Below are 455822 nucleotides of genomic sequence, written 5' to 3'. Positions count from 1 at the left end.
TGATCCTCTCTGGAAGGATGCCGCCAAGGCCTATGAAGAAGCCAAGACGCTGGACTACGACGCCAACAAGATCGTCTGGTTGTCGCCTTCTCCGGCCAATAATACCTGGGGTATCGCGGTTCGCAAGGATGTGGCGGAGAAGAACAATCTCAAGACACTGAGCGATCTCGGCAAATATGTTGCCGGCGGCGGCCAGATCGTCCTTGCTGCATCTTCTGAATTTGTCAACTCGGCGGCAGCTCTACCCGCCTTCCAGAAGACCTATGGCTTCACGCTGAAGCCGGAGCAGTTGATCACGCTTTCGGGCGGCGATACGGCAGCGACGATTGCCGCGGCCGCCAACCAGACCAACAATGCCAACGCTGCCATGGTCTATGGCACCGATGGCGGCATTGCGCCGTCCGGCCTCGTCGTTCTCACGGATGACAAGAATGTGCAGCCGGTCTATCAGCCTGCGCCCATCATCCGTGAAGAGGTGCTAAAGAAGCATCCTGACATCGAGAAGGTCCTGAAGCCGGTCTTCGAAAAGCTCGATCTTACGACCCTGCAGGAGCTGAATGGCCGTGTGCAGGTGGGCGGGGAGCAGGCCAAGGCCGTTGCGCTCGATTTTCTCACCAAGAACGGCTTCGTGAAGTAAGAGGTGTCGTTGCAGAGCGAGAGCGCCATTTCAAAGCCGCAGACTGTCACACGACATGTCGATAAGGTCGGCGTGCTGATCTGCGGCCTGCTCCTCTATGCTGCACTCGTTCCGCCCTTCGTCAGCTTCCGCGCAAACCGTATTGTGCAAGGGGAAGGGCGCTTTCTGCTGGACAGCATGCCGACCTCTGTCGGTTACGGCCTGATCGGCATCATCATCTTGGCCGCGGCGGTGGCGCTGTTCGTCGCCAACACAAAGGTCCGTTTGGCGACGGCCTTTGCGGCACTGGTCGCGCTGGCCGTTGCGATCGGCCTTTCGGCGTCGTCTCTCATTCCGCCTGAAAACACCTATGCCCGCGTGTCGGCGGCCAGTGGTTTCTGGCTTTTGCTCGCCGGGCTGGTGGTCCTGGCGACGGATGCGATCGCGAGGCTTAATCCAAAGCCTCTGACACGTCTCATCCTTCTGGCTGTGTCACTGCTTCTCCTCAGCGCCTTCCTGCTCTCCGGCCTGTGGAAGGATCTCTCTATCATGAAGGAGTATCAGAGCCGCTCCGATATCTTCTGGACGGAAGCGCAGCGCCACCTTCAACTGGCCTTGGGCTCCGTCTTCGCCGCCATGCTGGCAGGCATTCCTCTGGGAGTGCTCTGTTTCAAGGTGGAGCGCATCCGCGCCGCCATGCTGAACAGTCTCAACATCATCCAGACGATCCCATCCATCGCGCTCTTCGGCCTCCTGATTGCGCCGCTGGGCTGGATCGGCACCCATGTCCCGGGCGCCTCGCAGATCGGTATCCGCGGCATCGGCGCCGCCCCGGCCTTCGTTGCGCTGTTTCTTTATTCCCTGCTCCCGATCGTTTCCAATACGGTCGTCGGGCTCGCCGGCGTTTCGCCTGCCGTGCGTGATGCGGCGCGCGGTATCGGCATGACGGGCCGGCAAAGCCTGTTCAAGGTCGAGTTCCCGCTGGCGCTTCCCATCATCTTGACCGGCATCCGCATCGTGATGGTGCAGAACATCGGGCTTGCAACGATCGCGGCGCTCATCGGTGGCGGGGGCTTCGGTGTCTTTGTCTTCCAGGGGATTGGCCAAACGGCCATGGACCTCGTTCTTCTCGGAACCATCCCGACCGTCATCCTGGGATTTGCCGCGGCAATTCTGCTGGATGCGCTGATCGACAGCAAGCTCCTGGCACGAGGAAAAGCCACATGATCGAAATCGAAGGCCTCACCAAACTATATGGCGAAGCGACGGTGGTCGATAATGTGAGCCTCGCTGTCCAACCCCAAAGCGTTACCGTCATCGTCGGCACATCCGGCTCGGGCAAGACGACGCTTCTGCGCATGATCAATCGTCTCGTCGAGCCGACCTCGGGCGTCATTCGCATCGATGGGCGCAACGTTCTCGATCTGCCGGGCTTCGAACTGCGTCGCAGCATCGGTTATGCCATCCAGGGGCATGGGCTTTTTCCGCATCGGACGGTGGGACAGAACATTGCGACCGTGCCGGAACTGCTGGGCTGGGATCGGCAGCGGGTCTCGGCGAAAGTCCACGAACTACTCACCCTCTTTCAACTTGACCCAAAGCTTTATGCCGACCGCTTCCCAAGCGAACTCTCGGGCGGTCAGCAGCAGCGCGTCGGCGTGGCGCGCGCGCTGGCAGCCGAGCCGAACATTCTTTTGATGGACGAGCCCTTCGGTGCGCTCGACCCGATCATCCGCGCCAAGGCGCAGGAAGATCTCCTGGCGATCCAGAAGAAACTCGGTGTCACCATCGTGCTCGTCACCCACGATATGGATGAGGCCTTCTTCCTGGCGGATCGGATTGCCGTCATGGATAAGGGAAAGGTCGTCCAATATGGACCACCGGCGGAGCTCGTCCTCAACCCGGCAACGCCATTCGTCAGAACGCTGATCGGCGAGCGGGAAAGGCCTTTACGGCTGCTTTCCGTGGCAACCGTCTCCGAGATCGTTGAACCCGGAGAGGCGGAAGGCGAGCCGCTCACCGGCAGCCTTAGCCAACGTGATGCACTGTCCGCCATGCTCTGGGCGGGACGGGACAGTCTCCCGGTTGTCGGCACCGACGGGCAGAAGATCGGTCGCATCCGGCGCGAAACCCTGCTGCAGCAAGCTGCGGGCCGTTCATGACGCGCGCGCACCCAAAAGCGCTGCTCGGACCTCTGCTCCTATTGGGGCTCGCGCTGCTGCTTGTCGTCTTTTTGGCGACACCAGGCACTTTCGCTCCGATCTTCTCACCGCTTGTCCAGACCAACGCACCGGCTATCTACCAGCAGGCCAATCTTCTCTCCCTCACGCTGTCCCATCTGGCAATCGTGGGGATGGCGACGGCAGCTGCCACACTGGTGGCCGCGACACTTGCCATTCTGGTCAGCCGGCCGTTCGGTCGAGAATTCCTGCCGCTGTCGCGCAGCATCGTCAATATCGGCCAGACATTTCCGCCGGTTGCCGTGCTTGCACTTGCGGTGCCGATCATGGGATTTGGGCAGAAGCCAACGCTGGTGGCGCTGTTTCTCTATGCCCTACTTCCCGTCTTCGAAAACACCCTCACGGGCCTGACGACGGTCCCGGCATCAATCACCGAGGCAGCCCGCGGTGCTGGCATGACCGGTTGGCGAAGGCTGTGGAAGATCGATATCCCGCTTGCCATGCCTGCGATCCTCGCCGGCATTCGCCTATCGGCCGTCATCAGCCTTTCAACCGCGACGATCGGCTCGACCGTGGCAGCGCGCACGCTGGGCGAGGTCATCATTGCCGGTCTGCAATCCAACAATCTTGCCTTCATCCTGCAGGGCGGTTTGATCGTGGCGGCACTTGCCGTTTTGATCCACAGTGTGTTTTCGATGCTGGAATCCAAGGCCGCACATCGTGCCGGTCGGTAACGCATTTTGTCTAGACAAATTATTTCCCTTATGAATTAATGCCCCCTAAAGAAGCGGAGAAAATCGCCGCTCAAAAATAAAGCAACAGGGGATCGATCATGAGAAAGACACTGGGTTTCACCCTTTTCGCCGCCGCACTTTTTGCCACCGCGGCCCATGCTGAAACGTCCGTCACCATCGGCATGTCCGGCTGGACCGGCTTTGCGCCGCTGACACTCGCCAAGGAAACGGGTATTTTCGAAAAGAACGGCCTCAAGGTCGATATCAAGAAAATTCCGCAGGCAAGCCGCCATCTGGCGCTGGCGTCTGGTGACATCCAATGCGCGGCGACCACAGTCGAAACCTGGGTGGCATGGAACGCCAATGGCGTGAAATCCACGCAGATCTTCCAGATGGACAAGTCGCATGGCGCGGATGGCATTGCGGTTCGCAATGACATCGCCAAGATTTCCGACCTGAAGGGCAAAACCATCGCCGCATCGGCCCCTGGCACCTCGCCATACTTCTTCCTCGCATGGATCCTCAAGGAGAACGGCCTGACGCTGAAGGACGTGAAGGTGGTGAACCTTGAGCCGGGCCCGGCCGCCCAGGCCTTTGTCGCCGGCCAGAACGATGCCGCCATGACCTATGAGCCCTATCTGTCGACGGTTCGTGCCGCGCCCGACAAGGGCAAGATCATCGCCACCACGCTGGATTATCCAGCCGTCATGGACACCTTCGGCTGCACGCCGGAGTTCCTCAAAGCCCATCCGGACGCGGCAAAGGCATTGGCGACAAGCTATTTCGAAGCGCTCGATGCCATCAAGGCCGATCCTGAAAAAGCTTACGCCACGATGGGCGCGGATGTGAAGCAGTCGGGCGAGGCCTTCGGCAACTCCGCCAAGTTCCTCGAATGGCAGGACAAGGCAGCCAACCAGACGTTCTTCGAAGGCGAGTTCAAGACCTTCTCGGAAAAGGCTGCAGATCTGCTTCTCGAAATCGGCGTCATCAAGTCGAAGCCCGATCTTTCGACGCTCGCCGATACCTCCTTCATCAAGTAATCGGCCATCACGTAATCACATTGGGCGCGGCTTGCCGCCGCGCCCCGCCTCATGACTGTCGGGATCGACATGCAGCCATTACAGCCTATCAGACACAGCACGCGGATTGCGCTCGGCATCCTGTTCTTCGTGCTGTTCTTCCTCGCCTGGGGCATCGCGACGCTGGGTGGGTTCGTTTCGCCAACCTTCCTCGCAGACCCCATCACCATGCTGAATGACGGGATTTATCTGATCACCGCGCAAGGCTTCGCCTATGATATCGGCATGACCATCTGGCGCGTGGTGGGCGGCTTCGTCTTGGCTTCGATCATCGCCGTACCGCTGGGCATCGCCATGGGCGCTTACAAACCGATCGAAGCCTTGCTTGAGCCCTTTGTCTCCTTTGCCCGTTATCTTCCCGCTTCGGCTTTTGTACCGCTGCTGATCCTGTGGGCCGGCATCGGCGAAATGCAGAAGCTGCTGGTGATTTTCATCGGCGCAGTGTTCCAGATCATCCTCATGGTCGCCGTCGCCGTTGCCGCAACGAGGCGTGATCTCGTCGAGGCTGCCTATACGCTCGGCGCCAAGGACCGCGGCGTCGTGCGCCGGGTTCTCATCCCCGCCAATGCACCGGATATTGCCGAGATTCTGCGGCTCGTTCTCGGCTGGGCCTGGACCTATGTCATCGTGGCGGAACTGATCGGCGCGTCGTCCGGCATCGGCTATATGATCATCAACAGCCAGGCGCTGATGGCGACGGGCCAGATCATCTTCGGCATCATCGTCATCGGCGTTATCGGCCTTATCTCTGACTTTGCCTTCAAGTCTCTCAATCGCAAACTGTTCGCCTGGAGGCTTGCCTGATGAATGAACTCGTCATCCAGGGCGTCAGCCGCACCTTTCCGGGCGTGCGTGGCGGCACGCCGACACTTGCTCTGCAACCGACGGATCTCGAAATTCCCAGGAATGATTTCGTCACCATCCTCGGGCCATCCGGCTGCGGAAAGTCGACGCTGCTTCGTATTATCGCCGGCCTCGATCGCCCGACTACCGGCAAGGTTTTGCTGGCTGGCCAGGAGGTGAAGGGACCGGGCGCCGATCGCGGCATGGTCTTCCAGTCCTACACGCTGTTTCCCTGGCTCACGATCCGCGAAAACGTGGCCTTTGGCCTGCGCGAGCGCGGGGTGGCGGAGAAGGAAAAGTGGGAGATCGTCGATAGCTACATCGACAAGGTGGGCTTGAGAGGCTTCGAGAACCACTGGCCGAAACAACTGTCCGGCGGCATGCAGCAGAGAACGGCGATTGCCAGAGCGCTGGCCAACGGTCCGCGCATTCTGCTGCTCGATGAACCCTTCGGCGCACTGGACAACCAGACGCGCGGCCTCATGCAGGAACTGCTGCTGGGCATCTGGGAGCGGGAGCAGAAAACGGTGATCTTCGTGACGCATGATATCGAGGAAGCGGTCTTCATGGCCAACCGTGTGGTCACGATGTCGGCGCGTCCCGGTCGCATCAAGTCGATCACCCCGGTCGATCTTCCGCATCCGCGTCATTACACCGTCAAGGCAAGCCCTGAATTCTCGGAGTTGCGTGCGCGGCTGACAGAGGAAATCCGCGGTGAGGCTATTGTGGCAGCCACCCATGGCTAAGCTTCGGCGACGGTGATATCAGGCGGCTATTAAAGCGCCGTGCGTCCTATTGGACGCACAAGGGACGCTTTATCTTTTTGAATATACGCATCGTGCTTTTCCGAAAATCGATGCAGATTTTCGAGCCGATGCCGTAAACGGAACAAAAACCATGGCTGAAGCGGCGGCACCGCAGGAAAGGTCCTTACACGAACGCATCATGAGCGACGTGGAAGGCCGGATTCTGTCGGGCGAATGGCCCCCCGGCTATCGTATTCCCTTCGAGCACGAGCTGACGAAGGAATATGACTGTTCCCGCATGACGGTGAACAAGGCGCTGACCGAACTGGTCAAAAAGGGCCTGATCGAGCGCCGCCGTCGCTCCGGCAGCTTCGTTACACGGCCGCACGCCCAATCCGCCGTTCTGGAAATCCACGATATCCAGCGAGAAGTTCAGCAGATGGGCCTGACCTACCGTTATCATCTGGATCATCGCGAGCTGCGCAAGGCGACAGCACAGGATCGCGCCGCGCTGGAGGTAAAGGCGGGGGCCAGCATTCTCTCGCTGACCTGCCGGCACTTCACCGGCGACATTCCTTTTTGCCTGGAAGATCGCATCGTCAACGTATCCGCCGTGCCTGAGGCAAAAGATGCGGATTTCTCCTCGGTGGGTCCGGGGTCATGGCTTTTGCAGATGGTCCCCTGGAGCGCTGCCGAGCACCGCATCCGCGCCATCTCCGCCGACCGCCGGATCGCAGATGCGCTGGCCATTCCTGTCGGTACCGCTTGCCTCGTCGTTGAGAGACGGACTTGGCATGGTCAAGTCTATGTGACCCATGTCACGGTGACCTATCCCGGCGAGCGTCATGAACTTGTGGCGCAATTCCTGCCGATGCAACAGCAGTGATGGTGCACGAACGGAGGTGCAGAAACATCGCTTCATCACGCATGTTTTTGTAAAAGATGAGTTTACAGCTCCGGTTTCTCCAATGTATTAGTGGCTAATCTTACTCCACTTATAGCGGAGCGGGCTTGCGTGTCCGCTACTCTGGTGCGGGTGAGGGCTATGCCGATGCGTCTGGTCGTCGTGCAGTACAGAAAACCCGGGACCATCTGATGACCTCCATACTCTCGATTTCTTCGTCCAATCCTGTCATGGCATCCTGGGCGCGCTGCCGACCCATGGCGCTGGCGGTGACCGTCTTGATCAGCGCCTCCTCCTTGCAGGCGTTTGCCCAGACCGCGGCGCCCTCAGAGAACATGCCTGCGACCACTCAGACAGAGCAGGTTCCTTCGCCGGCTACGAATTCCGCCCCATCCGCCCCCACTCAGCCCTCGCAGACACCACAGGCGCAGCAAGCCGCACCACAGAATCAGCAACCGCCTGCAGCGACTGCTCCGGCCACGCAAGCTCCGGCTCAACCGTCGGACGCACAGGCACCTGCATCAGCAGAGCCACCGGCAGCACAGCCAACGCTATCTGGCGAGGCTCTTTCTGCGGTGGAGGTCAGTGCCGATGAACGGTCCGATATTCCGCACAACCTCTCTCCCTGGGGCATGTTCATGGCGGCCGATTGGGTCGTCAAAAGCGTCATGATCGGCCTTGCTCTCGCCTCGCTCATCACCTGGACGGTCTGGCTGGCGAAATCGATCGAGCTTGCCGCCGCGCGCTTGCGGGCGGGCTCGACGCTGAAAATCGTTCACAAGGCGAAAACGCTGGCCGAAGCGACGGAGGCGGTCGAGAGCAAGGGCGGTCCCGCCGCCTTGATGTTGCGCATGGCCTCCTACGAGATGCAGCTCTCCGACGCGGTTGTGGCTCATACCGATGGCGGAGGCATCAAGGAACGCGTGTCCTCCATCCTGTCGCGTATCGAAACCCATGCAGGACGCCGCATGTCGCGCGGCACAGGTGTGCTGGCCTCGATCGGCTCGGTATCACCCTTCGTCGGCCTCTTCGGCACGGTCTGGGGCATCATGAACGCCTTTATCGGCATTTCCGAATCGCAGACGACGAACCTAGCGATCGTGGCACCCGGCATCGCCGAAGCCTTGCTGGCAACGGCAATCGGCCTGGTAGCCGCCATTCCTGCGGTGGTGATCTACAACGTCTTTGCCCGTTCCATTACCGGCTATCGTCATCTGCTGGCCGATGTTGCCGCCGGCGTCGAGCGCCTGGTCAGCCGTGATCTCGATTTCCGCCGCATCCCCCCGGGCAGTGCCAGCAAGCCCCAGGTCTCCCTGGTAGGACGATAAGATCATGGCAGGCGGTATTCGAGAAAGCCACGGGGACGACCTTCCCGAAAACCACGAGATCAACGTCACGCCGTTCATCGACGTGATGCTGGTGTTGCTCATCATCTTCATGGTGGCGGCACCGCTTGCGACCGTGGATGTCAATGTCGACCTTCCGGCTTCGACAGCAAAACCGGCCGAGCGCCCCGATGAGCCTCTGTATCTGACGGTAAAGGACGACCTCTCGCTCAATATCGGCAATGATGCGGTGGCGCGTGAAGCGCTTGCGACGAGCCTCGACGCCAAGACCGGCGGCAAGAAGGACACACGTATCTTCCTGCGCGCTGACAAGGCGGTGGATTACGGCCACTTCATGGAGATCATGAACCTGCTGCGTGACAGCGGCTATCTGAAGATCGCGCTTGTTGGGTTGGAGGGGACTGCAGGCTCTGCGCCAGCAGGGGCACCGGTCTCCAATTCCAGCCAGCCGCAACCGGGCCAGCCTGCGCCTGGCCCGAATGGAGGGTCGCAGTGACGGACCCCGTCTACCCTCGTTCCAGACAATCCCGCTTGGGAGAGGTCGCGCTCTGGTCCGTCGCGGCACTGGTGATGATCTCGGTGCATGCCGCAGGCGCCTATTATCTGATGCAGGAAAAGCCTAAAGAGCAGGGCGATAACGCGCCTCAGGCGGCGATCATGATTGAGCTTGCCGCCCTGCCTGAGGCCGTCAATACCGAAGAAACGGTCGAAGCCAATGACGAGGTCGAGACGGAAGAGGTCAAAAGCAACGTCACCCAGCCTGTCGAAGAACCTCCGCCCGTAGAACCTCCGCCGGAGCCGGTTCCAGAGCCTGTCGTTGAAGAGCCGCCAGTGGAGCCCGAGCCTACCCCCGAAGTGCCGCCGGAGGTGGTGCAGCAGCCTGTAGAGGAGCCCGCGCCGCCAGAACCGGTGCAGGAGGTCGATCCCATCGAGCAGCAGCAGGTGGCGGAACTCGAAAATGTCGAGGTTCCCCTTCCTGTGCTTCGTCCTCCGCCTCCGCCACCAGTACAGAAGAAGGTGGAGAAGGAAAAAGAGCCGGAAAAGAAACGAGTGCAAAAGCCGACGCCGGCGCCACAGCAATCGCAGCGCCGCGATATCGCCAAGGCTGAGGCAACACAGTCGGACAGAACGGCGGCATCTCGCAACAGCGCGGGTTCTGCATCGTCTTCCATGTCTCCCGCTGACTGGAAATCGAGGGTGCATAGCGCTGTTGCACGTAGTGTGAAACGAATGAACCCCCGAGGCAAAAAAATGATTGTTGATTTCTCCGTCTCTTTCACCGCTGCGTCGGACGGCTCTCTACAGCAGGCGAGACTTTCTCCGTCTACGGGCAATCCTGAATGGGATAAGAAAATAATCGCGGCTGTCGGGCGTGTGTCGGTCCCGCCGCCGCCGTCTGGCGCGGACCCATTTGTCAAACTACCACTAAGAATTGAGGTGAACTGACCTGCGCTTCCTCAATTCTCTACAGTGAATTGCACCACATCCGCCGGAAAGCGGCTTGTGCCGAACTGGATCGGCTGGCCGTCCATGTCGACATTCAAGGAATCGGAGACGAGAAGAATGGCGCCCGGCGACAATTCGAGATCGGCCAGATCGTCGGCCTCCGCATGCCGGGCAGAGACTGTTGTTGACGCCCGGACGTAGTCGGCCACGCCGGATCGCTTCAGCGCCTCCGTTATTGAGCCCGTGTCTTCATAGTCAGTGGCGATGCCGCTGAAACGGTCGGCTGGAAACCAGGAGGTCGAGCGCGACACTGGCTTATGATCGACCTTTCGCAGCAACTCCAGCCGGATCAGTGGCGTACCCGGCGCAACATTCAGCTTCTCGGCAAGAGCTGTCGTCGCTCCCTCGAGGGAATGCGCCAAGAGCAGCCCTTCCATCTCCCGTGCCTGATCGCCAAGACCAGTGGTAAAACGCGTTCGCTTCGAGATCGGGAAATTCAGGCGATCTTTTCGGGTGATGAGTGTCCCGCGGCCTTGCAGTGCCTGAACGATGCCTTCATCCGCAAGTGCTGCAATGGCGCCTCTGACGGTATGGCGATTGACGCCGAAGCGCTCCGCCAGCACCATTTCAGATGGTAACATGCCGGTGCCGTCATAGTCGCCCGCAGCAATCGCCGTTCTGATCCGGTCGGCGATCTGGCGCCAAAGCGCCACGCCATTCTTCTTTCGCATATTGTTCGTCAGGGTCATGTCACACGCTTGTCATGCTGGAGGCTTACATCTAAGCTATCTTGTATGGTTGTCTATATCAATAGACGTTTGAGGATAAAATGAACGAACCGACCGAAATTCAAGAGGCGAGAAAGCGGGCCGCAGGGCTGCTGGCCCGTGCGACGGTTGAAGAGCTTCTCAAGTGCTGGAGCGCTCTGGATACCAAGCCGCAAGTCGAAAAGGTGCGTGGACCGGAAACCGGGCTCGTCATGGTGCGCGGAAAGATCGGCGGCGGCGGTTCGCCCTTCAATCTCGGAGAAGCGACCGTGACGCGCGCCACCGTCAAGCTTGCCTCCGGCACGATCGGCCATGCCCATGCGCTCGGCACCAGCCGCAAGCAGGCGTGGTATGCAGCAATCGCCGATGCGCTTTGGCAGGAAGAGACGACCCGTCCTCTGGTTGAGCGTGAGGTCCTCGCTGTGGTCGCGTCTCGTCTTGAAAAACGCAAGACCAACGCCATTCAGCAAACCGCCGCAACCCGCGTCGATTTCTTCACCATGGTACGGGGAGACGACTGATGTCCGCCAAAGCAAACATCGTAACCGGCGGCTTTTCCGATCCGGTCTTCGATTCCCAGCACATCTTCAAGGCTGCGATGGACGGCATGGCGCGGCCGGGAAAGCTGCAGTCGTTCGATCTGCCGATCCAGCCGCCAAGCCCTCTAGGCAAGGCCGCAGGCGGCATTCTTCTCACCCTTTGTGACTACGAGACGCCCGTGTGGATGAACGGCGCCTTTTCGAAGTCGGTTGTGCCAAGCTGGCTGAGCTTCCATACCGGAGCGCAGATGGCGCCCACCAAGGCTGACGCCCGTTTCGCGGTTCTGGATGCCGGAAGCACGCTCTCCTCCTTCGCTCTCTTCGCTCAGGGTAGCCAGGAATATCCCGACCGCTCCGCAACCGTGATCATCGAAGTACCAGATCTGACAAGCGGCCCAGCCTTGCGCCTTTCCGGCCCCGGCATCCGCGAGAGCGAGATCATCCGCCCTTCGGGCCTGCCCGACATCTTTGTGCGGCTTTGGAGCGAAAACCGCGCGGTCTTCCCCCGCGGTGTCGATGTCATCCTCACCTGCGGCAGCCACTTCATCTGCCTGCCGCGCTCCACCCGCATCGAGACGGAGGCCTGAGCCATGTATGTTGCCGTAAAGGGCGGAGAAACCGCCATTGCCAATGCACACCGCCTGCTGGCCGATCGTCGTCGTGGAGACCGCAACCTGCCGGCCATGACGATCGGCCAGATCGTCGAACAGCTTGGCCTGGCCGTCGACCGGGTGATGGCCGAAGCCTCGCTTCATGATCGCTCGCTCGCAGCTCTCGCCGTCAAGCAATCGCGTGGGGACATGATCGAGGCGATCTTCCTGCTGCGCGCCTATCGCACGACACTCCCACGTTTCGGCTATTCCAACCCGGTGGAAACGGGCGAGATGCTGGTCGAGCGCCGCGTGTCGGCGACCTACAAGGATCTGCCCGGCGGACAGTTGCTGGGCCCGACCTTCGACTACACCCACCGCCTGCTCGATCCTTCGCTTCTCGAAGATGGAGAAGTGGAGGAGCCTGTCCTGCGCGATTCAGAAGCCGAACACATCATGCGCGTTTCGGAAATCCTGGCGGAAGAAGGCCTGATCGAAAGCGATGGTGACATGCCGGAAGACCATATTCCCGGCGATCTGACCCGCGAACCGATGGAATTTCCCATGGCACGCGATTTGCGGCTGCAGTCGCTCGCCCGCGGCGATGAAGGTTTCCTCCTCGCATTGGCCTATTCGACCCAGCGCGGCTACGGCCGCAACCATCCCTTCGTCGGTGAAGTCAGAATTGGCGAGGTGGAGGTCGAGCTGGATATCCCCGAACTCGGCTTTGCCGTCTCCATCGGCGATATTCAGGTGACCGAGTGCCAGATGGTGAACCAGTTCAAGGGTTCGGCCAAGGCGCCGCCGCAATTCACCCGCGGCTACGGCCTCGTCTTCGGGCAAAGTGAACGCAAAGCCATGGCGATGTCGCTGGTGGACCGGGCGTTACGCGCAGACGAGTTCGGTGAGGACAGAACCGCACCGGCTCAGGACGAAGAATTTGTGATTTCGCATGCGGACAATGTTCAGTCGACAGGTTTCGTGGAGCATCTGAAACTCCCGCACTATGTCGATTTCCAGGCTGAACTTGGTCTTGTCAGAAAGATGCGCGCCGATTTCGAGGCTGCGCAAAGATCAGATGAAAGTTGGTTGAACGATGCTGCCGAATAAAGACTTGGTTTCAGCGCTGCTCGTTGAACCAGTATGCGCAAAATACGCTGGATGCTGCAAATACAGTGAAGAACAGCGCAATGAGAATTCCGATCTCCATGATCATTTACTCCTGACATCCGTTGTGACTTACGGAAGGACAACGCACGATGCTTGAAGAAGTTTCATTTGAAGAGACCTTCGCCGATGAAGGTCTCGCTACGTACAATTTCGCCTATCTGGACGAACAGACCAAGCGGATGATCCGCCGCGCTATTCTGAAGGCGATCGCCATACCCGGCTACCAGGTGCCGTTTGCCTCGCGTGAGATGCCCATGCCCTACGGCTGGGGAACGGGTGGCGTGCAGGTGACAGCCTCGATCCTCGGACCGCATGATGTGCTGAAGGTCATAGATCAGGGGGCGGATGATACGACCAATGCCGTCTCCATCCGCGCCTTTTTCCAGAAGGTTGCGAATGTCGCCGTCACCACGCATACCAAGGAAGCCACCGTCATCCAGACCCGTCACCGCGTTCCTGAAGAAACGCTGACGGAAGGTCAGGTGCTGGTCTACCAGGTGCCGATTCCTGAGCCTCTGCGCTTCCTCGAGCCACGCGAGACCGAGACCCGCGTCATGCACGCGCTGGAAGAATATGGCCTGATGCATGTGCGCCTCTATGAGGACATTGCCCATAATGGTCGCATTTCGAAAACCTACGCCTATCCGGTGAAGGTCGCAGGCCGATACGTTATGGACCCGTCGCCGACGCCGAAATTCGACAATCCGAAAATGCATATGTCGGAAGCCTTGCAGCTCTTCGGCGCCGGGCGTGAAAAGCGTATCTATGCCGTGCCGCCTTACACCGAAGTCGTCAGCCTCGATTTCGACGACCATCCCTTCGAGATTCAGACCTTCGACAAGCCCTGTGCGCTGTGTGGTGCGGACCATGTCTATCTCGATGAAGTCATCCTGGATGATCGGGGCGGGCGCATGTTCGTCTGCTCCGATACCGACCATTGCGAAGATCGGCGCGAACATGGCCATCGCGGCCATCTCCTGGCCGATGTGAAGGAGGCCGCAGAATGAGCGACCAGCCGCTTTTGAAAGTCCGCGACGTTTCCAAATATTACGGTGACCGCGCCGGTTGCCGCAACGTCTCCTTCGATCTTTGGCCGGGAGAAGTCCTGGCGATCGTCGGCGAATCCGGTTCCGGCAAGACCACGCTGCTGAACTGCATTTCCACCCGGCTGATGCCGACCACCGGCAGCGTCGAATATCGCATGCGCGACGGGTCTCTTCGCGATCTCTATCATATGGGCGAGGCGGAGCGACGTTTCCTCATGCGCACCGATTGGGGCTTCGTTCACCAGAATCCGGCTGACGGTCTGCGCATGACGGTATCTGCCGGCGCCAATGTCGGCGAACGGCTCATGGCAGTCGGCAACCGGCATTATGGCAATATCCGCAACACCGCCAGCGAATGGCTGGAGCGGGTGGAGATCGGCACCGATCGCATCGATGATCAGCCGCGTGCCTTTTCCGGCGGAATGCGCCAGCGCCTGCAGATCGCCCGCAACCTCGTCACCTCGCCGCGCCTCGTCTTCATGGACGAGCCGACCGGCGGTCTGGATGTCTCGGTCCAGGCAAGGCTTCTCGATCTCGTTCGCGGTCTCGTCAACGATCTCGGCCTGTCCGTCATCGTCGTCACCCATGACCTTGCGGTTGCACGGCTCCTGTCGCACCGCATGATGGTGATGAAGGATGGCAACGTCATCGAGCATGGCTTGACAGACCGCGTGCTGGACGACCCGCGCGAGCCCTATACTCAGCTTCTCGTTTCCTCGATCCTGCAGGTGTGACATGCCGACCCCCCTCATTGTTTCGGAAGTCTTCAAAAGCTTCACCATGCATCTGCGTGACGGGATCGAACTGCCTGTCGTGCGCAATGTGAACTTCTCTGTCCAGGCGGGCGAATGCGTCGTGCTTGGCGGGCCTTCGGGGATCGGGAAAAGCTCCATCCTCAAGATGCTCTATGGCAATTATGCCATCGATAGCGGCCAGATCCTCATCAAGCATGAGGGACAGATGGTCGATATCGGCAGTGCCGCACCCCGCACCGTGCTGGAGGTCCGTCACCGCAGCCTTGGCTATGTCAGCCAGTTCCTGCGCACCGTTCCGCGCGTCGCCGCCGTCGATGTGGTGGCCGAGCCGCTGCTTGCTCGAAAAATTCCGGTCGAAGAGGCGCGCGAGCGGGCAGGGGAGTTGCTATCGAAGCTCAACTTGCCACGGGAATTGTGGTCCCTGCCACCCGCGACCTTCTCCGGCGGCGAACAGCAGCGCGTCAACATTGCCCGCGGCTTCATTACCGACCACACCATCCTGCTTCTGGATGAGCCGACGGCGTCGCTCGATGCGGCCAATCGCAAGGTCGTGGTGGAGATGATCCGGCAAAAGAAGGCCGAAGGAACAGCCCTTCTCGGCATTTTTCACGATGAGGAAGTACGTGAAGCCGTGGCCGATCGCATCCTCGATGTCTCGCAGTTCTCACCCAGAAAGATCGCAGCATGAGTGTCAAAGTTGGCCTGGAACCGGCCATTCACGAAAGCGCCCGCGTCGTCAACTCCAAGCTCGGCCGTTACATCGAAGTCTCGGAGCGCTGCCGCATCGAAGAAGTGGAGATGGACGACTACTCCTACATCATGCAGGACGGTGCCGTCTGGTGCGCGACGATTGGCAAGTTCGTCAACATCGCCGCCTCGGTGCGCATCAATGCAACCAACCATCCCATGTCGCGCGCGACGCTGCACCACTTCACCTACCGCGCCCATAACTATTGGGACGATGCGGAGGATGAGACGGAGTTCTTCGCCGCAAGACGCGCCAGACGCGTCGTCATCGGCCATGATGTCTGGATCGGACACGGCGCGACCATCCTGCCCGGCGTCACCATCGGCAATGGCGCCGTCGTCGGTGCCGGTGCCGTGGTCTCGAAAGATGTTGCGCCTTACACCATCGTCGGCGGTGTCCCGGCCAAAATCATCCGGCGCCGTTTTCCAGAAGAGATCGGCGAGCGCATGGACCGACTGGCCTGGTGGGATTGGGATCATGCGAGGCTTCGCGCTGCCCTCGATGATTTCCGTTCGCTCGAAGCGGAGGCCTTTCTTGCCAAGTATGACGGGTAAACGAACACCATCTCCCGTAACGTCAGCCTTGTAATAATTTCTTCATCAAACTGACATTCGCGCTTCACGCACCCCTGATAGGCCGAATCCGAAATAACGAGACTGGATTTGGCCTATGACTTTTCACCTCAAGCAGGTAACGCGCCGCTTCGGCAAATCGACCGCCGTCGACAGCGTGACGCTCGATATCCCCCAGGGCCAGATGGTCGGCGTCATCGGACGTTCGGGTGCAGGCAAATCCACCCTCCTGCGCATGATCAACCGCCTGGTCGATCCCACATCCGGCTCCATTCATTTCGGTGATCTCGAGGTTTCCTCACTCCGCGGCGCCGCGCTTCGCCACTGGCAGCGCGATTGCGCCATGATCTTCCAGCAATTCAATCTCGTGCCGCGTCTCGACGTTCTGACCAACGTCATGCTCGGTCGCCTCGATCACCGCTCCACGGTCTTGAGCCTGCTCAGCATCTTCACCACCGAAGAGCGTCTGATGGCGATTTCAGCACTGGAGCGCCTGGGGATCGAACATGTGGCGATGCAGCCGGCCGGCACGCTGTCGGGTGGGCAGCAGCAGCGTGTGGCGATCGCACGTGCACTGATGCAGTCGCCGCGCATGCTGCTTGCCGATGAGCCCATTGCCTCGCTTGACCCGCTCAACGCAAAAATCGTCATGGATGCGCTGCGCGACATCAATGAGCGCGAAGGCATCACCGTCATCACCAACCTGCACACGCTGGATACTGCCCGCAATTATTGTGAGCGCATCATCGGCATGGCGGCCGGTCGCGTCGTCTTCGACGGCACGCCCGCCGAACTCGATGCCCGCGCGGTCAAGGAAATCTACGGTACTGATTCTCATGGTGCCGGCATCGACGAAACCATGACGTCGACCAGCATCACCATTGAAGGTGCGGAGCTTGCCGCGCGCGCCCAACACCCATCTGCCGGTCCTGAAGCTTCTGCTCCCAAGCCGCTTTCCATGGCTGGACTGTAAGGACCGCACAGCATCGATCCGCCCGCGTCAGGGGCCAATATCACATTCCATATCGTGTCAAACTCCGGCTCGCCGGAAAAACGGAGATAAATCCATGTTGAAGAAAGCTCTTCTTTCGGCGGTTGCACTTGGCCTTCTGGCCGGTTCGGCTCTCGCTCAGGACGTCAAGGTTCTGCGCATCGGCCTCGATGGCGGCGAAAACTCCAACGACCAGCTGCGCAACGCGCAGTGCATTGCCGATGGCCTGAAGGCTGCAACCGGTGTTGAGCAGGTTCAGCTCTTCCCATCGCCGGACTATAACGGCGTTATTCAGGGTCTGCTGGGCGGCACCATCGACATTGCTTCCATGGGCGCATCCTCCTACGCCAAGATCGCTATTCAGGACCCGAAGGCTGTCGATCCGATCCTGACATACACCGGCGCTGACGGCTCCAGCGGCTATTACACCATCATGGTTGCCCGCAAGGACTCCGGCATCAAGACGCTGGCAGACGCCAAGGGCAAGAAGCTCGGCTTTGCCGATCCGGACTCCACCTCCGGTTACTTGATCCCGAACGTCGCTCTGCCGAAGGAAACCGGCAAGCCGGTCAAGGAATACTTCTCTGAAACCGGCTTCGGCGGCGGCCATGAGAACCTCGTTCTCGCCGTTCTCGACAAAAAGTTCGATGTCGGCACCACCTTCGGTTCCGGCGTGGGCAAGTGGGAAGAAGGCTACAGCTCCGGCAACCTCCACCAGATGGTCGCCAAGGGCAATCTCGACATGGACGATCTCGTCGAAGTCTGGAAGTCGCCGCTGATCCCGAACGGTCCGCTTATGGTTGCCAACAAGGTCGGCGAGCCGATGAAGGAAAAGATCGAAGCTTTCTTCCTCGACCTGCCGAAGAAGGACCTCGCTTGCTTCCAGGGCTTCACCCAGGGCAAGAACAAGGAATACATCAAGGTCGATCCGTCCTTCTACCAGACGATCGTTGATGCCCGTAAGGCCGTTATCGGCGGCTGATTGCCAACAACAGCATGAGACGGCGGCGTCAGAAAGACGCCGCCGTTTTTTTAAAGCGCAGCCCGGGAACGCCGTCACGCTTCCAAAGGGATGCCGCTGAAACGGTGAATGAGAGCATCGGTGAATCCATCGTCACCCGCATGGCTCCGGCAAGGACGCAAAAGACATGGCCAGCACGCCAATCACCCCAGATACGTTGGGCGAGGCCTCGAAGAAGGTCATGCAGCACTACCAGCAACAGCTGGTCACGCGACGCATCTACACCGGCATCGCCATCGTCGTCTTTCTTGCGTTGCTCTTTGCCTCGCTCGATTTTGCCAATAGCGCCAATTCCGGCAAGTTTTTCGAGCGGCTGCCCTATTTCTTCGATTTTATGAAGACCTTCCTGCCGAACAGCCCGATGGAAGTCGTTCGCGCCATGTTCGATCTGCCGTCACCCTATGCCGACGGCTCTCTGAAATACGACTATGTCTCGGAGCGGGTCTATATCGGCGACGGCTTTTATATTCCGCATTTCTTCTATCAGCTGATCATCACTCTGAACATTGCGCTGGTTTCGACACTGATCGGCACGGCCTTCGCTTTCGCACTGTGCTTCTTTGCTTCCACCAATCTCGTCGGCGCCGGTGCCGTGCGTTTTGCCGTCAGACGCATGCTGGAAGTGATGCGCGCCTTTCCGGAAATCGTCATCGCCGGATTGCTGACCGCCATCCTTTCGCTCGGGCCCATTGCCGCCATCGTCGCCATCACTATTCATACCGTCGGCGCGCTCGGAAAACTCTTCTTCGAAGTCGTCGAAAATGCCGACATGAAGCCGGATGAGGGCTTGCGGGCATCGGGTGCCAACTGGCTGGAGCGTGTGCGCTTTGCCATCGTGCCGCAGGTTCTGCCAAATTTCGTCTCCTATGCGCTGCTGCGCGCCGAAATCAATGTGCGCGCCTCCACCATCATCGGCGCTGTTGGCGGCGGCGGTATCGGCGAGGTCTTTCGCCTGGCGATCGGCAATGATCATGCCGCCAAGACCTATGCCATCATCATCATGCTGCTGGTCACCATCATCGCCGTCGACCAGTTTTCCGGCTGGCTGCGCCGCAGGCTGATCGGCCATCAATCCTTTGAATTCGGACGGGGAGCGGCCTGATGTCCACTAGCTTTGTCATAAATGGTGCGGATCGCGAACGCCTTCTTTCGCAATATCCGCAGGTCTTCCAGCAGAGCTTCCTGCGCCGGTACGGATTGTTCCTCGGCCTCGTCGCGGTTTTCGCCTATCTCGTCATCTGCTTCTTCGCCTTCAATGTCGGCCCCGCTCTGATGAATGGCCGCTGGGAGCGCGCGTCGAGCTATATTCAGGACTGGTATTCCTGGCGCGCTCAGCCGCGACTTCGCTTTGAAGATGGCAAGGTGGTTCCGCAGTGGACGAGCCGCGGTCAATATCCGGCCAATGCCCATATCAGCTGGCTTCAGCCTCTTCCGGATGGCGGCTATAGCGTGATCTATGGCGGTGGGCAGAACCGTATCGATGTCATGCCGACGCAGGCGAACGTCTATATTGACGGCACGCTCTATCCGGTGGCGATCGGCGCAGACCGCGTTACGGCGCCCGCCGGCGCGCCGTCTCAGATCCGCCAGGACGAGAACAAGGTCGTGGTCGACTACGGTTTTGCCGGACAGGCGGAAATCCGCACCTCGCAACTTTACGTCCAGCGCCGTTTCCTTGGTTGGGCCAATTTCTTCTTCGATACCCGTTCGCAGTTCTGGGGCAAAAGCTGGGGGGAGCTCGCGTCGCTCGCCCTTTGGCAGCCCCGCATCGATCCAGCGCAGTCCAACATTTCGAAAATGGTCGATGACTTCCTGGGGAACGACGTCTGGCAGCATGAGGATATCTTGTCCAAACTGCTGCAGACGCTCGTCATGGCGTTTCTCGGCACGCTGCTCGGCACGCTCGTTGCGTTCCCGCTCGCCTTCATCGCCGCGCGCAACATTACCGCCAACAGGGTGGCAAACTGGGGCATGAAGCGCGTGTTCGATTTCCTGCGCTCCATCGATATGCTGATCTGGGCGCTGTTCTTTACCCGCAGCTTTGGCCCCGGACCGATCCCCGGTATCGCTGCGATCTTCTTCACCGATACCGGCGCGCTTGGAAAGGTCTATGCCGAGGCGCTGGAAAATGTCGATGACAAGCAGCGCGAAGGCGTGAAGTCTGTCGGTGCGTCGCCAATGATCGTCAATCGCTATGGCGTCATTCCGCAGGTGCTTCCGGTTTTCATTTCGCAGTCGCTCTATTTCTGGGAAAGCAACACCCGCTCCGCCACCATTATCGGCGCGGTCGGTGCGGGCGGTATCGGCCTCAAGCTTCTGGAAGCCATGCGCACCAATCAGGATTGGGACAAGGTCGCCTATATGGTGCTGTTGATCCTCATCGTCGTCTTCCTTTTCGACAATATGTCGAATGCGATCCGCTCCCGTCTGATCGGCAAACCGCATCATTAAGACGATGTAGATATCCGGCAAATTTGTCGGGCGATATCATCATTCTGTCATGGAAAAGGTCTACCTCGCACTTCTGACCTTGCGGGGTAGAGACGAGTCGTCTCAAATGACGCTTCCGCTGTTTTCATGACGTTTGAAAGTGCGACATCGTGCGCTACGCTCTCTATTTTTCGCCCTCCGCCACCGATCCGCTGACTGAGACAGCGTCGCGGTGGCTGGGGCGCCACGCCTTTTCCGAAGAGGTGTTTGACGATTACGTGAGCTTCGCCGATGTGACGGAAGATCCGAGACGCTACGGCTTCCACGCCACGCTGAAAGCGCCCTTCGAGCTCGCGGCCGACAAAAGCGAAGAGCAACTGGTCGAGGCATTTTCGGCCTTTGCCTCCTCACGCACCGCCTTCGATATTCCGGAAGTCGTTGTTGGATCGCTCGGACCCTTCTTCGCTCTGGTGCCTGCGGCACGCCACCAGCCGCTTCAGGATTTTGCCGCCGATGTGGTCGAGCATTTCGAGCCCTTCCGTGCGCCCCTCTCCGAGCGCGACATTGCCCGTCGGAAACCCGAGACGCTGAGCGAAAGCCAGCGCGCCAACCTGCATCGCTTCGGCTATCCCTACGTCATGGACGATTTCCGCTTCCACATGACCCTGACCGGGCCGGTGAGTGACGGGCGCAGCGACGAGATGGCGGATATCCTTACCAAGACATTTGCCGGCTTCATCCATCGCCCGCTGACGATCTCCGGCCTTGGCCTTTTCGTCGAAAAGGAGCGGGGCGAAGCCTTTACCGTTCATAGCTGGCAGCCACTGGCTGCTCCCAATACGAAAGATGTCCGAAATGGCTGAACATGTCCTATCCAATGCGCGCATCGTGCTGTCCGACGATGTCGTCCAAGGCTCCGTCCTGATCCGCGATGGCGTGATTGCCGATATCAGCGAGGGTTCATCAAGAACCGGAGAAGATTTCGAGGGCGACTATCTGATCCCCGGCCTCGTCGAATTGCACACCGACCACCTGGAGCAGCATTATTCGCCGCGCCCCGGTGTAACCTGGGACAAGATCGCCGCCATTCAGGCGCATGATGCGCAGGTCGCATCTTCCGGCATCACCACCGTCTTCGATTGCCTGCGTCTAGGCTCGGATGAGGATGGCGGCTTTGCGCGAGGCGAAATGCGTGACATGGCCGATGCCATCGAAAAGGCGAAGGGTGAAGATCGCCTTCGCTCCGACCACCTGCTGCATCTACGCTGCGAAGTCGCCTCCGCCGACGTGCTGGAGCATTTCGAAGATTTCGAAAACGATCCGCATGTGCGGCTGATCTCGCTGATGGACCATTCCCCAGGCCAGCGTCAGTTCCAGACGATGGATCAGTACGTCATGTTCTACCAGAAGAAGCGCGGCTTGAGTGACGAAGCCTTCAAGGCTTTTGTTGATCGACGCGTCTCTGCGTCGGAAAAATTCTCCGGCAAGCACCGCGACTATCTGTCGGCCCGTTGCGCTGAACGCGGCATCACGGTGGCAAGCCATGACGACGCGACGGAAGCCCATGTCGAGGAAGCTATTGGCCATGGTGTGCGTCTTGCCGAATTTCCAACGAGTGTCGAGGCTGCCCAGGCCTCTCACACCGCTGGCATGAGCGTGCTGATGGGCGCGCCGAACATCGTTCGCGGCAAATCCCATTCCGGCAATATTGCTGCCCGCGATCTCGCCGAACTCGGCGTTCTCGATGTACTGTCGTCGGACTACGTGCCTTTCAGCCTGCTTTACGCACCCTTCCTGCTGGCCGATCAGGTGGAAGGCATGACCCTTCCCAAGGCGCTTGCGATGGTGACGGCAACGCCGGCGAAGACCGTTGGCCTGACGGATCGCGGTTCCATTGCCGAAGGCCTGCGTGCAGACCTCGTGCGGGTTCGTCGCGAAAGCGGCGTGCCTGTGGTGCGGAGCGTCTGGCGACAGGGAAAACGTGTCGCATGAGCCTCGCATCGTCTGACTCACCGTCACCAAGCCTCAACCTGCTCGGAACGATGATTGTCGTCGTCGGCCCGAGTGGCGCCGGCAAGGATACGCTCATCGATTATGCCGCAGACCACCTGCGGGATAATCCCGATGTGCATTTCGTTCGCCGTGTCATCACCCGAGACAGCGATGCTGGTGGTGAAAACCACCAGGGCTGCACCGAAGAAGCGTTTCAGCGCAAAAAGGTAGCCGGCGAATTTTGTGTGTCATGGAGTGCCCACGGCCTGCATTACGGCATTCCCGCATCGGTTAAAGAGCATCTGAAGACGGGTGGTGTGGCGGTGGCCAATGGCTCGCGCTCGGCGCTGCCGCATTTCAGAAGTGCTTTCCCGTCATTGAAGGTGGTCGTGGTTACGGCCCGGCCGGAAATCCTGTCGGAGAGGCTGGCAAATCGCGGACGCGAGAGCATGGCGGAAATCATGGGGCGGCTCGATCGTAGGGTCGATGCCATCTGCGATAGTTTCGATGTAACGACCATCGACAATAGTGGCGAGATTGAAGAGGCCGGATCGGCCTTGCTGGCTCTGCTCCAGGATTGTCTGTCGGCTCGCTAACCGGTTCGCTTACAAGAAGCTGCGACGTTCTTTCGCGACGATATCCTGCAAAAACTGCACGACTGTCCTCACGCGGGCAAGTTGGCGGGCATTCTCGTGATAGGCCGTCCAGTAGGATCGCCGGATAGAAATCTCGGGAAGCAGCCGCACAAGGCTTGGATCGTTGCGGGCAATGTAATCATGCAGGATGCAAATCCCCGCGCCGGAACGCACCGCCTCGGTCTGACCGATCGCGCTGGAAACCGCAAATGTCGCGTCCCAGTCGCGCATGATTTCAGCGGTAAAATTGAGCGATGGCGAAAAGATCAGATCTTCGACATATCCAATCCGCCGATGCTGCCTCAAATCCTCGACAGATTGAGGTGCCGGATTTTGTTCGAGATAGGTTTTCGACGCGTAGAGGCCGAGTGAGTAATCGGTCAGCTTTGAAAAGACCAGCCGCCCCTGCTCGGGCCGCTCGATTGTAATGGCAATGTCGGCCTCGCGGTGGGAAAGCGAAAAAGACCGCGGTACAGGCACCAACTCGATCCGTAATTCCGGATGCGCCGCCGTCAATGCACCAAGACGCGGCGCGAGAAACGAGACGCCAAAGCCATCCGGAGCTCCGATCCTGACCGTACCGCTGATCGCTGAGAGGCCTTGGCCCAGAACAGCCTGAGCGGAAAGCATTTCAGCTTCCATGCGCTCTGCGGAGATGAGAAACCGTGCCCCTTCTTCCGTCAATTCGCAGCCATTGGTGCGGCGGACGAAGAGCCTTGTCTCCAGGGCGGTTTCCAGCAAGGTCAGGCGCCTCGACAAGGTTGCGTGATTGAGACCAAGCCGTCGTGAGGCGGCAAGGATCTGGCCTGTCCGGGCGACCGCCAGAAACAGGCGCACATCGTCCCAGTTCATTTGCTCACCATTGCTACAGGCTCGACATCGATCAGGCTCAGCGACCGGATCATCATCTGGGTTTCGCGCTTGTATTTGAGAAAATGCGGCGTCTGTAAGTGCGCCTCATAGGCCTGGACGTCGCGGTAGACTTCTAGAATGCGGATTGTCTCCGGGGCATCCTTCAAGGCGACGGCGTTGAGAGCGAGGACGCCCTCTTCAAGTCGCACCGAAGCCTCGATCTCCTCAATCAAGAGATGGCGGTAATCTTCAAGATGGACAGGATCGATTTCGAGCTCCGCCATCCTCACAATGCGCTTGTTATCCATCGCACTTCGCCTCCGCTTTGCAAAAAACCCCAAACATCGATCGCCTATCATGGGGTAGGACTTTAATTTACGCACAACGGATGATTACTCCCGGTCATTGATTTGTGCAAATTAAAGCGCGAAGGTGCCGCAACGAAAAATCCAAGGAGGACACCATGAACGAGATCGGCCATTTCATTGACGGCAAGCGCGTGGCAGGCACGAGCGGCCGCACGTCGAATGTCTTCAACCCGGCAACCGGCGAAGTGCAGGCAACGGTGGCGCTGGCAAGCGATGCCGAAATCCTCGCCGCGGTGCAGAGCGCCAAGGCCGCGCAGCCGAAATGGGCCGCGACCAACCCGCAGCGTCGCGCCCGCGTCTTCTTCAAGTTCGTCGAACTCCTCAACAAGAACATGGATGAGCTGGCGGTGCTTCTCTCCAGCGAGCACGGCAAGACGGTCGAAGATTCCAAGGGCGATATCATTCGCGGCCTGGAAGTCTGCGAGTTCGTCTGTGGCATTCCGCATCTCGCCAAGGGCGAGTTCACCGAAGGCGCTGGCCCGGCGATCGACATGTATTCCATCCGCCAGCCGGTCGGCATTGGTGCAGGTATCACGCCGTTCAACTTCCCTGCCATGATCCCCATGTGGATGTTCGCCCCGGCAATCGCCTGCGGCAACGCCTTCATCCTCAAGCCATCCGAGCGTGATCCTTCCTTGCCGATCCGTCTCGCAGAATTGATGATCGAAGCAGGTCTGCCCGCCGGCATTCTCAACGTCATCAATGGCGACAAGAGCGCGGTTGATGGTCTTTTGACCAACCCGGACGTCGGCGCTGTCTCCTTCGTCGGCTCCACGCCGATTGCCCGTTACGTCTATGGAACCGCTGCCATGAACGGCAAGCGCGCCCAGTGCTTCGGCGGCGCGAAGAACCACATGATCATCATGCCGGATGCCGATCTCGATCAGGCCGTCAACGCGCTGATGGGTGCCGGTTACGGTTCGGCTGGCGAACGCTGCATGGCCGTCTCAGTCGCCGTACCTGTGGGCGAAGACACCGCCAATCGTCTCGTCGAAAAGCTTATCCCGCAAATTGAAGCTCTGAAGATCGGTCCTTACACTGACGACAAGGCCGATATGGGTCCGCTCATCACCAAGGAAGCCCAGGCGCGCGTCAAGGGTCTGATCGACAGCGGTGTCGAGCAGGGCGCCAAGCTTCTCGTCGATGGTCGCGATTTCAAGCTGCAGGGCTATGAGGACGGTTACTTCGTCGGCGGCTGCCTGTTCGACCACGTCACGCCTGACATGGATATCTACAAGCAGGAAATCTTCGGACCGGTTCTCTCCGTCGTCCGCGCCCAGAACTACGAAGAAGCGCTCGACCTGCCGATGAAGCATGAATATGGCAATGGCGTCGCCATCTTCACCCGCGACGGCGATGCCGCCCGCGACTTTGCTTCCCGCATCAATATCGGCATGATCGGCGTCAACGTTCCGATCCCGGTTCCGCTCGCCTATCACTCCTTCGGCGGCTGGAAGGCCTCGAGCTTCGGCGACCTCAACCAGCATGGCACGGATTCAATCAAGTTCTGGACCAAGACCAAGACGATCACCGCCCGCTGGCCATCCGGCATCAAGTCGGGTGCTGAATTCGTCATGCCGACGATGAAGTGATGCGGATTGAAGTTTGAAGGATGGAGGCCCCGTTTGCGCGGGGCCTTTCTTTTGGTAGCCCAAACTCTTCCTCGGGTCATCCTAGGGCTTGACCCGAGGATCCATTTTTCCCAACGGCGTTAATGGCTTATAGATCCTAGGCTCAAGGCGGAGGATGACGGCTAAGAGGGAAGTTGGCCGTCGTCTTCAAGCAGAGCATCGCTTGAGCTCGTCTCTTAGTCCAGCGCTAAGCAGCCCCTTGAAGTCGTATTTCATAGCAGACGATATTCTCAGCCGTCACGCTGGCATCCTCTCCAACGAGCACGCAATCCATCGCCTCCAGCTTCACCGTCTCGCCCGCAGTGGTGAACGTAACGGGCCCCGTCGCCAGAAGATACACCGTCTCCCCACGTTCACAGCCATGCACCGAGAACGAACTAGCGCGTCGCTCAACGCAATGCGCAAACCGCCCTCGACGCGTCATGACGTTGAGATCGGTGATCGCGCCATCCACAAGCGTTGCGTCGACAGGAACATCGGCGGCAAAACGAAGCGGATCGCTTTCCATCGTCAAAAGAACCTGTGCCGCAGCATCGATGGTGAGCGACATGCCGTGCCCGGACAGAATGGATAGCGTTCGATCAATCTCCGGAAACAGAGAAAAAGCGCCGTCATTGGCTACGCTTGCCATGCTGATCCGCCACTCGAACGCGTCCATGGACGCGCCCGGCGGAAAGACGGCGATTTCCACCGTCTCTCCCTTGCCGTTCTTCCACGGCATGCGCTTGTACTCTGACGCGCGAAGCCGCCTCATCGCTCAGTTACCCAGAATGCCGGGCAGGCGAAGGCCCTTCTCCTTGGCGCAATCGAGCGCGATGTCGTAACCGGCATCCGCGTGGCGCATCACGCCCGTCGCCGGGTCGTTCCACAGCACGCGCTCCAGACGGCGTGCGGCATCATCCGTGCCGTCGGCGCAGATGACGACACCCGAGTGCTGCGAGAAGCCCATGCCGACGCCGCCGCCATGGTGCAGCGACACCCAGGTGGCGCCCGATGCGGTGTTGAGCAGCGCGTTCAACAGCGGCCAGTCGGAAACGGCATCCGAGCCGTCCTTCATCGCTTCGGTCTCGCGATTGGGTGAGGCGACCGAGCCGGAATCGAGGTGATCGCGACCGATCACGACCGGGGCCTTCAACTCGCCGCTCTTGACCATGTCGTTGAAGGCAAGCGCCAGGCGATGCCGATCGCCAAGACCAACCCAGCAAATACGCGCTGGCAGACCCTGGAAGGCGATGCGCTCACGCGCCATGTCCAGCCAGTTGTGCAGGTGTTTGTTGTCCGGCAGCAGTTCCTTCACCTTGGCGTCGGTCTTGTAGATGTCTTCCGGATCACCCGAAAGGGCAGCCCAACGGAACGGCCCGATGCCGCGGCAAAAGAGCGGACGGATATAGGCAGGCACGAAACCGGGGAAGGCGAAGGCGTTTTCGAAGCCCTCTTCCTTGGCGACCTGGCGGATATTGTTGCCGTAATCGAGCGTTGGAACACCGGCGTTCCAGAAATCCACCATGGCCTGAACCTGCGTCTTCATCGAAGCGCGGGCAGCAGCCTCCACCGCCTTCGGATCGCTTTCCTGCTTGGCGCGCCATTCGGCGACGCTCCAGCCGGAAGGCAGATAGCCATGGATTGGGTCATGCGCGGACGTCTGGTCGGTGACGATATCAGGGCGTGCACCGCCAGCCTTCATCCGCTTGACGAGTTCCGGGAAGATATCGGCGGCATTGCCGATCAGGCCAACGGACTTCGCTTCGCCCGCCTTGGTCCACTGGTCGATCAGCGCAAGCGCCTCATCCAGCGTATGCGCCTTGGCATCGAGGTAGCGGGTGCGCAGGCGGAAATCGACGCGGGTCTCGTCACATTCGACAGCCAGGCAGCAGGCGCCTGCCATCACGGCTGCGAGCGGCTGTGCGCCACCCATGCCACCAAGGCCACCGGTCAGGATCCACTTGCCTGTGAGGTTGCCGCCGAAATGCTGGCGCCCGGCTTCCACGAAGGTTTCGTAGGTGCCCTGAACGATGCCCTGCGTGCCGATATAGATCCACGACCCGGCCGTCATCTGGCCGTACATGGCAAGGCCCTTGCGGTCCAGTTCATTGAAATGCTCCCACGTCGCCCAATGCGGAACGAGGTTGGAGTTGGCGATCAGCACGCGCGGCGCGTCCTTGTGGGTGCGAAACACGCCGACAGGCTTGCCGGATTGCACCAGCAGCGTCTCGTCTTCGTTGAGGTCCTTCAGCGTGGCGACGATCCGGTCGAAATCCTCCCAGGTGCGCGCTGCACGACCAATGCCGCCATAGACCACCAGTTCATGCGGGCGCTCCGCGACATCCGGGTCCAGGTTGTTCATCAACATGCGCAACGGCGCCTCGGTCATCCAACTCTTGGCATTTAGTTCCGGACCCTGCGGTGCGCGGACTTCTCGTTCGTTATGACGCGGGTTTGTCATGATCTTTCCCCTTTATGGTCTGAGAGCGAGCGCAAAATCTTGCATGCGCGTCAGAATGGTTTTGAGATGGGTGCGGAGTTTCGCGGCCTTGTCGTCATCATAGGCAAAGGGCGGCGTCTCAGTTTTGAGATGCGTGCATTGCGCAAGCTCCATCTGGATCGCATGCACGCCCTTATCCGGCTGGCCGTAGTGACGCGTCGTCCAGCCGCCCTTGAAGCGGCCATTGAGAATGGACGTATAGCCTTCAGCCGCCGAGGTCACATCGACGGCAATGGCCTCCACCGCCGGATCGCAGGTCTTGCCCATATCCGTGCCGATGTTGAAATCCGGCAGCTTTCCTTCGAAGAGGAAGGGAATATTCGAGCGGATGGAATGGCAATCATAGAGGATCGCCACGCCATGGATCGCCTTCACACGGTCGATCTCGGCTGCAAGCGCTGCATGATAAGGCGCATGGAAATGCTGCAGCCGGTAGGCGATATCCTCTTCCGTCGGCGCCTCACCCTCTTTCCAGATCGCCTCGCCATCGAAATCCGTTTCCGGCACGAGGCCGGTCGTGTTCTGGCCTGGATAAAGGCTGGTGCCGGAAGGATCGCGATTGGCATCGATCACATAGCGATGGAAGGTGGCGCGCACCGTCGTCGCGTCGGAGAGCAGACCGGCATAAAGCTCGTGAATGTGCCAGTCCGTGTCTGCCAGCAGCTGGCCATTGTCGTTCAGCCGCTCCCAGATCTCTGGTGGAACGTCCGTGCCAGTGTGCGGCAGACCGAGAATGACGGGCGATCGACCCTGGTGGATATCGACGACTGACATCTCAAGCCTCCAGCTTCGGCAGAATGCCATCTGAAATCGCACCCACCAGCGCACCGGTAGCGATCAGGTCGGATGCGGCCTTGAGATCGGGCGCCATGTAGCGATCCTCTTCAAGCGAGGGAATTTCTGCGCGCAGAACAGACATGGCCTTCTGCAGCTCAGGACTCGTCTTCAATGGACCGCGAAGCTCGACGCCCTGCACGGCAGACAGCGCCTCGATGCCAAGGATGGCGAAGAGATTGTCCGTCATGGGCAGCAGGCGGCGCGCGCCGTGGCAGGCCATGGACACATGGTCTTCCTGGTTGGCGGAAGTCGGCGTGGAATCGACGGATGCCGGATGCGACATCTGCTTGTTTTCGCTCATCAGCGCAGCCGACGTTACTTCGGCGATCATCAGCCCGGAGTTCAGGCCGGGCTTCTTCGAAAGAAAGGCCGGCAGGCCATAGGAGAGGGCCGGATCGACCAGAAGCGCGATACGACGCTGGGCAATCGCACCGATTTCGCAGATCGCAAGGGCGGTCTGGTCCGCGGCAAAGGCCACGGGCTCTGCATGGAAATTGCCGCCGGAGACGACCGAGTTATCGGACAGAACCAGCGGGTTATCGGTCACCGCATTGGCTTCGATTTCGAGCGTCTTCGCCACCTGTCGCAGAAGATCGAGGCATGCGCCATCCACCTGCGGCTGGCAGCGGATGCAATAGGGGTCCTGAACCCGCTCGTCGCCTTCAATATGGCTGACGCGGATTTCCGATCCTTCCAGCAACTGCCGAAGGGCCGCACCGGCGTCGATCTGGCCCTTGTGGCCGCGAAGCGTCTGAATATCAGGGTGGAAGGGTGCCGAAGACCCCATCGCCGCATCGGTGGAAAGCGCGCCGGTGATGAGGGCTGCCTGTGCCGCGCGATGGGCGCGGAAGAGACCGGCGAGCGCCAGCGCGGTCGATGTCTGCGTGCCGTTGATCAGCGCCAGACCTTCCTTGGCCGCTAGAACCACAGGTGTCAGCCCGGCCTTTGCCAGCGCGTCGCGGGCGGCCATCTGCTCGCCGCCAAAGAAGGCTTCGCCTTCGCCCATCATTACTGCGGCCATATGCGCGAGCGGCGCAAGATCGCCCGAAGCACCGACCGAGCCCTTCTCCGGGATTAGCGGAATGACGCCCTTTTCCAGCATCGCCTCGATCAGCCGCACCAGCTCCAGCCGCACACCGGACGCGCCGCGCCCAAGGGAGATGAGCTTGAGCGCCATGATCAGCCGCACGACATTTTCCGGCAGGGGCGCGCCAACGCCGCAGCAATGGGAAAGGATCAGATTGCGCTGAAGGGTCGCGACATCGGCGGCATCGATCTTGATCGAGGCCAGTTTGCCGAAGCCGGTATTGATGCCATAGACCGGCGCGTTGCCGGCGGCGATATCAGCGATGCGCTTCGCCGCCTTCTCGATACCGGTATCGAAGGAGGGATGGAGCTTGGCGGCACCATTCTCCCAGTAGATTGTCGCGAGATCGGCAAGTGGCACTGCGCCCGGATGAAGAATGATGGTCATGGTTCAGATCGTCCGTCCCTTGAAGATGCGTGCATGAAGCGGATTGAAGCCGATGCGATAGACGAGTTCCGCCGGACGCTCGATGTTCCAGATGGCGAGATCGGCAGATTTTCCAACTTCCAGCGTGCCGGCCTCGGCGAGAATACCGAGAGCCTTGGCGGCGTTGCGGGTCGTGGCGGTGAGGCACTCATCCACCGTCATGCGAAAGAGTGTCGCTCCCATATTCATGGTGAGCAACAGCGATGTCAGCGGCGAGGTGCCGGGATTGCAATCTGTCGCAAGCGCGATCTCTGCGCCCGCATCGCGCAGAGCCTGCATCGGCGGAAGCTTTGTTTCGCGCAGCGCATAGAAAGCGCCCGGCAGAAGAACGGCCACAGTGCCGGATGTGGCGAGCGCCTTCGCACCAGCCTCGTCCAGATGTTCCAGATGGTCGGCTGAAAGTGCGCCATAGGAGGCGGCCAGTTCTGCGCCGTGAAGATTGGATAGCTGTTCTGCGTGAAGCTTGATCGGCAGGCCGAGTGCTTTGGCCTTGTCAAAGACGACGCGCATTTCCTCGACGGAAAAAGCGATGCCTTCGCAAAACCCATCGACCGCATCAACCAGCTTTTCGTGATGCGCACGTTCCATACCGGGCAATACAACGTCGGCTATGTAATCCGCATTCCGCCCTTTGTATTCGGCGGGCGTCGCATGGGCGGCGAGATAGCTAGTCAGAACACGAACCGGACGCAAAGTTTCGAGCCTGCGCGCGACGCGCAGCATCTTCAGTTCGGTGTCGATATTGAGCCCATAGCCGGATTTGATCTCAATGGTGGAAACACCTTCGGCAAGCAGCGTGTCGAGGCGGGGAAGGGCTTCCGCGACCAGTTCGTCTTCGCTCCTCGTGCGGGTATCACGCACGGAAGAGACGATACCGCCGCCAGCCTTGGCGATCTCTTCATAGCTTGCGCCATTCAGACGCATCTCGAATTCCATGGCGCGGTTGCCGCCAAAGACCAGATGCGTGTGGCAATCGATCAATCCGGGCGTGATCCAGCGGCCATCACAATCGATGGTCTCTGCCTCGGCGATCAGGTTTGAAGGGAGCTCGGATTCGGGACCGACAAACACGATCCGTCCATCTTTGGCGGCAATTGCGCCGCCCTCGATAATGCCAAGGCCGTCACGGGAAGGATCAAGCGTCGCAAGGCGGGCGTTTCGCCAGAGCGAAATGCCGTTGTCGGCCGAGGTGGAATTCCGGTTTGTCATCAGTTTTTCCTTCCCTTCTGATCAATATGTATATACATAATAGAGGTTGAGGCAAGAGCCTGTTCGAGGAAATTGAGGAGCCGACATGTTCATCCATGCTGAAACCGCTTTGTTGCCGACAGGTTGGGCGACCAATGTTCGCCTCGAGATCGCAGATGGTAAGATCTTGTCGGTCACGCAGGGCGTGGAAGCCGTCGCCGGTGACGAGCGTCACGCGGTGCTCGTGCCTGCCATGCCGAACCTTCACAGCCACGCCTTTCAACGCGCCATGGCCGGCATGGTGGAACGGCGCGGTGCCACCGAGGACAGTTTCTGGAGCTGGCGCACGCTGATGTACCGCTTCGCCCTGTCGATGACGCCGGAGCAGGTGGAGGCGGTGGCAGCTCAGCTTTACATGGAAATGCTGGAGGCCGGTTTTGGTCGCGTGGGTGAGTTTCATTATCTCCATCACGACAAGGATGGCGCTCATTATGCCAACATTGCGGAGCTGGCCGAACGCATCGCTGCCGCAGCATCGCAAACCGGTATTTCTCTGACATTGCTGCCAGTCCTCTACGCCCATTCCGGTTTCGGCGGCGAGCCTCCTGTGGAAGGCCAGCGCCGCTTTATCAACTCGACTGACAGTTTCGCCCGTCTGCTGGAGGGTTGCCGCAGAGCTGTCTCAGCTTTGCCCGCAAGCGTCGTCGGCGTTGCTCCCCATAGCCTGCGCGCTGTAACGCCGGAAGAGCTGAGCTTTGCCGCGCAATTGGCGCCCGATGCGCCGCTTCACATTCACATTGCCGAGCAGGTGAAAGAGGTTGAAGACTGCATCGCCTGGTCCGGCAGGCGTCCGGTGGAATGGCTGCTGGAGAATGCGGAGGTCACGGATCGCTGGTGCCTCATCCACGCAACGCATATGACGGAAGCCGAAACGCAAGGCGTGGCCAGAAAGGGTGCGATTGCTGGTCTCTGCCCGATCACGGAAGCCAATCTCGGGGATGGCACCTTTTCTGCCGTTGAATTCCTCAAACATGGCGGCACCTTCGGCATCGGCTCGGACAGCAATGTGCTGATCGGTGTCGGTGAAGAGCTGCGTCAGCTCGAATATTCTCAACGCCTTTCGCACCGCGCGCGCAACGTTATTGCCCCGGCCAATGGCTCGACGGGCCGCACCCTATTCGACGGCGCTTTGACGGGCGGCGCGAAGGCTTTGGGTGTCAAGGCCGGGATCGCCGCAGGCAATGCCGCGGATTTCTCATCCTTGAATGTGGAGGCCGCTCCCTATCTGCAAGGCGACGATATTCTCGACGGCTGGATTTTCGGCAATCTCGTCAAGCCGCATGACGTGTGGATCGGCGGCAAGCCAGTGGTGCGCGACGGCGCACACATCCGACGCGATGAAATTGCAGGTCGCTTCCAGCACACGATGCGGCAGCTTTTGTCCGTCTGACGCGAATAGATGAAGCTAATATAGGCGCCGGACGACCTTGACTCGGAGAACAAGCTCGCCGAGTCATTGCGGTCAGGGAGTTCAGACACATGCCACATTTTCTTCGCCAGCTTTCGCCGACGGGCCTCGGCGTCGCGGTCATGCTTTTCGGCATGCTGCTCTTCGCGCTCAACGATGCGATGGGCAAGTTCCTCGTCTCCACCTACAGCCTCGGTCAGGTGATCGCCGTGCGTAGCATCGCGGCCGTCATTATCCTGCTGCCGATCGTTTGGAGGGCAGGGTTGCAGAAACTGGTGAATGTCGAGCGCCCCGGCCTTCAGGTCGCACGTGTCTTTTTCTCCACCGCAGAACTCTTCTGCTTCTATTTCGCCGTAGCGGCGCTTCCGCTTGCCGACGTCATGACATACTGGCTGGCGGCACCCATCTATGTAGCTGCGCTCTCGCCCTTCCTTCTTGGCGAGAAAGTCGGCTGGCGGCGATGGACGGCCATCGGTATCGGCTTTGTAGGCGTGCTGATAGCGCTGAAACCAAGCTCGGCCTCGTTGACCAGCGCGGCCTTCTTTTCCATCCTTGGCAGTGCGGCCTTTGCCTTCATGATGCTGTCCGGCCGGCAGCTTCGCAACACGCCGGACACGGTTCTGGCTTTCTGGCAGATTATCGGGGCAGGGCTTGCCGGCATTGTCGCCATTCTCATCACGCCGTCCGGCTGGATTCCGATACAATCCGGTTTCGACCTGTCGCTGCTCGCACTTCTCGGTATCGTGGCGATGACCGCGCATGTGCTGGTCAATCGCGCGCTCAAACTCGCCGATGCGGCGACGGTTGCGCCCTTGCAATACACATTGCTGCTGTGGGCCGTCATCTTCGGCTGGCTGATCTTCGGCGATGTGCCGCAGCTCAGCATTGTCATTGGCGCCGGGTTGATCGTTCTCTCGGGGCTCTACATCTTCTTCCGCGAGAATGCCGTGAAGCGCAAACAGGCAAAGACGGCAGTTCAGCCCATCGAAGATCTGGTCTGATCCTTAAGCGCACCGCAACGATGGCTTGGTGCCCGGATACAACCTGAGAGACGTAAAGCAGGGGTCATCGAGCCGCGGAGAGTCTGACGACCAGCCAAAAAACAACTTTGACCTTGACGAAATCACGAAGTTGAGAGACTAGAGTGACATGCTGCCCCTGACATCGGGCAGGATGAAACCTTGGTGCCGGGCCCCTCTGGCGAGAGTTTTACGGCGCTCTCGCGATGTCGGTACCGCCTGCTTATGACGCCGGCGGATGAACACCCATGAACAACTCAACCATGCATTCTGTGCTGGCGCGCGACGCCATGCACATCTCCCGCTCTCCAAATGTCGCGGGAGCTTTGTGATGACCCCCACCACGCAATCCACGCTCTCCTATTTCAAATGGGCCTTTATCGTCACGGTCGTCGGCCTCCTTCTTGGCGGCTATCTCGGCTGGGAAATGACCGGCACTGTGAGTGGCACCGCCACGATCTTCTTCATCTGCGCGGTGCTGGCCGTGCTGGAAATCTCGCTCTCCTTCGACAACGCCATCGTCAATGCCAACAAGCTGAAGGACATGACGCCGGAGTGGCAGCATCGCTTCCTCACCTGGGGCATTCTGATCGCCGTCTTCGGCATGCGTATCGTCTTCCCGCTTCTGATCGTCGTCATCGCCGCTAATGTCGGCCCTTGGACGGCTATGGTGATGGCCGCGACCGAGCCGGATCGCTACGCCCAGATCATGCATGACGCCCATCTGCCGATTGCGGCTTTTGGCGGCACCTTCCTGATGATGGTTGGCCTCAGCTTCTTCTTCGACCATGAGAAGGACGTTCACTGGGTCCGTTGGTTCGAGGAAAAGATTGCGACCTATTCCTCGATCAAGGGCATCGAGATCGCCTTCGTCCTGATCATCATGCTGATCTTCACGCGCATCATCAGCAACAGCACCAACCCTGATCTCGGCCCGGAAGCAGCCAATGTCTTCTTCACCTCCGCGATCTGGGGCCTCTTGACCTTCCTTCTGGTGGAAGTGCTTGGCGGCGTCCTCGATCGCAGCCAGCAGATGCTGGAAGGCGCGGCGAAGGGTGGCTTCGGCGCGTTCCTGTACCTCGAAGTTCTGGATGCCAGCTTCTCCTTCGATGGTGTCATCGGCGCCTTCGCTCTGACGTCGAACCTCTTCATCATCGCCATCGGCCTTGGTATCGGCGCCATGTATGTGCGCTCCATGACCATCATGCTGGTGGAGAAGGGGACGCTCGCGGAATATCGCTATCTGGAGCACGGCGCCTTCTACGCGATCCTGATCCTCGCGGTGATCATGTACACGCAAAGCCTCGTCCACATTCCGGAAGTCATCACCGGTCTTGGCGGCGCGACCCTCATCGGCATCGCGCTCTGGTCTTCGATCCGCTACAACAGGCAGGAAAAAGCCCGCGAAGCCGGTGCCGTGCATGGCGCCAAAGTCTGACGAAGCGCAAGACCCTCGCCTTGAATGGTAGAGGGTCGCTGCATCTTAATTTTGCGCGGCGCTTAAAAAATCGCCCGTGACCCCTCGCAATCGATGCGAATCGAGGGTGCGGAGACGCCAAATTGTCGAAATGGCAGGTTGGCACGCTTCCTGCATCTTGAGTTCCCAAGTCCAGAGGGGACGCGAAAGCTCAAAAGAGCAGAGACAGACCGCCGCCATTTCGAAGAGAAAACTTCGATGGCGGCGGTTTTGTTTTTATTCACCGCTTGGCGCGATGATGTGCGCGATTGTTACAAGAACAGAGAGGTCCCGACGTGCCAGTGGAATTGTCGCCAAGCCAGGCGCTTGGCTTGTGGCACCGCGTCGCGCTGGCGCAGGTGGAAGACAATGCGCCTGATCTGACACTGAGACAAACGGCGATCCTTCTCCAGATTTATCTGGTGCCACCGCCGCACACGGTTCGCGGCTTGGCGAGTGTACTTGGCGTCACCAAGCCTGTGATCACGCGAGCACTCGACAGCATGGGCGCGATGGGTCTTGTCGATCGTGAGCGCGATGCGAAGGACCGCCGCAATGTGGTGATCAAACGCACGGTCGCTGGCGCGCTTTATCTGGAAAAATTCGGCGATCTGATTATTGATGGAGCAAGAAAAGCTTAATGCTCGAAAGTTGCCGCATTGCCGTTCGATGAACGTCAGATAAACCTTTCGAAAACCAGGACCGAACGACCATGACATCCGCCGAAACGCTTGACCGCCGACTGAACGTCTTCCGCGCCGATATCGCAGATGCGAAACTTGAAGGCAGGGTCGAGGCACAGCGTTTCATTACTGGCGAATCCGCGCAAATCGCCCTTCCCGTCATCGGGCTTCGCCCGAAGCCCGATATGGCCTCTGGCATCGATACCGAACTGCTGCTTGGCGAGGCCATCCGTGTTTTCGATAGCGCCGATGGCTGGGCCTTTGTGCAGGCTGAGGTTGATGGTTATGTCGGTTACGTTCCAGATGCTGCGGTGGGCCCTGTGGAAGCGGCGACCCATATCGTCATCGCTCCCCGCACCTTTCTCTATCCCGCCGCTGAACTGAGAAAGCCGCCCGTTGCGGCCCTTTCCATGGGCAGCCGCCTGACATTCGTCGGCGAAGAGGAGACGCGCGGAACGCGCTACCTGATGACGGCAAAAGGCGAGGGCGTGATTGCCGCCCATTGTCTGCCCGTCGACCAGCAGATTTCGAGCGACTACGTCGCGGTCGCGCTGCGCTTTCTGGAAACACCCTATCTCTGGGGCGGCCGCTCCGGCTTCGGCATTGATTGCTCCGGCCTCGTACAGCTGTCGATGGCTATGACTGGCAAGTTTGCGCTGCGCGATACGGATATGCAGGTGAAGTCTCTCGGAACCGAAATCGAGCGCGATGCCTTGCGCCGCGGCGACCTCGTCTTCTGGAAAGGCCATGTGGGCATCATGGAGGACGAAAAGACGTTGCTGCACGCCAACGGCCATACGATGAATGTCGCACGCGAAAATCTGGACGAGGCCATTGAGCGGATTGGCTGGCTCTATGACAGACCGACAGCCTATCGCCGTCCGTGATTGCTCACGAAAACGTTTTGAAAGGCATCCTGCGGATCACGTTGGCTCTGCTTATATGAACGTCATCTTGCATTGGGATGCGATATGATGAGAAGCCTGAAACGTGCTCTTGCCGGTCTGACTGTGTGCCTTGTCGCCTGGGCCGTGCCCCAAGCTGGCACGGCCCAGATCGTCTATAAGGACGGTTATCTGCCCGCCCCCGACGCCTATGCCAATCTGCCTGGCGTGAAGGACCCGAAGACGCTGCAGCCGCAGGAGCGCTATCGCTGCCATTCGACTGTTGTTGAATCCAGCAACCCGAACGGCCCTTATCGCGATCTTTTCGGCAGCGATGGCCTGCCCGTTCAAGGCTATCGCTGCTCCGGCTCGTCAGGCACGTCCTTCTTCGGCACCAGAGTGCCGACATCGAAGGACTGGTATCCAGGCATCAACCCGCCCGCCACCGACTTCTAAATCGCTTTGGATTTCGCGAGTACCGTACCTGCATCAACCGGTCTGGACTTGCCATGCGCTTTTCAGATAAGTCTTTGACCCACAAGGTTCATGACCTTTAAAAATGCGCGGCGATGCCGGACCTGCCTCATGCAAGGGTCTGGCGCGGGGGATAGCAGCAGCAATGACGAAGACAGACATAGCGACCCGTGTTCACAACCACACCTGGAAGCTTGATCCCATCATCCGCAGCCTGATCGACACGGATTTCTACAAGCTGTTGATGTTGCAGATGATCTGGAAGCTCTATCCGGATGTCAATGCCACTTTCTCCCTAATCAACCGGACGAAGACGGTTCGGCTTGCAGAGGAAATCGACGAGGTCGAACTGCGCGAGCAGCTCGACCATGCGCGCAGCCTTCGACTGACGAAGAAGGAAAGCATCTGGCTTGCCGGTAACACCTTCTACGGACGCTCGCAGATTTTCGAGCCGGAGTTTCTTTCCTGGCTCTCCAGCTATCAATTGCCCGAATATGAGCTCTTCAAGCGCGACGGCCAGTACGAGCTGAATTTCCATGGCCGCTGGATGGATACCACGCTATGGGAAATCCCGGCGCTCGCCATCGTCAATGAGTTGCGTTCGAGAAGCGCGATGCGTTCGCTCGGCTATTTTACCCTCGACGTGCTCTATGCCCGTGCGAAGGCCAAGATGTGGGCAAAGGTGGAGCGGTTGCGCGAACTTCCTGGCCTGCGCATCTCCGATTTCGGCACGCGCCGCCGCCACAGCTTCCTGTGGCAGCGCTGGTGCGTCGAAGCGCTGAAGGAAGGCATCGGCCCGGCCTTTACCGGAACGAGCAATGTATTGCTGGCGATGGATTCCGATCTCGAAGCCGTCGGCACCAATGCGCATGAACTGCCGATGGTCGTGGCCGCTCTGGCACAGAACGACGAGGACCTGGCCGCAGCACCCTATCAGGTGATGAAGGACTGGAATCGGCTCTATGGCGGCAATCTTCTGATCGTCCTGCCGGACGCCTTCGGCACGGCGGCCTTCCTGCGCAATGCGCCGGAATGGGTGGCCGATTGGACAGGCTTCAGACCGGATAGCGCACCGCCGATCGAAGGCGGTGAAAAGATCATCGAGTGGTGGAAGAAGATGGGCCGCGACCCGAAGAAGAAGCTTCTCATCTTCTCCGACGGGCTGGATGTCGATGCCATTATCGACACCTATAAGCATTTCGAAGGCCGTGCGCGCATGAGCTTCGGCTGGGGCACCAACCTCACCAATGATTTTGCCGGCTGCGCGCCGAAAACCATCGAAGGCTTGAAGCCGATCTCGGTCGTCTGCAAGGTGAGCGATGCCAATGGCCGCCCCGCGGTCAAGCTTTCCGACAATCCGCAAAAGGCGACCGGCGAGGCAGACGAGGTGCAACGCTATCTGAAGTTCTTCGGCCAGGAAGACCGTAAGGACCAGAAGGTTCTGGTGTAAGCGCCTTCAAGAACTGCGATCTCACCCGGCCCGGTCATCCTCGCCTTGAGCGGCGAGGATGAAAATGCGTACGCTTATTTCTTCGCAAAGCTGCGGGAGATGTAGTGGAACAGAGCGCGGATCGCCTGTGCCTCGCCACCCACCGAAGTGTGCGGACGCTCGCTGAGCGACCATCCGTAGATATCGAAATGTACCCATTTCTTCGTGGCCGTGACGAAGCGCTTGAGGAAGAGCGCTGCGGTGATCGACCCGGCCATGCCGCCGGACGGCGCATTTGTAAGGTCGGCGGCGCGGGAGCGAATGTCCTTATCGTAACCCATATGAAGCGGTAGCCGCCACAGCGGATCGTCAGTATCGATGCTGGCCTCTGCGATGCTGTGCGCAAGGTCTTCATCATCCGTGTAGAAGGGCGGGACGTCAGGTCCGAGGGCGACGCGCGCAGCCCCCGTCAGTGTCGCCATGTCGATCATCAGGTCGGGCGCGTCCTCGTCGGCATAGGCCAGCGCATCGGCGAGAATCAGTCGACCCTCGGCATCGGTATTGTCGATCTGGACGGTTAGACCCTTGCGGCTCTTGTAGATGTCGCCAGGCCGGAAGGCATTGGCGGAGATGGAGTTTTCAACCGCCGGAACGAGGACGCGAAGATCGATGGGCAGGCGTGCGTCCATGATCATCAGCGCGAGACCAAGCACGTTAGCCGCACCGCCCATATCCTTCTTCATCAGGGCCATGGAGGAGGAGGGTTTGATATCGAGCCCGCCTGTGTCGAAGCAAACACCCTTGCCGACGAGCGTCAGGCGCGGATGACCTTTCTTGCCCCATGACATTTCCAGCAGGCGCGGCGCGCTGGCACTGGCGCGGCCAACCGCATGCACAAGCGGAAAGTTCTCCTTCAAGAGATCGTCGCCGGTGATGACGGAAACCTGCGCCTTGTAGTGGGCGGCCAGACTGCGAAAAGCGATCTCGAGTTCGTCCGGCCCCATGTCATTGGTAGGAACGTTGATCAGATCGCGCGCCAGGAAGACACCGGCCAGCACGCGCTTGATCTCCGCATCTTCGGCATCGCGGGGAATGAGAAGTTTCGGGCCTATGCTTTTGGCGGCACGATACTTGTCGAAGCGATAGGCGCCGAGACCGAAGCCGAGCGCCAGTCGATTGACGGTGAGCGGTGCCGTCTCGATATGCCAGTCGCCTTCGGGAAGCTCGCGCGCCAGTTTTCCGGCGATGAAAGGAAGCTCCGAAGGGTTGGTCCCGAGCCCAAGCAACGCGCCGCCCAGAGCGCCTTCCGCAGAAGGGATCAACAGGATGGCACCCGCTTCTGCTTTAAAGCCTGCCTTCTTCGCCCAGTCGAGGGCGATGGGATCGATGGCACCCTGATCGATGTGGGCGGGCGTAACCGCAAAAACGGGAAGTGTCTCCCCAGGTTTCGAACTGAAGGGAGTGGCGCGCTCGATGAATTGATAAGGGACCATTGTCTGCTTTCGTAAACGGCTGAGGCGGGCAAATTAACACTCTGTTAGGGTTAACAGATTATTGCTGGAGCGAAAGTTGCGTGGTGCACGCTGCTTCGATGAAATATCCGATCACAGGGCCGGGGCGATATCATGATTGCGATTTCCTCACATCATGCCAACAAGCGCATCCTCCTTCGGGGTGCCTGTGCCGCTGTTCTGGCGCTGAGCCTTTCGGCCTGCTCCACGAACCGTCCGGACCGCATGTCGACGGGATCGATTTCTCCTGCCGTCTCGCACTCCTATGATCAGATGAACATGGATCAATTGCGCCAGGCGGAAGCCTCGGTTGGCGCATCCTATGCCCGCAATCCCAAGGATCGCAACACCGGGCTCAACTACGCCAACATCTTGATGATGACGGGCAAGAACGCACAGGCGCTTGCCGTCATGCAGCAAGTGGCGATCGCCTATCCAGCAGACCGTGAGGTTCTGGCGGCCTATGGCAAGTCACAGGCTGCCGCCGGCCAGCTGGAACAGGCGCTCAACACCATCCAGCGCGCGCAAACCCCCGATAGACCGGATTGGCGCCTCTATTCCGCAGAAGGTGCGGTTCTGGATCAGTTGGGCCGTTCGAACGAAGCCCGGACGAAGTATCGTCAGGCTCTTGACTTGAAACCCAACGATCCGAGCATCCTCTCAAATCTTGGAATGTCCTACGTTCTGCAAAACGATCCGCGCACCGCAGAGACCTATCTGCGCAGTGCCGCCGGGCAGCCCGGTGCCGATAGCCGTATTCGCCAGAATCTGGCGCTGGTCGTAGGCCTTCAGGGACGTTTTGAGGAAGCGCAGAAGATCGCCACGCAGGAGCTCTCTCCTCAGCAGGCGCAGGCCAACCTCACCTATCTCCGCGGCATGCTGTCTCAGCAAAATGCCTGGTCGCAGCTTTCCGACAAGAACAAGAAGACGGAAGTCCGGTAAGCACTTCTTCTTGTAGATCCCCTCAGCGACGGCGGAGCCGTGTGCCGCAGCATTGCGACCCCTCATCATCGGTCTGGAACGGCACGGCTGGCGCTGTCGGCACCGTCATCAAAACGAGTCGGCAACGCGAATACCGGCGGGACCGAGAATCACTGCAACCAGCACCGGCAGGAAAAACAGGATCATCGGCACGGTGAGCTTGGGCGGCAAGGCGGCTGCCTTCTTCTCGGCCTCGTTCATGCGCTCGTCACGACCCTCCTGCGCCAGAACGCGCAAAGCCTGGGAGAGCGGCGTACCGTAGCGTTCCGCCTGGATGAGCGCCTGAACGACGTTCTTCACGCCGTCCAACTGTGTGCGCAATCCAAGATTTTCCAGCGCGACGCGGCGATCCTGTAAAAAGGACAGCTCTGCCACCGTCAGCACCATTTCTTCCGCAAGTTCCGGAGACTGCTCCGTCATTTCATCTGCCACGCGGCGCATGGCGATTTCCATGGTGGTTCCGGATTCGACGCAGATGAGCATCAGGTCCAGCGCATCCGGCCAGCTCCGCTTGATCGACTTTTGGCGCTTGGTGATGCGGTTCGAGATATAGATATTCGGCGCGTAAAATCCGAGATAGCCGAACAACAGGACAGCCATGAGACGGACAAAAAAGCTGTAATTGGCAAGGTTGTTCAGGCCGTAGACCCAGAACGCTGCGAGGATCAGAAAGATGAAGGGCAGAATGAAGCGTGCCGCCAGAAACGTATTCAGCGCGTTCTGAGAGCGAAAACCTGCCGCCTTCAGCTTGTTCATCGTATTGGCATCCACCAGCGCCTCACGCAGGTTGAAGCGCTCCACGATCTTCGTGGCGGATTTACTCTGCGTGGCTCGGAGGCTTGCTTTGCCGGCCTTGTTCGCGCCATCCGTCCGCTCACGTTCGCGCACGCGAATGCGCTCGCGTTCCGTCGATACCGCTTTCGTCCGCCGGTTGAGGTCCGCGCGGTTCAGATAGGGCATAGCCAATGTATAGACGGTGGAGAAAGCTGCAAAGGCAACAAGAGCACCGATGATCAAGTGCAGGTTGAGAAGGCTGGACATGATATGATCAAACATGGAACGGCCTCAAATCTCGAAGTTGATCATGTTGCGCATGATGATGATGCCGATCGACATCCACACCGCAGAGCAGCCGAGAATGAGGTGCCCTCGCTGGTCGGTGAACAGCACCATCAGATAGTCTGGGGAGGTAAGATAGACCAGGAACGCTACGATGAAGGGCAGGGCTCCGATGATCACGGCAGAGGCCTTCGCCTCCATCGACAACGCGCTGACCTTGGCCTTCATCTTGCGCCGATCGCGCAGCACCTTTGAAAGGTTGCCGAGCGTTTCGGACAGATTGCCGCCGGCCTGTGCCTGCATTGCAATGACGATTCCGAAGAAACTCACCTCAGGCAGAGGCATTGTCAGCGTCATGCGCTCGATGGCTTCGGGTAGCGACATGCCGACCTGCTGGGAATCGACGACGCGTCTGAACTCCGTCTTCACCGGCTCCTGACCGTCGGAGGCGATGAGCCTTACCGCTTCGTTGAGTGGAAGGCCGGATCGGATCGAGCGGCACATCACGTCGAGCGCATTCGGAAACTCCTCGAGAAACTTGGTCTGACGACGTTTCACAAGAAACCGTAAAACCCAGCGGGGAGCACCGAGAACGCCAATAAAGCCGATGCCGAGCGCCACGAGAAGCGGCATGTCGTAAAGAAGAGCAACCAGTGCCGCGAACACAGAAAGACCGGCGCTGATGAGATAGAGCCTGGAAGGTGAGATCGACAGATTGGCCTGAAGAATGAGGCTCTTCACGCTTGCATTGTTGCGCTTTTTGGCCTTCTCGTTTTGTTTTTTCTCCAACTCTTTCAGCATGTCCTGCGTCGACTTGCGACGCTTGGTGGTTTCCTGAAGGCGGTCGCGCGCGGCTTTCATGTTGATGCGGTCTGTTTCGGCCGCCTTCACTCGGTTGACGCGGGTCGCAGTTTTCTTCTCCGTTTCGATTTGCGGAAACAGGAAAACATAGGCGAGCGAGCCGGCCGAAATGGCGACGAGAACGATGAGAAGCAGCATTGTCATGGTCATTGGCTATTGCGCTCCATCGCCTCCAAGGCCGCAGCAAGACGCTGTTCCTCGTTGAAATAGCGAACCCGATCGTGGAAGTGCGGCTTGGTAATTCCGCTGGACACGTGCCGTCCGATCAAGCGTCCGTTGGAGTCCTCCCCCTCGATCTCATATTTGAAGAGGTCCTGCGTGATGATCACATCACCTTCCATGCCGACGACTTCCGTCACCTGGGTAATCCGTCTGGAGCCGTCGCGAAGACGCGCGGCCTGGATGATGACATCAACGGATGAAGCGATGATTTCACGAACGGTTTTTGCCGGTAGCGTATAGCCGCCCATGGCAATCATCGATTCCATACGGCTCAGACACTCGCGGGGCGTATTGGCGTGGATTGTACCCATCGAGCCGTCGTGACCGGTATTCATGGCCTGCAGAAGGTCGAAGACTTCCGGTCCACGGACTTCGCCGACGATGATACGTTCAGGCCGCATACGCAGGCAGTTCTTGATCAGGTCACGCATGGTGATCTCGCCTTCGCCTTCGATATTCGGCGGGCGGGTTTCAAGGCGCACGACGTGCGGCTGCTGAAGCTGAAGCTCGGCGGTGTCTTCGCAGGTTATCACGCGTTCATCGCGGTCGATATAGCTCGTCAGGCAGTTGAGAAGGGTCGTCTTACCTGAGCCGGTACCGCCGGAGATCACGACATTGCAGCGGACGCGGCCGATGATCTGCAGAAGGACAGCTCCCTCCGGCGTGATCGCGCCGAAGCGGACCAACTGGTCAAGCGTCAACTTGTCTTTCTTGAACTTACGGATCGTCAGAGCCGGTCCATCGATCGACAACGGCGGAGCAATCACGTTGACGCGCGAGCCGTCTGGAAGGCGCGCATCGCAGATCGGGCTTGATTCGTCGACGCGACGGCCCACCTGGCTGACGATGCGCTGGCAGATCGAAAGCAGCTGGGCATTGTCGCGGAAGCGGATATCGGATTCGATCGTCTTGCCGTTGACTTCGATGAAGGTCTGTCCGGCGCCATTGACCATGATGTCGGCAATGTCGTCACGCGCCAGAAGCGGCTCCAGCGGACCATAACCCAGAACATCGTTGCAGATATCTTCCAGCAGTTCTTCCTGCTCGGAGATCGACATCGCGAAGTTTTTGATTGTGATGATATCGTTGACGATATCGCGGATTTCTTCGCGCGCGCTCTCCCCGTCGAGCTTTGAAAGCTGGGAGAGATCGATGGTGTCGATCAAGGCGGAGAAGACCTGAGCCTTCGTCTGGTAATAGTCCTCGGTGCGCACACGCTTGCGGGCCTGGCTGCCTGTGTCCTTTTGAACCGCAGAAGGCTTAGGCGCCGGTGGCTGCATCACGATAGTCTGTGATGGACGGGGTTCGTCCATCACAGGCGGCGCGTTCATGACAGCCGGATGGGCAGCCGGCAAAGCAGGCCGTCCATTGTTTGCGCTTCGCCCGAAGCCTTCGCCGCCACGTTTTCCAAACATCTCTTGTCTTCCGGTCTGTCGTCTCGTGGACCAATCCACGTTTTACTTGCGTTTCAGGATTTCCATGAACTTGCCGAGCCCCGGTCGTTTCGCTTTGCGGGCCGACGATCGGCCCGTGAGCACGTGCGAAAGCTGGGAGAAGGTTTCCGCAACCGGCGATTTGGCGTCGATCTCACTGATCATTCGCCCGCTGTTGGAGGCAGCACCGAAGAGCTGAATATCGAAGGGGATGATGGCAAGCGGCTCGATTTCCAGCGGCTCGAAGAAGTCGGTAGGATCGATCTCAGGACGCTTCGCCATCCCCACCTGGTTCAGAACCAGATGCGGCGCCTTGTCGTTCGGTCGCAGCTTCTTCAATGCATCGAGAAGGTTCTTGGTGTTTCTTAGATTTGCCAGGTCCGGCACGGCGGTGATGACCACCTCATCGACCTCTGCCAGAACGGCCTGCGTCCAGTCCGACCAGACATGGGGTACGTCCAGCACCGCAACCGGTGCGCTGCGTTGCAGGAGCTCCAAAAGTGGCTGGAAGGCCGCTCTATCGAAATCATAGGCACGGTCGAGAAGCGATGGCGCGGCCAGAATGGACAGGTTTTCGGAACATTTGGTCAGCAGGCGATCAAGAAAAACCTCGTCGAGCCGATCCGGCGCGAAGACTGCCTCGGCAATTCCTTGTGCGGGGTCCTGATCGAAGTCGATATTGACCGTCCCGAAGGGCAGATCCAGGTCCGCAAGAATGGTCTCGGTGGAAAACAGGCTCGATATTCCGAAGGCACAATTATGCGCGATGGTGGAAGAGCCGACACCGCCCTTGGCACCGATGAAGGCGATGCTCCGCCCAAGCGGCTCAGCCTCCGGATCGACGAAGATCGCGGAGATTGACGCCATCAGGTCCGACGCTTTGATCGGTGAAACGAGGTACTCGGAAATACCGTTGCGCATCAGGTCGCGGTAGAGCGCGATATCGTTGTGACAACCGATGATGATGACGCGCGTCGATGGATCGCATACCTCTGCCAGTGGTGCGAGATCGCTCAGAAGCGTCGATGGATCGCGATGGGTTTCGAGGATGACGAGATTGGGCGTGGCTGTGGATGAAAACGTTCTCGCAGCCGCTTCGATCTCGCCATTGGTCACCCGCATGCTGACCTTGTTCATCCGCCGGTCGGCTGCCAGCCGCTCCATCGTCCGCTGCATAGCCTCGCTTTCACAGAAGGCGTGGATCGAGATGCGTGGCAAAGGACGCACACTCTCCAACTCGCCCGGGCGGAGCGCGTCTTCGGCGACTGGCACATCTGCGTTGTTGTGCCGAATATCGTAGTTCACCGGGTTCATATCAGATCCTGTCGCTCAAGCTGGGAGGCGCGTCTTAGTCGTTCGTGGTGGCTGTGTTCTTACCGGCGCGATACTTGCCGAGTACGACCGATCGCCGTTCAGCGTCGATCGGGCTCATGCCGCGGGGGCCGACGAGATCCATGGGGTTGGCGATCTGTGCCGCCAGATTGTTCTGGGAAGCGCAGCCGAAATTGTACCAGTTCTTGTTGGACGAGGTGTTGCTGTTCAAGTCTTCGGGCCACTGGCCGCACTGACCCGTCATGGCGGTGACGGCGACATAGGAAAGCCGTATGGGCGCCGCATCGCCGTAGGGCGAAGCACCATAAGGAACCTCGGCGATCTTGCCTGCTGGAATGCCGGAAGACGTCAGGATCGATCGGATTTGACGCTTGATGATGGACGCGGAAGCTGCATTGGCCGAGCCCGTTGGCACCTGCATTTGAACGATGCTCGTGGAACTCGCCACATAGTTCTGGACGAAGCCCTTCACATTTTCGGCCATAGCCCCGGGCAGCCTGTTGTCTGCCGGAGAGACTGGAATATCCAGCGAGTGTTGCGCTTCGGACAGGGTGATCGGGTGGCGCGTGCGATAGTCGTCTGGAATGGCGCCCGTCGTCTGTGGGTCGCGGGCACAACCCTGCAGGGCGGCGACGGCAGCGAGCACGCAGACGAGTTGACCGAGGCGCAGATAAGAAACAGAATTCGTCAGAGGGTGCGTTTTCGTCATTTGTAGATAAATCCTACCGAGCCCTGATATGGCTGTGCCTGAACCTGCTGCCTGTTGTTGCCGTAGACCTTGTTCACCCGGTTCATGAAAAACGTCGCGGAGTCATTTTCCGGGCTGAAGTTATCATCCGGCCGCGCGATCTGATTACGTGCCACGGGCCGAACGAGATAGGGCGTGGCGATTATGACAAGTTCGGTCTCGTTGCGAATGAAATCCTTGCTGCGGAACAGCGTGCCGAGAATTGGAACCTTGGACGCACCTGGGAGGCCTGACATAGCCTGGCGGACATTGTCCTGCACCAGACCTGCAATCACGATCGAGCCGCCCGATGGCAACTCGACGCTTGTCGATGCTTCGCGCTTGCGGATCGATAGATAGGTGCTGCCAGGAACGCGGCTCGTGTTGCCATTGCCTGAGACGACGTTGCCTTCATAGGTCGGCTCGGACACGTTGGTCTCGATTTTCAGGCTGATGCGGCCTGGAGACAGCACGACCGGCCGGAAATTCAACTCGATACCATATTCAACCGTATCGGTCTGACGCGTCACAGTCGGCACATTATTGTCGTCGAAAGTGACGTTCTGAACGCCGGCAAGACGGAAGTCCCCGCCGACATAGAACTTTGCCTGCTCGCCGGAAATCGCAGTCAGGCTTGGTTCGGCGAGCGTGCGCATGACGCCCGCCTGCTCCATGGCATTGAAATAGCTAGAAAGAGCGACCTTGCCGATGGCGCCCCCGATATTGCCGGAGCCTCCAATCGCCAGCGCGTTGCCGAGGTTGGCTGGATTGGAGAACGAGACCGCTCCACCGAAATCCGAGCCCGAGCCGCTGATAGAGCCGTTGAAGCCGAGCTGCTTGAGAACCTGCCGGCTGACTTCGGCGACCGTCACTTTCAGCGTAACCTGATCTTCGCCCTCGATCGTCAGCATATTGACGATTGACGACTTCTGGCGGTTTTCCGCGAAGATCGCCACGGCACCATCGCCGTTGCTTTCGCTGGTCGCCGTGATGTTGCGGGTTGTGGCTTCACCGCCCTGAAGGAAGGCTGTGGCAAGTTGCACTGCACGTGCGGAATCCTGAGGGGTACGGACACTGCCCGAGAGAACAATGTTGTCCGATACGATTTCAACCCGGATATCCGAATCCGGGATGAAGCGGCGTAGATTGGCCTCAAGGCCGGTGATATCGCGCTCGACCTCAAGATCAAGGCTGACGATCTCTTCGCCATGGGCGCCGAAGATGAAGATGTTGGTCTGCCCGACCGACTTGCCGAAGAGATAGATACGGCGCGACGTGCGTGTCACCGCATCTGCCATGCTCGGATCGGCAACGAGAATATCGTGGGCATCCTGCGGAAGATCCACAACGAGGGCCTTGTTCAGACCAAGCTTCACGCGCTTGCGCACGCCCGTGCCACTTTCAGAAATCCGAAGAATGCTGGCACTTTGGGCCAGCGCATCAATGGTGCCGATCCCAAAGTGGGATGCACCGGGAACGCCTGCAAAGCCAATGCTGAAGGCGATGCCACCAATGAGCGCCGCCTTCAGGCCATGTCGGATCGAGTTCGTCTTGCTCATTGTGCGGCTCCCTCATTTTCTCGCACGATCGAGCCAGACTTGATGATCTGGATCGCCGGTCTGCCGGATTCGCCGCTGAGTAGATAATCTGCAGATGCTGTGTCGCTATCCTGCACATCCGCAACGGAGCGGAGCGACAAGGTCAGGCGGTCCGCCATCTGGTGTGCGACGGTGATGATCTTGGCCTGCTCAGGCGTCAGTTCCAGTGTCGCGGTGGCGCCAATGACAGACGGCGTACCGTCAGGCCCTTCTTTGATCTGCTGGTCGATCGCCAGAACGCGGACATTGTTGAGGACGTTTTCGGTCAAGAAGCCGCCGCCCTCATTTTTGCGCACCATGATGACATCGACGCGGTCATTGGGAAGAACGAAGCCGCCAGCACCGGTGGCAACAGATATTTCGGTGGACACAGCCCGCTTTCCGGCGGGCAGAAGCGAGGACATGATGCGCGTGCTGGAATCGACCACCTTTTCGGAGCGAAGCGGCTCGCCTTCGAAAAGCGGGAGGCGAACGATCGCGCCCGTCAATTCGGCGATCGCATCAGGCCGTTTTTCCTCGGTGACATAACTGTCATTGACGCTGCCTTGCGGCCATCGCGCCCAGCGCACGGAACTTGTGTCGAGCCTGCTACCCACGGGCAAATTGACAGCCGAGACCAGAACGCTAACGGTCGGCTCTTTCTGGATAATGGCTTCTGCCTTCTCCACCACCGCTTGCGGCGCAGCAATCTGCATGGCCAGCAGGCCCGCAAGACCAGCAGCCACAACGGCAACGGAGAGGATAACGACACGTGAGGACTTCATGCTGGGCCTTTGGAGTAGAATCTCTGCCCAGAGGATGGCCTGCCATTCGTGTAATTATGGTTAATAAGAAGTGATTGTTTTGGGTTAATCAGAAATTAATATGCTGTATTAGCAAGTTTAAATAGTGCTTTTGAGCGTCTGTCACAGAACGGCGCGCATTGCGGCCTGTACGATGGGTGCTTCCGGGTAACACAACAGACCCGCGACCGCTATGGCGATACCATATGGAACCTTTTTTGCGACCAGCAACGAGTCAGGAATAGGGAGGCCGCTCGCCATTATCTCTTGAGAGCGCGAACGCAAGAGAAGTATGCCAAGGGTCAAAACGCCTCCGATAATGGCCACTGCGATCAAGAACGTCGCGAGAGAGCCGTTGAACCCGAACCAGACAGCGCAAGCTGTGAGGAGCTTTGCATCTCCCCCTCCCATGACGTTGAGGGCAAACATCGAGAAGCAAACAAGGAAAACGACTAGTCCAGCGGCAAAGCTCAGACCAAATGTCTGCCAGTCCATCCCAGATGCAAGTGCTACCACGATGAAGGTCCCCATAAGAATGACGGAGATTCTGTTCGGAATCGTCATCGAAAAGAGGTCCGTCAATGCTGCCAGCGCAAGGCAAAGCGGGAATACGAGAAAGATAGAAGCGGTGATCATGCTTTACCTCAAATGCGGCAGGTAGCTCTTCTTCTAAAGAAAATGCCGCCCGGAGGGCGGCACTTTGTTCGAATGTCGCTGCAATCAGCCGCCACCATTACCACCCGTGGCGGCGCCGGCAGCGCCGGAATTTGTCAGCTTGGTACCGATGTTCTCGAATGTTGATGTGAGTTTGCTGCCTATGGTCTGCGCACCCCCAATAATAGCCACCGAAATCAGAGCCGCGATCAGGCCATACTCAATGGCAGTGGCGCCGGACTCGTCCTTCAGGAACCGAGCGAAAATCTTTGTCATGCGGATTCTCCTAATTCGTTGTGGTCAGCACGCCGACAACTGTTTCTCGTTGTTCGGTTGAGGCAAACCTACAAAATCTCGATTGCCAAGCGTTTAAAAAACGGGCTTAACGTAACGTTAAATGAGTAATGTCGAACGTTTGGTAAACAAAGCCAAAGATTAAAAGATAAAATACGATTGATGGAGAGAACGTCTGAAGAGTATAGGATAGTGCGAGCCTATCTTGCCTGAAATTCATCGCAACATCGCTGGTATTGTGCGGTTATGCGACAGGCTGTAGCGACGTCGGATTGTATTTGATCGCGCGGCACTTTCTCATTTTGGAGCGCCGTTTAAGTCTTCATTCACCATTCCCGTTCATGGTGGTGACGATGAAATGCGCCAAGCATAACCAAAGGTCTGTTCCGCTCATGCTGTCTTCCACCATCAAAAGATTTGCAATTGCTGCAGCGGTCTTAGGTTTTGCGCCTGCTTTTGCACTCTCTGCGGATGATGACATGCTCCGCGTCTCGATGAATCAGGCGCGTGTGCTGAAACTTGATCGCGCCGTGAGCAAAGTCATTGTCGGTAATTCGAAGGTCGCAGATGCGACGGTTGCCGATGCTACGACGATCGTGCTGACCGGACGCAGTTTCGGCACCACCAATCTTGTGCTGCTGGATGCCGAGGGAAACGCAATCGTCGATGAACGCGTTCTGGTGTCGATTGATGAAGGCAACACGGTCAGGGTCTATCGCCAGACCTCACGAAGCGTTCTGTCCTGTTCGCCCTCCTGTGAAGAGCACGCGCAGAACTAAAATCGCGTATGCCAGCATGACTCGCTTCAGAGTGTTCTTCGTTCAGCCCGCGTTCGCTGAACACATCTGCTGACTTCGGCGTTTGGACGCCACACGCACTGCACTCAAAAACGGCTTTCCCTTTTGCTCAAACAGAAGTTTCGCAGGAAAAACACGGCCATCAATACGTGCGTAGAAGCGTGCCTGCATGCGAAGAGCCTCTGCCTCGCACAGCGCTCATCGACACCCAATTCGTGAGTGAGGATCGGCAATCCTAAAGCTAAAAGTACCGCCCCCTGAGGGGAGATTACAATTTCGATTTTTTTAGCTAAGTGATTGATCTGGCTAGGATCAAATAAGGAATGGTGCCCAGAAGAGGACTCGAACCTCCACACCCTTGCGAGTACCAGCACCTGAAGCTGGCGCGTCTACCAATTCCGCCATCTGGGCGACGAGGAGCCATGTACGGGGGCAGGCGGCTGGTGTCAACAGGGATTTTGAAGTTTTGTGACGATCCTTGTTTTTTCATCAAAAAACATCGTTGCTGGGCCTGGTTGGATACTGGAATGTCAGTCGATCAATCAACTATTGGGCCGTCGACCATGCACCGTCCATGCGCTGATTCCTGATAGCGGCCAGCCGGCTTGCTTGTAGTATTACGTATCCAGCCCCTCATTCTTCTGCCGGTCGAGATGGCCGAGATCCCGGTCCGGGTCGATCATGTCGCGCAGGCGCTGTTTCAACTCCTTGGGGCCCGGAAAACCGCCATCGCGTTTCCGCTCCCACAACAGTGCCCCATCCACGGTAATTTCAAAGCGGCCGCCCGTGGCCGGAACCAGCGCCACCTCTGCGAGACTGTCCGAGAAGGTGCTGAGCAGCTCTTGCGCCATCCAAGCAGAACGCAGGAGCCAATTGCACTGTGTGCAGTAGGTGATCGAAACGCGGGGTTTTACAGTGCCTTCCATCTCAGCCGTCCTCATATAAGCTCACGGAAATATTACTTAGTTTGTCATGTTTTGAACGAGCGCAACTTGCGCGAACGGCAGCTTGTTGCAGATGGTCAGGAATTGCAATCAGCGGAGTATTCTTGTGCCACATAATGAGCTTTCTCGTGAACGATTGATCGTCCCGGCTGTCGCGCCGGTCTATAACGGCACCTATGAACTTGTGGAAACGGTTCTGCGTGTCGTTGCCGGCGTGCTTCTCGTCACGCATGGCTTCGGCAAAATCACAAATCCCTTCGGCGCTGTCGGCATGGTGGAAAGCCTGGGTTTCTATCCCGGCGTCTTCTGGTCGCCGCTTCTGGCAGCGACGGAATTTTTCGGCGGCATCCTTGTCGCAATCGGTCTCCTTACGCGTCCTGCAGCTTTCGCCGCCTTCATCGTCTTGATGGTGACGGTTTATTTCCATTGGATCGTCAAGTCGGAAGGGCTCGGCGGGGCAGAGAAGTCCATCCTGTGGTCGGCAATTTTTCTGTTCTTCGCGGTCAGAGGCGGCAACAGGCACTCCATCGATGCCAAGCTGCGGAAAGTCTTTTGAAGCAGAGACAATGTGGAGGCGACACTGCGTATTAGCAGCGCGCCTCCACGCAAAATTCCGTCGTCCAACGAGCACATGACGAGGCGGTGAAAATAATCTTCAGCCGGGAACTTTCCTGCCGCAAGCGGATTACGCATGGGGTGAAGTGCGGAAAAATTCATGGTCGATTATTTGCTGCCTCTGGAAGCGCGTAGAGCCGGTGAGCGTTTGCTTGCCGATCATGCATCGGAAGACCCTTTTGCGGCAGCATTCAAGGCAACCCGCATGCCGATGATCATCACCAATCCGAAGCAGGACGACAATCCGATCATCTTCTGCAACAAGGCATTCAATGACCTCACAGGCTATAGCAGCGATGAGTTGATCGGCCGAAACTGTCGTCTTCTCCAGGGCGAGAGGACCGATCCACAGGCGGTCGCCAAAATCCGCGACGCTATCAGTGCGCAAACCTCGGTCTCCGTCGACATATTGAACTATCGAAAAGACGGAACGCAGTTCTGGAATGCTCTCTTCGTCAGCCCCGTCTGGGATGATAAGGGAGAGGTGATCTACTATTTCGCCTCGCAGCTCGATTTCACCCGCATCAAGGATAAGGAAGCTGAGCTCGCCGAAGCCCGTAACCTTGCCGAAGAAGAAGTCAGTCGCCGCACCAAGGATCTTCGCGATGCACTGGACGCAAAGACCATGCTGGTCCACGAGGTCGATCACCGCGTCAAGAACAACCTGATGACGATGGCGTCGATCGTGAAGCTTCAGGAGCGGATGACGGAGAACGAAACGGCCAGCGCGACGCTGAAATCGGTGCTGAACCGCATTGAGGCCCTCAGCACCGTTCACCGCAAGCTGTTCACGTTCGACAATATCGCCCGCTTTGATGTTGCCGATTTCGCCGAAGATCTCGTCGTCAATCTGACAAGCCAGCTGAAGCGCACCGATATCAATGTCACGCTGGATCTATCCCCGGTCTATGTGCCCGCAGACAAAGCATCGCCTTTGTCGCTCATCGTCAACGAGTTGGTGGGCGATGCCGTCAGGCGTGGGCTTGGTGATGGTGGCGGTGACATCAAGGTGACGGTGAAGAGGCTGAACGGGCATTTCCTCATTCAGGTGACCGATACGACCGATCCGGTCGAGGTCGATGAGGAAGAACAGCGTTTCAGTCAGATGTTGCTGGAAACATGCGCACGCCAAGTCAGTGCGGAAATCAAACGAGAACAAAATGGCCGGCAGACGATCGTCAGCGTGACGCTGCTGGTGGGACATGAAAAGGAATCATGAATTTGCGCATTATCATCGTGGAGGATGAGGCACTCCTGGCGCTTGAACTGGAAAGCGAAGTCGAGGCCGCCGGACATACTGTCATCGGTGTCGCGGCCGATAGCGCTTCGGCCATGACCTTGATCGAGAAGGAAAGTGCGGACTTCGCCTTTGTCGATATTCATCTCCTTGACGGTCCGACCGGCGTGGATGTCGGGCGGTTTCTTGCCAGCAAAGGCATCCCTTACGTGTTCGTCAGCGGCAATGTGAAACGCATCCCGCCGGATTTTGCCGGTGCTGTCGGCGCCATTGAAAAACCCTATACGGTCAATGGCTTACAGAACGCGCTCGAATATCTGGATGCCATGATCAGCGGCAAAGACGCTCTGATTGTGCCGCCGAACCTGATCATGCCCGCAACAACGACTCCGTAATGGCTATGACTGTGACGAGTAATACCGGCAATATCGGTCCGATTCTGACCCAGCTTTTCGAACAGGCGCCGACCTTCATTGCGCTTTTGCGCGGACCAGACCACCGCTTCGAGCTTGCCAATCCAAGCTATCTGAACCTTGTTGGACGGCACGATATTTTAGGGCGGACGGTGGCCGAAGCGCTTCCTGACGCCGCCGCGCAAGGCTTTGTCAACATTCTCGACGACGTTTACCGGACCGGCACACCCTATAAGGCTCTCGGCGCGCTCTTCGTCATTCAGACGGAAGAGGGTGGACCCGGCAGAGAATGCTATCTCGACTTCCTCTATCAGCCGATCCGCGATGAGAAGGGAGACGTCTGTGCCATCTTCGTCGAGGGCTCGGACGTCACGGAACGCACGCTCTCCGAACGTGCGAGACGCGAAAGCGAAGACCTCTACAAAGGCCTCTTCGATGCCATTGATGAGGGCTTCTGTATCATCGAGTTTATGGATGGGCCGCATGGGCCGGATAGCGACTATGTGCATATCCAGGCAAACGATGCCTATGCCCGTCACGCAGGGATCCCGAATGTGGTTGGCCAAAAGCTGCGCGAGATGGTGCCGGACGAGGCCGATGCCTGGATCGCGCGCTATGGTGCGGTTCTCAAAACAGGGGAGCCCATTCGTTTTCAGCAGGAGCTGGTGGCCACAGGCCGCTATCTCGAGCTTGCGGCCGTTCGCATCGAGCCGCAGGAGCGGCGCCAGGTCGCCGTTCTTTTTCAGGATATTACCGCGCGCAGACGTGCGGAGCTCGCGCTGGAAAAGCTGAACGTCACTTTGGAGCAGCAGGTCGAGGAGCGCACCGCCGAGCTGATGGTGGCGGAAGAAGCTCTGCGCCAAGCCCAGAAGATGGAAGCCGTTGGCCAGCTGACCGGCGGATTGGCCCATGATTTCAATAACATCCTGGCTGGCATCAGTGGCAGCCTGGAGATGATGAACACCCGGCTTGCACAGGGTCGGGTTGGAGACCTATCACGCTATATCAATGGTGCCATGGGGGCTACCAAGCGGGCCTCCGCACTGACCCAACGATTGCTTGCCTTCTCGCGCCGCCAGACGCTCGATCCGAAGCCGCTCAACATCAACACGCTGGTCGATAGCATGCTGGACTTGGTGATCCGCAGCGTCGGGCCGGAAATCAAGGTGGAGACGGTGGGGGCGGCCGGTCTCTGGCCGACATTCGTCGATACCAGCCAGCTCGAAAATGCGCTTCTCAATCTCTGCATCAATGCGCGAGACGCCATGCCGAATGGCGGCAAGCTGACGATCGAAACCGGAAATCGCTGGATGGACGAGCGCGCGGCCCGGATGCGCGGGCTGGAGCCGGGACAGTACGTGTCACTTTGCGTCTCGGACACCGGAACGGGCATGTCGCAGGACATTATCGAGCGTGCCTTCGATCCGTTCTTCACCACCAAACCGATCGGTCAGGGCACAGGGCTCGGCCTTTCCATGGTCTATGGTTTTGCCGGTCAATCGGGCGGTGCTGCGCGCATCTATTCCGAACTCGGCAAAGGCACGATGATCTGCATCTATCTGCCGCGCTATTCCGGCTCCATCGATACGGCCGATCCGGAAGCGGAGGCCAGCATCGATGCACCGCGGGCGGATGGCGACGAGACGATCCTGGTGGTGGATGATGAGCCTCTCGTCAGAATGCTTGCCGTCGAGGAGCTTCAGGATTTAGGATACTCCGTCATCGAAGCGGAAGACGCGCCGTCTGCTCTACGTCTCCTCAATTCCAATAGGCAAATCAGCCTGTTGATCACTGATGTCGGCTTGCCCGGAGGCGTGAATGGCCGACAACTGGCGGATGCCGCGCGCACCAACCGTCCGGATCTGGAAGTGCTGTTCATCACCGGTTATGCGGAGAATGCGGTGTTGAACCACGGCCATCTGGAGCATGGCATGCATGTCATGACCAAGCCCTTCCAGCTCGATGTTTTCGCCCAAAGAGTCAAGAGCCTGATCAAGCCGCAGGGTTAAGGGCTGTCCGACTGCTATAGCACGATCCCTTGTGTGGATCGTGCGCCTGTCACACCAGCTTTAGAAGCTTGATGAAGAAGTTCAGCAAATCTTTCTTTTTGCTGCCTTCGCTGACGCCATTCGCCTTGCAGCAAGAAAATTCGCTCCTTATATACGCCGCATACCAGCAGAAATGCTGACAAAAAGGCAAGACCATCCAAGTCAAGGAGTCGTCAGTGGAATGCCTCCCGGGGTTCCGATGACTCGCTTCAAGGAGAGAAGAAAATGGCAAAAGTAATCGGCATTGACCTCGGCACGACCAATTCCTGCGTCGCAGTGATGGACGGCAAGGACATCAAAGTAATCGAAAACGCGGAAGGCGCGCGCACCACCCCTTCCATGGTCGCGTTCAGCGATGATGGCGAACGTCTGGTGGGTCAGCCTGCAAAGCGCCAGGCCGTCACCAACCCGACCAATACCCTGTTTGCGGTAAAGCGCCTCATCGGCCGTCGTTACGACGATCCGACCGTTGAGAAGGACAAGGGCCTGGTCCCCTTCGACATAGTCAAGGGTGACAATGGCGACGCTTGGGTACAAGCGCAGGGCAAGGGTTATTCCCCGTCGCAGATCTCCGCGATGATCCTTCAGAAGATGAAGGAAACCGCTGAATCCTATCTCGGTGAAAAGGTCGAAAAGGCCGTCATTACCGTTCCGGCATACTTCAACGACGCCCAGCGTCAGGCCACCAAGGATGCAGGTCGCATCGCTGGCCTCGATGTGCTGCGCATCATCAACGAGCCGACAGCTGCCGCGCTTGCCTATGGTCTCGACAAGAAGGAAGGCAAGACGATTGCCGTGTACGACCTTGGTGGTGGTACCTTCGATATCTCCATCCTGGAAATCGGCGACGGCGTCTTCGAAGTGAAGTCCACCAATGGCGATACCTTCCTCGGCGGTGAAGACTTCGACATGCGTCTGGTCGAGTACCTCGCAGCCGAATTCAAGAAGGACAACGGCATCGACCTGAAGTCCGACAAGCTGGCTCTGCAGCGCCTCAAGGAAGCTGCCGAAAAGGCAAAGATCGAGCTGTCGTCTTCGCAGCAGACCGAAATCAACCTGCCCTTCATCACGGCAGATGCTTCCGGTCCGAAGCACCTGACGCTGAAGCTGACCCGCGCCAAGTTCGAAAGCCTGGTCGATGACCTGGTTCAGCGCACTGTAGCGCCGTGCAAGGCAGCGCTGAAGGATGCAGGCGTGTCCGCTTCCGAGATCGACGAAGTCGTTCTGGTCGGTGGTATGAGCCGCATGCCGAAGGTGCAGGAAGTCGTCAAGCAGCTGTTCGGCAAGGAGCCTCACAAGGGCGTCAACCCGGACGAAGTGGTTGCCATGGGCGCTGCCATTCAGGCAGGCGTTCTGCAGGGCGACGTCAAGGACGTTCTGCTTCTCGACGTAACCCCGCTTTCTCTCGGCATCGAAACACTGGGCGGCGTCTTCACCCGTCTGATCGACCGTAACACGACGATCCCGACGAAGAAGAGCCAGACCTTCTCGACCGCCGAAGACAACCAGTCTGCCGTGACCATCCGCGTCTCGCAGGGTGAGCGCGAAATGGCAGCCGACAACAAGCTGCTCGGCCAATTCGACCTCGTTGGCCTGCCGCCATCTCCCCGTGGCGTTCCGCAGATCGAAGTGACCTTCGATATCGACGCGAACGGCATTGTCCAGGTTTCGGCCAAGGACAAGGGCACCGGCAAGGAACAGCAGATCCGTATCCAGGCCTCTGGTGGTCTCTCCGACGCCGACATCGAGAAGATGGTCAAGGATGCGGAAGCCAATGCTGAAGCCGACAAGAAGCGCCGTGCGGGCGTAGAAGCCAAGAACCAGGCGGAAAGCCTGATCCACTCCACCGAGAAGTCGGTTCAGGAGTATGGTGACAAGGTTTCCGAAACCGACCGCAAGGCAATTGAAGATGCCATCGCTTCCCTCAAGACGGCTGTTGAAGCATCCGAGCCGGATGCAGACGACATCCAGGCGAAGACCCAGACCCTCATGGAAGTGTCCATGAAGCTCGGTCAGGCCATCTACGAAGCCCAGCAGGCGGAAGCCGGTGAAGGCGGCGCAGGCGGCAAGGACGATGGTGTGGTCGACGCCGACTATGAGGAAATCAAGGACGACAAGAAGTCCGCTTAAGTGTGGTTCTTGCTCTTGAACTTGGGTAAATGAGACTGACTCCGGCTGCCTCGTGCAGCCGGAAATCCATTTCGGGGTGTGTTATCTTCATGGCGAAAGCAGACTTTTACGAGACATTGGGCGTGAGCAGATCCGCCGATGAAAAGGAGCTGAAGAGCGCCTTCCGCAAACTTGCGATGAAGTATCATCCGGACAAGAATCCCGATGACGCTGAATCCGAGAAGAAATTCAAGGAAATCAACGAAGCCTACGAAACACTGAAGGATCCACAGAAGCGCGCGGCTTACGATCGCTTCGGCCACGCGGCTTTCGAGCATGGTGGCATGGGTGGCGGTGGCGGCGGCGGTGGTTTTGCCAGCGGCGGTTTCTCCGACATCTTCGAAGACATCTTCGGCGAGATGATGGGTGGCGGTCGTGCGCGCCGGTCTTCGGGCGGTCGCGAGCGCGGTGCCGATCTCCGCTACAATATGGAAATCTCGCTGGAAGAAGCCTTCACCGGCAAGACCGCGCAGATCCGGGTGCCGACATCCATAACCTGCGATGTCTGTTCCGGTTCCGGTGCGAAGCCGGGTACGAGCCCCAAGACTTGTGGCACCTGCCAGGGTTCAGGCCGCGTGCGTGCCGCGCAAGGGTTCTTCTCGGTCGAGCGTACCTGCCCGACCTGCCATGGCCGCGGCCAGACGATTACCGATCCCTGCACCAAGTGCCACGGCCAGGGCCGTGTAACGGAAGAGCGGTCGCTGTCTGTCAATATCCCGGCCGGTATCGAAGACGGAACGCGTATTCGTCTGCAGGGCGAGGGTGAAGCGGGCATGCGGGGCGGTCCTTCGGGAGATCTCTACATCTTCCTTTCGGTGCGTCCGCACGAATTCTTCCAGCGCGATGGCGCCGACCTCTATTGCGCAGTGCCGATCTCGATGACGACGGCAGCGCTCGGTGGCACCTTCGATGTCACGACACTGGACGGAACGAAGTCGCGCGTCACCGTGCCGGAAGGGACGCAGCCGGGCAAGCAGTTCCGATTGAAGGGTAAGGGAATGCCGGTTCTGCGCTCGGCGCAGACGGGTGATCTCTACATCCAGATCCAGATCGAGACGCCGCAGAAGCTGACCAAGCGTCAGCGCGAACTCTTGCAGGAGTTCGAGGAAATCTCATCGAAGGACAACAATCCGGAATCGACGGGCTTCTTTGCTCGGATGAAGGAATTTTTTGACGGCTGACGCCGCCTTCAGCTCACAAGTCTTCTAACGCCGCCATCCATCTGGATTGGCGGCGTTTTGTTGATCAGCCTGCAAACCCGCCTTCGGCAAGGAAGGCGCGCTCTTCAGCCGTCGTCTCGCGAAGCAGAATGTCGTTGCGGTGCGGGAAGCGGCCAAAGCGCGCGACGATATCGCGGTGCTCGATCGCGAAAGGCAGGTAGCGTTCGCCAAGAGGCTCGCAAAGCTCGCAGCAAAGCTCCTGGTCAGCCAGCTCTTCGGAATGCATGAAGGGCAGGTAGAAGAAAATCCGCAGTTCGGGATCGATCGTCTCATCATGACCGCGCGAAATGGCGTCGCGGGCGTAGTGAAGCGCCAGTGGATCGGTCGCATACATATGCGCCGTGCCGCGGAAACAGTTGCGGGGAAACTGGTCGAGCAGAAGCAGGAGGGCGAGGCTGCTCTCCGGCGCATTCAGCCAGTCGGTCAATTCCTGACGGGCCGCCGCGAAGTGCAGATCGTGAAAGCGGGCGTGGAAGGAACTGTCGAAATGGGCGTTCTTCTCGAACCATTTTTCCGGGCCTGCCTCGTTCCAGAAGGAAAGGACCTCGGCGGCTGGCGTCGGTATCGCGGTATCTATCATCTCAGCTCCTCAATATCTTGGTCTGCGCTGGCGCGTACCGACGCTATCAGTAATGCGGCGGCTTGGTTATGGCTGGCGCGTCGAGCGACTGCTCCTCGAGGCTCAAGAACCGCTCGGTGAGACGATCGAGCTTCGCACGGGTCTGCTCGACGACCTTCCACTGCTCAGCCAACTGATCGGACAGCTCCTCGATCGTCTTGGCCTGGTATGCCACCGTCTCTTCCAAAGCGACGATCCGCGCTTCATTGTGATCTGCCATGAAGACCTCCGTTATCACTCACGCGGCTTTCGCAGTTTTATAAAGCATAAACAAGACAAAGGCCGGACACATGGTGCCCGGCCTTTGATGGTCTGCTGAAAAGCGTGAGACTACATCAGCCTTCGTCCTGGAAAACCTCTTCGCGTTTCTTCTTGACGCTTGGCAGGAAGACGACAACGAGAACCAGCACGGCGATCAGAAGCAGCGTGGCGCTGATCGGCCGGGTGACGAAGGTGCTCGGATCGCCACGCGACAGGATCATGGCGCGGCGCAGGTTCTCTTCGAGGAGCGGTCCAAGCACGAAGCCGAGCAGCAGCGGTGCCGGTTCGCAGCGCAGTTTCACCAGGGCGTAGCCGATGAAGCCGAAGAAAGCGACGGCATAGAGATCGAAGACGTTGGAGTTGACGCTGTAAACCCCGATGGCGCAGAAGGCCATGATGATCGGGAAGAGCACGTAGTAAGGGATCGTCAGAAGCTTCACCCAGAGCCCGATGAGCGGCAGGTTCAACACCACCAGCATCAGGTTGCCGATCCACATGGAGGCGATGATGCCCCAGAAGAGCGCTGGCTGCTCGGTCGCAACATTAGGGCCGGGAACGATACCCTGGATGATCATTGCACCGACCATCAGCGCCATGACTGGGTTGGCAGGAATGCCAAGCGTCAGAAGCGGGATGAAGGAGGTCTGAGCACCGGCATTGTTGGCCGATTCGGGGCCGGCAACGCCGGCGATCGCGCCATGGCCGAATTCCTCCGGGTTCTTCGAGACGCGCTTTTCCACCGTATAGGAGGCAAAGGCTGCGAGGATGGCGCCGCCGCCCGGCAGGATGCCGAGTGCCGAGCCGATGGCCGTACCGCGCAGGACCGGCCCCACCATCTTCTTGAAGTCGTCCTTGGTCGGCAGAAGGCCGGAAACCTTGGCCATCAGCACGGTACGGGTGCGCTCGTCTTCCAGATTGCGCAGGATTTCGGCGATACCGAAAACACCGACGGCAACGGCAACGAAGTTCAGGCCATCGGCATATTCGCGAATGCCAAGGGTGAAGCGCGGCGTGCCGCTATAGATGTCGGTACCGACGAGGCCGAGCAGCAGGCCGAGCACGACCATGGCGAGAGCCTTGACGATGGAGCCATGTGCCAGTGCGATGGACGAGACGAGACCGACGACCATCAGCGAGAAATATTCCGCCGCGCCGAACTCAAGAGCAATTGACGTCAGTGGCGGAGCGAAGACCGCTACGAGGAAGGTCGCAACAGTGCCGGCAAAGAAGGAGCCGATGGCAGCGATTGCAAGAGCTGCCCCCGCCTTGCCCTTGCGCGCCATCTGGTAACCGTCGATGGCCGTTACGGCGGATGAGGACTCGCCCGGCATGTTGATCAGGATCGCCGTCGTCGAGCCGCCATATTGCGCGCCGTAATAAATACCGGCCAGCATGATCAGCGAGGAGACGGGCTCCAACTGGAAGGTGATCGGCAACAGCATGGCAATAGTGGCTGTAGCACCGATACCCGGCAAAACGCCGATCAGCGTTCCGAGAAGCACGCCGATCAGGCAGAAGAACAGATTGTGAAGCGTGGAGGCCGTATAAAAGCCGAGCGCCAGATTATCGAAGAGTTCCATGACGCGACCTCAGAAGTTGAGCCAGGGGCCAAAGCGCTGGAAAGGCAGGCCGAGACCGTAATTGAAGACGAGAACCGAAAACACCGTGATGGCAGCCGATAAAAGCACGGCCATCATTGGTTTCATCTTGTGCGATGCAAAGGACGCAATCAGCGCACTGAGAAACAGCGATGGCACGAAGCCCAGCCCACGCACCGTCAGCCCGAAGAAGATCGGTGCCGGAAGGATGAAGAAGATGCCCCGCCACGCGATGGAGGTCATCGGCTCGTTTGCAACTTTGCCGGCGCGAAGAAAAATGACGCCGCCGAGCAATATGAGGATCAAGGACAGGACGAGCGGAAAATAGCCCGGCCCCATGCGGAATGTCGTTCCCAGATCCAGATCATAGGCTTGCCAGGCAAAGAAGATGCCGAGGCAGATGAAAATTGCGCCGCAGATGGCTTCTGTGGCATCGAAACTAACTGATTTCATGGTCGTCCCCGCCTGTGCATCGGTGCCGCCTTTGGCCCGATGTCTGTAGAGTTCGATGTAAGGTCTTCAAGGATAACTGTCGTCTGCAAGGCGAAGCCGGGGACGACATACGTCATCCCCGGCCTGAAGCAGGATTAGTCAGCGTATTGGCCGGCAGATTCGATCACAGGCTTCCAGCGAGCAATTTCGCTTTCAAGCTTGGCCTTGAGCGCGGCTGGCGTCGCATCTGCTTCTGGCGAAGGCGTGGTGCCGAGTTCGGCAAAGCGTGCAGCGACGTTCTGGTCCTTCAGGGCCACCTGAAGCGCCTTGGACAAACGCTCATTCACAGCCGCAGGCGTGCCCTTCGGTGTGTAGATGCCGTGCCAGATACCGACTTCGAAGTTGGGCAGGCCGGCTTCCGTTGCGGTCGGCACGTTCGGCAGGACGCTCAGACGCTGAGGCGTGGTGACCGCGTAGGCCTTCACGGTGCCACCCTGGATCTGCTTGGTGGTGTTGGTGGTCTGGTCGCACATGATGTCGACCTGGCCGCCGAGAAGGTCGGTCATGGCCGGACCCGTTCCCTTGTACGGAACGGTGACGAGCGGCGTTTCGATGGCGCTCATGAACAGCATGCCGCACAGGTGAGAGGCAGCGCCGATGCCGGCATTGGCAACCGTCACCTTGTCCTTGTTCGCCTTGGCGTAGTCGATGAGGCCCTTGAGGTCAGTGGTTTCAAGGTTCTTGCGCGACAGGATCGTCATCGGAACTTCGGTGACGAGGCCAACATAGTCAAAGGCGTCGAGCGTCTTGTAGGCCAGCTTGCGGTAGAGAGTATCGCTGGTGGCCATGCCAATGTGATGCAGAAGGATGGTGTAACCATCCGGATCGGCAGATGCCACGCGACCTGCACCAAGCGTGCCGCCAGCGCCGCCGACATTTTCGACGATGATCTGCTGGCCGAGATCCTTGGACATGGATTCTGCAACAAGGCGTGCCACGGTGTCCGTCGGACCGCCTGCGGAGAACGGCACGACCATGGTGATGTTGCGGCCAGGATAATCCTGTGCGGCTGCAGAAAGCGCAAAGAGCGATACGGCGGCGGCAGCGACTGCACCCGTGACGGATTTCAGAAGTTTCATCTTTTCCTCCCGATGAATATGGCCTCAGCGACGAGACGCACTCCTCTGCGCTCGCCGGGGTGAGATCATTTGCAGTCGAGATCGCGCGTCACGCAATCGAGGGAAGAAAACAATTCGTTAAAAGAGTGTCGGCTAACGGCCCGAATGGGTGGAATCCGAAACATCGCCTTAATGGCGTGGGTGGATTCTTACCCATGACAAGAAAAGAAAACAGAACTCAGGAGCTTGTCATGTCCTCATCGATGGGGGCATGCTTTGTTAGTGCGTATTTTTGCATCTTTTCATAGAGCGTCTTGCGCGATATTCCGAGCGTCTCATAGACGGCTTTCAGATTGCCTTTATGGCTCGCGATTGTTCTTGCGATGATGCCCTTTTCAAACTCTGCCACCTTGGCGGAGAGGCCATGACCAGCAAGCGGATCGCTTTGCGGCCCTTCGCCGGAGCGTCCATCCAGTCCAAGAACGAACCGGTCCGCCTCGTTTCTCAGCTCGCGCACATTGCCGGGCCACTCGCGCATAGCCAGCGATGAAATGATGCTGGATGGCACCTCCATGTCGTCGCGGCCATATCGCGCTGCGGCTTCTCTTACGAGATGCAGGAAAAGCAGGGGAATATCGCTTTGCCGTTGTGCAAGCGACGGGACGTGGATCGTTGCGACGTTCAGACGATAGAGAAGATCCTGGCGGAAGCGCCCGGCAAGGGCCTCATGCGCCAGGTCCGTCTTGCTGGTGGCAATGAAGCGAACATCGAGTTCCACGGTCTCGTTGGAGCCAAGCCGCGTGATGGTGCGCTCCTGAAGCACGCGCAGCAGCTTGCCCTGCATATCGGGCGGCATGGAGCCGATCTCGTCGAGCAGGATGGTTCCACCGCGCGCATGCTCGAACTTGCCGTAGCGTGCCCTCAGTGCCCCTGGAAAGGCCCCTGCCTCGTGGCCGAAGAGTTCGCTCTCGATCAGATGCTGGGGAAGGGCGGCGCAGTTAATGGCGACGAATGGACGGTCGGCGCGCGCGCTGACATCATGCAGCGCCCGCGCCACCACTTCCTTGCCGGCCCCCGTATCGCCGATGATCAGCGTATCGGCATCCGCGGCCCCTATGGCACGGATACGGTAGCGCAGATCGACCATCACCTGCGTGCGGCCTGGCAGGCGCGTTTCCAGATCGTCACGTTTTCCGGCAACCGCGCGCAGGCGCCGATTTTCCAGCACCAGAGAACGCCGATCCATGGCGCGTTTGATGATGCCGGCTAGGTACTGGATGCTGAAGGGTTTTTCGATAAAGTCGTAAGCACCGTTGCGCATGGCACTGACCGCAAGCTGCACATCGCCATGGCCGGTCACGAGGATCACCGGAATTTCGGCATCCAGCTCCCGCACCTTCTGCAGCAGGCTCATGCCGTCGATGCCGGGCATGCGGATATCGCTGACGATCACGCCATCGAAACTGTAGCCGATCAGCTCAAAGACATGGTCGGCATTGTCGATGGTCACGACATCGAGGCCTGCAAGCTCCAGCGCCTGGGCTGTGGAAAGGCGCAAATCCTCTTCGTCATCGATCAGCAATACGCGGGACACGCTCATTCCGCGGCAATCTCCATCGGTGTTTCTGCGTCGAGTTCAATATCGAATCGCGCGCCGCCGTCCTCCAGATTGGTAACGACAAGCCGCCCGCCAAAATCCTTGACGATATTATAGGAGATCGACAAGCCAAGACCCAGGCCCTTACCGACGCCTTTCGTCGAAAAGAACGGGTCGAAGATGCGCTCCATGATCGCGGGCGGCACGCCGGGGCCACGATCGCGCACCGAAACGATCACCTTGTTGTCGCTCTTTTGCGCGGTGAGATCGATACGCCGGTCGTCCAGCCCCTCTACCGCATCTGCGGCATTGGAGATGATGTTGACGAGCACCTGCTGCAGACGCACCGGCCCGGCCTTGACGAAAAGCGTTTCCGGTCCAAGCGCCACATGCAATTGCGCATCTGCCGCTTTCAACCGGGCGCTGACGATTTCGAGCGTATCGGCCACCACCGTGTCGAGCGGAACCGGGCCGACATGTTCGTTGGGCTTGCGGGCGAAGTTGCGGAGATGCCTGCTGATCGAGGCCATTCTGTCAATCAGGGCGGAGATGCGGGAGAGATTGGAGCTCGCCTCCTCGACGCGCCCTCGTTCGATCAGCAGAGAGGCACTTTCGGCATAGGTCTTGGCAGCGGCAAGCGGCTGGTTGAACTCGTGGGAAAGGGCGGCCGACATCTGGCCAAGGGCTGCAAGCTTGCCCGCCTGGATCAAATCCTTCTGCGTTTTTCGCAGCTGCTTTTCCGTCTGGCGGCGTTCGGCAACCTCGCGTTTGATGTCGCGGTTGACCCGCGCCAGGTCTGCGGTGCGTTCCTCCACCCGCCGCTCCAGCTCTGCCTGGGCTTCCGCCTGATGCACCAGCCGGTCCTGCAGGCGCCTGCGTCTTTGAAGCATGGCCGCAAGCAGCGCGCCTGCTAGGCCAAAGCAGAGCAGGGCCGCCAGCATCGTCGTCTGCACCTGCGTGCGCACCGAGCCGGTATCCATCAGCACATTCACCGTCCAGCCCGCTTCCGGCATGGGTTGCGAAAGGACGAGATATTCCCTGTCCTGCTGCCCTTCACGGATCGTCATCAACCGATGACTGCCGAAGATGCCTTCGGTCACCGGCAACTGGCTGAGCCTGGCATCCGCATAGCGGCGCGAGGCTTCGGTTCTGGCAATTCTATCGGGCGTCAGCGGCAGGATCGCCGAATAGAGCCATTGCGGCACACCGGTCATGAAGATGATGCCTTCCGGATCGGTGACGACGATGCGGTTTTCGCCGGTACCGAAGGAGGCCTCGATGCCTTCAATATCCACCTTGAAGACGATGACGCCTTTGATGACGTCGTTGAACAGGATGGGAGAGGCGAAATAATAGCCGCGCTTATGTGAGGTGGTCCCAAGTGCGAAGAAGCGCGACTGAAGGCCCTTGGCGGCATCCTGGAAGTACGGGCGGTAACTGAAATTCTGCCCGATGAAGCTTGCCGGCCCATCATAATTGCTGGCGGCAATCGTCTCGCCGTCCAGCGTCATGATGTAGATGTCAGAGGACTTCAAAAGGTCGTTGATCGACTTCAGATAGATGTTGGCGCGCTGCCTGAGGCGCTGGTCCTCCGGATGGGCAACCAGCTCCTCGATATCGTCGTGGTCGGCCATCAGTGCGGGAAGCGGCTCGTAGCGGCTCAGATGCCCGCCAAGGGCAGAGACCGCGAGCCGTAACGTCGTTCCACCCTGTTCGGCAGCCTCGTTGAGATAACTCTCCGCCAGCAGTTCCCGACCCTTGGTGAAGGCAAAGCCGCACAGACCAAGGCAAAGCAAAAGGATGCCGACCCACCGATATCTCACTCAAACCCCTCCACCTGACGGTTTTTTCTGTCACATGTCGTTGGCGCAAAAGCGGTGACCACTTTTGCGCGACATGCTGCAAAAAACCGTCCTCCTGCTGAGGATAGTATGTGCGGGTTCGTTTTTTTCCAAGCGGCATTGCGACGGAAGCAGAAGGCAACAAAAAAGCCGACCCAAAGGCCGGCTCGTTCGTCATGCAATCGCATCAAGAAGCGCTGATTATGCGCTTTCCTTCGGCGTCAGAACCTGACGGCCGCGATACATGCCTGTCTTCAGGTCGATGTGGTGCGGGCGACGCAGTTCGCCGGAGTTCTTGTCTTCGACGTAGGTTGCTGCCTTGAGGGCGTCTGCCGAACGGCGCATACCGCGCTTGGACGGGCTCGTTTTTCTTTTAGGAACTGCCATTTGTGTTACTCCACTGAAGCGGCGAAACACGGGAACCGGCCAGAACCATAGGCCGAATGTCGCATGTCTCGATATCGGAAATTTGGCGCGCTTATACATGTCCTGCGGGGCTTTGACCAGCCCCGACGCACATTTTTTCGCGAGATACCGACGCAATCGAAAATCGGCATCCGTCCGACCCATCCATATCAGATGGGATCGAAGACAAGCAACTCCTCAAAGTGGTTCATGTCGGCAAATGCACAGAAGGCTGGCGGGCGCATTTCGATGACCGGCGCTGACGCACGCAATTCTTCAAGGCAGTCATCCAGCATCGCCTGCCAGCGTGGCAGGCACTCCGGCTCGAACCAGCGGCGGGCATAGGCAAATGTAATGTGGAATTCGTAGGTCTCGTGATCGGGATGACGATAGCCGAAGGCCTCGGCAAAGGCGTCGCGCCATGCGGCGATGATCCTGTCGTCCACCTCTGTTACCCCTTTCAGGATCAGGCCGAGCGGCGTGACGGATGTTGCCTGCATGTTGAAGGCTGGCAGCTTCGGAAATTCTGCGAGGCGCTCAAGGTAGAAGTCCGTCATCGCGTCGATCGCGCTGTCTTCCGGCATCTCCTTCGGCCAGTACGGCCAGGCGCGGCGATGCTCGATGATGCCCTGAAACACCGTCATGTGCAGGCTGGAGACGGGTGTGAAGGCGAGGTGGGTCGAAGCCTCGGGCATGTCGAGAAGCCGCTGACGGGCGGCAATGACCGCCTGTTGAGACGGCGAACCCTCGACCAGATGGCAGACGACCGTGTTGCCCGGCTCAGGCAGAAAGTCTCCCTCGGGAGAATAGCGCGTTCCCAGATGCCGGGGCGGTGCGGTGTGATGGGTGGTCGAGAAGGCGGAAAGTTGTGGCGAAACGAACGGGGCGTGCATGGGAGGGCTCCTTGATAGAAGCCTTCCCCTACGCCTCATGGGCGACAGGCACATGACATTCGAAATGTTACAGTATCGGCCCGAAAATCGGACCCGATTTTCGGTTCAAAAAGTTAGAGCGGCCTTCCTGTGTCCAATAGGACGCACGGCGCTTTAGTGCGCCTCGTCCCAGTTGCTGGCGGCCCGGGCATCCACTTGGAGCGGCACCCTCATGTCGATGGCCGGCATGGCGGCGTTTTCCATGATGGAGACGACCACAGGCAGCGTCTTTTCGATTTCGCTGTCTTCGACCTCGAAGATCAGTTCGTCATGCACCTGAAGCAGCATGCGGGCGGAGAGTTTCGCCTGCTCTAGTGCCGGTTCCATGCGGATCATCGCCCGGCGGATAATATCGGCCGCAGACCCCTGGATCGGCGCATTGATCGCTGCGCGCTCGTTGAATGCCCTTACCGACGGGTTGGACGACTTGATTTCCGGGTAGTGAATGCGGCGGCCGAAGATGGTCTCGACATAGCCATGCTCGCGGGCATAGGCCTTCGTGTTTTCCATATAGTCGCGAATGCCGGGGAAGCGCTCGAAGTATTTCTTGATATACTCACCCGCTTCAGAGCGGCCGATGCTGAGCTGATTGGCAAGACCGAAAGACGAAATGCCGTAGATGATGCCGAAATTGATCGCCTTGGCGCGGCGACGCACTTCCGATGGCATGCCTTCCACCGGCACACCGAACATCTCCGATGCTGTCATCGCATGAATATCGATGCCGTTCTCGAAGGCATTTCTCAACTGCGGGATATCGGCGACATGCGCCAGCACACGCAATTCGATCTGACTGTAGTCGGCCGAAAGAAGCTTGTTGCCGGGCGTGGAAATGAAGGCGGTCCTGATCTTGCGCCCTTCCATCGTGCGCACCGGAATGTTCTGAAGGTTCGGTTCCGACGAGGAAAGGCGACCAGTCGTGGTCGATGCCAGCGAATAGGAGGTGTGGACGCGCTTGGTATCCGCATGGATATAGCCGGGCAGCGCATCCGTATAGGTGGATTTCAGCTTGGTCAGCTGGCGCCAGTCAACGATCTTGCGCGGCAGTTCCATGCCTTCGGCAGCAAGGTCTTCCAAGACGGAGGCGGAGGTCGACCACTGTCCGGTCTTCGTCTTGGAACCGCCGGGCAGCCCCATTTTGCCAAACAGGATATCGCCCAGCTGCTTTGGCGAGCCGATATTGAATTTCTCGCCCGCCAGTTCGTAGATCTCGTCCTCGAAGGCGGCAGCCTTCTGCGCCAGCTCGCCGGAAAGCCGCGACAGGATTTGCCGGTCGACGGATATGCCGCGCTCCTCCATATGGGCCAGCACCGGCACCAGTGGTCGTTCCAGTCGCTCATAGACGGTGGTCAGACGGTCGGCGACGAGGCGGGGTTTCATCACCATCCACAGGCGCAGCGTCACATCGGCATCTTCGGCAGCGTAAGCGGTGGCCTTATCGATATCGACAAAGTCGAAGGTGACGCCCGACTTTCCGGAGCCTGCAACATCCTTGTAGGCGATCGGCTTGTGGCCAAGCCAGCGCTCGGAAAGCGCATCCATGCCATGCGCGCCTTTGCCGGCTTCCAGCACGTAGGAAAGCAGCATCGTGTCGTCATAGCTCTGCATGACGATGCCGAGGCGCTTGGCCAGCAGATAATCATATTTGAGGTTCTGTGCGACCTTGAGGACAGCAGGGTCTTCGAGAAGGTCTTTCAGCCGCGAAAGCGCAAGATCGAAGGGAATTTGGTCCGGCGCCAGCTTGATGCCGTCGCTGAAGAGATCGCCACCCGACCCCGTCTTATGGGTGAGCGGTACGTAGGCGGCGATGATGTCCGAGCCGCTGGCATTCTTGCTGTTATCGGCAATCGCAAGCGAAAAGCCGACAAGCTCCGCCGTCATCGGGTCGAGCGAGGTTGTCTCGGTATCGAAGGCGACGACGCCGGTCTCGCGCGCCATGGCGACCCAGCGATCCAGCTCCTCGATCGAGCGGATTGTCTGGTAGGTGGTCGTATCGATCTTGGCGGCGGCAAAGATCGTCTCGCGCGCGGAGGCAAGCTCCTGCGGCGTGTCGCCTTCCGTCTTGGACAGCACGGCTCCAACATCCGCCACCGAGGCTTCACCAAGCGCAACGGATGGAGCATCGCTGCCCGTATCGGTGCCGGCATCGAGATCTGGTCCGTGGGCTTCTGCCCCGCGCTCGACCGGAACATGAGCGGCTTCGATGGCAGACGCATCCGCACCGGTCGCCTCTGCGACGCGGCGTGTGAGCGTCGTAAATTCCATCGCTTTCAGGAAGGCAATCAGCTTCGGTCCGTCTTGGACTTCAAGTGTCAGCGCATCCAGCGCAAGCTCCAGCGGCACATCGGTGCGGAGCGACACGAGCTGGCGGGAGAGGCGCGCCAATTCCGCATTGGCAATGATGTTTTCCCGGCGCTTCTGCTGCTTGATTTCGCCTGCGCGCTCCAAGAGCGTATCGAGGTTGCCATATTCTTCCAGCAGCTGCGCCGCCGTCTTCGGACCGATACCGGGAATGCCCGGGATATTGTCGGTGGAATCGCCGGTCATCGCCTGCAGGTCGATCATCTTTTCCGGCGGTACCCCCCATTTTTCGATGACGTCCGGCACGCCGATCTGCTTGTCCTTCATCGCGTCGTACATATGCACATTGGGCGTGACGAGCTGCATCAGGTCCTTGTCGGAGGAGATGATGGTGACATCCGCACCGATTGCTTCCGCCTGGCGGGCATAGGTGGCGATGATGTCGTCGGCCTCGAAGCCTTCGGTCTCGATGCAGGGCAGGTTGAAGGCGCGGGTGGCGTGGCGGATCAGACCGAATTGCGGAACGAGATCTTCCGGCGGCGCCGAGCGATTGGCCTTGTAGAGGTCGTACAACTCGTTGCGGAAGGTCTTGGACGAATAGTCGAAGATCACCGCGAAATGCGTTGGCGTCACCCCCACATCGGTGTTGCGCGCATCCTTCAACAGCTTCCACAGCATGTTGCAGAAGCCGGACACGGCATTGACCGGCAATCCATCGGATTTGCGGTTGAGCGGAGGGATGGCATGGAAGGCGCGGAAAATGAAACCGGAGCCGTCCACGAGGAAGAGATGATCGCCTTTTTTCATGGGAAGCATGGATAGCGCGACACGGCAGAAAGGTCTATCGTTGCCCTCAAGTACCCAGCAAGTTTCTTCCATAGTCTCGCGAGGTTCTTCATGCGCACGATGCCGACCTCAACAGCGTGGCTCGTTTCGATCACCCCGATGGCAGGTGTGCCCGCAACGTCCTGGTACCTCGGCGATCAGGCTGCGGTGACCGTGGCAAAGTAGCCATCGTTCCCCTCTACCTTCTTGCGACAAAAGGGCTTCGGGCGCACTTCCAGGATAGCTCCCTGGAGGACGCGGATTTCAAGGCGGTTGCGAGATTTCAGTTCTCGGATGCAGCACTGCTCGCCGCCTTTGTCGTCATCGTCGCGGCGCATGCCGACAGCGCTGCGGGCCGCATGGTGATGGATTTTGTTTGGATCGCGGCGCTGACAGGCGGAACGCTGACAGTGGCAATCTGGCTTCGACAGAAGCGTCAAAATGACGCCCAGTAATCTCACCGGAACGTTACCGATTTGTAATTCGATGTTCCCTTGAAAAGCCGCATTTGCGGCCTCATTTCTTAGAGGACGGCGACTGATCACGCCGTAGTCTGATAGCTGGCTCGTCCCCCGCCGCGTCAGACCGGACAAAGGCCTTTCCCCCTCTCCGGGCCTTTGTCCCTCAATATGCCGCCATGACCGTCCCCTCCCGGTCATGGCGGTTTTCTTTTGCGCAAATGGTTCTACCCGCATGCCTCGCGAAAGCATGACCGTCTACATCGCACGATATGTAAATGATCCGGACGATGTGCCCGATGGGATTTTCTCGACAGGACTCTGCAGCCTATCTCGCGGCGCAACTGGCCAAGGGTTTTTCCCAGGCTCTGCTGAAGCGTGCCGGTGGCCTCGGCTTCTCGCCCGGCCAATTTCCTGTCCTGCTGGAACTCTGGCAGGAGGACGGGCTGACGCAGCGCCAATTGCTGGACAGGGTCGACATCGAACAGGCGACACTTGCCAACACGCTGGCGCGCATGGCGCGTGACGGGCTGATTAAGCGCCAACCTCACCCGACAGATCGCCGTTCGCAGATCATCACATTGACGGAAAAAGGTGCCGCGCTTGAAGAGGCCGCCATTGCTGCATCGAAAGAAACGGAAGAGGCGCTTCTCAAGGATCTGTTGAAGTTCGAGCGGCAATTGCTGCTGGAATATATGAGCCGCGCCATCAGCGTGGCTAAATCGGAAAAGTAAGTTTTCCGGCTCGAAACCGTCTCGTATTTGCTCTATCGTCCTGCCATCTGGCGCATTGGCGCGATGACCATTGCTGTCGTCGTCACGCCTTTGCGGAGATTTAAAGAGGTGGAACCCGCCTTGCTCAGTGAAATGATGACTGGCGCTCCACACGTGACAGGCCAGACATGACAGGATCATGCAATGACAGATATTTCCCCGGTTCTCTCGGCGGTTGACGACAATCTTCCCTCCAGCCTTGAGAGACTTTTTGAACTCGTCCGCATCAAGTCCATCTCCACCGATCCAGCCTATAAGGCGGAATGCCGCAAGGCCGCCGAGTGGCTGGTGCGCGATCTGACGAGCATCGGTTTCGACGCGTCGATCCGTGATACCGCCGGTCACCCCATGGTCGTCGCGCATCATGATGGCGCAACCGCCGACGCGCCGCATGTGCTGTTTTACGGCCATTACGACGTTCAGCCTGTCGATCCGATCGATCTGTGGCAGGACGATCCCTTCGATGCCAAGCTGAAAGATATCGGCGAGGGTCGACAGGTGATTTCGGGCCGTGGAACGTCGGATGACAAGGGCCAGTTGATGACCTTCGTCGAGGCGTGCCGGGCCTATAAGCAGGTCAGCGGATCGCTGCCGATCCGCGTCACCATCCTCTTCGAAGGCGAAGAGGAATCCGGTTCGCCGTCGCTCAAGCCATTCCTGGACGCAAACTCGAGTGAGTTGAAAGCCGATTACGCTCTGGTCTGCGACACCAGCATGTGGGATCACGAGACGCCCGCGATTGCCGCGGCACTGCGCGGCCTCGTCGGTGAGGAAATCGTCATCACCGCTGCCGATCGCGATCTGCATTCCGGCCTCTTCGGTGGTGCTGCCGCAAACCCGATCCATATTCTGACCGATATTCTCGCCGGTCTGCATGATGAGACGGGACGCGTGACCTTGCCCGGCTTCTACGATGGCGTTGAGGAAACACCCGCCAACATCAAGGCATCCTGGGACAACCTCGGCCGAACAGCCGAATCCTTCCTCGGTGAAGTCGGGCTGTCCATTCCAGCAGGTGAGAAGGGACGCTCCGTCCTCGAACTGACCTGGGCGCGCCCGACGGCGGAAGTCAACGGCATCACCGGCGGTTATACAGGCGAGGGCTTCAAGACCGTCATCGCTGCCAAAGCCTCTGCAAAGGTCTCCTTCCGCCTCGTCGGCCGCCAGGACCCGGCTGCGATCCGCGAAAGCTTCCGCGCCTATGTGCGCTCGAAGATCCCGGCGGATTGCTCGGTCGAGTTCCACGAGCACGGCGGCTCACCGGCCATCCATCTGTCGTATGATTCGCCGGCCTTGACCAAGGCAAAGTCGGCGCTCTCGGATGAATGGGCAAAGCCTGCTGTCGTCATCGGCATGGGCGGGTCGATCCCGATTGTCGGCGACTTCCAGAAGATGCTTGGCATGGATTCGCTGATGATTGGCTTCGGCCTCACCGACGACCGCATTCACTCGCCCAATGAGAAGTACGAGTTGAAGTCCTTCCACAAGGGCACGCGCTCTTGGGTGCGGGTTCTGTCGGCCTTGAGTGCGAAGTAATCGAGGTTGGGAAAAGGCGGTGCCGCGCGTTAGCGGCACTGCTCCACGGGAAACTAAGCCCAAAAAACAAAAAGGCCGGGCAAGCCCGACCTTTCATTTCCGTTTGTGCGATCAGTGCCAGTACATCCGTGGTCAAAGTGCAAAACGGTATGTGTCTCAGCACGGCGCCAGCTTTTTGGCTGTCGCTCATGTCTTCCCTTTCATCATTGCGCGCCTAGGTTAATTTTTCATTAACGAGGGTACAACGCGGCGGCTCATCAAAGCCTCATCGGGAACTGCTGTAACACTGATGAACCCTATATCGGTGCGCATCATGTCTTTTACAAGGCCAGCCCGAGATTAATTGTAACGGGCATTACAGCATCGGCCTGAAAATCGGACTCGATTTTCGGAAAGCACGATGCGTAAGTCAAAGAAGATAGAGCGCCGTGCGTCCAGTAGGACGAGGGGCGCTCTAAAAATAAAAAGCCGGAACGCGAGGTCCCGGCTTTTCAACTGACAGGCTGGACGAACCAGCCAAATCGTAATTAGGCAGCAACGATGCTGTCGGCAGACATCTTGCCAGAACGACGGTCCTGAACGAGTTCGTAGGAGATCTTCTGACCGTCCTTGAGACCGCTCATGCCAGCGCGCTCGACTGCAGAGATGTGTACGAACACGTCCTGTGCGCCGTCATCAGGCTGAATGAAGCCGTAGCCCTTGGTTGCGTTGAACCACTTAACTGTACCAGTAGCCATAACGAGTTCCTTCCGTTGGCATATTACTTTTGCGCTGAGAATCAGCGCGGTGTTGGTCGAATTTGAAGGAAAGAAAGATCGTCTGTGCGTCTTTGGAACGCCGAAGCTCTGGTCGTCAAACAAATATCGATGCGAGAGAAGTAGGGCGAGGAAGCAAATAAGTCAAGTTTCCCTCAAGCATGGTTTTGCGACAAATCTCACGGACGATTTTCAGTAGAGCCGTTCGCAGCACTCTGAATGCGCAAGGACAAAATCGCGCTCTTCAAGACGAAATTCCGGCGCGTCGAATGATGGTCTGCGTGCGGGAGGTCGCCGTTCAGGCAATAAAAAACCCGGCGCGGGAGGAGGTGCGCCGGGTTTTTAAAACTGACTGACAACTGGGAGGAGGAGTGCTGTCAGTCCAATCGGGCGACGCTGGGAGGAGGAGTGCGTCGCTTCGATGCTTGTAAGATACAGGAGTTCCCGTTCGAAAACAGACATATCATTGCAGCGCAGCATTGCGTAAAATGCATAGCTAGGGCCAGTCCCATTGCCTTCAGCATCAAGTGCGCCTAAAGATTGCGCATGAGCCTTCGTTCCGTCCAAGATTTTTTCGCCACCCATGCCCCAGAGATCAAGGTGCTGGAGACCGAGACCAGTTCCGCAACAGTGGCGCTGGCAGCCGAAGCGCATGGCGTCGATCCCGATCGGATTGCCAAGACCATTTGCCTCAAGGCGGGCGATAACATTCTGCTGGTAGTGACGGCCGGTATGAAGCGGCTCGACAATCGCAAATTCAGGGATCGATTTGCTGCAAAGCCGCGCATGCTGGGCGCCGAAGAGGTGGTTAAGGTGACGAGCCATCCCGTTGGTGGTGTCTGCCCTTTCGGCCTGCCATCCGATCTACCGGTCTATTGCGATGTGTCGCTCAAAAATTACGCCGAGGTCGTTCCTGCAGCGGGTGCCATCAATGCCGCGGTGCGCATCTCGCCCGAGCGCCTGGTGCAATTGACAAAGGCCGAATGGGTCGACGTCTGCCAATAAGCGGGGGCGCGGTGACGCCAATGTGAGGGGCTCTGCGCCTTAACGCCACCTTAAATCGCCGCATTTAAGCTTCAACGGGACATGTGTTGAATGACAGCATGTCCGTCGCGGCATCATGATCACGGAGCAGTTTCTGACAGATGGCAGGTAGTGGAAAATCACGCCAGAGAGTTGAACCTTCTTTTGGGGATTTTCACGATTCCGGCGACGACCTGCGTCTTGATGCCAGTGATCGCGTTGCCGGCACCAATGGTGGTGGCCGGAAGTCTGGTCCCTCCGATGCACCGCCGTCGAAAAAGCGCGGAAGCAAGCCTTCGAAATCGAAATCAAGACGTGAGACGCGCGAGCGCGGCGGCATTACCGGCTTTTTCCGCAGGATTTTCTACTGGTGCATCGTGCTTGGTATCTGGGGCGGCATCGCGGTGGCTGGCGTCGTCATCTATTATGGCGCACGCATGCCGAGCGCCAGCACGTGGGCCATTCCTGAACGCCCGCCGAACCTGAAGATCGTCGCCGTCGACGGCACGGTTCTGGCCAATAGAGGCACCACGGGCGGCGAGGCTTTGTCGCTTGAGGACATGTCGCCCTATATCCCGCAGGCCGTGATTGCCATCGAGGATCGGCGTTTCTACTCCCATTTCGGCGTCGATCCGTTGGGCCTCGGGCGCGCTGTGGTCACCAATCTTCTGCATGGCCGCACGGTTCAGGGCGGCTCGACCCTGACGCAGCAATTGGCCAAGAACCTGTTCCTCTCTCCGGAGCAGACGCTGGAGCGCAAGATTCAGGAAGCGCTGCTCGCCATCTGGCTGGAGCAGAAATACACCAAGGACCAGATCCTCGCGATGTATCTGAACCGCGTCTATTTCGGTTCGAACGCCTATGGCGTCGAGGCCGCCTCGCGCCGATACTTCAACAAGTCGGCACGTGACGTGAACCTTGGTGAAGCCGCGATGCTGGCAGGGCTCCTGAAGGCGCCGTCGCGCCTGTCTCCTGCGCGTGACCCGCAAGCAGCTGAAGAGCGTGCGCAGGTGGTGCTGCAGTCTATGCGCGATGTCGGCTTCATCTCGGAAGACGAAATCAAGACCGCCATGTCTCAGCCGCCCACCAAGGCGAAGCGCTTCTGGTCGGGTGCGGAGCACTACGCGGCCGACATGGTCATGGATGAGGTCAAAAGTCTGATCGGCGACGTGAAGCAGGATCTGACGATCGACACCACGATCGACCTCAATCTTGAGAAGGATGCCGAGAAGGCGCTCAACGACGTGCTGAAGAGCGAAGGCAAGAAGCTCGGAGCGTCGCAGGCCGCGCTCGTATCGATGGACGGCTCGGGTGCGGTCCGCGCCGTCGTCGGCGGTGCCGACTATGCCGAAAGCCAGTTCAACCGCGCCACCAAGGCCAAGCGCCAGCCAGGCTCCGCCTTCAAGCCCTTCGTTTATATTGCCGCTCTCGAATCCGGCCTGACACCCAACTCGGTGCGCAACGATGCGCCGGTCCGGATCGGCAACTGGACGCCGGAAAATTACGATCAGAAATATCGCGGCGAAGTGACGCTTGCCACCGCGATCGCCAATTCGCTGAACACGATTGCCGCCCAACTCGTCATGGAGGTCGGTCCCAACAAGGTCACGCAGGTGGCGCACCGGATGGGCATCGAATCCGACCTTCAGGCCAATGCCTCGATTGCGCTCGGCACGTCCGAAGTGTCGTTGCTGGAGCTGACCTCTGCCTACGCGCCGATGATGAATGGCGGTTTCAAGGCAACGCCGCATATCGTCAAGCGCATCACCGATGCCGACGGCAAGGTTCTATACGAGAATAAATACGACAACCCACCCCGCGTTCTGGATGAGGGCATCGCCGCGACGATGAACGGCATGCTGACCGGCGTCATCAATGAGGGCACCGGCAAGGCTGCGCGTCTCAAAGGTTGGCAGGCGGCGGGCAAATCCGGCACGACGCAGTCTTTCCGGGATGCGCTTTTCGTCGGCTACACCAGCCAGCTGACCACCGGTGTCTGGTTCGGCAATGATGACGGCACGTCGATGAAAAAGGTGACGGGCGGCGGCTTGCCGGCCAAGGCCTGGAAGGAATTCATGACAGCGGCGCACAGTGGCCTGTCGCCATCACCGCTCTTTGGGCTTGGGGCCTATGGCGGGCAGGAAATCGGCCAACCCATGGCGCAAAGCCCCCAGGCTCCAGCGACGATCGGCGATATCATCTCCAATGCGCTGGGCGGCGGCTCTGCCCCAACGCCGACGGATTATCCGCCCGCACCCGTGGGTGCGGAGCAAACCGCAGGCACGGTGCCGGCACCACCGTCGGAGTATCCGCAGCAAGCCTATCCGCCTCAGCAATCAGGTGGACCGGTACCGCCTGCGGATATCGGCGGAGGCGCACCACCGCGACAGAACGGGCCAAAGCAGACGACGCTTCTTGATATCCTGATGGGCAACTGACCCAGCGGAACCGGCTGTTCATCCGTTAAAGCATGGTCCACGCAAAAGCGTGCATCGGTTTTGTGACAACGACATGCTGTGGAACAAGTGCCCAAAGCGTATGAGCGCATCTGAAAGATCGCGAAACACTTTAGATGACGGACTTTTCACGCAGAGTTGAGGCATGCCGCTTTTTACCTGCATAAGGTCCGTCCTGTCGTAAAGATTGGATTCAGTCTTTTTTGATAATTTCCCGTTAGTCATACCTTTTGGTTATCAGGACCGGCGGCAGTTGCGCACGTCCCGATTTTGTTTTGCGTACGGGTTCTCATGCGTCGATCGACAGTGCCAGCTTTTGTTCTCGCCTGCCTATCTCTTACGGGCTGTACCTCCAATTCCGGGCCGGACGCCCTGGTGGCGGGTCTGCCTTCGAAGGAGGTGACGAATTCCGTTACGCCTTCCGCCCCGGTTCCGCAGGCCAGCGTGGGACAGACCGATCAGAGAGTGGCTCTCAACACCAAGCAGCATCAGGAAGTCCTGGCATGGGGCGGACCGATGCCGGCGGGCTCGCCCGCTTTCGCGGCCGTTGACAAGCAGATGTCGACGCAGCAGCGGCCAGAGCCGATCATAGCACCTCCCGTCGTTCCCCAGGCCCGCGTCAATCTTCCTCAGGACAGACCGGTCCAACTGGCTATGGCTGGCAGTGTTGCCATGAGTGCGGGATCGTCCGCGCGCTCGCGCGTGTTTCGCCCGGCGTTTTCCGACGCCAAGCCGATCAATTTCGGCAGGGTTCAGCCGAAACATTTTGAAGTTCACGGCGTCGATGTCTCGCGCTGGCAGGCCAATATCGACTGGGAGCGTTTGAGAACGCGCGGCGCCAACTTCGCCTTCATCAAGGCAACCGATGGCGGTGACCATCTGGACCCGATGTTCCGGACGAACTGGGAGCGCGCAAAGGCGGCGGGTGTTCGCCGCGGCGCTTATCACTTCTTCTATTGGTGCCGTCCGGCAAGCCATCAGGCGGACTGGTTCATTCGCAACGTGCCGAGAGATCCCGACGCGCTGCCGCCGGTGATCGACGTCGAATATAACGGCGAATCCTCCTGCAAGATGCGGCTTTCCCGCGCCCAGGTGCTGGAAAAGATGCAGGTCTTCATGGACAGGCTCGAGCGCCATTACGGCAAGCGCCCGATCATCTATACCGCACCGGATTTCTACAAGGATCACCTGTCCGGTGAGCTGCGCGACTACCCCTTCTGGCTGCGTGCAGTGGCCCAGCATCCATCGCGCGTCTACCCGGACCGCAAGTGGCTGTTCTGGCAATATTCCGGTTCCGGACTTTCGCATGGCGTCGAAGGCAAGATCGATCTCAATGTCTTTAACGGCAGAGAAGAAGACTGGCACCGCTGGATCGGTCGCGGCGGCAACGGTTGATCCTCCTGTCTATTTCGCAAACTTCCGCGCGCCCGCCACGCAGGCGACCACGCCGAGCGTGACTGCCAGCATGGCGAGACTGACGGGCTCGCCGAGCAATGTGGCAGCCAGCAACAGACCGAAAAACGGTTGCAGCAGTTGGAGTTGACCGACGGCGGCAATGCCGCCGAGCGCCAACCCGCGATACCAGAAGATGAAACCGATCAGCATGCTGAAAAGCGAGACGTAAGCCAATCCGCCCCAGGCCGGTGCGGTAATGCCGCTCCATGTGGAGGGCATGGAAAAAAGCGCCAGCGGCAACATGACCGGCAATGAAATGACCAGCGCCCAGGAAATCACCTGCCAGCCGCCAAGGCGGCGCGAAAGCGCGGCACCTTCCGCATAACCCAAGCCACAAACAAGAACCGCTGCAACCATCAGCAGGTCGCCGGTCAGATTTCCCGCGCCATTGAGGCTTACAGCAAAGCCCGCCACGAGCAGGCTGCCAAGGCAGGAGAACAGCCAGAAGGCCAGGCGGGGCCGCTCGCCGCCACGCAGCACCGCAAAGATCGCGGTGGCGAGGGGAAGAAGGCCGATAAATACAATCGAGTGAGCGGACGTGACGTGCTTCAGCGCAAGCGCGGTTAAAAGCGGAAAGCCGACGACAACGCCAAGCGAAACGATTGCGAGCGATACCAGGTCGTTTCGCGCCGGCCTTGCCTGGCGAAAAGCAAGAAGAAGTGCCGCCCCCAGCAGCCCGGCGATACTGGCGCGAGCGAGTGTCAGGAAGAGGGGATCGAAACCCGTCACCGCAAGGCGTGTGGCCGGCAGCGACCCGCTAAAAATCAATACTCCGATGAAGCCGCTCAACCAGCCGCTCGACACCTTGTTCATGTCGTCACTCCTTTTTGAGCTCTATGTCGCGAAATCCCTGGCGCCGCCAGAAACAGTCACATACAGTTCGGCAAAACTGTTATGGTTGGATGAGCAGGACAGATGGATCTGGCGCCAAGGCGAGTGGAGAGTGCATCGCCCCGCATCGATGCGGTGATGGGGGAAATCCGTCGTCGCATCGCCGCGCGTCTATTGACGCCGGGTGCGAAACTTCCCTCCGTCAGAGCGCTGGCAAAAGCGCTGACGGTCTCCACTTCCACCGTGGTGGAAGCCTATGAGAGGCTGGTGGCCGAGGGGGCAATCCGCTCACGTCCGGGGTCTGGGTTTTATGTGGCCAGTCAGCTGGCGCCGCTTTCGCTTGCGGAGATCGGGCCGAAGCTCGACAGACAGGTCGATCCCTTCTGGGTATCAAGGCTGGCACTGGAAGGCGGACAGGGTTTTGCCATGCCCGGCTGCGGATGGCTGCCGCCCTCATGGATGCCGGAAGAGGCGTTGCGCAAGGCGCTCCGCACGCTCTCGCGCGCCAATGCCGACGTTCTGACGGATTACGGGACGCCGCTCGGGCTGCTGCCGCTTCGCCAGCTTCTGGCGCGGCGGATGGCCGAATCCGGTCTGGTGGTCGGGGCCGATCAAATCCTGCTGGTGGATTCCGGAACGCAGGCGATCGACATGATCTGCCGCTTCCTGTTGGAGCCCGGCCAGACCGTGTTGGTCGACGACCCCTGCTACTTCAATTTCCATGCCTTGCTGCGCGCCCACCGGGTCAAGGTGATCGGGGTGCCCTACACGGCAGACGGGCCGGATGTCGCGCTTTTCGAGCGCGCATTGGAAGAGCATCGTCCAAGGCTCTACATCACCAATTCGGCGATCCACAACCCGACCGGCGCCGTTCTCTCACCCGTCAACGCCCACCGCCTGCTGATGCTGTCGGAGCGTGCGGGCCTCACGATTATCGAAGACGATATTTTTGCCGATTTCGAGATCACCAAAGCGCCGAGGCTTGCCGCCTTCGATGCGCTGAACCGCGTCATCCAGATCGGAAGCTTCTCAAAGGCTCTCTCGGCCTCGGCCCGATGCGGCTACATCGTCACCCGTAAGGAATGGCTGGACCCGCTGGTCGACATGAAGATCGCCTCCAATTTCGCCGGAAGCCAGATGTCCGAGGCTCTGGTGCTGGAAGTCCTGAAAGACGGAAGCTACCGGCGGCATATGGAAGCGTTGAAGGCAAGGCTTTCAAAAGCAAGAGCGAGCCTGATCCCGACATTGCGACAGCTGGGCATCGAGCCTTGGATAGAGCCGCAGGCGGGCCTATTCCTCTGGTGTCGGCTTCCTTTAGGGGTCGATGCTGCCGACGTGGCGCGCCACGCGCTTGCCGAGAATATGGTTCTTGCACCCGGCAATGTATTCAGTCAGTCGGACACCGCTTCAAGCTTCATCCGCTTTAACGTGTCGCAGTGCGATCACCCGCAATTCGGTGATATTCTCGAGAGAGCTATCAAGCTGGCGAGGCGCTGACAGTTACGTTTTTTGGCATTTTAGGAACCATTCACGCAGACGTGCATTTTCTTCGCATTGGAAGAGGAGAAAACACCATGACTTTTGATCCAAATCTGCCCCGCGACCCGAACCTTCGTCCGGACCGCCCTGAACTGCGCACAACGCCCGAAACCCATCGCAAGTCCGCTGGCTGGGCACCGTGGGCAGCCATTATCGTCGTTCTGCTCGTCGGCGGTTTCATCTGGATGCAGATGAGCAGCCCGTCCACCACAGACCCGACCACGACGTCGTCCACGACGCCGCCAGCTGTCAGCGATCAGGCTCCGGCCCCGGCACCGATGACGCCAACGGCTCCGGCTACACCGCCAGTGAATGGCGCTGCTCCGGCTTCGCCGAACACCAACGGCACGTCGACACAGCCGTAATCGTCACTGATTTGACTTAAGAGAGCCGCTTGCCGAAAGGCAGGCGGCTTTTCTTTGTTAAAAGCCCTCCATCGCCGATGGCTTGTGACCCGACTGAGCCCATCGGTTGAAGGATTCGCGGGCGAGATCGGCAAGCGTGATATTGCCAAAACGTGTAAGCAGGAGCGCTTGCGCTTCTGTCATGGCATCCGCCAGTGCGACGTTGACCGACTGTTCTATGATGCAGGCCGGATTGTCCCCCGAGAGGCCGATCGAAAACATATCGGGGTTACCGAGCGCCTTGTGGATATCGAGAAGCGTGATCTCCGCGAGCGGTCGCGCCAGAACCCAGCCGCCGCCATGGCCTTTTTCCGACGTGACATAGCCAGCATCGCGTAAGCCCGCCATGGTGCGCCGGACGACCACCGGGTTGGTCTGCAACATGGCAGCGATTGCGTCGGATGTCGCTGGTTTCTCATGCTTTTCCATATGGATCAGCACATGCAGCACTCTGGACAGGCGGGTATCTTGTCTCATCGGATCTCCATCTCAAACCGTACCACGACGATAGAAACGTAACAATCAGAGTTACATGATATTGACTTACAATTTCACGTAACAATATAAGTTACGAAATTGGTTTTGAGAGGGAGTCCATGCCATGATCTATGATGTCATCATTATCGGAGGAAGTTATGCGGGCCTTTCCGCAGCTCTCCAGCTTGGGCGCGCCCGCCGCCGCGTTCTCGTCGTCGATGCGGGCAACCGCCGCAACCGCTTTGCCAGCCACTCGCATGGCTTTCTCGGACAGGATGGAAAAGCGCCCGGGGAGATCATTGCCGAGGCTCGTCACCAGATTGAGGCCTATGAGACGATCGACTGGATCGATGGTCTCGCAACACATGTCAGCGGAGCCTTCGATGCCTTCGATGCCTTCGAGGTCAAGATTGATGGAGGAGAGCGCAAGACGGGCCGAAGGCTCGTCATCGCCGCAGGTGTCACGGACGATTTGCCACCGATCCCGGGTCTCAGCGAACGTTGGGGGAAAAGCGTGTTTCATTGCCCCTATTGCCATGGTTACGAGCTGAACCAGGGTCGGATCGGCGTGATCGCTGCATCCGCGCTCGCCATTCATCATGGATTGATGCTGCCCGATTGGGGGACGACGACCCTCTTCACCAATGGCGCCTTCGTGCCGGATCAGGAGCAGCGTGCCCAACTGGCCGCGCGCGGCACAGAGGTGGAAGAGGGTTCGATCCAGGAGATCGGCGGTACGGCGGATGTTGTTCTCACTGATGGACGAAGGCTTGCAATGGACGGGCTTTTCACTCAACCGACGCTCCGGATCTCGGCACCCTGGATCGCGCCACTGGGTTGCTCGCTGGAGGAAACGCCGATGGGCACGACCATCCGAACCGATGCGATGAAGCAGACAACGAAGCGCGGCGTCTTTGCCTGTGGCGATATCGCTCGTCCAGCCGGTTCGGTCGCACTTGCCGTGGGAGACGGGGCAATGGCTGGCACTGCGGCACATCGTTCGCTGATGTTTCCCGATCTATAGCGATCAATGAAACAAAAAATCCCGACCATAAGCCGGGATTTTAAACAGAATCGATGAGAGCTTATTCGTCATTCATCTTCAGCGCGGCAATGAAGGCTTCCTGAGGAATCTCAACCTTGCCGAACTGGCGCATGCGCTTCTTGCCTTCCTTCTGCTTGTCCAGCAGCTTGCGCTTGCGGGTGGCGTCGCCGCCGTAGCACTTGGCCGTCACGTCCTTGCGCAGAGCGCGCACGGTTTCACGCGCGATGACCTTGCCGCCGATGGCGGCCTGGATCGGGATCTGGAACATGTGCGGCGGGATGAGCTCCTTCAGCTTTTCGCACATGCCGCGCCCGCGACGGTCCGCTGCCGAGCGGTGAACCAGCATGGAAAGCGCATCGACCGGATCACCATTGACGAGGATCGACATCTTCACGAGATCGCCCTCGCGGTAATCGATGATGTTGTAGTCGAAGGAGGCATAGCCCTTGGAGATCGACTTCAGGCGGTCGTAAAAGTCGAACACCACTTCGTTGAGCGGCAGCTCATAGGTGATCATGGCGCGGTTGCCGACATAGGTCAGCTCCGTCTGGATGCCGCGACGGTCCTGGCAAAGCTTCAGAATGCCACCGAGATATTCATCCGGCGTCATGATCGTCGCCTTGATCCAGGGCTCGCGAATATCTTTGATCTTCACCACATCCGGCATGTCCGCCGGGTTGTGAAGTTCCTTCTCCGTGCCGTCCGTCAGGGTCATCTCGTAGACGACCGAAGGGGCAGTGGCGACGAGGTCGAGATTGAACTCGCGCTCAAGACGCTCCTGAATGATTTCCAGATGCAGAAGGCCAAGGAAGCCGCAACGGAAGCCGAAGCCGAGGGCTGCGGAGCTTTCCATTTCGAAAGAGAAGGATGCGTCGTTCAGGCGAAGCTTGCCGACGGCGGCGCGCAGATCTTCGAAGTCTGCCGCATCGACCGGGAAGAGACCGCAGAACACCACCGGCTGAGCCGGCTTGAAACCGGGCAGGGCCTTTTCCGTCGGACGCTTGTCATCGGTAATCGTGTCACCGACGCGCGTGTCGGCCACTTCCTTGATCGAGGCGGTGATGAAGCCGATTTCTCCAGGTCCGAGGCTATCCACGGTAAGCATCTTCGGCGTCAGAACGCCGACGCGCTCGATCGTATACTTGGCACCCGAGCCCATCATGCGGATCTGCTGGCCCTTGGTCAGCACGCCATCGATGATGCGCACCAGAACCATGACGCCGAGATAGGTGTCGTACCAGCTATCGACGAGCAGCGCCTTAAGCGCACCCTTCTCACCGGCTTCGCTCTTAGGCGCGGGCAGCTTATGGACAATGGCTTCCAGAACGTCGGGAATGCCAAGGCCGGTCTTGGCCGAAATCATCACGGCTTCGGAGGCATCGATGCCGATGACTTCCTCGATCTGTTCCTTGATGCGATCCGGCTCTGCAGCAGGCAGATCGATCTTGTTGAGCACCGTGACGATCTCGTGATTGTTGTCGATCGCCTGATAGACGTTGGCAAGCGTCTGCGCTTCCACACCCTGCGAGGCATCCACCACCAGAAGCGAGCCTTCGCAGGCCGATAGCGACCGCGATACTTCATAGGCGAAGTCGACATGGCCGGGCGTGTCGATGAGGTTCAGTACATAGATTTCGCCGTTATTCGCCTTGTAATGCAGGCGCACGGTCTGGGCCTTGATGGTGATGCCGCGCTCACGCTCGATATCCATATTGTCCAGCACCTGCTCGGACATATCGCGCTCGGCAAGACCGCCGGTCGACTGGATCAACCGGTCGGCAAGGGTGGATTTGCCATGGTCGATATGGGCGACGATGGAGAAGTTGCGGATATGGTCGAGGGGCGTACGGGTCGAATTGGTGCTCATGCCCCGCGCTATAGAGGGTTTCGCGGGCAAATGGAAGCTGTTCTATGGCGGCAAGCGGCGGCGAAATCGGCTTTTCAGCCGGGGAACTGCTCGCTCCAGTCCCGCCGCGTCGCGACCTGCCCTTGTGTGCGCAAACGCGCCACATCGGCAAGATCGATATCGACGATCAGAAGCGTGCTCTCGCTCACCGCATCGCTGTCGCTCTCCGCCACGATGCCGTTGGCGGGCATGCCATAGTCGGAAGGCACGTAAAGTGCCGCGCGTCCGCGATTTTCATCAACCGCTGGCGACCACGGCGCTTCCCCGGCGGTGGGGGAGGATAAGACCGCAAACTGGTTTTCCAGCGCTCGCGCCTGCGCGCCGATCCTTACACGATAGGAGCCTGCCAGCGTGTCCGTGCAGCTTGGCGCCAGAACCAGCTCCACGCCCATTTCGGCCAGCCTGCGGCCCAGCATTGGGAACTCATTATCGTAGCAGATCAGGATACCGAGCTTGCCGATGCTGGTCTCAAAGGCTTTGAGACCTTCCACGCCTGCATCGATGAACCATTGCTCGCGCTCGAAGCGCGTCATGATTTGCTTGTCCTGATAACCGATCAGTCCGTCAGGCCCGAAAAGCCAGGCGCGGTTGCGGAACTTGCCATCGGCATCCTTCACCGGCGCGCTGCCCGGCTGAAAAAGAACCTGATGCTGCCGCGCCAGCTCTTCGCAGAGTTCCACCCAGGGCGGGATCAGGCTTTGCATCGCCTCGATCGAGCCGTGCAGATCGGAGCGGATATCCGGGGCCAATTGCCCGGTCAGCACCATGGCGGAATATTCCGGCAGCAGAAGGAGTTCCGCGCCCTTTTGCTTGGCCTCCGCAACGATGGAGCTTAGATGCCGGGCATAGTCCTCCCAGGTTTCGATCAGCTCCATGGCGTACTGGCAGGCGGCAAGCCGGGTCATTCAGCGATCCTCTTCGTCCAGAAGGATAGAGGCTTTGCGCTCTGCTCATCTTCATCCAGATCCTGCCATGTGAAACTGGTGCGAAGCTCCGGGTGGTGTGTGTAGCCACGCTTTTCCCAAAAGTCGTTCAGCGGCACGTAGTCGGCGGGACGGCGGGGATGATCGGACGGGCGCTCGACAGCGCAGAAGGTACACCATTCGAAACCGCCAAGGCGCTTCGCATGCGCTTCCCGTTCCTCGAAGAAGCGCACACCCAGGCCATGGCCGCGGTATTCAGGCAAAAGCACGCTCTCGCCGAAATAGAAGATTTGCTCAAGCTCGTACCCGGCGTTGATGAAGGGCGTCTTCACCTCATCCGTTTCCGCCATCATCGGCATGCCCGTCGACATGCCCACGATTTTGTCGCCATCGATCGCGAGCACGAATACGGCACCCTCGGCTTTCGCATAGGTCGAGAGATAGGTGTGCTCATAATCGAACGATCCGTCATACAGGTACGGAAAGGCGCGAAAGACGGTGATACGCAGCAGCGACAGATCGTCGAAGAACGGTGCAGCATCAATGCCGGAAAGGGAACGGATTTCGACGGTCATGGGCATGTTCACATGGATTTTCCTTGGTTATACCGTCAGGGAAAAGCTGTGCAAGCCTTGAACACGGAGATTGGATCATGTCCGCACTCGAAACCATACGCGCCTATTACGATGCCTTCAACCGTCAGGATATGGATGCCTTTCTGGCGCTTCTGACCGACGATGTGGTGCATGACATCAATCAGGGCGAGCGGCAGGTCGGAAAGGACATCTTCGCCAAATTCATGCAGCACATGAACCGCTGCTATAAGGAAAACCTCACCGACATGGTGATCATGGCGAGCGAAGACGGCAAGCGCGCTTCCGCGGAGTTCATCGTCAACGGCGAGTATCTCAAGACCGATGAAGGCTTGCCGGAAGCCAATGGCCAGACCTATGTCCTGCCAGCCGGTGCCTTCTTCGAGTTGAAGGATGGCAAGGTCGCACGGGTGACCAATTACTACAATCTTAATGATTGGATCGCGCAGGTTGGCGGTTAAGAGCTGAGAGCCTCAGTTGTTGCCGTGGATCCTCGCCTCTAGGGCGAGGATAACGTCTGAGAAGGGGCGTGGTCGCGCGCGTCCTTTGCCCTCACGTCTCCAGCACGATGCCAAGTTCTGTGCGCAGCTTCTTCGTCAGCCCCGCCGCCACGAGTTCGTAGGAGCGGCGGACGTAGTGCTCCAACTCTTCGTCTTCCAGCGGAGCATGATCGCTGATCGATACCCATTTGCGCTTGGCGAAATAGGGTGCCTGGGCGATGCCCTCCATCGATGTGAGGATTTCGAAACTCTCTTCCGAGCATTTGACGACAAGCCGCCAGTCATCCCGCTCGCCGAGCACCGCAAACACCTTGTCGCCGACCTTGGCAACATGCGAATCCCATTGATCGACAAAGTTCACGCCCGGCCAGACGCCAAGCATTGCATCGAACGTCTTTCGCTCGAAGAGGCTCATTGTAGCCGTTCCGCGATCAGCGTCGCCAGCCTTTCGGCAACCTCCGCCTTTGAGAGATCGGGCCAGGCATCGACGCCGCTGTCGGAGATGATCTTCACCTGATTGCGCACTCCGCCCATGATGCCGGTTTCAGGCGAAACATCATTGGCAACGATCAAGTCGGCACCTTTTCTCTGAAGCTTGGCGCGGCCATTCTCCTCGACATTCTGCGTTTCCGCCGCAAAGCCGATCACCAGCTTGGGCCGCTTTTCGTGGTGGCCGACGGTTTTCAGAATATCGGGGTTTTCGGTCAGTTGCAGCGCTGGCGGCGCGTCACCCGGCTGCTTCTTGATTTTTTGGTCCGACAAACTCGCCACCCGCCAGTCCGCAACCGCCGCGACAAAAACGGCGATATCCGAGGGCAGCTTGCCAAGCACGGCGTCACGCATCTCCTCGGCGCGTTCCACATGCATGGTGTTCACACCCGCCGGATCGGGGATAGTCACCGGACCGGAGACGAGCGTCACCTCCGCGCCAAGCTTGGCAAGAGCGGAGGCAATGGCGTGGCCCTGCCGGCCGGATGAACGGTTGGCGATATATCGTACGGGATCGATTGGCTCGTGCGTCGGACCGGAGGTGACGATGGCCGTTTTGCCCCTGAGCGGCTTCGGAGCATCGTCCAGCAATCGTTCGACGGCTTCAGTGATCTGCAACGGCTCGGCCATGCGGCCAACACCGGCTTCACCCTTTTCCGCCATCTGGCCCGCCATCGGACCGATAAAAGCAATGCCATCGCCTTTCAGCGTTGCGATGTTCCGCTTGGTGGCCTTGGCCTCCCACATTTTCGGGTTCATTGCAGGCGCCACTAGCATGGGACGATCGGTCGCCAGCAAAACGGTGGACGCCAGATCGTCCGCCAGCCCGTTTGCCATCTTCGCCAGAAGATCGGCAGTCGCGGGTGCCACCACAACGAGGTCGCAGCCGCGCGCCAGCCGAATATGGCCGACATCCTGCTCATCCTGGCGGGAAAAAAGTTCGGTAAACACATGGGTGGCGGACAGCGCCCCGACGGCAAGCGGCGTGACGAATTCCTGCGCGCCCCTTGTCATCACCGGCGTCACCGTCGCGCCGCGCTCTTTCAGGCGGCGGATCAGATCGAGGCTCTTATAGGCGGCAATACCGCCGGAGATGATGAGCAGAATATGCTTGTTCGACAGAGCCATGCGCAAAGACCAGTTTCCCGTTTAATCGGGAAACTAAGCGGTCAGTAGGCAAAGTGCAATCACGCCGCCTTGGCGACGTGATATTCCTTGATGGCGACCATCTTGATCGCCGGGAAACGCTCGGCTTCATATCGCAGCGAAAAGGCATCCTGCGCCAGAAACACCGGATCGCCGTCGAGGTCGCGGGCGATATCGCCGCGCTTGACGTTCAAGAACTTCTCGAACTCGGCGGGCTGATCGGACGAAATCCAGCGGCAGACAGAGAAGCGCGACATCTCGAAGGACACCGGCAGGCCATATTCGCCCATCAGCCGTTCTTTCAACACATCGAGCTGCAGTGCGCCGACGACGCCGACGATGGCCGGAGACCCGTCTTCTGGCGAAAACAGCTGCACGACGCCTTCTTCGGCCATCTGCTGCAGCGCCTCCTTCAGCTTCTTCGCCTTCATCGCATCCTCAAGCCGGACACGGCGCAGGATTTCCGGCGAGAAGTTCGGCACGCCCTGGAAGACGAGGTTTTCGCCTTCCGTCAGCGTGTCACCGATACGAAGCGTGCCGTGGTTGGGAATGCCGACCACATCACCGGCATAGGCCGTGTCCGCCAGCTGGCGCTGCGAGGCGAAGAAGAATTGCGGCGCGGTGAGGCCCATCTGCTTGCCGGTGCGCGCAAGGCGCGCCTTCATGCCGCGCTCCAGCTTGCCGGAACAGATGCGGGCAAAGGCGATGCGGTCGCGGTGGTTGGGGTCCATATTGGCCTGGATCTTGAAGACGAAGGCCGTCATCTTTTCTTCAGCTGCATGGACGAGGCGGGTATCGGCCACCTGATCGCGCGGCGGCGGAGCAAAATCGCCAAGCGCGTTGATCAGATCACGCACACCGAAGTTGCGAAGAGCCGAGCCGAAGAAGACCGGTGTCATGTGGCCTTCGAGAAACGCCTGACGGTCGAAGGGACGGCAGGCTTCCATGGCCAGTTCCGTTTCTTCGATAAAGGCATCCCGCTCGTTTTCAGGCAGCCTGTCGGCAACCGCCTGCGGACCGTTGACCGGCAGACCATCGATTTGCGTGTCGTTGCCGCGGAAGGTGTTTTCGGCGAGATTGTAAGCGCCGCAGAAGGTCTTCGAACGCCCGACCGGCCAGGTGATCGGTGAAGTGTCGAGCGCCAGCTTTTCTTCCACCTCATCGAGAATCTCGAAGGCGTCGCGGCTTTCACGGTCCATCTTGTTGATGAAGGTGATGATCGGAATGTCGCGCATGCGGCAGACTTCGAAAAGCTTCAGCGTGCGCGGCTCGATACCCTTGGCAGCATCGATGACCATGATGGCAGCGTCCACGGCCGTCAGCGTGCGGTAGGTGTCGTCGGCAAAGTCCTCGTGACCGGGCGTATCGAGAATGTTGAAGACGCGGTCGTTATATTCAAAGGTCATGACCGAGGTCACGACGGAGATGCCGCGCTCGCGCTCGATCTTCATCCAGTCCGAACGGGTCTGGATGCGATCCTTCTTGGCCTTCACCTCACCGGCAAGCTGGATCGCTCCGCCGAACAGCAAGAGCTTCTCGGTCAGCGTCGTCTTACCCGCATCCGGGTGCGCGATAATAGCAAAGGTGCGGCGGCGGGAGACCGCCTCGGCAAGTGTTTCGGCCATCTAACAAATCCTGTGGAATTGCGGGCTATCTAGCGTTTCGAGCCCGCTTTTGCAATTGACCTTGACCCCGCGAGCGCAAACTAATGCCGCATGAACACGCAAAACACCCCGTCTCCCGCCCTGAAACTCATCCGTCTTCCCAATGGTGAAGGCATCGAGCTGCCGTCCTACGAGACGACAGGCGCCGCCGGCATGGACCTTCGCGCTGCCGTCGAGGCTGGCGAGACGATGACGCTCCGCCCCGGTGAGCGAGCACTGGTGCCGACCGGTTTCATCTTCGAAGTCCCCTTCGGCTATGAGGCGCAGATCCGGCCGCGCTCCGGCCTTGCCATCAAGAACGGCATCACCTGCCTCAATTCGCCGGGCACCGTGGATAGCGACTATCGCGGCGAGGTGAAGGTCATTCTCGCCAATCTCGGGCAGGCGGATTTCACCATCGAGCGTGGCATGCGCATCGCCCAGATGGTGATTGCGCCGGTAACGCAGGTGACGGTCACTGAGGTCAGCGAGTTCACGGAGACGACGCGCGGTGCCGGCGGCTTCGGCTCGACCGGTGTCTAGTCATCACGACGTTGTGAGGCGGCAAATTCTGGAGTATGTCTCAACGGATTGACGCGAGGGGACATGTCCATGACCATCACCACTATCCTTGCCTACGCCATGGCCCTGTTCATCGCTGCAGCCATTCCAGGCCCAGGAATGACGGCGATCGTCGCGCGCGCTCTGGGCTCGGGTTTCCGCGAAACCTTCTTCATGGGGCTTGGTCTGGTGCTGGGAGATATGGTCTATCTGACGGCGGTCATCCTCGGTCTTGCCTTCGTCGCGCAGACCTTTCAGGAAGCCTTCATGGTGCTGAAATTCGCCGGTGCCGCCTACCTGCTTTACATCGCCTGGAAACTCTGGACCGCCGGGCTTCTGCCGCAGGACTTGCAGGCGAAGAAAAGTACCAGCATCGGCATGTCCTTCCTGTCCGGTCTGTTCATCACGCTCGGCAATCCCAAGACCATGTTGTTCTATGTCGCGCTCGTCCCGACCCTGATCGACATCCGCGGGATCGGCCTTCCCGAATATGCGCTTCTGATCGGCTTGACCTTTACCGTTCTGATGGCGGTATTGCTGCCCTATATCCTGCTGGCTTCCAAAGCCCGCGCATTGCTGAAGCGCCCAAGCGCCTTGACGATCCTCAACCGCATCGCAGCAGGCATCCTGGCGGGAACCGCGGCGATGATTGCGACACGCGCCAGTTGAGAACGGTCTTCTACGTCAGGCCCTGAGATTGGTGATCTATCCCAGGCACCTCGCCCTATAAGCACGTTTGTTCTCTGGCTTCCCTGCCAGTATCGCCCTATCCTGCGCGCGATTGCATGAGGACATAAGGCAGGAGAGCAGGCATGTCGGAAGCGAAGAAACCCGGACGCGGACGCATCTATTCCTCGATCACCGAAACGATCGGCGACACGCCGCTGGTGCGTCTGGACAAGCTGGCGAAGGAAAAGGGTGTGCACGCGACGCTTCTGGCAAAGCTCGAATTCTTCAACCCCATCGCCTCCGTCAAGGATCGCATCGGCGTGGCGATGATCGAGTCGCTGGAAGCGCAAGGAAAGATCGCCCCCGGCAAGACGACGCTTGTCGAACCGACCTCTGGCAATACCGGCATTGCGCTCGCCTTTGCCGCTGCCGCCAAGGGCTACAAGCTGATCCTCACCATGCCGGAGACCATGTCGGTCGAGCGCCGCAAGATGCTGGCGCTGCTCGGTGCCGAGCTGGTTCTAACGGAAGGCCCAAAGGGCATGAAGGGCGCGATTGCCAAGGCGCATGAATTGGCAGAAACGCTGCCCGACGCCATCATCCCCCAGCAGTTCGAAAACCCCGCCAATCCGGAAATTCACCGCAAGACGACGGCAGAGGAGATTTGGAACGACACCAATGGCTCGGTCGATATCTTTGTGTCCGGCATCGGCACGGGTGGGACGATCACGGGCGTCGGTCAGGTGCTGAAGGGCCGCAAGCCAGATATCAAGGTCGTGGCCGTCGAGCCCACAGACAGTCCGGTTCTGTCCGGCGGTACACCCGGCCCGCACAAGATCCAGGGCATCGGTGCAGGCTTTGCGCCGAGCATTCTCGATACCAAGATCTACGACGAGATCGTCACCGTCAGCAATGACGATGCTTTCGAGACCGCACGCCTGGCGGCACGGCTGGAAGGCGTTCCGGTCGGCATTTCCTCAGGCGCGGCGCTTGCCGCTGCCATCAAGGTGGGCGCGCGGGAGGAGAACGCTGGCAAGACCATCGTGGTGATCATTCCGTCCTTCGCGGAACGGTATCTTTCCACCGCGCTGTTCGAAGGACTCGGCCTGTAAGAAACGATAATTGAGCGGCGGCAATGAATGCCGCCCGCTCTCAGGCCAGACGCTTGACGATGACCGGTGCGGACGCAATGGGTGCGTCCGAAATTGCGTAATAGCTCCGCACGGATGCAGCGATATGGTCTGCGTCTTCACGGCTTGCCGCATGCACCATGGCAATCGGCTGGCCTTCCTCCACCTTCGTGCCGAGCGGCAGGATGTCCGACAGACCGACGCGGTGGTCGATCCGGTTGCTGGGGTGACGACGTCCCCCGCCAAGCTCAACGACCGCCATTCCGACATCCCGCGCCCGGCAGGATGCAAGCCATCCACCTGTCTGGGCTTTGACAGATACGACGTGCGGTGCGGCTTTCAGATAATGTTGAGGCCGGTCGATGAAGTCGGCTGGTCCACCGAGTGCGCTGACCATCTGGCCAAAGCGCTCCATGGCGCGACCGGAAGAGAGCGACTCGCGCGCCATTGCCTCGGCATCGGTCAGCGTCGACGCCACGCCGCCCTGCACCAACATCTCTGAGGCAAAAGCAAGCACCAGCATCTCGATGCGCGTGCCGCCTTTTCGACCCTGCAGGAAATCCAGGCAGTGAACGATTTCGAGCGTATTACCAGCTGCATCCGCGAGAGGCTCGTTCATGTCGGTGATCAACGCCGACGTTTTTACGCCCGCACCATTGGCGACCTGCACCAGGGCCGCAGCCAGTAGCTCAGCTTCCTCGGCAGTCAGCATGAAGGCGCCGCTGCCGAATTTGACGTCAAGCACCAGCGTCTCGAGACCCGCTGCGAGCTTCTTCGACAAGATGGAGGCGGTAATCAGCGGTATGGAATCCACCGTCGCCGTCACGTCGCGGATGGCATAAAGCCGCTTGTCCGCAGGTGCGAGATCGCCCGTCTGGCCGATGATGGCGCAGCCGACATCCTTGACGGTGCGCCGGAACAGCGCCTCATTCGGCATCACATCATAACCGGGGATGGCTTCGAGCTTGTCCAGTGTCCCGCCGGTATGGCCAAGACCACGGCCGGATATCATCGGGACCGCCAGCCCACAGGCCGCAACGATCGGTGCAAGCATCAGCGAGACATTGTCGCCGACACCCCCGGTCGAATGCTTGTCGGAGATCGGCTTGCCAATATCGGCCCAGGAGAGCACATCGCCGCTGTCACGCATGGCGAGGGTGAGCGCCACCGTCTCCTCGCGCGTCATGCCGCGAAAGTACACCGCCATGGCGAAAGCCGCCGCCTGACCTTCGGAAATCGAACCGTCGGAGAGTGCAGCGATGAAGGCCGAAATATCGGTTGCGGCAAGCGTCTCGCCATCACGCTTGCGGCGGATGATTTCCTGCGGAAGCATGGGAGATCAATATCCGCTGGCGGCTTTGGCCGGCTCGCCACCCGCCAGAACGGTCAAGACGTCATCCAGCAGGCTGGAGGCTCCGAAGCGGAAGGTGGAGGGCATGGCCCAATTGGGCTGCATGATGGTTTCTGCCAGACGCAGGTAAAGCGTCGCATCGGCAACCGTGCCAATCCCGCCCGCGGGCTTGAAGCCGACCTTCTTCCTGCTGTCGCGGATGGCCTGCAGTATGATGTCGGCCGCTTCCAGCGTCGCATTGACCGCGACCTTGCCGGTGGAGGTCTTGATAAAGTCAGCCCCTTCGGCAATGGCAATTTCGCTGCCACGGCGGATGAGCGTCTTGTCCTTCAACTCGCCCGTTTCGAGGATGACTTTCAGCAGGATCGGTTCTGGGCAGGCCTTGCGAACGGCTGCGACCATCTCGGCGACCGATACTTCATCGCCTGCGATGAATTTACGGTAGGGGATGACGAGATCGATTTCGTCGGCGCCATCGCGGATGGCGTGCTCGGTTTCGCCAACAACGGTCGCGACATCCAGGTCGCCCGATGGAAAATTGACGACGGTGGCAATGCGGATCGAATGATTGTTGCCGAAGGCCGCGCGCGCCTGCGCGACGAAACGCGGCCAGATGCAGATGGCAGCCGTATTGCCGAACTGCGTGTGCGCTCTCTGGCAGAGGCTGACGATTTGCTCGGGCGTGCAATCGTCTTTCAGATTTGTCAGGTCCAGCAAGGACAAAGCGAGGCTGGCTGCTTCGCGCGGGCGCTGAAGTTCCATGCTTAGTTTCCTCCCGAAATCATTTCCGTTAAAACAGCGGCAAGGCGTTTACCGCCGATCGGAGCCATGTCTTTTGTCTCGTCATGGCTCAGTTCAGCACCGGTCATGCCGGCACCGTAATTGGTAATAACGGAAGCTGCGGCAACGCGCATCCCGAAAAAGCGCGCAAGGATCACTTCCGGTACGGTGGACATGCCCACAGCATCGGCACCGAGCGTGCGCGCCATGCGAATTTCCGCCGGCGTTTCAAAGCTTGGTCCGGAAAACCACATATAGACGCCGGAAAACAGCGGCACGGTTGCACGGATGGCCGCATTGCGCATGGCAAGCGTCATATCCGCATCGTAAGCGCTGGTCATGCCGACGAAGCGCTTATCGCTCTCCTCGCCGATCAGCGGGTTCATGCCGGAATAGTTGATGTGGTCGGTAATCTGCATCACCGATCCGGGCGGCATGTCCTGGCGAACCGAGCCTGCGGAATTGGTGAGGATCAGCGACTGTACGCCGATACCCGCCAGCGCCTCGATCGCGGGACGCATGGCCGAGGCATCGCCCCTTTCGTAGTAATGCACACGGCCGGACAGCATGATGACCGGCTGACCGCCCAGATACCCGGCTACCACTTCGCCAGCATGGCCGGAGACGGCGCTTTCCGGAAAGCCCGGAATGTCCGCATAAGGGATGCGGATCGGGTCCACCACCTCATCCACCAGCACGCCGAGGCCGGAGCCGAGCACGATGGCTGTGCGGGGAACAAGCCCATTCAGCCGTTCCACCAAAACGTCGATGATCGCGTGATCCATCTTACAACTCGGTCTTGAAGCTGAAGGGCAAAAGTTCGTCCATGGTCATCACCTTCTGCACGCCGCTCTCGTCACAGAGATAGACCTTGGTCTCGGGCGTGGCGAACTCGGCAATCTTCTGGCGGCAGCCGCCGCAAGGCGGGCAGAGCGCCAGCTTTTCTGCGATGACGGCGATCTCCTTGATCTGCTTGGCGCCGCCCATCACCATGGCGCTGATGGCGGAAGGCTCCGCGCACCAGCCCTGCGGGAAGGACAGGTTTTCGATATTGGCGCCCTTGTAGACTTTGCCGTCTTCGGCACGGATCGCAGCGCCAACAGGGAACTTCGAGTAGGGCGCATGGGCAAAGCCCATGGCCTCACGGGCGGCTTCGAAGAGCGCGTGGGTCGTCGGTTCGTTCAGCATCGATCAACGCTCCTTGGAGTAGGCAACACCACCGGCCTTTGGCGGCTTGGCAACGCCGATGAAACCGGCGAGCAGAATGCAGGTGAGGATATAGGGCAGCGCCTGGAAGATCTGCACCGGCACTTCGCCGATGCCGGGGATCGCCTTGCCCTGCATGAAGTTCGCCATCGCATCGAGGAAGCCGAAGAGAAGGCAGGCAAACATGACCGGGACCGGCTTCCACTTGGCGAAGATCAGAGCGGCAAGTGCAATATAGCCCTTGCCGGCAGACATGTTGGCAATGAAGGCTGCCGACTGCGCAACGGCAAGATAGGTACCGGCAAAGCCGCACAGGAAACCGGCAACGATGACGGCGCGGAAGCGCATCCATGCCACCGAAATGCCAGCCGTATCTACGGCACCTGGGTTCTCACCGACAGCGCGCAGACGAAGGCCAAAGCGCGTGCGGTAAAGCACCCACCAGGAAATCGGCACGGCCAGGAAGGCAAGATACGTCAAGATGTTGTTGCCGGAAATGACATTGGCGTAGAGAGGGCCGATGAAGGGCACCTCACGCATCATGTCTACACCCGGCAGAATGATCGGCGTGAAGCGGCCTTCGCCGGTGATCTGCGGCGTGCGTCCGCCCTGGCCGAACCAGGCTTGACCCAGAACGACGGTGAGGCCAGCGGCGACGAAGTTCAGAGCCACGCCGGAGACGATCTGGTTGCCGCGGTTGGTGATGACGGCGAAGCCATGCACCAGCGAGAAGAAGATCGAGATACCGATGCCGGCGGCAAGGCCAGCCCACGGGTCTTTGGTCAGATAGGCAACGCAGGCGGATGCGAAGGCGGCAGCCAGCATCTTGCCTTCCAGACCGATATCGAACACGCCGGCGCGTTCGGAGAATAACCCCGCAAGGGCGGTAAACAGAAGCGGAATGGTCAGGCGGACGGTCGAACCGAGAATGCTGACCAGCATGTCGAAGCTTTCCATGGCCTTACCTCTTCACGAAATTCTGGTAGATGCGCACAAGCGCGGGGCGATACATAAATTCAAGGGCACCGGCGAACAGGATCACCAGACCCTGGATGACGACGATCATCTCACGGGTGATGTTGGGCATTTCAAACGAAAGATCCGCGCCGCCCTGATAGAGAATGCCGAAGAGCAGCGCCGCAAAGACGATGCCAAGTGGATGGCTTCTGCCCATCAGCGAGACGGCAATCCCGACGAAGCCGGCACCTGCGACGAACTCCACCTGAAGACGGGCTGACGCCCCCATGACCGGGTTCAACGCCATCATGCCGGCAAGACCGCCGGAGATCAGCATGGTGATGATGACCGTGCGTGAGTAGGGCATGCCGGCATAGATAGCCGCTTGCGGGCTGAAACCGAGGGCGCGCATCTCATAGCCAAGCTTGGTACGCCAGATCAGCACCCACACCAGAAACGCCATGACGAGCGCGATGATGAAGGACACATTGAAGGGTGCGGGGCCAAGCTTGAGGCCGAACAATGCCATCAGCCAGTCGAGCTTCGGCAACTGTCCGCCGGGCAGGAATGTGCGGGTTTCCGGCGCCATCTTGCCCGGAACGATCAGCACGTTGACGAGCAGATAGACCATCAATGCCGCGGCAATGAAGTTGAACATGATCGTGGTGATGACGATGTGGCTGCCGCGCTTGGCCTGCAGCCAGCCGGGAATGAACGCCCAGGCAGCGCCGAAGACAGCGGCACCGATGACGGCGAAAGGCATCGTCACATACCAGGGAACGTAACGGTCGAGCGTGAGCGCCACGAGTGCCGCACCCAGACCACCGATATAGGCCTGTCCTTCAGAGCCGATATTGAAAAGCCCGGCATGGAAGGCGACGGCGACGGAAAGCCCGGTGAAGATGAAGCTCGTCGTGTAGAACAGGGTAAAGCCAATGGCGTCGCCACGACCGAGCGCGCCCTCGATCAAGAGCCGAAGGGCTGCGAAGGGATCTTCGCCGATCGACCAGACGACGAGGCCTGAGATGAAGAAGGCCGTCAGGATGTTCAGAAACGGCAGAACGCCGTATGTGATCCAACCGGGCAGGGGAACGGAAGCTGTACTCATGTGTGTGGCCTTATGCGGCAATGCCGGCCATCATCAGGCCCAGCGTCTGTTCTTCGGCTTCCGCCGTCTTTTCTCCAACGACCCGGCCGGCAAACATTACCAGAATGCGGTCCGAGAGCGAGCGGATTTCATCCAGTTCAACGGAGACCAGAAGTATGGCCTTGCCCGCATCGCGCATGTCGATGATGCGGCGGTGAATGAACTCGATCGCACCGATATCGACGCCACGCGTTGGCTGGCCAATGATCAGCATGCTCGGGTCGCGCTCGATTTCGCGCGCAACGACGATCTTCTGCTGGTTGCCCCCGGAAAAATTGGCGGTCTTCAGCCGGGCATTTGGCGGGCGGATATCGTATTTCTCGATCTTTTCGACCGCATCCTTGCGAATGGCTTCGGGATCGAGAAACGGACCTTTTCCATAGCGTTCGTCACGATGATAGCCGAGGATCGAATTCTCATATTCCTCGAACTTCAAGATCAGACCCATATGGTGGCGGTCTTCCGGGATATGGGCCAGACCGAGTTGGCGCAAGATGGCCGGATCGACCTTGTCCACCTGCTTGCCACCGATCAGGATTTCACCCGAATGCGGCTTGCGAATTCCGGCAATGGCTTCCAGGAGTTCGGACTGACCGTTTCCGGCAACGCCCGCAATGCCGACGATTTCGCCAGCGCGCACATCGAAGGAAACATTGTCCACCATGGTCACGCCACGGCTGTCCTTCACCGTCAGATTACGGACCGAAAAAAGAACCTCGCCAGGCTTGGCTTCACCCTTTTCGACGCGCAGCAGAACGCGGCGACCGACCATCAACTCGGCCAGTTCTTCCACCGTCGTCTCCGACGTCTTGCGCGTCGCCACCATCTCGCCGCGGCGCATGACGGAGACCTCGTCGGTAATCGCCATGATTTCGCGCAGCTTGTGGGTGATGAGGATGACCGTCTTGCCCTGGTCGCGCAACACGCTCAGTATCTTGAACAGGTGATCGGCTTCAGCAGGCGTCAAAACGCCGGTCGGCTCGTCGAGGATCAGGATTTCCGCGCCGCGATACATGGCTTTCAAGATTTCCACGCGCTGCTGCAGTCCGACCGGCAGATCCTCGATGATCGCATCCGGATTGACCTCGAGGCCATATTCATTCTCAAGGCGCTTCAGTTCCTTGCGGGTGGCCGCCGTGCCTTTGGACAGAAGAGCGCCGCCCTCCGCACCGAGCATGACATTTTCCAGCACGGAAAAATTTTCGACCAGCATGAAGTGCTGGTGCACCATGCCGATACCGGCGTCGATGGCAGCCTGGCTGTCCTTGATGGTAACGGGGTTGCCGTTGACCCGGATTTCACCGGAATCGGCCTGATAGAAGCCGTAAAGGATCGACATCAGGGTCGACTTGCCGGCACCGTTTTCCCCGATGATGCCGTGGATCGTCCCCTTGGCAACGGTCAGATTGATATTTTTATTGGCGTGAACGGCACCGAACGACTTGTCGATGCCCACGAGCTCGATTGCAGGGTTCATACTCAAACCAAAACCTCTCCGAAGGCTGGATATGAAAAGGGCGCAAGATGAAAAACATCATGCGCCCCTGTCAAATTTCATATCATTTCGGGCAGGAATTGTCCGACATGTAGTCGTGAACCTTGACGGCGCCGGAGATGATGTCTGCTTTCGCCTTGTCGGCAGCTGCCGCCATTTCAGGCGTGATCAGAGCCTTGTTGTTGTCATCGACAGCATAAGCCACGCCATCTTCCTTGACGCCGAGCGCGTTGACGCCAGCGGTGAACTTGTCGTCTTTGACGTCCTTGAACGCGTTGTAGACGGCGAGATCGACGCGCTTGACCATCGATGTCAGAACCGAGCCCGGATGCAGGTGGTTCTGGTTGGAATCGACGCCGATCGAGTACTTCTTGTTGTCGGCTGCAGTCTGGAGAACGCCGAGACCCGTCGCACCGGCTGCCGCGTAGATCACGTCCGCGCCCTGGTCGATCTGGTTCTTGGTCAGTTCACCGCCACGCACCGGGTCGTTCCAGGCTGCACCCGTCGTGCCGGTCATGTTCTGGAAGACTTCGATCTTGTCGTTGGCAGCCTTGGCGCCCTGGGCGTAGCCGCAGGCGAATTTGCGGATCAGCGGAATGTCCATGCCGCCGATGAAGCCGACCTTGCCGGTCTTGGACGCCATGCCGGCGAGCAGACCCACGAGGTAGGAGCCTTCTTCTTCCTTGTAGACGACCGAGCGCACATTCGGCAGGTCGACGACGGAGTCGACGATCACGAACTTGGTGTCGGGAAATTCTTTAGCCACTTTCTCCATGGCGGAGGTCCAGGCAAAGGACACTGCAACCACCGGATTGAAGCCGCGGCTTGCGAAGTTGCGGATCGCCTGTTCACCCTGCGTGTCGCTGGTCGGCTCGAAATCGCGGAACTCGATGCCGGTTTCAGACTTGAACTTCTCAGCGCCCGTTGCAGCAGCTTCGTTGAACGACTTGTCGAACTTGCCGCCCGTTCCGTAGACCAGTGCAGGCTTGATATCCGCGGCCAAGGCGGAAGCCGACATCGCAGCAAGCGCGAAAAGCGTCAGAAGGGATTTTTTCATTTTGCAGCCCTGTTGTTGCAGTTTAATTTTATTAAAAAGGGTCCTCCCGCAAGCCCTTATGCTGGGCATGTTCTGCGGAAAAGCCAGCCTTGTGGGCTGAGCGTGAGGAGCATCCTTGCACGGCTGCGAGAAAAATTCACCCGTTTTTTTTGCCCGGTGGAAAACCTCTTTTCTGGTGGTTTTTTAATCTCTTCCACCGGGCAGTTGCCATACAACTAGGCGATGTTGCAGGTCACGCCGGTTCCCCTCAATCCGCAATAGCCGCCCGGGTTCTTGGCGAGATATTGCTGATGGTAGTCCTCGGCATAATAGAAGATATCGAGCGGCTCGATCTCGGTGGTGATCTTCGGACGATGACCGGCCGTTTCCAGCGCTTGTTGGAAGGAATCGCGGGCGGCCTTGGCTTCGGCGAGTTGCGCATCATTGGTCGTATAGATTACCGAGCGATAGGTCGTGCCGACATCGTTCCCCTGACGCATGCCCTGGGTCGGATCATGTTCTTCAAAGAAGATCTTCAGGAGTTGAGCCAGCGTCACCTGTGACGGGTCATAGACCACCTTGACCACCTCGGCATGGCCGGTCAGCCCTGTCGTGGTTTCCTGGTAGTGCGGGTTACGGGTCATTCCACCGGAGTAGCCCACTGCGGTGACATAGACGCCGGGCGTCTTCCAGAACAGCCGTTCTGCACCCCAGAAGCAGCCCATTCCGAGATAGATCGTTTCAAACCCGTCGGGGTAGGGACCTTTCAGGCTTCTTCCATTGACGAAATGGTGTTCCGGCACGACCACCGCCTCATCCCGGCCGGGGATCGCGGTCTCTGCGGTCGGCATCACTGTCTTTTTTGAAAGGGTATCGAATCCAAACATTGCAGTCTCCCTGCGGCGATCGGCGCCGCGTTCCGCTCTCATGCAGTGTGGGATGCTGGTATCGTCAGGCCGCAAAACGACCGAGCGGTCTTGGCTTTCGGTAGCCTGCCATCCAGAAAAGCAGCGAAAGACCAAGAAGAACCGCGAAGGCAGGAACGGCATTCAGGCCGTTTTCGATCCAGCGCCACGCTTCCGGGTGAATATAGTGTGCCGTCACGCTTTCTGCCATGGCAAGCGAGGAAGGAAAAACTTCCGCCCAGCCTTCGCGAAAGCTCAAGAGATCGACGGAGGATGTGGAAACCGAGCGGATGGAATCGAAGACGCCAACGCCAATTGCGCACAGAAGAAGCAGAAAGCTAAGAAACCGGAACAAGGCTTTCATGGCAGGACTCCCCGGCGGCTTACTTAACAGGACAGTCGCCCAAGGCGACCTTCTCCTGGTTCTGGATAAAGTCCGAAGCAGCGCTTTGCAATCTCCTCATGAACAGCCTTTTCACAGACATTTAAAAAAACTGTCAGAATCGGGTTGATCGCCGCGAATTCATCGGTATATATCGCGCCGTTCCAGTGATTTGCATTTCCCAAACATGCAGATTGTAAAGAAGGACAGGTGGCCGAGTGGTTTAAGGCGCACGCCTGGAACGCGTGTGTGCGTGAAAGCGTACCGTGGGTTCGAATCCCACCCTGTCCGCCATTTTGCGCTTACAAATTCTCACGATATTTTTGAATTCACAAAGATCGAGCGCATTGCAAGTGACTCTTCTTGTAATTGCTTTGCGCACTCTTAATCCCTCCCAAAATTGAAACTTGTCCATGTTACCAAAACTTAAGGTGATTTTGGCGTGATAAGGATGTTTCCTGAGACTGGAAGGTCTCAACGATACGGTGGGCGTATCGCGGCTTTCTCCATCAAGTCGGACCCCCCGCATGAAAAAAATCTGGATACTCTTCAGCATACTGGTTGTCGTCGCTGTTGCGGCTTGGCCGTTTCGTGACGAGATCCCCTATATCAAATCGTTGCCTTTCGTCGCTTCGCAAGGGGCCGTGACGCACACGGCTTCTGCTGATGGAAAGGCCGGGGGAGATAAGGCCGCCGCCCAGGATGGCGGCGGTCACGACCGGGCGAAGGGCCAGGGCGGCGGGCGGCGCAATGGCGGTCCGCCTGCGGTTTCCACAGTCACGGTCGAAGAAGCGGCCTTGCCGATGGATGTGGAAGCGACCGGGTGGGCTGTTGCTGCGGATTCCACCAACATCGCCCCGCGTGAAGCGGGTACGGTCGCGTCTGTGGCCGCCACGAGTGGCCAGGAGGTCAAGGCGGGCGATCTCATCATCAAGATGGATGATCGCTTTGCGAGCGCTGCCGTTGCCAAGGACAAGGCCAACATCGCGTCCGATCAGGCCAGTCTGGCGCAGGCGCAGGCGGCATTCGATCGCGCGACCGCGCTTGCCAAACAGAGTGCTGAGTCCCAACAGGTGCTGGATCAGGCCCGCGCAGCCCGCGACATGGCCGCTGCCAAGATCGATGCCGACAAGGCAACATTGCAGTCCGACGAGGCAACCCTTCAGGACACCGAAATCCGCGCGCCCTATAATGGTCGCCTCGGCATCATCACCATTAGCCCTGGCGCCTATCTCAGCGCCGGTGTGACGATTGTCAGCATCACCCGTTACGATCCGATTTACATGCAGTTCAGGCTGCCCCAGCGCTATCTGGAGCAACTGCGTGAAGGGATGAAAAACGGCGCGACGGTCGATATCGACCCGGTGGCAACCGGCGGAACGGCGATCCAGGGAAAGCTTGCCTATTTCGACAACACCGTCGATCAGGCATCGGGTACGGTGCTGGTCAAGGCCGCGTTCAAGAACGACAAGGGCCTCGTCTGGCCCGGTCAGTCCGCCGATGTCGTCGTTCACTTCCAGTCGGATCAGAAGCAGATCGTTGTGCCGACAGTGGCGCTGAGGGCAGGACCGAACGGGCAATTCGTCTATACCGTGGATGACAGCCACCATGTTCACATGACGCCTGTCGATGTCATCCGCTCGAACGGCAATATGACGGCGATCGCCAGCGGCCTCTCTGCCGGACAACGCATCATCGTCGAAGGGCAGTCTGAACTGACGGATGGTCAGACGGTCGTCGATACGCCGGAAGCTGCGGCCGGTCAGCCAAACAAAGTTGCACAGAACGCGCCCGCCACGGAGATTGCCCAGTGATCGCACGTTTTTGCATCAATCGCCCCGTCGCGACAATCCTTCTTGCGATCGGGCTGACGCTCGCTGGCTTCGCCGGCTACAGGCTGCTGCCTGTGGCGGCGTTGCCAAAAGTGGACTTTCCCACCATCAACGTCTCTGCGTCACTCTCCGGTGCCTCGCCGGAGACCATGGCGACCTCGGTCACGACACCGCTCGTCAAGCAGTTCGAGACCATTCCCGGCATCAGTGAAATCAGCGCCACCAACACGCTCGGCAACACCTCCATCGTCATCCAGTTCGACCTGAACCGCGATATCGACGCAGCTGCAGCGGATGTGCAGGCGGCCATTTCGCGCGCGCAGCGACAGTTGCCGAGCAACATGACCACCGCGCCGAGCTACCGCAAAACCAACCCGGCGGACGCGCCGGTCCTGTTGCTGGCCGTCAACAGCAAGGAAATGCCGGCAAGCAAGGTGGACGATATTGCGGAGAACATCATCTCGCCGCTGCTTTCGACAATTTCAGGCGTGGCGCAGGTGAGTGTTTACGGCGCAAAAACCTATGCTGTCCGCGTGGGTCTCGAACCCTCCAAACTTCAGGCCCGCAATCTTGGCGTCGATACGGTCACGACAGCCATTGCACAGGCGAACAATCAGGTCCCGGTCGGCGCGCTGGAAAACAAGAGCCAGCGCCTGACGATCGATGCCGATACGCAAAGAACCAATGCAGAGGAGTTCAAGTCGCTGGTCGTCGCCACCGCAAACGGTGCGCCGATCCATCTGGGCGATGTCGCCAATGTCCAGGATGGCGTGGACAATCCGGATGCCGGCAGCTGGTTCGACGGCGAACCCGCCATCATTCTCGCCGTCCAGCGCCAGTCGGATGCCAATACGGTCGATGTGGTGAAAGCCATCCAGGACAAGTTGCCGGCGCTTCGCGAACAATTGCCGCCCTCGATCAACATCCATGTCATGAACGACACGTCCGTTGCCATCAAGGACGCCGTTTCGGATGTTCAGTTCACACTGTTCCTGACAATCGCGCTCGTTGTTCTGGTCATCTATCTGTTCACCGGACACCTGACCGCGACCATCATTCCGGGCCTTGCCGTTCCCCTGTCGCTGATTGCGGCCTTCGGCGCCATGTATGTCCTGGGATACAGCATCGACAACATCTCGCTTTTGGGGCTGACGCTCTCGGTCGGTCTCGTCGTGGATGATGCCATCGTCATGCTGGAGAATATTCTGCGCCTGCATGAAGAGGGGCTGCCCATGCGTGAGGCCGCACTCAAAGGTGCAGCGGAAGTCAGTTCCACCATTCTGTCCATGTCGATATCGCTCGTTGCCGTGTTCATCCCTATTCTTCTGATGGGTGGCGTGGTTGGCCGTCTGTTCAACGAATTCGGCATGGTGGTGACGCTCGCCATCCTGGCATCGGCGCTCGTGTCCCTGACGGTGACGCCGATGCTCGCTTCGCGCCTGTCGTCTCATTCCTCCAGACCGCCGGCGATCATTCGCTGGTTCGATGCCGGTTTCGACCGCACCCTTGGCGTTTACGACCGCGCCGTCGGATGGTGCCTGCGCCATCGCGGCTTTGTTCTTTTGTGCTTCCTGGGCTCGGTCGCAGCATCCGGCCTGTTGTTCTGGACCCTGCCATCCAGCTTCTTTCCGCAGGAAGACATTGGCCAGCTGTCGGTCTCGACCCGTGCGCGTGAGGACATTTCCTATACCGACATGAGTGACCTGCAGAACCAGGTGGCGGCAGCGATCCGCACCAATCCCGCCGTCCTGCATGTCACCTCCATCGTTGGCGGCGGTTCGCGCAGCCCGCTGAACAACGGCTCCATGTTCGTGCAGTTAAAGCCGAAAGCGGATCGAGAACCGCTCCAGCAGACACTGGCTGAGTTGACCAAGGCAACCGCGAAGATTCCCGGTATCAGAACCTACATCACGCCGCAGCAGAGCCTCCGCTTTGGCGGCCGCAGTTCGGCCTCGCAATATCAGCTCGTCGTACAGGGCCTGAGCGCCGATGCCACAAGCCTTTGGTCGGGCAAGCTGATGGACGAGATGCGCAAGGACCCGACATTCACGTCCGTCACATCTGACGCGCAGAATGGCGCAATTGCCGCAACCATCGTGATTAATTCCGAGAAGGCGGCAGCCTACGGCATTACCAACGATCAGCTGCGCAAGACGTTGGAAATGTCTTTTGGTGGCTATGACGCCGCCCAGATCCAATCGACGGGCAACAGCTATAATGTGATCGTCGAGTTCGATCGCTCCAAGCCCTGGACCGCAGACTCCCTGCGCGACATCAATATTCTTTCCACCAAGACCAACACGCTGGTACCGCTGTCCAACTTTGCCACGGTGGAGAGCAAGCCGGCGCCGGTCGCCATCAACCAGACGGGACAGCTGGTCTCGACCACCATCTCCTTCAATCTGCCGGATGGTGTCTCGCTGAGCCAGGCCATGCAGCGCATCGACCAGGTCAAGGCGCAGATCGGCCTTCCTAACGACGTCTTCACCACCTATGGCGGCACGGCAGCGATCTTCCAGCAGTCACAGGGCAATACCGGTCTGCTGATATTGGCCGCGGTGCTGACCATCTACGTGGTGCTGGGCGTTCTCTATGAAAGCTTCATCCATCCGCTCACCATTCTGTCGGGCCTGCCGGCGGCCGCCTTCGGCGCACTTCTGGCGCTTAAAATCATGGGTATGGACTTTTCCATCATCGCCCTGATCGGCCTTCTGATGCTGATCGGCATCGTCAAGAAGAATGCGATCATGATGATCGACGTGGCGGTGGACAATATGCGCAGCAAGGGAGAGGCGGCGGCGGTCGCCATCCACGAGGCCTGCGTCCGCCGTTTCCGCCCGATCATGATGACGACCTTCTGCGCGCTTCTTGGTGCATTGCCGATCGCGCTTGGCTCCGGTGCCAGTTCCGAACTTCGCCAGCCCTTGGGTGTCGCGGTGGTCGGCGGCCTGCTGGTGTCACAGGTCCTTACTCTCTTCATCACGCCGGTGATTTTCGTCGAGATGGAGCGTGCGGGCCAAGCTCTTGGCAGGCTGTTCTCCCGCCGTCACACGGTGGAACATGAGGCCAATAGCGAGACGGCCAGCAAGCCCAACAAGGCGGCCGCATGATTGCGCCGCTCCCGAAGGCACAAAAAAGCCCGGTCGCCCGGGCTTTTGAAATTCATGCTGGTTAGTTCGTCGGCATCGGTGCCGCAGGTGCATTTGGAGCCGGCAGCGGGGCCGGATTGTCGGACAGCGTGCGCAAATAGGCGATGAGATCGGCGCGCTCTGTTTCCTTCTTGATGCCTGCAAAGCCCATGGCCGTGCCAGGGACATGCTTCTTCGGTGCTTCGATGAAGTAGCTCAAGTGATCGTAGTCCCACTTCTCGGAGCTACCCTTGGAGAAATCCTTCATGCCAGCGGAATAGCTGAAGCCTGCGTGGCTGGCGATCGGGCGGTTGACCACGTCGAAGAGGTTAGGGCCGACTTTATTGGGGCCGCCCTTGTCCCCGGTGTGACAGCTCGTGCATTTCTTGAACACGGTTTCGCCCTTGGCGGCATCGGCAGTTGCAAGAAGCTTGGCAATCGGTGTTGCAGGCGCCTCGGCTGCGCCTCCGGCGGCCTCGCCTGCACCGGATGTCTCTGCAACGATCGTATAGCCTTCCTTTTCCGGGGCAGCGGAATGGAAAATTGCGTCCGAGGCTATTGATACCGTCATAAGGACGAAGATCGTGCCAAGAAACGCACCGACCGCCATATTAACCCGTGAATTCATTGATTTGCGCTCCCTCACAACCGTTTGCATGAAACGGGCATCTTGAAATTGCGTGAAAGCTATGGCTTTTGCACAGCCTGCGCAACTTGAATATGCTCTCCGCCCCCGTGACGTATTGCCACTTTTCCGGCGGAATTTGAAGGGTGTCGGATGAATAATCGAAATTTCGAAAAAGCTATCGTGCTTATTCCCGCACGAATGGCCTCGACCCGCCTTCCGGGCAAGCCTTTGGCCGACATTAACGGCAAGCCGATGATCGTTCAGGTTGCCTTGCGCGCCCGCGAAGCAGGCGCCGAACGCATCGTTGTCGCGGTGGATGACGAGCGCGTTTTCGACGCGGTCAGGTCGGCCGGTTTCGATGTCATCATGACCCGGAACGATCACCAATCCGGCTCCGACCGCATCTACGAAGCCTTGCAAAAGGCCGATCCGGAGGGCCGCGCCGAATTCGTCATCAATGTTCAAGGCGATCTTCCGACCATTGAGCCGGAAACGATTCGCGCCTCGCTGCTGCCGATGGACAATCCTGAGGTCGATATCGCCACCCTGACCGTGCCGATCACCGACGAGGATGAAAAGACCAATCCGAGCATCGTCAAGATCGTCGGCAGCCCGCTTTCGCAAACCCGTCTTCGTGCGCTCTATTTTACGCGCGCGACGGCGCCCTATGGCAACGGACCGCTCTACCATCATATTGGGCTCTACACCTATCGGCGTGCCGCGCTGGAGAAATTCGTGTCACTGAAGCCGTCCGTGCTTGAGCTGCGCGAGAGCCTCGAACAGTTGCGCGCACTGGAAGCCGGCATGCGGATCGATGCGGAGATCGTGCGCTCCATTCCACTCGGCGTCGACACCCAGCCGCAGCTTGAGACCGCCCGCAAGATCCTTGCCAACAGACAGAATTGAAGATCGTACCATGACCAGCAGCAATCGCATTGCCTTCCAGGGCGAATATGGCGCAAATTCCGACATGGCCTCTCGCGATGTCTTTCCGGATATGGACCCGCTGCCGTGCCCGACCTTCGAAGATGCGTTCAATGCGCTGGAAAATGGCGACGCCGATCTGGCGATGATCCCGATCGAAAACACACTGGCCGGACGCGTGGCAGATATTCATCACCTGCTTCCGGAATCGCGCCTGCACATCATCGGCGAATATTTCATGCCGATCCGCTTCCAGCTGATGGTGCTGCCCGGTGTGCAGAAGGATGAGATCAAGACGGTCCACAGCCATATCCACGCCCTCGGCCAGTGCCGCAAGATCATTCGCTCCAACGGCTGGAAGGCGGTTGTTGCAGGCGATACCGCCGGCGCTGCAAAGCTGGTGTCGGAAAAGGGCGATCGTAGCATGGCAGCTCTCGCGCCCCGCTTGGCCTCGTCGCTTTACGGACTGGATATTCTTGCTGAGAATGTCGAGGACTCCGAAAACAACGTCACCCGATTCGTCGTGTTGTCGCGCGATGAGCAATGGGTGAAGCGCACCACGCCACAGGACGTGATCGTCACCACCTTCGTCTTCAATGTCCGCAATATTCCGGCAGCGCTCTATAAGGCCATGGGTGGCTTTGCCACCAACGGCATCAATATGACGAAGCTCGAAAGCTACCAGATCGGCGGCAAGTTCGTCGCGACGCAGTTTTACGCCGATATCGAAGGCCATCCTGAGGACGAGCCGGTCCGGCATGCACTGGAAGAGCTGAAGTTCTTCTCCGAGAAGGTCCGCATTCTCGGTGTCTATAAGGGCCACGCCATGCGCGGCAATTTCAACACCGTCTAACAGTCGATCCAGGAATGCCGTTGGCCGCCTGCGAATGTCAAACCAGCGGCAATTCCTGAACAGACTACGATCCTCTTATGGTCGGGCGGAGAGCGCTTAAGCCGCGCCGTCCCACTCGATCCAGTCGCGCATCAGCCGATGGGCTATGGCACCTTTCGGTGGCGGTAACTGACCATTGGCCCCCGTCATCTGCAGAAGTTCCGCGACCTCCTCACGGGTAAACCAGCGGCAATCCTCCAGCTCCGCATCGTCACGTCTGATGTCGAAGGACAGCGCTTCAGCAAAGCAGCCGATCATCAGCGTGTGGGGCATCGGCCATGGCTGTGAGGCATGGTAGCGAACGCGCCCGACCTCAATGGCGGATTCTTCCCGCGTCTCGCGACGCACGGCGTTTTCGATCGTCTCGCCGGGCTCCACGAAGCCCGCGAGGCAGGAATACATGCCCGGCGGAAAATGCGCGCCGCGACCGAGCAGGCAAAGGTCCCGCTCCAGATCGATCGTCAGCATGATGACGACGGGATCGGTGCGCGGAAAGATCGTGTGGCCGCAGCCGGAACAGATGCGCTTATAGCCACCAATCCGAAGCTCCATCTGGTCGCCGCAGCGACCGCAGAATTTGTTGTCGGCGTTCCAGTTCACAAGGCTGACAGCTTGCGCCACTTCGCCCAACAGTTCCTCTCCGATCAACTGGTCGCGATAGAGCGTGCGCGCATCCGCTGCCTTATAGTGGCTGGCAAGCGCCTCTTCGGCAATCTTGACCGGAACGGCGACACGCGGTTCGCCATTTTCTCTGTAGCCCAGTAGAATCGCCTGATCGAAATCGGGATCGAGCTCCGCCAGTTCATAGGCGGCAAACAGAGGATCGAGGACCTGATCGTCATGCTTGAGGATCAGCTTGTTGCCGGCAAAGGCCAGAAGATGGGTGCCTTCCACCTTCAAGGCGTCGGCTACACAGGTCTCGTTGCGATTTTCGGCTAGGCGGTCAAGATCGTTTTGCGCAAAGGCCGTCAGAGCGGAGGGTTCGGGATGTGGCGAGGTCGTATCGAAAATGCGATTTGAAGTCATCAGAGTGCGCCAGCCAGTTTCTTTATGAAATCCTGTTTGTCGTGTTCGGCGTAAGGCACTGGGGTTCCCTGTCCCCAGATCGGCCCAGGCCAGCACGGATCGCCTTCGTTACGGGCAATGATATGCACATGGAGTTGGCGGACGATGTTGCCAAGCGCACCGACATTGATTTTCACGGCTCCCGTCAGATCCTTCAGCGCCGAAGCGACAAGGTTGGTCTCAAACGTCAGCACGGCCTGATCGAGTGGGGTGAGGTCGAACAATTCGCTGACATCGTTGCGTTGAGGGACCAGCACCACCCAGGGCCAGCGGCAATCGTTCTGCAGCCGCAACTGGCAAAGGCCAAGCGTGGTAATCAGGACGCTGTCGCGCGCCAGTCTTTCGTCCAGGTGGAATGGGCCCAAGGCATCCTCCCTAAAATGGTCCGCGGTCTTGCGCCGCAGTTCGCGCTTAATAACGAACTGTTTTCACAGAGATAGCAGTTTTTTTAAGGCCTGACTTGCATTTGCTTCTATTATTGCCGATATGTGGCGCCGGGAGGTTGGTGGTGGACGAGCCACTCGCCAACCGGGTCAGGTCCGGAAGGAAGCAGCCCTAACGAGCCAGGCACGGGTCGCCGTGCCAGCCTCCCACCCTTCTTTTTAAGACACGCTCTGCTTCGCCGGGCCAGTTGAGCCTGAAGCGGGCCCCACTTCGAAAACTGGCGAGGCGATGAGCGACACCGGAACCAATATGCCCCAGACAAAAGAGCAGGGTACAGGTTACCGGGTTTTGGCGCGCAAATACCGCCCCAAGGATTTCTCCGATCTGATGGTCGGGCAGGAGCCGATGGTTCGCACGCTGACCAATGCGTTCGAAACCGGCCGTATCGCCCAGGCCTATATGCTGACCGGTGTGCGCGGTGTCGGCAAGACCACCACCGCCCGTATTCTGGCGCGGGCTTTGAACTACAAGACGCCCGAAATCGACAAGCCCACCATCGATCTGCGCATCCCCGGCGAGCATTGCCAGGCGATCATGGAAGGTCGCCATGTCGACGTGATCGAGATGGACGCCGCCTCGCATACGGGTATCGACGATATTCGCGAGATCATCGAGCAGGTGCGTTATCGCCCGGTCTCGGCGCGCTACAAAGTCTACATCATCGACGAAGTGCACATGCTCTCGACGCAGGCGTTCAACGGCCTGTTGAAGACGCTCGAAGAGCCGCCGGAGCACGTGAAGTTCATCTTCGCCACCACCGAAATCCGCAAGGTTCCGATCACTGTTCTGTCGCGCTGCCAGCGTTTCGATCTTCGCCGCATCAGCGCCGCCGACCTTGTGGGACTGTTCACGGCGATCGCATCCAAGGAAGGTTTCGAGGCCGAGCCGCAGGCGCTGTCGATGATTGCGCGCGCAGCCGAAGGCTCGGCGCGTGACGGTCTCTCGCTGCTCGATCAGGCGATCGCCCATGGCAGCGGCCGCGTCGAGGCCGATGCGGTGCGTGGCATGCTGGGTCTTGCCGATCGCGCCCGCATCGTTGATCTCTTCCAGCACATCATCAAGGGCGATGTGGCATCCGCGCTCTCCGAATTCAACGCGCAGTATGAAGCGGGCGCAAGCCCCGTGGTCGTCCTGAACGATCTCGCCGATTTCACCCATCTCGTGACGCGCATGAAATATGTGCCGGATGCGGTAGAAGATCCGTCGCTTTCGGAGGTCGAGCGGGTTCGCGGTGCCGAATTTGCCGAAAGTGTCGCCGTCTCTACCCTTTCTCGTATCTGGCAGATGTTGCTGAAGGGTATTCCGGAAGCGGAGAATGCCTCGCGCCCTGCCGGTGCTGCCGAAATGGTATTGATCCGCCTATCGCATGCCGCCAATTTGCCGGCGCCGGAAGATGCGGCCCGCCGTCTGGAAGAGCTTTCAAACGGTGCTGGCGCCATGCCGAATGGCGGTCCCGCCGGTGGTGGCGGCAATGGTAATGGTGGCGGCGCGCGCGCCTATGGCACGACGCAAGCTGTCGCTTCGGCGCAGACATCGCCTCAGATGCAATCCGCACCCCAGCCGACCGCCATGCTGCGCGCCGTGCCTGACAGCCGCCCGCAGGACATGCAGGTTGCAGCGCCTCGTACCGAAGAGCGCCCTGAGCCCAGGGTGCCGGTCACATCGGTGCAGGACATCGCCGATCTGGCGCAGAAAAATCGCGATCCCGTCATGCGCGCCAAGGTTCGCAACTTCGTGCGTCTGGTTAAGATCGAGCCCGGCCGTCTCGACATGCGCCTTGGTGAAGGTGCTCCGGGCTCGCTTCCGGGCGAACTCGGCGTCAAGCTGAAGGAATGGACGGGCATCCACTGGATCGTCAGCCTCAGCAAGGACGAGGGCGAGCCGACGCTCGTGGAAGCGGAAGGCAATGCGCGTAATGCTCGCTTGGTCGACGCGCGGCAGGATCCGGATGTTGCGGCAATCCTCGCTCAGTTTCCCGGCGCGAAGATCACCGACGTTCGCATTCGCGCCCCCGTGCAGGAAGAGATCGAAGATACCGCGCCGCCTTCCGTGGCTGAATCCAGCGAAGGCGACATTCTTCCCGGCGACGATATCGAGTTTTGAACAAAGCGGCGAAGGCGACGATGCCGACCGCGTTCGCATCATCCGCCCCAACAACGAAAAACAGGAGTTTCAGCCATGCGTGACATTATGGGCATGATGGGCAAGGTCAAGGAAATGCAGGCCAAGATGGAGAAGGTGCAGGAAGAAATTGCCGCACTCGAAGTCCATGGCGCGTCCGGTGGTGGTCTCGTCACCGTGACCCTCAATGGCAAGGGCGAAATGCGCGCCTTGAAGATCGATCCGTCGCTCTTCAAGGAAGACGAAGTCGAAATCCTCGAAGACCTGATCGTCGCAGCCCACAAGGATGCCAAGGAAAAGGGCGAAGCCCAGGCACAGGAAAAGATGGCTGGCCTGACCGCTGGCCTGCCCATCCCGCCCGGCATGAAGTTCCCGTTCTAAAAAACCTGCGTCGGCCTTGGGCGACGCAAGCCAATAAGACTTAGGCGATCATCGCGCGAAAGCGGCTGGCAAGGGGCGTGTCGAGAAAAGCGGCACGCTCTTCCTGCGTCAGGCGGTTGGGCCGAAAACGCTGCAGGATGACCGGGATCGGAAGTTTCGTTCCGTTATAGGGTGTGAAGGTCACGCTCTCTCCGGCTTCTATCATGCCTGATTGGAGCACCCGGCAGTAAAATCCGGGATGACCGGCATTGCGAAAGCGCCGGGCAAATTGCGGGTCGCCAACGCGCGCTGTGAGCGTGGCGCAGGGTATGCGCGCGGCGGTGACTTCCAGCGTGACCTGTTGGAGCCCTAGCCGATCGCCGACGCAGAGCGTGGCGCTGTCGATGCCTTCGATCACCAGGTTCTCGCCGAAGAATCCGGGCTCGACGGCGTGGCCAAGATCATTTACCCAGAAGTCGAGATCGCCCGAACCCATGGCATAGATCGCCTGGTCCGGCCCGCCGTGATGCTTGCGGTTACAGACGGCATCACCGACGATCCCTTGCGCATCGACCATCACAGGCCCACTTAGCGCGTGCTTGAAGATGCCGGTCTTGGATGTCTTGCCGGGGAGCGTTTGCGCATCCGCGCGACAAATCGCCTGAATTTTCATGAGATGCCTTTCGCGCTTCGCGATTCCCGTTCAACGATTAATGCAGTAGAAACGCTCCATGGCAAAACGAGTCACCGGTCCTGAAATCGAAAAACTGATCCAGCTTCTGGCAAAGGTGCCGGGACTTGGCCCCCGCTCTGCGCGCCGCGCGGCGCTGCACCTCATCAAGAAGAAGGAGCAGTTGCTGGGTCCCCTTGGACATGCCATGGACGAAGCCTATCACAAGGTCAAGATCTGCTCCTGCTGCGGTAATGTCGATACGATCGATCCCTGCACGGTCTGCTCCGATGTGCAGCGCGACCAGGCGGTGATCATCGTGGTGGAAGACGTGTCCGATCTCTGGGCGCTGGAGCGGGCAGGGGCGATGAACACGGCATACCACGTGCTGGGCGGTACGCTCTCGCCGCTGGATGGTGTCGGCCCGGAAGATCTCAACATCAAGGGCCTGATCGACAGGGTCAGTGTCGGCGGCATTCGCGAGCTGATCATCGCCGTCAACGCCACTGTCGAGGGCCAGGCGACCGCACATTACATCACCGACCGTCTGACCGACCTTGGCGTCAAGATCACCCGCCTTGCCCACGGCGTGCCGGTTGGCGGCGAGCTGGACTATCTCGACGAAGGTACGTTGACCGCGGCGCTTCGCGCCCGCACGGCAATTTGAACTCACTTAAAGACTAAGGAGACCGAATGCGCGCTCACACCATCGGCCTTGCACTTGCCGCCGCTATTTCTCTTCTCTCATCTGGCACCGCCTCGGCGCAGGCTGTTCCGACGGGGGCTGCTGCCGCGAAATATGACGCGGAGTTCAATGCCTGGCTGAAGCGGGAAATCTGGCCGGAGGCGCGCAAAGCCGGCGTGTCGCAAAAAACGCTCGAGGCAGCGCTCACCGGCTTGTCGATCAATTGGAAGCTGCCGGATGTCCTGGTGCCTGGGCAGAAGCCGCCGAAGGAGCAGGCCCAGAGCCAGGCCGAGTTCTCTTCTCCCGGCGCATATTTTTCTGAAAAACGTCTGCAGGGTCTGGCAGCAACGGGTCGCTCGCTTGCTGCCACCCACGCGGCGACGCTTAAGCGCATCGAAGCCACCTATGGCGTCCCGGGCAACATCGTCGTTGCGATCTGGGGCCGCGAGTCCGGTTTCGGTCGCGCGAAGCTGCCAAATTCCGTCATCGATGTACTGGCCACCAAGGCCTATGCCTCGACTCGCAAAGAGATGTTTCGCGCCGAGCTGATCGACGCGCTGAAGATCGCCGAAAGCGGTGACGTGCCGCCCTCGCGGATGATGGGCTCATGGGCCGGAGCCCTCGGCCAACCGCAATTCATGCCGTCGAGCTATTTGAAATACGCCGTCGATTTCGATGGTGACGGCCATCGCGATATCTGGAATTCGGTACCGGACGCGTTGGCATCCATCGCCAACTATCTATCCAAACGCGGCTGGCAAAGAGATCGCGATTGGGGCTTTGAGGTTTCCATACCAGACAATGTTTCCTGCGCGCAGGAAGGCCCGGATCTGGCAAAGCCTGTGTCGCAATGGGCGAAGATGGGAATCACTCGCGTCTCTGGAAAAGGTTTTCCATCCAACGACTTGAGCGCTGACGGCATGATGCTGGTTCCCGCTGGTCGCCACGGCCCGGAATTCGTCGTGACGCCGAATTTCTACGTCATCAAGGAATATAACAACTCCGACCTCTACGCGCTTTTCATCGGCAATCTCGCCGACCGTATCGCTTATGCCGCAGGCCCGTTCCAGGCGGAGTGGGGCAATGTCGGCTCCATGCTGCGCTCCGACGTGCTCGCCATGCAGAAGGCGCTGGTCGCCAAAGGCTATGATGTCGGCAAGGCGGATGGGCTTGCAGGCTTCAAGACCCGCCGTTCATTGGGCGATTGGCAGGCCAAGAATGGTCTGAAGCCAACCTGCTTCCCTGATGCGTCGTTGAAATCAAAGCTAAGGTAAGCCCGGCATAGTGCTTGAGTAGTGCGGCCGATCCACTCAATGCGGATCGATATGGGCCTTGTGGAAAATATCGTCCTGCGGCGGGATGGCCTGCCGTTCGATCATCCGGTGGACGCGCGGGCGGGTCTTGCCCTTGTGCAGCGTCAGGATGCGATCCCAGCTTTCCGCATCGGCCTGGGTTCGCCGGTGGTTGTGGCGGACATATTCCACCCATGTCGGCACGTGATAGATTTCCGTCCAGACGTCCGGGTTTTCGAGGTCTCGCATCAGGCTCCAGTTACGTGCGCCATCCCGAATGCGGATGCGGCGGCGCTCGGCCATGATCGCCATGAACTCTGGTAGATCGGCATCGTCGATCTCGTAATCCACCATGATCGCGATCGGGCCGCTGCGCGGCTTCACATCCAGTCGCAGCGGCGGCTCGACGAAGCGGTTCAGCGGATCGAGGTTCAGCGAGGCGAAGGCCGGCATGGTGAGCTTGAAGCCGACGACGACGCCGAGCAGCATCAGCACGCAGGAACAGAGAAGCGAGAAGGTGAGCCCATGATCTTCCGCAAGCGAACCCCACAGCCAACTGCCGACGGCGATGCCGCCGAAGGTCAGTGTCTGGTAGAGCGAGAGTGCGCGACCCACCACCCAACGTGGGGTCGAAAGCTGCACGATCGTGTTGAAGAGGGACAGCGCCAGAACCCAGCTTGCCCCCGAGATCGTCAGGAAGATGCTGGTGATGATGGCGTTGGTGCTGATCGCCGTCACACCGGCACTCAGCGCAAAGCCGAGAAAGGCGACGCGGACGATCCATTCGCTGCTCAGCATTTCGCGCAGCCTCGCGCTGATCAGCGCGCCACCAATCGCGCCGACGCCGAAGGCACCGAGCATGATACCATAGGTCAACGGACCGCCTTCGACGAGATCGCGCGCCACCAGCGGCATCAGTGCGAGGATGGCACTCGCCGAAAGGCCGAAGAGAAAGCCGCGCACCAGCACCTTGCCGATATTAGGCGACATCGCCACATAACGCATGCCGGCGGAAATGGCGGCCAGGAGCTGCTCGCGCGGCAGCGTGGAATTGTTCTTAGGTGGCTGCCATTTGAACAGCGCATAGATCAGCGTGAAGTAGCTGAGCGCATTGACGAGGAAGGCTGCGGCAGCACCCGCCGCCGCAACGATCACGCCGCCAATGGCGGGGCCGACGCTGCGCGTGATGTTGAAGCCGACACTGTTGAGCGTCACCGCCGCGGGCAGGTCTTCCCGGGGGACCATCTCGCCAACCGACGCCTGCCAGGACGGGTTGTTCAGCGCCGTTCCGCAGCCGATCATGAAGGTGAAGAACAGGAGCAGCCAGGGCGTCAGCAGGTCGGCCCAGGCAAAGACCGTCAACATTATCGAGGCGATCAACATCAGGAACTGCGCCGAAAGCATGATCCGGCGCCGGTCGAAGCTGTCGGCAAGCGCACCGGAGATGAGCGAGAACAGCATGATCGGCAGCGAGGTGGAGGCCTGCACCAGCGCGATCATGTTTTCCGAGGTCGAAAGCGCGGTCATCATCCATGCGGCACCCACCGCCTGGATCAGTCCGCCGAAGTTGGACGCGATGCTGGCGAACCAGATGCGCTTGTAGGTCGGGTGCCGGAGTGGCGCGAGTGGCGATTGACGGTCGGGCACGAGCGATCCAATTGATTTCAACTGCTGTTCAGGCAGAAAGTACTATAAAGGTCGGTGGTGGTGACACCACCCATTCAAACGCCGCAAAGGTAAAATTGTGGCGGAAAAAATCGAATATTCGGATTTGCGCCGCAAACCTTGCAATTCCGGCCCGAAGGGTTTATATCCGGTTTCAAATTCTTGATCGTCTGATGAAGAGTGGGGTCCCCAAGGCCCCGCTCTTTTTCGTTAGGCGGATTGTCAAACCGGAGCAGATGTTCCGCTTGAGGAAGACCGGAAGAGCATAATGGCAGCAGCCGAACCCAGACTGATAACCGAAACAGGCATCGACCAGCGGATCGCCGAAATCATCGAGCCGATTCTGACCGGAATGGGTTTCGTGCTTGTCAGGGTCCGGCTTTCCAGCCAGAATGGCTCGACATTGCAGATCATGGCCGAACGTGAAGACGGCACCATGACCGTGCAGGACTGCGAAGCCGTCTCGATGGCCATTTCGCCGGTTCTCGATGTGGAAGATCCCGTCGAAAAGGCGTATCATCTGGAAGTGTCCTCGCCCGGCATCGATCGTCCGATGGTTCGCAAGTCCGATTTCGTCCGCTGGCAGGGACATCTCGTCAAGGTCGAGACCTCGATCCTGGTGGACAACCGCAAGCGCTTTCGCGGCAAGATCGCGGAAGTCGATGCGGACAGCTTCAAGCTTGAACGCGACCAGATCGGTTATGGCGAAGAGCCGGTGGTGACGATCCCGTTCAACACGCTGTCGGATGCCAAGCTGGTTTTGACCGACGACCTTATTCGTGACGCGCTAAAGGCGGACAAGCAGGCCAAGGCCGCTGCTGCCAATCAGAACGAAGAAGCAGACGAAGATTGATTTTTTGAGGGGCCTTTCGGGGCCTTACCCCACGCAAACATGCGACTTACGGAGACAAAAAAATGGCAGTGAGTGCTAACCGGCTTGAGCTTCTGCAGATCGCCGATGCTGTGGCGCGCGAAAAGGTCATCGACCGCGAGATCGTGCTTGCCGCAATGGCCGATGCCATCCAGAAGGCCGCCCGTTCGCGTTACGGTTCCGAAACCAACATCCGCGCCGACATCAACTCCAAGACCGGCGAAATCCGCCTGCAGCGTCTTCTGGAAGTGGTCGAGAAGGCCGAAGATTATTCAACCCAGATCCCGCTGGAACTGGCGCGCGACCGCAACCCGGATGCCAAGCTCGGCGACTTCATTGCCGATCCGCTGCCGCCCATGGATTTCGGCCGTATCGCTGCCCAGTCCGCCAAGCAGGTCATCGTCCAGAAGGTGCGTGAAGCCGAGCGTGATCGTCAGTTCGACGAGTTCAAGGATCGCATCGGCGAAATCATCAACGGCACGGTCAAGCGCGTCGAATATGGCAACGTCATCGTCGATCTCGGCCGCGGCGAAGGCATCATCCGTCGTGACGAAATGATCCCGCGCGAAAACCTGCGCTACGGCGATCGCGTCCGCGCTTATGTCTATGACGTTCGTCGCGAACAGCGTGGCCCGCAGATTTTCCTGTCGCGTACCCATCCGCAGTTCATGGTCAAGCTCTTCACCATGGAAGTGCCGGAAATCTACGACGGCATCATCCAGATCAAGTCGGTTGCCCGTGACCCGGGTTCGCGCGCCAAGATCGCCGTGATTTCCAACGACAGCTCGATCGATCCGGTCGGTGCCTGCGTCGGTATGCGCGGTTCGCGCGTTCAGGCTGTCGTCGGCGAGCTTCAGGGCGAAAAGATCGACATCATTCCGTGGAGCCAGGAGCCTGCAAGCTTCATCGTCAACGCTTTGCAGCCTGCGGAAGTGGCCAAGGTCGTTCTGGATGAAGAGTCCGAGCGTATCGAAGTGGTCGTTCCCGACGAGCAGTTGTCGCTTGCGATTGGCCGCCGCGGTCAGAACGTTCGCCTCGCCTCGCAGCTGACCGGCTGGGACATCGACATCATGACGGAGCAGGAAGAGTCCGAGCGTCGTCAGAAGGAATTCAACGAGCGCACCAACCTCTTCATGGAAGCGCTCGACGTCGACGAAATGGTTGGCCAGGTTCTGGCATCGGAAGGCTTCGCCCAGGTCGAAGAACTGGCCTATGTCGAACTGGATGAAATCTCCTCGATCGACGGCTTCGACGAAGACACCGCCGTCGAAATCCAGACGCGCGCCAAGGAGTATCTCGACCGCGTCGAAGCGGAGATGGATGCCAAGCGCAAGGAACTCGGCGTTGCCGACGAACTACGCCAGATCGACGGCCTGACATCGCAGATGATGGTGGCTCTTGGCGAAGATGGCATCAAGACGATCGAGGATTTTGCCGGCTGTGCGGCCGACGACCTCGTCGGCTGGACCGAGCGCAAGGATGGCGAAACCAAGAAATTCGACGGCATCTTCTCCAAGCTCGACGTATCGCGCGTGGAAGCGGAGAACATGGTTCTGCAGGCCCGCCTTCTGGCTGGCTGGATCACCGAGGAAGAACTGGCTGCTGAACAGCAGGCTGCCGAGGAGGCGGATACCGCCGTTGAGGAATGATATCGCAGGCGCATGAACCCGATGCCGGCTCCGATGAGGATCTGGCAGAAGGCAACGTCAATGGACGGATGTGCATTGTAACACGACAGAGCGGATCGCCAGATGAGCTGATCCGCTTCGTCGCAGGCCCGGACGGCAGTGTCGTGCCGGACCTGAAACGCCAATTGCCGGGGCGCGGTTGCTGGGTAACAGCCGAACGCGCTCTGGTGGAAAAGGCGATCGCAAAGAAGCTCTTTGCGCGCGCCTTGAAAACGGACGTCAAGGCTGGGCCGGATCTCCTGGAGATGCTGGACCGGCTGATGACGCAGCAGGTAACGGGCATGATGACCATGGCGCGCAAGGCGGGCCAGTTCATCAGCGGCGCGATGAAGGTCGATGCGGCCGTCCGTTCGGGGCAGGCGCTGGCTGTCTTCCACGCCACCGACGCTGCCGCCGATGGCGTCCGCAAACTGGATCAGGCTCGCAAGGCCTGGGCACTCGGTACGGGTGCCGACGAAATACCGTCCTTCAAGCTCTTCACCGGGGCCGAAATGGACGAACTAATGGGCCAGAATGCTTTTATCCATGCCTGCGCGCTTGCAGGACAGGCGGGTGAAGGTGTAGTGAAGCGCGCAAAGATGCTCGAGCGATATCGCCATGGCGAAAAAGCTCCAGCGGACATTGGCGCTGCCCGGACGGAACGACAATGACGCGGTTATCGGACAACACCGGCCGCCGCGTTCGGATGCAGCTATTGAAAGACAGGGCCTGATGGTGTCATCCGGCTCTCGTCTGTAGGAACGGGAACGGAATGACCGATAACAACGACGACAAGACACTCAACGCACAGCCTAAAAAGACTCTTACCCTCAAGCCGGGCGGGTTGAACCAGGGTACCGTGCGTCAGGACATGGGTCGTGGTCGCACCAACGCAGTTGTCGTGGAGACACGCAAGCGTCGCCCCATGCGTCCTGAAGACGAGAAGCAAGCTGGTGCAGCAGCCGCCGCGGCACCGGTTGCCCAGCAGCCACGCGCAGCAGCACCGGCTGCCGCGCCAGCCCAGCCGCGCCCACAGCAGGCGCAGCCCGCACCTCGTGTACAGCAGAACCATAACCAGCAGCGTCCGCAGCCATCCGCTCAGCCACGCCAGCAGGATCGTCCGCGCGGCAACGTGCTGCACGATCTCTCGGCCGGTGAAATGGAAGCGCGCCGCCGCGCTTTGATGGAAGCCCAGGCGCGTGACGTTGTCGAAGCCAAGCAGCGCGCCGAAGACGAAGCCCGCCGCAAGGTGGAGGAAGAACGCCGCCTCGTCGCCGAGAAGGAAGAAGCCGTCCGTCGCGCCGCCGAAGAAGCGGCTGCTGCAAAGGCTGCTGAAAACGAAGCCCCTGCAAGAGCCGAACAGCCGGCAGCGCCGACAACGACGACCGCACAGCCAGTGCGCCGTGACGTTCGTCCGCAGTCCACGCGTCCGTCGCCCGTAGCAGCAGCACCCGCGCCAGCACCGGAAATGCCCGGTCGTGGTGTTCCGGGCGTTCGCCGCACCGAGAAGGATGATGAGGACGATCGTGGTGCACGCCGTACCGGCATGCCGATGCGCGGCAAGGCACCAGCGCCAGCGCCGGCAAAGCCTGCTGCCCGTTTGAAGACGGAAGAAGAGCGTCGCCGCGGCAAGCTCACGGTTACGTCGAACCTCGACGAAGAGGGTGCACAGCGCGGCCGTTCGCTGGCCTCCATGCGCCGTCGTCAGGAGAAGTTCCGTCGCAGCCAGATGCAGGAAACGCGCGAGAAGATTACCCGCGAAGTCATCCTGCCGGAAACCATCACCATCCAGGAACTGTCGCAGCGCATGTCCGAACGTGCGGTGGACGTCATCAAGTACCTGATGAAGGAAGGCCAGATGATGAAGCCGGGCGACGTCATCGACGCCGATCTGGCCGAACTGATTGCCGGCGAATTCGGCCACACCGTCAAGCGCGTGTCGGAATCGGATATTGAAGAAGGCATCTTCAACGTCGCTGACGTTGCTGGCGACATGGTTTCGCGTCCTCCGGTCGTGACCATCATGGGTCACGTCGACCACGGCAAGACCTCGCTGCTCGACGCCATCCGTCAGGCAAACGTGGTCGCTGGCGAAGCCGGTGGCATCACCCAGCATATCGGTGCCTATCAGGTTGAACAGAACGGCCAGAAGATCACCTTCATCGACACCCCCGGCCACGCCGCCTTCACGGCCATGCGTGCCCGCGGTGCGCAGGCAACCGACATCGCCATCCTGGTGGTTGCGGCTGATGACAGCGTGATGCCGCAGACGATTGAATCGATCAACCACGCCAAGGCGGCCGGCGTGCCGATCATCGTGGCGATCAACAAGATCGACAAGCATGAGGCCAATCCTGAAAAGGTTCGCCAGCAGCTGCTCCAGCACGAAGTCTTCGTGGAATCCATGGGCGGTGAAGTGCTCGACGTGGAAGTGTCGGCCAAGAAGAAGCTCGGTCTCGACAAGCTGCTCGAAGCCATCCTTCTTCAGTCCGAAATTCTCGACCTGAAGGCAGACCCGACCCGTACGGCCGAAGGCACGGTTATCGAAGCCGAGCTCGACCGTGGTCGCGGTGCAGTTGCAACCGTTCTCGTCCAGAAGGGTACGCTGAGGCCTGGCCAGATCATCGTTGCCGGTGATCAGTGGGGCCGTGTCCGTGCGCTCGTCAACGATAAGGGCGAACACGTCAAGGAAGCGGGTCCTGCCATGCCGGTCGAAATTCTCGGCCTGTCCGGCACGCCGTCTGCCGGTGACCGTTTTGCCGTCGTCGAAAGCGAAAGCCGCGCTCGCGAGATTTCCGAATATCGTCAGCGTCTTGCCCGTGACAAGGCCGTTGCTCGCCAGACAGGCCAGCGCGGTTCTCTCGAGCAGATGATGAGCCAGCTACAGACCTCCGGCATGAAGGAGTTCCCGCTGGTCATCAAGGCCGACGTGCAGGGCTCCGTCGAAGCGATCATCGCATCGCTCGACAAACTGGGTACCGACGAAGTCCGCGCACGCATCGTTCATTCGGGCGCTGGCGCGATCACGGAATCGGATGTCTCTCTGGCAGAAGCGTCCAACGCCGCGATCATCGGCTTCAACGTCCGTGCCAATGCCCAGGCCCGTACGGCGTCTGAGCGTGCAGGCATCGAGATCCGCTACTACAACATCATCTACGATCTGGTGGATGACGTGAAGGCAGCCATGTCCGGTCTTCTGTCGCCGGAGCGTCGCGAGACCTTCCTCGGCAATGCCGAAATCCTCGAAGTCTTCAACATCACCAAGGTCGGCAAGGTTGCCGGTTGCCGTGTCGTCGAAGGCAAGGTGGAACGTGGTGCAGGCGTTCGTCTGGTTCGTGACAACGTCGTCATCCACGAAGGCAAGCTCAAGACGCTCAAGCGCTTCAAGGACGAAGTCAGCGAAGTGCCGGTCGGTCAGGAGTGCGGTATGGCCTTCGAGAACTACGAAGACATTCGCGCTGGCGACACGATCGAGTGCTTCCGCGTGGAGCATATTACCAGAACGCTCTAAGCGCTCTGCCTGATTGTATGATTTTAAGAGCGAGCGCTGGCTAACCGGCGCTCGCTGAATTTTAGGATACTCCGACAAGAGGGTCCAATATGGCCTTCCGCCGAGAGTGCTGGAGTGAGAAATTGGGAAGCTGCAAAGCGGCCCGACGGTCTTCTTCCAATTTGCTGAGGCAAGAATAACAATGGCAAAAGCAACTTCATCAGCCCCTTCACAACGCATGCTGCGCGTCGGCGAGCAGGTTCGTGCGGCATTGATGCAAATCCTGCAGCGCGGCGAAGTGCGTGACGATCTTCTCGAAAAGACGGTCATTTCCATTTCGGAAGTGCGCATGTCTCCCGATCTCAAGATCGCGACCGCCTATGTAACACCACTTGGTGTTGCCGATCATACCGAGAGCATCGATGCCTTGAACCGGCATGCGAAGTTCATCCGCGGCAGGCTCGGACCGCATCTGCGCCAGATGAAATACGTTCCGGAAGTCCGCTTCCGCGATGACACCAGCTTCGACAATTATCAGAAGATCGACGCCCTGCTGCGCTCTCCCGAAGTGCAGCGCGATCTTGGATCTTCCAACGAAAAAGACGACGAACAGAACTGAAGAATGTCCAAACCACGCAAACCCAAGGGCCGCCCGGTTTCCGGCTGGCTCATCCTCGACAAGCCGTTTGATTTCGGCTCCACCGAGGCCGTCTCCAAGATCAAATGGCTTTTTAACGCGCAGAAGGCTGGCCACGCCGGTACGCTCGACCCGCTCGCCTCGGGCATGCTGCCGATTGCGCTCGGCGACGCCACCAAGACCGTCCCTTACGTCATGGATGGCCGCAAGATCTATGAATTCACCGTCAGCTGGGGTGAAGAACGCACCACCGACGATATGGAAGGCGAGGTCCTCAACGCCTCCGAAAACCGTCCGAGCGAGCAGGATATTCGCGATCTGCTGCCGAAATATACCGGCACGATCCTGCAGACGCCACCACAGTTCTCCGCCATCAAGATCGCTGGCGAGCGCGCCTATGATCTGGCGCGCGAGGGCGAAGTCGTCGAAATTCCGGCACGTGAGGTCGAGGTTCATCGCCTGACGCTGCTGGCCTGCCCGGATGAAAACACCGCACATTTCGAAGTGGAATGCGGCAAGGGCACCTATGTCCGCGCGCTGGCGCGCGACATGGGTCGTGATCTTGGCTGTTACGGCTTCATTTCCGAACTCCGACGCGCCATGGTCGCACCCTTCGCGGAAGATGCGATGGTGCCACTGGAAAAGCTCACCGAACTGGAGACGATCGAAGACCGCGACGAGCGCCTTGCCGCGCTTGACGCCTATCTCATCGATACGTCCGAAGCGCTTTCGTCACTGCCGCATCTCATCATCAATGATGATCAGGCACACCGCCTGAAGATGGGCAATCCCATCCTCCTGCGCGGACGCGATGCCCCGACGCAGGAATCGGAGGCCTACGCCACCGCGCGCGGCAGGCTGGTGGCGATCGGCGAGATCGGCCAGGGCGAATTCCGCCCCAAGCGCGTCTTCGGCTGACAGCACATCGGCGTCACCTTCTCTCTTGAGGAACGCTCAATCATCATGCCGACGGCCGCGCTGGTCGTCGGCATTTTCATGCGGCTGAAACAGGGTGAGCCGCAGGAAATCCCGTAGAATGTCAATCACCTTTCGAAGCACGACACATCCTCCACGGACCTGTCATTGTGTGACCAAGCCCGTGCCTCTCGTTTCAATCCGCTTTACTTTTTGACTCGACGCATCGTGCTTTCCGAAAATCGATCCCGATTTTCGGGCCGGTGCGGTAAAGCGCGCCGGTCGCAATCGAGCCCGGCACATCTGAGCTGCATAAAACGCGGGTTGCGTCCTAGCTTCAAACGAGATTATCGTCGGCGTCCTATGACTTGAGGTTATGCATGAAGCGCAGTCGCCTTCCTTTAACAGCGCTCAGAAGTTTTGAAGCAGCGGGGCGGCTCATGAGCTTCACGCGTGCTGCAGAAGAGTTGTGCATCTCGCAGGCCGCCATCAGCCGTCAGGTGCGGGAGTTGGAAGTGCTGCTTGATCGACCGCTCTTCGATCGGGGTCATCGATCCGTCAGGCTCACGCAGGAAGGCGCAAAGTTGCTCCACGTCGTAACGGCTTCCTTCGACGCGATGTCCGATGGCCTTGCAGATGTCGAGCGCGGCAAAGGCCCCGATACGGTGAACATCAATGCCGAGCCGTCTTTTGCTGCCTGCTTCCTCACCCCGCATCTGTCGGACTTCCAACGCAGTCATCCCGATATCGACGTACGGGTGGAGTCGGAGTCCGGCCTTGCAGAGTTTCGCCACAACGAAGACGTCGTTGCCATCCGCCACAGCCTGACGAGAACGAGCTGGCCCCGATCGGAGAGCCGGCATTTGATGGATGTGCAGATGACTCCATGCCTCTCGCCGCGACTGCTGGAAGGAAGGGGGTTGCCGCAACGGCCTGTCGATCTTCTGGACTTTCCGCTTCTGTATGAGGACAGCCGGGACATGTGGCGAAGCTGGTTCGAGCGGGCAGGCGTTTCCTCGGACGTGTATCCGCGTGGACCAATCTATACCGACGAAGGCATGACGCTTCAGGCCGCCTTGCGCGGGCAGGGCGTCGCACTTCTGGAAGAGCGGTTTGCTAGGGAGTATCTGGCCTCCGGGCTTCTCATTCGCCCCTTCCAGCAGACGCTTCCCTTTGGCGCCTTCTTTATCGTGGTGCGCGGTTTCGAAACCCTGGCGCCAGCCGTCCATGATTTTCTTGAATGGCTTTCGGAAAGCGTGCGTTCGCGAGAGGGGCATTAAAATGGACCGACTGTCCTTTCCGACGCGTGGACATGATTTACAGCCTCGGCCCGAAAACCGGAATCGATTTTCGGAAAGCACGATGCGCAGATTCTAGAAGGTAAAGCGTCCTTTGCGCGTCCAATAGGACGCACGGCGCTTTAGCGCGGATCCCCATCGCCCCTTTCCTTTAGCTGCCAATTGGTTTATAGGCAGCGCCAGCTAGGCATTGCCTTTGCTACTGAATGGCCAGCGCTGGACGACATCCCGGCCCTTGGCGACCGATTTTTCCTTAAAATAGAAAGGATTTTACGATGTCGATTACTGCAGAGCGCAAAGCCGCCCTCATCAAGGAATATGCAACGAAGGAAGGCGACACCGGTTCGCCTGAAGTTCAGGTTGCAATCCTGACCGAGCGCATCAACAACCTGACCGAACACTTCAAGGGCCACAAGAAGGACAACCACTCTCGTCGTGGTCTTCTGACGCTGGTTTCCAGCCGCCGTTCGCTTCTCGACTATCTGAAGAAGAAGGACGAAGGCCGTTACTCGAAGCTGATCGGCACCTTGGGCATTCGCCGCTAACATCTTGACCGGCGGGTTTCCTTTGAAGGTGCCCGCCGGTTTTTCATCCGGCAACCCCGGATAACAAGACGGACCGGATGGGCCGGAACCGTCTGAACCAACCGAAGACCTGTCATGGGGCAGGATTGCAGGATGCTTGTGTCACCGTCCGTGGCACCAGGAAAAAGCCTCCCGCTGTCTTGCCCGTGATGTGTCGCAGCCGCTGCTTCAATGGTGGAGCCGCGGCGACAAGAAGGACAAGATATGTTCAATCAACATTCCGTGGAAATCGAATGGGCAGGCCGCCCGCTGAAGCTGGAAACGGGCAAAGTTGCTCGCCAGGCTGACGGCGCCGTCATCGCAACCTACGGCGAAACCATGGTTCTCGCGACCGTCGTTTCTGCAAAGTCCCCGAAGCCGGGTCAGGACTTCTTCCCGCTGACGGTCAACTACCAGGAAAAGACCTACGCAGCCGGCAAGATCCCCGGTGGCTACTTCAAGCGCGAAGGCCGTCCGAGCGAAAACGAAACCCTCGTTTCCCGCCTGATCGACCGTCCGATACGCCCGCTCTTTCCTGAAGGCTACAAGAACGACACCCAGGTCGTCGTTACCGTGATCCAGCACGATCTGGAAAACAACCCGGACATTCTGTCCATGATCGCAACCTCTGCCGCTTTGACGCTCTCCGGCGTTCCCTTCATGGGCCCGGTCGGCGGCGCACGCGTCGGTTACATCAATGGCGAATATGTTCTGAACCCGCATCTCGACGAGATGGACGAGTCGGTTCTCGACCTCGTCGTCGCCGGTACCCAGGACGCCGTCCTGATGGTCGAGTCTGAAGCCAAGGAACTGAACGAAGACGTCATGCTCGGCGCCGTCATGTTCGGCCACCGTGGCTTCCAGCCGGTCATCGATGCGATCATCAAGCTCGCTGAAGTGGCTGCCAAGGAACCACGCGAATTCGAGCCGGAAGATTTCTCCGCTCTCGAAACCGAGATGCTTGGGCTTGCCGAAGCTGAACTGCGCGATGCCTACAAGATCACCGAAAAGGCTGCTCGTTATGCCGCCGTCGACGCCGTCAAGGCGAAGGTGAAGGCACACTTCCTGCCGGAAGATGGTGAAGCCAAGTACACGGCGGAAGAAATCGGCGCGATCTTCAAGCACCTGCAGGCCAAGATCGTTCGTTGGAACATTCTCGACACCAAGAGCCGTATCGACGGTCGCGATCTCTCCACGGTTCGCCCGATCGTTTCGGAAGTTGGCCTTCTGCCGCGTACCCACGGTTCGGCACTCTTCACCCGCGGTGAAACGCAGGCGATCGTCGTTGCCACGCTCGGCACCGGCGAAGACGAGCAGTATGTCGACAGCCTGACCGGCATGTACAAGGAACGCTTCCTGCTGCACTACAACTTCCCGCCCTACTCGGTCGGTGAAACGGGCCGCATGGGTTCCCCGGGCCGTCGCGAAATCGGTCACGGCAAGCTCGCTTGGCGCGCAATCCGTCCGATGCTGCCTTCTGCTGAGCAGTTCCCCTACACGCTGCGCGTCGTATCGGAAATCACTGAGTCCAACGGTTCGTCTTCCATGGCAACCGTCTGCGGCACGTCGCTTGCTCTGATGGATGCCGGCGTTCCGCTGGCAAAGCCGGTTGCCGGTATCGCCATGGGCCTGATCCTGGAAGGCGAGCGCTTTGCCGTTCTGTCGGATATTCTAGGTGATGAAGATCACCTCGGCGACATGGACTTCAAGGTTGCCGGTACGGCAGATGGCATCACCTCGCTGCAGATGGACATCAAGATCGCCGGTATCACCGAAGAGATCATGAAGGTCGCTCTTGACCAGGCGCAGGGTGGCCGCAAGCACATCCTCAACGAGATGGCCAATGCCATCACCGAAAGCCGTGGTCAGCTCGGCGAATTCGCTCCGCGCATCGAAGTCATGAACATTCCGGTCGACAAGATCCGTGAAGTCATCGGTTCCGGCGGCAAGGTCATTCGCGAAATCGTCGAAAAGACCGGCGCGAAGATCAACATCGAAGATGACGGCACCGTCAAGATCGCTTCCTCTTCCGGCAAGGAAATCGAAGCGGCCCGCAAGTGGATCCACTCCATCGTGGCAGAGCCTGAAGTTGGCCAGATCTACGAAGGCACGGTCGTCAAGACCGCTGACTTTGGCGCATTCGTCAACTTCTTCGGCGCACGTGACGGCCTCGTTCACATCTCGCAGCTCGCTTCCGAGCGTGTTGCCAAGACCTCCGACGTCGTCAAGGAAGGCGACAAGGTCTGGGTCAAGCTGATGGGCTTCGACGAGCGCGGCAAGGTTCGCCTGTCGATGAAGATCGTCGATCAGGCAACCGGCAAGGAAATCGCTGCCGAGAAGAAGGCTGAAGGCGACGCTGCTGCCGAGTAAGGCGCTGTCGCTTATTCCTATCGGGGCGCGGGATCTCTCCCGCGCCTTTTTTCTATTTTCAGAGCGGCTCCGTTCCGGTTAGAACGTGAAGCTGCTCCATTGTTGTTGAACACATTGTCCCGACGCAAAGACGCCTGGCGCTTTTCCGGCACATGTTCTTGAGGATGCTCCCGATGAGCCGTGACGCAGTCAAAACCCTTTTCCATCCCTTCGCTGCCGATATGCTGCCAGCGCCGAAAGCCGGTGAACGCGTGCTGTTTCTGGGCGCGGAGGCAGGAGCACCTCGCCTGGAGGGTTTCGAGGCTGAGATCGTCGCGGTTCAAAACCTGCGGCCGCTCTATCGCGCGCTGCAGGCGCATGGCTCCGAGGTCACACCGGAGATCTCCGGCGAGGATTACGACGCCGCCATGATCCTGTGCGGCAAGCACCGCGGCGAAAACGAGAACCGCATGGCGGAAGCCTTGAAGCGCGTGAAGGCGGGCGGCCTGATTTTGGCTGCTGGCGCCAAGGAAGACGGCATCGTCACCCTGCGCAAGACGCTTGCAAAGCTCGGTATCGAGGCGGAATCCACGCCGAAATACCACGGCGTCGCAATCTGGTTTGCACGACCTGATGATGTCTCTGCCGCCGTCGCGAAGCTGGAGCAGAAGCCGGTCACCATCGACAACCGCTTCACCGCCATGCCTGGCATGTTTTCTCATGACCGCGTGGATGACGGCTCCGAACTGCTCGTCTCGCGCATGCCAACGGATTTCGATGGCAATGCGGCAGACTTCGGTGCCGGATGGGGCTATCTCTCCGTCATGCTGGCGGAGAAGTCGCCGCGCACGGCGCGCGTCGATCTTTTCGAGGCCGACTACAACGCGCTCGAATTTGCCAAGACCAATCTACTGGAAAACTGCCCGCGATTGACCGCACGCTTCTTCTGGCAGGATCTGGCCGCCGAGCCGCCAAAGGAAAAATACGATCTGATCATCATGAACCCGCCATTCCATGCGGGTGGCCAGGCCGCCGAACCGGCTCTCGGTCAGGCACTGATCAAGGCAGCAGCGACAGCATTGCGCAGCGGCGGCAAGCTGCTGATGGTTGCCAATCGCGGCTTGCCTTACGAGCCGGTGCTCGCCAGCGAGTTCCGCAAGAGCGAGGAAGTCTGCCGCAACGCGCGCTTCAAGATCCTCAGCGCCCAGAAGTAATCAAGCGTAAGAAAGAGGCTGCGGTTCATCTGCAGCCTCAGCTCAGCAGCCAGGCCCAGAGCGATACCGTCAGGACGCCGAACAGCGTCGATATGCTGATGGTCGAGGCAGCGATGCTGTGTCCGATCCCGAAGCGGTTGGCGAGCAGCCAGGAATTGATGCCGGTCGGGACGCAGGATGTCAGCACCAATGCCGATGTCCAGGCGGGGTTAAGGCCCAGCAGGTGCGCCGTCGCCCAGACGCAGGCCGGTAGAAGCAAGAGTTTGAATGCCGTCACGGTCGCAGCGATGTGCAGGTTCCCGCGCACCGGATATTTGGTCAGCGCCATCCCCAATGAAATCAAAGCCGCGGGTCCCGCCATGGCGGCGACCTGATCGATCACCGTTGTGAAGACGACAGGCATCGGCTCGCCGATCACGTTGAAGCAGAGCCCGAGAATGAGCGCGATCACCAACGGATTGGTCGCGAGGTTGCGGCCCACCTGTCTCAATACGGTCAGGGTGCTTCTTCTTTCTCCGCCCACCACCTTGTGCGTTGCATTTTCCATCAGGATGGTTCCGGCAATCATCATGATGGGAAGATGGATGGCCAGCAGAATGGAAATCGCCACGATCCCGTCATTGCCGACAGAGCGGCTGACGAGGGGCAGGCCGATGAAGATATTATTGGCGAAGGCCGACGAGATGCCGGCAATGACGCTGACGCGAAGATCCTGCTTGAAGAAATAGGTCGTCACCACCTGACCCGCTGCCCAGGTGATCGCGACGCCGGTAAAGTATGTGATCCAGAGCTTGAAGGGCGAAGCGCCATGAAAATCTGCTTCCGCCAGCGTACGAAAGATCAGCGTCGGTACGGCAATCTTGAAGACGAAGTCGCTCAACACGTCGCTCGCGTCGGCCTTGAACAACCTCGCCTTCACCGTCAGCCAACCGATCAGAATGAGCAGAAAGATCGGGGCGACATTGACGGCGACAGCATACATGGAGACGGGCTTTCACGGCGTTCTGCAGAAGAACTACCCTGTATAGGAAAGGCCAATGGTCTCAAACCATTTTCTATAGGGAGCCGGAACAGGAGCCGTCTCCCAGAAACAGAAAAAGCGGGGATCGTCCCCGCTTCAGCCTGTGGTCCCCGTCAGTACATCCGTGCCGGGAACGACTGATGATCTAGCAGCGCTTCATGACAGGCAAATGACGCCAAAGATCAGTCTGCCGAAGGTGCAGGCAGGCGAAGTCGCCTTTTCTCTTTTCTTGTCGGCAGAAATCTTTAAGACCGAGTTCCGGATAACGCACCGGGTCGGTGCGGCTCGGACAAGAGGCTCATGACAAAATTCGACGTACTGACCGTTGGCAACGCCATCGTGGATATTATTTCGCGCTGCGATGACAGTTTCCTCATCGATAACGCCATTACCAAGGGCGCGATGAACCTGATCGATGCGGAGCGCGCGGAACTGCTCTACTCGCTCATGGGGCCGGCACTGGAAGCGTCGGGCGGAAGTGCAGGCAATACGGCAGCGGGCATTGCCAATTTTGGCGCACCGGCAGCCTATTTCGGCAAGGTCGCCGAAGATCAGCTCGGCGAGATCTTCCAGCACGATATCCGCGCTCAGGGCGTCCATTTCGAGACCAAGCCGCGCGGAACCTTTCCGCCCACCGCCCGCTCGATGATCTTCGTCACCGAAGATGGTGAGCGTTCCATGAATACCTATCTCGGTGCCTGCGTCGAGCTTGGGCCGGAAGACGTCGAGCCGGAAGTCGTTGCCCAGTCGAAGGTCACCTATTTCGAGGGCTATCTCTGGGATCCGCCACGCGCCAAGGATGCGATCCGCGATTGCGCCCGCATCGCCCACGAGAATGGTCGCGAAGTCTCCATGACGCTCTCCGACAGTTTCTGTGTCGGCCGTTACCGCGATGAATTTCTCGATCTGATGCGCTCGGGCGCTGTCGACATCGTCTTCGCCAACAAGCAGGAAGCGCTGTCGCTCTACGAAACCGACGACTTCGATCTGGCGCTGACCAGGATCGCTCAGGACTGCAAGATTGCCGCCGTGACGATGAGCGAAGAGGGTGCGATGATCGTACGCGGCACGGAGCGGGTAAAGGTTGATGCCTATCCGGTTTTCGATGTCGTCGACACGACGGGTGCCGGCGATCTCTTCGCCTCCGGCTTCCTCTTCGGTTATACACAGGGCCGTTCGCTGGAAGATAGCGGCAAGCTCGGCTGCCTTGCGGCCGCTGCCGTGATTCAGCAGATCGGACCGCGCCCAATGTCGTCGCTAAAGGCGCTGGCTGAGAAGCACGGTCTTCTCTAGGATTGCTTCCAATCATCCCCGTGCGTCCATCAAGGGCGCACGGTCTCTCATTGGCCTTGATTACTTGAAGGCTTCGCCGGGATAGGCACCCCAGATTTCGCCCTGCGACACCCAGCCGCCCACCTGACCGGCTTCCGCCTTGCACCAGTCGCCATTGCACTCGCCGATCCGGATCTGCACGCCAGGCTCAAGTTTGGCCACGACCGAAGCACTCGACTGTGGCTCGCGGCGCATATTGACGAACACTTCCTTGCCCTTGCCGCGCATCCACGGCGCTGCCACCGCAGTTCTTTCACCCGAGAGCAGCGCCTGGTTTACCCAGCCCTCGGTGCCGTCGGCATCGCGAATCCGGCGCCAGTTTTCATATTCCTGGATGATCTCCACCGGCATGCCGGATTTCATATACATCCAGGAGACGGCGTAATCGGTGCTCGGTCCAATGCGCATATTGACGCGCTTGGATTTCAGGCTGACGAAGCGCGGCAGCGGCAGTCCGCTGGCACCCTTTGCGGCGCCCTGTGCGAAAGCCGGTGTAGCAGCGGCATGGAGAAAACCGAATGACAATGCAATGCAGAGGATGGAGACAAAGCTACGCATGTCGTTTGACCGTTTCCGTGAAACAAGAGAATGACGTAAGGGGCGCCCCAGTCCTGCCGCCGAAGACGCAACATGCGAGATTTGTTTGTCTTCGCCGGTGGGTCTGGTAGAAACGCCCTTGATGAACAAATTATCGCTCTTTCTGGTTAACGACCTCTGAACAAGGTGCCTGCAGACAATGACGAACAAGAAGAGACCGACCGTCTATTTGACCCGAAAACTGCCGGATCTGGTCGAGACCCGCATGCGCGAACTGTTCGAGGCTGAATTGAATATCGAAGACGCACCCCGCACGGAGGCAGAGCTTCTGGCCGCCATGCAGCGCGTCGACGTTCTGGTGCCGACGGTGACCGATCGCATCACCGCGTCGATGATCGAGCAGGCCGGTCCTCAACTGAAATTGATCGCAGGTTTTTCCAACGGCATCGACCATATCGATGTGGATGCGGCGGCGCGCAAGGGGATAACCGTGACCAACACGCCGAATGTTTTGACTGAAGACAGCGCCGACATGACGATGGCGCTCGTGCTCGCCGTTCCCCGCCGCCTTGTCGAGGGCACGCGCGTTCTTGCCAATGGCTCCGAAGACTGGCGTGGCTGGTCTCCCACCTGGATGCTTGGCCGGCGTCTCTCGGGCAAGCGCATCGGCATCGTCGGCATGGGCCGCATCGGGACTGCCGTTGCCCGCCGCGCCAAGGCCTTTGGGCTGTCGATCCATTACCATAATCGCAAGCGCGTCAGTCCGGCCACGGAGGCGGAACTCGAGGCGACCTATTGGGACAGCCTCGACCAGATGCTGGCACGCGTCGATATCGTCTCTGTCAACTGCCCATCGACGCCGGCCACCTATCACCTGATCTCGGCCCGGCGTCTTGCGCTGATGCAGCCGACGAGCTACATCGTCAATACGGCGCGCGGCGACATTATCGATGAGGCAGCGATGATCGAGTGTCTGCGCCAGGGCAAGATCGCCGGTGCGGGTCTCGATGTGTTCGAGAACGAGCCAGCCGTAAATCCAAAGCTCATCAAACTCGCCAAAGAGGGCAGGGTGGTGCTTCTGCCGCATATGAGTTCAGCCACGATCGAAGGCCGCATCGACATGGGTGACAAGGTGATCATCAACATTCGCGCCTTTTACGACGGCCACAGACCGCCGAACCGGGTGTTGCCGGGCAGGGCTTAACCGGGCAGACGCTTCGACATTTCGATAGAGGTGACCCGCTTATATCCGGCGTGCGAATTCTCAGCCGTCTTGACGAAGCCCCAGGACGAAAACTGCCGGTGATTGTTGACGAGTTCAATCCTGGTCTCCAGTCGCAGGCTTGGGAGCGACAGCCTGTGCGCCGTCTCTTCGGCTATCTTCAGCAACGCTTTTCCGATACCGCGGCCTTGCGCCACAGGTGATACGGCAAGCTTGCCGACATAAAGCGAAGCGGCTTCGGGCTTACAGAAAATACACCCGAGCATATCGCCGCCATCGAACGCGACAAAGGCAATCTCGTCCCGGATCTTTTGACGCAGATTGTCTGGCGTCAGACGGTGGGCCGAAGAAGGCGGGTCGATGACGCCATCCATATAGGCGAAGGACGACATGATCAGCGCCAACAGCTCCTCGATGCGGTCGAAGGTTTCGTCGATCTGAACAATCGTGATCATGCTGTCTGGCGCCTCTTATAGCGAATGGTCTCGAAGCGGGCGGCAAGCGCGTCGTAAAGCATCAGCCGCCCGACCAACGGTTCTCCGGTGCCGGTGATGACCTTGATCGCCTCCATCGCCATCGTCGTGCCGATAACACCTGTCAGCGCGCCGATAATGCCGGTCTCGGCGCAGGACGGGATCAGGCCTTCCGGGGGCGGGGCTGGAAACAGATCACGGTAGCGTGGCAGCAACATGCCGTCCGGACCTTCCTCATAGGGCTTCAGAACCGTCACCGAGCCATCGAAACGGGCCACAGCACCTGTGACCAGCGGCACCCTTGCCGCCTCCGCAGCATCTGCCGCCGCATAGCGCGTATCGAAATTGTCCGATCCATCGATCACCAGATCGAAGGCACTCAAATGATCATGCGCCCAGACAGTGGAGAAGCGCTCCTCGAAGTGCAGCGTGCGCACATGCGGGTTGAGCCGGGAGATGCTGCGACGCGCGCTTTGCGTCTTCTGCTCGCCGATCGTGCCGGTGTCGTGAATGACCTGCCTTTGCAGGTTCGATAGCGAGACGATGTCGTCATCGATAATGCCGAGCGTCCCGACCCCGGCAGCAGCGAGATAATAGAGGACGGGAGCACCAAGACCCCCGGCACCGATCACCAGCACCTTGGCCGCCTTCAGCCGCTGTTGGCCCATGCCGCCGATTTCGGGCAAGAGAATGTGCCGTTTGTAGCGTTCTATTTCCTCGGGGCTAAGAGCATCCATGATCCTGTCTCCGCTACCTCAATGGGCAGAAGCCCTATCATGACACGCTGCCATGCGACACGGTGAAAAACTGCGCGCGATCCTGCAATGCTGCAAACATCGATGCATCCGTCCCGGTCATGAAACTCTGGCCGCCAAGCGCATGGATGAGGTCGAAAAGTGCGGCACGTCTGCCTTCATCCAGATGGGCGGCGATCTCGTCCAGAAGCAGGATCGGCGCGTAACCCGTCATATTGGCGGTCAGTTGCGCATGGGCAAGGACGAGGCCGACGAGGAGCGCCTTCTGCTCACCGGTGGAGCAGCGTGCCGCGTCCATATCCTTTTCCGCATGCCGGACGAAAAGATCGGCGCGATGGGGTCCTTCGAGTGTGCGTCCGGCACCCGCATCGCGATAACGGCTTTCCCGGAGCGTGGCGAAATACTCATCCTCAAGATCGACTGCCGGTCGATGATACTGATCGTCAAGGAAGCCGGACAGCGTAAGCGTGGCCTTTGGGAAGCTGGTATCGCCGGAACGGCTTTCGATCAGTGCGCGCAGCAAACCCAGCATCTCATGGCGCGCAACAGCCATGGCAATACCAAGCTCTGCCATCTGCTTCTCGATACCGTCGAGCCAGACGGGATCGAGGCGACCATCGGAAAGCAGGCGGTTGCGCTGGCGCATCGCTTTTTCGAAATCGTTGGCACGCCGTCCATGCGATGGGTCGAGGGAAAGAACAAGGCGATCGAGGAAACGGCGGCGATCAGACGACGACCCCGTGAAAAGCCCGTCCATGGACGGTGTCAGCCAAAGAACCCGCAAGTGATCGGTCAATTCGTCGACGGACTTGACGGACGTACCGTTAAGCCGCAGGCGCCGTGATGGCGTATCGCCGTCACCATCTATGCCTGTTCCGATCGCAACCTCACCATCCATGCCCGAGAGGTCGGCGAAGATCGAGAACCCTGTTTCCTCTGCACCTACGCGGGTAACATCCGAAAGAACGGCACGGCGCAGACCCCGCCCAGGCGACAGGAAGGAGATGGCTTCCAGCAGGTTCGTCTTGCCGGAACCATTATCGCCGGTCAGCACGACATGGCGCTCATCCAGCCGCAACGACACTTCCGCATAATTGCGGAAATCGGTAAGCTTCAGCCGTGAGAGGAAAACTTTGGCCGTCATGCCATATCCAGAATCGTCATGGCTTACGACCTACAACATCCCGCCCCAAATCGAAACGAACTTTCTCTGAAACCGAGGCTGACAGCCGCGTCATGGACAGCGTCTTCCTTGCCTGATAATCTTACGTTTACGTCTGCGTTCATTCGATTGCCAGCCGCAGATTTTGCCGCTATCGGTGCTTGTCTAATTTAGCGGGTATTGCATGCTCAGAGTCACTTCCCTTTTGCTCACCCTCGTCCTCCTCGGTTCCTGCGCCGGACGGCCGGGAGCCGACGTGCTGCAGGCCGTCAATACGCGGGCGACGGCGGGCAAGAGCATAGCCGCCTACGTCGTCAGTACGCGCGAGAAGGAAGCGGGCAAGACACTGGCATTCGGTGCAGGGCGTGCCGATCAGCCCAACTATGCACGCTTCGATATCTCCATCCCGCCGGATCACAAGAAAGGCAAGATCGAGTGGCCGTCGGGTAAGCCGGACGCCAAGAAAGACTTCGTCGTGACCGATCGAGACATGCTCTCAAAAGACGCATTCAAGCACGATCTCGCCGGCATTCTTTCATCCGGAAAGGATGTTGGCCTGTTTGTCCACGGCTACAATTACAGCTATCAGGAGGCTTTGTTCCGTGCCGCGCAAATGGCGGCGGACGCCGATATCAATGGAGTGCCGGTGGTCTTTTCCTGGCCGTCCATGGCCGATGTCACGGGATATCTGGCCGACAAGGAAGCGGCAACCTTTTCTCGCGATGCGCTGGCGGACCTCCTGATCGATCTCGCACAAAAATCACCCCGCAAGAACGTCATCGTTTTCGGTCACAGCATGGGGGCTTGGCTGGTCATGGAGGCCTTGAGAGAGCTCAGGCTGAAGGGCCGCAACGACGTCATCGCCAAGCTCCAGGTCATTCTCGCGGCACCGGACATCGACACCGACGTATTTCGAAAGCAGATCGAGGTGGTCGGTCGTCTCAATCCGCCGCTTACCGTGCTGGTGTCAAAGGATGATCGCGCCCTGATGGCTGCTTCCCTACTTGCGGGCGAACGAAGCAGAGTCGGCGCACTGGACGTTACAGATCCCGAAATCAGCAAGGCTGCGAAACGCGAAGGCGTTCAGTTTGTCGATATTTCGGAGCTCGATTCATCCGATGGCTTCAACCACGATCGCTACGCCGCACTTGCTGTATTGTTGCCGAAGCTCGATGAAAAGCGTCGCGGCGGTGGCAACGATCTGACGCGCGCGGGCGCATTCGTTCTTGACGCTGTCGGCGCCACGGTGTCCAGCCCGTTCAGACTGGCAAGCAAAGTCGTCAATCCGAATTGAGGTTGATTGATCCGCGCTGACAAAGGTTGATCGCTTGTCCGGGCACACAGGTGACGAGGCGTCAGGTCCAGGTGTCGAGACGAATATCGGCCGGTCGTGAATTTTCGACGACGCGCTTGCCGTTGGGCAGATCGTTCTCGTAAAGCTTGGCGTGGATGGCTTGCTCGTCCAGCCCATAGCCGATCCAGCGATCGCGAAGCCGCTGCTCGAGAACCGGATAGGATGGGCCGACGAAAATGGTGAGGTCGAAGCTGTCTTTCAGCCGGTCCCAGGGTGCTTCATCCAGCAGCAGATAATTGCCCTCTGCAAGAATGAAGCGTGTATCTGCTGAAACGGCTCTTGCGGATGCGATCGCGATTTCCCGGGAGCGGTCGAAGACAGGAACGAGTACCTCTTCGTTACCCTGGCGTACGGCTTTGACGATATCGATAAAGCCACGGACATCGAATGTTTCCGGTGCCCCTTTGCGGGCGATCAGGCCGCGGCTTTCCAAAATCCCGTTGTCCATATGAAAGCCGTCCATCGGCAGGACTTCGGCGGCCTCGCCACGGGCAATCAGGCTGTCTCTCAGGGCATCGGCGAGTGTGGATTTGCCGGCCCCTGGAGGACCGGCTATCGCAATTATGCAGCGACGAGAGTTGGAGTTCTCTGCACGGGCAAGGACATCGTCCGTCAACGCCGCAAGCGTCAGTGTCATGCGGCGATATCCTGGCGTGGCGGTTCTTTCGCGCCCGTCATGAAGGCCACCGCGTCCGACATCGTATAGTCTTTCGGATTGATGACGCAGAGACGTTTGCCGAGACGATGGATGTGAATGCGATCCGCCACTTCGAAAACATGCGGCATGTTGTGCGAAATGAGCACGATTGGCATGCCGCGCGAGCGTACGTCCTGGATGAGTTCCAGAACGCGACGGCTCTCCTTGACGCCAAGTGCCGCTGTCGGTTCGTCGAGAATGACGACCTTTGAACCGAAGGCTGCCGCTCTGGCAACCGCAACGCCCTGCCGCTGGCCACCGGACAGCGTCTCGACCGCCTGGTTGATGTTCTGAATGGTCATCAAACCAAGTTCGGAAAGCTTCTCGCGGGCGAACTTGTCCATCGCCGCATGATCGAGCTTGCGAAACACCGAGCCGAGAATACCAGGCTTGCGGAGTTCCCGTCCCAGAAACATGTTGTCGGTGATCGACAGTGCAGGGGACAGCGCAAGGTTCTGGTACACGGTCTCGATGCCGGCATCGCGGGCTTCCAGCGGTGTTTTGAACTGGACCGGTTTGCCTTCCAGCCGGATCTCGCCTTCATCCGGGCGGATCGCGCCCGACAGTGCCTTGATGAGCGAGGATTTGCCCGCACCATTATCGCCGATCACCGCCAGGATTTCGCCCGGGTAGAGATCGAAGTCGGCATTGTCGAGTGCTGTCACACGGCCATAACGCTTGACGAGACTATGACCTGAAAGAATGGGTTGTCTGTTCATATCCTGGGCCATCAGACGGCTGCCTTTCTGATCCATTGATCCACTGCCACGGCGGCGATGATCAGCCAGCCGGTCAACATAACCTTCCACTGCGGGTCTGCACCGAGCATGTTGAGGCCCATGGAGACCACGCCGACCAGCATGGCGCCGAAGAGCGTTCCGAGAATAGAGCCACGTCCGCCGAAGAGCGAGATGCCGCCGATAACGGTCGCTGTAATGGCCTGCAGGTTGTAGTCGGTTACAGCGGCAGAGGGTGAGATCGAACCGTTACGGCCGATTGCGACCCAGGCCGCGAAGGCTGCTATGACGCCAGCAATGGTGTAGACGCTCAGCAGAACCTTGCGGGTCTGGATACCGGAGAGCTTTGCCGCTTCCGGATCGTCGCCCACGGCATAGACGTGGCGTCCCCAGGCGGTCTGGTTCAGGACGTACCAGAGCACGGCGACGAGCGCGACCATCGCGATGACGCCAAGTGTAAAAATGGCAGAACCGATACGGAAGTTGGTGGCGAAGAGCTGCAGAAGCGGTGCGGTCTGCTGCACGTCGGCATCGCGGATCGTTTCATTGGCCGAGTAGATGAAATTCGTCGCCATGACGATGTTCCACGAACCAAGCGTCACGATGAAGGGGGGGAGTTTGACCACCGCCACCAGGAAACCGTTGAAGAAGCCGCAAAGTCCGCCGACAACGAAGCCCGCGAGAATGGCGATAGGGGTTGGCAGTCCATAGGTGACCGCCACATTGCCCATGACGACGGATGAAATGACCATCACCACGCCGATCGAAAGATCGATACCGGCCGTTAGGATGATCAATGTCTGTGCCGAGCCCAGAATACCGACAACGGCGATCTGCTGCAGGATCAGGGTCAGTGTGTAGGATGAAAAGAACCGTCCGCCGATCGTCATGCCGAAGATCGCAACCGACAGGATCAGGACGATGAGTGGCACGGCTGCCGGTGTCGAGTGTAGAAAATGCTGCGCGCGTTTGAGCGCGGAAACGCTCTGCTGATCGAAGGAGGCGACTTTCTTGTCGCTCCCGTCCAGCACGCGTTCGAATTCTTGAATTCCGCTCATGTTTCCTCCTCCCGCTCGCCAAACATCTATGCGCGGCGCCGAAATGTCAGCCGGGTATTACGAAAGCGAATGGTTTTGAGTGAAGTTGGCCGGGACTGATCCCGGCCATGATCTTCAGATGGTGATTGAGGGCATCAGCCCCAGCACTTCGCCAGGCCTTCCTTGACGCTGATCGAAGGGACACCCTTGACCGGCTTGTCGGTGACCAGCGAAACGCCAGTATCGAAGAAGGACTTGCCTTCCGTCGGCTTCGGCTTTTCACCCGTGTCGGCAAACTTCTTGATGGCCTCGACGCCGAGTGCTGCCATCATCAGCGGGTACTGCTGCGAGGTCGCGCCAATGACGCCTTCCTCGACCGACTTCACGCCTGGGCAACCGCCGTCCACGGAAACGATCAGTACGTTCTTTTCCATGCCAACGGCCTTGAGGGCCTGATACGCGCCGACAGCAGCCGGTTCGTTGATGGTGTGAATGACGTTGATGCCTGGGTCCTTCTGCAGAAGGTTTTCCATGGCCTTGCGTCCGCCTTCTTCATTGCCGTTCGTCACGTCGTGGCCGACGATGCGCGGATCGGTTTCGTCGCCGATCTTGTTCGGGTCTTTCGGATCGATACCGAAGCCGATCATGAAGCCCTGGTCGCGCAGAACGTCGACGCTCGGCTGGTCAGGCGTCAGGTCGAGGAAGCCAACCTTGGCATCCTTGGCGCCGTCGCCCATCGTGCCCTTGGCCCACTCACCGATCAGCTTGCCGGCCAGGAGGTTGTCGGTTGCAAATGTTGCATCGGCAGAGTTGATTGGGTCAAGCGGGGTGTCGAGAGCGATGACGAGAAGGCCTGCATCCCGCGCCTTCTTGATCGTCGGAACGATGCCCTTGGTGTCGGAAGCGGTGATCAGAATGCCCTTGGCGCCATCGGCAATGCAGGACTCGATGGCTGCAACCTGGCTTTCGGAGTCACCATCGACCTTACCGGCGTAAGACTTGAGCGTCACGCCCAGTTCCTTTGCCTTGGCGGTCGCGCCTTCTTTCATCTTGACGAAGAAGGGGTTGGTGTCGGTCTTGGTGATAAGGCATGCCGAAGTATCGGCGGCCGATGCAACCGAAGCGAAAGAAACGCCAAGCGCGAGCGCGCCCAAAAAGGCGGAAACAGTTGTCTTCATATGATCCTCCCAGTGGAAACAAGCAGCCATTTGGATGACTGGTCTGCGGCCCTTCTCCTCCTAGATCAGGCGCCACTGGAAGCGATGGAACCATCAAATTAACAGCCTGTCAATAAATAAATCCAATTGAATTATTAATTCGATCTGTCATTCTCTCAGCCTTGATTGCGAAAGTGGACGGGAGGAGACCGGGACACTTGTCGCAGCCGACATGATGAATGAAGCCGTGGGGCGCTTGCCATTAACGGCCGGGAGGAAAACAAGATGTCGCGTTCCGTGGAGATGTCGCAGACGCCACCTGCGACGGTGACCGATTTGAGCGGCGGTGCCAACCAGGTTCGCGTTCGCGCCTATAATGAGCGGTTGGTTCTTTCGCTTGTGCGTCGTCACAATGCCCTGTCGAAGGCTGAGATCGCCAGGCGTAGCGGGTTATCAGCCCAGACCGTCTCCGTCATCATGCGTTCGTTGGAAAAGGATGGCTTGCTGATCAGGGGCGAGGTGCTTCGAGGGCGCGTCGGGCAACCCTCCACGCCGATGCGGCTCAATCCAGATTCGGTCTACTCCTTCGGCGTGAAGATCGGCCGCCGCAGCGTCGATCTGGTGCTGATGGATTTCGTCGGTCGAATCAGGATGCAATTGCGCAATACGTATCCATACCCAATGCCGGAATGGATTTTGCCCTTCGTCACCGAAGGCATTGCCGAGTTGGAGGGCAGGCTCAATCCGTCAGAACGCGAGAAGATCGCAGGTATTGGGATCGCCGCGCCGTTTGAACTCTGGAGTTGGGCGAAAGAGGTTGGTGCGCCCGAGGGCAAAATGGACAGTTGGAAACAGGTCGATCTTCGCCAGGAGATTGCCGATGCTGTCGACCATCCCGTCTTTCTTCAGAACGATGCGACGAGCGCGTGCGGCGCCGAGCTGGTGTTTGGCAACGGCCAGGCCTATCCGGATTTTCTCTACGTCTTCATTGGCTCGTTCATCGGTGGCGTCGTCGTCCTGAATTCGGCCCTGTTCTCAGGAAGGACTGGCGCGGCAGGCGCGATCGGTCCGCTGCCGGTTCAGGGTCGGGATGGCAAGACGGTGCAGTTGCTGAAGATCGCCTCGATCTTCGTGCTTGAAGACATGCTGCGTGAAAGAGGCATCGACCCCAAGCCGCTGTGGTTTTCTCCCGATGAATGGATCGATTTCGGCGAATCTCTGGAAGTATGGATCCGCAATACCGGTGCCGCACTTGCCCAGGCTGTCATTGCCGCTGCGTCGATCATTGATTTCTCCACCGTCATCATCGATGGCGGCTTCCCAGGCTGGGTGCGCTCGCGCATCGTTGAAGCAACGCGCGACGCTTTGATGCTGCACGATCTTCAAGGTGTGGGCGTACCCGATATCAGGGAGGGTGCGGTCGGAAGTCAGGCACGCGCTATTGGTGGCGCCAGCCTGCCGCTGTTCTCCCGTTATCTTCTAGACCAGAATGTGTTGTTCAAGGAAACTTCGACCTGACAGGCCGCGCACCTTTTGCCAGTTCTTAAAGCGCTTCGATCTGACGCAAGATGTCGTCTTCGATCGTAATTCCATTGTCCAGAGATTGCTTGCGAATGCCCTGGCTGCGGCGGCCTGGAAGCCTTGCATTGCCCTGAGACTCGATTTCGGCGGCCATCTGCGAAACCCTGTCCGCCAGAGCATCATTGCCGGCAATGGTCGGATCGATCGCAATAATCGTGTGCCCGAGAGAGGGCGCCGTTCCCGTATCGTCCAGAAGAGAAGAGGCCTGGAAGCCGAAATTGCCTCCGGTGAGGCCCGCCGCCATGATCTCGACCATGAGCGCCAATGCCGCGCCCTTAGCCTCACCGGCCGGCACCATGGTGCCGTTGATCGCTTCATGTGGATCGGTGGTCGGGCGGCCCTGAGCGTCGAGAGCCCAATCACCTGGAATAGTGACGCCTTTTTGGCGGGCGGCCATGATCTTCCCCCGCGCGACCTTGGAAAGCGCCAGATCGATCACCAGAGGGTCGGCGTCTTTCATCGGCGCGGCAAAGGCGATCGGGTTCGTGCCATAAAGCGGCTTGATGCCGCCCCAAGGCGCCATGGATGCGGGGGCATTGGCAACCATCAAGGCAACGAGGCCCTGTTCTGCCAAACGCTCGACCGTTAAAGCCATGACACCAGCATGATGTGACCGACCGATCGCGGCAAGCGCGATGCCCTGTTCACGTGCAAGCGGCTCTAGCTCCTGGATCGCAAGATCGATAGCCGGATAGGCATAGCCGTGTCCTGCGTCGATCGAGACCACCGCCGGGCGCTCCTTTGTGGCTGTGGGCACGGCTTTGCCATTCACTTTGCCGGAATGAAGCTGAGCCACATAGACCGGTATCCGCCGAAATCCGTGGCCGCCCTGGCCACAAGCCTCCGCGGCAACCAGTGCACGAGCAACGGAGCGCGCGCTTGACGCCAGAACGCCGTTCTTCTCGAAGATGGAAGAAACGAAGTCTTCCGCATGTTCTATGCTGAGTTTCATGACGCAATCTGGAAGGGAACAGAGTGAAAGGATGCCCGGCCGACATTCGGGGATTGGCAGTGACACGCGAGAAAAGCTCGCGAAAACCGTATTGCAACCTGACGGCTTGCCATGCTTCAGCAGCGTGTAGCGGACGGCCCTCGATCAAAAGGTGGGAAGGCCGCCCTTACACGTGTCAATGCGCAGCAGACATGTCGCCCAGCACGTCCTTGGACGCGACGGTGGAGTCGGCATTCAGCTTGTAGACCATGGGCACGCCGGTCGCGAGATTGAGCTTCAGGATTTCTTCCTTGCTCAGCTTGTCGAGCACCATCACCAGCGAACGCAGCGAATTGCCATGGGCGGCAACCAGAACCTTCTCTCCACGCAGAACCCGCGGCAGGATTTCCGTCAGATAGTAAGGCCAGACGCGTGCACCGGTGTCCCGCAGGCTTTCGCCGCCGGGCGGCGGGATGTCGTAGGAGCGGCGCCAGATATGCACCTGCTCTTCGCCCCATTTCTCGCGGGCGTCATCCTTGTTGAGGCCGGAGAGATCGCCATAGTCACGCTCGTTAAGCGCCTCATCGCGGATGGTTTCCAGGCCAGACTGGCCGACATTGTCGAGCACGATCTGGCAGGTTTTTTGCGCCCGGATCAGCGAAGACGTGTAAGCCACATCAAATTTGATACCGTAATCGGCAAGCGCCTTGCCGCCGGCGTTGGCTTCCTGCACGCCGAGTTCCGTCAGATCGGGGTCGCGCCATCCGGTGAAGAGGTTCTTGAGGTTCCAGTCGCTTTGACCGTGACGAACGAGGACGAGGGTTCCGCTCATAAATACTCTCCAGGTTGATTATGAATTGTCTGCCAGACCGAGAACGTCCAGCATGGAATAGAAGCCGGGCTTCTTGTCGAAAGCCCAAAGTGCGGCGGCGATGGCGCCACGCCCGAAAATGCTCCGATCCGCCGCATGGTGCGAGAAGGTCAGTTGTTCTCCCTCACCAGCAAAGATCACGGAGTGATCGCCCACCACCGAACCGCCGCGCAGCGTTGCGAAGCCAATGGTGCCCGCCTGGCGTGCACCGGTATGCCCGTCGCGCACCCTGACGGAGTTTTCGGCAAGATCGATGTTGCGTCCCTGTGCTGCCGCTTTGCCAAGCAGAAGCGCCGTACCGGATGGTGCGTCCACCTTGTGCTTGTGATGCATTTCCAGCACCTCAATGTCCCACTGCTGCGGCCCGAGCGCTTTTGCCGCTTGGCGCGTTAGAACGGAAAGCAGATTGACGCCAAGGCTCATATTGCCGGACTTTACGACGCGCGCATGACGCGCAGCCGCCTTGAACTTTTCCTCGTCCTCGACCGAGCAGCCGGTGGTGCCGATAATGTGGACGATACGCGCCTGTGCGGCAAGACCGGAGAAGATCACACTCGCCGCCGGTGAGGTGAAATCGACCACACCTTCGGCATTGACGAAGGCGGTGAGCGCATCGCTGGTGACCGGAACACCAATTGGGCCGAGACCCGCAATCTCTCCCGCATCTCGTCCAACGAAGGGCGAGCCCTCGCGCTCGATCGCGGCATGGAGTTGAACGCCGGGCGTTTCATGAATGAGACGGATGAGGGTCTGTCCCATTCGGCCTGCAGCGCCAACCACCACCAGTTTCATGCCGTTGCCGCTCATGCCGTCACCCTATGCTCTCAAAGTCCGCGAACGCCTGTCGCCTGAAGATTGTTGAGGCGAGCGTAAAGACCGTCCTCCTGCCGCGCAAGCGTATCATGCGTTCCTTCTTCGACAACCTGGCCCTCATTCATCACCACAATCTTGTCTGCCTTGACGACGGTCGAGAGACGGTGGGCAATGACGATAACCGTGCGTCCGGACATGGCGGTATTGAGCGCCTTTTGCACAACGGACTCTGACTCGGTATCGAGTGCAGACGTCGCTTCATCAAGGAGCAGGATGGGTGCATTGCGGACCAGAGCGCGTGCGATGGACAGGCGCTGACGTTGGCCGCCAGACAGGGTCATGCCGTTCTCACCAACCTGTGTGTCGTAACCCAGCGGCTGCGCCAGAATGAAGTCATGGGCGAAAGCAAGCTTCGCCGCTTCCTCGATTTCGGCGTCTGTCGCTTCTGGACGGCCGTAGCGGATGTTGTCGCGGATCGTGCCCTCGAAGAGATAGGGCTGCTGCGAGACATAGGCGAGATTGAGACGCACCGAATGCGTCGTCACGTCTGCAATGTTTTGCCCATCGATCAAAATCTCGCCGCCCGTCGGATCGTAAAACCGCGGCACGAGGTTGATGATCGTGGATTTCCCGGCGCCAGAGGGGCCGACAAGGGCGGTCGTTTTTCCGCCCTCGGCGACAAAGCTCACGCCTTTGAGGATAGGACCGGAATCCTTGTAGGAGAAAACGACATTGCGAAGTTCCACGGTCGCGTTTTCGATCTTGAGCGGCACCGCATTCGGCTTTTCGCGCTGAACCGGCTCCATATCGAGGATCTCATAGATCATGCGCGCATTCACCACGGCACGTTCCAGCGAGACCTGAAGACGGGCAAGACGGCGCGCTGGATCGTAAGCGAGCAGGAGGGCCGTCACGAAAGCAAAGAAGGCGCCCGGGGGAACGTTGTCATAGATCGCGCGGTAAGCGGCATAAGCGAGCACGCTTGAGACGGCAATTCCGGCGATGGTTTCAGTCAGAGGTGCAGTTCGCTCGGACAACCGCGCGATACGATTGGAACGCCGTTCGGAAGCATCGATCGTCGCGAAGACCCGCTCCTCAAGTGGCTTTTCCATGGTGAAAGCCTTGACGATCGCGATGCCTTGAAGCGTTTCCTGCATGGACCCGAGAACACGACTTCCAAGGATGATGGCTTCTCTGGTCGTTTCCCGAAGTCTTTTGGAGATGTATCGAAGGCCGAGAACCAGCGGCGGCACGATGAAGACGATGATGATCGAGAGGAACGGGTCCTTGACAATCATCACGCCGATCAAGGCAATGAAGGTCAAGAGATCTCGGGCCACGGAGGTGACGGTCAAGTTCATGACGTCGCGGATGCCGCCGATATTCTGGCTGACCTGGGCTGCGAGATGCGCGGAACGGGATTCGCTCAGATACCCGACCGAGAGTGTCATGAGATGCGAGTAAAGACGCTTCTGATAACGGGCAACGATGTTATTGCCAATTTTCGAAAGCGCAACAGATTGGAAGTAGCTCGCAAGTCCCCGAAGGAAGAAAGCCATAAATATTGCACCGCAGATCATAAATGCGAGATCAGCGCGTCGGTTGACGAAGGCTTCGTTGATAATGGAGTCCATAATCCAGGCGGTGAACGCCGTTGATCCTGCGACGATGAGCAGGCAGAAAACGACCAATACATAGCCTTTGATATGGTCGCGCGCATTCTCGGCAAAGACACGCTTCAGAACTGCAGCAATTGTATCGGTGTCCACAGGACCCCGTGACTTGGCGGTTTTCAATCGCTCATCCACCTTTTGATGTTCCGGCGGCAGCGCCGCCTTTTCAAGCGGCGTCTATATCCATTAGGGCAGGCTTTGACCAGCCTCAACTTGGAAGCTCACCTCTGCCAGCGGCGCCCTTCGAGCGTCACGCCGAAATTCTCCGGTGTTCTGGCAAAGCTGGACAGACCGGCAAGTGCTGCCTGCGGGTGGGTCACGACATAGGTTGGAATGGAGCGCATCAGCGCGCTGTGCGGCGCCTTGTCCTCAAAGCCGGCACGAAATTCTGGACGCTTCAGCGCCGGAATGATCTTTTGCGAAATGCCGCCGGCAAGATAGACCCCGCCACGCGCCATGAAGACGAGCGCCATGTCTCCGGCGACGCGCCCGAGATAGGTGCTGAACAGCGAGAGGGTTTCCTCAGCCTGCGCATTCGATCCGCCAAGACCACGTGCGGTGACATCCGCCGGATCGGAGAAGCTCGGCGCGATGTCATCCGCCGCACAGATGGCGCGGTAGAGATTGACGAGGCCTCTGCCGCAGAGAATCTGCTCGCCAGAAATGCGGCCCTCAATCGCTTCGAGGTGAGGGAAAATCTGATGATCCCGTTCCGTCCGTGGCCCAAGATCGACGTGCCCACCTTCACCAGGCACTGGAAACCACATGTTTCGCGCATGAACCAGACCACCCACGCCGAGTCCTGTGCCAGGGCCCAGCACCACGCGCGACGCGATCATATCCGGGCGGTTTGGTCCAATGCGCTCGCGATTGTCGTCGTCAAGTGCGGCAATCGCCAGAGCCTGCGCTTCGAAGTCATTGACGACCACGACATCGCCCAAGTCGAGATTGCTCAGCATCTCCTTCGGTTTGACGATCCAGTGGCAATTGGTCAGCGGGATCTCGTCGGACTCGATCGGTCCGGCCACGGCAAGGAGCGCCGAGACCGGTTTGATCGCCGTGTTGCTCAAAACCGCAATCTTGATGGCATCATCAATCGAGGGATAGTCGGCGGTTTTGACGGTGGTCAGATGAACGGCTTCAGATGTGGCGTCCGGCAGGATGCAGAAACGGGCATTGGTGCCGCCGATATCTCCAATGAGGATCGGAAAGGAAAGATGATCGTTCTGATTGGGCATCACTGCTCCTGAAGCCGCCTGATTTTGAAAATAGGATACGCCGCGCTCGCTGAGCGCCTATCTGTTGATGTGAAAGTCGATCAGTCGCTCGGCCGTCGCGCGGTTGAGCGCCATCGGTATGTCGTAGACCGTGGCAAGCCGTGTCAAGGCTTTCACGTCCACATCATGCGGCATGGAGGTCAGCGGATCGACAAAGAAGATCAGCATGTCGACATCGCCGGTCGCAATCATCGCGCCGATCTGCTGATCGCCGCCGAGAGGCCCGCTTTTCAGACGAATCACGTCGAGCTTGGGACAGGCATCCTGCACACGACCACCCGTCGTTCCCGTGGCGACAATACGGAAAGTCGACAGCGCATCCTGATGCTCGCGGGCAAACTCCGCCATGTCGTCCTTCTTCTGATCATGCGCAATCAGCGCAACGCAGCGTTTGCTGTCCATCATCCGTCCCACGCGTTTTTTAAATCGATTTGAAGCCTTCTATATCAACTCTGCCAAGTTTGAAAAGCGGGCCTCTTGGGATCAATTCATCGAAGGGCGCGCAGAGGGACGCGGAACATCTGCCGGCGGAACCGGCCCGCCAGGCGAGGGGGCAATGGGCGTGGTGGTCGCTGGAGCCGCAGGGGTGGTGTAAGCACTTTGTACCGCAGTCTGCGACCTTCCTGCGGAAGGTGCGACCGCAATGGCGGCGCAGGCCTTTGGCAAGTCCGACACCATCATCGGTCTTGGCGGTTTCGGCGGTTTGGCGTTTGGATCCTTCTTCGGTGCCGCCCATGGTTCCTTGGTAAACCACCAGGCAAGCGACTTGTCGCAGCCATCACCCGGACCCACCGCCGCCTGCGGCTTGCAGTCTGTTGCACCGGCGGGGCAGGAGAGGCGGACGTGGAAATGCTCGTCATGGCCGTAGATCGGACGGATTTTGCCCATGAAAGTGCGGTCGCCGGTCCAGCTTTGGCAAAGCTTCTGCTTGATGGCCGGGTTGACGAAGATGCGCTCCACCTGCGGATAGCTCGCTGCCATCATCACCAGCCGTGCATTGAGTGGAGACCATTTGCGGTCGTCAACGGTCAGAAACTTGCTCTTGTCGAGCATCGAGATGAAGGGCGTATCCTCACGCTCCTGCGCGCTCATGATGTGGTCGGGCATCTTGCGCCACCAGATATCGACATCCAGCCCGATCTGATGCGAGGCGTGACCGGTCAGCATGGGACCGCCGCGGGGTTGGGAGATGTCGCCAATCAGGAGGCCTGGCCAGCCGATTTTCTGCGAATCCTGCGCGAAACGTTCGATGAAGGAAACGAGCTGCGGTTGACCCCAGCGCCGGTTGCGTGAGAGGCGCATAGCCTGAAAACCTTCGCCCTCGGTTGGCAAGGCGACCGCGCCGGACTGGCATCCTTTTGCATAGGAGCCATAAGACTTTGAGGGCCCGGCGGAGGGAAGCTCGATATGGCCGAAAACCTGCTTTGCGGGCTGGTCTTGCGCAAAGGCTGGCGCGAAATCTGCGCCAATCATCGAGACGACCGAAAAAGCGATAAGCGAAAGCCTGCGCGCTGCCATTGTCTTTAATCTCATTCGTCGCCGCCTGCGATCCGGTTGATTCTATGGTCCGATATTACGCTGGATCGCGAATTTGGTGAAAGCATGTTTGCGGATAAACCGCTTGTGAGCCGGCACCTCTATTTTTTGACATTGTTTGGCTTATGCTTCGCCGCACCAAGCATCAAAAAGGAACATCCGCCCATGGCTTTGGCAAGCGCAAAATCCCTCCTGCTCGTAGGCATGGCAGTGTCGCTTTTGGCATCCTCGACAGGGGCAAAAGCGCAGGAGGAGGGGCAATGGCGTGTGGGCATTGCGACCGTCGGGGAGTTGAAGCACCCGAAGGGCTTCGAGCGCTTTGATTATGTCAATCCGAACGCACCGAAGGGCGGCACTTTGCGACTGTCGACAGCAGGTACGTATGACACCCTCAATCCTCTTCTTGCCAAGGGAGAAGCTGCAACAGGTCTCGGCGCGGTCTTCGATACGCTGATGAGGTCATCCGAAGAGGAGCTCTCGGCGTCCTACGGCCTCCTTGCGGAAGGCTTGACCTATCCAGCTGATATGTCCAGCGCGACGTTTAGATTGCGCGCCGAAGCCAAATTCGCGGACGGAAAACCTGTGACTCCGGAAGATGTGGTTTTCAGCTTTGACAAAGCTAAAGAGCTCAATCCGCAGCTCGCAACCTACTACACGCACGTCACCAAAGCCGAAAAGACCGGCGATCGGGAGGTGACCTTTACCTTCGACGAGAAAAACAACCGCGAACTCCCGCAGATCGTCGGACAGTTGCTTGTTGTTCCCAAACACTGGTGGGAGGCCAACGGTCCGGATGGAAAGCCACGCGACATTTCGCGCGGAACGTTGGAGCCAGTTATGGGGTCCGGCCCCTATAAGATTGCCTCGGTGGCTCCGGGCTCCACGATTACTTATGAGTTGCGCGACGATTATTGGGGCAAAAACCTCAACGTCAATGTCGGAATGAACAACTTCAAGACGATCAGCTACACCTTCTACACCGATCGCGATGTGGAGTTTCAGGCCTTTAAAGCAGGCAACACCGATTTCTGGCAGGAAAACTCCGCCGGTCGCTGGGCAACCGGCTATGACTTTCCAGCCGTCAAGGACGGACGGATCAAGCGCGAGGAACTTCCCAACATCTACCGCTCCGTCGGTATTATGCAGGCTTTCGTGCCGAACGCACGCCGCGACAAGTTCAAGGATCCGAGAGTCCGCAAAGCGCTGAACCTGGCCTATGACTTTGAGGATATGAACAAGACACTGTTTTTCGGCCAGTATCAGCGGATCAACAGCTTCTTCATGGGCAGCGACCTTGCCTCATCCGGTTTGCCTCAGGGCAAAGAGTTGGAAATTCTGACCGAAGTGAAAGATGAGGTGCCGCCGGAGGTCTTTACCACCGAGTATCGCAATCCCGTTGGCGGGGATCCGGCCAAGCAGCGCGACAATCTGCGTGAAGCTGTCAAGCTTATGAAGGAGGCAGGCTACGAGTTGCGGGGCAACCGAATGGTCAACGCGAAAACGGGCCAACCATTCGATTTCGAAATTCTTGTCGATTCGCCCGCCATGGAGCGCGTCGTTCTGGCCTACACACAAAACCTCAAGAAAATCGGCATCAACGCGACGGTTCGAAACGTCGATTCATCGCAATATACCAATCGCACACGCGCCTTCGATTATGACATGATCGTCAATCTCTGGGCTCAGACCTCCAATCCTGGCAATGAACAGGCCGATTACTGGGGTTCTGCAGCCGCAAACCGCCAAGGCTCGAAGAACTTTGCCGGGATCAGCAATCCTGCGATCGACAAGATCGTCCGCAAGATCATCTTCGCTCCCACCCGTGAGGACCAGGTTGCTGCCGTTAAGGCGCTGGATCGGGTTCTGCTGGCCGGAAATTACGTCATCCCGCAATTCTACCGTGGCGAGATGACGGTTGCCTACTGGAACACCATCGTTCGCCCAACGGAACTGCCCTATTACGGCATCGGCTTCCCCGAGGCCTGGTGGTCGGCCAGTGCGGCAAAATGAGCTTGGTCTTGCTTTATAGGCCAAGCCTTGATTCACATGTCTAAAGACGAATCATTAGGCGGGCAAAAGCTGCCGCTCGCCGGGAAAGGAAACGGTTTGACAGTAAGGATGACAGCCGAGCGCGCTTGCCTGGAGCGTGACCTCTAATGGGAGCCTATATTCTCCGGCGTCTGGCGCTCATGATCCCGACGATTATCGGCATCATGGGCATTTCCTTTCTCGTCATTCAGTTTGCACCCGGCGGCCCGGTCGAACAGGTCATCGCCCAGCTGTCCGGTTCAGGTGACAGCGCTGCCGACCGCCTGTCCGGCGGCGGCGACCTCATGGGCGGCGGTGGTGTGGATGAAAGCGGATCGAAATATCGCGGCGCTCAGGGCCTCGATCCGGAGTTGATCGCCAAGCTCGAAAAGCAGTTCGGTTTCGACAAGCCGCCGCTGACGCGCTTTCTGGAGATGATGTGGAACTACATCCGCTTCGACTTCGGCGACAGCTTCTTCAGAAATTCTTCTGTCATCGATCTCATCATCGACAAAATGCCTGTGTCGATTTCGCTCGGCTTCTGGATTCTGATCATTTCCTACGCCATATCCATTCCGCTCGGCATCAAGAAGGCGGTAGAGGACGGCTCGAAATTCGACGTCTGGACGTCCGGCATTGTCATTATCGGTTATGCCGTGCCGAGCTTCCTCTTTGGCATTCTGCTGATCGTGCTGTTCGCTGGCGGTTCCTTCTTCGACTGGTTCCCGTTGCGTGGTCTCACCTCGGACAATTTTGCCGACCTGACATGGTGGCAGAAGATCATCGACTATTTCTGGCATCTGACATTGCCGCTGACAGCGCTCGTCCTGTCGGCCTTTGCCACCACGACGCTGCTCACCAAGAACTCCTTCATCGATGAGATCAAGAAGCAATATGTGGTCACCGCGCGCGCCAAGGGTCTTTCCGAGCGGAAAGTTCTCTACGGCCACGTCTTCCGCAACGCCATGCTGATCGTCATTGCCGGTTTTCCCGGTGCCTTCATCTCCGCCTTTTTCACCGGTTCGCTGTTGATTGAGAACATCTTCTCGCTGGATGGCCTCGGCCGGCTTGGCTATCTGTCCGTCGTTAATCGTGATTATCCGATCGTGTTCGGTACTCTCTTCATCTTCTCGCTCATGGGTCTCGTCGTCGGTCTGGTTTCCGACCTGATCTACACCTGGATCGATCCGCGCATCGACTTTGAGCGGAGGGACGTGTGATGACTGTCTCCACGCCTGTTACGGACACGATGCCACCGCAGAAACGTCCTTTTTTCTCGCCGACGAGCATTCGCCGTTGGCAGAACTTCAAGGCGAACCGCCGCGGCTACTGGTCCTTCTGGATATTCCTCGCGCTTTTCGGCCTCAGCCTTTGCGCCGAGTTCATCGCCAATGATAAGCCGATCCTGGCGTCCTACAAGGGCGAGTTGCTGGTTCCTGTTCTGGTGGATTACCCGGAAGAAAAGTTCGGCGGCTTCCTGGCTCAGACCGATTATAAGTCCTCCTATATTCAGGATGAGATCAACGCCAATGGTTGGATGATCTGGCCGCCGATTCGCTATTCCTATCAGACGGTAAATTCCAATATTCCCCATTCCGCACCCACGCCGCCCTTCTGGTTGATGACCAAGGAGGAGCGTTGCTCCGGCTATCCGCAAGGGGCGGCTGATCCCGGCTGCACGCTTGGCAATCTCAATTGGCTCGGTACCGATAACCAGGCGCGCGACGTCACGGCGCGTATCATCTACGGCTTCCGCATCTCGGTCCTTTTCGGCCTGGCGCTCACCATCTGCTCGGCCATCGTCGGTGTGACGGCCGGTGCGGTCCAGGGTTATTTCGGCGGCTGGACCGATCTCCTGATGCAGCGCTTCATCGAGATCTGGTCGTCCATGCCGGTGCTCTATATCCTGCTGATCATCGCAGCCATCCTGCCGCCCGGCTTCTTCGTGCTGCTCGGCATCATGTTGTTGTTCTCTTGGGTCGGCTTCGTCGGGGTTGTCCGTGCCGAATTCCTGAGGGCGCGCAATTTCGAATATGTGAATGCCGCACGCGCACTTGGTGTCGGCAACGCCACCATCATGCTCCGGCACCTGCTGCCGAACGCCATGGTCGCAACGCTCACCTTCCTGCCTTTCATCCTCTCCGGCTCGATCACGACGCTGACATCGCTCGACTTCCTCGGCTTCGGCATGCCACCCGGCTCGCCATCACTGGGTGAACTGATTGCCCAAGGCAAAAACAATCTCCAGGCGCCGTGGCTGGGGCTGACAGCCTTCTTCACCATGTCGATCATGCTCTCGCTGCTGATCTTTACCGGAGAAGCGGTGCGCGATGCTTTCGATCCGCGCAAGACGTTCCGGTGATGGCCATGTCTCCAACAAATGCAGGCACAATGACCGCACCCCTCCTCTCCGTCCGAGACCTCTCCGTTGCCTTCCATCAGGGCGGCAAGGAAAGTCTCGCTGTCGACCGGGTTTCCTTCGACATCATGCCCGGCGAAGTGCTGGCGCTGGTTGGCGAATCCGGTTCTGGCAAGTCGGTGACGGCCAACTCCATCCTGAAGCTTTTGCCCTATCCCGCCGCAAGCCATCCATCGGGCCAAATCCTGTTCGAGGGCAAGGATTTGCTGACGCTGCCGATGCGCGATCTGCGATCGGTGCGCGGCAATGATATCACCATGATCTTCCAGGAGCCGATGACCTCGCTCAATCCGCTTCACAGCATCGAGCGGCAGATCGGCGAAATTCTGGAGCTGCACCAGGCTCTCACCGGTGCGCCTGCACGTACCCGCATCCTGGGACTGCTCAATCAGGTGGGCATTCGCGATCCGGAAAAGCGGCTGAAGGCGTTTCCGCACGAGCTTTCCGGCGGGCAGCGTCAGCGTGTGATGATCGCTATGGCGCTCGCAAACCGGCCCAAACTCCTGATCGCCGACGAGCCGACGACGGCGCTTGACGTGACGGTGCAGGCGCAAATTCTCGAGCTGCTGGCCGGGCTGAAGAATCAGCATCACATGTCGATGCTGTTCATCACCCACGATCTCGGTATCGTGCGCAAATTTGCCGATCGTGTCTGCGTCATGACCAAAGGTAAGATCGTCGAGACGGGCACTGTCGAGCAGGTCTTCACCAACCCCCAGCACGCCTATACCCGCCATCTTCTGGCCGCTGAACCGAAAGGTGAGCCACCACCTGCCGACGATAAGAAGCGGGTGGTCATGCAGGGTGCCGACATCAAGGTCTGGTTCCCGATCAAGGCCGGCCTGATGCGCAAGGTCGTGGACCACGTCAAGGCGGTGGATGGCATCGATATCACCCTTCGTGAGGGCCAGACGGTCGGCGTGGTGGGCGAATCCGGCTCCGGCAAGACGACGCTCGGGCTTGCGCTCTCGCGGCTGATTTCCTCGAAGGGCCGGATCAGCTTTATCGGTCAATCCATCGACGCCTATTCCTACGCCATGATGAAGCCGCTGAGAAACCGCCTTCAGGTGGTGTTCCAGGATCCCTACGGTTCTCTCAGCCCCCGCATGTCTGTCGGAGATATCATTGCCGAAGGTCTGAAGGTGCATGAAACTTCGCTATCCTATGAGGAGCGCGACCGGCGCGTCGCGACCGCGCTGGAAGAAGTGGGGCTCGATCCTGCAACGCGCTGGCGCTACCCGCATGAATTTTCCGGCGGCCAGCGGCAGCGTATCGCCATTGCCCGCGCCATGGTGCTGAAACCGCGCTTTGTCATGCTGGATGAGCCGACATCGGCGCTGGACATGAGCGTGCAGGCGCAGGTGGTCGATCTCTTGCGCGATCTCCAGTCCAAACATGATCTCGCCTATCTCTTCATCAGCCACGACCTCAAGGTGGTGAAGGCGCTCGCCAACGAGGTGATCGTCATGCGCCACGGAAAGATCGTCGAAAGCGGCCCCGCCAAGTCTATCTTCGAGGCGCCGAAAGAAGATTACACCCGTGCGCTGATGGCCGCTGCCTTCAACATCGAAGCGGTCAAGACCGCAGCCGTGAGCGAGTAAAGACCTCCAAGCAAATGGTGGCGAGGCGGTTTTGCTGTTGCGTTCGATGATGGGGAGCGCCATCTTTCTCAAACGTCTGATGACGGCAGAGGAAGAAGAGAATGGCAGCGGATGTGATCGTATTGGGTGCCGGGATCATTGGGGTCTCGGTGGCGGTTCAACTGGCAAGACGCGGAAAATCCGTCGTGCTTCTCGATCGCCGCGGACCTGGCGAGGAAACATCCTTCGGCAATGCCGGTCTCATTCAGCGTGAGGGCGTCGTGCCCTATGGCTTCCCGCAGGATCTGGGACTGCTCGCGCGCTACTCGCTCAACAACCGCATCGACGCCCATTATCACATGGCCGCAATGCCAAAGATCGCGCCGTTTCTGGCGCGCTACTGGTATCACTCGCAACCGGCACGGCATGCCGCGATTTCCCGTTCCTACGCGCCGCTGATCGAACATTCGATTACCGAGCATTCGATCCTGATCGACGAGGCCAAGGCCAGCGATCTTATCGTCAAGAATGGCTGGATGGAGGCTTACCGAACGGAGGCCAAGCGGGACGACGATTTTGCCTTTGCCGAGCGCCTCGCGCGCGATCACGGCATTTCTCATACCAAGCTGACCCGGCAGGAGTTGGCGCAAGCAGAGCCGCATCTGTCGCACGATTTCGTCGGTGGGCTTAAGTGGGACGACCCCTGGTCGGTTCTCGACCCGCATGGTCTCACCATGGCCTATCTGCGCCTGTTCGAAAGTCTGGGCGGTACCTTCGTCAAGGGCGACGCGGCGGCTCTCTCTCAGACGCCGGCCGGCTGGAAAATCCAGACGGAGAATGGCCTGATTGAAGCTGAGAGCGTCGTGGTTGCCTTGGGTCCGTGGTCCGATACCGTGACGACACGGCTCGGCTATCGCTTCCTGATGGGAGTGAAGCGCGGTTACCACATGCACTACGCCCCCCAGGATGGAACGAAGCTCAACAACTGGCTGATCGATGCCGAGCGCGGTTATTTCCTGGCACCGATGAAGAAGGGCATCCGCCTGACAACGGGTGCGGAATTTGCCGATCGCGATGCACCGAAATCGCCTGTCCAGCTTTATCGGGCGGAGCGCGTGGCCCGGACCATCTTTCCGCTGGGTGGCAGGCTGGACGCCGAACCCTGGATGGGTGCGCGTCCCTGCACGCCGGATATGATGCCGGTCATCGGCAAAGCGCCGCGCCATAAGAGCCTATGGTTTGCCTTCGGTCACGCCCATCATGGCCTGACGCTGGGGCCGATTACAGGGCGGATTTTGGCTGAAACAATGCTTGGCGAAACACCCGTCATTCCGATCGGACCCTACGCCGCGGAGCGCTTCAACCCCTGACACACCGATTAGGGGTGGTCTTCCTGCAAAAGCCCGCTTAACATGCAAGCTAGGGAGGAAAAGGGTATGCAGCGGGGCACAAAGTCACGATGACGGCGCGATATATGATCTACCAGCAGCAGGATGACTTTCGTTAGCGTCGGCTTTCCTTAGCCGATCGAAAGAGCAATGACATCCTGGTGAATGATGGCTGATATCGAATACGCAAAGACCTTTTTCCAACAGAACCCCGACATCGAAATTCTCGAGGCCTTCGTCATTGACGCCAATGGCATTCCACGGGGCAAGTGGATCCCGCGAGAGCGGGCGCTCGACGTGCTGGAAAAGGGCATGGCCGTTCCCCGCTCGGTCTATGCCCTGGATATCTGGGGCCGCGACGTGAACGCCGCCGGACTGGCGGAAGGAACCGGCGATCCTGACGGCTTGTGTGTTGCGGTGCCAGGCACCCTGTCGCGCGTCACCTGGCTTGGGCGGCCCACGGCGCAAGTGCTACTGGCCATGACCGAGCCGGATGGCGCTGGTTTCTTTGCGGATTCGCGGCATGTTTTGGCGCAGGTTCTGTCGGGCTTTACCAAGCGTGGCTTGACCCCAGTCGTTGCCACCGAACTTGAATTCTATCTGATCGACCCGGTCCGCTCCGCGCTTGATCCGGTGCGCCCGCCCAATAGCCGGGAAGGGCGCTGGCATACGGGTCAGACGCAGGTTCTCTCCATTTCCGAGCTTCAGGATTTCGAAGACGTCTTCCACGACATCGCCACCGCCTGCCGCGCGCAGAATGTGCTGGCCGATACGACGCTTCGGGAAAATGGGCCCGGGCAATATGAAATCAACCTCAACCACGTACCGGATGCGCTGCAGGCGGCGGATTTCGCCGTTTTCCTCAAGCGCATCGTCAAAGGGGTGGCGCGCAAGCACGGGCTGGACGCCACCTTCATGGCCAAGCCCTATGGTACCCAGGCTGGCAATGGCATGCATGTGCATTTCTCCGTCCTCGATAAGGATGGACGAAACATCTACATGGGCGAGGACGGACCCTCGGAAGCGCTCATGCACAGCGTCGGCGGTCTTCTGGAGAATATGGGGGAAAGCATGGCGGTGTTTGCGCCGCATGCCAATTCCTACCGGCGGCTGCGCCCCAGCGAACATGCGCCGACCTATGCCTCCTGGGGTTTTGACAACCGCTCTGCCGCAGTGCGGGTGATCACCGCCAGCAAGCCCGCAACCCGCATCGAGCATCGTGTGGCCGGTGCCGATACCAACCCTTACCTCGTGCTTGCCATGATCCTGAACGCGGCGCTCTCCGGCATGCGGGAGAAGCGCCAGCCGGGCGGGGCGATTGCAGGCGATAGCCACGCCATCAACCACGAGCCCTTGCCGACGAACTGGGATTATGCGGTCCAGCGCTTTGCCCGTTCGAGCTTTGCCTATGCCACGCTCGGCCAGCGCTACAGAACGCTCTATGCCGCCTGCAAGCAGCAGGAAATTTCCGAATTCTCGCTTCGCGTCACCGATGTGGAATATGACGCCTATATCAGGACGGTGTGAACATGGCTCACGTAACCGCGCTTCCCAATCCCGGTCATACGACCTCCTGGTATGCGGCCTCCGCCAATGACAAGAGCGTGCGCCCCAAGCTCGAGGGCGAGATGCACGCGGATATCTGCGTGATCGGCGCAGGGTTCACCGGCATGTCCGCCGCCCTGGAACTTGCGGAAAAAGGTTTCTCCGTCATCGTTCTGGAAGGCACGCGCATCGGCTTTGGCGCCTCTGGGCGCAATGGCGGGCAGATCGTCAACGGCTATAGCCGCGATCTCGAAACCATTGCCGGACGCTATGGGCAGGAGAAGGCGGTCAAGCTCGGTGAGATGTCGCTTGAAGGCGGACAGATCATTCGCGAGCGTGTGGCGAAATACGGGATCGACTGCGATCTGGTGGATGGCGGTTTCTTTGCCGCCTTCACGCAAAAGCAGATCCAGGAAATGGAAGCGAACAAGACCCATTGGGAGAAGCACGGCCATTCCGGGTTGGAAATGGTTTCCAAGGCAGAGGTCGGCCACTATGTGAAGTCAGATCGTTATGCCGGCGGCATGATCGACCGTTTCGGCGGGCATATCCATCCGTTGAATTATGTGTTGGGGGAGGCGGCGGCTGTCGAGAAGCTGGGCGGTCGAATCTTCGAAAATTCCAGGGTCATCGGCGTTGAGAAGGGCACGAGCCCGACGGTCAGAACCGCGCATGGCAAGGTCACGGCAAAATACGTGCTGGTCTGCGGCAATGCCTATCTTGGCAAGCTCTTGCCGGAAATCGGCGATCGCATGATGCCGGTGTCGAGCCAGGTCATGGCGACGGAACCGCTTGATGCGGGCCTGATCGAAAGCTTGCTTCCGGCAAACTACTGTGTCGAAGATGCCAATTACATTCTCGACTATTATCGGCGCACCTCCGATAACCGCCTGCTTTATGGCGGCGGTATCGGTTATGGCGGCAGCGATCCGGCCGATCTGACCAGCGTTATCCGTCCCAACATGCTGAAAACCTTTCCGCAATTGAAGGACGTCAAGATCGACTTTGCCTGGAGCGGCAATTTCGCGCTGACGCTGACGCGCATTCCGCATATGGGGCGGCTGTCGGAGAACATCTATTTCTCCCACGGAGACAGCGGCCATGGTGTCACCACGACGCAATTGCTTGGGCGCATTCTGGCGGAAGTTGTGTCCGGACACGCAGGTCGCTTCGATGTCTGGTCGTCGCTGCCGAACTTCCAGTTTCCTGGCGGCAAGACGTTCCGCGTGCCGCTGACCGTCCTGGGGGCGTGGTGGTACGGCCTGCGCGATAAGCTCGGTCTATAGGGCCTTCAAACCTTTCAGCGCGTTGTCGACGATTTCGTCCGGCGTGGCATCTATGTCGACAGTTACGACGCCTGGCTCGCCGGTCGGCACTTCCAGCGTGTCGAGCTGCGTCTTCAACAGCGACAGCGGCATGAAATGGCCTTTGCGTGCACCCATGCGCTGCGTCAAAAGCTCAACGCTGCCCTCCAGAAAGACAAAGGCTAAAGGTCCGCCACAGGCGGTCCGCAGCCGATCGCGATAGGACTTCTTCAGGGCCGAGCAGGAAATCACAACGCCACCGGCCTCATAGCCCTGGCGAAGCTCAGCACCCACGAGATCGAGCCAGGGCCAGCGATCCTCGTCGGTGAGCGGCGTGCCAGCGCTCATCTTCTCGACATTGGCCTTGGGGTGCAGCCTGTCGCCTTCCTGAAATGGCATGCCAAGCTTTTCCGCCAGCTCAGCCCCGACCGTGGATTTGCCGCAGCCGCTGACTCCCATCACGATGATTGCCTGTTTCATGCAAAAAACCTTTCATGCCTGCAGCACCGGCCCATAAATCAGCGTTGATTTTCGGGAAATCACGATGCGTTGCTCTATCTCGTCGTGGCCTAGCAAGAAGGCGAGGATAAGAAAATGGTTTTTATCAGAGGCGACTTAACAAGCGGCTGGATGGATGCCGGAGCAAACGTCACCATAGATTTTCCCGCAGCCGCCACGCCCCAACCCGTCCTGTTGGAGGTCGAGATCTTGCTCGCCGGTCAAAACTCGCATGGAGCCTCTCAGCATAACCGCTCCCATTTCACGTAAACTTAGACGCCAGGAGTTTATCGGCTATAGGTTCATGCACGGGTATTTATAAAATTTGGCAGTTGTTTCGGGATTTTTAGGATTGGCCTTGCTGCGTCACATCGAACCGGGATCTGTTGGACCACATGTGACTAGTAGCCGTAATCGTAATGACAAGCCAAAGCCTTCGTCAGCTCGGGCACAGACGTAGCTGGTCGATATGAGAGGATTGAAAATGGCCGAAGATGCTGGCGTGATCGCTGTCGACCATATGGGATTCTCGGTCGCCTCGTTGGAGGAGGCGATCCAGTTTTGGACTGAGGCGATGGGTTTCGAGCTTGCTCGCCGAGGAGAGATGGGTGGGGAGTTCCTACGGGAGGCCACGGGGGTTGACGATCCGCATTGCCGAATAGCGCTGGTGACGGCTCCAAACGGCTACCCTATCGAGCTGCTTGAATATTCGACAGGCCGCAGGCTGGGACAGACACCTCGCAGCGCAGGTGCGATCGGCGCCGCGCACATCGCCATCACGGTTGCGGATATCCGCGCGGCGATCGCGCGGGTTGAGATGGCGGGGTGGGCAGTGAAGGGTTCGCCGCAGCCGATACCAGCCGGCCCCCGAAGCGGAACGGTGGTCGCATACATCTCCGGTCCGGATGGTATCACCATCGAGCTGATGCAGCCGCCAGTTCAACATTCCCGCGTCGTGTGATGCCCCCTCGATCCGGGAAAGCTCCTTTTTTGTAGGTTTTCTGTGCCGTTGTTAGCCAACCCCCAACTCTTTGAAGCTATGCTTCGTGTTTATCCGAAAATCGAGTTCGATTTTCGGGCCGATGCTGTAAGTCTCTGCACGCCGAGGCACCATGACCAGACAAAGACGCCGTAACATCATCAAGGCAAGGCGCACCGGAATGGGGCTTGCGCTCGTGGCGGCCATCTCCTTCATCGCAGGGATGACCGATGCGATCGGGCTGATGATGTCGGGGGACTTCGTGTCGTTTATGACGGGCAACACCACCCGTGCGGCGATCTCGCTGGAGGCCGGTCAGTATGATCACGCGCTGAAGCTCTTTCTCGCCATCATCACCTTCGTCGCCGGCAACGCCGCGGGCATCATCGTCGCGCACAGCTCGCAACGGCGCATCTTCACCGTGCTGTGCTCGGTCGCCATCCTGCTGGCGCTGGCCGCCCTGATGCAGACATCCGCGCTTCGACCTTTTGACTTCTACCTGATCGTCTTTGCCATGGGCATGATCAATGCGGCGGTCGAGCATATCGAGGGTCTGCCGATCGGGCTGACCTATGTGACGGGGGCTCTCTCGCGCTTCGGTCGCGGCGTTGGCCGCTTCATTTTAGGCGAGCGAAAGGTCGACTGGTCCATCCAGCTTGTTCCGTGGATTGGCATGGTGTCGGGTGCAATCTCCGGCGCAATCCTTGCCAGCTTTTTTCCGGGCGGTGCGCTGCTGGTCGTCAGTCTCACGGTGTTTGCGGTGGCGCTTGCGAGCATGCTCATGCCGCGCTCGCTCAGAACCCGTTACAACCAGCGCGTCGCAATCAAACGCGCCCCAAAGGGGGCGTGACGTCCTACTTGCGGGACAGCGTGACGAAGGCCGTGCCACGCACGCGCACCGTCATTTCGCAAGGCGCGCTATCGGTACGTTCGCAATAGCGCGGATGCATTTTCAGCACGAAGACCATGTTGCCGAAGCGCTGGATGAAATCGTAGCCATAGATGGTTGCGGTGGCGATCAGTAGATAGCCGCCCTCTTTCACCTGCACATAGAAATTATAAGGGCAGCCATCATCGTTGCAGGTGGTGCTCTTGTGACCGTCGCAGGTCAGTGCCCCACGATTGGTAACCGCATCCATCAGCCCGTCATTGTTGATATCGATGCGGGAGATGTAGTCCGGTCCGAACTCGGCAACCTTGCACTGCTTCTGGAAGAAAGCCTTCTCATAAACTTCCGGATCGCTCACCAACTCCTGTTGAGCGCGCGCTGGCGTCATCAGGCTCACAAGCGCCAGAAGGCAGAGCATGGATGAGAAGAGACGTTTCAAGGCTGTGTCCTTCGTGGTCTGATCGCTGCCGTCAGGGGTGTCCATAAGCAAAACGACTTCACCTTTACCGGATTTGCGTTATGGATGGCGCAGCATGATGATGGCGAGGTCTATAACCCGCCGCGCTTGCGTCACACTGACCGTCACTGCGAAAATGAGGAGCGCCTCGTCATGTCACTTCTGGCTTTCCTCGATTATGCGGGTGTTGCGGTGTTTGCAGCGACCGGCGCGCTCGCCGCCTCGCGCAAGCAGTTGGATTTCATCGGCTTCATGTTCTTTGCCGCAGTGACCGGTATCGGCGGCGGCACGCTGCGGGATCTGGTGCTTGGTCGCGCGCCCGTCTTCTGGGTGGTCAACCCCACCTATATTCTTGTTTGCGTCGGGGTGGCGGCACTCGTCTATTTTACCGCGCACCTTTTCGAATCCCGCTACCGCCTGTTGATCTGGCTCGATGCTGTCGGCCTTTCGGCCTATTGCGTTATGGGGGCAGCGAAGGGGCTTGCGGCAACGGGTTCGCCCACGGTCGCCATTGTCACCGGAACGATGACCGCCACCTTTGGCGGCGTGCTTCGCGACATTCTGGCCGGCGAACCATCCGTACTTCTGCGCCCGGAAATCTATATCAGTTGCGCGCTGGCTGGAGCCTGCGTGTTCACCGGCGTGCATTTCCTCGGCGCGCCACTGATCGTCTCGTCGACGGCGGGGGTTCTCACCGCTTTCGGCATTCGCAGCGGCGCACTGATTTTCGGCTGGACTTTCCCGCCCTACAGGTCTCGCCCTGGCCGTCCGCCGGAAGATGTGATGTGAGGCCCGAAAACGATAAAGGCACCTTCCGGTGCCTTATTTGATCAACCAATGCGGTGTCAGCGCTCTTTGCGCCGCAGGCGGATGACGACATCCACATGGGCGATTTCCATGCCTGCCGGCGGTTCGGGAAGATTGCCGATCTGCAGATTGTTGACTGGAATATCGAGAACCTCGTTCTCACCTTCAACGAAAAAGTGATGGTGATCGGAGACATTGGTGTCGAAATAGGTCTTCGCACCCTCAACGGCCAGCACGCGGATCAGGCCAGCCTCGGTGAATTGATGCAGAGTATTGTAGACGGTTGCGAGCGAAACGGGCACACCGGCCGTCACCGCCTCGTCATGCAGCTCTTCTACCGTCAGGTGGCGGTCGCCCTTCGCGAACAGAAGATCGCCAAGCGCAATGCGCTGGCGTGTCGGGCGTAGGCCGAAGCGGCGTAGCCGTGTTCCAATGTCCAGGGTGGCGTCAAATGCCATCGGTCAGGGTTCCTGAGAACGGTTATAAAGTGCGTCTTGACGATGCATATATCTTTTAAGGGCAGGGCTTTCAATAGTTTCCGGCGGAGACGCCTCGCCTATTGCCGGCGAAAGGGCCGTTTTTGCAATTTTCCTCTGGTTCCGTCCTTACGCTTCCTGTATGCGGGCGCCATATTGAGAACAGGCCTCTGGCAAGTTGGTCTGCTCCAATGTGTATGCGGCCCTTGTGGCGCTTCATTTTGAGCCTAACTTGCTTTACAGAAGTCTATAAACACGATGAGATGGGAAACGGAAGCAATGGCAACGAGGCAATCCAGCTATAATTATGAGGAAATCCTGGCATGTGGCCGCGGCGAACTGTTCGGCCCTGGCAATGCACAGCTTCCTCTGCCTCCAATGCTGATGGTTCATCGTATCACTGAAATTTCCGAGACCGGCGGTGAGTTCGACAAGGGCTTCATCCGTGCCGAATATGATGTGAAGCCGGATGACTGGTATTTCCCGTGCCATTTCCAGGGCAATCCGATCATGCCGGGCTGCCTTGGCCTTGACGGCATGTGGCAGTTGACGGGCTTTTTCCTCGGCTGGCTGGGTGAACCGGGCCGTGGCATGGCGCTTTCCACCGGCGAAGTAAAATTCAAGGGCATGGTTCGTCCTGAAACCAAGCTTTTGCAGTATGGCATCGATTTCAAGCGCGTGATGCGCGGCCGGCTCGTGCTCGGCACCGCCGATGGCTGGCTGAAGGCCGATGGCGAAACCATCTATCAAGCGACGGACCTTCGCGTTGGTCTGTCTAAGGAAAAGACCGCCTGACGTCTTTAAACAAGACGGGCGCCACGCGCGCCATCTGCGGCAAGCTCTAAGAAAAGGTCAACTTCATGAGAAGAGTAGTAGTCACCGGCCTCGGTATCGTTTCATCGATCGGCAGCGACGCGGGCGAAGTCACGGCTTCCTTGAGAGACGCCAAGTCCGGCATTTCGTTCTCGCCAGACTTTGCCGAACACGGCTTCAAATGCCAGGTCTGGGGCAAGCCCTCGCTTGATCCGACCGATCTGGTGGACCGTCGCGCCATGCGCTTCCTCTCGCAGGGTGGAGCGTGGAACCATGTTGCGATGAAGCAGGCAATCGCCGATTCCGGCCTGGAAGAGAGCGATATCAGCGGCAATGAGCGCACCGGCATCATCATGGGCTCGGGTGGTCCGTCCACCCGCACCATCGTCGAAGCATCCGACATCACGCTGAAGAACAACAGCCCGAAGCGCATCGGCCCGTTCGCGGTGCCGAAGGCCATGTCCTCCACGGCATCCGCGACCCTTGCCACATGGTTCAAGATCCACGGCGTCAACTACTCCATCTCGTCTGCCTGCTCGACGTCTGCGCACTGCATCGGCAATGCCGCTGAAATGATCCAGTGGGGCAAGCAGGATGTGATGTTTGCCGGCGGCCATGAAGATCTTGACTGGTCCATGTCGAACCTTTTCGACGCCATGGGCGCGATGTCCTCCAAGTATAACGACACGCCTTCGGTCGCCTCGCGCGCCTATGACGTCAACCGCGATGGTTTCGTGATTGCCGGCGGTGCAGGCGTTCTTGTTCTGGAAGAGCTGGAGCATGCCAAGGCCCGCGGCGCGAAGATCTATGCCGAAATCGTTGGCTACGGCGCGACCTCGGATGGTTACGACATGGTCGCACCGTCGGGCGAAGGCGCCATCCGCTGCATGCGTCAGGCACTTGCGACCGTGAAGGGCGATGTCGATTACGTCAACACCCACGGCACCTCCACGCCTGTTGGAGACAGCAAGGAAATCGGCGCGATCCGCGAAGTCTTCGGCGACAAGATCCCGCACATCCAGTCGACCAAGTCGCTGACGGGTCACTCGCTTGGTGCTGCCGGCGTGCAGGAATCGATCTACGGTCTGTTGATGATGCAGGAACGCTTCATCGGCGAGAGCGCCCACATCGAAACGCTCGATCCGGAGTTCGACGGCGTTCCGATCGTTCGCAAACGCATCGATGATGCCAAGATCGACACCGTGCTCTCAAACTCATTCGGCTTCGGCGGTACCAACGCCACGCTCGTCTTCCAGCGCTATAACGGATAATTGCCCATGAACGGCATCATGCAGGGTAAACGCGGCCTCATCATGGGCGTCGCCAACAATCACTCGATCGCTTGGGGCATCTCCAAGGCGCTGGCCGCGCAGGGCGCGGAACTGGCTTTTACCTATCAGGGTGAAGCCCTTGGAAGACGCGTCAAGCCGCTCGCGGCTGAAGTCGGCTCCGATTTCATCGTGCCCTGCGATGTCGAAGATATCGCATCCGTCGACGCGCTTTTTGAGACCCTGCGCCAGCGCTGGGGTTCGATCGACTTCGTCGTTCACGCCATCGGCTTCTCCGACAAGAACGAGCTGAAGGGTCTTTATGCCGACACCACGCGCGAAAACTTCAGTCGCACCATGGTCATCTCCTGCTTCTCCTTCACCGAGATTGCCAAGCGGGCTGCAAGCCTGATGACGGACGGCGGCTCGATGCTGACGCTGACCTATAATGGCTCCCAGCGCGTGATCCCGAACTACAATGTCATGGGTGTGGCGAAGGCGGCTCTCGAGGCGTCTGTCCGCTATCTGGCAGCCGATTACGGTCCGAAGGGCATTCGCGTCAACGCCATCTCGGCAGGCCCGGTCCGCACGCTTGCAGGCGCCGGTATTTCGGACGCCCGGGCGATTTTTGCCTGGAACGCGAAGAACGCACCGCTGCGCCGCACGGCCGATATTGATGATATTGGTGGCTCTGCACTCTATCTTCTGTCGAACCTCTCCCGCGGTGTGACTGGCGAATGCCATTATGTGGATTGCGGCTACAACATCACCTCGGTCCCGACACTGGATGAGCTTCGCAGAGCCGACGCCGATTAAGTCCGTCTGTGTGATATGGTTACGTTAAAAAGCCCGGCAGTGTCGGGCTTTTTTGTGCTTGGTTCTGGGTCTGTTGTCTTTCTTCCGAGCCACGCAAAAGCGTGTCCACTGTGCTCTGCATGTCGAAAAACAGGACATGCGGCAAATGCGAGGCTTTCCGAAAAGGAAATATAAAGAAAGCCCTCATAATGATCCTAGTGCGAGACCATTCCCGCAAGATCAGTTTCCGCCAGAGATAGAAAAGCCCCATGCGAAGGCCAATGTTTCAGAGAGCATTACCTGGCAAGTTACTCCGCTCGCGCGACGGCTCCGCCGCGATCGAATTCGCCATCCTTGCCATACCCTATTTCATGGTCATTTTCGCGATCCTGGAAACGTTTATCGCGATGACAGGGGAGCAGCTTTTCGTCAACGCCACCGATACCATGGCGCGCAAATTGCGTACCGGACAGATCGCCAACACGGTGACAGCGGAAGACTTCCGCAAACAGTTCTGTAGCGAAGTGTCGATCATGGTGACGTGTGATGATAAAGAAAGCAAAGCGACTCCCAAGCTCTACATTGACCTGCGCCAGTTCAATACCTTCGCAGATATCCCCAAAACCCTGCCGCTGATAAAGACCGGCGATTACTACGATCTGAACACCTCGGCCTTTGGCTTTAAACCGGGAGGGCCGGGCTCAATCAATATGCTGCGCGTCTATTATCGGTGGCCGGTAATTGTCGATCTCATTCGTCCCTATCTGACGAAGGTCCGCCCTGCCGATGGTTCGATGCCTTCCCACTTCCTCATCGTTGCGACCGATGCGTATCGCAACGAGAACTACTAGCGAGCGGAAAAAGATGAAGGTCAGATCCACGCCATCGCAGGCAAAGACCGGGGGCATCTTTCTACGCTTCGCCAAACACCGGGAAGGTGCAGGCGCAATCGAGTTTGCCATCATCTTCCCGCTGCTCGTTTCGCTCTATCTCACATCGTTCGAACTGACGATGGGCTTCAGCGTCTATAAGCGCGCCACGCGTGCTGCGGGAATGATCTCCGATATCGTCTCCACTCAGACGAAGATCAACAAAGACTATCTTGCGACGATGAAGGATGTCGCCGCGGCGATCTTCGTTCCCTACGGTACCGATGGATTGAAGCTCAGAATTACCGGCATACAGGTCGACGCAAACCAAAAGGCGACAGTGGCGTGGTCATGGGATCAGGCCGGTGGCCGTCCCTATTCGGTCGGTACCCCAGTCGACGTGCCAGCAAACCTGCTCGCCATCAGCAACTTCGTGATCCATTCAGAACTGTCGGTGCCGCACAATCTGCTGATGTTCATGCCGACGCTGGTTTCGGAAAACTCGACCATTACGATTGCCAAGGATTACTACTTCGCCAAGCGCGAGGGCGAACCGATTGTGTGCGGAGACTGCTGAGGCCTGTTGCGCAAAGGCGAACGGACTTGTGAAGAAGAAGGCGCGACGCCGCTTACCATGTTGACGCGCAGATACCTCTGGACCAGCTTAAGACACGAAAAAGCTGCGAAACATGGACGTTTCGCAGCTTTTGTTTTGGCCACATGACGTGGTCAGGCGGGCATATCCAGCTTGCGGCTGAAGAATAGCGCCACAATGGTGCAGACTGCACCCGACAGCAGATAGATACCGACGGCGAAGAGGCCAAACTCCGAAGAGAATCCGAGCGCCACGAGTGGTGCGAAGCCTGCTCCGATCAGCCAAGAGATATCAGAGGTCAAAGATGCGCCGGTATAGCGATACTCTCGGCTGAAGCGTGACGCCAGCGCGCCACCAGCCTGACCGAAGGACAGGCCAAGCAGCGAGAAGCCGATCAATACGAACAGATAGCGGCCGATATCGCCGGACGCCATCAGGATCGGCGCGATGAAGCTGAAGACACCGATCAGAGATGCGGCAATCACCAGGAGTTTGCGACGTCCGATGCGGTCGGCAAGGGCCCCGGAAACGACGATCATCCCACCGCCGATGATGGCGCTGATGAACTGAACGAAGAGAAAGTCTGAAAGGCGCTGCTGCGTATGCAGAACAACCCAGCTGATCGGGAAGACGGTGACGAGGTGGAACAGCGCAAAGCTTGCCAGCGGAACGAAGGCACCGGTGATGACGACGCGCGACTGGCTCCGCAGCATCTCGAAGACCGGCTTCGGCTCGAGTTCATGCTGCGCCAGCATCGCCTGGAATTCCGGCGTTACGATCATGCGCAGACGGGCAAAGAGGGCCAGAACGTTCAGCGCAAGAGCCACAAAGAACGGGAAGCGCCAGCCCCAGGCCAGAAACTCGGGGTTCGACAGCTGGGTGACGAAGATGATGAAGAAGGCGCTGGCAAGACCAAAGCCCATGGCGGCGCCGATCTGCGGCATCATCGCATACCAGCCGCGCTGCTTTTCGGGCGCGTTCATGGCGAGAAGCGAAACCAGACCATCCCACGCGCCCCCAAGACCCAGACCCTGGCCGATACGGAAGACGGCAAGCAGCACCGGCGCCAGGACACCGACATCGCTGTAGGAAGGCAGGAAGCTGATCGCCATCGTCGACCCACACAGGGTGAAGAGGGCGGCGGTCAATTTGACCGCACGACCGAACTTGCGGTCGATCTGCAGGAAGATGAGCGAACCGATCGGTCGCGCAATGAAAGCAAGCGAAAACACGGCGAAGGAATAGAGGGTCGCAGTCAACGGGTCCGCAAACGAAAAGAACACGTAGGGGAACACCAGGACGGACGCGATCGCATAAACAAAAAAGTCGAAAAATTCGGTCATTCTCGCCAGAATGACGGCCATCGTAATGCGGTCGGGATCGACGGCAACGGGAGCCTGGCGTGACGGGGCATCAGAGCCCGGAAAAGTTGAGGCCGTATCGGTATAGCTCATAATAATCCCTCCAGCGTATTGCGAACCATGGCGTAACGCAGGCGGCTCCTCATCCGTTGCGTTACATGCGACGGATTGTCACACACCGCACTGCACCCGTCAAACGGAATTGCCTGAAATTGCTTGCCGATGGGGCTCTGTTTGGAGTAACTGCTGGGTAGAGAACGATTGCTTCGCCCAGCTGTCATTGCTGCGGCGCAAAAGGCCGCTGCACCGCGACAAAATTACACATTTATTAAATGACATTTGGCAACTAATCCCGGTCCATACCGAATAATCGAGTTGAAGAACGTGCGCACGATCAAGAAACTTACCACGGCCCTTGCGGGCCTGTCGTCGTTGCTGCTGCTCAGCGGCTGCAACCTCGTCGTCATGAACCCCTCGGGTGACGTTGCCCGCCAGCAGGCCGATCTGATCATCACCTCGACGGTTCTCATGCTGTTGATCATCGTTCCGGTCCTCGCGCTGACAATCTTCTTCGCCTGGAAGTATCGCGCGGCCGCCAAGGCGACCGATTACGATCCCGAGTGGCATCACTCCACCCGTCTGGAAATGGTCATCTGGTCAGCCCCGGTCGCCATCATCCTGATGCTCGGCACCGTCACCTGGATCGCTACCCATCGTCTCGATCCCTATCGCCCGCTCGACCGGATCGACGAAGCGCGCGAAGTGACGCCGGAAACCAAACCATTGACGGTCGAAGTGGTCGCCATGGATTGGAAGTGGCTGTTCTTCTATCCGGAACTCGGCATCGGCAGCGTCAATGAATTTGCCGCTCCCGTCGACGTTCCGATCAACTTCAAGATCACCGGCACGACGGCCATGAACTCCTTCTTCGTGCCAGCTCTTGCCGGTCAGATCTATGCCATGGGTGGCATGCAGACGAAGCTTCACGCCGTCATCAACCGCGAAGGTGTCTATGACGGCTTTTCATCGAACTTCTCTGGCCCCGGCTTCTCCTGGATGCGCTTCAAGTTCCATGGCGTGAGCCAGCAAGGCTTCGACCAGTGGGTCGCGAAGGTCAAGGAAGGCGGCAAGCCGTTCGGTCGCATGGAATACCTGGAACTGGCCAAGCCGAGCGAGCGCAATCCGGTGGAATACTTCGCCAATGTCGATCCTCAGCTCTATGATGCCATCCTCAATCGCTGCGTCGAGCCGAACAAGCTCTGCATGCGCGACATGATGCATGTCGACGCCAATGGCGGCGGGGGCAAGGAGGGCATCGATATCGCCAAGGCGCTGAATTCCGTCGTCTGCACGCCGCTCGCACCCTATGGTGTCGCCACCGGCCCGCAGTCCATGCCTGCTGCCATCGAAGGCCAGACCTTCGAGCCTGCCGCTCTGCCGCAGGTCAAGGCGGAAGCTGCGAAGGCGCCCGGCAACGCCGGCTGAAATTGAAACTGATGATCTGCGGCGCGTATCCGCGCCGCCCTTAAGACTTGAAGCAAGAGGCTAAAATGGTCGCCGCCACCACCGATCAAACGTCCTTCCTGTTCGGGAAGCTGACGCTGGACTCCATTCCGTACCACGAGCCGATTCTCATCGTCACCTTTATCGGGGTGGCCATCGGGGGCATCGCCGTGCTCGGTCTCGTCACCTATTTCCGGCTCTGGGGTTATCTCTGGAAAGAATGGTTTACGTCGATCGACCACAAGAAGATCGGTATCATGTATATCGTTCTGGCACTCGTCATGCTTCTGCGCGGCTTTGCCGACGCCGTCCTGATGCGTACCCAGCAAGCGATCGCCTCTGGCGGTTCGGAAGGCTACCTGCCACCGCATCACTACGACCAGATCTTCACCGCGCACGGCGTCATCATGATCTTCTTCATGGCCATGCCGATGATCACCGGTCTGATGAACTATGTCGTGCCGCTGCAGATCGGCGCGCGCGACGTGTCCTTCCCCTTCCTCAACAACTTCTCCTTCTGGATGACGACCGCCGGCGCCGTGATCACCATGATCTCGCTCTTCATCGGCGAATACGCCCAGACCGGCTGGCTGGCCTATCCGCCGCTGTCGGGTATCGAGGGAAGTCCGAATGTGGGCGTCGATTACTACATCTGGGGTCTGCAGGTCGCAGGTGTCGGAACGACCTTGTCGGGTATCAACCTGATCGTCACCATCATCAAGATGCGTGCACCTGGCATGACCATGATGCGCCTGCCGATCTTCGTCTGGACGTCGCTGTGTTCGAACATCCTGATCGTGGCATCCTTCCCGATCCTGACCGGCACGCTCGCCCTTCTGACGCTTGACCGCTACCTCGGCATGAACTTCTTCACCAATGACCTTGGTGGCAATCCGATGATGTATGTGAACCTCATCTGGATCTGGGGTCACCCGGAAGTGTACATCCTGGTTCTGCCTGCTTTCGGCATCTTCTCGGAAATCGTTTCGACCTTCTCCCAGAAGCGCCTCTTCGGCTACACCTCGATGGTTTATGCAACGGCCGTCATCACCATCCTGGCCTATGTCGTGTGGCTGCACCACTTCTTCACCATGGGCTCTGGTGCGAGCGTCAACGCCTTCTTCGGCATCACGACGATGATCATCTCGATCCCGACGGGCGCGAAGATCTTCAACTGGCTCTTCACCATGTATAAGGGCCGCATCAAGTTCGATGTCCCGATGCTGTGGGCGATCGGCTTCATGATCACCTTCGTCATTGGTGGCATGACCGGCGTTCTGCTCGCCGTACCTCCGGCAGACTTCGTGCTGCACAACTCGCTGTTCCTGATCGCCCACTTCCACAACACGATCATCGGCGGCGTGGTCTTCGGTGTTCTGGCCGGTATCGTCTACTGGTTCCCGAAAGCCTTCGGTTTCCGTCTCGATCCGTTCTGGGGCAAGATGTCCTTCTGGTGCTGGTTCGTCGGCTTCTATGTCGCCTTCATGCCGCTCTACGTTCTCGGCCTGATGGGTGTGACGCGTCGTCTCAGTCAGTTCGAAGATACGTCCCTGCAGATCTGGTTCGTGATTGCGGCCATCGGCGCTGCCATCATTGCCGTCGGCATCGCCTCCTTCCTGCTGTCCATCGTCTTCGGCTTCCTGAAGCGCGAGCAACTGCGCGACGTCACCGGCGACCCCTTCGATGGTCGCACGCTGGAGTGGTCCACCTCTTCTCCGCCGCCTGCCTACAACTTCGCCTTCACGCCGGTCGTGCATGATGTCGATGCCTGGGCGGACATGAAGAAGCGTGGCGCCGAGCGTCCCGTGGATGGCTTCATCCCGATCCACATGCCGAAGAACACCGGCACGGGCGTTATCCTCAGCGCCATCAGCGTCGCCCTCGGTTTCGGCCTGGTGTGGCACATCTGGTGGCTTGCGGCAGCAAGCATGCTCGCGATCATCGTGGTCTCGATTGCTCACACCTTCAACTACAATCGCGACTACTACATCCCGGCAAAGGATGTAGCTGAAGTCGAAGCAGCGCGCACCAAGCTGCTGGCAACGCAGGCGTAACTCATGTCTCAAGCACCCGCACAGACCGCCGACAGCGCGGAAAAGCCGGTCTTCTATCTGAAGGAAGACCATCATACGGAAAACGGCACAGCGCTCGGTTTCTGGCTCTATCTGATGAGCGACTGCCTGATCTTCGCAACGCTCTTCGCAACCTACGCCGTGGTCGGCCGCAACTATGCGGCCGGACCGTCGGGCGCGGATCTCTTCGATCTGAAGCTCGTCGCGATCAACACCGGTTTCCTTCTCCTGTCGTCCATCACCTATGGCTTTGCCATGCTGGAGGCACAGAAGAAGAAGGTCAATTCGACCCTGCTCTGGCTCGCTATCACCGGCGTCTTCGGCCTCTGCTTCCTCGGTCTCGAACTCTACGAGTTCCATCACCTCATCGAAGAAGGTGCCGGCCCGCACCGTTCCGCTTTCCTCTCCGCCTTCTTCGCACTCGTCGGTACCCACGGTCTTCACGTCACATTCGGCGTGATCTGGCTCGTGACGCTGATGGTCCAGGTGAAGAAGTTCGGTCTGCACGCCGATAACATGCGCCGTCTGACGTGCCTCTCGATGTTCTGGCACTTCCTCGACGTCATCTGGATCGGCGTCTTTTCCTTCGTCTATCTGGTTGGAGTTCTGTGATGAGTTCGAACACGCATACACACGACCACGCGCATGGCCATGCCCATCATGGGGACGACCATCACCATGAGAGCGGCGAGGATCATGGCTCCTTCAAGAGCTACATGATCGGCTTCATCCTGTCGGTCATCCTCACCGCCATTCCTTTCTGGCTGGTGATGGGCGATGTTCTGGAGAACCGCACGGCCACCGTGATCCTGATCATGGTCTTCGGGGTCATCCAGGTCTTCGTCCATATGATCTACTTCCTGCACATGAACACCAAGTCGCAGGGCGGCTGGACCTTCATGTCGCTGCTCTTCACGCTGGTCGTCGTCATGATCGCGCTCGTCGGTTCGCTCTGGGTCATGTACAACATGAACAAGAACATGATGCCGACCATGACCATGGAGCAGATGAAGAATCTGCCCTGACATACCGGTTCATCGATCAGGTTCGCGCCGAAAGCGGCGCGGACCTTCCCTCCGAGAAGACACATAACCCCATGAATCGGAGAGCGGATTCATGGGGTTATGTGTTTGAGCATGATGCTCTCAAGGAACACCCCAATGCAGACCACCGCCAGAAAAGGCATACGCCCCGCAGCCGTCGTCGTCATCATGATGACCGTCATTCTCACCGGCCTGTTGCTGGCGCTTGGCACATGGCAGGTAAAGCGGCTGTCCTGGAAGCTTGACCTCATTCAGCAGGTCGAGCAGCGGGCTCATGCCGCGCCGGTGGACGCGCCGTCACCTTCGCAATGGGCATCGCTGACCAATCCTGCAGATTACGAGTATCGTCGGGTACGCCTGGCGGGGATCTTCCGTCATCAGGATGAGGTGCAGGTTTATACCGTTTCCGATCTCGGCCCGGGCTACTGGGTGTTGACGCCGCTGCAGCGCGATGATGGCTCGCTGGTGATCGTCAATCGCGGCTTCGTGCCGAGCGACAAGCGCGACCCATCGACGCGTCTGGAAGGCGAGTTGCCGGCCAGAGTGGAAATCGTGGGTCTCATGAGGGCGCCCGAAACCGGCGGTCTCTTCCTGCGCACGAACGATCCGCAGCACAATCGGTGGTACTCCCGCAACATTGCGCAGATTGCTGACGCCAAATCGCTCGGCACCGTGGCGCCCTTTTATGTGGACGCCGACGCGACACCCAATCCAGGCGGCCTGCCAATCGGTGGCAAGACCATGCTTGTCTTTCCGAACAACCATCTCTCCTATGCCATCACCTGGTACGTGTTGGCCGCGATGACGGTCGCCGCCGGCTGGTATGTCACACGCAACCTCAATGCGCCGAAGCGAGACGAGGACGATGAGGCGGGCGGTAAGCCCCAATAAAGCGTTTCACCTTTTGCTCTGCGGTGCTCTATATATCGCCGTTACATAGCGACAATCATGTCGCGTCTTTCATGGTGAAGCATGGCACGCGCATTTCTGCTCGTTCTCGATTCCTTTGGTGTGGGCGGTGCGCCTGATGCCGAACATTACGGAGACCTAGGCTCCAACACGCTCGGCCACATCGCCGAGTTCTGTGCCGCAGGTGCGGCGGACAGAGCAGGCCTGAGATCCGGACCATTGAAACTTCCCAACATGTCGGCGCTTGGCCTTTTGGAGATCGCCACACTCGCCAGCGGAACCCGCCCGGCTGGCATGCCGCCCCCCGAACACATTTTCGGTCTGCATGGCTGCGCCAACGAAGTCTCGAAGGGCAAGGATACGCCGTCCGGTCATTGGGAAATTGCCGGAACGCCGGTGCGCTTCGAGTGGGGTTATTTCCCGACCGAGGGCGATGCCTTCTCGCCTGAGCTTATCGATACGATCTGCGAGAAGGGCAACCTCCCGGGCATCCTTGGAAATTGTCATGCGTCCGGTACGGACATCATCGCCCGTCTTGGCGAAGAGCATATCCGCACGGGCAAGCCGATCTGCTACACGTCGTCGGACTCGGTCTTTCAGATTGCCGCGCACGAAATGCATTTCGGGCTGGAGCGGCTGATTGCGCTGTGCGAGATCGTCCGCAAAATCCTCGATCCGCTGAATATCGGCCGCGTCATCGCACGCCCCTTCATCGGGGAGAGTGCGGCGACATTTGCTCGAACGGGCAATCGGCGCGACTTTTCGGTTTTGCCGCCGGAGCCGACGCTTCTTGACCGCCTTGTCGAGCGGGACCGCAAGGTTCTGGCAATCGGCAAGATCGGCGATATCTATGCGCATCAGGGCGTGTCGCGGGTGATCAAGGCCAATGGTAACGATGCCTTGATGGAGGCGACGCTGGAAGCCATGGATGAGGCCCTGAACGGCGATCTCGTCTTCACCAACTTCGTCGATTTCGACATGAATTACGGCCACCGCCGCGATGTTGCAGGCTATGCCGCAGCGCTGGAGGCGTTCGATCAGCGTCTGCCGGAAATTCACCGCAAGATGCAGCCGGGCGATGTCACAATCCTGACGGCCGATCATGGCTGCGATCCGACCTGGCTCGGGACGGATCACACGCGCGAACGCGTGCCGATCATGGCCTTCGGTCCCGGTTTTCGCGAAAGAAATATTGGTATCCGCTCAAGCTATGCGGATATCGGCGAGAGCATCGCCGCTCACCTCAGCATACCGTCCGGACGGCACGGCAGGAGTTTTATGTGACCCATCAATTATTGAAAGCTGAAATCCATTGCCATCTGGAAGGTGCGGCCCCTCCCGCACTCGTGCTGGAACAGGCGCGCAAATACAATGTCGACACCAGCGCCTTCTTGCGTGACGGCGCCTATGTCTGGAATGATTTTGCCGAGTTCATCCGCTGCTATGACGATGTGGCGCAGGTTTTCAAGACGGAAGAAGATTATGCCGCTCTCGCGGAGGCCTATCTCCTCGAGCTTGCGGGCGAAAACACCATCTACAGCGAGTTGATCATCTCTCCCGATCACGGCGATCGCATCGGCCTTGGTGCGGATGCCTATCTCTCCGGCATCGCCGAAGGCATGCGTCGGGCCAAGGAGAAGACCGGAATAGAGGCGCGTATCATCGTTACCGGTGAGCGTCATTTCGGCCCGGAAAGTGTCATCGCCGCAGCCGAATACGCCGCGCGTGTGCGTCATCCTCTGATCACCGGCTTCAATATGGCGGGTGAGGAACGCATGGGGCGAGTGGCCGATTATGCCCGTGCCTTTGACATCGCCCGAGATGCGGGACTCGGCCTCACCATCCATGCCGGCGAAGTCTGCGGTGCCTTCAGCGTTGCCGACGCACTTGATCTCGTCAAGCCGCAGCGGATCGGCCATGGGGTTCGAGCCATCGAGGATGCGGCAGTCGTCGAGCGTCTGGTGGAACTCGGTACCGTGCTTGAGGTTTGCCCGGGCTCCAACATCGCGCTCAGCGTCTATCCGGATTTTGCAAGCCATCCCTTGAAGCAACTTCGCGACGCTGGCGTTCGCGTCTGCATCAGTTCGGACGATCCACCGTTCTTCGCCACCTCGCTGGCGCAGGAATATGAGATTGCCCGCCACGCTTTCGGCTTTTCGGATGCAGAGATCAATGCATTGACGCGAACGGCGCTCGAGGCTGCCTTCGTCGATGAGGAGACGCGGAGCAGCCTTCTCGCACGCTTCGATGCCTCGACCGGTGCGGCGGCCTGACCAAAGGCTGCCGCCGCGGGAAACCTCTCACTTCCGGTCTTGCGAAATGCCCGCATTTGGTCGAAGAGAACAAAGATAAAAGCAAAAGGAAAGGCCAGTTTCCATGGACGGCGTAACAGTCATCGATCACCCGCTTGTGCAGCACAAGCTCACCTTCATGCGCAAGAAAGAAACCTCCACGGCCGGCTTCAGGCGGCTGCTGCGCGAGATTTCCACACTGCTCTGCTATGAAGTGACGCGCGATCTCGACCTCACGATGGAGACCATCGAGACGCCCATGGAAACGATCGAGGCACCGGTGCTGGAAGGCAAGAAGCTGGTATTCGCCTCGATCCTTCGCGCAGGCAATGGCCTTCTCGAGGGCATGCTGGAGCTCGTTCCTTCAGCGCGTGTCTCGCATATCGGTGTCTACCGCGATCACGATACGCTGGAAGCCGTCGAATATTACTTCAAGGCACCGGAAAGCCTGGATGCGCGCCTCATCATCGTCGTTGATCCCATGCTCGCAACCGGTAACTCCTCGATTGCTGCCGTTGAAAAGCTCAAAGAGCGCGGCGCGAAAAACATGCGCTTCCTCTGCCTGCTCGCAGCACCGGAAGGCATCAAGAACTTCCGCGAAGCCCACCCCGATGTGCCGATCTATACTGCGGCGATCGATCGCAAGCTGAACGAGAAGGGCTATATCGTTCCCGGTCTAGGCGACGCGGGCGACCGCATGTACGGCACGAAGTAAGCAGCGTCACAGCGTAAGGCGTGGCGCGATCTTTCAGGTTCGCTTCCCACGCTTTCGCTGTTTGTTTACCGCATGCCGTCATCGCAAAACCGCTGCCCACTTTTGCGTGGACCAAGCTTGAGTTCAGAAACTGTAAAAGCCCGCCGTCGGAAACGACAGGCGGGCTTTTTCAACGGCGATACTGTGATGATCGGGAGGCGTGCCTCTACCGCGCCAAACGTCCCCGGCTCGGGTCATGCAATGAAACGGCGCGGTCAGGATATCCTGCCGCGCCATTCTTATCAGGCATTGTTTTCGTTGATCAGTCGCTTCAGAAGCTCGACCTCATGGCCAAGCTTGCTGTCGCCCGAGATCAATTCCTCGATCTTGCGAACCGCATGAAGCACCGTCGTGTGGTCGCGCCCGCCGAAACGGCGACCGATCTCCGGGAAGGAGCGGGGGGTCAGCATCTTGGCGAGATACATCGCCACTTGGCGCGGCTTGACGATGACGCGGGTGCGGCGATTGGAGACCAGCTCCTGGCGCGAGACATTATAGTGGCGGGCAACAATCCGCTGAATATCTTCGATGCGCACGCGCTTGGCTTCACCAGCGCCAACCAGATGGGCGAGCAGCTCGTCCACACGCTCGACCGACAGGTTGGGCTCAAACGAACGGCGGAAGATCAACTGGTTGAAGGCACCTTCCAGTTCACGGCCGCTGGCGGTGACGCTGCGGGCCACGTGGGAGACGATGTCTTCGCCAATGTCGAAGCTTGGATCTTCCTGGCGTGCAGTTGCGATACGCTGCTTCAGCATCTCGTAGCGCATGTCGTAATCGGGACCTTCGATCTCGATCGCCATACCGCCCTGAAGGCGCGAACGAACGCGCGGATCAAGCGACTCCAGCTCCCACGGCGCGCGGTCTGCGGCAACCACGACCTGCTTGGCGCTATCGAGCAGCATGTTCAGCAAATGGCAGAACTCGTGCTGGATCATCTTGCCCTGCAGGAACTGCATGTCGTCAATGATGAGAAGATCGATGTTGCGCAGCGTGTCTTTCAGCGTCAGCGCATCATTGTCGCGAATGGCGGTGGCAAAGCGCCACATGAAGTATTCTGCTGTCAGATAGACGACGCGCGGATTGCGCGGGCTATCGACTGCGGCATTGGCAATCGCCTGGAGAAGATGGGTCTTTCCAAGGCCAACGCCGGCATGAATGAAGAGCGGATTGAAACGTACTGCGCCCGCACCAGCTTCGGCAATCGTCTTAGCGGCAGCAAGCGCAACGCGGTTGGACGATCCTTCCACGAAGGTGTCGAAGGTAAAGCGCGTGTCGAGCGGGGAGCCGAAGAGCGGACCGGAGCCAGAAGAGCGCGGTGCCATGCTGGGTGCAGACGAACCCGGATGGCTTGCAGCGCTGGTTATCTGCGGTGGGATGAAGGGCTTGGCACGCTGGGCGGAAGGCGTGGCATCCTGGACCGGCTGCGTTCTGTCATCGGTCGCAACAGCGCGAGCCGGACGGCTGGCCGAACGCACCAGGATCTCGACCTTCAGGACATTGGCGTCTTCCGCCTGCACCAGAGTGGTTATCAGATCGATATAGCGGTTGTTGATCCAGGACTTCAAAAATGTCGTCGGAACGGTGAAGCGAACAACGCTCTTGGACACCGAGTGCAGCTTCAGCCGCGCGAACCAGCTTGCATAGACTTCAGGACCGACCTGCGCCTTCAGTCGCGCGCTAAAGCGCTCGAACAGCGCATCGTTCTTCATATTCGATATATTCCCCGCCGCATCATTGCAAACTGCATCACAAGCGTTCTGTGCGCGGTCCCCGTTTGCCACCGCACCCATTGCCAAATTCAATTGCATTCCTGCCGCCTTTCAAATTGCCAATCATAGCCTGGCAGAGCGTCAAGCTTCGCCAGAGATACCCCACCTACTGTCCCCGTAAGGATGGCCCCTCTAAAACCATCCTGAAGCGCAAGGCTTCAACCGCGAGCCGGCTATCCCGCTAACCTCTCCATCATGAAGAGGCATGCTACTCTCAATGCATACTCTCACATCACAACTCGGACACCCGTCACCAAGACACACGTCTATCTTTCTACAACCCATGAGGTTGTAGCCAAACACATCCAGTGACTTGAAAAAACGGGTCCGAACAGAACCCGTCCGCAAGGAGCTTACGCCTTCGAACTTTGTTTCGAGATAGCTTGTGGATAGATATCCGCGCCCCTTGTCGAGATGCATTTAGGCAGGATCGCATACGGAGATCAATGGCGTTTTTTCTGTGGCTGAGCCGATCTGCCATTGACTCGCGGAAGGCCTTTTGCATGGCCGGCGGGCTTGTTTGGAGAATCGCTTATGAATCAATGAGATTCATTTTCGAGCTATTTTTGAGGCCGGTTTTGACAGAAAAATAAAAAAATCCTTGACTCAAGATTGTGGCTGCCTTCCGCAGCGGAAAGACGGCGTCCCTTGAGAGACCTTCTGTAAGTTGCTGAAATTAAAGAGCTTTTTGCGTCACGCATTTGAAGCATAAATGTCATGCTCATTGCGAAACCGTTAATAGGTCGTTAGAATCGGAAAAAGCCCGGCCGAAGGGCCAGGCTTTTCAATCACAATATTGTCTTAGCCGGATTAGGCCGAAAGGGCCTTTACGCGCTGCGCCAGACGAGAAACCTTGCGCGATGCAGTGTTGAAATGCATGACGCCCTTCGTAGCGGCGCGCTGGATTTCTGGCTGTGCAGCCTTGAGCGCTTCAGTCGCAACAGCGAGATCGCCAGTTGCCAGGGCCTCTTCGACCTTGCGAATGAAACCGCGGACGCGCGAACGGCGAGCCTTGTTGACTGCGGTACGGCGAGCGATCTTGCGAGTCGCCTTTTTCGCCGAAGTTGTATTGGCCATGTATGCCTCTCTTCGAATTCAAACCAAAATCCGCAACCACAGGATAGGGTCGTTCGAAGACCTCATGTTCCAAAATTGCGGGAGTAACTGGGACAAGCCGGATGACTTTCCCTAACCGTGGGCGGGCATATAACCCTAAAGCCGCTGCCCGTCAACGCGTTTTGCGTAAAAACACCGAGATTCCGACTCCCGGCAGACACCGGCTTGGCGGGTGCCGGCGCCTATTTGTTCTGGAACAGCGGCTTTCTCTTTTCGATGAATGCCTCCATACCTTCTTTCTGATCGTCCGTGGCAAAAAGCGACTGGAACAGGCGCCGCTCGAAGCGCAAACCCTCCGACAGCGAAACCTCGAAGGAGCGGTTGACGCTCTCCTTCGCCATCAGCACGGAGGCGCGAGACAGGGATGCAATCACGCTTGCGGCCTCGACAGCCTCGTCCAGCAGCTTTTCAGGAGTGACAACGCGCGAGACGAGACCGGCGCGCTCGGCTTCCGCGGCATCCATCTTGCGACCTGTCAGAACGAGGTCCATGGCCTTCGCCTTGCCGACCGCGCGGGTCAGCCTTTGCGAACCGCCCATGCCGGGAATGATACCCAGCGTGATTTCCGGCTGGCCGAACTTCGCCGTATCGGAGGCGATGATGAAATCGCACATCATGGCAAGTTCGCATCCTCCGCCGAGCGCGAAGCCAGAGACGGCGGCAATCACCGGCTTGCGGCTCGCCGCCACATCATCCCATCCTCCCAGAAAGTCGCCAAGATAAGCATCGACGAAATTGAGCGTACTCATCTCCTTGATATCGGCACCGGCGGCAAACGCCTTCTCCGATCCGGTAATGACGATGGCGCCAATGGAGTCATCTGATGAGAAGGCCGAGAGAATATGGCGTAGCTCTTTCAGCAGCGTGGAGTTCAGCGCGTTGAGCGCTTTCGGGCGGTTCAGCGTAACGACGCCGACGGCATCGCGCTTCTCGACAATGATCGTCTCGTAATCCATGGCTTTCTTCCTCTCCCTTATTTCTGGCAGGCGGCGCAATAGAATGTGGAGCGTCCGCTCTGCGTAATCCTCTCGACCGTACCCCGGCAATCGGGGAAGCGGCAAGCATGGCCTTCCCGATCATAGACCGAAAAGGAATGTTGGAAATATCCAAGCGAGCCGTCGGTCTGGATATGATCGCGCAGCGACGAGCCACCGGCTGCAATCGCATCGGCGATGACGTCGCGTATGTGCCGCGTCAACTCTTCCAGAGCAGGCTTCGGCTTTCCCTTTTTGGTGACAAGGGTCGATGCCGCGCGAAGCGGGGAGAGGTGGGAGCGCCACAGCGCTTCGCACACATAGATATTGCCAAGCCCCGCAATGAGTTTCTGGTCGAGCAGGGCACCTTTGAGCGGCTGCGTCTTTCCCTCAAACCGGCTGGCAAGGTAGTCGGCGCTCAGAGCATTTCCGGTCGGCTCGGGACCAAGACCGGCGAAGGCCGGATAGAGGTCGATATCGGCACGGCGCACCAGATGCATGAAGCCGAAACGGCGCGGGTCATTATAGATGACGCGTGTCTTGTCCGCGCCGCGCGTCAGATGAAAGATCACATGGTCGTGCTTGCCATCCTTGGAGCGCGGGTGGTGAAACTCGCCGGGCGTCTCACCGGATGTCTCGGCTTCATTCCCGCTTTCGATGCGGAAAGAACCGGACATGCCGAGATGCGAGACGATGGTCAGGCCATTGTCGAGTTCGATCAGCAAATACTTTGCCCGGCGCCCGAGCGACAGGATTTCGCGACCTTCCACGAGTTCGGCAAAGCCTTCCGGAAAGGGAAAACGTAAGTCCGGGCGCGTGAGGAGCAGTCGTTCGATCCGCGCGCCTTCCATAACGGGCGCTAAGCCGCGTCGAACGGTTTCCACTTCAGGCAATTCGGGCATGGCACTCTCTTCACGTCTGTTTATCGCGGCGACCTTGTGGTCTATAGACGGCACACATACATGTCGCGGGCCATATCTATGGTGCAACAGATAGCGTTGCAGAGCCGTTTCCGCTATGTGTTGGTTTAAAGAGTTAGAGTCCTTTGTGCGTCTTAAAGCACGCACGGTACTCTAGTTGTCATTGAGGAATGGAGACTGATCATGACCGAAGCCCGCACGACAGCCGAAGGCGGTATGGAAACCTCCTATGGCTTCCGTCAGGTCAATGAAGGCCAGAAGCAGGGCATGGTCAATGACGTCTTCCATAAGGTTGCCAAGCGCTATGACATCATGAATGACGTGATGTCGGCCGGTCTGCACCGGGTTTGGAAAGACGCCATGGTCGCCTCACTCTCGCCCCGCAAGGACCCATCTTACAAAGTTCTCGATGTGGCGGGCGGTACCGGCGATATTGCCTTCCGCATTGTCGAAGCCTCCAACCGTCTGGCGCATGCCACCGTTCTCGATATCAACGGCTCGATGCTCGGCGTCGGCGAGGAGCGGGCGGCCAAAAAAGGCCTAACAGAAAATCTGACCTTCGTCGAGGCCAATGCCGAAGAACTGCCCTTCGAGGCCAATAGCTTCGATGCCTACACGGTCGCCTTCGGCATCCGCAACGTGCCGCGCATCGATGTGGCGCTGTCGGAAGCCTATCGCGTGCTGAAGCGTGGCGGACGTCTTCTGGTGCTGGAATTTTCCGAAGTGGAAATGCCGCTGCTCGACAAGGTCTATGACGCATGGTCCTTCAACGCCATTCCGCAATTCGGTAAGATGATCACCGGCGACGCCGAGCCCTACCAGTATCTGGTCGAGTCGATCCGTAAATTTCCACGGCAGGATGATTTTGCCGCCATGATCCGGACCGCGGGTTTCTCGCGCGTCAGCTACACCAACTATACCGGCGGAATTGCCGCGCTGCATTCTGGCTGGAAACTCTGATCGATGGCATTTCCAGGACATAGCAGGGCATTCGCATGAGCACGCTTGGCGCATATTTTCGACTCGCCAAGGTTGGCTGGGTTCTCGTCCGCGAGGGTGTGGTCCTGGCGCTGCCCGACGAGGGGCTGCCCGCTTCTGCGAAATTCGTCAAGGGCATGCTGAAGCCGCTGGCGCGCAACAAGGCGTTGAGAAGTGAGCGCAGCGATCGACTCTCGAAGGCGGTCAGCCGTCTTGGCCCGTCCTATGTCAAGATGGGTCAGTTCCTGGCGACCCGGCCAGATGTGGTTGGCGCGGACTTTGCCGAAGATCTGGCCGGTCTGCAGGACCGCATGGATTTCTTTCCCGTTGCTGCCGCCAAGGCCAACATCGAAGGCTCGCTCGGACGTCCGATCTCTGAGCTTTACGTAGAATTCGGCGATCCGATAGCCGCAGCCTCCATCGCGCAGGTGCACCCCGCCGTCATCGACACGCCATCAGGGCGCAAGAAGGTGGCGGTCAAGGTTATTCGCCCCGGTGTGCGCCAGCGATTCCAGGACGATCTGGAAGCCATGTATCTGGTGGCCGATCTGCAACAGCGTTTCGTTCGCTCCGCCCGGCGTCTGCGGCCCGTCGAAGTCACCAAGACGCTGGAGCAGACCACCAAGATCGAGATGGACCTTCGCCTCGAGGCGGCGGCTCTTTCCGAGCTTGCCGAAAACACCAAGAGTGACCCAGGCTTTCGTGTGCCGGAAGTGGACTGGGAACGCACCGGTCGCGACGTCGTCACCATGGAATGGATCGACGGCATCAAGATGTCGGATACGGATGCGCTGAAGGCGGCCGGTCACGACCTCAATGCGCTCGCCGATACGCTGATCCAGTCCTTCCTGCGCCACACGCTGCGCGACGGCTTCTTCCATGCAGACATGCATCCCGGAAACCTTTTCGTTGATCCGACGGGTATCATCGTCGCAGTCGACATGGGAATTGCAGGACGGCTTGGCAAAAAGGAACGTCGCTTCCTGGCGGAAATCCTCTATGGCTTCATCACGCGCGATTATATGCGCGTGGCTGAAGTGCATTTCGAAGCGGGCTACGTACCGGCCCACCATGACATGGCAAGCTTCGCCCAGGCGATCCGCGCCATCGGCGAGCCGATCCATGGCCAACCGGCCGAAACCATTTCCATGGGCAAGCTCCTGACGCTGCTTTTCGAAGTCACCGAACTCTTCGACATGGAAACGCGCCCCGAACTGGTCATGCTGCAAAAGACCATGGTCGTCGTCGAAGGCGTCTCACGTATCCTCAACCCGCGCTTCAATATGTGGAAGGCCGCAGACCCCGTCGTCAGCGGCTGGATCCGCGACAATCTCGGGCCAAAGCGTATCGTCACCGATCTGAAGGACGGCGTGAAGGCAGCGATCAAGCTGGCGGAAGCGGCACCCGAGATCGCGGCCAAAACCGAAAAGCTGCATTCCGAACTGATGTATATGAGCGAAAACGGCCTGCGCTTCGACGAACGCACGGCCGAAGCCATCGGCAGGTCAGAAGCCCGTCACACGCGCTGGGGGCGCCTGGCACTCTGGGTGATTGCGGTGACGCTGATCTATATCGCTTTCAGGATCAGTTGAGGCGGCTAAGAAACACGATGGAAGCATCTCAGCGGCCAATTCTACAGCGCGATCGTTCTCCCAATTGACGATGCATTAAAGTCGTTCGGCGACTGCGGTCCCCCCGGTTGTGTTTAGCGACAGGCGGAGCAGTTTAACTTGAAGCTAGTTCGCCACTCGATCCAATGACTTGAGGATTAGCCAAACTCTCAGGTTGGGGGCGGAGACTTAGGTCCGGGCCTGGTCTTTTCTGGTGTAATCGAACCATAAACAAATTGCTGTGTAATCCGCGATGTGGGCTTCCTGCAGCACCAGTCGAAGACTTGCTGGTTGTGTGAGCCCTGTGACAGCTAGTTCAATGTTTTAGGTGATGAGTTGATCAAACCAGAGAAGCTTTTCGATGCCTACGAGCCGGGCGGTGAGGATATCGCCTTATCTGGTCTTCCGTTCTTCTACGTCTCGGTGTTTGATCATTGGCTAACCGAGGACGAGGCCGAAGTCTGCAGAATATTCACGTATGAACAGGCGAGGGACAATGAGGCTCTGCACATATATGAAGCCGGTGAGCGCAGTTTCCTGAGTTTTTACGAGACGTTAAGAGTGTTGTCTGGAGTTTTGGCAAATCCTGAGCGCGTCAGCGTGCGCAGCGCGGGGGAAGATATGGAGGCAATATTTATCCGTAGCTTAAGAGAGCAAAGTCTGATGGACATCTGTTTTACTGATCTCAATCTCAGAGCCGTTGGGGGATTTGATCGCACTGACTTAATGATTTTCGGCGATACCACTCATGTGGCCAAGGTAGAGGCTTTAGCGCGCGATGCTGGGCTTTAGGTTCTGCGATAACGCAGTCTGCCAAAGGCTCAGGTTGCCCTCCAAGACAGTCCGTTTCGCGTACTTAAAGGCCTCTATGCGCGGGACATTTTGAAAATCGCGGCGCGCGATTCTCTGGCTGGAGCGTGCCGTGTAGCGCTTGTCTCAAGCGAGATCGGCAACCACCGAATCCAGGATCAGCATGCCGGATGGCGTGCAGCGGACGCGCGAATTTCCGAGCCGCTCGATGAAGCCGTGTTCCAGTAAAACCGCCTCGCGATCCGGGTCCAGATCGCGGCCCGAGAACTCGCTCCAGCGGGCGAGATCGACGCCTTCGCGAAGCCGCAGTCCCATCAAAAGCAACTCGTCGGCCTGTTCGTCACGCCCCAGCGTTTCCTGATCCACCATGCCGTGCCCATCGCGCTCCACGGCTTGCAGCCATGTTTCGGGGTGACGCTCGGTCGCGGTTGCCAGTTTGGCGCCGCCCTTGGTCAGACGCCCATGGGCGCCGGGGCCGATACCGGCATAGTCGCCGTAGCGCCAATAGGTGAGGTTGTGACGGCTCTCAGCACCCGGGCGGGCATGGTTGGAAACCTCATAGGCCGGAAGCCCATGGCGCGCGGTGATCTCCTGCGTCGCCTCGTAGAGCACAGCCGACTGTTCGCCATCGGGAACGATCAGCTTGCCTGCCTTGTGGAGACCGTAGAATGCCGTGCCTTCCTCGATCGTCAACTGGTAGAGCGACAGGTGATCGACCGCATAGGAGATGGCCTCTTCAAGTTCCTTCTCCCACTCTTCCACCGTCTGATTGGGGCGGGCATAGATGAGATCGAAGGACATGCGGGGGAAGATTTCGCGCGCCAGCCGGATAGCCTTTAGCGCATCGGCCACATCATGCAGGCGTCCGAGGAACTTCAGATCCCGGTCATTCAGCGCTTGTACGCCCATGGAGACGCGATTGACGCCGGCGGCCCTGTAGCCACGAAAGCGTTCCGCTTCCACGCTGGATGGATTGGCCTCCATGGTGATCTCGATGCCGTCCGGCACGCGCCAATAACGGGCGATACCATCGAGGATGGCGCCGACCGTCTGCGGGTCCATCAGCGACGGCGTGCCGCCGCCCATGAAAATGCTGGTGACGACCTTCGGGCCGCTCAACTGCCGCATCGTTTCCATTTCGCGCAGGAAGGCGGCAACGAACCGCTCCTGATCCACCGGCTGATGGCGGACATGGCTGTTGAAATCGCAATAGGGACACTTGGCCGCGCAGAAGGGCCAGTGAACATAGATGCCGAAGCCGGGTTCACCCGTATCCGGCAAAAGGTCCGCATATCCGGACAGATGGGCGCCGGGCGCAGAAGAAAGGCCGCTCCCGGTCATCGTGTTGCTCATGCCTCCAGGCAGGTTTCGACGAAGGTTTTGAAAGCGCGTGCGCGGTGCGACAGCGCTGTCGCATCGCCCTGGCGCCAGCCATGCTTTTCGTCGGAAGTCATTTCGCCAAAGCTGGTTGTGTAGCCTTCTGGCTGGAAGATCGGATCGTAGCCGAAACCGCTCGTGCCGCGTGGCGGCCAGACGATCGTGCCTTCCACTTCACCGCGGAAAAACTCGGTATGGCCGTCCGGCCAGGCCAGGCAAAGAACGCTGACGAATCGGCCGGTGCGCTGCTCCGGTGTCGTCGCGCCACGCTCCTGAAGCGCGTTTTCCACCTTTTGCATCGCCATGGCGAAATCGCGTGTGCCGTTGCCGGTTTCCGCCCAGTCCGCAGTGTAGACGCCCGGCGCGCCGTCCAGCGCGTCGATCACCAGACCCGAATCGTCGGAGAGCGCCGGCATGCCGGATGCCTTGGCCGAAGCGAGCGCCTTGATCGCCGCATTCTCTTCGAAGGTCGTGCCGGTTTCAGCCGGCTCTTCGAAATTCAGCTCGGCGGCCGATTTTGCCGAAAAGCCGAGAGGGCCGATCAGGTCGGCGATCTCTGCGATCTTGCCCTTGTTGTGGCTGGCAACGACGATGGTTCTGGTATCAAGCTTGCGCATGGTCTTGTCCCGTTCAGGCGATTGCCTGCTTCTGCATCTCGACGAGTTCCGCACAGCCAGCCTTGGCAAGGCCAAGCAGGGTCAGGAATTCTTCTTCCGAGAATGGCTTACCCTCGGCGGTGCCCTGAATCTCGACGATGCCGCCAGAGCCGGTGATGACGAAGTTGGCGTCGGTCTCCGCAGAGGAATCTTCCAGGTAATCGAGATCGATCACTGGCTGATTGGCGAAGATGCCGCAGGAGATGGCGGCGATATGGTCCTTCAGAACCTTTTCGACCTTCAGCATGTTGCGGCTTTCCATCCACTTCAGACAGTCGTGAAGGGCAATCCAGGCACCGGTGATGGAAGCGGTGCGCGTACCACCATCGGCCTGGATGACGTCGCAGTCGATGCTGATCTGGCGTTCGCCAAGCGCTTGCAGATCAACGACTGCGCGCAGCGAACGGCCGATCAGGCGCTGGATTTCCTGCGTTCTGCCGCCTTGCTTGCCGGACGCTGCTTCGCGCTTCATGCGCTCGTTGGTGGAGCGGGGAAGCATGCCATATTCAGCTGTAACCCAGCCCTTGCCACTGTTGCGCAGCCATGGCGGCGTCTTTTCCTCGAGGCTGGCGGTGACCAGAACATGCGTATCGCCGAACTTGACGAGACAGGAGCCTTCGGCGTGCTTGGAGAAGTTGCGCTCGAAGGATACCTTACGCATCTGGTCGGTTTTTCTGCCTGAGGGCCGCATATCGTTTCTCTCCGTCTCTTAACTTCCCGCCTTCTAAGGTCAGGGCGACGCTTTTGCAAAGGAAAAGCGGAAGAGCAGGGCTTAGAGCCGAATTTCCGTTTTCACTTGGAAGACCGAGTGACTATATTCAAGACAGTCGAAAACAGCTTGGGGAAGAACGAGCGGCATGGGCATAACTCCTCCCATTGGCAAAGAGCCAGGTGCGCTTCTGGACGATCGCTCACGCGAAATCTTCAGGCGCATTGTGGAAGGCTATCTGGAGACGGGCGAACCGCTCGGTTCGCGTAGTCTCTCTCGCCTGCTTCCCATGTCGCTTTCGCCCGCATCTGTGCGTAACGTCATGAGCGATCTGGAGGAGCTCGGCCTCATCTATTCGCCGCATGTCAGCGCTGGCCGCCTGCCGACCCAGACCGGGCTTCGCTTCTTCGTCGATGCCTTCATGCAGGTGGGCGAACTGCCAGAGGCAGAGCGCGCCAATATCGACCGGCATATCGGCCCGATCTCCGGGCGCGAACAGTCTCTCGAAGGCCTGCTGTATGAAGCAAGCAGCATGCTCTCCGGCATGTCGCGCGGGGCAGGGCTGGTGCTGACCGCCAAGAACGATGCCGTCCTCAAACATGTGGAGTTCATCCGGCTGGAGCCGACCAAGGCGCTCGCCGTTCTGGTCGGCGACCATAACCAGGTCGAAAACCGCATCATCGAGCTGCCGGCCGGCATTACGTCATCGCAATTGACCGAGGCTGCCAACTTCATCAATGCGCATCTCGGCGGCCAGACCTTGCCGGAACTGCGAAGCCAGATAGCCCGACAGAAGAACGAGCTTCAAAGCGCGCTGAGCACGCTGGCTCAGGATCTGGTCGAGCGGGGGCTTGCCGTCTGGTCCGGCGACAATGAGGAAGGCAAGCTTGGGCGTCTGATCGTGCGCGGCCGCTCCAACCTTCTCGAGGGTCTGGCAGGCGAAGAAGATATCGACCGCGTTCGTCTTCTCTTCGACGATCTGGAGCGCAAGGAAAACCTGATCGAGATCCTCAATCTGGCAGAGACAGGATCCGGGGTCAGGATTTTCATCGGCTCGGAAAATAAGTTGTTTTCCCTGTCGGGCTCATCGCTGATCGTTGCACCCTACAAGGACGACGAGAACCGGGTCGTCGGCGCTGTCGGGGTGATCGGCCCGACGCGGCTGAATTATTCCCGCATCGTGCCGATGGTGGATTACACCGCCCAGATCATGGCGCGGCTTTCAACCAAGCGACGTTAGAGCGTTTCCATTTGAAAAGGAAACGGTCTAACCGCGCAGGTCGCTTGAAAAACCGTTCCTTTTTCCCGTAAGCCTTGATTTTTGCATGGCAAAGCTCGATATCGGGCTCAATCATTGCAAGCCACAATACACATGTAATTTGGAGAACGTCATGACTGACACCAACAAGACCGGACCTGACGCAGGCGCTGCCGACGAAGCAGTGGAAGCGACCACGGCGGAGAATGCGGTGCCGGAGCAGGCAGAACCCGATCCGATCGATGTGCTGAAGGCGGAAAACGCCGATCTTCGCGACAAATTCTTGCGTCTGGCCGCTGAGATGGACAATCTTCGCCGTCGCACCGAACGCGAGGTCAAGGATGCAAAGGCCTATTCCGTGGCCGGCTTCGCGCGTGACATGCTGGCCGTCTCCGACAATCTTCGCCGCGCGCTCGACACCATTCCCGAAGAGCTGAAGGCAAGTGCGGAAGCCAATATCAAGGGCCTGATCGAAGGCGTCGATATGACAGAGCGCTCCATGCTCTCCGCACTTGAGCGTCACGGCGTGAAGAAGATCGATGCCGAGGGTGAGAAGTTCGATCCGAACTTCCACCAGGCCATGTTCGAAATTCCCAACACCACCGTGCCGAACAACACTGTCGTCCAAGTGGTGCAGGCTGGCTTCACCATCGGCGAGCGCGTTCTGCGTCCAGCCATGGTCGGCGTGGCCAAGGGTGGCCCAAAGGTTGAAGCGCCGGCAGGTGCTGAGCCCGGCACGAGCGGTTTCAACGAGAAAGACGCCTGAGCGCCTTCTTCGTCTTCATCTGATCAATAGCAAAAGCTTCGGCCCGAAAATCGGTCTCGATTTTCGGAAAGCACGATGCGTCGATTCAAAAAGGTAAAGCGCCGTGCGTCCAATAGGACGCACGGCGCTTTAAACGTCGGGGCTATGATCGCGTGAAACCAAACTTGGCGTTCAGGCCGCGTTCACCTGCTCCTGGTTAAGAAAGGTGTAGATCGCCGTATCGGAATCAGTCGCGCGCAATTTCGCCACCAGTTCCGGGTCGCGCAGAACGCGGGCAATCCGCGACAGGGCTTTCAGGTGGTCGGCGCCAGCACCTTCCGGCGCGAGCAGAAGAAACACAAGATCGACCGGCTGGTCGTCGAGTGCTTCGAAGTCGACGGGTGTTTCCAGACGCGCGAAGACGCCGGTAATGGAGGAAATGCTGCTGAGCTTTCCGTGAGGAATGGCAATGCCGTGACCGACGCCGGTGGAGCCGAGCCGCTCACGCTGCAAGATGACGTCGAATACGTCCCGCTCGGAAACCCCGGTGATACGGGATGCCTTTGCTGCCAGTTCCTGAAGGAGTTGCTTCTTGGAATTGACCTTTAGCGCGGGAATAATCGCATCTTGGTGCAGCAAATCTGCCAATGCCATTTCTTTTTCCTTCATGCCATCGAGACGAACCGGAAGACGCTTGAGGGCGCCTTCCGGGTCCTTAGACTTCAGCTCTTGATCATCGCCGCGTCGACCCAGCCGATGTTTCCATCGTTGCGACGGTAGACGATGTTGAGTTCTTTCGACGGGCTGCGGAACAGCAGAACTGGCTCATCGGTCATATCGAGAGCCATGACTGCGCTTGCAACCGTCATGGTTTTGATCTGTTTGGAAGTCTCGGCCACGATTGTTGGCGCGAAATCTTCTGCGATTTCCTCATCCTCATCCGGGACTGCATCCATCACCCGGTAGGCGACTTCCTCATCGATCCCCTTGGAAGCTGAACCGTTATGGTGATCCTTGAGCCTGCGCTTGTAACGACGCAGGCGCTTTTCAATGCGCTCTGCCGCCGCGTCGAAGCTGGCTTGCGGATCGTTGGCCTGTCCTGCCGCGTGCAGAACAACCCCAGTATCGAGGTGGATCTTGCAATCCGCAGCAAAAAGCTGGCCGGATTTCGCGACCGTCACCTGGCCGGAATACCCCCCATCGAAGTATTTGGTAACGGCTTGGCTTATATTGTCCTCGATCTTTTGACGGAAAGACTCGCCCACATCCATATGTTTACCAGATACACGCACACTCATGGAATTTTTCCTTTTTCAGTGATTTGCGTATACCAGCTTACGTCAAGCTGAGCGCTCATCCAAGCGTTTCGCGACCTCTTTCGTGCCTTTGCAGACGAATGCCGCTGCCCCTTGAATGCAATTCCCTCTTCAGACCCCCGCCTTGTCTGCGGCGAGCTTCTAGCCTTGTCGGCTAGGCAAGTCAATTGTCAATCTTAAGTATTTGTAAACTATAATAAAAGGGCTCAAGCCGAGGCCATGCGGGCCATCGCCTTTTTCTCCCGACGGCGCTGTACGGAGGAGGGGATGTTCATTGCTTCACGATATTTTGCGACAGTCCGTCGCGCCAGATCGATGCCACTTTTTTTCAGCTGATCGACGATATCGTCGTCGGACAGAACCGAGCTGGGCGCTTCCTGCGCGATCATCGTGCGGATGCGATGACGAACCGCTTCTGCCGAGTGATTGTCGCCACCCTCCGACGAGCCGATGGAGACGCTGAAGAAATATTTGAGTTCGAAGACGCCACGCGGCGTCAGCATGTATTTGCGCGATGTGACGCGGCTGACCGTCGATTCATGCATCTTGATGGCATCGGCGACCTGTTTCAGATTGAGGGGGCGCAAGTGATCCACGCCATGCAGCAGAAACGCATCCTGCTGCCGGACGATTTCGCTCGCCACCTTCATGATCGTCCTCGCCCGCTGATCGAGGCTGCGCGTCAGCCAGTTGGCCGTCTGCATGCAGGTGGAGAGGAATTCGCCGTCTTCCCCCGCGCGCGGTTTCAGCTTGGACACTTCCGTGAAATAGCTGTGATTGACCAGCACGCGCGGCAGAGTCTCCGGGTTGAGGTCGATCAGCCAGCTTCCATCGGTGGAGGGATGGACGATGATGTCCGGTATGATGGTCTCGCATGAACCCGTCTCGAAGCCAGCACCGGGACGTGGATTGAGACCACGGATCTCGCTCAGCATGTCGAGAAGGTCATCCTCATCGACGCCGCAAAGCTTTTTCAGCGTGGCAAAATCGCGCTTGGCCAGAAGATCGAGGTTGCCGACGAAAGCATGCATCGCCGGATCCAGCCGATCTCTCTGTTGCAGCTGGATCGACAGGCATTCGCTGAGTGAGCGAGCGAAGACACCAGGCGGATCAAAGCTCTGCAGGATGCGCAAGATCGCCTCGACGTCCTTTTCCGGACGTCCCAGCCGCTCTGACACATCGCTAACGGCGTCAGCGGAGATATAGCCGGTCTCGTCGAGATGATCGAGCAGAGCGTCGGCTGTCATGATGTCGGTGAGACCGGTGACCGAGAACGGCACCTGCTGTGCAATGTGGTCGCGCAAGCTCGGTTTGCGCGCAACGAAATCATCGAGATCGTAGTCGTCGCCAGCCTCGGCGCCGGGCATGGATTTCCATTGGCCGAGAAGCTCCGGCGCGTCGGCCTTGCGTCCGCTCTCATCATCCGGAAACACATTGCTGAAATTGGTGTCCAGCGCCTCGTTGAGAACAGGGGCGTCGTCGCCGTACCATTCCGCCGTCTCGCTCGTATGGGATGGTTCAATACCATCTGAAGCTTGCGAACTCGTGGTGTCGTCGCTGCCGAATGTTTCGCCAGGATCGCTGTCATTTGCCGCAATTTCGAGCAGAGGATTCTTTTCGACTTCCTGGGCGATGAAGCTGACCAACTCGATATGCGTCATCTGAAGCAGCTGGATCGACTGCATCAGCTGCGGAGTCATCACAAGTGACTGATTTTGACGCAGCAACAGGCTGGCTGACAAGGCCATGGCGGACACTCGACTCCCAAACACGCCCCCATTTTGCAGAAAATTTTTGTTGTTCGGCAAAACAAGGAGAACTTGGCCCAAAAATTGCTTTTTATTTGGGTTTGGTCAAGGTCAAGAGTGAGGTGCAGAGCAAGATTCTTTGACGGGAATGCTGTGATATCATCACCTTCCCGTTAAGACTGCCGCGCTTTCAGGCCGGAAAATGCGGCCCTCAGAGGCTGAAGTTGTTTCCGAGATAGAGGCGACGAACATCGGCATTGTTGACGATCTCGTCGGCCCGACCGTGCGTCAGCACTTCGCCCGCATGAATAATGTAGGCGCGGTCGATGAGACCCAGCGTTTCGCGCACATTATGGTCGGTGATCAAAACGCCGATCCCGCGTGCCGTCAAGTGGCGCACTAGATTCTGAATGTCGCTGACGGAAATCGGATCGACGCCCGCAAAAGGTTCATCGAGCAGCATGAAGGTCGGATCGGTCGCGAGAGCACGGGCGATCTCAAGACGACGGCGTTCGCCGCCCGAAAGAGCGACCGCTGGAGACTTGCGCAGCTGCGAGATGTGAAACTCTTCCAGCAACTCGTCGAGCTTCCGGTTTCTCTTCTTCTCGTCCTTCTCATGCACTTCCAGGACAGCGCGAATATTGTCTTCGACCGTCAGGCCGCGAAAGATCGACGCTTCCTGCGGAAGATAGCCGACGCCAAGGCGCGCGCGGCGATACATCGGCATGCCCGTCACGTCATTGCCGTTGATGGCGATCTTGCCATCATCCACGGGAACGAGGCCGGTGATCATGTAGAAGCAGGTGGTCTTGCCCGCACCGTTCGGCCCCAGAAGTCCGACAGCCTCTCCGCGGCGCACGACAAGCGACACGCCGTTGACGACGCGACGCGTGTTATAGGTCTTGGTCAGACCGTGGGCGATCAAGGTGCCTTCATAGCGAGATTTATCGCCCGCATTCGCGTCGGCTGGCGACGGACGTGCGGAATCTCTGCCAAGAAGCTTTGAAATCAAGGGCATTTTCACGATGAGCGGCTTACTGCTTTTTCTGCGACTTGGGATCGAGCATGATGCGGACGGGACCGCCGCAGCTCTCTAGCTTGGCTTCACCGGTATTCATCAGCACCGTCAGCTTGCAGCCGGTGAAGACGTTGGTGTCCTGCGACAGGACAACCTGCTTGCCGGAAAGCGTAAAGGTCTGCGAGGCCATGTCGAACTCGCCATGATCGGCCGTCGCCTTCTGCGTACCGGATGTCAGGTAAACGGAATTGTCGACGAAAATCTTGTCGATATCGGCATCACCGCCGGTCACCGATGTCGTTTGCCCGTCGCCCTTGTTCTTGTAGAGAACCGTCATCTTGCCAGCCTGCAGCGTGGTCGTTCCCTGAACAACCTTCACGTTGCCGGTGAAGTAGGCCTTGTGCTCCTGATCGCGCACCTCAAGCTGATCGCTTTCAATTGCAATCGGCTGGTCGCTGGACAGCTTCATGCCGTCCATCTTGCTGGTTGTGTTCTGAGCAAAGGCCGGTGTGGAAAGACATGCCAGAACAATGGCAGCCAAAATTCCGGTGGTTCTCTTGAAGGGGGCGTTGCGGGAAATCTGCATCATCTGTTCGGGCTCTCACTTGCCTGCGTTCTGAATGGTGGATGCAGCAATACGAGCTCGTACCTGCCCCGAAAATACAATCGTTCTGCCATTATCGGCTATGCGTAGGCTTTCCGCAACAATCGAGCCTTCCTTCGTGGTGATGTCGACCGGCTGGTCGCTCTCCATCGTTCCCGCTTTCAGGTCGACATTGGCAGACTGAAATTTGGCTTTTAGGCCATTGCTCAGATTGATGTCAAAGGGCGCCGTCATTTTCAACTTATTTGTCGTGCGGTCGAAGATGCCTTCCTGTGCCACCACCTGTGCCACGATGTCATTCATCGGCACGGCTGCCAGCACTTTCTCAAGCGTCATCAGGTTCGGCGTCGTCACGTCCTGAAGCGCGCGCTCGGCATTCATCGAGTAGTCGAAACCCTTGTTGTTGCGCCCCGCCAGAGCTGGCTTTTCCATGACGATCTTGCCGTCTTCGATCGAGGCGCTTTGCAGCGACACTTCGGCAGGAAGCCATGTGCGGGCAAGCGAAACGCCGATGAAAGCAAGCGAAACGATCGCTGCTGCGATCGGAAGCCCGATCTTCAGCTTTTTTACGCGCGCGGAGTGACGCTTCGCCAGAGCATACGCATCGGGCAGATTGTCAGCCACCGAAAATCCCGGTGCCGGTTGATTAAGTCTTTCGAGCATTCGTCAAATCCGGAGGTCTACAAGTACAGCTTAAAGTCGCACACAGACCTTTACATATTCATCTAACGTGTTTGGCACGATGGCCTTGCGCTGCCAATATGGTTTTTATCAGAAAGAGCGCAAGAGCCGGGTGTTTTTTATAAAAACCGCACATTGCAAGTTCACGCGCTTGCAAGAGGTCGTTACAAGGTTCATATGCCCGAGGCGAAGTTGAAGCTTAACTGCCGTGAAGCGAAGGTGATTTGATGGACCAGATGGCAATCGCAGACCGCAGGCAACTGCGCCGCAAGCTGACATTCTGGCGGGTTGCTGCAGTTCTCTTGCTGATAGCGGCCCTCTTTGTTGTCTATCGCTTCGCTGTCGCGGAGCCTGAATCGAGCGCAAGGCCGCATATCGCCAAGATCGAGATCAGCGGCCTGATCCAGGACGACACCGAACTCCTGGAGCGGCTTCAAAAAATTGCAGACAGCACCAGCGCCAAGGGCCTGATCGTTTCCATCTCTTCGCCCGGTGGCACAACTTACGGCGGCGAGCGCATCTTCAAGGCGATCCGTGCCGTAGCGGACAAGAAGAAGCCGGTCGTGTCTGACGTCCGCACGCTTGCAGCCTCCGCCGGCTATATGATTGCGACCGCCGGCGACACGATCGTTGCGGGCGATACCTCGATCACCGGCTCCATCGGTGTGATCTTCCAGTATCCGCAGGTCGGACCGCTCCTCGACAAGCTCGGCGTGTCGCTGCAGGAAATCAAATCCTCGCCGATGAAGGCGGAGCCTTCGCCCTTCCACGAGCCGCCGGAAGAATCGAAGGTCATGATCCGCAACATGGTCATGGACAGCTACAACTGGTTTGTCGATCTGGTAGCCGACCGGCGCAAGCTGCCGCGCGACGAAGTGTTGAAGCTTGCCGATGGGTCGATCTTCACCGGACGTCAGGCGGTTGCCGTCAAGCTTATCGATACGCTCGGCGGCGAAACCGAGATCAAGTCCTATTTCGAAAGCCGCGGTCTAGACAAGGATTTGCCCATCATCGAGTGGACGGCACCATCGAAGCGTTCGCCCTTTTCCATCTTCAGCGTCGCAGGTCTTGCAAAAATGCTGGGCTTGGATGAATTTTTCCCGATTGCAGCGTCACGCCAACTCGGCACCGACAAGTTGTTTCTTGACGGTCTTGTTTCGGTTTGGCAGGTTGATGGCCGATAAAAACCTAATCCTTTCAGGGGGCAACTGTGATTAAGTCTGAACTGGTGCAGATCGTTGCTGCGCGTAACCCGCACCTGTATCACCGCGATGTCGAAAATATCGTCAATGCGGTTCTTGATGAAATCACCGATGCGCTTGCTGCCGGCAACCGTGTCGAACTTCGTGGATTTGGCGCATTCTCGGTAAAGAACCGGCCCTCTCGTTCTGGACGGAACCCGCGCACGGGTGAGTCCGTTTTTGTCGAGGAAAAATGGGTTCCCTTCTTCAAGACCGGCAAGGAGCTTCGCGAAAGGCTCAACCCGGGCATGGGCGACGTCGAAGACGAGGATTGAGCGCAATCAACGCTCGACAATCCTTAAGCCCGGCGTGACGTTCGTCCAGATTGCATGAAGGCCCCCAAAGACGGAGTACCTTGAATGTCGAAGAAGATCGTCAACCTGTTGATCCTGCTGCCACTGGCCATCATTCTGATCATCCTGTGCGTTGCAAACCGTGAGAGTGTGACTCTGGCGCTCAATCCGTTCCAACCTAGTGACAGCGTTCTCTCCTTCACGGCACCCTTCTTCGTTTTCATTTTTCTGTCGGTTCTGTTCGGCATTCTGCTCGGCTCTGCCGCGACCTGGATTTCGCAGGGCAAGCACCGCAAGCGCGCTCGCCTCGAAGCACGAGAAGCCATTCGCTGGCACGATGAGGCCACCAAGGCAGCGGCCAACACGCAAACGGTATCGCCCGCGTCGAGACAGCTTGCAGCAAAATAGGCGGCTGCTCTCGGTTCTTTGATCCGTCGCCATGGCGCATCATTTTGCCACGCCCTTTGATAATCCCCCATTCTAGTGATATGCGCTTTCCAACCGCATCCGGGCCGCCATTCGCCCGGGGATGTAGACTGGAAAGCGCAAGTGGTACGGCCATTCTCCGTGCCTCTCGCGTCGAGACGTGGAAAGACCGTCGTTGAAGAAGAAAGACAACCGCCAGGGCGCTAAACCGCGCGCAGGACAGGACAATCGCTCAGGCAAGCCCGGCAGCAAGCCGCCTCGCCAGAAGGACGCTGCGCGCACACGCGCTCCAGATTACGTTCGCCCCGCTGCCACCGCCCCCAAGGAAAAGGTGCAGGCCTCTGCTCCCGCCGTCGAAGCCGCACCTCCGCGCCCGTTGAAGGAGCGCTCCGGCGCCCTTCCGACCGAGCAGGTGCCGGTCATTCTTGAGTCGCTCGGTGCTGGTGACTTTCACCTGATCGACAGCGGCAATGGCCTGAAGCTCGAGCAATATGGCGCGTATCGCGTCGTTCGTCCCGAGGCGCAGGCGCTGTGGCGCCCGAGCCTCGCCGAACGGGTCTGGGACAATGCCGATGCAATTTTTACCGGGGATACGGACGAAGAAGGCAGTGGACGCTGGCGTTTTCCCAAGCAGTCTCTTGGCGAGACATGGCCGCTGTCTCTGCTCGGCGTCAACTTCCTCGGCCGCTTCACCGCATTTCGCCATGTGGGTGTTTTCCCCGAGCAGATCGTTCATTGGGAATGGTTGAAGCAAACCATCGAAAAGGCTGATCGACCGCTTAAAGTGTTGAACCTCTTCGGTTACACCGGTGTCGCGTCGCTCGTGGCGGCGTCCGCTGGAGCGGAAGTCACCCATGTAGACGCCTCGAAAAAGGCGATCGGCTGGGCGCGAGAAAACCAGGCGCTTGCCGGTCTTGAAAATGCGCCGATCCGCTGGATCTGCGAAGACGCCATGAAGTTCATCCTGCGCGAGGAACGTCGCGGCAACAGCTACGACATCATCCTCACCGATCCGCCGAAATTCGGCCGAGGAACCCATGGCGAGGTCTGGGATCTCTACGATCATCTGCCGCTGATGCTGGATGTCTGCCGCGGAATCCTGTCGCCCAAGGCGCTCGGATTTGTGCTGACCGCCTATTCCATCCGCGCCAGCTTCTACTCCATGCACGAATTGATGCGCGAAACCATGCGCGGTGCAGGTGGTGAGGTTGCCTCCGGCGAACTCGTGATCCGGGAAGCCGGGCTTGACGGCAAGACGCAGGGCCGCGTGCTTTCAACTTCTCTCTTCAGCCGCTGGGTGCCGAAATGAATGATCGTCATGAAAACGGCCCGCGCAGGGTAGGGCAGGTCAAGGAAGTTACCAGCCTCGCTAATCCGATCATCAAGGACATCAAGAACCTCACCCAGAAGAAGGGCCGGGAAGAGAGCGGCACCTTCATGGCAGAGGGGTTGAAGCTTGTCATCGATGCGCTGGAACTCGGCTGGACGATCCGCATACTGGTCTATGCCAAGGCCGCCAAGGGCAAGCCGCTGGTCGAGCAGGCTGCAGTCAAGACGGTGGCGTCCGGTGGTCTCGTGCTGGAAGTGAGCGAGAAGGTGATCTCATCCATCACCCGCCGCGACAATCCACAGATGGTCGTCGGCATCTTCGATCAGAAATGGAAGCCGCTCAGAGATATCCGGCCTGCTGCGGGTGAGACTTATGTCGCGCTCGACCGGGTCCGCGATCCAGGCAATCTCGGCACGATCATCCGCACAGCGGATGCAGCCGGTGCTTCCGGAGTCATTCTCGTCGGCGATTGCACCGATCCGTTCTCGCTTGAAACCGTGCGGGCCACCATGGGCTCGGTGTTTGCGATGCCGGTTGCACGCGCATCGGTGGATGAGTTCCTGAGCTGGAGAAAGAGTGCAGGCGTCAGCGTCGTCGCAACCCATCTTGCCGGCTCGGTGGATTACCGCACCATCGACTACAAGAAGAGGCCAGTCGTGCTTTTGATGGGCAACGAGCAGTCGGGTCTTCCGCCGGAGCTTGCCTCGCAGGCGGACCAGCTTGCCCGCATCCCGCAACAGGGCCGGGCGGACTCTCTCAATCTGGCGATCGCAAGCGCAGTCATGCTGTTTGAAGCGCGTCGACATCTTCTCGAACTCGCGATGGTAAAGTAATGACCAAGCCCGCTCTCTTCTCCAGACCCGTTCCCGCCATCGCCCTCATTCTTCTGGCGTTGCTTGCCGATCAGATCATCAAGGTGCTGGTGGAAAAATATCTGCCTCTGCAGGAGATGGTGCCGGTCATTCCCTTCCTGGCGCTCTACCGCACCTATAATCTTGGCGTGGCCTTCTCCATGCTGTCGGGCATGGAAGGCTGGGCGATCGTCACGATGCGGCTTCTCATCGTCGCCTTCGTCATCTGGCTGTGGCGAAAGACGGATGCCGATCGCACCTTTGCCCATCTCGGCTTTGCGCTGATCATCGCCGGTGCTGCGGGAAACATCTTCGATCGGTTTCTGTACGGGCACGTCGTGGACTACATTCTCTTCCACACGGAAACGTGGTCCTTTGCGGTCTTCAACCTAGCCGATTCCTTCATCACCATCGGCGCAGGTTGCGTCATTCTGGATGAGTTGCTGCAGGCCAAGGCAGCACGAAAGAAAACCTGAACGACTGTTACGCAAGACCGGATCGCGAAATTTAGTTTACGCAACGTCACTTACGCGGCTAACTGTCACTGTTTTGTCGTCAAGAAGTGATTTATGACGCCAAGATCAAACGGTGGCGGGGCGATTCTCCATGGTCTCGGAAGTTCTGGAACGCAGCATTGTTGGCACGGGCTTGGGCGGCGCTGTTTTGCCAGCTGCCGAAAAGCGGGAAGCCGACGTCTTTGGTCGTATCGGCTCCCTCGAAACACGTCTTGCCAGAAATGAGCGCGAAATCGATGCGGCCCAGCAGGTCCGCTTCCGCGTCTTTGTTGAGGAGATGGGTGCGCGGCTTCCAGCAGACGCGATGCGTCGCGGTCGCGACATCGATGCCTTCGACGCCGTCTGCGACCATCTCCTGGTTCTCGACAACGCCATAGAAGGTGATCCCGAAGATCAGATCGTCGGCACCTATCGCCTGCTCAGGCAGGAAACGGCGCTGGCGAATAAGGGTTTTTACTCGGCAAGCGAATTCGAAATCGAGAGCCTGATCGCGCGCCACCCGGATAAGCGCTTCATGGAGCTGGGACGCTCCTGCGTGCTGCCTGAGTATCGCACCAAGCGCACCCTCGAACTTCTCTGGCAAGGCAACTGGGCCTACGCCGTCCGTCACCGCATGGATGCGATGATCGGCTGTGCCTCCTTCCCAGGCATTCAGCCGGAAGCTCACGCGCTGGCGCTGTCCTTCCTGCATCACAGCTGCGGCTCCAAGGCTGAATGGCGGACCGAGGCACTCCCGGAACTCTATCGCGAAATGGATATGATGCCGCTTGAAGCGATCAATCCGCGTCGGGCGCTCAACGCCATGCCGCCGCTGATCAAGGGCTATATGCGTCTTGGCGCCATGTTCGGTGCCGGTGCCGTGGTCGACCATGCCTTCAACACCACCGACGTGCTGGTGATCCTGCCGGTCTCATCGATCGCCGGCCGCTACATCAATTACTATGGCGGTGACGCCGAGCGCTTCAACGGCTGATACCGTTCCGGCATCAAGCTTCCTGTGGGTTCGTCGTTCTGCGTGTTGTTCTTGGAGAGCCGCGCCGGTAGTCTCCGGCTTTGTTTTCTCAAAGCCCCAAGCAGATACGATCACGCCATTGACGGATGTTCATTCCACCGCCTCGCTCATTTCCGAAGAGAGCCGCGCATCGGCAACGCCGATGATGGAGCAGTATATCGAGATCAAGGCGAACAATCCCGGTTCGCTGCTTTTCTATCGCATGGGCGATTTCTACGAACTGTTCTTCGATGATGCGGCGGAAGCCTCGCGCGCGCTCGGCATCACCCTCACCAAGCGCGGCCAGCATCTGGGTCAGGACATTCCGATGTGCGGCGTTCCGGTCCATGCGGCGGATGACTATCTGCAAAAGCTGATCATGCGCGGCTATCGCGTTGCCGTATGCGAACAGGTGGAAGACCCGGCGGAAGCCAAGAAGCGTGGCTCGAAATCGGTGGTCAAACGTGACGTCGTGCGCCTTGTCACGCCCGGCACGTTGACCGAAGAGAAGCTGCTCTCTCCGACCGAATCCAACTACCTCATGGCACTTGCGCGCATCCGCGGCAGTTCGGAGGCGCAGTTTGCGCTGGCCTGGATCGACATCTCCACCGGCGTCTTCAGACTGGCGGAGACGACATTGACGCGGCTGCTGGCCGACATTTGGCGCATCGATCCGCGCGAGTTGATCGTGTCCGACAGCCTGTTTCACGACGAAGAATTGCGGCCGACCTTCGATGTGCTGGGTCGCGTGGCCGTGCCTCAACCTGCAGTCCTGTTTGATAGCGCGACGGCAGAAGGTCGTATCGCGCGTTACTTCAACGTCTCGACGCTGGATGGCTTCGGAACGTTCTCCCGTGTGGAACTGGCCGCCGCCGCCGCCGCCGTTGCCTATGTCGAGAAGACGCAGATTGCCGAGCGCCCGCCTCTCGGCGCGCCGGAGCGCGAAAGCTCTGCCTCGACGCTGTTCATCGATCCTGCGACCCGCGCCAATCTGGAATTGACCAAGACGCTTGCCGGAGAACGCGACGGATCGCTCTTGCAGGCGATCAACCGCACGGTCACCGGCGGCGGTGCGCGGCTTCTGGCGGAACGGCTGATGTCGCCGCTGACCGATCCCGAGCGGATCAACGCCCGTCTCGACGCGGTGGCCTATCTGATCGACGATGTATCCTTGAGCGATGGTCTGCGCGAGGCTCTGAAACAGGTGGCAGACATGCCGCGCGCGCTGTCGCGCCTGGCGCTCGATCGCGGCGGTCCGCGCGATCTCGGTGCCATTCGCCAGGGACTTTCCGCTGCCGCGATCGTCGGTCAGTTGCTTGATCAGGGCCTGTTGCCCGACGAACTGGTGGCTGCGCTCGCCGATCTTAAAGCCTTGCCAGCCTCGCTCGAAGCCATGCTGTCGGAGATGCTGTCGGACGACCTTCCGCTCCTGAAGCGCGATGGCGGCTTCATTCGTGAAGGCTCGAACCCGGAACTCGATGAGGTGCGGGCGCTGCGCGACCAGTCGCGTCGGGTGATTGCCGGCTTGCAATTGCAATATGCGGAAGAGACCGGCATCAAGTCGCTGAAGATCAAGCACAACAATGTGCTCGGCTACTTCATCGAGGCGACGGCTGGCAATGCTGATGTGATGACGGGAAGCGACGAAGCCAAGGCGCGCTTCATCCACCGCCAGACGATGGCCGGCGCTATGCGCTTTACCACCACCGAGCTTGCCGATCTGGAAAGCCGCATCGCTAACGCCGCCGCCCAGGCGCTGACCATGGAGTTGCGGGCCTTCGACCGGATGGTGCAGGCGGTGGTGGCCGAAGCCGAAGCCATCAAGGCGGGCTCTCTGGCACTTGCTGCTATCGACGTGGCGACGAGCCTCGCCCATCTGGCATCCGAACAGGCCTATTGCCGACCGGTGGTCGATGGCTCCATGACCTTTGCAATTCGCGGCGGGCGTCACCCGGTCGTGGAGCAGGCCTTGCGTCGTCAGTCGAGCGGACCCTTCATTGCCAATAACTGCGATCTCTCAGCCGTCAATGGCAATCGCAACGGCGCGATCTGGATGCTGACCGGTCCGAACATGGGTGGTAAGTCGACCTTCCTGCGTCAGAATGCGTTGATCGCCATCCTCGCCCAGATCGGGTCCTTCGTTCCGGCAGAGGCTGCCCATATTGGCATTGTGGACCGGCTGTTCTCGCGCGTCGGCGCCTCCGACGATCTCGCCCGTGGCCGCTCGACCTTTATGGTCGAAATGGTCGAGACGGCGGCTATCCTCAATCAGGCAACGGAACGTTCGCTCGTCATCCTCGACGAGATCGGGCGCGGCACGGCAACCTTCGACGGCCTCTCCATTGCCTGGGCGACGGTGGAACACTTACATGAGGTGAACCGCTGCCGCGGTCTTTTCGCCACCCATTTCCATGAGCTGACGGTGCTGTCTGAAAAGCTTGGCCGCCTCTCCAACGTCACCATGAAGGTGCGGGAATGGGAAGGCGACGTGATCTTCCTGCACGAGGTTGGTCCCGGTGCTGCGGATCGCTCGTATGGCATTCAGGTGGCCCGCCTTGCCGGCCTTCCCGCCGCGGTGGTGGAGCGCGCAAGAGAGGTTCTCAACCAACTCGAGGATGCCGATCGCAAAAACCCGGCGAGCCAGTTGATCGATGATCTGCCGCTGTTTCAGGTCGCGGTCCGGCGCGAAGCGGCTAACGCCAAGGGCAACTCGAAGGTGGATGACGCGTTGAAGGTGCTGAACCCGGACGAAATGACGCCGCGCGAGGCACTGGATGCGCTCTATGCGCTCAAGAAACAACTTGGCAACGCTTGATGCTTAGAGTGCCTGTCCATTCGGCCTCAAAATCGCTATAGCGCTGTGCCATCAGCGCAAGACGCATGGAATGGATATCGGCTCAATGGCCTCTAAGGACCTGGATTTCTCCGCGATACTGGATGTCGCAGCACTGAAGCATCAATGCGATCTCGTCTTTCAAGGCGATGGAAAGCGCGTGTCGGATGTGCGCTCCGACCTTTTGCCCATCTTCAAGAAGGCAAGCAGCGACGGACGGCAAATGGCGCGCGATCTTCTCGATTCCGAAGGCGGCGGCATTGACTGCGCAAGGTGTATTTCGTGGCTGCAGGATCGTCTGATCGAGGTGCTCTACGATCTTGCCTGCCAATATGTCTATCCGAAGGATGCGCCAGGCATTGCCATCACCGCTGTCGGCGGCTATGGGCGCGGCACGCTGGCACCCGGATCGGACATCGACCTTCTGTTCCTGCTGCCGCTCAAGAACACGCCGGATATGCACAAGGCGATCGAGTTCATTCTCTACATTCTTTGGGATGTCGGCTTCAAGGTCGGCCACGCCACCCGCACCGTGGATGAGTGCATCAAGCTGTCCAAGGCGGATATGACAATCCGCACCGCCATTCTCGAAATGCGCCCGATCTGCGGAAAGAAGTCGCTCGCCGACGAGTTGGAGCGCCGCTTCGAGACCGAAGTCGTCACCAATAGCGGTCCGGAATTCATCGCCGCCAAGTTGGCCGAGCGCGATCAGCGCCATCGCAAGGCGGGCGATACGCGCTATCTGGTCGAGCCGAATGTGAAGGAAGGCAAGGGCGGCCTGCGCGATCTCCACACGCTCTTCTGGATCGCCAAATATTATTACCACGTGCGCGACACGGCAGAGCTGGTGAAGCTCGGCGTTCTTTCCAGAAGCGAACTGAAGCTCTTCGAAAAGGCCGATGATTTTCTCTGGGCGGTGCGCTGCCAGATGCACTTCATCACCGGCAAGGCCGAGGAGCGGCTTTCCTTCGATATCCAGCGCGAGATTGCCGCCGCCCTTCATTACCAGCCACGACCCGGCCTTTCGGCTGTCGAGCGCTTCATGAAGCATTACTTCCTCGTGGCCAAGGATGTGGGCGATCTGACGCGCATTCTTTGCGCTGCTCTTGAGGACCGCCAGGCGAAGGATGTGCCGGGGCTTTCCGGCGTTCTCAGCCGCTTTGCCCATCGACTTCGCAAGATCCCGGGCTCCAGTGAGTTCGTCGAAGACCGCGGTCGCATTGCGCTCGCCAATGCCGATGTCTTCCGCAACGATCCGGTCAGCCTGATCCGGCTTTTCCACGTGGCCGATATCAACAATCTCGAACTGCACCCGGATGCCCTTCGCGTCGTGACCCGCTCGCTCGGTCTCATCAATCATGAGCTTCGCGAGAATGAGGAAGCCAACCGGCTGTTCCTCGCCATCCTGACCTCGAGGCGCGATCCGGCACTGACGCTACGGCGCATGAACGAGGCGGGTGTTCTCGGCAAATTCATCCCCGAATTCGGCAAGATCGTCGCGATGATGCAGTTCAACATGTATCATCACTATACGGTTGATGAGCACTTGATCCGCTCGGTCGCAATCCTCGCCGAGATCGACAAGGGGCAGGCGGTCGATACCCATCCGCTGGTCAACCAGTTGATGCCGGCCATCGAAGACCGCGACGCTCTCTATGTCGCCGTTCTCCTTCACGATGTGGCAAAGGGCAGGCAGGAGGATCACTCCATTGCCGGTGCACGCGTGGCCCGCAAGCTCTGCCAGCGCTTCCGTCTCTCCACCAAGCAGACCGAGACAGTGATGTGGCTGATCGAGCAGCACCTCCTGATGTCGATGGTGGCCCAGACCCGCGATCTGCATGACCGCAAGACGATCACCGACTTTGCCGACAAGGTTCAGTCGATGGAGCGGCTGAAGATGCTGTTGATCCTCACCGTTTGCGACATCCGCGCCGTTGGCCCGGACGTCTGGAACGGCTGGAAGGGGCAGTTGCTGCGCACGCTCTATTATGAAACCGAGCTTCTTCTCTCCGGCGGCTTTTCGGAAAGCTCGCGCAAGGAGCGCGCCAAGATCGCCCGTCAGCGCCTTTACGATGCGCTGGATGACTGGGGCCAGAAGGCGCGGCGCAAATACAGCAAGCTGCATTATGATGCCTATCTTCTGTCTGTCGCCTTGGAAGACCAGGTCCGCCACACCCGCTTTCTGCGTGAGGCGGACAAGCAGGAAAAGGCGCTGGCAACCATGGCCCGCACCCATTCCTTCCACGCCATCACCGAGATCACGGTTCTGGCACCCGACCATCCGCGCCTGCTGTCGATTATCACCGGCGCCTGCTCCGCTGCCGGCGCCAACATCGCCGACGCTCAGATCTTCACGACATCGGACGGCCGCGCCCTCGATACGATCCTGATCAACCGCGAATTCCCGATCGATGAGGATGAAACCCGCCGCGCCACCAATATCGGCAAACTGATCGAAGAGGTTCTCGCCGGCAAGAAGCGGCTTCCCGAGATCATTGCGACGCGGACCAAGAGCCGCAAGAAGAGCAAGACCTTCAATATCCCGCCGTCGGTGACGATTTCCAACGGGCTTTCCAACAAATTCACCGTCATCGAGGTCGAATGCCTTGACCGTCCCGGCCTCCTGGCGGACATGACGGCGGTGCTGGCCGATCTATCGCTGGATATCACCTCCGCGCGGATCACCACCTTCGGCGAAAAGGTCATCGATACCTTCTACGTCACCGATCTCTTCGGCCAGAAGGTGATGACGGAAAACCGTCAATCCAATATCGCAATGCGGTTGAAGGCCGTCATGGCGGAGCAGGAAGATGAACTGCGTGATCGCATGCCCTCCGGCATCATCGCGCATCCGGATGTAGCAGCCCTTCCTGCTGCGCGCACCGCAAAGGCTTGAACAAAAAATGAGTTTGATCGGCAAATTCGCCACCGTCGGCGGTGCGACGCTTGGAAGCCGCCTGTTCGGCTTCATCCGTGAAATGCTGATGGCGGCAGCGGTGGGTACCGGACCGGTGGCGGACGCTTTCAATGCGGCCTTCCGTTTTCCCAACACCTTCCGCCGCCTGTTTGCCGAGGGCGCGTTCAACTCCGCCTTCGTGCCGCTTTTCGCCAAGGAGATCGAGGCCAATGGCATGGAGGGCGCGCGCCGCTTCTCCGAGGAGGTTTTCGGCGTCCTCTTCACGGTGCTGATGGCGCTGACCATCGTCATGGAACTGTCCATGCCGTTTCTCGTCAGAACGGTGATTGCACCGGGCTTTGTCGATGACCCGACGAAATTTGAAAACACGGTGCGCCTCGCCACCATCATGTTCCCCTATCTCGCCTGCATGTCGCTGGCGGCCATGATGGGCGGAATGCTGAATTCGCTGCATCGTTACTTCGCTGCGGCCATCGCGCCGGTCTTTCTCAATGTCATCCTCATCGGCGTCTTGGCGCTTGCCTGGTGGAAGCACTATGATGCGCTGCAGGTCGGCTACGCACTCTCCTGGGGTGTGATGGCCGCAGGTTTCGTCCAGCTTGCTATCGTCTGGGTTGCCGTGCGTCATGCCGGTATCAAGATCGGCTTTCGCCGCCCGAAACTGACGGGCAATGTCAAGCGCCTGCTGGTTCTGGCGCTGCCGGCCGCAATCACCGGCGGCATCACCCAGATCAACTTGCTGATCAACACCAATATCGCGTCTGGCGGAGACGGCGTGATCTCCTCGCTCGCCTACGCCGACCGCATCTATCAGTTGCCGCTCGGCGTCGTCGGCATTGCGGTGGCGACGGTTCTTCTGCCGGAACTGGCGCGTGCGCTTCGCGGCGGCCATGCGGTGGAGGCGGCCAATCTGCAGAACCGCTCCGTCGAGTTCGTACTCTTCCTGACGCTGCCGGCCGCTGCAGCGCTGCTGGTCATGGCCGAGCCCATCGTTCGCTTTCTCTATGAGCGCGGCAACTTCTCGCCGTCTGCAACGGTCACTGTTGCGGAAATCCTCGGCATCTATGGCCTCGGCCTGCCGGCCTTCGTTCTGATCAAGGCCTTTATTCCCGGCTTCTTCGCCCGCGAGGATACCCGCACACCGATGATCTTCGCGGCGATTTCCGTGGTGGTGAACGTCTCGCTCGCGCTCACCCTTTTCCCCTCTTACGGCGGTCCGGGGATTGCGACGGCGGAAATCACCGCCGGTTGGGTGAATGCCGCACTGCTCTTCGGCATGCTGATGTGGCGCGGGCACTGGAAGCTCGATCTCCCGTTACTGCTGCGCATCCCGCGGCTGCTGATCGCGGCAGGTCTCATGGCGTTCGCCATTCATTATGCGCTGTCCTATTTTTCCTACGAACTGTCATCGGCATCAAACCTTGCGGTCCGGGCAGGCACATTGCTTGCGCTGGTCGTCGGCGCCATGGTCATCTATTTCGGCGTTGCCTTCGCCTCCGGTGGGGCAAACCTTGGGATGGTCAGGCGCGGCATGAAGCGCAAGCGCAAGACGGATGTCCAAAGCGAGATCGAACCATGAGTTCCGGCTTCACCTCCATGCGCCACATCGCGCTCGTCTCTCTGGTGGTGGACGATTACGATCGCGCGAAGGCCTTTTATTGTGACAGCCTTGGCTTCGAATGCATTTCGGATCAGCCGATGCCGGACGGCAAGCGCTGGCTTGTCATCAAACCGAAAGGTGAGGGGGCAAGCGGGCTTCTGCTGGCGCAGGCGGATGGAGAAGCGCAGGCTGCCGCCATCGGCCATCAGACCGGCGGTCGGGTTGGTTTCTTCCTGTATACGGATGATTTCGACTCGGATTTTCACCGCATGAAAGACAACGGGATCCGCTTTCTGGAAGAGCCGCGTCGCGAGGTTTACGGCACGGTTGCCGTTTTCGAAGACCTCTACGGCAACAAGTGGGACCTGCTCCAGCCAGCCGTTGAAACCCCTTGATTGCAACGGGTTCCGGGTGCATAAGCGCGGGCCACATCACAGCGCGGGGCAAGGCCCTCCACAAGCCTTTTCGAGGACGATCATGAACGCATTCAAGCCGCTGGTTTTCTCCGGGGTTCAGCCCACCGGCAATCTCCACCTTGGCAACTATCTCGGCGCCATCCGCAAGTTCGTTGCATTGCAGGAAGACAATGACTGCATCTATTGCGTCGTCGACATGCACGCCATCACCGCACAGTTGGTCCATTCGGACCTGAAGGCGCAGACGCGTTCGATTGCTGCCGCCTTCATTGCGTCGGGCATCGATCCGGTGAAGCATATCGTCTTCAACCAGTCGGCCGTGCCGCAGCATGCCGAGCTTGCCTGGGTGTTCAACTGCGTCGCGCGCATCGGCTGGATGGAGCGCATGACCCAGTTCAAGGACAAGTCCGGCAAGAATGCCGAGCAGGTTTCGCTTGGACTGCTGGCCTATCCGAGCCTGATGGCGGCAGACATTCTGGTGTATCGGGCAACCCATGTTCCGGTCGGTGACGACCAGAAGCAGCACCTGGAACTGGCACGCGACATCGCCCAGAAGTTCAACATCGATTTCGGCGATCATATCCGCAAGGCTGGTCTCGGCCTCGATATCACCGTCGGCGACGAACCGGTTCACGCCTACTTCCCGATGGTCGAACCGCTGATCGGCGGTCCGGCACCCCGTGTCATGTCCTTGAAGGACGGCACCAAGAAGATGTCGAAATCCGATCCGTCGGATTTGTCGCGCATCAACCTGATGGATGATGTCGACGCGATCTCCAAGAAGATCAAGAAGGCCAAGACCGACCCGGACGCATTGCCGAGCGAAGTCGAAGGCCTGAAAGGTCGCGCCGAGGCGGAAAACCTCGTCGGAATCTATGCGGCCCTCTCCGACAAGACCAAGGCGGATGTGCTTGCCGAATTCGGTGGACAGCAGTTTTCGGCCTTCAAGCCGGCGCTTGTCGATCTGGCGGTCAACGTGCTTGCACCGATCAACAACGAGATGCGCCGCCTTCTGGATGATGTCAGCCATATCGACGCGATCCTAAAGGATGGCGGCGAGCGTGCTGGTGCCATCGCACAAAAGACGATGGACGAAGTCCGCGACATCATCGGTTTCCTGCGGTGATTTTGTCTGCGCCTCTCGCCGTGCTGTGAGAGGCGTTTTTCTAAGTGCGGAGGCGTCGCATCTGCACATTCGCCTTTTTGGAAAATCGATTCCGCTTTCCATTGTGATACGATAAGCTCCGCCCAAACCGGCGGGCGGCGCTTCATGCCACGGCGGAAACAGGGAGTGCTGAATGGTTTCAAAACGGCTGTCGCGCCTGGAAGGGCACCGGCGAAAATTTCTGGTGGTCATCGATGGCACACCGGAATGCGAAAGAGCCGTGCATTATGCCGGCCGCCGCGCCAAGAACTCCAATGGCGCCCTCGTTCTGCTCTTTGTCATCCCAGAAGGGGATTTCCAGCAGTGGCTGGGTGTCGAGCAGATCATGCGGGCCGAAGCCCGCGAAGAGGCTGAAGCCTCGCTGGCGAAGGTCGCACAACGCGTGCGCGAGACCGTCGGTATCGAACCCGAGGCGGTGATCCGCGAAGGCAATGCCGCCGAGCAGATCCACGGGCTGATCGAAGAAGATCGCGACATTGCCATCCTTGTATTGGCTGCAGGCTCTACCAAGGACGGCCCAGGTCCGCTCGTCTCCTCCATTGCCGGACGCGGCGCTGCCTTCCCCATTCCCGTCACGGTCCTGCCGGATACGCTGACGGACGAGGAAATTGACGCCCTTTGCTGATCGCTGTCCATCAAGCGCTTTCGCCACGAAGAATCCTGTTCGGCTTTGGCGAAAACGGGTGTAGAACAGGGCGGAAGATTTCTTGAACGGGATTGTCATGTCAGGGCTTGAAGTCGCTCTTCGTCCGGCATATTTTGGAGCATTCTAAATTACGGGGCAAGGATGCCCTGACCGGGGCGCTGCCTCGAAGGAGATCGAAATGTTCATTCAAACGGAATCCACGCCAAACCCGACGACCCTGAAGTTCCTGCCGGGCAGAGTGGTTCTGGAAAGCGGCACGGCGGAATTCCTGAGCGCTGAGCAGGCGCAATCTTCGCCGCTCGCAGCGACGCTGTTTGAAATTCCGGGCGTCACTGGCGTCTATTACGGCTTCGATTTCATCACCGTTACCAAGGACGGTGCCGAATGGCAGCATCTGAAGCCCGCCATCCTCGGTTCGATCATGGAGCACTTTATGTCCGGCCGCCCGCTGATGGGCACGGCGATCCATGCAGAGATTTCCGACGAGGAAGAAGAGTTCTTCGAAGAGGGTGACGAGACGATCGTTGCGACCATCAAGGAACTTCTCGAAACCCGCGTCCGTCCAGCAGTGGCGCAAGATGGCGGCGACATCACCTTCCGTGGTTTTCGCGATGGCACGGTGTTCCTCAACATGAAGGGCGCATGCTCCGGCTGCCCGTCTTCCACGGCAACCCTGAAGCATGGCGTGCAGAACCTGCTCCGCCACTTCGTGCCGGAAGTGCAAGAGGTCGAGGCTGTTTGATAAACGGCTGAGCCAATCGATCGATACTGAGGCGAGGCGCGTGACTGCGCCTCTACTCATAAGCGGCGTTGCCACGAGCCTCATTCGTGCCGCTCATGGCTTGCGCTTTGGACAGGCATAGGGTTCAGCTTTTCAGATGATCATTCTCTCCATCGATACATCCGGCGTGGATTGCTCTGCCTGTGTTTATGACAGTGAAAACGATACTGTTCTCGGCGAAGTGACGGAAAACATCGGCAAGGGCCATGCCGAATTGTTGATAGGCATTATCGATGGTGCGCTTTCCAAGGCTGGTCTGACGCTCAATGCCGTCGAGCGTCTCGCCGTCACGATCGGCCCCGGTTCTTTCACCGGCATTCGCGTGGGTGTGGCCGCCGCACGCGGCTTTGCGCTCTCGCTCGATGTCGAAGCAGTCGGCATCACGACGCTTGAGACGCTTGCCGCTCATCACCAGCGGCAGCAGCCCGGCCATCCCGTTGCGGTCGGTCTCGATGCCAAGCGCGGCGAATGCTATCTCCAGATCTTCGCAGCCGAAGGCGCGCCTTTGACCGAGGCCGCGCTGGTGTCTCTCGATGAAGCCAGACAATCGCTTGTCGGGTTTGACGGCGCGATCATAGGCTCCGCCGCACCGCTCTTTGCTGGCGAGGAGACGGGTTCGCGGCCGGATCATTTTCCGATCGATACCGTCGCGCGCGTCGCGGCGACGAAACCCGCGCATCAGCCGAAGCCCGCACCGCTTTACCTGCGTGGCCCGGATGCCCGCCCGCAATCTGGCTTCGCATTGGAACGCCTGTCGCCCGCCTGAAAGCGCGCCGTTTCGCCCGGTCGAAATCGATTTCGATTTGCCGGACAATGCTGTAGCCCTCTTGCATTCAAGGTGGATGATTCCCTGCAATGTTCGACGACTATCTGAGCTGGAAACCCTTTTTTGAAATCGTGCCGATGGCGCATGGTGACTGCGCCGGTGTCGCCGAGCTCCACACGTCCCGCTTTACTCAGGCGTGGAGTGAGGGCGAGTTTTCGAGCCTCCTGTCACAGAACACTGTCTTTGGCGCCGTCGCGCGTCAAACCAACGCCTTCTTCAGCCAGCCGCTCGGCGGCTTCGTGTTGTCGCGTGAGGCGGGCGGAGAAGCTGAAATTCTGACACTTGCCGTCAGCGACAAATTTGCCGGTGCCGGGCTTGGCTGGCGCCTGATGCAGGCTGCCATGCGCGAAGCGCTGATGCGCGGTGCCGAAACCATGTTTCTGGAGGTGGATGGGTCGAACGGTCCGGCCGTGCATCTCTACCGCAAGCTCGGCTTCAAGACGGTCGCAGAGCGCAAGGCCTATTACACGGCCAAGGATGGGACGAAATCCACAGCGCTTGTCATGCGCCGCGATCTTCGATAGTTCCGTGACAGTGAGACACTCTGCCACCAATATGGTGGACCAACGCAGAATCTGAAGGCCTGATTATCGTGGTAGACCTTTCGAAAACCCTTGAAGAAATATGTGCGGAGCGCGGCATGCGCATGACCGACCAGCGGCGTGTCATCGCGCGCGTTCTTCAGGAATCGGAAGACCATCCGGACGTGGAGGAGCTCTATCGTCGCTCATCCGCTGTCGATCCAAAGATTTCGATCTCCACCGTCTATCGCACCGTTAAGCTGTTTGAAGACGCGGGCATTATCGAGCGCCATGATTTTCGCGATGGCCGCTCGCGCTATGAGACCGTACCGGAAGAGCACCACGATCATCTGATCGACCTGAAGACTGGTGTCGTCATCGAATTTCGTTCCGCTGAGATCGAAGCGCTGCAGGAAAAGATTGCCCGCGAGCACGGCTTCAGGCTCGTCGATCATCGGCTTGAACTCTACGGCGTTCCGCTGAAACCAGAAGAGCGTTGAGGCAACTTTCCATGGCCACGGAGCAAGTGCGGCGATGACGTGGCTTCGGATTGCCTATGCGGTTTTCATTCTCTCCATCGTGACCCTTGTGCTGTTGCCCGTGCAACTCATCGGCCTCTGGCTGGATTTGCCGATCCGCCGCAGAGTGCCGCGCCTGTGGCACCGGGTGGCCTGCCGATCGATCGGTATCAGGGTTCATGTCCATGGCGGGCTGGAGACCGAACGACCTCTGCTGCTGATTGCCAATCACGTCTCCTGGAAGGACATATTGGTGCTGGGCAGCGTGGCGGATGTCGCCTTCATTGCCAAGACCGAAGTGCGCGACTGGCCGATCTTCGGCAAGCTGGCGCGTTTGCAGAAAACCGTCTTCGTCACCCGTGAACAGAAACGCACGACAGGCGTGCAGGTCAACGAGATTGCCGATAGGCTGGCAGGCGGCGAGATCATCGTGCTCTTCCCCGAGGGTACGACCTCGGATGGCAATCGGCTTTTACCAATCAAGTCCTCGCTGTTCGGAGCAGCATCGAGTGCCGCCGATCAGGTTCCGAGCCAGCTCGTCCATGTCCAGCCCGTTGCGATCGCCTATACCGGCATTCAGGGCATGGCGATGGGACGTTACCATAGACCGGTTGCCGCCTGGCCTGGAAGCATCGGCTTGTTGCCGTCATTGGTGGGGCTGGTGAAGGCCGGCGCAATCGAGGTTGACGTCACTTTTGGGGAAGCGATCCCCTTCCGCAAGGGTGATAATCGCAAGGCGCTCAGCATCGAAGCGACCACTGCACTTCGCACCATGTTGAATTTCAGCCTTCGCGGCGGCTGGCGAAAGCCGCGATAGCCTCTATTTCCGTATTTTTCTATTTAACTGGTGGCCGAAAATCATTAGATACGCGCCATGACCCAGGACACGCTTGGCCTCGACGCCACCCAGACCGCTATGGCTCATGGAGCCAACAGCCGCAAGGTCTTCATCAAGACCTACGGCTGTCAGATGAATGTCTACGATTCCTTGCGCATGAGCGATGCTCTGGCAAAGGATGGTTATGTTCAGACGGAGGATATGGGCGAGGCGGATCTCGTTCTGCTCAACACCTGTCACATCCGTGAAAAGGCGGCGGAAAAGGTCTATTCCGCTCTCGGTCGTTTGCGCGACATGAAGAAGTTGCGCGAGGAAGAGGGCCGTGAATTCGTCATTGGCGTCGCCGGTTGTGTGGCCCAGGCCGAAGGCGAAGAGATACTGCGCCGTGCGCCCGCCGTCGATGTCGTCATCGGCCCGCAGACCTATCATCGCCTGCCGCAGGCGCTTGCCCGCGTTCGCGATGGCGAGCGGGTGATCGAGACCGATTATGCGGTTGAAGACAAGTTCGAGCATCTGCCGGTCGCCGAAAAGGCAAAGCTGCGCTCGCGTGGCGTGACAGCCTTCCTTACCGTTCAGGAAGGTTGCGACAAGTTCTGCACCTTCTGCGTCGTGCCCTACACCCGCGGTTCGGAAGTTTCCCGGCCCGTCAGCCAGATCCTCGACGAGGCGATGAAGCTTGTCGATGCCGGCGTGCGCGAGATCACGCTCCTTGGCCAGAACGTCAATGCCTGGCGCTCGACGGGGCCGAAGGGCGAAGAATGGGGGCTCGCGGAGCTTCTCTATCGCTTGTCCGAAATTCCGGGCCTCGCACGTCTACGCTATACGACAAGCCACCCGCGCGACATGGATGATCGCCTGATCGAGGCGCATCGCGAGTTGCGCGCGCTGATGCCCTATCTCCATCTGCCGGTTCAGGCTGGCTCCGACCGCATTTTGAAAGCCATGAACCGCCGCCATACGGGCGAGGAATATTTGAGGCTGATCGAACGAATCCGCACCGCCCGCCCTGATATCGCCATGTCCGGGGATTTTATTGTGGGCTTCCCCGGCGAGACGGATCAGGACTTCGAAGACACGCTCGCAATCGTGGAAGCGGTGAAATACGCGCAGGCCTTTTCGTTCAAATATTCGACGCGTCCAGGGACGCCCGGCGCCGATTTGAACGATCAGGTGCCGGAAGATGTCAAGGCCGAACGGCTGGAGAGATTGCAGGCGCTGCTGTTGAAACAGCAGAACGACTTTGCCCAGTCGCTCGTTGGAAAGACCATGGATGTGTTGCTGGAAAAGCCCGGTCGCATGCCCGGACAGCTGATCGGTCGTTCTCCCTGGCTGCAGTCTGTGAATCTTGATGCAAAGAACATGAAAATCGGTGACATTATTCATGTACGAATCACCGCGACCGGTCCAAACAGCTTGTTTGCCGAGGTGGCATAGAGTTAGAGTTGGGAACCGGAACTGACCTCGGACAGGAGCCTGACCGCTTGAACGCACACGAATTGGTCTCACCATCATCGCGCCAGCCACGTTCACCCGCGACCGACGCCAATCACTTCGTCCTCACGTTCGAGAATAACAGAATAGCCGGAGAGCTATTCGGTCAGTTCGATCAAAACCTGAAATTACTGGAGCAGAAGCTCAACATCGATGCCCGCCCACGCGGCAATTCGGTGGCGATCACCGGCGACATGGTTGCGACCAACCAGGCCCGCCGCGCTCTGGATTTCCTCTATCAGCGCCTGCTGAAGGGTGGCACAGCCGAACTTTCCGACGTCGAAGGCGCAATCCGCATGGCGGTCGCGGCAGATGACCAACTGACCCTGCCGACAATGGAGCGCAAAGCCAAGGTGTCGATGGCCCAGATTTCTACCCGCAAGAAGACCATTGCTGCCCGCACACCGACACAGGATGTCTATATGCGGGCGCTGGAACAGTCGGAACTCGTCTTCGGTGTTGGGCCAGCCGGTACCGGCAAGACCTATCTGGCCGTCGCCCATGCCGCCCAGCTTCTAGAGCGCGGTGCGGTGGATCGCATCGTTCTTTCTCGGCCTGCCGTCGAAGCGGGCGAGCGTCTGGGCTTCTTGCCCGGCGACATGAAGGAAAAGGTCGACCCCTATCTTCGTCCACTCTATGATGCGCTTTACGACATGATGCCCGGCGACAAGGTGGAGCGTGCCATTCAGGCAGGCGTTATCGAGATTGCGCCGCTCGCCTTCATGCGTGGCCGCACGCTCGCAAACGCTGCCGTCATTCTCGACGAGGCGCAGAACACCACGACCATGCAGATGAAGATGTTCCTGACCCGTCTGGGTGAGAACGGTCGCATGATCGTCACCGGCGACCCAAGCCAGGTCGACCTTCCGCGTGGGGTGAAATCCGGTCTGGTCGAGGCCTTGCAGATCCTGGGCGACGTTGAAGGCGTTTCAGTGGTTCGCTTCAAGGACGTCGACGTCGTGCGTCACCCGATGGTGGCGCGTATCGTCAAGGCCTACGAATCCCACACGGCCGTGCCGGATGAGAGCCTTCCAAGACAAGGTTACTGAAGCCGAGACAATGACGGTTCTGGATATTCAAATCGCTGTCGAGGCCGATGACTGGTCCTCGGAGGAAGAGCTTTTGGCCTTCAGCACGAAAGTGCTGGAGGCCACTGTTTCCTATCTGAAAGACGAAGAGCAGCAGCCGTTCCCCGCCATGCCGGTGGAACTGTCGCTGGTTTTCACCGATGACGCTGCCATCAAGGAAATAAATGCGGAATGGCGCAATAAAGACAAGGCGACGAATGTCCTGTCTTTTCCGGCCTTTCCGCTGGAGCCGGGCGGCATGCCGGGGCCCATGCTCGGCGATATTGTCATTGCGCATGAAACTGTCATGCGCGAAGCTCTTGATCTCGAGAAGAGTTTCGAGGATCATTTGACCCATCTGCTGGTGCATGGATGTCTGCATCTTTTCGGTTATGACCATATGGAAACCGAAGAGGCGGAAGAAATGGAGGGGCTTGAGACTCGCATTTTGGCGACTCTTGGCCTATCTGATCCCTATGCGGGTCAGGACCCGCTTTGATCGAACTGTTTGGGACAATGAACGAACATTCTGCAAGACCGCCCCAAGAGGGCAAGGACGCCGGGGAACAATCCTCATCGGAGGAGGGCAGTAGTCCGTTACGACAGGACTATCAAGCAAAGCCCCGCTCGACCATCTGGTCGAGAATTTCCCGGATCTTGAAGCCATCGCAGGGCGAGCGCCTTCGTGAAGATCTGACCGACGCGCTGATGACCGATACGGATATCGGCGCTGCCTTCACGCCCGACGAGCGGGCGATGCTCAACAATATTCTCCGCTTCAGAGAAGTCACGGTCGAGGACATCATGATCCCGCGCGTCGATATTGACGGGCTCGATCAGGAGACGACGATCGGTGAAGCGATGATCCGCTTCGAGGCGACCGGACGCTCGCGCATGCCGGTTTATGACGAGACGCTCGACGATCCCAAGGGCATGATCCATATTCGCGACCTCCTGTCCTATGTGGGCAAGCAGGCGCGCAACAAGCGCAGAAGCGGTACACGCGCGCCAGCCAATGGCGAGGCGAAGGCGCCGCGCACACCGCGCTCGAATTTCGACCTCGCCCGCGTCGATCTCGAAACGACGCTGGCCGAAGCCGGAATCATCCGCAAGATCCTGTTTGCGCCGCCCTCCATGCTCGCATCCGATCTCTTGAAGACCATGCAGGCGCAGCGCACCCAGCTTGCGGTGATCATCGACGAATATGGTGGCACAGACGGGCTTGTGTCCCACGAGGATATCGTGGAGATGGTCATTGGCGACATCGACGATGAGCATGACAAGGACGAGGCGATGTTCGTCCGCGTGTCGTCAGACGTCCTGATCGCGGATGCGCGCATAGAACTGGCGGAACTTGCCCAGGCGATCGGTCCGGATTTCGATGTTCGAGAGCATGCCGAGGAGATCGATACTTTGGGTGGTCTCGTCTTCTTTGCGCTTGGCCGCATTCCGTCAAAGGGTGAGGTGGTCCGCGCGGTACCAGGATTTGAATTCCAGATTCTGGATGCCGACAATCGCCGCATCAAGCGTGTCCGCATCCTTCGCGACGAGTCCTCCACGGGCGAGGATGACCAGGCGCCAGCACCCGTCTTGACCAGTGAGATGATCGCGCTTCCCGCCCCATCCGACAGCACGGACAAGGCTGCCGTTTGATGGGTTTAAGTCCCGGGCAAAAGGGTCCGGGATTTCTTCTTTTCCAACAACCGATAGATGAGGCCGCTGCAATTGGCGGATTGCACAGACACGCCATCGCTGTCCTGTGGACGTTCTATTTTTTTTACAGTAAGTCGGAAGGGCATGCCGCATAACTATTCGGCGTTCGGCAGCCGAAACACAATCGGTGGTCTCTCCGACTGCGCGCGTTTCGATGGCAAGTCAGGTTCTGGTATCCGCTTTCCGGTTTTGCGTTGCTGAACGGTGCCCCTCAAGGAGATTGATACTGTATGGAGCGGCTCGCGGGCACGATCATGTTGAGCGGTGGCTTCAGCCGCGTTCTCATCGCATTTCTGGCCGGCGCTATCGGTGCGCTCGCGCTGCCGCCGATCGGGTTCTTCGCCAGCCTCTTCGTTTCCTTCACCCTTCTGGTCTGGTTGATCGATGGCACCACGGGAAGCCCCGATGGTGGCGTCGTGTCTCGCGCCTTCAGAGCGTTTCTGCTCGGCTGGATTTTCGGCTTTGGCTATTTCGTTGCGGGCCTCTGGTGGCTCGGAAATGCGCTGCTGCTGGAGGCTGATGAGTTTGCCTGGGCTCTGCCGCTGGCAATTCTGGGCCTGCCCGCTTTTCTCGCGCTTTTTTACGGTCTTGCCGTGATGCTGGCCAACAGCCTCTGGTCGGATGGATGGGGCAGGCTTGCGGCCCTCTCCGCAGCCTTTGGACTGGTGGAATGGTTGCGCAGCTTCGTCGCCACTGGCTTTCCCTGGAACGCGATCGGTTACGGGATGATGCCGGTTCCGTTGATGATGCAGAGTTCCAACCTGATCGGCATCTTCGGCATGTCGATGCTGGCGGTCTTTGTTTTCTCCAGCCCCGCGCTTTTTGGAACCCGCCGTGGCATGGTGCCGGGCCTGACGCTTGCTGTTCTGCTGCTGGCAGGCCATGTGGGATACGGGTTTTATCGTCAGCATCGGCCATTGCCGGAGCCAGCGGCGGATGCAATCACGGTGCGCATCGTGCAGCCCGGCATCGATCAGTCGCGCAAGATGCTGAATGCCGATCGTGCCGAAATATTCCAGGAGCATCTTCGCCTATCGGCGCTTCCGCCGACGCCAGGCAAGAAGCGGCCCGATATCATCGTCTGGCCGGAAACATCCGTTCCCTTCATTTTGACCCAGAACCCGGATGCGCTGGAAGAAATCGCCAAGACGCTGGAGGATGGTCAGATCTTGCTGACGGGGGCGGTGCGCATGGAGGATGCGGGGGCAGGGCATCCGCCGCGCTACTACAATTCCGTCTATGCCGTGGATGGCCAAGGCCAGATCATTGGTGCGACCGACAAGGTGCATCTTGTGCCCTTCGGCGAGTATGTGCCTTTCGAAGACGTGCTGCGGCGTTTCGACATCGAGAATATCGTCAACCTGCCGGGCGGTTTCTCACCGGCGGCTAGCCGGACACCCATCATTCTTCCATCCGGCAAGAAGCTCTACTCCTTCATCTGCTACGAGATCATCTTTCCCGATGAAGTGCCGGCCGATATTGCCTCGTCTGAAGCGATCCTGAATGTCACCAATGATGGCTGGTTCGGCGATACACCCGGGCCCTATCAGCACTTCCAGCAGGCACGTGTGCGCGCTGTGGAAACTGGCTTGCCAGTGATTCGAGCAGCCAACACTGGCATTTCCGCCATCATTGATCCGTTAGGTGGCATTGAGGCTGGTCTTGACTATGGTCAAAAGGGTATAATCGACGCTACTCTAAGTAGTAAGGCAGACGACGTCCTGAGCAGCGGTGCCCGTAAAACGAACTTTTGGTTGTTGTTTATAACAATGTTGATCGTGGCGCTGTTTTCTAGGTATGGTTTAGTCAGCCGCAAGAATTGACCGAAAACCCCTGAAATTGCATAGTGAGATTGTAGGGTTGTACAACGCAAGTGATATGAAGGACTGTTGCACTGATCCGACCTCTACGGTTTTGCGTTAATGTGTAACAATCACCGACAACAGGATGTCAGGACTAACATATGACCGAAAATAAGAAGAAGCCGAACCCAATCGACATTCATGTCGGAAGCCGCATCCGGTTGCGCCGCACCATGCTGGGCATGAGCCAGGAAAAGCTGGGTGAAAGCCTTGGAATTACCTTCCAGCAGATCCAGAAATATGAAAAGGGCACCAACCGCGTTGGCGCCAGCCGTCTTCAGAACATCTCCGCCATTCTGAACGTTCCGGTTTCCTTCTTCTTCGAAGATGCGCCGGGCGCCGAGCCAGCCTCCGCTTCCGGCTCCGCCGAAGCGTCGAGCTCCAATTACGTCGTGGATTTTCTCTCCTCGTCCGAGGGACTGCAGCTCAATCGCGCCTTCGTCAAGATCAACGATCCGAAGGTCCGCCGCCGTATCGTTGACCTAGTAAAGGCGCTGGCTGCGGAAGGCGACGCCGAGTAAGCGACCGAAGATCGATCGAATACCCACTTGAACGGCCTTTCGGGGCCGTTTTTTGTTGTGTGCTTGCAGAAATGAAATTCCGATATAAAGATATATTTATGTCGTTCTGTCCTTGTTTTTTCCGATGAAATGAATAACAAACGCACAGACCTGTTCTTTGAGGGGAATCCCGCATGCGCGCCAACTACCTGTTCACCAGCGAATCCGTTGCTGAAGGTCATCCTGACAAGGTTTGCGACCGAATTTCCGATGAAATCGTCGATCTGATTTATCGTGAAGCGTCCAAGACCGGCGTCGACCCATGGACCGTTCGCATCGCTTGCGAAACGCTTGCCACCACCAACCGCGTGATCATCGCTGGTGAAGTGCGCGTTCCTGATACGCTGCTGAAAAAGGACAAGGACGGCAATGTCCTGAAGGATGCCGCTGGCCATCCGGTGATCAACCCATCCAAGTTCAAGTCCGCGGCGCGCAAGGCCATCCGCGACATCGGCTATGAGCAGGACGGCTTCCATTGGAAGACCGCAAAGATCGACGTGCTCTTGCACCCGCAGTCTGCCGATATCGCACAGGGCGTCGATAACGCCTCCGACAAGCAGGGCGACGAAGGGGCTGGCGACCAGGGCATCATGTTCGGTTACGCCTGCAAGGAAACGCCGGACCTGATGCCGGCGCCGATCTATTATTCTCACCGCATTCTTCAGCTGCTTGCCAACGCTCGCAAGAGCGGCGAAGGCGAAGCCGCCAAGCTCGGCCCCGATGCCAAGAGCCAGGTGACCGTTCGCTACGTCGACGGCAAGGCGTCTGAAGCCGTTTCCATCGTTCTGTCCACCCAGCATCTGGACGCAAGCTGGGATTCCAAGAAGGTTCGCGCGGTCGTCGAACCTTACATCCGCGAAGCGCTTGGCGACCTGAAGATTGCCGATGATTGCAAGTGGTACATCAACCCGACGGGCAAGTTCGTGATCGGCGGTCCCGATGGCGATGCCGGCCTGACCGGCCGCAAGATCATCGTCGACACATATGGTGGTGCAGCTCCGCACGGCGGTGGCGCATTCTCCGGTAAGGACACCACGAAGGTGGACCGTTCCGCAGCTTACGCCGCCCGCTACCTGGCAAAGAACGTGGTTGCCGCAGGTCTTGCCGACCGTTGCACCATCCAGCTGTCCTACGCCATCGGCGTTGCACAGCCGCTCTCGGTCTATGTCGATCTGCATCAGACGGGCAAGGTCAGCGAAGACGAAGTGGAAGCCGCGATCCGCAAGGTCATGGACCTCTCGCCGTCGGGCATCCGTCGTCACCTCGACCTCAACAAGCCGATCTATGCCAAGACCGCATCCTACGGCCATTTTGGTCGCAAGGCTGGCCGCGACGGATCCTTCTCCTGGGAGAAGATCGATCTGGTCAAGCCGCTCAAGGATGCGCTGAAGGCCGCTTGAGGTCATCGGCTCGAAACATAGCCCTCCCCTCGACTCCGGTCTTGCCATGGGCGACCGTTTGAGGGATAGGGTCTGAAAACTTGAAACCCGCGCAATACCGATGAAACGGTAAGGTGCGGGTTCATCTATTTTGCTTGAGAGAGTTCACGATGACGGAAGAGCGGCGTTCACGATCGACGGAAGCGTTCTATGGCAGGCGCAAGGGCAAGCCTTTGCGCAACCAGCAGGTGGAAAGCATCGAGAGCCTTTTGCCGCTGTTGAAAGTCGATCTTGAAACACCGGCGCCGAAGCCGCTCGCCGCACTCTTCCCGGCCGACGTGAAATCCATCCGCCTGGAAATCGGTTTTGGCGGTGGCGAACATCTGGTTCATCGTGCCGCTGAAAATCCATCGACAGGCTTCATCGGCGTGGAGCCGTTCGTCAATTCCATGGCGAAGCTTCTTGGCGCCGTCAAAGAGCGCGAGTTGATGAACATCCGCCTCTATGACGACGACGCGACGCAATTGCTGGACTGGCTTCCTGATGAATGCATCGATCACATTGACCTGCTTTATCCGGACCCGTGGCCGAAGAAGAAGCACTGGAAGCGCCGCTTTGTGTCGGACGTCAATCTTGCTCGTTTCTACCGCGTGCTGAAGCCGGGCGGCAAGTTCTGCTTCGCTTCCGACATTGATACATACATCAACTGGACGCTGCAGCATTGCGCCCGGCGTGGCGGCTTCGAGTGGACGGCCAAGACGTCGGCCGACTGGCTGACGCCTTACGACAACTGGCCTGGTACCCGCTACGAGAACAAGGCCAAGCGCGAGGGGCGGAGCTCCGCCTATCTTACCTTCCTCAAAGTCTGACGTCAGACCTTCACGATCGCCGGTCCTGCTGCCCTGTAGGGCTTCAGCAGCGTGTCCGGCAGGTCGGCATCCACGACCAGAGTGGCAAGCTTATCCAGAGGCAGGATGAGATAGGGCGAAGCAGCGCCGATCTTGTCCTTCGTCGCAACCAGGATCGTCTCGGCGCATTGGCGAGCGATCAACCTTTTGATTGCTGCCTCTTCGCGGTTTCCAGTGGTCGCGCCGGCCTCTGGATGGACGCCCGTCGCGCCAAGGAAGAACAGCTCGGCATGGATGCCCGAAATGGCCTCGGCGCTCACAGCACCCATGGAAACAATCGAGTGCTTGAAAAGCCGCCCGCCGATCGACTCCACCTCGACGGACGGATGATGCGCCAGTTCCACCGCGATGCTTGGACTGTGGGTGATGATGGTGGCCTGTAGGGCGTGCGGCAGATGGCGGGCAAGCTGGAGATTGGTGGTGCCGCCGTCGAGGAAGACGATTTGTCCCGGCTTGATCAACGTGGCTGCTGCCCGGGCAAGCTTTTCCTTTGCCGAGGACGCCATCTGTTCGCGCACACGGTAATCGGCAACTGCTGGTGAGGATGGCAGCGCGCCACCATGAACCCTCTGTAACAGACCGTCCTTGGCAAGTTCACGCAGATCGCGGCGTATCGTGTCCTCGGAGACGCCGAGTTCTTCGGCGAAGCTCTTCGCAACAATTCGTCCGTCCCTTTGCAGGACCTGCTGAATGAGCGTCTTTCGTTCCGATGTTAGCATCGACCCAATCCCCTGCACGAATTTTCTTGACTCTGCATGAAATTGCACGAAATTGCGCGTATGTCCACGACCGGTCAACTCCAGCCACAGGGAAGTTTCATGAGTATCGCGCATCGCATCAGCATCGAGGACGTCAAGGTTCTCTCAAACGACTGGTACCTTCTGAAGAAGACCACCTTTTCCTTTCTCCGGGAGGATGGCACCTGGCAAAAGCAATCGCGCGAGACCTATGATCGCGGCAATGGCGCGACGATCCTGCTTTACGACAAGGAACGCCGCACCGTGATCCTGACGAGACAGTTCCGCTATCCCGCCTTCGTCAACGGCCATGACGACCTTCTGATCGAAACGCCAGCGGGTCTTCTGGACAATGCCGAACCGGAAGCGCGCATCCGGGCGGAGACGGAGGAGGAAACCGGCTTCAAGCTACGCGCTGTGCGCCAGGTCTTCGATGCCTTCATGAGCCCTGGTTCCGTCACCGAGAGGCTGCACTTCTTCGTCGGCGAGTATCAGCCCGACGACAGAACCTCGGCCGGAGGAGGAAATGAAGACGAGGGCGAGGATATTGCCGTCATGGAAATCGGGATCGATGAGGCGATGAGCATGATCGCCTCAGGGGTCATTCGCGACGGCAAGACGATCATGCTTTTGCAATATGCCGCCCTCAATCTGTTCAAGGGTGCTTGATCGGGTTGAGGACGGGACGAGACTTTATAGTCTCAGAGCTTTGCATCCACATCAGCAGCGGTGGGGATAGACGGCTGGGCACCCTCTCGGGTGCAGGCCAGCGAACCAGCGACAGCGGCACGGCGCAGCGCCTTCTCGAAGTCCATTCCGGCATCGAGGCTTGCGGCGAGATAGCCGCAGAAGGTGTCGCCAGCGCCCACCGTATCGACCGGCTCTATCTTCAGGCCCATGGCCTTGAAGAGCTTGCCATTGCGAATAGCGATCACGCCGTCCGCACCGAGCGTGACAATCAGTGTCTGCCCAGTCTCCGCGTGAAGCGCGCTCAACTCCTTCTCCCGATCGGAAGATGACAGCCCGTTCTTGCCGATCAACAACTCGAACTCGGTCTCATTGGCGATAACGATATTGGCAAGCTTGGAAAGGCGGGCCGCATCCGCGGTGAGGGGAGCCGTGTTGATGATCGTTGTGACACGCTTGGCTTTGGCGGCCTTCAAAGAGGCCTCGATCGCATCGGCCGGAATTTCAAATTGCAGCATCAGCGTGTCGCCCTCGGCCATCTCCGAGACGGCGCGCTCTGCATCCTGCGGCGAGACCGTGCCATTGGCCGCGGGAATAACCGAGATCATGTTCTCGCCACCCTCGCCAATCAGGATCACGGCCGTTCCAGTCGGTTCGGCCACCGTCTTCAGCAGCGACAGATCGGTCCGGGCGTCACGCAGCAGCGTGAGTGCGGGGGCTGCAAAGGTGTCGTCACCAATCGCACCTGCCATCTTGACGTCCGCTCCGGCGCGACGTGCGGCCAGCGCCTGATTGGCACCTTTGCCACCAGCCGCCGTGGAAAAGCTTTTGCCGGTCACCGTCTCGCCTGGCTTCGGAAGACGGTCAGAGGTGGCGACGAGATCCATGTTGATGGAGCCGAAAACAGTAATCATGCGAGGCTGATCCAAAAGGCAAAGACGTTAACAATGCCGATAGTGCTACAGCATCGGCCCGAAAATCGGAATCGATTTTTGGAAAGCACGATGCGTAGATTGAAAGAAGATAGAGCGTCCTTTGTGCGTCTAAAAAGACACACGGCGCTCTAGCGCATCGGGATCGAAATCGGAAATCAATTTTTGCAATGGCGGCGACGTTCGTTTGCTTTCAGCGCGACCGCCTACTCGTCATCCACCACGCGCAGCTTGGCTGCACCCGCGCGTGCATCTGCAATGCGGCGCATATGCTCCACCTCCGAATGCGGGATCTCCTTGGTGCTTGTGGAAAAATCGAGGCTTTCGATCTTGTCGCCACGCGCGAGAACCTTTTCCGACGACGTCAGCATCATCTCGACATCGCGCTGCGCCTGGCCGAAATGCGTCTGCAGCTTGCGGGTACGCTCATCCAGACGCCGCACATCGTCCATCAACAGCGCCACTTCACCCTGGATCAGATGGGCCTGCTCCCGCATTCGTTGATCCTTCAGGACCGACTGGATAACCTGGATCGAAAGCATCAATAGCGATGGTGAAACAATCACCACCCGGGAGCGGTGAGCACGCTGCACCAGAAATTCGAAATGCTGGTGAATATCGGCGAAGATCGATTCCGACGGCACGAAGATGAAGGCGGTATCCTGCGTCTCGCCAGGAATGAGATACTTCTCCGACACATCGCGAATATGCACTTCCATGTCCCGGCGGAACTGCTGGGTCGCAGTGCGCTTGGCTTCCGGAGATTCATCCGCCTTCAGGGCATTCCAGGCTTCCAGCGGAAACTTGGCGTCGATCACCAGCACCGGCGCATTGTTCGGCATCTTGATCGTGCAGTCCGGCCGAAAGCCGTTCGAAAGTGTGGGTTGAAGCTGGTAGGTGCCAGAGGGCAGCGCATCGGCAATCAGCGCTTCCATGCGGGCCTGGCCGAAGGCGCCACGGGTCTGCTTGTTCGAAAGGATCGCCTGCAGCCCGATCACATCCTTGGCAAGATCCTGGATGTTGCCTTGAGCAGCATCGATGACGGCAAGGCGCTCCTGCAGCTTGCTGAGGTTCTCATGGGTCGACCGGGTCTGTTCCGTCAGCGTCGTGCCGAGCCGCTGCGACATGCCGTCCAATCGCTCGTTCAGCGTCTGGCTCATCTCGTTCTGGCGCGCGGAAAAGGCATCCGCCATGGCGGCGATACGGCCTTGCAACTCGGTCTGGGTCTTCAGAAGTTCGGTAAGCTCTTCCCGTGGCTGATCCGGCGCTGCCGGTTTACGCAGAAGAAAGAGGACGGCCAGCAGCCCGGCAAAGGCCAGAAAGAAAAGGAGCGCGCCGACAGAAATGTTAAGCGTTCCAACGCTGAAAGCCGTTTGACCGAGGCCATTGAGATCGATGTTCATGACGCAATCTAACAGAGTTATTCTGATTCGTACAAAACAAGAACATGTCCGCGGCAAAAATGAGTCGGCTATCCAGTAGCAGCGTTGAATCGACCGTATTTTTTCATTTCCTCGGCTGATGAGATGGGTTATGGGAAGCCATGACGATCAAGCCTCTTATCATTTTGCCCGATCCACTGCTGCGCCAGCAATCCAAGCCTGTCGAGACGGTGGATTCGGAAATCCAGCGCCTGGCAGACGACATGCTGGAGACCATGTATGACGCGCCGGGCATCGGTCTGGCCGCGATCCAGATTGGCGTTGCGCGCCGTATGCTGGTGATCGACCTTTCGCGCGACGATGAGGAAAACAAGCCGCAGGTTTTCATCAATCCGGAAATCCTCAAAGTATCGGACGATGTCTCGACCTATGAAGAGGGCTGCCTCTCCATCCCCGATTACTACGCCGAAGTCGAACGTCCGGCCTCTTTGACGGTTGGATATGTGGACCGCGACGGCAAGCAGCAGACGATCGAGGCCGATGGTCTTCTTGCCACCTGCCTGCAGCATGAAATCGACCATCTGAACGGCGTGCTCTTCATCGACCACATCTCGCGGCTGAAGCGTGACATGGTCATCAAGAAATTCACCAAGCTGGCCCGCGCCAAGGTCTGATCCGGCTGGCCGATAGGCCGCCCGGTACCAGCAGCAGGGCAGGGGGCAACAATGGCTCTTCGCATCATATTCATGGGAACGCCGGAGTTTTCGGTCCCAACGCTGCGCGCGCTGAAAGAGGCGGGCCATCATGTCGTGGCGGTCTATACGCAGCCGCCGCGCCCAGGCGGTCGTCGTGGACTGGACCTGCAAAAATCCCCCGTGCATCAGGCTGCAGAGCTTTTGGGAATTCCGGTTCTGACCCCGTTGAATTTCAAGGCGAACGAAGATCGACAGCAATTTGCCGCGTTCGATGCCGATGTCGCGGTGGTCGTTGCCTATGGTCTTCTACTGCCTGAGGCCATTTTGAATGGCACACGCCTTGGCTGCTACAACGGCCACGCATCCCTTCTGCCCCGCTGGCGCGGTGCGGCGCCCATCCAGCGCGCCATCATGGCGGGCGATGCCGAAACAGGCATGATGGTGATGAAGATGGAAAAGGGGCTGGACACCGGCCCCGTGGCGCTGACAGCTCGCGTTCCCATCGATGAGAACATGACGGCCGGCGAGTTGCATGATGCGCTGATGCTGAAAGGCGCCCGGTTGATGCGTGACGCCATGGCAAAGCTCGAGAACGACGATCTGCCGCTGACGGTGCAGGCCGAGGAGGGCGTTCTCTACGCCGCCAAGATCGACAAAGCGGAGACGCGGATCGATTTCTCCCGCCCATCGCAGGACGTACACAACCACATTCGTGGGCTGGCACCCTTGCCCGGTGCCTGGTTCGAACTGGAGATCGGCGGCAAGCCGGAACGCGTCAAGGTCTTGGCAAGCGAGCGGGCCGAGGGAATGGGCGAGGCAGGCTCCGTTCTTGACGACCAATTGACGATTGCTTGCGCCAGCGGTGCAGTGCGTCTCCTAAAGTTGCAGAAGGCAGGCGGCAAGCCGATGCTGGCTGCGGACTTCCTGCGCGGAACGCCCGTTGCCATCGGAACGAGGCTGTAGCCGATGCCGCGTTTTCGCATGAGCGTCGAATATGACGGTACGTCCTATGTTGGCTGGCAGAGGCAGGACAATGGCAGGTCGGTTCAGGGCGCACTCGAAGCGGCCGTCCTGTCGCTGACGGGCGAGAAGGTCGGTATTCGTGGGGCTGGCAGAACCGACTCCGGCGTGCATGCGGTGGGTCAGGTCACCCATGTGGATCTAGCGCGCGACTGGCAGCCCTACAAGCTTCGCAATGCGCTGAATGCCCATCTGGCAATGGCAGGCGACGCAGTCTCGGTGCTCGACGTAGCAGCCGTGACGGAGGATTTCGACGCCCGCTTTTCTGCGATCCGTCGCCATTATCTCTACCGCATCATCTCGCGCAAATCACGCCTGGCGCTGGAGCACAAGCGCGCCTGGTGGGTGTCGAAAGACCTCGACCATGAGAGAATGCATGCGGCCGCGCAGATGCTGGTTGGGCGGCATGACTTCACCACTTTCCGCTCAGTGAATTGCCAGGCCAACAGTCCCGTGCGCACGCTGGACAGGCTTGATGTGACACGCACTGGCGACCTGATTGAGATCCGCGCAACGGCGCAGAGCTTCCTGCACAACCAGATCCGCTCCTTCGCCGGAACGCTGAAGCTGGCAGGCGAGGGCGCGATGACGCCCGATGATGTCCGCGCTGCACTTGAGGCGCGGGACCGCAAGGCCTGCGGCCCGGTCGCGCCGCCGGAAGGCCTCTACTTCATGCAGGTGGATTATCCCGACGTCATACCGCCGCGGCAGCCGCGGACAGGTGCGGCAGAGGGCAGCGAAGTCTGACTTTCAGCCTCCGATGATCAGGTCGGGTAAACGCCAAGAAAGCGCTGCAGCAGTTCCGACAGGATCATCCCGGGTACAAGCAGGGTCATGACCAATGCCGTTACCAGAAGCGGCTGGTCGCGCACGAAAAACCGCACGATCCTCGAGAAGGTGAAGACGAGCGTCAGCAGCAGCGCAAACCAGAGGATTGCGACAAGCCCGTGCAACGCGGGCAGGAGCAGCGCAATCAGGATCAGCAACGAATAGGCGTAGGAGAATGGCACCGACAACCAGTTTGCTACCACGATAATCGCTTGAAACTTGCCTCTCGCTCCAAAGGCATAAAGCAGCACGCCGATCAGGATCAGCGGCACCATCCAGCAGATCGCTTCGACGATGGCGAGACGGATGAAGAAGATCGCGCCCGTATGAACGCCTTCCGGCAGTCCGGATAGATAGGCTTCATGCCACCAGTACCAAGAAAGCGCCATGGAAGGCAGGCACCAGAGCGCGGCGTAGAAGGAGCGAAGCAAGCCGCGATCAGTGATGTCCAGAAGTCGCAGGCCTTCCTTGTTGCCGAGAAACAGCAACGACAACCCGCGCAGATAAATGGCGACTTCACTCAGTGGCGGCATGGCCGAACCAGCGTTCGATGAAGGTTTCATAGATGCGTGTCAGCGTTTCGAGGTCCGCTACGGCGACACTCTCATCGACCATATGCATCGTTTTCCCGACGAGACCGAACTCCACCACGGGGCAGTAATCCTTGATGAAGCGCGCATCGGAGGTGCCGCCGGTGGTCGAAAGCTTCGGCTCCAGACCCGTGACCTCGGCCACCGCGCCCGAAAGTGAGGAGATCAGCGCATTGTTGCGCGTCAGGAACACGTGGCTCGGCCGATCAGCCCAGACGATCTCGTAATTGACGGGTGTCCGATCCGGACGAAGCGCGCCGTCAGCGGCAGCCGCATCCAGACGACGGATGATCTCGGCCCGCAAAGTCTCTGCCGTCCAGGTGTCGTTGAAACGGATATTGAAGGACGCCGTCGCTCTGGCCGGAATGACGTTGGTTGCGGCGTTACCCGTATCGATGGTCGTTACTTCCAGATTGGAGGGCTGGAAATTGTCGGTGCCGTTGTCGAAAGGCGGGTCCATCAGCGCTTGCGTCAATTGCAGCACGCCGCGAATGGGGTTGTCGGCAAGATGCGGATAGGCAGCATGGCCTTGCACGCCATGCACGGTGATGCGGCCGGAGAGCGAACCCCGGCGGCCGATCTTGATCATGTCGCCGAGCTGGTCCGGGTTGGTCGGCTCGCCGACGACGCAGGCATCCCAGCGCTCTCCCTTGGCGGCGGCCCATTCCAGAAGCTTCGAGGTGCCGTTGATCGACGGACCTTCCTCATCGCCGGTAATCAGGAAGGATACCGAGCCCTGCGGCTTGCCATGCTTTTCGATGTGACGGGCAATCGCTGCGACGAAGCAGGCAATACCGCCCTTCATGTCGACAGCGCCGCGACCATACATCTCGCCGCCGGCAATCTCAGCGGCAAAGGGCGGATGGCTCCAGGAAGCTTCATCGCCCACCGGTACGACATCGGTATGACCGGCAAACATCAGAAGCGGTCCATCGGTACCAAGGCGGGCGTAGAGATTTTCCACGTCCGGCGTGCCATCTTCGGTCGCGACCATTCGGTCCACCGCAAAGCCGAGCGGCGAGAGCAGGTTATCGAGCAGGCTGAGCGCCCCGCCTTCTGCAGGCGTGACCGAAGGGCAGCGGATGAGTGCGGCAAGATTGGAGACGGGATCGGTGGCGTTCATGGGCTGTCTACTCTCTGCCGCTTCTACTCTTAAAGCGTGTCGCGATCTTTCAGATTCGCTCCCTACGCTTTAAGTCCTTGTTTTGTCGCATGTCGTTACCGCAAAACCGCTGCACACTTTTGCGCGACATGCTTTAGCGGGTCTTCTTGAGTTCAATCGCGCAGCAGTTCGTTGATACCGGTCTTGGAGCGCGTCTTTTCGTCGACGGTCTTGACGATGACGGCGCAGTAGAGGCCAGGGCCCGGCTCGCCATTCGGGAAGGGCTTGCCAGGCATGGTGCCGGCCACCACGACGGAGTAGGGCGGGACTTCGCCGTAGAAGATTTCGCCGGTCGCGCGGTTCACGATCTTGGTGGACTTTCCGATATAGACGCCCATGCCAAGCACCGAGCCCTCACGGATGATGCAGCCTTCGACGACTTCGGAGCGCGCGCCGATGAAGCAATTGTCTTCGATGATGGTGGGGCCAGCCTGGAGCGGCTCGAGCACGCCGCCAATGCCGACGCCGCCGGAAAGATGGACGTGCTTGCCGATCTGGGCGCAGGAGCCGACGGTTGCCCACGTATCGACCATGGTGCCTTCATCGACATAGGCACCGAGATTGACGAAGGACGGCATCAGCACGACGTTCTTCGCCACATAGGCGGAGCGACGAACCACGGCATTCGGCACAGCGCGGAAGCCGGCAGCGCGAAACTGGTTTTCACCCCAGTTTTCGAACTTGGAGGGCACCTTGTCCCACCAGGTGGATTCGCCTGGGCCACCGGTCACGATTTCCATGTCGTTGAGGCGGAAGGAGAGCAGGACGGCTTTCTTCAGCCACTGGTTCACCTTCCAGTTTCCATTGGCCTCACGCTCGGCCACGCGGGCCTCGCCGGCGTCGAGAAGATTGAGCGAGGTCTCGACCGCATCGCGAACTTCACCCTTCGTGGAGGTGTTCACGCCGTCGCGGTTTTCGAATGCGGTTTCGATGATGCTTTCGAGGGTGCCGAGATCCGAGCTGCTCATGAGAATTCCTTAAACTTCGCTGACTATCGTCATTTCAGGGAAACATCCGCACCGCTGGCCGGACACGGTCAATTGCTCTAAGCGAGTGTTTCAAGTGCGTCAATGCGATTTGGGCGATTTGACGCAAGCATCGGAAAGGCATGGAAATGGCGAAACTGAAAAACGGCAAGCTGCGGCGCAAAGATGGTGTTTGGGACCCGCTGAAAAACAGTTCGGACGACAAGCACCAGGCCGAAGTTATCCCTAAGACACCGCAAAGCGCCTCGCCCTCCTATCGCCTTGCCTATACCGATACCGACTTCCTATGCCGGGAAGAATTGCGCCCGATCCGCCTTCAACTCGAACTGTTGAAACCGGAGATGATCCTGTCTGAACGCGGCATCAAATCGACGGTGGTGATGTTCGGCGGTGCGCGTATTCCTGAGCCGGGAGCCGCCGCTTGGGCGGCGCGCAACGAGACCCAGAAGAAGAACCTCGAAGCAGCCTCGGTCTATTACGATGAGGCACGCAAATTCGCGCAGCTCTGTGCTGTCGAAGCGGAGAAATTCGATCACCGCGAATATGTTGTCATGACCGGAGGCGGCCCGGGTGTGATGGAAGCGGGCAACAGGGGAGCATCAGAAGCAGGCGCTCCCTCGATCGGCCTCAACATCCTGCTGCCACATGAACAGGCGCCGAACCCCTATGTGACGCCGGAGCTCAGCTTCAACTTCCACTATTTCGCCATCCGCAAGATGCACTTCCTCATGCGGGCCAAGGCCGTGGTCGTCTTCCCCGGCGGCTTCGGTACCATGGACGAACTGTTCGAAACCGTGACGCTGATCCAGACCAAGCGCATGGCACCAATCCCGCTCATCCTTTTCGGCAGGGATTTCTGGCACTCTATCATCAATTTCAAGGCATTGGCGGATTTCGGCACCATCGCGCCGGACGATATCGACCTGTTTCACTTCGCCGAGACAGCCGAAGAAGCCTGGAAGATCGTCGCCGATTTCTATGAGCTATAAAGGCTGCCGTTTCTCGACGGGATAACATCGCACAAAAATGCCCGGGCTCGATCGTCTCTGAGCCCGGGCATTTTTGTGAGAAGCGGTGATCAGAGCCTTGCGAAGCGCTCGGTGAGCAGCGCGAAAAAGCCATCGGCATCCACATCTCGGAAAACCTTGGCATTGACGGGACGCTCCGTCACCTTCCACCAATCGACCACGGTCATGCCCATGGTCAGGTCAGACGACGTCTCGATTTCCACATTGCAATCGCGTCCAGCGAAAAGCTCAGGCTTGATCAGGTAGGCAATCACGGTCGGATCATGCAGCGGCCCGCCATCGGAGCCGTACTTCTCCACGTCGAATCGCTCAAAGAACTCCAGCATTTCCGCCATGGCGATGGCCGGGTGCGTGCCGATATCACGGATGCGGGCAACGCGCGCCTTGGTCGTCAACAGCTTGTGCGTCACATCCAGCGGCATCATCACGAGCGGAATGCCGGAGCGGAAGACGATCTCGGCGGCATGCGGATCGACATAGATGTTGAACTCGGCCGCTGGCGTGATGTTGCCACCCTCGAAGAAGCCGCCGCCCATCAGCACCAGTTCTTTCACCCGCGGCGCGATATCCGGTGCTTTTTGCAGAGCGGTCGCGACATTGGTGAGCGCGCCGAGCGTGCAGAGCGTCACCGTGCCTTCCGGCTCGCGACGAAGGGTGTCGATGATGAAATCCACCGCGTGCTGGGACTGTGCAGCCAGTGTGGGTTCCGGTAGCGTCGGGCCGTCGAGGCCAGTGCTGCCATGCACATGCTCGGCCGTGATCGGTGCGCGCACTAGCGGACGTTCGCAACCCTCATAGACCGGCACTTCAGGACGGTTGCACAGTTCCAGAATGATGCGGATGTTGCGGCTTGTCAGCTTGAGCGGCACATTGCCTGCCACGGCGCACAGCCCGAGAATTTCGATCTCGTCGGGGCTTGCAAGTGCGAGCATGATCGCGGCTGCGTCATCCTGCCCGGGATCGGTGTCGATAATGATTTTTCTGCGCTCGGCCATGGTCATCCTGTCTGTCCAGAGCGCCCTGCGTTCTTTTGGACGCACAAAGGAAGCTCTTACTCTTTCAATCCACGCATCGTCCTTTTCCAAAAATCGAGTCCGATTTTCGGCCGATGCTGTAAGTCATGTCTTTTCAAGCTGGTTTGACCGGCTTGTCAATGGGCTGCCGAAGACCGGTGGTTTTGCCGATGCGGCGTTCTTGCGTTTCGGGCACCATGTTACCATATGGCAATGAGCTGCCGAAACGGGGCTGGGCGCCGCATCACCACGTGCGCCACAAGATCGTCGCTTGGATGCAAGGACACGGGACTATGAGCCGCATGACACCCTTCACAAACCCCTTGATGCTGGGATTCGATGCCATGGAAAAAACGCTGGAGCGTATGGCAAAATCGAATGACGGCTATCCGCCATACAATATCGAGCGGCTGGCGGCGGAAGACTCAAGCCCTGAGCGACTGCGCATCACCATTGCGGTTGCCGGATTTTCCGAAGACGATCTCGAGGTCACGACGGCGGATAATCAGCTGGTGATCCGTGGGCGCCAGCAGGATCAGGAAAAGCGCGACTACCTCTATCGCGGTATCGCCGCGCGGCAGTTCCAGCGCGTTTTCGTGCTGGCTGACGGTATGCAGGTGCACACTGCGCGCCTGAAGAACGGTCTGCTCTCCATCGAACTCACCCGTCCGGAAATCTACAACGTGGTGAAGAAAATTAACATTTCCGTCTCACAGTAAGACTCTGGCCCCGTAGACTGATTCCGTTCAGTCTCCTGGTCAAAGACCAACGCATCGGCGCAAGGATCCGGAGGATCTTCGCAACGGACTGCGCGTCGACTTGAAATTCTGAGCGACCGGATACGTCTTCAAAGGACGCAACAACGGCGCTCGATGGAGGCTGAAACATGCTTTTAAAAGAAGCGCATGCGCGCCTGACCAAATCCCAGCTGGCCCATCTTGGTGCCGGCGAAGTGGGCTACATCCGCAAGATGCGAGCCGAACAGGTGATGAAGTGCTTTCCCGAGGCGCCCGAGATCGATGCCGGTCTTGATCTTTGGGCTCTTTTCGGCGCCGACGGCACACCCATCCTTCTGACCGACAACCGATCCAGCACCTTCTTCAAGGCTGCCGAAGACGAGTTGCGGACCATCAGCCTGCACTAAAGCGCGTTGCGATCTTTAAGATTTGCGTCCGGCGCTTAGGTCTCGGTTTTGTCGCATGTCGTTATCGCAAAACCGGTGACCACCTTTGCGCGGCGTGATTTAGCACTAGTTCGTGAGTGACCGGTCCGGTTCTGGAGCAATTGGCCGATAAAAAAGGCCCACCCTGAAACAGGGCGGGCCTTCAGTCATCGAGATGGCCTTAGAGCCAGGGGCGATCCGGCATGTCGTCCACGCTGATAACGCCGTCATTGTTGCGGTCTAGACGCGTGAAGATCTTTTCGCCAGCGGCCATGAACTCAGGCTTGCTGAGCTGACCGTTGCCGTCCGTATCGGCTGAGGCGAACATGCCGCTCATCTTGCCTTTACGGTCCTTGCCCTTGCGCTCTTCGCGAGCTTCACGGCGCTTTTCGCGCTCACCATCCTTCTTGTCGCCCTCGGCCTTTTTCTGGTCAGCCTCGGCTGCGGCTTTTTCCGGACGCGGATTGGCTTCCCGCCAGGCTTCCATTTTCGTCCGGCGATAGTCTCGCATTTCCTTCGGCGTGATGGAGCCGTCCTTGTCGGCGTCGATCTCGGTGAAGAGTGCCTCCTGGCGGGCGTTGAACTCTTCCTTGGTGATCTTGCCGTCCTTGTTGGTATCGGCCACCTTCAAGAGGTGAACGAACATCGGCTCAGGGCGCATGCGCGGACCTTCACGGTCGGCGCCGCCACGTGGAGCCGCCATCGTCATGGACGCAGTGGTGCTGAGCATCAGGGCAGCGCCAAGCGCGGTGATGGCGATCTTCCGTTTTAGCATATCAAAACCTTTCCGTTGGTGTCCCTCGTAAGACGCTATAGGCGACGCTTCGTTCCCACCAGTTAAACATCCGTAATGCATATGAAATATCCGTAATATATGGATTGCTCTAAGCTCGGCTGTCTTGGAGTCCTACCAAAAATTCCGATAGGTTATCGGTAATGTAATCGATGTGATCATCCGTCTCGGCCGGGATTTCCCAGCGCTCCATCACGACGCCTTCGAGATTGCGCGGAACGAGAAGCACCGTCTTCATACCCATCGCTCGGGGTGCCACGAGATTACGCGGCAGGTCCTCGAACATCGCAGCCCTTTTGGTATCGAGCTGTTTCAGCGCGGCAAATTTTTCGTAGGTCTGGCCCGCGGGCTTCGGCAGGTAACCCGCAGCGACGATGTCGAAGATATCTTCGAAGTGATCGAGGATTCCCAGCGCACCGGCAGCGGCCTGAGCATGCTTGACGCTGCCATTGGTCAGAATGAATTTGCGGCCAGGCAGAGCCTTGATGGCCTCTCCCAACTCCGGATCTGGAAGCAAGGCGGAATAGTCGATCGCATGTGCCTTCTCCAGGAAGTCGTTAGGATCGATACCGTAGTGGATCATCAGTCCTTGAAGCGTCGTTCCATGCTCGTGGTAGTAGCGCTTCTGAAGAACGCGCGCATCTTCCGGATCGAGCTGCAACAGTTCCGCCACATAGGCGGTCATGTTGCGGTCGATCTGCGAGAAGAGATTGATGTGATGCGGGTAGAGCGTGTTGTCGAGATCGAAGACCCACTCCGTCACATGGGCGAAATCGGCTGGCTCTGCGGTGTTCTTGGGCTTTGTGTTCATGCAACGCTTATGCCCGTTTCGCTGGTCAAATAAAATCGAAAACGCGCCGCCAGTGACGAAAACCGTCCTTGGCGGCAAACCTGCGCCAATGCTAATCCAAGGCATGGAATTGTGGATCGGCATCACTCTGGTCAGCGCCTTCTTGCAGAATCTGCGCTCGACCTTTCAAAAACATCTGAAGAAGAGCATGGGGACCACGGGCGCCACCTTCGTGCGCTTCGGCTTCGGCATGCCCTTTGCGTTGACCTATCTCGCCATCCTGCATTTTGGACTGGCAAGGCCATTGCCATCGATCAACGGAACCTTCGCGCTATGGGCGGCGGTTGGATCGATGGCGCAGATCGGCGCCACCTTCCTGCTGGTGCATCTGTTCTCGTTCCGTAATTTCGCTGTCGGTACGGCTTACTCGCGCACGGAGCCTGCTCAGGCGGCACTCTTCGCGCTCATCTTCGTGGGCGAAAGCGTCAGCGCCGGAACGCTGCTGGCCATTGCCATCTCGGTCTCCGGTGTCATGCTGATTTCGGTGGCGAGAACGGCGCTCTCTCCCGTTTCCATCATCACCTCCATCTTCAGCAAAACCGCGGGGATTGGCCTCGCATCTGGCGCACTCTTCGGTCTCTCCTCCGTCGCTTATCGTTCCGCATCGCTCTCGATTGCCGCAAGCCTGCCGGCGCCCGACGCCATCATGCAGGCGAGCTTCACGCTCGTGGTGGTCATCGTGACGCAAACGGTAACAATGCTCATCTGGATTATTCTGCGGGAGCGGGAAGAACTGGCGCGTATCGCCAGGGCATGGAAACCGGCCATCGCTGTCGGGTTCGTCGGTGCCACCGCCTCATTTGGCTGGTTCACGGCGATGACTCTGCAGCAAGCCGCAGTCGTCAAGGCGCTGGCGCAGGTAGAAATGCTCTTTGCCTTCGCCTCGACTGTCTTTTTCTTCAAGGAAAAGATCAACAAGCTCGAACTGATCGGTTGCCTGTTGATCGTCCTGGGCGTGCTGTCACTTTTGGCCTGGGGCTGACCCAAGCCAAAATCCGACGGCTCAGGGCACGATCAGCGTGCCGGCACCTTCCGTGAAGATTTCCAGAAGGACCGAGTGGGCGGTCTTGCCGTTGAGGATCACCACGCCCTGCACACCGGCCTTGATCGCCTCGATGCAGGTTTCCACCTTCGGGATCATCCCGCCGGAGATGGTGCCGTCCTTGATCAGCGCCTTGGCCTGGGAGACGGTCAGTTCCTTGATCAGTTCCTTGTTCTTGTCGAGAACGCCCTCGACATCGGTGAGGAACAGCAGGCGGGTGGCGTGGAGCGCGCCGGCAATTGCGCCAGCGAAGGTATCGGCATTGATGTTGTATGTCGCGCCATCACGACCGGGTGCCACAGGGGCGATGACGGGGATCATCTCGGACTTTGCCAATAGATCGAGCAGCGTGCGATCGACTTCAACGACCTCGCCGACGAAGCCGAGATCGAGGACCCGCTCGATATGGCTGTCCGGATCGGTCACGGTCTTGCGCGCCTTTTCGGCAAAGACCATGTTGCCATCCTTGCCGCAAAGGCCGATGGCCCACTCACCCGTCTGGTTGATGAGGGCAACGATCTCCTTGTTGATCGAGCCTGCCAGAACCATTTCGACGATCTCGACCGTCTTGGCGTCTGTGACGCGCAGACCGCCTTCGAACTTCGATTCGATTCCCATCTTCGTCAGCATCGCGCCGATCTGCGGGCCCCCGCCATGAACGACGATGGGGTTGATGCCGGATTGCTTGAGAAGCGCGATGTCTTCGGCGAAAGCTTTTCCAAGAGCCATGTCGCCCATGGCGTGACCGCCATATTTTACGACGATTGTCTTGTTTTCATACTTCTGCATGAAGGGAAGGGCCTGAGCCAGAAGCCGGGCCTGCATTTCGCTTTCGATACTCGCCATGAGAAAAACCTCTTGCTGGAACGCGCCGCTTGTAACGCAAGTTTTTGACGGATGAAACACGGGATGGGGTCGGCGAGAAACATAATTCGCAGAGGATGGCCCATGCGCTGCCTAATCGGATTGACACGCGGGCGCATTCGGACCAGCCTTGTTCGGGGAGTCTGCGTCCGGCCGTTCGAGGTTCGAATCGGCAGGCTGTCATGATGACAGTGGCGCGAAGCAGCGGAGTTTGAAGAAGAATGGCCTTGCCGGATAAGGATATGCGCGGCGGTTTGAAGGATCAGGTGCTTGCGGGCAAATATGTGCTCGGCGCGCTGCCGGAAGACGTGAAAGCCGAGCTTGCCGAAAGGGTTCGCAAAGATCAGCAATTCGCCACCATCGTGCGGCGCTGGGAAGACAATCTTGCCGAAACGGAAGTGCGCGAATAGCGCACCTTTGCATCCTATGTGGATGCCTCTATGGATCACGCGCTTCGCCGTTCGGACGACAAGCTTCATCGCAGCATCTATGGCCGCTTCGCCATCCTTACAGCTCTGTGGAACTCCACCCGCTTCTGGCGGATGACGACACTTGCGGCCGTTCTGTGGGCTGCAGTGCTGCTCTTCACCGCCGTTTGAGCATTTCGACCGTCAACCGTCAGGGCTGCGGATAACCAACCGTTTTCAGGATTTCTGCGCGCAGTTCATCTAGACCGGCCGATTTTTCAGATGACGTTGCCAGAACTTCCGGATAGGCCGCAGGGCGCTTTTTGATCTTCTCCAGCGTCTCGCTGACGAGGCGCGGAACGGCAGGTTCCTTGATCTTGTCCGTCTTCGTCAGAACGATCTGATAGGAGACGGCCGCCTTGTCGAGAAGGCTCAAGACGTCTTCGTCATTCTTTTTGATGCCGTGACGGGAATCGATCAGCACATAGACGCGCTTCAACGTTGCGCGGCCACGCAGATAGTCGAAGACGAGCTTCGTCCAGTTATCGACCTGATCCTTGGGCGCCTGTGCGTAGCCATAGCCCGGCATATCGACCAGTGCCATCGGTGGCAGATCGTCTCCGGCACCGGAATAGCCTTCCGGCACGAAATAGTTGAGTTCCTGCGTGCGGCCCGGGGTATTCGAGGTGCGCGCCAATCCTTTATGGCCGACGAGCGCATTGATCAACGAAGACTTGCCGACATTCGAACGCCCGGCAAAAGCGATTTCTGCCGGGCCCTCGGGAGGAAGGAACTTCATGGCCGGAACGCCGCGGATGAAAATCCACGGCCTTCCGAAGAGGGGCTTGTCAGCCGTCATTTGGATTGCACCGGCTTTCGCTTGAACACCCCTTTGAGGTTGTCGAAGAGCTCGATCTTGGCGCCGTGGCGCTTCATGATCACAGCCTGCTGCGAGATCGACAGGGTGTTGTTCCATGCCCAGTAGATCACCAGACCGGCCGGGAAAGACGCCAGCATGAAGGTGAAGATCAGCGGCATCCAGGTGAAGATCATCGCCTGGGTCGGATCGGGCGGCGTCGGGTTCATGCGCATCTGCAGGAACATGGTGATGCCCATGATGATAGGCCAGACGCCAATCATCAGGAAGTGCGGCACGTCATAGGGCAGAAGACCGAACAGATTGAAGAGCGAGGTCGGATCTGGCGCAGACAGATCGTGAATCCAGCCGAAGAAAGGCGCGTGACGCATTTCGATGGTGACGTAGATGACCTTGTAGAGCGCGAAGAAGACCGGGATCTGCAAAAGCATCGGCCAGCAGCCGGCAATCGGATTGATCTTTTCTTCCTTGTAGAGCTGCATCATCGCCTGCTGCATGCCCATCCGGTCGTCGCCGAACTTGGCCTTCAGCTCCTCGATCTTGGGCTGCATGCGCTTCATATTCGCCATGGAGGCATATTGCTTGCTGGCGAGCGGGAAGAACAGGAGCTTGACGACGATGGTGGTGAGCAGGATCGCCACGCCGAAATTGCCAAAGTAACGGAAGAAGAAATCCATCAGTTTGAACATCGGCTTGGTGATGAAGTAGAACCAGCCCCAGTCGATCAAGAGATCGAACTTCGGAATGGAATACTGCTTCTCGTACCGATCGACCAGCGGCACTTCTTTCGCACCGGCGAAGATCATGTTCTTCAGCTCGGTGGATGCGCCGGGCGCAATGGTCACGGCATCGCTGCGATAATCGGCCTGATAACGCGGCTGACCATCGGTAAAGTGCGAGTAGCGGGTCTCGACGGCCTTGTCCTGTGGCGGAACGATCGCTGCCGCCCAGTACTTGTCGGTGATGCCGAGCCAGCCGCCGGTTGCCTTCGGCAGGACATAGGGCTGTTCCTCGACCTTCTTGTAGGTCTCTTCCGTCAGGCTGCCATCAGCACCGGCAACGCCCAGGAAGCCTTCGTGGATCACGAAGACGGGCGGGGTGACAGGCTTGTTGTTACGCGTGATGCGGCCATAGGCCGAAAGCGTGATCGCGTCCTGACCGGGGTTCTCGATTTTGTCGGTGACGGTGACCATGTAGTGGTCGTCGATCGAGATGGTGCGGTTGAAGACCACGCCCTTGTCGTTGGTGTAGGAAAGCGTGACCGGCGTCGTCTCGGTCAGCTTTGCGCCGGCCGGTGCGGTCCAGACCGTGGTCGGGCCAGGCACGGAGCCAACGCCCTCGTTGCCGATATAGCCGAGTTCGGTGAAGTAACCGTCATGCGTCTCGGCAGGCGAGAGGAGCGTGATGATCGGGCTCGAGTCATCCACCGTCTCATGATAGTCCTTCAGACGAACGTCATCGAGACGCGCGCCCGTCAGGTTGATGGAGCCGGCAATGGCATTCGTGTCGATTTCGACACGCTGGGTCTTCGCCAGCGCCTCGGCGCGAGACAAGGTCCCTGCCTGCTGGCTGCCGGTGGCGGGCGTCGTCGCGTTCGGCGTCGTGGCCGGTGCGGACGAGCCGTCGGCGGGTGCCGTCGTGGTCTGCGTCTGTTGCGTCGCCTGCTGCGCCTGGCGTGCCTCTTCGGCGCGGCGCTGCTGCTCGATACGCGGGTTCATGTAGAGAAACTGCCAGGCAAGTACGATGACAACCGAAAGGGCGATCGCGATAAAGTAATTGCGGTTTTTTTCCATCATTCTTTCCTGGAGCGGGTCTCCCGGGAGCGTCCGTTTTTCGCGCGTCCCTCGATCCGCTCTATGAGCAAGTTTTCCAGTACGGCGAAGTCGGTATTCAATGCGTCCCTTCGGGCGACAATCACATAGTCATGCCCGGGTTTCATTGCAAACCCGGCAGAAAGCCTCACGGCTTCCCTGAGGCGGCGACGCATACGGTTGCGCTCCACCGCGTTTCCCTGGCGTTTCGTGACGGTAAAACCGACCCTGGGTTCGGTTTCAGGAGCCTGTCGATCCAGGACCTCCAGAAGAAAAGTGCTTCCGCGCCTTTTCTCGCCCGCCTGAACGGCAAGGAAATCCGGCCGGTTTTTCAACCGACCGGGCATTTTCTTCTTATCTGTCATCTGCCGCGACTTTCATCGGGCAACCACTTGATTAAGCGGACAGACGTGCGCGACCGCGAGCGCGGCGAGCTGCAAGAACCTTGCGGCCGCCAGCTGTGGCCATGCGGGCACGGAAACCATGACGGCGCTTGCGAACAAGCTTGGACGGTTGGAAAGTACGCTTCGACATTTATTTAATACCGCGGGGTGCGGCCCTTCTTGACTTTGCCTTTAAGGGCAAGAGCGTTTCGACTAATGCCCGGAAAGCCATCATAGACTGCACAAAATGCCCGGACGTGCGGGCTTATAAGGGCTTATGGCCCGCAAAGTCAATTGCAGAACCGCATCACGCACTCAACGCGCGCGAACCCTTCAAAGCCCGGCTTTTCCTGGAGGGATCTCTCTCATCTTTCCAAGACGGCTTTTTCAAAAGATTTTGCAATATAAGTAAAATCTGAAATTGTTTCTTAATTGACCTTCAATAACGTTGTCGTGACCAGACGGCTGGGAGCCTCGCTCTCCGGTCGTGGGGGATCTGGAATACGGGGAGTTCGCAGTGAAAATTCGAAGCAAGATCAATCTACTCGTTGGCTTTTTGAGCCTTGTGGCCTGTAGTATTGGTGGCCTTTCAATCTACGCCATCAACAAATATCAGGCACACACCGTCGCTCTCGATGCCGTTGCAGATCGTGCTCGTTACGGCGAAACTCTCAACAGGCTGGTGACCGCTGTCGTTATGGAAGCCCGTGGCGTGTACGCGGCAAAGGACATGGCGGCGGCGGGAAAGTTCGCCGAGGGCATCATCACCAACCTCGATGCCATGTCCGCACTTCTTAAGGAATGGAAGCCGCGGGTTCCGGCCCATCAGGCCGCTGCCTTCGATAACATCGAAAAGCGCTTTGCTGAGTTTCGCGCCTTCCGCACCGAGACCGCCCGCCTTGGCCGCGAAGTTGGCCCTCAGGAAGCGAGCGTCCAGGGCAACAACGAAGCCAACCGAGAAAACCGCAAGGCCTATCAGGGCGAAATCGACGCAGTTGTGAAGGGCGATCTTAAAGATCTCGATGCGATCAAGTCGGAGATCGACGCCTTCGGCCAGTTTATCTTCCTGGTCGTCGCCCTTGTCACCGTCACCGGTGTCGGAGCCGGAACCATCATCGGCCTTTATGTCGGCTCCAGGCAATTGAGTGCGCCGATCCTAAACGTCTCAGAAGTAATGAAGTCTGTCGCCGACGGCAACCTGGAGGCCACAATCCCCTATCTCGACCGTAAGGATGAGATCGGCGAGATGGCGGCCGCAGTCGAAATCTTCAAGCGTAATGGCCTGGAGGTGCGGCGTATGAATGCGCAGGAAGCCGCCATGCGTACCAAGAGCGACGATCTACAGGCGGGTATGGCGGATGTGGTGGGTGCAGCGGCACAAGGTGACTTCAGCCGCCGCATCACCAAGGATTATGGTGACGACAACCTCAACCGTTTTGCAAAGACCATCAACGATCTTCTCGGCAGCGTCGATAGCGGCGTCTCCGAGGCGGGTCGCGTTATGGCCGACCTCGCGCAGGGTGATCTGACGCGCGCCATGAACGGCAACTTCCAAGGCGTCTTCGCCGAGCTTCAGGCCAACATCAACGACACGATGGCCAAGTTGAAAGCGACAATGGCGGAAGTTCAAGAAAGCACAGAAGGCATCAATGGCAATGCCAATGAGTTGCGCTCAGCGGCTGACGATCTGTCGAAACGCACCGAGCAGCAGGCGGCAGCCCTGGAAGAGACTTCTGCGGCCCTTGATGAGATCACCGCCGTTGTGAAGAACTCCACCGCGCGCGCCCAGGAAGCAAGCGCAATGGTGTCGGAGACCAAGGAAAAGACGGCCCATTCCGCCAAAGTGGTTCGCGACGCGGTCACCGCTATGGGCCGGATCGAGCAGGCATCGCGCGAAATCAGCCAGATCATCAACGTCATCGATGAGATTGCATTCCAGACAAACCTCCTGGCTCTGAACGCAGGTGTCGAAGCCGCGCGTGCAGGTGAAGCAGGCAAGGGCTTCGCAGTCGTTGCACAGGAAGTGCGCGAACTCGCGCAGCGCTCCGCCAACGCCGCAAAGGATATCAAGGCGCTCATCACCAAGTCCGGAGAAGAGGTCGGCAGTGGCGTGACGCTCGTTCGCCAGACGGGTGCAGCACTCGAAGACATCGAGACGCGCATCCTAAGCATCAACGACCACATCCATTCCATCGCCACAGCGGCGCAGGAGCAGGCGACAGGTCTGCAGGAGGTCAACACGGCCATCAACCAGATGGATCAGGTGACCCAGCGGAATGCCGCCATGGTGGAGGAAACCTCTGCTGCAACTCATAAGCTCAGCGGCGAAGCGGCAACGCTGGTCTCGCTGGTCGGCCGCTTCCGCCTTGGGAACGAGGCTTCGCAGGCTCAAAGATTTGCGGCTCCAGCCCGACCGTCCTCTACGCCAGTGGGCTCTCCGGCGCGCAGAATGATGGGCACGGTGGCACGCGCTTTCAGCAGCTCCGCCGCAGTTGCACCGAGCAAGGACGAGTGGCAGGAGTTCTGATCACCGCTTCGTTTATGCCTAAGCCGAGCGCCGCCTTCAGGGCGGCGTTTTCCGTTTTGCCCATCGAATTGTGTATCCGCCTTGCATCCGTTTGAAATTTCGCTTCGAATCCTTATGATATCTCGAAATGACGCTGTTTGCCGAATTGGACGCCGCCAAGGCTTCTGACCGCTGGCCGGCAGACCAACAGGAAAAGCCCTGGTGTTTTCAGCACTCAGAAACCGGATGAATGGCGAGCGGGAGGATGAGGCCACGAGCCGCCCCTTGCGCGAGATGCCTGGCCTGACCCAAGGGCTGTCCGGACGCCTGCTTCTGTTGACGATCATTTTCGTCATGATCGCCGAAATTCTGATCTTCGTGCCCTCCGTCGCCAATATGCGCCTTGCCTGGCTGCGCGACAGGTTGAACACCGCCGCTGCTGCGGGCGTGGTGATCGACGGTCTTCAGACAGAACTTCCCCGCAGCGTGCAGAACGATACGCTGCTTGCGACCGGCGCAAAGCTCATTGCACTGAAGAAGGATGGCACGTCCACGCTTCTCGCCGCCACCGAGGTGCCGCCGAGTGTCGACGATCAATACGACCTGTCGGACGTCTCGCAACTGCAAGCGGTGCGCGATGCCTTCTCGGTCCTGCTCTTCGGCCAGAACCGCGTCATCCGTGTCTTCGATGTGATCGGCGACAGCAACATGATCATCGAAATCGTGATGAGCGAGAACAAGCTGCGCGCCGCGATGATCGCCTATGCCCGCAACGTGTTGATGATTTCGGTGGCGCTGTCGCTGATCACCGCAAGCCTGATCTTCGTCTCCATCAACCGCATCCTGATCCGCCCGATCCGGCGCCTGACTGTTGGCATGCAGACCTTCTCGGAGCGACCGGACGATCCTGCGAGCCTATTCAAGCCGGAAGAGGGGACCGATGAGTTGGCGGTTGCCGGACGCCATCTTGCCGATATGCAGGTGCAATTGCAAAAGACGCTGCGACAGCAGAAGAACCTCGCCGATCTGGGGCTGGCCGTCTCCAAGATCAACCATGACATGCGCAACATTCTGGCGTCCGCCCAACTCATGTCGGACAGGCTGGTCGATGTGGAAGATCCGATGGTGCGCAGCTTCGCGCCAAAGCTTCTGAGAACCATCGATCGCGCCGTCGGTTACACAAGCGAAGTGCTTGCCTATGGCCAGGCAACCGAAGGCGCGCCAAGACGCCGCATGATCGAGCTTGGCGAAGTGGTCCAGGATGTAAAGGACATCCTCGCCATCGAACCGGAGAGCGGGATTGAGTTCGTCGATAGCATCCCGGATAGCCTGACGATCGATGCCGATAGCGAGCAACTGTTCCGGGTTCTCTACAATCTCTGTAAAAACAGCGTGCAGGCGCTGCAGCAGGCAAGCGGGTCCGATTACCCCACGAAGCGCCTGACAATCGCCGCCCAGCGCAACGACGATATCGTCAGCATCGTCATCGACGATAACGGCCCCGGCATGCCGCAGAAGGCGCGCGAAAACCTGTTCTCCGCCTTCCGTGGCTCCGCACGCTCCGGCGGAACCGGCCTCGGCCTCGCCATCGCCCGCGAGCTTGTGCTGTCCCACCGAGGAACGATTGCCCTTGTCGAAAAGGCCGATCGTGGCACCCAATTCCGCATCGAGATTCCTGACCGCCCACAGCCCGGATCGACGGCCGCCACGACCTAGTTTTTTGCCGTTCGTGGTTCCTCTCGAAGGCGCCAAGACGCCATCCCTTTTTTATCGCGAATTTGAAGCCGAAATCGGTATTGTCGAAAAACCCTTTATTTTCAAAGAACTGTAAAATTCATTGCAGGAAAATGACGATTTAAAAACAAAATCGCTTGCATTCGAAGGTAGGACGTTTTAGAGGATCGCCACGCCAGCAGAACAGCTTCTGCGGCACGCACCCGTAGCTCAGCTGGATAGAGCACCAGACTACGAATCTGGGGGTCAGGAGTTCGAATCTCTTCGGGTGCGCCATTTTTTACCCCTGTTACAGTGCGTTAGTATCTTGTGGATTTTTCTGTTCGTGATGGTGAGCAGGAAATGTGATAGCCTTGTAATGACAGTCCCTTTGAGCGTGGCAGATCCTTTAGTCCGCTTGAATGGCCGAGCGAAGTTCTTAAGAATCTCCTGTCGCTATGAACGATAGGTTCTCTGGCTCGTGGGGACCCCGAGGGTAGCCGGTAGCAGTGTGAACCGGATGACTGGTCCGGTAGTCTATTACACTCAAGATTTTCTCAGAAAAGTTCCTGATTTTCGGGAGATGGTAGAGATGCCGTCTTACGCTTGAATTTAAGTGAGCTAATATATCCTCTGCGATTCTATGTCGGCGGATGGCTATGGCGGTATTTGATCTTTATTCGAAGCGTCAAAAGCGAATTAGGGGCGAAGTGCCGGACGTCTACGCCTATGATGAGCTCCCTAAAACCTTAAGAGTTCAGATTGAGTACCTAATAAAGCAGGGTCTCAATCCACGTGGCGATCTAGTGGCGATCTATATGCAGGCCGTACACATAATACATTTTCGTTAATTGTGAATACTTTACGCAAGGAGTATGGAGTTCACCGGCTGGCTGGAAATGAATATAGGGAAATTGATCCCGATAAAGAGCTGTTTCAATTTTTTGAAATTGAAGAAAATATCGAGCGCTGCCTCGATGTTGTTGAAATTTCAATCCGAGCTGTTGATAAACTTACTCGTTCTTTCGATTATTGTAGCTATCGACGCTATGATGAAAATGCCGACGACGTAATTGAGGAGTTGAATGCTCGGTTCAAAGAAAACGGGGTCGGCTACCAGTTCGTGGACGGAGAAATCATCCGCATAGATTCGGAACTCGTCCACAAAGAAGCAGTTAAGCCAGCAATCCGGCTCCTGAATACAAAGGACTATGCAGGACCCCACGAGGAGTTCCTGTCAGCCTACGAGCACTACAGGCACGGTAACAACAAGGAAGCCCTGAACGATTGCCTAAAGGCGTTTGAATCGACCCTAAAGGCCATCTGCGTCAAAAGGGGCTGGACATATAAGGCGACCGACACAGCCAAGGCATTGATTGACGTATGCCTGTCCAACGGTCTTATTCCCCCATTCTGGCAACAGCAGATGACGTCACTGAGAAGCCTTCTCGAAAGCAGCATTCCGACTGGGCGGAACAAGCTGAGCGGTCATGGGCAAGGTGCCGTTCCCCAAGAAGTTCCCGACTACCTCACGGCTTACATGCTCCATATGACGGCCTCCACACTTGTCTTCCTGACGACGGCAGAGAAGGAACTGAAGTGACTGAGAATGATAAACAACGTCAGTTGGCCGTGACGATTGCAAAGCAGGTTAGTCAATCCGAAGGGGATGAGATAAGGGAATGGGCAGCAAAGCTCTTAGAAATAAGAGGGGAACCAATCCCTGCTCCGGTGAAGGCCAAGAAGGCCCTGATCTTGACGGCGAAAAGCAAGGTAGTGTTGCCTGCCCTAAAGATAATAGCCAAGCAATCAAAGAAATATGGTTGGGATAATCGCTCTGTTGCACAGCGACTAGGGATGGGTGCAGCAGCAGTGGGGATCACCTTATTTGGTGGCGCCAACGCAGGAATAGCAGCCCTCGGAGGAGCCATAAGGGTTCCACTATGGATGGTTCTTGGGGGAGGGGCGATGTTTGCGAAGTACCTCATCGATGAAATCACCCAGAAAGATACCTCTGGCGCGACATACAAAGTCATTGATGCCGAGGAAGAAGACTGATCGATCGGACTTGTTAGCCTTTTCAAAAACTGTTCCCCCGCTTTTCCCACCGCCCATGTGGTTAGTCTGAGGCAAGCTTTTGGCACTACGACCATTAGATAGTCTAATGATGGGACATCGAATGCTTAACGTATCAGAGAAAACAGCTCCCATTTCCATTGATGCTGATCAATTGCTGTCGCGAACGTTCACGTTCAAAGTCGAGCCTCAAAATGGCATCATCAGTGAAGATTTTGTATTTCATAAAAACGGATTTCTGATTGGTTACAGTCATGCCAATGAGGCGCATTGGGAAATAGACGGAAGTTTCCTCAACCTGTTCGATCAGGACGGGAGGATCACCTGCCAGATGTCTCTTTTGTCGGGGCCGGGTGAGGCGATACGTCTGGGTGGGTACTTCCATAACCCAGCGCTGGGATATGTAGAGACGGCCAATTTCCACGTACTGGAAGAGAACTCTTCCGATAGTCATACCAAAATCCAGAGCTTCGATCTTTTCGACACGCTGGTCGCCAGGCGCTGTTCCGATCCGCTTGAGATTTTCCGCATCGTCGAGCGCAAGTCTGCCGTTGCCGGCTTTGCCGACATGCGCCACAGGACGGAGATGAGCATCTTCGGGCGTCGGACCTATGGCATCGACGATATCTACCTGATCATGATCTCTGAAGGGTTCATCAGCGAAAAGCAGGCGGCCGTTCTGAAGTGGATGGAGTTGGAGGAGGAGTGGGAGCATCTCTTCCCCATCGGCGACGTCGTCGCCCGCGTCGCTGAGAACGACATCGTCATCTCCGACATGTACCTGCCACGACCCTTTATCGAGCGCGTGCTGCGTGAAAAATGCGGCTTGGAGAACAAGCTCTATCTGAGCAACTACGGCAAGCATCATCGCTTGATCTGGCCGGAAATCCTCGGCCAGCACAATCTGCGCACCCATTTCGGGGACAATATCCAGGCCGATATCATCAGCCCGTCGTCCTTCGGCATAGACGTGATGCTCGTCAACATTTCCAAATGGGACCCGAGCGAGCAAATTCTGCATGCGATTGGACTCAGTGACTATGCGCACGCTGTCCGTGAGACGCGTCTTCGCTCGTTCCACAGAAACATCAATATCCGCCATGCACAGCGGGCTCAGGCCTCGATCAACATCCCGTTGATGATCCTCGCCTCCTTCTGGATCAAGGCCTGCGCCGAAGAACGGGGTGTCGACAAGATATTGATGGCGGCGCGCGACTGTAATCTGTGGCAGGAGATGCTCGCATCTCGCCATTTTGCCCGCGCGAATATGCCGCCCTCGGAATATATCCGCATCTCGCGAGCGGTGTGCTACACGGAATCTCCCGAATACGAGGCCTATCTGCAAAACAAGCTGGGTCTTCGCAACCTTCTCGTCGATTTTGTCGGCACGGGAAGATCGCTGGGAACGATCATCGATCGGATGGACCGTCGCGCCACCATAACGCCTTGCATCCTTCTGGGGGAACCGCGCAGCGCCGAAATCGTGGAGACCCTGCCTGAGACGTTCATCCTTCGGGACTTCGGCAGCCATCGTGTGTTCTTCGAGGCGTTGAATGCGTCGCTGGACGGATCCACCGTTTTCACGATCTCAGACAATTATCGTCTGACGATCCTGTTGCAGGAAAACGAGTTCAGCGACGTCGTCAAAACGATGATCGTCGAGATGAGGAATACCTTCCAGCATTTCATGCACAATCTTGATCGGATCAATCCGCCTCAGAATGTGCCGTCGCTCGAGGTCTTGCGGCAAGCCGGCGCGGCGATCGTTGACCTTCTACCCGGCTGGAGCCCGAAACTTGCTGCTCTGGCAGCGGAGCAGAAGACCAATCTGATGCAGGGCAACGCCTTTAAAGCAGCTTACGCCGCGCGTTAACGCCCGTTTTCCGTTCACTGTTCGAACATGTAGGATCATACATGCCATTCAAGACGATCTACAATCTTTTGCCGGAAGCGATGCGCGAGAAGGTGTCGTGGGAGAGCAACAAGGTACCGCCATTTCCCAGCATCGATAACACTGTCTCAGGTCAGGTTTGGGCAACCATTCCCGGTGGGCACAAATGGCTGGGTTACTTTCAGGTTTATGACCGCGAGTTCGGACGCTATCACGGCAAGAGCCCGCGCGTTCTGGAAATCGGCGTCTATCGCGGAGCCTCGCTTCAACTCTGGCGCCGCTTCTTTGGCGACGGAGCAACCATCGTCGGTATCGACATCGATGAAAGCTGCACTGCTTTTAATGCTCCTGAACACGATATCCACGTGGAAATCGGCGATCAGAGCGACCCGGCCTTCCTGCAATCCGTTGTTGATAAATATGGCCCATTCGACATCATCATCGATGATGGCAGCCATGTTGCATCTCACCAGATCGCCTCGTTTAATGGTCTGTTTGACAAGGGTCTGAAGGAGACAGGCATTTATTTCGTTGAAGATCTGGAGTGCATGTATTGGGGGCACACAGATGCCTTCAGGGATGCGTCCGTCACGACTGTGGAATTCTTCAAGATGTTGATCGATATCCAGAACAGCATTTTCGAAGACTACACCTACAACGACTTTTCGGTCCAAATTCCAGGGTCCAGAACTCAATATGAGGTCATCGCGCTGGCAAAGTCGATTGCGTCGATCAAATTCGGGCGTGGATTGCTGCTGGTCGAGAAAGCGCCACAAATTCCGCCATTGACGCTGCATCTTTGAGTTCCGCCGCGCAAGCGCTCCAGATGAAATGCAGGCGCTTGCGACAAGACCCGTGGAGGCGTTGATGTCTCGACGGCTTTTGACGTGCTCTATCGTTAGAGGCGTGAGGGCCACACCAACTCCTAAAAGCAAGCTCTGATAACATCAGTATGACTGGTCTATCGGCGGTCCTTCTGTAATAACCGCTGGGGTTGATCGCCGGGGCGCATCTCGCATCTGTTGGGAAAATAGCCTCGCCCTATCCTGGAGTATCGGAATGGCCGCAAGGCTTGTTGCTTTGGTCATCTTGTTGGCCTTTCTCGCCAGCTGCGGCGGGCGTCCGGTCGGGGTGATGACGCCAACGGGGCAGGTGGTGCAGGGCACGACGCCGGTCAGCCTGCTGGTGGCGACGACACGCGCACCAGCAGAGGACAAGGCGGTGCTGTTCGGGGGCGAGCGCGGCACGGGCCTCAAGGTGGATGCCGTGACGGTCTCCATTCCTCCGGGTGCCAACCGCAAGGTTGGCCAGGTGCAGTGGCCGAAGAAGCTTCCGCCGGATCCGTTGAAGGACTTCACCACGATTTCGGTGGAGCCCGTCACCTCGGCGGCGGATACCCGCAGTTGGATCAAGCGCCATAGCCCGAAGGACCGGCGTGTTTTGGTCTTCGTCCATGGCTTCAACAATCGCTACGAAGAATCGGTCTACCGTTTCGCCCAGATCGTCCATGACTCCGGAACGGACGTCGTTCCGGTCGTCTTCACCTGGCCCTCGCGCGCCAGCATCTTCGATTACAATTACGACAAGGAAAGCACCAACTACTCGCGCGATGCGCTGGAGGAGATGCTGACGCGGCTTGCCAAGGATAGCTCGGTCAGTGACATCACCGTCATGGCCCACTCCATGGGCACATGGCTTGCAGTGGAAGCACTGCGCCAGATGGCAATCCGCAACGGCCATGTTCTGCCGAAGATCAACAACGTCATCCTGGCGGCACCCGATCTCGACGTGGATGTCTTCGGCCGTCAATATGCGAGCCTTGGCAAGGACAAGCCGAAATTCACCCTCTTCGTCTCGCAGGACGACCGGGCACTCAGCCTATCGCGGCGCATTTCCGGCAATGTCGACCGCCTCGGTCAGATCGATCCTGCGGCGGAACCCTATCGCAGCGAGTTGGAAAAGGCCGGCATCACGGTTCTTGATCTGACCAAGCTGCAATCGGGCGACCGCCTCAACCACGGCAAGTTTGCAGAAAGCCCAGAAGTCGTGAAGCTGATCGGCGATCGGTTGATCGCAGGCCAGACGGTGACCGACTCCGATGTCGGTCTTGGCGAAGCCATTGGCGCAGTCGGCATCGGTGCGGCACAGACGGTCGGCACGGCGGCGAGCGTCGCAATCAGTGCGCCAATTGCCGTCTTCGATCCGCGCACCCGCGAGAATTACGGGCGGCAGGTGGAGCGTCTTGGTCGTTCGGTCGAAAACACCGTTGGCTCGGTGGGCGATACGGCAACCAGCGTTGTCGATCCGCAACTCCTCGATAGCGGAAATCGAAGCCAGACGGATTGCTCGCTGCGCGCCAATCGCAACAGCGCGGCCTGCCGCAGTCGCTGATCTGCCAATATACAAACAGTATTTAATCGGCTATGACGGGGAAAAATTCCCCATCGGAGTAACGCGCCATGCGCTGGAAACGCACCCTTCAGCTTCTCGATGTCCATTGCGAAGGCGAGATTGGTCGTGTCGCCACCGGTGGCGTGCCGAAAATTCCGGGCGCCACGGTTGCCGAGCAACTGAACTGGCTGAACACCGATCCGAAGGGTGAGGAGCTTCGCCGCTTCCTGACGCTTGAGCCGCGCGGGACGCCGATCGGCTCCGTCAATCTGCTGCTGCCACCCAAGCACCCGGACGCGGATGCTGCCTTCGTCATTCTCCAGCCGGACCAGGCGCATGCAAGCTCCGGCTCCAATTCCATCTGCGCCACGACTGCTCTCCTGGAAAGCGGCATGGTGGAGATGAAGGAGCCCGAGACGATCGTGATGCTGGAAACCGCAGCCGGCCTCGTCAAGGCCACCGCCACCTGCAAGGACGGTCGCTGCGAAAAGGTCAAGCTCACCATGGTGCCGTCCTTCGTGCATGAGCTCGATGTCGAGATCGACACGCCCGACTGGGGCCGCATCCGCATGGATATCTCCTATGGAGGCATTTTTTATGCGCTGGTGGATGTGAGTCAGATCGGCCTCACCATCGACAAGGCCAACGCCGCCAAGCTCGTGGCCGCCGGGATGGTGCTGAAGGATATCGTCAACCGCGATATTCCTGTCGTGCATCCGGAAATCCCTGCCATCTCCGGTGTGGCCTATGTCATGTTCCGCGATACGGAAGAGGATGGCACCATCCGCACCTGCACCACCATGTGGCCGGGTCGAGCAGATCGCTCGCCCTGTGGCACCGGCAACTCCGCCAATCTGGCGACGCTGCACGCGCGCGGCAAGGTGAAGGTGGGTGACACCTACAAGTCTCGCTCCATCATCGGCACGGAGTTCGAGGTTGGTCTCTCCGCGCTCTCCCAGGTAGCGGGAAAGCAAGCTGTCATTCCCACCATTACCGGTCGCGGCTTCACCTTTGGTCTGCACCAGATCGCGCTCGATCCGTTCGATCCGCTGGCGGATGGCTTTGCTATGACCGATGTCTGGGGCCCGCAGGCGGGCTCGATCGGCGAGGCGAAAAAGTAGCCCGAAGTCACGCCAAGGCGCTGTTTTCTTCAATGGAAAGATGCTAAGCGGGCCGCACCCCATACATTGTTCTTCGCAAGGTCTTCACGCGCAAACTGCGAGACACCTTGCACGGACCTGCTTGAGAGGCTGACAATGCAGACGATCACCCTTCGCCGCCCGGATGACTGGCACCTGCACCTGCGCGATGGCGCAATGTTGGAAGGCGTGATCGGCGATACCAGCCGCCATTTCGCCCGCGCCATCATCATGCCCAATCTTGTGCCGCCTGTCGTCACCACGGCGGATGCGCGCGCCTATCTCGAGCGCATCGTCAAGGCCATTCCCGCCGGCGACCGCTTCGAGCCGCTGATGACGCTCTATCTCACCGAGCATACCAGCCCGGACGATGTGGAAGAGGGTAAGAAGAGCGGCCTCATTACGGCCGTGAAGCTCTATCCAGCCGGTGCCACCACCAATTCGCACGGCGGCGTGCGCGATATGGACAAGGCCATGCCGGTGCTGGAGCGCATGGCAAAGATCGGCCTGCCGCTTTGCGTCCATGGTGAAGTGACGACGCCGGACGTCGATATCTTCGACCGCGAGAAGGTCTTCATCGATACGGTCCTTGCACCATTGCGCAAGCGCCTGCCGGAACTGAAGGTGACGATGGAGCATGTGACGACGCGGGACGGCGTGGACTATATCCGCGAGTCGGAGAAGAACCTTGCTGGCTCCATCACCACGCATCACCTCATCATCAACCGCAATGCCATTCTGGTCGGCGGCATCAAGCCCCATTATTACTGCCTGCCGGTGGCAAAGCGTGAGGAGCATCGTCTGGCGCTGCGCGCGGCCGCGACCTCCGGCGATGCCCGTTTCTTTCTCGGCACGGATTCCGCTCCACATGTCGATCCGCTGAAGGAATGCGCCTGTGGCTGCGCCGGTGTCTATACCTCGATCAATACGATGAGCTGCCTTGCCCATGTGTTCGAACAGGACAACGCGCTCGCCAAGCTCGAAGCCTTCGCCTCGCTGAATGGCCCGGCCTGGTATGGTCTTGCTCCCAATGAAGAGACGATCACCTTGGTAAAGCGCGACGAGGCAGTGGCATTTCCGGCAAAGATCGAGACGGGTGCTGGACCCGTCACCGTCTTTGATCCGATGTTCCCGCTCCATTGGGATGTCGCCTGATTGCTTGATTTGTCCTCGCTTGAGAAGTGAGGGAGGGCGGCACAAAGCCACGACGTCATCCTCGGGCTTGACCCGAGGATCCACCGCCCGCCGAGGATCGATGGATCCTCGCCTCAAGGGCGAGGATGACGGCGGTTGCGCTCAGCCGCGACCAGTAGATTTCAAGCCGGCTCGCCCGGTCGTTTATGTCGAGACGCACAAAGAGGAAGATGCCGATGGCCCAATTCAATTTCACCGATCCCACCGTGGTCGCCGAACTCGTCGCGAAGATGCTGTGGGAAATCAAGGCCGTCCATTTCAACTCTGAAGCGCCTTACACTTTCGCATCGGGCATGAAGAGCCCGGTTTATATCGATATGCGCAAGCTGATCTCCTATCCGCGCATCCGCTCCGCCGTCATGGATTTCGCCGCCGCTAAGATCGTCGCCGATGCCGGTTTCGAGAAGTTCGACTGCGTGGCCGGTGGCGAAACCGCAGGCATTCCTTTTGCCGCTTTCCTGGCCGAACGCCTTGGCCTGCCGATGATCTACTGCCGCAAGAAGCCGAAGGGTCACGGTCGCAATGCGCAGATCGAGGGCAATATGCCGGAGGGCGCGCGCGTTCTCGTCATCGAGGACCTGACCACCGCGGGCGGCTCCATGTTCACCTTCATCGATGCCATCCGGGCAGCAGGCGGCATTGTCGATCACGGTATTGCGCTTTTCTATTACGGCATCTTTTCCGAGGCCGAGGCGCGTTTTGCCAACGGCAATGTAAAGCTGCATTATCTCAGCACATGGCGCAACGTGCTGGAAGCGGCCCGTTCCGAAAAGCTGTTCGATGACAAGACCCTGTCGGAAGTGGAAGCCTTCCTCGACAACCCGCTGCCGTGGTCGGCGCGCCATGGCGGTGTCAGCGAATTGCCGCAATCGTAATTTTGGCTGAACCTTGCCCGGCATATTGACCGGGACAAGGTGCTGCCGTTAAGCATCTAATCGATTTAGATTTGGAGGAAATCGGATGATCCTGTGTTGTGGCGAAGCCCTGATCGACATGCTGCCGCGTGAATCGACCAAAGGCGAGGCGGCTTTCGCCCCTTATGCAGGCGGCGCGGTCTTCAACACCGCCATCGCGCTCGGGCGTCTTGGCGTTCCATCCGCCTTCTTCTCCGGTATCGCCGACGACATGATGGGCGAAATCCTGAAAGAGACGCTGCGCGCCAGCGACGTGGATTACAGCCTCTGCGCCTTCTCCAATCGACCGTCCACCATTGCCTTCGTCAAGCTCGTCGATGGCCACGCGACCTACGCCTTCTATGATGAGGGTACGGCAGGCCGCATGCTGTCGGAAAAGGATTTGCCGCATATTGGTGGCGAGTGCGAAGCCATGCATTTTGGCGCGATCAGCCTGATCCCTGAACCATGCGGCAGCACCTATGAAGCGCTCCTGGTGCGCGAGCATGAAAAGCGTGTCATCTCGCTCGATCCCAATATCCGTCCGGGCTTCATCCAGGACAAGCAAAAGCACATGGACCGCATCAACCGCATGGCGGCGATGTCGGATATCGTCAAATTCTCGGATGAGGACCTGGCCTGGTTCGGCCTGAAGGGCGATGAAGATACGCTCGCCCGCCACTGGCTGCACCACGGCGCAAAGCTCGTCGTCGTCACCCGCGGCGCGGAAGGCGCTGTCGGCTACACCAAGCAACTCCGCGTCGAAGTGCCGAGCGAACGGGTCGAGGTGGTCGATACGGTCGGCGCCGGCGATACCTTCGATGCCGGCATTCTGGCGTCGCTGAAGCTGCAGGGTCTCCTCACCAAACCCCAGGTCGCCTCGCTCACCGAAGACCAGATCGCCAAGGCGCTGGCCCTTGGCGCAAAGGCGGCTGCCGTGACGGTCTCGCGCGCAGGCGCAAATCCGCCTTGGGCGAATGAGATCGGGCTGTAAGGCCTCCGATAGAATGGGCGAGACATTGGTCCGAGCTGCGCAAAAGAGCGATCTTCCTGCGTTGCTCGACCTTTACCAGCATCTTTCACCGGGCGACCAATCTCCAGACTTGCCCGATGCCGAGGCGATATTCGATCAGTTTCTTGCCTATCCCGGCAGCGTTATCGTGCTGTGTGAGATCGGCAACGTCCTCGTTGGCTCATGCGTCTTGGTGGTGATACCAAACCTTACACGGGGTGGCCGGCCCTATGCGCTGATCGAAAATGTCGTGACGCATGGCGATTTTAGAAGGCAAGGGATCGGGAGACGAGTTCTGGACTTTGCAACGGCTCGTGCTTGGCAGGCTGGCTGCTACAAGGCCATGCTGATGACAGGTTCCACAAGGCCGGAAATCCATGCATTTTATCGAAGCGCAGGGTTCGAACCGTCTAAAACCGGTTTTCAAAAGCGGCAACTTGCGGCGAGGGAAGAGAGCTGAATAAGGTGCGACCAATTTCCATGGTCAAACCCGGATCGCCGTTTCCTCTTTCGCTGTCTTGATCACCACCATCGTCACGAAGCGCGCGACATTCGTCTGGTCGCGGAACAGCCGGTCGCACAACGTATCGAACTCCTCCATGTCGGTGAGACGCAGCATCAGCATCACGTCCATATCGCCGGTAATGGCATAGGCATGCGTTATTGCCTCCTCCGCTTTGACGAGGTCGAGAAAGCGGCGCATGTGCTGTTCGCCATGCAGCTTCAGTTCTACAGACACCAGCGCCTTGATGCCGCGCCCGGCCTTTGCCGGATTGAGAATGGCGACGATGCGGTCGATGATCCCGGATTTGGTGAGGCGCTGAACCCGTCGCAGGCAACTGGATGGAGACAGGCCGACCTTGTCCGCCATCTCCACATTGGTAAGCGACGCATCGCGTTGCATGAGGTTGAGAATAGTGCGGTCGATTTTGTCCATGAAACGATCATAAGCATGCGGGAACGGTATGCAATAAAATTGCAGAAATATGCAATCTTTGACCAAAAACGCCGCGGGCCGCGGGCTATAGGATGGTGGTGCCCAAGGAGACACCAATGCCGCTCTTTCAATCCCTACTGCTAAAATCCCGCGAGACGCTTGAGATCTATTGGCTGCTGGTCAAGATCACGGTCCCGATCTCGGTGCTGACCGAGGTCCTGTCTCGATTGGGCCTTGTCGAAGCCATCGCCCCTGCTTTCTCTCCAGCCATGCACGCGGTTGGCCTCCCTCCAGAACTGGGTCTTGCGTGGCTGACGGCTATGCTCGTCGGCATATGGGGTGCGGTGCCCTTGATCTTCACGCTTGTTCCTGTCTCGGAACTCACCACGGCGGATGTCACGGTGTTCTCCGCTCTCGTTCTCTTCGCCCATGGCCTGCCTCTGGAACAGAAGATCATCCAGAAGGCCGGTCCAGGCATGGTGGCAACCACGACGCTTCGTATCCTCGGCGGTTTCGTTTACGCGCTTATTCTCCATCACCTCTTCCAGGCCACCGGTTGGCTTTCAGCGCCCGTCGCTCCGGCATGGGTGCCGGGCGCCGTCACACCAGACTGGTCCGTCTATGTCTGGGGACTGGCCGAAACCATGCTGATGATGCTGGTCGTCCTGCTTCTCCTGTCATGGAGCCTTGAGGTGTTGAAGATCACGGGGATCCTTGGCCTCATGATGAAGGGCATAGAACCTGTGCTGCGACTGGCGGGTATCAAAGGCGAGGCAGGTCATTTGACAGCCATCGGCCTTTTCTTGGGCATTTCCTATGGTGCGGGGCTTTTGATCCGAGAAGCACGATCCGGCGTCATCGCTCCACGTCAGATATTCCTCTCCTGCGTTTTCATGGGCTTCGCTCACAGCATCATCGAGGACACGCTTTTGATGGTATCACTCGGAGCGGATATCTACAGCACCTTGATTGGGCGTGTCGTTTTCGCGATTGGCGCGACAGCAGCGCTGGCACTTGTGCTGGCATCCATATCGGATCGAGCTTTCTTCTCCCGGCTCTTCAGAAGCCAGCCTCAAGGAACGTGAGACGAAACAAAATTCCCCATATAAGCGGCCACAGAAAATCCAATTCGTTGAAATTCTGTGCATCGTGCTGAATATAGGAGCAATCCTTTCCTTCGCGCGTTAGATGCTCTAGCATTCTCGCTTTCACGGAATTCAAAACATGTCTGCTTCATCTTCCTCACCACGGGCGCAGAAGCCGTTCTATGCGTCCTTCGGTTTCCAGGTTTTCGCCGCCATGGTGGTGGGTCTCGTCCTCGGCTACGTCGCCCGGGAAATGGGTCCGACGGAGGCTGGCCCTAACTGGCTGGTCCAGGCGCTTTCCACGGTTGGTTCCATCTTCGTGCAGCTTCTGCGCGCCCTTGTTCCCCTCCTGATCTTCACCGCCATCGTGGCCAGCATCGCCAATCTGCGAGAGTTGAACAATGCAGCGCGGCTGGTCTGGCAGACGTTGCTCTGGTTCGCCATCACGGCACTGATCGCGGTGCTGATCGGCATCACGCTTGGCCTTCTCATCCAGCCCGGTCTCAACACCGGCGTGGAGGCCGCTGCGGCTGCGGCACCGTCCACCACCGGCTCGTGGCTTGATTTCCTTAAAGGTCTCATCCCTTCCAACGTTCTCGGCCTACAGGCTTCAACCAAGGTCACCCAGACGGGTGCCACCACGGCGCTGAACTTCAACGTTCTGCAGATCCTGGTCGTCTCGATTGCGGTTGGCATTGCAGCACTTCAGGTGGGTGAGAAGGCAGAAGCCTTCCTTTCCTTCAATCGGTCGCTGCTCGCCATTACTCGCAAGATGCTCTGGTGGGTCATTCGCCTGACTCCGATCGGGACGATCGGTCTGCTCGGCAATGCGGTCGCAGTTTACGGCTGGGAAGCCCTGGCTTCGCTCGGTTGGTTCTCCGCCGCAATCTATATCGGCCTCGCGATTGTTCTCTTCGTCGTCTACCCGGTGATCCTGGCAGCAAACGGCCTGAACCCGGTGCGCTTCTTTGCAGGCGCATGGCCGGCGATCCAGCTTGCCTTCGTCTCCCGCTCGTCCATCGGCACGTTGCCGGTGACGGAACAGGTGACGGAGCGCAATCTCGGTGTGCCGCGGGAGTATTCCGCCTTTGCCGTTCCGCTTGGCGCGACAACCAAGATGGATGGCTGTGCTGCGATCTATCCGGCGATCTCCGCCATCTTCGTCGCCCAGTTCTATGGCCTGCCGCTCGGCATTCAGGAATATGTACTGATCGTCTTCGTTTCCGTGCTCGGCTCGGCCGCAACGGCGGGTCTGACCGGGGCGACTGTCATGCTGACGCTGACCCTCTCCACGCTTGGCCTGCCGTTGCAGGGTGTTGGCCTGCTGCTGGCGGTCGATCCGATCCTCGATATGGGCCGTACCGCCGTCAATGTTGCCGGTCAGGCGTTGATCCCGACGATTGTTGCCAAGCGTCAAGGCATCCTCGATCAGGCGGCCTACGATCGCCACGAAGGCATCGACGCGCTCGATCCGGCAGCGACGCCCGCGGAATAGGTCCGCTCGTAAGCTTGATAAAAAGCCCGCCCTGCAGCGCAGTCGGCGGGCTTCCTTTTGGACGTTTACGCGTGGTGACTGATCGACGATGAAAGAGCGCTCGGCGGATGGCCGACGATGCGCTTGAAGGCGCGGCTGAAGGCGGCCTGGGAACCATAGCCGAGCTTCACCGCCGCCGTTTCGATCGGCATCCTCTCCTTGCCGATCCATTGCATGGCAAGGCGCATACGCAACTCGGTGAGGTAGCGCACCGGCGTCATGCCGGTCACCTCCAGAAAACGCTCGGCAAAGACGGAGCGCGATGCGCCCATCACGCCGGCCAGTTCGGCCAGCGTCCAGTCGTGACCTGGGTTGTTGTGAATGGCGAGGATCACGCGCCCCAAACGAGGGTCGCGAAGCGCGGCGACCCAGCCGGAGGAATCGCCACAGCCGCATTCCACCCAGGCGCGCACAATGAAGGCGGCGACCACATCGGCAAGCCGTGCTAGGATGCCGGCGAAGCCAGCCCGCGCCTGACGCGTTTCCCGCTCCATCGCTTCCAGCATGGGAAGGAGTTCGGGATAGCGCGCGGTGAGCGTGTTGACGAACATCACTTCGGGCATCAGTCCGGTAATCGGGTGCATGGCCCCAAGATCGAACTCCATGCAGCCGCTGAATACCAGCACGCGCTCTTCGCTGGGCACATCGGGTTCACAGGTCTTGATGGCGCTGACGGAGTTGCAGAGCGGCGCGGCATCCAGTGAACGGATGTTCTTGCAGGCAATGTCAGGATCGGAAAGCAGCGCATGGGGGCCACCCCGCGGCAACAAAACCGCATCGCCCGCATTCATCTTGTGAAGCGTACCGGAGGAGGTGCGAAGATAGACCGGGCCGCAAGCCACGAAATGAAACTGCGCGCGACCTTCCACCTCTCCAAAGGAAAACCCGAAGGGAGCGGAGGCTTCGATGCGGCGATAATCGAGGCCCACAAGCCGCATGCCCATCAACAACTCGCTGATGAGATCAGGTAAGGGCTGATTTCCGGACGTATGATCAAGCATGGCGGATTTTATGGCATGGATCGTCCGGAAAGTCGAGTCTATGCTTTGCCATCCTCTCCTCCCAAAGGACATACAGATGAACCCGACACCTAACTCCCTGCCCGCCGCGGACGGCCCCGAGGCGCCCGCATGGGGCGCCGTCATATCCATGGCGCTTGGCGTCTTCGGGCTGGTCACCGCAGAGTTTCTGCCAGCAAGCCTCCTCACGCCCATTGCCGCAGACCTCGGCATCACCGAAGGTGCAGCCGGTCAGGCGGTCACTGTCACCGCCGTTGTCGGCATGGTGGCGAGCCTGTTGATCACTTCCCTCGCGCGCAATATCGATCGCCGTCACCTGATGATGATCTTCTCAGGCCTCCTCGTTATCTCCAACCTGATGGTCGCCGCGGCTCCCGGCCTGAGCGTACTCCTGATCGGACGCTTGCTGCTTGGCGTGGCGCTCGGTGGCTTCTGGGCAATGTCCACCGCGATCGTCATCCGGTTGGTCCCTGCGGCCAGCGTGCCACGCGCGCTTTCGATGATCTTCAGCGGTGTTTCCGGTGCAACCATCGTCGCGGCACCCGTTGGCAGCTATGTGGGTGAACTTGCTGGCTGGCGCTTCGTCTTCGTTCTGACGGCGCTGCTCGGCGTGGCCGCTTTGTTCGCGCAGTTTGTCACCCTGCCGAAGCTTGCGCCGACAGGTACCAGCAGCATCAAGACGCTTGGCACTGTGCTGAAGAGACCTGGTATTGCGCTCGGTCTTGTTGCGGCAACACTGGTTTTCGGCGGCCATTTTGCCTTCTTCACCTATCTGCGTCCCTATCTGGAAGCGGATATCGGTGCGGGCATCGGCATGGTTTCCGCCCTGCTGCTGGGCTTCGGATTGGCCAACTTCGTCGGCACCCTCGTTGCCGGATCGCTGATCAGCCGCAGCCTGAAAATGTCGCTGGCAGCACTTCCCCTTTTCATGGCGTTGATTGCAGTGCTCCTGGTAACGACAGCGCCGCCTCTGCCGCTTGCCGCAGTGCTCGTCGCCTTCTGGGGCTTCCTCTTCGGCGCCGTACCGGTCGCCTGGTCCACTTGGCTGGCGCGCACCATCCCGGATGAAGCGGAAAGCGCTGGCGGCCTCCTCGTCGCCTCCATCCAATTCGCCATTGCCATGGGTGCGGCAGTTGGCGGCATCATCTTCGATCTCAGCGGCGCAATCAGCGTCTTCGGCACCAGCGGACTCATTCTCGCACTCGCCGCAATTGGCATCATGGTCGGTGTGAGGTCACAGCCTGAGGCCAGCATGGCGTGAGGAAAGCCAAAACTGACATCGCAAGCCGGGGGAATCTTCCCCGGCCTGTGCCATGGGCCAGCATGTTCACTAAAGTCATGCCGGACTACCGCCCGAACTCGATGACGCTTGAAGCTCACTGGAGAACCGAGATCATCGCGTTATGTTGGATGCTCCCAAAAATCTCGCAGTCGATTTTCGCGGGATAAGGGTCGGGGCGGATACCAAAATACGGTTTTCGCGCGGGGCGGTGGTTTGAGTGAGCAATTCCAAAGCGTGCGACGCAATCTGGTCGAAGGGAACGCGCAATGTCGTCAGAGGCGTCGAAAGATGGCTAACGATGGGAATGTCGTTATAGCCGATGAGCGAAATGTCGTCGGGAACGGATAGACCCATCTTGTTCAGCGCAGAGAGCGCGCCGATCGCCGTATTGTCATTGACGGCAAAAATCGCTGTGGGTCGACAGTCGAGCGCCATGAGTGTCTGCACCGCTTCGGCGCCTGACTGGATGCCGAATGTCGATGGGACAATGAGTGCGGGATCGACCGAAATGGATGCCTCGGCAAGCGCCTGTTTATATCCTTCGACACGTCCGGTGGCGCTGGAGGCGTAACCCGGTCCGGCAATCACGCCGATCCGTTGATGTCCGAGATCAAGCAAATGGCGTGTCGCCAGATATCCACCCAGGCGATCATCGCCAACGGCTGAGAGGCTATGATGATCCGTTCGCAACGCCAGCACATAGGGTACGCCACGCTCGTTAAGTTCATCCGGGAAGGTGTCGTCGTCCCGTGCCGTTGAAAGAATAAGCCCGTCGACACCGCGGTTGAGCAGCGATTCCGCGGCCACGCGATCCGCCTCCGGATTATCTTCCGTCGTCGCCACGATGGCGAAACGACCGGTGCGGGCACAGGCTTTGACGATTGCCTCATAAAGCATCGCCATCACCGTATCGGTGAGCCGAGGTACGATGACGCCGATCGTCATCGTATTGCCGCGCCGCAGACTGGCTGCGGAGACATCCCTCACGTAGCCCAGTTCCGCGGCAATTTTCCGTACGCGCCGTGCCGTCTCGCTGTCGGACCGCGGAAGCCGTTCGTCCAGAATGCGCGATACGGTCGATTTCGATACGCCTGCAGCAGCCGCCACACTGTGAACCGTTACTCGCGGCTGACGCGAACGCTCTCTTGATTCCATGTGTGTTTTTCCATTCCAGCTCTGGTGCTGAGCACTCAAACATCACATTGCACGAAAAACGCCGTTGACTCCAGAACAATAAAGATCGATAACGGGAACGTTCCCATTAACGATCCCAACTGCTGATCGATAGAGGACAGCAGCTGATAAGGAGGAGAAATCAGATGCAACCCATGGATCTTCGTGGCCTGAGCCCGGCACCCGTCACCGCTTTCACCCGTGATGGCGAAGTGGACTACGCAGCCAATGCAAAAATCGCCAAGTGGTTGGCCTCGATGGACGGCGTAAAGAGCCTCGTCATTCTCGGTCATGCCGGCGAGGGCACTTTCCTGACGGAAGACGAACGTCTCGAACTCATCCGTGTTTATGTCGACGCTGTTGATGGGGAAATCCCGATCATCGCGGGTATTACCGGTGAGGGCACACGTGTTGCCGCAGCAGAAGCCAAGAAGTGCAGGGCTGCCGGTGCTACCGGCGCACTCGTCTATCCCAACCACGGTTGGCTGCGTTTTGGCTTCCAGAAGGGCGCTCCGCAGGATCGCTACAAGGCGATCTGGGAGGAATCCGGTCTTCAGGAAATCCTCTTCCAATATCCAGATGTGACGAAAGCCTCTTACGATCTCGATACGCAGCTGGCCATTGCCACCCAGCCGGGCGTTGTCGCCACGAAGAACGGCGTGCGCAATATGAAGCGCTGGTATGTCGAAATTCCTGAACTCAAGAAGGCCAATCCGAACTTGCAGGTTTTGAGCTGCCATGACGAATGGCTGCTTCCGACCATGTTCGATGTCGACGGTCTTCTCGTCGGTTATGGCAACATAGCGCCGGAACTCCTGGTCGATCTGATCAAGGCTGGTAAAGCACAGGATTATCCGAAGGCCCGCCAGATTTTCGAGCGGCTGCTACCGGTAACGCGCGCCGTCTACCATCGCGGTTCTCACATGGAAGGTACGGTCGCCTTGAAGCTCGGTCTCGTGCATCGCGGCATTCTGGATCACGCGACAATCCGCGAGCCGCTGAAGAACCTTGGTGAGAAGGCCGAGCAGGAGATTTTCGCCGCTTTTGAAGCCGCTGGTATTGGTCGCGTCGAGCAGCTTCTTGCTGCCGAATGATTGTCACGCCGTCTCGGCATTGGTGGGGACGGAAAACACTTGGAGACGGATCGGCAGTCCAGCCGATTCGGCTCCCCTGATTGAGGTCTGACAGCAACGTCGTAGAAAGAAGCAGAAGAGCAGGAACAAGGTCGCCGTCGGGAGAGAGCGGCAAGGGTGAGGAGGAACTCAATGAATATCATGCAGCCCGTAAAGGGCAACACGAAGGCCCTTGCGGATCCGCAGGCCGATATCAGCGCCAGGTTGGAACGTCTTCCGATTACCAGAGAAGTCTTCTGGGCGCGCAACATCGTCGGAGCGGCAACGTTTTTCGACGGCTACACGGTGATTGCAATCGCCTATGCCATGCCCGTTCTCGTGCGCGAATGGGGGCTTACCCCTGCCCAGACGGGCATGATCCTGTCGATGGGATATCTCGGTCAGCTGATCGGCGCGATCTTGTTTGGCTGGCTTGCTGAAAAGGTCGGGCGCCTGAAAGTGCTGCTCTTCACCATTCTTCTTTTCGTCAGCATGGATGTGGCCTGCCTCTTTGCCGCTGGTGCCGGAATGATGATGGCCTTCCGCTTCGTTCAGGGGATTGGAACCGGCGGCGAAGTGCCGGTTGCCAGCGCCTACATCAACGAGTTGATTGGCTCGAAAGGACGTGGCCGTTTCTTCCTGCTCTACGAAGTGATGTTCCTGCTCGGCCTCGTGGGCGCCGGTCTGATCGGTTACTTCATGGTGCCGGTCTATGGTTGGAAAGCCATGTTCGTCGTCGGTCTGGTTCCTGCCATCCTGATGATCCCGCTGCGTTGGTTCTTGAAGGAATCGCCCCGCTGGCTTGCCGCGAATGGCCGCTATGACGAAGCCGACGCCATCGTCTCTCGCATGGAGGAAAGTGTACGCGCATCCGGCAAAGAGCTTCCTGAGCCGCGCATCGTGGCAACGCCTGTGAGACGCAAGTCCGACTGGAAAGAACTGTTCCAGGGCATCTATCTGAAGCGGACGCTCTCGATCTGGGCGATGTGGTTCTGCGCCTACATGGTGGCAAATGGAACAATCACCTGGTTGCCGACGCTCTATCGCCAGACCTTCAACCTGCCTCTCGAAACCAGCATCCTCTATGGCTTTATGACCTCTGCTGCTGGCGTCGTCGCAGCTGTCATATGCGCCCTGCTGATCGATAAGGTCGGGCGGAAACGCTGGTATGCTGGCGCCTTGCTTCTTGCTCCGGTACCGCTCGTCATTCTCGCATGGCTTGGCGCGACCTCGCCAGTGCAGGTGCTGATCCTGGCGGGTCTCGCCTACGCCATCGTGCAGACGGTCACTTTCTCGCTCTACCTCTATTCGGCGGAAATCTACCCGACCCGTATGCGTGCAATCGGTACCGGCACGGGTAGCGCCTGGCTGCGTCTCGGCTCTTCCGCTGGCCCGATGCTTGTCGGCTTCGTCATGTCGTCCTTTGGTATTCAATATGTCTTCGCCACCTTCGCCATCATCTTGATTATCGGTGCCATCGTGACGATGCTGTTTGCGGTGGAAACCAAGGGCAAGGTTCTTGAGGAACTGTCGCCGTAAAACGGTTCCTCAGCCTGACGACGCAAAAAAGCCGGGATCGACGTCCCGGCTTTTTTCGTAATGGATCAGGCTCTTTAAGCGGAAGCCAGCCCTGCCAGCGCCTTGACCAACCCTTGGGTCGAGCTGTCGTGATCGGCCGCACTTTCCTTGCCTTCCACCACGGGCAGCAGGCCGGTTGCCAGTTCCTTGCCGAGCTCCACGCCCCACTGGTCGAAGGAGTTGATGCGGAAGAGCACGCCTTCGACGAAGACGCGGTGTTCGTAGAGCGCAATCAGGCGTCCGAGTGCGAAAGGCGTCAGCTTGTCATAGACGAAGGTGATCGACGGGCGGTTGCCGGTGAAGACGCGGTGCGGCGCGATGAAATCCGCCTTCTTGTCGTCCATGCCCTTGGATGTCAGCTGTGCTTTGGCTTCCGCCAGCGTACGACCCTTCATCAACGCTTCGGACTGGGCAAGGCAATTGGCGATCAGCAGCTGATGCTGATGGCGCAGTTCCTTCTCGAAGCCGTTGGCGGCGATCATGAACTCGGCGGGAATGATGCTCGTGCCCTGGTGGATCAGCTGGTAGAAGGCGTGCTGGCCATTGGTGCCGGGTTCGCCCCAGACGACCGGGCCGGACTGGCCGTCTACCGGCGTGCCGTCGATGGTCACACCCTTGCCGTTCGATTCCATGTCGAGCTGCTGCAGATAGGCAGGGAAGCGCGACAGCCGCTGGTCATAGGGCAGGATAGCGCGTGTCGGGTAGTTCAACACGTTGCGATGATAAAAGCCGATCAGGCCAAGCAGCATCGGCAGGTTCTGGCGGAACGGCGCCTCGCGGAAATGCTTGTCCATCGCATGCGCGCCGTCGAGGAACTCGCCGAATTTTTCCGGGCCGATGGCGATCATCAGCGGCAGGCCAATGGCCGACCAGATGGAGTAACGTCCGCCAACCCAGTCCCAGAAACCGAAAATCCGGTCGCTGTCGATACCGAAGGCAGCGACCTTGTCGAGCGCTGTGGAAACCGCGCAGAAGTGATGCTTGACGGCCTCTTCACCCAGCGCATCGGCGATGAACTTGCGGGCAGTCGCCGCGTTCGTCATCGTTTCGATGGTGGTGAAGGTCTTGGAAGCGATGATGAAGAGCGACGTTTCCGGGTTGATCAGCTTCAGCGTGTCGGCAATGTGAGCGCCATCGATGTTGGAGACGAAATGCGAGCGGGGACCGTCATGGAAAGGCGCAAGAGCAAGCGTTGCCATGACTGGGCCAAGATCCGAGCCACCAATGCCAATATTGATGACGTCGGTGATCTTCCTGCCGGTTGCGCCCTTGAGCGAGCCGGAGCGGATCGCATCGGCAAACTTGCCCATGGCGGAAAGAACGTCGTTCACATCCGGCATCACGTCCTTGCCGTCGACGAGCACGGGCGTGTTCGAACGGTTGCGAAGAGCAGTATGGAGAACGGCGCGCCCTTCGGTGAAATTGATCTCCTTGCCGGAGAACATCTCTTCGCGCTTTTGCGCCACACCGCCTTCGGCTGCGAGCGTTTCGAGCAGCGCCAGAATGTCGTCATTCACGGCACATTTGGAGTAATCCATCAAAAGGTCGTCGAAGCGGGCGCTGAAGCGTTCGAAGCGCTCACCATCTGCGGCAAAGGCGGCTCGAATGTCCGTCGCGTTGGTGCTGGCGGCTGTGGATTTCAGGGTCTCGACGATGGCCTGCATGGAAAGCTCCTCATGCTCCGTGGAAGGATGAGGAAACTATTCTCTTTCATCGGGCCAAATCAAGGCGTGTTCGGCTGAATTATTCCAAACGACGCCAATCAGTTAGCCAGCTTTCTCAGTTCACGGCGCAGGATCTTGCCGACATTGGTCTTCGGCATTTCGGCGATGAACTCGATATGTTTGGGCCGCTTGTAGTTGGTCAGGCCCTCGGCGCAGAAAGCTTTCAGTTCCGCCGCGGTCAAAGACTGGTCTTTCTTGACCACATAGAGCTTCACCGCTTCGCCGGAATGCTCGTCGGGCACGCCGACAGCGGCGCATTCCTGCACACCCGGATGGGCCGCCGCCACTTCTTCGATCTCATTCGGATAGACGTTGAAGCCGGAGACTAGGATCATGTCCTTCTTGCGGTCGACGATCTTGGTGAAGCCGCGTTCATCCATCACACCCATGTCGCCGGAGCGGAAGAAACCGTCCGGTGTCATCACCTTGGCGGTTTCGTCCGGACGCTGCCAGTAACCGGCCATCACCTGCGGACCGCGAATGCAGATTTCGCCGACTTCGCCAATCGGCAGGCTGTTGCCGTCATCGTCGCGAATATCGATATCGGTGGACGGAACAGGAAGACCAATCGTGCCGCTGAAGTCGTTCAGGTCAAGGCAGTTCACCGTGGCGACCGGCGAGGTCTCCGAAAGGCCGTAACCTTCGCTGATCGCCGTGCCGGTAATCGAGAACCAGCGTTCGGCCACCGGGCGCTGCACGGCCATGCCGCCACCCAGAACCAGCACCAGTGAGGAAAAGTCCAGCTTGCGGAAATCCTCATTGTTCATCAGCGCGTTGAACAGCGTATTGATGCCCGGAAAGACATGCGCCTTGTAGCCTGACAATTCCTTGACGAAGCCGGGAATATCGCGCGGATTGGCAATCAGCAGGTTGTGTCCCCCAAGCGCAATGCCCATCAGCGAATTCACCGTCAGCGCGAAGATATGATAGAGCGGCAGGGCGCAGACGAAATTCAGTACCTCAGGCCGGTTCTTTCGGGCAAAGACCGGCTCCATCCACAGCGCGATCTGCGCCTTGTTGGCCAGAAGATTGGCATGGGTGAGAACCGCGCCCTTGGAAATGCCGGTCGTACCGCCGGTATATTGCAGAAAGGCGACATCGTTGCGGGTCAGATTGACGGGTTTCAGCGTCGTATTGCGCGCCTGTTTCAGCACGCTCTTGTAGCTGATCGCCTGCGGAAGCGCATAAGGAGGAACGAGCTTCTTGACCTTGCGCACCACAAGATTGACGATGTGACCCTTGAAGCCCAGAAGATCGCCCATGGTCGCGACGATCACATGCTTCACATCGGTTTTCGGCAGCGCCTGTTGCACCACATGGGCAAAGTTTTCCAGAACGAACAGCGCTTTCGCACCGGAATCCTTCAACTGATGTTCGAGTTCACGCGGGGTGTAGAGCGGATTGACGTTCACGACCGTCAGGCCAGCGCGCAGGATCGCGTAGGTCGCAACCGGGTTCTGCAGAATATTCGGCATCATCACCGCGACGCGGTCACCCTTCTGCAGACCGATGCTTTGCAGCCAGCCGCCAATGGCGCGCGTCTGTTCTTCAAGTTCGCGATAGGTGATGGACTTTCCCATGCTGGAAAAAGCCTTGCGATCGGCAAACTGCTTGCAGCTTCGTTCCAGGAGCTCGGCAAGCGAGGTGTAGCCGAGATCGGGCAATTCCACCGGTATGCCCTGCGGATAAGATGCAAGCCATGGCCGCTGCACGGCACGAGGCTCCTGACGAATCGCACTTGTATCGCTCATTGCTTTCCTCCCACGCTGCTCCTCGCAACCGTCCTCGGCATCCTTATCCACCTGAAGGGTCCTCATCCATCAGATTGTCTGCCGTCCTCGGCCACGAGGGTAGATGATGCTCCCGAAGTCATCTACTCACTTCAGCGTAATTAACTCTAACGTAAACGTCAACTCTTCCGGATCACCAGCCGCGTGCTCTTGGAAATTTGCGTTTTGACTTTAATCCTGAATTGCGCAATCAACAAACTGACGTCGATGATGGATGTTTTTGATGACAGAGGTTGCAGCGCTACAACTGAATGGAATCGGCAAGGTCTTTGCCGGCTTGCCCGTTTTGAAAGATATCGATCTTTCAGTATCGAAGGGTGAGATCATTTGCCTGGTCGGCCGCTCAGGCTGCGGCAAGTCCACGCTGCTGCGCATCATCGCCGGTGTCGAGACGCCGGACGCGGGCAGCGTGCGTATGAATGGCATCGAGATTGCTGGCCCTTCCCGGTTCGTCGAACCGGAAAAGCGCCGCATCGGCTTCGTCTTTCAGGATTATGCGCTGTTTCCCCATCTGACCGTCGAGCAGAATGTTGCCTTCGGGCTGAAAGGAATGCCACGAAAAGAGGCGCGCGCGCGCACCGCAGAGATGCTGGAGCATGTTCGCCTGTCGGATCTTGCCAAACGATATCCGCACACGCTTTCCGGCGGCGAACAGCAGCGTGTGGCGCTTGCTCGCGCCTTGGCCCCGAAACCTGAAATTCTGCTCATGGATGAGCCATTCTCCAACCTTGACCGCGGCCTGCGCGACAGCGTGCGCGAAGAAACGATAGGCCTGTTGCGCGCCCTTCAGACCACTGCGATCATGGTGACGCATGATCCGGAAGAAGCGCTTTCGGCCGGCGACCGCGTCGTTCTCATGCAGTCCGGCCATGTCGTCCAATCGGGGACAGGCTATGACCTGCACGACCGCCCCGTCAGCCGCTATGCCGCCGATTTCTTCTGTGCCTTCAACAAAGTGGAAGGGACGGTCAAAAACGGACATGTGGAAACGCCCATTGGCCGGTTCTTCCATGGCGGCGATTTGAAGGAAGGGGCGCCTGCTCTCGTCTATATTCGTCCCGCTGAGATCGAAGTGCAGGGTGCCGACAGCATGTCTCACGCCAATCTTCTCTTAGGTCAGGTGTCGGGCCGCATGTTCATGGGCGAGATCGAGCAGCTGTCGATCAGCGTTCCGGGTTTGCAGCGGGATCTGCGCGTGCGTAGCATGAAGCGCACACCGATCGATGTTACGGACGTTCGTTTTGCAGTTGACCCTCAGCAGGTGCTGATATTTACCCAGGATTGAAATCCGAAAAATCGCTTCGGAAAATCCCATCATTTTCAACTCAAAGTGAACATTTCGGCTAATTGCCCATCAGATTAAACTTGATTTACATTATCATGTATGGTCAGTGCCTTCGACATCATTCAAGTCCGAAGGGGAGATAGATGGGTTTTTTCAATACCAAAAATATTGCACTTCTGGCCGGCGTCGCCGGAGCGGTATTCGCCGGCGCAGCCAATGCCGCGGAAATCAACATCTACACCACGCGTGAACCAGCTCTCGTTCAGCCACTGCTGGATGCCTTCAGCAAGGAAAGCGGCGTAAAGGTCAACACCGTCTTCATGAAGGATGGTCTTGCAGAGCGCGTGCTGAGTGAAGGCGCAAGCTCCCCAGCCGATATTCTGATGACGGTAGATGCCGGCAATCTCGTCGACCTCGTCGAAAAGGGTGTCACCCAGCCGGTCGAGTCCAAGGTTCTGACCGAGTCCGTTCCCGCAGAACTGCGGGACGCAAAGGGCAACTGGTTCGCGCTCTCCATGCGTGCCCGCGTCCTTTACGCCGCCAAGGATCTCGACCTGACGACCTTCAACTACGAAGATCTGGCCGATCCGAAGTGGAAGGGCAAGGTTTGCATTCGCTCCGGCCAGCACCCGTACAACACCGCACTCTTTGCCGATTACATCGCCCATTACGGCGCTGAAAAGACCGAAGCCTGGCTGAAAGGCGTCAAAGACAACCTTGCCCGCAAGGCTGGCGGTGGCGACCGTGACGTTGCCAAGGACATCCTCGGCGGCATTTGCGACATCGGTCTGGCAAACTCCTACTATGTCGGCCTGATGCGCTCCGGCAAGGGCGGCGAAGAGCAGGTCAAGTGGGGCGAAGCGATCAAGGTCATTCTTCCGACCTTCAAGGACGGTGGCACCCAGGTGAACATCTCCGGTGCGGCAGTTGCCAAGAACGCGCCGAACAAGGCCGATGCCGTGAAGCTTCTCGAGTACCTCGTCTCCGACGAAGCGCAGAAGATCTATGCTGAAGCCAACTTCGAATATCCTGTGAAGCCAGGCGCATCACTGAATGAGGTCGTTGCATCCTTCGGCACACTGAAGATCGACCCGACGCCGTTGACGGAAATCGTCTCCCACCGCAAGCAGGCGAGCGAACTGGCTGACAAGGTCGGCTTCGACAACTAAGGCTTAGGCCTCGGATCAGGGGTCTGGCATAGGCATGACAAGGCGCCCGTTCACGCGGGCGCCTTCACCTTTTTTCAGTATATCGATATTTCATGCACGATAAGGCTTGAGTACCCGCATGGTTTCAGACAGCGCCAGTCCCACGACGATGAAGGCCAGACCGAGATTCCATGCGAATGTCTGGTGGCTGGTGGCATCGGCGGTGATTGCGGGGCTTGCCCTTCTGCCAGTGGCAGCATTGGTGACGGAAGCCATGCAGGGCTCGACGGGGCTGTGGGCACATCTTCGCGATACGGTGCTGGCAACTGCCTTGCCGGACACGCTGATTTTGCTTCTCGGCGTCGGGATTCTCGCAGGTGTGCTGGGTACAGCGTCCGCCTGGCTCGTCGCAGCGCATGATTTTCCAGGGCGCGGCTTCCTAGAATGGGCGCTGCTCCTGCCGCTCGCCATGCCCACTTACATCATGGCTTACGCCTATCTCGATATTCTCCACCCGCTGGGTCCCGTCCAGGGGGCCGTGCGCTGGCTGCTTGGCTATTCCAGCCCGCGGGAGTTTCGCCTTCCCGATATACGCTCCATGACGGGATGCATCCTGCTGCTCGGCTTCGTGCTCTATCCTTATGTCTATATTCCCGTGCGAGCCATGTTCCTGACCCAGGCCGGCAATCTGCTCGAGGCTGCGCGGCTTCTGGGCACGTCTCGCAGATCGCTCTTCCTGCGGGTGGCCGTCCCCTTGGCGCGTCCAGCAATCGCTGTTGGCATCAGCCTGACCTTGATGGAAGCGTTGAACGATATCGGCGCGTCGGAATTTCTTGGCGTTCGCACCCTGACGGTGTCGATCTACACCACCTGGGTGACGAAGTCGGATCTGCCGGGAGCAGCGCAGATCGCCCTTTGCATGCTGGTGTTGGTCGTGGGCCTTGTGGCGCTGGAGCGCTGGGCGCGGCGCAGGCAGCGCTACTCGCTCTCCGCCCAGAAAAGCAGAACGCTCGAACCGCTCAGGATCGAAGGCGTCTGGGGTTGGCTTGCTTTTGCGCTTGGCAGCCTGCCGATCCTGATCGGCTTTGCCGGACCCGCACTCTATCTTATTACGCAGGCATGGACGCGCTATCAGTTCAGCGGTGTTTCCGCGCGCTTCCAATCCGAGGCCGTGAACACGATCGTTTTTGCCGGACTTGCCACCCTCGTCACATTGTTTCTCGGACTTGTGGTCGCTTATGCCATGCGCATCGTGCCGGGCAGGGCGTCCCTATGGTCTTTCCGGCTGGCGACGGTCGGCTATGCAGCGCCCGGAACCGTGATCGCCATCGGCGTGCTGATCGCTCTTGGCGGCTTCGACAGGTTTGTCGATCAAGCCATGCAGAGTTGGTTCGGCATCTCCACCGGGCTTCTGCTGATCGGCAGCGGGGCCGCCTTGATCTTTGCCTATACAGCGCGGTTCCTGACGATCGCCGCGGGCGGGATCGACGCTGGCTTGAGCCGCATTCCTCTCTCCTTCGATCACGCATCGCGCACTTTGGGGCGTGCGCCCGGCGCAACCTTCCGCCATGTGCATCTGCCGCTATCCAAGGCTGCCATGGCGGCCGCAGGCCTGCTGGTCTTCGTCGATTGCGTCAAGGAGCTACCGGCAACGCTGCTTCTACGACCTTTGAACTTCGAGACTTTCTCGACGCAGCTTTATGGCGAGGCGGCGAGGGGGACCTATGAGGAAGCTTCGATTGCCGCCCTCGCCATCGTGCTGATCGGTATTCTCCCGGTGATCCTGCTGGCCCGCGTCGGCAAGCCGAAGGCGGCGTCACACGCGATCTGACGTCACCATCTCACGCAAATGCGAGCACGCATCCCCGTGCGGCCTGGGAACGATTTTTCCGTGATTGGGTTAATTCTGCATCAACGCACTCGAGAGGAGATTTATCATGCTTCACCATGAACCCCGTGCCGGTCAGGACCCATATGTCAAGGATACCCCGAGCTTTATCGCGAGCGATAAGGTCGAAGGTACGAACGTCTATGGCGCGGACGGCAAGAAGATCGGCTCGATCGAACGCATCATTCTCGAAAAGCGCGGCGGCCGCGTTGCTTACGCCGTCTTGAGCTTCGGTGGCTTCCTCGGCATCGGCGACGAGTACTATCCGCTGCCTTGGGAAAAGCTCCATTACGATGAAGAGCTTGATGGCTACCGCGTCGATCTGACGAAGGAACAGATCGAAAATGCGCCACGCTTCGCCGAACGCGAAGACGACAGCTGGTATGGCCGCGAGGACCGCAAGGTCTACGATTACTACGGCATTCCGCCATATTGGATGTAAAAACATCACACGATAAACGGCTCCGAAAGGGGCCGTTTTTCTGTGCGGACTGAACGTAAAGAGGTAGTGCTGTCGAAGGGCTTTGGTGGGATCACTAAAGCCCCTGGTTCCAGCTCTAGAGCCCCGAGTCTTACCCGTATGCACATTGTCCTCGGGCGGCGCCCGGGGACGGCAGAAGGAGGATGACGAGAACTCCGACAGCATAAAGGCCGCTCAGTGCGGCCTCCGTGTGGTTGCTTCCGACACTGCGTCTTCAAAGCAGCGGCGTGCTTCTTCAGGCGTCTTGCGTCCGTCGAGTGCTGCGCGGCATGCGCTGCGTGCTCGGACGAAATTTAGCCCACGGGTGTGCGGCCAGTTTTCGGTAAGTAGCGTCAGCGCATCGAAAGGTCCGGAGATCACGTTCCGGCTATTCTTGTCAAAGATGACTTCGACAGGTTCTGTCCATATGGTCTGCTTCATTGAACACCTCCCTAACAACCCAAGCTAACGCGTCATGCATTGGCTCGGTTCCCGTTAGTGAGACTATTCCGATGCGCCCGATTTTACAACCGGGAGCTTAGCATCAACGAAAGCCGAAGAAAGACAGGATCGCAAGAACGATAACGACCAGGCCGACGATATAGATGATCTGATTCATGGGTTGCCTCCGCTGGGAGCCGGCTGTGCCGGCGCTTCAAATCTGTCACCATAACGTGAAGAGAGGCCGCAAGTTCCCGAGGAAGGCGTATTTTCGGTTGTGGGCGAGCAAATCGCGTGCGTTGTTTTACGTCTCCAGCGTGAACTGAACGACGTCGATCCGGCCGCCTCTGAAGCCCGCCGCGCAATAATGAAGATAATATTGCCACATGCGACGGAAGCGCTCGTCAAAGCCCATTGGCTGGATTCGTTCCCAATTGGCGATGAAGGCACGATCCCAAAGCATCAGCGTCCGGTCGTAGTCCTGGCCGAAGCGCAGCTCATCGGTGACTGAAACGCCTTCGCGTGCTGCGGCCTGGCGGAATGCGGTGATGGAGGGGAGCATACCACCGGGGAAGATGTAGGTCTGGATGAAATCGGCGTTGCGGCGGTACTGGTCGAAGAACGGCTCGTCGATGGTGATGACCTGCACGACGGCCTTGCCACCAGGCGCCAGCAGTTCCCGCACCCGCTTGAAGTACACCGGCCAGTTCTCCTCGCCGACGGCTTCGAACATCTCGATGGAGACGATCTTGGAGTAGGTGCCTTGGCAATCGCGGTAATCCTCCAGCCGGATGTCGCTGCGCTCTGACAAGCCTGCCTTGGCAAGCCGGTTGCGCGCATAGGCGGCCTGCTCCTGAGAGAGCGTCAGTCCGGTGACACGGCAGCCTGTCTTTGCCATGGCATATTCGGCAAAGCCGCCCCAACCGCAACCGATCTCCAGCACGTGGTCGTCGGGCCCGATCTGCAACTCTTCAACGATCCGGTCGTATTTGGCGTTCTGCGCGTCAGCCAGCGTCTGGCCGGGTTGTGTAAAGAGCGCGGAAGAATAGGTCATGGTCTCATCGAGCCATGCGCCGTAGAAGCGATTGCCGAGATCATAGTGGAACGCGATGTTGCGGCGGCTTCCAGACTTGGAGTTGCGGCGCAGACGATGGCGCAGATAGTCGATGGTTGCCGTCAGCCGTGACGGCTGCGAAAGCGACAGCCAGCTTTTTTCGTTGGCAACAGCGAGTTCCAGCAGTGAGGAGATATCCGGGCTGTCCCAGTCACCATCCATGTAGGCGCGTGCAAAACCCATATCGCCACCAGTTACCAGGCGACGAACCAACCGACCTCGGTTCAGGCAAATGACCCCATGCGGTCCGGACTCCTTGCCTTGCAACACATATTCCTGCCCGCCGGGAAAAACGAGCGTCAGACGTCCATGCGTCAATCCGCTCAGTCTCCGGCAGATCATCCTTTGCCAGAAAGGGGCTGCGTGAAGGAGAAGCGGGCGCGTTTCCTGTTCAGCGTGGCTCATTTTTCATGCCTCCCATGATTGCGGCGTTTTGGCGGGGACGGAGCTCGCAATGCGGCTCTCAGCGGCCTTGTGACGATAAAGTGGATTGCCCTTGGCCCAGAGGAGAAGGGCTTCCCAGTGGATGGCGCCCATGATCTTGAGCGTCATCAGCGGATGGGACAGAAAACATCTGGCAAGCGCGCCATCCGTCAAAGGACGGCGTTTGCCGGCGAAGGAGGCAAACAGCAATTCGCCCTCGGCATCGCGCTCGTTGATGGCAACCCGCACCATCTCCTGTGGCGGATCGATGCGGAAATCATAGGTGCACTCCATCGGCACGAAGGGCGACACATACATTTCCTTGTCGCAGGCATGCCGGACGGTGCCGTCAGCGCCTTGCGGAGTGGGAATGATATAGGTGTGGCGCTCGTGGAAGGTGTTGCAGACCTCATAGAGAATGGCGACCAGCCGGTCGTTCTCACGCCGGTCACGGCAGAAATAGACCGTCAGCGGATTGAAGACATAGCCGAAGATGCGCGGATAGCAGAGCATTTCGACACGCAGCTCTTCAAGCGGCACATCGATATCAGCCTCGCCAAGCCTCGTCCGGCACCAGTCCTTCAGCGCGCCCTTTTCACCGATGCCGTGGTCCTTGTCGTGAAAGCTGAAGATCGAAAAGCGATTATGGGCAAAGAGCCGCATCGTCTGATCGACAAGCGGCAATTCATCCAGGTCGAGAAGCAGCGAAAAAACGCGGTAACGCAGCTTGTGCGGGCGCGGACGATGGCGCGCATGCACAACATCGCCGGCGTAGATCGCGGAGCGCAACGTCATCAGACGCGCTCCTCGACGGGCGACATGAAGATTCGACCGGATTCGTTTTCCACCGTCCAAGGTCGTTTGACGCCGCCCAACGCTTCTGCGACCGCAAGGCCGGACTGAATGCCATCCTCATGGAAGCCGCTGCCGAAATGCGCGCCGCAGAACCAGGTGTTGCGACGGCCCTGTAGCGACCACAGGCTCTTCTGTGCCGCCATCGCCTTGGTATCAAAAAGTGGGTGGGTATAATCGAAGCTCTGGATCACCTTGGCCGGATCGACGGCGCGGGAGGGGTTGAGCGTGACGAAGAGCGGTGTTGCAGGATCGATAGGCTGGAGCTTGTTCATCCAGTAGGTGACGCAAAGCGCCTCCGTACCGCGCGATCCCGGCTCGCTGAGATAGTTCCAGCTCGACCAGACGGCCTTGCGCTTCGGCATCAGGCGCTCATCGCTGTGAAGGACGGCCGTGTTGTTCGTATATTCGAATGCCCCGAGGAGGGCCTGCTCATGATCGTCAGCGTCGGCCAGAAGCGACAAGGCATCATCCGCATGCGTGGCGATCACCACATCATCGAAAACCGAGACATCGCCTGCGCGGTCGACGACGGTCACGCCCTCGGGCGTGCGACGGATGGCGGCCACCGGGCTTGAAAGGCGCACCGTTCCGCGAAACTCGGCAAGCACGCGCGACACATATTCCCGGCTTCCGCCTTTGACAGTCCGCCATTGCGGGCGGCCGGAAAGCTGGACGAGGCCATGATTGACGAAAAAGCGAATGAAGGCGTGCAGCGGATAATCGCGCATGTCGTTGGCGGTCATCGACCAGATCGCAGCCCCCATCGGCAGCAGATGATCGTCGATGAAGCCTGCCGAATAGTTGTTTCGATCGAGATAGGCGCCGAGACTGACGCCGCGCAGGCTCTCGTCTTTCAGAAGATCCGGCGCGACCTTGTAGAAGCGCATGATGTCCCGCACCATTTTCCAGAAGCGCGGGCGAAAGAGATTGGACTTCTGGCCAATCAGACCGGCAAGGTCGGAGCCCGAATACTCAAGCGCTCCACCGCCAAGCGATGCTGCAAAGGACATGTCGGAGGCAGCCGTCTGCACGCCGAGATGCGCAAACAGAGCCACAAGATTGGGGTAGTTCTTCTCGTTGTAGACGATAAATCCCGTATCGACGGCAATGGGAGCCTTGCCCGCAGGTTCGGCATCGACCGTATTGGCATGGCCGCCTGGTCGGTGGTTACTCTCATAGAGCGTGACGTCGCAGGACTTGTCCAGGAGCCACGCAGCCGAGAGGCCAGAGATACCGGAACCAATAACGGCAACCTTACGCTGTGCCCGTCCGTCTCTTGACCGCGACGATATATTCATGACTTCCAGGTCCATCTTCTTCATGTCGAACGTTACGCATGGCGATGCCCAATGGATTTCCGAAACGTTAAATTTTGTCTTCTGCCCTACCTTGAGTGATCCACTGAAATAGACGTGCCGTAGTCGCCATCATGACGATAAATGTTTCCATAGCGTCGGCGCCATGCCACTATATGAGCAACAATAGGAAGAGGCCTGTTGCTCAGAAAACGCGTGGGAGCGAGGTAAAGCCTATTCGCATGGGTGAAACGGTCCAGAACAATATCGAGGACGAGCTTCCCGGACTGCTGAGAGCGATTGCATCGGAACGCAGTGTGGAGGCCTTCGAAGCCGTATTCCGTTATTTCGGGCCCCGCGTGCGGATCTATATGTTACGGCAGGTGCGTGACGCGCAGGCCGCCGAGGAACTGATGCAGGAAACAATGATGACGGTCTGGAACAAGGCCGCCCTCTTCGATCCGGCAAGAGGCAACGTCTCCGCCTGGATATTCAGAATTGCCCGAAATCTCAGAATCGATGCGCACCGCCGCGATCGCCGTCCCGAATTCGATTTGAACGATCCGGCCTTCGTCGCCGATGATGCGCCGGCCGCCGATACCCAGATGGAAGAGTTGCAGGATGCAGAGCGTCTGCATCGGGCGCTGGCCGACCTGCCGCAGGAGCAGCGTGATCTTCTGAAGCGTTCCTTCTTCGAGGAAATGTCGCATAGCGTCATCGCCCAACAGCTTGGCTTGCCGATCGGAACCGTCAAGTCGCGCATCCGGCTTGCCTTTGCCAAACTGAGAACAGCACTGGAGTCGCGCACATGAGTGTTCGGCACCACATCAGCGATGAATTGCTTCTGGATTATGCGTCGGGCAGTCTGGCGGAAAGCTGGAGCCTTGCGGTCGCCACTCATCTTGCGCTGTGTCCCGAATGCCGCAAGCGGTTGCACGCCATGGAAATGACGGCGGGTGCCCTTTTGCGTGACGTTGAACCTGCCCAGGGAATTTCCGAGGGTCAATGGAGCGCCATCAAGGCCCGCCTGCGCGCCGAGGCGCCTGCAACGCGACCTTCTGCAACAGCCTCAGCCGCGACCAAGGCGTCGGTCTTGCCAGAACCTCTGCGCTCCTATGCCGGCGGAGATATCGACAGGCTGAAGTGGAAGCCGCTTGGCCCTGGCGCCTATCATTTTCCTATTCCCACGCGTGATGGTGAAGCCCAGGTTCGCTTGCTGAGGATTCCGGCTGGAAAGCCTGTTCCCGAACACACCCATGGCGGGCGTGAGTTGACCGTGGTTCTCGCCGGATGCTTTCGCGATGGCGACGACGTTTTCCATCGCGGCGATTTTGAAGAGGCGGACGAAGACCTCACCCACCAGCCGATAGCCGGCGAGGGGGAGGATTGTATTTGCCTCGCCGTCACCGATGCACCGCTGAAGTTCAAAAGCTGGATCGTCAGGCTGGTTCAGCCGGTTTTGGGAATTTGACGCCCGCTCATAAAAGGAAGCTCGCCGTATGCAACTGATCATCGCCTATGTCGCAACGGCCATCGTCTTCTTCGGGCTGGATTTCGTCTGGCTCTCAAAGCTCGCCGTCGGCTTTTATAAGCGGGAAATCGGGCAGCTGATGCTGCCCAAACCCAATTTCGTAGCAGCAGGCGTCTTTTATCTCTTTTACATCGCAGGCATCGTCTACTTCGCCGTCGCGCCGTCCTTTACAGGCGGCTCGATCGGTGAAGCGCTACTCTCCGGTGCGATCTTCGGCTTCCTGGCCTATGGCACCTATGACATGACGAACCTGTCCACCCTCAAGGGTTGGACGTGGCGTTTATGTGTGGTGGATATCATCTGGGGAACGCTGCTCACGGGCCTCGCCGCCGCAGCGGGAGCTTGGGCAACGCAGGCTTTTGCGTGAGCTCGTCTATACGAAGAGCGCCTGCGCCGCTTGCGGCAAGCGGATAGTGATCACTTACGCAGGATGACCCAGATCGCATGGATGATGCCGGGCAGGTAGCCGCACAGCGTGAGCAGGATGTTCAGCCAGAACTGAAGGCCGAGACCCACCTGCAGGAAAACGCCGACGGGCGGCAGGATGATGGCGAGCAAAATGCGAATGACGTCCACGATCTAAAATCCCATGTCCATTGTTATCGGGCCAGTAACGTGATTTGACACCAATTGGTTCAACGCCAGTTTCCACCGAGCGCATGCAGTCCGTCCATTCGTTACGGACGCGCTTGCCGCCACAGGGCACTTCCTCAGTGTCGCGCCCTAAAATAGTTTTGCAATAAAACGGCTATGGTGTTGTCTCTTTACGGTTTGATAACCAAATATGTCGGACGGTAAGAAAGGGTGTTCATCGCCTCACCATATCCAAATTAGCGCCTATGGTAGGATCCATGAAAAAGCCGATAGACAAAGCCGGACTGATTTTCGTCGCTCTCCTCTGCGTCCTGATCGGTCTTGTCCTCAGCATCGCCCTTTTTCGCGGCAACGTCCACATTGCCCCGCAGGGTATCGCTCCACAGGGCCAGGATGGGTCTCTAATTCCCCGCACAGCACCACATCAACAGACCAATTAAGCTCGGTCAGAAGCCAATCTGACCGCTTGGCTCGCGTGAGAGCGTGACTGGACGCAAAGCCTCCTTGTGGCCATGGGTGTGCATCGACGAAGATCAAATTCCGCTGAGCGCAACGTCGCGAGAGGCGTGATCAATGCGCTCCTGCAGCGCCACGGTGACGGCCTGTAGAAATTCCTGGCGCCGCGGCTCGTCGTCTGCTGCTAGTGCGGATTTCAATCGCCCGAGAATTTTGTTCATGAACCCTACATGGTTGAAGCTGTCGGCTGCGATATTGACTTCAACCTCTTCCATGTAATGGGCGAGGTGCGGCTCCAACTCCAGGTTCTCATCCATCTGGTACCGATTGGCCATCTGCTCCCCAAGCGTCGCCATTTGCGCGTAAGGGCCAAATTCGTCGATCATTCAATCTCCTCTTGTGTTGAGAGACTAAGATAGGCGAGGCGATGAAGAAGCACGAGAGGCAGAAAATCCACATCGCGAAAACGTGAGATTGTGTTGAAAGGGATGCGGTGGAGAGCTTCGAGCGCTCCTTCGTGCCTCGGTTATTGCAACAGCCTCGATTGACAGCAATATGCCGGCGTTAGTTTAACAACCGACCCCTGAAACGTTCCAATATGCGTTTGCACTCACCATTGAAGCCCTTGTGAGCGTCGGATGGGCTGTAGATTGGGTTCGCTACTCAAATGGCCGGTACAACGGTTATCAGGCTCTCGCCCAATCTGCTGGCCGTGGTATCTGGTCCGGTGCGTTCGAAATGCGGTGTGCATTCAGAGCGATTAAGACCGGCAAGGCAGCATCTTGTTGACTATACGTAAAACGAGTTGTGATGCGGCTGCATGCCAAACTATCATTCAACTAGTATGTACCGGCCTTGGCGAGCTTCCTCATTCAAGTCACCAAAAAGATTTCCGCGAAAGTTTTCGACCTTTATAGTGTTTTCGGAAAAGAGCTTGTAAAGTTCATAAGCCATATCCCTGTTCAGTCGTTTGGCGTCATCCACATTAGATAAAATTTCTCGTTGGAAGATACCTGCATGAGTGGGGACGGGGGTTCCTGCCGATCTGTTTAGAGGCACGACTTGATCGTAAATGCAAAATTTGCGCTTCCCGTCTCTAGTCTCCATCTGCCGGATATCAACCGTTCTTGCAGAAGAGAGTTCTTGCACTTCCCGAGTTGGATCATCTGGCTTTGACCATAAACCGTCTTTTGCGATCTCTAAAAAATCGTCGCCCGTACCGACGCTTCTCATTACGCTCAAACCTGAAGAAAACAGTTTCTCGAAGGGCTTTTGCGCCATCCGGTTGCTTACTTTGTCATAATCTCGCGGGGATATCATTACCCGATATAGCTCTTCGCTATCATCGACGCGACCGGGCGACCCTTCGCCAATTTTTATATTTTCACACTGGCAATCCGGACAAATGGCCTCCAGCTTTCTTGCTAGATCTTTGTCTTCGTAGTTTTCTTTGAGAAGTTTAGCAAATTCCTCGGCGGCCACGAATTATCTCACGCCAAACTTCTCAAATAGATCACTTATCTTAGCATCTTGCCAATGGCCCCGGCACATCACTGATTCAGCGTTGGCAATTCTTACGTAGCACTCAACTTGATCGCCGTCGAAAAAAGTGATGTCAGCGAAGGTGTTGCGATCAGCGCTCTCAATCTCGATAACGGCAAATCCTTCGTCATCTAACGTCGCGAGTATTGGATGTGCGAACGAGTGCGCGTCGATAAAAGCGATGGCTGAATCGATGCTGTCACGGTTCGCGGCTTTTGCGCCGTCGTTATCGTGGTTGTCAGGGAGACGCCGTAACATCCTAAACCGCGCCCTTGTGTGCTCTTTACCTTGATGTAGGCGTAGTACGTTCCGACTGGGAAGACGAGGGGTTACAGCAGCGGAAGCCGTTCCCACCTTTTCACTTGAAGAAAAGGTCAGAAATTCGTTGAAATTGCTTTCCATGCCAGTCTCGTACAACGAGCCAGTTCCACGAAAACCCATGCGTTAATCCTTCAGATAAATCCGTTTTGCCATATCTTTTGTAAGCAGTTCCGACATTGTCGAAATAAGCTCATCATGAGCAGAATTCATGTCATTAAATACTGCTTCGGCATTAATTTCAACATTTGGTTGATACCGGTTTTCCCGTGCTGTCATCACATCCGTGCGTCTTTTTGTCGATTTTTGATCGTCTTGCTCATCAACAGCATTAATAGCGATCTGTAGAAGCTTCTTTGAAACGTCATTTTCTTCCACAAAGTTCCCTGTGTGGCTATGCCATTCGTATTGATGATTGAACGCATTTGGAACAATGAAACGGCTCTGCTTCTGAAACAGAAGTCCATTATCAATGTCAGCCGTCGAACCATCAAAATAAAACACATCCCGATACTCAAGCCGCGCATTCGCCAGTCCAACAACGGGAATGATATTAGAGAGGACCGGTCCAACTAACGTTTGCACACGTTTGCGGTGGTAGTTCCAAGACACGTATCTCCATGTCCGGTAGACGATGGCGTTTTGATCAATTTGAATTTGCTCGGCAACAGTGTCGGGGACCGCGCTGTCGCTCTGTGGCTCAAAATAAGCATTAAACAAAGCGCCTGACTTAGCGATGGGAGTGACGTCGTTTCGATTAAGAGTAAATTCGTACGAGGTATGAGGTTGAGCGGTGCCCAATCCTCCAGCTTTTGCTTGCTGCTCAGCGTCTCGTAATACTTGCCGCAACATTTGAGTAGGTAACGGTTCGCGGAAAACCAGCGCGAGAGCCATTACATCAATGGCATGGTTCTCATGTAGCGGTCTCCATGAAGTTATCATGTTTTCTCCCAAGGGCAGTTTGCCAAACAGCATTGATGCAAGGATTAAGCTGTGAAGATCAGTCGTGCAAGGCGTTAGCGCAAATGGTGGCTGTGAGTTGCGTGGTAGGAGAAGCGGCGCTTAATCCCATCCGAGATGACGGTAGCTATTTCGTCGCACAAGGAGAAAAAGGCGCAGCATAAATGAGCCGATAAAAAACAGAAGAATAGTATGTGTCTGATTTACCTTGGGAAAAAATGGTGCCGCTTACGTGACTCGAACACGTGACCCCGTCATTACGAATGACGTGCTCTACCGACTGAGCTAAAGCGGCCTGCGCAAGCGCCGAAAATCTCTCGGCGCGGCGTATGGCGGGCTGATACAGCCATTGGGGCAGGATTTCAAGCGCTGAATGTCAGCTTGTTGAAATTTTCCCGCCGGCGATGAGCTTCTTCGCCTATGACGCGCAGACGCGCTGCTTCGCCGCAGCATACTCCTGGGCGAGCCGGTTGACGAGTGCGGAGACGGGTTCGATGGCTTTCACAGCACCCACACCTTGCCCTGCGCCCCAGATGTCCTTCCAGGCTTTGGCGCCTGTGGAGGCGGCGGCGAAATCCATTTTTGAGGGATCGGCGACGGGCAGATTTTCGGGATCGAGACCAGAGGCGACGATCGAGGCTTTCAGATAGTTGCCATGCACGCCGGTGAAGTAGTTGGAATAGACGATGTCATTGGCATGCGCCTCGACGATCGCCTGCTTGTAGGCTTCCGTTGCGCGCGCTTCGCGGGTGGCGATGAAGGGCGAGCCGATATAGGCCATATCCGCCCCCATGGCCTGGGCCGCCAGAATGGAGCCGCCATTGGCGATGGCGCCAGCCAGAAGCAGAGGGCCATCGAACCATTCGCGGATTTCCTGAACAAGCGCGAAGGGGGACAGGGTACCCGCATGGCCACCGGCACCAGTGGCAACTGCAATCAGGCCATCCGCACCCTTTCGGATCGCCGAGTTGGCGTGGCGGTTGTTGATCACGTCGTGCAGCACGATCCCGCCATAGGAGTGGATCGCGGCGTTGACCTCCGGGACAGCGCCCAAGGACGAGATCACGATCGGCACCTTGTATTTCACGCAAAGCCCAAGATCATGTTCCAGCCGTTTGTTGGACATATGCACGATCTGGTTCACCGCAAAAGGTGCGGCAGGCCGGTCCGGGTTGGCGGCATTGTGTGCGGCAAGCTCTTCCGTCATCATCGCCAGCCACTCATCCAACTGGCTTTCGGGACGTGCGTTCAAAGCGGGAAATGCCCCCACCACACCTGCCTTACATTGTGCCAGCGTCAATTCCGGATGAGAGATGATGAAAAGCGGCGAGGCAATCACCGGCAGTCGGAGATTGTCCTTGAGAATGGACGGTAGCATGGTTCCTCCCACGGAATGATACTTGGCGATTTACGTTTACGCGCACGTAAGATTTAGCCGAGGTGAGCGCCGTTGAAAAGCGAAAAGCGCAGGCAGGAAGTAAGGCGGTCGGGACGTGCGGTGAGGATTGTGATCGGCGCTTGCCGGTAACCTTATGGCCCAACTGCCATAGTGGCGACGTTTTCCCCAAGCCAATCTCCGCTTTGCGCGTGAGGTGGCTTGCGGTTGGGGACGCGAGTCGTTACCGAATCGTAAACGTGATGCCGAAGCGTTGATCTTTCACGTATGGCGAGGAAGAAGGACCGAGAGTGAGCGGACTGGAAACGGCAATCAGAAATGCCCTGGAAAAATCGGATCGGTCGAATGCCGAAGTGCGCGCGCGCATCTACCAATCGTCGCGCCAGGCCTTGGAAGCCGGTCTGCGTAAGCAGGGCATAGATGACCAGACTGTCGTGGCGCAGCAGCGTCAGCGTCTGGAAAATCTCATTCACGCCATCGAGACGGAAGAGCGCAACCGCCTGCTGGATGTGGTCGAGGATCATGTGCGTCGGGAAACGCAACGTGCGGCGCCGCCTGTTGTCGAGCCTCCTGCCGTCGCGCAGTCTGCTCCCGCTGTCGCGGCACCGTCCGTTGCGCCCGCGCGGCGGCATGAAGACGAGGACGAGGGTGCCGCGATGCCTGTCGAGGCGCCGGTGCGTGCTGAGCCGCGCAGCGAGCCCGCATCTGAGCCGCCGGAGATGAGCGATTTTCGCGCCGAGCGCTCCGACGAGGACTTGGGCCGCATGACCTCTGCGGCCGGTCCGTCCTTCGAGGCCTCTTCGCTTGCCTTCAAGCCGGAGCGTGCGGCCAAGGGCCGTCGCAAGAAGGGCATCATCACACGCCTTTTCATCTGGTTTACGTTTTTAACCTTTATCGGCCTTGGTGGCTGGTGGGTCTACAGTTCCGGCTTGCTGCTGAGCCCGGCCCAGCGGGACACCAGCGTTCCAAACCCGCCGCCTTCGGTGGAATCGGAAGATTTCGACGGTCAGCAGAGCCCCCAGGAGCCGACGCTTGCCGCCGGCCGAGGTTTCTCCGACGCCTGGCAGGAAGTTTTCAACGCGGATCGCGGAAATGCGGGGCTCCAGCCTGGTTCGCTTTCCAAGGTGGAAAACGTGGCAACCGGCGGCGGAAAGGCCGTTCGCGTCACGTCTCAGTCGGCGGATGCCGCAGGCAACATTGCCATCACCGTTCCGGCCGAGGTGCTGCGGGAGATGGCAGGCAAGTCCTCGACGATTTCCATCACGCTGCAATCTGGCAGCAATGGTCAGAGTCAGGTGTCGGTATCCTGCGACTTTGGCACACTTGGCGATTGCTCGCGCCACCGCTTTACAGCCACGCAGGAGCGGGCGGATATGCTGATCAATGTGAGTTTCGATCGAACCATGGCGCCGAATGCGCCTGGCCGTATCTTCATCAACAGCGATATCGACGGCACCGCCCGCCCCATCAACCTCTATTCGGTTCGCATCCTGCCAGGTCAGTGAAACCATAAATGAAAAGAGGCAGGCAGCTGTGGGTCTGCCTCTTCTCCTTGGGTGTGCCAATCACCTCGGCCTGAAACCGGAGCGACGACGATCGTCGCTCAAGCTATTTTGAGAACTTCGGTCCGCTTCCCAAGATCTTCTCATCGATCTTGCCGATCGCCTTCTCATCCTTGCCGTCATAATTGAGCGACGTGAGAATATGACGGATGAGGTTGAGCCTCAGCCTGCGCTTGTCATTGGCGCGGATCACCGTCCACGGCGCGTCGTCTATGTGGGTCTTGTCCAGCATCTCGTTGCGCGCTGCGGTGTAGTCGTCCCACTTGGTCAGGGCGGCGATATCCATGTCGGAAAGCTTCCAGGATTTCAGCGGGCTGTGGCGCCGATCATGGAAGCGCTCGAGCTGGGTCTCGCGTCCGATATCCAGATAGAACTTGAAAAGGTTCACGCCCTCATGCACCAGCATTTTTTCCAAACGCGGTACTTCTTTCAGGAAGCGTTTGTGCTCTTCCGGCGTGCAGAAGCCCATGACCGGTTCGACACCGGCGCGGTTGTACCATGAACGGTCGAACAGCACGAACTCTCCGGCTGTCGGGAAATGGGCGATGTAGCGCTGGAAATACCATTGGCCGCGTTCGGTTTCTGTCGGCTTCGTCAGCGCCACCACGCGTGCATAGCGCGGGTTGAGATATTCACGAACGGCAGCAATCGAACCACCCTTTCCGGCAGCGTCACGGCCCTCGAACAGCGCCATGATGCGTTGGCCCGTGGCCTGCTGCCAGAACTGCACCTTCACCAGTTCGATCTGGAGCGCTTCGATCTCCGCCTCGTATTCTTCCCGGCCGAGCTTCTTGTCATAGGGAAAATCCCCGGATGTCAGCTTCTTGTCCTCGACCCAGTCGGGCAGCACGGGAGCGTCAATATTGAAGACACGCTCCTTGCCGTCGATCGTCAATGTCACGGATCTGTCCTTGACGGTTTCGCTCATGCTCACTCCCTTTTCAGCCTATGGCATTTTGTCTTCTTAAGGTCAGCCTGACACTCAACGAATTCAAGAGCAAAGAGATTCCGGCATCGAAGCCCATCCACATAAATTTTGCCGGCTAAGGCTTGCAAAAGGACAGGGCGAAGAATCTCTGTCATGAAAGGCGATTATGACGGTCGGATCGGGAGCGAGACGAATGGACAAGATTCGCGATGGCAATGGCAGCGATGGACGGGGAGGGTGCGTTGTTTAAACAGATGCGCCGCATGCGGAGAAACTGGCTTGCGCTTTTCGTCGTCACGATGCTGGCAGGCTTGGCGCTTGTCGAATGGCGTTCACCTTACGTCGTCGTCGCATTGTGGCTTGCCGCCGTCCTTGCCATCCTCTTCGTCGCGCCATCCAATGTCATCAAGAAGGACGAGAAGAAACCCAAGGTGGAAGCGCAGCCTCAGGGCGCGGTTGATCAAGGGTTGATCGCAGGCGTGCGGGCCGGCATTGCCGCTCTCGATACGCCCGTTTTCATCCTTGACCAAGACGCCGGCGTGCTCTTCGAAAACGCCGCCGCCGAACGCGCCTTCGGTACTCTCCCGGTTGGTTCGCATATTTCCGGAAGGCTGCGCTCGCCGGGCCTGCTCGACGTTATTCGCGAAACCATCGCCACCGGTCAGCCGAACCAGGTGGAGCATTCCGAGCGATTGCCATCCGAACGCGTCTTCATCGTCCGCATCGCGCCTGCCGACATGCCGCAGACGTCGGGTGCACCCTTTTACATATTGTCCTTCCGCGACATCTCGGATTTGCGTCGGATCGACCGCATGCGCAGCGATTTCGTCGCCAATGCCAGCCATGAGCTGAGAACGCCGCTCGCTTCCCTGCGCGGCTTCATCGAAACCATGCAGGGACCGGCACGCAACGACCCGAAGGCGCAAGAGCGCTTTCTCGGCATCATGCTCGATCAGGCCACCCGCATGAGCCGCCTGGTCGATGACCTGATGTCGCTGTCGAGGCTTGAGCTTCGTGCCAATATCGCGCCGGATCAGACAGTCGATCTCGTGCCGCTTCTTGGCCATGTGCGTGATTCCCTGCTGCCGCTGGCTGGCGATCTGGATGTCGAGATCAAGCTGCACATGCCGGAAAGACCCGTAGAGGTGAATGGTGACCGGGACGAGTTGGTGCAGGTGTTCCAGAACCTTGTCGAAAACGCCTGCAAATATGGCCAGGATGGCAGGGCCGTCGATGTGTTTTTGCGTGCGGATGCGGGCAAGCCCGTCGAAGTCAGTGTCGTAGACAAGGGTCCGGGTATTCCCGCCGAGCATGTTCCACGCCTCACCGAGCGGTTCTACCGCGTCAGTGTCGCAGACAGTCGCTCAAAAAAAGGCACCGGTCTCGGCCTTGCCATCGTCAAGCATATTCTGACCCGCCACCGCGCCCGGCTCATTATCCGCTCCGAGATTGGCGTCGGAACGGACTTTACTGTGAGGTTTTGACACAGAAGCGAGGTCGTTTTCGCCTGCCTTTTAAAATGTCATATTAAATCAATAATTTAACGTGTCACAAATCTTTCACCGAAGTGACATAAAAGGGTGTGGCAAGACTGGTTATGAAGAGGCCGCCGGGACAGCCCAGACGGGCTTAAGGATCAAGCCTCTTGCCGGCACAGTTCACGAAAGCCCGAAAAAGGGCCCCACGACGGGAGAGTCATAATGAACTTCTTTAAATTGTCTGCAGCAGCTCTGGTGGCGTCCGTTGCCTTCGCGGGTGCCGCTTCTGCTCGCGACCAGATCCAGGTTGCTGGTTCCTCCACGGTTCTGCCTTACGCAAAGATCGTTGCTGAAAGCTTCGCCGAAGCTTTCCCGAACTTCAAGGCACCGGTTGTTGAGTCCGGCGGCACGGGCGGTGGTCTGAAGGCATTCTGCTCCGGCGTGGGCGAAGGCACGATCGACATTGCCAATGCATCGCGCAAGATCAAGGCTGACGAGCTGGCAGCCTGCAAGTCCGCTGGCGTTGCTGACGTTCAGGAAGTGAAGATCGGTTACGACGGTATCGTCTTCGCCATGGACAAGTCCAACAAGGACGTCAAGTTCGAGCCGAAGGATCTGTACCTCGCTCTCGCCGCTGAAGTCGTCAAGGATGGCAAGCTGGTTGCCAACCCCTACACCAAGTGGTCCGAAATCAACAAGGAACTGCCTGACGTAGAGATCGCTGCCTACATCCCTGGCTCCAAGCACGGCACGCGCGAAGTCTTCGAAGAGAAGATCATGGCTGACGGCTGCAAGGAAGCTGGCGCGACGGACGTGATCAAGGGTCTGGTTTCCGACGCCAAGCAGGCTGCTGCCAAGTGTGTTGCCATCCGTAAGGACGGCAAGGCTGTCGATATCGACGGCGACTACACCGAGACGCTCGCTCGTATCGATGCCAACAAGTCCGGCGTCGGCGTCTTCGGCCTCGCTTTCTACGACAACAACAAGGACAAGCTGAAGGTCGCGACCGTCGGTGGCGTTGTTCCGTCCACGGAAACCGTTGCTTCCGGCAAGTACCCTGTCTCGCGTCCGCTGTTCTTCTACGTCAAGAAGGCTCACCTCGGCGTGATCCCTGGCCTGAAGGAATATGTCGAGTTCTTCACCTCTGACGAGATGATCGGCCCTGACTCTCCGCTCGCCAACTACGGTCTGGTTGCTGCCCCAGAAGCAGAGCGCAAGGAAATCCGCGCTCAGTTCGAATCCGGCAAGACCATGTAATAAAGCTCGAGAAAGCGCAGCGCTGAAACGCTGCGCTTTCTCAACCCTTCCTGTTGGCAAAGTCGGTTTGTCGGGCCTTGCGACATCTCGAAGGGTTGACAGTTCCTATTTATCGTAAGACGACCCCGCCGATAAATATGATGTATCAACCCGGAATGCGTGAACTGAATACAGATCCGGTATCGTGCGGTGATCAGCCGTCGGTGCTGCGCTCTTGGTGAAATGATGCCGCATCGTGCCGCGTGGCGCGCCGAGGAAACTCTCCATGAACATATCCATCCTTCTGCTGATATTGGCGCTGATCGGCGTCTCCAGCTACGTGCTTGGCAAACGTCGGGCCATGGCGCTTGCGGGCGGACGCCCCTCCAGCATGCATTCCCGTTCGGGCTATCACGGTTCCTACGTCCTCATCTGGGCACTTATTCCTTCCGCGCTGATCCTGGCGGCGTGGCTGATCATCAGCCCGATCATCGTCAACTCCGCGGTGCATGAAAGCTTCCCGGATGACATCAAGGCACAGCCGGAAGCCCAGCAGAGCCTCACCTATGGCATGGTCGTTTCCATTGCCCGCGGCCTTACCCAGGTTTCGCCGCAGGAATATGACGCGCTGAAAGCCGATCCCGCGACGGCACGCGCGGTCCTCGCCTCTAAAGGTGTGGCCATCGCCGGCGATCCGCAGCCCTTCATGATCGAGTCCGCAGAAAAGCTCAATAACATGTCGGCAGTCAGCCGTATCGCCATGGTATTCGTAGTGCTTGCCACGGCCATCGCTGGGGCCTTCCGGGCGCTCCGCGGCCTGGCACCGCGCTTTCGTGCCCGTAATAAGGTGGAAAAGGTCATCCTCGGCGCGCTCGTTCTTGCATCGTCGATCGCGATCTTGACCACGATCGGCATCGTTATGTCGATGCTGACGGAAGCCACGCAATTTTTCCGGATGGTTCCGGCGCATCAGTTCTTCTTCGGCACGGTGTGGGATCCGCGTTTTGCTGCGGCTGGTTCGACAGACAGCTCCGGTCAGTTCGGCCTCATTCCGCTCTTGGCGGGTACGCTCTATATTGGCTTCGTCGCCATGCTGGTCGCGGTACCGGTCGGTCTGTTCTCGGCGATCTACATGGCCGAATACGCAAGCCCCCGTTTGCGCTCGATTGCCAAGCCGCTGCTGGAAGTACTGGCCGGTATCCCGACCATCGTCTACGGCTTCTTTGCGCTGACGACGGTGGGGCCATTCCTGCGTGACATCTCTGCCCAGATCAATGGTCTGACAACGGGCGACTATGCCAGCTTCATCCAGGCGCAGAGCGTCATCACCGCCGGCTTCGTCATGGGCATCATGCTGATCCCATACGTCTCCTCGCTGTCGGATGATATTATCACCGCCGTGCCGCGCTCGCTTCGCGACGGATCGCTCGGTCTTGGCGCGACGCGCTCCGAGACGGTCAAGAAGGTCATCCTTCCGGCCGCTCTTCCGGGCATCGTTGGCGCGATCCTGATGACTGCTTCACGCGCCATTGGTGAAACCATGATCGTGGTTCTGGCCGCCGGTGTCGCCGCACGCCTGCAGCTCAACCCTTTCGAGCCGATGACGACAGTGACCGTCAAGATCGTCAGCCAGCTGACCGGCGACCTTGAGTTTACCTCGCCGCAGACGCTCGTTGCCTTCGCGCTTGGCATCACGCTCTTTGCCATCACGCTTTGCCTCAATATCTACGCGCTCTACATCGTGCGCAAATACCGGGAGCAGTATGAATGACCGACGTCGTTACTCCGGGCATCTCCGCCCCTGCCGCAACGAAGAAGGTCCGTCGCGATATCGGCATCAAGCGCCGTTACGCTGCAGAGCGCCGCTTCCGCGCCTATGGTGTCGCCGCGATCTCCTTCGGCCTGCTGTTTCTCTTCCTGCTTCTCTGGTCCGTCATCGGCAAGGGCTATACGGCCTTTCAGCAGACGATGATCACGATCCCGGTCGAGTTTTCGCAGCAGATCATCGATCCGGACAATGTGCGCACACAGAACCCGTCAAAGCTGATGACGGCGAATTACCCGGTCGTCGCCCGCAACTCGCTTGCCAAGGTGCTCGGCGTTTCGCTGGAGGATCGCACGGCGTTGCGCGCCGTCAACGCACTGATTTCTGACAGTGTCCGCACCCAGCTTCGCGACATCGTCACCTCCGATCCGAACGTCATCGGCACGACGCGGACCGTGTCGCTCCTGGCATCCGGCGATGTCGACAGCGCCTTCAAGGGCCAGGTGGATATGTCGGGCGAGGAGCAGAACCGCCGCATCTCCGACCAGCAGGTCGGTTGGATGAACGAACTGGTTGGCAAGGGTGCGCTGGAAAAGAAATTCAACACCGGCATCTTCTTCAATGGTGCATCCAGCCGTCCTGAAGCCTCCGGTGTCGGCGTTGCGCTCATCGGCTCCTTCTACATGATGCTGATCGTGCTCGTGCTGTCGCTGCCGATCGGGGTTGCCGCTTCCATCTACCTGGAAGAGTTTGCGCCGAAGAACCGCCTGACGGACCTCATCGAGGTCAACATCAACAACCTGGCAGCGGTGCCGTCCATCGTTTACGGTCTGCTTGGTCTCTCGGTCTTCATCAACTTCATGGGCCTTCCGCGCTCGGCCTCGCTGGTCGGTGGTCTGGTGCTGACGCTGATGACGCTACCGACCATCATCATCGCCACACGCGCTGCCTTGAAAGCCGTGCCACCTTCGATCCGCGCCGCAGCGCTCGGTCTCGGTGCCTCGAAGATGCAGACCATATTCCACCACGTGCTGCCGCTTGCCATGCCAGGCATCCTGACCGGCACCATCATCGGCCTTGCACACGCGCTTGGCGAAACCGCGCCGCTCCTTCTCATCGGCATGGTGGCCTTCGTGGCGAATTACCCGACGACCCCGCTTGATCCTGCAACGGCCCTGCCGGTTCAGATCTACATGTGGGCGAACGAAGCCGAACGCGCCTTTGTCGAAAGAACATCTGGCGCTATCATCATCCTGCTTATGTTCCTCCTGGTGATGAATGTGGGCGCAATCCTGCTGCGTCGCCGCTTCGAACGGCGCTGGTAAAGCATTTCGAGAAAAAGTGGATACCGGTTTTCCGCCCGGAAATGCGACAAGAAGCAAGGGAGAACGGAACAATGAACATGTTGTCGGAAGCAGCAGTTGAAAAGGCGCTGGACAAGAAAATGAATGAAGTTTCCTATAAGATGATCGGCAAGGACGTCTCCGTATATTACGGCGAGAAGCGCGCCCTTTACGATGTGAAGCTCAACGTTCGCGAAAACACGGTGACGGCTCTCATCGGCCCCTCGGGCTGTGGCAAATCCACCTTCCTGCGCACGCTGAACCGCATGAACGACACGATCGATGGCTGCCGCGTCACCGGTGAGATTACGCTCGATGGTGAGGATATCTACGATTCAGCAATCGATGTCGTCGAGCTTCGCGCTCGCGTCGGCATGGTGTTCCAGAAGCCGAACCCATTCCCGAAGTCGATCTACGAAAACATTGCCTACGGCCCGCGCATCCACGGTCTTGCCCGCAACAAGGCGGATATGGACCAGATCGTTGAGTCCGCCCTGCAGAAGGCAGGCCTCTGGAACGAAGCGAAGGACCGCCTGCAAGAATCTGGCACGGGTCTGTCCGGCGGCCAGCAGCAGCGCCTGTGCATCGCACGTGCCATCGCCGTTTCACCGGAAGTCATTCTCATGGACGAGCCATGCTCGGCGCTTGACCCGATTGCGACCGCCAAGGTGGAAGAGTTGATCCACGAGCTTCGTGCCAACTACACCATCGTCATCGTGACGCACTCGATGCAGCAGGCCGCTCGCGTTTCGCAGCGTACCGCCATGTTCCACCTCGGCCACCTGGTTGAGGAGAACGATACGGACAAGATGTTCACCAACCCGGATGACCAGCGCACCCAGGACTATATCATGGGTCGTTTCGGCTGATCCTGCTGCTGTTTGCGCATCCCACCGCGCCTGTCGCTTGAGCCACCAAAAAGGCTTGCGACAGGGCGTTTCGAAACTGGAGACTACGAAGATGTCGACACATTCCCACATCATGTCCGCCTATGATGAGGAGCTGAAGTTCCTCAGCCGCCGGATCGCCGAAATGGGCGGCCTGGCCGAGCAGATGTGCGCCGATGCCGTGCGCGCGCTCGTCAATTCCGATGCGGCTCTGGCACAAAAGGTCATCTCGGACGATACGATCCTCGATCACGCCGAGCGCGAAATCGGCGACAAGGCGATCGTCACCATTGCCAAGCGCCAGCCGATGGCAGCAGACCTTCGCGAAATCATCGGTTCGCTGCGCATTGCCGCAGACCTGGAGCGCGTCGGCGATCTGGGCAAGAACACCGCCAAGCGCGTCATCGCTGTTGCCGGCACCGGCGTTCCGCGCAAACTGGCGCGCGGCCTTGAGCATCTTTCGGAACTGGCCCTGGTGCAGTTGAAGGAAGTGCTGGACGTCTACTCCACGCGATCGGCGGAAAAGGCCCAGGCCATCCGCGAGCGCGACGAGGAAATCGACGCCATGTACACCTCGCTCTTCCGCGAGCTTCTGACCTACATGATGGAAGATCCGCGCAACATCACCACCTGCACGCATCTTCTGTTCTGCGCCAAGAATATCGAGCGCGTTGGCGACCACGCCACCAACATCGCCGAGACCATCTACTACATGACCACTGGCAGCCAGCCGGAAGGTGAGCGTCCGAAGGACGATAGTTCCAACACGCTCGGCGCTGTGACCGAGTAAGCGACAGATAGGATCTGGAGCCATGGTGCCAAAAATCGCCGTTGTCGAAGATGAGGAGGCGCTGAGCGTACTCCTCCGTTACAATCTCGAATCCGAAGGCTATGACGTGGACACCATTCCGCGTGGCGACGAGGCGGAAATCCGCCTTCAGGAGCGCACGCCGGATCTTTTGATCCTGGACTGGATGCTGCCGGGCGTCTCCGGCATCGAGCTTTGCCGTCGCCTGCGCATGCGTCCGGAAACCGAACGTCTGCCGATCATCATGCTGACGGCGCGCGGCGAGGAAAGCGAACGGGTTCGCGGCCTGGCGACGGGCGCGGACGACTATGTCGTGAAGCCCTTCTCGACGCCGGAGCTGATGGCACGCGTCAAGGCGATGCTGCGCCGCGCCAAGCCGGAGGTTCTGTCCTCCGTGCTGAAATGCGGCGATATCGAGCTCGATCGTGAGACGCACCGCGTCCATCGCAAGAGCCGCGAAGTCCGTCTCGGGCCGACCGAATTCCGCCTGCTGGAGTTCCTCATGACCTCGCCTGGTCGTGTGTTTTCCCGTTCCCAGCTTCTCGACGGTGTCTGGGGTCACGATATCTATGTGGATGAGCGCACGGTGGACGTCCATGTCGGTCGTCTGCGTAAGGCGCTGAATTTCTCCAGCATGCAGGATGTCATTCGTACCGTTCGAGGCGCTGGCTATTCCATGGAAGCCTGATCGGCCTCGGGAGCGCTTTGCTTAGCGCTCCTATTTCCATCTCGTCAGAGAAGGTAGCCCGTGGCTTCCCGGCGTCAGGTCAATGTTGACGGAATGGGATATCGCGCGGCGTTTATCTCGTCCTTCGACAACGGGCTGCGGGTCAACACCTCGGCATAATTGGCTCGGGTTCGAGCGCCATAGCTCTCCTTGATCGCGCTCATCAGTTCGATCTCCTGGTACATCCAGTTCCAGCGCGAATAGTCGTCCGAGCCGGTCGACTGGCGGCTCGCTTTTTCCCGAACCACAAGCTCGCGATCGCGCACCACTTCTCCCGTCACGATCGACATCAACTGGAAGGCGGCATCATCCATGTCCTTGGCTTCCCGACGCCAATATTCCTCTCCGCGCTCCTCGCAGATCAGCCAGTAGCTGCCGCGTCGCCATTCGACGTAAACGGTTCCGTCGCCACGGGCGCGGCGCGGGATTGGCGGGAAGGGCGTGTCGACGGCCCTGGCCCATAGCGCCGAGATATAGTCGTGCAGTGTGTCGATCGCGTCCATGATGATAGTCTGGGCGCGATTATTGCTGCAGGCAAGCTTGGATTATTTGGCAAAGCTGGAGACTGCCCAATAAAAAAGCGGACCGAAGCCCGCTTTCTGAATTGGTTCTGAGACAGACCTTACGCCTTGCGGCGTTCGCTGACCGGCTGGTAGGCCATCTTCGCGTGGAACTTGCAGTAGGGCGAGGCTTCAGACGCCTCGCAGCCGCAGAAATGGAAGTCGTCCTTGAGCGGGTCGCCGACCGGCCATTTGCAGGTACGCTCGGTCAGTTCCGTCAGCGTCAGGCGACGCGAGATCGGGATAACGACATTGTTGGAAGAACGAACATATTCCATGGGCTCGACGGTGTCGATGTCCATGTCTTCCTTGAAAGCGAGGGCACCAGAGCTACGGGCCGGTGCTGGACGGCTGGTCGCAGCGCGGGCCGGAGCCGCATAGCTTGCCGGACGCGGCGCTGCTGCGGGACGCTTGGGTGCAGGACGCGACGTGGCGACCGTGCCGCCGGCCTTGGCGCGACCTGGCAGGTTGAGGCGGTGAACCTTGCCGATGACGGCATTGCGGCTCACACCGCCTAGTTGTGCTGCGATCTGGCTTGCGCTAAGCCCTTCGGACCATAATCTCTTGAGCTTTTCTACTCGTTCGTCCGTCCAGTTCATGCCGCTTCTCCGCTCGTCGCGTTGTTTTCGGGCAGAATCCACCTACTATGCCATGGAGTGAACCACGCGCAGGCCATTCGCCAGATTGTAGGTGACTAGTTCCGCCGCATTGCAGTCTAGTAATTGACGGTTAACCTAATCGTCGGTTGACTCCGTGACAAGAGTCGCAGGAATCATCTGGAATCGATTTTCCGGTTTTCCCCAACTTGCTTCCCCTGTGAGTCAGAAAGGCAACACCTCGGGCCTGCGCGGCAAGCACCTACCAAGGCTTGTAACTGCCCGGAAGTGCCGAGATTTGTTGACATTCGGCGGGGAAGTGACAATAGTGCTCTCGCAATGAAGACAGCATGCAGGCCGCCGCGAGGCGGCATTTTTGATTTTCAGGGCAGGGATAACCCGCGAGCCCTATTGACAGTCGTCTGTCCCGACTTGACGTAAGGAGTGATGTCGCCATGGCCGAAACTGCCCCCAAATCCGGGCCGTTGTTCGATACGTTTTCCAGAGCCCCCCTGCGCTTCGAACGAGGCGAGGGCGTTTGGCTGATCACGGAAAGCGGCGAGCGATATCTCGATTTCGGTGCGGGCGTTGCGGTGACCTCGGTCGGCCACAGCCATCCCCATATGGTTGAATCCCTCAAGGCACAGGTCGAGAAGGTCTGGCACCTGTCCAATCTCTACGAGGTTGCAGGCCAGGAAGTGCTGGCAAAGCGGCTGACGGATGCAACATTCGCCGACAAGGTGTTCTTCACCAACTCCGGTGCGGAGGCGCTGGAATGCGCCATCAAGACGGCGCGCCGTTATCAGTACACGCACGGCCATCCGGAAAAATTCCGCATCATCACCTTCGAAGGTGCATTCCATGGCCGCACACTCGCCACCATCGCGGCTGGCGGCCAGGCCAAATATCTCGAGGGCTTCGGCCCCAAGGTGGAAGGCTTCGACCAGGTGCCATTCGGCGATCTCGAAGCGCTGAAGGCGGCGATCGTTCCGGAAACGGCTGCCCTTCTGATCGAGCCGATTCAGGGTGAGGGCGGTATCCGTGTCGTTCAGCCCGAATTCCTGCGCACGCTGCGTGCACTCTGCGAAGAGCACGGCCTGCTATTGATCTTCGACGAGGTGCAGACCGGTGTTGGCCGTACCGGCAAGTTCTTCGCCCATGAGCGCTCGGGCGTCACGCCTGATATCATGGCCGTTGCAAAGGGCATTGGCGGTGGCTTCCCCTTCGGGGCATGCCTTGCAACGGCAGAAGCCGCGTCCGGCATGACGGCAGGCTCGCATGGCACGACCTATGGCGGCAATCCGCTGGCCATGGCGGCCGGCAACGCCGTGCTGGATATCGTTCTGGCCGATGGCTTTATCGAGCATGTGCGCGATGTCGCGCTGATCTTCCGCCAGGGACTGGCTTCGCTGAAGGACCGTTATCCGGATGTGATCGAGGAAATCCGTGGCGAAGGTTTGCTGCTCGGCATCAAGGCGCGGGTTCCATCCGGCGATCTGCTCCAGGCCATGCGCGCGGAGCATCTTCTTGGCGTTCCGGCAGGCGATAACGTCATCCGCCTGCTGCCGCCGCTCGTGGTTACGGCAGAAGAAGCGCGTGATGGGCTTGCGCGCATCGAGAAGGCTGCCGAAGCACTCACCACCAAACTGGCAAAGAGCGCCTGACGAGGCGCATCAGGGCCGGCGTAAAGGGTGGCCCGCATTGATGGGACTGAATTAAAATGGCAAAGCATTTCCTCGATCTTTCGGCCGTCGGCTCGGAAGACCTGCGGCTCATTCTTGAAGACGCCAAGAGCCGCAAGATCGCAACGAAGAACGGAACGGCGGAAAAGCCGCTGGCTGGCAAGATGCTGGCGATGATCTTCGAAAAGCCGTCGACGCGCACACGCGTGTCCTTCGATGTCGGCATGCGCCAGCTTGGCGGTGAAACGCTGTTTCTCTCCGGCACCGAAATGCAGCTTGGCCGCGCCGAAACCATTGGCGATACCGCCAAGGTCCTGTCGCGCTACGTCGACGCTATCATGATCCGCACGACCGGTCATTCCCGCCTGCTGGAACTTGCCGAACACGCCACCGTTCCTGTCATCAACGGCCTGACGGACGAGACGCACCCGTGCCAGATCATGGCCGATATCATGACCTTCGAAGAGCATCGCGGCCCGGTAAAGGGCAAGACCATCGCCTGGACGGGCGACGGCAACAATGTGCTGCATTCGCTGGTCGAAGGCTCCGCCCGCTTCGGCTACAAGATGAACATGGCTGTACCCATGGGTTCGGAGCCGCTCGACAAGTACCTCAACTGGGCCCGCAACAATGGCGGCGAGATCATGCTCTGCCACGACGCAGAACGTGCTGTCGTCGGCTCGGACTGCATCGTCACTGACACCTGGGTTTCCATGAACCAGGAGCACAAGGCACGCGGCCACAACATCTTTCAGCCTTATCAGGTGAATGAAGCGCTGATGAAGAAGGCCAACAACGAGGCGCTCTTCATGCACTGCCTGCCCGCGCACCGCGGCGAGGAAGTCACCGATGCGGTGATCGACGGTCCGCAGTCGGTTGTGTTCGATGAGGCGGAGAACCGCCTGCACGCGCAAAAGGCCGTGATCGCCTGGTGCATGGGCGTTATCTGATAGCAGGGCCGAGCTGAGGATTGGGGCCATGCCGGGAACTTGAATTTCAAGCGCGGCGCCCCATCTTTACGCCAACCAGTGCTGCCGGTTCACGGCGGCGTTTCATCAATCGTTTATCGCGACATTTGGGCCGGGGATGGTTTCGTTTTGCCATTCTCCGCTCTATCTTTGCGAAAACCGGACAAGAGACCTGCTGGTCGCGGCCAAAAGCGTGGCGATCATTTCCAAATTTCGGAAGGCGGGTTCGAAGGAGCAGAACCATGGCGGACGTAACCGTAGAACTGGACGATATGAACTTTGCCGGCGACGACAAGGTCGTTCCCTTTCAGGTGGAAGGGCTCGACGTTCGCGGCCGCGCCGTGCAGGTCGGTCCGTTGCTGAATGCCATTTTGCAGCGCCATGATTATCCGCCTGTCGTCGCCCGGCTTCTGGCTGAAGCTTTGGTGCTGACCGCACTGATCGGCACGTCACTCAAATTCTCCGGCAAGCTCACGGTGCAGACGAAGGGCGATGGTCCGGTGGATCTCCTGGTAGCGGATTTTACGGCACCTGAGAACATGCGCGCATATGCCCGCTTCGACGATGAGCGTCTGGCACAGGCGATTGCTGCTGGGCAGACCTCGCCCGAAGAGCTTCTCGGCACCGGCATCCTCGCCTTCACCATCGATCAGGGTGTGGGCATGCAGCCCTATCAGGGCATCGTGCCGTTGGATGGCTCTTCGCTGGAGGAAATCGCCAGCGTGTATTTCCGCCAGTCTGAGCAGTTGCCCACGCGGGTGCGCCTTGGCGTGGCGGAGTTCTTCGACCGCGACAGCGAAGGCAAGCCTCGTCGCGGCTGGCGTGCGGGCGGCATTATTGCGCAGTTTCTGCCGCAGGCACCGGAGCGTCTACGCACCCGTGACCTTCATGGCGGCGATGGCGATGAAAGCTCGTTCGGTGAAGCCGAAGACGATGCCTGGACCGAAGCGGTGGCGCTGATCGACACGGTGGACACGGATGAACTGACCGATCCGCAGGTCCCGGTGGAACGCTTGCTGTTCCGGCTCTTCCATGAGCAGGGCGTGCGCGTCTACGAGCCTCAGTCGATCATCGACAAATGCAGCTGCTCGCGGGAGAAGATCAAGGGCGTGCTGTCCGGATTTTCGGCAGAGGAGATCGAGGACAGCCAAGAAGACGGCGTGGTGTCGGTGAGCTGCGAGTTCTGCTCGACGACCTACCGCTACCCGGTCGAAGAACTGTCGGCATAAGGATAAGGAGCGGGGTGAGAGCCCCGCTCAGTTCAGCACGCGGGCAAGCCCAGGGCTGTCCAGCGAGAAGGCGGGAATGTCTACCGTGAAGACCTCGCCCGTGTCCGTTTCCATTTCGTAATGGCCAAACATCATGCCTGACGGGGTGTCCAGCGGGCATCCGGAGGAATATTCGTAGCTGTCGCCTGGTCGCAGATGCGGTTGCTCTCCGACGACACCCGGGCCTGAGACCTCGTCCACCACGCCATTCTGATCGGTGATGTGCCAGTAGCGATTGACCAGCGTTACGGCCTGCTTGGAGTTGTTCGTGATCACGACCGTATACCCCCAGACGTAACGGCTATCGTCCGGGTCCGATTGCTCATCGAGATAATATGGGTCGACGGTGACCTCTATCTCTTTTGTCGATGCACGATACATGTTCGCGACCTTGGCTGTCTCTGCCTCTAGCATTTTATTCTACTACACCGAATGAAGGACGGGAATGTCCGTTGATTGGAGTTGAGTTGTTTGAATGCGTTACGAGGCTAAAGCGTTGCGTATCAGGTTTGTTTCTCCATTCAATACGCACAAAATCGTGAAGAGACAGTAGATAAATCGCGGTTTGTCTAAAATAATGTAGAACGGGCGCTCTACGCGTGTCGCGAGCAGAAGATCTGGAAATCGAGAAAGAAATTGCCCGGTGATCGCTCACCGGGCCTTTAATATCAGGCAGAAACCTTCGAAAGCGCCGCGGCGAAATCTTCCAGCAAGTCGTCGGTGTCTTCGATTCCGCAGGACAGACGAAGCGTGCCGCCGGAGATGCCGAGTTCGGCGCGTGCCTCATCCGTCAGGTTCTTGTGGGTCGTGGTAGCGGGATGAGTGATTAGGCTCTTGGCATCACCGAGATTGTTGGAAATCTTGACGACGTCCAGCGCATTCTGCAGCTTGAACGCCGCTTCCTTGCCGCCCTTCAACTCGAAGCAGACGAGCGTCGAACCGCCCGACATCTGCCGCGCGATGATGTCGGCCTGCGGATGGTCGGCGCGACCCGGATAGATGACCTTCGCGACCTTGCTTTGATCCGCCAGGAAATCGGCGATCTTGCCGGCATTCGCCGTCTGCTGCTTGACGCGTAGCGGCATGGTCTCGATGCCCTTCAGCAGTGTCCACGCGTTGAAGGGAGACAGTGCGGGGCCGGTGTGGCGGAAGTAATCCTGAAGTTCTTCCTCGATCCACTTTTTGTCCGACAGCACCACGCCGCCAAGGCAGCGGCCCTGACCATCGATATGCTTGGTGGCGGAATAGACGACGATATGCGCACCAAGTTCCAGAGGCTTCTGGAAGAGCGGCGTCGCAAACACGTTGTCGACAACGACCTTCGCGCCAATCTGGTTGGCAAGCTTGGCAACGCCTGCAATATCAACCACTTCCAGTGTCGGATTGGTCGGGCTTTCGAGGAAGAACAGCTTGGTGTTCGGCTTGATCGCCTTTTCCCAATTGGCAAGATCGCGGCCATCGACCAGCGTGCATTCGATGCCGTATTTCGGCGCCAGCGTCTCGACCACCCAGCGGCATGAGCCGAAAAGCGCGCGGGCCGCAACGATGTGATCGCCGGCCTTCAGCTGGCAGAGAATGGCAGCGCTGACAGCGGCCATGCCGGATGCCGTGGCGCGCGCATCTTCGGCACCTTCCAGCAGGCACATGCGCTTTTCGAACATGTCATTGGTGGGGCTCGCATAGCGCGCATAGATGAAACCGTCGGTCTCTCCCTTGAAGCGCGCTTCTGCCGCTTCCGAGCTTTCATAGACAAAGCCCTGGGTCAGGTAGAGTGCTTCGGACGTTTCACCGTAGGGGGAGCGCAGCGTGCCGCCATGTACGAGTTGAGTTGCCGGGCGCCATTTCTTGCTCATTTGATCACCTTCAAACAAAAAAACCGGTCGCAAAAGCAGACCGGTTCCAAGCACCCGGTCTTTTTAGCCACTTGTTTAACGTGGCTGCAAGCCGACCGGCCAAATCACCACGGGATAAGATTGCCTTACTGCCGTTAACAACTTGCGTCAATGGCTTGCTTTTGATTTTGTCGGCGCGGAACAGGGGCACTGACGATGACGAGAACCACGGGTATTCTGGCCGACGGCGCGATACGGGCGCTGTTTTCTTCCGGCCACCTGAAGAGCGAGCGAGCGCTGGATGGAGACCAGGTGCAGCCGGCAAGCCTTGATCTGCGTCTCGGTGCTAAGGCTTACCGTGTGCGCGCAAGCTTCATGCCCGGCCCGGGCACCAAGGTCATCGAAAAGCTGGACCGCCTGCGTCTGCACGAGATTGATCTCAGCGAAGGCGCCGTGCTGGAAACCGGCTGCGTCTATATTGTGCCGCTGATGGAAACGCTGGCGCTGCCCGCCGAGATGTCCGCCTCGGCCAACCCGAAGAGCTCCACCGGCCGTCTCGATATCTTCACCCGCGTCATCACCGACCACGCGCAGGAGTTCGACAAGATCCCTGCAGGTTATCAGGGGCCGCTTTATCTGGAAGTCAGCCCGCGCACTTTCCCGATCGTCGTGCGCCAGGGTTCGCGCCTGTCCCAGATCCGCTTCCGCATCGGTCATTCGCTGTTGAACGAAGGCGAGTTGCAGGCGCTTCACGAAAGCGAAATCCTCGTTGCCAGCGACACGCCCAACGTATCCGGCGGCGGTATTGCGCTCTCCATCGACCTCAAAGGCTTCGGTGACAGCGGCCTCATCGGTTATCGCGGCAAGCACCACACGGCGGTTGTCGATGTGGACCAGAAGGCAGCCCACGACGTTTTGGATTTCTGGGAGCCGCTCTACGCGCGCGGCCGCGCCGAACTGATCCTCGATCCGGATGAATTCTACATCCTCGTCTCGCGCGAAGCCGTGCACGTGCCACCGCTTTACGCTGCCGAGATGACACCGTTCGATCCGCTGGTCGGCGAGTTCCGCGTCCACTATGCCGGCTTCTTCGATCCCGGCTTCGGCCACGCCAGCGCCGGCGGCACCGGCAGCCGCGCGGTCCTCGAAGTCAGAAGCCACGAGGTACCCTTCATCCTGGAGCACGGCCAGATCGTCGGCCGCCTTGTCTATGAACATATGCTGGCCAAACCCGAAGGTCTCTACGGCACGGGCCTCGGCTCCAACTATCAGGCCCAGGGCCTGAAGCTCTCCAAGCATTTCCGCGCCGAGTGATCGGCCGAACACCGAGGCGCGATAGTGGAATGCCTTGCGGCGCGGCTTGACAGCCGCATCGTTCTATCGGAAGTTTTTAAGCGCGCGGGTGTAGCTCAATGGTAGAGCAGCAGCTTCCCAAGCTGAATACGAGGGTTCGATTCCCTTCACCCGCTCCAGCTGTCTTGCAAAGACTATTGTTTTTATTGCGTATTTTTTATCGCACCTAAGGTCAGCGTACGGGTGTACCGCGCTGAGCGAGCTGCCATTCAGGCACGATCGTACGTAAACGATGTCAGCAAAGACGTGACGAAGTTGCTGGCTTTTTCCTTGACGAGGACTTCCGTCCATTCGTCCGTTCCGCGAAACCTGAGATCCGTCTGGATACTGTCGACCGCTGCCATTTCGATGCGCTCGATATGTTGTTTGAAATGCGCTTCGCCCTTGGCCTGGTAAAGATCGCGGATGACCACCCGCAGGATTTCCTGCATCGCGATCTGCCAGGCAGTGTTGGTCGCATTGAGTTCGTTGGTTGTCGTTGACATGCATCCCACCTGTGTTGCTGGATTTCTTGGCTCTCATCGGCGATGTCGCGCAAATGCGCGATGCGGTTTTGCAAAAGCGACATGCGATAAAACGAAGGCGTGAAGTGCAAGGAGCGAGTCTGAACGATCGCGACGCAATTTTACAGCATGGTCCGCGCAAAATTGTGCAGCGGTTCTGCGATAACGACATGCGAGAACAAGGACTTAAAACGTATGAGCGGATATAAAGATCGCAACACGCTTTAAGACGTCGGACAAGCCGACGGCGTCTTCTTGGTGCGTTTGGTCACCAGAGCAGCCACCGCGGATTTGCGATCGGCCAGTTCTTTTGCAAGGCGGGCCGCCTTTAGTCTGGCTGTTTTCGCGTCCCGCGCATCGACGGCAGCTTGCAGTTCATCGACAGCGTGATTTTTTGCGAAGAATGGCGTCTGAAGCTTGCCGAAGGCAAGCTCCGCCTGCTGGCGGGATTTGCTGTGTGTTTGTGTCATGGGGTATTTGCCTCTCCGGCCATATGCCGAAACGAAAAAGGCCAGGCGCAATGCCTGGCCTCGAATGAAATTGCTCCCGGCAGTGCCAGTACATCCGTGGTCAAAGGGAAGCGGATCTCAATTATGCGGACTGCAGATTGGTCGCAGACATCTTGCCCGACTTGTTGTCGCGCTCGAGTTCGAAGCCAATCTTCTGGCCTTCGACGAGTTCGCGCATTCCTGCGCGCTCGACAGCCGAAATGTGAACGAACGCGTCAGCGCCGCCATTGTCAGGCTGAATGAAGCCGAAGCCTTTTGTGGAATTAAACCATTTAACTGTGCCGGTGGTCATAATGAACCCTTTCAAAGCATAGAGTGAAGGACCGCGTAACGGATGCCACGCGGATAAAAACCGACTATTTTTGAAAGAGAAGTTCGCTTAGAGCGCGGTGCCAATCGCGCGGTAGACAAAGCTCGGCAAGCAAAAGATCGATGACCTATCTATAGGGGAGTTCATCACCGTAGTCAACGAAAAGTTTTCACTTTTATCGATGTTCGTCTTTTGGTTGTGCGTTCGGGGGATTGCGTCACTTTTCTTTCCCACGGCTCGAGCGGTCTTGGCGCGGGGTCCTCTTCCGATACGCACCGCCGTTTCACCTTCAGTGATGGGAGCGGAGTTGTCGCGTTCATATGCTTGTAGTTCTTCACCAACCATGTGCCTCATGACGCGAAACCAGCAAACGTTTCGACCGGAAGATTGGCGATGAACGTTCCTGGCGCGCTAGAACCTGGCTCCTAGGTCTTTCGCGTTTGATATAATCGCAGCCGCCTGGGCCTCGCCTTCCAGCGATCCATATAAAAGCTCGACCTTGCCTTCTTTCACACTGCAATAATCAAGGATCCCCACCTTCAGCTGTGTGCGCATGGCGATGTCATAGCCGCGCTTGCGGTAGTCATCCTCCGTTGCACCCGCGATGCCGACCATCGAGACCTTGGCATGCGGATAGGTCTGGTTCCCGAAGGCCCAGTTCTGAGCCCACACACGGTCGATCCAGCCTTTCAGGATCGCCGGCATGGACCACCACCACACGGGAAAGAAGAGCACAGTGGCATCGTTGCGTTCCACACGCTCCATCTCTCTCCGAACATCTTCAGCGAAGTCTATATCTCGCCCGCTCCAATCCGGCTCGTCTTCGGCTTTGAGCACCGGGTCGAAATTCTCCGCCACCAGATCGGCGAACTCGACCTCGTGGCCGTTGGCTCGCGCTGCTTCGGCAAAAGCGCGCCCCGCTTGATGTGTCAGGGAGTTCTCACGCGGATGGGCGATGACCACCAAAATCTGCATAAGGCGATGTCCTTCATAGTGACCAGACGGCCGCAGGCGATGCGGTAGCGTTCAAGGACCGTGCCGTTAAGGCGCTGTCCAGGCGGTCTAGGTATGAAGGGAAGGTCGGCACTTCAATCCTGTCACGACATCGTGCCTTAGCAGAAATCGTTGGAGCAGGGGGGCCAGCGGGTGCGGCCCTTCTGCTCCATTGATTGGCCGTTACCGCTTGTTCACCGCATCAGCCAGCTTCAAGGCCCGCTCCAGGCAGGCCGGCTGCTGGTCTGCAAAGCGTTCTGCGCCAATTTCCATGATGAGGGTGGTGTCGGGCAGGAAGGTGAGTTCGGAGAAAATGTCCTCCCAGTCGATATCGCCCCAGCCGATCGGCAGGTGAAGGTCGCCGATGCCGAGTGCGGTGGCTTCTGCGGGGTGGTAGAACTTCTTCATCGTGTAGGGCAGGCCGAAGCTGTCATGCACATGCAGATGGCCGGTGACGGGCGCCATGGCGCGCAGTTCTTCGCGGAAATCCAGACCCTTGAAGGTGGATTCGATATAGGCGTGGCTGAAATCGATCAGGGCTGCGAGATTGTCGTGGCCGACGGCCTTCACGGTTTCTGCCACTTGCGATGGCGTCTGGCGGTACTGGCCGTCTTCCGTGGTGAAGATGTTTTCCAGAACGATGCGCACGCCATAGGTCTTGGCAATCTCGGCCATTTCGAAAAGAGCCTCACGCTCCATCTGGTCGAGATCGCTGCCACTCATGCCATCGGAGAGGATCGCATTGCCGCTATGGTGGACGAGCACGCCAGCGCCCAGCCGGTCACAGAGTTCGAGCATGGCACGCACGACCTTCTTCTGCAGATGCAGGTGCTCGCGATCCATGAAGTTGGAGACAATCTGGCCATGCAGGGAGAGTTTCTTGAACGCATACTGCTTGACGATATCGCGGACGCGCTGTGCGCGGTCCTCGATGATGCGACCGCCGGAGATGATCTCCTCGCCATAGATGCCGATTTCGCAGGCGGTCGCGCCGGTATCGGCAATGATCTTCAGGGACGAGTCCAGGGTGGAAAGATCGCCGCGCCCGGTGGCATTGCAAAAGCCGACGGCGGAAATGATGGAGGTCATGTGCGTTTCCTTGATGCAGTCAATGAAGGCGGTAGATCTTCAGGCACTATGGGCCAGAACATCCAGGTTGGTGAAGCCGGCTTGATCGGCTGATACGAGGCTTGAGTCGATCCGCCGTTCCGTGATGGGATCGAAAAAGTGCAGGTGCGCTGCGGGGAACTGTAGCATGACCCTGTCGCCGGGGCGGACAGTGAGATCCTCACCAATCGCGGCAGCAAAGATCTGGCCGCGAATGTCCGCATAGACGATGCGACCGGAGCCGAGTTCCTCGACAAAATCCACCACGGCGGAAATACCGTCGCCCTGACGGGAGACGACGCACTGCTCTGGCCGGATGCCGGCAATCACGTCCTCACCCGATAGGGTGCGCGCGATCTCCGCTGGCATTGGACTGGACCAGTTGCCGAAGCTGACCGTAGCGCTCTCACGATCCACCTTGGCATTGAAGAGGTTCATGGCGGGAGAGCCGATGAAGGATGCGACAAAGGTGCTGGCCGGTCGGTTATAGATGTCGAGCGGCTGCCCCACCTGTTCGACATTGCCCTTGTTCATGATCACCAGCCGATCCGCCAGCGTCATGGCCTCCACCTGATCATGGGTGACGAAGACCGATGTCGCGGACAGGCGTTGATGCAGCCTGCGGATTTCCGCTCGCATGGTGACGCGGAGCTTGGCATCGAGGTTGGAGAGCGGCTCGTCGAAGAGAAAAACATCCGGCTCGCGAATGATGGCGCGCGCCATGGCAACGCGCTGACGCTGACCACCGGACAATGCCGCGGGCTTGCGCTCCAGATAGTCCAAGAGGCCGACGATCTTCGCCGTTTCCTCGATCCTGCGGCGGCGCTCGGCCTTGGCCACGCCTGCGACCTTCAGCGCATAGCCGATATTGTCGGCAACCGTCATATGCGGATAGAGCGCATAATTCTGGAACACCATGGCGCAACCGCGCTCACGCGGTTCCAGGCGGTTCACCACCTTGCCGGCGATGGCGATTTCACCGGCGGTGATGTCTTCTAGCCCGGCAATCATGCGCAGCAGGGTGGATTTGCCGCAGCCGGAAGGGCCGAGGATCACGACGAATTCTCCGGACGGAAAGATGAGGTCGACACCATGCAGCGTCTTGGTCTTGCCGTAGGATTTATGCACCTGACGAATGTCGATCTGCGCCATGGTTTGGCACTCCTGTTCTATAACTGTCATTTCTCGGTGGAGACGAGGCCACGCACGAACCAGCGCTGCAAAAGCCCGACGACGAGAAGCGGCGGCAACATGATGATGAGGGAACCGGCAAGCGTGACATTCCAGTCAGGCGTGCCGTTTTCGGAAGGGAGGAGGCTGGAGAGCGACATCATCACCGTCTTGTAGGACGGGTCGGTCACCATCAGGAGCGGCCACAGATACTGGTTCCAGCCATAGACGAACATGATCGTCGTCAGCGCCAGCATGTTGGTGCGTGACAGCGGCAGGATCATATCGACGAAGAAGCGCATCGGTCCGGAGCCATCCATGCGCGCCGCCTCGGCCAGCTCGTCCGGCAACGTCATGAAGAACTGCCGGTAGAGAAATGTGCCTGTGGCCGTGGCAATCAGCGGCAAGGTCAGGCCCGCATAGGAGTTCAACAGGTTCCATTCGATGTTGATATCGATGCCGGAGACGGCATTGATCAGAAGTGCGAAGGGATGGAACATGTCGGCAGCCACCGCATAGGTCGGCACCACTCGTACTTCCAGCGGCAGCATCAGCGTAATGAACACCGTCCAGAAGAACAGGTGCCGCAGCGGCGAGCGGAAGAAGACGATGGCAAAGGCCGTGCAGGCTGACAGCGCCACCTTCCCGACCGTGACAAGCGAGGCCATGATGAAGCTGTTGAGCATGGCATTGCCGAGATTGGCGCGGTTCCAGGCCGCATGCATGTTCTCGAACAGGCGATCGCTTGGCATGAAGCTGAAGGGCACGCTGTTGATCTGCTGGAGCGACTGGCTGGCACCGGAAATGATGACGATGAAGGGGCCGATCAGCAGCAGGAAGCCGATGATCATCAGGCCGTAGGTAAAGGCATCGGCGTAGGGAGTGCGTTGGATCATCGCCGTCTCACTTGTAATGCACGCGCCGCTCGATGAAGCGGAACTGGATGAAGGTGAAGACCATGATCAGGCCGATCAGAATGATGCTCTGCGCCGAAGCACCCGAATAGTTGAGCCCCTGGAACGCTTCCTGCACGATGCGGAACACCATGACTTCGGTCGCATGGTTCGGGCCGCCGCCGGTGGTGTGGTGGACAATGCCGAACGTGTCTGAGCCGACAAAGCCTTCAGTCATCATGGTCACGGTCAGGAAGAACAGGGTGGGCGCAAGCAGCGGCACCTGAATATCGATTGCGCGGCGGATTGGCCCGGAGCCATCCATCGCAGCCGCTTCCGTCAGGCTGCGCGGTACGGATTGCAGTCCGGCCAGCAGGAAGATGAAGGTGTAGCCCGCCCATTTCCAGATGAAGATGATGATGACCAGCGCCAGCGCATGGCTGCCGAATTTGGCCGGATTCCAGATATCGGGATAAATCGCGTTCAGCGAGGCGGCAAGGCCGCGTTCGGGCGAGAGGATGAAGCGAAACGCTATGCCCGCTGCCGGACCGGCAATGGCAAAGGGCAGGATGTAGAGGACGCGGAAGAAACCGGAGCCCGGCAGTTGCCGATCGACCGCCAGCGCGAGCGTGAGCCCGATGAGAATGGCAAAGAATGGGCCGACGATTGCAAAGATCAGGCTGACGGTGACCGAGTTCCAATAAAGCGGATCGGCGAAGGTCTCGTAGAAATTGGCAAGCCCGACAAATTCCGCAGCTCCGCCGAAAGGCGGCTCCAGCGTGAAGGCCCAGTTCACCACAGCCACGGCAGGCCAATAGAAGAACAGGGCAATGAGAGCGAGCTGCGGCAGGGCAAAAAGCAGGGGTAGCCAGGTGCTCTTGAAGACGGAGCGCTTTTCCATGGAAATTCCAATAGACAGTCTGGATGATCGTGCCACCCGCGTTCACGGGTGGCACTGGAGTACGAGCGCTTAGTTGATGGAAACGCCAGCGAAGGTCTTTTCGAAGCGTCGCAGACCGACATTGGAGCGCTCGACAGCCTTGTCGAGTTCCTGCTGAACGTCGCCATTCTGCATGTAGATCGCCTCAAGTGCCGTGGAGAGTTCCTTGCGGATCTGCGTGAAATTGCCGAGGCGGATACCGCGTGTGGTATCGGTCGGCTCGGTCAGCGTCAGGCTTTCGATGGCGACTTCACGGCCCTTGTACGGCGCCTTGTCGTAGAAGCCGTTCTTCTTCATGCTCTCGAAACCGGTCTTGGTGACCGGGATGTAGCCGGTGACGGTGGACCACCATTCGACCATGTCCGGCTGGGCAATGAAGTTGAGGAACGCCGCAGCGCCCTTGTATTCAGCATCCGGACGGCCAGCCATGACCCACAGCGAAGCGCCGCCAACTAGCGACTTCTTGCGCTCGGTGCCCTTGAAGACTGGCAGCATGGCAACATCCCACTTCACGCCTTCCGGCAGCGTCTTGCCGACGGTGCCGTGGTCGGCAATCGAGCTCATCGCCATCTGGCAGGTCTGCGAGGTGAAGGAAGGAACCGTGTCCATGCCGAGCGTCTTGGTCTTGACGACGAAGAGCTTCTCGTCCTGCATCTTCTTGAAGAACTTCAATTCGTCGACGACCTTGGTCTTGTTGACGACGAGTTCCGCATTCAGGCCCTTATAGCCATTGCCTTCCGTGGCAATCGGCTGGTCATGGATGGCGGAGAACTGTTCGATCAGCGGCCAGGTATCGAAATTGAATGCCAGCGGGCATTCGTAACCGGCAGCCTTCAGCTTCTTGGCGGCCTCGGCAACATCTTCCCAGGTTTCCGGCTTGCCGGTCACGCCAGCCTTTTCGAAGGCGCTGACATTGTAATAGAAAACGGCGGTGGAAGAGTTGAACGGGAAGGAGTTCAGCTCACCAGCGGCCGTTGCGTAGTAGTTGGCAATGCCGGGGAAATAGTTGCTCCAGTCGATCTTGTAGCCATTGTCGGCCATCAGCTGCTTGGCCGGAACGAAGGCCTTGGACAACATCATGTCCAGCGTGCCTGCATCATAAATCTGCGCGATGGCGGGGTGCTTCTTGGCGCGGTAGGCGGCAATCGTGTTCTGCAGCGTCGCGTCATAGCTGTTTTGCGAGGTGCAGACGATTTCATAATCCGGCTGCGACGCGTTGAACTTCTTGCAGGCGTCCTGCACACGCTCGCCGAGATCGCCGGAGAGGCCGTACCAGAATTCGAATTTTGTCTTTTCAGCATGAGCGGCCGTGGTGCCGAGCGCGGCGACGACAGCAAGCGATGCCACGAAGGAAGAAAGGGTCGACGTTTTCATGAGGGGAGCCTCGTTGGAAAGAAACGATGGCCTGGTCGCGGAATTTTTCGGCCCGGCGAGCAAAACCGGCGCCGTCCTAACAATGCTGTATGACAGGTCGCGGACGTTTTCTTGAATATTGGATGACGGGTATTTGTGGTCTGACCGTCATCGACCATCGAAGGGATCATCACCGAGCTGTTACGAGAAGCGCTTCGATGCTCTGCAATTTCTTGCCCCAAGGCATGGATTTGCGCGAATCTTATGTATAATCACACGTGTAAGCACTGACCTGCACCATCGTGCCAGCCCTTGAGCGATGGCGTTTTTCATTTCATACCGGGCCGGATCATCTGAATGCGCTCTTTGATGGCACGATTGAAAAATCTCGGTCTTCGAACTTCCATTGTGTGCATGACAGCACTTGCGTTAAGTGGCGTCGCGCGTGCCGAAAGCGGGAACTTGCCGGTGCTCTTCGACAAGCAGGAACGTCTTCCGGGTGCCGACCTGTCGTCTATCCCCCGCGTCCGGTTCCTGATGTCGGTCGATTTCCCGCCCTTCAATTTCACCGATCAGGACGGCAGGCTGGTGGGTTTCCATGTCGATCTCGCCCGCGAGATCTGCGCCCAGCTGAAGATCGAAAGCAAATGCCAGGTCCAGGCGCTCCCTTTCGATGAGTTGGAGGCGGCGCTGGAGCTCGGCGAGGGAGAGGCCGTGATGTCGGGCGTTGCCTCGACGTCGGATCTGCGCAAGAGCTTCAGCTTTACGCGACCTTATCTGCTGCTGCCCGCGCGTTTCGCAGTGTCGAAAGCTGCCAAGCTGGAGGGACAATCGGCTGCCACTGCTCTGACCGGCAAGAAGGTCGGCGTCGTCAGCAATTCGCGCCATGAAGCGATGCTGAAATCATTCTTCCCGAACGTCGTTCCTACCGGTTTTGCCGGCTACGAGCCGATGTACGAGGCTCTGAAAACCGGCAAGGTCGATGCGGTCTTTGCCGACAGCCTGCGTCTGCCCTTCTGGGTCGCCGGCACGGCGTCGGAAAATTGCTGCGCCATGTTCGATGGCCCCTATATGTCGGACAAATTCCTGGGCGAGGGGCTCTCGATCATGACGGTCGATCCCGAAAACAAGCTCGTACCCGCCTTCGATCAGGCGCTAGCAGCCCTTTCGCGCAACGGGCGCCTCGAGGAAATCTACCGCCGCTATTTCCCTTACGGACTTTTCTGACGTCAGACAGTCAATAAGGCGGTGTCAGCCACTTACGCCACAAGAGCAGGTTGGTTCAGCTTGGATAGCTGAATCACCGCCTGCGTCCGACTATCCACATTGAGCTTCAGCAGAATGGCCGAGACATGCGCCTTGATCGTCGCTTCGGAGACGTTCAGCTCATAGGCGATCTGCTTATTCAGCAAGCCTTCCCCAAGCATGCCGAGCACGCGGCTTTGCTGTGGCGTCAGGGTCCTCAGCCTGTTGATCAGGTCCGCCATGTCGGCATCCTGATCGCGACTGGACTGACAGGAGGCTGGGATCCAGACGTCGCCTTCCAGCACGGTGCGGATGGCTGTACGGATATCATCTATGCCGGACGACTTGGAAATGAAGCCGGACGCGCCAAGCTCGATCGCACGGCGCATGGTGGCCGGGTCGTCGGTGGCCGACACGATGATGATCGGCAGGCTGGAAAATTCCGCCCGCAGTGCCATCAGGCCGGAAAAGCCGCTGACACCCGGCATAGCGAGATCAAGCAGCATGAGATCGGCATCCGGCTGCTCTTCCGCGCAGCGTCTCGCATCGTCGAAATCGCCCGCTTCGATGAAACTATTGTTGCCTTCGAGACCACCCACTGCCTGACGCAGAGCGCCGCGAAACAGCGGATGGTCATCCGCAATGATAATCGTGAGTTCTGCCATGCCGCGCCCCCTCCCAAGAGCATTTCATGCGACTCTTCCTCCCGCAGGCCGACAGGCGACTGCGCTGATAAGATTGCGCCAAATCGTGAGCAACACAAGTCTTCAATTGCAGCCAAGCCTCACTACCTCCCGGTCGAGGATAAAAATCTGTGTGAAGCGATGGACAACAGATACCATTTGCGGCAAACCGCCCTGACATGAAGGAGATGCCCGATGAGCCAGACACCCCCTGTCATCTACAAGATCGTGCCGGATGCCCTGTGGCAGACAGCAAAGCACGAGGGTGTTTTCAAAGGGGCGGCAATCGATCTGACCGATGGCTACATCCATTTCTCCACGGCCGATCAGGTGAAGGAAACGGCAGCCCGCCACTTCGCCGATCAGCAGGACTTGCTTCTCATCGCGGTTGATGGTGGCGCTCTCGGCGACAAGCTGGTGTTCGAGCCCTCCCGTGGCGGCGACCTCTTTCCGCATCTCTATGGCGAGCTTCCGCTCAATGCCGTGCTATGGGAAACGCCCTTGACGCTGGGCGACGATGGCGCCCACCAGTTTCCGGAGGTCTGAGCATGAGCGGATTGTTCTCTTCTCTTGGACGCAAGGGTCTTTTCCTGCTCGATCCCGAAGTCGCGCATGGCATGTCGATTGCAGCTTTGCGCAGCGGCTTTATCCCCACCTGCCACGTGCCGCATGATCCGCGCCTGCAGCAGACGGTGGCGGGACTGATCTTCCCCAATCCGCTCGGTATGGCCGCGGGCTACGACAAGAATGCCGAAGTTCCAGGCCCACTCCTCAAGCTCGGTTTCGGATTTACCGAGATCGGCACTGTGACGCCGCGCGCGCAGGCGGGCAACCCAAAGCCGCGCATCTTCCGACTGGTGGAAAACGAGGCCGTTATCAACCGCCTTGGCTTCAACAATGAAGGACATGCGGCGGCACTTTCGCGCCTCATTGCCGCTGGCCTGCGCGGCATCGTCGGTGTGAACATCGGCGCCAACAAGGATAGCGATGATCGCATCGCCGATTACGTGAAGGGCATCGAAACCTTCTCCTCCGTGGCCTCTTATTTCACGGCCAACATCTCTTCTCCCAACACGCCAGGCCTTCGCGATCTTCAGGCGCGCGAAAGCCTTTCGGCACTTCTTTCCGCGGTGCTGGCGCAGCGCGATCGCGAGGCGGAAAAGCTGTCGCGCCACGTCCCCGTCTTCCTGAAGATCGCCCCTGATCTGACAGAGGAAGGGCTCGACGACATTGCCGCCGAGGTCCTGTCGCACCGGCTGGACGGCCTGATCGTCTCCAACACCACGCTTTCCCGAGACGGACTGGTGCCGGGCAGCAACAACCAGGAAACCGGCGGCCTCTCCGGCAAGCCGCTCTTCGAACGCTCAACCGCGGTGCTGGCAAAGATGCGCAAACGCGTCGGACCGGACCTGCCGATCATCGGCGTCGGCGGTGTGTCCTCTGCAGAGACTGCTTTGGAAAAAATCAGGGCAGGGGCCGACCTGGTCCAACTCTATTCCTGCATGGTCTACGAAGGGCCGGGCCTGCCGGGCAATATCATTCGCGGCCTGTCGGAGAGACTGCAGCGTGACGGTATCAGGAATATCCGTGATTTGCGCGACAGTTCAGTGGAAAGCTGGGCGGCGCGGTCGATTTAAACGGCCCGCTCCCTTTCGCTGTGGCCATCCTCGCATCAAGCGCGAGGATCACGACAGAGACTGTGATGAATGTCAGCTCGCATAGTGCGCGAACACGCCTCTATCAGGCGCAAAGCACCATCGCCCAATAGGGCCGGTTCTTTGCCGCGCTGTCATAGGCGACAGCAACACCAAGCCCGCCATAATTGCCGAGCATGTTTTCCAGGTGATGCGGCGAGCCGATCCAGGCTTTGACCACCCGCTCGACCGTGTCTTGACCTGCGGCGACGTTTTCTGCTGCAGGCAGGGGCACGTTGCCGTTTTTCATGCGAATGAGGAAACTGTCGGTGATGCCGATGAGATGCGCCATCTTCTGCGCCTTCACCATGCGGTTGGCCTGATAAATGGCCGCCTGCTGTGCCGCCGGGTTGGCAGAAAGCGTCGAGAGACCTTTCGAGCAGCGAAGTTCGTTGACCATGGGCAACGCCGCCGCCGTCTCGTCGCGGGTGCCGGATGGCAGGCCCTTATTGGTGGGAACGGAAACGCAGGCCGATAGAACGGAGCCAGCGGACAGCAGCACGAAGCCGCGCCGGGAAAAATTCGTCAGGGAATGGTCGGTCATATCAACGCAAGCTTAGAAGTCTGAGGACGATGAAGACGGGGATGACGATGACCGCGCCCGCCAGAAGATAGTCGCCGATGCTGCCAAGCGCGTGGAAGCCCGAATACCAGATGTTCATAACGAAGTCGCGCACACCATAGATGATGCTCCACGGCGTCAGCCCGAAGACGGCCATCAGAAATCCGACGACCAGCGATATCACCAGCAGCTTGACGATCGTGCGCCCAACGCTGTCACCCAGCACCTTGTTGACCTCACCGGCCATCAGCAAATCTCCTACAGCCTGTCATCGAACAAACCCGTATCCGCGGGATGATGACAAACACCTTCAAACCTTGATCAAGACATATGAAGCGCGGCGCTTCGATGCAAGCATCGCGGTGTTTACACCGTCGATCCGGGCTTTGCGATGAAATAGGACTTGAGTTTTTTTATGGCTTGATGAAAGAGAGCCCACCTCTTTCAGGAAAAATTCGTGAATGGCCCAGAACCAGCATTCTTCCGGCGACGTCATTGCTGATCGTCGTGCCGATTACGCCCGCATGCTGGCAGAAAGCGGCGACCACCAGGCTGCCGCGGAATTGATCGAACAGGCGCTGGAACTTGCCCCACTTTGGACAGCAGGCTGGTTTCGACTGGGCGAGTACAGCGAAAAGGCGGGTCGGCAGGACGATGCAGTGAAGGCTTATGAAAAGGTCGCCGAGCTTGACGAGGAGGGAATATTCGCAGCCCCTCTGAAGCTTGCAGTACTGGGCGCAGCCGAAACGCCCGAGCAGCCACCGAGCCGCTATGTGGAGGGCCTTTTCGACGACTATGCTGATCGGTTCGAAACCTCGCTGGTGAAGAAGCTCGATTACAGCGTGCCGGAGAAGTTGGCGGCTCTCATCGAAACGGCGCGCCCAAGTGGCGAGCGCTTTCGCTGCATGGTCGATATCGGCTGTGGCACAGGATTGCTGGGTGTTGAAATCCGCGACTGGACCGAACGCCTGGAAGGCTTCGACATTTCCACCAACATGTTGGCAAAGGCGGAAGAGAAGGGCATCTACCACCATCTCTCGCAGGCCGATCTTTCTCTTGATGAGGAGACATCCGGCCTCTTTGCCGATGGCCTTCAAAAAGGCCGGGCCGATCTCGTCGCCGCTGCCGACGTGATGATGTATCTCGGCAGCCTTGAGACGGTCATGCCGCTGGTTCTGGCCCTGCTTGAGCGGGGAGGCCTCTTCGCCTTTTCGGTCGAAGATGCGGGTGAGGAGGAGGGTTTCGTCCTTCAGCCCTCGCTCCGCTACGCGCACTCGCAAACCTATGTGAGCAATCTTCTTGCCACCTTTGGCATGGAGATCCTGCAAATCCAAAAAACAACCATTCGCAAGGATGCCGGAAAACCACTTTCCGGCATTCTGTTTCTTGCCGCAAAACCCGCCTGATCTTTTCGTTTCTTGCCATTTTATCGATTGGTCAGGAAGGCTGACATATAGCGGTTGTCGAGCGCCATTTTGCAGTGCAAAATAACCGCATCTCCGCCGCTGGTAGCTTGTGATGACGACGCGGAGACCATCAACAAAATCAGGTCCTGTCGAGGGGATTTCGCATGGCATTCACCAGAAGCGTCTATGGCATGTGGAGTGTGGACCCGGCCAAGCATTCACCGATCGAGGACGTGCAGGGTATCGTCACCGGGAGCATTGTCTCGGCGCTTGGCTTTTACATCCTGAACAAGGTCGGCCTCCTGACCGGTGGCACAGCAGGCGTCGCGTTTCTTATCCATTACGCCTTCGGCATCAGCTTTGGCCTGTTGTTCTTCCTCGTCAATCTGCCGTTCTACTACCTCTCCTTCCGTCGCCTCGGCCTTGCTTTCTCGGTGAAAACGTTCATCTCGATCGGGCTGGTATCGGTCCTGACGGAACTGGAATCGCGCTGGATGGTGATTGACAGCGTCAATCCGCTTTGGGCTGCCATTCTCGGCGGACTTCTCCTCGGTTACGGTCTTCTTGCGCTTTACCGCCACCGTGCCAGCCTGGGGGGCATCGGCATTCTGGCCATCTATATCCAGGATCGTTTCGGCATCCGTGCCGGTCTGATCCAGCTTGCCTTCGACACCTGTGTGATGATCGCCGCCTTTGCGGTCATCGAACCGAAGACGGTGCTCTACTCCATCGTTGGTGCCTTCTTCCTAAACATGTTCCTGGCCATCAATCACCGCTCCGACCGCTACATCGTGGTGCGCTGACGCTTGAAATCTGGCCCGGCGTGGCGCAAGGAAAGCTGTCGAAATCGTGGGGATGGCAATGCGCGATATGATCTGGAAAAACCGTGCAAGGCTGTGGGCCACGACACCCGACCGGCATTCTCTGCTGGAAGATGTTCAGGGTGTTCTTGCCGGAGCCATGTTGGCTTCTCTCGGCGTCACCCTGTTTTCCGCCGCCGGTCTGCTGACAGGCGGAACCGTAGGCCTCGCTTTCCTGGTTCACTATGCAACGGACATGCGTTTTGGTCTTGTCTTCTTCCTGGTCAACCTGCCCTTTTACTACCTTGCCTTTCGTCGCCTTGGACCCGCATTCACGGTCAAGACCTTTAGCGCCATCGCCTTGACGGCGGTGCTGTCCGACATGATGCCGCGACTGTTCGCCTTCCAATCGATCAATCCCATCGCCGCTGCGCTATTCGGCGGATTGACGGTCGCAGCAGGCATGCTGGCGCTCTTCCGCCACCGCGCCAGCCTCGGCGGTTTCGGTATTCTGGCGCTCTATCTGCAGGATCGTTTCGGTTGGCGGGCAGGCTTCATTCAGCTGGCCTTCGATGGCATGGTGCTGCTGGCCTCCTTCTTCATCGCCACGCCCTTCGTCATTCTTTGCTCGGTTCTTGGCGCATTGGTAATGAACCTGGTCATCGCCATCAATCACAGAAACGACCGCTACATCGCCATGTAACGGTCGCTTCGATTGAGAGTGTCAGGCAGCCTTGGCGGCGGCATCGACCGGATGCTGCATTCTGAAGCCGACGGCAATGCGGTTCCAGGTGTTGATCGTACCGATGGCAAGCGTGATCTTGACGATCTCCTCTTCGCTGAAATGCGCTTTCAACGCGTCGAAATCACCATCCGGCGCGCCGGTCTCGGCAATCTTCGTCACCGCATCCACCCAGCCGAGCAGGGCTCTTTCCTGCGCCGTGTAGACGGTCGATTCCCGCCATACGCTCATCAGGTTGATCCATTGCTCCGAAAGCCCGTCGCGGCGGCTCTCCTTCACATGCATGTCCACGCAATAGGCGCAGCCATTGATGATGGATGCGCGTAGTTTGATGAGGTGAATGAAGCGGCGCTCCAGCCCGGAATTTTGCACGAATGTTTCGAGCGCCAGAAGGGCTTTGTAGGATTCGGGCGATGCTTTGGTGTGATTCAGTCTCATTTCCATAGTCGTTTCTCCTTGGTTGCTTGTGGTCATGCGTCATCGTTCGGACAGGCGGTGGCCTGTCCGTTATGGAATTGAAAGAAGTCCTTGTTTCAGCGCGTCGTCTTGCGCTCGTTCAGCTCCAGAAAGGCGCAGCCGCGTGCGGCAATGCCGCCATCGTCTGCGCGGGCGAGGTCAGTACGAATATCCGCAACGGTGGTCTTGGCAAGCTCTGCCCGGTAGGCTCTCTCCGCTTTCAGCATGGCGGCATTGATGCCGCATGGCTTGCTGAAATAGCGGTCAGGCAGCGGGTTTGGACCTCGTTGCCGGATTTCGGCGCAGCGAAAAGCCGGTGCCGGGCCTTCCACCGCAAGCACGATATCGAGAAGCGTTATCTCCTCGGGCTCTTTCGCCAGCCTGTAGCCACCTTTCGGCCCGGGCACTGTCGAAAGAATACCAGCACCTGAGAGCGACTGAAGGTGCTTCAGCAGGTAGCTGGTCGAGACGCCATGAAACTCTGCCAATGCCGCCGCTGACAGTACGCCGTCGGGCGAAAGCGAGGCAAGCATTGCAACGCTGTGGATGGCCTGTTCGACGCCATCGCTCATCTTCATCGGGTCACCTCCATAATCATGGATATTATTTATCCGCGATTATGTGGCTCTGTCAAGCGGCGTCTAAAGGCTCTTCTTTTTTGGAAGAGTTTCACTACCTTAGAGGGGTGAAACACATCGATCCGCCAATCTTAGCGAAAAGCGCCGGAACACTGCCTTTGCCCTTCCAGAAATGGTTTGCGGAGAAGGGCTGGAGTCCGCGTGCGCATCAGCTGGAATTGTCCGCCCAGGCACGGGGCGGGGAAAACATGCTGTTGATTGCGCCGACCGGTGCCGGCAAGACGCTTGGCGGTTTCATGGCATCGCTGACCGATCTGGCCGAGCGTGGCAAGGTGCCACCGGGCTCTGCCTTTGTCGGCGTCCACACGCTCTATATCTCGCCACTGAAAGCGCTCGCCGTCGATATCGAGCGCAACTTGATGAAGCCGGTCTCGGAAATGGGCCTGCCGATTACGGTGGAAACCCGGACCGGTGATACCCCTCAGGGCAAGCGCCAGCGACAGAAGCTCAAACCCCCGGATATTCTTCTGACCACGCCCGAACAGGTCTCGCTGCTGCTCGCCAACAAAGAGGCAGAGCGCTTCTTCAAGGATCTGAAATATGTGGTGCTGGACGAGTTGCACTCGCTCGTCACCTCCAAGCGCGGCCATCTCTTGTCGCTGGCGCTCGCCCGCATCCGCCGCCATGCGCCTGCCATGCGCACCATTGGTCTTTCGGCAACGGTGGCAGATCCGATGGATTTACAGCGCTATCTCGCACCACAGGTGGAAGGCGAACCACCGGCGGGGCTGATCACCGTCGAGGGCGGCGCGAAACCGAATATTGCGATTTTGCAGACGGAGGAGCGTATTCCATGGTCGGGCCATTCGGCCCGCTACGCCATGCAGGATTTGTATCCTGAAATCAAAGACCATCAGACGACGCTGATCTTCGTCAATACCCGCTCGCAGGCCGAGCGAATCTTCCAGGAACTCTGGACGATCAACGACGACAACCTGCCGATTGCGCTCCATCACGGCTCGCTGGATGCCGGGCAGCGGCGCAAGGTGGAACAGGCGATGGCCGAAAACAAGCTGCGCGCCGTCGTCGCCACCTCCACGCTCGATCTCGGCATCGACTGGGGCGATGTCGATCTCGTCGTGCATGTCGGCGCTCCGAAGGGCGCAAGCCGCCTTGCACAGCGTATCGGCCGCGCCAACCACCGCATGGATGAGCCCTCCAAGGCGATCCTCGTTCCTGCCAATCGCTTCGAGGTGATGGAATGCCGCGCGGCGCTCGATGCGAATTACATCGGCGCGCAGGATACTCCCCCGATTGCAGAAGGCGCGCTGGATGTGCTGGCGCAGCACGTGCTCGGCATGGCCTGCGCCGAGCCTTTCGATGCGGATGAGCTTTATCGCGAGGTCACCAGCGCCTCGCCCTACGCCGACCTGTCACGCGAGATGTTCGACCGCGTGGTCGACTTCACCGCAACCGGCGGTTATGCGCTGCGCACCTATGAACGCTACGCCCGCATTCGCCAGATGAAGGACGGGCGCTGGCGTGTCTCCAATCCGCAAGTCGCGCAACAATATCGCCTGAACCTCGGCACCATCGTCGAGGCGGCAGAGCTGAACGTGCGGATGGTGAAGCGCAACGCCAAGGGCACGGTCGGCCGTGGCGGCATGTCGCTGGGCAAGGTGGAAGAGCATTTCCTCGAGCAACTGGTCCAAGGTGATACGTTTCTCTTTGCCGGCAAGGTGCTGCGCTTCGAAGGTATCCGAGAAAATGAATGCCTTGTCAGCCAGGCATTTTCGATGGACCCGAAGATCCCCTCCTATGCCGGGGGCAAGTTTCCGCTCTCCACCTATCTGGCAGATCAGGTGCGCTCCATGCTCGCCGACCCCTCGCGTTGGCATACGCTGCCCGATCAGGTGCGCGACTGGCTGGCGATCCAGAAGGAGAAGTCGATCATCCCGAAGCGGGACGAGTTGCTGGTCGAGACCTTTCCGTTTCGCAAGCGCTTCTTCATGGTCATGTATCCGTTCGAGGGGCGGCTTGCGCATCAAACGCTTGGCATGCTTCTGACCCGCCGGCTGGAGCGGGCAGGGGCAAAGCCCATGGGATTTGTGGCGACCGACTATTCACTCGCCGTCTGGGCGATGGAGGATATGGGCAAACGCCTGCAATCGCGCCGGCTGTCGCTTGCCGACCTGCTGGATGAGGATATGCTGGGCGACGACCTCGAAGCCTGGCTGGATGAATCCTATCTTTTGAAACGCACCTTCCGCAATTGTGCGGTCATCGCAGGACTGATCGAACGCCGTCATCCTGGCAAGGAGAAAACCGGACGGCAGGTCACGGTGTCGGCCGATCTTATTTATGACGTTCTTCGCAGCCATGAGCCGGACCATATCCTGCTGGAAGCCACGCGACGCGATGCGTCGGCCGGACTTTTGGACATTGCTCGACTTGGCGATATGCTAAGGCGAATCAAAGGCCACACGCATCACCGTGCGCTGGACCATGTCTCCCCGCTTGCCGTTCCCGTTATGCTGGAAATCGGCCGCGAAACGGTTGTGGGACAGGCGCAAGACGATGTGCTGGCCGAAGCCGCCGACGAGCTGATTGCCGAGGCGATGGCGTAGGCTTCTTTCGAAGGCCGCGCCGGAAGATACGTGGAAACAAAAGAGAGAGCAGTAAGATTGCTCTTAGGGAATTCGAGACGCCGTGCTGAGCCGCCTTGCCTTGAGTGAAAGATTGTCCACCGGCTTTGAATGCTTCGGAGCCGAAACCGCCATCAATGGCGTTGCGGCGCTGTGCGATCCGCTGGGCGGCCTTTACATGCCGGATCTGTCGCTGCTCGTCGTCTCCGACCTTCATCTGGAAAAGGGTGCGGCCTTCGCGCGGCGCGGTATGATGCTGCCGCCCTATGATACGATCGCGACATTGAAGATCTTCGCCTCGCTGATTGCCCGCTACGATCCGAAGATTGTCGTCAGCCTCGGCGACAATTTCCATGACCGCAAGGGATCGGAACATCTGCCGCTGCCGCTGCGCGACATTATCAAGGAGATGGCAAGAGGCCGCGAATGGATCTGGATCAACGGCAACCATGATCCGGATGGAACGGTGGATCTGCCGGGCTCGTCGGTCGATGAGATGTTCTACGCCAACCTTGTCTTCCGCCATGAGCCGAAGCTGAAGGGTATAGACACGAAAGGCGAAATCGCCGGCCACCTTCATCCATCGGCCACGGTGCGCCGCCGCGACAAGACGGTACGCCGCCCATGCTTCGCCACCGATGGCGCACGCTTGCTGATGCCCGCCTTCGGCGTCATGAGCGGCGGCCTCGATCTGCGCCATAAAGCCATGCGCGGCCTCTTTGACCATGCGGACCTGATTGCGCATCTGATGGGACGCGACCGGATCTATTCGGTTCGGTTTGGAAGCCTGCTGGGATAGGTGGCAATCAGTCCCTGCGGAACAACAGGCTTGCGCCCCAGCCGGTGATCACAGCCGTCAGCACGCAGAGAATACCGTAGACGACCGGCGTCTGATGGGCAGCATTCGTGATCGCCTGCTCCATGCCGGTTTTTACCACGCGCAACTTGAGTTCTCGCTGGGCAACAGGCATGCCGCTCTTGAAGAGGTAGGCTCTGGCGGTATGGACGCCATTCGGCACGTTGGCGGGCAGGCGAAGCGTTGCCCAGAAGAGGCCGGTTCGCTCCAGCCGCACCCCGGTCGTGTCGTTGCGATAGATGCCGCTGGCAAGTTTCAGGCGGCGATAGGCCTCCTGAAAATCATAGACATTGTCCGGCACGCCGGAAAATACCGCGCTGTTCAGTGGAAGATGCTCGACGCCGAGGCCCATGGCCTTCAACGTGCCGGGAGAGGCAATGTCGTTGATGTTGCGGGTGCTGGCCATGGAATAGGATTCCGGCAGGGGCGCGAATGTGATGGCGCTGGTATTGATCCAGATTCCCGCCACCCGGCTCTTTTTACGCACGGTCGTATATTCGTTCGGGCCCTCCAGCGTGACGACGATGTCGTATTGCCCGATGGCAAGCAGCAACTGGTCGGCATTGTTGAGCGCGCCGAACATGGTGAAATCCGCACCGCGAAAATCCGACGCGATCGAGATTTCATTCGTCGATGCACCGATCTCGATGTTCTCTTGAAGCGTCCGCGGCTTGCCCTGAGCGTCTGGAGAGACCGCGAGCGGGGGCGTTTGCGCCAGAGCTGCACCGGCGCAGAAAACCACCAACGATGCAAGTAGGGCAGCGCGCATCAATAGCCAAGCCCTCCGACCGCAACGGAAAAGAGATCTTCCGGTCGCACCACAAGCCCGATGGCAAGGCGGATGCCGACAGCCAGCACCAGAAGCGCCAAAAGTGCGCGCAGCTGCTCGCCGCGCAGCTTCTGCCCGACACGCACGCCATATTGGGCGCCGATGACACCCGCCAGCATGAGAATGAAGGCCAGCACGATATCGACCGAATAGTTCGTCGCCGCCTGCACGATCGTCGTATAGGCGGTGACGAAAATGATCTGGAAGAGCGATGTGCCGACAACGACGTTGGTCGGAATACGCAGGAGATAGATCATCGCCGGCACCATGATGAAGCCGCCGCCGACACCCATCACCGATGTCAGGATACCGATGGCAAAGCCGAGCGCGATGATCGGGATGACGCTGAGATACAGTTTCGACTTCTTGAAGCGCATCTTCAAGGGCAGGCGATGCACCCAGTTATGGTGGCCGGGACGGCGCAGCGGAATGGTTTCATTGCGCGCCGTGCGGCGGATGGCAGAGATGCTCTCCTTCAGCATCAACCCGCCGACGGTCGACAGCAGAATGACGTAGAGAAGCGAAATGATCAGATCGAGCTGGCCGATACTGCGCAACAGAGTGAACAGCCACACACCGACGGTCGCCCCGCAGAGGCCGCCGATCAGCAACATGGAGCCGAGCTTCACATCCAGCGTGCCGCGGCGAAAATGGGTAATGGAGCCGGAGACCGAGGAAGCGACGACCTGGTTTGCCCCCGTGGCAACCGCCACAACCGGAGGAATATTGTAGAAGATCAGAAGCGGGGTGATGAGGAAGCCGCCGCCCACCCCGAACATGCCGGAGAGAAACCCCACAGCCGCGCCCATGCCGAGGATGATGAAGACATTCACCGACAATTCCGCGATGGGCAGATAGACAGTCACAATCGGACCTCTGGCAATGGTTCCGGGCGTCCCGGTCGGCTCGAAGCCACCTGTCCGCCAATTCAAATCTCTGTCCTGAAAGAAGGCTTTAAGGGCCTTCGTTGGTCATGCCCGGCAGGCCACGACCTGTCAATCATTCAACGGCAAATACGTTGATAATTTGAAAAGAAGAAGGGCCGGAGCGACATTGTCGTCCCGGCCCTTCCAATAGCTCTGTTTTTCGTTCGATTACTTGTTGCGGGCGAGCAGCGCCGTCACCAGTTCGTCGGTAATGCGACCGTCCGGAGTCTGGCCGACGGATTTCTGGAAATCCCGAATGGCCGCGACCGTGGTCTTGCCAAGCTTTCCGTCCGGCACACCGGCCTTGAAGCCGTTATTGTTGAGGATGGCCTGAATGTTGCGGATTGCCTTCTGCATGTCGACCGAAGAGGTCTTCACGCCGCCGGCATTGGTCCACTCGTCGGGAAGGTTCACCGAATTGGCGTCTTCATCGAGCGGCGTCACTTTCCAGGCGTCGACTTTGGCCTTGGCGCTGGCAAGCTGCTCCGGCTTCATCGCCTTGGCCACATCGTCGCGCTTCTGGGCTGCATCGGCATCACCATCGCGGGCAGCAATGGCGAACCACTTGTAGGACTCTTCCAGGCTCTGCTGAACGCCGCTGCCGCGCGCGTACAGGATGGCGAGGTTGAACTGGCTGTCGCGAACGCCGAGATCGGACGCTTTGATGAACCAGTCTGCAGCGGCCTTGTAGTCGGGCTGGCCTGCCGCGTCGGATGTCAGCAGGACGGCGAGATTGTGCATGGCGCCGGCATTGCCCTGGCTGGCGGCCATTTCGTAATAGCGCTTGGCTTCCGGCAGATTGCGTTCGACGCCATTTGCCTTCTCATACATGTTGCCGAGACGATATTGCGCCGGTGCGAAGCCACGGTCCGCCGCAAGCTTGTACCACTTGGCTGCCTCTGCGCGATCCGCCTGAACGCCGACGCCATCAGTATAGCGTACTGCGATTTCGAAGAGCGCCAGCGCGTCGCCTTTGCCTGCGGCCTCTGCCAGAGAAGCCGGCGTGAGGCCCGCCGGGACGGCAATGGTCGTTTCAGTCTGCGGTGCGGCCTCGCTGGAGTGGGCGCCAACGGTGTCGGTCTGTGGTGTCACACTTTGCTTTAGCTGCTCGGCCACAGCCATCTCGCCGTGAGGTGCTGCGACATTGATGGCAGGCGCCTCTTGCGGCAGAGGTGCGCCGCCAATCGGCCGCGTGTCGATCAAATGCCCCTGTCTGTCGGCATCGCTCTGCATCCGGTCGGCTGCCGCCTGAGCGGTTTCGTCAACCGGGGCGGTGGAGGGCTCTGTAACGGCCTGATTGGTAACGTCCGGAATTGCGGACGATACAACGCCGGGCTCAGCGTCGTTCGTGCTCGTCGTCACCCGTTGAGCGGGCGGTGTGTCGGAACCAACAAGCGATTTGACCATGGGCATGGCCATCATCGCCAGAAGAATGGCGCCAATGCCGAGCAGAAGTGGGCGACGATAGCGCGCCAGCATGGACGCGCCCTTGGGGCTGCGGCCACTTTTTGCCGACCCGGAGTTTGTCGCCCTTTCTGGCATGGTTTCGAGTGCGGCGGCCTGGGCCGCACGACGTGCAGCTGCGATGAAATCGGCGCGGTTGTCGCCGTCCTTGTCGCCGGCACGCTGAGCATTCTGGCTGGCGCGAACCCGCTCCAGAATCTTCTTCACGTCCGGGGCGCCGGTGCCGGGCTCCAGAAGCTCATTCTCATCGTCGGACGAGAGAAAATCGATCGGATCGAGAGCCGGCGCCGGGTTGACGTTGGTGCGCCCGTTTGCAGGGGCAGACGCGTCACCCTCGGATCTGGCTGCGCCCGATTTGAACCGGCGGGTCAGGCTGGCAAGGAGGCCCTGCTTTTCTTCGGCGACAGGTTTGGCCGCTGCGGGAGGCGCAAAGGCGGTAGCCGTATCCGTATCGAAGGAAGATGTGGCGGTCGCAGCTGCCAGCGAGGAGAGACTTTCCTCCGAGAAGCTGGCGAAAGGCATTGGAGAATTGGAGGCCGAATGCTCTTGCTCATAGGCAGGCTCGGGCGCGCGGCGATCATCCAGCGCATCCAGACGGCTTGCGATCTGCAACAGGGTTTCGTGTAGAGCCTCGAAGGTGCGGTGGGTGCGTTCATCGGTATTGCGGCTCAGGCCCTCGAGTTTGCGAAGGTCGTTTGCCAGTTCCGAAAGCAGCACCATGTCCGCTGGGCTCGCGGTCTGCGCCAGGTTGTTGCGCGTGTGAGCTTCCAGCACCGCTTCCGCTGCCTGTCGTGCAGCCTCGATGATATATTCGTCATTGGACGCCATATAGTCTTCGATTGCGCTCATCCGCGCATCAAGCTCAGGCGGCATGCCCATGGGCTGGGCGTGGCTCTGCTCGTTTAGCATCGAGGACAGATTGGCGATGTGGCTCTCGAGGCTCGCAAGCGCGCCGGGATCGGTATTGCTGGAGCGGGTTGTTTCGTCGAGCTTGGCTGCGATCTTGCCGAGGCGGTCTTCAAGGCGAAGGAAGGCAGAATCATAGGCCGCGTTTTTGCCGGATGCCGGACGCGTATCGATATCGTCGATACGCCGGGCAATCTTGTCCAGCCGCTCGGCCAGCTTGTCATTCACCGCACCATTGCCGAGCAGATCGATCTTCTTGGAAATATCGGTGAGGAACGACGTCAGTTCAGGCTGCGCCGGCGTGCGCTTGGATTGCTCCAGATAGGCAGAGAGTTGGTCGAGTTGCTCGGTAAGCTTCGAGATGTGGCGGTCTGATGACAGCTCCTCAATGCGGTTTGCCAGCGCGTCGAGACGGCCCGTCAGGGCCTCGGACGGCTTGTCCTTCTCAGCACTCATGTCCTTCAGCTGGTCAAGCTGGCCCGAAAGACCGTTGAGGCGGGTCTCAAGCCGTTCCATCAACGCGGCATCTGGCGAATGGTGAGCACGATTGGAGGTCGCGGCGATCGCGCGGCTGATTTCGTCCAGACGCTGATCGACACCGGAAAAATGCTCGGTGAGAACATTCTCGTTCGGCTGAATGCGGCGGCCCAACTGCTCGACGAAGCCCGCCATGGTGATGAGCTTGTCCTCCAGCGCGCGGATGGCCGGGTTGTTATTGGCATTGCCAAGGTCGCTCTTGATGTCGTCAAGACGATAGGCGAGCGCGACGATCTCTTCCTTCAGCGCAGTCTGGTCGAAACCGCGTAGCGTGTCTTCGACCTCGTCCCAACGACGCTCCATCTTGTGCATGCTGTCCTGGCGAGCCATCTGCTCGACCAGCGAGCGGAGTTCCTCGACCTCGGAGCGCAGTGCCTGGGATTCCGGTCCGGACGTCGTGCTGAGGCGGTCGATGCTCGCGGCAAGCCGGGCAACGTCTTCGCGAATATCCTCGGCGAAATCCTGGTTTTCGGCAAAGGAGCGGATGTTGCGCAATTCGCTGCGCACACCCTGCATCTCGCGCGCAACGCCTTCGGAGAGTTCGTTCTTCAATTCCTGTCGCAGGTTGACGAGTGCTTCGGCCACTTCGCGCAACGCTGCATCGCCCTGCGAGGCCGGTGCTGGGGCGGCTGGTGCGCGTGAAGGGCGGCTGCGCTCGACACGCGCTGCTTCTACCGGAGCTGCCGGTCGCGTGCGATAGGCCGGAATGGCGGTGGAGGCACGGTAATCCTGATCGTCATAACGGCGCTGTTCCTGCTGCATCGCGCTGCGGGCAGGCTGCGGCGCTTCATAGGCGTCGCGGCTCCAGCGGTCATCGAGCGCTTGCTGACGGCGGCGAATTTCATCGACGGGATCGAATCGGCGAGAGCTTGGTTCGCGCTGGGGACGAGGCGGTGCAGGCGCGCGCTCCGGCGGGCGTTCGGCAGGTGGTTCGCGACGGCTTCTTTCCATCGGCCCGCCCAGCAGGTCTTCAAGCCGTGCTTCCAGGCCTTCGATGGTGCGATTGAGCGCGTCCAGCGACGATCTGTCACTCTGTCCTCGGGAATTCGATCGCAATCCGCTCATCTTGCTGCTCGCTTCGTCTTTGCCGTTTGACCCTTCCACCGACTGGAAAGGGGTATGCCGTTCTTCTCCTCTGGAACTGCGTCGTTTCCGAAGCACTTCCTTAAAACAGGACAATTGCCTATCTATGGTTAATTAAGAGTTAATTAGAATTTACTGCTTTAATACTTTCTTCATGATTATCCTTGCGCGAAACTTGATGCGGTATACACGATATTGTTGCAAATAGTGATGAGGGGAAAATTCTCGCCAAAGACATTTGACGTTTACGCGCACGTCAAATATTGTGAGCTCATCTTGAGGTCGGATAAGGTCCGGCGAACGATGCGGAGGAACATCGGTAATGCCTGTGTACAAGGCCCCTATTAAGGACACTCTTTTCATTCTCAACGACGTTCTGGGTCTGGAGCGCTACAACAACCTGCCCGGTTTCGAAGACGCAACGCCGGATATGATCGAGGCGATTACCGGCGAGGCTGCAAAGCTTGCCGAAGAGCAACTCTTCCCGCTCAATCTTTCCGGCGACCAGCAAGGCTGCAAGCGCGCCGAAGATGGCACGGTCTCCGTGCCGGACGGTTTCAAGCAGGCCTATGACGCTTACTGTGAAGGCGGTTGGAGCGGTCTGGCCGTGCCTGCCGAGTATGGCGGGCAGGGGCTTCCCTACACGCTGCACGCCGCCGTCGGCGAATTCATGTCGTCTGCCAACCTGTCGCTGATGATGTATCCCGGCCTGACGCAGGGCGCGATTGCCGCGATCCTCGTTCACGGCACGGATGAGCAGAAGCAGACCTATCTGCCCAACATGGTGGCCGGCACATGGTCCGGCACCATGAACCTGACCGAGCCGCATTGCGGCACCGATCTCGGCCTGCTGCGCACCAAGGCCGTGCCGCAGGGTGACGGCACCTACAAGATCTCCGGCCAGAAGATCTTTATCTCCGCCGGCGAACATTCCATGACGGACAATATCATCCATCTGGTGCTCGCCCGTATCGAGGGCGCACCGGAAGGCACCAAGGGCATTTCGCTCTTCATCGTGCCGAAGTTCCTGGTCAATGCCGATGGCTCGCTTGGCGAGCGCAATGGCGCGGTCTGTGGCGCGATCGAGCACAAGATGGGCATCCACGGCAACGCCACCTGCGTCATGAACTATGACGACGCGACCGGCTACCTGATCGGCGCAGAGAACAAGGGCCTTTCGGCCATGTTCGTGATGATGAACGAGGCGCGCCTCGGCGTCGGTTTGCAGGGTCTTTCGATCGGCGAGATCGCTTACCAGAACGCTGCAAACTACGCCCGCGATCGTATCCAGGGCCGTTCGCTCTCCGGTGCCAAGCATCCGGACAAGAAGGCGGATCCGATCATCGTTCACCCCGATATCCGTCGTTCGCTGTTGACGATCCGCGCCTACAACGAAGCCGGCCGCGCCTTCCTGCTGTGGACCGCGCTGCAATCGGACATTGCACATCGTTCGACCGACGAGGCGGCACGCCAGGCGGCAGACGACCTGCTCGGCCTCGTCACCCCGATCGTCAAGGGTGTGTTGACCGACAAGGGCTTCGACCACGCAGTTGCCGCTCAACAGGTCTATGGCGGTCACGGCTATATCGAAGAATGGGGCATGAGCCAGTATGTGCGCGATGCCCGCATCACCATGATTTACGAGGGTGCCAACGGCATCCAGGCGCTCGATCTGGTTGGTCGCAAGCTTGGTCTCAATGGTGGCCGCGCCGTTATGGCGCTATTCAAGGAAATCGGCGATTTCTGCGAAGAAAACCGCGCGGACGAAAATCTGGTCGTCTACACCAAGGGCCTGAAGAAGGGCTTGAACGATCTGCAGGCTGCAACCATGTGGTTTATGCAGAATGCCATGGCAAAGCCGGACAATGCCGGTGCCGGCTCCACCGACTATATGCATCTCTTCGGTCTGGTGGTCCTCGGCTACATGCATGCGCGTATGGCGAAGGCGGCCCAGGCTTCGCTGGCCTCCGGTTCTTCCGACGAGGAATTCCTGAAGGCCAAGCTCGTCACGGCCCGCTTCTTCATGGAACGCCTGATGCCGGAAACGGCGCTGCGCAAGACCCGCATCGAAGCTGGCAGCGACACGATGATGGAACTCGCTGCCGAAGCGTTCTGAAACGGATCAGGAGGCCGCATGCGGCCTCCAACAATTTTCAGGCAGTCACCTGCCACAGGGAGATGAGACATGACCGACGTTTTTATTTATGACCACGTCCGCACCCCGCGCGGACGCGGCAAGAAGGATGGCAGCCTGCACGAGGTGCCGTCCGTTCGTCTTGCCGCCAAGACGCTGGAAGCGATCCGCGACCGGAACGGACTCGATACGGCGACCGTCGATGACATCATCATGGGCTGTGTCGATCCGGTCATGGATGCCGGTGCGGTGATCCCGAAGGCGGCTGCCTTCGAGGCGGGATACTCCACCAAGGCGCCGGGCATGCAGATCTCGCGCTTCTGTGCGTCGGGACTCGATGCCGTCAATTTCGCCGCTGGCAAGATTGCGGCAGGATCGGACGAAATCGTCATTGCAGGCGGCGTGGAAAGCATGTCGCGCGTCGGCATGGGCATGTCGGGCGGTGCCTGGTACATGGACCCTTCGGTCAATTTCCCTGCCTATTTCATGCCGCAGGGCGTCTCCGCCGATCTGATTGCCACGAAATACGGCTTCTCGCGCGACGACGTCGATGCCTATGCGGTGGAAAGCCAGAAGCGTGCCGCGCACGCCTGGGAAAACGGCTACTTCAAGAACTCCGTCGTTCCGGTCAAGGATCAGAACGGCATCACCATTCTCGACCGTGACGAGCATATGCGCCCCGGCACGGACATGCAGGCGCTCGCCTCGCTCAACGCGTCCTTCCAGATGCCGGGTGAAATGGGCGGCTTCGAAGCCGTCGGCATCATGGCGCATCCGGAAGTGGAGCGGATCACCTACGTCCACCACGCCGGCAACTCGTCAGGCATCGTCGATGGTGCGGCCGCTGTTCTGGTCGGTTCGAAGGCCGGCGGCGAAAGCATGGGTCTGAAGCCCCGCGCGCGCATCCGGCACTTCGCCAATATCGGGTCCGATCCGGCACTGATGCTGACCGGTCCCGTGGACGTGACGGAAAAGCTTCTGAAAAAGACGGGCATGTCGATTGCCGACATCGACCTCTTCGAACTCAACGAAGCCTTTGCCGCCGTCGTTCTGCGCTACATGCAGGCCTTCGACATCAGCCACGACAAGATGAACGTCAATGGCGGCGCCATCGCCATGGGTCATCCGCTCGGTGCCACGGGCGCCATGATCCTCGGCACGGTTCTCGACGAGCTGGAACGCCGCGATCTCAACACTGCGCTGGTCACGCTCTGCATCGGTGCAGGCATGGGCACCGCGACGGTGATCGAGCGGGTTTGAGTGACTGGCCATGCGGCGGGAGGTTTACGAACGACCCAAGACCGAGGTTGAGCAGCAACAGCTTCTGCACAATCTCGATAAGGACATGGCGCAGGATTACGAGCGATCGACCCGCGTCCTGACCAAGGAAGACATGAAGACCAGTCGTGCCGAAAGCAGAGGTCTGATCGTCTTTCTCGTTCTTGTGTTTGTCTGCTTCGGCCTCGCCGTCTGGCTGTACTGACCGAAAAGAGAATTCAGGGAAGAGGAATCCCACAATGAGCACTTACACCAATTTCAAAATCGAAACCGATGCAGACGGCATTGCCCTCGTGACCTGGGACATGCCGGAAAAATCCATGAATGTTTTCACCGCCGAGGTGATGGAAGAGCTGAACGCCATCGTCGATGCGACGGTTGCGGACGCAGCCGTCAAAGGCGTGGTCTTCACCTCCGGCAAGAGCACCTTCTCTGGCGGCGCCGATCTTTCCATGATCAAGTCGATGTTCTCCTTCTACCACGAAGAGAAGACGAAGAACCCGGATGAAGCAGCCCAGAAGCTTTTCGATCTGGTCGGCAAGATGAATGGTCTCTTCCGCAAGATCGAAACCAATGGCAAGCCCTGGGTGTCCGCCATCAACGGCACCTGCATGGGCGGCGCCTTCGAACTGTCGCTCGCCTGCCATGGCCGCGTGGCTTCGAGCGCAAAGAGCGTCAAAATCGCGCTTCCGGAAGTCAAGGTTGGCATCTTCCCCGGCGCCGGTGGCACGCAGCGCGTTTCGCGTCTGACCGATGCGCAGTCGGCGTTGCAGATGATGACGACCGGCCAGTCTCTGACTGCCCAGCGCGCCAAGGCGATGAACCTCGTGCATCAGGTTGTTGAGCCGGATCAGCTGATTTCGGCTGCCAAACAGATGATCAAGGATGGTCTGAAGCCGGTCGCTCCATGGGACGAACGAGGCTTCAAGGCACCGGGTGGCGGCATCTGGACGCCAGCGGCAGCACAGCTGTGGCCAGCCGCACCGGCGATCCTGCGCCGCGAAAGCGCCGGCAACTATCCGGCCGCGCTCGCCATCCTGAAATGCGTGTATGAAGGCCTGCAATTGCCCTTCGACACCGCACTGAAGGTCGAGCAGCGCTACTTCACCGAGATCCTTCGCTCGAAGGAAGCCTTCGCGATGATCCGCTCGCTGTTCATTTCCATGCAGGAACTGGGCAAGGGCGCACGCCGCCCCGCCGGTCAGCCGAAGAGCGACTTGAAGCATGTCGGTGTTGTCGGTGCCGGCTTCATGGGCGCCTCTATCGCCTATGTCACGGCTGCCGCAGGTCTCGACGTCACGCTGATCGACCGCGACGAGGAAGCCGCGGCCAAGGGCAAGACCACCTGTGAAGGTCTGGTCAAGGGTTCGGTCGACAAGGGCCGGATGACGCCGGAGGAGGGTGCCGCGGTCCTCGCGCGCATCACCCCGACGTCGGATTACAACGCACTGAAGACCGCAAACCTGGTCATCGAGGCCGTCTTCGAAGACCGCGACGTGAAGAAGGCCGTCATCGAACAGGTGGAAGCAGTCCTGCCGGAAGGCGCGATCTTTGCCTCCAATACCTCGACGCTGCCGATCACCGGCCTTGCGAAGAACTCCAAGCGCCCGGTGGATTTCATCGGCATTCACTTCTTCTCGCCCGTCGAGAAGATGATGCTGACCGAAGTGATCCTCGGCAAGGAAACCGGCGACAAGGCGCTCGCCGTCGCACTGGATTACGTCGCCAAGATCAAGAAGACCCCGATTGTCGTCAACGACACGCGCGGCTTCTTCGTCAATCGTTGCGTGCTGCGCTACATGGCGGAAAGCTATGAAATGCTGATCGAAGGCGTGCCGCCGACGATGATCGAAAACGCCGCGAAGTTCGCCGGCATGCCGGTCGGCCCGCTGGCGCTGAACGATGAGGTGGCAATCGATCTGTCCTACAAGATCCTGAAAGCCACGGCTGCGGATCTTGGAGACAAGGCCGTCGATCCGCGCCACATGGAGTTGGTCAAGAAGCTGGTGGAAGACGAAGGCCGTTTCGGCCGCAAGAACTCCAAGGGCTTCTACGACTATCCGCCAAAGCCCGCCAAGAAGTCCCTCTGGCCCGGCCTGAAGGACCTCTACGCGCAGAAGGCGCCGGAAGACGTTGACATGGACGTGCTGAAGCAGCGCTTCCTCGTCACTGTCGCCTTGGAGGCGGCCCGCACCATGGAAGAGGGCATTGTGACCGATCCGCGTGAGGCTGACGTCGGCTCCATCCTCGGCTTCGGCTTCGCGCCCTATACCGGTGGCGCTCTGTCCTACATCGACGGCATGGGTGTTGCGAACTTCGTAGCGCTGGCAGAAAAGCTCGAGGCTGAATACGGCCCGCGCTTTGCCCCGACGCCACTCTTGAAGGATCTGGCTGCCAAGGGTGAGACCTTCTACGGTCGCTTCGACCCCTACGCCAAGGCTGCCAAGGCCGCTTGAGCGAAACAGGTCACAACAACGAAAAGGCGGCCATCCGGTCGCCTTTTTCTTTTGTGCGAGCGCGGCGCGCTTCCTCCAGGCGACACTGCATCCTTTTGCCCCCTCCGGCGTTTGGAGAGGGAGTTCTCCCGAGCATGATCGGGAGCCCAAGGATTTTCCAAAAGGAGATGTGAATGAGAGCGCCCGCACGATCCCACGGTTTCGACAAGCCGGCTGACCTGGAAGACGAACTGGCTCAGCTGGACGAAGAGCGGGCAGACGAAAAGCCGAAAGCGCTCGATCGTCGTCCAGCCCCGCCAAAACCTGGAAGAAAACCTGCGGAAGAAGCATCGCTGCAAGCACAGATCGCAGAACTGCGCCGTGATCTCGACGAGGTCCGTCGTGAGGTCGAGAAGCTGAGCGCATCGCGAAATGTGCCGTCTCGCTCGAGTTCGTATGACACCCCGAACTGGCTCCCGATCGTCCGATCCGTCGCCATCACTTCGCTCGCCAGCCGCATATTCGCCTCGTCGCCGATGATCGCCCTCCTCGTAGCGGCCGTTCCGTTCGCACTTGGCCTCACCGCCGGATCGAAACAATAAGCCTCTTATCAGCGTGCGGAGTGCTGCATTTACGGGGCGGGAGCGAGGAACATCTGGTTCCTCGCTTCCCTCTTTTTGATAGCGTTAAAGGCTTCGAAACCGGCTGAAGAAAAACTGTCAAAAAAGTTCGTCCGGGCGCTTGCCATGTCCGAACAAGATGCTATAACCCCGCTCACTTCCGGGGCGGAACACTCCCCGGCGCTTCAAAAAAGCGAAGGTTCTTCAAGAGCCTGTAGTGCCCGGATAGCTCAGTTGGTAGAGCAGCGGATTGAAAATCCGCGTGTCGGTGGTTCAAATCCGCCTCCGGGCACCATTTAATTTCCCTAACCAATGAAATTGTTTTTGAGACGCGTTCCCTTGGTCAACCCTCGTTGGCTCGTCAGTTTACCAGACAGCAAGCTCGGTGACTGCACTCCGTGAGGCGCCTAGGCCGCAGATCGTACCCAAATCTTGGAAAAGGCGCCTGATTGGCTGAGAATTTCCGAGGTATGTGGGCTCAGAGACTGACAAGCGCGCCAGAGACTGAACGCCACATAAAGGCAACAAAAAAGGCCGGGGCGAATTCGCACCGACCTCTTGTCGCTTGTCATCTGCCGCCAGTACATCCGTGGTCAACGTGCAAGCGGTGGCGCCGCCACGCCACTCGGTGAAGAGAATGCGGGGCGGCGCGTTTGGTTCCAAATTTTAATCGAGTAATTCTGCGGGTACCTTGCCGCCATTTTCTGACAGTTTTTTAAGCAAAGCCTTGTGGAGCCAGTTGTTCATCTCGGCCGAGCCATTGAGTTCGCCGGTATAGCCGAGTTCCTGCGCCAGTTCCTTGCGCTCTGCGAGGCTCGCATCCATGCCGAGCGCCTTCATCAGATCGACGATCGAATGTTTCCAGTCGAGGCGATGTCCGCTGCGCTTGACTGCGGCATCGAGCTGTGACGCGACATCGACCTGCTGGGTGGATGCAGAGGTTGGTGCCGACGGGACGGGTGCCGAGCTGCCGGAGGTGGAGGGAACGGCTTGACCCGTGCCGCCGACGGGCGGTGCGGTGGTTGCGGCGGGCTCAGGGATGGATGAGGGGGCAGGTGTCGGTTCCGTGGCGGACGGGGATGTCTGCTCGGCATGGGCCGAACCGAAGATCGCGTCTTTGATTTTGCCGAAGATGCTCATGATGTTTCCTCCTTGGACTGATTATCGATGTCGGTCCAACGGATCGAAGGCGGATCGCGTTCCGATTGGAGGTGAAAAAGCCAGCCCTACCCAGGGTAGCCATCACCATCGGGACGATTATCTGCTGTGAAAACTGAGGTAGACACTGCGGTAACAGGAGCTGGCCATGCACAAGATCTGAAGAAATGCGGGGCATGTTGGTGCTTCTCCAAGTGTAGCGAAGACGAATATTAATGGCTTTTCAATTGATGTCGGGCATCATCGCTTCCCACACATGGAGGTATTGATGCGGCGGTTGTCGTCGGGCGCGATTTTAAACTTTGCGCCATTACGCTGGATTGCATCTATTGATCCGACATTGCCTCATGAGGTGCGAAAGCGTCTCGGAGACATGTTCTTCAGCTCCACCAAGCCGTTTTTTCTTGGAGCGGCCAACTCCACCGCGGTTCTCAGTGTAGCCTTCTACAGGATCGGTGATCCTGTGTTTCTGGTCCTCATAGCGTTGGAAGTGATGCTCCTCGTCGCCAGACTGGCGGCTATTCGAACGGCGGAGCGGAGCAAGGCTCCCTTCTTTGTGGTCGGGCTGACATGGGCCTTGACGCAGGCTTTCACGATCTCGCTCGTTGTGCTGTCGCGCGACATTTCAATGACAATCATCGTGCTGGCCTCAAGTCTCGCTGCCATCGGCAGCATCATCGGCCGCAACTTCGCCGCACCGCGCTACGCCATGACGCAGGTCCTGCTCCTCGACTTGAGCTTCAAGGCGAGTTTCAGCTTTCTTTATCCCGAGTTTCTGCCGCTCATCCTCTGTCAGACCGTGCTGTTCTTTCTGATGAACCTGACGATGATTGAGCAGCAGCGGAGCGTCACCGTGCGTGCGATCATCGCAGAAATCGAAAGCCGGGCGCAATCCTTTCGCGATCCTCTCACGGGGCTCCTCAATCGCCGCGGCATGGAACGCGCATTCGAGAGCCTGACCGTGGATGGCGCTCGACCCTCGCTTCTTTTTCTCGATCTCGACAACTTCAAGCAGGTGAACGATGGGCACGGACATCGTGTGGGCGATCTGCTGTTGGAAGAGGTTGGACGACGCCTGACATCGACGATCGGTCCTGATGCGGTGGCCTGTCGTCTGGGTGGAGACGAGTTTCTTATTCTCTGCAAGGAGAGGAGCGTTCAGGGCATCGAGAATCTCGGCACTAGGCTGATTGCGTCGCTTTCTGCTCCTTACGACATCGGCTCGATGGGGACGGCCCATGTGGGCGCCAGCATTGGCGCAGCGCTTGGCGGCAAAGATACAGATATGACCGGAATGATGGTGCTTGCCGACAAGGCACTCTATGGCGCAAAGGGGCGTGGCAAGGGCCAGTGCGTGCTGGCGACGTGAGTTTCTATACGCGCGTACAGCATTAGACTGAGGAACTTTGGCCTGTGGAGCGGATCAAAACTTCGCCGCGTGCCGTCGATGCGCTCTTAGTGTTAATGCAAAAAGGGCGGCCAATCGACCGCCCCTTCCAATTCTGTCGCAGCATATGCCGTCTCAGGCAGGCCGCTCTTCACCGGCATTTGGACGCCAGGTAATCAGCTTTTTCTCGGCGACATCGAGGATGAGGTCGATGATGAGAACGAAGATGGCCAGGATGATGATGCCTGCGAAGACGCCGACAGCATCGAAGTTGCCTTCGGAGCGGGCAATCAGATAGCCAAGGCCAGCGGATGCGCCGAGATACTCACCAATGATGGCGCCGACGACCGCAAAGCCGACGGAGGTGCGCAGGGAAGACAGGATCCAGCTTGCTGCGGCCGGGAAGTAGACATGGCGCAGAAGATCGGAGCGCTTGGCGCCGAGGATGCGAGTGTTCGACAGAACGACCGGGTTGACTTCGCGAACGCCCTGCATGGCGTTGAAGAAGGTCACGAAGAACACCAGCGTTACCGCCAGCGCAACCTTGGACCACAGGCCGAGACCGAGCCAGAGAACGAAGATCGGTGCCAGAACGACGCGCGGAATGGCGTTGACAGCCTTGATGAACGGGTCGAGGACGCGCGCCACGAAGGGGCTGAGACCGAGCCAGACGCCAGCGCCGACGCCGAGACCCGTACCGATCAGATAGCCGAGAACCGTTTCGCTGAGCGTGATGCCGACGTGCTTGTAGAAGCCCGCGTCGCCCACCCAGTCGATCACCTGTTTGACGATATCGAAGGGGGCGGGGAAGAAGAAGCGGTCGATGGCGCCGGTCGATACGCCAAGCTGCCATCCACCGAGAATGACGACCAGAAGTACGACCTGGATGAGGCGAATGTTAATGGCGTGCATAGCTTTTCTCCACTTCGCCGCGCAGGGATGCCCAGATGTCGCGGTACAGAGTCATGAATTTCGGGTCGAGCTTGATTTCGGCGACATTGCGCGGACGCTCGAGATCGACAGGGAAGCTTTCGATCACGCGGCTTTTCGGGCCAGCGGCCAGAACGACGACGCGGTCGCCAAGCGCAATGGCTTCTTCCAGATCATGCGTGATCATCACGACCGCGCGGCGATCTTCCTGCCATAGGCGCAGAAGCTCGTTCTGCATCAAATGGCGGGTGTGGATGTCGAGCGCCGAAAAGGGCTCGTCCATCAAGATGACCTTCGGCTCGGTAATCAGGGCCTGGGCCATCTGCACGCGCTTGCGCTGGCCGCCGGACAGCATGTGCGGGAAGCGGCTCTCGAAGCCTTTGAGTCCGACTTTTTCAAGCCAGGCCATGACCTTCACCCGGCGTTCCGCTTCCGGCACGCCGCGGAACATCAAGCCCAGCTCGACATTCTGATAGGCCGTCTTCCAGGGAAGCAGGGCATCCTGCTGGAAGAGATAACCGATATTGTTCTGCACGCCGTTGACGGGCGAACCATCGATGCTGACGGAGCCCTTGGCGGGTTTCAACAGGCCGGCGATTGCATTTAGGATGGTGGATTTGCCACAGCCCGTCGGGCCGACGATGGAAAGGAATTCTCCATCGCCAACTGCGAGGTTGACATCCTGAACGGCGGTGAAAGAACCAAATGCCATCGTCACATTATCGATGGCGACCATCGATTTTGGTTCTGACTGTGCCACCGGCGTGAGCTTTCTGACTGGTGAAGACATGGACGGACCCTCAGTTTGCGGGTTTCGAAGCGGCGGCTTCGACGAATTTGTTGGTGTAGGTGGTGTTGAGATCGATCGTCGCCTTGGCCACAGCCTCGTTGAAGCTTTTCAGCACGGCGAGCGGCGTCTCGAGATCTTTCGGCTCGAACTTGCCGTCTTCGGAGAAGATGGCTTTCGCCGCTTCGACAGCCTTGATGTAGGTCGCCTTGTCGCCAGAGACGAAATCGTCCGGCAGCTTTTCAACGATCTCTTCAGCCGAATGCGCCTTCATCCAGTGCAGCGCCCGCACCGTGGCGTTGGTCACCTTCTGGATCACTTCCGGATTGGCATCGATATAATCCTGGGTCGCATAGAGGACGGAGGTGGGGTAGATGCCGCCATAGACATCCTTGGCACCTTGATCGCTGCGCGCATCAATCAGGATCTTGCCGAGACCGCGTTCGACGACGATGGTTGCGGCCGGGTCGTAATTGACGAGCAGGTCGATCTTGCCCTGCTGAAGAGCGGCGACGGCGGCAGCACCGGAACCGACGCCGATGATCGAGATATCGTTGTCGCTGAGATTATGTTCCTTCATGTAGTAACGGATGAAGAAGTCTGACGACGAACCCGGTGAGGTGATGCCAACCTTCTTGCCCTTGATCGTCTCAGGCTTGGCCGGATCGAAGTCGGTGTCGTTCTTGCCGGCGAGAACCAGGCCGGAGTTGCGGGCCAGCATCACGAAGCCGACGACATGCTTGTTCTGCGACTGCATCTGGATCGTGTGGTCGTAAAAGCCGACCGCGACATCCGTGGAGCCCGCCACCAGCGCCTGAAGCACCTTGGAACCGCCCTGAGCGAAGTTCTCGGTGGTCACGTCCAGACCCTCGTCCTTGTAATAGCCGAGGCTCGCGGCAACGGGGAAAGGCAGGTTGTTGAGGTTATAGGAACCAACGCTCATTCTGACGGATTCGGCATTGGCGGTGGCTGCGAAGGCGCAGAGCGCTGCAGTGGCTAGCAGGAATTTACGCATGTGGGTCTCCTCCCGGTTTTCTCTATGCTGTTGCCATAATGGCGTTGTCTATGCTGCGTGTTCAATCGCGGCTGCTGGTTTTGCGAAGGCGAAGCCTTCGAAGAGACGGCGCGCGGTTCTGACGAGACCGGCCGCAATGGCGCCGTTTCGCAGTTCAAGTTGGACGTCGAGACGTCCTGCCGGATGCTCGATCCGGATGAGTGTGGGAACGCTGGGCTCTCCAGCTTCCTCGAATGCCACCGTGCCGGGGGTGACGGCGGCGGTCGCAATGCCGACGGCACCGGTTGTGGCCAATGCCGGGTGGCATTCATTCGGCATGAAGTAGCGCACCGACATCGTTCCGTCTTTTCGCGCGGGCGAGATCAGCACAGGCTTGGGGATCACCATGTCGGACACATCGCCCATGCCCATCAACTTGCCCGCTTCGAGGCGGATCCGTGTCATGCGATCAATCAGCGCGCGATTGGCCGTCAGCGCCTGAGGATCCTCATATCCCGTGACGCTGAGATCGGCAGCACGCATCAAAACCATCGGCATGGCGCAGTCGATTGCCGTCACATCGACGCCATCAATGACATCGACCGGCTTGCCGGTCGGCAAAAGCTTGCCGGTTTTGGCGCCAGCCGAGTCAACGAAGGTCAAGGCAATCGGTGCTGCAAGCCCAGGTACGCCGTCGATCGATGCGTCTCCCAAGTAGATCACTTCACTGCCGCGGGTGGGAACCTTGGCCTCGATCAACTTGCCGGTATTCACATTGTGAATGCGCACCAGTGTGTCATGTTCCTTGGCCGCCACGAGCCCCGCTTCGATGGCAAATGGGCCGACGGCTGCGAGCATGTTACCGCAATTGGGAGAGTAATCCACGAACTGCCGGTCGGTCCGAACCTGAGCGAAGAGATAGTCGATATCCGCGCCCTTCACTTTCGACGGTCCGATGATTGCGACCTTCGAGGTGACCGGATTGCCACCGCCAATGCCGTCGATCTGAAGTGGATGGCCTGACCCCATGATAGAGAGGAGAGCGGCATCTCGCTGGGCTGGATCGCGCGGCAAATCCGATGCCAGGAAAAACGGCCCACGAGAGGTTCCGCCGCGCATCAGCACACAAGGTATCCTAAGGAGATCGTTCATCTTCGCCTCAATCTTGCATTTCATGGATCAATCTGTCCAGTTGTTGCAATATGAGGAAGAAAGGCTTATTTGTTAAATGCAATTTTCGAGAGGTTTATTGCGATATGAGCATCAATTGCGAAATTCTTGATCTTCGGGCGTTTCAGGCGGTGGTGGAACTGGAGAGTTTTCATCGGGCAGCCGAGGCACTGCACATTTCGCAACCGGCGTTGACCCGGCGCATCCAGAAGCTGGAGCAGGCGATCGGTGCCCCGTTGCTGGAGCGCACCACACGCCATGTCGCGCCAACGGCCATGGGACAAGAGGTGATGCCCTTGGTCAGACGCATGCTGGAAGAATTTGATGGTTCTCTTTTTGCGATGAGGGATGGTGCGCTTCGCCGTGGCCTGATCACCATGGCCTGTGTTCCGACGGCCGCCTTCTACTTCCTGCCTACCGTCATCAAGACATTCAGCGAGCAGTATCCGCATATAAGACTGCGCATCCGTGATCTGACGGCCAATGAAGGCTTGCAGGCTGTGGCGCGCGGCGAGGTGGAGTTCGGCATCAATCTCATGGGGAATTCCGATCCCGATCTCTCATTCGAGCCACTGATAGATGACCCCTTCGTTCTGGCCATGCGGAAGGACCATCCGCTGGCGAAATACGATAGCATTCATTGGAATCAGCTCGAGCCTTATCCTCTGGTGGTTGTTGATCGCTCCAGCGGCAACAGAACCCTGTTGGATGGAGCGCTGGCACGACACAATCTCAAACTCAACTGGTTCTATGAGGTGACGCACCTCAACACGTCATTGGGATTGGTAGAGGCAGGGCTCGGCATCTCTGTTCTGCCGCGCTTGGCGACCCCACAGGAGGATCATCCGTATCTCGTCTCCCGCCCTATTGTCGATCCGGTGGTCTCGCGTACCATCGGGATCGTACAAAGAAGAAGCAGTGCGCTCTCGCCCGCAGCGGAGAAGTTTGTGGCGATGCTCCTCAAGACCTGGAAAACGCCATAAGGCTCGTGGCCGAAGGAACTGTCAGGGCTCAAGAGATCCGTTCGTTATATAACGAGTTCCCCCGTCTGCTTTGACCTCCGCCGCAAGACTGCGCTCGTAAGGAGCGCGGTCTTGCGCAAAGTCTCCGTAAAGTGAGCGAGAAGAGGTTGGTGCTTGCGGATCGTTGTTCCAACGATCGCGCCACGCGCTTTTCACGAATCGCTACTCGCGCTGTCGTGCTCTCACAAGCGAGGCCTTTGGTGACGAGGACCTGCCAAACCCTAACAGGGTCTTAAATTTCCACCGCCATATTCGTCCGACCTAACGTAAGTTGTGCCTAAAATACAACACGCTAAAATTCGGACAATCTGAAAACATGCTAATTTAGTGATATACGATTGCGAGAGAGGGGGGCTTTCTGTCTATTGGTTCGTGAAGCGGGGGGCACCTCAAGGGCATGTTCCTGGTCGCCGCTTTTGTAACGAAACATGACTGGAGGTCATTATGAACATCAAGAGCCTTCTCATCGGCTCCGCTGCAGCTCTTGCAGCAGTATCTGGCGCAAAGGCTGCTGACGCTATCGTCGCTGCTGAGCCAGAGCCCCTGGAATATGTACGCGTCTGCGATGCATTCGGCACGGGCTTCTTCTACATTCCTGGCACCGAAACCTGCTTGAAGTTCGGCGGCTATGTTCGTTTCCAGACCGAATTCGGTCGTGACCGTTCCGGCACGTCTGATTGGGACTCCTTCACACGCGCTCAGTTCGAAGTTGACACCCGCACCGACACCGAGCTTGGCGCTCTGCGTGGCTTCATCGGCTTCCGCGGCAACGCTGACAACGGCTCCGCAGCTGATTCGTCCGTCTTCGTTGACCAGGCCTTCATCGAACTCGGCGGCCTGAAGGTCGGTAAGTTCTACAGCTGGTGGGACGATGGTCTCTCTGGTGAAGCTGACGTTCTCTCCACAAACGCTCTGTTCAACTCCATTCGTTACACCTACGACGCTGGCTCCTTCTGGGCTGGTATCTCGGTTGACGAACTGGAAGGCACCAACGGCTTCGCAACGCTCTTTGATGACGGCACGGGCACGCTCGTTGGCGTCCAGGAAGAAAACGACAACAACGTCGGTATCACCGGCGGCATCGGCGGCAACTTCGGCGGCGCAGCAGTGCAGCTGATCGGTTCCTACGACGTTGACCAGGAAGAAGGCGCAGTTCGCCTGATCGCAACGGCTGAAATCGGCCCTGGCACGCTTGGCCTGGCTGGTGTTTGGGCTTCCGGCGCAAACGCTTACTACGCAGAATCCGAATGGGCAATTGCTGCTGAATACGCCATCAAGGCGACCGATCGCCTGACGATCACCCCCGGCGCTCAGTGGTTCGGTAATGTGTCTAACCGCGTAACGGATGGTGTCGATACCTTCATCGTAACCAACGACTTCTCGAACCGCGACGCATGGCAGGCTGGTATCACGGTTGATTACAAGATCACCGAAGGTCTCTCCACCAAGGTTGCAGTTAACTACTACGACGAAGACGGCGCAGACACCGACCAGTGGAACGGTTTCGTTCGCCTCCAGCGTTCGTTCTAATATAGTCTAAGCGACTGTATTAACTAAGAAAGCCCGGCATGCCGCCGGGCTTTTTTTATTTTAGAAAAATCTAAAAAATACTAGACAAGCCAATTTTTTCTATGCATCATAACCTCAGTCAAAAGGCGTGATCCACAGCCAAAAGCTTCGTCTGTTGACTCCAGTCAAGGCCCATCAGCCCCCCTAGGCTGATGGGCAGGCACTGCCAAACTTCTTTCAAGAAGACCGCTTGGCCCTCTCAAATATTCCCGCTCATTCCGTCACGAAACGATAACCGACTCCGGATTCCGTCTGGATGATCTTAGGCTGCGCAGCATCCCGTTCGACCTTCTGTCGCAACTGGCCAATGAAGACTCGAAGATAGTGCAGATCCTCCCCATGTGCCGGGCCCCAGACTGAGGTCAGGAGCGTGCGATGCGTGACCACGCGACCAGCATGGTGCGCCAGGAGCGTCAGGAGATCATATTCCTTCGGCGTGAGTTTGATGCTGGCGCCGTCACGCGCAACGATGCGGCGTTGGGTATCGATCGACAGGCCATCGGCCTCGATCGACGAGGGCAGGCTCTCTGACTTGCCGACATGGCGCATGGCTGTGCGGATGCGGGCGGTCAACTCGCCGATGCCGAAGGGCTTTTCGATATAGTCGTCGGCACCGAGATCCAATGCCGCGATCTTCTCGGTCTCGCGGTCGCGAGCGGAGAGAATGATAATCGGGAGGGTCGACCAGCCGCGAAGGTTGGCGATGACATCCTTGCCGTCCATATCCGGCAGGCCGAGATCGAGAATGATCACATCGGGAGCGGACGTGGCGGCAGCTTTGATGGCGTCAGCGCCGTTTTCTGCCTCGATCACGTCGTAACCAGCAGCAGCCAGTGCCGGGCGCAGGAAGCGCCGGATCTGCGGCTCGTCATCCACCACCAGAATGCGTCCCAAGGTCATTGATTCTGCCTGCTTTCTACGCGTTCGAGAGAGTATTCTCCGCCATTACATATCGTGCTTTCCGAAAATCGATTCCGATTTTTGCGCCGATGCCGTGACCGGAAAGCGCATGACGATGCGCGTGCCACGCTTTTTCACCGCCGGGCTTTCCGCATGAATGCGCCCGCCCATGGCTTCGATAAAACCTCGAGCGATGGAAAGACCAAGTCCCGTTCCCGGAGATCGACCATCCGAGCGGGAGCGACGATAGAATTTTTCGAAGATTCGGTCGAGGTCTTCGCCGGGAATGCCTTTGCCGTTGTCGGTGACGGAAACGACGATTTCGTCCCCGTCGCGCCTCGCATAGACATTGACTGGGTCGCCGCCACCATATTTGGCGGCGTTGTCGAGAAGGTTGAACAAAACCTGGCCGAGCAGAACCGAATCGGCGCGGATGACCGGCAGATCCTTGGCAATGCCCGTCTCGAAGCTCTGCGAGGGGAAATATTTGCGCGCCCGCTCCACGGCAGAGCGGATCACGTCGGCGACGTCCACCCAGTCCCGCTTGGCCTGCAAGGTGCCGGCGGTGATGCGGGTCATGTCCAGAAGATTGGCAACGAAACGGCTGAGCCGCGCACTTTCTTCTTCGATGGATTGCAGAAGATCGTCGCGGCTTTCCGGCGACATGCGATCGCCCAATTCCCTAAGGCTGGTGACAGAGCCGGTGATCGTGGCGAGCGGTGTGCGCAGATCGTGCGAAATGGAGGATAACAGTGCCTCGCGGTAGCGCTCGCCTTCCAGCCTTGCCGCCTGCTCCGCGCTTTCGGACGACAAGCGCGCACGGTCGATGGCGGTTGCCGCCTGATCGAGAATTGCGGCGAGCTTCCGCTCGGCATTGGAATCAAGCCCGCTCGTTCCGGGTTCAAAACCGCAGACACCGACAACTCCATGCGGGCTGGTCAGCGGACGGAACTGGAAGCGTCCGTTGGGAAGCGTACCGGTACCAGATCCTGAGGGTTCAGAGCGGCTGCTTGCCCAGCGCGCCGCTGTCAGTTCTGAAACGCCAAGTTCGGTGTCCGGGGGCCATGCGGCAACGACGTCCAGGTCGTCGCCCTTCGGCAGAAGCATGACCACATGGCGGCCCAGGCTGCCCTGCAACTGGGTGACCGATGCCCACAGGACTTCCTCCGGTTTTGCCGTCCCGGCAAGCTTTCGGGAAAAATCGTAGAGCGCCTGCATGTCGGCGGCCCGTTGACGGGCGGCCTGCGCCTGTTCGCGTATGCGCGATGCAAGGCTGCCAGCGATCAGGGCCGCCACGATGAAGACCGCAAGCGCAAAGACTTCATGCGGCGAGGCGATGGTGAAGGTCTCGACCGGAGCAATGAAGAAGAAGTTATAGGCAAGCGCGGATACAATCGCTGCCATTAGGGCCGCCATGAAACCAGCGGCGGATGCGGCCGCCAGAACGGCCAGCAGAAACAGCAGCGAGATATTCGGCAGATGCGTGAACTGGTCCAGTGCAAGTCCGGCGAGCGTTGCGCCTGCGACCGTGCCGATAGCGCAGAGAAGGGACCGGGAAAAGGTGGATAGTTGAAAGCCCCGCCTCTTTCGGGTGGACACACCCGGAACCCTCACCGCATCCGCAGTGACGAGATGGAGGCCAATGCCGCTTGCCTCTTTCGCCAGAGCGTCGGCAAGGCTCGGCCGAAATGGATTGGAAAACCACCTCCGGCGCTGAGAGCCGATAACGATCTGGGTGGCATGCTCGCGCCGTGCGAGTTTCAGAATTTCGGTGACGAAATCATTGCCCGTAACGTGACGCGTCTCGGCGCCCAGCTTCTCGGCGAAGCGAAAGGCCTCGTCGATCCGCCGCAGGCTATCCTCGTCCATGGTTTCCTGGTCGTCTCGCGCCATGCTGACGACGGTCCAAGGGGCGTTGAGACCGGAGGCGAGACGGCTTGCCACGCGCACCACCTTGTCGGACAGCGCATCAGCACCGATACAGACCAGCAGCCTCTCGCCAGTCGCCCAAGGGCCTTCGATGGCGTTTTGACGCAGATAGTCGACCATCTGATCGTCCACCCGGTCTGCGGTGCGGCGAAGGGCAAGTTCGCGAAGCGCTGTCAGATTGCCGAGCCGGAAAAAGCGGTCGGTGGCGCGCCTGGCACTGTCCGGCAAATAGACCTTGCCTTCCTTCAGCCGCTCGATCAGTTCGCCGGGCGGAAGGTCAACCAGCACCACATCGTCGGCACGCTTCAACACCGTGTCCGGCACCCGTTCACGGATGGTGACACCGGTAATTTGCGAGACGAGATCGGAGAGGCTTTCAAGATGCTGGATATTGAGCGCCGTCCAGACATCGATCCCGGCGCAGATCAGTTCTTCGATATCCTGGTAGCGCTTGGGATGGCGAAACCCCTCCGGGTTGGAATGGGCAAGCTCGTCGACAATGATGACGCGCGGCTTGCGGGCAAGCGCTGCATCGAGATCAAATTCCTTGAGCATCTTGCCGCGATAATCGACCTCGAGGCGCGGCAGCACGTCGAGGCCCTCAAGAAGCGCCGAAGTTTCCGCCCGTGCGTGGGTTTCGACAAGACCGACCACGACTTCGACCCCATCGGTCTTCAGTCGGCGTGCGCGCGCCAGCATGGCGTAGGTCTTGCCGACACCTGGCGCTGCGCCCAAAAATATAGTGAGCTTGCCCCGGCGGTCTTTCTCCGCCAGGGCAAGCAATGCATCGGGATCGGGCCTGTTCAAGCCCTCACGGTCATGTGACGCCATTCGTCTCAGCTCTTCAGCGCATCGAGCGCAAGGTTCAACTCTAGCACATTCACGCGCGGCTCGCCGATAATCCCGAGGAGCCGTCCCTCGGTTTTTTGGTCGACGAGCGCTTTTATGGCCTCTGGTGAAAGGCTGCGTGCCTTGGCAATCCGCTCGACCTGCGCGGCAGCGAAAATCGGCGTGATATGCGGGTCGAGACCCGAGCCCGAGGTGGTCACCGCGTCGGCTGGAACAGGCGAGGCGATCCCCGCGCCGTTCAGCCGTACAACGTCGCCAGCAACCCGGTCCTTGAGCTTGGCAGATGTGGTACCAAGATTGGAGCCCGAGGAAGCGGCGGCGTTGTAGGCATCTGGGCTGGTCGCGGAGGGGCGCGGCCAGAAGTAGCGATCGGAGGTGAAGTTCTGTCCAATCAGGCTGGAGCCGATGAGCGCGTCGCCGTTGCGGATCAACGATCCATTGGCCTGTGCAGGCATCAGCGATTGGGCAATACCGGTGATCGCCAGTGGATAGCCGAGACCAGTCAGCGCGATGAAGAAGGCCAGGATGACGATGGCGGGACGAATTTGGTTCAGCATGATTACACCAGATGAATTGCGGAGACCGCGATATCGATGACCTTGATCCCGGCAAAGGGCAGAAGCAGACCGCCGAGGCCGTAGACAAGCAGGTTGCGTCTGAGAAGCGATGCGGCCGCTGCGGGACGATAGGCCACGCCCTTAAGCGCCAGCGGGATGAGAGCGATGATGATCAGCGCGTTGAAGATGACGGCGGAGAGGATGGCCGATTGCGGTGATGACAGCGCCATGATGTTGAGGGTGCCGAGAGCCGGATAGGTCGTGACGAAGAGTGCAGGGATGATGGCGAAATACTTCGCCACATCGTTGGCAATCGAAAACGTCGTCAGCGAACCGCGTGTCATCAGAAGTTGTTTGCCGATTTCGACGATCTCGATGAGCTTGGTCGGGCTGGAGTCGAGATCCACCATATTGGCGGCTTCACGTGCTGCCTGCGTCCCGGTCTGCATGGCAACGCCAACATCGGCTTGCGCAAGCGCTGGCGCATCGTTAGTGCCGTCGCCGCACATGGCGATCAACCGGCCGCCCTTCTGTTCGCGGCGAATATAGTCGAGCTTGTCCTCAGGCGTCGCTTCCGCCAGAAAATCGTCCACGCCCGCTTCGGAGGCAATCGCCGCTGCGGTGACGGGATTGTCGCCCGTGACCATCACGGTGCGAATGCCCATGGCACGAAGTGCTGCAAAGCGTTCCTTGATGCCTGGCTTGACCACGTCCTTTAGGTGGATGACGCCAAGCAGGCGGTTGCCTTCGGCCACGCCAAGCGGCGTGCCGCCGGTGCGAGCAATGCGGTCCACGGCCTGATGAAACTCCGCCGGCGCCTTGCCATCGGTGGCGTTGGCGAACTTCAGGATGGCGTCAATCGCGCCCTTGCGGAAGGATTTACCGTTCGTATCGACGCCGGACAGACGCGTCTGTGCGGAGAAGGGAACGACAGCGTCGACGGTCACCTTGGGCGAGGCAATTCCGAATTCGCCAGTCGCAAGCGCTGCGATGGAGCGGCCCTCCGGCGTCTCGTCGGAGAGGCTGGCGAGCAGGGCAGCTTCCGCCACCTGTTCAGCCGTCACGCCTGGCACCGGAATGAAATCCGCCGCCATGCGGTTGCCGAAGGTAATGGTGCCGGTCTTGTCGAGCAGGAGGGTGTCGACATCGCCTGCCGCTTCCACCGCGCGGCCGGACGTGGCGATGACGTTGAAGCGCACGAGGCGATCCATGCCCGCGATGCCGATGGCCGAGAGCAGGCCACCGATGGTAGTGGGAATAAGGGTAACAAGAAGGGCTGCCAGAACCGTGATGGACACCAGCGTGCCGGAGTAGCCCGCCAGCCCCCAGACGGTGACGACGACGATCAGGAAGACGAGGGTGAGGCCGGACAGCAGGATCGAAAGCGCGATCTCGTTCGGCGTTTTCTGGCGCTCCGCACCTTCGATCAACGCGATCATCCGATCGACGAAGCTTGCGCCGGGCGGCGTGGTGATGCGGATCTTGAGTTGATCGGACAGAACCTGCGTGCCGCCGGTGACGGCCGAACGGTCGCCGCCGGATTCGCGGATGACAGGCGCAGATTCGCCGGTGATCGCGCTTTCATTGACCGAGGCCACGCCTTCGATGACTTCACCATCGCCGGGGATGAGTTCGCCCGCATCGACGATGACGATGTCACCGACCTTGAGCATAGTGGCCGCGATGCTCTCCTCTTTGCCGTCCGCCGTGAGCCGGCGCGCGGAGAGGTCCGATCGGGTGCGCTTCAGGCTGTCGGCCTGGGCGCGACCGCGCCCTTCGGCCACCGCTTCGGCGAAGGTGGCGAATAGCACCGTGAACCAGAGCCAGGCCGCGATCTGGCCGGAAAAGACGGCGGTGCCGTTGTGAGCGAGAAGGTCGCGGATGAAGAAGATGGTGACGACAGCCGCGACGATCTCGGTAACGAAGATCACCGGGTTGCGCATCAACTGCCTGGGATCAAGCTTGATGAAAGCGTTCTTGATGGCTGGGCCGATGATAGCGGGGTCGAAGAGGCCGGGTCTCGCTGGAGCCGATGAGTTTGGATGTGTGGACATCTTTTTGCTTTCTAGAAAGTCTGGCCGGCAAGCATGGCGAAATGCTCGACGATGGGGCCGAGTGCGAGCGCGGGGAAGAATTGCAGCCCGCCGAGAATGAGGATGATGCCGACGAGAAGACCGACAAAGAGCGGGCCATCCGTCGGAAAGGTACCACTTGAGGCCGGGACGCGGACCTTCGCCGCAAGCGATCCGGCAATCGCCATCACCGGCACCACGTAGGCGAAACGACCAAGCAGCATCGAGATGCCAAGCGTGGTGTTGTACCAGTCGGTATTGCCGGAAAGGCCGCCGAAGGCCGAGCCGTTATTGCCGGCCGCGGAGGTGAAGGCATAAAGGATTTCCGAAAGTCCGTGCGGACCGGCCGTGCCGATGCTGGCAACCGCGAAGGGCAGCATGGCGGAGAGGGCGGTAAAGCCGAGAATGACGGTGGGCAGGATCAGAACCGCCAGCATGGCGAATTTCATTTCGCGACCCTCGATCTTCTTGCCGAGAAACTCCGGCGTGCGACCGACCATCAGGCCGGCGACGAAGACGGAAAGGAGCGCGAAGACGATCATGCCGTAAAGACCGGAACCGACACCGCCCGGCAGAACCTCGCCAAGCTGGATCAGGAACATGGGAGCAAGTCCACCAAGGCCGGTGAAGGAGCCGTGCATGCCGTTGACGCCGCCATCCGAAAGACCGGTGGTGACAGCTGCATAGAGCGCGGTCATGGCCTGGCCGAAGCGAACTTCCTTGCCTTCCATATTGCCCTGCGCAGCATCGACACCGATCGATGTGAGGATCGGGTTACCGGCGCTTTCGGCCCAGTAGACGGTGGCGACACCCGCAATCAGCAGAACGGCCATGGCGGAAAGCAGCACCCAGCCCTGGCGACGGCTGCCGACCATCTGGCCGAAGGTGTAGATAAAGGCCGCCGAGATGGCGAGCATCGAGAAGATGTTGAGATAGTTCGAAAGTGCTGTCGGGTTCTCGAAGGGATGGGCGGCATTGGCGTTGAAGAAGCCGCCACCATTGGTGCCGAGCTGCTTGATCGCTTCCTGGCTGGCAACGGGCCCGAGCGAAATGACCTGCTGGCTTCCTTCAAGGGTGGTTGCGGTTACACTGGCATCCATCGTCTGCGGTAGGCCCATGGCGACGAAGGCGAGTGCCACGATGACCGCGATCGGCAGCAGCACATAGAGCGTGGCGCGGGTCATATCCACCCAGAAATTGCCGAGCGTGCTGGCCTGCGAGCGGACGAAGGCGCGGGTAAAGGCAATTGCGAGTGCCATTCCAACTGCCGCGGAAAGGAAGTTCTGCACCGTCAATCCAACCATCTGGCTGAAATTGCTCATTGTCGCTTCGCCTGCATAGTTCTGCCAGTTGGTGTTGGTCACGAAGCTGACGGCGGTGTTGAAGGCGAGGCCCGGTTCCACGTTGCCGAAGCCCTGTGGATTGAAGGGCAGGAACGCTTGAAGGCGCAGGATGCCATAGAGTGCCGCAAAGCTGGCAATCGAGAAGGCGAGCATGGAGAGCGTGTAGCCAAGCCAGCTCTGCTCCTTCTTGATATCGACGCCCGCCACGGCATAAAGCCCGCGTTCGACGGGAGCGAGGACCGGCGTCAGCCAGGTCCGCTCACCGTTGAAGACGTGCGCCATGTAGAGGCCGAGCGGTTTGATAACCAGAAGTACCGCGATGAAAAGGAGGCTGATTTGCAGCCACCCGAGAATGGTCATGGGGATTCTCCAGGAAAATCAGAAGCGTTCAGGACGCAGCAGGGTGATGATGAGGTAGACGCCGAGCGCAATGGCCACGACGAGGCCGAAGATGGGTTCCAGCATGGCAGCACCTCTCAAAACCGGTTGAGGGCGCGCGCATAAAGCGCCAGCACGATCAGCGTGCCGAAGCCGAGCGCCAGAAAAAGGACATCGGGCATGGTGTTCTCCTGTTATGTCAGGAGAGCATGATGCTGCTGATCGCCGTCATATTTCGATTGGGAAGATGCCGGGCGCGCATAAGGAAAAGATAAAGATCAGCGGCGTAAGCGAATCGGTCGAGAGCACGATTGATAAAGAAGCCTTCCCAAAAACATATTGACCTCAACCGTGGTTGAGATCGCAAGGTCACCCAAACCAATGGAGTGACTATCATGACGATAATCTTGGACGACCAAAAACTGAGTGGTAACAGCTTCATGCAGACGGCAATTGCGGCTGTTGAAGCGTTTATGGTGGCGCGCGCTGACGGCAAGACGGTGTCTCCACCTCGACATCATGTCCCATTCGATGGCCACGGAGATTTGGTCTTCACGATAGGCGGTATAACCGGTGACATGCCTCTCGCAGGCTTCCGTGTCTACGACACCTTCACCGGGAACGAACAGACCCAGATCGTCGCGGTTTGGTCGGCCGACGATGCCCGGCTCAAAGGCATCGTCCTGGGCGAGCGTCTCGGAGCCATCAGAACAGGCGCTATCGGTGGCGTGGCCATCCGGCACCTCAGTCCGCCGGACGCCAAAGTCATTGGTTTGATAGGAAGCGGACTTCAGGCCCGCATGCAGTTGGCTGCCGCAGCGTCCGTTCGGCCAATCAGAAAGGCCTATATCTATAGTCGCGATGCGAGGCATCGTGCAGCCTTTGCCGAGGACATGCAGGCGCAGCTTGGTTTCGAGGTGACACCGGTTGCTTGCGCAAAAGATGCGGCAATGGAGGCGGATATTGTGATCTGCGCTACATCGAGCCGCCGGCCTGTCTTGGATATGTCCGATCTCAAGCCCGGAGCGCACATCCACACACTCGGGCCTAAAACAATCGATGCGCATGAGTTGGGATTGGATGTCGCCGCTGCAGCCAGCATCATCGCGACCGATTCTACAGAACAAGCCCGCTCCTACGCTTCCCCCCTTTTCCTTCAGGGTTCCAGTCATGAGCAACGCATGGTGGAGCTCTCGGATATTGTCGCAGGGCGCACCGCGCACCGGACGTCATCGGACCAGACCACTCTTTTTTGCTCGGTTGGTCTTGCCGGAACGGAGGTTGCGGTGGCTGCCGCGATCCTCGACAGTCTGTCGGGAAGAGACGCGTGAACTGAATAATCTTCGCAATGCCTGCTCAGGCCAAAGCTTTTCAGCGTGACGACATCATGTATCTTCGGAGCTGGCGAATCGTAAAACAAGAACGTCGGGACAATTCCCGCCGTCCACTGTACGAGCGCCGCAACCGTGGCAAACACGGCACGAAACAAGAAAGGCCGAAGAGGCCAAAGATGGGAACGACGCACGGTATTGGTCGAGCAGGCTCAATGCTGGCAAAAGGAATGGAAGGAAGACGCTATGGCTGCGCCCGGTGAAAATATGCGAGTCGATGCCGACCGGCTTTGGGATGCGCTGATGGACATGGCGAAGATTGGCCCCGGCATCGCCGGCGGCAATAATCGCCAAACGCTCACCGACGCGGATGCTGAAGGCCGCGCCCTGTTCCAGTCCTGGTGCGAGGCGGCGGGCATGACCATGGGCGTGGACAAGATGGGCACGATGTTCGCCACCCGCGCCGGCGAAGACCCCGATGCTCTGCCGGTCTATGTTGGATCGCACCTCGACACCCAGCCGACAGGCGGCAAGTTCGATGGTGTGTTGGGCGTTCTCGCAGGCCTTGAGGTCATACGCACCATGAACGATCTCGGCATCCGCACCAAGCATCCCGTCGTCGTCACCAATTGGGCAAATGAGGAAGGCGCGCGCTTTGCGCCCGCCATGCTCGCCTCCGGCGTCTTTGTCGGCGTCCACACGCTTGAGCACGCCTATTCGCGCAAGGATACGGAAGGCAAGACCTATGGCGAGGAGTTGCAGCGCATCGGCTGGCTGGGCGAGGAAGAGGTCGGTGCGCGCAAGATGCACGCCTATCTCGAATATCACATCGAGCAGGGGCCGATCCTCGAAGCCGAAGACAAGACGATCGGTGTCGTGACACACTGCCAGGGGCTGTGGTGGCTGGAATTCACTTTGACCGGCAAGGAGGCTCATACCGGCTCCACGCCAATGGCCATGCGCGTCAATGCGGGACTGGCGATGTCGCGGATTATCGAGATGGTGCAGACCGTGGCGATGGAGAGCCAGCCCGACGCGGTCGGCGGTGTCGGCCAGGTGATCTTCTCGCCCAATTCCCGCAACGTCCTCCCCGGCAAAGTCGTCTTCACCGTCGACATTCGTACCCCCGATCTCGCCAAGTTGAACCGCATGCGCGAGCGGATCGAGGCAGAGGCGGCTGAGATTTGCGCCGCGATCGGCGTCGGTTATTCCGTTGAAGCGGTCGGCCATTTCGACCCTGTCACTTTCGATCCCGCTTTGGTGGATACAGTCCGCCGTTCGGCGGAGAAGCTTGGATATTCGCATCGCGATATCATCTCCGGTGCCGGGCATGATGCCTGCTGGGCAGCGAAAGTTGCGCCTGCCACCATGATCATGTGCCCCTGCGTCGGCGGTCTTTCCCATAATGAAGCGGAAGAGATTTCCAAGGAATGGGCTGCTGCCGGCTGCGACGTACTGTTCCATGCGGTCGTCGAAACGGCAGGCGTGGTGCAGTAGCTCGGTCGCGCGCCCACGCCGTGCGGAAAGACACGGATGGGTGCAGCGGCGAAACAGACGCAAGATGAAGCCGGAACCGATCGGGGAGGCGGTGCCGGTCATGAACGCAATGATAAGGGAACAGCCATGAGCAGCACCATCATCAAGAACGGGACGATAGTCACCGCCGACCTGACCTATAAGGCCGATATCAGCATCGAGGGCGGCGTTATCGTCGAGATCGGACCAGACCTCAAGGGCGGTAGCGAACTCGATGCGACTGGATGCTACGTCATGCCAGGCGGCATCGATCCGCATACGCATCTGGAAATGCCCTTCATGGGCACGTACTCAGCCGATGATTTCGATAGCGGCACACGCGCGGCACTCGCCGGCGGCACGACCATGGTGGTGGACTTCGCGCTGCCAAACCCCGGCCAGTCGATGCTCGAAGCACTGAGCATGTGGGACAACAAGACCTCACGTGCGGCCTGCGACTATTCCTTTCATATGGCGATTACCTGGTGGAGCGAGCAGGTCTTCAACGAGATGGAGACGATCGTTCGCGACAAGGGCATCAACACCTTCAAGCATTTCATGGCCTATAAGGGCGCCTTGATGGTGGATGACGACGAGATGTTCTCGTCCTTCCAGCGCTGTACCGAACTCGGTGCGCTTCCGCTCGTCCATGCCGAAAACGGCGATGTGGTGGCGCAGATGCAGGCGAAGTTGATGGCGGAAGGTAATGACGGCCCGGAGGCGCATGCCTATTCCCGCCCGCCGGAGGTGGAAGGCGAGGCCACCAACCGTGCGATCATGATTGCCGATATGGCGGGCTGCCCCGTCTATATCGTCCACACCTCCTGCGAGGAGAGCCACGAAGCCATCCGCCGCGCACGGCAGAAGGGCATGCGCGTCTACGGCGAGCCGCTGATCCAGCATCTGACGCTTGATGAGAGCGAGTATTTCAACAAAGACTGGGATCATTCCGCACGCCGTGTCATGTCTCCGCCCTTCCGCAGCAAGGCGCATCAGGACAGTCTGTGGGCTGGCCTTGCCGCAGGCTCGCTGCAATGCGTGGCGACAGACCATTGCGCCTTTACCACGCAGCAGAAGCGCACAGGTCTTGGAGATTTTCGCAAGATACCGAATGGCACCGGCGGACTGGAAGATAGGCTGCCGATGCTCTGGACTTACGGCGTCAGCACTGGCCGCCTGACCATGAACGAATTCGTCGCCATCACCTCCACCAATATCGCCAAGATCCTCAACATCTATCCCAAGAAGGGTGCGATCCTGGTGGGCGCGGATGCCGACCTCGTCGTGTGGGATCCAAAGCGTAGAAAGACGATCACGGCCACAAGCCAGCAATCGGCGATCGATTACAATGTCTTCGAGGGCAAGGAGGTCAAGGGCCTGCCGCGCTTTACCTTGACGCGCGGTCAGGTGGCCGTGGAGGAAGGCGCGATGAAGAGCCGGGAAGGCCATGGCCGCTTTGTTTCCCGTCCGCCGCTGACGGCACCGGCAAAAGCGCTCTCCACCTGGAAGGAACTGACCGCGCCGCGCAAGGTGCAGCGCTCCGGAATTCCGGCAAGTGGCGTCTGATCGAACGGTTCGGACGCGGCCAAACTGCCGCGTCCGCCATCCTTCTAGCTGTTACAGCCTGTCCGGCTTGCTCGGGTTCTGTTCGGCGCGGTCGCGATAAAGTGCCGCACGGCCGAGAAGCATCAACGAGACCGGCGTCGTGATGGTCATGAAAATGCCGATGAAGATTTCGTGGAAGACGAAGCGGCCGCCGGACACCGAGAAGTAGATGATGGAGGCCATGGCGATGCCGCCCGTGCCCCAGCTTGTGCCGAGTGTCGGCGCGTGCAGTCTTTCATAGAAGCTCTGCAGCTTGGCAAAGCCGATCGTGCCGATCAGCGTCAGCGACGAGCCGAGCAGGACGAAGAAAGCAACGAGAATGGCCGCCCAGAGCGGAAATTCGCCAGCATTGATCATTCGATCACCTCACCACGCATCAGGAATTTGGAAAGGGCCACCGTCGAGACGAAGCCCAGGATCGACATCAGTAGTGCGGCCTCGAAGTAGATATCGTTGCCGGTGCGCAAGCCGAAGGTCATCAAAAGCAGCATGGAGCTGACATAAAGCGTATCGACGCCGAGCACGCGATCCTGCGCGCGGGGGCCGATCGCGATGCGATAGACGGATATCGACATGGCAATTGCCAGGAAGATTTGGGCCAAAGAGAATGACCAGAAAAGGATAATCGAACTCATTCGAATATCTCCATCAGCATTTTTTCATATCGGTTCTTGATGAGGTTGATCCAGGTGGTCTCGCTGACATTGTCCAGCACATGGATCAGCAATGTGCCCTGGGAGGAATTGTATTCCAGCCATGCACTGCCCGGCGTGGCTGTCAGAATGATGGACAGAACTGCAAGTCCAAGCGGATCGCGAATGTCGAGCGGGATGGTGAGGAAGCCGGACTTGCTGCTTCTCTTGCGCCCGAACAGGATGAGCGTCGCGACTGCGATGTTCGAACGGATGATGTCGTAAAGCACGATGAAGGTCAGCTTCACCACCGCGCTCCAACTGCGGATCCGAGGCTTTGCCGGTCGAAGTGAGGCCATCGACCAGGAGGCGATGAGCGCCACCGCTGTTCCGAGCACGAGATGCCCAGGCGAAAAGCTGTTGATCGTCATCCAGAAGATGATCAGCGACAACGTCAACAGCGGGTAGGGAAGAACGCGACGGATCATTGCGCTGCCTCCCCAGGATTGCCGGCTCGCGGCGCTGTCATCACGCCTTGAATGTAGCTTTCCGGCAGGTCGAGAATGCGTGCGGTCTCCTGCATGTATCGCATGATCGGCCCAGCCTGCACGGTCATCGCAAGTGTCAGACCGATCAGCAGCATGATGGGCGCGATTTCGATGACGAAGACGCGCGGAACCGTGCCTTCGAGAGAGCTCCAGAAGGTGCGAATGCCGGCACGCGTCATCGAGATCAGACCCGCAAGGCCGGAGAAAACGATGAGGAACACAAGCCACCAGGAGAGGGTCGAGATTTCGGTGTCAGCGCCCATTCCTTGCGGATTGAGAATGGCGGAGAGCATTGAGAATTTGGCGATGAAGCCCGAAAGTGGCGGTAATCCGGCAAGCAGAATGCCGCAGGCGGCAAAGCAGGTGCCAAGCACCGCCATCGTGCCGGGCATCGTCACCCCGACCTCCTCTTGCTCCTCTTCCTCCTCACCATCGCCATAGGCTTCCATGGTCACGGCAAGAACGTTCGCCCCGGCATCCTGGCCGCGTTCCACCAGTTCGATCAGCATGAAGAAAGCGCTGATGGTCAGCGTGGAGCTGACGAGATAGTAGAGCGCACCTGCCGCCACCATCGGATTGCCCGTGCCCATCGCGGCAAGCAGCGTTCCCGAAGAGACGAGCACCGAAAAGCCGGCAAGACGTCCGAGCGCCTGGGAGGCCAGAACGCCGATCGTGCCGAAGACGATGGTGGCAATACCGCCGATCAGCAGTGCATCATGGCCGAAACCGGCAGAATCCCCCGCCGTCTGGCCGAAGAGGAGGAAGGAAAGCCGTGCAATGACATAGATGCCGACCTTGCTCATGATCGCGAAAATGCCGCCGACAGGAGCAGAGGCTGCGCCATAGGCGGCAGGCAGCCAGAAATTCAACGGCCACATGCCGGCCTTGACGAGGAAGGCGATACCGAGCACGGCCGCACCCGTTTGCAGCAGCATGCGTTGGTCCGGATTGAGGCCCGCAATGCGCTGTGCCAGGTCACCCATATTGAGTGTGCCGGTCACGCCATAGATCAGGCTGACACCGATCAGGAAGAACAGTGCAGCAACGAGGTTGATCGCGACGTAATGCAGACCGGCCTTTACTCTCAACTGACCGGAGCCATGCAGCAGCAGACCGTAGGATGCCGCAAGCATGACTTCGAAGAAGACGAAGAGGTTGAAAAGGTCGCCGGTCAGAAACGCGCCATTCACGCCCATCAGCATCAGATGGAAGAGCGAATGAAAATGGGCACCCGACTTGTGCCATTTCGCCAGCGAATAGACGAGCGAAGGGATCGCCAGCAGCGACACCAGAAGCACCATCAACCCTGAGAGACGATCCGCCACCAGCACGATGCCGAACGGGGCAGGCCAGTTGCCGAGAAGATAGACGCCTGTGGAGATGATTGCGGCGATTTCGGTGTTTACCGTCGAATTGACTTCGATGAAGAGGCCAATGGAGACCGCAAGCAGCACCAGCGTGGAAATGAAGCTGATCGCCGCCTTCGTCTTGCGCTTGCGCTCGTCGATGAAGAGCAGGATCGCGCCGGTGATCAACGGCACCAGAATGGGTGCGATCACGATGTGGGATGGGAATGAGTTCACTTGCTCTCCCTCCCGTCCACATGGTCGGTACCCGTCAGACCGCGCGCGGCGAGGAGCACGACGAGGAAGAGGGCGGTGGTGGCAAAGCCGATGACGATGGCCGTCAAAACCAGCGCCTGGGGCACAGGGTCGGCAAGCTGCGAGACGGAAACGCCGTCCAGCAAAACCGGTGGCGCGTTAGTCTTGATGCCGCCCACGCCGAAGATGAAGAGGTTGACGGCGTAGGACAGCAGCGAAAGGCCGACAATGACCTGATAGGTTCGTGGACGCAGGATGAGCCAGACGCCCGATCCCGTCATCACACCGATGCCGATGGCTAGAATGAGTTCCATTACACATCCTCCGCTTTGGCGGCGTCGGGTGTGCGTACCTTGTAGTTACGCAGTGATTGGTGCGCCAGTGCTATCAAAATCAGAACCGTGGAGCCGACCACGAGCGAGAAGACCCCAAGATCGAAGAGCAGGGCAGACGCTGTCGGCATCTTCGCGATGTAGGGTATCTCCGTATATTGGAAATACGAGGTCAGGAACGGATAGCCGAAATACCACGAGCCCATTCCGGTAGAGGCTGCCATCAACAGACCGAAGCCCATCCAGCGCAACGGCAGGATGCGGATACGATCTTCCGCCCAGCGGGTACCGCCTGCCAGATATTGCATAAGGAAGGCAATCGCCATGGTGATGCCTGCGGCAAATCCACCGCCTGGAAGGTCATGACCGCGCATGAAGAGGAAGATCGAGAAGGTGATGACGACCGGGAACATCCACTGCATGATGACCGAGGGCACCAGCAGATAGTCGCGCACCGTATCGCCCTTGCTGCGCTCGGGGCTTTCGGCATCGAAGGCGTTCTGGATCAACTGCTGCTCAGGCAGGCCGACACTGTCCTGCGCCGGACGGAAACGACGCAGCAGGGCAAAGACGGTCAGACCGACAATCGCCAGAACCGCGATCTCGCCCATCGTATCAAAGCCGCGGAAATCGACGAGGATGACGTTGACGACATTGGTGCCGCCGCCTTCACTATAGGCCCGCTCAAGGAAGTAGTTGGCAATGGTGTTGGGCACAGGCAGCGTCATCACCGCATAGGCAATCACCGTCATGCCGATGCCGCAGAAGACGGCCAGCAGGAAGTCGCGGCCACGACGAAGCTGCGCGGGCAGTTCGTTGTTGTTATCGACCTTCACCACGCGCTTCGGCAGCCAGCGCAGGCCAAGGAGGATCAGCACCAGCGTGACGATCTCGACGAGCAGTTGCGTGATGGCGAGATCGGGCGCGGACAACCATACGAAGGTCAGGCAGGTGACGAGACCGGAAACACCGAGCATGACCAGCGCGGCCAGCCGATGATACTTTGCCTGCCAGGCAGCACCCATGGCCGCAATCATGCCGATGCCCCAAAGAACCGCAAAGATCGGATCGAAGGAGGTAACTCTCGGAAGGGTGAGCGAGAACTGCGATGAAACCAATGGCGAGAAACCGGCGACGAGCGCGACGAAGATCAGGATGCGCAACTGTGGCTGTAACCGCCTAGTGCCAAGCGTGCTTTCCAGCCAGCGCGCCCATTTCCACGAGACGGTGACGATGATGCGCTCGAAGATGCGCTGGCCTTTCAAGTGCCTGAAGATCGGAGGACCGTCATCGCATTTGGAGAAGTAATCTCCAAGAAGCGCATAGATCGCGACACCGCCGATCAGCGCAACGATACTCATGGTGAGCGGCAGGTTGAAACCATGCCAGATCGCCAGGCTGTAATAGGGCGTTTCTGGACCAAGAACCGATACCACGGCAGTGTGCAGGAAGGGGCCGACCGAAAGGCTCGGCACGATACCGACGATCAGGCAGGCGAGCACGAGAAACTCGATCGGAAAGCGCATCCAGCGCGGCGGCTCGTGCGGTTTCGGGTTTGGAAGGTCATGCGGCGGAGGCCCGAAGAACACCGTATGGATGAAGCGCAGCGAATAGGCCACCGCAAAGGCACCGGAAAGGGTTGCCACGTAGGGAAGCGCCTTGTCGAGGAACGAATCCGCATGGGTCTCGATCGCCTCGGCGAAGAACATTTCCTTGGAGAGAAAGCCGTTGAAGAGCGGCACGCCTGCCATGGCAGCACTTGCGGCCATGGCAAGGGTCGCAGTCGCCGGCAGATAGCGATAAAGCCCGCTCAATCGGCGCATATCGCGTGTGCCGGTCTCATGGTCGATGATACCGGCCGCCATGAAAAGCGATGCCTTGAAGGTGGCGTGGTTTGCCATATGGAAGATCGCCGCCACGGCTGCCAGCGGACTTCCGAGGCTGAGCAGCGTGGTGATCAGACCGAGATGGCTGATGGTGGAATAGGCCAGAAGCCCCTTCAGGTCCTGCTGGAACATGGCGAAATAGGCGCCGAGCAGAAGGGTCGTCATGCCGGCAAAGCCGACGAGCAGGAACCACTCCTGCGTGCCCGCAAGAACCGGCCAGAATCTGGCCAGCAGGAAGACGCCTGCTTTCACCATGGTAGCGGAAAGCAGATAGGCCGAAACCGGCGTTGGCGCCGCCATCGCATTGGGCAGCCAGAAATGGAAGGGGAACTGCGCGCTCTTGGTCAATGCGCCGATCAGGATCAGGACGAGGGCCGTGAGGTAAAGCGGGTGGGTTTTGACATTGGACGCCTCGGCAATGATGGCATCGAGATCGTAGCTTCCGGCGATGTGTCCCAAGACCAGGAGGCCAGCGAGAAGGCAAAAGCCCCCGATGCCTGTCACGGTCAAGGCCATGCGCGCACCGTCTCGGGCCGCGGCATTGTTGTGCCAGTAGCCGATCAGCAGGAAGGAGAAAATGCTGGTCATCTCCCAGAAGATCGAAAGCAGAATGACATTGCCCGACAGCACGATGCCGAGCATCGACCCCATGAAGGCCAGGAGAAAGGCGAAGAAGCGCGGGATCGGATCGTCTGCCGACATGTAATAGCGGGCATAGAGCACCACGAGAAAACCGATGCCGGTAATCAGCACCATGAACATCCACGCAAAGCCATCCAGTCGGAGCGTGAAGTTCAGACCAAGCTGCGGCAGCCATTCCACGTGATATTTGAGCACCTGGCCGTTGGTGACGCTGGTGTAGAGGAAAATCGTCGAGATGAGACCGAAAAGCGCAATGCCGCCCGCGACGGCTGCCGGCCCCCGGGCTGCGCCATTGCGCGGCATCATGGCAGTGCAAAGGCTGCCAATAAAGGGAAGAGCGATCAAAATGGGAAGGATAACGTCAAGTCTCATAAAGGATGGCAATTTTCTCTGGCGTTAAAATATTCCGCGGTTGTTTCCACCAGAGATGCCAATCCTTCCAACAAAGAAACGGCAGTCCGGCGGACTAGGAGAAGTCTTTTAGGGGAGGTCCACGCGGCGAAGCCACGCGGACGGGCTGAACCCGATGCGAAATCGATCGCGCCGGGTCGAACCCAATCTGGGCTCTGATGTATGCCGTTACCACCCCTGGAGCGGATAAAAATGCGTCAACAAAATCGTGAACGGGCAGTGTGTGGGCGTAGCGGCAAGGATTGAGGCCGGGCTGATCGAAAGAGCGTTCCAGAGTTGAGAAAGCCCGCTCTTCGCTGGAGAGGCAGGATCGTTCCAGTCGTTGCGGCTTGAGAGCGGGACTTGAATTTGCCAAGGCGGGTGTGCCGAAGAAAACCAGCATGCCGGCAACGAGAAGGTTGATCAACCTGACAGGATGGTGCGGAAGACCGCGATGTCGTCCCATCCATGGCAAAATCGTCACCTCCTACGTATGTGCGCCTCAGCTAAACCGTGTCGCGATCTTTCAGATATGCTCCTGCATCTTGTTTCAACGTGCGATGTCATCGCAAACCGCCCGACATTCGTAAGCGGCACGCTTTACAGCGCCATCGTGAAGCAAATATCATATTGATTATCTTAGGGTAATGGCGCAACGCTTGTCCAGCGCGCCAGGCCGAAAAAGATGAAAAACCGGCAAGATATCCAAAACGCCGGAGGCGGGACTTGCTACAGGGCACGCTCTAATGCAAATCAATGACAAATTTTAATAATCATGCCCTGAAATGAAGATTCTTAACTTTCAGGCAAGGAATTAACCATAAAGATTAGTCGTATTTCACGGCGAAATGGAGAGCGACTCTCCTTCCAGGCATGATGCCGCGCTGCCGTACCGGGTCGATCCGGTATTCCGTTTGGTTGCAGAAGGCTCAGCTAACGCTTGTGAGGCGTCCTTTACGGATGCCCATGTCGTGACATCCCTCAAGGATACTGGCGTTCTCTTAACCGTCATCCGCCGGTCTGGCCGGTAAAACATTGGGGACGTCACTTGGGGCAGGACCTGCCAACAGATCACTCGCGAAGGGCAACGGGCGGCAGCCTGGCTGGCCGGTTGCGTTTTGCTGGTCTTGATCAGGACCAGTGCGATCTGCTGCGCCGTTACCGCACCATGCTCGAGCCTCATCTGAAGGCAGGACTTCGCGACCTGATGGTGCGATTCCAGTCCATGCCGGACTGTTCGCCATCCTTTGAGAGCGATCATCAGATCGAACGTCTGCACGACATGCAGACGGCGCACTGGTCGGTGCTGACCGATGCGCGTTTCGATGCGCTCTATGCAGAACGCGTCAAGGTTCTGTCCGACACCGAAAGCCGCATGGGCCTCGATCCGCGCTGGAGTGTGGCTGGTCGTGCTGTCGTGCTGGAAAATCTCCTCGCAGGCCTGATTGCGCAACATCCGCCTCGCTCACTGCTCCCGGGTGCGCGCAAGCGCCATCAGGAATTGGCCGAGGCGGTCAAATCCGTCGTTCGGCTGGTGATGGTCGATACGGAAATTGCCGTCTCCCTGCGCTTCAACGAACTGCGCATTCGCCACACACAAGAGCTTGCCCGTCAGCGCGAGAGCGATCAGGCAGAGGTCGTAACGCTCTTTGGCGATGCGCTCAATGCCTTTGCCGCCGGCGATCTGACGGCCCGCATCGCCGGCGAACTGCCGGAAGCCTACCGCGAGATTGCCGAAGCGTTCAATTCTGCCATGACGCGGATTGGTCATTCGATGGCCGCCACACAAGAAAGCGTTCACAAGACGCAAACCGTCGCCGAGCGCATGTCGCGCGAAAATTCGGGTCTTGCCACGGGATCGACGGAACAGGCCCGTCGCCTCGGCGATGCCTCACAGCGCCTTGGCGCGGTCATCCACGATGTCCGTGATAGCAGTGACCGTATTTCGGCGGCCGAATCCGCAGTGTCGCAGGCACGCAATGCCGCCACCGAAAGCGGCATGGCGGTCGGCGAAGCGATCAGCGCCATGTCCGATATCGAGCAATCGGCAGAACAGATCGGCCGCATCATCGGCTCCATCGACGAAATCGCCTTCCAGACCAATCTCCTGGCGCTGAATGCCGGCATCGAAGCCGCACGTGCGGGGGAAAGCGGACGCGGCTTCGCCGTCGTTGCGCAGGAAGTCCGGGCGCTGGCACAACGCTCCGCCGAAGCCGCACGGGAGATCAAGAACCTGGTCAACGGCACTAAGACGCAAGTCGATGAAGGCGTGCGCATGGTCCATCGCACCCAGGAAGCCATCGAAGGTGTCGTGCGCCAGGTCTCTGGCATCAGCGACATGATCGGCGATGTCGCCCGCCGCACGGGTGAGCATTCCGGTCATCTCAATCACGTCTCCGTCGAACTGGAGGCCATCGGCACGGACGCGCATCGTGCCGCCGAACGCCTGTCCTCATCGGCGAATGAGGCCGACGATCTTCACACCGTCATTCTCGAACTCGGCCGTACGGTGCGCGAGTTCCGCATCGCCCGCCAGGCTTATGCCGAAGAGGCGATCGCGCCGGAGCCGAGAAGAGCCAATGCGACCGTCATGCGTCCCGAGCGCATGGATTACGGCCATGCGCAGCAACAATACAAACGCCAAGGAGTCATTTGATGGCAGGCAGGACAGCAGCGCATTCGACACTGAAATTATCACCTGTGCTGGACCTCAATCAAGCATCCGTCTTGCACGGAAAATTGAAAGAACTCAGAGGCAAGCCGGTTACGGTCGATGCCTCCGAGGTCGAGCGTGTCGGCGCACAATGCGTCCAGATATTGATGGCTGGCATCAAGGCCTGGGAGGCCGATGGCAAGCAATTCACATTTTCAAAGGCTTCTGAAGCCTTTGATAAAACCCTTAAACTGATCGGCGTTGATATCGGTCATATGCTCCCGAAGGAGATATAGGAATGAAGAAAAAAGTTCTCACAGTCGACGACTCCCGCACGATCCGCAACATGTTGCTGGTCACGCTCAACAATGCCGGTTTCGAAACCATTCAGGCCGAAGACGGCGTCGAAGGTCTGGAAGTTCTGGAAGGTTGCAATCCCGACGTCATCGTCACGGATATCAACATGCCGCGTCTTGATGGTTTCGGTTTCATCGAGGGCGTTCGTCGCAACGAGAAGTATCGTGCCGTTCCAATCCTCGTTCTGACCACCGAAAGCGACGCCGAAAAGAAGAACCGTGCCCGCCAGGCTGGCGCGACCGGTTGGATCGTCAAGCCGTTCGACCCCGTAAAACTGATCGATGCCATTGAACGTGTAACTGCCTGATACGGGATCATTCACGATGGATATGAACGAAATCAAAGAAATCTTCTTCCAGGAGTGCGAGGAACAACTCGCCGAACTGGAATCGGGACTTCTTAAACTGAATGACGGCGACCGCGACCCGGAAACCGTAAATGCCGTCTTTCGTGCCGTTCATTCCATCAAGGGTGGAGCCGGTGCGTTCGGTCTCGATGAACTGGTGGCTTTCGCGCACGTCTTCGAAACCACGCTCGATTGCGTTCGATCCAACAAGCTCGATCCTAATCAGGATGTCCTGAAAGTGATGCTGAAATCGGCGGATGTTCTCGCCGATTTGACGAATGCTTCGCGTGATGGCGGCAGCGTCGATGAAAGCCGCACGCGCGGTCTCGTCAAGGAACTGGAGGCTCTGGCCAACGGTGAGACGATCACGCCGTCCGCAGCAGAACCTGCAGCTCCCAAGCCGGCAGCCAAGGCAGCCGTCGTGCCCCCGCCGACACCGGCGCCAGCGCCGACAGATGACAGCGGCTTCCAGCCGATCGCCTTCTCCTTTGGCGATTTCGAGGACGCGGCCATTCCGCTCATGGAAGCGCCCACCTTCAATATCACCTTCAAGCCGTCGGCAGCCCTTTACTCCAAGGGCAACGAATCGGCACTGTTGCTGCGCGATCTCGCCCGCATCGGTGAGATGAGCGTCAATTGCGATATGAGCACGCTGCCGTCGCTTGACGAGATGAACCCGGAAGGCGCCTACTTCTTCTGGAAGATCGCGATCAAGACCGACAAGGGCGAAGAGGGCATCCGCTCCGTCTTCGAATTTGCCGAGTGGGATTGCGAACTCGACATCGTGATGGCCGAAGACGAAACGTCGGCCGATGAAGAACTGCCGATGATTCCGGTGCCCTTCGATCTTTCCGCACTGGAAGACGATGTGCATGAGCCAGCGGTTCAGCCGGCCTCCATGGACGAGCCGGTCGTTGCAAAGGCTGTCGCCACCGCATCGGCTGCAACGGAAGTCACCCAGGCCGTGGCTGCTGCCGTCGAAAAGCGCGAGGCAGCGTCGCCTGCCGCTGCGGCAAACGCTGCCAATGCCGCTAACAACGCGAGCGCCGGTCAGACGATCCGCGTCGATCTCGACCGCGTCGACCGCCTCATCAACCTGGTGGGCGAGCTCGTCATCAACCAGGCGATGCTGTCGCAGAGCGTCATCGAAAACGATACGACGGGCACATCTGCCGTCAACATGGGTCTGGAAGAGCTTCAGCAACTGACGCGTGAAATCCAGGATAGCGTCATGGCCATCCGCGCGCAGCCGGTGAAGCCGGTCTTCCAGCGCATGTCGCGTATCGTTCGCGAAGTTGCCGACATGATCGGCAAGCAGATCCGCCTCATCACCGAAGGTGAAAACACCGAAGTGGATAAGACGGTCATCGACAAGCTGGCCGAGCCTCTGACCCACATGATCCGCAATGCCGTCGACCACGGCATTGAAACACCCGAAAAGCGCGAAGCCGCCGGCAAGAACCCGGAAGGTACCGTCAAGCTGACGGCCAAGCATCGTTCGGGCCGCATCCTGATCGAACTGCAGGACGATGGCGCCGGCATCAACCGCGAGCGCGTCCGCCAGAAGGCGATCGACAATGATCTGATCTCGGCAGATGCCAATCTGACGGATGAGGAAATCGACAACCTGATCTTCGCACCGGGCTTCTCCACCGCTGACAAGATTTCGGACATCTCCGGTCGCGGCGTCGGCATGGACGTGGTCAAGCGCTCGATCCAGGCACTCGGTGGCCGCATCAGCATTTCGTCCCGCCCTGGCCTCGGCTCGACCTTCACCATGAGCCTGCCGCTGACGCTGGCCGTTCTCGACGGCATGGTGGTCACGGTTGCCGGCCAGACGCTTGTGGTGCCGTTGACGGCAATCGTCGAGACTCTGCAGCCGGAAGCGCAGAATATTCATTCCTTCGGCTCCAATCAGCGGCTGATCTCGATCCGCAACTCCTTCTGCCCGCTGGTGGATGTCGGTCGCATTCTCAACTTCCGTGCCACACAGGCCAACCCGGTCGATGGCGTGGCGCTTCTCGTGGAATCCGAAGGCGGCGGCCAGCGCGCCCTGATGGTCGATGCCATCCAGGGACAGCGTCAGGTGGTCATCAAGTCCCTTGAAGCCAACTACACCCATGTTCCGGGCATCGCTGCCGCAACCATCCTTGGTGATGGCCGCGTAGCGCTGATCCTTGACGTGGATGCCGTGGTCGGCGCCTCGCGCGGCCAGTCCCTGAAACAAGAAATGTCGCTCGCGGCAACAGGCTGAAAAGTTGGTGATGAATGACAGCGCTTAAGTTCAACGAACAGCGTGGATCCCAGGATGAAGTGCTCGTCAGCGGCGAATACCCGCTGACGCGTCGCGACCTGGCGGATATCGCCGCAATGATCTACGCGGATGCCGGTATCTATCTCAACGATACCAAGGCCTCGCTCGTCTATTCGCGCCTGTCCAAGCACATCCGCAATCTCGGCCTTTCCGGCTTCAAGGAATATTGCGCCCTGGTCTCCTCGGAGCAGGGTGCTGCCGCTCGCCGGGAAATGCTGTCGCATCTCACCACCAACTTCACCCGCTTCTTCCGCGAGAACCACCATTTCGATCACCTGCGCGACGAGGTTCTACCGGGCCTCATTGCACGGGCAAAGAGCGGCGGACGCGTTCGCATCTGGTCCGCAGCCTGTTCCGATGGCCAGGAGCCCTATTCGATCGCACTGACCGTGCTCGGTCTCTTCCCGAACGCTACCGATTACGACTTCAAGATCCTGGCAACCGATATCGACCCGAAGATTCTCGCTCAGGCGAGGGCCGGTCTTTACGACGACGGCGCTCTCGAAACGGTATCGCCCGCCATGCGCAAGCAATGGTTCCAGGAAGTGGATGCCGGCGGACGCCGCAAGCACCAGATCAGCGACAAGGTCAAGCGTCTGATCACCTTCAACGAGCTGAACCTGATGGCGCAGTGGCCGTTCAAGGGCGGCTTCGACGTGATCTTCTGCCGCAACGTCGTGATCTATTTCGACGAGCCGACGCAGGTGAAGATTTGGTCGCGCTTTGCCGGCCTGCTGCCGCTGGGCGGTCACCTCTATATCGGTCATTCCGAACGCGTCTCCGGCGAAGCCAAGGAGCAGTTCGACAATACCGGCATCACCACCTACAAATACATCGGCAAGTCCGCCGGGAGGAGAGCATGAGCATGCCCGCCCGCGTTCTCGTCGTCGATGACTCTCCCACCATGCGTGGCCTGATCTCCGCCGTCCTCCAATCCGACCCGGATGTCGAGGTCATCGGTCAGGCTGGCAACGCCATGGAAGCGCGCGCCGCGATCAAGGAACTCAATCCGGACGTCGTGACGCTGGATATCGAGATGCCCGAGATGAACGGGCTTGAGTTTCTAGACAAGATCATGCGCCTGCGCCCCATGCCGGTCATCATGGTTTCGACGCTGACCCATCGCGGCGCGGATGCCTCCCTCGCCGCGCTCGAAATCGGTGCCTTCGATTGCGTTGGCAAGCCGGTGCCGGGCGACGCGCAGCCCTTTCCCGATCTGGCAGAGAAGGTGAAGGCGGCGGCCCGCTCGCAGCATCGCACCTATCGCAGCGCCGTGACCGAACGACCAGCCGCGCCGCAGCCGGTTGCGGTCACCAATTACAGCGTCGGTCGCAAGATCGTTGCTATTGGGTCGTCTACCGGTGGCGTGGAAGCGCTGATCGCCGTCCTGCAGAAGTTTCCGATCAATTGCCCGCCGACGGTGATCACCCAGCATATGCCGCCAACCTTCACCAAGAGCTTTGCCGAGCGCCTGAACCGGCTCTGCGCGCCCGTGGTGGAAGAGGCGACGGATGGCGCGCGGCTTCAGACCGGCAAGGTCTATCTCGCACCTGGTGGCGACCGGCATTTGCAGGTTGTTAATCATGCCGCGCCATGCTGCAGGCTGATCGAACGCGAGCCTGTTAATGGTCATCGGCCATCGGTAGACGTTCTGTTCGATTCAGTGGCCGAGCTTGCCGGTCGCAACGCCGTCGGCGCCATTCTGACCGGGATGGGACGTGACGGCGCAGCAGGTCTCTTGAAGATGCGCCATGCCGGTGCCCGCACTGTCGGACAGAACGAGAAAACCTGTGTGGTCTATGGAATGCCGCGTGTGGCTTACGAGCTTGGCGCGGTCGAACATCAACTTCCGCTGAACGCCATCGGCGAAGAAATTCTGAAACTAACTGCCGCCCGAAAAGAAGGTTCTGATTAAATGTCTCTCGCAGAAAAGATAAAAGTGTTGATCGTTGACGATCAGGTCACCAGCCGCCTGTTGCTGAGTGATGCGCTCACGCAGCTTGGCTTCAAGCAAATCACTGCCGCCGGCGACGGTGAGCAGGGCATGAAGATCATGGAGCAACAGCCCCACCATCTGGTGATCTCCGACTTCAACATGCCGAAGATGGATGGCCTCGGCTTCCTTCAGGCGGTTCGCACGAACCCGTCGACGAAGAAGGCCGCCTTCATCATTCTGACCGCGCAGGGAGACCGCGCTCTGGTGCAGAAAGCAGCCCAACTCGGCGCCAACAACGTGCTGGCCAAGCCGTTTTCTATCGACAAGATGAGGGCGGCTATTGAAGCCGTATTTGGATCGCTGAAATGATCGAAACCGCAGCCAAGCGCGTACACATAATTCAGGGCGAGTATAAGATCGCCAATGATCCCGACGTGGTCTTGTCGACCATCCTCGGCTCGTGCGTGGCTGCGTGTCTCAGAGACCCTGTTGCGGGCGTCGGCGGTATGAATCACTTTCTGCTGCCGGGTACAGGGGGTATGGGGGGTGGAGATGCGACCCGGTATGGGGTGCATCTCATGGAACTTCTGATCAACGGCTTGCTCAAGCAGGGCGCGCGCCGTGATCGTTTGGAGGCAAAGGTCTTTGGTGGCGCAAAGACCATTGCCAGCTTCTCCAATGTGGGGGAGCAGAACGCAATCTTCGCGATGCAGTTCTTGAAGGATGAAGGCATTCGGGTGGTCGGCAGCTCCACGGGCGGAGAGCATGGCCGAAAGGTGGAGTTCTGGCCGGTGTCGGGCAGGGCGCGCCAGCACCCATTGAGCGGTGCCGAAACCCAGAAGACCGTCGCGCTGGAAACCCGTCCGGTTCCGGCTGCAAAGCCGGCGGCAAGCGATATCGAATTTTTTTGACAACGGAGTTGCCTATGCATATCGCTGAGCGTGCTGGACCTGAAATGTTTGAAGAGGCTTTGCCCACGATCCTCATGCGGGTCGTCTCAGAACTGCATGATGTCGCCTATCTGATCGAACGCATCGAGCCCCAGCTTCTGGAGGCCACCAATGGTGCAGTCACCGATGACGGGTTGAAACTCTTGCAGGGTATCGATCTTGCGGTCCAGAAGGCCCGCGGACTTGCCGAGTTCATCGACACCATCACTGGCTCCATCCCTGTGGAATGGGCCGTGGACGTGACGACGGCTCTCAGCCTCGTCAAGCTCGCCGAAATGCAGAAGGCACTTGGCGCTGGTCTGCGCCATGGGCACTCCCAGCCGATCGACAAGGCATCCGGCGACTTCGATCTGTTTTAGAGCGGGCGTTGCGTCCTTCTGGACGCATTAACGACACTTCTCATTCTTTCAACCATCGTGCTTTTCCGACAATCGATTCCGATTTCGGGGGGATGCTGTCGTGTAAGCGCAGAGTGTCTTCCCTCGCTCTTAACCCGTCACTGGTACAAGCCGCCGCGCATACTGCACGATGCATTCTACGCCGCTTTGCCGGAGCTAGCTTCCACGACCGTGAGCCCGTAAACCCGCCTCTTTAGCAGACATATGCGCTCCTTCGTCTAACAAGCCATTTTTAGGCACTGACGCCTTTCACCGCATGCGATTACAGCAGGTTTCTCGGCAAGGAGAGCACTCGCGATACTGTGCGAAAGCGTAACTCACTGAAAAAGATATGAAACTGTGGTTTCATATCATCTGGCACGAAACCTGCATTGCGTATCCCGACTGAGACATACTCAGCCTATCGAACGAGAGGGAACGCATGACACACGATTTCAGAAAAACACCGGCAGCTGCGGGCATCATCGAGAAATTGCGCCGCGCCCGGTTGATGGGCTCTGCTGCATTGGCGTTTCTGGCCATCACGGCAAGCGAAACCTTGGCCGAAGGTACGCTCCGCATTGGCATGACGGCCTCCGATATACCCCTGACCACCGGCCAGACCGATCAGGGCGGCGAGGGTCAGCGCTTCATGGGTTATACGCTCTACAACGCTCTGATCGAGTGGGACCTTTCGAGTGCCGACAAACCCTCGACCCTCATTCCCTCCCTCGCGACATCCTGGTCCGTGGATCCCGTCGACAAGACCAAGTGGACATTCAAACTGCGCGACGGCGTGAAGTTTCACGATGGAAGTGCTTTCGATGCGGCGTCTGTGGTCTGGAACCTCGACAAGATCCTCGTGCCGGATTCACCGCAATTCGACAAGCGCCAGTCGGCGCAGGGAAAATCGCGTATTCCAGCCGTGGCTTCCTACAAGGTCATCGATCCGCTGACGGTCGAAATCGTGACCAAAACGCCCGACGCGACGCTCCCCTATCAGCTGAGCTGGATCCTCATGTCCTCGCCCGCGAACTGGGAGGCACAGGGCAAAAGCTGGGATGCCGTGGCTCAGAAGCCGTCCGGTACGGGACCTTGGAAGCTGGAAAACGGGTTCACGCCGCGTGAGCGCGCCGAACTGACGCCGAACAAGGACTACTGGGACAAGGCGCGCGTGCCGAAGCTGGACAAGCTGGTTCTGGTGCCTCTTCCCGAACCCAATACCCGTGTGGCCGCGCTGCGCTCCGGTCAGGTCGACTGGATCGAGGCGCCTGCGCCTGATTCCGTCAAATCGCTCAAGGATGCGGGTTTCGACATCGTCACCAATTCCTACCCACACAACTGGACCTGGCACCTGTCGCGCGTCGAAGGTTCACCCTGGAACGATGTGCGCGTTCGCAAGGCCGCCAATCTTGCCGTTGACCGCGAAGGGATCAACGAGTTGCTCGGCGGTCTTTCCGTCCCGGCACAAGGATACCTGCCCCCCGGCCACCAGTGGTTCGGCAATCCGACATTCAAGCTGGAATACAATATCGAGGAGGCCAAGAAGTTGATGGCCGAGGCCGGCTACGGTCCAGACAAGCCGATCAACACCAAGGTCGTCATCTCCTCATCCGGATCGGGCCAGATGCTGCCTCTGGCGATGAACGAATACATCCAGCAGACGCTGGCAGAAATCGGCATCAATGTCGAATACGAGGTTGCGGACTGGAATACGGTCATCAACATCTGGCGCGCCGGCGCCAAGGATCCGAGCGCGAAGGGCGCCACTGCCGTCAACTACAGCTACTTCATTCAGGATCCCTTCACGGCACTGATCCGTCAATCGCAGTGCAATCTTGCTCCGCCGAATGGCACCAACTGGGGTTATTACTGCGATCCCGAAATGGATGCGCTGTTTGCTGAAGTGCGCAACACCTTCGATGCGGCGGAGCAGGACAAGGTTCTGAGAAAAATCCACGAAAAATACGTCAATGAAGCGCTGTTCCTGATGGTCACGCATGACGTCAACCCCCGCGCCATGTCGAAAAAGGTGAAGGGCTTCGTGCAGGCACAGAACTGGTTCCAGGACTTCTCGCCGGTCACCGTCGATCCCTGATCGCTGATCCCAAGCGATAGCGGGCCGGGTTCTCGCCCGGCCTGCCGTTTCCGATCCTTGCCACAAACATCAAGAGGGTTTCATGCTTCTCTACGCGCTCAAGCGACTGCTGCACGTCATCCCGGTGGCAATTGGCGTGAGCATGGTTTGTTTCATGCTCATCCATATCGCTCCGGGAGATCCGCTGGCCGCCATTCTTCCCTCGGATGCTTCGGCTGAGATGCAGACGCAAATGCGCGCTTTCTACGGTCTGGACCGTCCTCTGGCTGTACAGTACGCAATTTGGATGTGGCATGCGCTGCATGGCGATCTTGGCACCTCGATCGCTACCGGACGGCCTGTTCTCGGCGAGATCATCGATGCATCCATCAATTCGATCATTCTCGCCGTGTCTGCAGCGGTTATTGGATTTGTCGGCGGCGCGACACTTGGCTTTCTCGCCGGTGTGTTTCGCGGCGGATGGGTGGACCGCATCGCTTCCGGCATCTCGATGCTTGGCGTCAGCGTCCCGCATTACTGGCTCGGCATGGTGCTGGTCATCACCTTTTCCGTGACACTCGGATGGCTTCCGGCAATGGGTGGAGGACCAGGCGGCTCTGCGGGCCGCAGCTTCAGCTGGGATTATATTCAATATCTCGTGCTGCCGGCCGTCACCATGTCCGTCATTCCCATGGGCATCATCGCCCGCACCATCCGCTCGCTGGTGGCAGATATATATGCGCAGGACTTCACGCTGGCGCTGGCTGCCAAGGGCCTGATGAGCGGGCGTATCCTGCGCCATGTGGTGCGCAATGCCGCCCCGACCGCTCTCTCCGTCATGGGTCTGCAACTGGGTTATCTTCTCGGCGGTTCTATCCTGATCGAAACGGTCTTTTCATGGCCGGGTACCGGTTTCCTGCTCAACGGCGCGATCTTCACCCGTGACCTGCCCATCCTGCAGGGCACCATCCTCGTGCTCGCCATGTTCTTCGTCGTTCTCAACCTCATTGTCGACGTGTTGCAAAGCGCCATCGATCCGCGCATCCAGAGGAGCTGACAATGGCCGCAATAGCTGAAGCATCCGCAATTCCCGTCGAGAAAATCGCCAAGTCTCCCGGCTTCTGGAGCGGCGTTCTGACGCGGCTGCGTCGTGATCCCGTTGCCATGGTGGCGCTTGGGATCCTCGTTCTTCTCATCCTAATGGCCATTTTCGCGCCTTATCTGGCGCCCTACGATCCGGCGAAGGGCAGCGTCATCCGCAGGCTGAAACCGATCGGAACACCCGGCTATATCCTCGGCACCGACGAGCTTGGACGTGACATGCTTTCACGCCTGATCTATGGCGCGCGTCTGTCGCTCCTCATGGGCGTCATCCCTGTTCCCATCGCCTTCGTCATCGGTTCGGCAATCGGCATCATCGCCGGTTACGCGGGCGGTTTGACCAACACGCTGATCATGCGCACCGTTGACGTGTTCTACGCGTTCCCGTCGGTGCTGCTGGCCGTGGCACTGTCCGGCGCGCTTGGCTCTGGCCTCACAAATGCGCTCGTTTCCCTCACGGTCGTCTTCATCCCGCAAATCGCTCGTGTAGCAGAGAGCGTCACCACCCAGGTCCGCAAGCTCGATTACGTGGATGCCGCCCGCGCCTCCGGGGCTCCCGCCTTTACCATCGTCAGGGTCCATATTCTCGGCAACGTGCTCGGACCGATCTTCGTCTTCGCCACAAGCTTGATTTCCGTATCGATGATCCTTGCGTCAGGTCTCTCCTTCCTCGGGCTCGGCGTGCGTCCGCCGGATGCCGAATGGGGGCTGATGCTGAACACGCTGCGCACCGCCATCTACACAAACCCCTTCGTTGCAGCCTTGCCCGGCGTGATGATCTTCATCACCTCGATCTGCTTCAACCTGTTCTCAGATGGGCTGCGCACAGCCATGGACGTGAAGTCATGATGAAAGTCGTTGGAGCACCAAGCCTTGAACTGCCTATCGGGGAAAGGGGTGGACCGGTCCAGCCACTGATTTCCGCCCGCGGGCTTCTGAAACACTTTCCCGTCAAAGGAAGCGGCTTCCTGAAACCGAAAAAAGTCGTGCGCGCCGTCGATGGCGTCGATTTCGATATCATGAAAGGAGAGACACTCGGCGTTGTCGGTGAAAGCGGTTGCGGCAAATCGACGACGGCGCGGCTTCTCATGCAACTGATCGCACCCGACCAGGGCGAAATCCTCTTCGATGGCGAAACGGTTGGCGGCGTCTTGCCGCTTTCTGCCTATCGCCGTCAGGTGCAGATGGTATTTCAGGACAGCTACGCCTCGCTCAATCCGCGACTGACGATCGAGGAATCCATTGCCTTCGCACCGCAGGTCCACGGCACGCCAGCGGCAAAGGCGATTGCAACGGCACATGATCTGTTGCACCGCGTCGGCCTCGAGCCATCGCGTTTTGCCGGTCGCTATCCACATGAGCTTTCCGGCGGTCAGCGCCAGCGTGTCAACATCGCCCGGGCTCTGGCGCTCAAGCCACGCCTCGTTATTCTGGATGAAGCGGTCTCGGCTCTCGACAAATCGGTGGAGGCGCAGGTGCTAAACCTGTTGCTCGACCTCAAACGCGATTTCGGCCTGACCTATCTATTCATCTCCCACGATCTCAACGTCGTTCGCTTCATGTGCGACCGGGTCATGGTCATGTATCTCGGCAAGGTGGCGGAGATCGGGAGTCGCGATGCCATCTACGGCAATACCGGTCATCCCTATTCGGCAGCACTTCTGGCCTCCATGCCGAAAATCGATCCCGCAGAACGCACCGAAGCGCCGCCACTGACAGGTGACCCGCCCAACCCCATCGATCCGCCCTCCGGCTGTCGCTTCCACACCCGCTGCAGCTTTGCCGAGGATGTCTGTCAACGGGTGCTGCCGCCGCTCACCGAGATGTCTCCCAGCCAGGCAGCCGCCTGCCTGATGGCAAAGCCCGGTTCCGGCCACAGCCGTGCGCCAGCACTGACGGAGGCATGACGATGCAGAACGACGATATGATCAATATGCGCAACCTGTCGGTTACGTTTCGGCGCGGCGGCAAATCCGTCAAGGCCGTCAACGGCGTCAACTTTGTCGTCAAGCCGGGCGAGGTGGTAGTCCTTCTGGGGGAATCCGGCTCGGGCAAAAGCGTGACGATGCGCTCGCTCTTGCGCCTTCATCCCAAGGGAACGCTTGTTGAGGGCGCCATGTCGGTCGACGGGCGCGACATTATGGGGCTTTCCAGCCGCGCTTTGTCCGATCTCAGGGGAGCCGTGGTGTCCATGGTGTTCCAGGAACCGCGTCTGGCGCTGGACCCGGTCTATACGGTCGGTAGCCAGATCGAAGAGACCATCATGCGCCACGAAAACGTCTCGCGCACCGTCGCCGCTCAACGCGCCCTTGCACTGTTCCAGAAAGTTCGCATTCCCTCACCGGAGCGGCGCCTTGGCAATTATCCGCATGAAATGTCGGGCGGCATGCTACAGCGTGCGATGATTGCCATGGCGCTTGCCTGCAATCCGAAGGTGCTGCTGGCAGATGAGCCGACCACGGCGCTCGATGCAACGGTACAAATCCAGATCTTGCTGCTGATCCGCGAATTGCAGAAGGAATATGGCCTGTCGGTCATCTTCGTGACGCATGATATTGGCGTTGCGGCGGAAGTCGCAGACCGGATCGCTGTGATGTATGCCGGACGCATCGTCGAGGAAGGACGTGTCGGCGATCTCATCGGCAACCCGCGCCATCCCTATACCAAGGGCCTGCTGGGCGCGCGTGTGGAACTGGCCGAGGGCCGCGACCGGCTGATCACCATTCCCGGCGCACCGCCGGATCTTGCAGCCATGCCGCCGGGCTGCGCCTTCGCGCCCCGTTGCGAGCTGGCGCGTGAAGAGTGTCGTGCGGATGTTCCTGCGCTCACGCGGCTGTCTGCCGATTCACAGGTCGCCTGTATTCTCGCGCACTGAAGGCCTCGGAATGCTGGGCGCTCGTCGAGAAAATACAGGAACATAGGGGGCGGGAGTGCCTTGGCGGCACCTTGAAAGTCATGAAACGCATAGGATTGATCAATCCCAACACATCGCAGGCAACGACTGCGATGATGACGGATATTGCGCGCCTCTACCTGCCGCAGGGCTTTGCCATTGAAGGCCTGACGGCAAAACAAGGCGTGCCGATGATCCTCGATGAAAAAGCCCTTGCCGCTGCCGAAGAGGGCGTCGTTTTCATGGGAATGGACCTTGCCGAACGCAGCGACGGCCTCATCATCTGTGCATTCGGCGATCCTGGGCTGGAGCGGCTTGCCGAGACGTCCGGCATCCCCTGTATCGGCATATGTCAGGCAAGCATGATGGAGGCGTCTGCGGGCGGACGGCGCTTCGGCATCGCCACCGTCACGCCAGACCTCGTGGGGAGTTTCGTTGCCAAGGCGAAAGCTCTTGGCGTCGCATCTCTTTTTACCGGAACGCGGCTGACGACAGGCGATCCGCAACAACTCGCCTCCGCACCCGATGCACTGCTTGCAGCGCTGGCGATCGCGACGCGTCAATGTTTCGAAGAGGACGGGGCTGAGGCTGTGATTATTGGCGGAGGGCCTCTCGGGCAGGCAGCGGAACAGTTGCAGGGCATGTTTCCCGCTCCGGTTATCGCGCCGATCAGGTCGGCCGTGGAGTGGATGGTCCGAGCGCTTTAAGAAGGCCAGGCCTCGACCGTCCATGGTTGAGGCTGCCTGTCCTTTCATCGACGCGCTGTTTTTTGTTGCAAGCGTCATTCGGGCGGCAGAAAGTCGCCCATCTACCGTTTGCCGGAGCGCGCTGTGGTAAAGGAAAAATCGTTTCTGTTTCGAGTGAGGCAGGCCCTTCCGGACCTTCATCCAGCGGAAAAACGCGTCGGCGAATTCGTCTGCGATTTTCCGGGCGAGCTCGCGAGCTATTCCGCCCAGGAACTTGCCGCTTTGGCCCATGTGTCGAAGGCGACCGTCACGCGCTTCATCCAGCGGCTGGGTTATGACAGCTACGAGGAGGCGCGGCGCCATGCGCGCGCGGAGAAACAGACCGGCTCGCGCCTCTTTCTGGAACGCTCCGACGAGAGCGAAACAATGCAGTCCGTCAAAGCCCATGCCGCACAGGATATTGCGAATATCGAGGCGACATTCTTTGCCATCTCGGACAGGCAGATAGAAAGCGCTGCCGATTGTCTGCTTCAGGCACGGAAAGTCTGGGTGATAGGGTTTCGCAGCAGCCAGCCATTCGCAGCCTATTTTCAATGGCAACTGACGCAGGTCATTGAAAACATCGTCGCCATCCCTGGCCCCGGCCAGACACTGGGGGAACATTTCGCCAGTCTGCAGGACGCCGATATCGTCGTTGTTTTTGCCATGCGACGTCGCGTTGCCCAGATCGATACCATCCTTGACCATGTCAAGGCGTCGGAAGCCAAGCTCATTTACGTCACCGATGAGGGGGCACCCGGTCATAGCGGCGCCACTTGGCATTTCCGATGCCAGACGCTCGCGCCGGGTCCGCTGTTCAACCACACGGCTATCATGGCGCTTTGCCATTTGCTGATTACGCGTTGCCTCGAAAAAGCCGGCCCATCCGGTCGCAAACGCTTGCGCAAGATCGAGATGTTGAACGACAGCTTCGATGAGTTGTAAGCGCCATGGCCGGTTGATGGATTGGACCGCATCCCCCTCTCGTTGCGTAAAGCGCCGCACAAGCTTCATTGTATAATCGGTTGTCAGTCTATCACGGCCATGATTCCGCCTCCGGCGGGGCGGCCGGCTTGAAGGTTCTGAATGCAATGAATGCATCGATTGGCGGCACGGCCCAGAATTCGCTCCTCCCCACTTTGTTGGAGCTTGCAAAAACCCAGCGTCTTTCGCTGGTGGACCTGCTGAAATTCGCAGAAACGTTGACGGCGCAAGGCAAACGCCAGGAGGCGGCAGAGCTCTACAAGAGCTGGCTCGCCTTCAACGATCCCCATCCCGGCCAGCACATGGTCTGCTTCAACTTCTCCGTTCTGTTGCGGCAGATGAACGATCTTGCCGGTGCCGTGACTGCCATGCAGGCGGCGTTGAAGCATGATCCGATGTTCGGCCCCGCCCACATCAATCTCGGCCTGGCCTATGAGGATGCCGGAATGGCGACGCTTGCCATTCAGCAGTGGCAGGGCTTTGCAGAGAAAACATCTGAAACGACGCCGGATCAGCTGCTCTATCGTCATCTGGCGCTCCAGCATATCGGTCGTGTCATGGAAAATGCCGGACTGATGGAGGAGGCGGAGGCAGCCCTTTGGCAGGCCATGGAGCTTCGCCCGCACAAGCTGGAATCCGGACAGCATTGGAGCGCTTTGCGCCAGCGCCAATGCAAATGGCCGATCCTGGTGCCCTCCAATCACGTCACCCAGCGCCAGATGATCGACGCCATGCCGCCGCTCACGCTTGGCTGCTATGCCGACGATCCGATCTTTCAGCTGGCCAACGCCCATCAATACGGCAAGACGCTCATTGGGAGACCGGATATCCGAAACGTCCCCCGCGCCACCGTCCGGCAGAAAACGGGCACCGGCCAGAGGCTGCGTGTTGGTTACGTGTCGTCAGACCTGCGCGATCACGCCGTTGGCTTTGCGCTGAGGGAAGTGCTGGAACTGCATGACAAGGCACGCGTCGAAATCTACGCGTATTACTGCGGAGAAGCCGTTGCCAACGATCCGACACAAACGCGGATGAAGGCGGTCGTGGATTGCTGGCGAGATGTCGCCGCGCTCTCCGACGAAGCAGCCGCGCGGCAGATCGCAAGCGACGAGATCGATATTCTGATCGACGTGAATGGTTACACCAAGCACGCCCGTACCAAGATTTTCGCCTATCGCCCCGCGCCCGTCATCGTCAATTTCTGTGGCTACCCGGGCTCCATGGCGACACCTTTCCACCAGTACATGATCGCCGACGAGGTGATCGTGCCTGAGGAAAGCGAGATCTACTATTCGGAAAAGGTGTTGCGGATTGCCTGCAATCAGCCGCTCGACCGAAAGCGCGTTATTGCCGAGCGCCCGTCTCGCCAGGAAGCGGGCTTGCCGGAAGACACGTTTGTCTTCGCCTGCTTCAACGGCATGCAGAAGATCACACCATCCACATTCGCGCAGTGGATGCGCATTTTGAATGAAACGCCGGGCAGCATCCTGTGGCTTTTGACCGGTAGCGATAAGACCGATCAGCGCCTGCGCGATCTGGCAGAGGCCGCCGGGATTGCGCCGGAGCGTCTGCTCTTCGCGCCGAAAGCCCCGAACGCGATGCACCTCGCCCGCATCGCGGTGGCAGATCTCTTCCTCGATACGTTCCCTTATGGTGCTCACTCGACCGCAGCGGATGCGTTGACCGTCGGTCTTCCGGTTCTGACATTCCCCGGCAAGTCTTTCCCGGCGCGCTTCTGCAGCAGCGTCGTCGCCGCGACGGGATGTTCCGAGCTTATCTGCACTGACCCCGAGGATTACGTTGCCAAGGCCATCGCCTTCGCAAAGAAGCCGGCGAGCTTGAAGGCCGTCAGGAAGAAGCTGGGCGCGGAACGGGAAAAGAGTGTTCTGCGCGATATTCCCGCCACCGCGCGAAGGCTCGAAGACCTTTATTGGCAGATGCAGGGCGAAGCCGAACGGGGCGAAACACCTGTCCCCGATCTTCGCAATCTCGATGTCTACTACGAGATCGGCAGCGAGCTTGTGTCGGAAAATCTCGACTTCGTCGATGAGGCTTCGTACCGCGATCGCTACCTTCAAAAGCTGCGGGAGTGGGACGCTTTCTCGCCCATCCAGCATGACAACCGCTTGTGGACCACGCAAGCATCCGCCACCGCTTGAACAGAGGCAGAGCCGCCGTGTCCCGACAGAAGATTGCAATCGTAGGCGCCGGGCTCTCCGGTGCGGTCATCGGCCGTGAGTTGGCGGAAGCAGGGCACGAGGTCGTAATTTTCGACCGGCGGGATCACATTGCGGGCAACTGCCATACCGAGCGCGATGCAGAGACCGGCGTGATGGTCCACGTCTACGGTCCGCATATTTTCCATACCGACGATGCCGAAGTCTGGGATTACGTCAATCGCTTCCAGACCTTCAAGCCCTACAAGAACCGGGTGAAGACCACGAGCCGCGACCAGGTTTTTTCCCTGCCGGTCAACCTGCACACGATCAACCAGTTTTTCGGCAAGACCCTGCGCCCGGATGAGGCGAAGGCCTTCATCGAGGAGCAGGCCGATACGTCGATTACCGATCCGCAGACCTTCGAGGAGCAGGCGCTGCGCTTTGTGGGCCGCGACCTCTATGAGGCCTTCTTCGAAGGCTACACGCAAAAGCAGTGGGGTTGCTCACCGAAGGATTTGCCAGCCTCCATTCTCAAGCGGCTGCCGGTCCGCTTCAACTATGACGACGACTATTTCTTCCACAAATTCCAAGGCATGCCGGAAAACGGCTACACCGAAATGGTGGACGGCATCCTCGATCATCCGGACATCACCGTCAGGCTGAAGACCAGCTTCGATCGGGCGGACACGGGCGACTATGACCACACCTTCTATTCGGGTGCGCTGGACGGCTACTTCGACTATGCGAAAGGCCGCCTCGGCTATCGAACGCTGGACTTCGAACGTTTCACCTACGACGGCGACTATCAGGGCTGCGCGGTGATGAATTACGGGGAAACCTCCGTCCCCTACACCCGCATCACCGAACACAAGCATTTCTCGCCATGGGAAAAGCATGACGGATCGGTGTGCTACCGTGAATACGCTCGCGAATGCGGACCGGACGACACACCATACTACCCCATCAGGCTGGTGAAGGAAAAAGAACAGCTAGCCGACTACGTCGCTCTCGCGAACGCCGAAGAGGGCATCAGCTTCGTGGGACGTCTGGGAACCTATCGATATCTCGACATGGACGTGACGATCCGTGAAGCGCTGGATACTGCAAGGCTTTTCCTCGACCTCCACGACAAGCAAGAGAGGATGCCGGCCTTCCTGAACCCACCGCTGTAATGGAAGTCGTGCTTCGGAAAGCTGACAGTTTCGCACAAGGAACTACACCTAGGATTGTCACAGCCGGACGTATTCCGTCGATGGGATGTATCCGAGGTAGAAAAGAGGGCATGCTGCCCGTTTGAGCTTTGGTCAGGTTTATCAATGACATCGATCGTATCTTCGCTGAGCGTCAACCAGATCAGAAGTCTTACGACAAAAGCAATCGAGGACTGGAACACCGAAGACATCTCCTTTCTTACCTCCCAGCAGATACGAGCGCTGTCGTCCGAGCAGGTTGCAGCACTGGAGACGGTGGATCTAAAGGCCTTCAAGCCTGACCAGCTTGCCGCTGTCTCGACCAACGCCATTATCGGTCTGACGCTTACGCAACTTGCGGTCCTCGATAGCATCTCGATTGCAAGCCTTACCGGACGGCAAGTCGGCGCCCTGACAACCGAGCAAGTGGAAGGGCTGACGAGCGCGCAGGCCGAAGCTTTGACCGCATCTCAAGTCGCATCGATGACGTCCGATCAATTGGCGGCGATGAGCCCGGACGACATCAAGACATTCTCCATCGAGGATATCGCGGCAATCTCCAGCCGTGCGATTCCGGGGCTGAAACCTGAATTGCTGAAGGTCTTATCTCCAGAGAAGATCGCGGCAATCAGTCAGAAGGCTATTCCGCGTCTGGCGATCGAACAACTCGAAGCCCTGAGCGAGTCTCAGGTGAAGGCTCTTACATCGCTACAGCTGGGGGCACTGAGGCCCACGCAGCTTGCGGCATTCGATGCCGATGATATCGTCAATCTGACGTCCGGTGCCATCCAGGGCGTCTCTACGACCGCCATAGCGTCGTTGTCGACGGAGCAGATCGGTGCTCTCTCCACCGCTCAGCTGGCAGCTCTAACCTCATCGCAAGTCAAGGCTCTGACCTCTACTCAGGTGGCGGCCTTAAGCGCGAACTCTGTCGCCGCCTTCACCACTGGACAGATTCCAGCGCTATCCTCCCGCGCGATGACTGGACTGACCGCCGAACAGCTTGAAAAACTTTCAACGGCGCAGGTCGAGGCCTTCGCGTCGCTTCAGGTCAAGGCATTAAATTCCGATCAGATTGCGGCGCTCACATCGGCGCAGATCAACACTTTCTCGGCTGCCGACATGGCCGCCATCAACGGTGCCGCAGTTGCCGGCCTCAGCCCGACCATTCTTGAAAATCTCACGAAAGAGAATATTGCCGCGTTGAGTAGCGCGGCATTTTCCAAGCTCAGCACCGATCAGATCGATGCACTGACGTCAACGCAACTGGGGGCCATCACCAGCAGCCAGCTTGGGGCGATGTCCTCCGCTCAGGTTGCCGTGCTCGGATCGGCCAAGATCCAGTCGCTCCAAGCGACTGCCATCGGTTCGCTTTCCGCCAAGGCCATGCCAGGACTGAGCATTGAAGTCATCAAGGCTTTGACGACGGCACAAATCGGAGGTTTGAGCACGACGATTATATCGCGCCTGTCCTCCGACCAGATTGGCGCGCTTTCGACCGACCAGGTCGAAGCCTTGACCGCGCTGCAGATCAAGGTCCTCAGCTCCAGCCAAATGACGGCGCTTCACGCCGATGATATTCAGACATTCACCCCCGATGAGATCGCTGTAATTTCCTCAAGAGGGATACTCGGCGTCAGCACCGCAGCCATTGGAGCTTTGACTCCAGAACAGGTCGCGAAGCTGTCAAGCTCAGCCTTTTCAGCCTTATCGACCGACCAGCTCAAGGCGTTGACATCGACGCAGCTCCAAGCACTCACTGCCGTCCAGCTCAATGCTCTGAAGGCGGCTCAGATCAAGTCGCTTGCGGCTGAAGACATCGCGGCTCTTACCACCGCGCAGGTCGCCGCGCTCAGCACAGAAGCCGTTGCAAATCTGACCACCGATCAGGTTGCCAACCTGGAGACGGCGCAGCTTGAGGCGCTTACGTCCGTTCAGGTCAGGGCTATGACCTCTGCCCAGCTTTCGGTTCTGGATGGAGCGAGTATCAATGCCTTCTCCACGGCGGATATCAACGCGATCAGTGCCCGGACCATTCTAGGGTTGCGCCCTGACGCCATCGCCCTGTTGACGCCGGACCGCGTGGCCGCTCTGGCAACCGCCGCCGTGGCGGCGCTAACGACGGAACAGGTCGAAGCACTGTCCGCCACGCAACTCTTCAAACTCTCGTCATCTCAAGTCGCCGTCCTGAGCTCTGCACAAGTCGAGGCATTGAAACCGGACCAGGTCAAAGATGTCTGGTTGCCCGCCGAAGGCGCAGGAAAGCCGGTTCAGATCGCCGGCCTCTCCACCGCAGCCCTCGCCGCCTTGAGCACCAAGGCAGTGCCGGGCCTGTCTACCGACTTGATTGCGGCGCTGACGACAAACCAGATAGCGGGCCTGAACCCGAGCGCGGTTGCAAAACTGACGCCCGAACAAATGACCAGCTTGTCGAGCGCCCAAATCGCTGCCCTTTCGAAAGAGCAGATGAGCGCCCTGGGGTCGGGCCAACTCGGAGCTTTGACGCCTGCATTCATCGCAAAGCTGACCACCGACCAGATCACATCACTGACCGGCACGGCGCTGAAGGGATTGAGCTCCGAGCAGATCGTCGCGTGGTCGCCGGCTCAGGTGTCTGCGCTGTCACCGGGGCAGATTGCGGCATTGACATCCACCCAACTGGCAGGTCTTGGTACGGAAGATATCGCCGCCATCTCGACCGCGGGCATACAGGCTTTCGGGGCAGGGGCAATCGCCGGTCTTTCGAAAGAGGTGATTGCCGCTCTGTCCACAGAGAAGCTGGCATTGCTGAGCACCGGGGCTATCGCGACATTGACGGCACAGCAGGTCGCCACGCTCTCGACCGCGCAGTTAGACGCCTTGACGACGCGGCAGATCTCCGCACTTGGTTCAGAGCAGACTGCGGCGTTGGGACTTGATGACATTGCCACATTTTCTACGGGCGACATGGCCGCATTGTCGGCGTCTGGCCTTTCCGGGCTGTCGAGCGCTCTGATCGCCTCGCTGACAAGCGACAAGATCGCCGCCCTCTCGACAGGCGCTATCGCGGCACTGACCGCTGGCCAAGTCGAAGCACTTAAAACGAGCCAGCTGGCAGCGCTGACCATCAACCAGGTTTCCGCGTTAAGTTCCGTTCAAACTGCTGCGTTGAGTTCTGCAGGCCTTGCGGCACTTTCCACCGATCAGATTGCAGCGTTGAAAACGAGCGCCGTCACCAATCTCCCTGGCGATCATATCTCTGCGTTGACAACCGCGCAGCTTGCGGTTCTCACAACATCCCAGATATCTGCCTTCACGTCGTCGCATATTGCGGCGTTAGGGACGGCCCAGGTCGCATCTCTCTCGGAAGCCCAAATCGCGGCGATCAATACGGCTGCCATCGCCGCCCTTTCCGCAAGGCAGGTCGCCGCTCTCAAACCCAATCAGGCGGAAGCACTGACGACCCGTCAGGTCGCAGCCCTTTCTGCCGACCAGCTTGAAGCATTCGGCGCAGATGACATCGCCAAGTTTTCGACAGGCGATATTGCGGCCATCGGATCGAGCGCGATCAGCAGTCTCTCTACAGCTGTCGTCGCAGCGCTGACCACGGCCCAGGTGACGGCATTGAACGCCAGCGCTTTCGGCAATCTGACGACGAAGCAGGTTTCGGTGCTGACGACAGCCCAGACCGGCGCGTTGACGACAAAGCAAATCGCATCGCTTTCGGCTGACCAGATTAAAGTTCTGAGCACCGACCACATCGCGTCGCTGTCGGCAGCGCAGGTGACGGCTTTGAGCACCAATGGTGTATCGGGGCTCACGGCCACGCAAATGGCTAAACTGACCACACTTCAGGCGGAAGCGCTGACCGCTGTTCAGGTCGGCGCGTTGACGTCGGCGCAACTGGCCGTTCTCGGCAAGGAGGCCATGGCCAAGTTCTCGACGGCCGATATCGGTGCCATCGCACCCGGCACGATCGGTGGGCTTTCGACCGCCATTATCGCCGAACTGACGACTGGTCAGATCGCAGCGCTGGGAACCGCGGCGGTGTCGTCTCTCACCACTGGCCAGATCGGCGCGCTGACGACCGGCCAAGTTGCCGCCTTGTCCACGAGGCAGGTCGCGGCATTGACGTCACAGCAGATCGCAGCACTCGGATCGGACGATATCAGTGCGCTGTCCGCCGCCGCCCTTGGGGCAATCAATGGGTCGGCGGTTGCTGGTCTCTCCACCGATGCGATGTCGAAACTGCCAACCGAAGATCTGGCGGCGATCAGCCCTGCCGGGATATCCGGATTGACGACGGGCCAGATCGCTGCGTTGTCCTCCGACCAACTGAAGTCGCTGACCACCCGGCAGGTGGCAGCCTTGTCTTCCCGGCAGGTTGCGGCATTGGGTACAGCGGGTATTGCTCTCCTCGATGCTTACCAGATCGCCTCCATCAACAAGGATGCTGTACCTGGCCTTTCCTCCGCTCAGGTCGAAAAGCTGACTGCCGTCCAGGCCGAAGCGCTGACGAGCCTGCAGGTGAGTGCGCTCAGTTCCTCGCAAGTTGCGGCGCTGTCTGTTGATAACATCAAAGCGTTTTCGTTGAGAGACATCGCGGCTTTCTCTGCAGCCGCCATTGTGGGCCTGCCACCGGCAACCCTTGCCGCGTTGCCAGCTGGAACCATCGCTGCTTTGTCCACTGCCAGCGTCTCAGGTTTGACCACAGCCCAGGTTGCGGCGCTCAGCGTGGCCCAGGTTGGCAGCCTGACGGCGTCGCAGGTCGGCGCTCTCGGATCGCGCCAAATCGGCGTTCTTGGCACGGCCAGCATTGCAGCGCTCAGCACATCACAGATCGCCGCATTGAACGACGCCAGCGTCTCGGGTTTGACCGCAGCGCAGATTTCAAGCTTCACCACGGAGCAAGTCGAAGCGCTCAAAACATCACAGGTGGCACAGTTTAGCTCGACGCAGGTCGCGGCTCTCGGAACGGATGACTTGGCCGTTCTCTCAACCGCAGAGCTTGCGGCACTGAGTTCGAGTGCAATCCTGGGCCTCTCGACCACGGCACTTGCCAGCCTGTCCGCCGACCGCATTGCCGTTTTAGGAACGACCGGGGGCATTCAGGGCCTCTCCACAGGCCAGATGGCTTCACTGACCTCCGCCCAGCTCGCCGGCTTGACGACGGCGCAGATCGCGTCGCTTGGCTCCAGACAGGTTGCGGCCATCTCCACGGCCAACATGGCAGCGCTAACGACTGCGCAAATCGCGGCTCTGAGCACGACCGGTATCACAGGCCTGTCTTCCGACCAGATTGCCGCCCTGAGCACGAGCCAGGTCGAGGCATTCAACACCGCGCAGGTCGGTGCCTTTAGTTCCCTTCAAGTCGGCGCTCTCGGAACAGACGATATCGGCGTCTTCTCGACCGCAGAATTGGCGGCGTTGACATCGTCGGCTGTTGCTGGCCTCTCCACCGGCACCCTTGCCAGCCTTTCCGCCGATCGCATTGCGACACTCGGAACGGCCAGCGTTGCCGGCCTCTCGACCGCTCAAATAGCAGTCTTGAAGAAAGAGCAACTCGAAGCTCTCACCACGGCTCAGATCGGCGCTCTCGGCTCACGCCAAATCTCCGTTCTCGGCACCGCAAGCATCGGCTCCCTTTCTCGCGAGCAGATAGGCGCATTGAGCACTGCGGCCATCTCGGGTCTTTCTTCGGCAGCCATCGCGGCACTGTCGGCCGACCAGGTTGAAGCGCTCAACCCCGCACAGGTCGGCGCATTGACCTCCACGCAGATCGCAGCCATGGGGACGGACGATATCGCGCGCTTCTCGACCGAAGACCTCGCGGCGCTGACATCCAGTGCCATAGCGGGCTTGTCGACGGACGCGATTGCTCTTCTCTCGCCAGACAGGGTCGGCGCTCTGAGTGCTGGCGGAATTGCCGGACTGACGACGCTTCAGATCAAAGCGATGAGTGTCGATCAGGTCGAGGCTTTCACCCCAACCCAGGTGACCGCTCTCGGATCGCGACAGATTGGTGCTCTGAGCGCTGCCCAGTTGCGCGCCTTCTCGACGGCGGACGTCGGCGCGATAAGTGCGACGGGTATTGCTGGTCTGTCGACGGAAACGATAGCCGGGCTCTCGGCTGAGACCATTGCTGCGCTGAGCACGCTCGGCATTTCCGGCCTGTCTACCACGCAGCTTTCGGCGTTCTCCCACGATCATTTCGTCGGTCTTTCTACCGGCCAGATCGGCGCTTTGTCGTCCAAGCAGATCGCCAGCCTGAAGACGGCGGATCTGTCAGCGCTTTCCACTGCCCAGATTCTGGCACTCAGCACCGGGAGCATCCCGGGGCTCACCAGCGAGCAGGTGGGGGCGCTCAGCCTCGAACAGGTGCACGCACTATCGACAACGCAGATCAACGCCCTGACATCTGGCGCCATTGCCGGATTGACATCCCAGATGCTCGATACCTTTACCCCTGAGAGACTGTCCGCGATCAACGCCTCCGCCATTGCGGGCCTGTCGACCGGCTTTATCGCTTCGCTGTCGACCGGTGAAGTCGCAGGCCTCGCAACGGCGGCGATCGCCGGGCTGACCAGCAAGCAGATCGCTGCCATGGCGCCCGATCAAATCGGTGCCCTCTCGACGGGTCAGATCGCGGCACTGAGCGCCGATGGTCTCGCCGGTATCTCCTCCGCCGGGATGGCGACATTCTCCACCGCTGACATTGCGGCAATCAGCACAGGTGCGATCCGCGGTCTTTCCACGGCGCTTATCGCCTCCCTGACCAGCGCGGACATTGCGGTTCTCAGCCCAAGCCAGATCGGCAATCTCGGCTATAACCAGATCGTGGCGATGAGTACGGGCCAGATTGCTACGCTGACCACCGCGCAGATTGGCGGTCTGAATGCAGTTCAGGCCGCAGCGCTTGGCACCGACGACATCGCACTTCTCTCGACGGAGGAGATCGTCGCCTTGAGCAGCGGCGCGGTGTCTGGCCTGACGACAGGCGCAATCTCATCGCTGACCACCAGCCAGAGCGAGGCTTTGACGCCCGCGCAAGTCGGGGCTTTGACCGCCGCACAGGTCGCGTCGCTTTCCAAGGAGAATATTGCCAAGTTTTCGACCGAGGACATTGCCGCTTTCAGTTCCAGCGGCGTCGCAGGGCTTTCCACCCAGACACTGGTCAGCCTCTCCAGTGCCCAGGTCACGGCACTTCTCAACACGCACATGCGTGCCTTGACATCCGATCAGGTCGCAGCCGTCATCTCCACCTATTTGGCCGCCTAAAAAGGCGCTTTCAGCGGCTTTATTCCCGCCCTCCACCCGGAGGGCGGCATCAGTTACAGCATCGGCCCGGAAATCGGACGCGATTTTCGGAAAGCACGATGCGCAGACTTAAGGAGATAGAGCGTCCTTTGCGCGTCCATCAGGACGCAGGGCGTTCTATGAGAAATCCTCGCGCAAGCTTCGTCCTCTAGGGTGGCATCGGGACCAGAAGGTCTCGAACCCATGAATGACGGTGCGGAACAGAATGAATCTGTTAAATCAACTCCCTCAGGTTTTTAAAAACTTCGCGGCCTTAGGCCAGACGCGGCTTTTGGTGCTGGGTGGTGTGGGCGTTCTGTCCATGGCAATCATTCTCGCTGCAGCTCTTTATGTGAACAAGCCGGCCTATGAGACGCTTTATGTCGGCCTGGAAACCATGGATCTGAACAAGATCAGCATTGCGCTTGCCGAGTCCAATGTCGATTTTCAGGTTGGCTCGGATGGAACGAGCATCCAGGTTCCAGTTGGCATGACGAGCAAGGCTCGTCTGCTTTTGGCCGAACGCGGCCTGCCCGACAGCGCCAATGCCGGTTACGAACTGTTCGACCATGTCGGCTCTCTGGGTCTCACATCCTTCATGCAGGAAGTGACGCGGGTGCGCGCCCTCGAAGGCGAGATCGGTCGCTCGATCCAGCAGATCGACGGGATTGCGGCCGCCCGAGTTCACATCGTCATGCCCGAGGTCGGCAACTTCCGGCGGGGGGAACAGAAGCCCACTGCCTCCGTCATGATCCGGGCGAGCGCGTCCGCGGGCCGAAAGGCCTCCGCTTCCATTCGGCACCTCGTTGCATCCGCAGTGCCCGGCCTTGAAGTCGATGACGTGACCCTTCTTGACTCCACCGGCCAGCTTCTGGCATCGGGCGACGATGTCAGCAACGGCGCGATGAGCCGGTCGTTGACGCTGGCGCAGAACGTTCAGCAGGAACTCGAGACAAAGATCGACAAGGCGCTTGCGCCCTTCCTCGGCATGGACAATTTCCGCTCGAGCGTGACCGCGTCGCTTAACACCGACAGCCAGCAGATCCAGGAAACCGTCTACGATCCGAACTCGCGTGTCGAGCGTTCCGTTCGCTCCACGAAGGAAGATCAGAAATCCCAGGAAACTCAGCAGGATTCCGCAGCCACGGTCGAGCAGAACGTACCACAGGCGGCTCCACAGAGCGGTGGCGCCGGTCCGAAGTCGTCCGATGAGACGGCCAAGAAGGAAGAGCAGACCAACTACGAAATCAACTCCAAAACCGTGGCCACCGTTCGCAACGGCTATTCGATCGACAAGATTTCCGTCGCGGTCGTGGTCAACAAGGGCCGCCTTGCGAAGATGATCGGCGATCCGGCCGACCAGGCCAAGATCGACGCCTATCTTGCGGAGATGCAGAAGATCGTTACCTCTGCTGCCGGTACCTCGACCGAGCGTGGTGACGTGGTGACGATCACTGCCATGGACTTCCTTGAGACGCAGCTTCTGGACGAGGCTGTTGCCGGCCCAGGCTTCACCGAAGTGTTGAGCCGCAACTCCGCTGGCATCATCAACTCACTCGCCTTCGTCGCGGTCGCCTTCCTAGTCGTCTGGCTTGGTGTCCGTCCGGTCGTCCGCTCCATGTCGGCCGGTGGGGCTCCTGCCTCCGCGGAACTGGCGCAGGATTCGGCCGGGCTCGAACTGCCGGACTTCTCTCCTGCCATGGGTGGTGGCGCTGCCGGGGGCCTCATGGAAGGCTTCGGAGCGGACTTCGGCTTCGACAGTACCGACGATCTTCTTGGTGGGGACACGGGCGAGGGCGACTTCAACCGCCGGGTCCGCGAAGGGCCGGAACGCAGACTTTCGCGCATGGTGGAAATCAGCGAAGAACGCGCTGCCAAGATCCTCCGCAAATGGGCAGTGGAAAAAGCAGCATGATAAGAATAAAGGCTGGATCAACTCCGGCCTTTTTCGTTTATTCGAAAATTCTTGCTGTAGGCGTATGGCGGATGTGATTTAGTATTTGTTCATCAAATCGCCGATTTCAGGTGGGGTATGTTGAAAAGGCGGATGTGCGCAAATTCGAACAGGTATATGTTCAGGGTTGTAGTGCACGCGAAAAAGAGTGGATAGGTCGTTACAGACGGGTACATTTCTTCAAGCGTCTCCTAGACTACAACGATTCGGTCGCCAGGGGTGTTCGTCAAAAGCGGCGCTTCTGAATGGAAATGAGTTCCATCCCGTTTAGGCATCCCCGTCCGGGGAACGAGAGGGCGTAGGCTATTGAAAGTGGATGTCGATATTCGCAGGCTGTCTGCTGCGCCAGCTGAAACGATTGCGAGGCCCTTGCCACGCAACCAGCTCATTCGCAAGATTGCAGCCGCAGCGGCGGAAAGTGACATCATTGGTGCGATGGAGCATCTGACATCCTATGTCGGCGCTTCGCACTATCTGTTGTCGCGTGAAGACCTCCTGCAGGAGGCAAGCCTCAGCTTCATCGTCACTTCCGACTGGCCCTTCGATCTGGTGCGCAAGCTTGCCAACGAATTGACCGGGACACAGAGCCGATCCAGTGAAATGGAGAAATGCCTTTCCCTGCTCAAGCCACGCGTGCTGTCTCTTCCCGACGATGCGGTCGCGCCAGCAGGGATCGATCGCCAGTACTGGACGATTACCTTTTGCGTTGGACGCATCCGCTTCTCGCTGCTTTTGATGTTTGCCGAAGGCGTTCTGCCGGCAGAAGATCGGCTTCGTGAAGCTGGAATGCTGGCCGGTTACTTTGCAAGCTTCGGCATCGTCGAAGGCACGAAGACCGAGCGCGATATCGATCTGACAGAAAGAGAGCTTGAATGCCTCTTCTGGATTGCCGAAGGCAAGACCAGCGATGAAATGGCCATGATCCTTGGCATCTCGCGCAACACCATCAACAACTACATCACCAGCGTCATGCGCAAGACAGCAACCAAGACCCGCTCGGAGGCCATTGCCTACGCGGTCCGTAACAACCTTGTCTAAAGGGCGCATCATGGGTTTCGTCAAGGATTTGAGCAATGAGGGATCGGGTCAGCCGATAGCGTCGAAGACCATTCCCTCCGTGACGCGCTCCGACCTCTTCCCCAAGCTGGTTGCCATGCAGAGAAGTCTTGGCGCCAAAAACTTCATCGTTCTGCGTGCCGTTGCAGCCGGATTCCCCAACAAAAGGAAGCTCTCCTGCGAACTTGAAAATCTTGGTCTGGCTGCCGGCGAACAAAGCGCTCAGCTGGTTAAGATCCTCGGCGAACGTCTGCTCGATCATCTTGAATCGTCCCTGCTCCCCGTCGCCTGGACGAGCGAGCAAGAATCGGGCTTCGCCGATCTGCCGGACGTTCCCGCCCTTCTCATTCGCCTCGACAACGAGAATCTCGGATATTCCGGTGTCGGCTTTCCCGTGCGGCTTGGCACGATGGGCAACGGCTTCGTGATTTTTTGCGGTGGCAACCTGTTGCTCGACAATGAACTCATGCTGGAGCAGCACGTCAAATCCACGCAGATCATGATTGATCTCCTGGCCATGGATGAGCGTCGCGTCTCGCCGTCGGAGGCACTCAGCGAGCGCGAAGTCGCATGCCTGCAACTGGCAGGCGATGGCAGGATCAGCGAAGAAATAGCAACCAAGCTTGGTCTGTCCGTTCACACGGTCAATGCCTACCTCGGCTCCGCGACCATCAAGCTGGATTCCGTCAATCGCATCCAGGCGATCGCCAAGGCTATCCGGCTTGGTTTTATTCACTGATACGCGTCGCAGTGTGCCGTCGAGGCTAAGTCTCGTTCCGTTGGTACAGTCAACTGAGCGCCCGACACGTCTGCAGACATGGCTTGAAAAGCCGTTGGTGCTGTGCTTTGCGTGAAACACGCGCACCGCGCGGAATCATAATTTTTTGACGATAGTCATTCTTTTTCGCATCACGCGTTGGTGCGTTCGAAGACATTTAGACGTGAAATCAGCCCGTTAGAGTTGATCCAAAATCGCGTTCGCTTAGCCTAGGCTGTTGTAGAATTCCCTGAAAATTAATCCTTTTGCTTCAAATTGCCTAAACTCGTTAAGATTGGGGTTTAGCAATGGGGCGTTTCGTTTCGAGATCCATCGTGGTGCAGATTGTATGTCTGGCCATCGGTCTCATCTTCCTTGGTATCGTTGCCGTCGGTGCTTCGACCTATGTGCGGTTGAAAGAAGACGTCATGCAGACGGCTTTGATGGATACGGAACGTGCCGTCCGCAGCATGGCCATCCTCTATGAGATGAAGGTCGGCGGAACCACGCTCGCGATCGAAAACGGTGAGTTGAAATCGGTCAGCCGTCCCAGCATCGGCACCTTGCTCGACTTTGACCTGGTGGATCGTGTCGGTATGGCAAATGGTGGCGTGGCAACCGTTTTCCAGGCGCAGGGCACGGATTTCCTTCGTGTCTCGACCAGCCTGAAGAATGAAAAGGGCGAGCGCGCCGTTGGCACCAAGCTTGCCGTCGACGGTGCTGCTTATGCGAAGATCACCAAGGGTGAGTCCTACTTCGGTCCCGCAACTCTGTTCGGCCGCGACTACATGTCGGGCTATATGCCGGTTTTGTCCAAAAAGGGAGCACCGGTCGGTATTCTTTTCGTCGGCGTGCCCTTGGAGTTCTACCAGGGCCATATTGACGGTTTGCGCAACATGATCCTCGTCGTCGGTGCGGCTGTCATGCTTGCTTTCAGCATTCTCGGCTACTTCGTGATCAAGCGCAGCATGCGCCCTCTCGGTAACCTGACGGATGCGATCAGATCCCTGTCTCAGGGCAAGCTCGATACCGACATTCCTTACATGGAGCGGAAGAACGAGTTCGGCGATATTGCTCGGGCCTTGGAAGTCTTCCGCGACAATGCACGCGAGAAGCTTCGAATCGAAGGCCAGAGCGTGGAAGAGCGTGCTCAGGCGGAAGCCGAACGGTCTCGCAACGATGCCGAGAAGCTAGACACCGATCGCCAGATCGAATTTGCTGTCGGCCAGCTGGCAGCCGGTCTCGCGCGCCTGTCCGATGGCGATCTCACCCAGACGCTCGACGTACCTTTCTCCGGTCGTCTCGAACAGCTTCGGGTGGACTTCAACACTTCGCTCGCCAACCTGAAGGATGTGCTTCAGCAGGTGCGTGAGCGCACCTTCATCATTCAGAACAATGGCGCCGAGATGCGCAAATCATCGGATGATCTGTCGCGCCGCACCGAATCGCAAGCCGCGTCGCTGGAACAGACCGCCGCCGCCGTCGAGGAAATCACGGTCACCGTGAAATCCTCCGCTGAACGTGCCCGGGAAGCCAACAAGGCCGTTCGCATCACGCAGGAAAGCGCCGACAACTCCGGCTCGGTCGTCAAGAACGCTGTCGATGCCATGGGTCGCATCGAGGAAGCGTCGCAGAAGATCGAACAGATCATCGAAGTCATCGACGACATTGCCTTCCAGACCAACCTTCTCGCGCTGAATGCCGGCATCGAAGCTGCGCGTGCAGGCGAAGCGGGCAAGGGCTTCGCCGTCGTCGCGCAGGAAGTGCGTGAACTCGCCCAGCGTTCGGCAGACGCCGCTCACGAAATCAAGGCGCTGATCAACCAGTCGACGCAGGAGGTCAATTCCGGTTCGCTGCTGGTGCAGGAAGCAGGTCAGGTTCTCTCCTCGATCAGCCAGCAGATCGTGACCGTCAGCAAGCATGTCGAAACCATTGCCACGGCCACCAATGACCAGGCGTCTGCGCTTCAGGAGGTCAACAGCTCCGTCAACCAGATGGATCAGATGACCCAGCAAAACGCTGCCATGGCGGAAGAGTCGAGCGCGGCAAGCCAGATGCTCGCCGATGAAGTCGAAGCACTGCTTGGTCTCCTCCAGCGGTTCCGCATGGAGCAGTCTCACGCCGGCGCTGCGCGACATAGCCAGTATGGCCGGGCAGCCTGAACAAACGTGAGACCTTAACAATAGGAGCCGCCCTTCGTCTGCAGGGCGGTTTTTTTGTGAGCGCGTGCCGGTGCAGTGATCATTTGCGCGCCGGGATAGTCTACTCCGCTGCGGCTCGGCGGGTATTGAAGACCTGGGTGACGTAAGCACGTAGCGCCGCGGGGCGCACTGGCTTGTGCTGAACGCCGATACCGTGCTTCTCGGCCTCCGCGCGGACCTCCGGGGTACGGTCGGCCGTTATCAGCAGGGCAGGGATCTGCGCCTTCAGCCTTTCGCGCAGATGCAGGATGAGATCGATACCGGTGCCTTCAGCCAGATGATAGTCGGCGACGACCAGATCGGGAATGCCCACTTTGCCGAGAACGGCATCGAGATCTTCCTCTGAGGCCGCTTGCGAGACTTCGCAGCCCCAACCGCTCAGCAGCACCGACATGCCCTCGAGGATCTTTGGCTCATTATCGATGCAGAGAATATGAAAGCCGGAGAGTTGTGTCTGTTGAGGGGACGCGGTCGCAACGCCCGCCTCCTTGCCCCGTTTGGTGCTCTGCGCTTCGCGCGGCAACTGCACCTGGAACGAGGTGCCTCTGCCGACGACTGAGGACAGCTGGACGGGGTGATGCAGCACCCGCGAAAGTCGATCGACGATCGAAAGGCCGAGACCGAGACCCGCCGCCGCCTTCATGCCTCCATCAAGCCGGGTGAACTCCTTGAAGATCGTCCGGAACTTCGAGGCGGGAATGCCCATGCCCGAATCCATCACCTGGATCACCACATCGCCTCCGCGACGGCGCGCGCCGACCAGCACCTTGCCTGACATCGTGTATTTGATGGCATTGGAAACCAGGTTCTGGATGAGGCGGCGCAGCAGATTGATGTCTGAGCGCACCATCAAGGACGTTGGCATCACCACGAATTCGAGGTTCTTCTCGCGCGCCATGGGCGCAAAATCGGTTTCGATACGCTTTAAGAGGTCGTTCAGCGGCACGCTTGCCATGCGCGGTTTCATCGAGCCGGTATCGAGGCGAGAAATATCCAGTACTGCGCCCAGGATCGTCTCGACCGATTCCAGCGCGGAGTCGATATTCTGTACCAGATTGGTATTTTCCGAATGGCCGATACGCTCCACGAGCGCCGAGGAATAAAGCCGTGCGGCGTTAAGCGGCTGCAGGATATCGTGACCCGCTGCCGCGAAGAACCGCGTTTTGCCGATATTGGCCTCATCGGCAGCCGCGCGCGCCTCCGCCAGCTCGCGATTGACCCGCGTAAGTTCGCCGGTGCGTTCCGCCACGCGTTGCTCCAGCGTCTCGTTGGCCTGTTTGAGCGCTTGGTCACTTGCAACACGCTGCGTGATATCGGTGAAGGTCGCAACCACGCCCTTGTCCGGCATGGCGTTGGAGCGCACCTCAATAATGCGTGCGCCGCCACTCAGCACCAGGGAGAAGGGGCGATCCATTGTCAGGAACTGATTGATACGTTCGCCATGATCGCCAGGCTCGATATCCCCACGCTCTTCCAAAAGCGCGACGATCTCCCCAAGCGGCAGGCCGACGCGGCCGAAATGCTCCGGCAGGTCGAGAAGGGTGCGAAAGCGTCTGTTCCAGATCGTCAACTGCTGCGAGGCGTCGAAGACCGCGATCCCCTGATCCATCTGCGCCAGGGCGGTTTGCAGCATATCCTGATTATATTGCAGGGCCTCGCTCGCCTGGTCCAGCAGCCAAGCCGTGTCGGCGCTGGTGTCCTCTGCCTTTTGCAGGATGAGGGACAGCACCAGACGCGCTGAGGAGGAGCCGATGGCGCTTCCCAACAGTTGCTCGGAAAAATGGATCAGCGCCATATCGGCCGGCTGCTCATCCTCCAGCTTTCGACCGGCAGTCTTCTCGTAGGCGGAGAGCGAGCGGAGCATCCGCTCTTCGCCAAGATAACGGGCGACCGCGCTTTTCAAGTCCCCGACGCTGACGCGCGTCTTCCACCCGCGCGTGGCAAATTGCGATTTTGAGTGGCGCTTGACGAAGATGCCGGACTGGATGCGCTCGACGGGACGAGGGTTTCGCGAAAGCGAGCCGAGCACGAAGGCGAGCGTATTGATAAGCAGGCTGAGCGTCACGGCATTGACGAGCGGATCGGCGCCGGGCCCGCTGAACATCTCGGTTCCGGGAAAAATGAAGCTCAAAACGCCCGCAGCGACGTAGGAGTAATCGGGGCCACCAAGGCTCGGCAGAAAGAGAAGATAGGCCCAGACGAGGAAGCCGGAGCTGAGGCCGGCGATCGCGCCGCGCGCATTGGCCCGCCGCCAGAGCAATCCGCCGAAAAGCGATGGCGCCATCTGCGCGATAGCCGCGAAGGCCAGCAATCCGATGGAGGCGAGACCCGATGTGCTGTCTGCTGCCCGGTAGTAGAAATAGCCAAGCAGCAGCACGACGAAGATCGCGGTGCGGCGGATATTGAGGAGCGTCTTGGCGAAGTCGTCGCTGTGGGGCGAACGGGTCAGCAGCTTCTGTCGCAGGAAGATCGGCATCAGGATATCGTTGGACACCATGATCGACAGCGCCACCGAAGCGACGATCACCATTGCCGTGGCCGCAGAGAAACCGCCGATGAAGGTGATCAGCGAAACGACCGGCATGCCGTTAAACAGCGGCAGTTGCAGGACATAAAGGTCGGCATTGCCATTATTTCCGATCGTCAGGAGGCCGGCGACCGCAATCGGGAGGACGAAAATGTTGATGGCAATCAGATAGAGCGGCAGCAGAAAACCTGCGGTACGCAGTTCCTTCGGTGTGCGGTTTTCCACCACCGTGACATGGAATTGCCGCGGCAAGAGGATGATGGCAAAGCCAGAGAGAAGCGTCAGAACAATCCAGCGGCTGATCGGCGTCTGGTAGGAGACCGCTTCCATCACTTGGGTATTTTCGGCAGCAAGCCGCCAGAGCTCCGCCGGCCCGTCGAAAAGAAAGAAGACGACGTAGACGCCCGCGGTGCAGATAGCCAACAGCTTGACGACCGATTCCATCGAGATCGCCAGGATCAACCCGTCCTGATGTTCCGTCGCATCGGTATGGCGCGTGCCGAACATGATGGCGAAGCCTGCCATCACCACCGTCACGATGAGGGGAAGGTCGAGGAAATGGAGATTGCCGCTGCCGATGCCATAATCGCGCGGGTCCACCATGGTCGCGACCGAACTCGAGACCGCCTTCAGCTGAAGCGCGATATAGGGGACGGCGCCGACCAGCGCGATGATCGATACGATCATGGCAACGGTCGGGTTCTTGCCATAGCGCGCCGCGATGAAGTCCGCGACCGAGGTCAGTTTCTCGGCCTTCGCCAGTTCCACGATACGCCGGATGATGGGCATTCCCAGCGTGAAGGCCAGGATCGGGCCGGTATAGATGCCGAGAAATTCAAGCCCGCGTTCGGAGGCAAGACCCACGCCACCGAAATAGGTCCAGGACGTGCAATAGATCGCAAGGCTGAGCGCATAGACGATAGGCCGCCCCTTGTTGGGAGCGGTCTTGCGTCGTCCCTTGCGGTCGCCGTAACTCGCTACTGCAAAGAGCAGCAGAATATAGGCGAAAGCCGAGACGAATATGATCCACCCAGGCAGCAATGCAGTGTCCCCTCCACACAATCCCAAGAAGCTTATGACACTTCCAGTGAAATGAGAATTGGCACCGCATTGGCATAAAGTTCAACAGACAGGCACAGGGTAGGAAATCAACCGGCAGATGCATGGAACGAAATACACGGATCGCGCGTCATAATACCTGCACAATGGCAACCGGACTGCTATTGTGAGAGCGTCGGTGGCGTCTCGTCCCGGCAGGCAAGAGGGCTTCAAGAGGGACATCTTCATGCTCAACGAATTCAAGACATTCATCGCGCGCGGCAACGTCATGGACCTGGCCGTCGGCGTCATCATCGGTGCGGCGTTCAGCAAGATCGTCGATTCCGTCGTCAACGACCTGATCATGCCGCTCGTCGGCGCTATTTTCGGCGGTTTCGATTTCTCGAACTACTTCATTCCGCTGAGTTCTTCCGTAACCGCCACATCGCTGGCCGCCGCGCGTGAGCAGGGCGCGGTTATCGCTTACGGCAACTTCATCACCATCGTCATCAACTTCCTTATCCTGGCCTGGATCATCTTTCTCATGGTCAAGGGCGTGAACAAGATCCGCGCCTCCGTCGAGCGTGACAAGCTGGAAGAGAAGAAGGCGCCGGCCCCGCCGCCGGAGGATATCAAGCTGCTGAGCGAGATTCGCGATCTGTTGAAGACGCAGCAAGGCTCGGCCAGCTAGCCTCCATCCATCAGCAAAATCCGTGGTTTCTTCACGGAATATCATGCAAAGGGTGCAAGCGATGCGTTAAGAAGGCACTCGAACGGAGTGCCTTCTATGTCGGTTTTGAACAGTCTCAGTGTCCGCTCTCTGGCAGCGCCGGAAAGTGGTATCGTCGAGGTCAAGAAATACGCCCATGCCCGCGAAAATCTTCTGCCCCTGTGGGTGGGTGAGGGCGATCTTCCCACGCCGGACTTCATCTCGAAGGCCGCCGTTGATGCGCTGAATGCCGGTGAGACATTTTACACCTGGCAGCGCGGCATTCCGGAGCTTCGCGACGCGCTTGGCCGCTATTATCAGCGGCATTTCGGCGCTTTGCTGTCGCCTGAGCACTTCTACGTCACCGGATCTGGGATGCAGGCCATCGTGCTGGCGGTTCAGGCCCTGACCTCGCCTGGCGATGAAATGATCTACCTGACGCCGACATGGCCGAACATCGTATCCGCGATCGGGATCGCCGGTGCCAAGGCCGTGCCGGTCGGGATCGACTTCACCCAGGGCAAATGGGACATCGATCTCGGCAAACTCGAAAGCGCCATCACCCCGAAGACCAAGGCGCTGTTCATCAATACGCCATCCAATCCGACCGGCTGGACGGCAACCGATAATAATCTGCGCGATATTCTGGCACTGGCGAGAAAGCATGGTCTATGGATCGTGGCTGACGAGATCTATGCGCTCTATCACTATGCAGGTGGCCGCGCGCCATCCTTCCTCGACATCATGGAAGAGGGCGACCGAATCATCTTCGCAAATTCCTTTTCCAAGAACTGGTCGATGACCGGCTGGCGCGTCGGGTGGCTGGTGGCCCCGCCGGAAATCGGTCAGGTAATCGAAAACCTGATCCAGTATTCCACGTCGGGTGTTGCGCAGTTCATGCAGCGCGGCGCAATTGCAGCACTTGACCATGGCGATGAGTTCCTGGCGAAGAATTTTGCTCGCGCTGCGCAGTCTCGCGACATTCTCTGCGACGCGCTGATTGCCACCAATCGGGTCGAAACCCTCAAGCCGGATGGCGCGCTTTACGCATTCCTGAAGATCGATGGCGTGACGGATACGCGCGCGGCGGCCTTTGACATCGTCGATAAGGTCGGCGTTGGACTGGCGCCGGGCAACGCATTTGGCGCGGGCGGAGAACTCTTCCTGCGCGCCTGCTTCCTGCGTGATCCGGCGCAGATTGCCGATGCCGCAGAGAGACTGTCGGACTACATCTTGAAGAAGTCAGCGTGAGGTTTTCACACCTGAGTTAACGACCCGCAACCACGATTACAGCATCGTCCCGGACATCGAAATCGATGTTCGGGACGATGTTTAGAATCAAAAAGCGAGATTCATCCTTTGTGCGGTCGAAGGACACACAACGCTCTATCGCACAGGACAAAAGAGGCGCATCGTCCCATGCACCTCGTCTGTCGTCTGAGGATGAAAATACTATACGGGTGTAACGGTCAGGATTTTAGTGCGCTGCATTCATCGCAGCGGAGTCCGCATTCTTGTAGAAGGTGGCGTAGCGCAGGCTATCGGCCAGGAAAGCGGTATTCTCGTTCGGATCGGTGGAGGGATTCTGGAAGTTGATGTAGTTGATATTGACGCCGGCATGGTCCTTGCCGAGCATCAACTGCGCATAGATCGTGACACCTTTCGGCTTGATCTCGAGATCGAGCGTGATCTCAGGATAGGTGTCCCAGTCAAGCGTGTAGTCGCCCCCGATGCCGAAGTGAACAGTACCCGGGTGGAAGTAGAGTTCGGCCGCCGAATCCACGAGATCCGACAAGCTATTGTAATATTCAAACTTTAAAAGAGATATCAGATCAGCAGCGTCAATCAGACGAAGCTCGGCCGCTACGGGACCGATTGCGCGTGCAACTATCTCTTCTCGTTGAGCCGAATATGGGCATTTTTTCATATCGATCAGTTTACCCGTCTTTTGTTCTGACGTGCGGCGTAAACCTTGTGAATGAGTTCCGCCACAGCCTTATAAAATACTGACGGAATGACGCTATCGACCGAGACTTGCGCAAACATGGAGCGAGCGAGCGGCGGGTCCTCAAAAATTGGTATATTGTGTTCCGTGGCGATCTCTCTGATGCGTAGAGCAATCAGATCCTGGCCCTTTGCGACGACGATCGGTGCATCGCTCTCTTCCTTGACGTAGCGCAATGCCACGGCATAGTGGGTCGGGTTGGTGATGATGAGCGTGGCTCTTGGAACGCTGTCGATCATGCGGCGGCGGGCGCGATCGCGCGCAATTGAGCGCTGGCGGGCCTTGACGACCGGATCGCCCTGCGACTGCTTGTGCTCGTCCTTGACTTCTTGCTTGGTCATTCTGAGGTTGCTGTACCAGCGATGATTGGTCCAGAAATAGTCGGCGACCGCGAGGATGCCCGTCGAAAAGAGAATGACGATCATCATCTTCTTCAACGCTTCGTAGCCTGTCGGAACGATCATTTGAGGGTCGGTGTTGAGCGCGTTGAGAAGCCGGAAATAATCCCCCTTCAACACCATTGTCATGATGATGGCGACGATGGCGACCTTGAACAGCGATTTGCCGAACATCACCAGACCGTCGACGCTGTAGATTCGCTTGAAGCCTTTAACGGGCGAGATCCGCTCGGCCTTCGGGGTGATTCGATCGAGAACGAATTGCGGAAGGTTCTGAGCAAAAGACTGGCCGAGGCCGAAAATGATGAACATGATCGCCGCCGGCAGAAGCAGCGAGCCTGCTTCCTTTGCGAGATGGAGGCCGAGGGACACGAGATCGCCGGCCGTATTCAGGCGCCACTGTTCCGGCCGCTCGATCACGTCCTTCAGGGATTCGCCGAGGCGCCTTGCGCCATCCGGCGCAAAGAAAACGAGATAGACGTAGAAAGCGAGCGAAGACGCAAACAGAGACGCTTCTGTTGACGCGGGGACGTTACCCTTCTCGACCGCGTCGCGTAGTTTTTTCTCTGATGGTTCTTCTGTTTTGCTGTCTTTGTCGTCGTCTGCCAAGGCAAGACCTCCCTAAGGCATATCGCGCAAAATCTTCAGCGGTTTTGCGATAACGGAATGCGTTAAGACAAAGACTTGACCGTCAGACGCGAACATAAAGATCGCGGGACGCTCAAACTGAAAAAACCCGCCTTGTCCTGGCAGGTCTATGAAAGAAGGTACAGTTTTGGAAGACGACCTGCAAGACGGCAGCGTCCTGCAGCAAGTGTTATCAACTGGGAAGCTTATGCTGCTGCTGGCTCACCCTCGGCTGGAGCAGCTTCCTTGAGGACGATCTGACCGGAATTGGCCATGCGAATGGCTTCCTGCGCCACGGTGCGGCGTGCCACTGCAACTTCGCGGGTGTTGATGTTCGGACCGCCGGCAGAAAGGTCGGACTCGATCATGCGGCGCTGGCGTGGGCTGATGCTCGACAGCACACATTCCTTGATTTCCGTCGTGGCGCCGCGCAGCGCCATGGTGAGGACATCGCTGGTAATATCGCTGAGAAGCGTAACACGGCTGCGCTGCGGCATGTACATGAGGTCTTCGAAGAGGAAGATCTTCGGCTTGACCTTGTTCGCCGATTCTCGGCTGAGGGTTTCGAGCGAGCTGAGAAGGGTATCGACCTGGGGTTTTTCCAGTTCGTTCATCAGGTCTGCGACCTTGATGGAGCCGGTCGCGTTGCGTTCTGCCTCGACCTCGGCGATCAGCGCCAAGACGCGCTTTTCGATGATCTGCGCGGCAGTCGGGCTGACTTCCTTCATGTTCACCGTACGGTTCATAATGTCCGCACGCTGTTCGTCAGGAATGGTCAGCAGAACCTTGGCACCGAAGGAGGACGGCAGCATCGAAAGGATATAGGCGATTGTCTGCGGATGCTCGCGCATCACATACTTGCCGATGAATTGCGGATCGGAATCCTGCAGCTGATCCCAGATGGATGTCTCGAATGCCTGGAACGCCGCACGACGGCCAAGAAGGCCGTCCACTTCGTCTGGCGTGAGCCCTTCTTCGAGGATGGCTTCGATCGCCTTGGCATTGTCCATGAGACCGGTTCCCTCGGTGAAGAGGTCCTCGAACTCGGCAACGATCTGGGCAAGTTCGTCCGGAGGGATGACACGAAGAGTCTGAGCGGAATTGATGATGGTCTGAAGCTCGGCCTGGGTGAAAAACTTCAACAGTTTTCCAGCCACGCCCTTGCCCATTGCCAGGAGCACGGCGGCAGCCTTTTCAGCCTGAGACAACGGTTTCCCTAAGACCGGGTTACCGAAATCCTCAAAGTCCATCATGGTCTTTCCTCTCCGTCCCCACAGGGATCAGGTCTTCTTAGTACTCAGCACTTCGATCAGCTTCACACCGAAACGTGTATCGTCGTCTTCCAGAACGGTAATCTCGCCGCGTGCAATGCAACGACCGTTCACCATGATCTCAACAGGTTCGCCGATTCGTCGATCGAGCGCAATTGTTGCTCCCTCTTCCAGGCCCATCAGACCTGATACCAGCATGCGGCTGGTTCCCAAAACGATCTGGACATCGATCGGGATGTCCATGATCAGGTCCAGATTATCCGCCAGTCCGCTGCCAAGCGGCGCTGCGGAAGCGGTTGCGCCCGCGTCAAAGCCAAACGCGTCGAGGTCATCGCCCAGCGGGCTTGCAGCGGCGCCATCAAAGTCGCCGAAATCGCCGAAGCTGGAGAGCGAACCATCCGCGTCGCTTTTCAAGACGTCGCGCAGCCCACCGATAGCTTGATCCAGCTCGCCCGTGTCATCGAGCGAAGGCATCAGGTCGTCGTCGGTTACAGGGGTCTTTTTCGTAGCCATGCGATAATTATTCCTTTTGAAACTTGCGTCAGCCTGCCTAAAACCTAAGGTAGTATTGAGCGATCTCAACCCATCAGGTGTCTTAGGATTTCGTCATCCGTAGAGACGTTGTTCTTGACCCGAACCGTGTAGCGGTCCCCGGCTCGCCCAAACTCGCAATTGTACATTTTTGCTCCGTTTGCGCTTACTTCGACGCAGATATCATCCTGCTTCGCGTCCCGGAAAGGAATGACGTCTCCTTCCACGAGTCGTGATATCGTCTTCAGTGTCAGTGTCAGTGTCTGCAGTCTGATCTTCGCCTCAAGCGTCACCTGGGACCGCTTGACCTGCTCGGAAATCATCTCCATCCACTCTTCTTGCTTCTTCAAGGCTCCAGCCGAAGGCTTCGGCGTGACGATCTTCGTCTTGAGAAGGGTGCGCTGAGGAATAATCAGCGCAAATTCAGAGGTCACCTTGCCGATTGTGATCGTCGACCGGATCAGCATGCCGAATTGGCCGAACATGGCCTCCTCATAGGTGCTCTTTCCGGTTGCATTGAAGGGTGGCTCGATCGTCACTTCGAAGCCACCGGGCGCGTTGACCGCAGAGCGCAGCACGCCAGCGATTCGGTCGAGGATCAGAGCTGCAAGATCAAGCTCGATCGCCGACAGCGCGCGGACTTCTGGTTCCATGATCGTATCGGGAGCAGCCCCCAGCATGCGCTCCATCAAAGCCATGACGAATGCGTTGCCGACACCCAGCATGAAGTTGTTGCACCAGTTGCGAAGCGAACAATCCGCGACAGCATAATCCTTGCCGAGCTTCGCAATGAGATCGGTCATGAGGCCGGATTCGCAAGCCTCATAATCCACCTCGATGGTGATGCCGGTCTGGCTGTGAAAAACATCGGGAAGGAATGTGCCATAGACCTGGCCAATCTCGTTGCCGATCTTGGTGACGGTCTTGCTGTCACCAAGCCCACCGGTGAGCTTGGCAAGCAAGGAGGGTTCCATTCCCAAGGAAGAGCTGTGGTCCGCAGCAATCGCCATATCAAGCCGCCTTCTGGTCGCCGCCAGGGTTCATCATTTCCTGCTCGACCGCGTCGATGGACGGACGCTCGTAACCGGAAATCGTCTTTCGTCCATATTCCAGCGCGACCTGCGGAACCGAGCCGTTCATATAGGCGATCAGGGTCTGCTTCACGATGACATACAGTCTGTGCTGCTTCGAGCGCACGATTTTCACCTGAGAAGCGAGAGGGTTACAGATCGAATAGGAAAGCAGAATCCCGAGCATGGTGCCCACGAGCGCGGCACCGATCAGGCCACCGAGAACCGCAGGCGGCTCGTTGATCTTACCCATCGCCTTGATAACACCGAGAACGGCCGCGACGATACCGATGGCCGGAAAGGAGTCGCCCATCGCGGTGATCGCGTTGTATGGCTTTAGCTTGTCGTAGAGGATCGTTTCGATTTCCTCGTCCATCAGCGCTTCGATCTCATGGCTGCGGGCGTTGCCGATGATGATCAGGCGGACATAGTCGCAGATGAAGGCTGTCAGTTCCTTGTTCTTGAGAACCGACGGAGCCGTCTGGAAAATGGAGGATTCTTCCGGATTGTCGATATGGGCTTCGATCTCGTTGCGCGACTTCGTGCGCAGATCGCGCATCAGCCCGTAGAGAACGCCCAGCACGTCGAGATAGTGACGTTCCTTCGGCACCGCGAATTTAAAGGCTTCGCCAAGCGCCTTGCCTGAATCCTTCACCACCTTCATCGGGTTGGACATGATGAAGCCGCCGAGACCCGCACCGCCGATGATCACGAGCTCGAACGGCTGAACAAGGACGTCCAGATGGCCGCCCATGGCCATGAAGCCGCCGAGAATACAGCCGAAAGTAATAACCAGTCCAATAACGATATTCATCTGACGCTCACACCTGCAGCCAATTTTCCTCCTGAATGGTTAGGCATCATGCCTTGCGCGAGGCTGGCTTTGAGGTGTTTCGCGGCATGGACCACATTGTCTGAAACGTCATCGCGTCATGTTGTGGCGCTCTGGCGTCGTTGGCGCTGCTCATTCTTTGCAGGCTGGTCGCAGAGCCGAACCCAAAAGTTTCGCGCAAGCAAACCCCTCTAGGTCTTGAAGCCATGATGCGCCGAGTTTGGCCGCACGTCCTTGGCTGGAAGTCCGAACAGGAGAACGACATGCAATCTGGTATCTATGTTGGTATTTCGTCCCAGATCGCCTTGGAACGCCGCCTGACGACCATCGCGGATAACATCGCCAATATGAATACGGTCGGCTTTCGTGGCACCGAGGTGAAGTTCAACCAGGTCATGGCGGAGACGAAGAACGATTTGCGTGCCAATATCGCCTTCGTGACGCAGGGCAACGACTATCTGTCGACCGTCAATGGCGAAGTCGAGCGGACAGGAAACCCCTTCGATTTTGCCGTCAAGGGCGATGCATGGTTCGCCATCAACACGCCGTCCGGTCAGGTCCTCACACGTGATGGCCGCTTCTCCATGTCGACGACGGGCGAACTGATTTCGACCAAGGGCTATCCGGTTCTCGATCCGGGCGGTGCGCCGATCCAGCTCAATCTCGCTGCAGGTGAGCCAACGGTCGGCTCGGACGGTCGTATTACCCAGAATGGCAGGACGATGGGCCAAATCGGCTTGTTCACCGCTGATGCGAAAAAGGGTTTTGTTCGCTATGAAAACAGCGGCGTGATCTTCTCTCAGGCGCCACAGCCCGTCGTGGATGCAGATAGAGCCGGCGTCGTGCAGGGCTTTCTGGAATCCTCCAACATCAACGGCGTCTCGCAGATGACGCAGCTTATTCAGGTCAATCGGGCGTTTGAAGGCATTTCGTCGATGATGAAATCGACCGAGGAGAACCTGTCCCAGGCGTTGCGCACGCTGGGCGGCGGTCAGTAATCGGCATGAACCCCAATGGATAGCCAACCGCAGCCTTCGCCGTTTCACAAACTGGATGCCCTCGCGCAGATCGCGGCCGCTCAACTGGCCTCTGGCGCGCCCGTTTCGCACGGTGGGCGTGTGCGCACAATCGCTGCCGGGCACTACACGGTCAATGGGCTTTCGGAACATGTAAGGCTTGGCGAGTTTGTCGTACACAAAAGCGCGACGGGCCTGCATCTGGGCGAGGTGGTGCGCGTCGAACCGGACCTCATCTATGTCTGCCCCATCGAACCTGGCGAGCCGATCGGCGTCAACGACGTCGTGCTGAGAGAGGGCGAATTTCGTGTTCAGCCCGACGATAGCTGGTGCGGTCGCACCATCAATTCGCTGTGCAAACCGATCGATGGTAAGGGCCCCCTGATGAAAGGTGCGCGCAAGCGCTCCGTCATGGCCTTGCCGCCACCGTCCATGAGCCGAAGCCGCGTCATTTCCGGCTTCCGGACCGGGGTGAAGGCGATCGATATTTTCACTCCGCTGTGTTTGGGCCAGCGTCTAGGTGTCTTTGCCGGATCGGGCGTGGGTAAATCCACCTTGCTCTCCATGCTCGCCAAGGCGGATGCCTTCGACAAGGTGGTCATCGCACTGGTCGGCGAACGCGGTCGTGAAGTTCGGGAATTCATTGAAGACACGCTCGGCGACAATATGAGGAAGTCGATTGCCGTTGTCGCCACCAGCGATGAAAGCCCCATGCTGCGAAAGATGGCACCGCTCGTGGCAATGACCATTGCCGAGCATTTTCGCGACAAGGGCGAGAATGTCCTCTTCATTGCCGACAGCATCACCCGTTTTGCCCATGCCATCCGCGAGGTGGCGATCGCTGCCGGCGAACCGCCGATCGCGCGTGGATATCCGGCTTCTGTCTTCACCGAACTTCCAAAGCTTCTGGAACGGGCAGGGCCAGGCGAGGAGGGGACAGGAACGGTTACCGCCATCATCTCAATCCTGGTGGACGGCGACAATCACAACGATCCGATTGCGGACTCCACACGCGGCATTCTCGACGGTCACATCGTGCTTGATCGCTCGCTCGCCGATGAGGGGCGTTATCCGCCGATCAATCCGCTGGCATCCATCTCGCGTCTTTCCCACAAGGCCTGGACGCCCGATCAGCAGAAGCTGGTCTCGCGGCTGAAATCGCTCATTCACAATTTCGAGGAAACAAAGGATCTGCGCCTCATCGGCGGATATCGGCCGGGCGTCGATGCCGAACTCGATATGGCGGTCAAGCAGGTACCCTTTGTCTATGAAGTTCTCAAGCAGTCTCCGGGCGATCCGACGGTGATCGACGCCTACGCAGAACTGGCAAATGCGCTGAGAAATGCGCCCGTTAACAACCAGGCGGCTGCACAGCGGCGAGGACCCTGATCATGAAGTTCAAAAAGCGCGACAAGACCACCACCGCGGCCGATGCCGCCAGACAATTCGATCGGGTGCTGACGGGCGGGCTTATTGCCGTTGCGGCAGCCGCAGCGGCGCTCCCCTGGTACGTTTTCCTCAATCCGGAGAAATTCGGCATGAGCGGCCGGGGTTGGGAAGCGTTGATGAACGTCCCACAACGCGGCGGCGGCGGTGGGGAGGCGGTCATTCCCCATGGCGACGACTCCGCCGCCATCGAACCGAAGGATGCGGTCGTTGATAACGTCATTACCGCGACGGTTCCCGCTATCGACAAGGATATCATTTCAGACAGTTCAGCGGTGCAGCAGCCCTTCCCGGGTGGCGTGAACTTCAAGCTCTTGCATGTCTCGAACGGACGGGCGCTGATCGAGGACAAGTCAGGCATGTTCCTGGTGCAGATTGGCTCGATCCTGCCAGATGAGAGCAAGCTTCTCTCAATGACCAAAGTGGACGGACGATGGAAGATCGTGACGTCTGCCGGCGAGCTTTACTCCGAATAACGTCGGAGGCGACGGACGACAAAGATCGTCCGACCACATCGGAGCGCAAATAGCCCGATCGCCGGAAAGTACAACTCGTAAATCTACAGAAGATGGAGCGCCGTTAACACCGACCGCCTATTCGCATAAGAGAAGACGGGTCTTTTAAGATCACATGAAAAAAGGCCGCTTCTTCGAGGCGGCCTTTTTCGTGTTCGGCGTTATCGTTCGAGGAAAGGGCCGTCGCGCTTTGGAAGCGCGGGGACGTCGAAATGATCCGGTTCGGCCCCCTGCTTGGCGCGCTCGACCATCATCTCATACGCACTCTCAAGGTGACGGCAGAAGCGCTCCGCATCGAAGAGGGGCGTGACAAAGCGATTTGTCGCGACCCGCTCGCGGACCTCTTTGAGGCGATCGGGATTCTGGGCATAGAACACCGCCTGGTTAACATAGTCCTCTTCGTCCTCAGCCACGAGTTCCGGAGTGCCGATGGCATTCAACAGACTTTCGCTGACGCGTGAAGCGAAGTTCGTTCCCTTGACGGTGAGGACAGGCAGGCCCGACCAGAGCTGTTCCGAGGTCGTCGTATGGCCATTCACCGGGAAGGTATCGAGACCGAGATCGGCGGCTGTGATACGATTGAGGTGAAGCTCGAAGTCCAACTTGCCCATCAGGAAGACGCGCTTGGCGGGGATGCCGTTCTCATTGAACTTCTTCATGATGTTCACGGCGCTGACCTGGCTGTTATGCAGCACCCAGATGACGCTGTCTGGCACCTTTTTCAGGATATCGCACCACAAATCCATCACGCGCGGCGTGATTTTGCGGTTGGCGTTGAAAGAGGCAAAGACGAAGGCGTCTTCAGGCAGCCCGACTTCTGCGCGCGTCACCTGTTTTGCCAGGGGGCGATTGACAGGATCGTTCGGCTGATAGGTCTCGGGTAAGCGCACGAACTTCTCGTGATAGAAGGGCTTCGAGCTGTCCGGCAGCACATAGTGGTCGCCGACGGCATAATCCAGATCGATATTGACGACCGAGCCCGGGAAGCCGATCCATGCCACCTGAAGGGGGGCGGCGCCCATGTTCAGGATTGCCGTGCGGTTGCCTGCAGTGTGACCCTTCAGGTCCACCATGATGTCGATGTTGCGTGACCGCATCTCCGCATGCGCCTGTTCATCCGTCATGTCGCGGATGGTGACGACATCGCCCCAGAGGCTGCGATCGGCCTCGTTCGTACCAAGAAGCTTAGGATCGGAGTGGCAGAAGAGCGTGACTTCGAAACGATCGCGGTCATGCAATTCCAGGACCCGGCGGATCAGCTTCATCGTCGCGTGCTTGTCGAAGAAGTCCGAGGAAAGATAACCGATGCGGATCTTCTTGCCCCATTCATGCGGCATCGCGCGACGGCGCTCTTTTATGTCGGGGGTGAAGACCGGCGTGTTCGAGCGCGCCAGCTGATTGATGTACTCGTCGCCGCTCCAGTGAAGATTGAAGAAGGTGCCGTCGAGCGAAACGAAGGACGTATCGCCTGCCGCAACAGCGGCATCGATGATCGGCTGATGTTTCTCGATATTGTCGAACTTGCTGTGTTCACGGCTGAACACCAGATACATGAGACGAACCGGGTTGTTGCGCGGCAGTTTGGACAACAGAACGCGCGCCGTTTCGATGTCGCTTGGATCGAAAAGATCCCATGTCGTGATGGCGATACGCGCACCGAGTTTGATGTGCTCGATATCCTCGCTTTTCATCAGGATGCTTTTTAGCGTGCGGGCGATACGATTTTCGCCACGTTCGATCAACAGCGAACCGACGATATAGGCAATATCCGGATGTTTGTGAAAACGGTGAATGAGCTTGTTGGAAAGGGCGAGTGCCCTGTCCTTCTGGTCGCACTCGTAGAAGAGCTTGATGCTTTCAACCAGGTAGGTCTCTGCATCCAGCCCGTTTTGCTGATAGGCAAGTTCGTAGGACGTTGCGGCCTGTTCTTTCAGTCCGAGTTGCAGCAGCGTTTTGGCAAGCAGGGCATAGGTGCGCGCATCACGGTTGATGTCGATCAGCCGGTTCAACGTCCTCAGCGCGTCTGTGTAGCGCCCTGTCTTGAAGTGCTTGGAGGCGGCTGAATAGCTGATTTCGTTTAACATGGATACGTTGCGTCCTCTTGCTCGGCAGGTCTTTTTGGGGCGCGGCCGATCTGCGGCGATAGAAAAATTCACCAAACGCTACAGGATGAACCTTGCTCGAAACGGGACACCTTCACGTGGCTTTCCCAGTCTGAGGAAGGGCTTTCACACGGGGTTAACCATAGGTCCGGGAAGGGGGGATTCGATCGTTCAAATTAAGAAGTTGGCAATCGTTGAGGGTCATTTTCATCCTCACGTGACGGGTTTGGTGTCCTTCAGAAAATGGACCCGAGTGGCATGAGGCCGAACCGTTTACGCCGGTGGAATCCGGCATGTCCCTCTCATGTATCTCGTTAAAAGGGGCAATCATGTCTAGCATTAACTTCAACTCCAGCGCGACGAACGCTCTCCAGACTCTGCGCGACGTCAACAGCAAGCTGCAGAACACACAGAACACCGTTTCTACCGGTCTGAAAGTTTCGTCCGCCAAGGATAACGTTGCCTACTGGTCGATCTCCACCACCATGAAGTCCGACAACAAGGCGCTCGGCGCTGCGACGGACGCTCTGGGCGTCGGCGCTGCAAAGGTCGACACGGCGTATGCCGCAATGGATAGCGCGATCGACGTCGTCAACGAGATCAAGTCCAAGCTGGTCACAGCGAGCGAAAGCTCTGTCGACAAGGATCAGGTCAACCTTGAAATCGGTAAGCTGCAGGAGCAGCTAACGGCGATTGGCCAGGCTGCATCCTTCAACGGCGAAAACTGGATGGTCACCTCGACCAAGACGACCGTTGTCGATGGCTTCATTCGCAAGGAAGACGGCACCGTCAAGATCAACACGGCCGAGTTCCAGGCTGGAAGCTACGCCATGTTCTCGACGATCGCCAGCGGCGTTGGCAGCGGCGGTATTCTGAGCGCCGTCATGACCATCGAACTCACCAGCGCGGCGACACAGGGCAAGATCGACACCTACCTCTCTACCGTCGAAACCGCTCTGAAGGAACTGACGAAGGGTGCGGCGGCCCTTGGCGCGATGTCCACGCGTATCGATCTCCAGGACAAGTTCGCCAGCAAGATCAGCGATGCCATGAAGGCTGGCGTCAGCAAGCTGGTAGACGCCGACATGGAAGAAGAGTCCGCTCGTCTGGCGTCCTTGCAGACTCAGCAGCAGCTCGCAGTGCAGTCGCTCTCGATTGCCAACAACAGCTCGCAGAGCATTCTGTCGCTCTTCCGTTAAGCCAAGCGGTAAAGAAAATGTTAAAGAGGCCAGGTCGAGAGACCTGGCCTTTTCTTTTTATTAACTTCAGTTAATGAGTATTAACGAATTAATTTCAAATTTTACTATCTGTTAATTCAATATTATATCGGTGTTAACCTTAATGGCTTTAGATCAATCCATCAAAACGACGGCTGCAGCGTTAATGGATTGGCTCAGCGAGCATGAGGCTATACGTCGTTTAACCGGTGAAACCGGAATGTCCCTTCCCTATACTTGCCAAAGGGGCAGTTTATGACCAGCATTCTGACCAATACTTCCGCAATGTCCGCATTGCAGACGCTGCGTTCGATCAACTCGAATATGAAGGATACTCAAAGCAGCGTTTCCTCTGGCCTTCGCGTAGGACAGGCATCTGACAACGTCGCCTACTGGTCCATTTCCACGACCATGAAGTCCGACAACAAGGCTCTCGGCGCCGCCACGGACGCTCTCGGCGTCGGCGCTGCAAAGGTCGATACCGCCTATGCTGCAATGGATAGCGCGATCGACGTCGTCAATGAAATCAAGGCAAAGCTCACGACCGCAAGCGAAAGCTCCGTCGACAAGAAGCAGGTCCAGCTTGAAATCGACAAGCTTCAGGAACAGCTGACGGCGATCGGCCAGGCTGCCTCCTTCAACGGCGAAAACTGGATGGTCAACGACACCAAGACGACGGTTGTCGATGGCTTCATCCGTAAAGAGGACGGTACGGTCAAGGTCAACACGGCCGAGTTCCAGGCTGGAAGCTACGCCATGTTCTCGACCATCGCGAGCGGTGTTGGTAGCGGCGGTATTCTGGGCGCCATCATGACCATCGAACTGACCAGCGTAACGACGCAGGGCCAGATCGACACCTTCCTGAACACGGTTCAGACCTCTCTCGACAGCCTCACGGACGGTGCTGCAGCACTTGGTGCACTGAAGACCCGCATCGACATGCAGGACAGCTTCTCCAGCAAGCTCTCCGACGCCATCAAGTCCGGCGTCAGCCGCCTGGTCGATGCAGACATGGAAGAAGAATCTGCCCGTCTCTCGGCACTTCAGACCCAGCAGCAGCTGGCCGTCCAGTCGCTGTCGATTGCGAACTCCGGTTCTCAGCAGCTGCTTTCGCTCTTCAGAGGCTAATCGCTTCCGCTTCAACGATAAAAGCCGCGCTCCAGCGCGGCTTTTTTTGTTTGTTTCGACACCAAAATTTCGCCGTGACAAAACCAAAAATATCATTTATTATCAATTTGTTAGTCAATGTTAACGGGCGGCATCTCCGCTAATACGGCGTTCATTCAAGTAAAAATTTCCCTAAATTTAAGGCTTTATTAACCATAAAGCGGTTTTCTGCGGCCATCGAAACAGCGCACCGGACCAACCATTCGGTAAGCATGAAGCTAACTGCCGCGTTTCCCGGTACGACCGGAATGTCCCTTCTTCCAGAGATTGCCAAAGGGGCCAATTCAGATGACAAGTATTTTGACCAATACATCCGCTATGTCCGCTCTGCAGACATTGCGTTCGATCAATACCAGCCTGTCCGACACTCAAAACCGGGTTTCTTCCGGCTACAAGGTTTCTCAGGCCAGCGATAACGTTGCATATTGGTCAATTTCCACCACGATGAACTCCGACAAAAAGGCCTTGAACGCCGCTGCTGACGCACTTGGCGTCGGTGCAGCCAAGGTTGACACCGCTTACGCCGCGATGGAAAGCGCGATCGGTGCTGTCAACGAGATCAAGGCGAAGCTTGTGACGGCAAGCGAAAAATCCACCGATAAGGGCCAGATTCAGCTCGAAATCAGCAAGTTGCAGGAACAGCTTTCGGCGATCGCCCAGGGCGCCTCCTTCTCGGGCGAAAACTGGCTGGTCACCCAAAGCTCGCAAGCCAATGTCGTGGATGGATTTGTTCGCCAGGCCGATGGCACGGTCAAGGTTACCGTGGCGACTTTCAATGTCGGGACCTACGCCCTATTCTCGACGATCGGCGCCAACGGCCTCGGAAGCGGTGGTGTTCTCGGTTCGATCATGTCGGTTGCGCTGACCAGCATCTCGACCCAGGGCGAAATCGATGGCTTCATGAATATCGTCGAAAAGGCACTGAGCAAGATGACCGATTCCGCTGCGGCGATCGGTGCTCTCCAGATCCGCGTCGAACTTCAGGACAAATATTCCAGCAAGCTCTCCGATGCGATCGAGGCTGGTGTCAGCCGTCTGATCGATGCGGACATGGAAGAAGAATCGGCCAAGCTTTCCGCTGTCCAGACGCAACAGCAGCTCGCCATCCAGTCGCTGTCGATTGCGAACTCCAGCTCGCAGAACCTCCTCTCGCTCTTCCGCCAGTAAGGTTTCGCTTCAATCTATGGCAAAGGCCGCGTTTTCTGGAAGCGCGGCCTTCGTCATTCAAGGCATGTGACGATCAAAGAGGTTTTTCTCCAGTTTCGCGCAAGCTTGCCCATGGTTTGATCGCCTGTCTGGCTGCTTTGATTCCCATGACCTTCGCCTCTTCATGACGATGAGGCCGCGACCGCCAAAAATGGCATGTTCTTCCCTCGCCTTGAGATTGCTGACATGACAAAAATCATGACCTCTAGCTACGTGCAGAGCGCCCTTCAAACGCTGCTGTTCAGCAATGAAAACCTGGATAAGACCCAGCAGATCACAAGTAGCGGCTTGAAGATTGGCAAGGCTGCGGACAATGCCGGATACTGGTCCACCGCCAAGAACCTGACATCTGAAGGCAACGTTCTGAGCAGCGTTGGCGATGCGCTGAGCCTCGGGGCCTCCAAAGTCGACACGACCTACGAAGGCGTTTCCTCGGCAATCGACATTCTCGACAAGATCAACACCGAGCTGATCACCGGTTACGAGGAAAGCACGGACCGCGACACCATCAATGCGTCGATCGCAGCGCTGAAGAAGAACCTGGCGTCGGTCGCCCAGGCGGCATCCTTTTCCGGCGATAACTGGCTCCTGAATACCACCCCGCAACTGCCAGACAGCAAGTCCATCCCTTTCTCTTACAAAAAGGGAGCAGACGGTGCGGTCAGCCTGCAGTATCTGAGCATCAAGACCTCCGACACCGTCCTCATCGATTCCAGCGACCCGAGCCGTGGTCTGTTCACCAAGGCGACTGATGCTGACACGCTCAACCCCAATGGTTCCGGCACGCCCCGCGAGTACTACTTGATGAGCCCCGACGGGGCGACGCCCCCGGGCGGTCAGGAAATCGCCATTTCGTCGAGCACGACGAAGGAAGAACTTGACGACATGGTGGCAGTCGTCGGCCAGCTTTCCGCCAAGTTGAAGGGGCTCGGCAGCTCTCTCGGGACCATGTCGAACCGCATCGATCAGCAGCAATCCTTCGTGGGTGCGCTTGGCGATTCCTTGAACAAAAGCGTCAGCCGTCTTGTTGACGCGGACATGGAAGAGGAATCGACCAAGCTTGCCGCCTATAAATCGCAGCGTGATTTGGCGGTCGAGGTCGTTTCGATGGCCAATAGCTTCCGAAAGAGCCTTGCAAGTCTGTTCCAAGGCTAAGGTTTGGATCACGAGAAGGCACTTGGGGGTTCGATCCCACGAGTGGCGTGACGGCAGTCCAAAGACCGCGTAGCCCAGCGGCGTGCTTGCCTTAACGGTGTTGATCTCGCGGGCGAACGTCCGCTCGAATTCTGCGCCTGACGCATGTCGTTGTCACAAGAAGAGCCACGTCGTTCTGCCTGAAATGCCACAGCATATCATGGTCATTGCCCCATTCGTCTGCCGCAGTAGACCTATCCTCTCCCCTAATGGTGGAGAGGTTCACCCTCGCACAAGTTTGGCTCTTTACCCTGCCGGATGAAAAGCTGTCATGGCAGGACTCTTCCTCCTTCGCTGAGGCAGTTGCGAATACCTTGCGGTTTTTCCGTAAGGCTTCCCGGATTGAAAAAGACAGATGTGATGTCTGTCATCAGGTGCGTCGATGAGTGCAGCGCTGACAAAATATTTGAAGGATTTCAGCCAGTTCGTGCCGGCTGAAGAACCTGTGGCAATCGATATCGAGTTGCCGGCGGTGACCTTTGAAAGTGATTGGGCGGCGGCTCCCGAGCCTTTGGTCGATCTTGAGGAAGAGAAGCGGAAGGCTTTCGAGGATGGCGAGCAATCCGCAAGACAGACTCTCGAAGAAAGCCATCAGGCCGAACTCGACGCGTTGAAGCTGCGCCATGAGGAAGAGCTCGAGGCCCAACGCGTCCGGTTCGAGGAAGAGATTGCCGGTCACCTTGCGACCTCGGTCATCACCATGAAGCAGGTCATGAATGAGCACGTCGAGGCCGCCTGTCTCAAGGTTCTCAGCCAGTTTGTCGAGCAGGAGCTTGCACAGAAGACGGCAGCCGAAATGGCGGCTCAAGTTCTTCGCGAAATCCGCGACGGCTACGCTGGCACGGTCAAGATCAGCGGGCCGGAGCAACTGCTTTCCAAGATGCGCAAAGGCCTGGAAGAAATTGACCATCCTGTCGATTACGAGGTGTCGGACGACATCGATATTCAGGTTCAAATGGATAATTCAGTTCTAATGACGAGACTGTCGGAGTTTTTCCAAGGTTTGAGGGGCTTGTCGGATGAGTGAGAGCGAAAATCACCATCACGGCAAGAATGAAATCATCATCGTCAAGCGTCACAAGGGTGGGCATGACGGTGCGCATGGTGGTGCCTGGAAGATCGCCTTTGCTGACTTCATGACCGCGATGATGGCCTTCTTTCTCGTCATGTGGCTCGTCAACGCTTCCAATGAGAAGACGACCGCCTCGGTTGCCAGCTATTTCAATCCCATCAAGCTGACGGATGAGCAGCCGGCCGAGCGTGGGTTGAAGCAGCCCGCCAAGAAGGAGCAAGGCGAGGAGAACAGCGCAAAGTCCGACACCAAGTCGACCAAATCGACGGAAGGCAGTGCGGCGGCAAGCGGCGAGGATTCGACCACGACGTCCGGCCAGAACGTCAATTTCTCCGAAGCGGCGTTCTTCGAAAACCCCTATGCGGTTCTTGCGGAGATTGCCCAGGAGGTCGGCCAGCAAGCCAATGTCAGCGCCAAGGGTGAGGGCGGTGCAAGCGAATCCGGCCCTTCCACCGGCGCCTCCGGCGGTGAGGCCTATCGCGATCCCTTCGATCCGGATTTCTGGAGCAAGCAGATCGATACCGCTCAGCAGAACCCTTCTGTGGTAGTACAGGACACCAAGCTCCCGGAAAAGGAGCAGACGTCTGAAAGCGCGAAACAAACGCCACCGAACGAAGATGTCGCAGGCATTATCGGCGACCCGAACGAGCTTGGGGCACCGCCTGATGCTAAGACGGCTAAGGCCGAACAGGTTGCCGCAGACGATCTGGATCCGGAGGCTCAAAAGCCCACGGAGGTGGCCATGGCCATTCCCGTGCCCAGCCCCAAGCCCGACCAGGCATCCGGTAAGCAACCAAACAAACAGGATGCTGAGGTGAAGCAGGACTCTGAAAGCGAGCCTGCCACGCCCGTCAAGGTATCGCAGAAGAGCGAGAAGGCCGCCGACGCGCTCCGCGCGGAGATCTCGCAACAGGTTTCCGGCGTGGCCGGCAAGCTTGCCGAGGGCATTGTCGTGACCCCTGCCGAAGGCGGCACGCTGATCACCATTTCGGAAAAGGCAAGCACTGCGATGTTCAGTGTCGGTTCTGCCATACCCCAGCGCGACCTCGTCCTGGCAATGGGCAAGATCGGCGAGGTTCTCAGCAAGCAGAAGGGCGCCGTCGTCATTCGCGGCCATACCGATGGCAGAGCCTATAGTAGCGGCGGCAAGGATAACTGGACGCTGTCGATGGATCGCGCCCATGCGGCCTATTACATGCTGGTGCGCGGCGGACTGGATGAAGGACGGATCAAGCAGCTGTCCGGTTTTGCCGACCGTCGCTTGCAAAGCACCGACGACCCGATGAACGGCGCGAACCGTCGCATCGAGATATTGCTCGAGGACGGTTGAGGCCAGCGGATGATGAGAGCCACTCATATTGCTGGATTGTTGATGGGGGTGTCCTGGCTGCTGGCGGCTGGCCAGGCCGAGGCCCAGAGCGACCTGCCGCCCGCCAAGATCTTGCGGTCTCTGCAGTTCGTGCAGGATTCGGTCGTCATGGGCGATCATTCCGCGCGCGACATGCAGAAATTTCTGCTGAGCGCTTTCGACACCACGTTGCGCACCTCGGACATGTCGGTCTTTTCCGACACGAAGAACGCTGACGCGGCGCTGATCTACATCATGAGTGGCGGAAATCCCGCGACGCTGAACTATCTCGTCGCCAAGGACGTGCAAGGATACTTCGATTCACGCGTGGTCAACGTCCTGCAAAAATATCTGAGCGGTCGTGGCGGCCTGGTGGACAAGGTCGTCTCCGACCTCATTCCGGAATATCGCAACAATCGCCTGGGGCCTTACCTCATGCTGATTGCGGGCAATATCGCCTATACCAAAGACCCGGCTGCAGCCCTGCCATTCTTCGACGATGCCCGGTTGAGCGCGCCAGGCACGATCATCGAGGAAGCCGCACTGCGCCGCTCCATCATGGCGACGATGCAGTTGAAACAGCCCGACAAGGGGATGGTTTACGCGCGCAAATACGCCGTCCGATTTCTGCATTCACCCTATGCGTCGCAGTTTGCCGATCTCTTTGTCAGCCTCGCCATCGATAGCTTTGGCCCGGTGACGACCAAGGACATTGGTGAGATCGCCGAATTGATGGATGCGGAGAGAGCGCAGGAAATCTATCTGCGCATCGCGCGGCAAGCATCCCTGCAAGGCAAGATGGAGCTTGCCCAGTTCGCGGCAGAGAAAGCCAATGGAATTGCTGAGGACACGGGTGACACCACCCGTGAGCCTCTCTCCAAGCTCTATTCGGGGCTGTCCGACATATCAGGACAGGATGTTCTGGCCGCACAGGAAAAGCTGGCGAGCATCCCGGAATCGGAACTTTCGCCGCGTGACCTCGCGCTACGCAACGCGGCAAAAACCATTGCGGAACAGATTATGCAGCCGCCGTCTATAGCAGCCGCGACGACTGTTTCGAGCAGTAGCGGCCCTGCGACCGAGGGTATCAGGGCTCCTGCGCCCGCCGGAAAGACCGAGGAGGCTGCGTCTCAGGCAGCCGATGCGGCGCCGCTAAAGACATTTTTCGACAAGAACCGCGCTCGATTGAACGAGATCGACTCCATGCTGAAGCAGGAAGGGGGATAATATGAACGTCCTGAGCAACTTGGTGCCGAGCCACGCCGAGGCCGTAAAGGTCACAAATGGTCGGGACCGTGGTGGATCCTCCAAACAAGGCGGATCGGGCTTCTCGGATGCGCTTGGCGCTGCGGGTGACCGCACTGCGCGGCAACCTGCAACGGCGAACAGTGCCAACGCCGATTCCAAGGCGCAAGATAGCGATAAGGCCCAGAGCACACCGTCCAGCGCCGCGTCGACCGATACGAAGCAAACGGTCAGCGATCGCCCTGCCGATAAATCTCAGGATGCTGCGCCAGCCCGTTCCACAAGCGTCGACGACAAGCAACCACCCGCTGAAGGCGAGGTTGTCGATGAGGCGGCGCAGAGCAAACCTGCTCTACTGCTGAAGCTCGTCGATACGAGCGTGAGCGTTCAAACTGCGCCTGTTGCCCCCGTCGGCGCGGAAGCCCCGACCGAGACCGAGGAGCCTGCTACGTCACTTGCAGATCTGGTCAAATTCATCGAGACGTTGACGAAGGCCACGAACACGAGTGAAGTGCCGGTTGAAGGCGACAAGGACGATACGGACAGCGACAAACCTGCAGACGATGCAGATCTGACCAACGTTGCCAGCACGAGTGCCGACCTGATGTCGCTTCTCGCAGCCACAACCGCGCCAAAGGAGCAGCCTGTGGTGCCGGTGCATGCCGAGGCAAAGGCCAAGCCTGCTGATGGCGCTGCCTTGCTTTCCGTGGCTCCACCATCCGAAGACGATCTGGCCATGCCCACGACCGTGGTAAGGCTTTCCAAGGGGGATGCCCCGGCGATCGATCTCCAAATCGCATCGCATGAGGATGGGTCGCTGAAGGTCGATGCATCCCTATCCTCTGCTCCGAACGTCGATGTGGTGCAGGTCCTTGACAGCAGGCGCTATCTTGCTCTCTCGCCCACCTCGAATGCCGCCAACGTGACGGCGTCGATGGCAACCGACCCGGATTGGGCAACCGCAATGGCGGCCAAGACCAGCGGAGCGCCTCTGGTGACGTCCACCGGGCAGGTCGTTCACACGCTCAAGATTCAGATGAGCCCGGTCGAACTCGGTCATGTGACGGCCGCCATGAAGCTGGTTGGCGATGAGTTGAGCGTTCACCTGACGGCCCATACGCTGAAAGGCTATGCCGAGCTGCAGAAAGACAGCTCTGCCATTCTGGATGCCCTGAAGTCGCAGGGCTTCAGCGTTGACCAGGTGACCGTTTCGCTTTCCTCCACATCCGACCGTCAGGATAACACCAACAGCAACACCAATCGCCAGCCGAACGATCTGAACCAGCAAGGCGCACAGCAGGGCCAGCGTGGCAACGACGATCGATCGCAGGAGCAATTCTATCGGCAGACGCGCCAGAGCGCGCCCGAAGAGGTCAATGGCAATGATATTTCGGTTCAGCCTGAAACACTTCCTCGCGATACCAGCGCTCGTCCTGACCACGTTTACCTGTGAGGCTTCCCAGCCTACCGCAGCGGTCGAATGCGAGCGGCAGATTCATGATGCCGCTGGCCAGTATAGTATTCCCGAAGGAATATTATATTCGGTGGGGCTGACGGAAACGGGACGCAAAGGCTCGCTCAGCCCCTATGCGATCAACATCGAAGGCAAGGCTTTTTTTCCGGAAAGCAGGGCGGAAGCCTATCGTCTGGTAGAGGAAGCGCGGGCACGTGGCGCGAAGTTGATCGATGTCGGATGCATGCAGATCAACGTCTATTTTCATGGGGCGGAGTTCAGGTCGATTGGCGAGATGTTCGAGCCTGCGAAGAACGTCGCCTATGCTGCGCGCTTCCTGAAGCAGCTCCACGATCGGCATGAGACCTGGACGATGGCGGTCGCAAGATACCATGCCGGCCCCAATAATGACCCCGCGCAACAGCGCTATGTCTGCCGGGTCATCAGCAATCTGGTCGCAACGGGCTACGGTCAATGGACCGCCAACGCTCGCAAATTTTGCCAGGCTTAACCAATCCTAAGTTGCATCACCGAGTTTCATTTTTGCCCGTTTTCGAATTGCGGCAAGAATGGGCCAAATTAGGTGAGTCAATCCCCCTATTATCTTCCACAGGTTTATCCCATGAAAAAATATCCCATTTTTGGTTAACGCATACTAGATATAGTCCAAATCGGCACAGTATGGTTAATCAACTATTAATAATTACCTGTGTTTTCCTGTAATTGTGAGAGATTCGCCCGATTCGTACACCCTAGGACGTAGGTGAGCTACACTGATTCGGAGGCGGACGAATGATCGTGGTAGTTGATGAGCGCAAGCTCGTTAAGGAAGGGTATACAGCCCTGTTTGGACGAGAGGGGATACCCTCGACTGGATTTGATCCAGCAGAATTTGGAGAATGGGTGAACACCGCAGCGGATTCGGACATCGCTGCGATTGAAGCATTTTTGATTGGTCAGGCGGATACAACGTATGAACTGCCAAGAACGATCCGTGATCGTTCCCAGGCACCTGTCATTGCGGTCAGCGATCAGCATTCTCTCGATGCAACACTGGCCTTGTTCGATTGCGGCGTCGACGATGTCGTCCGCAAGCCAGTACATCCACGTGAGATCCTGGCACGGGCGGCAGCAATTCGCCGCAGGCTCAACGTCATCACGCAATTTACCGATGTCGGTCCCATCCGGGTTTTCTCCGATGGTCGCGATCCGGAAGTGACGGGCGAGGTCTTCCCACTGCCGCGTCGTGAACGACGTATCCTGGAATATTTAATCGCGAACCGCGGTCGTCGCGTTTCCAAGGCGCAGATCTTCAACGCGATCTACGGCATCTTCGACGAGGAAGTCGAAGAAAACGTGGTGGAAAGCCACATCAGCAAGCTTCGCAAGAAGCTGCGCAAGAAGCTCGGCTTCGATCCAATCGACTCCAAGCGGTTCCTCGGATACTGCATCGACTGGTCCTGAACGGCATCGCGGGTTCAAAACGCCCGCGATTTTTGTTTATTCATTTCAGCAACATCATTCTCGAAGACCGGCCCGCGCCGGTCTTTTTCGTTTCTGGGCTTCGCTACGTCTCCATGTCCCCCAACCGCGCTGAAATTTTCCGTGGTGGAGAAAACAGACAGCCTCACGCAAGGCCCGCATCCTAACGTCATCAGGAACAGGAATAGAGGATTCGACATGAGCCTTTTTGGAACGATGAAAACTGCTGTATCCGGCATGGGCGCTCAGGCAAACAAGCTCGGGACCGTCGGTGATAACATCGCCAACGCCAGCACCACTGGCTACAAGAGCGCATCGACCTCCTTTTCGACGCTCGTTCTGGGCGCGAACGGCGGCAACTATAATTCCGGCGGCGTGATGACGAAGGTCAATTACTCCATCACGCAGAACGGACCGTTGCAGTCGACACAATCGCCGACCGATATCGCCATCCAGGGCGATGGCTTCTTCGTGGTCGAGGACCCGAGCGGCAACGTCTTCCTGACCCGGGCAGGCCAGTTCGTGCCTGACGACGACGGCTTCCTCGTCAATGCCTCCGGCTTCAAGCTCTTGGGCTACAAATATGATGGCACCACGCCAACCACCGTCGTCAACAGCTATGACGGTCTCGTGCCTGTCAATGCGTCTGCCGACGGCATGCAGGCGACCGCCTCAACGCTTGGTTCCTTGACGGGCAACTTGTCCTCGTCCGCGCCGATTGTGGCTGCTGGCAACCGCCCCAGCGCGAACAACACCTCGGTGGTTGTCGACCAGATCAGTACATTGAAGACGTCCGTGACGGGGTACGATCCGCTCGGCAATTCGGTCAAGTACGACTTCTACTTTACGAAGACGGGCGACAACGAGTGGGACGTTACCGTCTATGACTCCAAGTTCGCGACAGATCCGGGTGGCTTCCCGTACACTCAGCCAGCGCTGCTGACCGAGACATTGACGTATGATGCTGGAAAGCTGGAAAACGATCCTCCGACGATCACCCTCGCCGATGGCGTCAACGACATGGACGTGACATTCGATCTTTCGGGAATGTCTCAGCTTGGTGCAGACAAGTCGACCATCTCTAAGGGTGGCGTGAACGGTAACGCGGCTGAAGCGGTTCAGTCGATCTCTATTACGGCTGACGGCACGGTCTACGCGACCTACGCCAAGTCCTCGCCGCGTCCGCTTTATCGTGTGCCGCTGGCCGATGTGGCAAGCCCGGACAATCTGAAGGTTCTCTCCGGTAACGCGTTCCAGACGACCGCCGAATCGGGCGTGGTCACCTTGGGCTTCGCCGGTCAGACAGGCTACGGCTCCATTGCGTCCAAGCAGCTGGAACAGTCGAACGTCGATATCGCCAACGAACTGACGGAAATGATCCAGGCGCAGCGCAGCTACACCGCCAACTCGAAAGTCTTCCAAACAGGCTCCGATATGATGGACGTCCTCATCAATCTGGCACGATAACGGTTTCTGGAGACGGGTGAATGGCGCTCAGTACGACACTTAACACGGCTAAGGCCACTCTGGGTAACACGTCACTCTCAAGTGCCGTCGTTTCGAATAACATTTCGAACGCAAGCTCAAGCGACTATAACCGCCGCGCCGCTGTCACCACGGTCAATACGCTGACGGGAGCAATTACCGTCAAGATCGAGCGTGCCGAAGATAGCGCTCTTTTGAAGCAGTATCTTTCCGCCGCTTCCGATGATGCGGGCAAGCAGAAGTTCCTGGCAGGTATGAAGTCGCTGAGCGTGGTGATGGGCGGTGAGGAATACACCGCGGCCCCGTCCACCTATCTCGCATCCCTGCAGAATGCCCTGAATACCTACGCCGCATCGCCAACGGACATCACGCTGGCCTCTGCTGTCGTCAGTGCCGCTACCGATACGACCAATGCGTTGAACACCTCCACCAAGGCTGTTCAACAGTTGCGGGTGGATGCCGACAGCGAAATCGATTCGACAATCACGCGGCTAAACCAGTTGCTGAAGGATTTCGGCGACGCCAACGATCAGGTCAAATATGCGACCCAGGTTGGACGCGACCCGAACAACGCGCTCGATAAGCGTGAAGGCCTGCTCAAGGAAATATCCGGGATCATCGGCATTTCCACCGCGACCCGTCCGGGCAATGATGTCGCCATCTACACGACGGACGGCACCACCCTTTTCGAAACGACGCCAAGAAAAATTTCCTTCGAGTCCCGCGCCGCTTATGATGCGGATACGACGGGTTCCGGGATTTTCATCGACGGCGTGATGGTCAAGACCGGCTCTGGCAGCAACACCACGGCGAAGGGTAGCCTTCCGGCACTTCTGCAGCTGCGTGACGAAGTCTATCCAACCTATCAGGCACAGCTTGACGAAATCGCCCGCGGCCTTATGGGGACGTTTGCCGAACAGGATGGGAGTGGAAATCCGGTTGCCGGCCTGTTCACCACCCGTGACGGCTCGACCGTCGATTTCGAAACACCACAGAAAATCCCGGGTCTTGCCGGCCTGATCTCTGTTTCAGCCGATGCGGTTACGATCCCGACGAAGCTGCGCGATGGCGACATTGCGGGCGTCAGCCCGAACGTGGACGGATCGAGCGGTTATTCCAACGTCCTGTACAAATATGCGACCGCAATGAACACGCCGATCGAATTCGATCCGGCGGCAGGCATTTCGAGAAATACGACGTTGCTAAGCTTTGCGACGGATTCGGTCGGCTTTGCTGAAGAGTATCGCAGCAACGCCACGTCGGCGGCGGATAGTACCTCTGCGATGCTGACGAAATCGAAAGAGGCCTACTCGAACGCGACCGGCGTCAATCTTGATGAGGAGTTGATTCAGCTTCTCGACATCGAGCAGTCCTACAAGGCTGCGGCGAAGCTGATGACGACGGTCGATGAACTTCTGAAGACACTGTTGGCGACGGCGAACTGATATGAAAACCACCTCGATCTCATCCCAAAGCGTTAGCACGGCCATGCATTTGACGGTGTCCAATGCGCAGGCTGAAATCAGCAAGTTGCAGAAGGAAGCCGTCACCGGTACCTATTCCGATGTCGGCGTGGAACTTGGCACGCGGACCTCGACGAGCCTGGACTACACGCGTGAAAGCAAACGCCTTCAGTCCATCGTCGACTCGAACTCCGTGGCCGAGCAGCGCATGGATGCTTCGCAGCTGGCGATGAAGAACATGTCGGATTCCGCCCAGACTCTGCTAAATTCGGTCATCGCGCTCAGCGGCAATACCGACGCAAGCAGCCTCGGTGTGGCGAAGACGACCGCGATGTCGGTGCTGGAAAACTTCACGAGCTACGCGAACACCGCAGTCAACGGCGAGTTTCTGTTTTCGGGCATCAACACCGACGCGCAGACGCTGGATGATGGGTTCATCGGCAACATCACGAGCAACTTCAAGTCGGCTTTCGACACTGCCTTTCCAGACCCATCGACGGCCTCTGCCAGCGACGTTGCATCCTTCCTGCAGAACTACCAGGATAATTTCGACTGGCCGTCCTGGACGAACGCTTCCGATACGGCCATGAGCAGCCGGATCAGCACCTCGGAGACCGTCTCGACATCCGCCAGCGCCAATGAATCCGGGTTCAAGAACCTTGTCCTGGCGACGGTCATTTCCTCGCAGCTGGTCGATGCCGGTCTCGGCCCCGACGCGCTTTCGGTGGTCAACGACGCCACGACGAAGCTCGCGGGTTCCGCCATCTCCAACATTGATACCCAGCGCGCAAAAATCGGCTTGTCCCAGGAGCGAGTGGAGAAGGCGAATACCTATATGAGCGCGCAGAAGACGATCATCGATACCCAGCTGACCGGTCTTGTCGGCATCGACACCTACGAGGCGTCGACCCGCCTTACGACCCTTCTGAACCAGGTCGAGACGTCATATACGATTACATCGAAGATTCAGGGGCTTAGCCTCGTCAATTTCATCTAGCAGGAATAATTCCGCCGATGACGGGCGGCACATCGGGCCATGAAGGAAAGATAAATGTTCCAGTTTTCATATGCGGAGATCATGGAGGATGACCCCCATATTGCCCGCAACAGGGAGAGACAGGTCCTTGAGCGATCTATCGAACTCCTGGAGGTCGCCAAGCGACAGGAAAAATATGGCAAGGACGGGATCGAGGCGATTTTCTACACCAGGCGGGTCTGGACACGCTTCGTAGATGATCTCCAGCAGCCAGAAAATGAACTGCCGGTTGAACTCAAAGCCAACCTCATTTCCATCGCCATCTGGATTCTCAAAGAATGCGAGCAGATACGCAAGCGTAATTCGACGAACTACCAAGGCATTATTGACGTGACAACCATCATCAAGGATGGACTTAAATGAAAAGTACACTGCGGATTTCCTTGAAGTCTGGGGAAAAGATCTTCATCAACGGCGCCGTTCTTCGCGTCGACAGGAAGGTTTCCCTGGAATTCCTCAATGATGTGACATTTCTCCTTGAGAACCATGTGTTGCAGCTTGAGGATACGACGACACCTCTGCGGCAGCTGTACTTCATCGTACAGATGATGTTGATCAATCCGGAAGGCAAGGAGCAGTCCCTGACACTCTTCCGCAAGTCGATCACCATGCTGCTTGCGACCTTCAAGAACGAAGAAATCCGTTCTGAGCTGAAGCGCATCGACGCCACCGTCTCGTCGGGCCGTCCCTTCGATGCACTGAAGACCATCCGTGGTCTTTACGCCAAGGAAGAGACCATTCTCAACAGCCATGAAATCACGCCGGCCGTTGTCAACGAATTGCGAAGGGAAATCGCACCATGGTAGACGCTGTAGCGAGTGCCACATCGACACAGACGACCTCTGCATCGAAAACCGACTCCAAAAAGGCGTCGCTGGATTACGACAACTTCCTCAAGCTCTTGATCACGCAGATGAAGAACCAGGATCCGACGAATCCAATGGATCCAAGTGCGCAGGTCGCCCAGTTGGCAACCTTCTCGCAGGTCGAGCAGTCGATCAAGATGAATACCAATCTGGAAAGCCTGATCTCTGCATCGTCGCTGTCGAACGCGTCTTCCTATATCGGCAAGACGATTACCAGCGCAGACGGCCAGACCAGCGGTGTCGTGAAGTCGGTGGAAGTCACCGCCGAGGGCCTCTCCGCTACCACCGTTGCCGGCTCGACGATTGCAATCGGCCAAGGCATCAAAATCTCGCAGACGGCGTCTTAACGCCTTCTGTCGAATCATATAGCATCTTTGATGGTCGCATCATGCGGCCATGCCCACCGTTTCAGGTTCGGCATCCTTTAGCCGAATGAGACGAGCGGACCGAGATGAACGAGGCAGACGCTCTCGATATCATGCAAAATGCGATATGGACCGTGCTCATCGCATCGGGTCCTGCGGTTCTTGCCGCAATGACAGTCGGCATTATCATCGCATTCGTGCAGGCCCTGACCCAGATTCAGGAAATGACGCTGACTTTCGTACCGAAGATCATCGCCGTCATGGTGGCCATCGCCTTTTCAGCGCCGTTTGTTGGTGCACAGATCTCCCTCTTCACCAATCTGGTGTTCTCCCGCATCCAGTCGGGATTCTGATCTGGTCCAAGCGACTGCGTTCGTTGGTGTCTCGATTGGCGTTTCTATCGTGTGATGGGGCAGCGCTGCAGTTTCGGACGCTGAAGGCTGCGTGTTCGTTGAGGCTTCCGTTTCAGGAGGAGGCGGTGCGTTTCCAAGAGTTGTGAGGCGGGACTGCTCATCTTGCTTTTAGATCGATAACGCATATCGTCCCTCTCGTACCACAGCGATAACTTCAGCAGGAATGGGTCGGTCCCCATTCTGTCATGTAGGTGATCGCCCCTGCATACCGCCGCCATAAGCGATAAAGCGCTTGCCTTCGTCAGTCAGAACAAGGCGAGGCGCGCCATTCGAAGCGATTTCTCGCACAAAGGCTTCTCTTTCAAGGCTAGCGACGGTTGAAGTCGAGATGCGCTTGTCACCAACCAGCCACACCCGACCCGAACGCCGTTGATAACGATACTGGTGGATCGCCGACAACGAGCGGATTGCACTTCGTGAAAGCTGTTTTTCACCAGATGTCATTATGACTGCTCCTATGAATGTTCTCTCTACGTTCATGTGATGATGGCTGCATTAGCTTTCAAGTGCGCGTCGCGTCATGTTCAGGCTATGGAAGGAAGGCTTTCGAGGATTCCTGGGTTGCGCTCGTCTCTGCGAGGATGGGCGCGTGAATCTCGTATCGAACCGCCAAGGCACGCGATGACGAGACTTCGGCCACCGGGGTTCCTGCGGGCGTATTGAGCCCGCGTCACACCAGCTTAGCCTAGCCTCAGCGTTCCTCGTCCACCATATACATCCATCACCCGAAGCCGTGGCTCAAATTGAAAGGGAAGACGCTGAATGGCTTACAACGCAAAGCCTGGAGATGTTTGTTTGTTTGAAAACGAAAAAGCTGGGCACGAAACCGCTCCTGACCATCGCGGCTATTTCATCGCAGACCGCGATATCAAGGCAGGAGAGAAAGTCGAGCTCGCACTCTGGGCAGGACGCTCGAACAGCCTACGATCGTTTAGCGGTCGCCTCTCGGCCCACAAGAGTGGAGGTTCTCCACAGCCTGAACCCGTCGATCTTTTCGGCAATCCAGTTAAGCCCAAAGCATAACGACGGTCGCGCGCCACCAGCAACCGAGCGAAAAAATCTTTATAGTGGGAGAAACAAATGGTGCTGCGAAAGAGGATTGAACTCTCGACCTCTCCCTTACCAAGGGAGTGCTCTACCACTGAGCTACCGCAGCATCTGTCGTCGAAGCGCTGCCTCGACATCAAGTGGGCGCCTATTGCCATAGGTTTTTGATGAGCGCAAGCATCAAAGTGCGACTTCACCATACCTTTCTGAAAAAAGCGACGGACACTGTTGGACCGCGCGAAATTCGTTTATGACACCGCTTATGGACGATGATCACGATGAAACCCTGCAAAAGCCGCTGGCATCCGGGCAAACTGGACCCGGCGAAAAGGCAAAGCAGCGAGAGGCGGAGCGCAAGGCGCGGGCTGCAAAGAAGCTGCGTGAAAACCTTGCTCGCCGCAAACAGCAGTTGCGCGCCCGCCGTGCAGGTAACGAAGACGATACAATCGGACTTCCTGCCGCAAAAACGAACGAATCGTGCTGACAAGAACAGACCGGGGAAATTGAAACGGACAGGGGTTTCATCTTTCGCGTCGACTCTTGTCTGAGTGGGCGGCATCAACTCTTTTTCAGCTGTGCTGCCGTTTGTCGGCAGGCCGGCACCAACACATGCCTCGACGGCACCAAGGAAAGGCGAGCGCAAAGCTCGTAAGGGACGAATGGATCGCATCAGAATCACAGGTGGGAACGAGCTGAACGGCATCATCCCGATTTCCGGCGCCAAGAATGCAGCACTGCCGCTGATGATCGCATCGCTGATGACCAGCGATACGCTGACGCTGGAAAACGTGCCGCATCTGGCAGACGTCGAACAGCTGATCCGCATTCTCGGCAACCACGGCGTCGACATTTCCGTCAATGGCCGTCGTGAAAGCCAAGGCGAAAGCTATTCCCGCACCGTGCATTTCACCTGCCGGACGATCGTCGATACGACCGCTCCATACGAGCTGGTCTCCAAGATGCGTGCAAGCTTCTGGGTCATCGGCCCGCTTCTTGCCCGTGAGGGCAGGGCGCGCGTTTCGCTGCCCGGCGGCTGCGCCATCGGCACACGTCCCGTCGACCTCTTCATCGAAGGACTGGAGGCGCTTGGCGCCACCATGGAAATCGATGGCGGTTACATCAACGCGACAGCGCCCGCCGGCGGTCTGATCGGCGCCACCTATACCTTCCCGAAAGTCTCCGTTGGCGCAACGCATGTGATGCTGATGGCGGCAACGCTCGCCCGCGGCACGACGATCATTCACAACGCGGCTCGTGAGCCCGAAGTTGTTGACCTTGCCCAGTGCCTGACTGCCATGGGCGCGAAGATCGAAGGTGCCGGCACCTCCACCATAACCATTGAAGGTGTGACGTCGCTCTCCGGCGCCCGTCACCGGGTCCTTCCAGATCGTATCGAAACAGGCACCTATGCCATGGCGGTTGCGATGACGGGTGGCGACGTTCTTCTGGAAGGCACGCGCGCATCGCTGCTGGACAACGCCATCGATACGTTGCGGCTTGCCGGCGCAACCATCACGGAAACAGAGAGCGGCCTGCGCGTCGTGCGCAACGGCAATGGCATCCGCCCGGTCGATGTCGTTACCGAACCCTTCCCCGGTTTCCCGACGGACTTGCAGGCGCAGTTCATGGCGCTGATGACGCGTGCCGATGGCGTTTCGCACATCACCGAAACCATCTTTGAAAACCGCTTCATGCACGTTCAGGAACTTGCCCGCCTTGGCGCCAAGATTTCTCTGTCAGGCCAGATGGCCCGCATCGAAGGCGTCTCCCGCTTGCGCGGCGCGCCTGTGATGGCGACCGACCTTCGCGCCTCCGTCTCGCTGGTCATTGCCGGACTGGTGGCTGAGGGCGAAACCATGGTGTCGCGCGTCTATCACCTGGATCGCGGCTTTGAGCGTCTCGAAGAGAAGCTGAACCGCTGCGGCGCGAAAGTCGAGCGCGTCAGCGATTGATCGTTCATCGCCGATTCTCGATGAGGGGGCCTTGTCCGTTGAAGAACCGGCCCCGACTGCCTATCTCCAGATCAACCACTTGAACGACGACGCAAATGCCGCGTGCGGCACGCGTCGTGTTTCACACATGTTGAACGCGAGATAGCGGACCTGTCCGCGAGATGAGGACCAAGAGACGATGAGCGGCCTTAAACTCATGGCGCTGGATGGCGAAGACCTTGCCATCATTTCTACCCACATGCAGGACAGCGTCTTCAAGTTGAAAGACGTGTCCTTCGAACCTCGGCCCGGCCAGTTCGTTCTCTCAGCCAACCGGTTCGTCTGGGAACACGGCGCCAAAAAGAACCATCCACCAGAACGCTGCCGCTCTGCCCTGGTTCTCAAACGCGTGTCGGCGGTCCGCTCCAGCGGCATAAACCGCACCGACAAGGAGCAGGTTCATTCCCTCCTCGCCATCCGCTTCATCCAGAAGGGAGAGGGTCCCGATGGAACGATTGAGCTGACGCTTTCCGGCGGCGGCGCGATCGCGCTCGATGTGGAATGCATCGAGGCCCAACTGACGGATCTCAGCGGTGCATGGGAAACCGACTCCCGCCCCTTCCATCCGGCAGACTAAATCTTGAGCTGACGAAGCGGGCAGGGAATTGCCTTGCCCGCATGTTTCGATTTATGCCACATACCCATGTGCCGTCTCATCGTTGGGGCTGCAGAGAATTTTGCCTCGCACGCATCGCGAGGCTCTCGAAAAGGGTGACGTGAAGTGGCAATCTGGCTGGAGCAATCCTCTTCTGATTTCGAACAGGCTTTCGCCGCGTTCCTCACGACGAAGCGCGAGGTTTCGGAAGATGTGAACGCCGTCGTTCGTGACATCATTGAGGATGTTCGAAAGCGTGGCGATGAGGCGTTGGCCCATTACTCGATCAAGTTCGACGGCCTGGATTTCTCTAAAATCTCGATGCGTGTCACGGAAGCGGAAATCGACGCCGCCCTTGCCGAAGTCGATCCTGCCGTTCTCGATGCTTTGAAGTTTGGAGCCCAGCGTATCGAAAAGCACCACGCGCGTCAGATGCCGAAAGACGATATCTACGAAGACGATATCGGGGTCGGCCTCGGTTCCAGATGGACAGCGATCGAGGCTGTCGGTCTTTACGTTCCAGGCGGCACGGCAAGCTATCCAAGCTCGGTGCTGATGAACGCCGTTCCGGCCAAGGTCGCAGGCGTCGAACGCATCGTCATGGTCGTTCCGGCCAATGCCGGCAAGATCAATCCGGCGGTACTGGCTGCAGCGCGCGTCGCAGGCGTTGAGGAAATCTACCGCATCGGTGGTGCACAGGCCATCGCAGCGCTTGCCTACGGCACTCAGACCATTGCACCCGTCGCCAAGATCGTCGGACCGGGCAACGCCTATGTGGCTGCGGCCAAGCGCCATGTGTTTGGGACGGTCGGCATCGACATGATTGCCGGACCCTCCGAAGTCTTGGTGATTGCCGACAGACACAACGATCCGGATTGGCTCGCGGCCGATCTTCTGGCCCAGGCTGAACATGATTCGGGCGCTCAATCCATTTTGATCACCGATGATGCGGAGCTGGGCCGCGCTGTCGAAAAGGCTGTCGAGCGCCAATTGAAGCAGCTTTCCCGTTCGCAGACCGCCACCGCCAGCTGGCGCGATTTCGGCGCGATTATCCTGGTGGATGATCTTGCCGCCTCGATCCCGCTTGCCAACCGCATCGCCGCTGAACACCTGGAACTTGCCGTCGATGACCCCGATGCGCTGATGGCGGGTGTTCGCAATGCGGGCGCCATCTTCGTTGGCCGCCATACGCCTGAAGTGATTGGCGACTATGTCGGAGGATCGAACCACGTCTTGCCCACCGCCCGCTCGGCACGCTTCTCGTCTGGTCTGTCAGTGCTCGATTTCGTCAAGCGCACGTCGATCCTGAGGCTAGGCCCAGATCAGCTGCGTCAGCTTGCACCCGCTGCCATCATGCTTGCCAATTCCGAAGGGCTCGATGCGCATGCGCGATCCGTCGGCATTCGCCTCAATCCGGAAGGGTAGCAGATGGCGGCAGGCGACTTCAGACTCTGCGACGTGGTGCTGGATGAGAGTATCGGTCGATCCACGCCTGATGTGGAGCATGAGCGCGCTGTCGCGATCTTCGATCTGATCGAGGAAAACAGCTTTGAGCCCATTGGGCATGTGGGCGGACCGTACCGGCTGAACATCTCGCTGGTGGATGCAAAGCTCGTCTTCTCCATCACCACGGAGGAGGGGACAGATGTGGCCACGCACATTCTGTCGCTCACGCCCTTCCGCCGCATCATCAAGGATTATTTCCTGATCTGCGAGAGCTACTACGAAGCGATCCGGTCTTCGACGCCCAGCCAGATCGAGGCGATCGATATGGGCAGGCGCGGTATCCACAATGATGGATCGCAAACGCTGATGGATCGTCTTTCGGGCAAGATCAAGATGGACTTCGATACCGCACGCCGCCTCTTTACCCTCGTCTGTGTCCTTTATTGGCGAGGCTAGGCATGGAAGGTCCGGCCGCTCCAGACTTGAAAGACAAGGCCCCGCGCGCCATATTATTCATGTGCGGCATGAACTCCATCCGTTCTCCCATGGCAGAGGTCATCGCCAAGCAGATCGTCGCTCCCGGCATCTATATCCAGTCCGCTGGCGTCAGGGCAGGCGATCGCGACCCCTTTGTCGATGCGGTTCTGGACGAAGCCGGCCTGACGCTTGGCAAGCACAAACCGCGCACCATGGATGAGATCGAGGACGACTTCTTCGATCTGATCATTACCTTGACGCCAGAGGCCCATCACGCCGCACTCGAGTTGACGCGGTATAACGCGCTTGACGTCGTCTATTGGCCGACCATGGATCCGACGGTGGAAACGGGCTCCAGAGAACAGAGGCTGGAAGCCTATCGCGAGGTTCGCGATCACCTGAAAAAGCTCATTTCCGAGCGCCTGCCGCAACGCGCGCAGCCATTTTCGGAAACGCTTTAAAGCGGACGACAATTTAGGTTCACAAATGTGCGGCGATTGTGTAGTTTCCGCGCAATTTTCCCGGGCACTTTACGCCTGGCATCATCAACAGGAAGAAACAAACCTATATGACAAAAGAAGAAGTCCTTGAATTCCCGGGCGTCGTGACCGAACTCCTGCCCAATGCGACGTTCCGTGTGAAGCTGGAAAACGAGCATGAGATCATTGCTCACACGGCGGGACGCATGCGCAAGAACCGTATCCGCGTTCTCGCTGGCGACAAGGTCCTGGTCGAAATGACCCCTTACGACCTCACCAAAGGCCGCATCACCTACCGTTTCAAGTAATCGCCCGATAGATCGGACGGCTGGCAGAGCATGACAGACCCAAAACAAAAGCTGATTCTGGCTTCCGGATCGCCACGCCGTCTTGAGCTCCTGCATCAGGTGGGTATCGAACCCACACGCCTGATGCCGATGGACATCGACGAAACACCCGCACGCCTCGAACACCCCCGCACACTCTGCCGCCGCCTGTCTTTGCAGAAGGCACAGGCCGCTCACAAAGCGGTCAAGGGCGAACTGGCCTGGCGGGATGCCTATATTCTCGGTTCCGATACGGTGGTCGCCGTCGGTCGCAGGATCGTTGGCAAGGCCGAATATATCGAGGACGCTTCGGCGGCGCTCCATCTCCTCTCCGGCAGAAGCCATTGGGTCTATACGGGCATCTGCCTGATCACGCCGAACGGCAAGGTGCGTCAGAAGGTGGCCGAAACCAAGGTCCGCTTCAAGCGTCTGTCGCAGTTCGAAATTGAAAACTACATCGCGTCCGGCCAATGGCGCGGCAAGGCTGGCGCCTACGCTATCCAGGGTATCGCCGGCTGCTTCGTCCAGAAGCTGACGGGCTCCTACACCAATGTCGTGGGACTGCCGCTTTACGAAACGGCCGCACTCCTGGCGGGCGAGGGCTTCGAAGTCACGTCGGGCTGGCAGGAAGGCTGAGAAGCATGACGTCCGATCCCAAAATTACGCCTCTTCGCAAGGCACAGCCATGCCCCGAATGCGGCAGGCCCTCGACCCGCGAAGATTATCCCTTCTGTTCCGATCGCTGCCGGTCGCTTGATCTATCCCGTTGGCTGAACGGCTCCTATGCCATTCCCGTCGCCGATGACGAGGAGCTTGCGGACAACCAGCGCCGCACGGATAACGACAGCGATTATTGAGCGTGGCTTCGGCTGCTACCGCAGCCGCTTTCGCTTTTCGAGGACGCTGACGCAACGCGAGTTCAGCCGGACCCTATCAACCCGCTCTGAGCTGAGCGACCGCCAGAAGCGTATCCGCACTGATGGAGGCCGACCGTCCCAGGAGGCTGAGCGACGTTGAGGTCGGACCGTTCTTCTGCGTATCGTAAAGCGCGGTAAATCGTTTGACGATCTTGTCGACATAGTCCGGATCGCCGAGCTTCCCAACATCGATGTATTTCTTCACCAGATCGGCTTGCTTGGCCACGTCGATATTGCCAATGGCAGTCGGCAGATTGTAGGCGGTCTTGAAAAAGGTGAAGAGCGCCTTGTCGCTGATGATGGAGTAGGGGCTCGTAATTTCGGGTGCCTTGCGCTTGAAATACAGCGCCAGGCGGACGCCGTCATTCTGCTCGCCCTGCTGCACTTCCAGTGTCTGCTGCAAATACTGGTTGGTCGTCTCCAAAATCGCGCCGCGCTGTTGAACGCCTTCGGTCGCCGTTGCATCCAGCTGTCCCTTGGCGCTGAAATTGAAGGACGCGACGATTTCTGCAAACTTGCCGTTGCTCTGTGTGTTGACGAAGCTTTTCGGATCGGAAAGGTCCGACTTGAACATCCTGCGCAGATCGGTGGCCGTGACCTCTTTCGGGTCGAGACCATTGGCTTCCAGCACGAATTTGGTCAGCCGGCTATCCGCCAGGAACTGATCGGCGGTCTTGATCCCGGCAATCGTCGAGGTGTAGTAGGCGATTTCCTTGTCCGCTGCCTTGGACGCATTTTCCTTGGCTGTACCGGTCAAAGCTCGGAGCTTTACGGCTTTGTAGTCTGCAGTCACCTGGGCCACCATGCGCTGCGACTGCGCGGTCAATGGTGCTTCCGTTCCCCCATCGGCGGTGAAATTGAAGGCCTTGACGAGGTTGACATAGCGGTCGTCGTCCAGCCTGTTGACGTAGCTTTTCTTGTCGGTCACGTCGCTTGAGAGGATTTTCTTGAGTTCGGACTTGGAGACCTCATCCGGATTGATGCCGAAGGCGCGCAAAGCCACGTCCCAGACTTCGCTGACCTCGTCGTTCTTCTTGTCGTCGTCTTTCTTGTTGGAGACGAAGAAGTCGTCCAGCTTCGTCATCTTGGCGATACGGGTTTCGTAATTCGTGACCGCATCCGCGATCTTCTTGTCCGCGTCCTTCCTGAACTCAGTTGTGTACTGCTTTGCTACCGCTGACATCTGTTCGGGCGTCTGCGCGCTCGTGCCGGCAGGAAGAGTCCCGTCGCTGGAAAACTCGAAGGCGTCGAGCAGCTTGGTGTTGCCGTAGGTCTGAGCGAAGTTTTGGCTATACATCAGGCTCGCCACGCTGCTTGCAAGCATGGTGGGATTGAGGCCGAAAGCCGTTTTGACATAGGCGACGAGACGGCTATCCTTGACGAGATCCTGCGCACTCTGGACCTGGGGAACATGCTTGTCCCAGTAGCGCTGATTGGCATCCAGCAATGTGGCTGACGGATAGGTCGACATGCTGGCAACGTAATCGAGCTTCAGATCTTCCGTCTGGTCGGCGGTCTGTGCCTGACCGTTGACCGTGCCGTCCGCTTTAAAATTGAAGAACCCGGTGAGCTTTTTCCAGGCAGGATTTTTCGCCTGGTTGGCAACGCTGTCGGGATCGGCGAGATCGCTTGTCAGAACCTGTTTCAGATAGGCCTTGGAGGTGAAGGTCGTATCGAGACCGGCCGAATCCAGGACATAGGTGCGAAGCCGCGTGTTGTTGACCAGATCGTCGACATTGGTGATCGCGCCGATCTTGGAGGCGAAATAGGCAGCCTCTGTCTTGATATTGGTCTCTTCGGTCTGGAAGGAGGCCTTGTAGGCATCGGTCGTGCTATCGGCCTGCGCCGTGCTCTGCGCCACCTTGGCATCGCCCTTGAAGTTGAAGGCCTGGGCCATTTGAAGGTAGCGCTTGTCGGTCAGCGTATTGGCAAAGCTCTTGCTGTCGCTGAGATCGCTGTCCAGCACCTTGCGCATGAAGGCTTTGCCATAGGTCATTTCCCCAAGGCCATAGGCCTGCATCGCATAGGAATAGAGACGGTAATCGCCGAGCAAGTCGTCGACGGTCTTCACCTTACCGATATTCGCTTCGTAATATTCGGTATCGCGCTTGACCGGAGCCTGGCTCTCGACCTTGGAGAGAGAGGCCTTCATATCTCGATTGACGGTGAGATAACTGCTGTATGTCGACAGAACCATGACGAGCCCTAGTTCGTTGAAGACCCTTCATGGTCGACGGATACGCGGTCATGGCGCAAATATTGAACTCGATCATATTACAAGATGACGGTTGACCAAAGCTAAAAATCCATTTCAGCCCATTGAAATGCGGAAATTGCGGGCCTTTTGCACCTTGTCGGGTCTCGCGCCCTCTGCTCGCCCTGTCTCCATTCTCGCGCAAGCTTGACCCATTAAGCCTCGGTCGTTGATCTGCGTCCAACGGGTCGGCAAGGCCTTTTCATGATGGAAAGGGTCCGGACGTCCTGCCGGTTCTCATGATGAGATGGAGTTAGAATGGCTACCCCGCCCAGCGTAATGCCACTTCCGAAAGTCGCCCCCAGAGGGCGCGACATTGGGTTTGCAGCGGGCATCGTTGCCATTTTGTGCATCCTGTTCCTGCCGATCCCGCCTTTTATCATCGATATGGGACTGGCATTCTCGATTGCCTTCTCCGTGCTGATCCTGATGGTGTCGCTCTGGATTCATCGTCCGCTCGACTTCTCCTCCTTCCCGACGATCCTGCTGATCTCTACCATGATCCGTCTCGCGCTCAACATTGCGACGACGCGCGTGATTCTGTCCCATGGTCACCAGGGCCACGATGCCGCCGGCGGCGTGATCGCCGGCTTCTCGAGCCTCGTCATGTCCGGCGACTTCGTCATCGGTCTGATCGTCTTCCTCATCCTCATCGTGGTGAACTTCATCGTCATCACCAAGGGTGCCACGCGTATCGCCGAAGTCGGCGCGCGCTTCACCCTGGACGCCATCCCCGGCAAGCAGATGTCGATCGATGCGGATTTGTCCGCCGGCATCATCAATGAGAAGGAAGCGCAGCTTCGCCGTCGCGAACTGGAAGAAGAAAGCTCCTTCTACGGTGCGATGGACGGTGCGTCGAAGTTCGTGCGTGGCGACGCCGTCGCCGGCCTGCTCATCACCATGATCAACATTTGCGGCGGCATCATCATCGGTGTCTTCCGTCACGGCATGCCGGTCAGCGAAGCGGCGGACGTTTTCGTCAAGCTCTCCGTCGGTGATGGTATCGTCTCGCAGGTTCCGGCGCTGATCGTTTCGCTCGCGGCCGGTCTTATCGTCACGCGCGGTGGCACGCTCGGCTCCACCGATACTGCCGTCATCAACCAGTTGAGCGGCTATCCCAAGGCGCTTTCCGTCGCTGCCGGCTTGATGTTCATTCTTGCCCTCGTTCCGGGTCTGCCCTTCATTCCCTTCATGTTCCTCAGCGGCCTCTTGGCACTGGGTGCCTGGTTCATTCCTCGCCAGCTGCAGCGCGAACAGGATGTTGCTCGTGCGGAAGAAGACCAGAAGGCAGCTGACGCCACGCAGGCCGAAAGCGAGACGGTGAAGAGCGTTCTGCGCACCACGGAAATCGAGCTCGCACTTGGCAAACAGGTCTCGCCACGCCTTCTTGGCGCGCACCAGGAGCTGGGCTTCCGGGTGGGCAAGATGCGCAAGAAGTTTGCCGCGCAATACGGTTTCGTCGTGCCTGAAATCAAAGTCACCGACGATATCGCCATTCCCGACAAATCCTACCAGATCCGCATCCACGGCACGACGGTCGCGGCCAACACGCTGCGCGTCGGGGAAGTGCTGGTCATCACCGGCAAGGGCAGACGTCCATCGGTTCCAGGTGACGATGTCAGAGAACCCGCTTTCGGCATGCCGGCAGTTTCGGTGCTGGAACATTTCGTCGAAGATCTGCGGCGCGAAGGCTTCCACCCGATCGACAACATTTCGGCACTTCTCACACATGTCAGCGAAGTCATCCGCAACAACCTGCCGATGCTTCTCTCCTACAAGGACGTCAAGGTTCTGATCGACCGGCTCGATCCGGAATACAAGAAGCTCGCCGACGAGATTTGCTCGTCGCACATGTCCTATTCCGGCCTTCAGGCAATCTTAAAGCTTCTCCTGGCAGAGCGCGTTTCCATCCGAAACCTGCACTTGATCCTCGAAGCCGTGGCGGAACTGGCCCCACATCTGCGCAAGACCGAACAGATCGTCGAGCATGTCCGTATCCGTATGGCGCAGCAGATTTGCGGCGACCTCTCCGACAACGGCGTTCTGCGCGTTCTGCGTCTCGGCACCAAGTGGGACGTCATCTTCCAGCAGGCACTGAAGCGCGATCCGAAGGGCGATGTCATCGAATTCGATATCGATCCGCGCCAGGTCGAAGAGTTCTCCAACGAGGCGACCCAAGTAATCCGTGAATACATGGATGTCGGCCTGCCATTCGTGCTTGTCACGCTGCCGGAAACGCGCGCATATGTAAGAATGATTACGGAACGACTCTTCAGCACCTTGCCGGTGCTGTCGCATGTCGAACTGGCAAAGGGTACGGAAATCAAGATCCTCGGCTCCATCTCATGATTTCTGACCCGCAAGGAACCATCATGGCGCTGTTCCTGGCTTTCTGCCGGATCGGTTCCTGCCTCATGGCGATGCCTGGCTTTTCCTCTGCCAGGCTTCCCGTCCAGATCAGGCTCTTCCTTGCGCTGACGCTTTCCATCGCTCTTTTGCCGCTGCTCTGGGATGTCATCTATCCCGTCACGCAGGGCAACACGGTAACCTTCTTCCGGGCCATGCTCTATGAGACTTTCATCGGCACGATGTTCGGCCTGATCGCCCATCTCTATCTCTTGGGAATGCAGTTTGCCGCAACCGTTATGGGTACGGCCATTTCCTTCACCGGCCCGCCCGCCCAGGACGTGCTGGAAGATACCTCCGAAAGCCAGCTTGCGGCCATGCTGACATTCGGCGTGTTGCTTGTGCTCTTCATTCTGGATTTTCACCACGTCATCTTCAAAGCGCTGGTGGAATCCTACTCGTCGATCCCGCTCGGCGGACCGATCTCGGCCCAGCGCATGCTGATCACGCTGACCGATACGCTGGTGGCCTCGATGAATGTGGCGATCCGGGTGGCAAGCCCCTTCATCCTCTTCGGCTTCCTGTTCAACGTGGCGATCGGTCTGATCAACAAGCTCGCACCGCAGATTCCGGTTTACTTCATCTCTACCCCCTATGCTCTGGCCGGCGGTCTGCTGCTGCTCTATTTCGGCATTGCCGCGGTGATTAACCAGTTCGTCAATGGCTTCTTCCTCGTTTTCTCGAACATGTGAGTGAGATGGCGGATCTTTCCAAATCCAAGAAACTCGACAGGCTGGTGAAGGTGCAGGGGCATCTGACGAAGATGGTCGAAAACGAACTTGCCATCACCACGCGTGAGCGCGCAGAGCTTGCCGAGAAGATCGAGACACTGTCCGGCTATCTGACCTCCTATGATCCGCTGCACCAGGACATGCTGAAACATTACGTCATGCGACATAGCCGTCTGATGGCCCGTGATGTCCGTCTTGAATCCATCCAGGAAGCGCAGGAAACGCAGCTTCTGAAGGAAACCAAGAAGGGCGAGAAGCTGGAAGACAAGCGCGACAGCGCCCGCGAGGACGAGGCGAGGGTGCGTGACGACAACAGCATCTATGAACTGATCGATCTGCAGATCAGCATGAAGGCCTCCAGCCTCCAGCAAGGTTAGGCGCCTATCGTCATCCGATCAAAACGGAAAGGATGACGACGTGGCGATTTCTCCTCCAAGCGATCTTGTGCTTGATGTGGTCAATGCGGCCGACCCGATGCAGGTCTCCGCGGCCCGTGAAAAGCTGCGCGCGGTGAGCGCGACGCGGGAAGCTTCGGTCCTGACTGCCAGCAATGCCGGCTTTGAGTCCGCGATCAACAGTATCGAGACACCAGCGAGCAAGGCGGGCCTCGGAAACATCCACAGGCCGGAGCATCACGAAAAGATCCCTGAAACCTACCGCAAGTTCGAGGCGAGCGTTCTCAACACGTTTATCCAGAACATGATGCCATCCGATACCGAAGAGGTTTACGGCAAGGGCTCCGCAGGCGAGTTCTGGAAAGGCATGATGTCCGAGCAGATGGCCGACGAGATGTCCAAGAAGGGCGGCATCGGCATCGCCGAGCAGGTCTATTCGCAGGCGCTGCAGCGCCAGCGCAATGCCGCACCCGTCTCTGCCGTGAGTGAAGACGACAAGAAGATTGCCATGAGCATGGTCACTGACTTCCAGCGACGCATCTTCTCCGACACCGAAACCAAAAAAACCAATAGCTGAGTCAGGCGGAGCGCTGAAGTAACATGGAAATTGTCAACAACGACTACAGAATTCAGGCTGTGCTTGGTCGTCTCGAAGCGGTCATCGACAACGAGAACGCTAGGATCGGCAAAGAACCTGACTTCGACTTCAAACTGTCGAACGCCCATAAGAGCCGTTGCCTCTACGAACTCACCATGCTGATCCGCGACGTCGAAAGCCCCAAGATCGCCGAGGTGCATCGTCAGCAGATCCTCGACATCAAGGAAAAGCTCGCCATCAATACCCGCCGCGTCGAAGCGAGCATGAAGGCCGTCAAGGCGGTCGTTGAGCTGCTGAAGGACGCGCAGAAGAATGCCGAGGACGATGGCACCTATTCGCTGCAACAGTTCGCTCGTGAGGCGCAATGATAAAGCTGATTGCCACAGGGGTCCTGGTGCTTGTCATGACCCTTGGCGGCGTCTTCGCCGCCGTCAAGTTTGGCCAGCCCCCCGCGGATGATCACAAGGTCGACGCGCCGCCGCCGCCGCAATATGTGCAGGGCGATCTCATGACGCTGCCTGTCCTTTCCAATGGCGCGGTGGCCGGCTACTTCCTGATACGCTCTACGCTTCTGGTCGACTCCGTCATCATGAAGGACGTCAAGGCACCGATGACGGCTTATATGACGGACGAGCTTTTCGGCCTGCTGGTCGGCGACAAGATCCTCGACCTCAAGGAGGTCGGCAAGTTCGATGTCGCAGGCTTCAAGACCAAGATCAAAGACGGCATCAACGCCCGTATGGAAAAGCCGCTTGTCCGCGACGTGATGATCCAGCAGATGGATTACATTACCAAGGAGATCCTGGACGCCAGGGACTCCACCCGCAAGCCGCAGAAGATCGTGATCAACACCGATCCCGAGCCGCCAAAGGCGGTAGCAGCCAGCCCATCCCATTGACGGCCATGGAGCGGTCGGGCGTGTCGCGGTTTCCCCCGCAAACGCTCCTCGTCTTCTCAACTCCGCCCGGTAACGGAAGCTCCGTTCCCGGACGAAGCTTATGGAGACCGCCTGTCCGAAAGAGCGGAATCCATCTTCCCGGGCGCGTTGGCAGAGGCCGCAATCGCGCATCAATGGTAGGGGCTGTCTGACTCTAGCTCAGCCAGCCGGGGCAGATGAAAAAGTGGGAGTGGCGGGCGTCGGCCAAGCTGCTGCGGCTGCTCGACCTCGCGCGACGTGCGTCAATAAAAGGACCGCACCAGCGAGCCGACCAGCAGGTTCCAGCCATCGATCAGCACGAAGAACAATATCTTGAATGGCAGTGAGATCGAGGTCGGGGGCAGCATCATCATACCCATGGCCATCGTGATCGTTGCCACCACCATGTCGATGACAAGGAAGGGCAGGATGACGAGAAAGCCGATTTCGAAGCCGCGGCGGATTTCAGACAGCATGAAGGCCGGCACGAGGATGCGATATTGCGGCTGCGTGCCATTCATCGTTTCCTGGCCGCGCTCGCTTGCAAGATCGACAAAGAGTGCAAGATCTTTTGGGCGCGTATTGGCAAGCATGAAGGTGCGGAAGGGTTCTGCCGCCCTCTCGATTGCCTGCGCCTCGGTAATCTGGTTCTGCATCATCGGCTGGATGCCATCGTTCCACGAGCGCTCGAAGGTTGGCGCCATCACGTAGAACGTCATGAACATCGCCATGCTCGTCAGGATCATGTTGGATGGCGTTGTGCCAAGCCCCATACCGGATCGAAGAATGGAAAAGGCGATGATGAAGCGGGGAAAGCTCGTGACCATGATCAGGATGCCAGGCGCGATCGAAAGGATCGTCAGCAATCCGAAGGTACGAATGATCCATGCCGCGGCGGAGCCGTCGACAGGCAGATTTAACAAATCTGCCGGTGACTGCTGCGCAAAAGCAAACCCTGGGATCAGGGCGAAAGCAATCAGGCAGATAAGGGTGCGAATCATTCTATCACGAAGGTTTTGAATAAAACCTTGGATACGCGCCCTTTCGTCCTGAGGTCAACGATCTCTCTCAGGTCATCCCTAAGATATTGAAAGCCACGCGGGCCTTGAATTTGCTGGAGAGGCACGGTTCTGATGTAGGCCATGAGCTCCTGATGGAGCTCCTGAACCACGGCCGGGTCCGAAGGACCATTAAATTGCAGTGCAAGTTCAAGCCTTACCCAATTTTCGGCAGGATAACCGAGATTGGTGATGATCGGATCGAGCGATACCAGGCTCGGACCTACGGGCGCGCCATGGCCATCCTTGGCCGGCTCGCCATGAGCCTCTGCTTTTGGTGCTTCGCCATGCTCTCCGGCCGCTGCAACTTCCGCTGGAGCCTCATGGGCCGGTGCGGCCGCAGCCGGCGGGGCGGGCACAAAGAGCATCTTGCCGACGAACCAGCCGCCGCCAAGACCCAGAAGACACAGCACCGCGATCGCGCCGATGGCCGGGATAGGCGAGCTCTTCTTCGGTGCCGGTCCTTCAAGTGCCAACTGGTCGGTCATAGGTCTGTTGCCTGTTTCTCAATTTGTACCCGGCTGGACGAGAAAACCTCATCCGCCATGTCGAACGCCTCGCAAGATCGTGCCGCGATTTATCAGCATCGCATTTCGAGCGTCTTAGATCGGCGAGAAGAGGTCGACGACCTGCTGCCCCACCGGTGGCTGCTGCACTTCCATGATGCGTCCGCGACCGCCGTAGGAAATGCGGGCCTCCGCGATCTTCTCGTAGGACACGGTATTCTCGGAATTGACGTCCTGCGGCCTGACGATACCTGCGACATTGAGAATGCGGATCTCGTGGTTGACGCGCACTTCCTGCGAACCGCTGATCAGCAGGTTGCCGTTTTCCAGAATGCCGGTCACAACCGCTGCGACGAGGAGCGTGAGCTTTTCCGCGCGGTTGATGGAGCCCTTGCCATTGGCTTCGCTGTCATTGTCGAAGCTTAAAGACGAGTCCGCCTTCGGCTTCCAGCCAAGGATTTCCGCATCTGCCTTCCAGCCGGTCTTTCGGTTGTTCTTGCGGCTGCGGTCAGTCTGGTTGTCGAACGACGCCTTGTCGTTAATCTGGATGTTCACCGTCAGAATGTCGCCGATATTGAGGGCGCGCGAATCCTTGAAGAGCGCCGCCTTGCTGTCGCTCCAGAGCGAATAGCCGCTTGCCGTGTGAAGCGGCTGCTTCGGATAGGATGCCAGCTGCGGTGCCTGGTTGAATTGCAGGCCGCTGCCGATCGGGCTCATTGCGGGCGCGTTGCCGATTTCCTTGAGGGTCTGGTTTTCCGTGACGCTCTGGCACCCCGTGAGGATGCTCGCGGCTGAAAGGGCGAGAATGAGCGCTTTGTTCATGACGGATCTCTTGATGTGGTTTTATCGGTCGCGCTGGCCATGATCGAAGCGACGGTCGCCGCTTTCTTCGCGTTCATTTCGCTGAGGATCAGCCCGGATTGGCGCGGTGGCAGTTTCATTATGATGGCCGCAGCCATTCCCGGGTCGAGTTCCTGAAGCTGGGGAGCAGCCGCATCCGCCTTCATCGTCTTGTAGACTTCGACGAGGTTGGTTTCTGCCTGCTTGAGGAAGTCGTTACGGCGTTGCAGCCAGTCTTCATACTCGGCCTTGCGGGCTTCCAGAATGGCAACACGTTCGTTGATGTCTTCCTGAAGCTTCTCGAGATCCTGCTTCTGCATCAGATAGCGCTGGTCGCGCGCCTGATCGACGATGTTGGTGCAGTATTGCTGGATTTCCTGTCCGCTGGTCTCGCCGGTGGTGACGCGCACCTGCTCCTGCGCACGCGCCGAAGGAAGCGAACCAGCGACCACGAAGAGTGCCAGAAGAACGCGTTGAGGCGTAAAGATCTTGGAGATGGCGATCGTCATTGTAGTACCAATTCTGCCTGGAGCGCACCTGCGGACTTGATGCCTTGGAGGATGGCGATGATGCCGTCCGGTTTGACGCCGATATTGTTGAGACCCGCCACCAGCGACCGGAGGCTTGGACCTTCGAGGATAGCAACCGGGCCACCGCTCTTCATGGCCTGGATGTCGGTCTGCTCCTGCACCGCGGTTTGTCCGCGTGAGAAGGGCGCTGGCTGCACGACCTGCGGCATTTCGGTGACCTGTACCGTCAGCGTGCCGTAACTGACGGCAACCCTCGATACTCGGACATCTGCACCGATGATGATCGTGCCGGTCCGTTCGTTGATGACGACCTTCGCCGGCGTATCGGTTTCCACCGCAAGGTTCTCGATGCTCGCCATCAGGCGGGTAAGATCGGCTGTGCGGGGCTTCTGGATGTAGACGACCTGAGAATCGCGCGCCTCGGCGATCGGCTCGTTGTAGGAGGTGCGGGCGTAGTTGTTGATCGTATCGGCAATGCGAATGGCGGTGGAGAAGTCCGGGTTTCTCAGTTGCAGGACGAGATTGACGGAATCCTTGAACTGCGAGGGAAGCTCGCGCTCGATGATCGCGCCGCCTGGGACGCGGCCGGCCGTCGTTACACCTTCCGTCACCTGTGCCGCCTGACCGCCAGCGTTGAAGCCGGAGACGATGACGGAGCCTTGAGCAACAGCGTAGATCTGGCCGTCTGCGCCGGACATCGAGGTCATGATCAGCGTTCCGCCGCGAAGCGAAGAGGCGTCGCCAAGCGAGCTGATATTGACGTCCAGCCTGCTGCCGGGGCTTGCGAAAGGCGGCAGGTTGGCAGTCACCATGACGGCCGCGACATTCTTGGAGGAGGTCTGGTTGCCCTGCATCGAGATGCCGAGGTTTTGCAGCATCGCCCGCATCGACTGCTCGGTAAAGGGCGAGGCACGCATATTGTCGCCGGACCCCTGCAGGCCGACGACAAGACCATAGCCGATCAACTGGTTTTCACGCCCTGACTGGAGTGACGCAATATCTTTCACGCGCGCCATCGTCTGGGCGAAGCCTTCCGGGGCGGCTGCGAAAAAAGCCATTGCCGCAACAGCCGCGGCGAAAAAACGCTGACGAAAACTCATTTTTGGAAAACCTCCACGGTCCCGTCGAGCTTCGCCGTTCCGCTCACCGTCACGCCGGTGTCCTTGTTGCGCACGCGAACGATATCGCCGGCCATGCCGTCTTCAATGGCAACGCCGGAGGCCGAAAGGTTCATGCCGTTATTGTTGTAGGTGATGCGCACTGCAGCGCCGCGTTCCACCGCATAAGGGTCGCGCAGGTCGCCGCTCGGAATGGTCCGCCCGGCAACCAGTGTCCTTTTGGAGACCTTGCCCACCACTTCCTCGATCGACTGCGAGTAGCCGGGAGCGATGTTGGGGTTGGTGACGGGAACTTCCGTCACCCGGCCTTGGGTGATGATCTCGCCCGAAAGAATCGTGACCGTGGGGACGACAGCGAACTTCTGCTGCGACATGGCACCGTGCGGAGCGCACATCGCAAAAGCGAGTGCCAACGCGAACGTCACCTTGTAACCTTGAACAGGCATGATTTTCGGGCGGAACTTCATGTTACCCTACCTTCCACTTATTTTAGGTTCTGACTGACGATCTGAGCCATCTGGTCGGCGGTGGTGATGACCTTGGAGTTCATCTCATACGCACGCTGGGCGGAAATCATGTCGGTGATTTCCTTGACCGAATCGACGTTGGACCCTTCCAGATAGCTCTGCTTCAGATAGCCGAAGCCAACCGACTGAGGCGTTCCGTCGACAGCCGCACCCGAGGCATCCGTCTGGGCGAAGAGGTTATCACCGAGCGGACGCAGACCGGCTTCGTTGGCGAAGTTGCTCATCGTCAGCTGACCGACTTCGGTCATCTGGTTCGACTGGCCGATACGCACCGAAACGATGCCGTCGTCGGTGATCTTGGTTTCGGTCGAGTCGGTCGGGATGGTGATGGCCGGCAGAACCGGGTAACCATCCGTCGTCACCAGACGGCCGGTCGAATCCATGTTGAACGCGCCTGCGCGGGTGTAGAGCGGCGCGCCGTCCGGACCTTGCACGCGGAACCAGCCCTTGCCGACGATGGCAAGATCGAGCGTGTTGCCCGTCTGGGACACAGGTCCCTGGATGTGCAGCTTGCGCACGGCAGACGTCTGCACGCCGAGACCGATATTGGCGCCTTCCGGCACCATGGCCTGGTTGGCGCGGTTCATCACGCCCTGTGCACGCTCGGTCTGGTAGAGCAAGTCAGTAAATTCGGCACGGCCACGCTTGAAGCCGGTGGTGTTGATGTTCGCGATGTTGTTCGCGATGACCTCAAGGTTTGTCTGCTGGGCATCCATGCCCGTTGCTGCGATTGCTAGAGCTCTCATTTCTTAGGTCCTCACGGGTCAAATCTGCATTTTAACGACATCGAGATAGGCCGAAACGAGCCTGTCTCTGAGCGCAACAGCGGTCCTCAGGGTCTGGTCGGCCTGCATGACGGCATCGACCACTTCGCGGGTATTGGCCTTGCCCTGCATGCCGGCAAAGGACATGGCTTCGCTGTTCTTGAGCGAATCGACGGCATCCTGCGCAACGCCGCCAAGAACGCTGGCAAATGTCGGGCCAACCGTCGCGGTTGTGGCCGTGGTGACGGCGGCACCCGCAAGCGAGGTCAGGCCACTGGCAATGCCCTTGATGCTGTCTGTCGCGGAGTTGTTGGTCAGCGATTTGATGTTGCTGATAGATTCGATCATCACTGAGCCTTCAATAGGTCGATGGTTGAGGAAATCAGATCACGCGTCTGCTTGATGACCTGGAGATTGGCTTCGTAACTGCGGTTGGCTTCGCGAAGGTCGGCCATCTCGATCAGCATGTTGACGTTTGGCAGCTTCACCACGCCTTTTTCATCGGCCGCCGGGCTGTCCGGGTCGTATTCCTCGATGAAGTTGGAGCGGTCGTAGCCAAGCTTCTTCACCTCGACGAGGTTGGTCCCCGACGCGCGATCCAGCTCATTGGCAAATGTAATCGTCTTGCGGCGATAGGGGTCGGCCCCTGGTCCGTCGCCTGTCGTGCGGGAGTTGGCGATGTTTTCCGAAACGATGCGCAGGCGCGTTGCCTGTGCTTCCATTCCGCTGCCGGCGATCTTCAGCGAGGTTGATAATGAGTCCATCTTACTTGCCCACCGCGGTCATCATCATGGAGTGGAAGGTGCGAACGAGCTGCGTGTTCAGCTCGAACTGACGCTTGATTTCGCCCGTCTTCGCCATTTCCGTTGAAAGCGAAACGGTGTTGCCGGATGCCTGAACACCGATTTCATTGTTCAGTGGAGCGTCCCTCAGGCCGATCTTGCCAGCGCCGGTCACGCTCATTTCCATATGCGCCGGGTTCGTGC

430 protein-coding genes, 7 tRNA genes, 1 other RNA gene, 2 pseudogenes and 1 riboswitch (2 of these 441 cut by a window edge) are annotated in these 455822 nt (G+C 58.7%); of the genes and pseudogenes, 261 read left to right on the top strand and 179 right to left on the bottom strand.

Features of this window, described 5'->3' with window-relative positions:
- The 11 genes from osmF to PVA19_RS02910 all read left to right on the top strand — a co-directional run.
- Positions 1-637, top strand: the 3' portion of a protein-coding gene (gene osmF, locus PVA19_RS02960) for a glycine betaine ABC transporter substrate-binding protein OsmF (protein ID WP_062443412.1). 275 nt of this gene lie to the left of the window's left edge; 637 of the gene's 912 nt are visible here — the last part of the coding sequence; its start codon lies off the left edge, out of view; it ends in the stop codon at positions 635-637.
- A 9-nt stretch (positions 638-646) separates the two neighbouring features.
- Positions 647-1843, top strand: coding sequence for an ABC transporter permease (locus tag PVA19_RS02955; RefSeq protein ID WP_274101069.1), 1197 nt, complete (start codon positions 647-649; stop codon positions 1841-1843).
- On the top strand, positions 1840-2778 hold the full coding sequence (locus PVA19_RS02950; RefSeq protein WP_274101068.1) for an ABC transporter ATP-binding protein: 939 nt from the start codon (positions 1840-1842) through the stop codon (positions 2776-2778). Before PVA19_RS02955 ends, PVA19_RS02950 begins: the two co-directional genes overlap by 4 nt.
- Positions 2775-3530, top strand: a complete 756-nt coding sequence (locus PVA19_RS02945; RefSeq protein WP_274101067.1) for an ABC transporter permease — start codon at positions 2775-2777, stop codon at positions 3528-3530. Before PVA19_RS02950 ends, PVA19_RS02945 begins: the two co-directional genes overlap by 4 nt.
- A gap of 98 nt (positions 3531-3628) precedes the next feature.
- Positions 3629-4570 carry an ABC transporter substrate-binding protein gene (locus PVA19_RS02940; protein ID WP_274101066.1) on the top strand — a complete coding sequence of 314 codons (942 nt, stop codon included), beginning with the start codon at positions 3629-3631 and terminating at the stop codon, positions 4568-4570.
- Positions 4571-4639: 69 nt separating this feature from the next.
- Entirely contained in the window at positions 4640-5413 is a 774-nt protein-coding gene (locus PVA19_RS02935; protein WP_062443393.1) for an ABC transporter permease, read from the top strand.
- On the top strand, positions 5413-6198 hold the full coding sequence (locus PVA19_RS02930; protein ID WP_062599077.1) for an ABC transporter ATP-binding protein: 786 nt from the start codon (positions 5413-5415) through the stop codon (positions 6196-6198). The genes PVA19_RS02935 and PVA19_RS02930 overlap by 1 nt, the downstream gene beginning before the upstream one ends.
- A gap of 151 nt (positions 6199-6349) precedes the next feature.
- Entirely contained in the window at positions 6350-7084 is a 735-nt protein-coding gene (gene hutC / locus PVA19_RS02925; RefSeq protein WP_062599616.1) for a histidine utilization repressor, read from the top strand.
- A gap of 209 nt (positions 7085-7293) precedes the next feature.
- Complete coding sequence (gene exbB, locus PVA19_RS02920; protein ID WP_274101094.1) at positions 7294-8430, top strand: tonB-system energizer ExbB; 1137 nt, start codon at positions 7294-7296, stop codon at positions 8428-8430.
- A 4-nt stretch (positions 8431-8434) separates the two neighbouring features.
- Entirely contained in the window at positions 8435-8944 is a 510-nt protein-coding gene (gene exbD, locus PVA19_RS02915) for a TonB system transport protein ExbD (protein WP_274101065.1), read from the top strand.
- Positions 8941-9894 (top strand): TonB C-terminal domain-containing protein, encoded by a 954-nt coding sequence (locus PVA19_RS02910; RefSeq protein WP_274101064.1) that lies wholly within the window; start codon positions 8941-8943, stop codon positions 9892-9894. Before exbD ends, PVA19_RS02910 begins: the two co-directional genes overlap by 4 nt.
- 11 nt (positions 9895-9905) lie before the next feature.
- On the opposite strand, the gene phnF is transcribed toward PVA19_RS02910, so the two are convergent.
- Positions 9906-10643: a phosphonate metabolism transcriptional regulator PhnF gene (gene phnF, locus PVA19_RS02905; protein WP_194286750.1), complete on the bottom strand. Its 738-nt coding sequence runs from the start codon at positions 10641-10643 to the stop codon at positions 9906-9908.
- An 80-nt stretch (positions 10644-10723) separates the two neighbouring features.
- Between phnF and phnG the strand changes: the two genes are divergently transcribed.
- The 14 genes from phnG (at position 10724) to phnN (ending at position 23111) form a co-directional block, all read left to right on the top strand.
- Positions 10724-11182 (top strand): phosphonate C-P lyase system protein PhnG, encoded by a 459-nt coding sequence (gene phnG, locus PVA19_RS02900; protein WP_274101063.1) that lies wholly within the window; start codon positions 10724-10726, stop codon positions 11180-11182.
- The gene (gene phnH / locus PVA19_RS02895; RefSeq protein WP_274101062.1) at positions 11182-11787 is read left to right on the top strand and encodes a phosphonate C-P lyase system protein PhnH; all 606 of its coding nucleotides are present in this window, start codon (positions 11182-11184) and stop codon (positions 11785-11787) included. The genes phnG and phnH overlap by 1 nt, the downstream gene beginning before the upstream one ends.
- Positions 11788-11790: 3 nt before the next feature.
- Positions 11791-12900 carry a carbon-phosphorus lyase complex subunit PhnI gene (locus PVA19_RS02890; RefSeq protein WP_113178849.1) on the top strand — a complete coding sequence of 370 codons (1110 nt, stop codon included), beginning with the start codon at positions 11791-11793 and terminating at the stop codon, positions 12898-12900.
- A 149-nt stretch (positions 12901-13049) separates the two neighbouring features.
- Positions 13050-13967, top strand: coding sequence for an alpha-D-ribose 1-methylphosphonate 5-phosphate C-P-lyase PhnJ (locus PVA19_RS02885; RefSeq protein WP_062427273.1), 918 nt, complete (start codon positions 13050-13052; stop codon positions 13965-13967).
- The gene (gene phnK, locus PVA19_RS02880) at positions 13964-14740 is read left to right on the top strand and encodes a phosphonate C-P lyase system protein PhnK (protein WP_112955327.1); all 777 of its coding nucleotides are present in this window, start codon (positions 13964-13966) and stop codon (positions 14738-14740) included. The genes PVA19_RS02885 and phnK overlap by 4 nt, the downstream gene beginning before the upstream one ends.
- 1 nt (position 14741) lies before the next feature.
- The gene (gene phnL, locus PVA19_RS02875) at positions 14742-15449 is read left to right on the top strand and encodes a phosphonate C-P lyase system protein PhnL (RefSeq protein ID WP_274101061.1); all 708 of its coding nucleotides are present in this window, start codon (positions 14742-14744) and stop codon (positions 15447-15449) included.
- Complete coding sequence (locus PVA19_RS02870) at positions 15446-16063, top strand: DapH/DapD/GlmU-related protein (protein WP_113175714.1); 618 nt, start codon at positions 15446-15448, stop codon at positions 16061-16063. The genes phnL and PVA19_RS02870 overlap by 4 nt, the downstream gene beginning before the upstream one ends.
- A gap of 115 nt (positions 16064-16178) precedes the next feature.
- The gene (phnC, locus tag PVA19_RS02865) at positions 16179-17054 is read left to right on the top strand and encodes a phosphonate ABC transporter ATP-binding protein (RefSeq protein ID WP_062443354.1); all 876 of its coding nucleotides are present in this window, start codon (positions 16179-16181) and stop codon (positions 17052-17054) included.
- A 94-nt stretch (positions 17055-17148) separates the two neighbouring features.
- Positions 17149-18054, top strand: coding sequence for a phosphonate ABC transporter substrate-binding protein (phnD, locus tag PVA19_RS02860; RefSeq protein WP_062443352.1), 906 nt, complete (start codon positions 17149-17151; stop codon positions 18052-18054).
- A 166-nt stretch (positions 18055-18220) separates the two neighbouring features.
- Positions 18221-19195 (top strand): phosphonate ABC transporter, permease protein PhnE, encoded by a 975-nt coding sequence (gene phnE / locus PVA19_RS02855; RefSeq protein ID WP_062427267.1) that lies wholly within the window; start codon positions 18221-18223, stop codon positions 19193-19195.
- Complete coding sequence (phnE, locus tag PVA19_RS02850) at positions 19195-20544, top strand: phosphonate ABC transporter, permease protein PhnE (RefSeq protein ID WP_062427266.1); 1350 nt, start codon at positions 19195-19197, stop codon at positions 20542-20544. Before phnE (PVA19_RS02855) ends, phnE (PVA19_RS02850) begins: the two co-directional genes overlap by 1 nt.
- Positions 20545-20693: 149 nt before the next feature.
- Complete coding sequence (locus PVA19_RS02845) at positions 20694-21386, top strand: DUF1045 domain-containing protein (RefSeq protein WP_062427265.1); 693 nt, start codon at positions 20694-20696, stop codon at positions 21384-21386.
- The gene (locus PVA19_RS02840) at positions 21379-22515 is read left to right on the top strand and encodes an alpha-D-ribose 1-methylphosphonate 5-triphosphate diphosphatase (RefSeq protein WP_062427264.1); all 1137 of its coding nucleotides are present in this window, start codon (positions 21379-21381) and stop codon (positions 22513-22515) included. The genes PVA19_RS02845 and PVA19_RS02840 overlap by 8 nt, the downstream gene beginning before the upstream one ends.
- A complete protein-coding gene (phnN, locus tag PVA19_RS02835; RefSeq protein ID WP_062427263.1) occupies positions 22512-23111 on the top strand; it encodes a phosphonate metabolism protein/1,5-bisphosphokinase (PRPP-forming) PhnN in 600 nt (199 codons plus the stop codon). The genes PVA19_RS02840 and phnN overlap by 4 nt, the downstream gene beginning before the upstream one ends.
- A gap of 9 nt (positions 23112-23120) precedes the next feature.
- Here phnN and PVA19_RS02830 read toward each other — a convergent pair whose 3' ends face one another.
- Positions 23121-24002, bottom strand: coding sequence for a LysR family transcriptional regulator (locus tag PVA19_RS02830; RefSeq protein ID WP_062427262.1), 882 nt, complete (start codon positions 24000-24002; stop codon positions 23121-23123).
- The gene (locus tag PVA19_RS02825; RefSeq protein WP_062427261.1) at positions 23999-24310 is read right to left on the bottom strand and encodes a putative quinol monooxygenase; all 312 of its coding nucleotides are present in this window, start codon (positions 24308-24310) and stop codon (positions 23999-24001) included. The genes PVA19_RS02830 and PVA19_RS02825 overlap by 4 nt, the downstream gene beginning before the upstream one ends.
- A 155-nt stretch (positions 24311-24465) precedes the next feature.
- Between PVA19_RS02825 and PVA19_RS02820 the strand changes: the two genes are divergently transcribed.
- Positions 24466-25962, top strand: a complete 1497-nt coding sequence (locus PVA19_RS02820) for a CoA-acylating methylmalonate-semialdehyde dehydrogenase (protein ID WP_062427260.1) — start codon at positions 24466-24468, stop codon at positions 25960-25962.
- A 226-nt stretch (positions 25963-26188) separates the two neighbouring features.
- Here PVA19_RS02820 and PVA19_RS02815 read toward each other — a convergent pair whose 3' ends face one another.
- The 5 genes from PVA19_RS02815 to hutI are packed head-to-tail and all read right to left on the bottom strand — an operon-like array spanning position 26189 to position 32042.
- Positions 26189-26755, bottom strand: a complete 567-nt coding sequence (locus PVA19_RS02815) for a HutD/Ves family protein (RefSeq protein WP_062427259.1) — start codon at positions 26753-26755, stop codon at positions 26189-26191.
- A gap of 3 nt (positions 26756-26758) precedes the next feature.
- Positions 26759-28444 (bottom strand): urocanate hydratase, encoded by a 1686-nt coding sequence (hutU, locus tag PVA19_RS02810; RefSeq protein ID WP_062427258.1) that lies wholly within the window; start codon positions 28442-28444, stop codon positions 26759-26761.
- A gap of 12 nt (positions 28445-28456) precedes the next feature.
- Complete coding sequence (gene hutG, locus PVA19_RS02805) at positions 28457-29257, bottom strand: N-formylglutamate deformylase (RefSeq protein ID WP_062427257.1); 801 nt, start codon at positions 29255-29257, stop codon at positions 28457-28459.
- Position 29258: 1 nt separating this feature from the next.
- Positions 29259-30794, bottom strand: a complete 1536-nt coding sequence (hutH, locus tag PVA19_RS02800) for a histidine ammonia-lyase (protein ID WP_274101060.1) — start codon at positions 30792-30794, stop codon at positions 29259-29261.
- 3 nt (positions 30795-30797) lie between these two features.
- Positions 30798-32042: an imidazolonepropionase gene (gene hutI, locus PVA19_RS02795; RefSeq protein ID WP_274101059.1), complete on the bottom strand. Its 1245-nt coding sequence runs from the start codon at positions 32040-32042 to the stop codon at positions 30798-30800.
- An 85-nt stretch (positions 32043-32127) separates the two neighbouring features.
- Between hutI and PVA19_RS02790 the strand changes: the two genes are divergently transcribed.
- From PVA19_RS02790 to pncB, 7 genes are all read left to right on the top strand, one after another.
- Positions 32128-33471: a formimidoylglutamate deiminase gene (locus tag PVA19_RS02790; protein ID WP_062599099.1), complete on the top strand. Its 1344-nt coding sequence runs from the start codon at positions 32128-32130 to the stop codon at positions 33469-33471.
- A gap of 89 nt (positions 33472-33560) precedes the next feature.
- Positions 33561-34490 (top strand): DMT family transporter, encoded by a 930-nt coding sequence (locus PVA19_RS02785; protein ID WP_062599100.1) that lies wholly within the window; start codon positions 33561-33563, stop codon positions 34488-34490.
- Positions 34491-34839: 349 nt separating this feature from the next.
- On the top strand, positions 34840-35946 hold the full coding sequence (locus tag PVA19_RS02780; protein WP_062599101.1) for a DUF475 domain-containing protein: 1107 nt from the start codon (positions 34840-34842) through the stop codon (positions 35944-35946).
- Positions 35947-36260: 314 nt separating this feature from the next.
- Positions 36261-36605 (top strand): MarR family winged helix-turn-helix transcriptional regulator, encoded by a 345-nt coding sequence (locus tag PVA19_RS02775; protein ID WP_062427251.1) that lies wholly within the window; start codon positions 36261-36263, stop codon positions 36603-36605.
- A 71-nt stretch (positions 36606-36676) separates the two neighbouring features.
- The gene (locus tag PVA19_RS02770) at positions 36677-37534 is read left to right on the top strand and encodes a C40 family peptidase (RefSeq protein WP_274101058.1); all 858 of its coding nucleotides are present in this window, start codon (positions 36677-36679) and stop codon (positions 37532-37534) included.
- An 87-nt stretch (positions 37535-37621) separates the two neighbouring features.
- Entirely contained in the window at positions 37622-37987 is a 366-nt protein-coding gene (locus PVA19_RS02765) for a hypothetical protein (protein ID WP_274101057.1), read from the top strand.
- Positions 37988-38150: 163 nt separating this feature from the next.
- Positions 38151-39455, top strand: coding sequence for a nicotinate phosphoribosyltransferase (gene pncB, locus PVA19_RS02760; RefSeq protein WP_062443305.1), 1305 nt, complete (start codon positions 38151-38153; stop codon positions 39453-39455).
- Positions 39456-39529: 74 nt separating this feature from the next.
- On the opposite strand, the gene PVA19_RS02755 is transcribed toward pncB, so the two are convergent.
- Complete coding sequence (locus PVA19_RS02755; RefSeq protein WP_113175703.1) at positions 39530-40927, bottom strand: leucyl aminopeptidase family protein; 1398 nt, start codon at positions 40925-40927, stop codon at positions 39530-39532.
- A 243-nt stretch (positions 40928-41170) separates the two neighbouring features.
- On the opposite strand from PVA19_RS02755, the gene PVA19_RS02750 reads away from it, so the two are divergent.
- Positions 41171-41887, top strand: a complete 717-nt coding sequence (locus PVA19_RS02750) for a tetratricopeptide repeat protein (RefSeq protein ID WP_162236319.1) — start codon at positions 41171-41173, stop codon at positions 41885-41887.
- A 108-nt stretch (positions 41888-41995) separates the two neighbouring features.
- Here PVA19_RS02750 and PVA19_RS02745 read toward each other — a convergent pair whose 3' ends face one another.
- The 10 genes from PVA19_RS02745 to PVA19_RS02700 form a co-directional block, all read right to left on the bottom strand.
- Entirely contained in the window at positions 41996-42982 is a 987-nt protein-coding gene (locus PVA19_RS02745; RefSeq protein ID WP_274101056.1) for a type II secretion system F family protein, read from the bottom strand.
- 9 nt (positions 42983-42991) lie between these two features.
- Complete coding sequence (locus PVA19_RS02740; RefSeq protein WP_062443296.1) at positions 42992-43996, bottom strand: type II secretion system F family protein; 1005 nt, start codon at positions 43994-43996, stop codon at positions 42992-42994.
- Positions 43993-45483, bottom strand: a complete 1491-nt coding sequence (locus PVA19_RS02735) for a CpaF family protein (RefSeq protein WP_274101055.1) — start codon at positions 45481-45483, stop codon at positions 43993-43995. The genes PVA19_RS02740 and PVA19_RS02735 overlap by 4 nt, the downstream gene beginning before the upstream one ends.
- Positions 45484-45525: 42 nt before the next feature.
- Entirely contained in the window at positions 45526-46815 is a 1290-nt protein-coding gene (locus PVA19_RS02730) for an AAA family ATPase (RefSeq protein WP_274101054.1), read from the bottom strand.
- 34 nt (positions 46816-46849) lie between these two features.
- Positions 46850-47542 (bottom strand): CpaD family pilus assembly protein, encoded by a 693-nt coding sequence (locus PVA19_RS02725; RefSeq protein WP_274101053.1) that lies wholly within the window; start codon positions 47540-47542, stop codon positions 46850-46852.
- Positions 47539-49119 (bottom strand): type II and III secretion system protein family protein, encoded by a 1581-nt coding sequence (locus PVA19_RS02720; protein ID WP_111850253.1) that lies wholly within the window; start codon positions 49117-49119, stop codon positions 47539-47541. The genes PVA19_RS02725 and PVA19_RS02720 overlap by 4 nt, the downstream gene beginning before the upstream one ends.
- Positions 49116-49922, bottom strand: a complete 807-nt coding sequence (cpaB, locus tag PVA19_RS02715) for a Flp pilus assembly protein CpaB (protein WP_111850252.1) — start codon at positions 49920-49922, stop codon at positions 49116-49118. Before cpaB ends, PVA19_RS02720 begins: the two co-directional genes overlap by 4 nt.
- A 141-nt stretch (positions 49923-50063) precedes the next feature.
- The gene (locus tag PVA19_RS02710; RefSeq protein ID WP_111850251.1) at positions 50064-50576 is read right to left on the bottom strand and encodes an A24 family peptidase; all 513 of its coding nucleotides are present in this window, start codon (positions 50574-50576) and stop codon (positions 50064-50066) included.
- An 84-nt stretch (positions 50577-50660) separates the two neighbouring features.
- Positions 50661-50870 (bottom strand): Flp family type IVb pilin, encoded by a 210-nt coding sequence (locus PVA19_RS02705; protein ID WP_111850250.1) that lies wholly within the window; start codon positions 50868-50870, stop codon positions 50661-50663.
- Between the two features lie 340 nt (positions 50871-51210).
- Complete coding sequence (locus tag PVA19_RS02700; RefSeq protein WP_274101095.1) at positions 51211-51369, bottom strand: hypothetical protein; 159 nt, start codon at positions 51367-51369, stop codon at positions 51211-51213.
- Between PVA19_RS02700 and PVA19_RS02695 the strand changes: the two genes are divergently transcribed.
- Complete coding sequence (locus tag PVA19_RS02695; RefSeq protein WP_274101093.1) at positions 51296-51667, top strand: pilus assembly protein N-terminal domain-containing protein; 372 nt, start codon at positions 51296-51298, stop codon at positions 51665-51667. The two genes, PVA19_RS02700 and PVA19_RS02695, sit on opposite strands and share 74 nt — an antisense overlap.
- Before the next feature lie 342 nt (positions 51668-52009).
- Here the strand turns inward: PVA19_RS02695 and PVA19_RS02690 are convergent.
- Positions 52010-52096 (bottom strand) — tRNA-Leu (locus PVA19_RS02690).
- 206 nt (positions 52097-52302) lie between these two features.
- The gene (locus PVA19_RS02685) at positions 52303-52611 is read right to left on the bottom strand and encodes a SelT/SelW/SelH family protein (RefSeq protein WP_062427328.1); all 309 of its coding nucleotides are present in this window, start codon (positions 52609-52611) and stop codon (positions 52303-52305) included.
- A gap of 124 nt (positions 52612-52735) precedes the next feature.
- Between PVA19_RS02685 and PVA19_RS02680 the strand changes: the two genes are divergently transcribed.
- The 6 genes from PVA19_RS02680 to dnaJ all read left to right on the top strand — a co-directional run bounded on the left by PVA19_RS02680 (position 52736) and on the right by dnaJ (position 60292).
- Positions 52736-53185 carry a DoxX family protein gene (locus tag PVA19_RS02680; RefSeq protein WP_274101052.1) on the top strand — a complete coding sequence of 150 codons (450 nt, stop codon included), beginning with the start codon at positions 52736-52738 and terminating at the stop codon, positions 53183-53185.
- A 159-nt stretch (positions 53186-53344) separates the two neighbouring features.
- Entirely contained in the window at positions 53345-54463 is a 1119-nt protein-coding gene (locus PVA19_RS02675; RefSeq protein ID WP_062599113.1) for a PAS domain-containing protein, read from the top strand.
- 2 nt (positions 54464-54465) lie between these two features.
- Complete coding sequence (locus tag PVA19_RS02670) at positions 54466-54876, top strand: response regulator (RefSeq protein WP_274101091.1); 411 nt, start codon at positions 54466-54468, stop codon at positions 54874-54876.
- Entirely contained in the window at positions 54876-56903 is a 2028-nt protein-coding gene (locus PVA19_RS02665) for a PAS domain-containing protein (RefSeq protein ID WP_274101051.1), read from the top strand. Before PVA19_RS02670 ends, PVA19_RS02665 begins: the two co-directional genes overlap by 1 nt.
- A gap of 264 nt (positions 56904-57167) precedes the next feature.
- Complete coding sequence (dnaK, locus tag PVA19_RS02660) at positions 57168-59072, top strand: molecular chaperone DnaK (protein WP_062443267.1); 1905 nt, start codon at positions 57168-57170, stop codon at positions 59070-59072.
- 89 nt (positions 59073-59161) lie between these two features.
- Positions 59162-60292 (top strand): molecular chaperone DnaJ, encoded by a 1131-nt coding sequence (dnaJ, locus tag PVA19_RS02655; RefSeq protein ID WP_062599114.1) that lies wholly within the window; start codon positions 59162-59164, stop codon positions 60290-60292.
- Positions 60293-60356: 64 nt separating this feature from the next.
- Here dnaJ and PVA19_RS02650 read toward each other — a convergent pair whose 3' ends face one another.
- The 11 genes from PVA19_RS02650 to PVA19_RS02600 form a co-directional block, all read right to left on the bottom strand.
- A complete protein-coding gene (locus tag PVA19_RS02650; protein WP_274101050.1) occupies positions 60357-60911 on the bottom strand; it encodes a DUF924 family protein in 555 nt (184 codons plus the stop codon).
- 46 nt (positions 60912-60957) lie between these two features.
- Positions 60958-61170, bottom strand: a complete 213-nt coding sequence (locus PVA19_RS02645) for a SlyX family protein (RefSeq protein ID WP_062427231.1) — start codon at positions 61168-61170, stop codon at positions 60958-60960.
- A gap of 115 nt (positions 61171-61285) precedes the next feature.
- Complete coding sequence (locus tag PVA19_RS02640; protein WP_062427230.1) at positions 61286-62791, bottom strand: tripartite tricarboxylate transporter permease; 1506 nt, start codon at positions 62789-62791, stop codon at positions 61286-61288.
- 9 nt (positions 62792-62800) lie between these two features.
- Entirely contained in the window at positions 62801-63262 is a 462-nt protein-coding gene (locus tag PVA19_RS02635; RefSeq protein WP_062427229.1) for a tripartite tricarboxylate transporter TctB family protein, read from the bottom strand.
- Positions 63263-63396: 134 nt separating this feature from the next.
- The gene (locus PVA19_RS02630; protein WP_274101049.1) at positions 63397-64380 is read right to left on the bottom strand and encodes a tripartite tricarboxylate transporter substrate-binding protein; all 984 of its coding nucleotides are present in this window, start codon (positions 64378-64380) and stop codon (positions 63397-63399) included.
- A 217-nt stretch (positions 64381-64597) separates the two neighbouring features.
- Positions 64598-65959, bottom strand: a complete 1362-nt coding sequence (locus PVA19_RS02625; RefSeq protein ID WP_111850242.1) for a sigma-54-dependent transcriptional regulator — start codon at positions 65957-65959, stop codon at positions 64598-64600.
- On the bottom strand, positions 65956-67779 hold the full coding sequence (locus tag PVA19_RS02620) for a sensor histidine kinase (protein ID WP_274101048.1): 1824 nt from the start codon (positions 67777-67779) through the stop codon (positions 65956-65958). The genes PVA19_RS02625 and PVA19_RS02620 overlap by 4 nt, the downstream gene beginning before the upstream one ends.
- A 219-nt stretch (positions 67780-67998) precedes the next feature.
- Positions 67999-68184 (bottom strand): 50S ribosomal protein L32, encoded by a 186-nt coding sequence (gene rpmF, locus PVA19_RS02615; RefSeq protein WP_016556742.1) that lies wholly within the window; start codon positions 68182-68184, stop codon positions 67999-68001.
- Positions 68185-68372: 188 nt separating this feature from the next.
- Positions 68373-69095 carry a DUF1868 domain-containing protein gene (locus PVA19_RS02610; protein ID WP_274101047.1) on the bottom strand — a complete coding sequence of 241 codons (723 nt, stop codon included), beginning with the start codon at positions 69093-69095 and terminating at the stop codon, positions 68373-68375.
- A gap of 153 nt (positions 69096-69248) precedes the next feature.
- On the bottom strand, positions 69249-72242 hold the full coding sequence (gene polA, locus PVA19_RS02605) for a DNA polymerase I (protein WP_274101090.1): 2994 nt from the start codon (positions 72240-72242) through the stop codon (positions 69249-69251).
- 176 nt (positions 72243-72418) lie between these two features.
- Positions 72419-72853: a hypothetical protein gene (locus tag PVA19_RS02600; protein WP_274101046.1), complete on the bottom strand. Its 435-nt coding sequence runs from the start codon at positions 72851-72853 to the stop codon at positions 72419-72421.
- Between the two features lie 164 nt (positions 72854-73017).
- Here PVA19_RS02600 and PVA19_RS02595 point away from each other — a divergent pair, with 164 nt between their 5' ends.
- Positions 73018-73452 carry a MarR family winged helix-turn-helix transcriptional regulator gene (locus tag PVA19_RS02595; RefSeq protein ID WP_274101045.1) on the top strand — a complete coding sequence of 145 codons (435 nt, stop codon included), beginning with the start codon at positions 73018-73020 and terminating at the stop codon, positions 73450-73452.
- Between the two features lie 183 nt (positions 73453-73635).
- Entirely contained in the window at positions 73636-75027 is a 1392-nt protein-coding gene (locus PVA19_RS02590) for a M20/M25/M40 family metallo-hydrolase (RefSeq protein ID WP_274101044.1), read from the top strand.
- A gap of 527 nt (positions 75028-75554) precedes the next feature.
- Here the strand turns inward: PVA19_RS02590 and PVA19_RS02585 are convergent.
- Positions 75555-75764, bottom strand: a complete 210-nt coding sequence (locus tag PVA19_RS02585; protein WP_027674583.1) for a cold-shock protein — start codon at positions 75762-75764, stop codon at positions 75555-75557.
- 564 nt (positions 75765-76328) lie between these two features.
- Here PVA19_RS02585 and PVA19_RS02580 point away from each other — a divergent pair.
- The 3 genes from PVA19_RS02580 (at position 76329) to PVA19_RS02570 (ending at position 80656) form a co-directional block, all read left to right on the top strand.
- Entirely contained in the window at positions 76329-76787 is a 459-nt protein-coding gene (locus tag PVA19_RS02580; RefSeq protein ID WP_274101043.1) for a YbaK/EbsC family protein, read from the top strand.
- A 140-nt stretch (positions 76788-76927) separates the two neighbouring features.
- Entirely contained in the window at positions 76928-79243 is a 2316-nt protein-coding gene (locus tag PVA19_RS02575) for a transglycosylase domain-containing protein (protein WP_274101042.1), read from the top strand.
- A gap of 309 nt (positions 79244-79552) precedes the next feature.
- The gene (locus PVA19_RS02570) at positions 79553-80656 is read left to right on the top strand and encodes a glycoside hydrolase family 25 protein (protein ID WP_062443233.1); all 1104 of its coding nucleotides are present in this window, start codon (positions 79553-79555) and stop codon (positions 80654-80656) included.
- A 9-nt stretch (positions 80657-80665) separates the two neighbouring features.
- Here PVA19_RS02570 and PVA19_RS02565 read toward each other — a convergent pair whose 3' ends face one another.
- A complete protein-coding gene (locus PVA19_RS02565) occupies positions 80666-81529 on the bottom strand; it encodes a DMT family transporter (RefSeq protein WP_274101041.1) in 864 nt (287 codons plus the stop codon).
- A gap of 102 nt (positions 81530-81631) precedes the next feature.
- On the opposite strand from PVA19_RS02565, the gene PVA19_RS02560 reads away from it, so the two are divergent.
- Both PVA19_RS02560 and PVA19_RS02555 read left to right on the top strand, forming a co-directional pair.
- Positions 81632-83044 carry an aminotransferase-like domain-containing protein gene (locus PVA19_RS02560; protein ID WP_274101040.1) on the top strand — a complete coding sequence of 471 codons (1413 nt, stop codon included), beginning with the start codon at positions 81632-81634 and terminating at the stop codon, positions 83042-83044.
- Positions 83045-83121: 77 nt separating this feature from the next.
- The gene (locus tag PVA19_RS02555; RefSeq protein ID WP_062443225.1) at positions 83122-83451 is read left to right on the top strand and encodes a hypothetical protein; all 330 of its coding nucleotides are present in this window, start codon (positions 83122-83124) and stop codon (positions 83449-83451) included.
- A gap of 57 nt (positions 83452-83508) precedes the next feature.
- On the opposite strand, the gene PVA19_RS02550 is transcribed toward PVA19_RS02555, so the two are convergent.
- Complete coding sequence (locus PVA19_RS02550; RefSeq protein WP_274101039.1) at positions 83509-83967, bottom strand: Rrf2 family transcriptional regulator; 459 nt, start codon at positions 83965-83967, stop codon at positions 83509-83511.
- A 124-nt stretch (positions 83968-84091) separates the two neighbouring features.
- On the opposite strand from PVA19_RS02550, the gene PVA19_RS02545 reads away from it, so the two are divergent.
- Positions 84092-84991, top strand: coding sequence for an NAD(P)/FAD-dependent oxidoreductase (locus PVA19_RS02545; protein ID WP_274101038.1), 900 nt, complete (start codon positions 84092-84094; stop codon positions 84989-84991).
- Positions 84992-85052: 61 nt separating this feature from the next.
- Here the strand turns inward: PVA19_RS02545 and lepA are convergent, their stop codons facing one another.
- The 3 genes from lepA to PVA19_RS02530 form a co-directional block, all read right to left on the bottom strand.
- Complete coding sequence (gene lepA / locus PVA19_RS02540) at positions 85053-86891, bottom strand: translation elongation factor 4 (protein ID WP_062427323.1); 1839 nt, start codon at positions 86889-86891, stop codon at positions 85053-85055.
- Between the two features lie 62 nt (positions 86892-86953).
- Positions 86954-87823: a carbon-nitrogen hydrolase family protein gene (locus PVA19_RS02535; protein ID WP_274101037.1), complete on the bottom strand. Its 870-nt coding sequence runs from the start codon at positions 87821-87823 to the stop codon at positions 86954-86956.
- On the bottom strand, positions 87820-88416 hold the full coding sequence (locus PVA19_RS02530) for a GNAT family N-acetyltransferase (protein ID WP_274101089.1): 597 nt from the start codon (positions 88414-88416) through the stop codon (positions 87820-87822). Before PVA19_RS02530 ends, PVA19_RS02535 begins: the two co-directional genes overlap by 4 nt.
- Positions 88417-88493: 77 nt before the next feature.
- On the opposite strand from PVA19_RS02530, the gene PVA19_RS02525 reads away from it, so the two are divergent.
- Positions 88494-88895 carry a nuclear transport factor 2 family protein gene (locus PVA19_RS02525; protein WP_274101036.1) on the top strand — a complete coding sequence of 134 codons (402 nt, stop codon included), beginning with the start codon at positions 88494-88496 and terminating at the stop codon, positions 88893-88895.
- Positions 88896-88986: 91 nt separating this feature from the next.
- Here PVA19_RS02525 and PVA19_RS02520 read toward each other — a convergent pair whose 3' ends face one another.
- Genes PVA19_RS02520 through PVA19_RS02510 form a run of 3 tightly spaced genes read right to left on the bottom strand, consistent with a single transcriptional unit; the run spans position 88987 to position 92194 of the window.
- Complete coding sequence (locus PVA19_RS02520) at positions 88987-89349, bottom strand: MmcQ/YjbR family DNA-binding protein (RefSeq protein ID WP_274101035.1); 363 nt, start codon at positions 89347-89349, stop codon at positions 88987-88989.
- Entirely contained in the window at positions 89346-90551 is a 1206-nt protein-coding gene (gene coaBC / locus PVA19_RS02515) for a bifunctional phosphopantothenoylcysteine decarboxylase/phosphopantothenate--cysteine ligase CoaBC (RefSeq protein ID WP_274101034.1), read from the bottom strand. Before coaBC ends, PVA19_RS02520 begins: the two co-directional genes overlap by 4 nt.
- A 59-nt stretch (positions 90552-90610) precedes the next feature.
- Positions 90611-92194: a peptide chain release factor 3 gene (locus PVA19_RS02510; protein WP_274101033.1), complete on the bottom strand. Its 1584-nt coding sequence runs from the start codon at positions 92192-92194 to the stop codon at positions 90611-90613.
- Positions 92195-92284: 90 nt separating this feature from the next.
- On the opposite strand from PVA19_RS02510, the gene dut reads away from it, so the two are divergent.
- The 3 genes from dut (at position 92285) to cysK (ending at position 94554) form a co-directional block, all read left to right on the top strand.
- Complete coding sequence (gene dut, locus PVA19_RS02505) at positions 92285-92755, top strand: dUTP diphosphatase (protein ID WP_274101032.1); 471 nt, start codon at positions 92285-92287, stop codon at positions 92753-92755.
- A gap of 69 nt (positions 92756-92824) precedes the next feature.
- Positions 92825-93442, top strand: coding sequence for a LysE family translocator (locus PVA19_RS02500; RefSeq protein WP_274101031.1), 618 nt, complete (start codon positions 92825-92827; stop codon positions 93440-93442).
- 143 nt (positions 93443-93585) lie between these two features.
- Positions 93586-94554 carry a cysteine synthase A gene (gene cysK / locus PVA19_RS02495; RefSeq protein WP_062427208.1) on the top strand — a complete coding sequence of 323 codons (969 nt, stop codon included), beginning with the start codon at positions 93586-93588 and terminating at the stop codon, positions 94552-94554.
- Positions 94555-94594: 40 nt separating this feature from the next.
- Here the strand turns inward: cysK and deoA are convergent, their stop codons facing one another.
- The 10 genes from deoA to PVA19_RS02445 form a co-directional block, all read right to left on the bottom strand.
- Complete coding sequence (gene deoA / locus PVA19_RS02490) at positions 94595-95905, bottom strand: thymidine phosphorylase (protein ID WP_274101030.1); 1311 nt, start codon at positions 95903-95905, stop codon at positions 94595-94597.
- Positions 95906-95911: 6 nt separating this feature from the next.
- Positions 95912-96685 (bottom strand): deoxyribose-phosphate aldolase, encoded by a 774-nt coding sequence (gene deoC / locus PVA19_RS02485; protein ID WP_274101029.1) that lies wholly within the window; start codon positions 96683-96685, stop codon positions 95912-95914.
- Positions 96686-96687: 2 nt separating this feature from the next.
- Complete coding sequence (locus PVA19_RS02480; protein WP_274101028.1) at positions 96688-97488, bottom strand: purine-nucleoside phosphorylase; 801 nt, start codon at positions 97486-97488, stop codon at positions 96688-96690.
- Position 97489: 1 nt separating this feature from the next.
- A complete protein-coding gene (locus PVA19_RS02475) occupies positions 97490-97891 on the bottom strand; it encodes a cytidine deaminase (RefSeq protein WP_112955415.1) in 402 nt (133 codons plus the stop codon).
- A 3-nt stretch (positions 97892-97894) separates the two neighbouring features.
- On the bottom strand, positions 97895-98866 hold the full coding sequence (locus PVA19_RS02470) for an ABC transporter permease (RefSeq protein ID WP_062427203.1): 972 nt from the start codon (positions 98864-98866) through the stop codon (positions 97895-97897).
- Positions 98867-98870: 4 nt separating this feature from the next.
- Complete coding sequence (locus PVA19_RS02465; RefSeq protein ID WP_274101027.1) at positions 98871-99974, bottom strand: ABC transporter permease; 1104 nt, start codon at positions 99972-99974, stop codon at positions 98871-98873.
- A 10-nt stretch (positions 99975-99984) separates the two neighbouring features.
- A complete protein-coding gene (locus PVA19_RS02460) occupies positions 99985-101490 on the bottom strand; it encodes an ABC transporter ATP-binding protein (RefSeq protein ID WP_113266373.1) in 1506 nt (501 codons plus the stop codon).
- Positions 101491-101572: 82 nt separating this feature from the next.
- Entirely contained in the window at positions 101573-102565 is a 993-nt protein-coding gene (locus PVA19_RS02455; RefSeq protein WP_062443185.1) for a BMP family lipoprotein, read from the bottom strand.
- A 215-nt stretch (positions 102566-102780) separates the two neighbouring features.
- Entirely contained in the window at positions 102781-103431 is a 651-nt protein-coding gene (gene msrA, locus PVA19_RS02450; protein ID WP_274101026.1) for a peptide-methionine (S)-S-oxide reductase MsrA, read from the bottom strand.
- 64 nt (positions 103432-103495) lie between these two features.
- Positions 103496-103813, bottom strand: coding sequence for a hypothetical protein (locus tag PVA19_RS02445; protein WP_062427198.1), 318 nt, complete (start codon positions 103811-103813; stop codon positions 103496-103498).
- A gap of 222 nt (positions 103814-104035) precedes the next feature.
- Between PVA19_RS02445 and PVA19_RS02440 the strand changes: the two genes are divergently transcribed.
- The 3 genes from PVA19_RS02440 to PVA19_RS02430 all read left to right on the top strand — a co-directional run bounded on the left by PVA19_RS02440 (position 104036) and on the right by PVA19_RS02430 (position 108773).
- Positions 104036-104125 (top strand) — tRNA-Ser (locus PVA19_RS02440).
- A gap of 233 nt (positions 104126-104358) precedes the next feature.
- Positions 104359-105645 carry an efflux RND transporter periplasmic adaptor subunit gene (locus PVA19_RS02435; protein WP_274101025.1) on the top strand — a complete coding sequence of 429 codons (1287 nt, stop codon included), beginning with the start codon at positions 104359-104361 and terminating at the stop codon, positions 105643-105645.
- Positions 105642-108773: an efflux RND transporter permease subunit gene (locus PVA19_RS02430; RefSeq protein WP_112358176.1), complete on the top strand. Its 3132-nt coding sequence runs from the start codon at positions 105642-105644 to the stop codon at positions 108771-108773. The genes PVA19_RS02435 and PVA19_RS02430 overlap by 4 nt, the downstream gene beginning before the upstream one ends.
- 61 nt (positions 108774-108834) lie before the next feature.
- Here the strand turns inward: PVA19_RS02430 and PVA19_RS02425 are convergent, their stop codons facing one another.
- Positions 108835-109419, bottom strand: coding sequence for a c-type cytochrome (locus tag PVA19_RS02425; protein ID WP_274101024.1), 585 nt, complete (start codon positions 109417-109419; stop codon positions 108835-108837).
- Positions 109420-109569: 150 nt separating this feature from the next.
- Between PVA19_RS02425 and PVA19_RS02420 the strand changes: the two genes are divergently transcribed.
- Both PVA19_RS02420 and PVA19_RS02415 read left to right on the top strand, forming a co-directional pair.
- Entirely contained in the window at positions 109570-110325 is a 756-nt protein-coding gene (locus PVA19_RS02420) for a 3-deoxy-manno-octulosonate cytidylyltransferase (RefSeq protein WP_113266371.1), read from the top strand.
- Between the two features lie 10 nt (positions 110326-110335).
- On the top strand, positions 110336-111196 hold the full coding sequence (locus PVA19_RS02415; protein WP_062599145.1) for a prephenate dehydratase: 861 nt from the start codon (positions 110336-110338) through the stop codon (positions 111194-111196).
- Between the two features lie 96 nt (positions 111197-111292).
- On the opposite strand, the gene nudC is transcribed toward PVA19_RS02415, so the two are convergent.
- The gene (gene nudC / locus PVA19_RS02410; RefSeq protein ID WP_113272923.1) at positions 111293-112261 is read right to left on the bottom strand and encodes an NAD(+) diphosphatase; all 969 of its coding nucleotides are present in this window, start codon (positions 112259-112261) and stop codon (positions 111293-111295) included.
- Positions 112261-112665 (bottom strand): HIT domain-containing protein, encoded by a 405-nt coding sequence (locus tag PVA19_RS02405; protein ID WP_112358173.1) that lies wholly within the window; start codon positions 112663-112665, stop codon positions 112261-112263. Before PVA19_RS02405 ends, nudC begins: the two co-directional genes overlap by 1 nt.
- 132 nt (positions 112666-112797) lie before the next feature.
- On the opposite strand from PVA19_RS02405, the gene ffs reads away from it, so the two are divergent.
- From ffs to PVA19_RS02390, 3 genes are all read left to right on the top strand, one after another.
- An RNA gene (gene ffs / locus PVA19_RS02400) (signal recognition particle sRNA small type) lies at positions 112798-112894 on the top strand.
- Between the two features lie 78 nt (positions 112895-112972).
- On the top strand, positions 112973-114847 hold the full coding sequence (locus tag PVA19_RS02395; RefSeq protein WP_440598379.1) for a DNA polymerase III subunit gamma/tau: 1875 nt from the start codon (positions 112973-112975) through the stop codon (positions 114845-114847).
- Positions 114848-114922: 75 nt separating this feature from the next.
- Positions 114923-115246 (top strand): YbaB/EbfC family nucleoid-associated protein, encoded by a 324-nt coding sequence (locus PVA19_RS02390; protein WP_274101022.1) that lies wholly within the window; start codon positions 114923-114925, stop codon positions 115244-115246.
- 40 nt (positions 115247-115286) lie between these two features.
- Here the strand turns inward: PVA19_RS02390 and PVA19_RS02385 are convergent, their stop codons facing one another.
- The gene (locus PVA19_RS02385) at positions 115287-115898 is read right to left on the bottom strand and encodes an MOSC domain-containing protein (protein ID WP_274101021.1); all 612 of its coding nucleotides are present in this window, start codon (positions 115896-115898) and stop codon (positions 115287-115289) included.
- Between the two features lie 58 nt (positions 115899-115956).
- On the opposite strand from PVA19_RS02385, the gene recR reads away from it, so the two are divergent.
- Positions 115957-116562, top strand: a complete 606-nt coding sequence (recR, locus tag PVA19_RS02380; RefSeq protein WP_062427187.1) for a recombination mediator RecR — start codon at positions 115957-115959, stop codon at positions 116560-116562.
- A 26-nt stretch (positions 116563-116588) separates the two neighbouring features.
- Positions 116589-117854 (top strand): lytic murein transglycosylase, encoded by a 1266-nt coding sequence (locus PVA19_RS02375; RefSeq protein WP_274101020.1) that lies wholly within the window; start codon positions 116589-116591, stop codon positions 117852-117854.
- Between the two features lie 36 nt (positions 117855-117890).
- Here PVA19_RS02375 and PVA19_RS02370 read toward each other — a convergent pair whose 3' ends face one another.
- Positions 117891-119519 carry an MFS transporter gene (locus tag PVA19_RS02370; RefSeq protein ID WP_062427320.1) on the bottom strand — a complete coding sequence of 543 codons (1629 nt, stop codon included), beginning with the start codon at positions 119517-119519 and terminating at the stop codon, positions 117891-117893.
- A 286-nt stretch (positions 119520-119805) separates the two neighbouring features.
- Between PVA19_RS02370 and rimP the strand changes: the two genes are divergently transcribed.
- The 10 genes from rimP (at position 119806) to PVA19_RS02320 (ending at position 132541) form a co-directional block, all read left to right on the top strand.
- Positions 119806-120390 (top strand): ribosome maturation factor RimP, encoded by a 585-nt coding sequence (gene rimP / locus PVA19_RS02365; protein ID WP_062443144.1) that lies wholly within the window; start codon positions 119806-119808, stop codon positions 120388-120390.
- Between the two features lie 62 nt (positions 120391-120452).
- Positions 120453-122057, top strand: coding sequence for a transcription termination factor NusA (gene nusA, locus PVA19_RS02360; protein WP_062443141.1), 1605 nt, complete (start codon positions 120453-120455; stop codon positions 122055-122057).
- The gene (locus PVA19_RS02355) at positions 122054-122746 is read left to right on the top strand and encodes an RNA-binding protein (RefSeq protein ID WP_062427182.1); all 693 of its coding nucleotides are present in this window, start codon (positions 122054-122056) and stop codon (positions 122744-122746) included. The genes nusA and PVA19_RS02355 overlap by 4 nt, the downstream gene beginning before the upstream one ends.
- A 101-nt stretch (positions 122747-122847) precedes the next feature.
- Positions 122848-125586: a translation initiation factor IF-2 gene (infB, locus tag PVA19_RS02350; protein ID WP_274101019.1), complete on the top strand. Its 2739-nt coding sequence runs from the start codon at positions 122848-122850 to the stop codon at positions 125584-125586.
- Positions 125587-125767: 181 nt separating this feature from the next.
- Positions 125768-126184, top strand: a complete 417-nt coding sequence (gene rbfA / locus PVA19_RS02345; RefSeq protein ID WP_274101018.1) for a 30S ribosome-binding factor RbfA — start codon at positions 125768-125770, stop codon at positions 126182-126184.
- Positions 126185-126187: 3 nt separating this feature from the next.
- Positions 126188-127120, top strand: coding sequence for a tRNA pseudouridine(55) synthase TruB (gene truB, locus PVA19_RS02340; protein ID WP_062427179.1), 933 nt, complete (start codon positions 126188-126190; stop codon positions 127118-127120).
- A gap of 377 nt (positions 127121-127497) precedes the next feature.
- Positions 127498-128397, top strand: coding sequence for a LysR substrate-binding domain-containing protein (locus tag PVA19_RS02335; protein WP_112520038.1), 900 nt, complete (start codon positions 127498-127500; stop codon positions 128395-128397).
- Between the two features lie 293 nt (positions 128398-128690).
- The gene (gene rpsO, locus PVA19_RS02330) at positions 128691-128960 is read left to right on the top strand and encodes a 30S ribosomal protein S15 (protein WP_062427177.1); all 270 of its coding nucleotides are present in this window, start codon (positions 128691-128693) and stop codon (positions 128958-128960) included.
- 243 nt (positions 128961-129203) lie between these two features.
- Positions 129204-131348, top strand: a complete 2145-nt coding sequence (gene pnp, locus PVA19_RS02325; protein WP_112520037.1) for a polyribonucleotide nucleotidyltransferase — start codon at positions 129204-129206, stop codon at positions 131346-131348.
- 173 nt (positions 131349-131521) lie between these two features.
- Positions 131522-132541 (top strand): class I SAM-dependent methyltransferase, encoded by a 1020-nt coding sequence (locus tag PVA19_RS02320; protein ID WP_112520036.1) that lies wholly within the window; start codon positions 131522-131524, stop codon positions 132539-132541.
- Between the two features lie 37 nt (positions 132542-132578).
- On the opposite strand, the gene PVA19_RS02315 is transcribed toward PVA19_RS02320, so the two are convergent.
- Positions 132579-133523 carry an AEC family transporter gene (locus PVA19_RS02315; RefSeq protein ID WP_274101017.1) on the bottom strand — a complete coding sequence of 315 codons (945 nt, stop codon included), beginning with the start codon at positions 133521-133523 and terminating at the stop codon, positions 132579-132581.
- Between the two features lie 339 nt (positions 133524-133862).
- Between PVA19_RS02315 and PVA19_RS02310 the strand changes: the two genes are divergently transcribed.
- Positions 133863-134855, top strand: coding sequence for an adenosine kinase (locus PVA19_RS02310; protein ID WP_274101016.1), 993 nt, complete (start codon positions 133863-133865; stop codon positions 134853-134855).
- Between the two features lie 60 nt (positions 134856-134915).
- Here PVA19_RS02310 and PVA19_RS02305 read toward each other — a convergent pair whose 3' ends face one another.
- A complete protein-coding gene (locus tag PVA19_RS02305; protein ID WP_062427172.1) occupies positions 134916-135452 on the bottom strand; it encodes an SH3 domain-containing protein in 537 nt (178 codons plus the stop codon).
- Between the two features lie 178 nt (positions 135453-135630).
- Between PVA19_RS02305 and PVA19_RS02300 the strand changes: the two genes are divergently transcribed.
- A complete protein-coding gene (locus PVA19_RS02300) occupies positions 135631-136635 on the top strand; it encodes a 2-hydroxyacid dehydrogenase (RefSeq protein WP_062427171.1) in 1005 nt (334 codons plus the stop codon).
- On the opposite strand, the gene PVA19_RS02295 is transcribed toward PVA19_RS02300, so the two are convergent.
- From PVA19_RS02295 to recF, 3 genes are read right to left on the bottom strand one after another with little or no spacing between them, the layout of a single operon-like run.
- Positions 136632-137108 carry a GNAT family N-acetyltransferase gene (locus PVA19_RS02295; protein WP_274101015.1) on the bottom strand — a complete coding sequence of 159 codons (477 nt, stop codon included), beginning with the start codon at positions 137106-137108 and terminating at the stop codon, positions 136632-136634. The genes PVA19_RS02300 and PVA19_RS02295 overlap by 4 nt on opposite strands.
- Positions 137105-137863, bottom strand: a complete 759-nt coding sequence (locus PVA19_RS02290) for a molybdopterin-synthase adenylyltransferase MoeB (protein WP_274101014.1) — start codon at positions 137861-137863, stop codon at positions 137105-137107. The genes PVA19_RS02295 and PVA19_RS02290 overlap by 4 nt, the downstream gene beginning before the upstream one ends.
- Positions 137864-137900: 37 nt before the next feature.
- Positions 137901-139025, bottom strand: coding sequence for a DNA replication/repair protein RecF (gene recF, locus PVA19_RS02285; protein WP_144621835.1), 1125 nt, complete (start codon positions 139023-139025; stop codon positions 137901-137903).
- Between the two features lie 202 nt (positions 139026-139227).
- Between recF and PVA19_RS02280 the strand changes: the two genes are divergently transcribed.
- Positions 139228-140337 carry an alpha/beta hydrolase gene (locus tag PVA19_RS02280; RefSeq protein WP_144621833.1) on the top strand — a complete coding sequence of 370 codons (1110 nt, stop codon included), beginning with the start codon at positions 139228-139230 and terminating at the stop codon, positions 140335-140337.
- Positions 140338-140398: 61 nt separating this feature from the next.
- Here PVA19_RS02280 and PVA19_RS02275 read toward each other — a convergent pair whose 3' ends face one another.
- From PVA19_RS02275 to PVA19_RS02260, 4 genes are all read right to left on the bottom strand, one after another.
- Entirely contained in the window at positions 140399-141034 is a 636-nt protein-coding gene (locus tag PVA19_RS02275) for a nucleoside triphosphate hydrolase (RefSeq protein ID WP_274101013.1), read from the bottom strand.
- Complete coding sequence (locus PVA19_RS02270) at positions 141031-141813, bottom strand: ATP-binding cassette domain-containing protein (protein WP_062599625.1); 783 nt, start codon at positions 141811-141813, stop codon at positions 141031-141033. Before PVA19_RS02270 ends, PVA19_RS02275 begins: the two co-directional genes overlap by 4 nt.
- Before the next feature lie 11 nt (positions 141814-141824).
- Positions 141825-142889: an ABC transporter permease gene (locus PVA19_RS02265; RefSeq protein ID WP_062427165.1), complete on the bottom strand. Its 1065-nt coding sequence runs from the start codon at positions 142887-142889 to the stop codon at positions 141825-141827.
- A 134-nt stretch (positions 142890-143023) separates the two neighbouring features.
- Positions 143024-144046 carry a sugar ABC transporter substrate-binding protein gene (locus PVA19_RS02260; protein ID WP_062427164.1) on the bottom strand — a complete coding sequence of 341 codons (1023 nt, stop codon included), beginning with the start codon at positions 144044-144046 and terminating at the stop codon, positions 143024-143026.
- 264 nt (positions 144047-144310) lie between these two features.
- Here PVA19_RS02260 and PVA19_RS02255 point away from each other — a divergent pair, with 264 nt between their 5' ends.
- Complete coding sequence (locus PVA19_RS02255; RefSeq protein WP_274101012.1) at positions 144311-145543, top strand: ROK family transcriptional regulator; 1233 nt, start codon at positions 144311-144313, stop codon at positions 145541-145543.
- A 25-nt stretch (positions 145544-145568) separates the two neighbouring features.
- Here the strand turns inward: PVA19_RS02255 and PVA19_RS02250 are convergent, their stop codons facing one another.
- The 7 genes from PVA19_RS02250 to mepA all read right to left on the bottom strand — a co-directional run bounded on the left by PVA19_RS02250 (position 145569) and on the right by mepA (position 152704).
- A complete protein-coding gene (locus PVA19_RS02250) occupies positions 145569-146558 on the bottom strand; it encodes an Ldh family oxidoreductase (RefSeq protein WP_274101011.1) in 990 nt (329 codons plus the stop codon).
- Positions 146559-146733: 175 nt separating this feature from the next.
- The gene (locus tag PVA19_RS02245; RefSeq protein WP_062427161.1) at positions 146734-147369 is read right to left on the bottom strand and encodes a 2,3-bisphosphoglycerate-dependent phosphoglycerate mutase; all 636 of its coding nucleotides are present in this window, start codon (positions 147367-147369) and stop codon (positions 146734-146736) included.
- A gap of 18 nt (positions 147370-147387) precedes the next feature.
- Positions 147388-148215, bottom strand: coding sequence for a 4-hydroxy-tetrahydrodipicolinate reductase (gene dapB, locus PVA19_RS02240; RefSeq protein ID WP_274101010.1), 828 nt, complete (start codon positions 148213-148215; stop codon positions 147388-147390).
- Between the two features lie 17 nt (positions 148216-148232).
- Positions 148233-150017 (bottom strand): ABC transporter ATP-binding protein, encoded by a 1785-nt coding sequence (locus tag PVA19_RS02235; protein ID WP_274101009.1) that lies wholly within the window; start codon positions 150015-150017, stop codon positions 148233-148235.
- A 98-nt stretch (positions 150018-150115) separates the two neighbouring features.
- On the bottom strand, positions 150116-151132 hold the full coding sequence (locus PVA19_RS02230) for a glucokinase (RefSeq protein WP_274101008.1): 1017 nt from the start codon (positions 151130-151132) through the stop codon (positions 150116-150118).
- Positions 151133-151189: 57 nt separating this feature from the next.
- On the bottom strand, positions 151190-151573 hold the full coding sequence (locus PVA19_RS02225) for a methylglyoxal synthase (RefSeq protein WP_062443089.1): 384 nt from the start codon (positions 151571-151573) through the stop codon (positions 151190-151192).
- An 81-nt stretch (positions 151574-151654) separates the two neighbouring features.
- On the bottom strand, positions 151655-152704 hold the full coding sequence (gene mepA, locus PVA19_RS02220) for a penicillin-insensitive murein endopeptidase (protein WP_440598383.1): 1050 nt from the start codon (positions 152702-152704) through the stop codon (positions 151655-151657).
- 168 nt (positions 152705-152872) lie between these two features.
- Here mepA and PVA19_RS02215 point away from each other — a divergent pair, with 168 nt between their 5' ends.
- From PVA19_RS02215 to PVA19_RS02185, 7 genes are all read left to right on the top strand, one after another.
- Positions 152873-154717: an extracellular solute-binding protein gene (locus PVA19_RS02215; protein WP_274101007.1), complete on the top strand. Its 1845-nt coding sequence runs from the start codon at positions 152873-152875 to the stop codon at positions 154715-154717.
- 146 nt (positions 154718-154863) lie between these two features.
- Positions 154864-155955, top strand: a complete 1092-nt coding sequence (locus tag PVA19_RS02210; RefSeq protein WP_130977141.1) for a microcin C ABC transporter permease YejB — start codon at positions 154864-154866, stop codon at positions 155953-155955.
- A 29-nt stretch (positions 155956-155984) separates the two neighbouring features.
- Positions 155985-157097, top strand: a complete 1113-nt coding sequence (locus tag PVA19_RS02205) for an ABC transporter permease (protein WP_246666410.1) — start codon at positions 155985-155987, stop codon at positions 157095-157097.
- 5 nt (positions 157098-157102) lie between these two features.
- Positions 157103-158755, top strand: a complete 1653-nt coding sequence (locus PVA19_RS02200; RefSeq protein WP_443111615.1) for an ABC transporter ATP-binding protein — start codon at positions 157103-157105, stop codon at positions 158753-158755.
- A gap of 101 nt (positions 158756-158856) precedes the next feature.
- Complete coding sequence (locus tag PVA19_RS02195; RefSeq protein WP_274101006.1) at positions 158857-160104, top strand: NAD(P)/FAD-dependent oxidoreductase; 1248 nt, start codon at positions 158857-158859, stop codon at positions 160102-160104.
- A 183-nt stretch (positions 160105-160287) separates the two neighbouring features.
- Positions 160288-161649: a glutamine synthetase family protein gene (locus PVA19_RS02190; protein ID WP_274101005.1), complete on the top strand. Its 1362-nt coding sequence runs from the start codon at positions 160288-160290 to the stop codon at positions 161647-161649.
- 2 nt (positions 161650-161651) lie between these two features.
- Positions 161652-162953, top strand: a complete 1302-nt coding sequence (locus PVA19_RS02185; protein ID WP_274101004.1) for an NAD(P)/FAD-dependent oxidoreductase — start codon at positions 161652-161654, stop codon at positions 162951-162953.
- Here the strand turns inward: PVA19_RS02185 and PVA19_RS02180 are convergent.
- The gene (locus tag PVA19_RS02180) at positions 162948-163451 is read right to left on the bottom strand and encodes a gluconokinase (protein WP_274101003.1); all 504 of its coding nucleotides are present in this window, start codon (positions 163449-163451) and stop codon (positions 162948-162950) included. The genes PVA19_RS02185 and PVA19_RS02180 overlap by 6 nt on opposite strands.
- Positions 163452-163938: 487 nt before the next feature.
- Here PVA19_RS02180 and PVA19_RS02175 point away from each other — a divergent pair, with 487 nt between their 5' ends.
- On the top strand, positions 163939-164430 hold the full coding sequence (locus PVA19_RS02175; RefSeq protein ID WP_274101002.1) for a VOC family protein: 492 nt from the start codon (positions 163939-163941) through the stop codon (positions 164428-164430).
- 151 nt (positions 164431-164581) lie between these two features.
- A complete protein-coding gene (locus tag PVA19_RS02170) occupies positions 164582-165298 on the top strand; it encodes a YoaK family protein (RefSeq protein ID WP_113266347.1) in 717 nt (238 codons plus the stop codon).
- 4 nt (positions 165299-165302) lie between these two features.
- Here PVA19_RS02170 and PVA19_RS02165 read toward each other — a convergent pair whose 3' ends face one another.
- Positions 165303-165755 (bottom strand): hypothetical protein, encoded by a 453-nt coding sequence (locus tag PVA19_RS02165; RefSeq protein ID WP_443111616.1) that lies wholly within the window; start codon positions 165753-165755, stop codon positions 165303-165305.
- Positions 165756-165947: 192 nt separating this feature from the next.
- Here PVA19_RS02165 and PVA19_RS02160 point away from each other — a divergent pair, with 192 nt between their 5' ends.
- Entirely contained in the window at positions 165948-166583 is a 636-nt protein-coding gene (locus PVA19_RS02160) for a trimeric intracellular cation channel family protein (protein ID WP_062427313.1), read from the top strand.
- Between the two features lie 56 nt (positions 166584-166639).
- On the opposite strand, the gene irrA is transcribed toward PVA19_RS02160, so the two are convergent.
- Positions 166640-167059: an iron response transcriptional regulator IrrA gene (gene irrA, locus PVA19_RS02155; protein ID WP_062427148.1), complete on the bottom strand. Its 420-nt coding sequence runs from the start codon at positions 167057-167059 to the stop codon at positions 166640-166642.
- A gap of 297 nt (positions 167060-167356) precedes the next feature.
- On the opposite strand from irrA, the gene fabA reads away from it, so the two are divergent.
- The 5 genes from fabA (at position 167357) to PVA19_RS02130 (ending at position 171399) form a co-directional block, all read left to right on the top strand.
- Positions 167357-167872: a 3-hydroxyacyl-[acyl-carrier-protein] dehydratase FabA gene (fabA, locus tag PVA19_RS02150; RefSeq protein ID WP_062427147.1), complete on the top strand. Its 516-nt coding sequence runs from the start codon at positions 167357-167359 to the stop codon at positions 167870-167872.
- Between the two features lie 65 nt (positions 167873-167937).
- The gene (gene fabB, locus PVA19_RS02145; protein ID WP_062443064.1) at positions 167938-169161 is read left to right on the top strand and encodes a beta-ketoacyl-ACP synthase I; all 1224 of its coding nucleotides are present in this window, start codon (positions 167938-167940) and stop codon (positions 169159-169161) included.
- Between the two features lie 6 nt (positions 169162-169167).
- Positions 169168-169974: an enoyl-ACP reductase FabI gene (gene fabI / locus PVA19_RS02140; protein ID WP_062427145.1), complete on the top strand. Its 807-nt coding sequence runs from the start codon at positions 169168-169170 to the stop codon at positions 169972-169974.
- 260 nt (positions 169975-170234) lie between these two features.
- The gene (locus tag PVA19_RS02135) at positions 170235-170804 is read left to right on the top strand and encodes a TadE/TadG family type IV pilus assembly protein (RefSeq protein ID WP_112520019.1); all 570 of its coding nucleotides are present in this window, start codon (positions 170235-170237) and stop codon (positions 170802-170804) included.
- A 13-nt stretch (positions 170805-170817) separates the two neighbouring features.
- The gene (locus PVA19_RS02130) at positions 170818-171399 is read left to right on the top strand and encodes a TadE/TadG family type IV pilus assembly protein (protein ID WP_274101001.1); all 582 of its coding nucleotides are present in this window, start codon (positions 170818-170820) and stop codon (positions 171397-171399) included.
- 152 nt (positions 171400-171551) lie between these two features.
- On the opposite strand, the gene PVA19_RS02125 is transcribed toward PVA19_RS02130, so the two are convergent.
- On the bottom strand, positions 171552-172871 hold the full coding sequence (locus PVA19_RS02125; protein WP_062599183.1) for an MFS transporter: 1320 nt from the start codon (positions 172869-172871) through the stop codon (positions 171552-171554).
- A gap of 291 nt (positions 172872-173162) precedes the next feature.
- On the opposite strand from PVA19_RS02125, the gene cyoA reads away from it, so the two are divergent.
- From cyoA to upp, 8 genes are all read left to right on the top strand, one after another.
- The gene (cyoA, locus tag PVA19_RS02120) at positions 173163-174263 is read left to right on the top strand and encodes a ubiquinol oxidase subunit II (RefSeq protein ID WP_236760277.1); all 1101 of its coding nucleotides are present in this window, start codon (positions 173163-173165) and stop codon (positions 174261-174263) included.
- A gap of 65 nt (positions 174264-174328) precedes the next feature.
- Positions 174329-176335, top strand: a complete 2007-nt coding sequence (cyoB, locus tag PVA19_RS02115) for a cytochrome o ubiquinol oxidase subunit I (RefSeq protein WP_062599184.1) — start codon at positions 174329-174331, stop codon at positions 176333-176335.
- A 3-nt stretch (positions 176336-176338) separates the two neighbouring features.
- Positions 176339-176965, top strand: a complete 627-nt coding sequence (cyoC, locus tag PVA19_RS02110; RefSeq protein WP_062427139.1) for a cytochrome o ubiquinol oxidase subunit III — start codon at positions 176339-176341, stop codon at positions 176963-176965.
- Complete coding sequence (gene cyoD, locus PVA19_RS02105) at positions 176965-177378, top strand: cytochrome o ubiquinol oxidase subunit IV (RefSeq protein WP_062427138.1); 414 nt, start codon at positions 176965-176967, stop codon at positions 177376-177378. Before cyoC ends, cyoD begins: the two co-directional genes overlap by 1 nt.
- 135 nt (positions 177379-177513) lie before the next feature.
- The gene (locus PVA19_RS02100) at positions 177514-178287 is read left to right on the top strand and encodes an SURF1 family protein (RefSeq protein ID WP_274101000.1); all 774 of its coding nucleotides are present in this window, start codon (positions 177514-177516) and stop codon (positions 178285-178287) included.
- A gap of 81 nt (positions 178288-178368) precedes the next feature.
- Positions 178369-179589, top strand: coding sequence for a phosphopentomutase (locus PVA19_RS02095; RefSeq protein ID WP_274100999.1), 1221 nt, complete (start codon positions 178369-178371; stop codon positions 179587-179589).
- A complete protein-coding gene (locus PVA19_RS02090; RefSeq protein WP_274100998.1) occupies positions 179586-180578 on the top strand; it encodes an adenosine deaminase in 993 nt (330 codons plus the stop codon). The genes PVA19_RS02095 and PVA19_RS02090 overlap by 4 nt, the downstream gene beginning before the upstream one ends.
- A 103-nt stretch (positions 180579-180681) precedes the next feature.
- Positions 180682-181311: a uracil phosphoribosyltransferase gene (upp, locus tag PVA19_RS02085; RefSeq protein WP_062427135.1), complete on the top strand. Its 630-nt coding sequence runs from the start codon at positions 180682-180684 to the stop codon at positions 181309-181311.
- Between the two features lie 281 nt (positions 181312-181592).
- Here the strand turns inward: upp and dnaA are convergent, their stop codons facing one another.
- The 4 genes from dnaA to mutM all read right to left on the bottom strand — a co-directional run bounded on the left by dnaA (position 181593) and on the right by mutM (position 186114).
- Positions 181593-183161: a chromosomal replication initiator protein DnaA gene (gene dnaA, locus PVA19_RS02080; RefSeq protein WP_111850106.1), complete on the bottom strand. Its 1569-nt coding sequence runs from the start codon at positions 183159-183161 to the stop codon at positions 181593-181595.
- Between the two features lie 771 nt (positions 183162-183932).
- Complete coding sequence (rpsT, locus tag PVA19_RS02075) at positions 183933-184199, bottom strand: 30S ribosomal protein S20 (RefSeq protein WP_062427133.1); 267 nt, start codon at positions 184197-184199, stop codon at positions 183933-183935.
- 221 nt (positions 184200-184420) lie between these two features.
- A complete protein-coding gene (locus tag PVA19_RS02070) occupies positions 184421-185194 on the bottom strand; it encodes an enoyl-CoA hydratase (protein ID WP_274100996.1) in 774 nt (257 codons plus the stop codon).
- Between the two features lie 17 nt (positions 185195-185211).
- On the bottom strand, positions 185212-186114 hold the full coding sequence (mutM, locus tag PVA19_RS02065) for a bifunctional DNA-formamidopyrimidine glycosylase/DNA-(apurinic or apyrimidinic site) lyase (RefSeq protein ID WP_274100995.1): 903 nt from the start codon (positions 186112-186114) through the stop codon (positions 185212-185214).
- Positions 186115-186315: 201 nt separating this feature from the next.
- Between mutM and ubiE the strand changes: the two genes are divergently transcribed.
- The 3 genes from ubiE to PVA19_RS02050 all read left to right on the top strand — a co-directional run bounded on the left by ubiE (position 186316) and on the right by PVA19_RS02050 (position 189512).
- Positions 186316-187092 (top strand): bifunctional demethylmenaquinone methyltransferase/2-methoxy-6-polyprenyl-1,4-benzoquinol methylase UbiE, encoded by a 777-nt coding sequence (gene ubiE / locus PVA19_RS02060; RefSeq protein ID WP_062427130.1) that lies wholly within the window; start codon positions 186316-186318, stop codon positions 187090-187092.
- A gap of 35 nt (positions 187093-187127) precedes the next feature.
- On the top strand, positions 187128-188702 hold the full coding sequence (ubiB, locus tag PVA19_RS02055) for a 2-polyprenylphenol 6-hydroxylase (protein ID WP_274100994.1): 1575 nt from the start codon (positions 187128-187130) through the stop codon (positions 188700-188702).
- A 354-nt stretch (positions 188703-189056) separates the two neighbouring features.
- Positions 189057-189512, top strand: coding sequence for a hypothetical protein (locus PVA19_RS02050; protein ID WP_274100993.1), 456 nt, complete (start codon positions 189057-189059; stop codon positions 189510-189512).
- Between the two features lie 144 nt (positions 189513-189656).
- Here the strand turns inward: PVA19_RS02050 and hemW are convergent, their stop codons facing one another.
- Genes hemW through rph form a run of 3 tightly spaced genes read right to left on the bottom strand, consistent with a single transcriptional unit; the run spans position 189657 to position 192254 of the window.
- The gene (hemW, locus tag PVA19_RS02045; protein WP_274100992.1) at positions 189657-190871 is read right to left on the bottom strand and encodes a radical SAM family heme chaperone HemW; all 1215 of its coding nucleotides are present in this window, start codon (positions 190869-190871) and stop codon (positions 189657-189659) included.
- 8 nt (positions 190872-190879) lie between these two features.
- The gene (gene rdgB / locus PVA19_RS02040; RefSeq protein WP_113266336.1) at positions 190880-191524 is read right to left on the bottom strand and encodes an RdgB/HAM1 family non-canonical purine NTP pyrophosphatase; all 645 of its coding nucleotides are present in this window, start codon (positions 191522-191524) and stop codon (positions 190880-190882) included.
- 13 nt (positions 191525-191537) lie between these two features.
- Positions 191538-192254 carry a ribonuclease PH gene (gene rph / locus PVA19_RS02035; protein WP_112520010.1) on the bottom strand — a complete coding sequence of 239 codons (717 nt, stop codon included), beginning with the start codon at positions 192252-192254 and terminating at the stop codon, positions 191538-191540.
- Between the two features lie 166 nt (positions 192255-192420).
- Between rph and hrcA the strand changes: the two genes are divergently transcribed.
- Both hrcA and grpE read left to right on the top strand, forming a co-directional pair.
- Positions 192421-193512 carry a heat-inducible transcriptional repressor HrcA gene (hrcA, locus tag PVA19_RS02030; RefSeq protein WP_062443036.1) on the top strand — a complete coding sequence of 364 codons (1092 nt, stop codon included), beginning with the start codon at positions 192421-192423 and terminating at the stop codon, positions 193510-193512.
- Positions 193513-193663: 151 nt separating this feature from the next.
- Positions 193664-194296: a nucleotide exchange factor GrpE gene (gene grpE, locus PVA19_RS02025; protein ID WP_274100991.1), complete on the top strand. Its 633-nt coding sequence runs from the start codon at positions 193664-193666 to the stop codon at positions 194294-194296.
- 171 nt (positions 194297-194467) lie between these two features.
- Here the strand turns inward: grpE and ptsN are convergent, their stop codons facing one another.
- From ptsN to lptC, 6 genes are all read right to left on the bottom strand, one after another.
- A complete protein-coding gene (ptsN, locus tag PVA19_RS02020; protein WP_062427309.1) occupies positions 194468-194929 on the bottom strand; it encodes a PTS IIA-like nitrogen regulatory protein PtsN in 462 nt (153 codons plus the stop codon).
- Between the two features lie 68 nt (positions 194930-194997).
- Entirely contained in the window at positions 194998-195573 is a 576-nt protein-coding gene (gene hpf / locus PVA19_RS02015; protein WP_062427124.1) for a ribosome hibernation-promoting factor, HPF/YfiA family, read from the bottom strand.
- 224 nt (positions 195574-195797) lie between these two features.
- Positions 195798-197339, bottom strand: a complete 1542-nt coding sequence (gene rpoN / locus PVA19_RS02010) for an RNA polymerase factor sigma-54 (RefSeq protein WP_274100990.1) — start codon at positions 197337-197339, stop codon at positions 195798-195800.
- A gap of 211 nt (positions 197340-197550) precedes the next feature.
- The gene (gene lptB / locus PVA19_RS02005; protein ID WP_062427122.1) at positions 197551-198357 is read right to left on the bottom strand and encodes an LPS export ABC transporter ATP-binding protein; all 807 of its coding nucleotides are present in this window, start codon (positions 198355-198357) and stop codon (positions 197551-197553) included.
- A 16-nt stretch (positions 198358-198373) separates the two neighbouring features.
- Positions 198374-198946, bottom strand: a complete 573-nt coding sequence (locus PVA19_RS02000; RefSeq protein WP_062427121.1) for an LptA/OstA family protein — start codon at positions 198944-198946, stop codon at positions 198374-198376.
- A 12-nt stretch (positions 198947-198958) separates the two neighbouring features.
- Complete coding sequence (gene lptC / locus PVA19_RS01995; RefSeq protein ID WP_062599197.1) at positions 198959-199624, bottom strand: LPS export ABC transporter periplasmic protein LptC; 666 nt, start codon at positions 199622-199624, stop codon at positions 198959-198961.
- A 245-nt stretch (positions 199625-199869) separates the two neighbouring features.
- On the opposite strand from lptC, the gene sppA reads away from it, so the two are divergent.
- The 26 genes and pseudogenes from sppA to trmB all read left to right on the top strand — a co-directional run bounded on the left by sppA (position 199870) and on the right by trmB (position 227291).
- The gene (sppA, locus tag PVA19_RS01990) at positions 199870-200826 is read left to right on the top strand and encodes a signal peptide peptidase SppA (protein ID WP_062427119.1); all 957 of its coding nucleotides are present in this window, start codon (positions 199870-199872) and stop codon (positions 200824-200826) included.
- Positions 200827-200852: 26 nt separating this feature from the next.
- On the top strand, positions 200853-201158 hold the full coding sequence (locus PVA19_RS01985; protein ID WP_062427118.1) for an integration host factor subunit beta: 306 nt from the start codon (positions 200853-200855) through the stop codon (positions 201156-201158).
- Positions 201159-201242: 84 nt separating this feature from the next.
- Positions 201243-201584: a LapA family protein gene (locus PVA19_RS01980; protein ID WP_062427117.1), complete on the top strand. Its 342-nt coding sequence runs from the start codon at positions 201243-201245 to the stop codon at positions 201582-201584.
- A 193-nt stretch (positions 201585-201777) separates the two neighbouring features.
- Complete coding sequence (locus tag PVA19_RS01975) at positions 201778-202911, top strand: class I SAM-dependent rRNA methyltransferase (RefSeq protein ID WP_274100989.1); 1134 nt, start codon at positions 201778-201780, stop codon at positions 202909-202911.
- Positions 202908-203765 carry a TrmH family RNA methyltransferase gene (locus tag PVA19_RS01970; RefSeq protein ID WP_274100988.1) on the top strand — a complete coding sequence of 286 codons (858 nt, stop codon included), beginning with the start codon at positions 202908-202910 and terminating at the stop codon, positions 203763-203765. Before PVA19_RS01975 ends, PVA19_RS01970 begins: the two co-directional genes overlap by 4 nt.
- Complete coding sequence (gene lspA / locus PVA19_RS01965) at positions 203765-204259, top strand: signal peptidase II (RefSeq protein WP_274100987.1); 495 nt, start codon at positions 203765-203767, stop codon at positions 204257-204259. The genes PVA19_RS01970 and lspA overlap by 1 nt, the downstream gene beginning before the upstream one ends.
- A 214-nt stretch (positions 204260-204473) precedes the next feature.
- Positions 204474-205271: pseudogene (locus PVA19_RS01960) on the top strand (GNAT family N-acetyltransferase); the annotation flags it as partial.
- A 181-nt stretch (positions 205272-205452) separates the two neighbouring features.
- The gene (gene mutS / locus PVA19_RS01955; protein ID WP_274101086.1) at positions 205453-208104 is read left to right on the top strand and encodes a DNA mismatch repair protein MutS; all 2652 of its coding nucleotides are present in this window, start codon (positions 205453-205455) and stop codon (positions 208102-208104) included.
- Positions 208105-208189: 85 nt separating this feature from the next.
- Complete coding sequence (locus PVA19_RS01950; protein ID WP_274100986.1) at positions 208190-211018, top strand: [protein-PII] uridylyltransferase; 2829 nt, start codon at positions 208190-208192, stop codon at positions 211016-211018.
- Positions 211019-211025: 7 nt separating this feature from the next.
- Positions 211026-212618: a murein biosynthesis integral membrane protein MurJ gene (murJ, locus tag PVA19_RS01945; RefSeq protein ID WP_113266330.1), complete on the top strand. Its 1593-nt coding sequence runs from the start codon at positions 211026-211028 to the stop codon at positions 212616-212618.
- Positions 212615-213034: a VOC family protein gene (locus tag PVA19_RS01940; RefSeq protein ID WP_246666395.1), complete on the top strand. Its 420-nt coding sequence runs from the start codon at positions 212615-212617 to the stop codon at positions 213032-213034. The genes murJ and PVA19_RS01940 overlap by 4 nt, the downstream gene beginning before the upstream one ends.
- A gap of 82 nt (positions 213035-213116) precedes the next feature.
- Entirely contained in the window at positions 213117-214181 is a 1065-nt protein-coding gene (gene trpS, locus PVA19_RS01935) for a tryptophan--tRNA ligase (protein ID WP_062427111.1), read from the top strand.
- A 172-nt stretch (positions 214182-214353) separates the two neighbouring features.
- On the top strand, positions 214354-214845 hold the full coding sequence (locus PVA19_RS01930; RefSeq protein ID WP_062427110.1) for a universal stress protein: 492 nt from the start codon (positions 214354-214356) through the stop codon (positions 214843-214845).
- A 199-nt stretch (positions 214846-215044) separates the two neighbouring features.
- On the top strand, positions 215045-215608 hold the full coding sequence (locus tag PVA19_RS01925) for a NifU family protein (protein ID WP_062443010.1): 564 nt from the start codon (positions 215045-215047) through the stop codon (positions 215606-215608).
- 136 nt (positions 215609-215744) lie between these two features.
- Positions 215745-216413, top strand: a complete 669-nt coding sequence (gene tsaB, locus PVA19_RS01920) for a tRNA (adenosine(37)-N6)-threonylcarbamoyltransferase complex dimerization subunit type 1 TsaB (protein ID WP_144621795.1) — start codon at positions 215745-215747, stop codon at positions 216411-216413.
- 89 nt (positions 216414-216502) lie between these two features.
- Positions 216503-216997 carry a GNAT family N-acetyltransferase gene (locus tag PVA19_RS01915; protein WP_274100985.1) on the top strand — a complete coding sequence of 165 codons (495 nt, stop codon included), beginning with the start codon at positions 216503-216505 and terminating at the stop codon, positions 216995-216997.
- A 68-nt stretch (positions 216998-217065) separates the two neighbouring features.
- Positions 217066-217494, top strand: coding sequence for a Fur family transcriptional regulator (locus PVA19_RS01910; protein ID WP_062443002.1), 429 nt, complete (start codon positions 217066-217068; stop codon positions 217492-217494).
- Between the two features lie 34 nt (positions 217495-217528).
- Positions 217529-218329, top strand: coding sequence for a lysophospholipid acyltransferase family protein (locus PVA19_RS01905; RefSeq protein ID WP_274100984.1), 801 nt, complete (start codon positions 217529-217531; stop codon positions 218327-218329).
- Between the two features lie 57 nt (positions 218330-218386).
- Complete coding sequence (gene miaB, locus PVA19_RS01900) at positions 218387-219784, top strand: tRNA (N6-isopentenyl adenosine(37)-C2)-methylthiotransferase MiaB (protein WP_144621792.1); 1398 nt, start codon at positions 218387-218389, stop codon at positions 219782-219784.
- Positions 219785-219831: 47 nt separating this feature from the next.
- Complete coding sequence (locus tag PVA19_RS01895) at positions 219832-220890, top strand: PhoH family protein (protein WP_062427103.1); 1059 nt, start codon at positions 219832-219834, stop codon at positions 220888-220890.
- A gap of 10 nt (positions 220891-220900) precedes the next feature.
- Positions 220901-221407, top strand: coding sequence for an rRNA maturation RNase YbeY (gene ybeY / locus PVA19_RS01890; protein WP_112955521.1), 507 nt, complete (start codon positions 220901-220903; stop codon positions 221405-221407).
- A 17-nt stretch (positions 221408-221424) separates the two neighbouring features.
- Complete coding sequence (locus tag PVA19_RS01885; RefSeq protein WP_113273005.1) at positions 221425-222561, top strand: hemolysin family protein; 1137 nt, start codon at positions 221425-221427, stop codon at positions 222559-222561.
- Positions 222562-222851: 290 nt separating this feature from the next.
- A complete protein-coding gene (lnt, locus tag PVA19_RS01880; RefSeq protein ID WP_274100983.1) occupies positions 222852-224444 on the top strand; it encodes an apolipoprotein N-acyltransferase in 1593 nt (530 codons plus the stop codon).
- Between the two features lie 140 nt (positions 224445-224584).
- Entirely contained in the window at positions 224585-225004 is a 420-nt protein-coding gene (locus tag PVA19_RS01875; protein WP_062427100.1) for a helix-turn-helix domain-containing protein, read from the top strand.
- Between the two features lie 173 nt (positions 225005-225177).
- Complete coding sequence (gene metK, locus PVA19_RS01870; protein WP_062427099.1) at positions 225178-226443, top strand: methionine adenosyltransferase; 1266 nt, start codon at positions 225178-225180, stop codon at positions 226441-226443.
- Positions 226444-226592: 149 nt separating this feature from the next.
- Positions 226593-227291: a tRNA (guanine(46)-N(7))-methyltransferase TrmB gene (gene trmB, locus PVA19_RS01865; RefSeq protein WP_274100982.1), complete on the top strand. Its 699-nt coding sequence runs from the start codon at positions 226593-226595 to the stop codon at positions 227289-227291.
- A 2-nt stretch (positions 227292-227293) separates the two neighbouring features.
- Here the strand turns inward: trmB and PVA19_RS01860 are convergent, their stop codons facing one another.
- On the bottom strand, positions 227294-228049 hold the full coding sequence (locus PVA19_RS01860) for a DeoR/GlpR family DNA-binding transcription regulator (protein WP_113226068.1): 756 nt from the start codon (positions 228047-228049) through the stop codon (positions 227294-227296).
- A 99-nt stretch (positions 228050-228148) separates the two neighbouring features.
- Here PVA19_RS01860 and PVA19_RS01855 point away from each other — a divergent pair, with 99 nt between their 5' ends.
- Complete coding sequence (locus PVA19_RS01855; RefSeq protein ID WP_274100981.1) at positions 228149-228736, top strand: NUDIX domain-containing protein; 588 nt, start codon at positions 228149-228151, stop codon at positions 228734-228736.
- 32 nt (positions 228737-228768) lie between these two features.
- Here the strand turns inward: PVA19_RS01855 and PVA19_RS01850 are convergent, their stop codons facing one another.
- A complete protein-coding gene (locus PVA19_RS01850; RefSeq protein WP_062599212.1) occupies positions 228769-229668 on the bottom strand; it encodes a ribokinase in 900 nt (299 codons plus the stop codon).
- A 224-nt stretch (positions 229669-229892) separates the two neighbouring features.
- Entirely contained in the window at positions 229893-231089 is a 1197-nt protein-coding gene (locus PVA19_RS01845) for a DNA recombination protein RmuC (RefSeq protein WP_274100980.1), read from the bottom strand.
- A 140-nt stretch (positions 231090-231229) separates the two neighbouring features.
- Between PVA19_RS01845 and def the strand changes: the two genes are divergently transcribed.
- From def to truA, 3 genes are read left to right on the top strand one after another with little or no spacing between them, the layout of a single operon-like run.
- Complete coding sequence (gene def / locus PVA19_RS01840) at positions 231230-231742, top strand: peptide deformylase (RefSeq protein WP_112520001.1); 513 nt, start codon at positions 231230-231232, stop codon at positions 231740-231742.
- Positions 231743-231793: 51 nt separating this feature from the next.
- Complete coding sequence (gene fmt, locus PVA19_RS01835; protein ID WP_274100979.1) at positions 231794-232726, top strand: methionyl-tRNA formyltransferase; 933 nt, start codon at positions 231794-231796, stop codon at positions 232724-232726.
- A 3-nt stretch (positions 232727-232729) separates the two neighbouring features.
- Positions 232730-233530, top strand: a complete 801-nt coding sequence (truA, locus tag PVA19_RS01830) for a tRNA pseudouridine(38-40) synthase TruA (RefSeq protein ID WP_274100978.1) — start codon at positions 232730-232732, stop codon at positions 233528-233530.
- A 17-nt stretch (positions 233531-233547) separates the two neighbouring features.
- Here truA and PVA19_RS01825 read toward each other — a convergent pair whose 3' ends face one another.
- From PVA19_RS01825 to dapD, 3 genes are all read right to left on the bottom strand, one after another.
- Entirely contained in the window at positions 233548-234144 is a 597-nt protein-coding gene (locus PVA19_RS01825; protein ID WP_274100977.1) for a hypothetical protein, read from the bottom strand.
- Complete coding sequence (gene dapE, locus PVA19_RS01820) at positions 234128-235324, bottom strand: succinyl-diaminopimelate desuccinylase (RefSeq protein ID WP_274100976.1); 1197 nt, start codon at positions 235322-235324, stop codon at positions 234128-234130. The genes PVA19_RS01825 and dapE overlap by 17 nt, the downstream gene beginning before the upstream one ends.
- 152 nt (positions 235325-235476) lie before the next feature.
- Positions 235477-236331: a 2,3,4,5-tetrahydropyridine-2,6-dicarboxylate N-succinyltransferase gene (gene dapD, locus PVA19_RS01815; RefSeq protein WP_112358667.1), complete on the bottom strand. Its 855-nt coding sequence runs from the start codon at positions 236329-236331 to the stop codon at positions 235477-235479.
- Positions 236332-236477: 146 nt separating this feature from the next.
- Here dapD and PVA19_RS01810 point away from each other — a divergent pair, with 146 nt between their 5' ends.
- Positions 236478-237338: an LOG family protein gene (locus PVA19_RS01810; RefSeq protein WP_082546507.1), complete on the top strand. Its 861-nt coding sequence runs from the start codon at positions 236478-236480 to the stop codon at positions 237336-237338.
- An 89-nt stretch (positions 237339-237427) separates the two neighbouring features.
- Here the strand turns inward: PVA19_RS01810 and PVA19_RS01805 are convergent, their stop codons facing one another.
- The gene (locus PVA19_RS01805) at positions 237428-238372 is read right to left on the bottom strand and encodes a nucleoside hydrolase (RefSeq protein ID WP_112358712.1); all 945 of its coding nucleotides are present in this window, start codon (positions 238370-238372) and stop codon (positions 237428-237430) included.
- Positions 238373-238683: 311 nt separating this feature from the next.
- Here PVA19_RS01805 and PVA19_RS01800 point away from each other — a divergent pair, with 311 nt between their 5' ends.
- On the top strand, positions 238684-239109 hold the full coding sequence (locus tag PVA19_RS01800; RefSeq protein WP_274100975.1) for an Hsp20 family protein: 426 nt from the start codon (positions 238684-238686) through the stop codon (positions 239107-239109).
- A 167-nt stretch (positions 239110-239276) separates the two neighbouring features.
- Positions 239277-239534 (top strand): DUF1150 family protein, encoded by a 258-nt coding sequence (locus PVA19_RS01795; protein ID WP_274100974.1) that lies wholly within the window; start codon positions 239277-239279, stop codon positions 239532-239534.
- A gap of 199 nt (positions 239535-239733) precedes the next feature.
- Here PVA19_RS01795 and PVA19_RS01790 read toward each other — a convergent pair whose 3' ends face one another.
- Positions 239734-240327 carry an EF-hand domain-containing protein gene (locus PVA19_RS01790; RefSeq protein ID WP_274100973.1) on the bottom strand — a complete coding sequence of 198 codons (594 nt, stop codon included), beginning with the start codon at positions 240325-240327 and terminating at the stop codon, positions 239734-239736.
- Positions 240328-240436: 109 nt separating this feature from the next.
- The gene (locus PVA19_RS01785; RefSeq protein WP_274100972.1) at positions 240437-241156 is read right to left on the bottom strand and encodes a pyrimidine 5'-nucleotidase; all 720 of its coding nucleotides are present in this window, start codon (positions 241154-241156) and stop codon (positions 240437-240439) included.
- Between the two features lie 103 nt (positions 241157-241259).
- Here PVA19_RS01785 and PVA19_RS01780 point away from each other — a divergent pair, with 103 nt between their 5' ends.
- Entirely contained in the window at positions 241260-242177 is a 918-nt protein-coding gene (locus tag PVA19_RS01780) for a DMT family transporter (protein WP_062445740.1), read from the top strand.
- 21 nt (positions 242178-242198) lie between these two features.
- Here the strand turns inward: PVA19_RS01780 and argB are convergent, their stop codons facing one another.
- On the bottom strand, positions 242199-243083 hold the full coding sequence (argB, locus tag PVA19_RS01775) for an acetylglutamate kinase (protein WP_062427083.1): 885 nt from the start codon (positions 243081-243083) through the stop codon (positions 242199-242201).
- Positions 243084-243322: 239 nt separating this feature from the next.
- Between argB and PVA19_RS01770 the strand changes: the two genes are divergently transcribed.
- Together PVA19_RS01770 and PVA19_RS01765 are read left to right on the top strand one after the other, a co-directional pair.
- Complete coding sequence (locus tag PVA19_RS01770) at positions 243323-243511, top strand: hypothetical protein (RefSeq protein ID WP_274100970.1); 189 nt, start codon at positions 243323-243325, stop codon at positions 243509-243511.
- A 30-nt stretch (positions 243512-243541) separates the two neighbouring features.
- A complete protein-coding gene (locus tag PVA19_RS01765; RefSeq protein WP_274100969.1) occupies positions 243542-243700 on the top strand; it encodes a hypothetical protein in 159 nt (52 codons plus the stop codon).
- 19 nt (positions 243701-243719) lie between these two features.
- Here PVA19_RS01765 and yihA read toward each other — a convergent pair whose 3' ends face one another.
- The 4 genes from yihA to rpmH are packed head-to-tail and all read right to left on the bottom strand — an operon-like array spanning position 243720 to position 246730.
- Positions 243720-244367, bottom strand: coding sequence for a ribosome biogenesis GTP-binding protein YihA/YsxC (yihA, locus tag PVA19_RS01760; protein ID WP_274100968.1), 648 nt, complete (start codon positions 244365-244367; stop codon positions 243720-243722).
- Positions 244364-246178, bottom strand: a complete 1815-nt coding sequence (gene yidC, locus PVA19_RS01755) for a membrane protein insertase YidC (RefSeq protein ID WP_274100967.1) — start codon at positions 246176-246178, stop codon at positions 244364-244366. Before yidC ends, yihA begins: the two co-directional genes overlap by 4 nt.
- Complete coding sequence (gene rnpA, locus PVA19_RS01750; RefSeq protein ID WP_062427079.1) at positions 246178-246561, bottom strand: ribonuclease P protein component; 384 nt, start codon at positions 246559-246561, stop codon at positions 246178-246180. Before rnpA ends, yidC begins: the two co-directional genes overlap by 1 nt.
- A 31-nt stretch (positions 246562-246592) precedes the next feature.
- A complete protein-coding gene (gene rpmH / locus PVA19_RS01745; protein WP_010972613.1) occupies positions 246593-246730 on the bottom strand; it encodes a 50S ribosomal protein L34 in 138 nt (45 codons plus the stop codon).
- Between the two features lie 366 nt (positions 246731-247096).
- On the opposite strand from rpmH, the gene PVA19_RS01740 reads away from it, so the two are divergent.
- The 13 genes and pseudogenes from PVA19_RS01740 (at position 247097) to PVA19_RS01680 (ending at position 261854) form a co-directional block, all read left to right on the top strand.
- Positions 247097-249106 (top strand): methyl-accepting chemotaxis protein, encoded by a 2010-nt coding sequence (locus tag PVA19_RS01740; protein ID WP_274100966.1) that lies wholly within the window; start codon positions 247097-247099, stop codon positions 249104-249106.
- Positions 249107-249379: 273 nt separating this feature from the next.
- The gene (locus PVA19_RS01735) at positions 249380-250801 is read left to right on the top strand and encodes a sensor histidine kinase (RefSeq protein ID WP_274101085.1); all 1422 of its coding nucleotides are present in this window, start codon (positions 249380-249382) and stop codon (positions 250799-250801) included.
- A 217-nt stretch (positions 250802-251018) separates the two neighbouring features.
- Positions 251019-251095 (top strand) — tRNA-Arg (locus tag PVA19_RS01730).
- 538 nt (positions 251096-251633) lie between these two features.
- Positions 251634-252401, top strand: a pseudogene (locus tag PVA19_RS01725) (STM4504/CBY_0614 family protein); the annotation flags it as partial.
- Positions 252398-252856 (top strand): hypothetical protein, encoded by a 459-nt coding sequence (locus PVA19_RS01720; RefSeq protein WP_274100964.1) that lies wholly within the window; start codon positions 252398-252400, stop codon positions 252854-252856. The pseudogene PVA19_RS01725 and the gene PVA19_RS01720, both read left to right, overlap by 4 nt.
- Positions 252857-253205: 349 nt before the next feature.
- Complete coding sequence (locus PVA19_RS01715; RefSeq protein ID WP_274100963.1) at positions 253206-254747, top strand: hypothetical protein; 1542 nt, start codon at positions 253206-253208, stop codon at positions 254745-254747.
- Positions 254748-254788: 41 nt separating this feature from the next.
- The gene (locus tag PVA19_RS01710) at positions 254789-255568 is read left to right on the top strand and encodes a class I SAM-dependent methyltransferase (protein WP_062599229.1); all 780 of its coding nucleotides are present in this window, start codon (positions 254789-254791) and stop codon (positions 255566-255568) included.
- 256 nt (positions 255569-255824) lie between these two features.
- The gene (locus PVA19_RS01705) at positions 255825-257156 is read left to right on the top strand and encodes an alpha/beta hydrolase (RefSeq protein ID WP_274100962.1); all 1332 of its coding nucleotides are present in this window, start codon (positions 255825-255827) and stop codon (positions 257154-257156) included.
- Between the two features lie 68 nt (positions 257157-257224).
- Positions 257225-258277 (top strand): 4-hydroxyproline epimerase, encoded by a 1053-nt coding sequence (locus PVA19_RS01700; RefSeq protein ID WP_274100961.1) that lies wholly within the window; start codon positions 257225-257227, stop codon positions 258275-258277.
- 135 nt (positions 258278-258412) lie between these two features.
- Entirely contained in the window at positions 258413-259450 is a 1038-nt protein-coding gene (pyrC, locus tag PVA19_RS01695) for a dihydroorotase (RefSeq protein WP_274100960.1), read from the top strand.
- Between the two features lie 215 nt (positions 259451-259665).
- Positions 259666-260364, top strand: a complete 699-nt coding sequence (locus PVA19_RS01690) for an orotate phosphoribosyltransferase (RefSeq protein ID WP_274100959.1) — start codon at positions 259666-259668, stop codon at positions 260362-260364.
- Positions 260365-260449: 85 nt separating this feature from the next.
- On the top strand, positions 260450-261376 hold the full coding sequence (locus PVA19_RS01685; protein ID WP_062445690.1) for a carbohydrate kinase family protein: 927 nt from the start codon (positions 260450-260452) through the stop codon (positions 261374-261376).
- Between the two features lie 13 nt (positions 261377-261389).
- Positions 261390-261854 carry a GNAT family N-acetyltransferase gene (locus tag PVA19_RS01680; RefSeq protein WP_274100958.1) on the top strand — a complete coding sequence of 155 codons (465 nt, stop codon included), beginning with the start codon at positions 261390-261392 and terminating at the stop codon, positions 261852-261854.
- 24 nt (positions 261855-261878) lie between these two features.
- On the opposite strand, the gene PVA19_RS01675 is transcribed toward PVA19_RS01680, so the two are convergent.
- On the bottom strand, positions 261879-262331 hold the full coding sequence (locus PVA19_RS01675; RefSeq protein WP_113327502.1) for an Lrp/AsnC family transcriptional regulator: 453 nt from the start codon (positions 262329-262331) through the stop codon (positions 261879-261881).
- Between the two features lie 116 nt (positions 262332-262447).
- Here PVA19_RS01675 and PVA19_RS01670 point away from each other — a divergent pair, with 116 nt between their 5' ends.
- Positions 262448-263416: a nucleoside recognition domain-containing protein gene (locus PVA19_RS01670; RefSeq protein WP_274100957.1), complete on the top strand. Its 969-nt coding sequence runs from the start codon at positions 262448-262450 to the stop codon at positions 263414-263416.
- Positions 263417-263555: 139 nt separating this feature from the next.
- Entirely contained in the window at positions 263556-264911 is a 1356-nt protein-coding gene (locus PVA19_RS01665; protein ID WP_274100956.1) for a dicarboxylate/amino acid:cation symporter, read from the top strand.
- A 65-nt stretch (positions 264912-264976) separates the two neighbouring features.
- On the opposite strand, the gene PVA19_RS01660 is transcribed toward PVA19_RS01665, so the two are convergent.
- Complete coding sequence (locus tag PVA19_RS01660; RefSeq protein WP_274100955.1) at positions 264977-265951, bottom strand: AraC family transcriptional regulator; 975 nt, start codon at positions 265949-265951, stop codon at positions 264977-264979.
- 76 nt (positions 265952-266027) lie between these two features.
- Between PVA19_RS01660 and PVA19_RS01655 the strand changes: the two genes are divergently transcribed.
- On the top strand, positions 266028-267230 hold the full coding sequence (locus PVA19_RS01655) for an MFS transporter (protein WP_274100954.1): 1203 nt from the start codon (positions 266028-266030) through the stop codon (positions 267228-267230).
- Positions 267231-267362: 132 nt separating this feature from the next.
- On the opposite strand, the gene PVA19_RS01650 is transcribed toward PVA19_RS01655, so the two are convergent.
- Positions 267363-268406: a LacI family DNA-binding transcriptional regulator gene (locus PVA19_RS01650; RefSeq protein ID WP_274100953.1), complete on the bottom strand. Its 1044-nt coding sequence runs from the start codon at positions 268404-268406 to the stop codon at positions 267363-267365.
- A gap of 164 nt (positions 268407-268570) precedes the next feature.
- Between PVA19_RS01650 and PVA19_RS01645 the strand changes: the two genes are divergently transcribed.
- Both PVA19_RS01645 and PVA19_RS01640 read left to right on the top strand, forming a co-directional pair.
- Positions 268571-269518 (top strand): dihydrodipicolinate synthase family protein, encoded by a 948-nt coding sequence (locus tag PVA19_RS01645; RefSeq protein ID WP_162744287.1) that lies wholly within the window; start codon positions 268571-268573, stop codon positions 269516-269518.
- A 171-nt stretch (positions 269519-269689) separates the two neighbouring features.
- Positions 269690-271075, top strand: coding sequence for an MFS transporter (locus tag PVA19_RS01640; protein WP_274100952.1), 1386 nt, complete (start codon positions 269690-269692; stop codon positions 271073-271075).
- 74 nt (positions 271076-271149) lie between these two features.
- Here PVA19_RS01640 and pgi read toward each other — a convergent pair whose 3' ends face one another.
- Both pgi and PVA19_RS01630 read right to left on the bottom strand, forming a co-directional pair.
- The gene (gene pgi, locus PVA19_RS01635; RefSeq protein WP_274100951.1) at positions 271150-272778 is read right to left on the bottom strand and encodes a glucose-6-phosphate isomerase; all 1629 of its coding nucleotides are present in this window, start codon (positions 272776-272778) and stop codon (positions 271150-271152) included.
- A gap of 98 nt (positions 272779-272876) precedes the next feature.
- The gene (locus PVA19_RS01630) at positions 272877-274589 is read right to left on the bottom strand and encodes a long-chain fatty acid--CoA ligase (RefSeq protein ID WP_274100950.1); all 1713 of its coding nucleotides are present in this window, start codon (positions 274587-274589) and stop codon (positions 272877-272879) included.
- 262 nt (positions 274590-274851) lie between these two features.
- Here PVA19_RS01630 and PVA19_RS01625 point away from each other — a divergent pair, with 262 nt between their 5' ends.
- The 4 genes from PVA19_RS01625 to PVA19_RS01610 all read left to right on the top strand — a co-directional run bounded on the left by PVA19_RS01625 (position 274852) and on the right by PVA19_RS01610 (position 279391).
- Positions 274852-275913, top strand: a complete 1062-nt coding sequence (locus PVA19_RS01625) for an ABC transporter ATP-binding protein (RefSeq protein WP_274100949.1) — start codon at positions 274852-274854, stop codon at positions 275911-275913.
- Between the two features lie 143 nt (positions 275914-276056).
- The gene (locus tag PVA19_RS01620; RefSeq protein WP_274100948.1) at positions 276057-277082 is read left to right on the top strand and encodes a Fe(3+) ABC transporter substrate-binding protein; all 1026 of its coding nucleotides are present in this window, start codon (positions 276057-276059) and stop codon (positions 277080-277082) included.
- Between the two features lie 118 nt (positions 277083-277200).
- Positions 277201-278892 (top strand): ABC transporter permease, encoded by a 1692-nt coding sequence (locus tag PVA19_RS01615; RefSeq protein WP_443111614.1) that lies wholly within the window; start codon positions 277201-277203, stop codon positions 278890-278892.
- Between the two features lie 106 nt (positions 278893-278998).
- Positions 278999-279391 (top strand): PRC-barrel domain-containing protein, encoded by a 393-nt coding sequence (locus PVA19_RS01610; RefSeq protein ID WP_274100947.1) that lies wholly within the window; start codon positions 278999-279001, stop codon positions 279389-279391.
- Positions 279392-279604: 213 nt separating this feature from the next.
- On the opposite strand, the gene PVA19_RS01605 is transcribed toward PVA19_RS01610, so the two are convergent.
- The 4 genes from PVA19_RS01605 to PVA19_RS01590 form a co-directional block, all read right to left on the bottom strand.
- Complete coding sequence (locus PVA19_RS01605; protein ID WP_062445658.1) at positions 279605-279850, bottom strand: DUF982 domain-containing protein; 246 nt, start codon at positions 279848-279850, stop codon at positions 279605-279607.
- Positions 279851-280154: 304 nt separating this feature from the next.
- The gene (locus PVA19_RS01600) at positions 280155-281369 is read right to left on the bottom strand and encodes an SAM-dependent methyltransferase (protein WP_274100946.1); all 1215 of its coding nucleotides are present in this window, start codon (positions 281367-281369) and stop codon (positions 280155-280157) included.
- A gap of 3 nt (positions 281370-281372) precedes the next feature.
- Positions 281373-282182 (bottom strand): DUF1365 domain-containing protein, encoded by an 810-nt coding sequence (locus PVA19_RS01595; protein ID WP_274100945.1) that lies wholly within the window; start codon positions 282180-282182, stop codon positions 281373-281375.
- Positions 282182-283555 (bottom strand): NAD(P)/FAD-dependent oxidoreductase, encoded by a 1374-nt coding sequence (locus PVA19_RS01590; protein ID WP_274101083.1) that lies wholly within the window; start codon positions 283553-283555, stop codon positions 282182-282184. Before PVA19_RS01590 ends, PVA19_RS01595 begins: the two co-directional genes overlap by 1 nt.
- 224 nt (positions 283556-283779) lie before the next feature.
- On the opposite strand from PVA19_RS01590, the gene PVA19_RS01585 reads away from it, so the two are divergent.
- Genes PVA19_RS01585 through PVA19_RS01575 form a run of 3 tightly spaced genes read left to right on the top strand, consistent with a single transcriptional unit; the run spans position 283780 to position 285435 of the window.
- A complete protein-coding gene (locus PVA19_RS01585; RefSeq protein WP_062427054.1) occupies positions 283780-284349 on the top strand; it encodes a sigma-70 family RNA polymerase sigma factor in 570 nt (189 codons plus the stop codon).
- On the top strand, positions 284346-285008 hold the full coding sequence (locus PVA19_RS01580) for a ChrR family anti-sigma-E factor (RefSeq protein WP_274100944.1): 663 nt from the start codon (positions 284346-284348) through the stop codon (positions 285006-285008). Before PVA19_RS01585 ends, PVA19_RS01580 begins: the two co-directional genes overlap by 4 nt.
- Before the next feature lie 28 nt (positions 285009-285036).
- The gene (locus PVA19_RS01575; RefSeq protein WP_062427052.1) at positions 285037-285435 is read left to right on the top strand and encodes a DUF2177 family protein; all 399 of its coding nucleotides are present in this window, start codon (positions 285037-285039) and stop codon (positions 285433-285435) included.
- Between the two features lie 50 nt (positions 285436-285485).
- Here PVA19_RS01575 and PVA19_RS01570 read toward each other — a convergent pair whose 3' ends face one another.
- Complete coding sequence (locus PVA19_RS01570) at positions 285486-285644, bottom strand: YqaE/Pmp3 family membrane protein (protein WP_082447281.1); 159 nt, start codon at positions 285642-285644, stop codon at positions 285486-285488.
- A 275-nt stretch (positions 285645-285919) separates the two neighbouring features.
- On the opposite strand from PVA19_RS01570, the gene PVA19_RS01565 reads away from it, so the two are divergent.
- Positions 285920-286102 carry a hypothetical protein gene (locus PVA19_RS01565; RefSeq protein WP_062427051.1) on the top strand — a complete coding sequence of 61 codons (183 nt, stop codon included), beginning with the start codon at positions 285920-285922 and terminating at the stop codon, positions 286100-286102.
- A 93-nt stretch (positions 286103-286195) separates the two neighbouring features.
- Here the strand turns inward: PVA19_RS01565 and PVA19_RS01560 are convergent, their stop codons facing one another.
- From PVA19_RS01560 to PVA19_RS01535, 6 genes are all read right to left on the bottom strand, one after another.
- Positions 286196-286504, bottom strand: a complete 309-nt coding sequence (locus tag PVA19_RS01560) for a hypothetical protein (RefSeq protein ID WP_274100943.1) — start codon at positions 286502-286504, stop codon at positions 286196-286198.
- Positions 286505-286949: 445 nt separating this feature from the next.
- Positions 286950-287600 carry a hypothetical protein gene (locus PVA19_RS01555; protein ID WP_274100942.1) on the bottom strand — a complete coding sequence of 217 codons (651 nt, stop codon included), beginning with the start codon at positions 287598-287600 and terminating at the stop codon, positions 286950-286952.
- 3 nt (positions 287601-287603) lie between these two features.
- Positions 287604-288062, bottom strand: coding sequence for a hypothetical protein (locus PVA19_RS01550; RefSeq protein WP_274100941.1), 459 nt, complete (start codon positions 288060-288062; stop codon positions 287604-287606).
- 42 nt (positions 288063-288104) lie between these two features.
- A complete protein-coding gene (locus PVA19_RS01545) occupies positions 288105-288920 on the bottom strand; it encodes a hypothetical protein (RefSeq protein ID WP_112955607.1) in 816 nt (271 codons plus the stop codon).
- Positions 288921-289157: 237 nt separating this feature from the next.
- A tRNA-Thr gene (locus tag PVA19_RS01540) sits at positions 289158-289233 on the bottom strand.
- Positions 289234-289356: 123 nt separating this feature from the next.
- On the bottom strand, positions 289357-290316 hold the full coding sequence (locus PVA19_RS01535; RefSeq protein WP_274100940.1) for an NAD(P)H-dependent flavin oxidoreductase: 960 nt from the start codon (positions 290314-290316) through the stop codon (positions 289357-289359).
- A gap of 308 nt (positions 290317-290624) precedes the next feature.
- Here PVA19_RS01535 and PVA19_RS01530 point away from each other — a divergent pair, with 308 nt between their 5' ends.
- Positions 290625-291839 carry a hypothetical protein gene (locus tag PVA19_RS01530; protein WP_274100939.1) on the top strand — a complete coding sequence of 405 codons (1215 nt, stop codon included), beginning with the start codon at positions 290625-290627 and terminating at the stop codon, positions 291837-291839.
- 103 nt (positions 291840-291942) lie between these two features.
- Here the strand turns inward: PVA19_RS01530 and ppk2 are convergent, their stop codons facing one another.
- A complete protein-coding gene (gene ppk2 / locus PVA19_RS01525; RefSeq protein WP_274100938.1) occupies positions 291943-292824 on the bottom strand; it encodes a polyphosphate kinase 2 in 882 nt (293 codons plus the stop codon).
- 242 nt (positions 292825-293066) lie between these two features.
- Here ppk2 and phoR point away from each other — a divergent pair, with 242 nt between their 5' ends.
- From phoR to phoB, 7 genes are all read left to right on the top strand, one after another.
- Positions 293067-294308 (top strand): phosphate regulon sensor histidine kinase PhoR, encoded by a 1242-nt coding sequence (gene phoR, locus PVA19_RS01520; RefSeq protein WP_440598414.1) that lies wholly within the window; start codon positions 293067-293069, stop codon positions 294306-294308.
- Between the two features lie 216 nt (positions 294309-294524).
- Complete coding sequence (locus PVA19_RS01515; RefSeq protein WP_062445559.1) at positions 294525-295559, top strand: substrate-binding domain-containing protein; 1035 nt, start codon at positions 294525-294527, stop codon at positions 295557-295559.
- Positions 295560-295824: 265 nt separating this feature from the next.
- Positions 295825-297309, top strand: coding sequence for a phosphate ABC transporter permease subunit PstC (gene pstC, locus PVA19_RS01510; protein WP_274100937.1), 1485 nt, complete (start codon positions 295825-295827; stop codon positions 297307-297309).
- On the top strand, positions 297306-298628 hold the full coding sequence (gene pstA, locus PVA19_RS01505) for a phosphate ABC transporter permease PstA (RefSeq protein ID WP_274100936.1): 1323 nt from the start codon (positions 297306-297308) through the stop codon (positions 298626-298628). The genes pstC and pstA overlap by 4 nt, the downstream gene beginning before the upstream one ends.
- Positions 298629-298699: 71 nt before the next feature.
- Positions 298700-299515, top strand: a complete 816-nt coding sequence (pstB, locus tag PVA19_RS01500) for a phosphate ABC transporter ATP-binding protein PstB (protein WP_062427043.1) — start codon at positions 298700-298702, stop codon at positions 299513-299515.
- 91 nt (positions 299516-299606) lie between these two features.
- Positions 299607-300323, top strand: a complete 717-nt coding sequence (gene phoU / locus PVA19_RS01495; protein WP_062427042.1) for a phosphate signaling complex protein PhoU — start codon at positions 299607-299609, stop codon at positions 300321-300323.
- A gap of 22 nt (positions 300324-300345) precedes the next feature.
- Positions 300346-301029: a phosphate regulon transcriptional regulator PhoB gene (phoB, locus tag PVA19_RS01490; RefSeq protein WP_027676016.1), complete on the top strand. Its 684-nt coding sequence runs from the start codon at positions 300346-300348 to the stop codon at positions 301027-301029.
- Between the two features lie 74 nt (positions 301030-301103).
- Here the strand turns inward: phoB and PVA19_RS01485 are convergent, their stop codons facing one another.
- On the bottom strand, positions 301104-301571 hold the full coding sequence (locus PVA19_RS01485; RefSeq protein WP_274100935.1) for a hypothetical protein: 468 nt from the start codon (positions 301569-301571) through the stop codon (positions 301104-301106).
- A gap of 119 nt (positions 301572-301690) precedes the next feature.
- The gene (locus PVA19_RS01480) at positions 301691-302227 is read right to left on the bottom strand and encodes a GcrA family cell cycle regulator (RefSeq protein WP_062427040.1); all 537 of its coding nucleotides are present in this window, start codon (positions 302225-302227) and stop codon (positions 301691-301693) included.
- Positions 302228-302679: 452 nt separating this feature from the next.
- Here PVA19_RS01480 and PVA19_RS01475 point away from each other — a divergent pair, with 452 nt between their 5' ends.
- From PVA19_RS01475 to PVA19_RS01465, 3 genes are all read left to right on the top strand, one after another.
- Positions 302680-303888, top strand: coding sequence for an aspartate aminotransferase family protein (locus PVA19_RS01475; protein WP_153312162.1), 1209 nt, complete (start codon positions 302680-302682; stop codon positions 303886-303888).
- A 56-nt stretch (positions 303889-303944) separates the two neighbouring features.
- Entirely contained in the window at positions 303945-304856 is a 912-nt protein-coding gene (gene argF / locus PVA19_RS01470; protein WP_440598415.1) for an ornithine carbamoyltransferase, read from the top strand.
- 260 nt (positions 304857-305116) lie between these two features.
- Complete coding sequence (locus PVA19_RS01465) at positions 305117-306103, top strand: Hsp33 family molecular chaperone (protein WP_111849994.1); 987 nt, start codon at positions 305117-305119, stop codon at positions 306101-306103.
- 27 nt (positions 306104-306130) lie between these two features.
- On the opposite strand, the gene apaG is transcribed toward PVA19_RS01465, so the two are convergent.
- Both apaG and PVA19_RS01455 read right to left on the bottom strand, forming a co-directional pair.
- The gene (gene apaG / locus PVA19_RS01460; RefSeq protein WP_062427036.1) at positions 306131-306523 is read right to left on the bottom strand and encodes a Co2+/Mg2+ efflux protein ApaG; all 393 of its coding nucleotides are present in this window, start codon (positions 306521-306523) and stop codon (positions 306131-306133) included.
- A gap of 287 nt (positions 306524-306810) precedes the next feature.
- Positions 306811-307995 (bottom strand): O-succinylhomoserine sulfhydrylase, encoded by a 1185-nt coding sequence (locus PVA19_RS01455; RefSeq protein ID WP_112358895.1) that lies wholly within the window; start codon positions 307993-307995, stop codon positions 306811-306813.
- 42 nt (positions 307996-308037) lie between these two features.
- Positions 308038-308116: riboswitch (SAM riboswitch) on the bottom strand.
- 74 nt (positions 308117-308190) lie between these two features.
- Here PVA19_RS01455 and PVA19_RS01450 point away from each other — a divergent pair.
- Together PVA19_RS01450 and PVA19_RS01445 are read left to right on the top strand one after the other, a co-directional pair.
- Positions 308191-309288, top strand: coding sequence for a 2'-deoxycytidine 5'-triphosphate deaminase (locus tag PVA19_RS01450; protein ID WP_274100934.1), 1098 nt, complete (start codon positions 308191-308193; stop codon positions 309286-309288).
- A gap of 84 nt (positions 309289-309372) precedes the next feature.
- A tRNA-Gly gene (locus PVA19_RS01445) sits at positions 309373-309446 on the top strand.
- 90 nt (positions 309447-309536) lie between these two features.
- Here PVA19_RS01445 and PVA19_RS01440 read toward each other — a convergent pair.
- The 9 genes from PVA19_RS01440 to PVA19_RS01400 all read right to left on the bottom strand — a co-directional run bounded on the left by PVA19_RS01440 (position 309537) and on the right by PVA19_RS01400 (position 317126).
- A complete protein-coding gene (locus PVA19_RS01440) occupies positions 309537-309812 on the bottom strand; it encodes a hypothetical protein (protein ID WP_062427033.1) in 276 nt (91 codons plus the stop codon).
- 242 nt (positions 309813-310054) lie between these two features.
- Positions 310055-310300: a hypothetical protein gene (locus PVA19_RS01435; RefSeq protein WP_062445542.1), complete on the bottom strand. Its 246-nt coding sequence runs from the start codon at positions 310298-310300 to the stop codon at positions 310055-310057.
- Between the two features lie 121 nt (positions 310301-310421).
- Positions 310422-310631, bottom strand: coding sequence for a cold-shock protein (locus tag PVA19_RS01430; RefSeq protein WP_034806062.1), 210 nt, complete (start codon positions 310629-310631; stop codon positions 310422-310424).
- Between the two features lie 429 nt (positions 310632-311060).
- The gene (locus tag PVA19_RS01425) at positions 311061-311624 is read right to left on the bottom strand and encodes an NAD(P)H oxidoreductase (protein ID WP_274100933.1); all 564 of its coding nucleotides are present in this window, start codon (positions 311622-311624) and stop codon (positions 311061-311063) included.
- 201 nt (positions 311625-311825) lie between these two features.
- Complete coding sequence (locus tag PVA19_RS01420; RefSeq protein ID WP_274100932.1) at positions 311826-312731, bottom strand: sugar phosphate isomerase/epimerase family protein; 906 nt, start codon at positions 312729-312731, stop codon at positions 311826-311828.
- Between the two features lie 39 nt (positions 312732-312770).
- Entirely contained in the window at positions 312771-313901 is a 1131-nt protein-coding gene (gene ugpC / locus PVA19_RS01415; protein ID WP_274100931.1) for a sn-glycerol-3-phosphate ABC transporter ATP-binding protein UgpC, read from the bottom strand.
- Between the two features lie 26 nt (positions 313902-313927).
- Positions 313928-314815 carry a sn-glycerol-3-phosphate ABC transporter permease UgpE gene (ugpE, locus tag PVA19_RS01410; protein ID WP_062427027.1) on the bottom strand — a complete coding sequence of 296 codons (888 nt, stop codon included), beginning with the start codon at positions 314813-314815 and terminating at the stop codon, positions 313928-313930.
- 7 nt (positions 314816-314822) lie between these two features.
- On the bottom strand, positions 314823-315713 hold the full coding sequence (locus tag PVA19_RS01405) for a carbohydrate ABC transporter permease (RefSeq protein WP_274100930.1): 891 nt from the start codon (positions 315711-315713) through the stop codon (positions 314823-314825).
- A 69-nt stretch (positions 315714-315782) separates the two neighbouring features.
- Positions 315783-317126: an extracellular solute-binding protein gene (locus tag PVA19_RS01400; protein WP_274100929.1), complete on the bottom strand. Its 1344-nt coding sequence runs from the start codon at positions 317124-317126 to the stop codon at positions 315783-315785.
- Between the two features lie 441 nt (positions 317127-317567).
- Here PVA19_RS01400 and PVA19_RS01395 point away from each other — a divergent pair, with 441 nt between their 5' ends.
- Positions 317568-318332: a transporter substrate-binding domain-containing protein gene (locus tag PVA19_RS01395; protein ID WP_062427295.1), complete on the top strand. Its 765-nt coding sequence runs from the start codon at positions 317568-317570 to the stop codon at positions 318330-318332.
- 32 nt (positions 318333-318364) lie between these two features.
- On the opposite strand, the gene PVA19_RS01390 is transcribed toward PVA19_RS01395, so the two are convergent.
- A complete protein-coding gene (locus PVA19_RS01390; protein WP_062445526.1) occupies positions 318365-319015 on the bottom strand; it encodes a response regulator transcription factor in 651 nt (216 codons plus the stop codon).
- Positions 319016-319228: 213 nt separating this feature from the next.
- Between PVA19_RS01390 and PVA19_RS01385 the strand changes: the two genes are divergently transcribed.
- Complete coding sequence (locus PVA19_RS01385; protein WP_113178634.1) at positions 319229-319579, top strand: DUF952 domain-containing protein; 351 nt, start codon at positions 319229-319231, stop codon at positions 319577-319579.
- A 2-nt stretch (positions 319580-319581) separates the two neighbouring features.
- Positions 319582-320670, top strand: coding sequence for a quinone-dependent dihydroorotate dehydrogenase (locus tag PVA19_RS01380; protein ID WP_274100928.1), 1089 nt, complete (start codon positions 319582-319584; stop codon positions 320668-320670).
- A gap of 103 nt (positions 320671-320773) precedes the next feature.
- Here the strand turns inward: PVA19_RS01380 and PVA19_RS01375 are convergent, their stop codons facing one another.
- Positions 320774-321271 (bottom strand): CAP domain-containing protein, encoded by a 498-nt coding sequence (locus PVA19_RS01375; RefSeq protein WP_274100927.1) that lies wholly within the window; start codon positions 321269-321271, stop codon positions 320774-320776.
- A 1-nt stretch (position 321272) separates the two neighbouring features.
- Complete coding sequence (locus PVA19_RS01370) at positions 321273-321536, bottom strand: DUF6460 domain-containing protein (protein ID WP_274100926.1); 264 nt, start codon at positions 321534-321536, stop codon at positions 321273-321275.
- Positions 321537-321750: 214 nt separating this feature from the next.
- On the opposite strand from PVA19_RS01370, the gene PVA19_RS01365 reads away from it, so the two are divergent.
- From PVA19_RS01365 to PVA19_RS01355, 3 genes are all read left to right on the top strand, one after another.
- The gene (locus tag PVA19_RS01365; protein WP_274100925.1) at positions 321751-322695 is read left to right on the top strand and encodes a class I SAM-dependent DNA methyltransferase; all 945 of its coding nucleotides are present in this window, start codon (positions 321751-321753) and stop codon (positions 322693-322695) included.
- A gap of 191 nt (positions 322696-322886) precedes the next feature.
- Positions 322887-323498 carry a YitT family protein gene (locus PVA19_RS01360; RefSeq protein WP_062427294.1) on the top strand — a complete coding sequence of 204 codons (612 nt, stop codon included), beginning with the start codon at positions 322887-322889 and terminating at the stop codon, positions 323496-323498.
- Between the two features lie 67 nt (positions 323499-323565).
- Positions 323566-324198: a YitT family protein gene (locus PVA19_RS01355; protein WP_062445513.1), complete on the top strand. Its 633-nt coding sequence runs from the start codon at positions 323566-323568 to the stop codon at positions 324196-324198.
- A 21-nt stretch (positions 324199-324219) separates the two neighbouring features.
- On the opposite strand, the gene PVA19_RS01350 is transcribed toward PVA19_RS01355, so the two are convergent.
- Positions 324220-324681, bottom strand: a complete 462-nt coding sequence (locus PVA19_RS01350; protein ID WP_062427018.1) for a carboxymuconolactone decarboxylase family protein — start codon at positions 324679-324681, stop codon at positions 324220-324222.
- Between the two features lie 89 nt (positions 324682-324770).
- Positions 324771-325271: an RrF2 family transcriptional regulator gene (locus tag PVA19_RS01345; RefSeq protein WP_274100924.1), complete on the bottom strand. Its 501-nt coding sequence runs from the start codon at positions 325269-325271 to the stop codon at positions 324771-324773.
- A gap of 41 nt (positions 325272-325312) precedes the next feature.
- Between PVA19_RS01345 and PVA19_RS01340 the strand changes: the two genes are divergently transcribed.
- Positions 325313-327898, top strand: coding sequence for a ligase-associated DNA damage response DEXH box helicase (locus tag PVA19_RS01340; RefSeq protein WP_274100923.1), 2586 nt, complete (start codon positions 325313-325315; stop codon positions 327896-327898).
- Positions 327899-327980: 82 nt separating this feature from the next.
- Positions 327981-328715 carry a ligase-associated DNA damage response endonuclease PdeM gene (pdeM, locus tag PVA19_RS01335; protein ID WP_113259890.1) on the top strand — a complete coding sequence of 245 codons (735 nt, stop codon included), beginning with the start codon at positions 327981-327983 and terminating at the stop codon, positions 328713-328715.
- Between the two features lie 7 nt (positions 328716-328722).
- Here pdeM and PVA19_RS01330 read toward each other — a convergent pair whose 3' ends face one another.
- From PVA19_RS01330 to PVA19_RS01320, 3 genes are all read right to left on the bottom strand, one after another.
- A complete protein-coding gene (locus tag PVA19_RS01330) occupies positions 328723-329541 on the bottom strand; it encodes a TIGR02186 family protein (protein ID WP_062427014.1) in 819 nt (272 codons plus the stop codon).
- Positions 329541-330467 (bottom strand): sulfite exporter TauE/SafE family protein, encoded by a 927-nt coding sequence (locus tag PVA19_RS01325; protein WP_062427292.1) that lies wholly within the window; start codon positions 330465-330467, stop codon positions 329541-329543. The genes PVA19_RS01330 and PVA19_RS01325 overlap by 1 nt, the downstream gene beginning before the upstream one ends.
- 228 nt (positions 330468-330695) lie before the next feature.
- A complete protein-coding gene (locus PVA19_RS01320) occupies positions 330696-334499 on the bottom strand; it encodes a peptidoglycan-binding protein (protein WP_274100922.1) in 3804 nt (1267 codons plus the stop codon).
- A gap of 340 nt (positions 334500-334839) precedes the next feature.
- Between PVA19_RS01320 and PVA19_RS01315 the strand changes: the two genes are divergently transcribed.
- The 6 genes from PVA19_RS01315 (at position 334840) to PVA19_RS01290 (ending at position 341279) form a co-directional block, all read left to right on the top strand.
- Positions 334840-336633 carry an acyl-CoA dehydrogenase C-terminal domain-containing protein gene (locus PVA19_RS01315; RefSeq protein ID WP_113259891.1) on the top strand — a complete coding sequence of 598 codons (1794 nt, stop codon included), beginning with the start codon at positions 334840-334842 and terminating at the stop codon, positions 336631-336633.
- Between the two features lie 69 nt (positions 336634-336702).
- The gene (locus PVA19_RS01310; RefSeq protein WP_113259892.1) at positions 336703-337911 is read left to right on the top strand and encodes an acetyl-CoA C-acetyltransferase; all 1209 of its coding nucleotides are present in this window, start codon (positions 336703-336705) and stop codon (positions 337909-337911) included.
- 10 nt (positions 337912-337921) lie between these two features.
- Positions 337922-338134 (top strand): hypothetical protein, encoded by a 213-nt coding sequence (locus PVA19_RS01305; protein ID WP_274100921.1) that lies wholly within the window; start codon positions 337922-337924, stop codon positions 338132-338134.
- 34 nt (positions 338135-338168) lie between these two features.
- Positions 338169-340385 carry an FAD-dependent oxidoreductase gene (locus PVA19_RS01300; protein ID WP_274100920.1) on the top strand — a complete coding sequence of 739 codons (2217 nt, stop codon included), beginning with the start codon at positions 338169-338171 and terminating at the stop codon, positions 340383-340385.
- A 173-nt stretch (positions 340386-340558) separates the two neighbouring features.
- A complete protein-coding gene (locus tag PVA19_RS01295; RefSeq protein WP_274100919.1) occupies positions 340559-340966 on the top strand; it encodes a hypothetical protein in 408 nt (135 codons plus the stop codon).
- Between the two features lie 237 nt (positions 340967-341203).
- Positions 341204-341279 (top strand) — tRNA-Phe (locus tag PVA19_RS01290).
- Between the two features lie 371 nt (positions 341280-341650).
- On the opposite strand, the gene PVA19_RS01285 is transcribed toward PVA19_RS01290, so the two are convergent.
- Positions 341651-342124 (bottom strand): DUF3597 domain-containing protein, encoded by a 474-nt coding sequence (locus tag PVA19_RS01285; RefSeq protein WP_062426994.1) that lies wholly within the window; start codon positions 342122-342124, stop codon positions 341651-341653.
- A gap of 391 nt (positions 342125-342515) precedes the next feature.
- Here PVA19_RS01285 and PVA19_RS01280 point away from each other — a divergent pair, with 391 nt between their 5' ends.
- Complete coding sequence (locus PVA19_RS01280; RefSeq protein WP_274100918.1) at positions 342516-343511, top strand: GGDEF domain-containing protein; 996 nt, start codon at positions 342516-342518, stop codon at positions 343509-343511.
- Positions 343512-343664: 153 nt separating this feature from the next.
- On the opposite strand, the gene PVA19_RS01275 is transcribed toward PVA19_RS01280, so the two are convergent.
- Genes PVA19_RS01275 through PVA19_RS01260 form a run of 4 tightly spaced genes read right to left on the bottom strand, consistent with a single transcriptional unit; the run spans position 343665 to position 347392 of the window.
- Entirely contained in the window at positions 343665-344441 is a 777-nt protein-coding gene (locus tag PVA19_RS01275) for an ABC transporter permease (protein WP_062445496.1), read from the bottom strand.
- Positions 344428-345249, bottom strand: a complete 822-nt coding sequence (locus PVA19_RS01270) for an ABC transporter ATP-binding protein (RefSeq protein ID WP_274100917.1) — start codon at positions 345247-345249, stop codon at positions 344428-344430. The genes PVA19_RS01275 and PVA19_RS01270 overlap by 14 nt, the downstream gene beginning before the upstream one ends.
- 10 nt (positions 345250-345259) lie before the next feature.
- Entirely contained in the window at positions 345260-346261 is a 1002-nt protein-coding gene (locus PVA19_RS01265; RefSeq protein ID WP_062445494.1) for an ABC transporter substrate-binding protein, read from the bottom strand.
- A gap of 48 nt (positions 346262-346309) precedes the next feature.
- Entirely contained in the window at positions 346310-347392 is a 1083-nt protein-coding gene (locus PVA19_RS01260) for a 4-oxalomesaconate tautomerase (RefSeq protein ID WP_274101080.1), read from the bottom strand.
- A gap of 104 nt (positions 347393-347496) precedes the next feature.
- Between PVA19_RS01260 and PVA19_RS01255 the strand changes: the two genes are divergently transcribed.
- Both PVA19_RS01255 and PVA19_RS01250 read left to right on the top strand, forming a co-directional pair.
- The gene (locus tag PVA19_RS01255) at positions 347497-348393 is read left to right on the top strand and encodes a LysR family transcriptional regulator (RefSeq protein WP_274100916.1); all 897 of its coding nucleotides are present in this window, start codon (positions 347497-347499) and stop codon (positions 348391-348393) included.
- 483 nt (positions 348394-348876) lie between these two features.
- Positions 348877-349962 carry a porin gene (locus PVA19_RS01250; RefSeq protein WP_062425071.1) on the top strand — a complete coding sequence of 362 codons (1086 nt, stop codon included), beginning with the start codon at positions 348877-348879 and terminating at the stop codon, positions 349960-349962.
- A gap of 252 nt (positions 349963-350214) precedes the next feature.
- Here PVA19_RS01250 and PVA19_RS01245 read toward each other — a convergent pair whose 3' ends face one another.
- The 6 genes from PVA19_RS01245 to kdpF are packed head-to-tail and all read right to left on the bottom strand — an operon-like array spanning position 350215 to position 358131.
- Positions 350215-350901: a response regulator gene (locus PVA19_RS01245; RefSeq protein ID WP_062425072.1), complete on the bottom strand. Its 687-nt coding sequence runs from the start codon at positions 350899-350901 to the stop codon at positions 350215-350217.
- A gap of 45 nt (positions 350902-350946) precedes the next feature.
- Entirely contained in the window at positions 350947-353661 is a 2715-nt protein-coding gene (locus tag PVA19_RS01240) for a sensor histidine kinase (RefSeq protein ID WP_274100915.1), read from the bottom strand.
- Between the two features lie 5 nt (positions 353662-353666).
- The gene (kdpC, locus tag PVA19_RS01235; RefSeq protein WP_274100914.1) at positions 353667-354236 is read right to left on the bottom strand and encodes a potassium-transporting ATPase subunit KdpC; all 570 of its coding nucleotides are present in this window, start codon (positions 354234-354236) and stop codon (positions 353667-353669) included.
- A gap of 2 nt (positions 354237-354238) precedes the next feature.
- Positions 354239-356290, bottom strand: coding sequence for a potassium-transporting ATPase subunit KdpB (gene kdpB / locus PVA19_RS01230; protein WP_274100913.1), 2052 nt, complete (start codon positions 356288-356290; stop codon positions 354239-354241).
- A gap of 11 nt (positions 356291-356301) precedes the next feature.
- Positions 356302-358011: a potassium-transporting ATPase subunit KdpA gene (gene kdpA, locus PVA19_RS01225; protein WP_274100912.1), complete on the bottom strand. Its 1710-nt coding sequence runs from the start codon at positions 358009-358011 to the stop codon at positions 356302-356304.
- Positions 358012-358029: 18 nt separating this feature from the next.
- A complete protein-coding gene (gene kdpF, locus PVA19_RS01220; protein WP_194286758.1) occupies positions 358030-358131 on the bottom strand; it encodes a K(+)-transporting ATPase subunit F in 102 nt (33 codons plus the stop codon).
- A 293-nt stretch (positions 358132-358424) separates the two neighbouring features.
- Here kdpF and PVA19_RS01215 point away from each other — a divergent pair, with 293 nt between their 5' ends.
- From PVA19_RS01215 to hydA, 3 genes are all read left to right on the top strand, one after another.
- Positions 358425-359360, top strand: a complete 936-nt coding sequence (locus PVA19_RS01215; protein ID WP_274101079.1) for an ornithine cyclodeaminase family protein — start codon at positions 358425-358427, stop codon at positions 359358-359360.
- 246 nt (positions 359361-359606) lie between these two features.
- Complete coding sequence (locus PVA19_RS01210) at positions 359607-360857, top strand: Zn-dependent hydrolase (RefSeq protein WP_274100911.1); 1251 nt, start codon at positions 359607-359609, stop codon at positions 360855-360857.
- 126 nt (positions 360858-360983) lie between these two features.
- The gene (hydA, locus tag PVA19_RS01205; protein WP_274100910.1) at positions 360984-362441 is read left to right on the top strand and encodes a dihydropyrimidinase; all 1458 of its coding nucleotides are present in this window, start codon (positions 360984-360986) and stop codon (positions 362439-362441) included.
- 51 nt (positions 362442-362492) lie between these two features.
- Here hydA and mnhG read toward each other — a convergent pair whose 3' ends face one another.
- The 6 genes from mnhG to PVA19_RS01175 are packed head-to-tail and all read right to left on the bottom strand — an operon-like array spanning position 362493 to position 368493.
- Positions 362493-362837 carry a monovalent cation/H(+) antiporter subunit G gene (gene mnhG / locus PVA19_RS01200; RefSeq protein ID WP_062425079.1) on the bottom strand — a complete coding sequence of 115 codons (345 nt, stop codon included), beginning with the start codon at positions 362835-362837 and terminating at the stop codon, positions 362493-362495.
- Positions 362834-363115 (bottom strand): K+/H+ antiporter subunit F, encoded by a 282-nt coding sequence (locus PVA19_RS01195; protein WP_062425080.1) that lies wholly within the window; start codon positions 363113-363115, stop codon positions 362834-362836. Before PVA19_RS01195 ends, mnhG begins: the two co-directional genes overlap by 4 nt.
- Positions 363112-363600, bottom strand: a complete 489-nt coding sequence (locus PVA19_RS01190; RefSeq protein ID WP_062425081.1) for a Na+/H+ antiporter subunit E — start codon at positions 363598-363600, stop codon at positions 363112-363114. Before PVA19_RS01190 ends, PVA19_RS01195 begins: the two co-directional genes overlap by 4 nt.
- On the bottom strand, positions 363597-365243 hold the full coding sequence (locus PVA19_RS01185; RefSeq protein WP_274100909.1) for a monovalent cation/H+ antiporter subunit D: 1647 nt from the start codon (positions 365241-365243) through the stop codon (positions 363597-363599). The genes PVA19_RS01190 and PVA19_RS01185 overlap by 4 nt, the downstream gene beginning before the upstream one ends.
- Positions 365240-365575, bottom strand: coding sequence for a Na+/H+ antiporter subunit C (locus tag PVA19_RS01180; protein ID WP_062425083.1), 336 nt, complete (start codon positions 365573-365575; stop codon positions 365240-365242). Before PVA19_RS01180 ends, PVA19_RS01185 begins: the two co-directional genes overlap by 4 nt.
- Positions 365575-368493 carry a monovalent cation/H+ antiporter subunit A gene (locus PVA19_RS01175; protein WP_274100908.1) on the bottom strand — a complete coding sequence of 973 codons (2919 nt, stop codon included), beginning with the start codon at positions 368491-368493 and terminating at the stop codon, positions 365575-365577. The genes PVA19_RS01180 and PVA19_RS01175 overlap by 1 nt, the downstream gene beginning before the upstream one ends.
- Positions 368494-369559: 1066 nt before the next feature.
- On the opposite strand from PVA19_RS01175, the gene PVA19_RS01170 reads away from it, so the two are divergent.
- The 23 genes from PVA19_RS01170 (at position 369560) to PVA19_RS01060 (ending at position 401777) form a co-directional block, all read left to right on the top strand.
- Entirely contained in the window at positions 369560-371167 is a 1608-nt protein-coding gene (locus tag PVA19_RS01170) for a globin-coupled sensor protein (RefSeq protein WP_274100907.1), read from the top strand.
- The gene (locus PVA19_RS01165; protein ID WP_062425086.1) at positions 371167-371460 is read left to right on the top strand and encodes an STAS domain-containing protein; all 294 of its coding nucleotides are present in this window, start codon (positions 371167-371169) and stop codon (positions 371458-371460) included. Before PVA19_RS01170 ends, PVA19_RS01165 begins: the two co-directional genes overlap by 1 nt.
- A 2-nt stretch (positions 371461-371462) precedes the next feature.
- Entirely contained in the window at positions 371463-371828 is a 366-nt protein-coding gene (cheY1, locus tag PVA19_RS01160; RefSeq protein ID WP_062425087.1) for a chemotaxis response regulator CheY1, read from the top strand.
- Between the two features lie 16 nt (positions 371829-371844).
- Positions 371845-374121, top strand: coding sequence for a chemotaxis protein CheA (locus PVA19_RS01155; protein ID WP_274100906.1), 2277 nt, complete (start codon positions 371845-371847; stop codon positions 374119-374121).
- A 14-nt stretch (positions 374122-374135) separates the two neighbouring features.
- Positions 374136-375044 (top strand): protein-glutamate O-methyltransferase CheR, encoded by a 909-nt coding sequence (cheR, locus tag PVA19_RS01150; protein WP_274100905.1) that lies wholly within the window; start codon positions 374136-374138, stop codon positions 375042-375044.
- On the top strand, positions 375041-376096 hold the full coding sequence (gene cheB, locus PVA19_RS01145) for a protein-glutamate O-methylesterase CheB (protein WP_062425090.1): 1056 nt from the start codon (positions 375041-375043) through the stop codon (positions 376094-376096). The genes cheR and cheB overlap by 4 nt, the downstream gene beginning before the upstream one ends.
- Positions 376097-376486, top strand: a complete 390-nt coding sequence (gene cheY2, locus PVA19_RS01140) for a chemotaxis response regulator CheY2 (protein WP_062425091.1) — start codon at positions 376097-376099, stop codon at positions 376484-376486.
- Complete coding sequence (gene cheD, locus PVA19_RS01135; protein WP_062425092.1) at positions 376483-377028, top strand: chemoreceptor glutamine deamidase CheD; 546 nt, start codon at positions 376483-376485, stop codon at positions 377026-377028. Before cheY2 ends, cheD begins: the two co-directional genes overlap by 4 nt.
- Positions 377029-377042: 14 nt before the next feature.
- On the top strand, positions 377043-377426 hold the full coding sequence (gene cheT / locus PVA19_RS01130; RefSeq protein WP_062425093.1) for a chemotaxis protein CheT: 384 nt from the start codon (positions 377043-377045) through the stop codon (positions 377424-377426).
- A gap of 529 nt (positions 377427-377955) precedes the next feature.
- Positions 377956-379542 carry an ABC transporter substrate-binding protein gene (locus tag PVA19_RS01125; protein ID WP_274101078.1) on the top strand — a complete coding sequence of 529 codons (1587 nt, stop codon included), beginning with the start codon at positions 377956-377958 and terminating at the stop codon, positions 379540-379542.
- 82 nt (positions 379543-379624) lie between these two features.
- On the top strand, positions 379625-380578 hold the full coding sequence (locus PVA19_RS01120) for an ABC transporter permease (RefSeq protein WP_062425095.1): 954 nt from the start codon (positions 379625-379627) through the stop codon (positions 380576-380578).
- 2 nt (positions 380579-380580) lie between these two features.
- Complete coding sequence (locus tag PVA19_RS01115) at positions 380581-381471, top strand: ABC transporter permease (RefSeq protein WP_274100904.1); 891 nt, start codon at positions 380581-380583, stop codon at positions 381469-381471.
- Complete coding sequence (locus tag PVA19_RS01110; RefSeq protein WP_274100903.1) at positions 381468-382529, top strand: ABC transporter ATP-binding protein; 1062 nt, start codon at positions 381468-381470, stop codon at positions 382527-382529. The genes PVA19_RS01115 and PVA19_RS01110 overlap by 4 nt, the downstream gene beginning before the upstream one ends.
- A gap of 2 nt (positions 382530-382531) precedes the next feature.
- Positions 382532-383497: an ABC transporter ATP-binding protein gene (locus PVA19_RS01105; RefSeq protein ID WP_274100902.1), complete on the top strand. Its 966-nt coding sequence runs from the start codon at positions 382532-382534 to the stop codon at positions 383495-383497.
- Positions 383498-383577: 80 nt separating this feature from the next.
- Positions 383578-384222, top strand: coding sequence for an aspartate/glutamate racemase family protein (locus PVA19_RS01100; protein ID WP_113226540.1), 645 nt, complete (start codon positions 383578-383580; stop codon positions 384220-384222).
- Positions 384223-384345: 123 nt separating this feature from the next.
- Positions 384346-385185 (top strand): MurR/RpiR family transcriptional regulator, encoded by an 840-nt coding sequence (locus PVA19_RS01095; RefSeq protein WP_274100901.1) that lies wholly within the window; start codon positions 384346-384348, stop codon positions 385183-385185.
- 146 nt (positions 385186-385331) lie between these two features.
- Positions 385332-387383, top strand: coding sequence for an O-linked N-acetylglucosamine transferase, SPINDLY family protein (locus tag PVA19_RS01090; protein ID WP_274101077.1), 2052 nt, complete (start codon positions 385332-385334; stop codon positions 387381-387383).
- Between the two features lie 17 nt (positions 387384-387400).
- Positions 387401-388555 carry a UDP-galactopyranose mutase gene (glf, locus tag PVA19_RS01085; protein WP_274100900.1) on the top strand — a complete coding sequence of 385 codons (1155 nt, stop codon included), beginning with the start codon at positions 387401-387403 and terminating at the stop codon, positions 388553-388555.
- Between the two features lie 144 nt (positions 388556-388699).
- Positions 388700-395830 (top strand): hypothetical protein, encoded by a 7131-nt coding sequence (locus PVA19_RS01080; protein ID WP_274100899.1) that lies wholly within the window; start codon positions 388700-388702, stop codon positions 395828-395830.
- A 244-nt stretch (positions 395831-396074) separates the two neighbouring features.
- Positions 396075-397763: a flagellar basal-body MS-ring/collar protein FliF gene (gene fliF, locus PVA19_RS01075; protein ID WP_062425102.1), complete on the top strand. Its 1689-nt coding sequence runs from the start codon at positions 396075-396077 to the stop codon at positions 397761-397763.
- A 345-nt stretch (positions 397764-398108) separates the two neighbouring features.
- Positions 398109-398840 (top strand): transcriptional regulator VisN, encoded by a 732-nt coding sequence (gene visN / locus PVA19_RS01070; protein ID WP_062425103.1) that lies wholly within the window; start codon positions 398109-398111, stop codon positions 398838-398840.
- A 10-nt stretch (positions 398841-398850) separates the two neighbouring features.
- Positions 398851-399597 carry a transcriptional regulator VisR gene (gene visR / locus PVA19_RS01065; RefSeq protein ID WP_112955794.1) on the top strand — a complete coding sequence of 249 codons (747 nt, stop codon included), beginning with the start codon at positions 398851-398853 and terminating at the stop codon, positions 399595-399597.
- A gap of 326 nt (positions 399598-399923) precedes the next feature.
- Positions 399924-401777, top strand: coding sequence for a methyl-accepting chemotaxis protein (locus PVA19_RS01060; protein ID WP_274100898.1), 1854 nt, complete (start codon positions 399924-399926; stop codon positions 401775-401777).
- A gap of 100 nt (positions 401778-401877) precedes the next feature.
- Here PVA19_RS01060 and PVA19_RS01055 read toward each other — a convergent pair whose 3' ends face one another.
- Complete coding sequence (locus PVA19_RS01055; RefSeq protein WP_274100897.1) at positions 401878-405384, bottom strand: PAS domain-containing hybrid sensor histidine kinase/response regulator; 3507 nt, start codon at positions 405382-405384, stop codon at positions 401878-401880.
- A gap of 244 nt (positions 405385-405628) precedes the next feature.
- Between PVA19_RS01055 and mscL the strand changes: the two genes are divergently transcribed.
- Both mscL and PVA19_RS01045 read left to right on the top strand, forming a co-directional pair.
- Positions 405629-406072: a large conductance mechanosensitive channel protein MscL gene (gene mscL, locus PVA19_RS01050; RefSeq protein WP_113266241.1), complete on the top strand. Its 444-nt coding sequence runs from the start codon at positions 405629-405631 to the stop codon at positions 406070-406072.
- Between the two features lie 96 nt (positions 406073-406168).
- Entirely contained in the window at positions 406169-407341 is a 1173-nt protein-coding gene (locus tag PVA19_RS01045) for a pyridoxal phosphate-dependent aminotransferase (RefSeq protein WP_274100896.1), read from the top strand.
- A 226-nt stretch (positions 407342-407567) separates the two neighbouring features.
- On the opposite strand, the gene PVA19_RS01040 is transcribed toward PVA19_RS01045, so the two are convergent.
- From PVA19_RS01040 to motA, 6 genes are all read right to left on the bottom strand, one after another.
- A complete protein-coding gene (locus PVA19_RS01040) occupies positions 407568-408017 on the bottom strand; it encodes a hypothetical protein (RefSeq protein ID WP_062425108.1) in 450 nt (149 codons plus the stop codon).
- 5 nt (positions 408018-408022) lie between these two features.
- On the bottom strand, positions 408023-409102 hold the full coding sequence (gene flhB / locus PVA19_RS01035; protein ID WP_062425109.1) for a flagellar biosynthesis protein FlhB: 1080 nt from the start codon (positions 409100-409102) through the stop codon (positions 408023-408025).
- Positions 409103-409326: 224 nt separating this feature from the next.
- Positions 409327-410373: a flagellar motor switch protein FliG gene (fliG, locus tag PVA19_RS01030; protein WP_062425110.1), complete on the bottom strand. Its 1047-nt coding sequence runs from the start codon at positions 410371-410373 to the stop codon at positions 409327-409329.
- A gap of 27 nt (positions 410374-410400) precedes the next feature.
- Positions 410401-410904: a flagellar motor switch protein FliN gene (gene fliN / locus PVA19_RS01025; protein ID WP_062438808.1), complete on the bottom strand. Its 504-nt coding sequence runs from the start codon at positions 410902-410904 to the stop codon at positions 410401-410403.
- A 65-nt stretch (positions 410905-410969) separates the two neighbouring features.
- Positions 410970-411932 carry a FliM/FliN family flagellar motor switch protein gene (locus PVA19_RS01020; protein WP_274100895.1) on the bottom strand — a complete coding sequence of 321 codons (963 nt, stop codon included), beginning with the start codon at positions 411930-411932 and terminating at the stop codon, positions 410970-410972.
- A gap of 1 nt (position 411933) precedes the next feature.
- Complete coding sequence (motA, locus tag PVA19_RS01015) at positions 411934-412806, bottom strand: flagellar motor stator protein MotA (protein ID WP_062425113.1); 873 nt, start codon at positions 412804-412806, stop codon at positions 411934-411936.
- A 281-nt stretch (positions 412807-413087) separates the two neighbouring features.
- Here motA and flgF point away from each other — a divergent pair, with 281 nt between their 5' ends.
- The 3 genes from flgF to PVA19_RS01000 are packed head-to-tail and all read left to right on the top strand — an operon-like array spanning position 413088 to position 415762.
- Positions 413088-413822, top strand: coding sequence for a flagellar basal-body rod protein FlgF (gene flgF, locus PVA19_RS01010; RefSeq protein ID WP_062425120.1), 735 nt, complete (start codon positions 413088-413090; stop codon positions 413820-413822).
- Positions 413823-413837: 15 nt separating this feature from the next.
- Positions 413838-415229 carry a flagellar protein export ATPase FliI gene (fliI, locus tag PVA19_RS01005; RefSeq protein WP_082447260.1) on the top strand — a complete coding sequence of 464 codons (1392 nt, stop codon included), beginning with the start codon at positions 413838-413840 and terminating at the stop codon, positions 415227-415229.
- A gap of 2 nt (positions 415230-415231) precedes the next feature.
- On the top strand, positions 415232-415762 hold the full coding sequence (locus PVA19_RS01000) for a flagellar protein (protein WP_113274259.1): 531 nt from the start codon (positions 415232-415234) through the stop codon (positions 415760-415762).
- A 200-nt stretch (positions 415763-415962) separates the two neighbouring features.
- On the opposite strand, the gene PVA19_RS00995 is transcribed toward PVA19_RS01000, so the two are convergent.
- Positions 415963-417885 carry an O-linked N-acetylglucosamine transferase, SPINDLY family protein gene (locus PVA19_RS00995; RefSeq protein ID WP_274100894.1) on the bottom strand — a complete coding sequence of 641 codons (1923 nt, stop codon included), beginning with the start codon at positions 417883-417885 and terminating at the stop codon, positions 415963-415965.
- Between the two features lie 347 nt (positions 417886-418232).
- On the opposite strand from PVA19_RS00995, the gene PVA19_RS00990 reads away from it, so the two are divergent.
- The 17 genes from PVA19_RS00990 (at position 418233) to fliQ (ending at position 434855) form a co-directional block, all read left to right on the top strand.
- Complete coding sequence (locus PVA19_RS00990; protein WP_274100893.1) at positions 418233-419102, top strand: flagellin N-terminal helical domain-containing protein; 870 nt, start codon at positions 418233-418235, stop codon at positions 419100-419102.
- 273 nt (positions 419103-419375) lie between these two features.
- Entirely contained in the window at positions 419376-420248 is an 873-nt protein-coding gene (locus tag PVA19_RS00985; RefSeq protein WP_062426088.1) for a flagellin N-terminal helical domain-containing protein, read from the top strand.
- Between the two features lie 327 nt (positions 420249-420575).
- Positions 420576-421454 (top strand): flagellin N-terminal helical domain-containing protein, encoded by an 879-nt coding sequence (locus tag PVA19_RS00980; RefSeq protein WP_062426087.1) that lies wholly within the window; start codon positions 420576-420578, stop codon positions 421452-421454.
- 237 nt (positions 421455-421691) lie between these two features.
- Positions 421692-422648, top strand: a complete 957-nt coding sequence (locus PVA19_RS00975; RefSeq protein ID WP_194286759.1) for a flagellin N-terminal helical domain-containing protein — start codon at positions 421692-421694, stop codon at positions 422646-422648.
- A 421-nt stretch (positions 422649-423069) separates the two neighbouring features.
- Positions 423070-423714: a hypothetical protein gene (locus PVA19_RS00970; protein ID WP_112519930.1), complete on the top strand. Its 645-nt coding sequence runs from the start codon at positions 423070-423072 to the stop codon at positions 423712-423714.
- Positions 423707-425089: a MotB family protein gene (locus PVA19_RS00965; RefSeq protein WP_274100892.1), complete on the top strand. Its 1383-nt coding sequence runs from the start codon at positions 423707-423709 to the stop codon at positions 425087-425089. The genes PVA19_RS00970 and PVA19_RS00965 overlap by 8 nt, the downstream gene beginning before the upstream one ends.
- A gap of 9 nt (positions 425090-425098) precedes the next feature.
- Positions 425099-426334 (top strand): chemotaxis protein, encoded by a 1236-nt coding sequence (locus PVA19_RS00960; protein ID WP_274100891.1) that lies wholly within the window; start codon positions 425099-425101, stop codon positions 426332-426334.
- A 1-nt stretch (position 426335) separates the two neighbouring features.
- Positions 426336-427805, top strand: a complete 1470-nt coding sequence (locus PVA19_RS00955) for a flagellar hook-length control protein FliK (protein ID WP_274100890.1) — start codon at positions 426336-426338, stop codon at positions 427803-427805.
- On the top strand, positions 427735-428316 hold the full coding sequence (locus PVA19_RS00950; protein ID WP_112955827.1) for a transglycosylase SLT domain-containing protein: 582 nt from the start codon (positions 427735-427737) through the stop codon (positions 428314-428316). Before PVA19_RS00955 ends, PVA19_RS00950 begins: the two co-directional genes overlap by 71 nt.
- A gap of 281 nt (positions 428317-428597) precedes the next feature.
- Positions 428598-429269: a response regulator transcription factor gene (locus PVA19_RS00945; RefSeq protein ID WP_062426080.1), complete on the top strand. Its 672-nt coding sequence runs from the start codon at positions 428598-428600 to the stop codon at positions 429267-429269.
- 216 nt (positions 429270-429485) lie between these two features.
- The gene (locus PVA19_RS00940; protein ID WP_062599320.1) at positions 429486-430754 is read left to right on the top strand and encodes a flagellar hook protein FlgE; all 1269 of its coding nucleotides are present in this window, start codon (positions 429486-429488) and stop codon (positions 430752-430754) included.
- 20 nt (positions 430755-430774) lie between these two features.
- Positions 430775-432217, top strand: coding sequence for a flagellar hook-associated protein FlgK (flgK, locus tag PVA19_RS00935; protein ID WP_274100889.1), 1443 nt, complete (start codon positions 430775-430777; stop codon positions 432215-432217).
- Between the two features lies 1 nt (position 432218).
- Positions 432219-433232, top strand: a complete 1014-nt coding sequence (locus PVA19_RS00930; protein WP_274100888.1) for a flagellar hook-associated family protein — start codon at positions 432219-432221, stop codon at positions 433230-433232.
- Between the two features lie 54 nt (positions 433233-433286).
- On the top strand, positions 433287-433634 hold the full coding sequence (flaF, locus tag PVA19_RS00925) for a flagellar biosynthesis regulator FlaF (RefSeq protein WP_062426076.1): 348 nt from the start codon (positions 433287-433289) through the stop codon (positions 433632-433634).
- Positions 433631-434077, top strand: coding sequence for a flagellar biosynthesis repressor FlbT (gene flbT, locus PVA19_RS00920; RefSeq protein ID WP_062426075.1), 447 nt, complete (start codon positions 433631-433633; stop codon positions 434075-434077). Before flaF ends, flbT begins: the two co-directional genes overlap by 4 nt.
- Complete coding sequence (flgD, locus tag PVA19_RS00915; RefSeq protein WP_062426074.1) at positions 434071-434484, top strand: flagellar hook assembly protein FlgD; 414 nt, start codon at positions 434071-434073, stop codon at positions 434482-434484. The genes flbT and flgD overlap by 7 nt, the downstream gene beginning before the upstream one ends.
- 104 nt (positions 434485-434588) lie before the next feature.
- Complete coding sequence (fliQ, locus tag PVA19_RS00910; RefSeq protein ID WP_062426073.1) at positions 434589-434855, top strand: flagellar biosynthesis protein FliQ; 267 nt, start codon at positions 434589-434591, stop codon at positions 434853-434855.
- Between the two features lie 243 nt (positions 434856-435098).
- Here fliQ and PVA19_RS00905 read toward each other — a convergent pair whose 3' ends face one another.
- Positions 435099-435359 (bottom strand): hypothetical protein, encoded by a 261-nt coding sequence (locus PVA19_RS00905; protein ID WP_274100887.1) that lies wholly within the window; start codon positions 435357-435359, stop codon positions 435099-435101.
- A gap of 318 nt (positions 435360-435677) precedes the next feature.
- On the opposite strand from PVA19_RS00905, the gene PVA19_RS00900 reads away from it, so the two are divergent.
- Positions 435678-435938 (top strand): hypothetical protein, encoded by a 261-nt coding sequence (locus PVA19_RS00900; protein ID WP_274100886.1) that lies wholly within the window; start codon positions 435678-435680, stop codon positions 435936-435938.
- Between the two features lie 58 nt (positions 435939-435996).
- On the opposite strand, the gene PVA19_RS00895 is transcribed toward PVA19_RS00900, so the two are convergent.
- Positions 435997-436071, bottom strand: a tRNA-Thr gene (locus PVA19_RS00895).
- A 153-nt stretch (positions 436072-436224) separates the two neighbouring features.
- Here PVA19_RS00895 and PVA19_RS00890 point away from each other — a divergent pair.
- From PVA19_RS00890 to yacG, 9 genes are all read left to right on the top strand, one after another.
- A complete protein-coding gene (locus PVA19_RS00890) occupies positions 436225-436446 on the top strand; it encodes a hypothetical protein (protein WP_274100885.1) in 222 nt (73 codons plus the stop codon).
- Positions 436447-436621: 175 nt separating this feature from the next.
- Positions 436622-437914, top strand: a complete 1293-nt coding sequence (gene murA, locus PVA19_RS00885; RefSeq protein ID WP_062599324.1) for a UDP-N-acetylglucosamine 1-carboxyvinyltransferase — start codon at positions 436622-436624, stop codon at positions 437912-437914.
- 178 nt (positions 437915-438092) lie between these two features.
- Positions 438093-438530 carry a DUF2948 family protein gene (locus PVA19_RS00880; RefSeq protein WP_274100884.1) on the top strand — a complete coding sequence of 146 codons (438 nt, stop codon included), beginning with the start codon at positions 438093-438095 and terminating at the stop codon, positions 438528-438530.
- A 144-nt stretch (positions 438531-438674) separates the two neighbouring features.
- A complete protein-coding gene (gene hisD, locus PVA19_RS00875; RefSeq protein WP_274100883.1) occupies positions 438675-439973 on the top strand; it encodes a histidinol dehydrogenase in 1299 nt (432 codons plus the stop codon).
- 3 nt (positions 439974-439976) lie between these two features.
- Positions 439977-440450, top strand: coding sequence for a UPF0262 family protein (locus PVA19_RS00870; RefSeq protein WP_062426066.1), 474 nt, complete (start codon positions 439977-439979; stop codon positions 440448-440450).
- 2 nt (positions 440451-440452) lie between these two features.
- Positions 440453-440932 carry an arsenate-mycothiol transferase ArsC gene (locus tag PVA19_RS00865; RefSeq protein WP_062426065.1) on the top strand — a complete coding sequence of 160 codons (480 nt, stop codon included), beginning with the start codon at positions 440453-440455 and terminating at the stop codon, positions 440930-440932.
- A 107-nt stretch (positions 440933-441039) separates the two neighbouring features.
- Entirely contained in the window at positions 441040-441258 is a 219-nt protein-coding gene (gene infA, locus PVA19_RS00860) for a translation initiation factor IF-1 (protein WP_027673809.1), read from the top strand.
- Positions 441259-441288: 30 nt separating this feature from the next.
- Positions 441289-441912 (top strand): Maf-like protein, encoded by a 624-nt coding sequence (locus PVA19_RS00855; RefSeq protein WP_062426064.1) that lies wholly within the window; start codon positions 441289-441291, stop codon positions 441910-441912.
- A 5-nt stretch (positions 441913-441917) separates the two neighbouring features.
- A complete protein-coding gene (gene yacG, locus PVA19_RS00850) occupies positions 441918-442133 on the top strand; it encodes a DNA gyrase inhibitor YacG (RefSeq protein ID WP_144621707.1) in 216 nt (71 codons plus the stop codon).
- A gap of 76 nt (positions 442134-442209) precedes the next feature.
- Here the strand turns inward: yacG and PVA19_RS00845 are convergent, their stop codons facing one another.
- The gene (locus PVA19_RS00845) at positions 442210-444390 is read right to left on the bottom strand and encodes a DUF1217 domain-containing protein (protein WP_274100882.1); all 2181 of its coding nucleotides are present in this window, start codon (positions 444388-444390) and stop codon (positions 442210-442212) included.
- A 315-nt stretch (positions 444391-444705) separates the two neighbouring features.
- On the opposite strand from PVA19_RS00845, the gene flhA reads away from it, so the two are divergent.
- From flhA to PVA19_RS00815, 6 genes are read left to right on the top strand one after another with little or no spacing between them, the layout of a single operon-like run.
- Positions 444706-446796 carry a flagellar biosynthesis protein FlhA gene (flhA, locus tag PVA19_RS00840; protein WP_062426061.1) on the top strand — a complete coding sequence of 697 codons (2091 nt, stop codon included), beginning with the start codon at positions 444706-444708 and terminating at the stop codon, positions 446794-446796.
- Positions 446793-447545 carry a flagellar biosynthetic protein FliR gene (gene fliR, locus PVA19_RS00835; protein WP_062599331.1) on the top strand — a complete coding sequence of 251 codons (753 nt, stop codon included), beginning with the start codon at positions 446793-446795 and terminating at the stop codon, positions 447543-447545. Before flhA ends, fliR begins: the two co-directional genes overlap by 4 nt.
- A 5-nt stretch (positions 447546-447550) precedes the next feature.
- Positions 447551-447961, top strand: a complete 411-nt coding sequence (locus PVA19_RS00830) for a hypothetical protein (RefSeq protein WP_082447257.1) — start codon at positions 447551-447553, stop codon at positions 447959-447961.
- Between the two features lie 40 nt (positions 447962-448001).
- Complete coding sequence (locus PVA19_RS00825; RefSeq protein ID WP_274100881.1) at positions 448002-448556, top strand: rod-binding protein; 555 nt, start codon at positions 448002-448004, stop codon at positions 448554-448556.
- A 23-nt stretch (positions 448557-448579) separates the two neighbouring features.
- Positions 448580-448945 (top strand): hypothetical protein, encoded by a 366-nt coding sequence (locus PVA19_RS00820; RefSeq protein ID WP_062426057.1) that lies wholly within the window; start codon positions 448580-448582, stop codon positions 448943-448945.
- Complete coding sequence (locus PVA19_RS00815) at positions 448942-449475, top strand: hypothetical protein (RefSeq protein ID WP_274100880.1); 534 nt, start codon at positions 448942-448944, stop codon at positions 449473-449475. Before PVA19_RS00820 ends, PVA19_RS00815 begins: the two co-directional genes overlap by 4 nt.
- 281 nt (positions 449476-449756) lie before the next feature.
- On the opposite strand, the gene fliP is transcribed toward PVA19_RS00815, so the two are convergent.
- The 10 genes from fliP to flgB all read right to left on the bottom strand — a co-directional run.
- Positions 449757-450494, bottom strand: a complete 738-nt coding sequence (gene fliP, locus PVA19_RS00810) for a flagellar type III secretion system pore protein FliP (RefSeq protein ID WP_062438746.1) — start codon at positions 450492-450494, stop codon at positions 449757-449759.
- A complete protein-coding gene (locus PVA19_RS00805; protein WP_062599333.1) occupies positions 450491-451039 on the bottom strand; it encodes a flagellar basal body-associated FliL family protein in 549 nt (182 codons plus the stop codon). Before PVA19_RS00805 ends, fliP begins: the two co-directional genes overlap by 4 nt.
- A 114-nt stretch (positions 451040-451153) precedes the next feature.
- Positions 451154-451879, bottom strand: coding sequence for a flagellar basal body L-ring protein FlgH (flgH, locus tag PVA19_RS00800; RefSeq protein ID WP_062426053.1), 726 nt, complete (start codon positions 451877-451879; stop codon positions 451154-451156).
- Positions 451876-452406: a MotE family protein gene (locus PVA19_RS00795; RefSeq protein ID WP_062426052.1), complete on the bottom strand. Its 531-nt coding sequence runs from the start codon at positions 452404-452406 to the stop codon at positions 451876-451878. The genes flgH and PVA19_RS00795 overlap by 4 nt, the downstream gene beginning before the upstream one ends.
- Complete coding sequence (locus PVA19_RS00790; protein WP_062426051.1) at positions 452403-453527, bottom strand: flagellar basal body P-ring protein FlgI; 1125 nt, start codon at positions 453525-453527, stop codon at positions 452403-452405. The genes PVA19_RS00795 and PVA19_RS00790 overlap by 4 nt, the downstream gene beginning before the upstream one ends.
- Complete coding sequence (gene flgA, locus PVA19_RS00785) at positions 453524-454012, bottom strand: flagellar basal body P-ring formation chaperone FlgA (protein ID WP_274100879.1); 489 nt, start codon at positions 454010-454012, stop codon at positions 453524-453526. The genes PVA19_RS00790 and flgA overlap by 4 nt, the downstream gene beginning before the upstream one ends.
- Positions 454013-454029: 17 nt before the next feature.
- Positions 454030-454818 (bottom strand): flagellar basal-body rod protein FlgG, encoded by a 789-nt coding sequence (gene flgG, locus PVA19_RS00780; RefSeq protein WP_062426049.1) that lies wholly within the window; start codon positions 454816-454818, stop codon positions 454030-454032.
- 18 nt (positions 454819-454836) lie between these two features.
- Positions 454837-455184: a flagellar hook-basal body complex protein FliE gene (locus PVA19_RS00775; RefSeq protein WP_062426048.1), complete on the bottom strand. Its 348-nt coding sequence runs from the start codon at positions 455182-455184 to the stop codon at positions 454837-454839.
- The gene (gene flgC, locus PVA19_RS00770) at positions 455184-455600 is read right to left on the bottom strand and encodes a flagellar basal body rod protein FlgC (RefSeq protein WP_062426047.1); all 417 of its coding nucleotides are present in this window, start codon (positions 455598-455600) and stop codon (positions 455184-455186) included. The genes PVA19_RS00775 and flgC overlap by 1 nt, the downstream gene beginning before the upstream one ends.
- A 1-nt stretch (position 455601) precedes the next feature.
- Positions 455602-455822, bottom strand: partial view of a flagellar basal body rod protein FlgB gene (gene flgB, locus PVA19_RS00765; protein ID WP_062426046.1) — the 3' portion only. The gene runs 169 nt beyond the window's last position; the window shows 221 of its 390 coding nt (coding positions 170-390); its start codon lies beyond the right edge, outside the window; it ends in the stop codon at positions 455602-455604.

Source organism: Agrobacterium sp. CNPSo 3708 (assembly GCF_028674915.1).
Taxonomy (GTDB): Bacteria; Pseudomonadota; Alphaproteobacteria; order Rhizobiales; family Rhizobiaceae; genus Agrobacterium; species Agrobacterium cavarae.
Note: the sequence above shows the minus strand (reverse complement) of the source record. Positions and strands in the feature narration are given on the sequence as shown.

Excerpts from the sequence above, each read along its gene's own strand:
- hydA (WP_274100910.1), top strand. The coding sequence starts at position 360,984 with ATGAGCAGCACCATCATCAAGAACGGGACGATAGTCACCGCCGACCTG.
- PVA19_RS02550 (WP_274101039.1), bottom strand. The coding sequence starts at position 83,967 with ATGAGACAAGATACCCGCCTGTCCAGAGTGCTGCATGTGCTGATCCAT.
- PVA19_RS00870 (WP_062426066.1), top strand. The coding sequence starts at position 439,977 with ATGGCGGCAGGCGACTTCAGACTCTGCGACGTGGTGCTGGATGAGAGT.
- visR (WP_112955794.1), top strand. The coding sequence starts at position 398,851 with ATGGGTTTCGTCAAGGATTTGAGCAATGAGGGATCGGGTCAGCCGATA.
- PVA19_RS02640 (WP_062427230.1), bottom strand. The coding sequence starts at position 62,791 with ATGGAACTCTTCGATAATCTGGCGCTCGGCTTTTATACGGCCTCCACG.
- PVA19_RS02565 (WP_274101041.1), bottom strand. The coding sequence starts at position 81,529 with ATGAACAAGGTGTCGAGCGGCTGGTTGAGCGGCTTCATCGGAGTATTG.
- PVA19_RS01455 (WP_112358895.1), bottom strand. The coding sequence starts at position 307,995 with ATGAGCAAGAAATGGCGCCCGGCAACTCAACTCGTACATGGCGGCACG.
- PVA19_RS02245 (WP_062427161.1), bottom strand. The coding sequence starts at position 147,369 with ATGAGCGGAACCCTCGTCCTCGTTCGTCACGGTCAAAGCGACTGGAAC.
- PVA19_RS02725 (WP_274101053.1), bottom strand. The coding sequence starts at position 47,542 with ATGACGAAAACGCACCCTCTGACGAATTCTGTTTCTTATCTGCGCCTC.
- PVA19_RS02950 (WP_274101068.1), top strand. The coding sequence starts at position 1,840 with ATGATCGAAATCGAAGGCCTCACCAAACTATATGGCGAAGCGACGGTG.
- PVA19_RS02385 (WP_274101021.1), bottom strand. The coding sequence starts at position 115,898 with ATGAAAATTCAGGCGATTTGTCGCGCGGATGCGCAAACGCTCCCCGGC.
- PVA19_RS00965 (WP_274100892.1), top strand. The coding sequence starts at position 423,707 with ATGAGTGAGAGCGAAAATCACCATCACGGCAAGAATGAAATCATCATC.
- phoU (WP_062427042.1), top strand. The coding sequence starts at position 299,607 with ATGTCGACACATTCCCACATCATGTCCGCCTATGATGAGGAGCTGAAG.
- PVA19_RS01155 (WP_274100906.1), top strand. The coding sequence starts at position 371,845 with ATGGATATGAACGAAATCAAAGAAATCTTCTTCCAGGAGTGCGAGGAA.
- hutC (WP_062599616.1), top strand. The coding sequence starts at position 6,350 with ATGGCTGAAGCGGCGGCACCGCAGGAAAGGTCCTTACACGAACGCATC.
- PVA19_RS01250 (WP_062425071.1), top strand. The coding sequence starts at position 348,877 with ATGAACATCAAGAGCCTTCTCATCGGCTCCGCTGCAGCTCTTGCAGCA.
- kdpC (WP_274100914.1), bottom strand. The coding sequence starts at position 354,236 with ATGCTGAACCAAATTCGTCCCGCCATCGTCATCCTGGCCTTCTTCATC.
- yihA (WP_274100968.1), bottom strand. The coding sequence starts at position 244,367 with ATGACGGCTGACAAGCCCCTCTTCGGAAGGCCGTGGATTTTCATCCGC.
- PVA19_RS02470 (WP_062427203.1), bottom strand. The coding sequence starts at position 98,866 with ATGGAAAGCTTCGACATGCTGGTCAGCATTCTCGGTTCGACCGTCCGC.
- PVA19_RS01615 (WP_443111614.1), top strand. The coding sequence starts at position 277,201 with ATGGTTTCAGACAGCGCCAGTCCCACGACGATGAAGGCCAGACCGAGA.
- PVA19_RS01300 (WP_274100920.1), top strand. The coding sequence starts at position 338,169 with ATGAGCACTTACACCAATTTCAAAATCGAAACCGATGCAGACGGCATT.
- rph (WP_112520010.1), bottom strand. The coding sequence starts at position 192,254 with ATGCGGCCCTCAGGCAGAAAAACCGACCAGATGCGTAAGGTATCCTTC.
- yidC (WP_274100967.1), bottom strand. The coding sequence starts at position 246,178 with ATGGAAAAAAACCGCAATTACTTTATCGCGATCGCCCTTTCGGTTGTC.
- cyoD (WP_062427138.1), top strand. The coding sequence starts at position 176,965 with ATGAGTTCGAACACGCATACACACGACCACGCGCATGGCCATGCCCAT.
- dnaK (WP_062443267.1), top strand. The coding sequence starts at position 57,168 with ATGGCAAAAGTAATCGGCATTGACCTCGGCACGACCAATTCCTGCGTC.
- PVA19_RS01430 (WP_034806062.1), bottom strand. The coding sequence starts at position 310,631 with ATGACCACCGGCACAGTTAAATGGTTTAATTCCACAAAAGGCTTCGGC.
- PVA19_RS02720 (WP_111850253.1), bottom strand. The coding sequence starts at position 49,119 with ATGAGCAAGACGAACTCGATCCGACATGGCCTGAAGGCGGCGCTCATT.
- PVA19_RS02200 (WP_443111615.1), top strand. The coding sequence starts at position 157,103 with ATGTCTCCAACAAATGCAGGCACAATGACCGCACCCCTCCTCTCCGTC.
- PVA19_RS02415 (WP_062599145.1), top strand. The coding sequence starts at position 110,336 with ATGACCAGCAGCAATCGCATTGCCTTCCAGGGCGAATATGGCGCAAAT.
- PVA19_RS01370 (WP_274100926.1), bottom strand. The coding sequence starts at position 321,536 with ATGGCCGGTGAGGTCAACAAGGTGCTGGGTGACAGCGTTGGGCGCACG.
- phnF (WP_194286750.1), bottom strand. The coding sequence starts at position 10,643 with ATGACCCTGACGAACAATATGCGAAAGAAGAATGGCGTGGCGCTTTGG.
- PVA19_RS02255 (WP_274101012.1), top strand. The coding sequence starts at position 144,311 with ATGTCGCGTTCCGTGGAGATGTCGCAGACGCCACCTGCGACGGTGACC.
- PVA19_RS02630 (WP_274101049.1), bottom strand. The coding sequence starts at position 64,380 with ATGAAACTTCTGAAATCCGTCACGGGTGCAGTCGCTGCCGCCGCCGTA.
- fliF (WP_062425102.1), top strand. The coding sequence starts at position 396,075 with ATGAATCTGTTAAATCAACTCCCTCAGGTTTTTAAAAACTTCGCGGCC.
- PVA19_RS01405 (WP_274100930.1), bottom strand. The coding sequence starts at position 315,713 with ATGGAAAAGCGCTCCGTCTTCAAGAGCACCTGGCTACCCCTGCTTTTT.
- cheD (WP_062425092.1), top strand. The coding sequence starts at position 376,483 with ATGATCGAAACCGCAGCCAAGCGCGTACACATAATTCAGGGCGAGTAT.
- PVA19_RS01180 (WP_062425083.1), bottom strand. The coding sequence starts at position 365,575 with ATGGAACTCATTCTAGCCATCGGCATCGGTGTGATGACGGGATCGGGC.
- PVA19_RS00970 (WP_112519930.1), top strand. The coding sequence starts at position 423,070 with ATGAGTGCAGCGCTGACAAAATATTTGAAGGATTTCAGCCAGTTCGTG.
- PVA19_RS01980 (WP_062427117.1), top strand. The coding sequence starts at position 201,243 with ATGTCGAAGAAGATCGTCAACCTGTTGATCCTGCTGCCACTGGCCATC.
- msrA (WP_274101026.1), bottom strand. The coding sequence starts at position 103,431 with ATGTTTGGATTCGATACCCTTTCAAAAAAGACAGTGATGCCGACCGCA.
- PVA19_RS02650 (WP_274101050.1), bottom strand. The coding sequence starts at position 60,911 with ATGATAGATACCGCGATACCGACGCCAGCCGCCGAGGTCCTTTCCTTC.
- hpf (WP_062427124.1), bottom strand. The coding sequence starts at position 195,573 with ATGAGTGTGCGTGTATCTGGTAAACATATGGATGTGGGCGAGTCTTTC.
- cheR (WP_274100905.1), top strand. The coding sequence starts at position 374,136 with ATGACAGCGCTTAAGTTCAACGAACAGCGTGGATCCCAGGATGAAGTG.
- PVA19_RS01115 (WP_274100904.1), top strand. The coding sequence starts at position 380,581 with ATGGCCGCAATAGCTGAAGCATCCGCAATTCCCGTCGAGAAAATCGCC.
- cysK (WP_062427208.1), top strand. The coding sequence starts at position 93,586 with ATGTCGGAAGCGAAGAAACCCGGACGCGGACGCATCTATTCCTCGATC.
- PVA19_RS00985 (WP_062426088.1), top strand. The coding sequence starts at position 419,376 with ATGACCAGCATTCTGACCAATACTTCCGCAATGTCCGCATTGCAGACG.
- pstC (WP_274100937.1), top strand. The coding sequence starts at position 295,825 with ATGAACATATCCATCCTTCTGCTGATATTGGCGCTGATCGGCGTCTCC.
- murJ (WP_113266330.1), top strand. The coding sequence starts at position 211,026 with ATGAGTTTGATCGGCAAATTCGCCACCGTCGGCGGTGCGACGCTTGGA.
- polA (WP_274101090.1), bottom strand. The coding sequence starts at position 72,242 with ATGAAAAAAGGCGATCATCTCTTCCTCGTGGACGGCTCCGGTTTCATT.
- PVA19_RS01245 (WP_062425072.1), bottom strand. The coding sequence starts at position 350,901 with ATGACCTTGGGACGCATTCTGGTGGTGGATGACGAGCCGCAGATCCGG.
- PVA19_RS02310 (WP_274101016.1), top strand. The coding sequence starts at position 133,863 with ATGACAAAATTCGACGTACTGACCGTTGGCAACGCCATCGTGGATATT.
- PVA19_RS01590 (WP_274101083.1), bottom strand. The coding sequence starts at position 283,555 with ATGGACCTGGAAGTCATGAATATATCGTCGCGGTCAAGAGACGGACGG.
- PVA19_RS01350 (WP_062427018.1), bottom strand. The coding sequence starts at position 324,681 with ATGGAAATGAGACTGAATCACACCAAAGCATCGCCCGAATCCTACAAA.
- PVA19_RS01355 (WP_062445513.1), top strand. The coding sequence starts at position 323,566 with ATGATCTGGAAAAACCGTGCAAGGCTGTGGGCCACGACACCCGACCGG.
- PVA19_RS02395 (WP_440598379.1), top strand. The coding sequence starts at position 112,973 with ATGAGCGACACCGGAACCAATATGCCCCAGACAAAAGAGCAGGGTACA.
- mutM (WP_274100995.1), bottom strand. The coding sequence starts at position 186,114 with ATGCCCGAATTGCCTGAAGTGGAAACCGTTCGACGCGGCTTAGCGCCC.
- PVA19_RS01515 (WP_062445559.1), top strand. The coding sequence starts at position 294,525 with ATGAACTTCTTTAAATTGTCTGCAGCAGCTCTGGTGGCGTCCGTTGCC.
- rnpA (WP_062427079.1), bottom strand. The coding sequence starts at position 246,561 with ATGACAGATAAGAAGAAAATGCCCGGTCGGTTGAAAAACCGGCCGGAT.
- PVA19_RS00845 (WP_274100882.1), bottom strand. The coding sequence starts at position 444,390 with ATGGTTCTGTCGACATACAGCAGTTATCTCACCGTCAATCGAGATATG.
- miaB (WP_144621792.1), top strand. The coding sequence starts at position 218,387 with ATGACCCAGGACACGCTTGGCCTCGACGCCACCCAGACCGCTATGGCT.
- PVA19_RS02545 (WP_274101038.1), top strand. The coding sequence starts at position 84,092 with ATGATCTATGATGTCATCATTATCGGAGGAAGTTATGCGGGCCTTTCC.
- PVA19_RS01105 (WP_274100902.1), top strand. The coding sequence starts at position 382,532 with ATGCAGAACGACGATATGATCAATATGCGCAACCTGTCGGTTACGTTT.
- pstB (WP_062427043.1), top strand. The coding sequence starts at position 298,700 with ATGAACATGTTGTCGGAAGCAGCAGTTGAAAAGGCGCTGGACAAGAAA.
- pnp (WP_112520037.1), top strand. The coding sequence starts at position 129,204 with ATGTTCAATCAACATTCCGTGGAAATCGAATGGGCAGGCCGCCCGCTG.
- PVA19_RS02375 (WP_274101020.1), top strand. The coding sequence starts at position 116,589 with ATGCGCGCTCACACCATCGGCCTTGCACTTGCCGCCGCTATTTCTCTT.
- phnE (WP_062427266.1), top strand. The coding sequence starts at position 19,195 with ATGTCCACTAGCTTTGTCATAAATGGTGCGGATCGCGAACGCCTTCTT.
- hemW (WP_274100992.1), bottom strand. The coding sequence starts at position 190,871 with ATGACCGGGAGCGGCCTTTCTTCTGCGCCCGGCGCCCATCTGTCCGGA.
- dnaA (WP_111850106.1), bottom strand. The coding sequence starts at position 183,161 with ATGCAATTGAATTTGGCAATGGGTGCGGTGGCAAACGGGGACCGCGCA.
- PVA19_RS01190 (WP_062425081.1), bottom strand. The coding sequence starts at position 363,600 with ATGATCCGTCGCGTTCTTCCCTACCCGCTGTTGACGTTGTCGCTGATC.
- PVA19_RS01315 (WP_113259891.1), top strand. The coding sequence starts at position 334,840 with ATGCCTGTGTACAAGGCCCCTATTAAGGACACTCTTTTCATTCTCAAC.
- PVA19_RS01665 (WP_274100956.1), top strand. The coding sequence starts at position 263,556 with ATGTCTGCTTCATCTTCCTCACCACGGGCGCAGAAGCCGTTCTATGCG.
- coaBC (WP_274101034.1), bottom strand. The coding sequence starts at position 90,551 with ATGGCTCTGTCGAACAAGCATATTCTGCTCATCATCTCCGGCGGTATT.
- PVA19_RS02230 (WP_274101008.1), bottom strand. The coding sequence starts at position 151,132 with ATGCCCAATCAGAACGATCATCTTTCCTTTCCGATCCTCATTGGAGAT.
- PVA19_RS02780 (WP_062599101.1), top strand. The coding sequence starts at position 34,840 with ATGACCCCCACCACGCAATCCACGCTCTCCTATTTCAAATGGGCCTTT.
- PVA19_RS01485 (WP_274100935.1), bottom strand. The coding sequence starts at position 301,571 with ATGGACGCGATCGACACACTGCACGACTATATCTCGGCGCTATGGGCC.
- PVA19_RS01380 (WP_274100928.1), top strand. The coding sequence starts at position 319,582 with ATGAGCGGATTGTTCTCTTCTCTTGGACGCAAGGGTCTTTTCCTGCTC.
- PVA19_RS01475 (WP_153312162.1), top strand. The coding sequence starts at position 302,680 with ATGGCCGAAACTGCCCCCAAATCCGGGCCGTTGTTCGATACGTTTTCC.
- phnE (WP_062427267.1), top strand. The coding sequence starts at position 18,221 with ATGGCCAGCACGCCAATCACCCCAGATACGTTGGGCGAGGCCTCGAAG.
- PVA19_RS00805 (WP_062599333.1), bottom strand. The coding sequence starts at position 451,039 with ATGACCGACCAGTTGGCACTTGAAGGACCGGCACCGAAGAAGAGCTCG.
- PVA19_RS01930 (WP_062427110.1), top strand. The coding sequence starts at position 214,354 with ATGGTTTCAAAACGGCTGTCGCGCCTGGAAGGGCACCGGCGAAAATTT.
- deoA (WP_274101030.1), bottom strand. The coding sequence starts at position 95,905 with ATGCTTCCGCAGGAAATCATCCGCCGCAAGCGTGATGGCGAGACGCTT.
- PVA19_RS02500 (WP_274101031.1), top strand. The coding sequence starts at position 92,825 with ATGACCATCACCACTATCCTTGCCTACGCCATGGCCCTGTTCATCGCT.
- kdpA (WP_274100912.1), bottom strand. The coding sequence starts at position 358,011 with ATGACCATTCTCGGGTGGCTGCAAATCAGCCTCCTTTTCATCGCGGTA.
- PVA19_RS01210 (WP_274100911.1), top strand. The coding sequence starts at position 359,607 with ATGGCTGCGCCCGGTGAAAATATGCGAGTCGATGCCGACCGGCTTTGG.
- PVA19_RS02180 (WP_274101003.1), bottom strand. The coding sequence starts at position 163,451 with ATGAAACAGGCAATCATCGTGATGGGAGTCAGCGGCTGCGGCAAATCC.
- mepA (WP_440598383.1), bottom strand. The coding sequence starts at position 152,704 with ATGAGATTAAAGACAATGGCAGCGCGCAGGCTTTCGCTTATCGCTTTT.
- PVA19_RS01805 (WP_112358712.1), bottom strand. The coding sequence starts at position 238,372 with ATGGCCGAGCGCAGAAAAATCATTATCGACACCGATCCCGGGCAGGAT.
- fliN (WP_062438808.1), bottom strand. The coding sequence starts at position 410,904 with ATGGCTACGAAAAAGACCCCTGTAACCGACGACGACCTGATGCCTTCG.
- PVA19_RS01640 (WP_274100952.1), top strand. The coding sequence starts at position 269,690 with ATGAATATCATGCAGCCCGTAAAGGGCAACACGAAGGCCCTTGCGGAT.
- PVA19_RS02735 (WP_274101055.1), bottom strand. The coding sequence starts at position 45,483 with ATGTTTGGAAAACGTGGCGGCGAAGGCTTCGGGCGAAGCGCAAACAAT.
- nusA (WP_062443141.1), top strand. The coding sequence starts at position 120,453 with ATGGCAGTGAGTGCTAACCGGCTTGAGCTTCTGCAGATCGCCGATGCT.
- PVA19_RS02275 (WP_274101013.1), bottom strand. The coding sequence starts at position 141,034 with ATGACACTGACGCTTGCGGCGTTGACGGACGATGTCCTTGCCCGTGCA.
- apaG (WP_062427036.1), bottom strand. The coding sequence starts at position 306,523 with ATGTATCGTGCATCGACAAAAGAGATAGAGGTCACCGTCGACCCATAT.
- PVA19_RS01850 (WP_062599212.1), bottom strand. The coding sequence starts at position 229,668 with ATGATTACTGTTTTCGGCTCCATCAACATGGATCTCGTCGCCACCTCT.
- PVA19_RS01735 (WP_274101085.1), top strand. The coding sequence starts at position 249,380 with ATGCCTGGCCTGACCCAAGGGCTGTCCGGACGCCTGCTTCTGTTGACG.
- PVA19_RS02280 (WP_144621833.1), top strand. The coding sequence starts at position 139,228 with ATGCTCAGAGTCACTTCCCTTTTGCTCACCCTCGTCCTCCTCGGTTCC.
- PVA19_RS01330 (WP_062427014.1), bottom strand. The coding sequence starts at position 329,541 with ATGCGCGCTGCCCTACTTGCATCGTTGGTGGTTTTCTGCGCCGGTGCA.
- PVA19_RS01560 (WP_274100943.1), bottom strand. The coding sequence starts at position 286,504 with ATGATCGACGAATTTGGCCCTTACGCGCAAATGGCGACGCTTGGGGAG.
- flgG (WP_062426049.1), bottom strand. The coding sequence starts at position 454,818 with ATGAGAGCTCTAGCAATCGCAGCAACGGGCATGGATGCCCAGCAGACA.
- PVA19_RS01670 (WP_274100957.1), top strand. The coding sequence starts at position 262,448 with ATGCCGCTCTTTCAATCCCTACTGCTAAAATCCCGCGAGACGCTTGAG.
- motA (WP_062425113.1), bottom strand. The coding sequence starts at position 412,806 with ATGAATATCGTTATTGGACTGGTTATTACTTTCGGCTGTATTCTCGGC.
- PVA19_RS01690 (WP_274100959.1), top strand. The coding sequence starts at position 259,666 with ATGGCCCAATTCAATTTCACCGATCCCACCGTGGTCGCCGAACTCGTC.
- PVA19_RS02750 (WP_162236319.1), top strand. The coding sequence starts at position 41,171 with ATGTCGACGGGATCGATTTCTCCTGCCGTCTCGCACTCCTATGATCAG.
- lspA (WP_274100987.1), top strand. The coding sequence starts at position 203,765 with ATGACCAAGCCCGCTCTCTTCTCCAGACCCGTTCCCGCCATCGCCCTC.
- PVA19_RS02135 (WP_112520019.1), top strand. The coding sequence starts at position 170,235 with ATGTTTCAGAGAGCATTACCTGGCAAGTTACTCCGCTCGCGCGACGGC.
- flgA (WP_274100879.1), bottom strand. The coding sequence starts at position 454,012 with ATGAAGTTCCGCCCGAAAATCATGCCTGTTCAAGGTTACAAGGTGACG.
- PVA19_RS02840 (WP_062427264.1), top strand. The coding sequence starts at position 21,379 with ATGGCTGAACATGTCCTATCCAATGCGCGCATCGTGCTGTCCGACGAT.
- ubiB (WP_274100994.1), top strand. The coding sequence starts at position 187,128 with ATGAGCACGCTTGGCGCATATTTTCGACTCGCCAAGGTTGGCTGGGTT.
- PVA19_RS01295 (WP_274100919.1), top strand. The coding sequence starts at position 340,559 with ATGAGAGCGCCCGCACGATCCCACGGTTTCGACAAGCCGGCTGACCTG.
- PVA19_RS02885 (WP_062427273.1), top strand. The coding sequence starts at position 13,050 with ATGCTTGAAGAAGTTTCATTTGAAGAGACCTTCGCCGATGAAGGTCTC.
- ppk2 (WP_274100938.1), bottom strand. The coding sequence starts at position 292,824 with ATGAGCGAAACCGTCAAGGACAGATCCGTGACATTGACGATCGACGGC.
- def (WP_112520001.1), top strand. The coding sequence starts at position 231,230 with ATGACGATCAAGCCTCTTATCATTTTGCCCGATCCACTGCTGCGCCAG.
- PVA19_RS02300 (WP_062427171.1), top strand. The coding sequence starts at position 135,631 with ATGACGAACAAGAAGAGACCGACCGTCTATTTGACCCGAAAACTGCCG.
- PVA19_RS01215 (WP_274101079.1), top strand. The coding sequence starts at position 358,425 with ATGACGATAATCTTGGACGACCAAAAACTGAGTGGTAACAGCTTCATG.
- PVA19_RS01045 (WP_274100896.1), top strand. The coding sequence starts at position 406,169 with ATGTCGGTTTTGAACAGTCTCAGTGTCCGCTCTCTGGCAGCGCCGGAA.
- PVA19_RS01685 (WP_062445690.1), top strand. The coding sequence starts at position 260,450 with ATGATCCTGTGTTGTGGCGAAGCCCTGATCGACATGCTGCCGCGTGAA.
- dapB (WP_274101010.1), bottom strand. The coding sequence starts at position 148,215 with ATGAGCGGCAACGGCATGAAACTGGTGGTGGTTGGCGCTGCAGGCCGA.
- PVA19_RS01795 (WP_274100974.1), top strand. The coding sequence starts at position 239,277 with ATGCTTTTAAAAGAAGCGCATGCGCGCCTGACCAAATCCCAGCTGGCC.
- flgH (WP_062426053.1), bottom strand. The coding sequence starts at position 451,879 with ATGAACAAAGCGCTCATTCTCGCCCTTTCAGCCGCGAGCATCCTCACG.
- PVA19_RS02570 (WP_062443233.1), top strand. The coding sequence starts at position 79,553 with ATGCGTCGATCGACAGTGCCAGCTTTTGTTCTCGCCTGCCTATCTCTT.
- PVA19_RS01565 (WP_062427051.1), top strand. The coding sequence starts at position 285,920 with ATGAAAAAGCCGATAGACAAAGCCGGACTGATTTTCGTCGCTCTCCTC.
- PVA19_RS00980 (WP_062426087.1), top strand. The coding sequence starts at position 420,576 with ATGACAAGTATTTTGACCAATACATCCGCTATGTCCGCTCTGCAGACA.
- PVA19_RS02535 (WP_274101037.1), bottom strand. The coding sequence starts at position 87,823 with ATGACCCGGCTTGCCGCCTGCCAGTACGCCATGGAGCTGATCGAAACC.
- grpE (WP_274100991.1), top strand. The coding sequence starts at position 193,664 with ATGACTGACACCAACAAGACCGGACCTGACGCAGGCGCTGCCGACGAA.
- PVA19_RS01090 (WP_274101077.1), top strand. The coding sequence starts at position 385,332 with ATGAATGCATCGATTGGCGGCACGGCCCAGAATTCGCTCCTCCCCACT.
- PVA19_RS01625 (WP_274100949.1), top strand. The coding sequence starts at position 274,852 with ATGACAGAGGTTGCAGCGCTACAACTGAATGGAATCGGCAAGGTCTTT.
- PVA19_RS02215 (WP_274101007.1), top strand. The coding sequence starts at position 152,873 with ATGGCTTTGGCAAGCGCAAAATCCCTCCTGCTCGTAGGCATGGCAGTG.
- PVA19_RS01630 (WP_274100950.1), bottom strand. The coding sequence starts at position 274,589 with ATGAGCGATACAAGTGCGATTCGTCAGGAGCCTCGTGCCGTGCAGCGG.
- phoB (WP_027676016.1), top strand. The coding sequence starts at position 300,346 with ATGGTGCCAAAAATCGCCGTTGTCGAAGATGAGGAGGCGCTGAGCGTA.
- PVA19_RS01100 (WP_113226540.1), top strand. The coding sequence starts at position 383,578 with ATGAAACGCATAGGATTGATCAATCCCAACACATCGCAGGCAACGACT.
- PVA19_RS01465 (WP_111849994.1), top strand. The coding sequence starts at position 305,117 with ATGGCGGACGTAACCGTAGAACTGGACGATATGAACTTTGCCGGCGAC.
- PVA19_RS00790 (WP_062426051.1), bottom strand. The coding sequence starts at position 453,527 with ATGAGTTTTCGTCAGCGTTTTTTCGCCGCGGCTGTTGCGGCAATGGCT.
- fabB (WP_062443064.1), top strand. The coding sequence starts at position 167,938 with ATGAGAAGAGTAGTAGTCACCGGCCTCGGTATCGTTTCATCGATCGGC.
- hutI (WP_274101059.1), bottom strand. The coding sequence starts at position 32,042 with ATGACAAACCGGAATTCCACCTCGGCCGACAACGGCATTTCGCTCTGG.
- PVA19_RS01925 (WP_062443010.1), top strand. The coding sequence starts at position 215,045 with ATGTTCATTCAAACGGAATCCACGCCAAACCCGACGACCCTGAAGTTC.
- PVA19_RS02815 (WP_062427259.1), bottom strand. The coding sequence starts at position 26,755 with ATGAGGCGGCTTCGCGCGTCAGAGTACAAGCGCATGCCGTGGAAGAAC.
- cheT (WP_062425093.1), top strand. The coding sequence starts at position 377,043 with ATGCATATCGCTGAGCGTGCTGGACCTGAAATGTTTGAAGAGGCTTTG.
- truB (WP_062427179.1), top strand. The coding sequence starts at position 126,188 with ATGTCCAAACCACGCAAACCCAAGGGCCGCCCGGTTTCCGGCTGGCTC.
- PVA19_RS01660 (WP_274100955.1), bottom strand. The coding sequence starts at position 265,951 with ATGCTTGATCATACGTCCGGAAATCAGCCCTTACCTGATCTCATCAGC.
- PVA19_RS02165 (WP_443111616.1), bottom strand. The coding sequence starts at position 165,755 with ATGCTCTGCCTTCTGGCGCTTGTGAGCCTGATGACGCCAGCGCGCGCT.
- irrA (WP_062427148.1), bottom strand. The coding sequence starts at position 167,059 with ATGGCATTTGACGCCACCCTGGACATTGGAACACGGCTACGCCGCTTC.
- lptC (WP_062599197.1), bottom strand. The coding sequence starts at position 199,624 with ATGCTCGAAAGACTTAATCAACCGGCACCGGGATTTTCGGTGGCTGAC.
- argF (WP_440598415.1), top strand. The coding sequence starts at position 303,945 with ATGGCAAAGCATTTCCTCGATCTTTCGGCCGTCGGCTCGGAAGACCTG.
- PVA19_RS02225 (WP_062443089.1), bottom strand. The coding sequence starts at position 151,573 with ATGGACAGCAAACGCTGCGTTGCGCTGATTGCGCATGATCAGAAGAAG.
- PVA19_RS01450 (WP_274100934.1), top strand. The coding sequence starts at position 308,191 with ATGACGAGAACCACGGGTATTCTGGCCGACGGCGCGATACGGGCGCTG.
- dapE (WP_274100976.1), bottom strand. The coding sequence starts at position 235,324 with ATGAACGCCACCGATCCCGTCTCCAATCTTGCCGCACTCATCCGCTGC.
- deoC (WP_274101029.1), bottom strand. The coding sequence starts at position 96,685 with ATGGAACTTCAGCGCCCGCGCGAAGCAGCCAGCCTCGCTTTGTCCTTG.
- PVA19_RS01275 (WP_062445496.1), bottom strand. The coding sequence starts at position 344,441 with ATGCACGCCATTAACATTCGCCTCATCCAGGTCGTACTTCTGGTCGTC.
- PVA19_RS01700 (WP_274100961.1), top strand. The coding sequence starts at position 257,225 with ATGCGCTGGAAACGCACCCTTCAGCTTCTCGATGTCCATTGCGAAGGC.
- phnG (WP_274101063.1), top strand. The coding sequence starts at position 10,724 with ATGAACGAACCGACCGAAATTCAAGAGGCGAGAAAGCGGGCCGCAGGG.
- PVA19_RS02295 (WP_274101015.1), bottom strand. The coding sequence starts at position 137,108 with ATGATCACGATTGTTCAGATCGACGAAACCTTCGACCGCATCGAGGAG.
- PVA19_RS01710 (WP_062599229.1), top strand. The coding sequence starts at position 254,789 with ATGCCATTCAAGACGATCTACAATCTTTTGCCGGAAGCGATGCGCGAG.
- pncB (WP_062443305.1), top strand. The coding sequence starts at position 38,151 with ATGACGAAGACAGACATAGCGACCCGTGTTCACAACCACACCTGGAAG.
- pgi (WP_274100951.1), bottom strand. The coding sequence starts at position 272,778 with ATGCAGGCCATCGTCGAGACCCTGAAATCCACAGCCGCCAGCACCAAC.
- pstA (WP_274100936.1), top strand. The coding sequence starts at position 297,306 with ATGACCGACGTCGTTACTCCGGGCATCTCCGCCCCTGCCGCAACGAAG.
- PVA19_RS01580 (WP_274100944.1), top strand. The coding sequence starts at position 284,346 with ATGAGTGTTCGGCACCACATCAGCGATGAATTGCTTCTGGATTATGCG.
- ptsN (WP_062427309.1), bottom strand. The coding sequence starts at position 194,929 with ATGGCATTGGCAGATTTGCTGCACCAAGATGCGATTATTCCCGCGCTA.
- PVA19_RS01845 (WP_274100980.1), bottom strand. The coding sequence starts at position 231,089 with ATGAACATCGATCTCAATGGCCTCGGTCAAACGGCTTTCAGCGTTGGA.
- PVA19_RS01320 (WP_274100922.1), bottom strand. The coding sequence starts at position 334,499 with ATGAGCGGATTGCGATCGAATTCCCGAGGACAGAGTGACAGATCGTCG.
- PVA19_RS01195 (WP_062425080.1), bottom strand. The coding sequence starts at position 363,115 with ATGAGTTCGATTATCCTTTTCTGGTCATTCTCTTTGGCCCAAATCTTC.
- yacG (WP_144621707.1), top strand. The coding sequence starts at position 441,918 with ATGACGTCCGATCCCAAAATTACGCCTCTTCGCAAGGCACAGCCATGC.
- PVA19_RS02250 (WP_274101011.1), bottom strand. The coding sequence starts at position 146,558 with ATGAAACTCAGCATAGAACATGCGGAAGACTTCGTTTCTTCCATCTTC.
- PVA19_RS01905 (WP_274100984.1), top strand. The coding sequence starts at position 217,529 with ATGACGTGGCTTCGGATTGCCTATGCGGTTTTCATTCTCTCCATCGTG.
- PVA19_RS01305 (WP_274100921.1), top strand. The coding sequence starts at position 337,922 with ATGCGGCGGGAGGTTTACGAACGACCCAAGACCGAGGTTGAGCAGCAA.
- PVA19_RS02270 (WP_062599625.1), bottom strand. The coding sequence starts at position 141,813 with ATGAACAGACAACCCATTCTTTCAGGTCATAGTCTCGTCAAGCGTTAT.
- recF (WP_144621835.1), bottom strand. The coding sequence starts at position 139,025 with ATGACGGCCAAAGTTTTCCTCTCACGGCTGAAGCTTACCGATTTCCGC.
- PVA19_RS00865 (WP_062426065.1), top strand. The coding sequence starts at position 440,453 with ATGGAAGGTCCGGCCGCTCCAGACTTGAAAGACAAGGCCCCGCGCGCC.
- mnhG (WP_062425079.1), bottom strand. The coding sequence starts at position 362,837 with ATGATCAATGCTGGCGAATTTCCGCTCTGGGCGGCCATTCTCGTTGCT.
- PVA19_RS01280 (WP_274100918.1), top strand. The coding sequence starts at position 342,516 with ATGTTCTTCAGCTCCACCAAGCCGTTTTTTCTTGGAGCGGCCAACTCC.
- rimP (WP_062443144.1), top strand. The coding sequence starts at position 119,806 with ATGGCAGCAGCCGAACCCAGACTGATAACCGAAACAGGCATCGACCAG.
- PVA19_RS01360 (WP_062427294.1), top strand. The coding sequence starts at position 322,887 with ATGTGGAGTGTGGACCCGGCCAAGCATTCACCGATCGAGGACGTGCAG.
- PVA19_RS01620 (WP_274100948.1), top strand. The coding sequence starts at position 276,057 with ATGGGTTTTTTCAATACCAAAAATATTGCACTTCTGGCCGGCGTCGCC.
- PVA19_RS00820 (WP_062426057.1), top strand. The coding sequence starts at position 448,580 with ATGGAAATTGTCAACAACGACTACAGAATTCAGGCTGTGCTTGGTCGT.
- PVA19_RS01435 (WP_062445542.1), bottom strand. The coding sequence starts at position 310,300 with ATGACACAAACACACAGCAAATCCCGCCAGCAGGCGGAGCTTGCCTTC.
- PVA19_RS02870 (WP_113175714.1), top strand. The coding sequence starts at position 15,446 with ATGAGTGTCAAAGTTGGCCTGGAACCGGCCATTCACGAAAGCGCCCGC.
- PVA19_RS02095 (WP_274100999.1), top strand. The coding sequence starts at position 178,369 with ATGGCACGCGCATTTCTGCTCGTTCTCGATTCCTTTGGTGTGGGCGGT.
- PVA19_RS01020 (WP_274100895.1), bottom strand. The coding sequence starts at position 411,932 with ATGGCGATTGCTGCGGACCACAGCTCTTCCTTGGGAATGGAACCCTCC.
- PVA19_RS01390 (WP_062445526.1), bottom strand. The coding sequence starts at position 319,015 with ATGGCAGAACTCACGATTATCATTGCGGATGACCATCCGCTGTTTCGC.
- PVA19_RS02195 (WP_274101006.1), top strand. The coding sequence starts at position 158,857 with ATGGCAGCGGATGTGATCGTATTGGGTGCCGGGATCATTGGGGTCTCG.
- PVA19_RS02530 (WP_274101089.1), bottom strand. The coding sequence starts at position 88,416 with ATGACCGTCGAAATCCGTTCCCTTTCCGGCATTGATGCTGCACCGTTC.
- rbfA (WP_274101018.1), top strand. The coding sequence starts at position 125,768 with ATGGCAAAAGCAACTTCATCAGCCCCTTCACAACGCATGCTGCGCGTC.
- PVA19_RS02580 (WP_274101043.1), top strand. The coding sequence starts at position 76,329 with ATGAGCCTTCGTTCCGTCCAAGATTTTTTCGCCACCCATGCCCCAGAG.
- PVA19_RS02125 (WP_062599183.1), bottom strand. The coding sequence starts at position 172,871 with ATGAGCTATACCGATACGGCCTCAACTTTTCCGGGCTCTGATGCCCCG.
- PVA19_RS02710 (WP_111850251.1), bottom strand. The coding sequence starts at position 50,576 with ATGATCACCGCTTCTATCTTTCTCGTATTCCCGCTTTGCCTTGCGCTG.
- phnK (WP_112955327.1), top strand. The coding sequence starts at position 13,964 with ATGAGCGACCAGCCGCTTTTGAAAGTCCGCGACGTTTCCAAATATTAC.
- flgF (WP_062425120.1), top strand. The coding sequence starts at position 413,088 with ATGCAATCTGGTATCTATGTTGGTATTTCGTCCCAGATCGCCTTGGAA.
- PVA19_RS01550 (WP_274100941.1), bottom strand. The coding sequence starts at position 288,062 with ATGGAAAGCAATTTCAACGAATTTCTGACCTTTTCTTCAAGTGAAAAG.
- PVA19_RS01480 (WP_062427040.1), bottom strand. The coding sequence starts at position 302,227 with ATGAACTGGACGGACGAACGAGTAGAAAAGCTCAAGAGATTATGGTCC.
- PVA19_RS00905 (WP_274100887.1), bottom strand. The coding sequence starts at position 435,359 with ATGACATCTGGTGAAAAACAGCTTTCACGAAGTGCAATCCGCTCGTTG.
- argB (WP_062427083.1), bottom strand. The coding sequence starts at position 243,083 with ATGGCGAGTATCGAAAGCGAAATGCAGGCCCGGCTTCTGGCTCAGGCC.
- PVA19_RS02480 (WP_274101028.1), bottom strand. The coding sequence starts at position 97,488 with ATGGATCACGCGATCATCGACGTTTTGGTGGAACGGCTGAATGGGCTT.
- rpmH (WP_010972613.1), bottom strand. The coding sequence starts at position 246,730 with ATGTCGAAGCGTACTTTCCAACCGTCCAAGCTTGTTCGCAAGCGCCGT.
- PVA19_RS01765 (WP_274100969.1), top strand. The coding sequence starts at position 243,542 with ATGGATCACGCGCTTCGCCGTTCGGACGACAAGCTTCATCGCAGCATC.
- PVA19_RS00995 (WP_274100894.1), bottom strand. The coding sequence starts at position 417,885 with ATGTTAAACGAAATCAGCTATTCAGCCGCCTCCAAGCACTTCAAGACA.
- PVA19_RS02475 (WP_112955415.1), bottom strand. The coding sequence starts at position 97,891 with ATGCTGAACGAACCGACGACCCACGCGCTCTTCGAAGCCGCCCGTGAG.
- PVA19_RS02890 (WP_113178849.1), top strand. The coding sequence starts at position 11,791 with ATGTATGTTGCCGTAAAGGGCGGAGAAACCGCCATTGCCAATGCACAC.
- PVA19_RS02190 (WP_274101005.1), top strand. The coding sequence starts at position 160,288 with ATGATGGCTGATATCGAATACGCAAAGACCTTTTTCCAACAGAACCCC.
- PVA19_RS02730 (WP_274101054.1), bottom strand. The coding sequence starts at position 46,815 with ATGAACCCGGTGAACTACGATATTCGGCACAACAACGCAGATGTGCCA.
- PVA19_RS00950 (WP_112955827.1), top strand. The coding sequence starts at position 427,735 with ATGATATTTCGGTTCAGCCTGAAACACTTCCTCGCGATACCAGCGCTC.
- fliR (WP_062599331.1), top strand. The coding sequence starts at position 446,793 with ATGATTTCTGACCCGCAAGGAACCATCATGGCGCTGTTCCTGGCTTTC.
- phnD (WP_062443352.1), top strand. The coding sequence starts at position 17,149 with ATGTTGAAGAAAGCTCTTCTTTCGGCGGTTGCACTTGGCCTTCTGGCC.
- PVA19_RS02820 (WP_062427260.1), top strand. The coding sequence starts at position 24,466 with ATGAACGAGATCGGCCATTTCATTGACGGCAAGCGCGTGGCAGGCACG.
- PVA19_RS01645 (WP_162744287.1), top strand. The coding sequence starts at position 268,571 with ATGCAACCCATGGATCTTCGTGGCCTGAGCCCGGCACCCGTCACCGCT.
- flaF (WP_062426076.1), top strand. The coding sequence starts at position 433,287 with ATGTTCCAGTTTTCATATGCGGAGATCATGGAGGATGACCCCCATATT.
- PVA19_RS02435 (WP_274101025.1), top strand. The coding sequence starts at position 104,359 with ATGAAAAAAATCTGGATACTCTTCAGCATACTGGTTGTCGTCGCTGTT.
- PVA19_RS01000 (WP_113274259.1), top strand. The coding sequence starts at position 415,232 with ATGAAGTTCAAAAAGCGCGACAAGACCACCACCGCGGCCGATGCCGCC.
- PVA19_RS01825 (WP_274100977.1), bottom strand. The coding sequence starts at position 234,144 with ATGCCGCCACTGAGTGAAGTCGCCATTTATCTGCGCGGGTTGTCGTTG.
- PVA19_RS02170 (WP_113266347.1), top strand. The coding sequence starts at position 164,582 with ATGACCAGACAAAGACGCCGTAACATCATCAAGGCAAGGCGCACCGGA.
- PVA19_RS02830 (WP_062427262.1), bottom strand. The coding sequence starts at position 24,002 with ATGAACTGGGACGATGTGCGCCTGTTTCTGGCGGTCGCCCGGACAGGC.
- trpS (WP_062427111.1), top strand. The coding sequence starts at position 213,117 with ATGAACGCATTCAAGCCGCTGGTTTTCTCCGGGGTTCAGCCCACCGGC.
- PVA19_RS02700 (WP_274101095.1), bottom strand. The coding sequence starts at position 51,369 with ATGTCATCATCCGCAGAGAGTGCAAAAGCAGGCGCAAAACCTAAGACC.
- PVA19_RS01800 (WP_274100975.1), top strand. The coding sequence starts at position 238,684 with ATGAGCCGCATGACACCCTTCACAAACCCCTTGATGCTGGGATTCGAT.
- PVA19_RS01940 (WP_246666395.1), top strand. The coding sequence starts at position 212,615 with ATGAGTTCCGGCTTCACCTCCATGCGCCACATCGCGCTCGTCTCTCTG.
- PVA19_RS01705 (WP_274100962.1), top strand. The coding sequence starts at position 255,825 with ATGGCCGCAAGGCTTGTTGCTTTGGTCATCTTGTTGGCCTTTCTCGCC.
- rpmF (WP_016556742.1), bottom strand. The coding sequence starts at position 68,184 with ATGGCAGTTCCTAAAAGAAAAACGAGCCCGTCCAAGCGCGGTATGCGC.
- lptB (WP_062427122.1), bottom strand. The coding sequence starts at position 198,357 with ATGCCCTTGATTTCAAAGCTTCTTGGCAGAGATTCCGCACGTCCGTCG.
- PVA19_RS02685 (WP_062427328.1), bottom strand. The coding sequence starts at position 52,611 with ATGGAAGGCACTGTAAAACCCCGCGTTTCGATCACCTACTGCACACAG.
- upp (WP_062427135.1), top strand. The coding sequence starts at position 180,682 with ATGGACGGCGTAACAGTCATCGATCACCCGCTTGTGCAGCACAAGCTC.
- PVA19_RS02930 (WP_062599077.1), top strand. The coding sequence starts at position 5,413 with ATGAATGAACTCGTCATCCAGGGCGTCAGCCGCACCTTTCCGGGCGTG.
- PVA19_RS01125 (WP_274101078.1), top strand. The coding sequence starts at position 377,956 with ATGGGCTCTGCTGCATTGGCGTTTCTGGCCATCACGGCAAGCGAAACC.
- recR (WP_062427187.1), top strand. The coding sequence starts at position 115,957 with ATGGCAAAACGAGTCACCGGTCCTGAAATCGAAAAACTGATCCAGCTT.
- phnC (WP_062443354.1), top strand. The coding sequence starts at position 16,179 with ATGACTTTTCACCTCAAGCAGGTAACGCGCCGCTTCGGCAAATCGACC.
- murA (WP_062599324.1), top strand. The coding sequence starts at position 436,622 with ATGGATCGCATCAGAATCACAGGTGGGAACGAGCTGAACGGCATCATC.
- dut (WP_274101032.1), top strand. The coding sequence starts at position 92,285 with ATGAACACGCAAAACACCCCGTCTCCCGCCCTGAAACTCATCCGTCTT.
- PVA19_RS01790 (WP_274100973.1), bottom strand. The coding sequence starts at position 240,327 with ATGCTAAAACGGAAGATCGCCATCACCGCGCTTGGCGCTGCCCTGATG.
- flgD (WP_062426074.1), top strand. The coding sequence starts at position 434,071 with ATGGTAGACGCTGTAGCGAGTGCCACATCGACACAGACGACCTCTGCA.
- PVA19_RS01970 (WP_274100988.1), top strand. The coding sequence starts at position 202,908 with ATGAATGATCGTCATGAAAACGGCCCGCGCAGGGTAGGGCAGGTCAAG.
- PVA19_RS01440 (WP_062427033.1), bottom strand. The coding sequence starts at position 309,812 with ATGTCAACGACAACCAACGAACTCAATGCGACCAACACTGCCTGGCAG.
- cheY1 (WP_062425087.1), top strand. The coding sequence starts at position 371,463 with ATGAAGAAAAAAGTTCTCACAGTCGACGACTCCCGCACGATCCGCAAC.
- PVA19_RS02585 (WP_027674583.1), bottom strand. The coding sequence starts at position 75,764 with ATGGCTACTGGTACAGTTAAGTGGTTCAACGCAACCAAGGGCTACGGC.
- PVA19_RS01585 (WP_062427054.1), top strand. The coding sequence starts at position 283,780 with ATGGGTGAAACGGTCCAGAACAATATCGAGGACGAGCTTCCCGGACTG.
- PVA19_RS00990 (WP_274100893.1), top strand. The coding sequence starts at position 418,233 with ATGTCTAGCATTAACTTCAACTCCAGCGCGACGAACGCTCTCCAGACT.
- cheB (WP_062425090.1), top strand. The coding sequence starts at position 375,041 with ATGAGCATGCCCGCCCGCGTTCTCGTCGTCGATGACTCTCCCACCATG.
- PVA19_RS01165 (WP_062425086.1), top strand. The coding sequence starts at position 371,167 with ATGGCAGGCAGGACAGCAGCGCATTCGACACTGAAATTATCACCTGTG.
- PVA19_RS02465 (WP_274101027.1), bottom strand. The coding sequence starts at position 99,974 with ATGAGTACAGCTTCCGTTCCCCTGCCCGGTTGGATCACATACGGCGTT.
- PVA19_RS02560 (WP_274101040.1), top strand. The coding sequence starts at position 81,632 with ATGGATCTGGCGCCAAGGCGAGTGGAGAGTGCATCGCCCCGCATCGAT.
- truA (WP_274100978.1), top strand. The coding sequence starts at position 232,730 with ATGCCGCGTTTTCGCATGAGCGTCGAATATGACGGTACGTCCTATGTT.
- PVA19_RS02290 (WP_274101014.1), bottom strand. The coding sequence starts at position 137,863 with ATGGATGCTCTTAGCCCCGAGGAAATAGAACGCTACAAACGGCACATT.
- PVA19_RS02610 (WP_274101047.1), bottom strand. The coding sequence starts at position 69,095 with ATGCACGCCCCGTTCGTTTCGCCACAACTTTCCGCCTTCTCGACCACC.
- flbT (WP_062426075.1), top strand. The coding sequence starts at position 433,631 with ATGAAAAGTACACTGCGGATTTCCTTGAAGTCTGGGGAAAAGATCTTC.
- PVA19_RS00795 (WP_062426052.1), bottom strand. The coding sequence starts at position 452,406 with ATGACGATCGCCATCTCCAAGATCTTTACGCCTCAACGCGTTCTTCTG.
- PVA19_RS01545 (WP_112955607.1), bottom strand. The coding sequence starts at position 288,920 with ATGATAACTTCATGGAGACCGCTACATGAGAACCATGCCATTGATGTA.
- cheY2 (WP_062425091.1), top strand. The coding sequence starts at position 376,097 with ATGTCTCTCGCAGAAAAGATAAAAGTGTTGATCGTTGACGATCAGGTC.
- PVA19_RS02175 (WP_274101002.1), top strand. The coding sequence starts at position 163,939 with ATGAGAGGATTGAAAATGGCCGAAGATGCTGGCGTGATCGCTGTCGAC.
- pyrC (WP_274100960.1), top strand. The coding sequence starts at position 258,413 with ATGCAGACGATCACCCTTCGCCGCCCGGATGACTGGCACCTGCACCTG.
- flgK (WP_274100889.1), top strand. The coding sequence starts at position 430,775 with ATGGCGCTCAGTACGACACTTAACACGGCTAAGGCCACTCTGGGTAAC.
- PVA19_RS01425 (WP_274100933.1), bottom strand. The coding sequence starts at position 311,624 with ATGCAGATTTTGGTGGTCATCGCCCATCCGCGTGAGAACTCCCTGACA.
- PVA19_RS01650 (WP_274100953.1), bottom strand. The coding sequence starts at position 268,406 with ATGGAATCAAGAGAGCGTTCGCGTCAGCCGCGAGTAACGGTTCACAGT.
- PVA19_RS01655 (WP_274100954.1), top strand. The coding sequence starts at position 266,028 with ATGAACCCGACACCTAACTCCCTGCCCGCCGCGGACGGCCCCGAGGCG.
- PVA19_RS01080 (WP_274100899.1), top strand. The coding sequence starts at position 388,700 with ATGACATCGATCGTATCTTCGCTGAGCGTCAACCAGATCAGAAGTCTT.
- PVA19_RS02455 (WP_062443185.1), bottom strand. The coding sequence starts at position 102,565 with ATGAAAAAATCCCTTCTGACGCTTTTCGCGCTTGCTGCGATGTCGGCT.
- PVA19_RS01810 (WP_082546507.1), top strand. The coding sequence starts at position 236,478 with ATGGCGAAACTGAAAAACGGCAAGCTGCGGCGCAAAGATGGTGTTTGG.
- PVA19_RS00975 (WP_194286759.1), top strand. The coding sequence starts at position 421,692 with ATGACCTCTAGCTACGTGCAGAGCGCCCTTCAAACGCTGCTGTTCAGC.
- PVA19_RS01260 (WP_274101080.1), bottom strand. The coding sequence starts at position 347,392 with ATGAACGATCTCCTTAGGATACCTTGTGTGCTGATGCGCGGCGGAACC.
- PVA19_RS02520 (WP_274101035.1), bottom strand. The coding sequence starts at position 89,349 with ATGAGCCTCTTCGAGCGAAAGACGTTCGATGCAATGCTTGGCGTCTGG.
- PVA19_RS01175 (WP_274100908.1), bottom strand. The coding sequence starts at position 368,493 with ATGAGACTTGACGTTATCCTTCCCATTTTGATCGCTCTTCCCTTTATT.
- PVA19_RS02945 (WP_274101067.1), top strand. The coding sequence starts at position 2,775 with ATGACGCGCGCGCACCCAAAAGCGCTGCTCGGACCTCTGCTCCTATTG.
- phnH (WP_274101062.1), top strand. The coding sequence starts at position 11,182 with ATGTCCGCCAAAGCAAACATCGTAACCGGCGGCTTTTCCGATCCGGTC.
- PVA19_RS01855 (WP_274100981.1), top strand. The coding sequence starts at position 228,149 with ATGAGTATCGCGCATCGCATCAGCATCGAGGACGTCAAGGTTCTCTCA.
- mutS (WP_274101086.1), top strand. The coding sequence starts at position 205,453 with ATGATGGAGCAGTATATCGAGATCAAGGCGAACAATCCCGGTTCGCTG.
- nudC (WP_113272923.1), bottom strand. The coding sequence starts at position 112,261 with ATGACTTCAAATCGCATTTTCGATACGACCTCGCCACATCCCGAACCC.
- PVA19_RS02645 (WP_062427231.1), bottom strand. The coding sequence starts at position 61,170 with ATGGCAGATCACAATGAAGCGCGGATCGTCGCTTTGGAAGAGACGGTG.
- PVA19_RS02665 (WP_274101051.1), top strand. The coding sequence starts at position 54,876 with ATGGCTATGACTGTGACGAGTAATACCGGCAATATCGGTCCGATTCTG.
- PVA19_RS00775 (WP_062426048.1), bottom strand. The coding sequence starts at position 455,184 with ATGATCGAATCTATCAGCAACATCAAATCGCTGACCAACAACTCCGCG.
- PVA19_RS01040 (WP_062425108.1), bottom strand. The coding sequence starts at position 408,017 with ATGAAAAAATGCCCATATTCGGCTCAACGAGAAGAGATAGTTGCACGC.
- fliI (WP_082447260.1), top strand. The coding sequence starts at position 413,838 with ATGGATAGCCAACCGCAGCCTTCGCCGTTTCACAAACTGGATGCCCTC.
- PVA19_RS02315 (WP_274101017.1), bottom strand. The coding sequence starts at position 133,523 with ATGTATGCTGTCGCCGTCAATGTCGCCCCGATCTTTCTGCTCATTCTG.
- PVA19_RS00880 (WP_274100884.1), top strand. The coding sequence starts at position 438,093 with ATGAGCGGCCTTAAACTCATGGCGCTGGATGGCGAAGACCTTGCCATC.
- PVA19_RS01240 (WP_274100915.1), bottom strand. The coding sequence starts at position 353,661 with ATGGCGTCACATGACCGTGAGGGCTTGAACAGGCCCGATCCCGATGCA.
- PVA19_RS01110 (WP_274100903.1), top strand. The coding sequence starts at position 381,468 with ATGATGAAAGTCGTTGGAGCACCAAGCCTTGAACTGCCTATCGGGGAA.
- hutG (WP_062427257.1), bottom strand. The coding sequence starts at position 29,257 with ATGTCAGTCGTCGATATCCACCAGGGTCGATCGCCCGTCATTCTCGGT.
- PVA19_RS02635 (WP_062427229.1), bottom strand. The coding sequence starts at position 63,262 with ATGAAATCAGTTAGTTTCGATGCCACAGAAGCCATCTGCGGCGCAATT.
- PVA19_RS02625 (WP_111850242.1), bottom strand. The coding sequence starts at position 65,959 with ATGAGCGTGTCCCGCGTATTGCTGATCGATGACGAAGAGGATTTGCGC.
- PVA19_RS00930 (WP_274100888.1), top strand. The coding sequence starts at position 432,219 with ATGAAAACCACCTCGATCTCATCCCAAAGCGTTAGCACGGCCATGCAT.
- ubiE (WP_062427130.1), top strand. The coding sequence starts at position 186,316 with ATGACCGAAGCCCGCACGACAGCCGAAGGCGGTATGGAAACCTCCTAT.
- rpsT (WP_062427133.1), bottom strand. The coding sequence starts at position 184,199 with ATGGCCAATACAACTTCGGCGAAAAAGGCGACTCGCAAGATCGCTCGC.
- PVA19_RS02335 (WP_112520038.1), top strand. The coding sequence starts at position 127,498 with ATGAAGCGCAGTCGCCTTCCTTTAACAGCGCTCAGAAGTTTTGAAGCA.
- PVA19_RS01060 (WP_274100898.1), top strand. The coding sequence starts at position 399,924 with ATGGGGCGTTTCGTTTCGAGATCCATCGTGGTGCAGATTGTATGTCTG.
- rpsO (WP_062427177.1), top strand. The coding sequence starts at position 128,691 with ATGTCGATTACTGCAGAGCGCAAAGCCGCCCTCATCAAGGAATATGCA.
- ugpC (WP_274100931.1), bottom strand. The coding sequence starts at position 313,901 with ATGGCGCAGATCGACATTCGTCAGGTGCATAAATCCTACGGCAAGACC.
- flgC (WP_062426047.1), bottom strand. The coding sequence starts at position 455,600 with ATGGACTCATTATCAACCTCGCTGAAGATCGCCGGCAGCGGAATGGAA.
- fmt (WP_274100979.1), top strand. The coding sequence starts at position 231,794 with ATGGCTCTTCGCATCATATTCATGGGAACGCCGGAGTTTTCGGTCCCA.
- sppA (WP_062427119.1), top strand. The coding sequence starts at position 199,870 with ATGGACCAGATGGCAATCGCAGACCGCAGGCAACTGCGCCGCAAGCTG.
- hrcA (WP_062443036.1), top strand. The coding sequence starts at position 192,421 with ATGGGCATAACTCCTCCCATTGGCAAAGAGCCAGGTGCGCTTCTGGAC.
- PVA19_RS01575 (WP_062427052.1), top strand. The coding sequence starts at position 285,037 with ATGCAACTGATCATCGCCTATGTCGCAACGGCCATCGTCTTCTTCGGG.
- PVA19_RS00815 (WP_274100880.1), top strand. The coding sequence starts at position 448,942 with ATGATAAAGCTGATTGCCACAGGGGTCCTGGTGCTTGTCATGACCCTT.
- PVA19_RS00830 (WP_082447257.1), top strand. The coding sequence starts at position 447,551 with ATGGCGGATCTTTCCAAATCCAAGAAACTCGACAGGCTGGTGAAGGTG.
- hutH (WP_274101060.1), bottom strand. The coding sequence starts at position 30,794 with ATGACCATCATTCTTCATCCGGGCGCAGTGCCACTTGCCGATCTCGCG.
- PVA19_RS02525 (WP_274101036.1), top strand. The coding sequence starts at position 88,494 with ATGTCCGCACTCGAAACCATACGCGCCTATTACGATGCCTTCAACCGT.
- PVA19_RS01120 (WP_062425095.1), top strand. The coding sequence starts at position 379,625 with ATGCTTCTCTACGCGCTCAAGCGACTGCTGCACGTCATCCCGGTGGCA.
- PVA19_RS02740 (WP_062443296.1), bottom strand. The coding sequence starts at position 43,996 with ATGACCATGACAATGCTGCTTCTCATCGTTCTCGTCGCCATTTCGGCC.
- PVA19_RS02785 (WP_062599100.1), top strand. The coding sequence starts at position 33,561 with ATGCCACATTTTCTTCGCCAGCTTTCGCCGACGGGCCTCGGCGTCGCG.
- tsaB (WP_144621795.1), top strand. The coding sequence starts at position 215,745 with ATGATCATTCTCTCCATCGATACATCCGGCGTGGATTGCTCTGCCTGT.
- PVA19_RS02160 (WP_062427313.1), top strand. The coding sequence starts at position 165,948 with ATGTCACTTCTGGCTTTCCTCGATTATGCGGGTGTTGCGGTGTTTGCA.
- fabI (WP_062427145.1), top strand. The coding sequence starts at position 169,168 with ATGAACGGCATCATGCAGGGTAAACGCGGCCTCATCATGGGCGTCGCC.
- PVA19_RS02790 (WP_062599099.1), top strand. The coding sequence starts at position 32,128 with ATGTTCATCCATGCTGAAACCGCTTTGTTGCCGACAGGTTGGGCGACC.
- PVA19_RS00955 (WP_274100890.1), top strand. The coding sequence starts at position 426,336 with ATGAACGTCCTGAGCAACTTGGTGCCGAGCCACGCCGAGGCCGTAAAG.
- PVA19_RS01680 (WP_274100958.1), top strand. The coding sequence starts at position 261,390 with ATGGGCGAGACATTGGTCCGAGCTGCGCAAAAGAGCGATCTTCCTGCG.
- PVA19_RS01365 (WP_274100925.1), top strand. The coding sequence starts at position 321,751 with ATGGCCCAGAACCAGCATTCTTCCGGCGACGTCATTGCTGATCGTCGT.
- PVA19_RS02755 (WP_113175703.1), bottom strand. The coding sequence starts at position 40,927 with ATGGTCCCTTATCAATTCATCGAGCGCGCCACTCCCTTCAGTTCGAAA.
- PVA19_RS01255 (WP_274100916.1), top strand. The coding sequence starts at position 347,497 with ATGAGCATCAATTGCGAAATTCTTGATCTTCGGGCGTTTCAGGCGGTG.
- PVA19_RS01285 (WP_062426994.1), bottom strand. The coding sequence starts at position 342,124 with ATGAGCATCTTCGGCAAAATCAAAGACGCGATCTTCGGTTCGGCCCAT.
- PVA19_RS02210 (WP_130977141.1), top strand. The coding sequence starts at position 154,864 with ATGGGAGCCTATATTCTCCGGCGTCTGGCGCTCATGATCCCGACGATT.
- PVA19_RS01770 (WP_274100970.1), top strand. The coding sequence starts at position 243,323 with ATGGCCTTGCCGGATAAGGATATGCGCGGCGGTTTGAAGGATCAGGTG.
- PVA19_RS01915 (WP_274100985.1), top strand. The coding sequence starts at position 216,503 with ATGTTCGACGACTATCTGAGCTGGAAACCCTTTTTTGAAATCGTGCCG.
- PVA19_RS02445 (WP_062427198.1), bottom strand. The coding sequence starts at position 103,813 with ATGAAAGCCTTGTTCCGGTTTCTTAGCTTTCTGCTTCTTCTGTGCGCA.
- PVA19_RS01860 (WP_113226068.1), bottom strand. The coding sequence starts at position 228,049 with ATGCTAACATCGGAACGAAAGACGCTCATTCAGCAGGTCCTGCAAAGG.
- PVA19_RS01270 (WP_274100917.1), bottom strand. The coding sequence starts at position 345,249 with ATGTCTTCACCAGTCAGAAAGCTCACGCCGGTGGCACAGTCAGAACCA.
- fabA (WP_062427147.1), top strand. The coding sequence starts at position 167,357 with ATGGCAACGAGGCAATCCAGCTATAATTATGAGGAAATCCTGGCATGT.
- dnaJ (WP_062599114.1), top strand. The coding sequence starts at position 59,162 with ATGGCGAAAGCAGACTTTTACGAGACATTGGGCGTGAGCAGATCCGCC.
- PVA19_RS02765 (WP_274101057.1), top strand. The coding sequence starts at position 37,622 with ATGAGAAGCCTGAAACGTGCTCTTGCCGGTCTGACTGTGTGCCTTGTC.
- PVA19_RS02070 (WP_274100996.1), bottom strand. The coding sequence starts at position 185,194 with ATGGATTACGAGACGATCATTGTCGAGAAGCGCGATGCCGTCGGCGTC.
- PVA19_RS01885 (WP_113273005.1), top strand. The coding sequence starts at position 221,425 with ATGAACGAACATTCTGCAAGACCGCCCCAAGAGGGCAAGGACGCCGGG.
- fliQ (WP_062426073.1), top strand. The coding sequence starts at position 434,589 with ATGAACGAGGCAGACGCTCTCGATATCATGCAAAATGCGATATGGACC.
- PVA19_RS02460 (WP_113266373.1), bottom strand. The coding sequence starts at position 101,490 with ATGAACCCTGCAATCGAGCTCGTGGGCATCGACAAGTCGTTCGGTGCC.
- PVA19_RS01420 (WP_274100932.1), bottom strand. The coding sequence starts at position 312,731 with ATGACCTCCATCATTTCCGCCGTCGGCTTTTGCAATGCCACCGGGCGC.
- exbB (WP_274101094.1), top strand. The coding sequence starts at position 7,294 with ATGACCTCCATACTCTCGATTTCTTCGTCCAATCCTGTCATGGCATCC.
- PVA19_RS02130 (WP_274101001.1), top strand. The coding sequence starts at position 170,818 with ATGAAGGTCAGATCCACGCCATCGCAGGCAAAGACCGGGGGCATCTTT.
- hutU (WP_062427258.1), bottom strand. The coding sequence starts at position 28,444 with ATGACAAACCCGCGTCATAACGAACGAGAAGTCCGCGCACCGCAGGGT.
- PVA19_RS01265 (WP_062445494.1), bottom strand. The coding sequence starts at position 346,261 with ATGCGTAAATTCCTGCTAGCCACTGCAGCGCTCTGCGCCTTCGCAGCC.
- PVA19_RS01375 (WP_274100927.1), bottom strand. The coding sequence starts at position 321,271 with ATGACCGACCATTCCCTGACGAATTTTTCCCGGCGCGGCTTCGTGCTG.
- rpoN (WP_274100990.1), bottom strand. The coding sequence starts at position 197,339 with ATGGCCTTGTCAGCCAGCCTGTTGCTGCGTCAAAATCAGTCACTTGTG.
- PVA19_RS02935 (WP_062443393.1), top strand. The coding sequence starts at position 4,640 with ATGCAGCCATTACAGCCTATCAGACACAGCACGCGGATTGCGCTCGGC.
- PVA19_RS01675 (WP_113327502.1), bottom strand. The coding sequence starts at position 262,331 with ATGGACAAAATCGACCGCACTATTCTCAACCTCATGCAACGCGATGCG.
- PVA19_RS01610 (WP_274100947.1), top strand. The coding sequence starts at position 278,999 with ATGCTTCACCATGAACCCCGTGCCGGTCAGGACCCATATGTCAAGGAT.
- PVA19_RS01385 (WP_113178634.1), top strand. The coding sequence starts at position 319,229 with ATGAGCCAGACACCCCCTGTCATCTACAAGATCGTGCCGGATGCCCTG.
- infA (WP_027673809.1), top strand. The coding sequence starts at position 441,040 with ATGACAAAAGAAGAAGTCCTTGAATTCCCGGGCGTCGTGACCGAACTC.
- PVA19_RS02420 (WP_113266371.1), top strand. The coding sequence starts at position 109,570 with ATGAATAATCGAAATTTCGAAAAAGCTATCGTGCTTATTCCCGCACGA.
- PVA19_RS02575 (WP_274101042.1), top strand. The coding sequence starts at position 76,928 with ATGGCAGGTAGTGGAAAATCACGCCAGAGAGTTGAACCTTCTTTTGGG.
- PVA19_RS02675 (WP_062599113.1), top strand. The coding sequence starts at position 53,345 with ATGGTCGATTATTTGCTGCCTCTGGAAGCGCGTAGAGCCGGTGAGCGT.
- PVA19_RS02100 (WP_274101000.1), top strand. The coding sequence starts at position 177,514 with ATGCAGACCACCGCCAGAAAAGGCATACGCCCCGCAGCCGTCGTCGTC.
- lnt (WP_274100983.1), top strand. The coding sequence starts at position 222,852 with ATGGAGCGGCTCGCGGGCACGATCATGTTGAGCGGTGGCTTCAGCCGC.
- PVA19_RS02265 (WP_062427165.1), bottom strand. The coding sequence starts at position 142,889 with ATGAGCGGAATTCAAGAATTCGAACGCGTGCTGGACGGGAGCGACAAG.
- fliP (WP_062438746.1), bottom strand. The coding sequence starts at position 450,494 with ATGATTCGCACCCTTATCTGCCTGATTGCTTTCGCCCTGATCCCAGGG.
- trmB (WP_274100982.1), top strand. The coding sequence starts at position 226,593 with ATGACGGAAGAGCGGCGTTCACGATCGACGGAAGCGTTCTATGGCAGG.
- PVA19_RS02355 (WP_062427182.1), top strand. The coding sequence starts at position 122,054 with ATGATATCGCAGGCGCATGAACCCGATGCCGGCTCCGATGAGGATCTG.
- ugpE (WP_062427027.1), bottom strand. The coding sequence starts at position 314,815 with ATGATCCAACGCACTCCCTACGCCGATGCCTTTACCTACGGCCTGATG.
- PVA19_RS02390 (WP_274101022.1), top strand. The coding sequence starts at position 114,923 with ATGCGTGACATTATGGGCATGATGGGCAAGGTCAAGGAAATGCAGGCC.
- PVA19_RS02595 (WP_274101045.1), top strand. The coding sequence starts at position 73,018 with ATGGGATTTTCTCGACAGGACTCTGCAGCCTATCTCGCGGCGCAACTG.
- PVA19_RS02000 (WP_062427121.1), bottom strand. The coding sequence starts at position 198,946 with ATGATGCAGATTTCCCGCAACGCCCCCTTCAAGAGAACCACCGGAATT.
- PVA19_RS01950 (WP_274100986.1), top strand. The coding sequence starts at position 208,190 with ATGGCCTCTAAGGACCTGGATTTCTCCGCGATACTGGATGTCGCAGCA.
- PVA19_RS01535 (WP_274100940.1), bottom strand. The coding sequence starts at position 290,316 with ATGCTACCGTCCATTCTCAAGGACAATCTCCGACTGCCGGTGATTGCC.
- PVA19_RS00900 (WP_274100886.1), top strand. The coding sequence starts at position 435,678 with ATGGCTTACAACGCAAAGCCTGGAGATGTTTGTTTGTTTGAAAACGAA.
- PVA19_RS02425 (WP_274101024.1), bottom strand. The coding sequence starts at position 109,419 with ATGAATTCACGGGTTAATATGGCGGTCGGTGCGTTTCTTGGCACGATC.
- PVA19_RS02745 (WP_274101056.1), bottom strand. The coding sequence starts at position 42,982 with ATGTTTGATCATATCATGTCCAGCCTTCTCAACCTGCACTTGATCATC.
- metK (WP_062427099.1), top strand. The coding sequence starts at position 225,178 with ATGCGCGCCAACTACCTGTTCACCAGCGAATCCGTTGCTGAAGGTCAT.
- phnL (WP_274101061.1), top strand. The coding sequence starts at position 14,742 with ATGCCGACCCCCCTCATTGTTTCGGAAGTCTTCAAAAGCTTCACCATG.
- PVA19_RS02305 (WP_062427172.1), bottom strand. The coding sequence starts at position 135,452 with ATGCGTAGCTTTGTCTCCATCCTCTGCATTGCATTGTCATTCGGTTTT.
- PVA19_RS00855 (WP_062426064.1), top strand. The coding sequence starts at position 441,289 with ATGACAGACCCAAAACAAAAGCTGATTCTGGCTTCCGGATCGCCACGC.
- kdpB (WP_274100913.1), bottom strand. The coding sequence starts at position 356,290 with ATGTCCACACATCCAAACTCATCGGCTCCAGCGAGACCCGGCCTCTTC.
- PVA19_RS01875 (WP_062427100.1), top strand. The coding sequence starts at position 224,585 with ATGACCGAAAATAAGAAGAAGCCGAACCCAATCGACATTCATGTCGGA.
- PVA19_RS02205 (WP_246666410.1), top strand. The coding sequence starts at position 155,985 with ATGCCACCGCAGAAACGTCCTTTTTTCTCGCCGACGAGCATTCGCCGT.
- PVA19_RS01340 (WP_274100923.1), top strand. The coding sequence starts at position 325,313 with ATGTGGCTCTGTCAAGCGGCGTCTAAAGGCTCTTCTTTTTTGGAAGAG.
- flhA (WP_062426061.1), top strand. The coding sequence starts at position 444,706 with ATGGCTACCCCGCCCAGCGTAATGCCACTTCCGAAAGTCGCCCCCAGA.
- PVA19_RS00890 (WP_274100885.1), top strand. The coding sequence starts at position 436,225 with ATGGACGATGATCACGATGAAACCCTGCAAAAGCCGCTGGCATCCGGG.
- PVA19_RS01595 (WP_274100945.1), bottom strand. The coding sequence starts at position 282,182 with ATGACGTTGCGCTCCGCGATCTACGCCGGCGATGTTGTGCATGCGCGC.
- mscL (WP_113266241.1), top strand. The coding sequence starts at position 405,629 with ATGCTCAACGAATTCAAGACATTCATCGCGCGCGGCAACGTCATGGAC.
- cyoB (WP_062599184.1), top strand. The coding sequence starts at position 174,329 with ATGGTCGCCGCCACCACCGATCAAACGTCCTTCCTGTTCGGGAAGCTG.
- exbD (WP_274101065.1), top strand. The coding sequence starts at position 8,435 with ATGGCAGGCGGTATTCGAGAAAGCCACGGGGACGACCTTCCCGAAAAC.
- PVA19_RS01600 (WP_274100946.1), bottom strand. The coding sequence starts at position 281,369 with ATGAGCCACGCTGAACAGGAAACGCGCCCGCTTCTCCTTCACGCAGCC.
- rdgB (WP_113266336.1), bottom strand. The coding sequence starts at position 191,524 with ATGCGCAAGCTTGATACCAGAACCATCGTCGTTGCCAGCCACAACAAG.
- infB (WP_274101019.1), top strand. The coding sequence starts at position 122,848 with ATGACCGATAACAACGACGACAAGACACTCAACGCACAGCCTAAAAAG.
- PVA19_RS00960 (WP_274100891.1), top strand. The coding sequence starts at position 425,099 with ATGATGAGAGCCACTCATATTGCTGGATTGTTGATGGGGGTGTCCTGG.
- dapD (WP_112358667.1), bottom strand. The coding sequence starts at position 236,331 with ATGAGCAGCTCGGATCTCGGCACCCTCGAAAGCATCATCGAAACCGCA.
- cpaB (WP_111850252.1), bottom strand. The coding sequence starts at position 49,922 with ATGAAGTCCTCACGTGTCGTTATCCTCTCCGTTGCCGTTGTGGCTGCT.
- PVA19_RS02705 (WP_111850250.1), bottom strand. The coding sequence starts at position 50,870 with ATGACAAAGATTTTCGCTCGGTTCCTGAAGGACGAGTCCGGCGCCACT.
- PVA19_RS02590 (WP_274101044.1), top strand. The coding sequence starts at position 73,636 with ATGACAGATATTTCCCCGGTTCTCTCGGCGGTTGACGACAATCTTCCC.
- fliG (WP_062425110.1), bottom strand. The coding sequence starts at position 410,373 with ATGATGGACTTTGAGGATTTCGGTAACCCGGTCTTAGGGAAACCGTTG.
- PVA19_RS01605 (WP_062445658.1), bottom strand. The coding sequence starts at position 279,850 with ATGAAGCAGACCATATGGACAGAACCTGTCGAAGTCATCTTTGACAAG.
- PVA19_RS02940 (WP_274101066.1), top strand. The coding sequence starts at position 3,629 with ATGAGAAAGACACTGGGTTTCACCCTTTTCGCCGCCGCACTTTTTGCC.
- PVA19_RS02510 (WP_274101033.1), bottom strand. The coding sequence starts at position 92,194 with ATGGCCGAAACACTTGCCGAGGCGGTCTCCCGCCGCCGCACCTTTGCT.
- cyoC (WP_062427139.1), top strand. The coding sequence starts at position 176,339 with ATGTCTCAAGCACCCGCACAGACCGCCGACAGCGCGGAAAAGCCGGTC.
- PVA19_RS01345 (WP_274100924.1), bottom strand. The coding sequence starts at position 325,271 with ATGAAGATGAGCGATGGCGTCGAACAGGCCATCCACAGCGTTGCAATG.
- PVA19_RS00945 (WP_062426080.1), top strand. The coding sequence starts at position 428,598 with ATGATCGTGGTAGTTGATGAGCGCAAGCTCGTTAAGGAAGGGTATACA.
- PVA19_RS01780 (WP_062445740.1), top strand. The coding sequence starts at position 241,260 with ATGGAATTGTGGATCGGCATCACTCTGGTCAGCGCCTTCTTGCAGAAT.
- phnN (WP_062427263.1), top strand. The coding sequence starts at position 22,512 with ATGAGCCTCGCATCGTCTGACTCACCGTCACCAAGCCTCAACCTGCTC.
- PVA19_RS01785 (WP_274100972.1), bottom strand. The coding sequence starts at position 241,156 with ATGAACACAAAGCCCAAGAACACCGCAGAGCCAGCCGATTTCGCCCAT.
- PVA19_RS01310 (WP_113259892.1), top strand. The coding sequence starts at position 336,703 with ATGACCGACGTTTTTATTTATGACCACGTCCGCACCCCGCGCGGACGC.
- PVA19_RS02185 (WP_274101004.1), top strand. The coding sequence starts at position 161,652 with ATGGCTCACGTAACCGCGCTTCCCAATCCCGGTCATACGACCTCCTGG.
- PVA19_RS01715 (WP_274100963.1), top strand. The coding sequence starts at position 253,206 with ATGTCTCTTTTGTCGGGGCCGGGTGAGGCGATACGTCTGGGTGGGTAC.
- PVA19_RS02825 (WP_062427261.1), bottom strand. The coding sequence starts at position 24,310 with ATGGATAACAAGCGCATTGTGAGGATGGCGGAGCTCGAAATCGATCCT.
- PVA19_RS01400 (WP_274100929.1), bottom strand. The coding sequence starts at position 317,126 with ATGAAAACGTCGACCCTTTCTTCCTTCGTGGCATCGCTTGCTGTCGTC.
- PVA19_RS02320 (WP_112520036.1), top strand. The coding sequence starts at position 131,522 with ATGAGCCGTGACGCAGTCAAAACCCTTTTCCATCCCTTCGCTGCCGAT.
- PVA19_RS02770 (WP_274101058.1), top strand. The coding sequence starts at position 36,677 with ATGACATCCGCCGAAACGCTTGACCGCCGACTGAACGTCTTCCGCGCC.
- ybeY (WP_112955521.1), top strand. The coding sequence starts at position 220,901 with ATGACGGTTCTGGATATTCAAATCGCTGTCGAGGCCGATGACTGGTCC.
- PVA19_RS02555 (WP_062443225.1), top strand. The coding sequence starts at position 83,122 with ATGACTTTTGATCCAAATCTGCCCCGCGACCCGAACCTTCGTCCGGAC.
- PVA19_RS02260 (WP_062427164.1), bottom strand. The coding sequence starts at position 144,046 with ATGAAGACAACTGTTTCCGCCTTTTTGGGCGCGCTCGCGCTTGGCGTT.
- PVA19_RS00940 (WP_062599320.1), top strand. The coding sequence starts at position 429,486 with ATGAGCCTTTTTGGAACGATGAAAACTGCTGTATCCGGCATGGGCGCT.